The organism is Aquirufa esocilacus (assembly GCF_042715595.1).
Classification (GTDB): Bacteria; Bacteroidota; Bacteroidia; order Cytophagales; family Spirosomataceae; genus Aquirufa; species Aquirufa esocilacus.
Window position 1 is genome coordinate 57,672 of sequence record NZ_JBBKXX010000001.1, and the last position, 383,879, is coordinate 441,550.

General features: G+C 42.0%; 315 protein-coding genes, 3 tRNA genes and 1 riboswitch (1 of these 319 only partly in view). Of the genes, 177 read left to right on the forward strand and 141 right to left on the reverse strand.

Going from position 1 to position 383,879, the window contains the following annotated elements; genetic code table 11:
• On the forward strand, nt 1-1,005 hold the 3' portion of the coding sequence (locus SKC37_RS00250; RefSeq protein ID WP_377979536.1) for a tetratricopeptide repeat protein. It extends 681 nt beyond the left edge of the window; 1,005 of the gene's 1,686 nt are visible here — the last part of the coding sequence; the start codon falls outside the window, past its left edge; it ends in the stop codon at nt 1,003-1,005.
• A 62-nt stretch (nt 1,006-1,067) separates the two neighbouring features.
• The gene (locus SKC37_RS00255; RefSeq protein ID WP_377979538.1) at nt 1,068-1,841 is read left to right on the forward strand and encodes an SDR family NAD(P)-dependent oxidoreductase; all 774 of its coding nucleotides are present in this window, start codon (nt 1,068-1,070) and stop codon (nt 1,839-1,841) included.
• On the opposite strand, the gene SKC37_RS00260 is transcribed toward SKC37_RS00255, so the two are convergent.
• The 5 genes from SKC37_RS00260 to SKC37_RS00280 all read right to left on the reverse strand — a co-directional run bounded on the left by SKC37_RS00260 (nt 1,822) and on the right by SKC37_RS00280 (nt 8,744).
• Nucleotides 1,822-4,002 carry a T9SS type A sorting domain-containing protein gene (locus SKC37_RS00260; RefSeq protein ID WP_377979540.1) on the reverse strand — a complete coding sequence of 727 codons (2,181 nt, stop codon included), beginning with the start codon at nt 4,000-4,002 and terminating at the stop codon, nt 1,822-1,824. The two genes, SKC37_RS00255 and SKC37_RS00260, sit on opposite strands and share 20 nt — an antisense overlap.
• A 127-nt stretch (nt 4,003-4,129) precedes the next feature.
• On the reverse strand, nt 4,130-5,014 hold the full coding sequence (locus tag SKC37_RS00265) for a hydroxypyruvate isomerase family protein (protein WP_377979542.1): 885 nt from the start codon (nt 5,012-5,014) through the stop codon (nt 4,130-4,132).
• 20 nt (nt 5,015-5,034) lie between these two features.
• A complete protein-coding gene (locus SKC37_RS00270) occupies nt 5,035-6,687 on the reverse strand; it encodes a complex I subunit 4 family protein (RefSeq protein WP_377979543.1) in 1,653 nt (550 codons plus the stop codon).
• Nucleotides 6,684-8,465 (reverse strand): NADH-quinone oxidoreductase subunit 5 family protein, encoded by a 1,782-nt coding sequence (locus SKC37_RS00275; protein WP_377979544.1) that lies wholly within the window; start codon nt 8,463-8,465, stop codon nt 6,684-6,686. The genes SKC37_RS00270 and SKC37_RS00275 overlap by 4 nt, the downstream gene beginning before the upstream one ends.
• 33 nt (nt 8,466-8,498) lie before the next feature.
• Nucleotides 8,499-8,744, reverse strand: a complete 246-nt coding sequence (locus SKC37_RS00280) for a MoaD/ThiS family protein (RefSeq protein ID WP_377979545.1) — start codon at nt 8,742-8,744, stop codon at nt 8,499-8,501.
• Between the two features lie 43 nt (nt 8,745-8,787).
• On the opposite strand from SKC37_RS00280, the gene moaA reads away from it, so the two are divergent.
• Together moaA and SKC37_RS00290 are read left to right on the forward strand one after the other, a co-directional pair.
• Entirely contained in the window at nt 8,788-9,774 is a 987-nt protein-coding gene (gene moaA / locus SKC37_RS00285) for a GTP 3',8-cyclase MoaA (protein ID WP_377980492.1), read from the forward strand.
• Nucleotides 9,775-9,788: 14 nt separating this feature from the next.
• Complete coding sequence (locus tag SKC37_RS00290; protein WP_377979546.1) at nt 9,789-10,766, forward strand: bifunctional heptose 7-phosphate kinase/heptose 1-phosphate adenyltransferase; 978 nt, start codon at nt 9,789-9,791, stop codon at nt 10,764-10,766.
• Nucleotides 10,767-10,777: 11 nt separating this feature from the next.
• On the opposite strand, the gene SKC37_RS00295 is transcribed toward SKC37_RS00290, so the two are convergent.
• The 3 genes from SKC37_RS00295 to SKC37_RS00305 are packed head-to-tail and all read right to left on the reverse strand — an operon-like array spanning nt 10,778 to nt 14,028.
• Nucleotides 10,778-11,164: a RidA family protein gene (locus tag SKC37_RS00295; RefSeq protein ID WP_377979547.1), complete on the reverse strand. Its 387-nt coding sequence runs from the start codon at nt 11,162-11,164 to the stop codon at nt 10,778-10,780.
• On the reverse strand, nt 11,154-11,948 hold the full coding sequence (gene cobA, locus SKC37_RS00300) for a uroporphyrinogen-III C-methyltransferase (protein WP_377979548.1): 795 nt from the start codon (nt 11,946-11,948) through the stop codon (nt 11,154-11,156). Before cobA ends, SKC37_RS00295 begins: the two co-directional genes overlap by 11 nt.
• 4 nt (nt 11,949-11,952) lie before the next feature.
• Nucleotides 11,953-14,028, reverse strand: coding sequence for a nitrite reductase (locus SKC37_RS00305; RefSeq protein WP_377979549.1), 2,076 nt, complete (start codon nt 14,026-14,028; stop codon nt 11,953-11,955).
• A 115-nt stretch (nt 14,029-14,143) separates the two neighbouring features.
• Here SKC37_RS00305 and SKC37_RS00310 point away from each other — a divergent pair, with 115 nt between their 5' ends.
• The 3 genes from SKC37_RS00310 (at nt 14,144) to SKC37_RS00320 (ending at nt 17,481) form a co-directional block, all read left to right on the forward strand.
• On the forward strand, nt 14,144-15,613 hold the full coding sequence (locus SKC37_RS00310; RefSeq protein ID WP_377979550.1) for a S10 family peptidase: 1,470 nt from the start codon (nt 14,144-14,146) through the stop codon (nt 15,611-15,613).
• A 33-nt stretch (nt 15,614-15,646) separates the two neighbouring features.
• A tRNA-Ser gene (locus SKC37_RS00315) sits at nt 15,647-15,734 on the forward strand.
• Nucleotides 15,735-16,083: 349 nt separating this feature from the next.
• Nucleotides 16,084-17,481: a serine/threonine protein kinase gene (locus SKC37_RS00320; protein ID WP_377979551.1), complete on the forward strand. Its 1,398-nt coding sequence runs from the start codon at nt 16,084-16,086 to the stop codon at nt 17,479-17,481.
• Between the two features lie 398 nt (nt 17,482-17,879).
• Here the strand turns inward: SKC37_RS00320 and SKC37_RS00325 are convergent, their stop codons facing one another.
• From SKC37_RS00325 to SKC37_RS00350, 6 genes are read right to left on the reverse strand one after another with little or no spacing between them, the layout of a single operon-like run.
• The gene (locus SKC37_RS00325) at nt 17,880-19,364 is read right to left on the reverse strand and encodes a serine/threonine protein kinase (protein ID WP_377979552.1); all 1,485 of its coding nucleotides are present in this window, start codon (nt 19,362-19,364) and stop codon (nt 17,880-17,882) included.
• A 9-nt stretch (nt 19,365-19,373) separates the two neighbouring features.
• Entirely contained in the window at nt 19,374-20,168 is a 795-nt protein-coding gene (locus tag SKC37_RS00330; protein ID WP_377979553.1) for a serine/threonine protein kinase, read from the reverse strand.
• Between the two features lie 51 nt (nt 20,169-20,219).
• Nucleotides 20,220-21,548 carry a Stp1/IreP family PP2C-type Ser/Thr phosphatase gene (locus SKC37_RS00335; RefSeq protein ID WP_377979554.1) on the reverse strand — a complete coding sequence of 443 codons (1,329 nt, stop codon included), beginning with the start codon at nt 21,546-21,548 and terminating at the stop codon, nt 20,220-20,222.
• A 5-nt stretch (nt 21,549-21,553) separates the two neighbouring features.
• The gene (locus tag SKC37_RS00340) at nt 21,554-23,086 is read right to left on the reverse strand and encodes an FHA domain-containing protein (protein ID WP_377979555.1); all 1,533 of its coding nucleotides are present in this window, start codon (nt 23,084-23,086) and stop codon (nt 21,554-21,556) included.
• A gap of 6 nt (nt 23,087-23,092) precedes the next feature.
• On the reverse strand, nt 23,093-23,752 hold the full coding sequence (locus SKC37_RS00345; protein WP_377979556.1) for an FHA domain-containing protein: 660 nt from the start codon (nt 23,750-23,752) through the stop codon (nt 23,093-23,095).
• Between the two features lie 31 nt (nt 23,753-23,783).
• Nucleotides 23,784-24,299 (reverse strand): FHA domain-containing protein, encoded by a 516-nt coding sequence (locus SKC37_RS00350; RefSeq protein ID WP_377979557.1) that lies wholly within the window; start codon nt 24,297-24,299, stop codon nt 23,784-23,786.
• A gap of 463 nt (nt 24,300-24,762) precedes the next feature.
• Between SKC37_RS00350 and SKC37_RS00355 the strand changes: the two genes are divergently transcribed.
• Together SKC37_RS00355 and SKC37_RS00360 are read left to right on the forward strand one after the other, a co-directional pair.
• Nucleotides 24,763-26,604, forward strand: coding sequence for a hypothetical protein (locus SKC37_RS00355; RefSeq protein ID WP_377979558.1), 1,842 nt, complete (start codon nt 24,763-24,765; stop codon nt 26,602-26,604).
• 4 nt (nt 26,605-26,608) lie between these two features.
• Nucleotides 26,609-29,194, forward strand: a complete 2,586-nt coding sequence (locus tag SKC37_RS00360; protein ID WP_377979559.1) for a fibronectin type III domain-containing protein — start codon at nt 26,609-26,611, stop codon at nt 29,192-29,194.
• A gap of 216 nt (nt 29,195-29,410) precedes the next feature.
• Here SKC37_RS00360 and SKC37_RS00365 read toward each other — a convergent pair whose 3' ends face one another.
• From SKC37_RS00365 to SKC37_RS00390, 6 genes are read right to left on the reverse strand one after another with little or no spacing between them, the layout of a single operon-like run.
• Nucleotides 29,411-31,615 carry a phosphodiester glycosidase family protein gene (locus SKC37_RS00365; protein ID WP_377979560.1) on the reverse strand — a complete coding sequence of 735 codons (2,205 nt, stop codon included), beginning with the start codon at nt 31,613-31,615 and terminating at the stop codon, nt 29,411-29,413.
• A 35-nt stretch (nt 31,616-31,650) separates the two neighbouring features.
• Nucleotides 31,651-32,481 carry a LamG domain-containing protein gene (locus SKC37_RS00370; RefSeq protein WP_377979561.1) on the reverse strand — a complete coding sequence of 277 codons (831 nt, stop codon included), beginning with the start codon at nt 32,479-32,481 and terminating at the stop codon, nt 31,651-31,653.
• Nucleotides 32,474-33,343, reverse strand: coding sequence for a hypothetical protein (locus SKC37_RS00375; protein ID WP_377979562.1), 870 nt, complete (start codon nt 33,341-33,343; stop codon nt 32,474-32,476). The genes SKC37_RS00370 and SKC37_RS00375 overlap by 8 nt, the downstream gene beginning before the upstream one ends.
• Nucleotides 33,344-33,362: 19 nt before the next feature.
• Nucleotides 33,363-34,238 carry a hypothetical protein gene (locus SKC37_RS00380; protein WP_377979563.1) on the reverse strand — a complete coding sequence of 292 codons (876 nt, stop codon included), beginning with the start codon at nt 34,236-34,238 and terminating at the stop codon, nt 33,363-33,365.
• A 12-nt stretch (nt 34,239-34,250) separates the two neighbouring features.
• Nucleotides 34,251-35,123, reverse strand: a complete 873-nt coding sequence (locus SKC37_RS00385) for a hypothetical protein (protein WP_377979564.1) — start codon at nt 35,121-35,123, stop codon at nt 34,251-34,253.
• A complete protein-coding gene (locus tag SKC37_RS00390) occupies nt 35,120-35,899 on the reverse strand; it encodes a hypothetical protein (protein WP_377979565.1) in 780 nt (259 codons plus the stop codon). Before SKC37_RS00390 ends, SKC37_RS00385 begins: the two co-directional genes overlap by 4 nt.
• A gap of 384 nt (nt 35,900-36,283) precedes the next feature.
• On the opposite strand from SKC37_RS00390, the gene SKC37_RS00395 reads away from it, so the two are divergent.
• The 5 genes from SKC37_RS00395 to SKC37_RS00415 are packed head-to-tail and all read left to right on the forward strand — an operon-like array spanning nt 36,284 to nt 38,867.
• Entirely contained in the window at nt 36,284-36,622 is a 339-nt protein-coding gene (locus SKC37_RS00395) for a TM2 domain-containing protein (RefSeq protein WP_377979566.1), read from the forward strand.
• Complete coding sequence (locus SKC37_RS00400) at nt 36,622-37,038, forward strand: DUF2752 domain-containing protein (RefSeq protein ID WP_377979567.1); 417 nt, start codon at nt 36,622-36,624, stop codon at nt 37,036-37,038. The genes SKC37_RS00395 and SKC37_RS00400 overlap by 1 nt, the downstream gene beginning before the upstream one ends.
• Complete coding sequence (locus SKC37_RS00405) at nt 37,035-37,466, forward strand: magnetosome magnetite crystal formation protein family (RefSeq protein ID WP_377979568.1); 432 nt, start codon at nt 37,035-37,037, stop codon at nt 37,464-37,466. Before SKC37_RS00400 ends, SKC37_RS00405 begins: the two co-directional genes overlap by 4 nt.
• A 2-nt stretch (nt 37,467-37,468) precedes the next feature.
• Nucleotides 37,469-38,266, forward strand: coding sequence for a M48 family metallopeptidase (locus SKC37_RS00410; protein WP_377979569.1), 798 nt, complete (start codon nt 37,469-37,471; stop codon nt 38,264-38,266).
• Between the two features lie 10 nt (nt 38,267-38,276).
• Nucleotides 38,277-38,867 carry an LURP-one-related/scramblase family protein gene (locus SKC37_RS00415; protein WP_377979570.1) on the forward strand — a complete coding sequence of 197 codons (591 nt, stop codon included), beginning with the start codon at nt 38,277-38,279 and terminating at the stop codon, nt 38,865-38,867.
• Nucleotides 38,868-38,930: 63 nt separating this feature from the next.
• On the opposite strand, the gene SKC37_RS00420 is transcribed toward SKC37_RS00415, so the two are convergent.
• Both SKC37_RS00420 and SKC37_RS00425 read right to left on the reverse strand, forming a co-directional pair.
• Complete coding sequence (locus SKC37_RS00420) at nt 38,931-39,536, reverse strand: hypothetical protein (RefSeq protein WP_377979571.1); 606 nt, start codon at nt 39,534-39,536, stop codon at nt 38,931-38,933.
• A gap of 50 nt (nt 39,537-39,586) precedes the next feature.
• Nucleotides 39,587-40,174, reverse strand: coding sequence for a vWA domain-containing protein (locus SKC37_RS00425; RefSeq protein WP_377979572.1), 588 nt, complete (start codon nt 40,172-40,174; stop codon nt 39,587-39,589).
• A gap of 115 nt (nt 40,175-40,289) precedes the next feature.
• On the opposite strand from SKC37_RS00425, the gene SKC37_RS00430 reads away from it, so the two are divergent.
• The 6 genes from SKC37_RS00430 (at nt 40,290) to SKC37_RS00455 (ending at nt 45,655) form a co-directional block, all read left to right on the forward strand.
• Nucleotides 40,290-40,877, forward strand: a complete 588-nt coding sequence (locus SKC37_RS00430) for an RNA polymerase sigma factor (protein ID WP_377979573.1) — start codon at nt 40,290-40,292, stop codon at nt 40,875-40,877.
• A complete protein-coding gene (locus SKC37_RS00435) occupies nt 40,874-41,464 on the forward strand; it encodes a hypothetical protein (RefSeq protein ID WP_377979574.1) in 591 nt (196 codons plus the stop codon). The genes SKC37_RS00430 and SKC37_RS00435 overlap by 4 nt, the downstream gene beginning before the upstream one ends.
• Nucleotides 41,461-42,195, forward strand: a complete 735-nt coding sequence (locus SKC37_RS00440; protein WP_377979575.1) for a hypothetical protein — start codon at nt 41,461-41,463, stop codon at nt 42,193-42,195. Before SKC37_RS00435 ends, SKC37_RS00440 begins: the two co-directional genes overlap by 4 nt.
• A complete protein-coding gene (locus tag SKC37_RS00445; RefSeq protein ID WP_377979576.1) occupies nt 42,192-44,231 on the forward strand; it encodes a tetratricopeptide repeat protein in 2,040 nt (679 codons plus the stop codon). Before SKC37_RS00440 ends, SKC37_RS00445 begins: the two co-directional genes overlap by 4 nt.
• Nucleotides 44,232-44,283: 52 nt before the next feature.
• Nucleotides 44,284-45,006: a glycoside hydrolase family 25 protein gene (locus tag SKC37_RS00450; protein WP_377979577.1), complete on the forward strand. Its 723-nt coding sequence runs from the start codon at nt 44,284-44,286 to the stop codon at nt 45,004-45,006.
• A gap of 64 nt (nt 45,007-45,070) precedes the next feature.
• Nucleotides 45,071-45,655, forward strand: a complete 585-nt coding sequence (locus SKC37_RS00455; RefSeq protein ID WP_377979578.1) for a 3-keto-disaccharide hydrolase — start codon at nt 45,071-45,073, stop codon at nt 45,653-45,655.
• Nucleotides 45,656-45,706: 51 nt separating this feature from the next.
• Here the strand turns inward: SKC37_RS00455 and lpdA are convergent, their stop codons facing one another.
• Nucleotides 45,707-47,101, reverse strand: a complete 1,395-nt coding sequence (gene lpdA / locus SKC37_RS00460; protein ID WP_130923742.1) for a dihydrolipoyl dehydrogenase — start codon at nt 47,099-47,101, stop codon at nt 45,707-45,709.
• A gap of 81 nt (nt 47,102-47,182) precedes the next feature.
• Here lpdA and prfB point away from each other — a divergent pair.
• A protein-coding gene (gene prfB, locus SKC37_RS00465) for a peptide chain release factor 2 (RefSeq protein WP_377979579.1) occupies nt 47,183-48,257 on the forward strand; the annotation gives its coding sequence in 2 pieces (ribosomal slippage) (nt 47,183-47,233 and nt 47,235-48,257; 1,074 coding nt in all).
• Nucleotides 48,258-48,321: 64 nt separating this feature from the next.
• Here prfB and SKC37_RS00470 read toward each other — a convergent pair.
• From SKC37_RS00470 to SKC37_RS00495, 6 genes are all read right to left on the reverse strand, one after another.
• Nucleotides 48,322-48,642: a hypothetical protein gene (locus tag SKC37_RS00470; protein ID WP_377979580.1), complete on the reverse strand. Its 321-nt coding sequence runs from the start codon at nt 48,640-48,642 to the stop codon at nt 48,322-48,324.
• Nucleotides 48,629-48,934 carry a hypothetical protein gene (locus tag SKC37_RS00475; protein ID WP_377979581.1) on the reverse strand — a complete coding sequence of 102 codons (306 nt, stop codon included), beginning with the start codon at nt 48,932-48,934 and terminating at the stop codon, nt 48,629-48,631. The genes SKC37_RS00470 and SKC37_RS00475 overlap by 14 nt, the downstream gene beginning before the upstream one ends.
• A 3-nt stretch (nt 48,935-48,937) precedes the next feature.
• Complete coding sequence (locus SKC37_RS00480) at nt 48,938-49,321, reverse strand: TraR/DksA family transcriptional regulator (protein ID WP_377979582.1); 384 nt, start codon at nt 49,319-49,321, stop codon at nt 48,938-48,940.
• 95 nt (nt 49,322-49,416) lie between these two features.
• Nucleotides 49,417-49,974, reverse strand: coding sequence for a nicotinamide riboside transporter PnuC (gene pnuC / locus SKC37_RS00485; RefSeq protein WP_377979583.1), 558 nt, complete (start codon nt 49,972-49,974; stop codon nt 49,417-49,419).
• Complete coding sequence (gene nth, locus SKC37_RS00490; protein ID WP_377979584.1) at nt 49,971-50,618, reverse strand: endonuclease III; 648 nt, start codon at nt 50,616-50,618, stop codon at nt 49,971-49,973. The genes pnuC and nth overlap by 4 nt, the downstream gene beginning before the upstream one ends.
• Nucleotides 50,619-50,850: 232 nt before the next feature.
• Nucleotides 50,851-51,450 carry an RNA polymerase sigma factor gene (locus SKC37_RS00495; RefSeq protein WP_377979585.1) on the reverse strand — a complete coding sequence of 200 codons (600 nt, stop codon included), beginning with the start codon at nt 51,448-51,450 and terminating at the stop codon, nt 50,851-50,853.
• Between the two features lie 197 nt (nt 51,451-51,647).
• On the opposite strand from SKC37_RS00495, the gene SKC37_RS00500 reads away from it, so the two are divergent.
• A complete protein-coding gene (locus SKC37_RS00500; RefSeq protein WP_377979586.1) occupies nt 51,648-52,262 on the forward strand; it encodes a hypothetical protein in 615 nt (204 codons plus the stop codon).
• 51 nt (nt 52,263-52,313) lie between these two features.
• Here SKC37_RS00500 and SKC37_RS00505 read toward each other — a convergent pair whose 3' ends face one another.
• From SKC37_RS00505 to SKC37_RS00520, 4 genes are read right to left on the reverse strand one after another with little or no spacing between them, the layout of a single operon-like run.
• Nucleotides 52,314-53,030, reverse strand: coding sequence for a pyridoxine 5'-phosphate synthase (locus tag SKC37_RS00505; RefSeq protein WP_377979587.1), 717 nt, complete (start codon nt 53,028-53,030; stop codon nt 52,314-52,316).
• Entirely contained in the window at nt 53,030-54,022 is a 993-nt protein-coding gene (locus tag SKC37_RS00510) for an aspartate-semialdehyde dehydrogenase (protein WP_377979588.1), read from the reverse strand. The genes SKC37_RS00505 and SKC37_RS00510 overlap by 1 nt, the downstream gene beginning before the upstream one ends.
• A gap of 10 nt (nt 54,023-54,032) precedes the next feature.
• Nucleotides 54,033-54,515, reverse strand: a complete 483-nt coding sequence (locus SKC37_RS00515; protein ID WP_377979589.1) for a hypothetical protein — start codon at nt 54,513-54,515, stop codon at nt 54,033-54,035.
• A gap of 60 nt (nt 54,516-54,575) precedes the next feature.
• On the reverse strand, nt 54,576-55,112 hold the full coding sequence (locus tag SKC37_RS00520; RefSeq protein WP_377979590.1) for a 5-formyltetrahydrofolate cyclo-ligase: 537 nt from the start codon (nt 55,110-55,112) through the stop codon (nt 54,576-54,578).
• 113 nt (nt 55,113-55,225) lie between these two features.
• Here SKC37_RS00520 and ileS point away from each other — a divergent pair, with 113 nt between their 5' ends.
• The 4 genes from ileS to SKC37_RS00540 are packed head-to-tail and all read left to right on the forward strand — an operon-like array spanning nt 55,226 to nt 61,911.
• Nucleotides 55,226-58,612 carry an isoleucine--tRNA ligase gene (ileS, locus tag SKC37_RS00525; RefSeq protein WP_377979591.1) on the forward strand — a complete coding sequence of 1,129 codons (3,387 nt, stop codon included), beginning with the start codon at nt 55,226-55,228 and terminating at the stop codon, nt 58,610-58,612.
• Between the two features lie 2 nt (nt 58,613-58,614).
• The gene (locus SKC37_RS00530; RefSeq protein ID WP_377979592.1) at nt 58,615-59,676 is read left to right on the forward strand and encodes a tetratricopeptide repeat protein; all 1,062 of its coding nucleotides are present in this window, start codon (nt 58,615-58,617) and stop codon (nt 59,674-59,676) included.
• A gap of 28 nt (nt 59,677-59,704) precedes the next feature.
• Nucleotides 59,705-60,514: a lipoprotein insertase outer membrane protein LolB1 gene (gene lolB1, locus SKC37_RS00535; RefSeq protein ID WP_377979593.1), complete on the forward strand. Its 810-nt coding sequence runs from the start codon at nt 59,705-59,707 to the stop codon at nt 60,512-60,514.
• Nucleotides 60,511-61,911 (forward strand): murein hydrolase activator EnvC family protein, encoded by a 1,401-nt coding sequence (locus tag SKC37_RS00540; RefSeq protein WP_377979594.1) that lies wholly within the window; start codon nt 60,511-60,513, stop codon nt 61,909-61,911. Before lolB1 ends, SKC37_RS00540 begins: the two co-directional genes overlap by 4 nt.
• Here SKC37_RS00540 and SKC37_RS00545 read toward each other — a convergent pair.
• Nucleotides 61,908-64,226: a TonB-dependent receptor gene (locus SKC37_RS00545; RefSeq protein ID WP_377979595.1), complete on the reverse strand. Its 2,319-nt coding sequence runs from the start codon at nt 64,224-64,226 to the stop codon at nt 61,908-61,910. The two genes, SKC37_RS00540 and SKC37_RS00545, sit on opposite strands and share 4 nt — an antisense overlap.
• A gap of 203 nt (nt 64,227-64,429) precedes the next feature.
• Between SKC37_RS00545 and SKC37_RS00550 the strand changes: the two genes are divergently transcribed.
• The 5 genes from SKC37_RS00550 to SKC37_RS00570 all read left to right on the forward strand — a co-directional run bounded on the left by SKC37_RS00550 (nt 64,430) and on the right by SKC37_RS00570 (nt 68,991).
• Complete coding sequence (locus SKC37_RS00550) at nt 64,430-64,933, forward strand: RNA polymerase sigma factor (protein ID WP_377979596.1); 504 nt, start codon at nt 64,430-64,432, stop codon at nt 64,931-64,933.
• 129 nt (nt 64,934-65,062) lie between these two features.
• Complete coding sequence (locus tag SKC37_RS00555; protein ID WP_377979597.1) at nt 65,063-66,532, forward strand: phytoene desaturase family protein; 1,470 nt, start codon at nt 65,063-65,065, stop codon at nt 66,530-66,532.
• Between the two features lies 1 nt (nt 66,533).
• Entirely contained in the window at nt 66,534-67,352 is an 819-nt protein-coding gene (locus SKC37_RS00560; RefSeq protein WP_377979598.1) for a phytoene/squalene synthase family protein, read from the forward strand.
• 1 nt (nt 67,353) lies between these two features.
• The gene (locus tag SKC37_RS00565; protein ID WP_377979599.1) at nt 67,354-68,067 is read left to right on the forward strand and encodes a sulfite exporter TauE/SafE family protein; all 714 of its coding nucleotides are present in this window, start codon (nt 67,354-67,356) and stop codon (nt 68,065-68,067) included.
• A 12-nt stretch (nt 68,068-68,079) separates the two neighbouring features.
• The gene (locus SKC37_RS00570) at nt 68,080-68,991 is read left to right on the forward strand and encodes an ion channel (RefSeq protein WP_377979600.1); all 912 of its coding nucleotides are present in this window, start codon (nt 68,080-68,082) and stop codon (nt 68,989-68,991) included.
• A gap of 51 nt (nt 68,992-69,042) precedes the next feature.
• On the opposite strand, the gene SKC37_RS00575 is transcribed toward SKC37_RS00570, so the two are convergent.
• Nucleotides 69,043-71,388, reverse strand: coding sequence for a M1 family metallopeptidase (locus tag SKC37_RS00575; RefSeq protein WP_377979601.1), 2,346 nt, complete (start codon nt 71,386-71,388; stop codon nt 69,043-69,045).
• A 144-nt stretch (nt 71,389-71,532) separates the two neighbouring features.
• On the opposite strand from SKC37_RS00575, the gene xylA reads away from it, so the two are divergent.
• The 3 genes from xylA to SKC37_RS00590 are packed head-to-tail and all read left to right on the forward strand — an operon-like array spanning nt 71,533 to nt 76,034.
• On the forward strand, nt 71,533-72,861 hold the full coding sequence (gene xylA / locus SKC37_RS00580) for a xylose isomerase (protein ID WP_377979602.1): 1,329 nt from the start codon (nt 71,533-71,535) through the stop codon (nt 72,859-72,861).
• 18 nt (nt 72,862-72,879) lie between these two features.
• Nucleotides 72,880-75,378 (forward strand): glycosyl hydrolase, encoded by a 2,499-nt coding sequence (locus SKC37_RS00585; protein WP_377979603.1) that lies wholly within the window; start codon nt 72,880-72,882, stop codon nt 75,376-75,378.
• The gene (locus SKC37_RS00590; protein WP_377979604.1) at nt 75,375-76,034 is read left to right on the forward strand and encodes a DNA alkylation repair protein; all 660 of its coding nucleotides are present in this window, start codon (nt 75,375-75,377) and stop codon (nt 76,032-76,034) included. The genes SKC37_RS00585 and SKC37_RS00590 overlap by 4 nt, the downstream gene beginning before the upstream one ends.
• A 2-nt stretch (nt 76,035-76,036) precedes the next feature.
• On the opposite strand, the gene SKC37_RS00595 is transcribed toward SKC37_RS00590, so the two are convergent.
• Both SKC37_RS00595 and SKC37_RS00600 read right to left on the reverse strand, forming a co-directional pair.
• On the reverse strand, nt 76,037-77,839 hold the full coding sequence (locus tag SKC37_RS00595) for a glycosyltransferase (protein WP_377979605.1): 1,803 nt from the start codon (nt 77,837-77,839) through the stop codon (nt 76,037-76,039).
• A gap of 5 nt (nt 77,840-77,844) precedes the next feature.
• Nucleotides 77,845-78,780, reverse strand: coding sequence for a N(4)-(beta-N-acetylglucosaminyl)-L-asparaginase (locus SKC37_RS00600; RefSeq protein ID WP_377979606.1), 936 nt, complete (start codon nt 78,778-78,780; stop codon nt 77,845-77,847).
• A gap of 110 nt (nt 78,781-78,890) precedes the next feature.
• Here SKC37_RS00600 and SKC37_RS00605 point away from each other — a divergent pair, with 110 nt between their 5' ends.
• The 4 genes from SKC37_RS00605 (at nt 78,891) to smpB (ending at nt 82,857) form a co-directional block, all read left to right on the forward strand.
• Nucleotides 78,891-81,326 (forward strand): penicillin acylase family protein, encoded by a 2,436-nt coding sequence (locus SKC37_RS00605; protein WP_377979607.1) that lies wholly within the window; start codon nt 78,891-78,893, stop codon nt 81,324-81,326.
• 5 nt (nt 81,327-81,331) lie between these two features.
• Complete coding sequence (locus tag SKC37_RS00610; protein ID WP_377979608.1) at nt 81,332-81,673, forward strand: hypothetical protein; 342 nt, start codon at nt 81,332-81,334, stop codon at nt 81,671-81,673.
• A gap of 68 nt (nt 81,674-81,741) precedes the next feature.
• Nucleotides 81,742-82,338 carry an OmpH/Skp family outer membrane protein gene (locus tag SKC37_RS00615; RefSeq protein WP_377979609.1) on the forward strand — a complete coding sequence of 199 codons (597 nt, stop codon included), beginning with the start codon at nt 81,742-81,744 and terminating at the stop codon, nt 82,336-82,338.
• Between the two features lie 57 nt (nt 82,339-82,395).
• Nucleotides 82,396-82,857, forward strand: a complete 462-nt coding sequence (gene smpB, locus SKC37_RS00620) for an SsrA-binding protein SmpB (RefSeq protein ID WP_377979610.1) — start codon at nt 82,396-82,398, stop codon at nt 82,855-82,857.
• Here smpB and SKC37_RS00625 read toward each other — a convergent pair.
• The 3 genes from SKC37_RS00625 to SKC37_RS00635 are packed head-to-tail and all read right to left on the reverse strand — an operon-like array spanning nt 82,854 to nt 84,744.
• The gene (locus SKC37_RS00625) at nt 82,854-83,399 is read right to left on the reverse strand and encodes a CopD family protein (protein ID WP_377979611.1); all 546 of its coding nucleotides are present in this window, start codon (nt 83,397-83,399) and stop codon (nt 82,854-82,856) included. The two genes, smpB and SKC37_RS00625, sit on opposite strands and share 4 nt — an antisense overlap.
• 1 nt (nt 83,400) lies before the next feature.
• Nucleotides 83,401-84,174 (reverse strand): polyprenol monophosphomannose synthase, encoded by a 774-nt coding sequence (locus SKC37_RS00630; protein ID WP_377979612.1) that lies wholly within the window; start codon nt 84,172-84,174, stop codon nt 83,401-83,403.
• Nucleotides 84,175-84,744, reverse strand: coding sequence for a DNA-3-methyladenine glycosylase I (locus SKC37_RS00635; protein ID WP_377979613.1), 570 nt, complete (start codon nt 84,742-84,744; stop codon nt 84,175-84,177). It lies immediately after the preceding gene.
• An 80-nt stretch (nt 84,745-84,824) separates the two neighbouring features.
• Nucleotides 84,825-85,017: riboswitch (cobalamin riboswitch) on the forward strand.
• 76 nt (nt 85,018-85,093) lie between these two features.
• Between SKC37_RS00635 and SKC37_RS00640 the strand changes: the two genes are divergently transcribed.
• Nucleotides 85,094-87,121: a TonB-dependent receptor plug domain-containing protein gene (locus SKC37_RS00640; protein ID WP_377979614.1), complete on the forward strand. Its 2,028-nt coding sequence runs from the start codon at nt 85,094-85,096 to the stop codon at nt 87,119-87,121.
• A 106-nt stretch (nt 87,122-87,227) separates the two neighbouring features.
• On the opposite strand, the gene SKC37_RS00645 is transcribed toward SKC37_RS00640, so the two are convergent.
• Complete coding sequence (locus SKC37_RS00645) at nt 87,228-87,743, reverse strand: DUF4833 domain-containing protein (RefSeq protein WP_377979615.1); 516 nt, start codon at nt 87,741-87,743, stop codon at nt 87,228-87,230.
• Nucleotides 87,744-87,917: 174 nt separating this feature from the next.
• On the opposite strand from SKC37_RS00645, the gene SKC37_RS00650 reads away from it, so the two are divergent.
• Genes SKC37_RS00650 through infB form a run of 3 tightly spaced genes read left to right on the forward strand, consistent with a single transcriptional unit; the run spans nt 87,918 to nt 92,419 of the window.
• Nucleotides 87,918-88,397: a ribosome maturation factor RimP gene (locus tag SKC37_RS00650; RefSeq protein WP_377979616.1), complete on the forward strand. Its 480-nt coding sequence runs from the start codon at nt 87,918-87,920 to the stop codon at nt 88,395-88,397.
• 17 nt (nt 88,398-88,414) lie between these two features.
• Nucleotides 88,415-89,662 (forward strand): transcription termination factor NusA, encoded by a 1,248-nt coding sequence (nusA, locus tag SKC37_RS00655; protein WP_377977565.1) that lies wholly within the window; start codon nt 88,415-88,417, stop codon nt 89,660-89,662.
• 39 nt (nt 89,663-89,701) lie between these two features.
• On the forward strand, nt 89,702-92,419 hold the full coding sequence (infB, locus tag SKC37_RS00660; RefSeq protein WP_377979617.1) for a translation initiation factor IF-2: 2,718 nt from the start codon (nt 89,702-89,704) through the stop codon (nt 92,417-92,419).
• Nucleotides 92,420-92,609: 190 nt separating this feature from the next.
• On the opposite strand, the gene SKC37_RS00665 is transcribed toward infB, so the two are convergent.
• Genes SKC37_RS00665 through SKC37_RS00675 form a run of 3 tightly spaced genes read right to left on the reverse strand, consistent with a single transcriptional unit; the run spans nt 92,610 to nt 97,181 of the window.
• Nucleotides 92,610-93,713, reverse strand: coding sequence for a Wzz/FepE/Etk N-terminal domain-containing protein (locus SKC37_RS00665; RefSeq protein ID WP_377979618.1), 1,104 nt, complete (start codon nt 93,711-93,713; stop codon nt 92,610-92,612).
• Between the two features lie 5 nt (nt 93,714-93,718).
• Nucleotides 93,719-96,124 (reverse strand): SLBB domain-containing protein, encoded by a 2,406-nt coding sequence (locus tag SKC37_RS00670; protein WP_377979619.1) that lies wholly within the window; start codon nt 96,122-96,124, stop codon nt 93,719-93,721.
• Between the two features lie 40 nt (nt 96,125-96,164).
• Complete coding sequence (locus SKC37_RS00675; RefSeq protein WP_377979620.1) at nt 96,165-97,181, reverse strand: PorP/SprF family type IX secretion system membrane protein; 1,017 nt, start codon at nt 97,179-97,181, stop codon at nt 96,165-96,167.
• 68 nt (nt 97,182-97,249) lie between these two features.
• Here SKC37_RS00675 and SKC37_RS00680 point away from each other — a divergent pair, with 68 nt between their 5' ends.
• On the forward strand, nt 97,250-100,006 hold the full coding sequence (locus SKC37_RS00680; RefSeq protein WP_377979621.1) for a T9SS type B sorting domain-containing protein: 2,757 nt from the start codon (nt 97,250-97,252) through the stop codon (nt 100,004-100,006).
• Here the strand turns inward: SKC37_RS00680 and SKC37_RS00685 are convergent.
• The 3 genes from SKC37_RS00685 to uvrA all read right to left on the reverse strand — a co-directional run bounded on the left by SKC37_RS00685 (nt 100,003) and on the right by uvrA (nt 106,302).
• A complete protein-coding gene (locus SKC37_RS00685; RefSeq protein WP_377979622.1) occupies nt 100,003-101,919 on the reverse strand; it encodes an amidophosphoribosyltransferase in 1,917 nt (638 codons plus the stop codon). The two genes, SKC37_RS00680 and SKC37_RS00685, sit on opposite strands and share 4 nt — an antisense overlap.
• Nucleotides 101,920-102,004: 85 nt before the next feature.
• A complete protein-coding gene (locus SKC37_RS00690) occupies nt 102,005-103,465 on the reverse strand; it encodes an NADH-quinone oxidoreductase subunit N (RefSeq protein WP_377979623.1) in 1,461 nt (486 codons plus the stop codon).
• Nucleotides 103,466-103,473: 8 nt separating this feature from the next.
• Nucleotides 103,474-106,302 carry an excinuclease ABC subunit UvrA gene (uvrA, locus tag SKC37_RS00695; RefSeq protein WP_377979624.1) on the reverse strand — a complete coding sequence of 943 codons (2,829 nt, stop codon included), beginning with the start codon at nt 106,300-106,302 and terminating at the stop codon, nt 103,474-103,476.
• Between the two features lie 43 nt (nt 106,303-106,345).
• Between uvrA and SKC37_RS00700 the strand changes: the two genes are divergently transcribed.
• Both SKC37_RS00700 and SKC37_RS00705 read left to right on the forward strand, forming a co-directional pair.
• On the forward strand, nt 106,346-106,915 hold the full coding sequence (locus tag SKC37_RS00700; RefSeq protein ID WP_377979625.1) for a hypothetical protein: 570 nt from the start codon (nt 106,346-106,348) through the stop codon (nt 106,913-106,915).
• A 79-nt stretch (nt 106,916-106,994) separates the two neighbouring features.
• The gene (locus SKC37_RS00705) at nt 106,995-107,972 is read left to right on the forward strand and encodes a ribonucleoside-diphosphate reductase small subunit (protein ID WP_377979626.1); all 978 of its coding nucleotides are present in this window, start codon (nt 106,995-106,997) and stop codon (nt 107,970-107,972) included.
• Nucleotides 107,973-108,032: 60 nt separating this feature from the next.
• Here SKC37_RS00705 and SKC37_RS00710 read toward each other — a convergent pair whose 3' ends face one another.
• The gene (locus tag SKC37_RS00710) at nt 108,033-108,593 is read right to left on the reverse strand and encodes a HupE/UreJ family protein (protein ID WP_377979627.1); all 561 of its coding nucleotides are present in this window, start codon (nt 108,591-108,593) and stop codon (nt 108,033-108,035) included.
• A 60-nt stretch (nt 108,594-108,653) separates the two neighbouring features.
• On the opposite strand from SKC37_RS00710, the gene SKC37_RS00715 reads away from it, so the two are divergent.
• Complete coding sequence (locus tag SKC37_RS00715) at nt 108,654-110,240, forward strand: GMC family oxidoreductase (RefSeq protein ID WP_377979628.1); 1,587 nt, start codon at nt 108,654-108,656, stop codon at nt 110,238-110,240.
• Nucleotides 110,241-110,273: 33 nt separating this feature from the next.
• Complete coding sequence (locus SKC37_RS00720; protein ID WP_377979629.1) at nt 110,274-110,711, forward strand: nuclear transport factor 2 family protein; 438 nt, start codon at nt 110,274-110,276, stop codon at nt 110,709-110,711.
• Here the strand turns inward: SKC37_RS00720 and bioA are convergent.
• From bioA to SKC37_RS00735, 3 genes are read right to left on the reverse strand one after another with little or no spacing between them, the layout of a single operon-like run.
• A complete protein-coding gene (gene bioA / locus SKC37_RS00725) occupies nt 110,683-111,996 on the reverse strand; it encodes an adenosylmethionine--8-amino-7-oxononanoate transaminase (RefSeq protein ID WP_377979630.1) in 1,314 nt (437 codons plus the stop codon). The two genes, SKC37_RS00720 and bioA, sit on opposite strands and share 29 nt — an antisense overlap.
• Complete coding sequence (gene bioD, locus SKC37_RS00730; protein ID WP_377979631.1) at nt 111,953-112,552, reverse strand: dethiobiotin synthase; 600 nt, start codon at nt 112,550-112,552, stop codon at nt 111,953-111,955. Before bioD ends, bioA begins: the two co-directional genes overlap by 44 nt.
• Nucleotides 112,549-113,667, reverse strand: a complete 1,119-nt coding sequence (locus SKC37_RS00735; protein WP_377979632.1) for an aminotransferase class I/II-fold pyridoxal phosphate-dependent enzyme — start codon at nt 113,665-113,667, stop codon at nt 112,549-112,551. The genes bioD and SKC37_RS00735 overlap by 4 nt, the downstream gene beginning before the upstream one ends.
• A gap of 230 nt (nt 113,668-113,897) precedes the next feature.
• On the opposite strand from SKC37_RS00735, the gene rho reads away from it, so the two are divergent.
• Nucleotides 113,898-115,370 (forward strand): transcription termination factor Rho, encoded by a 1,473-nt coding sequence (rho, locus tag SKC37_RS00740; RefSeq protein WP_377979633.1) that lies wholly within the window; start codon nt 113,898-113,900, stop codon nt 115,368-115,370.
• A gap of 3 nt (nt 115,371-115,373) precedes the next feature.
• Nucleotides 115,374-116,159, forward strand: a complete 786-nt coding sequence (gene ygiD, locus SKC37_RS00745) for a 4,5-DOPA-extradiol-dioxygenase (protein ID WP_377979634.1) — start codon at nt 115,374-115,376, stop codon at nt 116,157-116,159.
• Here ygiD and rocD read toward each other — a convergent pair.
• From rocD to gcvP, 4 genes are all read right to left on the reverse strand, one after another.
• Entirely contained in the window at nt 116,156-117,373 is a 1,218-nt protein-coding gene (rocD, locus tag SKC37_RS00750; protein ID WP_377979635.1) for an ornithine--oxo-acid transaminase, read from the reverse strand. The two genes, ygiD and rocD, sit on opposite strands and share 4 nt — an antisense overlap.
• Nucleotides 117,370-118,545 carry an acetyl-CoA C-acyltransferase gene (locus SKC37_RS00755; RefSeq protein ID WP_377979636.1) on the reverse strand — a complete coding sequence of 392 codons (1,176 nt, stop codon included), beginning with the start codon at nt 118,543-118,545 and terminating at the stop codon, nt 117,370-117,372. The genes rocD and SKC37_RS00755 overlap by 4 nt, the downstream gene beginning before the upstream one ends.
• Nucleotides 118,546-118,556: 11 nt before the next feature.
• On the reverse strand, nt 118,557-120,962 hold the full coding sequence (locus SKC37_RS00760) for a 3-hydroxyacyl-CoA dehydrogenase/enoyl-CoA hydratase family protein (RefSeq protein ID WP_377979637.1): 2,406 nt from the start codon (nt 120,960-120,962) through the stop codon (nt 118,557-118,559).
• A gap of 130 nt (nt 120,963-121,092) precedes the next feature.
• Nucleotides 121,093-123,939, reverse strand: a complete 2,847-nt coding sequence (gene gcvP / locus SKC37_RS00765) for an aminomethyl-transferring glycine dehydrogenase (protein ID WP_377979638.1) — start codon at nt 123,937-123,939, stop codon at nt 121,093-121,095.
• A gap of 103 nt (nt 123,940-124,042) precedes the next feature.
• Here gcvP and SKC37_RS00770 point away from each other — a divergent pair, with 103 nt between their 5' ends.
• Nucleotides 124,043-125,641: a M28 family peptidase gene (locus SKC37_RS00770; protein ID WP_377979639.1), complete on the forward strand. Its 1,599-nt coding sequence runs from the start codon at nt 124,043-124,045 to the stop codon at nt 125,639-125,641.
• 187 nt (nt 125,642-125,828) lie between these two features.
• On the opposite strand, the gene SKC37_RS00775 is transcribed toward SKC37_RS00770, so the two are convergent.
• The 7 genes from SKC37_RS00775 to SKC37_RS00805 form a co-directional block, all read right to left on the reverse strand.
• Entirely contained in the window at nt 125,829-127,979 is a 2,151-nt protein-coding gene (locus tag SKC37_RS00775) for a DUF4954 family protein (RefSeq protein ID WP_377979640.1), read from the reverse strand.
• Nucleotides 127,976-128,371 (reverse strand): SMU1112c/YaeR family gloxylase I-like metalloprotein, encoded by a 396-nt coding sequence (gloA2, locus tag SKC37_RS00780; protein WP_377979641.1) that lies wholly within the window; start codon nt 128,369-128,371, stop codon nt 127,976-127,978. The genes SKC37_RS00775 and gloA2 overlap by 4 nt, the downstream gene beginning before the upstream one ends.
• Nucleotides 128,368-129,423, reverse strand: a complete 1,056-nt coding sequence (locus tag SKC37_RS00785; RefSeq protein ID WP_377979642.1) for a glycoside hydrolase family 130 protein — start codon at nt 129,421-129,423, stop codon at nt 128,368-128,370. The genes gloA2 and SKC37_RS00785 overlap by 4 nt, the downstream gene beginning before the upstream one ends.
• A 75-nt stretch (nt 129,424-129,498) precedes the next feature.
• The gene (locus SKC37_RS00790; protein ID WP_377979643.1) at nt 129,499-130,167 is read right to left on the reverse strand and encodes a LolA family protein; all 669 of its coding nucleotides are present in this window, start codon (nt 130,165-130,167) and stop codon (nt 129,499-129,501) included.
• Nucleotides 130,164-131,009 carry an ABC transporter permease gene (locus tag SKC37_RS00795; protein ID WP_377979644.1) on the reverse strand — a complete coding sequence of 282 codons (846 nt, stop codon included), beginning with the start codon at nt 131,007-131,009 and terminating at the stop codon, nt 130,164-130,166. Before SKC37_RS00795 ends, SKC37_RS00790 begins: the two co-directional genes overlap by 4 nt.
• Nucleotides 131,006-131,917 carry an ABC transporter ATP-binding protein gene (locus SKC37_RS00800; RefSeq protein ID WP_377979645.1) on the reverse strand — a complete coding sequence of 304 codons (912 nt, stop codon included), beginning with the start codon at nt 131,915-131,917 and terminating at the stop codon, nt 131,006-131,008. The genes SKC37_RS00795 and SKC37_RS00800 overlap by 4 nt, the downstream gene beginning before the upstream one ends.
• Before the next feature lie 32 nt (nt 131,918-131,949).
• Nucleotides 131,950-132,270: an MmcQ/YjbR family DNA-binding protein gene (locus tag SKC37_RS00805; RefSeq protein ID WP_377979646.1), complete on the reverse strand. Its 321-nt coding sequence runs from the start codon at nt 132,268-132,270 to the stop codon at nt 131,950-131,952.
• Between the two features lie 124 nt (nt 132,271-132,394).
• Here SKC37_RS00805 and SKC37_RS00810 point away from each other — a divergent pair, with 124 nt between their 5' ends.
• The 5 genes from SKC37_RS00810 to SKC37_RS00830 all read left to right on the forward strand — a co-directional run bounded on the left by SKC37_RS00810 (nt 132,395) and on the right by SKC37_RS00830 (nt 136,713).
• Nucleotides 132,395-132,967 carry a hypothetical protein gene (locus SKC37_RS00810; RefSeq protein ID WP_377979647.1) on the forward strand — a complete coding sequence of 191 codons (573 nt, stop codon included), beginning with the start codon at nt 132,395-132,397 and terminating at the stop codon, nt 132,965-132,967.
• Between the two features lies 1 nt (nt 132,968).
• The gene (locus SKC37_RS00815; RefSeq protein WP_377979648.1) at nt 132,969-134,885 is read left to right on the forward strand and encodes a hypothetical protein; all 1,917 of its coding nucleotides are present in this window, start codon (nt 132,969-132,971) and stop codon (nt 134,883-134,885) included.
• A 61-nt stretch (nt 134,886-134,946) separates the two neighbouring features.
• Nucleotides 134,947-135,972 carry an alkane 1-monooxygenase gene (locus SKC37_RS00820; protein WP_377979649.1) on the forward strand — a complete coding sequence of 342 codons (1,026 nt, stop codon included), beginning with the start codon at nt 134,947-134,949 and terminating at the stop codon, nt 135,970-135,972.
• A gap of 188 nt (nt 135,973-136,160) precedes the next feature.
• Nucleotides 136,161-136,388, forward strand: coding sequence for a type II toxin-antitoxin system RelE/ParE family toxin (locus tag SKC37_RS00825; RefSeq protein WP_377980494.1), 228 nt, complete (start codon nt 136,161-136,163; stop codon nt 136,386-136,388).
• 1 nt (nt 136,389) lies between these two features.
• Nucleotides 136,390-136,713, forward strand: a complete 324-nt coding sequence (locus SKC37_RS00830; RefSeq protein WP_377979650.1) for a helix-turn-helix domain-containing protein — start codon at nt 136,390-136,392, stop codon at nt 136,711-136,713.
• 13 nt (nt 136,714-136,726) lie between these two features.
• On the opposite strand, the gene glmS is transcribed toward SKC37_RS00830, so the two are convergent.
• Nucleotides 136,727-138,562, reverse strand: coding sequence for a glutamine--fructose-6-phosphate transaminase (isomerizing) (glmS, locus tag SKC37_RS00835; RefSeq protein ID WP_377979651.1), 1,836 nt, complete (start codon nt 138,560-138,562; stop codon nt 136,727-136,729).
• Between the two features lie 239 nt (nt 138,563-138,801).
• On the opposite strand from glmS, the gene SKC37_RS00840 reads away from it, so the two are divergent.
• From SKC37_RS00840 to SKC37_RS00855, 4 genes are all read left to right on the forward strand, one after another.
• Nucleotides 138,802-140,661: a glycoside hydrolase family 13 protein gene (locus SKC37_RS00840; protein WP_377979652.1), complete on the forward strand. Its 1,860-nt coding sequence runs from the start codon at nt 138,802-138,804 to the stop codon at nt 140,659-140,661.
• Nucleotides 140,658-143,411: an alpha-amylase family glycosyl hydrolase gene (locus SKC37_RS00845; RefSeq protein ID WP_377979653.1), complete on the forward strand. Its 2,754-nt coding sequence runs from the start codon at nt 140,658-140,660 to the stop codon at nt 143,409-143,411. The genes SKC37_RS00840 and SKC37_RS00845 overlap by 4 nt, the downstream gene beginning before the upstream one ends.
• A gap of 1 nt (nt 143,412) precedes the next feature.
• Entirely contained in the window at nt 143,413-145,053 is a 1,641-nt protein-coding gene (locus SKC37_RS00850) for an amidase (RefSeq protein ID WP_377979654.1), read from the forward strand.
• A gap of 113 nt (nt 145,054-145,166) precedes the next feature.
• A complete protein-coding gene (locus tag SKC37_RS00855) occupies nt 145,167-146,072 on the forward strand; it encodes a L,D-transpeptidase family protein (RefSeq protein ID WP_377979655.1) in 906 nt (301 codons plus the stop codon).
• On the opposite strand, the gene SKC37_RS00860 is transcribed toward SKC37_RS00855, so the two are convergent.
• Nucleotides 146,069-146,881: an NAD(P)H-hydrate dehydratase gene (locus tag SKC37_RS00860; protein WP_377979656.1), complete on the reverse strand. Its 813-nt coding sequence runs from the start codon at nt 146,879-146,881 to the stop codon at nt 146,069-146,071. The genes SKC37_RS00855 and SKC37_RS00860 overlap by 4 nt on opposite strands.
• A gap of 136 nt (nt 146,882-147,017) precedes the next feature.
• Between SKC37_RS00860 and SKC37_RS00865 the strand changes: the two genes are divergently transcribed.
• Nucleotides 147,018-147,695: a hypothetical protein gene (locus SKC37_RS00865; protein ID WP_377979657.1), complete on the forward strand. Its 678-nt coding sequence runs from the start codon at nt 147,018-147,020 to the stop codon at nt 147,693-147,695.
• A 368-nt stretch (nt 147,696-148,063) separates the two neighbouring features.
• Entirely contained in the window at nt 148,064-148,924 is an 861-nt protein-coding gene (locus SKC37_RS00870) for a hypothetical protein (protein WP_377979658.1), read from the forward strand.
• Between the two features lie 60 nt (nt 148,925-148,984).
• Here the strand turns inward: SKC37_RS00870 and SKC37_RS00875 are convergent.
• From SKC37_RS00875 to SKC37_RS00885, 3 genes are all read right to left on the reverse strand, one after another.
• Nucleotides 148,985-149,056 (reverse strand) — tRNA-Arg (locus SKC37_RS00875).
• 12 nt (nt 149,057-149,068) lie between these two features.
• Entirely contained in the window at nt 149,069-149,785 is a 717-nt protein-coding gene (locus tag SKC37_RS00880) for an RluA family pseudouridine synthase (protein WP_377979659.1), read from the reverse strand.
• Between the two features lie 222 nt (nt 149,786-150,007).
• Nucleotides 150,008-151,159 carry an anhydro-N-acetylmuramic acid kinase gene (locus SKC37_RS00885; protein WP_377979660.1) on the reverse strand — a complete coding sequence of 384 codons (1,152 nt, stop codon included), beginning with the start codon at nt 151,157-151,159 and terminating at the stop codon, nt 150,008-150,010.
• 69 nt (nt 151,160-151,228) lie between these two features.
• On the opposite strand from SKC37_RS00885, the gene lhgO reads away from it, so the two are divergent.
• The 8 genes from lhgO to SKC37_RS00925 all read left to right on the forward strand — a co-directional run bounded on the left by lhgO (nt 151,229) and on the right by SKC37_RS00925 (nt 161,819).
• Nucleotides 151,229-152,428, forward strand: a complete 1,200-nt coding sequence (gene lhgO / locus SKC37_RS00890; RefSeq protein WP_377979661.1) for an L-2-hydroxyglutarate oxidase — start codon at nt 151,229-151,231, stop codon at nt 152,426-152,428.
• Nucleotides 152,429-152,435: 7 nt separating this feature from the next.
• Complete coding sequence (locus SKC37_RS00895) at nt 152,436-154,184, forward strand: ABC transporter ATP-binding protein (protein ID WP_377979662.1); 1,749 nt, start codon at nt 152,436-152,438, stop codon at nt 154,182-154,184.
• A 104-nt stretch (nt 154,185-154,288) separates the two neighbouring features.
• On the forward strand, nt 154,289-155,965 hold the full coding sequence (ilvD, locus tag SKC37_RS00900) for a dihydroxy-acid dehydratase (protein WP_377979663.1): 1,677 nt from the start codon (nt 154,289-154,291) through the stop codon (nt 155,963-155,965).
• Nucleotides 155,966-156,047: 82 nt separating this feature from the next.
• Complete coding sequence (gene ilvB, locus SKC37_RS00905; protein ID WP_377979664.1) at nt 156,048-157,790, forward strand: biosynthetic-type acetolactate synthase large subunit; 1,743 nt, start codon at nt 156,048-156,050, stop codon at nt 157,788-157,790.
• A 7-nt stretch (nt 157,791-157,797) separates the two neighbouring features.
• Entirely contained in the window at nt 157,798-158,331 is a 534-nt protein-coding gene (ilvN, locus tag SKC37_RS00910) for an acetolactate synthase small subunit (RefSeq protein WP_377978396.1), read from the forward strand.
• Between the two features lie 33 nt (nt 158,332-158,364).
• The gene (gene ilvC / locus SKC37_RS00915; protein ID WP_130896031.1) at nt 158,365-159,408 is read left to right on the forward strand and encodes a ketol-acid reductoisomerase; all 1,044 of its coding nucleotides are present in this window, start codon (nt 158,365-158,367) and stop codon (nt 159,406-159,408) included.
• Nucleotides 159,409-159,476: 68 nt separating this feature from the next.
• Nucleotides 159,477-160,466 (forward strand): threonine ammonia-lyase IlvA, encoded by a 990-nt coding sequence (gene ilvA / locus SKC37_RS00920; RefSeq protein ID WP_377979665.1) that lies wholly within the window; start codon nt 159,477-159,479, stop codon nt 160,464-160,466.
• Nucleotides 160,467-160,679: 213 nt separating this feature from the next.
• Nucleotides 160,680-161,819, forward strand: coding sequence for a 2-isopropylmalate synthase (locus tag SKC37_RS00925; protein WP_377979666.1), 1,140 nt, complete (start codon nt 160,680-160,682; stop codon nt 161,817-161,819).
• Nucleotides 161,820-162,016: 197 nt separating this feature from the next.
• On the opposite strand, the gene SKC37_RS00930 is transcribed toward SKC37_RS00925, so the two are convergent.
• Entirely contained in the window at nt 162,017-163,084 is a 1,068-nt protein-coding gene (locus SKC37_RS00930) for a mechanosensitive ion channel family protein (protein WP_377979667.1), read from the reverse strand.
• Nucleotides 163,085-163,189: 105 nt separating this feature from the next.
• Here SKC37_RS00930 and SKC37_RS00935 point away from each other — a divergent pair, with 105 nt between their 5' ends.
• Nucleotides 163,190-164,497 (forward strand): hypothetical protein, encoded by a 1,308-nt coding sequence (locus tag SKC37_RS00935; RefSeq protein WP_377979668.1) that lies wholly within the window; start codon nt 163,190-163,192, stop codon nt 164,495-164,497.
• A gap of 9 nt (nt 164,498-164,506) precedes the next feature.
• Entirely contained in the window at nt 164,507-165,049 is a 543-nt protein-coding gene (gene lptC, locus SKC37_RS00940; protein ID WP_377979669.1) for an LPS export ABC transporter periplasmic protein LptC, read from the forward strand.
• On the opposite strand, the gene SKC37_RS00945 is transcribed toward lptC, so the two are convergent.
• From SKC37_RS00945 to recN, 4 genes are all read right to left on the reverse strand, one after another.
• Nucleotides 165,046-165,417 carry a c-type cytochrome gene (locus SKC37_RS00945; protein WP_377979670.1) on the reverse strand — a complete coding sequence of 124 codons (372 nt, stop codon included), beginning with the start codon at nt 165,415-165,417 and terminating at the stop codon, nt 165,046-165,048. The two genes, lptC and SKC37_RS00945, sit on opposite strands and share 4 nt — an antisense overlap.
• Nucleotides 165,418-165,504: 87 nt before the next feature.
• On the reverse strand, nt 165,505-166,119 hold the full coding sequence (locus SKC37_RS00950; RefSeq protein WP_377979671.1) for an SCO family protein: 615 nt from the start codon (nt 166,117-166,119) through the stop codon (nt 165,505-165,507).
• Nucleotides 166,094-166,474: a hypothetical protein gene (locus SKC37_RS00955; protein ID WP_377979672.1), complete on the reverse strand. Its 381-nt coding sequence runs from the start codon at nt 166,472-166,474 to the stop codon at nt 166,094-166,096. Before SKC37_RS00955 ends, SKC37_RS00950 begins: the two co-directional genes overlap by 26 nt.
• A complete protein-coding gene (gene recN / locus SKC37_RS00960; RefSeq protein WP_377979673.1) occupies nt 166,471-168,132 on the reverse strand; it encodes a DNA repair protein RecN in 1,662 nt (553 codons plus the stop codon). Before recN ends, SKC37_RS00955 begins: the two co-directional genes overlap by 4 nt.
• A gap of 143 nt (nt 168,133-168,275) precedes the next feature.
• Between recN and sucD the strand changes: the two genes are divergently transcribed.
• From sucD to priA, 12 genes are all read left to right on the forward strand, one after another.
• On the forward strand, nt 168,276-169,154 hold the full coding sequence (gene sucD, locus SKC37_RS00965; protein ID WP_377979674.1) for a succinate--CoA ligase subunit alpha: 879 nt from the start codon (nt 168,276-168,278) through the stop codon (nt 169,152-169,154).
• A gap of 70 nt (nt 169,155-169,224) precedes the next feature.
• Complete coding sequence (locus SKC37_RS00970; RefSeq protein ID WP_377979675.1) at nt 169,225-170,346, forward strand: DUF4271 domain-containing protein; 1,122 nt, start codon at nt 169,225-169,227, stop codon at nt 170,344-170,346.
• An 86-nt stretch (nt 170,347-170,432) separates the two neighbouring features.
• Nucleotides 170,433-171,212 carry a uroporphyrinogen-III synthase gene (locus tag SKC37_RS00975; protein ID WP_377979676.1) on the forward strand — a complete coding sequence of 260 codons (780 nt, stop codon included), beginning with the start codon at nt 170,433-170,435 and terminating at the stop codon, nt 171,210-171,212.
• Between the two features lie 63 nt (nt 171,213-171,275).
• Complete coding sequence (locus SKC37_RS00980) at nt 171,276-172,268, forward strand: PorP/SprF family type IX secretion system membrane protein (RefSeq protein WP_377979677.1); 993 nt, start codon at nt 171,276-171,278, stop codon at nt 172,266-172,268.
• A 155-nt stretch (nt 172,269-172,423) separates the two neighbouring features.
• A complete protein-coding gene (porK, locus tag SKC37_RS00985; RefSeq protein ID WP_377979678.1) occupies nt 172,424-173,575 on the forward strand; it encodes a T9SS ring complex lipoprotein PorK/GldK in 1,152 nt (383 codons plus the stop codon).
• Nucleotides 173,576-173,609: 34 nt separating this feature from the next.
• Nucleotides 173,610-174,347, forward strand: coding sequence for a type IX secretion system motor protein PorL/GldL (gene porL, locus SKC37_RS00990; protein ID WP_377979679.1), 738 nt, complete (start codon nt 173,610-173,612; stop codon nt 174,345-174,347).
• 2 nt (nt 174,348-174,349) lie between these two features.
• On the forward strand, nt 174,350-175,942 hold the full coding sequence (porM, locus tag SKC37_RS00995; RefSeq protein ID WP_377979680.1) for a type IX secretion system motor protein PorM/GldM: 1,593 nt from the start codon (nt 174,350-174,352) through the stop codon (nt 175,940-175,942).
• Nucleotides 175,943-175,952: 10 nt separating this feature from the next.
• Nucleotides 175,953-176,870 (forward strand): gliding motility protein GldN, encoded by a 918-nt coding sequence (locus tag SKC37_RS01000; protein ID WP_377979681.1) that lies wholly within the window; start codon nt 175,953-175,955, stop codon nt 176,868-176,870.
• A gap of 99 nt (nt 176,871-176,969) precedes the next feature.
• Entirely contained in the window at nt 176,970-178,445 is a 1,476-nt protein-coding gene (gene pyk, locus SKC37_RS01005) for a pyruvate kinase (RefSeq protein WP_377979682.1), read from the forward strand.
• A gap of 29 nt (nt 178,446-178,474) precedes the next feature.
• A complete protein-coding gene (locus SKC37_RS01010; protein WP_377979683.1) occupies nt 178,475-179,236 on the forward strand; it encodes a lysophospholipid acyltransferase family protein in 762 nt (253 codons plus the stop codon).
• 6 nt (nt 179,237-179,242) lie between these two features.
• The gene (gene gldD / locus SKC37_RS01015; protein WP_377979684.1) at nt 179,243-179,827 is read left to right on the forward strand and encodes a gliding motility lipoprotein GldD; all 585 of its coding nucleotides are present in this window, start codon (nt 179,243-179,245) and stop codon (nt 179,825-179,827) included.
• Nucleotides 179,818-182,301: a replication restart helicase PriA gene (gene priA / locus SKC37_RS01020; RefSeq protein WP_377979685.1), complete on the forward strand. Its 2,484-nt coding sequence runs from the start codon at nt 179,818-179,820 to the stop codon at nt 182,299-182,301. The genes gldD and priA overlap by 10 nt, the downstream gene beginning before the upstream one ends.
• Here the strand turns inward: priA and SKC37_RS01025 are convergent.
• Complete coding sequence (locus tag SKC37_RS01025) at nt 182,298-183,020, reverse strand: nitroreductase family protein (RefSeq protein WP_377979686.1); 723 nt, start codon at nt 183,018-183,020, stop codon at nt 182,298-182,300. The two genes, priA and SKC37_RS01025, sit on opposite strands and share 4 nt — an antisense overlap.
• A 94-nt stretch (nt 183,021-183,114) precedes the next feature.
• Between SKC37_RS01025 and SKC37_RS01030 the strand changes: the two genes are divergently transcribed.
• Together SKC37_RS01030 and obgE are read left to right on the forward strand one after the other, a co-directional pair.
• Nucleotides 183,115-183,684 carry an adenylate kinase gene (locus tag SKC37_RS01030; RefSeq protein ID WP_130896053.1) on the forward strand — a complete coding sequence of 190 codons (570 nt, stop codon included), beginning with the start codon at nt 183,115-183,117 and terminating at the stop codon, nt 183,682-183,684.
• 13 nt (nt 183,685-183,697) lie between these two features.
• Nucleotides 183,698-184,792 (forward strand): GTPase ObgE, encoded by a 1,095-nt coding sequence (gene obgE / locus SKC37_RS01035; RefSeq protein ID WP_377979687.1) that lies wholly within the window; start codon nt 183,698-183,700, stop codon nt 184,790-184,792.
• Here the strand turns inward: obgE and SKC37_RS01040 are convergent.
• From SKC37_RS01040 to SKC37_RS01060, 5 genes are all read right to left on the reverse strand, one after another.
• Nucleotides 184,784-185,695 (reverse strand): SDR family oxidoreductase, encoded by a 912-nt coding sequence (locus tag SKC37_RS01040; RefSeq protein WP_377979688.1) that lies wholly within the window; start codon nt 185,693-185,695, stop codon nt 184,784-184,786. The two genes, obgE and SKC37_RS01040, sit on opposite strands and share 9 nt — an antisense overlap.
• Nucleotides 185,692-186,618, reverse strand: a complete 927-nt coding sequence (gene hemC / locus SKC37_RS01045) for a hydroxymethylbilane synthase (protein WP_377979689.1) — start codon at nt 186,616-186,618, stop codon at nt 185,692-185,694. The genes SKC37_RS01040 and hemC overlap by 4 nt, the downstream gene beginning before the upstream one ends.
• A gap of 1 nt (nt 186,619) precedes the next feature.
• Entirely contained in the window at nt 186,620-187,750 is a 1,131-nt protein-coding gene (locus SKC37_RS01050) for a DNA polymerase III subunit (protein ID WP_377979690.1), read from the reverse strand.
• Nucleotides 187,751-187,776: 26 nt separating this feature from the next.
• Complete coding sequence (locus tag SKC37_RS01055) at nt 187,777-188,856, reverse strand: hypothetical protein (RefSeq protein WP_377979691.1); 1,080 nt, start codon at nt 188,854-188,856, stop codon at nt 187,777-187,779.
• A 73-nt stretch (nt 188,857-188,929) separates the two neighbouring features.
• Nucleotides 188,930-189,169: a type B 50S ribosomal protein L31 gene (locus tag SKC37_RS01060; RefSeq protein ID WP_130896059.1), complete on the reverse strand. Its 240-nt coding sequence runs from the start codon at nt 189,167-189,169 to the stop codon at nt 188,930-188,932.
• Nucleotides 189,170-189,704: 535 nt separating this feature from the next.
• Between SKC37_RS01060 and SKC37_RS01065 the strand changes: the two genes are divergently transcribed.
• From SKC37_RS01065 to SKC37_RS01075, 3 genes are all read left to right on the forward strand, one after another.
• Complete coding sequence (locus SKC37_RS01065) at nt 189,705-192,155, forward strand: ribonucleoside-diphosphate reductase subunit alpha (RefSeq protein ID WP_377979692.1); 2,451 nt, start codon at nt 189,705-189,707, stop codon at nt 192,153-192,155.
• 79 nt (nt 192,156-192,234) lie between these two features.
• Entirely contained in the window at nt 192,235-192,879 is a 645-nt protein-coding gene (locus SKC37_RS01070; RefSeq protein WP_377979693.1) for a lysoplasmalogenase, read from the forward strand.
• A gap of 3 nt (nt 192,880-192,882) precedes the next feature.
• Nucleotides 192,883-195,804: an FAD-binding and (Fe-S)-binding domain-containing protein gene (locus tag SKC37_RS01075; RefSeq protein WP_377979694.1), complete on the forward strand. Its 2,922-nt coding sequence runs from the start codon at nt 192,883-192,885 to the stop codon at nt 195,802-195,804.
• A 2-nt stretch (nt 195,805-195,806) separates the two neighbouring features.
• On the opposite strand, the gene nagB is transcribed toward SKC37_RS01075, so the two are convergent.
• Entirely contained in the window at nt 195,807-197,708 is a 1,902-nt protein-coding gene (gene nagB, locus SKC37_RS01080; RefSeq protein ID WP_377979695.1) for a glucosamine-6-phosphate deaminase, read from the reverse strand.
• Nucleotides 197,709-197,712: 4 nt separating this feature from the next.
• Nucleotides 197,713-197,928: a helix-turn-helix domain-containing protein gene (locus SKC37_RS01085; RefSeq protein WP_377979696.1), complete on the reverse strand. Its 216-nt coding sequence runs from the start codon at nt 197,926-197,928 to the stop codon at nt 197,713-197,715.
• Between the two features lie 156 nt (nt 197,929-198,084).
• Between SKC37_RS01085 and SKC37_RS01090 the strand changes: the two genes are divergently transcribed.
• Together SKC37_RS01090 and SKC37_RS01095 are read left to right on the forward strand one after the other, a co-directional pair.
• The gene (locus tag SKC37_RS01090) at nt 198,085-200,454 is read left to right on the forward strand and encodes a TonB-dependent receptor (protein ID WP_377979697.1); all 2,370 of its coding nucleotides are present in this window, start codon (nt 198,085-198,087) and stop codon (nt 200,452-200,454) included.
• Between the two features lies 1 nt (nt 200,455).
• The gene (locus SKC37_RS01095; protein ID WP_377979698.1) at nt 200,456-201,364 is read left to right on the forward strand and encodes a DUF4249 domain-containing protein; all 909 of its coding nucleotides are present in this window, start codon (nt 200,456-200,458) and stop codon (nt 201,362-201,364) included.
• On the opposite strand, the gene porT is transcribed toward SKC37_RS01095, so the two are convergent.
• The 4 genes from porT to SKC37_RS01115 all read right to left on the reverse strand — a co-directional run bounded on the left by porT (nt 201,365) and on the right by SKC37_RS01115 (nt 204,992).
• Nucleotides 201,365-202,051, reverse strand: coding sequence for a type IX secretion/gliding motility protein PorT/SprT (gene porT / locus SKC37_RS01100; RefSeq protein ID WP_377979699.1), 687 nt, complete (start codon nt 202,049-202,051; stop codon nt 201,365-201,367).
• Nucleotides 202,048-202,785 carry a bifunctional demethylmenaquinone methyltransferase/2-methoxy-6-polyprenyl-1,4-benzoquinol methylase UbiE gene (ubiE, locus tag SKC37_RS01105; RefSeq protein ID WP_377980495.1) on the reverse strand — a complete coding sequence of 246 codons (738 nt, stop codon included), beginning with the start codon at nt 202,783-202,785 and terminating at the stop codon, nt 202,048-202,050. Before ubiE ends, porT begins: the two co-directional genes overlap by 4 nt.
• A gap of 71 nt (nt 202,786-202,856) precedes the next feature.
• Nucleotides 202,857-203,783 carry an AEC family transporter gene (locus SKC37_RS01110; protein ID WP_377979700.1) on the reverse strand — a complete coding sequence of 309 codons (927 nt, stop codon included), beginning with the start codon at nt 203,781-203,783 and terminating at the stop codon, nt 202,857-202,859.
• A complete protein-coding gene (locus SKC37_RS01115) occupies nt 203,784-204,992 on the reverse strand; it encodes a sensor histidine kinase (RefSeq protein WP_377979701.1) in 1,209 nt (402 codons plus the stop codon). It abuts the gene before it with no gap.
• Nucleotides 204,993-205,129: 137 nt separating this feature from the next.
• Between SKC37_RS01115 and SKC37_RS01120 the strand changes: the two genes are divergently transcribed.
• From SKC37_RS01120 to SKC37_RS01130, 3 genes are read left to right on the forward strand one after another with little or no spacing between them, the layout of a single operon-like run.
• A complete protein-coding gene (locus SKC37_RS01120; protein ID WP_223130201.1) occupies nt 205,130-205,468 on the forward strand; it encodes a PadR family transcriptional regulator in 339 nt (112 codons plus the stop codon).
• 11 nt (nt 205,469-205,479) lie between these two features.
• Nucleotides 205,480-207,876, forward strand: coding sequence for a PspC domain-containing protein (locus SKC37_RS01125; protein ID WP_377979702.1), 2,397 nt, complete (start codon nt 205,480-205,482; stop codon nt 207,874-207,876).
• A gap of 50 nt (nt 207,877-207,926) precedes the next feature.
• A complete protein-coding gene (locus tag SKC37_RS01130) occupies nt 207,927-208,631 on the forward strand; it encodes a head GIN domain-containing protein (protein ID WP_377979703.1) in 705 nt (234 codons plus the stop codon).
• Here the strand turns inward: SKC37_RS01130 and SKC37_RS01135 are convergent.
• Nucleotides 208,624-209,223, reverse strand: a complete 600-nt coding sequence (locus SKC37_RS01135) for a DUF1684 domain-containing protein (RefSeq protein ID WP_377979704.1) — start codon at nt 209,221-209,223, stop codon at nt 208,624-208,626. The two genes, SKC37_RS01130 and SKC37_RS01135, sit on opposite strands and share 8 nt — an antisense overlap.
• A 46-nt stretch (nt 209,224-209,269) precedes the next feature.
• On the opposite strand from SKC37_RS01135, the gene SKC37_RS01140 reads away from it, so the two are divergent.
• Nucleotides 209,270-209,854 (forward strand): riboflavin synthase, encoded by a 585-nt coding sequence (locus tag SKC37_RS01140; RefSeq protein ID WP_377979705.1) that lies wholly within the window; start codon nt 209,270-209,272, stop codon nt 209,852-209,854.
• Here the strand turns inward: SKC37_RS01140 and argH are convergent.
• The 5 genes from argH to SKC37_RS01165 are packed head-to-tail and all read right to left on the reverse strand — an operon-like array spanning nt 209,832 to nt 214,605.
• A complete protein-coding gene (gene argH, locus SKC37_RS01145) occupies nt 209,832-211,172 on the reverse strand; it encodes an argininosuccinate lyase (protein WP_377979706.1) in 1,341 nt (446 codons plus the stop codon). The genes SKC37_RS01140 and argH overlap by 23 nt on opposite strands.
• A 4-nt stretch (nt 211,173-211,176) precedes the next feature.
• Nucleotides 211,177-212,247: a M20 family metallo-hydrolase gene (locus SKC37_RS01150; protein WP_377979707.1), complete on the reverse strand. Its 1,071-nt coding sequence runs from the start codon at nt 212,245-212,247 to the stop codon at nt 211,177-211,179.
• 1 nt (nt 212,248) lies between these two features.
• Nucleotides 212,249-213,031 (reverse strand): acetylglutamate kinase, encoded by a 783-nt coding sequence (gene argB, locus SKC37_RS01155; RefSeq protein ID WP_377979708.1) that lies wholly within the window; start codon nt 213,029-213,031, stop codon nt 212,249-212,251.
• Nucleotides 213,031-214,005 (reverse strand): Rossmann-fold NAD(P)-binding domain-containing protein, encoded by a 975-nt coding sequence (locus SKC37_RS01160; RefSeq protein ID WP_377979709.1) that lies wholly within the window; start codon nt 214,003-214,005, stop codon nt 213,031-213,033. Before SKC37_RS01160 ends, argB begins: the two co-directional genes overlap by 1 nt.
• Nucleotides 214,006-214,053: 48 nt before the next feature.
• Nucleotides 214,054-214,605, reverse strand: coding sequence for a GNAT family N-acetyltransferase (locus SKC37_RS01165; protein ID WP_377979710.1), 552 nt, complete (start codon nt 214,603-214,605; stop codon nt 214,054-214,056).
• A gap of 101 nt (nt 214,606-214,706) precedes the next feature.
• Here SKC37_RS01165 and SKC37_RS01170 point away from each other — a divergent pair, with 101 nt between their 5' ends.
• Nucleotides 214,707-217,307, forward strand: coding sequence for a TonB-dependent receptor domain-containing protein (locus SKC37_RS01170; RefSeq protein WP_377979711.1), 2,601 nt, complete (start codon nt 214,707-214,709; stop codon nt 217,305-217,307).
• Nucleotides 217,308-217,372: 65 nt separating this feature from the next.
• On the opposite strand, the gene SKC37_RS01175 is transcribed toward SKC37_RS01170, so the two are convergent.
• Nucleotides 217,373-218,347, reverse strand: coding sequence for a polyprenyl synthetase family protein (locus SKC37_RS01175; protein WP_377979712.1), 975 nt, complete (start codon nt 218,345-218,347; stop codon nt 217,373-217,375).
• Between the two features lie 61 nt (nt 218,348-218,408).
• On the opposite strand from SKC37_RS01175, the gene SKC37_RS01180 reads away from it, so the two are divergent.
• The gene (locus SKC37_RS01180; protein ID WP_377979713.1) at nt 218,409-219,269 is read left to right on the forward strand and encodes a patatin-like phospholipase family protein; all 861 of its coding nucleotides are present in this window, start codon (nt 218,409-218,411) and stop codon (nt 219,267-219,269) included.
• Nucleotides 219,270-219,298: 29 nt separating this feature from the next.
• Here SKC37_RS01180 and frr read toward each other — a convergent pair whose 3' ends face one another.
• From frr to SKC37_RS01195, 3 genes are read right to left on the reverse strand one after another with little or no spacing between them, the layout of a single operon-like run.
• Complete coding sequence (frr, locus tag SKC37_RS01185) at nt 219,299-219,859, reverse strand: ribosome recycling factor (protein ID WP_130896083.1); 561 nt, start codon at nt 219,857-219,859, stop codon at nt 219,299-219,301.
• Between the two features lie 8 nt (nt 219,860-219,867).
• Nucleotides 219,868-220,578, reverse strand: coding sequence for a UMP kinase (gene pyrH, locus SKC37_RS01190; protein ID WP_377977671.1), 711 nt, complete (start codon nt 220,576-220,578; stop codon nt 219,868-219,870).
• Between the two features lie 54 nt (nt 220,579-220,632).
• Nucleotides 220,633-221,355: a fatty acid desaturase gene (locus SKC37_RS01195; RefSeq protein ID WP_377979714.1), complete on the reverse strand. Its 723-nt coding sequence runs from the start codon at nt 221,353-221,355 to the stop codon at nt 220,633-220,635.
• 18 nt (nt 221,356-221,373) lie between these two features.
• Here SKC37_RS01195 and SKC37_RS01200 point away from each other — a divergent pair, with 18 nt between their 5' ends.
• Nucleotides 221,374-223,158 (forward strand): family 43 glycosylhydrolase, encoded by a 1,785-nt coding sequence (locus SKC37_RS01200; protein WP_377979715.1) that lies wholly within the window; start codon nt 221,374-221,376, stop codon nt 223,156-223,158.
• On the opposite strand, the gene SKC37_RS01205 is transcribed toward SKC37_RS01200, so the two are convergent.
• On the reverse strand, nt 223,147-224,022 hold the full coding sequence (locus SKC37_RS01205; RefSeq protein WP_377979716.1) for a DMT family transporter: 876 nt from the start codon (nt 224,020-224,022) through the stop codon (nt 223,147-223,149). The genes SKC37_RS01200 and SKC37_RS01205 overlap by 12 nt on opposite strands.
• The gene (gene dusB, locus SKC37_RS01210) at nt 224,022-225,017 is read right to left on the reverse strand and encodes a tRNA dihydrouridine synthase DusB (protein WP_377979717.1); all 996 of its coding nucleotides are present in this window, start codon (nt 225,015-225,017) and stop codon (nt 224,022-224,024) included. The genes SKC37_RS01205 and dusB overlap by 1 nt, the downstream gene beginning before the upstream one ends.
• A 33-nt stretch (nt 225,018-225,050) precedes the next feature.
• Here dusB and SKC37_RS01215 point away from each other — a divergent pair, with 33 nt between their 5' ends.
• The 3 genes from SKC37_RS01215 to SKC37_RS01225 are packed head-to-tail and all read left to right on the forward strand — an operon-like array spanning nt 225,051 to nt 227,621.
• Nucleotides 225,051-226,001: a CPBP family intramembrane glutamic endopeptidase gene (locus SKC37_RS01215; RefSeq protein ID WP_377979718.1), complete on the forward strand. Its 951-nt coding sequence runs from the start codon at nt 225,051-225,053 to the stop codon at nt 225,999-226,001.
• Between the two features lie 5 nt (nt 226,002-226,006).
• The gene (locus SKC37_RS01220) at nt 226,007-226,852 is read left to right on the forward strand and encodes a phosphatidate cytidylyltransferase (protein WP_377979719.1); all 846 of its coding nucleotides are present in this window, start codon (nt 226,007-226,009) and stop codon (nt 226,850-226,852) included.
• A gap of 46 nt (nt 226,853-226,898) precedes the next feature.
• Nucleotides 226,899-227,621: a peptidase associated/transthyretin-like domain-containing protein gene (locus SKC37_RS01225; RefSeq protein ID WP_377979720.1), complete on the forward strand. Its 723-nt coding sequence runs from the start codon at nt 226,899-226,901 to the stop codon at nt 227,619-227,621.
• On the opposite strand, the gene pgeF is transcribed toward SKC37_RS01225, so the two are convergent.
• The 3 genes from pgeF to SKC37_RS01240 are packed head-to-tail and all read right to left on the reverse strand — an operon-like array spanning nt 227,598 to nt 230,713.
• The gene (pgeF, locus tag SKC37_RS01230; RefSeq protein WP_377979721.1) at nt 227,598-228,341 is read right to left on the reverse strand and encodes a peptidoglycan editing factor PgeF; all 744 of its coding nucleotides are present in this window, start codon (nt 228,339-228,341) and stop codon (nt 227,598-227,600) included. The two genes, SKC37_RS01225 and pgeF, sit on opposite strands and share 24 nt — an antisense overlap.
• Complete coding sequence (locus SKC37_RS01235; RefSeq protein WP_377979722.1) at nt 228,331-228,954, reverse strand: gluconate 2-dehydrogenase subunit 3 family protein; 624 nt, start codon at nt 228,952-228,954, stop codon at nt 228,331-228,333. Before SKC37_RS01235 ends, pgeF begins: the two co-directional genes overlap by 11 nt.
• A gap of 1 nt (nt 228,955) precedes the next feature.
• Nucleotides 228,956-230,713, reverse strand: a complete 1,758-nt coding sequence (locus SKC37_RS01240; protein WP_252622345.1) for a GMC family oxidoreductase — start codon at nt 230,711-230,713, stop codon at nt 228,956-228,958.
• Between the two features lie 73 nt (nt 230,714-230,786).
• Here SKC37_RS01240 and mutS point away from each other — a divergent pair, with 73 nt between their 5' ends.
• The gene (mutS, locus tag SKC37_RS01245; protein WP_377979723.1) at nt 230,787-233,417 is read left to right on the forward strand and encodes a DNA mismatch repair protein MutS; all 2,631 of its coding nucleotides are present in this window, start codon (nt 230,787-230,789) and stop codon (nt 233,415-233,417) included.
• A gap of 146 nt (nt 233,418-233,563) precedes the next feature.
• On the opposite strand, the gene SKC37_RS01250 is transcribed toward mutS, so the two are convergent.
• Genes SKC37_RS01250 through SKC37_RS01260 form a run of 3 tightly spaced genes read right to left on the reverse strand, consistent with a single transcriptional unit; the run spans nt 233,564 to nt 235,852 of the window.
• Nucleotides 233,564-234,445, reverse strand: coding sequence for an NAD kinase (locus tag SKC37_RS01250; protein WP_377979724.1), 882 nt, complete (start codon nt 234,443-234,445; stop codon nt 233,564-233,566).
• A complete protein-coding gene (locus SKC37_RS01255; protein WP_377979725.1) occupies nt 234,445-235,083 on the reverse strand; it encodes a CBS domain-containing protein in 639 nt (212 codons plus the stop codon). Before SKC37_RS01255 ends, SKC37_RS01250 begins: the two co-directional genes overlap by 1 nt.
• Before the next feature lie 7 nt (nt 235,084-235,090).
• Nucleotides 235,091-235,852, reverse strand: a complete 762-nt coding sequence (locus tag SKC37_RS01260; protein ID WP_377979726.1) for an alpha/beta fold hydrolase — start codon at nt 235,850-235,852, stop codon at nt 235,091-235,093.
• 90 nt (nt 235,853-235,942) lie between these two features.
• On the opposite strand from SKC37_RS01260, the gene SKC37_RS01265 reads away from it, so the two are divergent.
• The 13 genes from SKC37_RS01265 to SKC37_RS01325 all read left to right on the forward strand — a co-directional run bounded on the left by SKC37_RS01265 (nt 235,943) and on the right by SKC37_RS01325 (nt 259,303).
• Complete coding sequence (locus SKC37_RS01265; protein ID WP_377979727.1) at nt 235,943-237,106, forward strand: NAD(P)/FAD-dependent oxidoreductase; 1,164 nt, start codon at nt 235,943-235,945, stop codon at nt 237,104-237,106.
• Between the two features lie 60 nt (nt 237,107-237,166).
• Complete coding sequence (locus SKC37_RS01270; RefSeq protein ID WP_377979728.1) at nt 237,167-238,480, forward strand: vanadium-dependent haloperoxidase; 1,314 nt, start codon at nt 237,167-237,169, stop codon at nt 238,478-238,480.
• The gene (locus SKC37_RS01275; RefSeq protein WP_377979729.1) at nt 238,480-238,869 is read left to right on the forward strand and encodes a group III truncated hemoglobin; all 390 of its coding nucleotides are present in this window, start codon (nt 238,480-238,482) and stop codon (nt 238,867-238,869) included. The genes SKC37_RS01270 and SKC37_RS01275 overlap by 1 nt, the downstream gene beginning before the upstream one ends.
• A gap of 1 nt (nt 238,870) precedes the next feature.
• A complete protein-coding gene (locus SKC37_RS01280; RefSeq protein ID WP_377979730.1) occupies nt 238,871-239,926 on the forward strand; it encodes a GHMP family kinase ATP-binding protein in 1,056 nt (351 codons plus the stop codon).
• Complete coding sequence (locus SKC37_RS01285) at nt 239,923-240,792, forward strand: sugar phosphate nucleotidyltransferase (protein ID WP_377979731.1); 870 nt, start codon at nt 239,923-239,925, stop codon at nt 240,790-240,792. The genes SKC37_RS01280 and SKC37_RS01285 overlap by 4 nt, the downstream gene beginning before the upstream one ends.
• 39 nt (nt 240,793-240,831) lie before the next feature.
• A complete protein-coding gene (locus tag SKC37_RS01290) occupies nt 240,832-242,133 on the forward strand; it encodes a gluconate:H+ symporter (protein WP_377979732.1) in 1,302 nt (433 codons plus the stop codon).
• A gap of 236 nt (nt 242,134-242,369) precedes the next feature.
• Nucleotides 242,370-245,549, forward strand: a complete 3,180-nt coding sequence (locus SKC37_RS01295; RefSeq protein ID WP_377979733.1) for a SusC/RagA family TonB-linked outer membrane protein — start codon at nt 242,370-242,372, stop codon at nt 245,547-245,549.
• Nucleotides 245,550-245,589: 40 nt separating this feature from the next.
• Complete coding sequence (locus SKC37_RS01300; RefSeq protein WP_377979734.1) at nt 245,590-247,221, forward strand: RagB/SusD family nutrient uptake outer membrane protein; 1,632 nt, start codon at nt 245,590-245,592, stop codon at nt 247,219-247,221.
• 139 nt (nt 247,222-247,360) lie between these two features.
• Nucleotides 247,361-250,567 (forward strand): SusC/RagA family TonB-linked outer membrane protein, encoded by a 3,207-nt coding sequence (locus SKC37_RS01305; protein ID WP_377979735.1) that lies wholly within the window; start codon nt 247,361-247,363, stop codon nt 250,565-250,567.
• Between the two features lie 20 nt (nt 250,568-250,587).
• Nucleotides 250,588-252,018 (forward strand): SusD/RagB family nutrient-binding outer membrane lipoprotein, encoded by a 1,431-nt coding sequence (locus SKC37_RS01310; protein ID WP_377979736.1) that lies wholly within the window; start codon nt 250,588-250,590, stop codon nt 252,016-252,018.
• 176 nt (nt 252,019-252,194) lie between these two features.
• Nucleotides 252,195-255,347, forward strand: a complete 3,153-nt coding sequence (locus SKC37_RS01315) for a SusC/RagA family TonB-linked outer membrane protein (RefSeq protein ID WP_377979737.1) — start codon at nt 252,195-252,197, stop codon at nt 255,345-255,347.
• Nucleotides 255,348-255,356: 9 nt separating this feature from the next.
• Nucleotides 255,357-256,838, forward strand: a complete 1,482-nt coding sequence (locus SKC37_RS01320) for a RagB/SusD family nutrient uptake outer membrane protein (RefSeq protein WP_377979738.1) — start codon at nt 255,357-255,359, stop codon at nt 256,836-256,838.
• Nucleotides 256,839-256,900: 62 nt separating this feature from the next.
• Nucleotides 256,901-259,303 (forward strand): alpha/beta hydrolase family protein, encoded by a 2,403-nt coding sequence (locus tag SKC37_RS01325; RefSeq protein WP_377979739.1) that lies wholly within the window; start codon nt 256,901-256,903, stop codon nt 259,301-259,303.
• A 129-nt stretch (nt 259,304-259,432) separates the two neighbouring features.
• On the opposite strand, the gene SKC37_RS01330 is transcribed toward SKC37_RS01325, so the two are convergent.
• A complete protein-coding gene (locus SKC37_RS01330; protein ID WP_377979740.1) occupies nt 259,433-261,463 on the reverse strand; it encodes a M13 family metallopeptidase in 2,031 nt (676 codons plus the stop codon).
• Nucleotides 261,464-261,520: 57 nt separating this feature from the next.
• On the opposite strand from SKC37_RS01330, the gene SKC37_RS01335 reads away from it, so the two are divergent.
• Entirely contained in the window at nt 261,521-263,554 is a 2,034-nt protein-coding gene (locus tag SKC37_RS01335; RefSeq protein ID WP_377979741.1) for a S9 family peptidase, read from the forward strand.
• A gap of 145 nt (nt 263,555-263,699) precedes the next feature.
• Here the strand turns inward: SKC37_RS01335 and SKC37_RS01340 are convergent, their stop codons facing one another.
• A complete protein-coding gene (locus tag SKC37_RS01340; protein WP_377979742.1) occupies nt 263,700-264,770 on the reverse strand; it encodes a Gfo/Idh/MocA family protein in 1,071 nt (356 codons plus the stop codon).
• A 32-nt stretch (nt 264,771-264,802) separates the two neighbouring features.
• Between SKC37_RS01340 and SKC37_RS01345 the strand changes: the two genes are divergently transcribed.
• Nucleotides 264,803-266,716 (forward strand): alpha/beta hydrolase fold domain-containing protein, encoded by a 1,914-nt coding sequence (locus SKC37_RS01345; protein WP_377979743.1) that lies wholly within the window; start codon nt 264,803-264,805, stop codon nt 266,714-266,716.
• A 57-nt stretch (nt 266,717-266,773) separates the two neighbouring features.
• Nucleotides 266,774-267,664, forward strand: a complete 891-nt coding sequence (locus SKC37_RS01350; protein ID WP_269006591.1) for a sugar phosphate isomerase/epimerase family protein — start codon at nt 266,774-266,776, stop codon at nt 267,662-267,664.
• Between the two features lie 76 nt (nt 267,665-267,740).
• On the opposite strand, the gene SKC37_RS01355 is transcribed toward SKC37_RS01350, so the two are convergent.
• The 4 genes from SKC37_RS01355 to SKC37_RS01370 form a co-directional block, all read right to left on the reverse strand.
• Complete coding sequence (locus SKC37_RS01355) at nt 267,741-269,657, reverse strand: alpha-amylase family glycosyl hydrolase (RefSeq protein ID WP_377979744.1); 1,917 nt, start codon at nt 269,655-269,657, stop codon at nt 267,741-267,743.
• Nucleotides 269,658-269,663: 6 nt separating this feature from the next.
• Entirely contained in the window at nt 269,664-270,605 is a 942-nt protein-coding gene (locus SKC37_RS01360; protein ID WP_377979745.1) for a carbohydrate kinase family protein, read from the reverse strand.
• Nucleotides 270,602-271,912 carry an MFS transporter gene (locus SKC37_RS01365; protein ID WP_377979746.1) on the reverse strand — a complete coding sequence of 437 codons (1,311 nt, stop codon included), beginning with the start codon at nt 271,910-271,912 and terminating at the stop codon, nt 270,602-270,604. The genes SKC37_RS01360 and SKC37_RS01365 overlap by 4 nt, the downstream gene beginning before the upstream one ends.
• 85 nt (nt 271,913-271,997) lie before the next feature.
• On the reverse strand, nt 271,998-272,714 hold the full coding sequence (locus SKC37_RS01370) for an SDR family oxidoreductase (protein ID WP_377977706.1): 717 nt from the start codon (nt 272,712-272,714) through the stop codon (nt 271,998-272,000).
• A gap of 40 nt (nt 272,715-272,754) precedes the next feature.
• Between SKC37_RS01370 and SKC37_RS01375 the strand changes: the two genes are divergently transcribed.
• The 5 genes from SKC37_RS01375 (at nt 272,755) to SKC37_RS01395 (ending at nt 276,541) form a co-directional block, all read left to right on the forward strand.
• A complete protein-coding gene (locus SKC37_RS01375; RefSeq protein WP_377979747.1) occupies nt 272,755-273,594 on the forward strand; it encodes a diacylglycerol/lipid kinase family protein in 840 nt (279 codons plus the stop codon).
• Nucleotides 273,591-275,009 (forward strand): amidohydrolase, encoded by a 1,419-nt coding sequence (locus SKC37_RS01380; RefSeq protein ID WP_377979748.1) that lies wholly within the window; start codon nt 273,591-273,593, stop codon nt 275,007-275,009. Before SKC37_RS01375 ends, SKC37_RS01380 begins: the two co-directional genes overlap by 4 nt.
• Before the next feature lie 69 nt (nt 275,010-275,078).
• Nucleotides 275,079-275,414 (forward strand): ArsR/SmtB family transcription factor, encoded by a 336-nt coding sequence (locus SKC37_RS01385; protein ID WP_377979749.1) that lies wholly within the window; start codon nt 275,079-275,081, stop codon nt 275,412-275,414.
• Nucleotide 275,415: 1 nt separating this feature from the next.
• Nucleotides 275,416-275,934 (forward strand): ArsI/CadI family heavy metal resistance metalloenzyme, encoded by a 519-nt coding sequence (locus SKC37_RS01390; RefSeq protein WP_377979750.1) that lies wholly within the window; start codon nt 275,416-275,418, stop codon nt 275,932-275,934.
• Between the two features lies 1 nt (nt 275,935).
• Complete coding sequence (locus SKC37_RS01395; protein WP_377979751.1) at nt 275,936-276,541, forward strand: low molecular weight phosphatase family protein; 606 nt, start codon at nt 275,936-275,938, stop codon at nt 276,539-276,541.
• 145 nt (nt 276,542-276,686) lie between these two features.
• Here the strand turns inward: SKC37_RS01395 and SKC37_RS01400 are convergent, their stop codons facing one another.
• Entirely contained in the window at nt 276,687-277,112 is a 426-nt protein-coding gene (locus SKC37_RS01400) for a YybH family protein (RefSeq protein WP_377979752.1), read from the reverse strand.
• 231 nt (nt 277,113-277,343) lie between these two features.
• Between SKC37_RS01400 and SKC37_RS01405 the strand changes: the two genes are divergently transcribed.
• From SKC37_RS01405 to SKC37_RS01465, 13 genes are all read left to right on the forward strand, one after another.
• A complete protein-coding gene (locus SKC37_RS01405) occupies nt 277,344-280,193 on the forward strand; it encodes a PQQ-dependent sugar dehydrogenase (RefSeq protein WP_377979753.1) in 2,850 nt (949 codons plus the stop codon).
• Nucleotides 280,194-280,252: 59 nt separating this feature from the next.
• Nucleotides 280,253-281,548: a glycoside hydrolase family 88/105 protein gene (locus SKC37_RS01410; protein ID WP_377979754.1), complete on the forward strand. Its 1,296-nt coding sequence runs from the start codon at nt 280,253-280,255 to the stop codon at nt 281,546-281,548.
• 2 nt (nt 281,549-281,550) lie between these two features.
• Entirely contained in the window at nt 281,551-282,315 is a 765-nt protein-coding gene (locus SKC37_RS01415) for an SDR family oxidoreductase (protein ID WP_377979755.1), read from the forward strand.
• A 159-nt stretch (nt 282,316-282,474) separates the two neighbouring features.
• Nucleotides 282,475-283,638, forward strand: a complete 1,164-nt coding sequence (locus SKC37_RS01420; protein WP_377979756.1) for a glycoside hydrolase family 88 protein — start codon at nt 282,475-282,477, stop codon at nt 283,636-283,638.
• A 55-nt stretch (nt 283,639-283,693) separates the two neighbouring features.
• Nucleotides 283,694-285,217, forward strand: coding sequence for a bifunctional phosphoribosylaminoimidazolecarboxamide formyltransferase/IMP cyclohydrolase (purH, locus tag SKC37_RS01425; protein WP_377979757.1), 1,524 nt, complete (start codon nt 283,694-283,696; stop codon nt 285,215-285,217).
• 94 nt (nt 285,218-285,311) lie between these two features.
• A complete protein-coding gene (gene gyrB, locus SKC37_RS01430) occupies nt 285,312-287,282 on the forward strand; it encodes a DNA topoisomerase (ATP-hydrolyzing) subunit B (RefSeq protein WP_377977722.1) in 1,971 nt (656 codons plus the stop codon).
• 1 nt (nt 287,283) lies between these two features.
• On the forward strand, nt 287,284-287,502 hold the full coding sequence (locus SKC37_RS01435; RefSeq protein ID WP_130896131.1) for a hypothetical protein: 219 nt from the start codon (nt 287,284-287,286) through the stop codon (nt 287,500-287,502).
• A 1-nt stretch (nt 287,503) separates the two neighbouring features.
• Entirely contained in the window at nt 287,504-289,792 is a 2,289-nt protein-coding gene (ppk1, locus tag SKC37_RS01440; RefSeq protein WP_377979758.1) for a polyphosphate kinase 1, read from the forward strand.
• A gap of 24 nt (nt 289,793-289,816) precedes the next feature.
• Nucleotides 289,817-291,055 (forward strand): NupC/NupG family nucleoside CNT transporter, encoded by a 1,239-nt coding sequence (locus SKC37_RS01445; RefSeq protein WP_377979759.1) that lies wholly within the window; start codon nt 289,817-289,819, stop codon nt 291,053-291,055.
• A 1-nt stretch (nt 291,056) separates the two neighbouring features.
• Complete coding sequence (gene dnaG, locus SKC37_RS01450; protein WP_377979760.1) at nt 291,057-293,015, forward strand: DNA primase; 1,959 nt, start codon at nt 291,057-291,059, stop codon at nt 293,013-293,015.
• Between the two features lie 17 nt (nt 293,016-293,032).
• Entirely contained in the window at nt 293,033-293,551 is a 519-nt protein-coding gene (locus SKC37_RS01455) for a hypothetical protein (RefSeq protein WP_377979761.1), read from the forward strand.
• 76 nt (nt 293,552-293,627) lie between these two features.
• Complete coding sequence (locus SKC37_RS01460; RefSeq protein WP_377979762.1) at nt 293,628-294,728, forward strand: hypothetical protein; 1,101 nt, start codon at nt 293,628-293,630, stop codon at nt 294,726-294,728.
• Nucleotides 294,729-294,738: 10 nt separating this feature from the next.
• The gene (locus SKC37_RS01465) at nt 294,739-295,167 is read left to right on the forward strand and encodes a hypothetical protein (protein ID WP_377979763.1); all 429 of its coding nucleotides are present in this window, start codon (nt 294,739-294,741) and stop codon (nt 295,165-295,167) included.
• A gap of 40 nt (nt 295,168-295,207) precedes the next feature.
• On the opposite strand, the gene SKC37_RS01470 is transcribed toward SKC37_RS01465, so the two are convergent.
• Genes SKC37_RS01470 through SKC37_RS01480 form a run of 3 tightly spaced genes read right to left on the reverse strand, consistent with a single transcriptional unit; the run spans nt 295,208 to nt 298,566 of the window.
• Nucleotides 295,208-296,260, reverse strand: a complete 1,053-nt coding sequence (locus tag SKC37_RS01470; RefSeq protein WP_130896138.1) for a sugar phosphate isomerase/epimerase family protein — start codon at nt 296,258-296,260, stop codon at nt 295,208-295,210.
• 13 nt (nt 296,261-296,273) lie between these two features.
• Nucleotides 296,274-297,419 carry a Gfo/Idh/MocA family protein gene (locus tag SKC37_RS01475; RefSeq protein WP_377979764.1) on the reverse strand — a complete coding sequence of 382 codons (1,146 nt, stop codon included), beginning with the start codon at nt 297,417-297,419 and terminating at the stop codon, nt 296,274-296,276.
• A 7-nt stretch (nt 297,420-297,426) separates the two neighbouring features.
• On the reverse strand, nt 297,427-298,566 hold the full coding sequence (locus SKC37_RS01480; protein ID WP_377980497.1) for a Gfo/Idh/MocA family protein: 1,140 nt from the start codon (nt 298,564-298,566) through the stop codon (nt 297,427-297,429).
• 271 nt (nt 298,567-298,837) lie between these two features.
• On the opposite strand from SKC37_RS01480, the gene SKC37_RS01485 reads away from it, so the two are divergent.
• Together SKC37_RS01485 and SKC37_RS01490 are read left to right on the forward strand one after the other, a co-directional pair.
• Nucleotides 298,838-300,088, forward strand: coding sequence for an MFS transporter (locus SKC37_RS01485; RefSeq protein WP_377979765.1), 1,251 nt, complete (start codon nt 298,838-298,840; stop codon nt 300,086-300,088).
• Between the two features lie 47 nt (nt 300,089-300,135).
• Nucleotides 300,136-300,714 carry a peptidylprolyl isomerase gene (locus tag SKC37_RS01490; RefSeq protein WP_377979766.1) on the forward strand — a complete coding sequence of 193 codons (579 nt, stop codon included), beginning with the start codon at nt 300,136-300,138 and terminating at the stop codon, nt 300,712-300,714.
• Here the strand turns inward: SKC37_RS01490 and SKC37_RS01495 are convergent.
• On the reverse strand, nt 300,671-302,332 hold the full coding sequence (locus tag SKC37_RS01495) for a sodium:solute symporter family protein (RefSeq protein WP_377979767.1): 1,662 nt from the start codon (nt 302,330-302,332) through the stop codon (nt 300,671-300,673). The genes SKC37_RS01490 and SKC37_RS01495 overlap by 44 nt on opposite strands.
• A 185-nt stretch (nt 302,333-302,517) precedes the next feature.
• Between SKC37_RS01495 and SKC37_RS01500 the strand changes: the two genes are divergently transcribed.
• The 10 genes from SKC37_RS01500 (at nt 302,518) to SKC37_RS01545 (ending at nt 314,411) form a co-directional block, all read left to right on the forward strand.
• Nucleotides 302,518-302,602, forward strand: a tRNA-Leu gene (locus SKC37_RS01500).
• 69 nt (nt 302,603-302,671) lie between these two features.
• A complete protein-coding gene (locus SKC37_RS01505) occupies nt 302,672-304,012 on the forward strand; it encodes a trigger factor (protein ID WP_377979768.1) in 1,341 nt (446 codons plus the stop codon).
• Nucleotides 304,013-304,147: 135 nt separating this feature from the next.
• Nucleotides 304,148-304,855 carry a ClpP family protease gene (locus SKC37_RS01510; RefSeq protein ID WP_130896144.1) on the forward strand — a complete coding sequence of 236 codons (708 nt, stop codon included), beginning with the start codon at nt 304,148-304,150 and terminating at the stop codon, nt 304,853-304,855.
• On the forward strand, nt 304,855-306,108 hold the full coding sequence (gene clpX, locus SKC37_RS01515) for an ATP-dependent Clp protease ATP-binding subunit ClpX (protein WP_377979769.1): 1,254 nt from the start codon (nt 304,855-304,857) through the stop codon (nt 306,106-306,108). The genes SKC37_RS01510 and clpX overlap by 1 nt, the downstream gene beginning before the upstream one ends.
• 1 nt (nt 306,109) lies before the next feature.
• Nucleotides 306,110-306,808 carry an alpha/beta fold hydrolase gene (locus tag SKC37_RS01520; protein ID WP_377979770.1) on the forward strand — a complete coding sequence of 233 codons (699 nt, stop codon included), beginning with the start codon at nt 306,110-306,112 and terminating at the stop codon, nt 306,806-306,808.
• A complete protein-coding gene (gene cmk, locus SKC37_RS01525; RefSeq protein ID WP_377979771.1) occupies nt 306,801-307,487 on the forward strand; it encodes a (d)CMP kinase in 687 nt (228 codons plus the stop codon). Before SKC37_RS01520 ends, cmk begins: the two co-directional genes overlap by 8 nt.
• Entirely contained in the window at nt 307,474-308,448 is a 975-nt protein-coding gene (locus SKC37_RS01530; protein ID WP_377979772.1) for an NAD(P)/FAD-dependent oxidoreductase, read from the forward strand. The genes cmk and SKC37_RS01530 overlap by 14 nt, the downstream gene beginning before the upstream one ends.
• Before the next feature lie 34 nt (nt 308,449-308,482).
• Nucleotides 308,483-311,503 carry a BamA/TamA family outer membrane protein gene (locus tag SKC37_RS01535; protein WP_377979773.1) on the forward strand — a complete coding sequence of 1,007 codons (3,021 nt, stop codon included), beginning with the start codon at nt 308,483-308,485 and terminating at the stop codon, nt 311,501-311,503.
• A complete protein-coding gene (locus SKC37_RS01540; RefSeq protein ID WP_377979774.1) occupies nt 311,504-313,162 on the forward strand; it encodes a CotH kinase family protein in 1,659 nt (552 codons plus the stop codon).
• A 1-nt stretch (nt 313,163) separates the two neighbouring features.
• Complete coding sequence (locus SKC37_RS01545; protein ID WP_377979775.1) at nt 313,164-314,411, forward strand: glutamate-5-semialdehyde dehydrogenase; 1,248 nt, start codon at nt 313,164-313,166, stop codon at nt 314,409-314,411.
• On the opposite strand, the gene SKC37_RS01550 is transcribed toward SKC37_RS01545, so the two are convergent.
• Genes SKC37_RS01550 through nusB form a run of 6 tightly spaced genes read right to left on the reverse strand, consistent with a single transcriptional unit; the run spans nt 314,408 to nt 319,952 of the window.
• Nucleotides 314,408-316,267: a DNA polymerase III subunit gamma/tau gene (locus SKC37_RS01550; protein ID WP_377979776.1), complete on the reverse strand. Its 1,860-nt coding sequence runs from the start codon at nt 316,265-316,267 to the stop codon at nt 314,408-314,410. The genes SKC37_RS01545 and SKC37_RS01550 overlap by 4 nt on opposite strands.
• A gap of 39 nt (nt 316,268-316,306) precedes the next feature.
• A complete protein-coding gene (coaE, locus tag SKC37_RS01555) occupies nt 316,307-317,743 on the reverse strand; it encodes a dephospho-CoA kinase (RefSeq protein WP_377979777.1) in 1,437 nt (478 codons plus the stop codon).
• A 4-nt stretch (nt 317,744-317,747) separates the two neighbouring features.
• Nucleotides 317,748-318,044 carry a preprotein translocase subunit YajC gene (gene yajC, locus SKC37_RS01560; RefSeq protein ID WP_377979778.1) on the reverse strand — a complete coding sequence of 99 codons (297 nt, stop codon included), beginning with the start codon at nt 318,042-318,044 and terminating at the stop codon, nt 317,748-317,750.
• Nucleotides 318,045-318,051: 7 nt separating this feature from the next.
• On the reverse strand, nt 318,052-318,489 hold the full coding sequence (locus SKC37_RS01565; protein WP_377979779.1) for a DUF1573 domain-containing protein: 438 nt from the start codon (nt 318,487-318,489) through the stop codon (nt 318,052-318,054).
• Between the two features lies 1 nt (nt 318,490).
• Nucleotides 318,491-318,787, reverse strand: coding sequence for a YtxH domain-containing protein (locus SKC37_RS01570; RefSeq protein ID WP_130896156.1), 297 nt, complete (start codon nt 318,785-318,787; stop codon nt 318,491-318,493).
• Nucleotide 318,788: 1 nt separating this feature from the next.
• Nucleotides 318,789-319,952 (reverse strand): transcription antitermination factor NusB, encoded by a 1,164-nt coding sequence (gene nusB, locus SKC37_RS01575; RefSeq protein WP_377979780.1) that lies wholly within the window; start codon nt 319,950-319,952, stop codon nt 318,789-318,791.
• An 88-nt stretch (nt 319,953-320,040) separates the two neighbouring features.
• On the opposite strand from nusB, the gene SKC37_RS01580 reads away from it, so the two are divergent.
• A complete protein-coding gene (locus tag SKC37_RS01580; RefSeq protein WP_377979781.1) occupies nt 320,041-321,843 on the forward strand; it encodes an ABC transporter ATP-binding protein in 1,803 nt (600 codons plus the stop codon).
• Here the strand turns inward: SKC37_RS01580 and SKC37_RS01585 are convergent.
• Nucleotides 321,814-323,121 (reverse strand): TolC family protein, encoded by a 1,308-nt coding sequence (locus tag SKC37_RS01585; RefSeq protein WP_377979782.1) that lies wholly within the window; start codon nt 323,119-323,121, stop codon nt 321,814-321,816. The two genes, SKC37_RS01580 and SKC37_RS01585, sit on opposite strands and share 30 nt — an antisense overlap.
• A gap of 116 nt (nt 323,122-323,237) precedes the next feature.
• Between SKC37_RS01585 and SKC37_RS01590 the strand changes: the two genes are divergently transcribed.
• Genes SKC37_RS01590 through SKC37_RS01600 form a run of 3 tightly spaced genes read left to right on the forward strand, consistent with a single transcriptional unit; the run spans nt 323,238 to nt 326,020 of the window.
• A complete protein-coding gene (locus tag SKC37_RS01590) occupies nt 323,238-324,050 on the forward strand; it encodes an MOSC domain-containing protein (protein ID WP_377979783.1) in 813 nt (270 codons plus the stop codon).
• On the forward strand, nt 324,037-324,780 hold the full coding sequence (locus tag SKC37_RS01595; RefSeq protein WP_377979784.1) for a hypothetical protein: 744 nt from the start codon (nt 324,037-324,039) through the stop codon (nt 324,778-324,780). The genes SKC37_RS01590 and SKC37_RS01595 overlap by 14 nt, the downstream gene beginning before the upstream one ends.
• Nucleotides 324,761-326,020 carry an MFS transporter gene (locus SKC37_RS01600; RefSeq protein WP_377979785.1) on the forward strand — a complete coding sequence of 420 codons (1,260 nt, stop codon included), beginning with the start codon at nt 324,761-324,763 and terminating at the stop codon, nt 326,018-326,020. Before SKC37_RS01595 ends, SKC37_RS01600 begins: the two co-directional genes overlap by 20 nt.
• On the opposite strand, the gene SKC37_RS01605 is transcribed toward SKC37_RS01600, so the two are convergent.
• From SKC37_RS01605 to SKC37_RS01630, 6 genes are read right to left on the reverse strand one after another with little or no spacing between them, the layout of a single operon-like run.
• On the reverse strand, nt 326,021-326,524 hold the full coding sequence (locus tag SKC37_RS01605; protein WP_377979786.1) for a hypothetical protein: 504 nt from the start codon (nt 326,522-326,524) through the stop codon (nt 326,021-326,023). It lies immediately after the preceding gene.
• Between the two features lie 11 nt (nt 326,525-326,535).
• A complete protein-coding gene (locus SKC37_RS01610; protein ID WP_377979787.1) occupies nt 326,536-326,829 on the reverse strand; it encodes an autorepressor SdpR family transcription factor in 294 nt (97 codons plus the stop codon).
• A 53-nt stretch (nt 326,830-326,882) separates the two neighbouring features.
• Nucleotides 326,883-327,776: a hydroxypyruvate isomerase family protein gene (locus tag SKC37_RS01615; protein WP_377979788.1), complete on the reverse strand. Its 894-nt coding sequence runs from the start codon at nt 327,774-327,776 to the stop codon at nt 326,883-326,885.
• Between the two features lies 1 nt (nt 327,777).
• On the reverse strand, nt 327,778-330,774 hold the full coding sequence (locus SKC37_RS01620; RefSeq protein WP_377979789.1) for a PVC-type heme-binding CxxCH protein: 2,997 nt from the start codon (nt 330,772-330,774) through the stop codon (nt 327,778-327,780).
• 4 nt (nt 330,775-330,778) lie between these two features.
• Complete coding sequence (locus tag SKC37_RS01625; RefSeq protein ID WP_377979790.1) at nt 330,779-331,534, reverse strand: NIPSNAP family protein; 756 nt, start codon at nt 331,532-331,534, stop codon at nt 330,779-330,781.
• Between the two features lie 24 nt (nt 331,535-331,558).
• On the reverse strand, nt 331,559-332,131 hold the full coding sequence (locus SKC37_RS01630) for a hypothetical protein (protein WP_377979791.1): 573 nt from the start codon (nt 332,129-332,131) through the stop codon (nt 331,559-331,561).
• A 324-nt stretch (nt 332,132-332,455) separates the two neighbouring features.
• On the opposite strand from SKC37_RS01630, the gene lgt reads away from it, so the two are divergent.
• Complete coding sequence (lgt, locus tag SKC37_RS01635; RefSeq protein ID WP_377979792.1) at nt 332,456-333,283, forward strand: prolipoprotein diacylglyceryl transferase; 828 nt, start codon at nt 332,456-332,458, stop codon at nt 333,281-333,283.
• Here lgt and SKC37_RS01640 read toward each other — a convergent pair.
• The 4 genes from SKC37_RS01640 to SKC37_RS01655 are packed head-to-tail and all read right to left on the reverse strand — an operon-like array spanning nt 333,280 to nt 337,668.
• Nucleotides 333,280-334,518, reverse strand: a complete 1,239-nt coding sequence (locus SKC37_RS01640; RefSeq protein WP_377979793.1) for a serine hydrolase — start codon at nt 334,516-334,518, stop codon at nt 333,280-333,282. The two genes, lgt and SKC37_RS01640, sit on opposite strands and share 4 nt — an antisense overlap.
• A complete protein-coding gene (locus SKC37_RS01645; RefSeq protein ID WP_377979794.1) occupies nt 334,511-335,515 on the reverse strand; it encodes an aminotransferase class I/II-fold pyridoxal phosphate-dependent enzyme in 1,005 nt (334 codons plus the stop codon). Before SKC37_RS01645 ends, SKC37_RS01640 begins: the two co-directional genes overlap by 8 nt.
• Complete coding sequence (locus SKC37_RS01650) at nt 335,512-336,525, reverse strand: dipeptide epimerase (RefSeq protein ID WP_377979795.1); 1,014 nt, start codon at nt 336,523-336,525, stop codon at nt 335,512-335,514. Before SKC37_RS01650 ends, SKC37_RS01645 begins: the two co-directional genes overlap by 4 nt.
• A 6-nt stretch (nt 336,526-336,531) precedes the next feature.
• A complete protein-coding gene (locus tag SKC37_RS01655; RefSeq protein ID WP_377979796.1) occupies nt 336,532-337,668 on the reverse strand; it encodes a molybdopterin molybdotransferase MoeA in 1,137 nt (378 codons plus the stop codon).
• A gap of 83 nt (nt 337,669-337,751) precedes the next feature.
• Between SKC37_RS01655 and moaC the strand changes: the two genes are divergently transcribed.
• Together moaC and SKC37_RS01665 are read left to right on the forward strand one after the other, a co-directional pair.
• Nucleotides 337,752-338,225, forward strand: a complete 474-nt coding sequence (gene moaC, locus SKC37_RS01660; protein ID WP_377979797.1) for a cyclic pyranopterin monophosphate synthase MoaC — start codon at nt 337,752-337,754, stop codon at nt 338,223-338,225.
• Nucleotide 338,226: 1 nt separating this feature from the next.
• Entirely contained in the window at nt 338,227-338,880 is a 654-nt protein-coding gene (locus SKC37_RS01665; protein ID WP_223130301.1) for a thiamine diphosphokinase, read from the forward strand.
• Here the strand turns inward: SKC37_RS01665 and SKC37_RS01670 are convergent.
• Nucleotides 338,855-340,099: a replication-associated recombination protein A gene (locus SKC37_RS01670; RefSeq protein WP_377979798.1), complete on the reverse strand. Its 1,245-nt coding sequence runs from the start codon at nt 340,097-340,099 to the stop codon at nt 338,855-338,857. The genes SKC37_RS01665 and SKC37_RS01670 overlap by 26 nt on opposite strands.
• 74 nt (nt 340,100-340,173) lie before the next feature.
• On the opposite strand from SKC37_RS01670, the gene SKC37_RS01675 reads away from it, so the two are divergent.
• From SKC37_RS01675 to SKC37_RS01715, 9 genes are all read left to right on the forward strand, one after another.
• Nucleotides 340,174-341,097: a sugar phosphate isomerase/epimerase family protein gene (locus SKC37_RS01675; RefSeq protein WP_377979799.1), complete on the forward strand. Its 924-nt coding sequence runs from the start codon at nt 340,174-340,176 to the stop codon at nt 341,095-341,097.
• A gap of 7 nt (nt 341,098-341,104) precedes the next feature.
• Entirely contained in the window at nt 341,105-342,427 is a 1,323-nt protein-coding gene (locus tag SKC37_RS01680) for an amidohydrolase (RefSeq protein ID WP_377979800.1), read from the forward strand.
• A 55-nt stretch (nt 342,428-342,482) separates the two neighbouring features.
• Nucleotides 342,483-344,813, forward strand: coding sequence for an alpha-L-rhamnosidase-related protein (locus tag SKC37_RS01685; RefSeq protein ID WP_377979801.1), 2,331 nt, complete (start codon nt 342,483-342,485; stop codon nt 344,811-344,813).
• Nucleotides 344,814-344,885: 72 nt separating this feature from the next.
• Nucleotides 344,886-346,964 carry a bifunctional aldolase/short-chain dehydrogenase gene (locus SKC37_RS01690; RefSeq protein WP_377979802.1) on the forward strand — a complete coding sequence of 693 codons (2,079 nt, stop codon included), beginning with the start codon at nt 344,886-344,888 and terminating at the stop codon, nt 346,962-346,964.
• Between the two features lie 8 nt (nt 346,965-346,972).
• The gene (locus SKC37_RS01695) at nt 346,973-348,232 is read left to right on the forward strand and encodes a sugar isomerase (RefSeq protein ID WP_377979803.1); all 1,260 of its coding nucleotides are present in this window, start codon (nt 346,973-346,975) and stop codon (nt 348,230-348,232) included.
• A 1-nt stretch (nt 348,233) separates the two neighbouring features.
• Nucleotides 348,234-349,517, forward strand: coding sequence for an FGGY-family carbohydrate kinase (locus SKC37_RS01700; RefSeq protein WP_377979804.1), 1,284 nt, complete (start codon nt 348,234-348,236; stop codon nt 349,515-349,517).
• Between the two features lies 1 nt (nt 349,518).
• A complete protein-coding gene (locus tag SKC37_RS01705; protein ID WP_377979805.1) occupies nt 349,519-350,232 on the forward strand; it encodes a (Fe-S)-binding protein in 714 nt (237 codons plus the stop codon).
• A complete protein-coding gene (locus SKC37_RS01710; protein WP_377979806.1) occupies nt 350,225-351,568 on the forward strand; it encodes a lactate utilization protein B in 1,344 nt (447 codons plus the stop codon). Before SKC37_RS01705 ends, SKC37_RS01710 begins: the two co-directional genes overlap by 8 nt.
• Nucleotides 351,565-352,071 carry a LutC/YkgG family protein gene (locus SKC37_RS01715; RefSeq protein WP_377979807.1) on the forward strand — a complete coding sequence of 169 codons (507 nt, stop codon included), beginning with the start codon at nt 351,565-351,567 and terminating at the stop codon, nt 352,069-352,071. The genes SKC37_RS01710 and SKC37_RS01715 overlap by 4 nt, the downstream gene beginning before the upstream one ends.
• On the opposite strand, the gene SKC37_RS01720 is transcribed toward SKC37_RS01715, so the two are convergent.
• Nucleotides 352,052-352,954 carry a hypothetical protein gene (locus tag SKC37_RS01720; RefSeq protein ID WP_377979808.1) on the reverse strand — a complete coding sequence of 301 codons (903 nt, stop codon included), beginning with the start codon at nt 352,952-352,954 and terminating at the stop codon, nt 352,052-352,054. The genes SKC37_RS01715 and SKC37_RS01720 overlap by 20 nt on opposite strands.
• 313 nt (nt 352,955-353,267) lie before the next feature.
• Between SKC37_RS01720 and SKC37_RS01725 the strand changes: the two genes are divergently transcribed.
• The 13 genes from SKC37_RS01725 to SKC37_RS01785 all read left to right on the forward strand — a co-directional run bounded on the left by SKC37_RS01725 (nt 353,268) and on the right by SKC37_RS01785 (nt 371,838).
• Nucleotides 353,268-356,333 carry a WG repeat-containing protein gene (locus SKC37_RS01725; protein ID WP_377979809.1) on the forward strand — a complete coding sequence of 1,022 codons (3,066 nt, stop codon included), beginning with the start codon at nt 353,268-353,270 and terminating at the stop codon, nt 356,331-356,333.
• Nucleotides 356,334-357,881: a PQQ-binding-like beta-propeller repeat protein gene (locus SKC37_RS01730; protein ID WP_377979810.1), complete on the forward strand. Its 1,548-nt coding sequence runs from the start codon at nt 356,334-356,336 to the stop codon at nt 357,879-357,881.
• Complete coding sequence (locus tag SKC37_RS01735; protein ID WP_377979811.1) at nt 357,882-358,943, forward strand: LysM peptidoglycan-binding domain-containing protein; 1,062 nt, start codon at nt 357,882-357,884, stop codon at nt 358,941-358,943.
• 10 nt (nt 358,944-358,953) lie between these two features.
• Nucleotides 358,954-359,391 (forward strand): glucosaminidase domain-containing protein, encoded by a 438-nt coding sequence (locus SKC37_RS01740; RefSeq protein ID WP_377979812.1) that lies wholly within the window; start codon nt 358,954-358,956, stop codon nt 359,389-359,391.
• 4 nt (nt 359,392-359,395) lie between these two features.
• Complete coding sequence (locus SKC37_RS01745; protein ID WP_377979813.1) at nt 359,396-360,286, forward strand: SGNH/GDSL hydrolase family protein; 891 nt, start codon at nt 359,396-359,398, stop codon at nt 360,284-360,286.
• Entirely contained in the window at nt 360,261-361,751 is a 1,491-nt protein-coding gene (locus SKC37_RS01750; protein WP_377979814.1) for an MBOAT family O-acyltransferase, read from the forward strand. The genes SKC37_RS01745 and SKC37_RS01750 overlap by 26 nt, the downstream gene beginning before the upstream one ends.
• Complete coding sequence (locus SKC37_RS01755; protein ID WP_377979815.1) at nt 361,748-363,166, forward strand: LysM peptidoglycan-binding domain-containing protein; 1,419 nt, start codon at nt 361,748-361,750, stop codon at nt 363,164-363,166. The genes SKC37_RS01750 and SKC37_RS01755 overlap by 4 nt, the downstream gene beginning before the upstream one ends.
• A gap of 35 nt (nt 363,167-363,201) precedes the next feature.
• Complete coding sequence (locus SKC37_RS01760; RefSeq protein WP_377979816.1) at nt 363,202-364,458, forward strand: Gfo/Idh/MocA family oxidoreductase; 1,257 nt, start codon at nt 363,202-363,204, stop codon at nt 364,456-364,458.
• A gap of 4 nt (nt 364,459-364,462) precedes the next feature.
• On the forward strand, nt 364,463-367,045 hold the full coding sequence (locus SKC37_RS01765) for a 3-keto-disaccharide hydrolase (RefSeq protein WP_377979817.1): 2,583 nt from the start codon (nt 364,463-364,465) through the stop codon (nt 367,043-367,045).
• 4 nt (nt 367,046-367,049) lie between these two features.
• Nucleotides 367,050-367,511 carry a (2Fe-2S)-binding protein gene (locus SKC37_RS01770; RefSeq protein WP_377979818.1) on the forward strand — a complete coding sequence of 154 codons (462 nt, stop codon included), beginning with the start codon at nt 367,050-367,052 and terminating at the stop codon, nt 367,509-367,511.
• Nucleotides 367,508-369,592 carry a xanthine dehydrogenase family protein molybdopterin-binding subunit gene (locus tag SKC37_RS01775; protein WP_377979819.1) on the forward strand — a complete coding sequence of 695 codons (2,085 nt, stop codon included), beginning with the start codon at nt 367,508-367,510 and terminating at the stop codon, nt 369,590-369,592. The genes SKC37_RS01770 and SKC37_RS01775 overlap by 4 nt, the downstream gene beginning before the upstream one ends.
• Nucleotides 369,593-370,612: an acyltransferase gene (locus SKC37_RS01780; RefSeq protein ID WP_377979820.1), complete on the forward strand. Its 1,020-nt coding sequence runs from the start codon at nt 369,593-369,595 to the stop codon at nt 370,610-370,612.
• Between the two features lie 257 nt (nt 370,613-370,869).
• Nucleotides 370,870-371,838, forward strand: coding sequence for a helix-turn-helix domain-containing protein (locus SKC37_RS01785; protein ID WP_377979821.1), 969 nt, complete (start codon nt 370,870-370,872; stop codon nt 371,836-371,838).
• A 198-nt stretch (nt 371,839-372,036) separates the two neighbouring features.
• On the opposite strand, the gene SKC37_RS01790 is transcribed toward SKC37_RS01785, so the two are convergent.
• From SKC37_RS01790 to SKC37_RS01820, 7 genes are read right to left on the reverse strand one after another with little or no spacing between them, the layout of a single operon-like run.
• Nucleotides 372,037-372,711 carry an ABC transporter ATP-binding protein gene (locus SKC37_RS01790; protein WP_377979822.1) on the reverse strand — a complete coding sequence of 225 codons (675 nt, stop codon included), beginning with the start codon at nt 372,709-372,711 and terminating at the stop codon, nt 372,037-372,039.
• Nucleotide 372,712: 1 nt separating this feature from the next.
• Nucleotides 372,713-373,966, reverse strand: coding sequence for an ABC transporter permease (locus SKC37_RS01795; RefSeq protein ID WP_377979823.1), 1,254 nt, complete (start codon nt 373,964-373,966; stop codon nt 372,713-372,715).
• A complete protein-coding gene (locus SKC37_RS01800; protein WP_377979824.1) occupies nt 373,966-375,042 on the reverse strand; it encodes an efflux RND transporter periplasmic adaptor subunit in 1,077 nt (358 codons plus the stop codon). The genes SKC37_RS01795 and SKC37_RS01800 overlap by 1 nt, the downstream gene beginning before the upstream one ends.
• A 54-nt stretch (nt 375,043-375,096) precedes the next feature.
• Nucleotides 375,097-375,777 carry a conjugal transfer protein TraF gene (gene traF, locus SKC37_RS01805; protein WP_377979825.1) on the reverse strand — a complete coding sequence of 227 codons (681 nt, stop codon included), beginning with the start codon at nt 375,775-375,777 and terminating at the stop codon, nt 375,097-375,099.
• A 1-nt stretch (nt 375,778) separates the two neighbouring features.
• A complete protein-coding gene (locus SKC37_RS01810; protein ID WP_377979826.1) occupies nt 375,779-376,549 on the reverse strand; it encodes a fibrobacter succinogenes major paralogous domain-containing protein in 771 nt (256 codons plus the stop codon).
• 4 nt (nt 376,550-376,553) lie between these two features.
• Complete coding sequence (locus SKC37_RS01815; protein WP_377979827.1) at nt 376,554-380,033, reverse strand: hypothetical protein; 3,480 nt, start codon at nt 380,031-380,033, stop codon at nt 376,554-376,556.
• A 2-nt stretch (nt 380,034-380,035) separates the two neighbouring features.
• Entirely contained in the window at nt 380,036-380,701 is a 666-nt protein-coding gene (locus SKC37_RS01820) for a hypothetical protein (RefSeq protein ID WP_377979828.1), read from the reverse strand.
• A gap of 257 nt (nt 380,702-380,958) precedes the next feature.
• Here SKC37_RS01820 and SKC37_RS01825 point away from each other — a divergent pair, with 257 nt between their 5' ends.
• Nucleotides 380,959-381,657: a 6-phosphogluconolactonase gene (locus SKC37_RS01825; protein ID WP_377979829.1), complete on the forward strand. Its 699-nt coding sequence runs from the start codon at nt 380,959-380,961 to the stop codon at nt 381,655-381,657.
• Here SKC37_RS01825 and SKC37_RS01830 read toward each other — a convergent pair.
• Both SKC37_RS01830 and SKC37_RS01835 read right to left on the reverse strand, forming a co-directional pair.
• Nucleotides 381,654-382,784, reverse strand: coding sequence for a hypothetical protein (locus tag SKC37_RS01830; protein WP_377979830.1), 1,131 nt, complete (start codon nt 382,782-382,784; stop codon nt 381,654-381,656). The two genes, SKC37_RS01825 and SKC37_RS01830, sit on opposite strands and share 4 nt — an antisense overlap.
• Before the next feature lie 99 nt (nt 382,785-382,883).
• On the reverse strand, nt 382,884-383,486 hold the full coding sequence (locus SKC37_RS01835) for a Crp/Fnr family transcriptional regulator (RefSeq protein ID WP_377979831.1): 603 nt from the start codon (nt 383,484-383,486) through the stop codon (nt 382,884-382,886).
• Between the last annotated feature and the right edge of the window lie 393 nt (nt 383,487-383,879).

The following is a 383,879-nucleotide window of genomic DNA, read 5'->3' on the forward strand; positions in this document are numbered from 1 at the left end:
GCGATTGATTTGGATTCAAACTATGCCCCAGCGCACAAGCGTTACGGGGAGTATTTGATCGTAGGTAGCCAGTACAAAAATGCATCTCGCTATTTCAGAAAGTATTTAGAGAAAGCAGAGGCAACTCCAGAGGTAACTTTGGAAACCGCTAAATTATTATTCTTGTCTCAAGATTATGAGGGGGCGATGAAGTACACGGATGAGGCAGACAAGAAAGGGGTAAAAGATAATGATATCTTCCGTATGCGTGGATACTCTAATGTAGAGATGAAGAACTACCAACAAGGTATTGATAACTTAGAGGGTATGGTTCGTTCAGGGGTGAAACCTTATTTCATGGATGATTTGTACTTCGGTAAAGGTTACCAAGGTTTAGGTAAAGATTCAGTGGCTTTGACTTACTTAGAGCGCGCTGCACCTTTAGATACAAACAATAACGTGTATAACATTATCCACGATATTCGTTACAAGCAAAAGCGTTATAATGATGCGGCAAATGCAGCATTGAAAGGTATCGAGTGGAAGCAAAAGAAAAATCAGGCGATAGGTTCTGGAGATTACTTTAAAGCTGCGATGGATTATTATTTCGTTTCTGCCTATACTGCTGTCACGGATACAGTGAATCGCCCTTTAATTGCTATGAAAGCAGATACTTTATTTGCTAAAGCTATTTCCATTAATGATAAATGGCCTCCATTCTACCTGAATCGTGCACGAAATAACAGTTTAATTGATTACACGAAAACAAAGTGGTTAGCTATTCCTTTTTATGAGAAATTCATAGACGTAGTTATGAAATTAAGAGAGGAAAAATCTACTGCGTATAAAGAAGATAAGAATCATTTATTTGAAGCATACAAGGCATTAGGTGGTTATAATTTATTGATCGCAAAAGACGAAGCTAAAGCGAAAGTGTATTTTACCAAAGCGTTAGAGATTAAAACCGATGACAAAGAGGTCAACGATTATTTTAATCCAGCACCAGCCGCGGCACCTAAGAAATAAATTGAATTTACTCATCGAAAAAAGCTGCTCATCGGGCGGCTTTTTTCATTTATCCTACTATTATGTCATACGCAATCGTTACAGGAGGAAGTAAAGGGATTGGAAAAGAAATCGCTTTGCAATTAGCAGAGAGGGGCTACCATTTGTTATTAGTGGCTCGAAATTCCTATGAGCTTCAGCAGGTTAAAGAGGAGATTCAGAAAAAGTATTCACTAGAGGTTGATTACCTTGTGGCGGATTTAGCCGATCCATCTGCCGTCAACACGGTGTACGAATGGGTGTTAGCTAAGCAGATTGACTTGCGTATTTTGGTGAACAATGCAGGTTATGGTTTGGTGGGAGAATTTGAAAAATATTCATTCGAAGAGACTCAAAAAATGATGCAAGTGAACATGAACGCCTTGGTAGAATCTTGTTACCGTTTCTATCCAATGCTTTCAGGTAAGGGCCAAGCTTATGTTTTAAATATTGCGAGTTCCACGGCATACCAAGCAATTCCATTGATGAGTGTTTATGCTGCCTCCAAAGTATTTGTATTAAATTTCTCCCGTGGATTATTCCATGAGTGGAAAGCCAAAGGCATCACTGTAACGGCGGTAAGTCCAGGAGCCACTTCTACGAACTTTAATGATCGGGCTAATTTACAAGATAAGGCTAGAAAAGCGGCTGAAAAAGTAACAATGACGCCAGCCCAAGTGGCGAAGATGGCGGTGGATGGGATGTTTGCTAAGAAGCAAGAAGTAATCACAGGTTTTATCAATAAACTAGGGGCTTTCTTGGCTTGGATCGCACCTAAAGCGATTTCAGAGAAAGTAGCTAAAGGGATTTACGAATAGTTTTTTCTTGGCTGATTCCATCAGAGATCAGTCTAAGTACATAGGTTCCAGCAGGGAAACGGGATATATCCCAGTCCATTCTCCTGCTGGAATTTTTTATGGTAGTTGAGTCGATCAATTTACCCTTTATGTCATATAGTTGAATTTGGGCGGCCTCTGTTTCGTAGGCAATTTCGATGGAGAAAATTCCAGGGCTGGGATTAGGGTAAACGGCAAATTCATAGGTTGCCGGCCTATCCACATAAAAGACATTGGAGTAGGCAGAAAAACACGAGAGACTTTTGTATAGCCATTTGGCTCGGACATAGAATTCGCGTCCCTCGGTGATCTTTCTGAAAGAAGCTGTATCCGTTAATTTGGTTTGGTCAATGAGCCATTCTAGTAGACCGGTAGATTTAGCTCTGATAAAATAGGCACCACTTTTTTCTAATCGAGGTGGAGGAGGATTAGCTTTTCTTTCAAGTACAATTTTTTCCGATCGGTAGTAACAGCCATTTTCTTCGATGACACTTTGGTAAACTCCTGCAGGTAAGAGGCCCGTTAGTAATTTCTCCGTTGAAAAAAGATGGCCGTTCAGTTCCCAACCAATGAAATGAACGCTCGGGTCCACTATAAGGCTCATACTCGCACTGTCTGCCTCGCAAATAGAGCTAGTAAATGATTTGCGTACTAATGAGGTTGGTAGTTTCAGAATAGGCAAATTCAAGAATAGTGTGTCGCTCTCTCCATCATTGCAGAGGAATGTATATTGACCACCACTCAAAGCAAAATCTGCTGTAGAGGATTCGTAGCGTTTGCTCCCAGCGATGGCGGAAGTTTTTAAAGGACATCCATTGACTCGTATACGATAATTGCTCGTTAAGCAATTGGTTTCCATTTGAGCGGTTAATCGATGGATAATGGGGCCATTTCGTACATAATATACTTCGGTAGTATCTTTTGCTAGACAGCCCAGGGAGTCGATCACAGTGCGAAATAAGTATCCACTGGAAGAGAATGGGCCCAAGGGGTTTTTGGCTGTAGAATTGTACAGGATGCGATAGGGTAGCGTTCCGTTTAAGGCCAATGTTTCAAAGGGACTGATAGTTCTTTCTCCTGTCAGTGAGATGGGTAGGAGAGGCCGTAGTTTTAGGCGTGGCTTAACGCGAATCGCCACCGGAATACGCGCGCTTTCGCAATCGTTTATTTTGATGGAAGCAAATCGTATGATCAAGGTATCGAGTTCGCTGCTGTTTGATATGGCTTTCATGGCCAAGGAAGTAGCGGTACTTAGGCTAGTCTTCGCTGACTCTGTTTCATACCAGATATTGTTCAGGCCGCCGCTGGCTTCTAAGGTGATAGGGGTATCTGAGCAAAAATAGGCAGATGTAGTATTCAGCGGTGGCGCTGGAATAGAGTAAATAACCGTTTTTACTCCCGTTGATAAAGGTCCCTCGCAACTAGATTTAACACAAGAGGCCCGAAAAATGGCGCTATCTGAGCCGATTAGTGGCAACCGGCTGTCCTCGCCTAGTTTTACCCCAGCTGAATTATACCAATATGTTAGGGAGGGAGAACAGCCGGTGGCATTGAGCGAAAAGGGTAATCCCACACAAGCTTTCACTAGCTTGACGGCATGGGAGGGAGCAGCTGGGAGCGAAGTGACGTTGAGTGATACCTCATTCGAAGCTAGCACACAGGATCCCAAAGGTAGAGTCGAAAAGCGTGCGAATGCCTTTATTTTTGCCCCATTAAGTGTGGGAGTGGCAATAATTGAATCCACAGCTTGCCCGTTGAGTGTCCAGGAATAAGGAAATGAAATAAGCGTTTTCTCACAAACGGTAACGCTTGAAATTGCAGGCGCTTTTCGGACCACCACGAGAACAGAATCAGAATAGCTGATGCATTTACCTACTGTGATCTTTAATCGATAGAAAGATCCAGTGGGATGTGTGGCTCCGCCAGAAAGAAAGTGGTAGCGCGCTGTGCGCGCATTAGTGATGCTGGTGAATTTTGCGTCTGTTGGTCGACGCTTTTCCCATTGAAAGGTGCCGCTAGAACTGATGGCGATGAGTCGAATGGAATCTCCCTCGCAGGTAATTTGGGGGAGTGGCTGGGTACTAATAGTGGCACATTGTGCGATAGAAGCGAAACTAAAAAAAAGAAAAAAGAGCGTTTTCATGACTCGAAATAGAGCAGAAAACCAGGGCTAAACAAGTCGGGGAAAATCAATATCAGGAACCCGATAAATAAAAAACGCAAACTACTCGAAGCGAGCCGTTTGCGTTTTTATCAAGGTGTTGGTATTCTTAGATATCGCAGATTTTCACCGCTTGTTCTAGGGAAGCCATTTTGTCTTTACGGGCTGGAATAAACTCTTGTCCGATAAAGCCTTTATATCCTGTGTCATAGATGGCACGAATGATGGCCGCATAGTTTAATTCTTGCGTATCATCGATCTCGTTACGACCTGGAACACCACCTGTGTGGTAGTGCGAGATGTATTGGTGGTATTTTTTAATGGTGGCGATTACGTCCCCTTCCATGATTTGCATGTGGTAGATATCGTAAAGCAATTTGAATTTATCAGAACCCACCATCTCACAAAGGGCAGCACCCCATTCGGTTGTGTCAGCTTGGTAATCTTTGTGGTTTACTTTGGAATTCAATAGCTCCATGGAGATCGTTACATCGTAACGTTCTGCGGTTTTCATGATACGTTGTAAGCCCTTTTTGCAGTTGATTAGGCCATCTTCGTCGCTCATGCCATCTCTGTTTCCAGAGAAAGTGATGATATTTTTAACGCCGGCTTTCGCTGCTTTGGGGATGATATCTTCGTAGAATCCGACTAAAGCATCATGGTTTTTTGTCCGGTTAAAGAAGTTCGGGATGTTCATGCCGTCTGGGTATTTTCCCCAGCCAATCGCCGCAGTCATATCGTGTTTTTTCAGGATTTCCCACTCATCGGGGCCTGTTAATTCGATGGATTGTAAGCCAATTTTTTTGGCATTAATGACTAATTCCTCAAACGGAATATCGTTATAGCACCAACGGCAAGCCGAGTGATGCACTTTCCCTTTTAGGTCTAGGCCCGCTTGGATGTCGGCTTCTTGAAAACGATGTCCCATCATTCCAAGACCAGCGAATCCAGCAGAGCTTTTTAGGATGTCTCTGCGGCTGAATTTGTTTTCCATAGGTATATATTTTAATAGGTTTATTTTAGCAATCCGGTGACGAATTTTTCACTGAGCTCAAAAAGCAAGCCCGGGTAAACGCCTAGCAATATACTGATAATTCCTAGACCAAAAAGACTAAGTAATTCTAATTTATTCAAATCAGGTAACGACCAATCTGCATTTTTTTGGTAGTGTTTTCCCAAATAGATTTTTTGGAACGTCCATAACAAGTATCCTGCACCTAATAATAAGCCCAAAGCGCCAAACACCGCAATCCCAGGATGCACAAATGGGCTCGTGAACGCGCCCATCAGGCTGAAGAATTCTCCAATGAATCCCGAGAATCCAGGTAGGCCTAAAGACGCAAAAATGGCGATCCCTGAAATGACCGTGAAGCGCGGCATTAAGGTTACTAGTCCAGAATAGGAATCAATTTCACGGTTGCCGGTGCGGGAATATAATACGCCTACCATCAAGAATAATAGTGCGGATAAAACTCCGTGGGAAATGGTTTGGAAGATGGCCCCTTGCCATCCTTCCGCTGTAAAGGCTGCGATTCCGATCAGCACGAATCCCATGTGGGAAACGGAAGAATAGGCCACTAATTTCTTTAAATCCGTCATGGCTAGTGCGTTGTAGGCGCCATAAACGATGGATAATGCGCCTAAGCCTGCTAAGATATTTGCCGATTCAATAGCTTCTGGCATAAAAAACGGAATGGTGATTCGCAACCAACCGTATGCCCCGATTTTCAATAAAACACCAGCTAATAAAACGGAGATAGGGGTAGGTGCTTCTACGTGCGCATCGGGCAACCAAGTGTGCAGAGGAACCATCGGTAATTTGATGGCGAACCCGATGAAAAGAAGCCAGAATCCCCATTCTCGCGCGCTCATACCCGCTAATTGCCAGCCTGAGCTAATGTGAAGTATGCTGGTGATTTGGCAATTATTATAGTCTGCTAAGGCCTGCATATCAAAGCTATGCACTAAAGAAGAGGTCGCTAATTCTTGTGACTGAATCAGTTGCTGCACCGTTTTCAAGGCCTCTAGTTTGAAGCCTTGTTCTGGGCGAATCAAACCATTCAATAAAGCCGTTTCGTAAGGATCTACATAAGCAACGCCCATGCCTAGCATAACGATCAGGATCAAAAGGGAGCCCACTAACGTGTATATAAAGAACTTTAAGGATGCATAGTTTCTACGCGGTCCACCCCAAATTCCGATCAAGAAATACATAGGGAGCAACATAAACTCGAAGAAGACGTAGAAAAGGAAGAGGTCTTTGGCCATAAAACAGCCCATAATCGAGGCGTTCAAGAGCAAAACCAAGGCATAGTAGCCACCTATTTTTTCCTTAATGTCTGTTGAGTTCCAAAGCGCCACCCAAGTGATTAATCCGGTTAACAAAAGCAGTGAAATGCTCAAACCATCCACCCCTAGCGTGTATTTGGACATAAATTGCCCCATCGATCCGAGTGAAATGGAGAACCAATTGTGCGTTTCGTTGAATTGAAATAAGCCGGATGTTTTATCGAAAGCGCTGTAGATATAGCACAAAAGTGCCAATTGGACTGTCGAAAGACCGACGGCAATGCTTCTCGCTTGTTCTTTCAATTGACCTAAACCAAGCGCTAAAGCACCGACTAGAGGCAATCCGATTAACAGCGATAATAGAGGTAAATTCGTCATTTAATAAATAGCGCGTAAAGTAAAAATAAGGCAAATGTCACAATAATCATAGCCCAATAGCTTTGGACTTTAGCTGATTGCCAGCGACTTAAAATTCTTCCAGTGCCTGCACTCAAGCTGGAACTTCCGCCCACTAAAATCCCGTCGACAATGTGTCTGTCAAACCAGTCGGATAGGTGGGCAATAATCACTTGCAAAGCGGCAATCCCATTCACGAAGCGGTCAATGAATTGCGTTTCGAAAACCTGTGCAGATCTGCTCTTCCAACGAATAAAGCGGAATAAGGTGGGCCATAAGTGAGGTAAAAATTGGTAATTCCCCGTCGGAATCCAGTTTCTCGTTAAATAGGCTCCAGCAATTCCCAAGACCCAGGTGGCAGCCGTAATGTATAACCAGAATGATGGGATATGGTATATGCTTATTAACGTATTTTCGGGCATTTCCAATGGATTTACCGAAATCCAAATGAAGAGACTTGCTATGATCAGTATACTGATTGGCAGCGCGAATTCTGTCGTCGAAGAACCGTCTTTCACAGGCCCCATAAAGATCAAACAAAACTGTCGGCTGATGTAGAAACTGGTTAATACCATCCCTAGCGCTAAAACAACTAGCAATTCTACGTGACCTGATGTATATAAATATCCAGCGATATTTTCTTTGCTGTAAAAACCTCCCGTAAGCGGTAATCCCATTAATCCGGCACCGAAAATGAGGTAGGCCAAAGCCGCAACTGGCGCTTTCTTGCGAAGGCCACCCATGTCGTTTAGACTTTGGGAATGAACCGTATGGATGACCGCTCCGGCCGCTAAAAAGAGGCCTGCTTTGAAAATTCCGTGGGTCAATAAATGAAATAAAGACGCGTCAGAGCCCATTCCCATCCACATTAAACCTAGTTGGGAAATGGTGGAATAGGCGAGTGTTTTTTTGATGTCGTTTTGGAATAGAGCGAAAACAGCTCCTGCTAGAAAAGAGATCGAGCCGATGATTCCCATAAAAAGGTGGGTCTCCGAACTTGTAATGTCGAAAACGCGAACTCCCACAAAAACACCGGCAGCCACCATCGTAGCGGCGTGAATAAGTGCAGAGGCTGGCGTAGGGCCTTCCATCGCATCAGGTAACCATGACATCAATGGGAATTGAGCTGATTTAGCCATTCCGCCCGCAATAATCGCGATTCCGATAAGGGCAGGGGCAATGCCATGCATCGCTGAAAATTGCCAGGTATTGAAATGCAAACATAGGGCGATTAAACCGAATAATAAGGCAATATCCCCTAAGCGATTAATTAAAAAGGCTTTTTTAGCGGCTTGAATGGCGGCCGTTTTTTGGTGCCAAAAACTAATCAACAAATACGAGCAAGCACCCACTAATTCCCAAGCCCCATAAAAAACAAGGATGGAATCGGTCAGCAGTAAAAGCGTCATCGAACCCACAAACAGGTGCAAATACAGGTAGTAGCGACCGATGGAGGGATCGTCTTTTAGATACGATTTGGAAAAAAGCTGAACACAAAAAGAAACCAAAGCGACTAATCCGAGGATCAATTGAGCAGGGGTATTCGCCCAAAAACTCGCATTCAGCTGCTGCCCACCCAGATTAAACCAAGGATAAGCTATTTTGAAATCGACAGGTGCAGTGGTGCAAAAATACAATGCAGTAATGCTAAATACAGCAGAGAGGGTAATCGAAAAAAAAGGTTTGGGAAAAAGAGCCACCAAAAGCGCGGACGCCCAAGGCAACAAAAGCACTCCAAGAAATAGGAGATTTAATCCCATATAATTGCGTAGATCTAAAGACAAATATACGGATTATCCGCCACTCACGGGTGGAATTAAGGCAATTTCCATCGTTTCAGAGAGGATAAAATCAGGTTCTGGGAAGCGATGTTCCGCCGCAAGTCGAAGCGAGGGTAGATTTTCCAAAGCCGGATGCTTTGAACGCAAGGTTTGCAACATTTCCTCCACGGTCACTGAGCCCTCTTTTTCGATAGAAATCGTAGACGATTTTAATAAATCCCGGCAAATACCGAACAGCAAGATGTGGTAGGTTGACATCGTTTTTTGTACCTTTGGTAACTATTGAACAAATATATTGGATATTCCTCAGCTTTTAGATAATCACGGTCGCGAATTGACGTATTTACGTCTCGCGGTGACGGATCGTTGCAATCTGCGTTGCACCTATTGCATGCCGGCAGAGGGGATTAACTATATGCCGGAGCGCGAGTTGTTGAGCTGGGAGGAGATGTTTCGCTTGACCCGCATTTTGCATGAAATGGGGATTAAAAAGGTTCGCATTACGGGAGGAGAGCCCTTTGTTCGCAATGGTTTGTTGGATTTTCTAACGAATTTATCGGGCTTGAAAGACCTCGAAATTTGTTTGACTACGAATGGCGTTTTCATTGGTGAGTACATAGAGGCGCTGAAAAAGCTAGGTGTTCGTCACATCAATTTAAGTCTAGATTCCCTCGATCGGGATCGCTTTCAGCAGATCACTAGGAGGGATGATTTTGCCAAAGTCTATGCAAATCTAATCCGCTTAATCGAAGCCGGTTTCCAAGTCAAGATCAATGCGGTCGTGATGCAGGGTAAAAACGAGGACGATATTATTGCTTTGACGGAGTTCGCTCGCGCGCATCCGGTATCGGTGAGATTCATCGAAGAAATGCCGTTTAATGGTTCCGGACTGGTAGAAGAAAAGCTATTTTGGGATCACGCCCGTATTCTAGAGCGTATCCGCTCGCAATTTCCGGACCTAAAAGCGAGACCCTTTTTGTTCGGGGAAACGGCAAATACCTATGATATTCCTGGATTTAAGGGCAATGTGGGTATCATCGCGGCCTTTACCCGGACTTTTTGCGGAAGCTGTAATCGCATTCGTCTCACGGCTAAAGGACAGGTGAAGACTTGTCTTTACGATGATGGCGTTTTTGATATGAAGCCGTATCTTCGTAGCGAAGTGAGCGATGAGGAGGTGAAAGCACAATTTTTGACATTATTTAAATCGCGTCCGTTGGATGGATTTGAAGCAGAAAATAAACGAAAAGGAGTCATCACCGAATCGATGACGACTATTGGAGGTTAAACAGTAGCATTTTTATGAATCCATTATCAAGTCTGATTGAGAAATTTTCTAGCCTGCGCGTTCTCGTGATTGGCGATTTAATGGTGGATGCCTATACCTGGGGAAAGGTGAATCGCATTTCGCCGGAAGCACCGGTCCCTGTGGTGAACGTGATTAAGCGTGAATCTCGCTTAGGCGGAGCCGGAAATGTGGTATTGAACATCGCGAGCCTTGGCGCAAAACCTTACGTTTGTTCGGTCATCGGAGACGATTCCACAGGTGAAACTTTACAAGGAATTTTACAAGCCGCTGGTCTTTCTACTTCAGGTATCATCACTGAGAAAGGTCGCCCTACAACAGTCAAAGAACGTGTCATTGCCGGCTCTCAACAATTGATTCGTGTGGATTCGGAAACAGAAGCACCTATTTCAGTTGCTTCCTCCAAAGCCCTATTGGAACAAGTGAAAGCTTGGTTATCAGAGGTCGATGTGATCCTTTTTGAGGATTATGACAAAGGGGTTTTAAGTGCTGAATTGATTCAAGAAATTATCTCGCTGGCTAAAGCGAAGCAAATTCCAACTGTCGTTGATCCGAAGAAAAAGAACTTCTTCGCCTACAGCGGAGCTACTTTATTTAAGCCTAATTTGAATGAATTACGAGACGGTTTAGGTTTAGAGGCTGCAGCCATCGCACCTGAAGCCATCGCAAAAACAGTTGCTGATTTCAAAGCTGCACAATCATTCACGGGTCTATTCGTGACGATGTCTGAACGCGGTGTATATATGGATTTTGCTACAGATCAACTTCAGATCCCCGCACACATCCGCCAAATAGCCGATGTGTCAGGAGCCGGTGATACCGTCATTTCCATTGCTGCTTGCGCTCTTGCCGCTGGTGGATCCGCAGCGCAAATTGCTGAACTCGCTAACTTAGGCGGAGGCTTAGTCTGTGAATCGTTGGGGGTTGTTCCGATCGATGTGGAATTGCTGAAAAGGGAGGCAGGAAAGATTTAGGTTATTTATTTTTATCCCACCCAAGCCGTAAACTCAATCTCCACTTTGTATTGTGGTGCGATCAAAGCAGAAATTTCATAAATCCCAGTTGTCGGTTTGATGTCGCCAAAAAAGTGCGAATGAGCCCGCGCAATATCTAGATTTTTAGACATATCCGTCGTGAAAATACGCGTTCGGACTACGTCTTTAAGAGACGAACCAGCTTCTTCTAAAACGACCGCGATGCGCTCGATGATATTGTAAGTTTGAGCATATAGATCGTCAGCCGTTATTTTTTCGCCATCCACTAGGGCGACTGTTCCAGAGATTTCTAACAAGTTACCTGTCTTTACTGCACGGCAGTAACCGAACGTATCTTCGAAAGGGGAACCGCTGGAAATGTTAATTCTATTGCTCATTTTCTTTGCTAATTTTCGTGATTTGTTGCCATAATTCCGGCTTTGCGTGACGTACGACTTCGCCGATGACTATGACTGCAGGATTAGTTAAACCCTCTTTCGAAGCCATGGAAGCTAATTCGGCTGCTGAAGATACGCCAATGCGTTGGTTTTTCATCGTGCCGTTTTGGATAATAGCGGCGGATACGTTTCCTTTGCCGTATTTTTGGCATAAATCCGCGATTTCTTTTAACTTATTCATCCCCATGAGAATGACCAAAGTGGCAGAAGATTGTAAGCCGAGTGCTAGGTCAGCTGTCAAAGAGCCATCCGATTTCGTCCCCGTCATCACCCAAAAGCTTTCGTTCACCCCCCGAATCGTCAAGGGAATTTCAGCTGAACCCGCAGCCGCATAAGAGGAGGAAATGCCTGGAATGTAATCCGTCAATAAACCGAATTCGCGGGCGTATTCGATTTCTTCTTGGCCACGACCAAAGACAAAGGGATCTCCGCCTTTCAAGCGAACCACGTGTCCTAAAGCATAGGCTTTCTCCACGATCAATTTATTGATCGCCTCCTGGGAATGACTTTCGCCCGCTCGCTTACCTACATAAATTTGTTCGCAGGTAGGGGAGCAGTGATCAAGTAAACTTTTATCGACCAAAGCATCGTATAAAACGGCCTGCGCTGAGACGATTGCATTGATGGCTTTCAAAGTAATCAACTCAGGATCGCCGGGGCCTGCACCCACTACCGATAATTTCGGATGGGGTTCTAATGTTCTGAAATGGCTTAAGTTCTTCATAGGATTAAGAGCGGGCTACTTTGGCAGATTGTAAAAAGGCGTGTGCTTGAGCAGTGTAGCGAGTAGCAAACGCTGCTGATGGCTCGTTTTGGTTGATCTGTAATACTAATTCAGCGAAGCTAGGAGCATCTACCGCAAAGTCACCTGTCTCAACGAAGTTCTCATCGAACTTAGTAATCACCGAGTTTTGAGTAGGTACCGAGATCGATTTATCTAATAAGAGCGCTTTTGCCGCCGAAATAAATACGCTATAAGCGTGGTAGATCGCATCCGCATAGCGTTTGTCTTCTAACGCCGCCGCCGTCCATTCGTATTTTTCGTCTGATTCAAATAAAAGGGTCGCCACTAAGTCGATCACGACGCCCGCGCATTCTCCCACACCGATTTCGGTAGCAAAGTTTTCTGATGCGCCCCAATCGATGAAATCATCGTCCACAAGCGTGCTTAAATCTGCGATAGGCTTCAATAAATCGTAGAAATATTTCTCGCCTTGGCGATCGTAATAGCTGTGGAAATATTCGTCCGCCTGTGCGTTTTCTTCGAAGTTATTCAATAAGGTGCGCAATACTTGTGGACCTCTTTTAGACGGAACTTTGATTACTTTGTCTGCGATTTTTCCATCCCCATTTCCCAAAGTCGCCCCGCCTAATAAGACTTGCAAAGCTGGTAAAACACGTTTGTCTGCCGCTTTCAAAGAAGATCCGTGGAAGCCGATCGATGCCATACTGTGTTGTCCACAGGCGTTCATGCAGCCGGAAATTTTGATTTTCATCGCGCTGTCGTGGATCAAGGACGGGAATTCTTCCGTGATGACCGCCTCTAATTTCGAGGTGATATTCGTCGAATCCGAGATCGCTAAATTACACGTGTCCGTTCCCGGGCATGCCGTGATATTCGCGATGGAATTCGCTCCCGGAGCCGCTAATCCGTGTGCGTCTAATACGGAGTAGACGTAGGCCAAATTCGCGGTAGGCACATATTTTAGCATCAAACCTTGGTTGATCGTGATGCGAATATCATCGCCTATATAGCCGGTTAAGGCTTCAATTAAAGAACGAGATGTCACACTCGAAATATTACCATTAAGGATGCGCACATAGACCGCGTGGAATCCTTTTTGCTTTTGTTCAAAGGTATTGGTCGCTAACCAAGTGGCGTAAGCCTCTGAGTTAGGAGTTACCGTCGAAGCCACTAAAGTAGGCGGAGTAACCTCCCAAGCCGTAGCTGAAGGAATCTCGAATGAATGATTTTTTAAGGCTTTCGATTCTGCTTTTACCAAATCCATAAAGGCTTCAAATCCGATTTTTTGGATCAAGAACTTCATCCGCGCCTTGTGGCGGGAATTGCGTTCACCGTGGCGATCGAATACCCGTAAAATCGCTTCGATGAACGGGATCACTTCGTTTTCCGCTAGGAATTCGTGTGCTACGTGAGCAAGCATCGGTTGTGCGCCTAAACCACCACCTACGACTACTTTGAAGCCGCGTTTGCCGTCCACGATTTTGGGAATAAAACCCACATCATGTAAATAGGCCAATGACGTATCTTCATCCGTATTCGAGAAAGACATCTTGATTTTACGCCCCATTTCTTGGCAGATCGGGTTGCGCAAAAAGTAACGGAACGCCGCATCGGCGTGCGGGCTTACGTCAAAAAGTTCTTTCGGATCAATTCCCGAAGTAGGGGAGGCCGTAATGTTACGCACCGTGTTTCCACAAGCCTCGCGCAAGGTGATATCGTCCTGCTCTAATTTTGCCCAAAGTTCTGGCGTACGGTCCAGCGACACGTAGTGAATTTGGATATCTTGACGTGTTGTTAAATGCAGGTTTCCGGTCGAGTATTCGTCTGAAATGTCCGAAATTCGCTTCCATTGGTGGAATTGAATCTTGCCATAGGGCAATTTAATGCGGATCATTTGCACCCCCTGTTGGCGTTGTCCGTAGACACCACGCGCTAGGCGAAGACTTCTGAATTTCTCCTCGTGAATCTCTCCAGCCTTGAATTGAGCGATTTTTTTCGCTAAATCCAGGATATCTTTTTCAACTACGGGGTTTTCTATCTCAGAGCGGAAACTTTGCATAATTTATTCTTAATTGTTTATAAAGTCTATATAATATATAGAGTAGGTGCAAATCTACGAAATAACCTTTTATTGCCAAAGAATTTTTATATTCGTTTTCATAAATCTTCTAACGATGAAAAAATTATTGACGATTCTTTTTTGTGCACTTACGCTTAGCCTGAACGCGCAAATCGGGAAAGACCCGGCTGGCGTGCAAGTCGTGAAGACGAAGCACTCGATTACGATTGCCGGCAAGGTGATTAATTACACGGCGACCACCGGATACATGCATATGAAGGCAGATACGGGTAAGGTTTTGGCCAAAATCTTCTTCACTTATTACTCCAAAGACGACGAAGATGGCGCCAAACGTCCCGTCACTTTCACCTTTAACGGTGGCCCAGGCTCTGCCTCTTTATGGTTACATATGGGCGGCGTAGGTCCTAAGCGCGTGGTCTTGAAAGACGACGGCACCGCCACCGCAGCCCCTTATTCCTATATTCCCAACGAATTTTCTTGGTTAGACAAAACGGATTTAGTCTTCATTGACCCCGTTTCCACCGGCTATTCCCGAGCAGTGGGCGAACCTGCCAGCAAATACCACGGTTATGTAGAAGACATCAATTCCGTAGGCGATTTCGTTCGCAACTTCCTAAGCCGCTATGACCGCTGGGCCTCGCCTAAATTCCTAGCCGGCGAAAGCTACGGAACTACGCGTGCCGCCGGATTATCGAAATTCTTGCAAGACGAACACCGTATCTACATCAATGGCGTTATCCTAATCTCGGCTGTCTTAAACTTTGGCACAAACGATTACAACATCGGAAACGATCTACCTCGTGCGCTATATATCCCCTCTTACACGGCAGCCGCTTGGTACCACAAAAAATTAGCGCCTGCTTTACAAGCGAGACCTATCGCTGACGTATTAAAAGAATCCGAGCAATGGGCGATAGGACCCTATGCTACCGCATTAATCAAAGGCGGCTGGATGTCTGACGCAGAAAAATCTGCCATTGCTGAGAAGATGGCTTATTACACGGGCCTTTCCAAAGAGCTTTGCCTTCAAGCAAATCTACGCCTAGACGAAAACCGTTTCTACAAAGCTTTACGTCGCGCAGATGGACTTTCGATCGGACGTTTAGACGCTCGTTTCACCGGCCGTAACCTAGATGACGCAGGTGAATACGTCGATTTCGATCCATCATTCACAAACATCGATGGACCTTTCACCGCCACGATTAACGACTATTTATCTAAAGAATTGAAGTTTACGGAGGAGAAAGGCTACAACGTCTTTGGCGAAGTATACCCTTGGTCCTACAAAAATGTCCAAAATAAATACCTGAACGTCGCCGAAAGTCTTCGCGATGCAATGGCCAAAAACCCGAACCTAAAAGTCTACCTCGGCTGTGGCTACTACGATTTCGCAACCCCGTACTTCACGGCGGTCTACGACATCGAGCATATGTTTTTGCGTCCCGAACAACGTTCCCGTGTAGACATTAAATACTACGAATCTGGACACATGTACTATATCCACAAACCATCCTTGATTCAATTCAAGAAGGATATCGATTCCTTTTTCGATTCGTCGAAATAATTTGCTATTTTTGCAACCCCACGGGCGCTTGATAGAGGGGTGTCCGAGTGGTTTAAGGAGCACGCTTGGAAAGCGTGTGTAGGTCTCAAGCTTACCGAGGGTTCGAATCCCTTCCCCTCTACGAAGCCTCTCAGCGTTAGCTGAGGGGTTTTTTTATTTTCATCGCGAGCCAAGCTTGCTTGGGCGAGCAGATGAAAATAAAAAGGCTTCATTCTGAGCGAAGCGAAGGATGTCAGGCTTTGTGCAAGATGCCCTGCGGGCTGACAGCGGAACGAAGTGGAGCTGTCACTCCCTTGTTTAAAGGAAAAATGACCGTTAGATAAATAGTTGATTTTTTAAATTTTAATAATTGAATATTCCTGATATTTACCTTTTAATATGAGTTTTTTTTCACCTTTTAAAGGCTAATACCAACAAAATTATAAAGCCTTTTGAGTAACGAAAGTGTTGAAAAGTAAAAGAAGTAATACATGAGTGATAAACTTATTGGGAAATACAAGATTATTAGATTAATTGGCGAGGGTGGTATGGCATCTGTGTATGAAGCAATTCATATTGTGCTTAGGAATAAAGTTGCCATTAAAATTCTGAGTCCGATTCTTTCTGGGAATGCCCAAATTAGGGAAAGATTTAGAAATGAAGCTAGGCTGATGGCCTCATTAGACCATCCCAATATTGCCAAAGTGATCGATTTTGATGAACAACCTCAGAGATTATCTATTATAATGGAATTTTTAAATGGTGTAAATCTCAATGATAAAATCAAATTGAATGGACCACTTTCTCAAAAGGAAGTCATAGATGTTTTTATTCAATCACTATCAGCTTTACAATATGCGCATGATCATGGAATTGTTCATCGTGACATAAATCCATCTAATATATTTATCCTATCTAATGGCCAAGTTAAAATTCTCGACTTTGGAATTGCTAAATTATATAGCCAAGGAGTAGGTGTAACACAAACTGGAACTCAACTTGGTACACCAATCTACATGAGTCCGGAGCAAGTAAAAGGAGATAAATCAATTGACTATCGTAGTGATATTTACTCTTTAGGTGTTTCAATGTTTTATGCTATTAATGGTAAGTCGCCATATAGTCCAGCAGATTCTGTGTTTAATACCTATACTAAGATTGTTAATGAGCCATTGCCTGAATTCACTTTAAATTCAATATTCAAAAATGTTGTTATGAAGGCTTGTCATAAACGAAAAGAGGATAGGTATTACAATTGTCTTGATCTAGCACATGCATTACAATTGGCAGCTGAGAGTGGTTCTAGATTTACGAGTAAAACATTTATGGATCGTTTAATTTCGTTTAAACCTAGTGTTTCAAATAAGTTACTTGCAAAAAGTGTGTCAGATAATAAACAGTTAATTAATAGTAATATTTTTTCTTTAAATTTTTTCTTTAAAATAAGTGCTATTGTTGGTGGGGGGGTATTCATTTTAGTCTTGCTAAATAACATTTATGAAATAGCAAATAAACAATTTCTAAGTGAAACTAATAATAATAATAGTGCTGATTCTAGTACTATTAACCCTCCTTTGACTAGTAGATCAAATAATAATGATTATTCAGACAAACAAATTAAAAGAAAGTCAAAAAAATCAAAGCTAGAGGAACTCGAACGAGAAGAAAAATTCACTAACCGAAAGGAAGATAACGGCACCCAAAAAGACTACATCAATAAAAAGCAGCCTAATGAAGCTTCGAGACCCAATAGGACTGCTAATAAATTAGCTAGTCCTAAAAAAAGAAAAGATTATAGCGGAAGTAATTTGGTTCGGCCCAAGCCAACTAATATGAAAGGAAAGAAGAAATCCTATAACAATGAAGAAGAACCATATATTATATATTGAATTGGGCTAATTTAATTAGTTAGAAACACATTTGAAGTAAATTTTTATAAGCTAATTTTAGGGGAAACTTCAAGTTCGCGGAAACTCAATAAATTTCAAAATCCATCGGCTCTATTCGTTATTAATACATTATTAATAATCCTCATGGTGTGCTTTAGGAACACGAGGAGATCAGTAAAATATTAGTCAACCTAGTTATGAAATCTGATCCTTTTCTCCACAAATTTTCACATTCCTTGAATATTCTCTTAATATTTAACTTTACGGCTCTGTAATAGAATGCCTCTTTTCGCATTCTAAATTGGGGCTAGGGGTTTCTTCAATAAACATCTTTTGTAAATGGAACGGAGAATTCAAACATGATTCTATATTTTCCTTATATTCTAGAAAACTATTTATTACCTAATTCCAATCACCTGCGCGTCATATCCCCCATGATTTTGGCTGGCCAAAACCACAGATCCTGCGTTATTTTGAAGCACTTTTTCGCAACTCTCGCAACCCACGTTTTCTGGTCCAAAATATAACCCTAATTTAATCAGGTTAGTTGGTGCAGATCGCTCTTCAAAACGGCACGAAAAAGACATTGATGCTAGATTTAGTCTAACCCCCACGGGATATAAAAAGGGATTATTACTTAAGATTCGAGCAGATTCCTCTTTTATTCTGTTACTTAATGAAGTTAGATCAGACCCACTTACAGACATTCTTTCGTCCACGGGTTGTGCAACTGCTGGAGTATTTTTTGCGGCTGACGGCACTTTATCTTTAGTTGTAACAGTATATGACTGAGTTGTTGCAGGAGTTGCATCGGTTGTACTCAAAGTGGTATCAGACATTACAATTGTTCCAGAAGTAGCTTCTTGGTCTGGCCATACATTTGTAAAATAATATGCAACACCTGATAAGATAATCAAAACCAGTACCACGCCCGAAATGATGTTTTTATTTTGCCAAAATGGTACAGCTGGTTCGAACTCCATGCCTCCCGTTCCTACGGGTGTTCCAACGGGTGTAGGAGGGGTAGTGATTGTCGTTGCTCCAAAGGTAGAAGTCGGATTTCCGATCTGGTTAATGGCCTCTAAAAATTCCTCGCAAGTCTGGAAACGATCCTTTTTATCTTTCTGCGTAGCCTTTTGAATGATTGCATTCAGTTCTTGAGAGGCAAATTGATAGATGCTTTGAACGTTAGGTAAAGGCTCTTTAGTAATTTCTAAATAGATGTCTAGTTCTGTGTTGTATTTAGCATACGGATTGATGCCCGTCAACATCTGAAACAAGGTCACCCCTAGAGAATAAATGTCGCTTAATTTATCCAAAGCTTCACCACGCACTTGCTCTGGACTCATGTAATATACCGTCCCCATTTGGGTTCCGTCTTTGGTCAAATTCCGATTGTTGTCATCTAGTATTTTTGCAATGCCAAAGTCCAGAATTTTCACCGTTTTAAAGTCCTTTGAAATGATGATATTCGACGGTTTTACATCCCGGTGCACGATTTTTTTCTTGTGTGCATAAGCAAACCCTTTCAACATGCCACTGAAAATTTTAATCGCATTTTCGGTAGGAATAGGTCCAGATTCTTTGATGATATATTCATCCAATGGAATACCATCTACATATTCCATAATCAAAAAACACCCGGCATCGTTTTCCTCGTAATCATATAATTCAACAATATTGGGCTGTTTTAATCCCGACATTGTTTTGGCCTCATTTAAAAACCTAGTTTTGATTTGCTCATTACTTAGTAAGCGCTTGTGCAATGATTTAATGGCTGCCTTTTTATCTACGTGAATGTGCTGACCTAAGTATACAGATCCCATTCCTCCTTCTCCTAAGACGGAAATCACTTTGTAGTTCGCAATAATGGCATTAATCATGATATCAAATTATAAAAGTGAAACGAGTGCTTTTTTGAATTCTAGGCAATTTGGAAAACGATAAGCGGTATTTGTTATGGTTGCTTTACTGATAATATTGGCTATGTTAACCGAGAAATTTTTCGAATTGATTCCAATTAAGTCGCCTTTTAATTTCTTGGAAAAAACCTCTTCTATTCCCAAACTTGGATCATAGGGAACTTTGGCTTTCAACAAGAAATAGAAAGTTAATCCCAGAGAATAGATGTCAGAAAGTTGGGTGACATTCGCGTTATTAACCTGTTCTGGACTCATATAGTAGGGGCTTCCTACAAACATAGCATGATTAACTTGGCCTGATTCACGGGAAATGCCAAAATCAATCACTTTTACAAGTCCGTTTTTATTAATCATGATGTTAGCCGGTTTTAAATCGAGATGTAGCACCGGCTTGGTTTGCGAATGAGAATACGAGATGGCATCCACAATCTGAATCATAATTTGAATGGCTAATTTCTCTGGTATCCCCATCGGATAATGATTCTTAACATATTCATCTAAAGTAAGCCCTTCAATATACTCCATCACCAAGTAAGGAGGATTCAAATTGTAATCTTTGAGTTTTACGATATTATGATGATTCAAATAGAGGTATTTATTCGCCTCTTCTTTGAATTTTTCTACCGCTACAGAATTGCCATGAAATGATTGCCTTAATACTTTGATTGCCACTGGATATCCAGAATGCGTATCAACTGCAAGGTATACAATCCCGGAAGCTCCTTCACTTAGCGTTTGAATGGTATCGTACTGTCCTAATCTCATTGGGTTTACTTAAACTAAATTTCAATTTATTACTTCTGGAGAAAATCAATTTTATTTCTTTTTTTTCTTCTTTTTTGGAAGTACTTTATTTTTTTTAGAAGTGTCAGTTTCACCTATTTTCTTAGGAATTACTACGGTTACTTTTGGATCGGCTGAACCTTTTTTTGTGGTGTCGGAAGAATTTTTTTGCACCACATCCGTTTTCTTTTTAACAACAGGTTTTACTTTTGGGGGTGTATTATTAGACTGACGCGATTGTTTGATTTTTGCCTTTAATAGTTCTGATAAAACAAACCTCTTATGGACAGAATCATACTTAGCTATTACATTCGATTTTTTCAATTCTTTGTAATTCTGGTCTTCTAGTAAGTCCTTATAGCGTTCTTCCTCATTTGTGAAGTGAAGTACGTTTTCTAAGCTATCTTCACTTATCGAATTTTTTAATTTAGTGTTGCTTGTGCCTTTTCTTTGTGATGGGGTAGCCATTTCTTTTTCATCTCCACTACCGCCGAAAAATTGATTCTGGATCAAATTTAGTCCAAAAAAGGAAAGAACGATTAAGCCTACAAAACCTGCCGCTATTGATAGCATCAAAGTTTGATTCGATTTCGATTCTTTTATTTGTTTATGCGGACTTTCCACTACATCAATTACCTGAACGGTAATATTATCGTGGCCGCCACCTTGTTTAGCCAAGTTGATTAATTGCTTGGCGCAAGTTTTAGGGTCAGTTTGGGTTACTAAGGTTGATTCAAAAACCTCATGACTTATCAAACCAGATAGCCCATCTGAACAAAGTACTAAGCGATCTCCTTTTACGGCCTTGATATTTTTCGAAATAGACGGTTCTTCGTTTTCGCGTATACCTAATGCCTTGGTGATTTCGTTTTTTCGCGGATGGTGTTCCGCCTGACTTGCTGAAATTAATCCTTGGTCCACCATACCTTGAACGACAGAGTGGTCTTTAGTGATTTGAGCAAGTTGATTATTGTGCAATAGGTAAGCACGACTATCTCCAATGTGTCCAATGTGAACTTCGTCTTGGTATTGCAACATGACCACCGCCGTAGTTCCCATACCTTTGCTAGTTGGGCTAACCTTACTCTCAAAGTAAATTTGTTGGTTGGCAAACTTAATGGCATTAACTAACGCTATGGTCGTATTTTCAATAGGTTTTGTTGTCAAATACTCTGAAATAAAGCGAACCGCAGCTTCAGAGGCCTTATCCCCACTGTCATGACCACCCATGCCATCGCATACAATGTAGGCGATGCAATCCGAATTGATTCTAACGACTAACTCGCGATCTTCATTAAGCTGGCGAACAAGCCCTACATCACTTAATGAAGCATGATTGAATATATATTTCGTATTTGACATCGTCTTTAAATATTGAATTTAAGTTTTACATCCCCTAATTGAATAAGGTCACCATTCACAAGGGGAGAAAAATCAATTTTCTGCCCATTGATAAGTACTCCATTAGAACTACCTAAATCTTGGATGATAAATTTGCCATCTGGCATGAATTTAATCGACGCATGTTTTCTAGAAACTGACGCGATGTTAATTTGGAAGTTATTTGATTCTTTATCACGACCAATAGTAAAGGTAGATTTGTCTATATAGAATTCTCCTCGATTACCATTGTGATCATAAGTGATACGCGGAAATGCATTTTTCTTTTTCATTAATGCATCCAAACGTTCTTGTTCTTGTTGTTCCAAAAGTTCCGCTTTTTGTCTAGCGATCTTTTCTTCTGTTTCACGCTGTTTGTCCAAGATGTTATTGATCTCTTGCTTGTGCAGATAATCTTTCTCTTGAATCTCTTGCAATCTTTGGGCTTTTTTCTCTTGATTGTTCTTGATGAACCTCATAGCGCCCCAGACAGATAGGCCGATAGCAAGTAGGATACCTAGGAATAAAAGTACATTGGCTTTGATCCAATCAATTAGATTAAAAGGGTAACTGACAGCGGTAGTGTGGACCTTAACGTTATCCAGGTAGATTCCAATTTCATTTTCAGCACCTGTTTTTGTCAGGTTAGAACTATAGGTAATGTTGTAATATTTACCTGCGGAATTTTGGATCATATCTTCGAAAAAGCGACCAATTTTGTCAGAAGTTTCAAAGATGTTATTGCTTTTGCTTACGTAATACTGCCCATTAGTAACCTTGCAAATTTCATTTTCAGTGACAGGTTGATAACGAGCTGCTCCCATATTATAACCGATGGCATAGATGGGAATATCCATGTTTTGGCTTAAATCGGTAATCTCTTTGATGGTTTTTTGACTGGCAATATTGGGTAAGTCATCAGACAACAATAAGATGTTTTTGCTGGAGGCATCTTTTGATTTACCCAGGAACTGTAGTGCTTCATCAATCGCGAAATAGATATCAGACCCTTTCTGAAGATTTGGAAGAGATGACTTAGGTTTAATTTGGTTTACTAGTCTAAGAATATCCTGCTCATTATTGCTTGGATTTGTATCCTCTAAAAAAAGGTATTTTCCGCCTCTAAACCAATCAAAGGTCGCTACATAAACTTTGTCATTCGGATTGATTTTTCCTGAAAGACCCATGGAAAGTACCGTCTTAAAAAAGGCTCTTTCTTGGACCCCTTTAGGCAAATAATGGTTTTCAATTAAAATCAAAACTGTCTTACTTGATGCCTTTTTAGCTTGAGCAGGGGCACCAATTTCAACAATGGATTTAATTTGAACTTTCTTGTCGTTTTCTCTAATTGAAAATGAGCTCGTATCGATAGGGTAGATCGATCTATTCCAGACTGTTGAGGTAACAGATGGGAATTTTTTGAAATCAAATGATTCTTGATTGAAATCAAATTTTTGAGCATAAGAAAATAAGAGCACCCCTTGAAAAAGTAATGCTAAAATCCATTTTGACTTGTTCATAGTTTGTTAAATTGCTGTTCTAAACTTCAATATGGTAGACCCGATTTTGATTTTATCACCATCTTTTAATTCATATGGGATTCCAATTTCGATGTCCTCATCGTTAATGAAAGTACCATTCGCGGTCATTTCATCTTTTAAATAAAAGCGCTCTTTTCTGCAAAGTAAAGAAACATGCTTACTAGAAATGCTCTTGTCCTCCGTAATTGAAATGGTATTTTCAGGATCACGTCCGATCGTGTTCGTGCCCTCATAGATTCTAAAATCTACACCCATCGGGTCCAAAGTATAGGAAATTAACCAGGCTGTAATTTTGCGTGATGGACGCGCACTTCCTTCTCCAAAAGTTCCATCAGCAGAATCCTCATCCGTCTGGATAAAGGTACGATTCAGATCTCTTGGTTTTCCAAATGACTCGCCTGCTGGGGAAGCTTGTGCTCCAAAAAGCTGTGTCGCATCCAAATTGCCGCCACCATCATTGCCGCCTGTGATTTGAGTTTTGTTTAAATCAGTTCCCCCACTACCATTATTCGGTGTAGTAATGGATGTTTTGTCTAAGTTATTTGACTGTGTTATACTTGTCGCATTTCCACTAGGGCAATAAGGACAAGCTGACTGTGTATCTGGATATAAGTGTCCATTAGGACATTTAGTGTAGTTGCTCATGTTATGGATATGATTTTATATTAAGGTATAATTACATTGAAGCTAAAATAGCTCCAGCAAAAATTAGGAAGATTAAGCCATATACAATGGTTATAATCAGTATCCACCAAAGCCATGCTTTGGCAAAATTCTTTGTTATAATATTACTAGGCTCATCTTTGTTAGCCCAAATAATCGCCATAATTAGGTTGACAAGTGGAATGGCTAATAAGAGAAAATAAATCATAAAATCACCTACACTAGGCACCTCAATATAGGAGCTTTGGTCATTTGATGGCATATTTGATGGTGATGATGATCTGCCACTAAAATCTACATAGTTCATCCAAGGTACAAGAGCATTTCCTGCTTTGACAATATCATATTGGTTTAATGTCTGTGTGCCAAAAACCTTGGATCCGTTAACAAAGGTCCCATTGGTTGACCCTAAATCGGTGATCGTGATTTGTCCATTTTGATGGTCAATTTTAGCGTGCATTTTAGATACACTAGAGTCACTAATTACAATGTCACATGTATTTAATCTGCCAATTGAGAATGCTTGCATATTCGTAATATTAGGTTTAACGTAATTATTTTAATTACAAATAAGGTTTTTCAGCGTGGTAAAAACAATCCTTTTTTATTTAACGGTCAAATTATTTAAAGTGATTTTGCTGATTAAGCTATAAGGCTTGAATTTAATGACCGTTAAATAATTTTTTGGGAGTGTTTACTAGATTGATAATTATCTTTACTTTTTACATATGCTAATTCCAATGTCATCAAGTCGTATAGTAGGTCAGCTTTTTATAGTCATCTTGCTTCTATTAGTTAAAGCATCCCCGGTCGTTGCCCAAGGAGATTTTGTGGACCTATATACTTTTCGCCATAATTCAATTTATAGTATTACAATTAAGGTTAAGAAAAGTAAAGTAAAGTGTGAGGAGGCAAATGATACGAGGAGACTAAATAATAAGATTCAAATAAGCAATTCTGTATCCTTAGAATCGGAGATAAATTCAGGGAGATTGAATAAGTGGTTATCCTGGAAATTTGAAGTTACCACTTGTGATGGAAAGCGTAAGATCATTACTCGTTCAATTGATTTAACAAACTATTCTAGTGAGGGAGACAATGATTTAGCAGATTTCTCATTTGAGGGAAAGGAGTTTAAGATTATTGAAACTTCGGTTAAAAATCAACCCAGCTTTGACAAAGATATTGATGTCGTAGATCCGAACATTGCCCCGACCTCTATAACTGGTCCTACCGAAGCATATGCTGGTGATGACATAATACTTGTCGCCGAGGGAGGCAAAATTGTAACTGCTGGATCTAAGTATGTTTGGACAGAGGGGAGTGTTAATGGTAAGGTTATTGCTGGCGCAGAAACGAGTACTCTAAAAATAAAGGCAGCTAATAATACCAAAAAATACTTTGTTTATATAACTGGTAATAAAACAGATTATGCCTCAACCGAGGTTAAAATCCTGACAATTTCAAGAAAGGCAGATCGAATCAATGGTCCTGCATTTGTTTGTAACAATACAACAAAAAAGATTTCACTAGAAGTTATTGGTGGAGGCTTAGGCGAGACTCCATCTGGAGGAAAAGCGGAATGGGTTTGGCGTATCAATTCTGAGACTGGCCCCATTATAGAACGTGGTCAGCGAATTTCTATAGACCAACCTGTTACACCGACTACTTATTTTGTCGCACCTGAGGGAGTTAACGAGGTGGGAAGTATAAGTCATCAAATTGAAGTAGTAGCACCCACGGACTTTTCAAAAGCGACGATCATTACAAGTATGACCAAAATTTGTCAAGGTCAAAATGTGAATTTAGAACTGCAAGGAGCTAATTTAAATGCAAGCTCAAAAATAAATTGGTACGAAACGAATGGAGATCATTTCAAGAAAATTATTTCTAATAGTCTTTCGTTCTCTTTTACTCCTCAGAAAACGTCAACTTATGGTGTTTATGTAACGGACCAGTGCGTGACAACGCCAGAACTTCAAACCATCATTACTGTTGTAGAGAATTCTATTTTGCCAGACGAAATCACACTTGATACAAGTAGTAAAGGCAGAGTAGTTAAACTGTCTATTAATACTACTAAAGCGAAATTGAATAATAATTCGAATTGGATTTGGTATATATCTAATGAGGTGACCAAATATGACGATTCAAATAAACCTGTAGGTGCACAGATTCTAAATTCAGGTTCAACAAATATTAATTTTAATGCAATAAAAGCAAAAACGATTGCTGTGAAAGCTTTTGGCGAGTGCGAATCAAATGAGCAAGTAACGTTATCAGTTCCTAGAAAATTAGATAAGTATTTCTTCTTCACTATCGGGGCAAGTTCTAACGAAATGGGGAATCTAGCAACAAAGGTAATTACGGTAGGTTCTCATCGAGTGTATTTGCGAACAAGACAATCCTTGAATGCGACGGCTATTGGTGATTATAAGACTAATTCTTTTGTCACGGATGGTAAATCCATCACTAATTTCCCTGCGAACTCTGGCAATTATTATTCCTTTAATGGTGAAAAAGTAAATGTTCGTTCATCGTATACTTTAGGATTCTTTTTGAATCAAAACGATGTCAAAGTTTACTTAGGAGGTGGAATTGGTTCTCAATCTTACTACAACGGGGTTGATATATCTTCGTATCAAAATGGGACCTCTCCTACAAAATCGTGGGCACAGAATGTGAATTACAATAATTCAGGAGCTGAGTTAGAGGCTGGTGTTTCGGTTAAGTTAAAGCCATTCTATATGATGGCAGGAGCAAGTTATCTGATGGGTTCTGCTCCATCAAAAGGATATATTTCAGTTGATTTAAATGTCGGATTTGCTTTTTAGGATTATGAAGAATCTCAAATATACATTCTTATTGGTTTTTGTGATTTTGTCCTGTACAAGATTTGAAGATCCTACCATAGGTTTAAGTAATAAGGTTGAATTGACGACGAGTAAAGTAACCGTCATTTCATCAGATACAGCCTTGTTCGAGGGGAATATTCTAAAAGACGGTAATGATGGAATTACAGAGCGCGGATTTGCTTACCATACTGCTGCTAAACCTAAGGTTACCAACAAAACAACTAAGTCAGGCCTAGGAATTGGTTTTTTCTCTGCTAAAGCCACTGATTTATTACCCAATACTCAATATTTTGTTGCAGCGTATGCCATCAACAAATCGGGTTCTGTTTATGGGACGGACTTAAGTTTCAATACCCCAAAAAGTGCCCCTCGACTTTCACCTACGGTTATAGCCTCCTTTACTCCTTATAGTGCAGTCATCACTTCGAGCATCACATTGGATGGCGGAAGTCCTATTACTGAACGAGGAATATGCTGGAGTACTACGGCTGGAGCTAAGATCACGAACAACAAAGTTGTTTCAGGGAGCACGACAAATGCCTACGATACCCCTATCGCAAACTTAAATCCAGGTTCTACGTATTATGTGCGTTCCTATGCCTTAAATGCAGTAGGAGTTGGTTATGGTCAAGAGATTACTTTGAAGACCTTGGATATTAAGTTGCCAAGCACCGATCCGAATTGCTTACCAGCGACAGCTATAACATATACCGAAGCCACCGTAAATGCCAATATTACCAATACGGGATTATCTACTAAACTTGAAACCGGTATCATTTTAAGTACATCTTCAATTGCAGCAGATCTAACATATAATAATGCGAAATCTCAAACAGTTAAATCTACTTTAACAACCTCAGGTAAGATAAGCATGACGTTTAGTAGTCTGACTGTAGGTACTAAATACTATTATGTTTCTTATGCAAAGAATGAGGCTGGTACTAGTTATAGCCCTATTTGTTCATTTAGTACACTTGATTACTCAGCTCCTACAGTAGATCAAACCTGTGTGGCGGCATCTAGTGTAGGTGTGGATGTGGCTACTATCTCTGGAAATGTAACGGCAGATGGAGGAATACCGACATTAGAAAAGGGATTCATATTTAATACAGCTAATGTAAATTTATCTTACAAAAACTCAGGTTCTCAAACCATCATAAGTACCTCTACGGTCAAAGGATCTTACAGTTTCGTTATCTCTTCACTGAAGCCTAAAACGAAGTATTACTATGTAGCCTACAGTAAAAATACCAAAGGGACTACTTATGGGCCGGTTTGTGATTTCACAACGAATGATTATGCTGCGCCTACAGTTAATGTAGCTTGTATCACTCCGACTGATATTACGAAGACTTCTGCCAAAATTTATGGTGAAGTGACAAATGAAGGAGGAGATGTTAATTTGGAAAAAGGATTTGTGTATGGAACATCCTCAACATTAACCTATACAAAGGGAGGAACAAATACATTAGTTAGCTCAGGTATTGGAAAAGGCGCCTTTAGTTTTGTTATATCAAACTTAAGTACTGGCACAACCTATTTTTATAAAACGTATGCAATCAATACAACAGGTAATTTAGTCTATGGACCGCTTTGTCAGTTCACGACTGTGGGTCCAGATGTTCCAGTGGTGGGAGCAACCTGTGTAACGCCATCTGCTATTAATTTTACTGATGCAACATTAATTGGAAATCTAGATAGCTGGGGTACTGATAATTATAGTAATTCGCGAGAAAGAGGGGCTATTTGGTCTACATCCTTAGCGAATATATCGGCAGCGACACCTACCGGCACTAAAAATACGTCTACCTGGGGTGGTTCCGGTTTAGGCCAATTCCAAGTATATATGCCAACATTGACGGCAGGAACTACCTACTATTACCGTATTTATGCGAAGAGTTCAGCAGGTACGGCCTATGGTCCTGTATGTAGTTTGGTCACAGATTCCTATACTCTGCCTACATTCAGTCAGACCTGTACATCTGCTAGTAGTATTCTAGGAAGTTCTGCGTTAGTTTCAGCAACTGTAACAAATGATGGCGGAAGCGTGACTGCTAGTGGATTCTTGTATTCCACATCTTCGTCTTCTTCTACTCTAGTAGTAACCAATACGAATACTTCTATGGTTAGTGCTTCAATTAATTCAAATAGGTTGGCTGCGACATTAACTGGCCTAAATAGAAATACTTTGTATTACTACCGCGCGTATATAACGGGGCCGTCAGGAACAGGTTATGGGCCTATTTGTAGCTTTACAACAACAAATGCTGTGGTTGTCCCAACGGTTGTTACAAGCCCAGCCACCAACGTTGTAATAGGGTCGGCTAATATAAATGGTTCTATTTCTAGTGACGGTGGAGGTACGATAACTGCCAAAGGGTTTGAGTGGTCAACGGGTAATAGTTTTAATTATAACTCCCCTGCTGTAGGATATTCGACAACAACTGGAACTACATTTTCGAGAACTTTGACAACTCCAAGTAGGCAATTTATTGTATACTATAGAGCATTTGCGACTAATAGCGCTGGCACAGGATATGGAATTGTACGAGAATTCACGTTCCCGTAAATAGGAAGATCTATATAAAGGATTCAATCATTTCTATAATAGTTAGTCTCATTAAGTCGTTTGATACTAATAGTAGAATAGATTACCTCTCAGATATGCACCGCTTATATAATTAATATAAAATTGTGTAAGCGGTGTTTGCTAGGTGTAAAATTGTATGGCTCTCCATTTCCCAGGTTATAAAAAATGGTTTTAACTCGTATCTCTAGGATAGGTTTATTTCTTCTCTGTAACCAAAAGCTTAGGTCCCAGTTCTCCACTTAAGTCTCTCGTTTTCTCTCCCTTAACGTACATCTTAGAAATGGCTCCGTCGAGGTATAAGGCATTATCGCAACCTAATATTGATTTGAATAATAAGGCGAAGTCATAAAAATTGACTTTGGTATCAGATATGACCATAACAACAAGTGGGCGCTTCCATTTTTTAGAAATTCCTACTCCATTTCTGATGTTTAAATTAGTAGAGTTAAATAAAAATTGAGAATTAATTACATTATTCTTAACCAACATTGGCCCAGATTGCGTGGCAAAATTAAGGTTACTTGATTCCTGGGACTTTTTCAGTTTGCCTGTTTCAAATTTTGTATTGAATGTTTTTGTATCTAAAATACCAAATTGACCTTTGGTGTCTTGGTAAAATAGTCCATTAGGTTGCATGTAAAAATTACCTGAACCTTTATCAATTAAATCGATCGGATGTTTTTGGATTTTATTTTCTATTAATAATCCTTTGGCTGCCCCATTTAACTCATACATACCTGCATTAACAACAGCATAGGGCTTTATTTTTTTCTCTTTATAAAAGTGCTGCCAAGAATCACCTAGAGGAGCCAAATCTCCTGTTCCATTATTATGTAAATGGATATCATTTTTTGTTGGATCAACTAGTAGAATTCTAAATTTAGAATGACCAAATTCAAGCGAAACTAATAAGGGTAATTGGTCTTTTGAGTTCAAGAAATTGCCTAATTGATTCTCTAAAACTTGAATCGCTTTGTTTATTGAACTAGGTTTATTGGAACTATATGTCTTCAAGAAGCCAATAAATTCAGCCTTTTGGGTTCCTATTCTTGTTTGGTTGCTATTTATAAGAGAGGCTAGTTTTACAATTTTGCTTGTTTCTTCGACGCTTAATGGCTTCTTCTCGCCATATATTTCAACAAATATATTGTCTAAAAGTTGAGCATTTTTTAATGTTAAATTCTCTGTTTCCTTTTTGATCTGATTTAAATCGGTGGTTTTCTCTTTTATATCTTTTTCTAAATTAGCGATTTGTTCTAGTTTGATTTCTAATGATCTTATTGATTCATTTAACGATTTATTGTCTGATAAATCATTTTTACTGGAATTGTGAGGTAGTATATTTGATTGAGTTAGAATAAACTCTTTACCACCAAAGTGTTCAATAAGTGCCTCAATATTTGAAGATTTATTTTGAGGCGTATTTAAGGTTAAGCTATAATTGGTTGCTTTATCGAACCAGGTGATGTACTTATCCTCTAAACTTGGACCATTCACACTGTTTACTGCGGAAATTTTACCAGCTGCTGAATAAAGGATATCCTCATTCTTCATCGTATTTTTCTTACTTCCTGATTTAAGGAGAGTTGGAGTGAAGTCATTGTTGATTACTATATAATCTTCGCTAGAATTAAAATCTAGGTTTTTCTTCCCTTGATTAAACTTGATTTTTCTTAAATCCTTTATGGTTAGCTTATAAGGTTTTTTATTCCAGCTTATTTGAAATTCTTTGATGGTATCTTTTGATGAAATGAGTTTAGCCAAAAGCTCTTTTTCTTTTTCTTCTTTTTCCTTTGATTTAATCTTTTCCAGTTCATTAATAAAACGCTCTTTTTTGGCGATATCTTCTCTATTAGTCTTTATGCCGGCATCGTTTTTAGCATATTCTAAAATCTTTTTGAAGATGGTAGAAATATTTTTGTTTCCAGATGTTTGAGTCGTTTTATCATCTGAAGCTAATTTTTGAAGCGAGGAGACTAAAGAAGTACTGTCTTTTTTGATTTCCTCATCCAGCTGCTGCATTTCGATTTTAACTGTTGCGATTCTACTGGAATCGGCTTTTAGCTTTTCTAATAATGTCAAATTCTCAATAACATCTTTGTAGTTTTTGTCGATGATTTTTTGAAATGCAGCACTAAAACTTTCATTTTCTTGATTGACATTTTCTTCCTCTGTAGTTTCTTTTTTTACAATGGCGCTTGATTTGATTTTTACAGAGTCTTTATTTTCTGAAAGGAGAATTTTATTAGTAGCAGTAGTAAGTGAATCATTTTTAACTACTTTTTTAGGAAGTAATTGAGCATTGTCAACCTTTGTTGTATCTAGGTCATTTCCTGCCACTTTCACCGTGGTTAAAAATAGAAATGGTATAAATATTAAAAACTTGATTGTGTTTTTCATGTTGCTCAAATTAGGATGTAATAACTAGGTTTTTATTACTCTTCGGAGGTCTTGAATTGTTTTCCTATATTATTGATTCTCTTTCTGATTCCGTTGTCAAAACTCTCTAAAGATGTCTCAGTATATATGTTATAAATTTCTAATTCAGATAAGGTTCTATTATAAATTCGAATGTCATCTAAAGCTCCTCTAAAATCGTCTGTAATTCCCGGATTATCTCTTCCTATGTATAGGGGGCTAGAATTTGGTGTTAGCGCAGAATTAAAGGGAAATTGAACTGTTTTAATGCCATCATAAAACGTGATAACTTCATCTCCATTGAATGTGATTGCATAGAAATGCCATGTATCTGGCTCAAATTTGTGGGACATGAATTCAGTGTCGCAGAAAATGGCTTCAGAATTTAGCGACACGACGCTATACCCTTGTGCAATATCTGGGCTACAGGTGCTGAGCTGGGATTTATAGTTTTGAGATACCTGAAATCTATACTGAGGATTCAAACTTGTTTCTTCTGGCTCATTTCCTTTGCAAATCATCGTTAGCCAATAATTTGAATAACTATGTGATTTTAATTTAAACCAGCCTGCAATGGTAATTTGCGTTTCTGGGGATTCCAAAGTGGGGGAACTTGGAATCTCGATAAAAGAATTCCCATTTCCTGAAAAGTAAAATGCTCCATTTTTATTCCCAAAACGATCTTCAACCGGCTCAAGAAATCCAATAATTCTACCATGATTACCATTGGGGGAATCATCATTAACATCGCCATTAAATTTATAATGGGCGATTGGTGACATATTTTGAGCTTGGCTCGCAAATGATGTTACTAATACCAATGTGAAAATCAGTGCTATTCTATTCATAGTAGTACACAATAAGATTTGTTGCCTGAGTAATAGGTGCCTTTCCTGAAAAACCTTTTCTCGTATCTACTGCACCTGTAGATTTATAGGTTTCAAATACATCTTGGCAACCTGTATCTAGATTAATCAAGAAAATTAGATTTTCTACATCTTCGTATTCTTGAAGGTATTTCGAAACTTTAAGAGTTGCTTGGTATAGGGTATTGGCACCTGAAAGATTTACCATATAGTGTTTTACATCACCAGAGTCATCTTTCCCGACAGCAAGAAAACGTCTTTCTCTTCTCTCTTGAGAACTATTTGACCCAATAGTTAATTTGTTTCCATAGAAAAATAAGTGTGTTTGAAACACCGTAGCTGAGTTTTCTTGTGCCCATTTAATAAATTCTTGTTTTTGAAATGCATTTCGAATGTCTAGGGTTTTTTTGCCACCTGCTCCTGATACGGTTAAGTCCCCATTTTTTAGATTAGATGCAACCATTCCGCCTGTTGCATATACAATTGCTAATCCATCTAAATTTTCTTTTAAATCGTTGTTCACGACATTTCCATTATCTATGCATAAACCTACTGGTTTTGCGATAGAAGCTTGGCAATCTGTCATATAAGTTCCGCTGGAAATGGCAATAATTTTTTTGCCCCTTTTCCAAGAATTTAGTCTCTCATATACACTTGTCCCATTGTATTCTTTCGCTGCGAAGTATTTTACTTTCACGTGATCTCCTTTGCGAGACATCTTGACAGTTGAATAAAGTTCATTTTGTAGTGAAACTGAACTTGTTGAAACAAAATTTGCATCATATTGTGCAAAAGAAGTTTGGTAAATGAAAAGTACGAATAAGGTCGTAATGATTGTTTTCATGATATATAAAAGTTAATTGTTAATCGACGTAATATACAAGTAAATTAGGGGCACTTTCTAGTGTGATTGTTCCTTTGAATAAGCTTCTATTATCTAATTGATTTTTAGCTTTAAAATGGCCGAAAATATTGTGTATTCCAGAATCTAAATTAATTATAAAATCAATATTTTTAAGATCTTCATAATCACGCAAGAACCCAATTACCAAATCCACCGCACTGTTTATAGTGGAGCTAGTTGGTATATACATCATATAATGGGATTTGTTGCTTGAATCGTCAGTGCCTGATATTAGAAAGCGCCTTGGCCGTGTATCAGTTAAATCTCTGGATGTTAATATTTCATTTTTATATAAAAATAAGTGAGTTTGAAATACAGTTAATTTTTCTGCAATAGCCCACTCGAAAAATTGATTTCTTTGCATAGAATTACTTAAATCAAATTCTATGTTCTTCCCGTTTGAGTTCTTAATATTTAAAACTGCATTTTTTAAGTTATGAACGAAAATTTTACCTGTTTCAGTAATTAGAACTAAGCCATGAAGGTTTCCAAGACTTAAGTTATAATTCAAAACTTGGCCTTTATTAATACACAAGCCAACTGGTCTGATATACTCAGAAAATGGATCACTTACATAGTTTGCTGAAGTGAAAAAAAGTACGTTTTTGTTTTTTGACCAATTTCGAAACTGCTTACTAGCGCTTTCCTCGCCCAAGTACTTATTCGTAAAATAATTTACCTTAATGGCACTATCATTTACTGATAACTTAATGACAGAAATTGATTTGTTGGAATATTGTAATTGGCTTGTAGTTACATATTTTATATTGTTTTGTGCAACTATATGTTGACAAAAAAATACAAGAAAGAAGTAAACCGAATACGTCTTTTTCATTTGAAATAATTGTTAATCGACGTAATACACAATGAGGTTCAATGAATTAGAAATATCTAATCTGCCTTGAAACCCTTTTTTAGTAACCTTGTCACCTTTGGAAGTATAGGATCCAAAAACATCTTGCATTCCAGTGTCTAAATTGATTAAAAAATCAATTTCTGAAAGTTCCTCATATGATTTAAGATAATTGATAGCTTTGCTTGCAGCCTCTTGTAAGGTATTGTCACTTGAAAGATTCACAATATATTGCTTGTATTCTCCCGAATCGTCTTTCCCTGCTGCTAAGAATCGTCGGCCTGCTTTTTTACTATTATTAATGTTGCTAGAGATTTGGTTTTTGTAACAAAATAAATGTGTTTGAAAAACGGTTACTTCCTGTTCTTGAGCCCAGCTTATGAATTGAGTTCTTTGTAGGGTATTGCTCAGATTAAAATTTAGTATTTTCCCATCCCCTTTGTCGATTTGCATCGATTTACTCTTCAAACTATGTACAGAAAGTCTTCCAGATGGATAAGCTATCACGAGCCCATCAAATTTGTCTAATAGAAGCCCATAATTTACAACTCTTCCTTGATCGATACACAAGCCAACCGGTTTTGCTAAATTGATATCGTTATTATCCATATAGGTGCCAGAGGAGTAACTGATGACATTCTTATTCGCTAGCCAGCCAACAAATCTTTTGTGTACGGAGTTATTATTCTGGTCCCTAGCGGCAAAATATTTCACTTTTAATTTCTTATTGAAATTTGATAGTTTAATGACAGAATAATTTTCTCCACCAATATTAACGGTACTGAATTCCGCTTGTTTAGATGGATACTGGCAGTAAACTTGGCTTATCGCGAGTAAATAAAAACTCAGTAATGTAATGTATTTCATTTTTTAGACGACATGAAATGTTTAAAGGTGATTACATAGCAAATTAAAGTGGCTACCAATAAAATAGCGATAATAATTTTTTGCAATAAGGAAGCTTGGTTCCATGATGCTTCGAATAGGTGAGCCCAATTATTGCCAAGGATGTTTTGAATAACCTTCTCTAATGAGGATACTTTTATCGAGACATTATATCTTTTCTCGTTGCATTTTGCTGTCAAGTATCGGTACTGAAAATTGTATTTTGCTTTCGTATTGTTTTCAGAATACTCGCTTAAGTTTTTTGAAATCTTACTTAACCAATAATCATATATACTTTGAAATAAAAGTTGATTTTCATTAATAGTATCTGCTTCGCCGTAAAATTTAAATTTTTCTGCCCATTGTAGTTTGTAATTTAAGCTATCTAAGTTTGAATTACCGGCTTCTGTTGAACTTTGGTTATAAAGACTATCTGTTAATGCAACTGAAATTAGTCCTCGAACTACCATTTTGTCTCCTACTAAAGAATCTAGAACAAGTAAGTCCTTTTGGATGCTTTTTGCATCTTGAAAATTAACAGATTTCAAATATTCTCTATAAGGGAATTGAGTTGTAATGGAGTCTTTATTTACTCCTCTAAGAGCCGAATGAAGGTCAAAACTGCTTTCGCTTGAACTAGTTTTTTCAGTTGGAAGTAGGGCCGGTTTATCATCTACAATACTTGGTGCAATTAATCCGATGATGGTGATAAGAATTGCTAGTAAAATAAAGAATGAGAACTTGTAATTGATTTTCATTTGCCTTGTTTTTAGTCTTAAACTTAAAATTATAAATTTATTAGAAGTGGTCATTCATTTAATTATTTACCGGTTAATTATTTGAAAATCAAATTCAGGATTAGGAATGTTAAGTAGTTTGATACTACGTGAATCCAGTAAATAATGGAGGTGTAATACCAAACCCCCGCCCTCACATTTCCCTACCGTTAAATAAATACTGCCCCACAAAAATTTGAAAAAAATATATTTATGATTAATTTGATAAATATATGTATACGAAATCTTTGAATAGTTAAATATAATTATTGATTGAAGACTAAATGGTAGCTTGAAACCAGAAAAAAACAGGGCGGAATCGAAAAGCCAAATGAGTAGAATAATTTAACCCAATATTATAATAAAATGGATGCACAAAAAGTAGACATGTACATCATGTCAAATGCAAAATTTTTCGAAGGCCACCATATCAATGGAATTAGAGAAAGACTTTTAGCTATTGATGATTCGAAATGGGCGATGATTTCATCAATTCAATTAAAAGACCCGACAACGAGTTTAATCGTTTCAATTTTAGCTGGTTCTTTAGGAATTGACCGTTTTATGATTGGTGATACAGGAATCGGTATCGGAAAGTTATTAACCTGTGGTGGTTTTTGGATTTGGACGGTTGTGGATTGGTTCTTAATTCAAAGCGCAACAAGAGAGAAAAATATGCAAAAACTTCAACAATATTTGTATTAATGATTAAGAGCAGGAACAAGCTATACTCTATTTTAGGAATAGCTTGTGTCGCAGGGTATAGTTGGATTTATTTCGGTTTAACAAGCCTTCAAGCTTCGAATGGAGCATTTGAAGCCTGTTACATTAAGCAATTAACCACTATGCCCTGCCCCTCCTGCGGCACTACTCGTTCTATTCTTTCTCTGATGAAAGGGGAGTTTTTCGAAGCGCTGATGCTAAATCCTTTGGGATATATCATTGCAGCTATTTTATTGATTTCCCCTCTATGGTTAACGATAGACCTAGTGACAAATAGAAAGACCCTATTTGATCAATACCAGAAGGCAGAGGCCCTGATTAGAAAACCTCAAGTCGCCTATCCCTTACTCATTTTAGTTGCCCTTAATTGGATTTGGAATATAACCAAAGGACTATGACAAACGATTCAAATTTCTCCTATGTACCTGAGGAGCACGAGGTAGAAAAGGCATCGAATAGTTATTTAATGTCGTTAATGGCCATTATTGCAGGCCTACCACTACCCATCATCAACCTAATTGCTACCCTTTTTTTCTACGTAGCTAATCGCAAAAGCACCTACTTTGTCCGTTGGCATTGTACACAAGCCTTACTATCGCAGTTCTCTATATTCTTCATGAACAGTTTCGGATTTTGGTGGTCTGTTTCCATTATTTTCACCGAAGAAATCATCACTAGCAAATACATCGCCTACATGTTAACTGCCTTGATTTTTAATTTAATCGAATTCGGTACTACCATTTATACTGCCATTCAAACAAGGAAAGGAATACACGTTTCCTGGTGGTTTTATGGTAGTTTAACGAACCTAATTTGTAAAGCATAATCATGAAAAAGGCGCTATTTCAAGGTATAGTAACCATTGCATTATTCTTCGCCTCTTGGTTTGCGATGAATCAAATCGACTGGGTTTCCCTTTTTGAAATTCAGCAAGCCACTGATACGACGGAAGAGAAAATAGGGGAGTTGTTTTGGGATATTACCCAAAGTACCGAAAAAGAAAACACTAGCCCTTTCGTTAAATCTGCTGTGGACAGTATCGTGACTAAAATTTGCACGGAAAACAAAATTGAAAGGAAAACGATTAAGGTCCATGTGATTGAAAAGGAGGATATTAATGCATTCGCTTTACCTAATGGTCACCTGATTATTTATACGGGTTTACTCTTAAACTCAGCCAATCAAGAGGAATTGAGTGGGGTCATCGGACATGAAATCGCGCACATTCAGCTGAATCATGTATTTAAAAAGCTCGTAAGTGAAATTGGCCTCTCCGTGCTAATTGCTATGACTACCGGTAATAGTAATACGGAAACCATTAAAGCAGCCTTAAAAATGCTTTCTTCCACTGCATTCGACAGAAGTCTAGAAAAAGAGGCGGACATGAAAGCCGTAGATTACCTGATGAAAGCGAAAATTAATCCGGAACCCTTTGCTAATTTTCTTTTCAAGTTATCCGATAAAGAAAATGAGGTTACGTCTTATTTGACCTGGATAAGTACTCATCCCGCTTCAAAAGAAAGATCGAAGTATATTATTGAATCTATTCAAGGCAAAAAGCTAGAAAGTAAATCAGTTTTGGCCCAAAGTACTTGGCTTACCCTACAAGAAAAACTTAAACTATAAAACGACTAACATGAGCGCAAATTTCTTTGATTCGAATGACTACTTTATTGACGAAAAGGTCAATTTTTTCCAATTCGAAAACTCGTACAAAATATTTAACGGAACGGGTGAAAATATAGGAGCGATTAAGCAAAAGCTGACTACCGGGCAAAAACTTCTTAGACTCCTATTGAACAAAGCCATGCTCCCTTTTTTGCTAGAGATTAAAAATGCAGATGATCAAGTAGAGGCATCCATTTCAAGAGGTTGGACTTTTTTCTTGTCTAAAATTGTGATTAAAAACGCACAAGGAATGGTCATTGGAACGATCAAGCAAAAATTCAAATTGTTCAAACCCACTTTCAAGATTTTCAACTCTTCGGAGATCTTAATCGCGGAAATCACGGGGGATTGGAAAGCTTGGAATTTTAAAATTACAGATGCTTCTAATAACCAAATAGGAACCATTTCTAAGAAATGGGCAGGTGCAATGCAGGAGATCTTTACTTCAGCAGATAAGTACAATGTGAATATCAATGCTGATTTCTCTAACATGGAGAATAAAATCGCAATTCTTTCTGGAGCCATCACGATTGACATGGTGTTGAAAGAAAGTAAGTAGTGCGAATAGAAATGTTATGTACAAATACCTCTATCATTCGTTTGGTAGGGGTATTTTTTGTCATTACTGAGGCAATTTTTTACGACATTTTTGACAAAAATCGGTCAACTCATTGAAATGATCCTTTCCTTTTGCATCTCGCATGAAGCAGGTTTTTTCTGCGCAATGCGGTAGGCCTAAGTTATGCCCTATTTCATGTATCGTCAGTTTATATAGCTTTTCTAATTTATTGGATCCTTTTATTCTAAACGTTGAAACGACACAGGCATTTCCGGGGCAATATCCATAGCCAAAAACGCCATAATCATCACTAATTCCTTTTTTAGTCATGCTAATGTCATTTTTTGTTAAGCCAATTACGATTTCGTTTGGACGCCCTTTTTTGTGTAAAAAACGAATGAGCGAATCCGCCCTATACCTTTTATGACTACTATTTAATGCCTGATGCGGCAAATCAATCGGCGTATTAATGACGATCGTAGAGAAATTTTTGTGCAGCTTTTTCTCAAGATACGCTAGAGAACGGGGAGAGAAACCAGAAAAAGGCTGAAATACAATAATTGTCTCGGCCTTTTCCTGGTCTGCCTTTGATTGAATAGTATGACAAGAGAGACAAATTGATCCAAGTAATATGCAAATCCCAATTTGTAATTTATACCCTATTGCCATTCAAGTGAGAATTATTTCGAACTAAAATAGGCAAAAAGGCTGTCAACCTCTTAAAACTTCATCATAATATTCTTCAACGCCATCGTCGATCGTCCGAAAGCCTCCTTATCCATATTCTTCTTCTCGAACGCAAAACTATTCTCCGCTTTGAAGTTCATACTCTTCGCAATCTCTACCGCGTCTAGGGTTGCGCCTAAATAGGTGAAAGACCAGTTGCCTGTTGCTTCTTTGGCCTGAATCAAGTTCTTAATTTGCTCATGTGAATATTCCTTAGACGCATTCTCATGTCCATCTGTTAAAATGACCATCACCGCTGCATCATCCTCATTCACCATCAAGCGTTCAGTATCTGACACACTCATTCCAATAGCATCTAACAAAGCAGTAAGTCCATTCGGTTGGTACTCAAAACTGTTCATCTGTGATAATTCTGTCACAGATAAATTGCGGTATTTTAGTTCGACCAAATGATCAAAAACCGTCAAACCTACTCGAATTTCTCGATCCGGAAACTCATTTGCAATCGCTAAAATTTCTTTGCGTTGATTCGCCAAACCGTTAAGTGTTTGATTAATACAATCTGACATAGATCCGCTTTGGTCTAAAATAATGTGGTAAAAAGTAGTTGCCTTTTTCATAAGAATGGGATTAAATAATTAGCTGTTTTATACGTTAATACCAATAAGTTTAAAACGTTACACAAAATTTTTTCTTGATTAAAAAAAATCTAATTTCGATTCTAATACTTCTTGAATGCCCGATAGATTACCCGAAACTGACAATGAAATTTTAGCGCTTTTCCACTTGGATCGGGAAAGCGCTTGGCGATTAATTTACAAGCGATGCCATGCCAAATCCATGCGGTTTATGAACAGCCATTTTAGGGCAGGATTTGATAAAGAAGACGTATTTCAAGAAGCCTGTTTGGTCTTATTGGATCGAATGGAAACCCCTAGCTTTACGCTGACTTGTTCCTTGCAAGTCTTTTTAAATGCCATTTGCCGGAACATCCTACTTAAACAGCATAGACGTCAACCCATTAATACTTCGATCAGCTCTGAATTCGAATTAGACTTGGTGGTGGATGTCGAAATAGAGGAGGAGGAACATTCGATTCGGGAATCTATTTTCTTTGAAGTCATTGAATTAATGCGGACCCAGGCAGAACGGTGTTATGAAATTTTTCAACTCGTCTATTTTCGAAATTTGGGCATGCAACAAATAGCAGATCGCCTAGGCATTTCAACGGCAGCGAACGTACGTATTCAAAAACACCGTTGCTTAGTGAATGCCAGAAATGAGATAGAAAGACGTATCAATCAAAATAGGGCTAGACGATGATATACCAAGAAATGTATGGGTATTTCACGATAGAAAACCCCAGAGAACAAGCTAAAGCGTGGGATACACTTTCCCCGAAGGTGAAAGATTACATAGAGGCGTTTTATGATCTGTTAGGGGATATGGATAATCCCCCTTTATATGAACGATCAAAATTTTATCGATTAATTACCAAAGAAGAGTTTGACAGTCTACTAAAAGTATTCTATGAAACGCAGAATACAATCCAGGAAGCAGCTTTTGAAAAAGAATTCAGACACGCATTTCTTGCCTATGAAAAAATAGCGGAAGCAAAAGCGGAATTGAAAGCGAAAATGAACGAGTGGCGCGCGGAATTGGACGAAGTAGAAAACGAGGAATGGGATGAAATGGCGAATGAAGAATCTCCCATTTCTAGGCCACCAATGCAAGAGCCTTTTTTCATGGATAGGCAGAGTATGTTGTTGGATTCAGAAGATAGGGATGAGCTTTATACTGGAGCGTATCCTCAGTCTTCTCGTGGGGAGGGGAATTCTGCCGGTGGTTGTCTTATAGCTATCGTCGCGTTGGTACTCATTTTGATAACACTTTTCTTTTTTTGGAAATGATAGATCAAGACTTCGATCGTACCATCGACCCGTTCGAATGGATGCCGGGCTTAGATGCTGCGCCTGATTTTGTGCGCACTCCAGCATATACCGATCTATTGCATCGCTGTGATGCAGCTTATGCTGCCATTTTGACAGGGGAGGTGTTGAATTACCGGCTAGTGGAATTAAAAGAGGTGGTAGATCAATACACCGAACTCTTTGAAGAAGTAGAAAAGTGTTTGAAACTATACGAGGGATTTGACCGATTCTACTTCCTATTCGATGCCGTTTTTACTGCTTATCTCTTTGTTGAAAAAAAAGGCTGGGATGCCTACTTTGCCTTGGACGACTACAGTAAATTCGATATGAATGATGAGCGTCATGTGATCAATTGGCTGAGGGCTTATGAAGCATTAAATAAGGAAATAGCCTATTATTTGCATTTTAATACCGATTGTGATTGCCATAGTAAAACGGTTTACCGAATCAGTCACATAGGTATTCATGTGAATAAGGAAGACCTAGATAAAATCTTTCAGTTCTCCACGCTGTATGGCGAACATTATGCGCACTTATTACAAAAATATATGACCATTTCGTGGGATGAATACCACGCCTTAACAAGAGAGGATGAATGCTATTATGTACGAGATAATTTGATCTATTATATTTTAAAATCACAAAATAAAGATTTTTCCCCATTTTCAAGATACCCTGAACCCCCTTTACCCCCCTTAACCCGCTCATGAAAACCCTATTATTCCTTTTGCTTCTCACTGGATTTACGTCCTTCTCTCAAACCTATAACCTACAATCCGGGATCAATTATTATGGGGAGGATAAATACGAGGAGGCTTTGGCCTTTTTAAAGAAAGAAATCGCGCAGAACCCGAAAGAGGGGAAAGCCTATTATTACATCGCCCTCATCAACGTGGAAAATGAGACCTACGCGCAAGGCCTCACGCAGGTGAACCTAGCCATCGCGAATCTGAATCCCGCTGATACCCTCGTCGCATTCGCCTGGCAATTAAAAGGGGATATCTATTATCACTTAGAGGATGTAGAGAAATTTGAAGCTAGTTATGCCAAAGCCCTTGCCTTAAACCCCACCTCCATTCCCATCTATTACGGGCGGGCATATGATTATGGTGGATTAAAGAAATACGATCTAGCGCTGGCAGACATACATAAAATTTTAGATCTGGACGAGGGAAATATCAGGGCCCGGGATTTAAGATCGAGTATTTACTTATCTCAAGATAAATACGAGGAGGTTATTAAAGAAGCGGATCGAATCATCAAATTAGATCCCACCTCCGCGTCTGCTTTTGACAATCGATCGTATGCGTACTACCAAATAGGTAAATATGATTTAGCGATTTTGGACTCCTATGCCGCCTTAACGCTAGAAGACAAAAGCACGCGAATGAGAAATAATTACATTACTTTCTCGAAGAAAAATTTCACCCTGGGACTGGCCAAAATTTCAAACCTAATTAAGGAGTTTCCTCAAAAAGAGGTTTGGCTGTATGTTCGCTCACAGTTACACCGCTATAAAAAAGACTATAAAAATGCCTTAACTGATTTTGCGAAGATTTTCGATATGATTTCGGATGATTACCGTAATTTTTATTTCACCGAACGCGCAGAGTTATATGGCGAAATGGGATTGCATTCACTAGCCATTGCGGACTACACGGAAGCGATTGCAATGGATTCTAGTTCCGCCTTTCTTTTTGGGGTTAGGGGAGATGCCTACCGGTTAACGGGGAATTATACAGCAGCCATCGCAGACTTTAATCGGGCGATTGAACTCTACCCGGAGGGGGCCTGGTTTTATTACCGACGGGGTTGGGTGAAAGACGAATTTTTAAAAGACCCGGATGGAGGATTGGCGGATTATACCTCCGCGATTGAATTAGATCGAAATGACGCTTACCCCTATTTACACAGAGGTCGTCTTTACACTAAGCAGTACAAAGATACTTTGCGCGCGAATGCGGATTTTAGAAAAGTGGTGGAACTGGATACAATTATCGGATCTAGTGGCAATACACGACATTATGGATATTACGAATTAGGTCAGTTTAATCAGGCCAAAGCTTGGATGACTAAAACCCTTCAGCAATTTCCGGAAGAGGGAAATTATTACGATGCAGCCTGTCTTTATTCCTTAATGAAGCAGCCTGCAACATCGATCGCTTATTTGGACACCGCCTTTACAAAAGGCTACCGCGACTTCGAACACCTAGCGAAAGACGATGATCTAGATAATGTGCGGAATCTTCCCGAATTCAAATCGTTAATTACGCGCTGGAAAGTGAAATTTTCAGAGTCTAAACCTGTCGTCAATGCGGGTGAAAAATCAGCAAGTACGATCGTAGGAACCTATATAATCCCTTTCAAGCCATCCGGTGGAGGCACCTATGAAGTGCAGAGTAAAATTAATGGTTTGCCTTTAAGTATGTTGTTCGATACGGGCGCAAGTGATATTTCTATTTCACAAACAGAGGTGGACTTTATGATCAAAAACGGATTTCTGAGTGAGCAAGATTATATAGGGGTAGAAAGGTATTCTTTAGCGAACGGGGAGACAGAAGTTTCACGCACCATCATGTTAAAACAAGTAGAAATAGGTGGATTAGTGTTGAAAAATGTTCGAGCGTCGGTCACAAAAAATCGCACGGCAGGAATGCTTTTTGGGCAAAGTGCCATGAGTCGCTACGGTAAAATCACCATAGATAACCAGAAGAAACAAATCATTTTGACAGGAAATGCGAAGTAATATCTTTTCTCTTTCCGCGGACAATTGAACTAGTATTTAAATGAAGCCTAAAATGATTTTTTTATTGTTTGTTCTCTTTTTGGCCGGTATGGGCGCTTTAGTTTGGTATGCTTTACAGGCTAAAAAATCGCGAGACCCTTGGTCACTTAGCAAAGGATATGAAGTGAGAGGGATCGATTTATCCCACCACAACGGGCGTATTCGATATGATGAAATAGATTCGCTTGATTTTGTATTCTTAAAAGTGACAGAAGGGGTTTCAGTGACTGATAAAACCTTTGCAAAGCATTATTCCGCCTTTCGCGAAAAGGAGATGGCGGTAGGCGCCTACCACTTTTTTAGATTCGATATAGATGGGAAAGAACAGGCACGTCATTTCTTACACCACCTGAGTGGAAAGGAATTTCAGCTTCCACTAATTGTGGACGTAGAATACGACAATAATCCAGATACTCCTCGGGAGAAAGTCATCACGCGTTTACAGGCATTTGTGAATGAAGTCAAAAAGCGGACGGGGATAATGCCTATCATTTATACGAATGGAATCGGTTACTCGGACTTTATTAGCGATGATTTCGATGACCACACCCTGTGGCTTAGTTCTACCAATGCTTGGCGACCGGCGATGATGGGTTGCACTTTTTGGCAGTTTAATATTAATGCAGATTTATCGGCCATCACCCATGATGTGGACCTAAATGTATTTCGCGGTTCGCGAGAGGAATGGGAGGAGTACTTACAGGAGCATAAGCCATTTGTGGTTTCAAGTAATTGATAAGCTTGCATTTTCATTTTTAAACTTTTAAGTTCATATTTACCTCGATAAATATAAACCTATCATGAAAAATCTTTTCCTACTTCTCCTGGTCCTAAACTTCTCCGCCCACGCCCAATGGGTCGAACTTTTAAACGGCAGCGACTTAACTGGCTGGAAAGCCAGCGAAAATCCAAGCTCATTCCAAGTAAAGGACGGTGAACTACGTATCGCAGGACCCCGAGGGCACCTTTTCTATGAGGGACCTGTCGGAAACCATACTTTCCAAAACTTCGAAGTAAAAGCCCTCGTAAAAACGTATCCTGGCGCGAACTCTGGCTTGTATGTTTGCACGGCATTTCAATCCAATGACTGGCCATCCCAAGGCCACGAAATTCAAGTGAATAATTCCCACACAGATTGGCGCAGAACCGCGAGCCTCTATGGCATTATCGATACCGCGGAAAAATTAGTGCACGACGAAGAATGGTTTGAACTATACGTAAAGGTGGATGGGAAACACATCACCACGAAGATCAATGGTAGAACCGTAGTGGAATATGATGAGCCAGCAGACAAGAAAAGAATCCAACCCGGAACCATCGCCATTCAGGCACACGATCCTAACAGTAGGATCGCTTATAAAAGCGTTCAGGTGAAATTGAACTAAAAAAAAGAGGAGCCTTTTGAGCTCCTCTTTCTATTTATATAATGCTGTTGATTACAAATCTACTGCTTCTCCATACGCCGCTTCTGTCGCGCCTTTGAAGGCTTCTGACATCGTCGGATGCGGGTGAACCGTTTTCATGATTTCGTAAGCCGTGCTTTCTAACTTGCGAACCACCACCGCCTCAGCGATCAATTCCGTTACGTTGTAACCGATCATGTGCGCGCCTAATAATTCACCATATTTGGCATCATAAATTACTTTCACGAAACCATCACGAGCGCCGGCAGCCGTTGCTTTTCCAGACGCTACGAATGGGAATTTACCCACTTTGATATCGTAACCTGCTTCTTTGGCTTTCTTCTCTGTCATACCGACTGAAGAAATTTCAGGGTTGCAATACGTACAACCTGGGATGTTTGTGTAGTCCAAAGCCTCTGTCTTGTGACCCGCCATTTTTTCTGCACAAATAATCGCTTCAGCCGAGGCAACGTGTGCCAAAGCCGGTCCCGGAGTCACATCGCCAATCGCGAAATAACCTGGAATATTCGTTTCGTACCAAGCGTTTACTGGAATACGACCTTTGTCTACGATAATACCTACTTCCTCTAAACCGATGTTTTCTAAGTTACAGATTACACCCGCCGCAGAAAGAACGATATCACATTGGATTTCTTGGTTACCTGTCGGAGTTTTGATACTCACTTTGCAACCTTTTCCTTTCGTATCCACTGACTCCACGCTAGATGAAGTCAAGATGTCGATACCCATTTTCTTGTATTGCTTCGCTAATTCTTTGGAAACATCTTCATCCTCAACGGGAACGATGTTTGGCATGAATTCTACGATCGTTACTTTCGTTCCCATCGCCGCATAAACGTACGCAAATTCAACTCCGATCGCGCCTGAACCGATCACGACCATCGAATCTGGACGTTTTTCTAAGCTCATCGCCTTGCGGTATTCGATCACCTTTTCGCCATCGATAGGTACATTAGGCAAAGCACGAGCACGCGCACCCGTCGCGATCATAATATTTTTTCCTTCGTAAACGGTTTTCTTCCCGTCTGCGTCTGTTACTTCGACTTTCTTACCAGGTTGGATTTTTCCAAAACCCATAATCACGTCAATCTTGTTTTTCTTCATCAAAAACTGAACGCCTTTGCTCATGCTATCCGCCACGCCACGAGAACGGGAAATAACCGCAGAGAAATCAGCTTCGGCGCCTTTTACGGTAATTCCGTAATCAGCCGCGTGCTTGATGTATTCGAAAACTTGGGCAGATTTCAAAAGGGCTTTGGTAGGAATACATCCCCAGTTTAGGCAAATACCACCTAAGGATTCTTTCTCTACAATTGCACATTTTAAACCTAATTGAGAAGCTCGGATAGCTGCTACATAACCCCCTGGGCCTGAGCCTACCACGATCAAATCGTATTGTTGCGCCATTTTATTGCTTGATTTAAATGAATGAGGCCGCAATTTAGCACAAAATCGGGTATATTTGCACTTTATTAAGTAGAAAAACACATGACTAGAGACAGGTTCAATGACCTGAAAGCCAGAATAGAGGCTTTAAGGAGGTATCTTTGACTACGATCACAAGAAATATTTAATCTCTGAACTAGAGACGGTCACCTTGGATCCCGAATTTTGGAACAATCCTGACAAAGCGGAAGGCACGATGCGCGAGATGCGTGGGCTAAAGTTTTGGACGGATGGATTCGATAAACTCGCGAACGCACAAGGTGATTTAGAAACCATCTGGGAATTTTACGAAATGGGTGAAGCATCCGAGGCGGAAGTGGATGCGGAAGGCGAAAAGCTGGAGGCAAACTTAGAGGCGTTGGAATTCCGCAAAATGATGTCTGACGAGGGCGATAATATGAGCGCCGTGTTAGAAATCAATGCGGGTGCTGGTGGAACCGAATCCCAAGACTGGGCCGCCATGTTATTGCGCATGTACCACATGTGGGCAGAAAAGAACGGCTTCAAGGTGCGTTTAGTGGATGAAAATCCGGGGGACGTAGCGGGAATCAAGTCCGTCACTATCGAAGTAGATGGTGAATTTGCCTACGGTAATTTAAAATCTGAAAATGGAGTACATCGTTTGGTGCGTATTTCTCCTTTCGACTCGAACGCGCGTCGTCACACGTCGTTTGCATCTGTCTATATCTGTCCTTTGGCTGATGACACGATCGAAATTGAGATTAATCCAGCGGATATCGATTGGGATACTTTCCGTTCCGGTGGTGCTGGTGGCCAAAACGTCAACAAAGTCGAAACCGCTGTTCGTTTAACCCACAAACCTTCTGGAATCATCATCGCTTGCCAGCAAGAACGCTCGCAATTAATGAACAAAGAAGTGGCGTTACGCCTATTGAAGTCCAAATTATACCAAATCGAAATCGATAAACGTAATGCCGCACGCGCCGAAGTGGAAGCAGGTAAGAAGAAAATCGAGTGGGGTTCGCAGATACGTTCTTATGTATTAGATGATCGTCGCGTGAAAGATCACCGAACGAATTACCAAACATCAAATACCGATGCGGTGTTAGACGGGGAGATTAATGAGTTTATTAAGGCATATTTGATGGAGAACTAGTCCGCAGTCCGGAGTCGATAGTCCGAAGTGGACAGTAGCCAGTGGTCGGTATCCAGTGGGTGGACTATTGGGTTTTCTCAGTCGATTCTACTACCGCAGCTTCAGTTTCCTCTTCTAAAGAGGCTAGATAATCTAGTAATAAGTCTTTAGCGTAGGAAAGTGCTAGGGCTAGGGCGTAAGATTTAATCGCATCGCCCACGAAAGAGCCTTTCTTCTTCGGGCCAGAGAACATGGAATAAAGCAAATAGCCGCCAGCCACAATACCTCCAGCGATTAACAGCTGGTTGCCTACCTTTTTGTATTCAGTAACGGTCTCGGTTAATTGCTCTTGAATTTCAGCCGCTTGGCTTTCTAATTCAGCTCTCTTTTCTTTATTCTGACTCATTTTTTGTAGGCTTTAGGGATAAGAAAAGAAATAGGCTGGCTAATCCGACGATCAGGGCCACAATAAAATAACCGACAAAACGGCTTTCTAGAGCCTCGTTAATCCATTCTGATCCTCCTAAAAGTAGGAAAAACAAGGTAATTCCGAAACCTGTCGCCACGAGGAAAAGCTTGAAAATCCGGATAAAGATTTCTTCTAGTTTTTCCTGAATATCTAACTTGATTATCTCAAATTGCGTTTTGAGATAATCCGTTATTAATTCTACTAGGCGGTTATTTTCGAAAAACCCCATGGTTTATTTTTGCTTTAACTTCGCTTCAATCGAGTGTTGCGTGTGTGGTACTAAACGTAAACGTTCTTTGGAAATTAACTTTCCTGAATCAATACAAACACCATAAGTTCCATTCTTAATGCGCATTAATGCATTTTCCAGGTTCTTAGCGAACTTTTGCTGGCGAACAGCTAATTGGTTCAGGTTTTCTTTCTCCGCCGTATCAGCGCCATCTTCCATCACTTTCGAGTTCCCAGATGTTGCGTCAGTGCCTGTGTCGTTTTTTCTATTTAGCGCCTCTCTTAAATATTTTAATTCAGCGTTTGTATCTTCTAATTTAACACGGATAATTGCTTCAAACTCTTTTAATTCTTCGGCAGAGTATCGTTGTTTTTCTTCGTTTGCCATAAATCTATCTAAATTGTAGTCTTTTACCTTTACACAAATATAAAAAGGCTTAGCTTAATAAGGTAACGAAACGTGTAAAATCTGCGACAAATTTTTTAAGTCCTGTTTTTCAGGGGTTTAAGCCAGTCGATGTAACCTTTTAGTGCCAAAGCGATAAAGAGGGCATAGAGCGCCGCCGTTCCCCATAGACCCTTATTTAGGTACATTCCTACGTAGGCTATATCCACTCCGATCCAAACAATCCAGTTTTCAATTTTACGCTGAGTCGCGAGCCAAGTTCCATAAATGCTTAAACCGGTGAGTGCCGCATCGAGAAAGGGGAAGCTCACTTCCGGAAAATAGGTCAAATGTAAAAAACCTGATCCTGCACCGAAAAGCAAGGCTACGGCTAAACCTATAAATAAGACGCGACGGCTTGATTTTTCAGGTACCCAATCTAGCTCAGATCTAGACCAAGTCCACCAGCCATACACTGCCATGAGGATAAAGAAGCCCTGTAATTCCATGTCAGAGTAGAGCTTGTTTTGCCAAAAGACATAGCCGTAAAGCCCTGATGCAAGGATGTTGCCCGCCCAAGCTAGGCTATGCTTTTTCATGCTCAGGAAAACGCCAGCCAAAGAAGCGAGGATGGCTACTATCTCAACAGCCCTCATTCTTTGTGGTTTTTCTTGTAAAAAGCGCAGAAATGCGTGATTTCACATTTTGCACATTGAGGAGTTCTTGCCAAACAAATGTAACGTCCGTGCAAAATCAACCAATGATGTGCTGTGGCAATGACTTCATCTGGCAGGTTTTTAATCAACGCCATTTCTACTTTTAGGGGGGTATTTGCCGTTTTAGGGACCAATCCAAGTCGCTGTGATACGCGAAAAACATGCGTGTCTACTGCCATTGCGGGTTGATTATAGATGACAGAGGCTATCACATTGGCTGTTTTACGACCTACGCCGGGTAAACTTTGCAAATCTTCCATTGTTTCAGGTACTTCGCCGGCGAATTGGTCGGTGATTTTTTGGCCTAAACCTAGGAGGTGTTTTGCCTTATTATTGGGATAAGAAACGGAGCGAATATAGGAGAAAATTTCTTCCAGGCTGGAATCTGCTAGGGATTTTGCGTCTGGAAAACGCTTGAATAGGGCAGGAGTGACTTGATTAATGCGTTTGTCTGTGCACTGCGCAGATAATACCACCGCCACCAATAATTCAAAGGGATTTGTATAATGCAATTCGGTTTCCGCCTCGGGAAATCGCGTTGAAAAATGTGCTACAAATGCCTGAAATCGCTCTTTCTTTACCATATTTTTGTTAAAATTAGCTAGATTTTCTGAATAAAAAAGCCCCTAGTGCGCTAGGGGCTTTTTACTCTTGCGAGCATGTGCGAGAATTTTCTCAATACTCCTTTCGGAGGGCTCCATATAAGCCGAATTCAGCAAGTTTTGGACCTGTTTTAAACGAGAAAGCTCTTGTTTCTCCTCTTCATTTAATGTTTGCTGGAACCCTATTTCAGGCTCATAAAGGTTTTTAATCAGGTCATTCGGGGTAGAGTTTTTTGTCATAGGCAAGGTTTTGTTTCTCTAACATTTTACGTAGATTAATGAGCGCATACCGCATACGCCCAAGGGCTGTATTAATACTAACATGGGTTAAATCGGCAATTTCTTGGAAGCTTAAATCTTCGTAATGACGCATGACAAGTACTTCTCGTTGCTCATTTGGTAGATTTTTTATCAAGTCCCGAATATTAACGATCAAATCTTCTTTTAATTGTTTATCCTCAGAACTTTCTTCTGCAAATTGAAAACTGTTCCAAAGAGGTGAGCCATCGTCTAACACAATTTTGGGATAACGCTTCTCTTTACGGAAGTGATCGATCGCCATATTGTGTGCGATGCGTACGATCCAAGGAAGGAATTTACCTTCTTCATTATACTTGCCTTGGTTGATAACGTCCAAAGCTTTAATATAGGTTTCTTGTAAAAGATCTTCCGCTATGTAACGGTCCTTTACAATTAAATAAATAGTCGTGTAAACTTTCGATTTACTGCGATTAAGAAGAGTCTCAAACGCTTTAGAATCACCTTGGATGTACGCGGAAATTAACGCTGCATCGTTAACGGGAATTTTGCTCATAAAAAAGTAAAATGGTTAACGTAGAGGTTTATCTCATGCAGTAGGGTCTAAATGGGCGAATTGCTTAATTTGTGGTTGCAAATTATAGAAATCTTTTTTACATCCAAAATTTTAAAAGATTTTCAATAAATTTCAGTGACAAAATTTGGAACCTCATTATAATCCTTAATTTTGGTCTCCTAAACTTTAAAGAAAAAATGAAAAATCTACGTTCTATTGTGTCAGCTTTGGCCCTGACTTGTTTGGCCTTCGTTTCCAATGCTCAAAAAGCCGCTGATTATGCAGGTGAATACACAATGAGCGATAACCCTTACGTGAAAGTCTTGAAATTAGCGGACAAAGAAGGTAAGTTAATTATGTCTGCAGAAGGTTTTCCTGATACAGAATTAACGGCTGGTTCTAAGCCTGATGCATTTGTATTAGGTGGAATGGGTGGCGATATCACTTTTACACGTGTAGGTGGTGCGGTAACTAAATTAAAAATTGAAGCTCAAGGTCAAACACTTGAAGGCGTAAAGGCAGGTGCTGCCGCGGGTGGTGCGTCTGAATATGCAGCTTCTTATAAAATGGCTGATAACGAATATGTGAAGAAAATGATTGTCGTTTCTAAAGACGGTAAATTATTAATCTCATCTGATGCTAACCCATCCGAAGGAGCAGAGTTGACGCCGGCATCTACGCCAGACACGTTTGCTGCTACTTTGCAAGGTTATGAGGCGGAAATTACTTTTGGCCGAGCAGCTGGAAAAGTAAAAACCATCAAATTGTCTGTAGCTGGTGGTGCTGTAGTATTAACTGGAGATGTAGAGTAATTTATTCTCCATTCATAAAAAAGGGCTTCGTTATGTAACGAAGCCCTTTTTTTATTTCAATTGTCTGCGGTAGAGTTGAATGGTGTTCTCTAAGCCGTAATACAAGGCGTCACATATGAGCGCGTGTCCGATGGATACCTCGTCCAAAGGATTGACGTTTGCCTGGAAAAAGGCTAAATTCTCTAGGCTTAAATCATGTCCGGCATTAATGCCTAATCCTAACTGATGGGCCCTAAAGGCTGCTTTTCGGTAAGAAGCAACAGCTTGCGTCGGATTGGTAGGAAAATCATTCGCATACGGTTCCGTGTATAATTCAATGCGATCCGTACCTGTTGTGGCAGCGGCCTCGACCATTTCTAAGACAGGGTCCACGAAAATGGAGGTGCGGATGCCGGCTTCTTTAAAGGGAGCAATCAAGCGTTTCAATAACTCTTGGTGTTGAATGGTGTCCCAGCCGTGGTTGGAGGTGATTTGGCCTAAAGCATCAGGCACTAAGGTCACTTGCTCCGGTTTAACAGCTAAAACCAATTCCACAAAAGAGGCTTCCATCGGATTGCCCTCGATATTAAACTCTGTCGTCACCGCTTCTTTCAAGGCGTACACATCCGCGTAGCGAATGTGGCGTTCATCTGGACGCGGGTGCACTGTGATGCCCTGAGCGCCAAAACGTTCGCAATCCAACGCCACCTGGATCAGATCCGGGTTATTACCACCTCGCGAGTTACGCAAGGTGGCAATTTTATTAATATTGACGCTGAGTCTAGTCATTAGATCAAATGGTGTGCCGCTAAGTATTCTGCGATTTGAACCGCATTCGTAGCCGCTCCTTTACGCAAGTTATCAGCCACGATCCAAAGGTTCAAAGAGTTCTTTTGAGATTCATCGCGGCGAATACGTCCTACAAAAACCTCATCTTTGCCATGTGCCGTGATTGGCATCGGATACAATAAGTTTTTCGGGTCGTCTTGAACAATGATTCCTTCTTCTTTTTCTAAGATCGCACGAACTTCAGCTAAATCGAAATCGTTTTCGAATTCGATGTTTACTGCTTCTGAGTGTCCACCGATCGTAGGGATACGAACCGTTGTGGCAGTCACCTTGATGGAGTCGTCCATCATGATTTTGTTCGTCTCTAAAATCATCTTCATCTCCTCTTTCGTGTATCCATTATCTTGGAAAACATCGATGTGAGGAAGAACGTTTAAATCAATTTTATGTGGATACACTTTCGCGTAATCTGTCTTTCCAGCGCGCTCATCGAACAATTGATCGACCGCTGCTTTGCCAGTACCTGTTACGGATTGATAAGTAGAAACGACTACACGCTTGATTTTGTATTTTTTGTGCAAGGGATTTAACACGACTACCATTTGGATGGTCGAGCAATTCGGGTTTGCAATAATTTTATCTGCTGGAGTCAAAGTGCTCGCATTGATTTCTGGAACGACTAATTTCTTAGTAGGGTCCATACGCCATGCGGAAGAGTTGTCCACTACGGTGATGCCGGCCGCCGCAAATTTGGGAGCCATCTCTAATGAACTGCTTCCACCTGCAGAGAAAATAGCCACGTTTGGTTTCATCGAAATCGCTGTTTCGTAACCTACTACCGTGAAGTCTTGGCCCTTAAAATTCACCTTTTTACCGATCGAACGCTCGGATGCTACCGGGATTAACTCCGTAACAGGAAAATTTCTTTCCGCTAATACTTTTAAAATTTCTCCGCCTACTAGTCCAGTGGCGCCTACAACTGCAACTTTCATTCTATTTATTTTATAATGGATATGTGATTCCTACTGATACTCCTGTTTGCCCCGAAGAGCTTAATTTTAGGCCCATTTGAGCCTTACTTAATTCATTATATCGTTTTAACGCTTTGTTGAAGTGTCTGTTACTTACGGCTCCGATGTAGACGTTTGCTAACGCTACGCCTCCCACCGCTGACCAGTAAAAGCCCTCTGATATGCTTCCTTTACTCAAATAGGTAGAAAAAGCGAACACAGTGGAGAAACCGGCTAACCAGCCTGAAAGTTTACGTTGACGTTTGAATTTCAAGAATTCGACGTTGACTTCTGGGTCTCTGGCCTCCATTAAAGGTATTTGTAAGGCCAAAGGATGGTCAACTAACTGCCTGTCATACATAAATCTCCTAGTCCAAACCCCTTGTACTTCTTCAATCGGAAGCAATTTCTTTTCCTGCGCCATAGCGCTGCCAGAGGCCAATAGTAAAAAGAAAAGTAAGCTCCTGATTTTCAAAGCAAAGTTGGGATTTTAGCCCACAAAATTAGGGCTTAAAATGGGGAATCGAAAGGAAAATTACCGAAAATCGTACAATTTTGACGGGCAAATGGCGATGTCCAAGGGTATATCATGGCTTTCGACCTCTTCGATCAAGTCAACTGGATCGAAAAGGCTGATGCCTATTTTCAGGCAATCGGGTCTACATACTGCTAGGTAACGATCATAAAAGCCTTTGCCATATCCTACGCGTTGCCCGTTTTTGTCGAATGCTAGTAAGGGGATTAATATAATATCGAAATCGGTTGATTTTACCACGGAACCGCCCACAGGTTCCGGAATACCCCAGTCCGAGTTAGCAAACGTTTTCGAAAACGCCATTTCCATTGTGCCAGCTGTAGCTGAAATAACGCGCGGGAAAGCAAAGTCGCCATTAAGTGAATCTAAACTAATTTCATTCCGATGGGGGATGGCTTTGAAGCTGGCGATGGTTTTGCCGGGTGTTAAGAAAGGGGTCAAGAATTCGATGACACGCTGGGAGCGCTCACGGAATTCTTTTTCCGTTAGTTCTGTGCGCTGCGCCAACTCTATTTTTCGAATCTCGGCTTTCTTCATATTCAAACCTAGTTAATTGCGTTCGGAATACAAATCTTCACGTGAGATGTTCCGTATAATTTTGTATTTTTGCCTCAATTTTGCCAATTTTTTCATTTTAACCCCACACGTCTGTGAGCTTTAAGGAATACAAAAATTTAGATTACGCCGCTTTGGCAGATGAAATTCTAGATTTCTGGAACGCGAATAACATCTTTGAAAAATCCATCTCCACGAGAGAGGGACAGCCTACGTTTACGTTTTTTGAAGGACCTCCTTCTGCAAACGGAACGCCGGGTATTCACCATGTGATGGCGCGGGCGATTAAGGATATTTTTTGCCGGTACCAAACCCTAAAAGGGAAGCAGGTAAAGCGTAAAGGGGGCTGGGACACACACGGTTTGCCGGTGGAATTACAGGTAGAAAAGGAATTAGGCATTACAAAAGAAGATATTGGTAAGACGATTTCGGTCGAAGAATACAATAAGAAGTGCCGCGAGACGGTGATGAAATTCACCGATCAATGGAATAGTTTGACGGAGAAAATGGGCTACTGGGTGGATCTTGAAAACCCTTACGTGACCTACCAAGCGAACTATATTGAGAGTGTTTGGAACTTATTGAAGCGTTTATACGATCAAGGTTTATTATACAAAGGCTATACGATTCAGCCTTATTCGCCAGCGGCGGGAACGGGTCTTTCGTCCCACGAATTGAATCAGCCAGGTTGCTACCGCGATGTGAAAGATACGTCTTTGACTGCGCAATTTAAGGCAATCAAGAACGCGAAATCGGAATTTTTATTTAAGGCTTCAGGCGATGCACCGGTCTATTTATTGGCTTGGACGACCACGCCTTGGACTTTGCCATCGAACACCGCTTTGACAGCTGGAAAGAATATTGCGTATGTATTGGTGAAGACCTTTAATCCGTACACCTACGTGCCGGTTTATGTAGTTTTGGCCAAAGACTTAGTTAAAAACTACTTCCAAGCAGCCGCTGAAAACGGCGACTTTGCAGCGTACGAAGCGGCAGAAAAAAAGCCGCAGGCAATTCCATATGAGATCGTTGCCTCTTGCAAAGGATCGGATTTAGAGGGAGTAGAATACGAGCAATTGATGCCTTACGTGCAGCCATCGGCGCCAGCGTTCCGTGTGATTTTAGGAGATTTTGTGACGACCGAAGATGGGACGGGTATGGTGCATACCGCACCGACTTTTGGAGCAGATGACTTTAGAGTGGCTGCCCAAAACAACATTCCAGCGCTTTTAATTACCGACGAAAACGGCAAAGAAGTGCCATTAGTCAATCGCCAAGGCCGTTTTGTGGCGCAGGTGACGGACTACGCTTTGGAACCCGTAAAAGAAGCTTATTTAACGGACGAAGAGAAAGAGGCGGAGCGCGTGAAGCAAGGCCGCGACAAGTATTTGTCAGTGGATGAACGTATTGCGATTCAATTAAAGACGGAAAATAAAGCATTTAACGTACAGAAATTTGATCACCCGTATCCACACTGCTGGAGAACGGACAAGCCGGTCTTGTATTATCCATTGGATTCATGGTTCATCAAGACGACGGCGGTAAAAGATAAATTAATCGCCTTGAATAAGACGATTCAGTGGAAACCGGAGTCGACTGGAACGGGTCGTTTCGGGAACTGGTTAGAGAATCTAGTGGACTGGAACTTGTCTCGTTCTCGCTATTGGGGAACGCCGTTGCCTATTTGGCGGACAGAAGATGGTTCAGAGGAAATCTGCATAGGTTCTTTAGAGCAATTGAAAACGGAGATTGAGAAGGCGCAGGCTTCAGGGGCTCTGTCGGACGTTCAGGCAAAAGGTAACGCAGCTTTTTTAAAGGCTTTAGCAGCTGGAGAGGCAGACTTGCACCGTCCATTTGTGGATGAGGTGTTCTTGCTTTCAGCGACAGGAAATGTGTTGACGCGTGAACTGGATTTGATCGACGTTTGGTTCGATTCAGGTGCGATGCCGTTTGCGCAGTGGCATTATCCATTCGAAAATCAAGATGTATTCAAGCAGAGTTATCCGGCGGATTTCATCTCGGAAGGGGTGGATCAAACGCGTGGTTGGTTCTTTACGCTGCACGCGATTTCGAGCATGGTGGAAGATTCTGTGGCGTTCAAGAATGTCGTTTCGACGGGATTGGTTTTGGACAAAAACGGAAACAAGATGTCCAAACGCCTAGGCAACGCCATCGATCCATTCGAGACCTTGAAAGCCTACGGAGCAGATCCGACGCGCTGGTATATGATCACGAATGCGCAGCCTTGGGATAACTTAAAGTTTGATTTAGCAGGGATTACGGAGGTGCGCAACAAGTTCTTTGGCACACTGACAAATACCTATAATTTCTTCGCTCTTTATGCTAATCTCGATGGGTTTGAGCAAAAAGGCATTAAAGAGGAAGACTTAACGGAATTAGACCGTTGGATTCTATCTAAATTAATGAATTTGATCGCGGAGGTCGATGAGGCTTTTGAGACCTACGAGCCTACAAAAGCAGGTCGTGCGATTCAAGATTTCGTATGTGATCACTTGTCTAACTGGTATGTTCGCTTGTCACGCCGACGCTTCTGGAATCCGGAAACGGCGAATCAGGCGATCAACGCGGATAAACAAGCGGCTTACGAGACTTTATACCATTGTTTAGAGACGGTGGCGCAATTAATGTCGCCGATCGCGCCGTTCTACGGAGAATGGTTGTATAAGAATTTGACGGGCAAAGAATCGGTTCACTTGACGCATTTCGCGAAGGTAAATCCGAGCCTACAAAACCCAGCCTTAGAAACGTCGATGGAATTAGCGCAAGGTATTTGTTCGCTAGTTCACTCGATTCGCAAGGTACACCGCCTGAAAGTGCGTCAGCCTTTAGCGCAGGTACTAGTGCCGGTATTGCAAGAGTCCGTAAGAGACCAAATCCGTCGCGTGGAAGATCTGATCAAATCAGAGGTAAACGTGAAGGAGGTCAATTATCTGAATGATGCGTCTGGGGTATTGAACAAGAAAGTGAAGCCTAATTTCAAGGCTTTAGGGCCGAAGTTCGGAAAAGATATGAAAGTGGTCGCGGAGGCCATCACAGGAATGTCATCAGATGATTTAGCGTCGATCGAATCAGCTGGATCTGCGAAGATTCAAGGATTTGAGATCGATTTAGCGGATATTGAAATCTTGACAGAGGATATGCCGGGTTATTTGACGGCAAGCGAGGGTGGATTGACCATCGCGTTAGACAATACCTTAACGCCTGAATTAGTTCGCGAGGGGAACGCACGTGAATTCGTGAATCGTATCCAAAACTTGCGTAAAGATTCTGGTTTCGATGTGACGGACAAAATACATATCCAAGTGCAGCGTTCGGACGAAGAATGGACGGCCAGCTTGAATGAATTCAAAGCCTATATCTCTCAGGAGGTGCAAGCCTTGAGTTTGGAATGGGTGGATTCGGCTTCGACGGAACTTACTTTTGAGGAGTCTAACTTGTTCGTGAATGTCACGATAGCCTAAAAATGATGAAAAAACTCACCTGCTTACTATTCTTGCTGTGTGGGTTTTTTCGTGTTTCTGCGCAATCCGAAGAGTTGATGGTGGACGGGATGCGGGCGTATATGAAAGAGGATTTTGGCGAGGCTATCTTGGTTTTCGAGAAACTCGCTAAAGTGCAGTCGCAGGAGCCGGCGGTCTTTTATTATTTGGCCAAAAGTTACCTGGCAGATAAACAACTCAATTCAGCAAGGACTAATGCGGAGAAAGCACATCTTCTCTCGCCCTACTCGTTTGATTACGGTCTTTTATATGGAGACTTACTTTTAGCGAAAAAGGAATACAAAAAGGCGTTGGACTGCTTTGAAAAACTGCTGGCCTACGATGATCACCGGTTTGATAATGAACCTGACATGATTCGGGTGAAGCAATTTGTCTTTTTGTCTAAAGGAGATGAGGCCAAAGAATCAGTTGATAAAAATGCCTATTATCTACAAGCAGCAAATTTGGGTCCGGTTCAAGAAGAACTTTGGGTACGTATCATACAGCTGGATTGGGAATTAAATCGAAAAGAAGCCGTGGTGGAACACGCATTAGAGGCATTGGAAAATTATCCTCGAATGGCCCCTTGGGTGTATCCGATTTTGGGTGATGCTTACCAGGCCTTGGGGAACAATTCGGCGTCAGATGCAGCCTTTAATAAAGCCTTAGCTGCGAATCCGAAGGATGACCATGTACTAAATAATTACAGTTATTTCCTGTCCATCAGAAAAGAAAAATTAGCTTTAGCGGATTCGCTATCTGCCCGTTTAGTGGCAGATCACCCCCGCAACGGCACCTATTTAGATACGAGGGCTTGGGTTTTGTATGAATTAAAACGCTATCCAGAGGCTCGCGTAGCGATGGAGGCCGCGTTGAAAGATAAAGAAAACATATCAGCGACTTTGTGGGAACATTACGGGGATGTACTTTTTCGCCTGAAATTAATGGACAAAGCGTTGGAGGCTTGGAAGCAAGCGTTTCGCTTAGATCCAGCCCGCGAATCTGTAGATAAAAAGATTCGGATGCGTCAAATTCCCGAAAATTGAGCTATTTTTGTTACCAAAATTCCTCCTTATGCGGATTCTGTTTAGTCTTGTTTTTCTTTTTCTTCTAGGCGCTTGCGCTCCGAAGGTGACGGTGGCGACGACTAATCCACTAAAAGCAGATTCGATTCAAGTAGATTCCACTCCCATAGTAGCTGCGGTTGTACCGGTAGAAGTGGTAGATCAACAAACTTCATCTGAAGATTTGAACTTCACTTATTTGAAAGCGAAATCCAAGGTAATGTGGAAAACACGCTCGAATACGGACAATTACATCGTAGATATTCGGATGAAAAAAGATAGCATCATCTGGGCTAACATTTCCGTATCGATGATTTCAGGTGCGGCGGTTTTATTCACGAAAGATCGAGTGCAATTCTATCACAAAATCAATAACGAATACACGAATCTAACTTACGATAGCCTGAGTACAAGTTTAGGTTTTAAAGTAACGTATGATTTGATCCAAAATATGATTGTAGGTAATCAGCCTTACAAAAAAAACAATTCGCGTAGAGTCGTTCGTGAGAATGAGAACTTCTTAGTCAAACAGCAAGAAGGGCGTGTGGAGGTCAATAATTGGGTAGGTCCGAATCGGAAATTGAAAAAATTGTCGGTAAGTGATTTGCCTACTTCTAACAAATTAACGTTAGATTATGAGGATTTTTCTTCGCTAAATTCCGCTCTATTCCCTTTTTCAAGTTCGATTACGTTGGATGTGAAAAATAAAGAAAATCAGTTCAACCAGACGCTGATTACGATTAAATATTCCAAAGTAGAGTTGTTAGAAACGCCTTTGGAATTTCCTTTTAAAGTCCCAGCCAAACTATTAAAGCCTTGAAATACCTTTTAGTTCTTTTCGCGTTCCTTTTTACAAGTTCATCTTTCGCTCAGACAGATAAGAAAGCTGCATTAGAACAGCAGAAGAAAGACAATTTGTCCAAAATCAAGGAACTCAATTCCATTATTTCTCGTACATCGAAGAAGAAAAAGGCATCAATCGGTAAGTTAAATGTGCTGAAAGAGCAGATTGGGGTTCAGAAAAAGCAGATTACGGTGTTGGAACAAAACCAAGAAATTTTGGCGGAAGAAGCACAAAAACTGCGCGAAGAGGGTGACGTGTTAAAGGCTAAATTAGAGCGTTTGAAGAAAGAATATGCCTTGATGATTTATGAGGCACAAAAATCATCATCGGTATACAATAAAATGAGTTTCCTTTTGCTTTCGAATGATTTGGGGGAATTTGTACGTCGTTTTGATTACCTGCGTCATTATTCTGCTAATCGTAAAAAGCAAGCTGATTTGATCTTTAAGACGCGTCAAGATTTAATGACGCAAGAGCAAAAAGTAGTCTTCAAAAAACAAGAGGAGGAAAAAGTTCTCGTGGAGAAAGAGGGGGAGAAGAAAAAACTTGAAGTGCTAAAAACGAAAGAAGATAAGGTCGTAACCGTTTTGACGCAGCAAGAGAAAAAACTAAAGACGGAATTAGAGCGAAAGAAGTTGGCAGTTCGTAAATTGGATAATTTGATTGCCGGAATTGTGAGACGCGAAATCCAAAAAAGTATTGAGCGGGAACGTAAATTACGTCAAGCTCGTCAAGTGAAGAAAGTAGAGGTAGCGAAACCGAAGTTGCCTGAGGTTAAGAAAGGGGAGACGACAAAGATCATAGCGGATAAGCAGCCGGACAAAAAAGTGTCAGAAAAAGAGGAGAAAAAAACCGAGGTGGCTGAGACGAAGAAAGCAAAAGCTGACCCAGCCCCAGCTCCTGCAGAAGAGAAAAAGTTAGAGAGTAATACGTATTACATGAATTCGGATGAAGCGAAATTAGCGAGCTCTTTTGCTGCTTTGCGAGGCCGCATGCCTTTCCCGGTGCCATCAGGATTTATTTCTGATCACTTTGGGGTACATAAACATCCTACTTTGAAAGGAGTAATGATCAATAATAATGGGATTGATATTCAAACATCGCCAGGAGCTCCTGTTCACTCGGTCTATGATGGAGTCGTACAATCTGTTGTGAATATTCCTGGAATCAACAATGTAGTGGCGATTCAACACGGTGATTATTTCACGGTTTATAGTAAGCTCGCTAATGTGTCTGTCAGTGTAGGAACCCGCGTTAAAACGGGTCAAAGAATTGGTTCTGTGGCTTCTGATGAAGATGGTACGGCAGAGATTAATTTCCAAGTTTGGAAAAATACAGTACGCCAAAATCCAGAGTCGTGGCTTCGCCGCTAAAAAGTGTAGGCCAGCCTTAGGCTGATATTTCGCCCTTGATCATCTGCATAATAGCGAAAGCGATTCAAATAGTCACGGTATGCGGCATTTAACGCATTCGAAATGCGGAGGCTAATGTCGATGCCTCGAATGCTCATTCCCGCATTCAAATTAACCAAAAAATACCCTGCTGGTGGCGCCGCATAGTCAGATCCCGTTTCTATGCGTGTCTGCTTTGATACTTGAGTTATTCCACCACTTACATAAGCTTTGTTCTTTTGGAAAGCGTACCTGATGAGGTATTCAAATCGATCTGCAGGTATATTCACCATATATTGATCATTCTGCGTATCGAAAGCCCTCACAATACTCGTTTTCTGTTGTACCGATAAGCGTGGGCTAATCAGGTAACTTGCTTGAAAATCAATCCCTTGAAAGCGTGCATCTATTTGTTGGTAACTAAAAATAGGAAAGACCCCTCTGACCGTGGTCGCATAAGTCGCTGTCAAGTTGATGACAGATGGACGTAAATAAATGAAGTTATGAATATGATTTGAATACAAACCCAGTTCTATATCCCATCGTTCAGGTTTAAAATTAGTGGTAAGGCTGAAATTTGTCCCCGTCTCTCCCTGCAAGCTAGGGTCCCCTATTTCGTAAGCGCCAGCCCCGTGATGTACTCCGTTAGAGAATAATTCATTAGCTCCAGGAGCCCGAAAAGCACGTGAAATAGTTAATTGGCTTTCTGTCCTGAAATTCCAACGGTATTTAAATCCAATGCTGCCAGAAAACCCACTAAACACCTGTTTGTTGCGCAAAATAATAGGTGAAAAATTAGCTTTAGGGCGGTAGGTTTCAATTTCTTTTTCATCATAGCGAAGTCCCGCTTCCAATTCCCATTTTTCTGTTACTCTTCTTTCTATAGCAAAAAAACCAAAGTTTTGAAGCGAATAATTAGGTAGAAGACTAGTGGTTAAACTAGGATTAGGGACTCTATTGCCGGAGGTTCTATTTCCTTGGTCTAAAAAAGTTAAGCCTATCTGTCCCTTCCAAAGTTTACTTGTGTTCGTTTCATCATAGAGGAATTCCCCACTATAAGTATTTAAATTGAACCGAAGCGTATTAATGTTTTTGCCAGCTCTAAGTACATCTAATTCCCAACGTTCGTCTGATTGTGCAGCGGCCGTAGCTCGTAAGGTGGCGCGATTAGGAAAGTGATAGTAGGCTTTTATTTTGGCCAAATCATGCCATACGTCCTGATTTGGACGATCAATTCTACGTATAAATTTTTCTGGCGTAAAGGCAGGCAACGGCCTTTCTCTAGCAATCGAATTCTCTAAATCAGAAATAGTACCAATGTGAGACCCTTCATAGATGCCTATTACTGTGTGAAATCGGCTAATAAATGCCTCTGCTCCATACAAATGGGATCTATACCCTGCTGCTAGGGACACATTTTCCTCTTTTATACCCGTATTACTCAGGAAGTAATCTGCTGTCTGTATATTTCCGCCATCTTTCAACGTGCCTTGAATACGCCATCCCCAGCCTTTTTTTCGAGGGATTCCTCCATCCAATAGTCCAGATAACACACCTTGCCTTCCATTACTAAAGTAAATACTTTGTATTGAACCGTGGATGGCTGAGCTGTCAGGAAGAGCGTCTGGTTCGAGCATCACAATGCCACCGATGGCATCGCCACCGTATCGAAGACCGCCTGGTCCTTTAATCACTTGGATATTTTTAGAAACAAAAGGGTCGATTTCAGGCGCGTGTTCACTACCCCAGTTTTGGCCTTCTTGCCTAACTCCTTGATTTAAAATAATTACTCTGCTGGAGTGCAAGCCGTGAATCACCGGTTTAGAAACAGAACTCCCCGTTTGAAGACTTTGAACGCCGGTTAAGCCTTTTAACATCTCTCCTAAAGACAATCCATCTTTCTGAGAACGTTCTTCTGCACTTAATTCAGATTTTAATTGAGCCGTGATTTCTTGTTTTCTTCCTTGAACGAACACCTCTTGTAAATGTTCATCATGCGTGCTTAAAAGGAAATCTTCCTCTTTTTCATCTTCCAGATTTATCACGGTTTCAATGGTGTCGAAACTTGCCATTTGGCACACCAAGGTATACTTTCCGGGACAAAGGTCATTGAGGATAAATTGTCCTTTTGCATCTGAAATGGTGGCCTTATTTGTCCCTTTAATGTATACATAAGCTCCGGGGACTTTTTCTTTATTCTCTTTAGAGGCCACAATACCTTTCAATGTACACTGGCAATTCGTTTGTGCGAAACCATTGAAAGTAAGGAATGCGAGAAGAATAAATAGGTATTTCATGTGACAAATAGGGTTTAAAGATAGGTTAAATCCCCCTTTTAAACGAATCTTCTTAGGCCTAAACGATTAATCGTTTTTGTGTGGCGATGAATGAGCTAATTGTGGATATAAAATTTTGTTTAATCTTTTTAAATATTTTTTAAACAAATTATTTGTTTTGTTTAATCTTTTTATAAATTTGTTGAACAAAACAGATGATCGATATGACAGCTCTTGAGTTTACTTACCAAATAGGCACTTTTTCGAAGTTTTTACGCCCTTTCGCGTTGCGTTTAACAAAGGACGGAGACGATGCAAATGACTTAGTACAAGACACGTTAGTGAAAGCTTTCACGAATCGGGAGAAATACCAGGACGGAACAAACTTGAAAGCCTGGTTATTCACGATCACGAAAAACACATTCATTACGCAATACCAGCGTATGGTGCGTCGCAATACGTTTATCGATACGACGGAAAATTTACATTACATTAATTCGATGGAATCGCTCCAAGAAAATAAGGCAGTGAACTCATTCGTCAGCGAAGATATTCAATCTGCCTTAGGGAAAATTGATTCGATGTATCGTGTTCCTTTTATGATGTATTTCGAAGGGTTTAAATACCATGAGATTGCTGAAGAATTAGACCTTCCTATCGGTACAGTTAAAAATAGAATATTTATGGCGAGACGGGATTTGAAAAACCATCTCCACATGTACGCCTAAGAGTTTATAATGGTTTTGATTAGTTTTTTGGTTAACAGAAGGAAGCAAAAAGTCAGATTTTATCTGACTTTTTCTTTTTAGGCTTTAGGCCAAAAGAAAGATCGGTATATTTGTTAAATTAGTGGAAATATGAAGAAAGTAATCGTCATAGGAGCAGGTTTCTCCGGACTTTCAGCAGCGACTGAGTTAGCTTCGAAAGGATATGAGGTCCAAATTTTGGAAAAGAATGATCACGCTGGTGGTCGCGCGCGGGTTTTTCAGTCGAATGGCTTCACCTTTGACATGGGTCCGTCATGGTATTGGATGCCGGATATTTTTGAAACGTATTTTAATCGATTCGGGAAAAAGCCGGCAGACTATTACAATTTAGTTCGCCTGGACCCCTCGTATTCGGTCATCTTATCTGAGACAGAAACCATTGATTTGCCCGCGAATTATGCAGATTTAAAAACCTTGTTTGAATCCTACGAACCTGGAGCCGCGGCGCAGCTAGATGCATTTATGGAGCAGGCGGCCTATAAATACAAAGTGGGTATTCAAGATTTTGTTTGGAAGCCCTCTCGTAAAATCACGGAATTTTTAAGCCTTAAATTACTCATCGACGCGATTCGAATTGATGTTTTTTCCTCGTTTTACAAGCATATTCGTAAGTTCTTTACTTCGCCTACGTTGTTGAAATTGATGGAATTCCCCATCTTATTCTTAGGGGCCATTTCTGAAAATACCCCTGCGATGTACTCGCTCATGAACTACGCTGAAATCAAATTAGGCACTTGGTATCCGATGGGAGGGATGCACCATATCGTCAAAGGGATGGTAGCATTAGCGGAGGAGAAAGGGGTGAAGATTACCTATAATGCAGAAGTACAAGGATTCGAGATTGTCAATGGAAAAGTAAAAGGTGTTAAAACGGCGGCCGGATTACAACAAGCAGATGCGTTCGTGGCTGGGGCTGATTACCACCACGTGGAAGAATTGCTAGGCGATGGATTGCGTAATTATGATGAAGCTTATTGGGATAAGCGCGTGATGGCTCCATCTTCCCTCTTGTTTTACCTTGGAATTTCGAAACGTTTGCCTAATCTAAAGCACCACAATTTATTTTTTGACCGTGATTTCACGGTTCATTCACACGAGATTTATACTGATCCTGCTTGGCCATCTGATCCGCTTTTCTATGCGTCAGCACCGTCCGTAACGGATCCATCTGTAGCGCCTGATGGGTGTGAAAATGTATTTTTATTGATTCCGGTAGCACCTGATTTGGAAGATACCGAAGAGAGAAGAGAGAAATATTTTGATCAATTAATGGATCGATTAGAGGCACATTGTGGCGTTTCCATTCGCGACTCTATCGTGTACAAACGTTCCTATGCACACCGGGATTTTAAATCAGATTACCACGCCTACAAGGGTAATGCGTATGGTTTAGCCAATACACTACTACAGACGGCGATTTTAAAGCCAACCTTGAAAAATAAGCACCTAGATAATTTATATTATTCGGGTCAATTAACGGTTCCTGGCCCTGGTGTGCCACCCTCTTTGATTTCAGGGATTGTGGTGGCGACAGAGGTCGATAAAGAATTAAAAGGATAATATGGATTTATACTTACAAGTTTCTCTTGCCTCAAGTAAGTTATTGACGAAGGCTTATTCGACATCTTTTTCTTTGGGAATTCGAACGCTAGATGAAAAAGTGCATGATCCTATCTATGCGGTTTATGGCTTTGTGCGTTTAGCGGATGAGATTGTGGATACTTTCCATGATCAAGACAAAGCGGCGTTATTGCAGCGTTTTCGGGAGGATACTTACCGCGCCATAGAGGAGAAAATTAGTTTAAATCCCATACTTCATTCGTTTCAATGGGCGGTGAATAAGTACGGGATGGAACGGGAATTAATTGATGCGTTCTTGTATTCAATGGAATTGGATTTGACCAAAAGGGATTATAGTCTAGCAGAATACAAAAAATACATCTATGGTTCAGCTGAAGTAGTAGGCTTGATGTGCCTGCGCGTTTTCTGTGAGGGCAATCCGGAGGAATATGAATCGTTGAAAGAGGATGCTTGTGCCTTAGGTTCTGCTTTTCAAAAAATTAATTTCCTCCGCGACATTCGTTCCGATTACGACGAGCGCGGTCGCGTATATTTCCCTGGAGTCGACTTTATGACTTTCACGGATGCGGAGAAAAAGGAGATTGAAGCGGATATTCAATTGGATTTTGACGCTGGTTTGCGTGGAATTCATCGCTTACCTACCGTTGCTCGCAAAGGCTGTTTACTAGCTTATGAGTATTATATCCGATTGTTTGAAAAGATCAAAGCTTTGCCAGCCTCACGCATTAAAGAGGAACGTATTCGCGTCGCAGACTGGGAAAAGATGTTTATTTATTTCCAATTAGCCATTCGTAAATAGCGTGGAGTTAATCCTATTGTTAGCCATTATGGCATTTTTGTATGCCTCAGTGGGGCACGGCGGCGCGAGCGGCTACCTAGCCGTCATGGCTATTTTTGCGATTGCTCCGCCAGTGATGAAGCAAACCGCGCTATTGTTGAATCTAGGCGTATCGTTAATGTCATTTATTGCTTTTTACCGCCAAGGATATTTTAAATGGAATTTGTTTTGGCCTTTTGCCCTCGGATCTATTCCGGCAGCTTTTTTAGGCGCACGTATTCCATTGACGGATTCGACGTATAAACAGATTTTAGGAGCCTGTCTTTTTTTAGCGGTCATTCGGATGGTGGTCTCGTTCAAAGATACAACGCGAAGAAGTATGCCTATGGCCTTGGGTATATTTACAGGAGCAGCCATCGGTTTACTATCTGGGATGATCGGTATTGGCGGAGGAATTATTTTAAGTCCACTTTTATTGCTTTTCCGTTGGGCAAGTTTAAAAGAAGCGGCAGCCGTTTCAGCTCTTTTTATTTTTGTGAACTCGATTTCAGGTTTGGCCGGTTTGAAAACCTGGATTCCGATGGATCAATCTCAAATGATGTATTGGTTAGCGGCGTCCTTAGTGGGAGGTTTCTTAGGGGCTCGTTGGGGTGCCGCTATAGCTTCGAATACGAAAGTGAAGTGGATATTGGCTTTGGTTTTAGTGATTGCATCCCTTAAATTGTGGTTCGTATAAGGTAGTAATAGGATGGAAAATGTAAATCAAGATACAGGCTTTGGGGAAAGAACCTCGGACATGGGTGGCCGAATGGTCAACAAGGATGGGAGTTTTAATATCAAGCGGATTGGAATTAGTGTAAGGGATCGAGCCAGCGGTTACCAAAGTATGCTGACGATGCCGCGTTGGCGCTTTTTGGCGATAATCTTTATTTTCTATTTCTTGATCAACTGCTTTTTCACTGCCTTGTATTGGCTCGCAGGTCCATCCGGATTGGAAGGAGTGGAGAAGGTGAAGTTTTGGGGGAGAATCAAAGAATTATTCTTCTTTTCTACGCAGACATTTACGACGGTAGGGTATGGTCGAGTAAATCCGGTGGGTGAAATTACGAACTGGATTGCAGCCATCGAATCCTTAATCGGTTTTCTTTCTTTTGCGATTGCTGCCGGTCTTTTATATGGTCGTTTTTCGCGTCCTAGGTCTTTTATACGCTTTTCGGATAGCTTGGTCTATGCGAATTACCGCCAGGGTAAGGCCTTTATGTTTCGCTTGGTATGCTACAAAGATGATCACTTGTTGACGAATGCAGAAGTGAAGTTGAATGCTCGAATCGTCACGAAGAATCAAGGTTATCAGTTCTTTAACTTAAAATTAGAGCGGAGTCACGTGGATAGTTTGGTGTTGAACTGGACGGTTGTTCATCCGATTGATGAAGACTCCCCGTTTTTTAATTTATCCCAAAAAGAAATTGTCAATCTTCAGCCCGAAATTTCCGCTGACCTGACTGGCTTCGATGAAGTGTATTCCAGCGTGGTGGTGGCCCGCGTATCCTACGCAATTAAAGACTTTAAGTTTGGCTTTAAATTCTTGCCTATGTATTTCGGTCGGAACCAGCGGACGGAATTAGATTTATCGAAATTAAACCTGATCGATCAGGAATAAAAAAAGCCCCGAGCGACCGGGGCTTTTTTATGAAATCAAGGTTATGAAATCTTAGTTTTTAGATCCTGTAACCGCTCCAGATTTCTCTTTCGCATTCTTGGCTTCTTGCATCGGATTTACTCCTCCGCTATACGTTCTGCCCTGCATCTTGAACAATTGTACCTTGGTAGGTTGAGCTGGCTCACGTGGGAAAGCGTTGTCTTCCGTATCGATATCCGCGATTTCGAAGAATGGATCTAGCGTCCACTTTACCACTTTCTTAGATGTTGGGATGATTTTCTTCGCCGTTACATCGTTCAAACGCCAAACCTCCGCCGGGAAGCGCAATACCTCTTCGGTACCATCTTCATAGTTCAAACGAACAATTACGGGCATTGGTAAACCGCCTTTGTTCTTGAAGTTAACTACATAGAAGTTTTTGCCCTCAGAAACTAATTTCTTCTCGTCGTCATTCAATGACGCCATGTAATCTTGGTATTTCTTCTTATCTGCTTCTGTAGGAGCGAAGCGATCGTAGGTATTGTAGAAGTCCGTTAAATCAGGATTTTCCTCTACAACCGTGCGCTTGATATCTGTTTTGTTGCGAATCGCTGACATTGTCTTGCCTTTTGCTTCGGCAACTGCTTTATCTCCTGCCTTTTTAATCGCAGGATCTTGTGTATCGATTCCGTACCATTCCACTGTCTCAATCGACTGATTCACTGGTTCCGTTCCGTAGAACCAACCTCTCCAGAACCAATCCAAATCCACACCTGACGCATCTTCCAACGTACGGAAGAAGTCTGCTGGATACGGTTGTTTGAACGCCCAACGACGCGCATACTCTTTGAAGGCATAATCAAATAATTCGCGACCCATGACGGTTTCACGCAGGATATTTAAGGCCGTAGCTGGTTTCGCGTAAGCATTATTTCCAAAATCCATGATATTCTCCGAGTTCGCCATAATAGGCACCTGGTTCTTCGAATCTAAACGCATGTAGGGAACAATCGATTGAGGCTCGCCACGACGCGCAGGGAAGTTGCGATCCCATTCTTGCTCCGCTAAGTATTGGCAAAAGGTATTTAAACCCTCATCCATCCAAGACCATTGGCGCTCATCCGAGTTAATAATCATCGGGAAGAAGTTGTGACCCACTTCGTGGATAATTACACCAATCATCCCGTTTTTCACGTTCTCCGTATACGTTCCATCTGCTTCTGGACGACCGCCATTAAAGGAAATCATCGGATACTCCATTCCACCACCCGCTGTCGCGTGGCAAGAAATGGCAACTGGATATGGATAAGCTACCGTTCTTTTTGAATACGAACGAAGTGTATGCGCTACCACCATGGTTGAATATTTACCCCAAAGTGGATTTCCCTCTTTCGAATAGTAGGACATTGCCCATACTTTCTTGCCTTCCACCTCTACTTGCATTGCATCCCAAATAAATTTACGTGATGCGGTGAAAGCAAAGTCACGCACATTATCCGCTTTGAATACCCAAGTCTTTTTTCCTGTTGGAACACTTTTTTCCGCTGCAATAGCTTCCTCTTGATTCACAATAGCCACCGGGCGAGTCGCCGTTTTGGCTTGCTCCCAACGTTTTAATTGCGTCGCAGTCATCACTTGATTTGGGTTTAATAACTCTCCACCTGCACCTACGACGATATCATTAGGAGCTGTGATCGCTACTTTATAATTCCCAAAATTCAACGTGAATTCACCTTGGCCCATGAACTGCTTGTGCTGCCAGCCATATACATCATTGTACACTGCTAAACGAGGGAACCAATGAGCGATAAAGTAATTCGCGATATTCTCTTTGCCTAAAATTTCATAGCCAGAACGACCATAATAGGCTGTGATCAAATAATTCCAATCAATGCCAAAGTTCACCGAAGCACCCGATTTTAACGGAGTGGGTAAGTCAATGCGCATCATTGTTTGATTGATTGTGTGACGCAATGGATTGCCTTTAGCATCTTTCACAGCCGTGATTTTATAGCCGTAATCTTTCGGATCCGTTAATTCTTGAAAAGCACCAGCGCTGATGCCATTCTTGATTTCACCCGTCTTCGCTGTTTTACCAGGGGCATTTTTCTCAAATAGATTTTGGTCTAATTGAATCCACAAATACGGTAAATCATCTGGTGAATTGTTGTAATACGTGATCGTTTCAGACCCAATGATTTTGCGATTAATGTCATCAAGTTCGACTTTGATGTCATAATCCGCGCGTTGCTGCCAATAATCTTTACCTGGAGAACCACTCGCGGTCCGGTAAGAATTAGGCGTAGGCAAAGTCGATTCCAATTGCTCGAATCGGTTGTTTGCGTTAAATGAGGTTTGAGCTTTCGCGGGTAACAAGAGGATCGTTAACGCGACTAGCGTGAGTAGTTTTTTAAGCATGTTGAAAAGGTTATTTTGTGCAAAATAGGAAATTTTCTCAACAATTGTAGCTGTGCTAATCTGTGCTAAAATATATTTGTATATAATAGGTATAATATGTAGTTTTGGGACTTTAAGAAGAAACAACATTAAGCATTATATATCATGAGTGTAATCATTGGTCAAAAAGAGTATTTCAAAGGCATTGGTCAAATCAAATTTGAAGGTGCAGAATCAGACAATCCGTTCGCATTCCGTTATTACGATGAGAATCGCATCGTTGCCGGCAAGAGTATGAAGGAACACCTTCGTTTTGCGATTGCGTATTGGCATTCGTTTTGCGGTGATGGGGCGGATCCTTTTGGACCAGGAACACACCACTACCCTTGGGATGTGGCTTCAGATGCACGTCATCGTGCGGCTGATAAAGCTGATGCGGCTTTTGAATTTATTACGAAGATGGGAGCACCTTACTATTGTTTCCACGATGTGGATGCGATTGATGGGCATAATGATCCCAAAGAATTTGGTGATCGCGTGAAATTCATCACGGATATTTTTGCCAAAAAACAAGCAGAAAGCGGCGTAAAGCTTTTGTGGGGAACGGCAAACTTGTTCTCGAACGAGCGCTATATGAACGGTGCTTCTACGAACCCGAACTTTGAAGTAGTGGCTCATGCAGGTGCTCAATTAAAAGGCGCTATCGATGCAACGATTACCTTAGGTGGCGAAGGCTATGTGTTCTGGGGAGGTCGTGAAGGTTATATGAGCTTGTTAAATACCGATATGAAGCGCGAACGCGAAAACTTCGCTCGCATGTTACATACCTGTGTGGAATATGCACGTCGCAATGGTTTCAAAGGTAAGTTCTTCATCGAACCTAAGCCTTGTGAGCCTACGAAACACCAATACGATTACGATGCGGCAACGGTGATTGGTTTCTTACGCGAGTTCGATTTATTATCAGAATTTGGCCTAAACTTAGAAGTAAACCATGCTACTTTAGCTGGACACACCTTTGCACACGAATGCCAAGTGGCTTCAGACGCAGGTATGTTAGCGTCTATCGATGCGAACCGCGGAGATACGCAAAACGGCTGGGATACGGATCAATTCCCGACGGACATTTACGAATGGGCGGAGGCGATGTCTATCATCTTAAAGCAAGGTGGATTAGCTGGTGGTGGAATTAACTTTGACGCGAAACGTCGTCGTAATTCAACGGATATGGCTGATTTATTCTATGCGCACATCGGTGGTATGGATACGATTGCTCGTTCTTTATTGATCGCAGAGAAAATCGCGAAACATGGCGAGATGGATCGTTTGAAAGCGGAGCGTTATGCAAGCTTTAACTCGGGTAAAGGAGCGGATTATGCAGCCGGAAAATTGAAATTAGAAGATTTATACAAAATCGCGATCGAGGTAGGGGAACCTGCTCAGATCTCCGGCAAGCAAGAATACTTAGAGAATTTGTTAGGCCGTTTTGTTTAAAAATACGTAATTCGAGGTATGAAAAGAATTATTTTTCTCCTCCTGTTATTTACCTCTAGATTTATAGCGACAGCAGGGTCATCTGATCCTGCTGTTTTTTCTACTACTAAGCCTTGGGCTTATTGGTGGTGGCCGGGGAGCGCGGTAACGGAGAAAGGGATTACGCATAATTTGGAGAATTTTGCCAAAGCTGGTTTTGGCGGTCTCCACATCATTCCCATCTACGGGGCGAAGGGCTCAGAAGCCTTATTTCAAAATTATTTAAGTCCGGGCTGGCAAGCGAAATTCTTCTTTACTTTGAAAGAAGCAAAGCGTTTAGGCCTTGGAATCGATATGACGATGGGGACAGGCTGGCCTTTAGGCGGACCTACGATCACAGAGAAAGAGGCGGCGAAAAAATATCAATTCGTAGATGGCGTATTTACGACAGGATTAACCGGCCAAAAAGTCAAACGCGCCGCTCCCGGCGGAGAAGGACTCGTCCTCGACCACTTCGACATGAAGGCCTTCGCCAAATACAGTCACACCTTTGTTCCACTTTTGAAGAAGTCGCATTCTCCTTTACGCGCTATCTATAATGACTCTTACGAGGCTTATGGGTCGAATTATACACCGGATTTATTTCCCGCTTTTCAACGTTTGAACGGTTATGATCTGCGCAAACACTTCGATGTATTATCGAAGAAAAAGGCAGAATCAGAGGAAGAGAACCAGATTTTTGCGGATTACCACCGGACGATGTCCACCTTGTTGCAAAACAACTTTGTGTTGCCTTTCGATCATTGGATTAATTCGATGGGTTTTACCTCTCGAAATCAAGCCCACGGTTCCCCTGGTAATTTGCTGGACATTTATGCGGCGGCGGATATTCCGGAGGCCGAGTTTTTTGGTTCGAAACCTTTCGATATTCCAGGCTACCGCGTGGATCCGGAATATGATTCCACCACGTTTGGGATTCCGGATATTCGGGCGTTAAAGCTGGCGAGTTCGGCGGCGAATTTGACCGGAAAGAAATTGGTTTCGGCGGAAACGGCGACTTGGTTAGGGAATCACTTCAAGGTTTCGATCGCACAAGTGAAACCAGTATTGGACCAAGTTTTTGTGGGTGGGGTGAATCACGTGTTCTTCCACGGGGCGACCTATTCTCCACCTGACGTTACGTGGCCGGGTTGGTTGTTTTATGCGAGTACGAACTTTAATCCCCAAAGTCACTTTTGGGAGGCGATGCCGGCGCTGAATAAATACATCGAAAATGTGCAGACGATGTTGCAAGCGAATCCCACAGATAGCGACGCCTTGTTGTATTTTCCGATGGAGGATGTTTGGCATAACAATAACGGATCGGGTAAATTGCATACGCTGGAATTGCACGCGAATAGCCGGGAATGGTTGAAGAATACGTCTTTTGGTCAGTGGGCGGGATTATTGCAAGACAAAGGTTTCTCGGTGGAATATATCTCGGATGACTTGTTGTCAGATTTGGAATTGACACCTTCGAAAACCTTTAAAACGAAGTCGGGCGGGAATTATAAAGTTTTGTTAATTCCAGCAGCCCACTATGTCTCGGTGGAGACTTTAGAGCGTTTAGCGAAATGGGTAAAACAAGGTTATCCAGTTTATTTCTTGGAACATTTACCGCTTCATTTGAATACCTATAACCAAACGAAAGAGGCCAAAGAACGTTGGGAGAATGCGCGTACGGCTTTATTAATGCGCGTTTTATCAGATCCCACCGATCAGTTAGCTCGATTGGGTGTTTCTGTCGAACCGATGGCTGTTAAGGGTTTATCCTTTATTCGAAAGAAGACTCCCAAGGGCGCCGCCTATTTTGTGACGAATTTGAAATCCCAATTCACAGAGGGAAGTATTTCCTTGAAGAAGTTATCGGGAAATGTGGAGATTAGGGATCCTTTAACGGAGACGAAAAGTTATGGTAAAAAAGGTTCGGATGTCTGGCTTTCGTTAGCACCCGGACAAAGCGTGATCATTCAGCCTGTGGCTAAAATTCCTTCCTTAGTGTTGCCAGCGGCTCTTAAAGTCAGAACAGAAATCGAACCTACCAATCTGCGCGTTCAGATAGATTCTAAAACGATAGCATTGCCAGATTTCAACTATTATACCTCGCTAGATACATCGCTAGCTGATGCTCCATCTGCCCACTATACTTTCGAATTTGCCTTAAGTTCTGATCAAATCGCTAACGCGAAAGTGCTTCATTTATCTGAATTGCGCGATATGGCAAAGGTTCGAATCAATGGGAAAGAAATTGGGATGATCTGGTCGCTTCCTTTCCAACTTGCCATTCCAGATGGAATCTTGCAGGAGCAAAATCAAGTGGAGATAGAGGTTATTTCAAATTCCGCGAATCGAATCCGGAAAATGGATCAGCAAGGAGTGGTTTGGAAGAACTTCTATGAAATCAATTTTGTGGATATCCGCTACAAGCCTTTTGATGCTTCTAAGTGGGCTATAGAGGATGGAGGAATAAAAGGTAAACTTTATTTGACGAACCGATGAATCCCTTTGTTAAAGCCATAGTAGAAGCCTTGCGCGACCTAGCGGATGTAGACAATGCGTTTTGGATGCGCAAATATATGCGCGAAAAATACCCTTTTCTGGGGGTGAAAAAACCAGAGCGTCATGAGGTTTTCAAAGCTCTTTATAATCAATACGGATCGTCTGAAGATTGGTTTGAAGTATCTACTGTCTTGTTCGCGATGCCAGAACGCGAGTTTCAATATGTCGCGATGGAATATGTGAAAAAAGCGAAAAAATCTTGGGATGCTCGATTGCCAGCCTTGTTCGAAGAATGGATAGGCGAGGAGTCTTGGTGGGATGTGGTGGACTTTTTGGGGCCACAAATTTTAGGCCCTTATTTCCTACAATTCCCTGCCGAAAGAGATCCCTGGATTCAGCGCTGGATGAATTCTGAGAACTTCTGGTTGCAGCGTTTTTGTTTGGTTTTTTCTCTAGGTTATAAAGACAAAACAGATACCGTTTTACTGGCGAAAACCATTCAGGCATTGAGCTCTTCGAAGGAATTTTTTATTCAAAAAGCCATCGGCTGGGCGCTAAGACAATATGCGCGAACGGATGCGGAATGGGTGTTGGATTTCGTAGAGAATAATGCGTTGGCCCCGCTGAGTAAACGCGAGGCCTTAAAGCATTTATAGTTTTATCTCTTCTTTTTAATGATCGCCAGTTCGTGCGCCGTGTCATAATACGCGCGCAGGTTCGACCAATCGAATGTATCCGCAATACTTTCCACGCGGTTACGCTGGGTGATGCGATCTCGCTGCGATTGCTGTACGAATTTGAACAACAGATTCGCTAATTGCTCTGCCGCTTCTTGGTACGATTGCGTCTTGCGATTCACCACACTCACGCCCCATTGTTCGTAATCGCGCATAATCTGCATCATATAATCACCAAAACCCGATAGATCCGACGTCACCGTAGGTACTCCGCGCGCCATACATTCGAGTGGGGTATAGCCCCAAGGTTCGCAATAGCTAGGGAAAACGCCCAAATGGCAACCGCGCACGAATTGGCCATAATCTAAACCAAAAAGTGGATTAGTGGAAACGATGAAGTCTGGGTGGTATACCACTTTAACCTTGTCATCTGGGTTATTCAATAAATTTGTCCGGTGTAAATTACGGATGATATCGTCCTCTTGTTTTAATAAGTGAGTGACTACTTTTGGTCGCGCATTCGTTTTCCAAGTCTGCACCGTTCTGCGTAAACGCATCCGCCAATATTCATCCACAAAGGCATTTAAATCCGGCATCTGAAGATCGCTCGAAGATGCGGAGGCCTTGAATAAATGTTCTCCTACCTCTTTCTCGATCGCGTGACAGTTCTCTCTGATTTCATCTAACACGGCGCGGGAATGCAAAACCTCTGGATCGATGGAATGATACGGTTGCTTGGTCACAAAGAACATGACCACCGTTTTCTTCGAACCGGCCTCTTTCATCTTGCGATTCAAAATTGCCAAGGCATCTAAGGTAATATCGTATCCCTTATTCGAATACTCGAAGCGCCCGGAAGTAAATAGGTATAAGGTTTGATCTAGGTCAAAAGGCTGGCTTTGGAAGAAATGCCCCATCACGAAGTTCGAAATGCTCTCTTTATATTTCGAGTGCAAGTTTTGGTGTTCGTGCAAGGCAGCAAAACGTTGAATGTTTAAGCCATTTGGCAAGATTAATTCCGGAATGCGGCCTAAGAAATACTGGCATTCTTTGGCGGTAATATCACTAACGGTGGTTAATACATCGGCTTTTTGAGCCGCGGCGCGCTCGAAACAAGCTTGCGCCTCGATGCCATAGTGTTTCGCTTCTTTGTGCCAGTCGAAGTTCTCGATGACGTCATAGAAATTAGGCACATTGCCGGCTAAATAGCGGCCTAGCATCGTCGCATGCGTGGTGAAGACGGTCGAAATTTTGACCTTGTCTTTCTTCAAATCCGGCAAGCCAGTCGACGCCATCCACTCATGGAAATGCGCCACCAGTTGCGTTTTATTCTTATTTTCTTCGGCCACTTCAGTTAATAGAAGGCGAATCATTTCCCCAAAAACAATCGTTTGGTCCACTAAATCCTCCACCCCTAAGGTCGAAATCTTATGATTATCCCAAATACGTCCTTTGATCTCATTGACTTTAGGCAATAAGGTTTCCAGTTCAAATAGCACGATTTTGGGCTTTCCCGTGATCAACCAATAGCCATAATGAATGCCTAAACCTTTTTGGCGTAAGCTGATAATCGCGCGACCCAATGGAGTTTCATCTGTGACAGGAATAGGTTCAAACTCTGCGGAGGCAGTTTGGGGGAAATAGGGCCCTAATAAGGCGTAATCGTCGCCCCACTTTTCGACCATCGAGGGTACTTTGGTCCTGATAACCGTGTAAATTCCACCTACCTGATTACAGGTTTCCCACGCAATCTCAAACAAATATTTCTTCTTCTCTGCTGCCATAATAATTACATGTAAGACCCGCTTTCAATCACTTGCGTTTTCCCGTTTTTAGTAATGGTGTAATTAAATCCTTTTTGGATGGCATAAGCGCCATATTCTCCTTTTTTATTGAGGGCCAAATACCCAATTTGGAATTCCTTGTATTTATAACGTTTCACGATGCGCATCACGGCTTCCTCACAGGCCTTTTGAGGGGACATTCCTTGTCTCATTAATTCGACTATTAGGAAAGATCCCAAGGTCTTCATTACGAATTCCCCTAATCCTGTCGCACATGCACCACCTACCTCATCATCGCAAAAAACAGCTCCACCGATAATAGGGGAGTCGCCTACACGACCGTGCATTTTAAAAGCTAAACCACTCGTCGTACAAGCACCGGCGATTTCACCGGATTTGCCGATTCCTAATAAACCGATAGTGTCGTGGCGTTCAATATTAATAACCGGCTCGTATTTGGATTCTTTTTTCCACTCTTCCCAGGCTTTTTTTGAGGTCTCGGTTAATAGATTCTCCACTTTAAATCCTTGGTCTAAGGCGAATTTTAAAGCGCCAGCACCCGATAACATCACGTGAGGCGTTTTTTCCATCACGGCTCTCGCTACTGAAATGGGATGCATGATACCCTCCAGGAATGTAACAGATCCGGCATTTCCCAAATGATCCATGATGCAGGCATCCAAGGTCACATGGCCATCGCGATCTGGATAACCACCGTAACCTACAGAAGTGTCGTTTGGATCTGCTTCAGGAATGCGTGCACCCGCTTCGACGCCATCGAGTGCTTTGCCCGTTTCCATCAATTTATTCCAACCCGCGATGGTCGCTTTTTCGTTTTTCCAGGTCGCAATAATGAGCGGTTCAGAAGTTTTTGACTGGGCGGTTGCGCTTAAGCTTGCGCCCAGCAGGGTGGAAGTTTGAAGGAAGGTACGTCTTTTCATATAGCTTTAAAGATAATTTATTTGGGTGTAATGCAACAATTTTGTAAAATTGTCTTTCTAAAATAGAAAAAAATCTTCGGATATTTCATTTATCTACCCCTATTTCATCAATGAAAATCATTAAATCTGCTTTTCCTCTGGTAATCGCCTTGTTTTTAACCTATGCGATGAACCAAAGCTGGGGAACTATTCCTCCCATCGGAAAAATATTCAGTCCTTTTCACGGCTTTTGGATGAATGCCGAAAGCCCAGATTCAGGCGAACCCACAGAAGAAACCTTGCAAATCGAAGGATTACATCAGCCCGTTCAGGTCGTGTATGATGAAATGGGCGTGCCGCACGTTTTTGCGCAAGATGACCATGACTTGTATTTAGCGCAGGGTTATTTGACGGCCAAAGACCGTTTATGGCAAATGGAATTCCAAACACATTTCGCAGGCGGTCGCATTTCTGAGATTGTCGGTGAAAAAGGTATCGCATCAGATCAGTTTCAACGCAGAATGGGTTCTGTGTATGGTGCAGAAAAATCGTTCGAGGGTATGAAAGAAGATCCTACTGCTAAAACAGCTTTAGAGGCCTATGCAGCGGGAGTTAATGCGTACATCGGTTCTTTGTCTGATCGTGAATTACCATTGGAGTACAAATTATTAAACTACCGACCTGAGCCCTGGACTCCGATTAAGAGCGCCTTATTCTTAAAGAACATGTCCTTTGTCTTAGCTTCGGGAACGGATGATTTGAAGATGACAAACATCTTGCGCAAATACGGCCGCGAGGTAGCAGAAGATCTTTTTCCTAATTACCCTTTCCAAGAGAGTCCGATTATTCCAGTGGGATCACCAGTAGATTTCAAACCTGTACCTATTCCTGCGGCACCCGCAGACTTTATAGGCCTAGGTAGTTCTATGTCTACGCCTGAAAAGGATCCAAACATTGGTTCGAATAACTGGGCGGTTTCCGGAAACAAAACAGTTTCCGGTTTGCCTATTTTAGCCAATGATCCACACTTGACCTTGTCATTGCCTTCGATTTGGTACCAAATGCAATTAGTAGCTCCTGGTGTTAATGTGTATGGTTCGACCATGCCCGGAACACCAAACGTCATCATTGGATTCAATAAAAATGTGGCTTGGGGAGTAACGAACGTAGGTTCTGACGTTTTGGACTGGTACCAAGTGAAGTTCAAAGACGCCTCGAAACAGGAATATTGGCACGATGGCAAATGGAAGAAAACGACCATGCGCATCGAAACCTTTAAGATCAAAGGCAAGAAGGAGATGGTCGATACCATCTTCTTTACGCACCACGGCCCTGTCGTATATTTATCGCACGAAAAACCATTCCGTTCGAACATTCCGGTAGGCCACGCATTGCGTTGGATTGCTCATGAGAAATCACAAGAATTAACGACGTTCTACCAATTGAACCGCGCGAAAAACTACGAGGACTATAAAAAAGCCTTGACGTTCTACTCAGCGCCAGCTCAAAACTTCGTGTTTGCTAGTAACGAAGGCGACATCGCTTTGTGGGTAAATGGTAAGTTTCCGTTAAAGTCGAAATTACAAGGGAAGTACTTATTAGATGGAACGGATGCAGCGGCAGATTGGCAAGGGTTTATACCTCAGGCGCACAATCCCCACGTGAAGAATCCGGTTCGCGGTTTCGTTAGTTCGGCAAATCAATTCTCAACAGATCCATCGTATCCCTATTATTTAGGCTGGCAATATGCACCATCGGAACGTGGTCGTCGCATTAATGAGCGTCTGGCTGTGATGGAGAAAATCACGATGGATTCCTTACGAGGTCTCCAGAACGATAATTTTAACATCCGGGCTCGTGAATTATTGCCTTTGCTTTTTGCTCAGGTTAAATCACCGAACGCCGCTCAATCGAAAGCCATCGCAGCTTTGAAATCTTGGAATTTAGTAAATAGCCCTGAATCTATAGGAGCCACTATTTTCGAAAACTGGGTAATGACATTACAGAACTGTCTTTGGGATGATGAATTCTCTGCAGACGAAAAAGTTCCTATGAGCCGACCATCGATGGATCGCACAATTCAACTAATCAAATCGGAGCCAACAGCCAGATGGTGGGATAATACAAAGACACCTGCCAAAGAGTCTATGTCAGATATCGTGATGAAGTCATTGCAAGCGAATGTGGATACGCTGTTGAAACAACACGGTCCGCAGGGTCCTGAGTGGGCTTGGTACAAGCATAAGCAAACGGGTGTTCGTCACCTAATTCCAGGCATGGATGCCTTATCTCGATTGAATATCCCAATCGGTGGGGGAGGAACTATCGTGAATGCGACGACAACGAAGACTGGGCCGTCTTGGCGTTTAGTAGTGGAGCTTTCGAAAGAGGGTAAGCCCAAAGCTTATGGAGTTTATCCAGGTGGACAATCCGGTAATCCAGGAAGTAGCCATTATGATGATTTGATTGATACTTGGGCCAAAGGAGAGCTAAAGCCTCTCTTGTACCTAGAATCAGCGGATCAAAAATCAAACCGTTTACGTAAAAAAATCACTTTATCGAAATAAGCATTATGAAGCATTTAATTTATAGTATCATTTTAATTGTCATTGGTGCTTTGGTGGGTATTTACCTGCCTTGGTATGCGATGGGCGTGGCTTTTGGGCTAGTGGCTTATGTGTTAAATATGCCGTTGAAGTCCAGTTTCTTAACTGGTTTTCTAGCAGGATTTATTTTATGGGTGGTTTCAGCCTTATGGCTTGATATGCAGCACCCTAGTACACTTCCTAGCCGTATGGCCCAAGTTTTTCCGTTGAAAGGAAATGTGTTCGCTTTATTTGTTCTCACCGGTGTACTAGGTGGCTTATTTAGTGGCATATGGACCTGGGCTGGAGCTAGATTAAGACAGAAATAATAATTTTTTAGGACAAACGATACAGACCTCGTATATTTGCCGACAATCCAATAAATAAATTTAAACACGTGAAAAATTTACCATACGCTTGGTTGGGCGTTTTAACCATCGCAATTGCTTTTTTATTTTACAAAAATTCAGATAATTCGTCTGCAGGCCTAGGTGCTGCTACGGCTGATGGAAAACGTATTGTATTCGTAAACTCTGATTCGTTATTAACGAATTACCAGTTTTACAAGGATGCTCAAAAAGAATTTGAGAATAAGGGATACCGTTTACAGGTTGACTTAGGCCAAAAAGAGCAATCACTTCAAGCAGAATTACAAGCGATTCAACAACGTGCTTCAGCCATGACTCAAGCAGAGTTACAAGCGGCTGATATGACATTGAAGAAGAAGGGCGCTGAATTGCAACAATATTCTCAACAAAAGCAAGCGGAGTTAGGTCAAGAGCAATCGAAGAAAAACGAACAGTTGTACAACAACATTCGGGACTATATCGCGAAGACAAACAAAGCAAACAAGTATGAATTTGTTTTAGGTTATTCTAAAGTAGGTGGCGGTATATTATTTGCTGATCCATCAGTAGATGTGACAAACAAAATCATCGAAGGTTTGAACAAAGAGTACGCTGCAACAAAAGGCGAAAAGAAAGAAGATAAATAATAGCTTATAGCTACATTTAGCCACGCAGTGATTCGCTGTGTGGCTTTTTTTATTCCAATGGCAAAAGAGAAAATCCAAAAGACTGTTGAGATCAAGAACCGTAGGGCATCCTTTGAATATGCATTCATAGATACCTTTACGGCCGGCTTGGTATTGATGGGTACGGAGATTAAATCGATTCGCCAGGGAAAGGCTAATTTAACGGATGCCTATTGTGTTTTCTTTCAAGACGAACTATTCGTTCGCAATATGCACATCTCCGCATATGAGGAAGGCACCCATTATAACCATGAGCCACTCCGCGATCGCAAATTATTATTATCCAAACGCGAACTAGGCAAGTTGCAAAAAGAATTAAAAAATGTGGGTTTGACCATTATTCCTACCCGTTTATTTATTTCTGACAAAGGGTATGCCAAACTAAACATTGCGCTCTCAAAAGGTAAGAAGACCTTTGATAAACGAGATGACATAAAAGAGAAAGATGTGAAGCGGGATTTGGACCGCTCAATGTCCTAATTTGACTTGTTTCTGATCTTCTTAACGATAGTCACCGCCGCCATAATCACAATGGCGAAAATGACAAAACCGCCCAAGCCATACATCCAGTCCAACGTATTTTTGGCGACTACTAAGAAAACGACAGCCACTAAGAGTATCGTTGCAATTTCATTGTACAGTCGCAGTTGAGTTCCCGACAGTACAAAATTTCCCTGTCTGAATTGAAGTATCAAATATCTGCATACAAAATGGTAAATCGTAATGGCTACCACGAATCCTAATTTCAAATGCAACCAGCCTTGAGATCCAAAACTACTCAACCAAGCCACGTAAATCAAGGACAAACCCGTCATCCAAGTCAAGAACATAGCCGGAATCATAATCGCATTGAAGAGGATCTTTTCCATCTTCTCGAATTGCTTTGATAAAATTCCTTTTTCTGGTTCTTTCTTGCCTTGTGCTTCCGCGTGGTAGACCAGCAAACGTGGAAGATAGAATAAGCCGGCGAACCAGCTGACAACAAAGATGATGTGTATGGATTTTAAGACCGTATAGCTCATATTAGGCTTGGTAACGCTTGAACAAACTATTGACTTTCATTTGGATCACGCCAAAAATCGCTTCCTTAAAAATATTCGCAGACATCTTACTGGTCCCTTTCGTACGATCCGTAAATATGATAGGTACTTCAACTAGCTTGAAGCCATATTTCCAGGTCGTAAATTTCATCTCCACTTGAAAAGCGTAACCGATGAATTTGATTTGGTCTAAAGGTAAGGTTTCTAGTGTATTTTTGCGATAGCAAACAAATCCTGCCGTGGCGTCCTGTACTTTCATGCCAGTGATAAAGCGAACATAAAATCCGGCAAAATAAGACATTAACACGCGGCTCATGGGCCAATTGACTACATTCACTCCGTTGATATAACGAGAGCCGATGGACATGTCGCCATTTCCAGCCTCTTCCTCTGGCAAGTTTTCCTCTTTTAACTCTGCGGGTGTCGCGCAGGCTTTGAACAGGCAAATTAAATCATCCGGGTTGTGGGAGAAGTCGGCATCCATTTCAAAAATGAAATCGTATTCTTTAGCCAAGGCGATTTTGAAACCCTCGATATAAGCAGTGCCTAATCCTAATTTGCCTTTTCTTTCCAGTAAATGGATTCTGCCCTCCTGTACTTGTTGTATTTCTTTTACCTTTTTCGCCGTTCCATCAGGAGAACCATCATCCACAATCAAGATGTCGAAAACAGGCTCCAAACTCAATACCTTATCCAGGATGGCTTCGATGTTTTCAATCTCGTTGTAGGTGGGGACAATGACTATCCGTTTGTTCATTTAGCTATTGTTAGGATGGCGAAAGCAGTCAATCGTATGATCGTTCACTAATCCAGCGGCCTGCATCAACGCATAACAAATGGTAGGGCCGACAAATCGGAATCCATTCTTCTTTAGAGATTTGCTCAAAAGGACAGAAATTTCTGTGCTAGCGGGTAAGTCTCCGTGTTGGGCAAAGTGGTTTAGGATGGGCTCATGGCCCACAAACTCCCAAATATATTGGTTAAAGCTACCAAATTTTTCCTGAATTTTAATAAAAGCCTGCGCATTCGTTCGAACGGCGCTGATTTTTAGGCGGTTTCTAATGATTAGCTCGTTTTGCATTTGGGCTTCTAATTGCTCATCAGACCAGGTTGCTAGGGCGTGGTAGTCGAATTGCGCGAAGGCTTCTCTGAAGGCTTCGCGTCGCTTTAATATAGTGATCCACGAGAGGCCGGCTTGGAAGCCTTCTAGAATGAGGAGCTCAAAAAGCGCTTCATCACGGTGTTCCGGATTACCCCATTCGAGGTCGTGGTAGGTTTGGTATAATTCATCTGAACCACACCAGCGGCAGCGTATTTTGTTATCCATCATTTGAGTTTCTTTTTACAAAATAGGAGAATATATTTCGAATCTTTGGCCCAACAAATTGATAAAATAGAAATTGAACTACCTTTGTGGTAGCGAAAGGTTCTGCGCCGCTTCGAACGGCGTTGATTAATAGGGAATTTGGTGAAAATCCGAAACTGTCCCCGCAACTGTAAATTTTCAAAAAGCTTTTCAATCTAGGGTCACTGGCGTCGCTGGGAAGGCCGAAAAGCAAGGGAAATGAGTCAGGAGACCTGCCTTTTACTATTCTTGACCTTGTTTTACGGAGGATGATCCGAGGTCGAGCGTTCGATTACCTTTTTATTTCACAGGCCTGAAAGGGCAAAAAAACATGTTAAAGCTAGTATTATTAGCGTTTTGCAGCTTTGCAGCAATCGCTAGTCCGGAGGGAATGAGTCCGGAGTCCGAAGTCCGTAGTCCGGAGGGAATGAGTCCGAAGTCCGAAGTCCGTAGTCCGGAGGGAATGAGTCCGAAGGGTTCATCCACCATATACCATTCACCATTCACCATTCAAAAAGATTCTACTTTGAGTGAGGTCACCATCTCCGCGCCCAAGTACCCAGAAAAACTGGCTCGCTCGGGGAAAGTGGTTTCGGTCATTTCGGCCGAAGTGATCCAGGCCAATCAGGGGAAAAGTCTAGGTGAATTACTCCAGCAAAGTGTAGGTGTCGCGGTAGTAGGCGCGCGCAGCGCGCCGGGGACGAATCAGGAGATTTATGTAAGGGGTGCGAATACAGGTCACGTTCTATTGTTGATGGATGGTTTTCCATTGAATGATCCATCGCATATTTCATCGGTGATGGATTGGAACTTGATTTCTTTGGCAAACATCGAACGCATTGAAATCCTAAAAGGAGGCCAATCTACGCTCTATGGTTCAGATGCGATGGCGGCTGTCATCAATTTAGTGACAAAGAAAAATGCGAAAGGAATAAATATCGTACTTCAAGGTGGCGGCCTAGGGACTCATCAAGAACAAATTTCTTGGTCCACCACTCAAGGAAAAAACCAGATCCAATTACAGGCCCAAAATTATGCGACAGATGGTTTTTCTTCGGCTAAAATTGCCCAAGGAAAAGCGGAGGCCGACGGATTTAAGCAGCAAAGCTGGGGTTTGAAATGGGGGCGTACTATGGGAAAACTAGGTAACCTAGATTTCTCTTATTCGTCACAGCTGTATCAAGGGAATTTAGATAATGGTCCCTTTGTCGATGATCGAGATTATACGTCGGAGGCTGTAAGTCATTCGTTCAGAGCACAATACCAGGTGAGTAAATTCACAATTCGTGCTTTTCAGGATTTGATTCACCGGGAGTTTCGTAACGATTCTTCGGATGTCGCTGCGAATGCTTGGTCGAAATTTAATCTTTCGAGTTATGTGGGTTTAAATCAAGGATTGGAAGCTTTTTTAAAGATTCCAGTAAAGGAAAATGCTACTTTGTTAATTGGTTCTGAATTTAGACGCCAAAAAACGGAGCAAAGCGATTTTTCGATTAGTGACTATGGCCCTTATGCGTCGCCTGATTTATCAGAGAAACAAAAGACTCAGCAGATAATGGGTACTTATGCCACCTTTCAGCAGAGTTGGGGGAAATTTGGATATGAGGTGGGGACGCGTTGGAATGTTCAATCGACTTTTGGAAGCTATTTTACTTATAATTTGAATCCCTACTGGGCTATTTCGCAGACGGCGAAGCTCTTTGGGAATTATTATACGAGTTTCAAAACGCCTTCGATCTATCAATTAGCGTCTCCTTATGGTAACTTGGATTTGCAACCGGAGCAAGGTAAAACGATCGAATTCGGGGCAGAAAAGAAGATGAAATCGTGGAAGCTTCGCGTAGTTGCCTTTGAAAATCAAGTGAATCAGGGGATTATTTTTCAAGCGATGGATGTGGAGCCTTTTGGCAAATACCAAAACATCTCCCAGCAGCATACCCGCGGAATAGAATTCGAGATCAGTTATCAAACTTCGAAATTTCAAGCGGATTTCAATTATACGTATTTGAAAGGGGAGATGATGGACCGCGATTCGACTTATTCGTCCTTGATTCGCCGCCCAACGAATGCCTGGAATCTGTATTTGCAGGCAAAGTTGGCGAATAAATGGTCTATTGGATTATCCAATCAATTGGTAGGCCAAAGAACGGACTACTTCTACGACGAGTCCACCTATTCCGTTCAACCGAATCCCATGTCAGCCTATGTATGGACGGACATTTCGGTTCATTACCAACTGAATTCCAAATGGAAGATGTCAGCCCTATTGAAAAATGTACTGAATCAAGAAATAACGGAGATTACGGGGTATAGTGGGCAACCGAGGAACGGGCAAATAACCCTTTCAGGTTCGTTTTAAAGAATAAAGCATAAAGCACAAAGCATAAATCGTCTGAGGGAAAATAGTCCGGAGGAAAGACTTTATTCTTTGTGCTTTATGCTTTAAGCATTGCATGGCAATGCGTCTACGGCTTGAATTTCTCATACACACCCCTTCCCGTCACCGGATCTTTGCCGAAAAGTTCAATGTAATTCACGGTTGTTACAAATTTGGAATCATCCACACTAACAAAAACGCGCTTGAGGATTTGCATCTTTCCATTAATAGGAAATAAGGCGATCGGGTCACCTGTAGCGTCTTGTTTGACCATAAACTTTCGTTTTCTGTAGGCCAAAAAATGCCCCTCATAGGTATTCGATATGCCAGAAACGGGAGTGGTGTATAATCCGTAAGCTAAGGTGCGCTGGATAGCGGTGAGTTCTTCTTTTTGGCCCCTTTCTCCAAAACGATACCAATAGGTGTGTACCGGATCTTTGGCATTCAATTTACCTCCCACCAAATTCGCATCATAGACTACAACGTTTGCGTTTGTGCTACGCTGGATGAAAAACAGACGATTAGGGGAGTCCGGTGGAGTAGGGAATCGTTCACCGCCTAGGCAATAAAAGGTAATAATAAGTAGGAGTGACGCTAATTTCATTCGAGGTGATTTGAATCTGCAAATAACGAAAAAAATCGCAATGTCATTTACCTCCGTGTTTCTATGCTGCGTCAAATGCTTGTTTTTACCAAGTTTATGCGTATCTTTGTGGAGAATTAAGGAAAAGAAGAGGGGTTTTAATCCCTCTTTTTGTTTTCATAGCCCAGAAGGAAGATGGATTTAACGAGTAAACTGAAAGAATGGACATTGGAGTATATTGGCGATGGCCCTTTGCTTTTGGTCGATTTTTCTGTGTCTCAGGGTGCTAAAAGAACCTTAATTACGATTCTGGTGGATACCATAGAGGGTGTCACGATCGATCAATGCGCTTTAATGAGCCGTAAATTAGCTCACTTTATTGAAGAGGGCGTGCTGATTGAAGAAGCGTATAATTTAGAAGTGTCATCGCCGGGTTTGGACTTTCCATTAAGTCAAGGCTGGCAATTTCAAAAGAACTTGGGTCGCAAGGTGAAGGTTTGGATGAAAAATAAAGACGCAGAAAACGTAGAGGGAACGTTGCTTTCTAATACGGATGAAGCGGTGGAAATCTTAACAGAGAAGACCGTCAAGCATAGAAAAATCGTAGCGAAAGAGGCCACTTGGTTTCCGTTAGCTGAGGTAGATAAAATAAAAGTACAAGTGTCATTTCAATAAACAAAGAAGAGATAGCAATGAACAGTGTTGAATTAATTTCGTCATTTTCAGACTTTGCTCGGGAGAAAAACATTGACAAACCGACGATGATCGCGGTTTTGGAAGAGGTTTTTCGTACGATGATTCGCAAGAAATTCGGGGCAGACGAAAATTTTAATGTCATTATCAATGCCGAAAGCGGCGACTTAGAGATGTGGCGTAGCCGCGAGATCGTAGACGATAACTCAGAAGACATCTGGGACTTCGACAAAATACCTTTGAGCGAAGCGAAGTTAATCGAGCCCGATTTCGAAATCGGTGAAGAGGTAGCTGAGTTAGTAAAATTAGAGGATTTCGGTCGTCGTGTTGTTCAAACCGCTCGTCAAACATTGATCCAAAAGATCAAGGATATTGAAAAAGAAGGTTTGTACGAAAAATACAAAGACTTAGTAGGTGAATTAGTGACTTCAGAGGTATACCAAATCTTAGGTCGCGAATTAATCTTATTAGATAGCGAAGACAATGAATTAGTGTTGCCTAAGACGGAGATGATTTCTAAAGATCGTTTCAAGAAAGGGGAGACTATCAAGGCCATCATTCACAAAGTAGAAATGGCCAATGGTACACCTCGTATCATTTTATCTCGTGTTTCTCCGGTATTCTTAGAGCGTTTATTCGAACAAGAAATTCCTGAGATTTATGACGGTACGATTACCATTCGTAAGATTGTTCGTGAACCAGGTGAGCGTGCGAAAGTAGCGGTAGAGTCATTTGATGACCGCATCGATCCAGTAGGAGCTTGCGTAGGTATGAAAGGTTCTCGTATTCACGGTATCGTTCGTGAATTACAAAACGAAAATATTGACGTGATTAACTTCACTGATAATTTAGAATTATTAGTAGCGCGTACCTTAAGCCCAGCGAAGTTGAATTCGATGGCGATTGACAAAGAGCGTCGTCGTATTTCGGTTTATTTAAATTCAGATCAGGTTTCTATGGCGATTGGTCGTGGAGGTCAAAATATCAAATTAGCTGGTAAATTAGTAGGTTACGAAATCGATGTATTCCGTGATGTACCTAAGGATGAGCTAGATGATGAGGATGTGGAATTGACAGAATTCTCTAATGAAATTGAGGCTTGGATTTTAGATGAGCTTCACAAAATCGGATTAGATACAGCGAAACAAGTGTTGGCCTTGTCTAAAGAAGAGTTAGAGCGTAGAACGGAATTAGAAGAAGGTACGATCGATGAGATCCTAGCGGTATTGCGTTCTGAGTTTGAGTAGTTTATTTAAATAAAAAGAATTTAGTTTTTTGTAATTTTTATGGCAGAAGAAAAAACAATGCGGTTGAGCCTTGTAGCAAAGCAAATAAACGTGGGAACGTCTACGATCCTACAGTTTCTCTCTGCGAAAGGTCACAAAATTGACAATAACCCCAACGCCAAACTGAACTTTGAGCAGTTGACTTTGTTAGCAAAGGAATATGGTGCGAACCATATTTTGGAATCCTCTGTAGAGGCTCCTAAGCCAGCTCCAGCACCAGAACCGGTCGCTGTGGCAGCACCTGAACCTACACCAGCGCCAGCTCCAGAGCCAGTGGTGGAGAAGCCAGCACCAGTTGCGGAAGCTCCTAAAGCCCCTGAAGCACCAGCTCCAGTTGCCGAGGCTCCAGCTGAGGAAAAGCAAGTGGGATTGAAGATTTTGGGAAAAATCGAATTGGATAAAAAAGGAAATCCTGTTGCTCCTAAAGCAGAAAAGGCTCCAGAGCCAACTCCTGCACCTACTCCAGCTCCGGCACCTACGCCTGAACCTGTGGCAGAAAAGCCAGCTTCTACACCTACTCCTGAGCCAGTTGTGCCTACGCCAGCGGCTGAAGCAGTGGTGGAAGATATACAGCTGATTGAAGCTAAAGGGGAGACGCTTAAAGGATTGACCGTTTTAGGTAAAATCGAATTGCCTGCAGCAGGTGATCGCGGAAATAACGCGAAACACAAGCGCAAGCGTATCATCAAGGAGGAGAAAAAACCAGCTCCATCCATCCCAGGAACAGGCGGACGTCCAGGTGATAAAAAAGATTTCAATAAGAAACCTGCTCCAGGCGCTAAACCAGCACCGAAAGGAGAGTTATCAGATAAAGACATCCAAGAGCAAATCAAAGCCACGATGGCTCGCTTGCAAGGTGCGACGAATAAGCAAAGTTTCGGAGCAGATAAGCGTCGCGAGAAGCGTAAAGGTCGTGCGGAGGCAGAAGAGGCTCGTATGATGGCGGAAGACGAGGAGGCAAAAGTATTAAAGGTGACGGAATTTATTTCGGCATCAGACTTAGCTTCTTTAATGGATGTATCTGTGAACGAAGTTATCTCGGCTTGTATGAGCTTAGGTATGTTCGTTTCAATTAACCAACGTTTAGATGCAGAAGCCATTACGGTGATTGCGGATGAGTTTGGATTCGAGGTGAGCTTTGTTTCGGCGGAAGAGGAAATCGACGTTGTTGAAATTGAAGTAGAAGATTCTCCAGAGGATTTATTGCCTCGTGCCCCTATCGTTACGATTATGGGTCACGTCGATCACGGTAAAACTTCGTTACTAGATTATATTCGTCGTGCCAAAGTAGCGGCAGGTGAAGCGGGTGGTATCACCCAGCACATTGGTGCTTACTCAGTAGAAACGAAATCAGGCAAGAAAGTTACTTTCCTAGATACACCTGGTCACGAAGCCTTTACAGCGATGCGTGCCCGTGGTGCGAAAGTGACCGATATCGTTATCATCGTTATTGCAGCGGATGACTCAGTGATGCCTCAAACAAAAGAAGCCATCAACCACTCGATGGTTGCTGGTGTACCGATCGTTTTTGCATTCTCGAAGATTGATAAGGATGGAGCAAATTCAGACAAAGTACGTGAAGAGTTAGCGACCATGAACATGCTTGTAGAGGATTGGGGTGGTAAATACCAATGCCAAGAAATCTCCTCTAAATCAGGTCAAGGTATCGACGATTTATTAGAAAAAGTATTATTAGAAGCTGAGATGCTTGAATTGACGGCTAATCCAAATAAGAAAGCCGTGGGTTCTGTTATCGAGGCAGAATTAGATAAAGGACGTGGATATGTGACTACCTTGTTAGTTCAAGCGGGTACATTAAACGTGGGTGATATGATGTTAGCAGGTGACAATTATGGTCGTGTAAAAGCGATGTTTGACCACCACGGTAACAAAATTAAAAAAGCGGGTCCATCTACTCCAGTTCAGGTGTTAGGTCTAAACGGAGCGCCACAAGCAGGTGACAAGTTACTTTGCTTAGAAAACGAGCGTGAGGCGCGTGAAATCGCAAACAAACGGGAGCAGATTCTTCGCGAACAAACCTTACGTACCCGTAAGCACATTACCTTGGAAGAGATCGGTCGTCGTAAGGCTATCGGAACATTCCGTGAATTAAACGTTATCGTAAAGGGTGACGTGGATGGTTCAGTGGAAGCCCTTTCAGATTCCTTGATGAAGTTATCGACGGAAGAAGTTCAAGTGCGTATTATTCACAAAGGGGTAGGCCAGGTGTCTGAATCCGATGTGGCTTTAGCTTCGACTTCAGATGCGGTTATTATTGCGTTCCAAGTTCGTCCATCACAAAATGCGCGTCGTTTAGCTGATGCAGAACAAATTGAAATCCGTAACTATTCGATCATCTACCAAGCGATCGATGAAATTAAGGCGGCAATGGAGGGTTTATTAGCTCCTTCATTCGAAGAGGTCATTACATCGAATATTGAAATTCGTGACGTGTTTAAGATTACCAAAATCGGTACAGTAGCAGGTTGTTACGTATTAGACGGTACGGTGAAGCGTGCTCACAAGATTCGTGTTATTCGCGACTTCGTCGTGGTTCACGATGGGGAGATTTCTGCCTTGAAACGTTTCAAAGACGATGTGGCTGAAGTTAAATTTGGTTACGAATGCGGTCTATCTGTCAAAAACTTCAACGATTTGGAAGTAGGCGATATGTTAGAGTGCTACGAAATGAAAGAAGTAAAAAGAACGCTGAAATAATCTTTCAAATCAGAAAATGGCCTACGTCATATTTTCTATGATTTGAAAACTCATTTCAGTCTATTCTAAATCTAAAAAAGGGAGCAATTGCTCCCTTTTTTGATGTCCTGTGAGTAAAAAAATATTTCTGAATGTATCCCCGCAGGGGATTTCAACTTTATTCTTTGTGCTCTATTCTTTATGCTCTTATTTACCCAAGTAGTTCTTTCAGGTTCACAGTCTTAAAGAACACGTAAATTAAGGAGAAGAAGATTCCGACAAACATAAAGCCAATTGTAATAAGGCTACGCTTTGGACCGTCCTTTTGTATAGCTACTTGAGCAGGCTCTAATACCTTGAATACAGGGGTCTCACGATGTAATTTTATCTTAGCCTCTTCATATTGACCACTAATCGTTTGATACAAATTATAGGCGATATCCGCTTCGTATTGTAATTTCTTTTCCCGGTCTTTTGCTACGTTCAGGAATAGGTTCATATTCTGATCACGGTAGGCACTTAAGGTAAATAAGGCTTGATCATAACGTCCGCGTGCTTCATTTTGGCGCTTTTCCAAAAATGCTAGTTCTTGTCTCGCTTTTTGTGTCCGGTAATCCGTCACATACTTGGTTAAATAATGTTGGATTAGGCTGGTAATATTAGCGGCAGCAACGGCATTGGTTAATTTGGTTGTTAAAGAGATTACCCCTGATTTTTTGTCAATTTCTAACACGACAGAAGAGCGCAATTTTTTGATAGCTGCTTGTTCCTTTTTGTTAAGTTTGATTAAATCATTGGATAAGGCGCTGGTGGGCACTTTGTCCAATTTGAAATCCACTACAATATCATCGTCGTTGGGATCCCCACCTATATCTATCGGTGCCGTATCTTGTTTTTCAGATAAAAAATCCAATACAGTTTGCCAATTTTTGTGTTTAGTACTATAGATTTTTGCCTTTAATACTTCTTTTAATAAAGGGGCACTTTGAACAATGTTTGGGTATAAATCAGGGCGGATAGCTTCTGAACCAGCTGTTCCACCACCAATATCGACACCAGCTAAACCCGCTAGTGATTTTAGGCCGCCCATGCCACCCGCACCCCCTGATTTTGAATCAATTTCAGGCAATAGTTTGGCATTGGAACTGTACTCATTAGGTTGTGTAAGAGAATAAATCGCTCCCAATGCTGCAAAAAGGACAGCACATGTCCCAATCAATAATTTATAGGACTTGAGCGTACGGAAAATCTCCCCAAAATTGATGGAAATTTCGCCGTTATCTTCCGAGGAGTTTTGAATATCTGTTGTTGACATCTTACTTATTTAGTCAAATTGTTAATCAATGTCGTTAAGGTAAGTGCCACCGAAACTAGGGCAGAGGATAAACCAACTGCCTCAGCTGTTGTCATTCCTTTCTTCATATTTGTTGGGAATTCAGGTACGACGATTTCTGATCCTGGGAGAACCTTTGGATTTATTCTGAAGAACAAGAAATGTCTACGCTTGGTAGAAATTCCATTCGGTGCTTTCACATATATGTTTTTCTTATCTGCGTATTCCGTGTAACCCCCGGCACCATCTAGGTAATCTTGTAGGCTATTACCCGCTTGGTAGGCAATCGAAATCGGATTTTGTACACCACCTGTTAGCTTGATCGTTTCAAGTACACGTGGGATTATGAGGCGGTCATTCTCCATTAACAATAAGTTGTTGGTTGAATTTGGGTTCTTTAATACTTCGGATAGCTTTACCCCCACCACCGTAGAGTCACGGTATAGGATGGCGCCATCTAAGAATCCCTCTGGCTTCAAACCACCCGCAGCCATCACAAGATCAGAGATTTTTTGGTCATCCTTTGGAATAGCATAACGGCCTGGATAATTCACCATACCCTCGATGCTGACGCCCCTTTGAACCTCGTAATTAGGGGAACGTCGAATGGAAACAATATCAAACGGCTTTAAGGCGTATTGGCTTCCCTCGTTGCTAATATTTAAGCTGCCATCAATATCGAAAGTTTTCACTTCGATTTTTTGGTTTACATCATCTGTAACACCGTGGGTAATGACACGTCTAGAAAGTTCAATTTTTGCGTAACTAGCGGCTTCTTTAAAGCCTTTGGCTAATAGGATCAAATCCGCCACTTTCATGCCTGATCGATATTCGAATATACCCGGCTTGTTCACTTCCCCGAAAATGCTGATTTTCTGGTATTCGCGTAAGGAATCTAATGAATAGACCGTCAAGGAATCTTCTCTGTGTAGCGCAATGTCTGCGATTTCGCCTCTTAAAACCTTGCCTAGGTCGAAAGAGATCATTTCTGGATCATAGTTTTCTTTTCTGCGGGAAATAGTTGCGCGATTTAAGAACGCATTTTCACGAGGACCCTCTGCACGTTTCACTAAATCTTTTACGGTTGTTAGGCCGCTTTCAATCGCAAAAACACCTGGTCTAAACACAGCTCCACTAACTGTTACTCTGTTTTCGTAGCGTTCGATAATCTTACCCACTGAAATAGAATCTCCATTTTGTGGTTGGAAAGTGGCTACTTCATCTTGGGTAATGTTCAATAATTTTAATTCACGTGACGTGTTTCTGCGGACCGTCATGGAATAGGTATAGGCTTTGTCTGTGAATCCTCCGGCATAGCGTAGGATATCTTTCAATGTTTCCCCTTTGATGGCTTCAAATACCATGGGACGTCTCACCTCACCGGCTAATTCCACATGGGTATCGAAATCCCCTACTCGGATAATATCTTGATCTTTTAATTGAATATTGTCTTTCTGATCTGCTTTTAACAAGAAGTCATATAAATCAAGTGTGCGGACCACCTTGTTAGCTCTGATTACGCGAATACTACGGTAGGAGCCATTCTCGTTCGGACCACCAGCTAAATACAAGGCATTAAAGACCGTTGCTAACGATGAAATGGTGTATGAACCTGGATTCTCCACTTCTCCTACAAGTGTTACTTTGATACTTCTAACATTGCCTAGGGTGACAATCGCAGAAGAACCACTGCCTGGGCGATTTAAGCCTTGGTATAGTTGTCTTAAACGACTCACAATGCGGGAGGAAGCTGCCTCAACCGTTAAACCGTTTACATAGATGGGGCTTAAATTAAGGATTTTAATGGTTCCCTCTGGGCTAACAGTAACCGTATAATTATCCATTGCCTCCCCAAAAATATCGATATTTAATTCGTCATCTGGCCCTAGCGTATAGTTTACTGGTGTAGCAATGCGAAGATCGGGTTCGAAATTCAATTTTTTGTTATTAAACAGGTTAGCACCGTAAATAACTTTCTTGGGTAGTTTAGTTGAATCAGTTTCTTCTTCCTCCTCCATCATTGAATCTTCAGAATCCTCGTCCTCGCCATCTGCCGTTGTATTTTTCTTGCCTTTCTTGGTGCTCAACTTGCCAGAAACGCTACGTTTAGATGATGTTTTGCCTTTAGTTGCGGTTGTTTTTTCTTTTGTCTTATTGTCTCCAATTTGTGTCAAGCGAGAACGCATTTTGGCGATATCTGCGGAAGTATATCCTTGTGCTTTGGCTGCTTTTTCTAGTTGAGCTTCTGTCATGCCGCTTGATTGAGCACGTTCGAAGAAAGTAGCAATTTCCTCATCACTTAAATCTTCCACTTTACGTTTTACTTGCGAAAATGACGCATGAACGAGTACTAAAAAGGAAAGGGTCAAAAGAATTCGACTAAATAATTTCATACAAGAATGTTATTATACGTATATAGTAAAACAAATTTAACTAAAATTTGGGACAAGCGAAGCTTTGGCGGTAGCGTTGGTAGGATTTTCTTTGGCCAAAATCCCAGTTTAAAATATAGGAGAAACTCAATTCATGCGCTCCTCCAGCCCCTACACCCAAACCAGATACCGTAAAATCATAGGAATAGCCGAATGAGAAGCGGTTGTTTAGGATGCCAATTTGGCCAATGAGTGATTCTCTGCTGGAAATTGATTCGGCTGAATTTTTATTTAGTGGTAGACCCCGGTAGGAAAAACCGATGACTAAAGGGTCTAATTGCAGGGATGTGCCCAAATCCAATTGACCGAAAGCCCCTTGGTTTTTCACATAAATGGCTGGTTTTAGACTTTTTCCGTAGGATAGGGGAATATTAAGTCCAGCCATTAGGGCATATTTGGGGGCAATTAATTCATCGCTTGAACGAATGAGTGACTGATTAGGCCGATTTATATGGTGGACGGTGGCTCCTAGCCAGTAATTAGCATGATTTAACAACAAGCCAGCTGAAAGATCACCGTAGTGTATTGCATTTACATATTGACTAGACAAAGGGTCTGTTGTGCTGGCTAAACTCCCATTGACGATAAACTGATTAAGTTGGTCACCGTAAGTAAGGTGTGCATAATCAAGACTTCGAAAAACAGCAGCACCTTGTATGCCCATGGAAAAAAGAGTTTTTTCATTTAAGTTCGCATGGTAGGCATACTGCAGCGTCACTAGGTTCGTTTGGAGACTAGAAAATTGCTTGTCTGTCGCGACTAATAATCCGATGCCGCTATTGATTTTTCCCAAACTCACTTCGACTCCTGTGGCGGAATATTGATAATTAGCTGATTGGTTTGGCCATTGATTTCGATGGGTCAAATAGACCTTGTTTTGATCTTGCAGGCCCGCAAAAGCAGGGGAAATGAGCAAAGGATTGGCGAAGTTTTGGGATAGTTGCGGGTCTTGTGCTGAGAGCGAAAGGGCGCCCAGTAATAATACAAAACAGAAATTAAAGGTTAAACCAGCCCTCATAGCTCAGCAATTTACATTCATGCAACGCAATAACCAATTTATTGACTTATTTTGTGGGTAATTCAACCATGATGTCCCGTATCCTGCTTTTGCTTTTATGTACATTCTCTGCACTAGCTCAAGTTCCTAGAACGATTGAGGTGCGGAACAATTGTATCAATCAGTGCAATAATTGCAGTGAGGCTCCTGCGGGAACGGTGTTTGAAATTCGGGATGTTTATCCAGCCGCAGCGACTTATTTATGGGATTTTGGGGAGGGAGGAGCTAATTCATCTGCTAGGACTGGAGTGTATCAGTATTGTAATCCTGGTACTAAAAAGGTTTCGTTAAAAGTAACTTTAGGAGGCGTAACTACCGTCTATGGCCCACAGGATGTAAAAATCGGCGCTCTACCTGATTTTATTTTAGGTAAAGATTCAAATGACACGACCTTAATGATTTGCAAAGGCGATCCAGTCGTATTGAATGCGTTCGGTTCCATTTCAAAGCCGGCTTTCCCGGTGGGGGTTTCTTGGTTTCCGAAAGGTCAGACATCTGACACCATTCATGTTTCGGAATCAGGATGTTATTCTGTGATGGTAACAGATGTAGGTTCTGGGTGCGCCGCTGAGGCAAAAATGGAGGTCAAGATTTGCGGCGAACAACCTAAGGCAGGGGGAGAGGATGGATGGAATTTTGGCCAAAATATCTCCTTACGGTTTACCGGGGGATCCTCCACACCCTCGGCGGGTTCTGGTCCCTTGCGGACACCTGCGGGAGTAGCTAAAATGACGGATGAGAACAATGATTTGATTTTTTATACGAACGGTTCGCGGGTTTATGCGAAAGATAATTCGCTCATAGCTACTGGTTTAAACGGTGATACGACCCAAATTCAGGGAGTTGCAATTTTGCCCAAAACAACTTGCAAAGGCTGTCAATCAGAATACTACATTTTTACCATGCAACGCAATGCGGCTGGCGAAAACCAGCTCTTTTATAGCCTATATGATCGCAAATTAAATGGGGGGGAAGGCGGAATTTCAGTGATGAACCAATTTTTGAGTCCGGCGCCGTCTGCAGAGCGTTTTGGCGTGGCGGTAGGTGGCGGAGACTATTATTGGTTGCAAACACAAGATATTGACTCTACTATTTTACGTACATTTAAGGTGTCCGCAGCAGGTATTTCGGCTCCCATCGAATCGGATGCAAAATTAGCGGTAAAAGGTCCCACAGCCTCGTCTCATTTTTCTCGTGATGGCAAAGTGTTGGCCATTGCCTATTCGAGTCCGCCATCGAATCAGATTGATGTCTATGACTTTGATATAAACACTGGGAAATCTACTTTTCGATATAGGATTCCGCTAGTTGGCAGTCCCTATGGAGTTGAATTTTCTGCCGATGGTAAAATACTTTATGCCTCGATACCAGGGTCTGGCACTTCTCAAATTTGGCAATATGCCATCGCGTCTAAAGATTCGACTATTATGCGAAGATCAACAAGTCTTTTGTGGTCTGGTCCAGGAAAAATAGGCGCTTTGCAAGGCGATCCAGCTAGTGGTTCAATCATTTATGCCACTTTTCAAGGGGCTACGAGTCTGGGAAAAATAGTGAACCCAGATATATCGCTAAAAGATTCAACCCGTTCCGTTAGGGCTACTTTTGTCAGGAATGGTTTGAATTTAGCGGCGGGAACCTCGAGTGGATTAGGTCTACCTTTATCGATTGTATTAACGCCTAAGCCCACTTCTACGCCAAGTATTCAACAAAGTTGTGATGGGACAACCTACCATTTTAAAGTGAGTCAAGATTTATGTGACCCGATTAAAAATGATCGGTTAGATTGGAAAATTTACCGAAGCACTTTAGATCCCAATCGAAACGCAGATGGCTTATTAGTCCCTTTGAATCCAGCGGGCACCTTACTCTATTCGTACACAGGAACAGAGATGACCTTTGACTTTAAACAAGCCGGGGACTATGTGGTCACCGTAGCGATTAGTAATGCGTGTTTGACGAATTATATGCTAGATGCGTCTGCCTACCATGTGGAGTTATTAGATCCATTTGTGTTGCCGGCTAGTTACACCTTTATCTGCAAGGAGGATGGTCGAATTGGACCCACTTCCGTGCCACCGGTGGCTGCCTTTACCTACACTTGGAGTACGGGTGAGTCGTCTCGCTTTATTCAAGTGCCCAATCCATCAGGTCTATATTCGTTAGAAATCAAGGAAGATGCCTCTGGGTGTTCCATCAAAAAAGAGACACAGGTGAATTTTACGACGAATCCATTGGCCGTTAAAAAAGCAGATGGGATCATTTGTAATGACAAACCCATTCAGCCTTATGTGGTTCAGTTGGCTCCCTCACCGGCTAATTTGCAGGTATCTTGGCAATCTAATCCGGGGATTGTTTCGGGGTTTAACTCAAAAGATCTGCTGATCAACCGTAGTGGACTGTATCAATTTACCTTACGGGATACGGATGGATGTGAGTTAAAGGATAGTGTGAAGATTGAGGATAAATGTGACGCCATATTGATTGCGCCTACGGCCTTTACCCCGAACGGCGATGGCCAAAATGATGTGTTTGAGCCGTCTTATAATTGGAATGAACCGAATGTATCCTATCCTAAATCGAGAACACAGGTGATTTCCTTGGAGATTTACAATCGATGGGGAGAACTGCTATATTCAACTAAAGGGCCAGTATTCAGCTGGGATGGTTCGTTTAATGGGGCCAAAGTACCTCAGGAAACCTATGCCTATATCATTCGCTACCAAGCAATCGATTATCCCGAAAAGGGGATTCAAGAAAAACGCGGAGCCATTGTCGTCGTATATTAATACGCGCGCACTTCGATCCCTTTCATGAAGTTAACGAATGATTTATTCACCACTTGGTTTCCACCTGGTGTAGGGAAGTTACCGGTAAAATACCAGTCCCCTAGGTGATCTGGGCAAGCCACACTTAGGTTTGCAACCGTTTGGTAAACGATAGAAAGCTCTGCTTTTAGTCCTTTTGGACGGACAATTTCAGCAATTTTATCTGAGATTTCATCGTCAGTGAATGGAGCATAAATAGCCTTAACAAAGTTTTCTTCCTCTGCCGTACCATTTTCCAAGGCGTTCAAACAACGTAAGTTCACTTCGTCTAAAATGTGCTCTAATCCGCGCTCCTGTAATAAAGCTAAAGCGGCACGGAACGCCACGAATTCTTTCATCTTTGACATATCGATACCATAACAATCTGGGTAACGAATTTGTGGAGCAGAAGAAACGATGACGATTTTCTTAGGGGATAATTTATCCAATAATTTTAGGATACTTTTCTCTAGTGTTGTGCCGCGAACAATCGAATCATCGATGATAACCACCGAATCAACATCCTTATTAATTACTTCATAAGTCGTATCATAAACATGTGCGACCATGTCGTCACGCTGATCATCTGAGGTGATGAAAGTACGCACTTTTACGTCCTTAGAAATCAGCTTTTCGACGCGCGGACGGAATGTTAATAGCTCTTCTAATTCTTGTTCGAAAAGAATGCCATCCATGATGGCTTTCTTACGTTCTTTGGCCAAATGGTCTTCTAAACCATCAATCATTCCTAGGAATGCTGTTTCGGCTGTGTTCGGAATATAAGAGAATACGGTGTTCTTCAGGTCGTGGTGTACTTCGCTCAAAATTTGAGGAATCAACAATTGACCTAATTTTTTGCGCTCATGGTAGATATCTGGATCCGAACCGCGCGAGAAATAGATGCGCTCGAAAGAGCATGATTTCTGCTCTAAGCGATCGATAAATGGAACCTCTTTGACTTCGCCTTGAATATCGATAATTAAGGCATGGCCCGGAGTGATTTCTTTGATTTGATCGTAAGCGCAGTTGAACGAAGTCTTAATGGCCTGTTTTTCAGAGGCCACTACAGCCACTTCTTCATCCACGTAATAATAGGCGGGACGAATTCCAGCTGGGTCACGTGCCACAAAAGAAGCACCGTAACCTGTCATTCCTACCATCGCATATCCGCCATCAAAATCTTTGCAAGAGCGTTCTAATACGCGCTTCAGGTCGATTTCTTGGGCGATAATATCGGATAATTCCGGGTTTTCGTATTGGTCTTTGTATTTGCCAAATTGGCGTTGATTCTCTTCATCTAAAAAGTGACCGATTTTTTCCATTACGGTAACCGTATCCACTTTTTCTTTCGGGTGTTGTCCTAGGGAAACTAATTTGTTGAACAAATCATCCACGTTAGTCATGTTGAAATTACCGGCCATCACGAGGTTACGGCTTCTCCAGTTGTTTTGACGCAACATCGGGTGGCAGTTTTCAATCTCGTTTTGGCCGTGTGTTCCGTAGCGCAAGTGCCCTAAAAGTACTTCTCCTGTGAAAGCGACATTCTCTTGCCACCAATCTGCATCGTGAACAGCATCAATGCCGGTCTCACGCTTAACAGCCTTAGCGAGTTTTTGTGCTTTTGCGAATTTCTTATTGATTTTTCCAAAAATATCTGCCACCGCTTGTGGCTCTACCGAACGGTATCTGGAAATGTACCTGTGCCCTGGTTTTACGTTGATTTTGATGTTTGCCACCCCGGCTCCATCTTGTCCTCTGTTGACTTGCTTCTCCATCATCAGATAAAGTTTGCTCAGTCCGTAAGTAGGTGTTTTGTATTTGTCTAAGTAGTGCTGAAAAGGCTTTCGTAGGCGGATGAGGGCAATTCCGCATTCGTGCTTAATAGAATCAGACATGGAAACGTGGGGCTATTTTAAAAATCAAGCCCAAAATTAGCCAAAATAAATGACCAATAAGCTGATTTTTTTATTTTTTTATCGACTATTTCCATAGGTTTGTCAAGATCGCTGGGAATAAGAGAGATGCGATCAAAATCGCCGTTAAAAATCCGTAAGAGTAGATTTCGAGAGAAGATAATTTATTCCACAGACCGGTTTTTTTAGTCGATTTTTTGAAATACAATTGGAAAGGAATCTTTAAATAATAAAACAAAGAAATGGCGGTTACTAAAATGGCCACAAGGAGTAAAAGTAGCAGCCCCAAAGCGGTCGACGTTTCATAGTTTGACCACAACAAACTGAAGTAAGTCATCTTCGCAATAAAGGTTCCAGCGGGTGGTAAGCCGACTAAAGCGACAAGGCCCGTTAATAAGAAAAAGGCCGGTACTGGTTTCTCTGATCCCAGCCCTGCAAAAGACTTCACGTCATCCGCATCAGCCTCGTCGATGAGGTAGAAAACCAATAAGCTAGCGATACTATATAAGAAGCCGTAGAATAAGATGGCATCTAAAGCCTGTACAGGTTGGAAAAACCACGCCATGGCTAAAAAACCACCGTGCGCGATGCTGGAATAGGCGAGGAGGCGTTTGGTGTTGTTTTGGCCCAATGCTCCTAAATTTCCCACTAACAAGGTCAGTATAGCTAAAACCGCTAATTCATTTGCATAAGAAACCGGCAAAGCAGGAAGCAGACGCACCCCCACGAAAGCAATAGCCAGCTTAGGTGCGGTCGAAATCCAAGTCATCCAAGGGGCCGGCAATTTCTCCATCACGTCTGGATTCCAGGGATGAAAAGGCGCCCAAGACATCTTGAACAATAATCCCACCGCAAAAAGTCCCAAAGCAAATCCACGCAAATAAGGATCTGCAACGGATATTCCGCGGGAGAAATCCACGCTAGTAAAATCCAACGTTCCTGTCAAACCATACAACAACGAAATGCCGTAAATAAACAAAGCAGAGGATCCTAGTCCGAACAAAACATAGGGTAAACTAGCCCGGGAGGACTCTTTTCGAAGACTTACTAGCACATAAGTCCCCATCGACATAAATTCAATCGACAAGAATAAACTCAAAGCATTGGTGCTCAGGCTACTCAGTAAGGCACCCAGCAAAATGGATAGAAACCCAATCAGTTCTTCGAACGTAAATGATTTTTTATGGATTTGATTCATCAAAATGAGCAAAAAACCGATACCTAAAATCAAGGTATTGATGGCATTCGATCCTAAATTCGCTTCAAACAAGCCGGAGGCAAATGAGCCGACTAAGCCTAATTCATTCCGTTGAAAACTGAGCGATAAGGCTAATAAGAGGGGTATTTGGCAGGTGAAATAGCGCCAAGAGGTACTAAATTTCTCTGTTTTAACGTGTAAAAATAATTCGATGAACAGACTAAATAGGATCGTTCCCGCCACGATTAATTCAGGAATCGCTAGGTGGAGTCCGGCCGTGATGGACTGGATTCTTTCTGCGAGCTGAGTGAGGTTTGCGAACGAAGACATAGTTAAAATTATAGTTTTTGGCTTAAATAATGAGCGGTTGGATTGTTTTTCAGGCCTTTCATCTCTTCTGGTGTACCTTGGAATGTAATATAGCCCCCGTTTTCGCCACCCTCAGGGCCTAAATCAATGATGTGATCCGCACATTTAATGACTTCCATATTGTGCTCGATAATCACGACAGAATCCCCTTGTTCTACTAAATCGTTCATCGCTTTTAACAGCTTTTTAATGTCATGGAAATGTAGACCTGTGGTGGGTTCGTCAAAAATAAACAAGGTTTTACCTTTATTCGGATTTCCCTTACCTAAGAAGCTCGCGAGTTTCACGCGCTGTGCCTCACCGCCGGAAAGCGAGTTCGATGATTGCCCTAATTTGATATAGCCCAAGCCTACTTGGAAGAGTGGGTCGATTTTATCCGCAATACGTGGTTGTTTCTCTCGGAAGAATTCTACCGCCTCTTCGACGGTTAAGTCCAAAATTTCGGATATGTTTTTATCCTGGAATTTGACATCCAAAATTTCTTGTTTAAACCGGGAGCCACCACAGGATTCACAAGGCAACTTGATGTCCGCCATGAATTGCATTTCAATCGTGATTTCTCCCTCGCCTTGGCATACCTCACAGCGCCCTCCCTCGACATTAAAAGAGAAGTGTGCAGGTTTATATCCACGAGCTTTAGCTACGGGTAATTCGGAATACAAGGCTCTGATGGCGTCGTAGGCCTTTATGTAAGTCACAGGATTCGAACGAGACGATTTTCCGATCGGTTGCTGATCGACCATTTCGATACTCGCAATTTTATTTGTACTTCCTTTAATCTCGCGGAATCGCCCCGTTTCTTCCGTGCCTTGTTGCAACAAACGCAGCATCGCTGGGTATAAAATTTTGCGAATTAAGGTGGATTTTCCAGAACCGCTGACACCTGTGACGACCGTCATGATGCCTAAAGGAATCGCGACGTCGACGTTTTTTAAATTATTTTCAGAAGCACCTGTGATTTCGATGTGTGCCAAAGGTTTGCGTCTGAAATATGGCACTTCAATGCGGTCTTGGCCATTTAGGAAACGCAAGGTGTGGCTATCGGTAGTTTTGTCTACCAAAGCCTCTGTTAAATTCCCCTGAAAGATCAAATTCCCGCCATGGCGACCTGCTTCTGGACCGATGTCGATAATCTGATCTGCCGCTCGCATGACTTCCTCTTCATGTTCCACCACGATGACCGTGTTTCCCATATTTTTCAACATCTCTAACACCGAAATTAATCGTTCTGTATCTCGAGGGTGCAAACCGATGCTCGGTTCATCTAAAATGTACATAGAACCTACTAGGGCGCTGCCCAGAGAAGTCGCTAATTTAATGCGTTGAAATTCGCCCCCAGAAAGCGTGGAACTCAAACGGTTCAACGTTAAATAGCCTAAACCCACCCGGTCCATATATTCCAAGCGGTTGTTAATCTCGATTAAAATACGTCTAGAAACCTGCTGATCGTGCTCGTTCAGCTCCAGGTTTTCAAAGAAGTCTTTTGTTTTCGATAGGGGCCAAAGCACCAAATCGACTAAAGAAATTCCTGCAATCTTCACATAACCAGCATCCATTCTCAACCGCGAACCCTGGCATTCCGGACAATTCGTTTTGCCGCGGTAACGCGATAGCATCACGCGGTATTGAATTTTATAGGTCTCTTTCTCTAGGTGATCAAAAAACTGGGTTAGGCCTGCAAAATACTTATTTCCAGTCCATAATAACTTTTTCTCCGTCGCGCTTAAGTCCTTGTAGGGACGGCGAATAGGAAAATCGAATTGAACCCCGTTGCGCAGTAATGGACTTAACCACTCGCTCATACGTTCACTTCTCCAAGGAGCAATCGCTCCCTCGTAGATAGATAAATCATGATCCGGAAATACTAAATCAGGGTCTAAACCCAGGACTTTTCCGTATCCCTCGCAATTACGGCATGCGCCGTAGGGATTATTAAAGGAGAAGAGATTTAAACTCGGCTCCTCAAAAATCCTCCCATCTAATTCGAATTTATTCGAGAATATATCCCGCTTGCGTCCCTCGATTTCTATCCAGCAAACGCCTTCTCCCTCGAAATAGGCCGTTTGTACGGAATCCCCTACACGGAATTGCGTTTCTTCGTCGTCTTTTTTAGAGACCAAACGGTCGATCAAAATCGCGATCTCCGCCGGTTTTTTCGCGAGCTTTTGCAAATGAGCAGGATCCTCTACTAATTCCTCCAAGGCAATAATTTCATCTTGGAATTTCAATCGAGAATAACCTTTCTGGATCAGTAATTGACATTCGTTTTCTAAGCTTCTGTCTTCGTGGTGAACGATTGGAGCTAGAATGAGGACTTTTTTGCCATCGTTTTGGGCAATAAAATCCACAATATGAGAGACCGAATCTTTGCGCACTTCCTGTCCAGAAACCGGGGAAATGGTGCGGCCGATGCGGGCAAAAAGCAATTTTAAATAATCGTAGATTTCTGTAGTGGTACCTACCGTGGAACGCGGGTTCTTTGTGTTGACCTTTTGTTCAATGGCAATCGCTGGCGAAACCCCTTTAATATAATCCACGGCGGGCTTTTCCATACGTCCCAAAAACTGCCGCGCGTAGCTGTTCAGACTTTCGACGTACATTCTTTGGCCCTCTGCAAACAAGGTGTCAAAGGCCAAGGAAGACTTCCCTGATCCCGATAAACCCGTGATAACGACCAGCTGATTACGTGGAATCGCCACATCGACTCCTTTCAAATTGTGCACGCGCGCACCTTTAATAATGATGTGCGTTTTCGGATCACAATTTTCAATGTTATGCTTTGACTGTGGGGAGTTCATTTTACAAAAATATCCTTTAATTTTGGTAATCAATTTAAGCCAAATGAAAAAACTACTTTTATTCTTTTCACTCCTCACTTTTGTGGGAGTTTCGGATGCCTTAGCACAAGAACCAGTGGTCATTAAAGAGGAGGGAGCCGAGGGCGATTTGGATGTGGAAAAGGACGTTAGAGAATTACCTTTCCGCCAACGCTTGAATTTTGGTGGGGGAATTAGTGGATTGAGTTTTGGTAATCCGACCAGCATAGGGGTTTCGCCTATGGTCGGGTATTCGTTGACGAATAATGCGATTGTAGGGGTGGCTGTGACATACCAGTATTATTCAGATTCGTTTAGAACATATAATCTGTTAGGGGAGCGCGTTTTTATACGTCAGCAAGTTCCCGCCCTGAATCAGTTAATTGGGCAGGGGTATTTAATAGGTCAAATAGAAAACTTCCATACTCCGGCAAATAGCATAGGTCCGGATTACTCCAATCCAGTCTTGGTAGGCGTGGGGATTGGTTCTAAAATCGGTCTTAATTTTAATGTGATGTATGACCTAAATTATACTTCAGGACGCTCGCCGTATGGCTCAGCGCTTGTAGTTCAAATCGGCGGATTTTTCTTTTAAAATTTAAAACAATTTTAGCCCTTTTAGAGTCTTGTATATCAGGTAGAATTTCTTAATTTCGAGCTCAATTTAAATTTTTATGTCAACGATAGCAGTAGAACCCTTATTGGTTGAGGATCCCAACCGTTTTGTGCTTTTCCCGATTAAGCATGATGATATTTGGCAATTTTATAAAAAAGCGGAAGCGTCTTTCTGGACAGCTGAAGAAATCGATTTATCTCAAGATTTAGCGGACTGGAAAAAGATGAACGATGGCGAGCGTCACTTCGTTTCACACGTTTTGGCATTCTTCGCTGCATCGGATGGAATCGTAAATGAAAATTTAGCGAATAACTTCTTGAAAGAAGTGCAATACGCAGAGGCGAAATGTTTCTATGGTTTCCAAATCATGATGGAAAACATTCACTCTGAAACCTATTCTCTTTTAATTGATTCATATATCAGTGATCCGAAAGAAAAAGATCATCTTTTGCGTGCTATCGAGACAATCGATTGCGTAAAGAAAAAGGCGGATTGGGCTTTGAAATGGATCGAGTCAGACAATTTTGTTGAACGTTTAATTTCGTTCGCAGCGGTAGAAGGTATTTTCTTCTCTGGTTCATTCTGCTCGATTTTCTGGTTAAAGAAACGTGGTTTAATGCCAGGTCTTTCGTTTTCGAACGAATTGATCTCGCGTGACGAAGGTTTACACTGTGATTTCGCGTGTTTATTATATGCAGATCACATCAAAAATAAATTATCTCAAGAGCGTATTTATGAAATTATCTTAGATGCGGTAGAGATCGAAAAAGAATTCGTTACAGTAGCATTACCCGTTTCACTAATCGGTATGAATGCAGAAATGATGTGTCAATACATCGATTTCGTAGCTGACCGTTTATTGGTTTCTTTGGGATGTAAGAAGCATTACAATGCGACAAATCCATTCGACTTCATGGAGATGATCTCTTTACAAGGAAAAACAAACTTCTTCGAGAAGCGTGTGGCTGAATACCAAAAATCAGGCGTTATGTCTGACAAGGATTCAATGTCATTCTCGTTAGATGAAGACTTTTAGTCCTCTGAAATTTCAGGGAAAGGCCTCGATGAAAATCGGGGCTTTTTTTATGGCCAGCGATTATGGCAAGCGTTCCAGGATCATGGGCAAAACAAGGCCGATGGTGATGCCTGAAACGACTTGGATGTAGGCCGCTTGCTTCCATTTAAATACGTGAAGCGACAGGATGGAAGTCGCAAGTATAAGAGTAACTACGACTATTTGGCCTATTTCTAGTCCTACATTAAAGGCCAGGAGCGGTGTAAAAATCGAGCTTTCTGCGCCTAACAAACTTTGTAAATAATTCGAGAAGCCCAGGCCATGGATCAGTCCAAAGATGGCAACCACGCCATATTTATAGCGTTGTTCCGTCTGAACTAGATTGCTTATGGCCGCTACCAAAATCGTACAAGGAATCAAGAATTCTACCCAAGCAATATTTACCTGAATTAGGTGAAGGGTCGCTAAAGCTAAGGTAATCGAATGTCCCAGCGTAAAAGCTGTTACCAGCCAAAGTAATTTTTTATAGTCCGTGACTACATAAACGCAAGTCAGCGAGAGGATAAACAAAAGATGGTCTAGGGCAGCCCAATTCAGGATATGTCCAAGGCCTAAAGAAAAGTAGACAGAAAAATTGCTCACGGTTCGTTGTTTATTGACCAAAAATAGGGATATTCAAAGAGAAAATGGTAGACTTATTCTATGAAATTTGATTACATCATTGTGGGAGCCGGTACGGCGGGCTGCGTTTTAGCGCACCGATTATCCGAAAATCCTTTAAACCAGGTATTATTGATTGAAGCAGGAGGTGATTTTCGAGATCCCCGCATTTCGATGCCATCGGCCTATTCCTTGTTAAACCACACCTATTTAAACTGGAATTTTTTCACGGAACCACAACCGCATTTAGGGGGTCGCCGAATCTACCAGCCTCGTGGTAAAACCGTGGGCGGAAGTTCTGCGATTAACTGCATGGCGTATATTCGGGGGAATAAAGCGGATTATGACGCTTGGGCGGCTTGGGGTTGTGACGGTTGGTCCTATCAGGATGTGCTGCCCTATTTCAAAAAGTCAGAAGACAACGAAGATTTTCAAAACGAATACCACGGGAGTGGCGGCTTGCACCGGGTGGCGAAGAATCGACATTTGACTATTTTTGGCGATGCTTTCATTGAAGGTTGCGCCTCCCAAGGAATTCCGGCAAATCCCGATTTCAATGGGGCGAAGCAGGTGGGAGCCGGTTTATTTCAGTTCAACATACAGGATGGAGAACGAGCTTCCGGTGCAAAGGCTTTTATCCAACCGGCACTTTCAAGAAAGAATTTACATATTCAAACTTCATTTCAGGTCGCTTCCTTAGTGATGCAAAGGGAAAAGGTGACTGGATTGAAGGGCTATAAATTGGGTTCGAAAAAAACCGTCGAATTTGAGGCTTCAGAAGTTATTTTATCAGCTGGAGCTTTCCAAAGTCCGCAAATCTTACAACTATCCGGCATAGGCGATGCAGCAGAATTGAAAGCCCTTGGAATCGATTCCCGAATAGATTTATCTGGTGTAGGCAAGAATTTATCTGATCACTTATTTGTGAACATGAACGCGCAAGCTAGCACGAAAGGGCAGTCGTATAATGTGGCGTTGGGGGTGAAAAACTACTTGGATTATACGTTTAAGAAGCAAGGACCACTGGCTTCGAGTCCTTTAGAGGCCGCGGCTTTCTTCGATTCGGTGAATCAATCGGATGTGCCAGATTTGCAATTCCATTTCTCTTCTGCGTGGGCTGCTGATATGTACGATTATAGTAAAATGCCGTTGAGCGATGGATTTACCATTCTGCCTACCTTGTTAAAGCCCAAAAGTCGAGGAACGGTTAGCCTGCGTTCTGCGGACTATCATGAAGCACCGGTAATTGATCCACGCTATTTGTCGGAGAAAGAAGACCTCGAAACCTTGAAGCGAGGAGTGCGCATCGCACGAGATATCGTGTTGTCTTCAGCGTTTGACGGATTAAGAAAAGGATCGGAATTGAATTATCCATCAGGACCTTGGAACGAAGAACTAATCGAAAAACATATTGAGCAAGCCACGGAATGCGTGTACCATCCGGTGGGAACCTGCAAGATGGGAACGGATGCGAAGGCAGTGTGTGAACCTGCGACTTTGCGCGTTCGCGGTTTGCTAGGGCTGCGAGTGGCAGATGCGTCGATTATGCCGGATGTGATTTCGGGGAATACGAATTCCGCGGTGGTGATGATTGCGGAGAAGGCGGCTGATTTAATTTTGAGTAAATAAACCGCGCGAAAGCGTTTTAAAAGAAAAAGAACAATGAAAAAAGTATTGATTTTATTTTGCCTTTTGGCACCGATGATCGGCTTCGCTCAAAACGAAGAGTCTTTAAAAGAAGCGGAATTAAGTCGATTTAAGTACCTCGTATCGAAAGATCGTGCTGGTTTAGAATCTGTTATTCACAAAGAACTTGTCTACTTCCACTCGAGTGGTGTACAAGATTCGAAGGATAGTTACATTGCCTCCGTGTTATCGGGGAAATCGATTTATCTGTCTATTACTCCGGAGGAAATGCAACAACGGGTGTATGGCAAGACGGGAATTAATACAGGAATCATTGTGATTCAGCAGCCCGCAGCTGACGGAGGACAAACTCCTTTACGCGTTCGTTTTACCGATGTGTATGTATATGCAGACAAGCGTTGGCAAATGGTTTCTTGGCAAGCCACTAAATTAGTCCCTGCGCAAAAGCCTTAATTTTATCGTAGATATACGCTAAATCCTCGTCTTTTATACAATAGGGGGCGAGGATATAGATGGTATTTCCCAAAGGACGCATCAAAATGCCTTGCCCTAAGAAGTAGCGGTAAATATCATCCCGGATGGAGTGTAAATAGCCATCCGTTTCCCCCGTTTCCACCTCCATCGCTAGAATCGTACCGTGAATCCGCACGTTTTTAAGGTTAGGATGATTTTCCAGCGTGGCAGCGAAAGCACGATGACATGATTCAACGTGAGCAATAGACGTCCAAGTTTCTTCTTTTTCCATCAAATCCATACTTGCATTTGCCGCAGCGCAGGCTAAAGGATTTGCCGTAAAGGAATGGGAATGGAACATCATTTTTCGGCGGTCATCCGATAGAAATGACTGAAAAATATTTTCACTACAAAGGGTTAAACCCATGGCCATCATGCCGCCGGTTAGGCCTTTGGAGAAACAAACGATGTCTGGTTTTTCAACCAAATAATCCATGGCAAACCACCTCCCCGTACGACCGAATCCGGTCATGATTTCATCCGCGATGCAGAACATCCCTTTTTCGTGGGCCATTTGAATCAAGGCATCTAAGGTAGACGCCTCGTACATTTTCATTCCACCTGCCCCTTGAATTAATGGCTCAAAGATGAAAGCCGCATAGTCGTCCGAGTTTAAAGAGGACATAGCTGCAAGACAAGCTTCGGTGTCTTGAGGACTTGGAAGGAATTCTACCTCGAAAAGCATATCCTGAAACGGGTCATTAAAGGAACTCGGCGCCCCTAAACTCATCGCCCCAAAGGTGTCCCCATGGTAGGCATCTGCAAAAGCTAGAATTTTTCTGCGCTTGGTGTTTCCTTGGTTGTGGAAGAATTGCAAGGCCATTTTGATGGCAACCTCTACGGCAGTGGAGCCATTATCTGAGAAGAAAACGCGTTCGAAATTAGCCGGTAAATGACTTAATAAGCGTTCTGAAAGTCGAACGGCAGGTTCGTGGGTAAAGCCCGCGAAAATGACTTGTTCAAGCTGGAGAGCTTGTTCGTACACTTTTTGGGCTAAATACGGATGCCCGTGACCGTGCGTATTCACCCACCAAGATGAAATTGCATCAATGTATTTTTTGCCCTCCGTGTCAAACAAATGCGCGCCTTTTCCGCCCGTAATCGGAATCGAAATAGGTTCTATCTGGTGTTGCGTGAACGGGTGCCAAATGACCGCCGCATCCCGAGAAGACAAATTTGAATTAGACATTGATTTTATGGGCATACGAAGCGATAATCGCTTCATTGATTTCTGATTCTGTATTCACGCGCAAAATAAGGGGTAAACCCGTATGGTTCAAAATAAACTTTTCGCCTGACGGATTTTCAGGTCCATTGAAAACGATTCCGGCCATTGGAACTCCATGCTTTTTTAATAGCTCGTAACTTAACAAGGTATGATTCAGGCTGCCTAAATAGTTTTTGCTCACTAAAATGACAGGCAAATTCAGGTGTTTGATTAAGTCTAGATTCGTCTCACGATCATTCAATGGCACCATAATTCCACCGGCTAATTCAACGATCAAGGTCTGATCAGTGGGAATTTTAAAACGCTCCAATGAGATTGTTATACCATCGATTTCTGCCGCTGAATGCGGGGACATCGGTTGGGTTAAGGCATAAGTCGAAGGGTGAACAGTGGCAGATGGTACCCAGTTGCGAATCCAATACGCATCTCCCGTATCTAAATCCCCAGCTTGAACGGGTTTCCAATAATTAGCCTTTAATCCTGCCGTTAAGATGGCAGAAACGACTGTTTTACCAATTTCAGTCCCTATTCCGGCGACGATAAATTGTTTCATTCGAGTGTTTTTATTAGTGATTTTAGTTGTTCTAAGGTGTGTTTTGCGTTTAGTGTGATGCGAATACGCTCTTTGCCTTTCGCTACCGTGGGGAAAACGATGGGTTTGATGGCGAATTCGCTAGCAGAGGCAGCTTTTGCGCGCACGGCCTCGTTTCCGGTAACGAAGAACGTTTGTATGGCGGTTTGGCTATCTCCCCAGGCATCAGAATGGCAGTTGGCACGGAAGAAAGCGATGTTTTCTTGCAGTTTTTGTCTGGCTTCGTTTTGGGTGGGCAAATAGTGCAAAGTGCTTAAAAGTGCTGAAACGTGTGCCGGTGTGGGTGCGGTGGAATAGATGAACGGTCTAGCGAAATTCACGAGGTATTCTTTGAGGGCCGAAGACCCCAAGACTACCGCTCCCGCATTTCCCCAGGCTTTCCCGAAGGTTATTACCCGAGCAAAAACGTCTTCACAAAGCCCTAAATCGTAGACTAATCCTTGTCCTGCTAGCCCATAAACTCCGCCGGAATGCGCCTCATCTACGATGAGTTCAGCCTGGTATTTATTCTTTAATTCGATCAAAGCGCGCAATGGAGCTACATCGCCATCCATCGAATAAACTGATTCCACTACGATCCACTTACGAGTTTCGGCGGGGTATTGATCTAAAAGATGAACTAAGTCATCCAAGTTATTGTGCTTGAAGATGCGTCGTTCGGCTTTGGAAAGACGTAAACCATCAATTAAACTCGCGTGTAACAGTTTATCACAGAAAATAACGTCGCCCTCCTGTGGTAGGGAGGAGATCAAACCAATGTTTGCATCGTAGCCTGAACTAAAAAGCAAGGCGGATTCTGATCCGTGAAAGGCAGCGCATTCTTTTTCGAATTGCTCAATCAAAGATGAATGTCCTGAAATGAGTCTAGATCCGGTGGCGCCATTTTTGCGCCATTCGCTTGGCAAGCTTTCGAAATCGCGCGCGATGGACGCTGCCAGAACGGGATCACCCGCTAAACCGAGGTAATCGTTCGAACAAAAATCCGTGCGGTTATCCAGTACGGATAATTGCCTGAATAAGCCCTCTTTACGACGGGATTCCAAAAGGTCAATAAGCTGCTGCTGAATGTTTTCCATAGATTCTTGTGCTGCAAAACTACGAAATAATCGCTGTGGACGTGTATTTTATCATTTAATTGATTTTGAAGCCCAAATTTTGGCCTAAAACCTTGACAATTCCCTGCTAATACCGTAGTATTGCATGTCGATTCTGACAATTCAACGAGTAAACGTCCCCTAATTTTCTCATTTGACACACATTCTGACAGAACTGTCTGTTGTCAATCTTAATTAATCATTCCCCCTTTATGGAAGATAAGCCTATCAAAAGAGTAAAAAAAGCACAAGAAGAAGATTCATCATCAAACGAACGGCCTAAGCGTCAACGAATTAAGAAGAGCAACGAAGAAGCCCCTTTGTTACCAATGGGAATGCAAGCAGAAGCGGAAGCTCCATCTGAAGCACCTATCGAATACAAAGAAATTGCAGCTCCAGAAGAATTCATAGTAGACACTTCTTTCATCACCAGCACTGAAAATACAAAAGACGAGGTTTCTCCCACAGATGCGCCTGTCGATGTTGATAAATTACCGAAAGAAGAAGCACCAGCACCCGTTCATCACCACAAACCACGTTCGAATTACAACCAAGTCATCAAGGAATTAGATGGTTTGATCGAAAATGAGGGAGTTTTAGAAATTATGCAAGAGGGCGGATACGGATTTATGCGTTCGTCTGATTATAATTACTTGGCTTCTCCAGATGATATTTATGTGTCGCCATCACAAATCAAAATGTTTGGTTTGAAGACGGGAGATACGATTTTAGGAAAGATTCGTCCGCCTAAAGAGGGGGAGAAATATTTCGCCTTGTTGAAAATTGAGTCCGTAAACGGTAAAACGACGGATGAGATTCGGGACCGGATCAATTTTGAATATTTAACGCCTTTGTTCCCAGAGGAGAAGTTGAACTTGTCTTCGACGCCGGATAATTATTCGACGCGTATTTTGGACTTGTTTGCGCCTATCGGTAAGGGCCAAAGGGGTATGATCGTTGCCCAGCCTAAAACGGGTAAAACGGTTTTATTGAAAGACATAGCTAATGCGATTTCCCGCAACCACCCAGAAGTGTATTTGATCATCTTATTGATCGATGAGCGTCCGGAGGAGGTAACGGATATGCAGCGTTCCGTGCGTGCAGAAGTAATTTCATCTACTTTCGATGAGCAAGCAGAGCGTCACGTGAAAGTGGCTAATTTGGTTTTAGAGAAGGCTAAAAGAATGGTGGAATGCGGTCACGATGTCGTTATCCTATTAGATTCGATTACACGTCTTGCACGTGCTTACAATACAGTGGTTCCATCATCTGGTAAGATTTTATCTGGTGGTGTGGATGCCAATGCGCTTCACAAACCTAAGCGTTTCTTCGGAGCAGCGCGTAACGTCGAAAATGGCGGATCTTTAACCATCATCGCAACTGCCTTGATCGAGACTGGTTCTAAAATGGACGAAGTTATCTTTGAGGAATTCAAAGGAACGGGTAACATGGAATTACAATTAGATCGCAAGTTAGCGAACCGCCGAATCTATCCATCGATCGATGTGACGGCTTCTGGAACGCGTCGCGAGGATCTATTGATGGATCCAGCGGTGCTACAACGTGCTTGGATCTTGCGCAAGCATATGTCCGACATGAACTCGGTAGAGGCGATGGAATTCTTGCAACAGCAAATGAAAGGGACGAGGAACAACGAAGAGTTCTTAGTTTCCATGAATCGCTAATAAATGTCATCTACAATACAGCCAGTTTGGTTCATTGGGCACGGAAGCCCAATGAACGCACTGGCAGACAATCCCTTTACCGCTTCATTACATACGCTAGGGGCATCCATTGCGCCACCTAAAGCTATTTTAGTCGTGTCTGCTCACTGGTTAACGCGCGGTATTACCCAAGTACAAGCGTCGCCGATGCCGGAGACGATTCATGATTTTGGTGGATTTCCACGTGCCTTGCACGAATTTCAATACCCAGCACCGGGAAGCCCAGAAACCGCGAAAATGCTCGCTTCAGGCTCCCAAAAAATCCAAGAAACCACCGAATGGGGTTTAGATCACGGCGCGTGGTCCGTACTTTGCCATCTATTCCCGAATCACAACATTCCCTGTTTTGAGATGTCTATTGACTATTCTCAGCCATTGGCCTATCACGTCACCCTCGCCCAAGAATTACAATTCTTACGGGAAAGAGGCGTCTTGATCGTGGGAAGTGGAAATATCGTACACAATTTGCAGGCGAGTATCCCCAATCTCTCGATGGGTCAGGAACATTTCGCCTATGATTGGGCACAGGAATTTGATGCCTGGACGATGCAGAAATTACTGGATAAGGATATCTCGAGTTTAGTGGATTATGCGCGTGCGCCAGGCGGATTAAAATCTGTTCCCACACCGGATCACTACATTCCGATGTTGTATGCGTTGGCTTTGGCCCGTAAAGAGGAGACCGTGCGTTTCACGTACGATGAACTCGTGTACGGCGGAATCTCGATGCGCTGCTTCGAAATCGCTTAATAGCCTAGAAAAACTTTATCGATGATGCTGCAAGCTTGATCCATCTCTGCACCGGTGATGGTGAGGGGAGGAGCTAAGCGGATTTTATTGCCGTGGGTCGGTTTCGCTAGCAATCCCTTTTTCATCAGATCTAAACAGATTTCCCAAGCCACGTGGCTATCTTCGTCGGTATCGATTTCGATGGCACACAATAGCCCTTTTCCTCTGACTGATTTAATGAGGGCGGTTTTATCGCGTAGACTTTCTAAAAACGTCAACAACTGCAAACCTCGAATCGCCGCATTTTCGACTAAATCCTCATCTTCGATGATATCGATGGCTACGTTCGTGACTGCGCAGGCTAATGGATTTCCACCATAGGTCGAACCGTGTTCACCAGGTTTAATGGTGAGCATAATCTCGTCGTTGCAGAGCACCGCGGAGACTGGCATAAATCCGCCCGAAAGTGCTTTGCCTAACAATAAAATATCTGGATGCACTAATTCGTGGTGACAGGCTAACCAGGCACCTGTGCGCCCTAAGCCGGTTTGGATCTCATCCGCGATGAAAAGCACGCGGTGTTTTTTGCATAATGCAGCTGCTTTTTTCAAATAACCCGGCGATGGAATGACAACGCCAGCCTCGCCTTGAATGGGTTCCACCATGAACGCCGCTACATTTGGGTTTTGTAATTTCTCTTCTAGAGCTGATAAGTCATTGTAGGGAATCCGACTGAAACCCGGAACAAAAGGTCCGAAGTTGTGATAAGACGATGGATCATTTGATGATGAAACCGCCGCAATCGTTCTTCCCCAAAAATTTCCTTCCGCAAATATAATTTCCGCTTGATTCGCCGGAACGCCTTTTACCTCATAAGCCCATTTGCGGGCTAATTTGATGGCAGATTCGCCTGCTTCCACACCCGTATTCATCAATAGGACCTTTTCGTAGCCGAATTTCTCGGCTAATTTCTTCTCTGTCGAACCTAATAGATTCGTATGAAAAGCACGGGAGCTGAGCGTTAAACGTGCGGCCTGATCTGAAATGGCTTTGACTAAACGGGGATGACAATGTCCTTGATTTACCGCACTGTAGGCAGATAGAAAATCCAGGTATTTTTTCCCCGTTACATCATACACATGTACCCCCTCACCGCGTTCTAAAACGACCGGCAGTGGATGGTAATTATGTGCTCCAAAATCAGACTCTAACTCAATGTACTCTTGTGGGGTCATAGCAATTCGTAAATTCCCGCTACCCCTTGACCGCCACCAACGCAGGCCGTGACCATACCGTATTTTTGGTTGCGTAGACGCATTTCGTTGAATAATTGGATGGATAATTTAGCGCCAGAACATCCCAGTGGGTGACCTAAAGCAATGGCTCCGCCGTTCACATTCACGATAGTTGGATCGATATCGAGGGTTTTCATGACAGCCAAAGACTGTGCCGCAAACGCCTCGTTCAATTCAATTTGTTGAATATCTTTCAGCGTTAAACCCGCTTTTTTCAAGGCGATTGGAATCGCTTCTACCGGACCAATTCCCATCAAACTAGGTTCAACCCCCGCTGTCGCATAGGAAACCATCCGAGCGATAGGCTCTAAATGTAGTTCTTTGACTAATTTCTCTGAAACGACTAAAACGAACGCCGCTCCATCGGAAGTTTGGGATGCATTACCCGCGGTAACGGTTCCGCCCATCGCGAATGCCGGTTTTAATTTACCTAAAGCTTCGATCGTTGTATCTGCACGTGGACCCTCGTCTTGTGACACGGTCCAGCTGCGGGATTGTTTCTTACCTGATTTGGCATCGAAATAATTCTCCGTTACTTCTACTGGAACGATTTGCGACGTGAATTTGCCGGCTTTTTGAGCTTCCAATGCTTTCATATGAGAAGCAAAAGAGAACGCATCTTGCTCGTCGCGCGTCACGTTGTATTTCTTACTTACTTCCTCTGCCGTCAGACCCATTCCGATATAGTAATCGGGATGTTCGTTCGCGATTCCGTAGTTCAAGACCGTTTTGTGGCCCATCATCGGTAACATCGTCATCGATTCGGTACCTCCTGCAATAACGCAATCGGCCATACCAGAAGCCACTTTAGCGGAGGCCAAAGCAATCGCTTCTAAACCAGAACCGCAATAGCGGTTGATGATGAAACCTGGAACGTTTTTAGGGAGTGATAATAGGGAAATGTAGCGCGCCATTTGCATCCCTTGCTCGGCTTCGGGAATGGCGTTGCCCACGATCAAATCGTCGACACGTGCCGGATCTAAATTAGGCACTTGCTTCATCAAATGTTTAATGACTTCCGCCGCTAAATCATCTGGACGCATCGTTCTGAAACCTCCTCTTTTGGCTTTTGCAACTGCTGTGCGGTAACCTGCTATGATATATGCATTCATCTTCGTACGATTTAATTTCTGAGTGGTTTACCGCCACCTAATAAACTTTGGATTCTGTCCATGGTCTTTTTCTCGCCACATAGTGAAAGGAAAGCCTCTCTTTCTAGGTCGAGTAAATACGTTTCGCTCACGACTTGTGGTGCATCTAAATCGCCACCGCAGATCGCGTAGGCTAATTTATTCGCAATTAAGGCGTCGTGTTCTGAGATGTAACGTCCCATTAACATGCCTTGGATGCCTGCTTTGAATAGGGCCAAACCTTGTTTTCCCTCCACCCAGACATCGTTGCGTCTCGCTTTTTGGACATATCCTGCATCTGCTAAGGCCAAAGCCTCTCTTTTCGCCTCCGATATTACCTGGTTGCGATTCAACACGATGCGATCCTGAGCGCGTAAATAATTCATCTCTCTCGCCTCGTGCGCCGAAGTACTCACGCGTGCCGTTGCGATATTCATAAAGGCCTCTTGCAAACGGTTCAACTCCACATCGCCTGCGCGACGTGCATCGCCCATTCTTAAGGCCATCTCTTTCGTTCCACCACCCGCAGGAATCAAACCGACTCCCACTTCCACTAGACCCATATATAATTCCGCATGAGCGACAATCTTATCCGCGTGTAAGTTGATCTCGCAACCACCACCCAGCGCTAACGTATGTGGTGCCACCACTACCGGAATACCGGAGTAGCGCACACGCATCATGGTTTCTTGGAAGGTCGCGATCATGTTGTTTATGTCGTCGAATTTCTGCTCCATTGCGAACATGAACAACATCCCTAGATTCGCACCCGCTGAGAATGCTTCGTTCGACTCGTTTCCGATCACTAAACCTTGGAAATCGTTTTCCGCCGTCGCGATTGCCTCTTGGATGCCTTCCAGCACTCCTTGGCCCATCGTGTTCATCTTAGAGTGGAATTCTAAGCCTAAAATGCCATCGCCTAAATCAACGATGTGCATATCATCATTTGACGAAACAGTCTTCGTCGGCTTTAAGATCTGCAAATTGATTTGCTGCTCCGCTCCTGCAATTGCTTGGTATTTCTTAGTCGCAATGTCGTAGAACAAACGCTTACCGCCTTCAACTTTGTAGAAAGAAGTATGGCCTGCTTCCACCATCTCCGTTACCCAAGCCGCCGGTGCAAGACCCTCTACTTTCATTAATTCGATACCATTCACGACACCGATGGCATCCCAGGTTTCAAAAATTCCCATTTCCCAGCCAAAACCCGCGCAAATCGCTTGGTCAATTTTGACTAGATCATCTGCGATTTCTGGAATTCGATTTGACGCATAACGGAAACCATCTAAGATAGTTTTGCGGTAGAATTCGCCGGCTAAATCTTTTCCCGCTAATAAAAGCGCGAAGCGATCTGCTAGGTTATCGATCGCCTTTGAGCGATCTAAGGTTTCAAAGTTGACTCTTTCCGCCGCGCGGTATTCAAACGTATGTAGATCCAGGCTCAGGATGACCGTTTTGCCTTTTTCGTCTTTGGTTTTCTTATAAAATCCTTGACCCGTTTTGTCGCCCAGCCATTTGTTTTCCATCAAACGCTGTAACATCACCGGTAGGTTAAAAATATCTTTGCTTTCGTCGTTTACGAGTGCAGCTTTCAAATTGTTCGCTACGTGAACCGTCGTATCTAAACCAACTACATCCGAAAGGCGGAACGTACCAGATTTAGGACGACCTACGACTTTGGAGGTCAATTTATCGACTTGCTCCACCGTAAGACCTAATTCCTCCACGACTTTCATCGTCTGCATCATGGAATAAACACCGATGCGGTTTGCGATAAAGGCTGGAGTGTCTTTGCAAAGAACGGCTGTTTTGCCTAATTGCGTTTCGCCGTAGCTTAACAAGAATTCGATAATCGCTTTGTCCGTTTTAGGACCAGGAATCACTTCGAATAAACGTAGGTAACGAGGAGGGTTAAAGAAGTGGGTTCCGCAAAAATGTTTTTGGAAATCATCGCTTCTGCCTTCTGACATCAAATGAATCGGAATACCCGATGTATTAGAGGTAACTAAGGTGCCCGGCGTGCGGAACTTCTCTACCTTTTCGTAGAGTGATTGTTTGATGGCTAGGTTTTCTACGACTACCTCCATGATCCAGTCCGCAGAACTGATTTCGGATAGGTTGTCATCGAAGTTGCCTAGTTTGATGTTATTCGCAAAGCCCGCTGCATAGAGCGATGCGGGCTTTGCTTTTATAGTTTGTTGAAATGCTGCGTTGACGATTCGGTTACGTACCGAAGGGTGTTCTAAACGAAGACCTTTGGCCTCTTCCTCTGGGCTCAAAGTCTGGGGTGCAATGTCCAATAAAAGGACCTGAACCCCAATATTTGCGAAATGACAGGCTATTCTAGAGCCCATAATTCCTGAGCCTAAAATGGCTACTTTTTTAATGGCACGATTCATATCTACGTTTTTAAATCTCGATGCGTAAATATAAATAAAAGGAATTATGTTATGCAAGCATACTAAATTTTATTTGCATTAAAAAAGGCGATCCCTAGGGACCGCCTTCCATGTAACGCGTAACGTAAAATTACATATAACTCTCCATCGGCTCGCAAGCGCAAACCAAGTTGCGATCTCCATAAGCGGAGTCAATGCGAGAAACTGTAGGCCAAAACTTGTTCGCCTTCACATAAGCCAGCGGGAATACCGCTTTCTCGCGTGAGTATGGACGATCCCAATCGCCTACTAAAACAGCTGATTGTGTATGAGGCGCGTGCTTTAACACGTTGTTTGCTTTGTCCGCTTTGCCTTCTTCGATCTCGCGAATCTCCGCACGAATGCTCAAAAGCGCATCGCAGAAACGATCTAACTCGTCTTTGTTCTCAGACTCTGTAGGCTCGATCATTAAGGTTCCAGCTACCGGGAATGAAAGGGTAGGAGCGTGGAAACCGTAATCCATTAAACGTTTCGCGATATCCTCTGCCTCTACGCCAGCGGATAATTTGAACGGACGGCAATCCACGATCATCTCGTGAGCGCAACGTCCTTGTGAACCGGTATATAGGATAGGGAATTCTTTTTCCAAACGAGCCTTGATGTAGTTCGCATTTAAGATTGCCGTTTCTGTCGCCGTAGTCAATCCTTTACCACCCATCATCGCGATGTACGCGTATGAGATCGCCAAAATACTAGCTGATCCCACTGGTGCCGCAGAAACCGCACCCGAAGTTCCGTCATGAACGTGTCCTGGTAGGAATGGAACTAACTGTGGCGCTACGCCGATAGGTCCCATGCCTGGGCCACCACCCCCGTGAGGGATACAGAAAGTTTTGTGTAAGTTCAAGTGACAAACGTCCGCTCCGATGCGCGCAGGGGAGGTTAATCCTACCTGTGCATTCATGTTTGCGCCGTCCATATACACTTGACCACCATTTTCGTGAATGATTTCACAAATCTCTTGGATGGTCTCCTCGAATACCCCATGGGTACTTGGGTAGGTAACCATTAAGCAAGAGAGGTTGTCTTTGTGTTCCAAAGCTTTGGACTTCAAATCAGCCACGTCAATATTTCCGTTCGCATCGCAAGGTGAAACAATCACCTTCATTCCGGCCATTACGGCAGAAGCAGGGTTCGTTCCGTGTGCCGATGACGGGATAATGGCAATGTTACGGTGGTGATCGCCGCGAGAGGCGTGGTACGCACGAATCGTCATCAAACCAGCGTATTCGCCTTGAGCTCCCGAGTTCGGTTGCATCGACATTTTAGCGAAACCAGTAATCTCACATAACCACTCATTTAAGTCCTCCACTAATTGTTGGTAGCCTTTCGTTTGAGAAGCCGGCGCAAATGGGTGAATCTTGCCTAATTCTGGCCAAGTCACCGGAATCATTTCCGTCGTCGCATTTAATTTCATCGTACAAGAACCCAACGAGATCATCGAATGAACCATCGATAAATCTTTTGATTCCAATGATTTCAAATAACGCAACATTCCGTGCTCAGAATGGTATTTATTGAAGACACTGTGCGTTAAGAAAGTCGAAGTACGCGTCAAGGCTGCTGGGATTGCCCAAGTGACAGTTTTCTCAGCTGTTTTCGCGCCTTTTAATGTCTCGAAGAACGAGATGATCTCGATTACGTCTGCTTCCTGCGTTGTTTCATCTAAAGAGATGCTCGTCGTAGTCGCCGTATAACGTAAGTTGCGCTCTGCTTTTTCTGCCAAAGCCCGTAAGTCCGCCGTCTGCGCTCCCGTCTGAATCGTCAGCGTATCGAAGTGGTTCGTATTTTCTAAGGTAAATCCAAGTTTGCGTAAGTTAACCGCTAGTAATTCCGTCAAGCCGTATACTTTTTCGGCGATTTTCTTCAAGCCTGTAGGGCCGTGGTAGATCGCGTAAGAAGCGGCCATGATGGAAAGCAATACTTGTGCAGTACAAATGTTAGAGGTTGCTTTTTCGCGGCGAATGTGTTGCTCACGTGTTTGAAGAGCCATACGTAAAGCACGGTTTCCTTCTGCATCCACTGAAACACCGATGATACGTCCAGGAATATTACGCTTGTATTTTTCTTTCGTTGCGAAGAAACCGGCGTGCGGTCCTCCAAAGCCCATCGGTACCCCGAAGCGCTGAGAAACACCCACGACCGCATCAGCTCCCATTTCACCTGGAGGCGTTAATAAAGTCAAGGCTAATAAATCCGCGGCGACTACGACTTGTAAGCCGTTTTCTTTCGCAGCTGCGATTAATGCACTATAATCAAATACCTCACCGTTAGAAGCAGGGTATTGTAACATCATTCCGTAGAAACGCGCGTCCGTCACGTCGAAAGTGCGGTGGTCGCCTACGACGATTTCGATACCAATCGGTTCTGCACGCGTTTTTAATAAGTCGATGGTTTGTGGAAGGCAAAGTTCAGAAACGAAATAAGCCTCAGCTTGATTGCGTTCTGCTGGTCTTTGGCCATATAACATCGTCATGGCTTCCGCTGCCGCTGTTCCTTCATCTAAAAGGGACGCGTTCGCTAATTCCATGCCAGTTAAGTCGATGATCATCGTTTGGTAGTTCAACAACATTTCCAAACGACCTTGGGCGATTTCTGCTTGGTAAGGCGTGTAGGCCGTGTACCAAGAAGGATTTTCTAAAATATTTCTCAAAATGACCGTAGGCACAATCGTGTCCGAGTAACCTAAACCGATGTGTGATTTGAAGATCTGGTTTTGGCCCATTACTGCTTTAAAATCACGCAAAAACGCGAATTCTGATTTCGGTTCTGGCAAGCTAAGCCCTTGAGCTAAGCGGATTTTTTCAGGAACAGTTTGTTGAATTAGCGTTTCTAAGCTGTCTACGCCAATGGTTTTTAGCATAGCGGCTATATCTGCTGCTTCTGCATTGTTATGGCGTAAAGAAAAGTCTTCCTGATAAGTGTAATTTGGGGTCATGAATGTTGAGAATTTGGATTATAAAATCGCCACAAATTTAATCTTTTTTTAGCGATTTATTTTTAGATTCTTAACTTCGCTTTCTTAAATTTTGTTTCAACAAATGAAAAAAACTAACATCTACGTTTTAGGGCTATTTTTAGCTACTAAATTAATCCCGATGAGTGCTATTGCTCAGGGAGATCCAGTTCCTTACGCGTTGTCCATTCGCGCGGATGATCTGAAAAAACACTTGACTTTTATCGCTTCAGATAGCTTGAAAGGTCGTAATACGGGTTCGCCAGAGCAGAAAGTGGCTGCAAACTATATTGCAGACTCATTTAAGAAATCAGGCATTGCGCCGGTGAACGGGTCTTATTTCCAAAAAGTGGACTTAGTCAACCGCGCCTGGTCTAACGTTTTTATTTCTGCCAAAGGAAAGAAATACGAATACCTAAGCGAAATGATGGCGAATGCCTTAGCGCCTGTCGCAGCTAATTCCAAGTTTCCTGTCGTATTTGCTGGCTTTGGAGTACAGCAAGGTGGCTACACGGATTTTGACAAATTAAATGCCAAAGGCAAATACGTATTAGCTTTCGAGGGCGAGGCGAAAGACGCAGCTGGACTTTATGTACTGTCTGGTTCAAAAGATCCATCTGTTTTCGGAAAAGGCGATGGCTGGAAAGAAAAATTAAAGCGTGCACAAGCGGCTGGAGCGAAAGGGTTGATTTTGATCGCGGATCGCGATACGAAAGCTTTTGGCAATCAAGTACGCCAGCGCCAAGTGATGATGAAGCGTTTCGGAAACGAGCGTATGGCATTTGCTGATGCAGCCTCTGCGGCAAACGAAGCTCCGGTATTATTAATTTCTTCCGAAGCGGCTGCTGAAATCTTAGGCACGACCGAAGCGGAATTATTAGCTTACAAGGCATCTTTAGCCACTGCAAAAAAAACGGTTGCCTCGAAATTAAAAGCGGCTCCTATCGAAGTAACTATCGAAAGAACAGAGAAGCCGGTAGATACGTATAATGTGGTAGGTTATTTAGAAGGAACAGATAAGAAAGAAGAATTGGTTGTTTTAACAGCTCACTATGATCACATTGGTGTTTCTGCCGATGGCCAAATCAACAACGGCGCAAACGACGATGGCTCTGGAACCGTGACGGTGATGGAATTAGCGGAGGCTTTTGGTAAAGCAGCGGCAGAAGGAAAACGTCCACGTCGTAGTATTTTATTTATGACAGTGACGGGTGAAGAAAAAGGTCTTTTGGGTTCTGAATGGTACGCAAACCATCCTTTATTCCCATTAAAGAACACAGTTGTCGATTTAAACACAGATATGACTGGTCGTTATGATGACGAGCACAAAGGTAAGCCAGATTATATTTACGAGATCGGTTCTGATAAATTATCGTCTCAATTACGCGAGGTATTAATCGAGCAAAACAAGAAGCACGTAGGTTTAGAATTAGACTTCCGTTTTAATGACCCGAACGATCCGAACCGTTTCTACTACCGCTCAGATCACTATAACTTTGCTAAATTCGGTATCCCAGTAGCATTCTTCTTTAATGGGGTGCACGATGATTACCACATGCCAGGTGATGAGGTAGATAAGATTGAATTTGACCAAATCCAAAAAGTAGGCCGCCTTGTGTTCTACATGGCTTGGGAAATTGCGAATAGAGAGCAGAGGTTGGTTGTTGACTCTAACAAACCGTAATTTGCAGAGTGATTTTAAAGCACAAAGCATAAAGAATAAAGCACAAAATTTGAATCAAAAAGGGGACCTCGGTCCCCTTTTTTATGTATTCAGAAATGTTTCATAAATGTACCCCCGGAGGGGATTCCATCTTTATTCTTTGTGCTTTATGCTCTATGCTTTAATCCTATCGTTTATTCTTTGTGCTTTATGCTTTATTCTTTAATTCCTCTAGTTTTTCTCTAAAGGATATCGCTCGCATTTTTGCCTCCTGAATAAACTCATTCTCTTTCACATCACCGATCACCGCATCGAGTTCTGCCGCATTGCCAAACATCGCTAAGCGGAACGGATCTTCGTAGTCTTTTGAACGAGATCGTTCGATACCTGCCGTTAAGAAATCAGCTGTCGAGATAGCGCGATCAATCCACACAGGGATATTTTCGAACGCTTTTGGATTAATTTGCAATAAACCATTCAGGGCATTTTCAAATTTTTGCTCTGGATAAAGCGCAGCCTGTTTTTCGTAGAATTCATGCACTTGCTTCCAGCGAGTGATTTTGCCTGATTTAACATTTTCTTTCATCTCCTGGATGACGCCGGATGGAATTAATTGACCGCCTAAATTTTCCCAAACTTGAATCGCTGTAGCGTTTTTCAAAGTGGCTTGTAAAAGCGCAGATGGAGAAGCTGATGGGTGACGCTCAGAAGTGGCTAACCATTCTTTGGCCGCATGGTAATACAATAGGTCGTGGAAAATCTGGTAGGCTTTATGGGCCTTAGCAATACGCGTTCTACGTTTCGTGTTCTCAATGCCAGTCGCATAAACTGCCAGTGGATTCGACGCATTCGCTGGGTCATTTAGCCAGGCTTTTCCGTCGCCACCGCCTAGTGAATCGGATACCCATTTTTCTAAAAGCTGAATTCCTTGCAAGATTTCCGACACCGTATCTGGGGCTAAGAAATCAAACTCAAGTAACATGTCTTTGTTCGTTCTTTGGTCCCTGGCAGCGAATTTCCAAGCATTACGCGCTAGGGCATACATGTTGTATTGGAACCAATAACCGGCGATGATCAATAAGCCGCCCTCTGTGTCATCGTTTCCAATGAGAGAGAAAGGTAGTGGATTGTGGATTTCACCTGGGTAATTTCCTTTCGAAATCAAGTTAAAAGAGGCGAATTTCGAGTTGTGTTTTAAGGCCACGGATAAGCCAGGCCAAAACCCACGTCCCGCCTGCAACTCACCATCTGCTCCACGCGAATTGTGGTTGGAACCGAGAGTCGCGCCGGCTGCCATATTGCTTTGGCCTTTGACGATAGCTGCACACAAGAACGAGTTATTGTGATGCTGTTCATGGGCTGGAAAAATAAGGGCATTTAGTACCTCGCAACAAGAGATGGTCGAGTTACTTCCTAAAAAGGAGTTGATCAAACGAGCGCCGTATTTCAGTTGCGAGTGGGCTGCCAAAATAAAACGCACGGCTTTTACGCCGTAGAAAATCCGGCAGCCTTCGTGGATGATTCCGTTCACGATTTCGCAGCCTTCCCCTATTTGGGTGGAGGCTTCTGCGTTCGAGATGATGGTTAAGTTCTTTAATTTATTCGCGCCTTTGATATAGGTATCGGTACCCATATTGACGTCTTTGATGATACCGGTATTTTTGATGACGGTGCGGTCGCCGATTTGGCCATAGAATCCGCGCTTAGACGAGAATTCTTGGATGGTCATTTCTTTGTACTTCGCTTGTAATAAGGTGTCATCGCGGTCTTGGGTCCATAAAAAAGCATCTGCCGGTTTCATGCCCACGAAAGGAATCACCTTACGGCCTCCATTTTCGTTGCCTAATTCCATCCAAATTCGGATGCGCTCTTCTTCGCCTTTCTTTACGATACCATTACCAAATTTCGCCGTCGCCGTGGTAGCTAATTCGTTCACTTGGAGGATCATTACTTCGTTTCCGATTTGGTAATGAGACAATAAGTTCACGCGATCAATGGCTACGTTATCGCCAAAATCACAGGAAATCAAAGTGCTATTATAAAGCCCCACCGGCATACGCAGGTTTTTGAATTCTAAGTAGCAACTTTCTAAAATACCGATGCGGTTAATGCCAAAAAAACGGCAATTCTTCACCAAGTACGGATTAAATCCCTCTTTCACCCACACATCTTTCCAGTTTTCCGCCTCGTTCAAGTTCGCTTCTAGGATACTAATCTCCCGCGGCGCTAGAGCACGGTAAGCCCCTAAGTCGATGTTGGAGTTGCGGTGGTCGAATTCGCTTTGGCCCTCTTCTAAGAAAGCAGGCGTGACGAAATCGAATCCGAGTTTTGAAAGTGGTTTTTTATCAATTCTATTCATATCTCATAAAATTCAAGGGGCAAATCATCCGGGTCTGCGATAAAGGTAAATCGCTTCCCAGTGAACTCATCGATGCGAATGGGCTCCGATGTGATGCCTTTTTTGGTTAATTCCTGCACCGTCAAGTCCAGGTTATTTACTTGAAATGCCAAATGCCGCAAACCACAACTTTCCGGCCTCGAAGGTCGAGCGGGCGGGTTAGGGAAAGAGAACAATTCAATCACATAGTGATCGTTCAGCGCTAAATCCAATTTATACGAATCGCGTTCCTCACGATATACTTCTCGGATAATTTCAAGTCCTAAATCCTGCGTGTAAAAGGCCTTAGAACGCGCATAATCCGAGCAGATGATGGCAATGTGGTGGACGCTATGTAATCCTAATGAGCTCATTTTTTGATAGAAACAGCGATTTTAGAGTCGGCGGTTCCATAATAAAGAAACCATTTCCCATTAAAGGGTACTAAACCCTCTACGAAACAAACTTCGTTTACCTCACCCACTTTTTCATAAGGCTGGTTAGGCCAAATAAAGGGTTCATTCGTTCTAGCAATCACCTTATACGGTTTCTGTGCATCGAACAACACTTGTCCTGCGGCATAGGTGAATTTGGGGAAGCGCGACTCGTTATAATTCGCCGCATTTGAGCTGTTGTAGATTAACACAATTCCCTCTTTTCGAAGCAGTGCATAAGGCCCTGGTTCTACTAGACGGCTGTCAAAATAACCCGCACGTGGTTTTAAAACTGATAAACGAACATTCGTTTCTGCATTCTCCAGTATCTCCCAATGACGTAAATCTTTCGAAGTCGCTAGGAATAAATCGGTATCGCCGAAATACATATAATACAGCCCTCCGATCTTTTTGGCCACGATTTTATCTCCGTTTTGTTCTGAAACTAGGGCCCCAGATTTAGACCACGTATTTAAATATTTTTCAGAGGTAAAAAGGGGGCCTATTTTCTCCCAGGTTTGTAAATCTTTTGAAAACGCGCCGCACAGCCGTGCGAATTTGCCGTCGTAAGAAGTGTAAGTTAAAAAATACCCTCCGTCTTCCGTTTCTACAATCCGTGGGTCCTCAATGCCGCCTGGCCATTCGAAATCGCGGAAAGCGTCATTTGCTGGGAATAAAATGGGTTCAGAATTCTTTTTAAAATGAACACCGTCTGCACTAGTGGCTAAACCAATGCGGGAAGTGCCTACAGAATCTTGTGCACGATACAATAAATGAACGAGGCCGTCGCGAACTAGGGCGGTTGGATTTAAGACGTTTTTGTTTTCCCAGCCTACTTTTTTACTAGTGATGGGATCGAGGAAACGCGCCTCAAGGGAAGGTGAAAGAATCGGATTTTCTGCGTCAGCCTTCTTAAAGCCAGTCAGCTGCCAGTTTTGTGCGTTGCTTGTTAATGACAAACATAAAAGCGCCCAACTTATGATTCGTTTCATTTTCGACTCGATTTAGAAATCTAAATTACGAAAAAAGAACGAAAGCTACCGGTAATATAGTACAAGAAAGGAGTGTTAGTCCTTGAAGATTTTGTCTTCTACTCCTTGGTTGATGACGTAGTTAGTTAATGACAGGCGAATTTGGCCTGTTTTGCGCGTATTTACCGGTACAACTGCGGTGCGGTTGATATCGACTACGACGCCTTTCGGGATTTTGAATTTTTTCACATCTACGGTGATATTCAATTCTGATGGCAGGCCAAAACCTTTTTCAGCACCATATACATAGGTGGAAAGTACGGTTCCGTTACTACGAGAGGTGATTTGGGATTTTAAAATCAGGTCTAACGTAGGATCGACCCAGATTTTCGCTAATACTATTTCACCTGAATCATCCGTGGGCAATAAAGTAATTGACTCTGTTTTTACGCCATCGATGACCTCGAATCCGGTGAATAATGCATTGTATGCAGCCTTGTTCTTTAGTAGGGCAGTTAAGTCGGTGAAACCTTTTTTGGGCAAAATGGCAATCCCCTTTGTGATCATCCGGAACTTTTCTGGCTGCTTGAAATAAATGGTAGCCTTAGCAGGCATGATCTTTATCAGCGGAATATCAGATTTGATTTGCGCCTCTACTTTGTAATCGCGCACTTTGTTCATTCGAGCTAACACCTGCACGAGCGTCTTATTCGCATCTTGTGCAAAAAGGGAGAAAGAAAGGAATAGGAAAAGCAGGCGAATCATGATTGAATGTCTTTACGGTGAAAAGTGTACAGCGAAACAGAAATTAATACCACATTGTGTGCCACTAATACGGCACAAGAACGCAGGATATCCGATATCGGCAGAGGATCTTCGAAAAATGAGCGCCATGATGCCATGTGTGTGGTGAATAAATACGGTTTAATCGGGTCAAAAACGCGTACATCTAAGGTGCCTATAATCGTAAAGAGCAAAATTAAAGCCATTGTCGCTACGATAGGTCCGATGGAATTATCTGTAAAACAAGACAGACAAATAGACAATGAGCTGACAGTAAACAAGGCTAAAAAGGCCACCGTAAATCCACCCAGATAACGCCAGTTGATATCGGCCTCCTGTAAAATGACGAGTCCATCCGAATTCAATACCATCATGTCACCTGTCCCGAAAAGTACCTTTCCTAGCACTACAGACATAACTCCTAGCCATAAAATGACGAGCAAGGTGTAGATGCCTCCGGCAATAAATTTGGAGAGTAATAATTGAATGCGGGAAATCGGTTTGGTCGCCAACATGCGAATGGTGCCCATGGCTGCTTCGCCAGAAACCAAGTCACCGGTAACCAGGGCAATGAGTAGGGGTATTTGGACAATTAGCATCTGCAAAATGATGAATGCAACCAGATTTCCGTTCAATACATTGCCCTCGAAGCTCAATGTCTGTTCAAAAGAGGAGGTTACAAAGGAGATAATCGACATCCCATCCGCTTTCAAAGCAAATTGGATGACACCCACTAAAACGGTGATAGCAGCGAGTCCTAAATAGCTTCTAGGTTTCAACGCAATCTTAATTATTTCGTTGTATATGCTGTTCAGTAGGATCATTGGTTCACGATTTTGATGAAATAATCCTCCAGCGTGCGTTTCGCTTCTAGGCTATAAATTTCGATGTTTTGCTCCACAAGAAGTTTTGTAAGAGAGGGGATTTCCGATTTTTCGATGGGGAATTGAACAGCCGTATCGCCAATGTTGTCCCATAAAAGAGACGGCTTCCAAGCTAGCAAAACATTTTTTGCCTGTGTCATGGGAGTGGCTTCCAAACGTAAAACTAAATTTTCGCCATTCATTAAATCACTTACATTTCCCTCAACGATGGATCGGCCTTTGTTTATGATGACCATTCGATTACAAATCAGTTCGATTTCTGCCAAATTATGAGATGAAAGTAACACCGTTTTGTTTTGCTCGTTTTTCAAACGCAAAATCAAGTTCCGGATATCAATAATCCCCTGTGGGTCTAAACCTGTTGTGGGTTCATCCAGAATAATCAGGTCGGGATTGTGTAACAGGGTTTGGGCGATACCTAAACGTTGTTTCATACCGTGTGAAAAGCCAGCAAATTTATCGCGCTCTCGTCCACCTAAACCCACAAAATCTAACATCTTGTAGATTTCTTGCTTAGAAGAGGGTTTGCCAGAGATGCGGGAGAATATTTCTAGATTTCTGTAAGCGGATAAATATTTATAGAAATCCGGTTTTTCGATAATACTTCCAATACGTCCTAGAATGGATTCTCTGTGGGTCGTAATTGATTCGCCAAAAATTTCTAACGTCCCGCTATCGGGTTTAATTAGCGAATTCAGGCAGCGAATGCTAGTACTTTTTCCTGCACCATTTGGACCCAAAAAGCCAAATACATCGCCTTTATAGACAGAAAAACTTACGTCTGAGACGGCTTGGAACGATCCAAATTTTTTCGAAAGGTGGCGGACCTCTATAATTTTTTCAGGCATAGTTTGTAAACACCCGAAAACAGAAAAAGGTTTTATTTTTTAATCAGCGAATGTGATGTATGAATGAATTCCAAAACTTTATTTAGCGGTAAATAGCGATTTAAATACATCGTATTCCAGTGTTTCTTGTTCATGTGGTAACCCGGGAAAACGGAGTCGGGGAATTCTTCTCTTTGGGCCAAAATATCTGCTGGAACTGCCTTGTAATTTATCGTTGTAGGCGAAGAAACCAAGTCCAATAAGAGAAACATTTTTCCTTTCGTCTTAAATACCAGGTGGTTAGGTCCAAACGGCTGACATTCCTCCGAATCAGGAAGACTTAATGCAAAATCGCGGAGTTCTAAAATATCCATTGGTTTAAAATTACTAAACAGAATAAGAATTGACTTATTTTTGTCTACCCGTTAAATAAATATTTTTTTCTGCTTACTGCTAAAATTACTAACTTCCTAAAATTTCAACTTAATCTGATTAGTTATGAAAGTATCTAAATTCTCTATTGTTACCCTATTCCTATTGGGTACTGGTTTTATTTTTTCCTCTTGTTCAAGTAGTGTACCGCTTGCAAAAGTGCAGGAATCAAGAGAAATCAAATTACCTTTTTCTGAAAAGGAATTTAAATCCAATACGGATTTCTTACGTGTGGTGGCACATGGAGAAAGCGCATCCTCTACTTTAGCTGAGAAAATTGCGATGCAGAATGCACAAACAAATCTGGCGACTAGAATAAACAGTTTAGTGAAAAATGTAACGGAAGATTACAGTAAAAACATTTCTGATGCGAATTCAAATGAATTTACGTCTTCTTTTGAAACACAAGGTCGTGTCATCACGAATGAAAGCTTGTCTATGATTAATGTCCTAGACAAAAAAGTCTTGTTGAAGCCCAATAACATCTACGATATCTGGGTCGTGATTGAGGTTTCAAAAAAGAGTTTATTAGAGGGTGCCACTAAATCTATGTCTAACAACAAAAAACTCCAATTAGAAGCGGATAAGATAAGATTCCGTGAAATTTTTGAAAGTGAAATGAATAAAATTGATCGCTAGAATGAAAGTACTTTTAAGCATTTTGTTATTGTTTTCGATCAGTTTTGTGGGCTTGTGTCAAGAGGTTGATTTACGCAATGAAATGGCAGTTGAGCGAATTATTGGGGAAGACAATTATTTCTTTCGGTCCATGCTTCCCATCCGTGATGGGAAATCCTCGATCGAAGAAGTAAAGCGAAAGTTGGAAATCGAACTTAGATCCTCGTTGGCCAATAAGATCATTTCTACCGTTAAAGTGGAGAACAAGTCTAAGTCTGTTCAATTGAGCATTAATGACACGAATGATGCTCGGAATAATAGTACGAAAGAAGAAATCAACTTTGAATTCAATAGCAACATCAAATCGGATTTGACGTTTAGCGATGCTAAATTAGTCTTTCAAGAAGATAATCGTAACAATGTTTTGTTTGGTTTGATATACGTAGATAAGGCGAAATTTTTAGAGCAGAATTTTGGCAAAATCAAATATGAAATCAATAAGTTAGTCAGTGAAGTTAGCTCGATAACGCTAAAGGAGGGAAGACCATTGCAATTGAAATATAATGAGTTCTTGAAAGGAAAAAACGACATTTATACGTTAATCGAAATTCAAAATGTATTAGAGCCAGGACGAGTAGGGGATGATGCAGATTTAATCAATAAGGTATATACTTTGGGTAATAAATTAACTGATATGCTGGCGATTGTAGAATCAGGTCAATTTCAGAAAGATTTAATTGACGCAAAAGATAAGCTGCATAGTAAGAACTTTCGAGGCGCACTCGCCGATTTTGAAATATTAGCTGTTAAATATCCGGGGAACACAACGTTGGCCAATGAAAGGGAAGCCGCATTGAATGCCATTGCGGATGACTATAAAGACAAAGTAGCTTCGAATGATTACCTATATGCATTGGAGTCTATAAAAGCATTGGAGTCTTTAGACAAAAGCTTCGTAGCTAAGTATTTTGAGACGAAAAATATTTTGATCAAAAATGCTTTTGAATCTTATTTGTCGAAAGCGGAGGCTAGCGTAAATAGCAAGGACTATAAGGAAGCTAAATATTTGATTAATAAAATTCGCGATTTCAGGTATTTCGATAGTAATCGTTTTGACTTTATTGAAAGAAGAGTGGATGACAATATTTTTAGAGATAAGGTGATTGAAATTGATCATAAGATTTCGAACAAAAGTTTTGTGGATGCCTATCAACTAATCTTATCTGTGAAGAAAGAATATCCACTACGCAATATGAACGAGGTAAATAACAAAGAGCAGTTCGTCGTAGATGCGTTGACTGAACTGAAAGTCAATGAAATTAAATCGCAGCGTCCCATGACCTGGCAATTGCAAATCGGCGGAGGTTTAATCTCTAATTTTTACAGCTTACCTGCTTCAGATATAAATAACTATAAGATTGCTACCGCTTCTAGTGTAGGGGAAATTGGGTTGTACAGAAAAACAGGAATTAAAAAGGAAGAGGGCCTAGACGGTAAACCCACCTATACGGCAAATGCTGTAGGAATTCGCTTAGCAGTTTGGTATCCAAATCAAGTATTTGTTTCAGCAGTTCCAGGTGCCTCACAATTTGATGCCGGCTTAGGATTTAAATCGACAGTGTTTGAGCCGCAACTTTCCTTTTATACCTTGCGTATGTGTAATTTGAATTTTGGAAAAATCGTAGGCGATATCGTTGATATAAAAACAAATAGGCCCGCGTCCTTAAATGATTTCTATACATTCACTTTAGGAATTCGCCCTCGCATCGGTAATGTCATGTTAAATGTTAATGCCAAATTAATATCGGACATGGCTACCAAAAATTATGTGACGGTCCAAGCGACCTTAAATCTTGCCCTCAACTTTAGTCGCAAGTTTAAAGAATCCGAAAGAGCTGAAATTAGGAACTCGGTTCAAAATGTTAAAAACTTATATTAAGTGGAAAGTCAGGGCTGAGAAGTCCTGATTTTTTTATATTTGAGTCGAAAACCCCTCTGCTATGTTTCGTCCATTCCGCTACATCACTCCCTATTTTTTATATCTATTGGCGTATATGGCGTTTACGAAGACGGGAATCTATTGTTGGATTCCCTTAGCCTACCTCTTTTTTTGTATTCCCCTATTAGAGTTGCTCATTCAACCAGATGGGAAAAATTTGTCAGAGCAGGAGGAGTTGGAAGCGAAGTCAAACACCCTATTTGATATCGTATTGTGGCTGACGGTTCCTTTGCAAATTGGAGCGCTGTTGCTGTTTTTAGGTAGCTTGAGTTCAGAGTCGTCTCTCTTGGATACGATGGGTCGCGTGGTGGCGATGGGCTTGTTGTGTGGCACTTTTGGGATTAATGCGGCGCATGAATTAGGTCATCGCGTTAGTAAATTCGAGCAGTTTCTGGCCAAAATCTTATTACTTACTAGCCTTTATATGCACTTTTTTATTGAGCATAATAAAGGACATCACAAACACGTGGCGACCCCAGAAGATCCGAGTACAGCCTTTTATAAACAGCATGTATATGCTTTCTGGATTCAGACTTTCGTAGGAACCCAAAAGAAAGCCTGGCAGATTGCGATAACAGAATCTAAAAGCCGGATTTTCAACGAAATGGCCTTGTTTCAGTTGATTCAATTCTCTCTCATAGGAGCAGTGTATTATTTTTTCGGTGGTTTCGTTCTCGTGTGCTTTTTAGTCGCGGCTTTTATAGGAGCTGCCTTGTTAGAGACGGTGAATTATATTGAACATTATGGTTTACAGCGTGATTTTGCTAAAACAACCTATGAACGCGTGAAGCCAGCGCACAGCTGGAATAGCAATCACATCATGGGGCGATTAACCCTTTTTGAGCTAAGCCGTCACAGCGATCACCATTATTTGGCCTCTAGAAAATACCAAATTTTGCGTCATATGGAAGAGGCTCCTCAAATGCCCACCGGATATCCAGGAATGATTTTACTGGCCTTGTTTCCGCCTATCTGGTTTAAGGTGATGCACCGCCAGATGGAGAAGTTTGGGATTATTCCACGGTAAAATTTTATCAATTTACTGGTTTCTAAATTTGGAAACTTTGCATAGCTTTGCTAGGTTTGTAAATGGAAAATAGATGAGGTATTTTGAAACGAGATTTTTAGAAGAGGCGAATCAGTTTTTAGCTAAGTTAGATTCCAAATCTGCGAATAAGATACTTTATAATATCGATCTGGCTGAACTGACGAATGATGCTAAGCTTTTCAAAAAAACTGACTACGGAAATTTGGGAACTTCGGACTGTTTTTGCTGGACTGCAATTCAGATTATTAGCGTTTTGGGATAAATCAAACAATAAAGAAACCTTAGTCATCACAACCCACGGATTTATAAAAAAATCAGATAAAGTTCCAGCCAGCGAAATTAGGCGAGCTGTCGATTTAAGAAAAAAATATTTTCTAAATAAACCCTTTAACTAAAATGGAAACCCCTAAAACAAAAACCTACTCGCTTAGCGAAATGAAGGACAAACACATAGGGCCTATTGGTTCTAGTGAGCGAGATGAGTATGAATATGAGCTGCGCATGGAGGTTTTGGGAAAAATGATCAAAACAACTAGACGCGAACGAAATTTAACTCAAGAGGAGTTAGGTAAACTAGTGGGTGTGCAAAAAGCGCAAATTTCTAAATTAGAAAGTAGCACAAATAGTGCGACAATAGATACGATCTTGAAGATTTTCTCTGCCATGAAGGCAGAGATAAACTTCAATGTAAGACTGGAAGATAATTTTGTGAAATTGTAAGAAAAGCTACATCTTACTCTACGGTCACACTTTTAGCGAGGTTCCTCGGCTTATCTACATCCAATCCTCTTAATACACCGATGTAGTAAGAAAGAATCTGGGTAGGAATCACCGAAACAAGTGGTGCTAACAATTCATCCACTTCCGGAACCACCATGACGTGGTCTGCCATTCCACGAATTAAGGTATCGCCTTCAGAAATAACCGCGATCACCATTCCCTTGCGGGCTTTGATCTCTTGGATGTTCGAAACGATTTTCTCGTAGTACGCATCTTTCGTGGCGATGAATAATACGGGTAAGTTTTCATCCACTAAGGCGATAGGACCGTGCTTCATTTCTGCTGCTGGGTAACCCTCCGCGTGGATGTAGGAAATCTCTTTTAATTTCAAGGCGCCCTCTAGGGCCACAGGGAAATTGTATCCACGGCCTAAGAACAAGAAGTCACGTGCGTCTGCATAATGCTTCGCTACTTCTTTGATAGACTCATGTGTTTCTAATACGGCTTTTACCTTTTCTGGGATCAAAGCCAGTTCCGCTAGGTAGCGATTGTATTCTGCTTCGGTAATTGTCTTCTTCTCGCGACCAATTTTGATAGCCATCATCGCTAATACCGTTAATTGCGCAGTAAAAGCTTTCGTGCTCGCTACTCCGATTTCTGGTCCAGCGTGAGTGTAAGCGCCGGAGTGAGATAAACGGGCGATGGATGATCCTACCGCGTTTACCACCCCAAAAATAAAGGCGCCTGCTTCTTTCGCTTTTTCGATAGCCACTAGGGTATCGGCTGTTTCACCACTTTGGGAAATAGCGATTAATACATCGCCTTCGCCTACGACTGGATTTCTGTAACGGAATTCAGACGCATATTCTACCTCCACTGGAATGCGGCAAAGGGTTTCGATCATGTATTCTGCGACTAAACCGGCATGCCAGCTCGTTCCGCAAGCCACGATGATGATGCGTTTTGCTTGAGAGAAAACGGACATGTGCTCTTCCACTCCTGCCAAAGTCAAGGTCAAGTTCTCCATATCCAAACGGCCACGTAAACAATCCGTTAAGCTGCCAGGTTGGTCAAAAATTTCTTTCAACATGAAATGGTCGAAACCGCCCTTTTCGATTTGGGCTAATTCCATGTCTAATTGCTGGATATACGGAGTAATCGGCTCGTTACCTAAGTTCTTCAAGATGATTTCATCTGGCGAAATGATGGCTAATTCGTAGTCGTTTACGTAGATTACTTTCTTTGTGTATTCGATAATAGGGGAGGCATCTGAGGCTAAGAAATGTTCGCCTTCTCCTACTCCGATTACTAAAGGAGAACCTTTGCGGGCTGCGATCAAGCGATTAGGGAAACCTTCTTCCATCACGATGACGACGTATGCACCCACTACGCGTTTTAATGCTATGCGCATGGCTTCTTCTAGAGAGGAATTGTTGTTGATTTGGATATCTTCGATGAAGTTCACCAAAACCTCGGTATCAGTCTCACTCTTGAATGTGTAGCCTTTTTGGACTAATTCTTGTTTTAAAGAAGCGTAGTTTTCGATGATACCGTTATGTACCAAAGTCAAACGACCACTGTTCGAGCTATGCGGATGCGCATTCGCATCAGATGGCTCACCGTGGGTTGCCCAACGCGTGTGTCCGATACCAACTGTCGCTTCTGAAATGATTTCCTCGTCCCAAGCTTCCAGCTCCGCTACGCGGCCTTTTTTCTTGAATGTGTTCACCATATCACCGAATAGTGCAATACCTGAACTGTCATATCCACGGTATTCTAAGCGCTTTAAACCCTTTAAAATAACGGGAAATGCTGGCTGTTTTCCGATGTACGCTACGATTCCACACATAAAAGATAAAATTTATATTTGTATTATTTAAATAATCGACTCTAAGAGGCTTTGGGCCTAATTTACCTAGCAAATATCTTTAATTACGGGTATATTACCAAATTTATCGGGCATATTTTACTTATCGGCTAAACTAGTTTATAGGATTCTTCCGGGATGATTCCGGTGTATCACGTTTTTTGACCATTTTCGTTTCACAGCTATCGAAGCTATTCAATCATTCACTATCAATTACATTTATGAAAAAAGTCCTTTTTCTAGGCTTATTATTTTGTGCCTCCTTTAATCTGATTTCTCAAGATTTACGTGTTGAACCCCTGAACTGGTGGGTAGGGATGAAGAACCCGAATTTACAATTATTGATCAAAGGCAAAGACCTGAGTGGTGGCGTGGTGACATCCTCGAAGAAAGGTTTGAGCGTGAAAAAAGTAACGAATGCGGATAGTCCTAATTACCTATTTGTAGATTTAATCGTGGAGGCGGGAGCCCAAGCAGGAACATATCCTTTAGTTATAAAAAAGAATGGTGCCGTAATTCATACCATCAATTATAGCCTGGAAGCACGTGCGAAAAATTCAGCGAATCGTCCATCGTATTCTACGAAAGATGTGATTTACTTAATTACGCCAGACCGCTTTGCGAACGGTAATCCAGCAAATGATAAAGTGGCTGGAATGCGCGATATGTCATTAAATAGAGGCGCGTTATATGATCGCCATGGGGGTGATTTACGCGGGATTTTAGACCATTTGGACTACATAAAAAATATGGGTTTTACCGCTATCTGGAATATGCCTGAGGTGGAAAATGACCAAACCTTAGAAAGTTATCACGGATACGGGATTACAGATCATTATAAGATTGATCGCCGTTTTGGGACGAATGAAGACTACCGTGAACTGGGGATGAAGACCCAGGCGAATGGGATGTATCTAATCAAAGATATTATTTTGAATCACTGTGGAAATGGCCACTGGTGGATGGAAGATAAGCCGTTCAAGGATTGGATTAATTTTGGTGGGAAATTCACCTCTACTACACACCGCCGTGAGACCGTTCAAGATCCACACGTGTCAAAATACGATGCTAAATTACAGACGGAAGGTTGGTTCGTTCCTGCGATGCCGGATTTGAACCAAAAGAATCCGTTTATGCAGCAATACATTATTCAAAACACGATTTGGTGGATTGAGTATGCACATTTAGGAGGTTTACGCATCGATACCTACCCGTATTCGACGAAGGAATTTGCGACGATGTGGTCTGACGCCGTATTAAACGAATATCCTAATTTGAATTTAGTAGGGGAGGAATGGTCATCGAATCCAATCATCACCTCGTACTGGCAGCGTGGAAAAGTGAACCGCGATGGCTATAAATCATCTCTGCCGGCTTTGATGGACTTCCCATTGCAGAATGCGATTTCGGAGGCAATGAACGAAAATGATAAGGAATGGGGTAAAGGTTTGAACAAAATCTACAGCGTCATTTCGAATGATTTAATTTACGCAGACCCTGATAACTTGGTTGTTTTTGGAGATAACCATGATATGTCTCGTATTTATACTCAAGTGAAACATGATCAAGCATTGTTGGAAATGGCGATGACCTATATTTTCACAACACGCGGTATTCCGCAGGTATTCTATGGTACGGAAATTTTGATGTCAAATCCGAAATCTTCTGAACACGGCGAGATTCGCGGGGACTTCCCAGGTGGCTGGGCTGGCGATGTGAAGAACGCGTTCACTGGTGCGAATATGACGGCAGACGAGAAGGCGATGCAAGATTACTTTAAGAAAATCTTAACCTGGAGAAAAGGTGCTGAAGCGATTCATAAGGGCAAATTGTTACATTTTGGTCCAGAGAATTCAGGCGAAGGAAACGGCGTTTACGTGTATTTCCGCTATACAGATAAGGCCAAAGTAATGGTGGTTCTTAACAAGAATGCGGATGCACGTGCTATCGACTTAAGCCATTACGAAGAAATTTTGCCGGCAGGAGCAAAAGCCCATAATGTGATGGAATCAACGGATGTGGTTTTCGGCAAAACACTCCGTATTCCTGGTAAATCAGCTCAAATTTTTGAAATCCGATGAGAATTATATTCTTCTTACTATTCACATTCTCTGCCTTTGCGCAAGTAACGACGGAGGAAATTTTTCCCACGGGAGACAAAGAGATTACCTTAATTTTTGATTTGAAGCTCGCGAAAGATTCGCGGGCTTCTGGTCTTTTAGGGAAAACGAGTGACGTCTTTTTATGGTCTGGAGCCGGCGATACGGATGCAGGCGACGCCTTTAAATACCAGCCCGCTGGCCAAACTAACTTCAGCGTTCCGTTCGAAAAAGGAAAGATGACATCCTTAGGCAACGACAAATGGTCCATTAAATTAAATCCGCGCACCTATTTCAACGTACCCGCTGGAAATTCCATCGTTAAGCTGGGTTTGTTATTAAAAAGTGGCGATGGAAAAGCCCAGACGGAGGATTTTATTTTGAAGCTATATGCTGGTTCTTATGCTTTGAAATGGCTTTCTCCTACGGAGTCTTTTACTTTAGCGGAGGCAGGAACTTCCGTTAATATACGCGCGAAATTTTCTGCGACCTCATCGATTAGTTTGAAGTCGGCTGGAACGGTTTTAGCTTACGCTTCTTCAGCAGATTCCCTTAATTATACTTATTCTTTAGGAACTGAGAAAGGCAAGTTGCATACGCTGATTTTAGAGGGGACTGCAGGAACCTCCAGTATTAAAGATTCAGTACGAATTTTAACCAAGCCTTTAGTCGTGACGGAAGCATTGCCGGCTGGCATTAAAGATGGTGTGAATTATGTAGGTAACAAAGTGGTGCTGTGTTTTTATGCGCCATCGACCTCGTTTGTTTATGCGATCGGAGAATTTTCGAATTGGTCAGCTTTGCCAGCCTACTTGATGAAAAGGACTGCGGATGGCTTGCGTTATTGGATTGATTTGGGAGTTCAGGAAGCCGGCAAAGAAGTGGCTTATCAGTTTTGGGTGGATGGGAAATTAGCGGTGGCAGATCCATTAACGGAGAAGATTTTGGATCCAAACAATGATACTTACATTTCGGCAACTACCTACCCATCGCTGAAAAAATACCCCATCGGAGCAAAAGGGATCGTTTCGGTGTTTGAATCAGGTGCGACGCCATACGTCTGGAAGACGACTTCATTTACACGTCCTGCTTCGTCTAATTTACACGTGTATGAATTGTTAGTGCGTGATTTTGTGGCGGATCGACGCTATAAAACGGTAGCGGATTCGCTAGGTTATTTAAAGAAATTAGGGATTAATGCGCTGGAATTAATGCCAGTGGCGGAGTTCTCCGGGAATGATTCTTGGGGCTATAATCCGATCTTTTATACCGCGCCAGACAAGGCTTATGGGACAAAGAACGACTTGAAGTATTTGATCGATAAATGCCACGAACATGGGATTGCGGTCATTATGGACATCGTCTTGAACCAGGCGGATTACGAGAATCCCTACGTGAAGATGTATTGGGATGGAGCGAAACCTACGGCTACGAGTCCTTTCTTTAATCCAACGGCAACGCATCCTTACAGCGTTTTCTTTGATTTTAATCACGAGAGTGCGCATACGCAATGGCTGGTGGATGTGGTGACGAAGTTTTGGCTGGAAGAATATAAAATTGATGGATATCGTTTCGATTTGTCCAAAGGTTTCACCCAAACACCTTCTGGTTCAAATGTCGATCTTTGGGGACAATACGACGCGTCCCGCGTCAAGATTTGGAAAAGAATCTATGATAAAATTCGTTCCTATGATGCGTCAGCTTATGTCGTTTTAGAGCATTTTGCGGCAAATAATGAGGAGAATGAATTAGGTAATTACGGGATGTTGTTGTGGGGGAATAGCAAATTCGATATGGCCCGTGTTGCGCAAGGCTACACCCAAGATTTAAGTAATTCCTCGTACAAAATGCGTGGTTTTACAAACCCGAGTGTGATGAATTACATCGAGTCTCACGATGAGGAGCGTTTGATGGTCGAAGTGACGAATGGTGGCAAAAAAGTCTTTACGGCGCAAGAAAAACTGGAGCGAATGAAAATGGCCGCGGCCACTTTCTTTACGATTCCAGGACCTAAAATGATCTGGCAATTTGGAGAATTAGGCTACGATGTTTCGATCAACTCAAATGGTCGCACGGGGACTAAGCCATTAAAATGGACATATGCGCAGGATTCAGAGCGTGCTAAATTGTTGAAAGTATACCAGCAATTAGGGACATTGAAAACGTCTCAGCCCATTTTTACCACGACAGATTTCACGGTGGGATCATTATCTGCGGTGAAGCGGAATTTATTAACAAAAGGATCGGATTACTTGTTGGTTTTAGCTAATCCGGATGTCAATTCACAAGTTGTTTCTGCGAGTTTCCCCAAAACAGGCCTTTGGTACGACTATTTTAGTGGTAAGTCTTTCGAGGTGAAAGACGCGGAGGCGAAGATGAATTTATTGCCGGGAGAATTTCATTTGCTGACGAATTTGGCTTGGAATTCCACAAATCTAGGTTTAGTGCCTTGGTCAACTCCTGATTTTAATATCATGGGAGTGGAGGACGAAACTCAACAGGTGAAATTATATCCGAATCCGGCCCGCGACGTGGTGAAAGTAGAATGGAATACTGACAAGGCGAATGAAACGATATTGCGTTTTGTGGATGCTGCGGGTCGTGAAGTGCTACAGAAAACCTTGCCTCAAACGATAGGCCCCAATTCCACTAGCTTATCCACCCAAAACTTCCCCAAGGGCCTATATTTCATTGAATTAAACAATACAAAAGCAAAACTTGTTATCCAGTAACATGAAAAAAATCGCGCTACTTCTGTTGTTCGCTAGCCCCCTTTTTGCACAAACAAAATCGGATTTATCCGGGGCGGCCTCTTTATTTGATATTCAATTTACCACCCAAGAATTAGATACACTCTATTCGGATGTGGTAGATAATCTAGCGAATTACAAAGCGATGCATGCGTTAACTTTAAATAATAATGTGCCGCTGAGTCTTTGGCAAAGTCCAAAACTTCCCGGCATGAAATTTGATCAAACCCAGCGTCCGGTGATTTGGCCATCTGTGAAAGCGACGCTGCCGAAAAACCGGAATGAGTTAGCTTTCTACTCCATTGACCAGCTCGCGTATTTGATCAAAACGAAACAAATTACTTCGGTAGAATTAACGCAATTTTTCATCGAGCGGATTAAGACGCACGGCCCTACATTGCAATGCGTGATTAGTATGCAAGAGGATTTAGCTTTAGCCCAGGCGCGTCAGGCGGACAAAGAAATCGCGGCGGGTAAATACCGCGGCTTGTTGCACGGAATTCCCTACGGCTTGAAGGATTTGTTTGCGGTAAAAGGCACGAAGACGACTTGGGGCGCAGCTCCGTACAAGGATCAGGTGATCGATGAAGATGCGTATGTATATGCCAAATTAAAAGAATCCGGTGCCGTTTTAGTCGCAAAATTTACGCTTGGAGCATTAGCGATGGGTGATTATTGGTACGCTGGTAGAACGAAAAATCCATGGAATTTGAATTATGGATCCTCTGGTTCTTCCGCTGGTTCCGCTTCAGCAACGGTGGCGGGATTGGTTCCTTTCGCGATCGGTACGGAGACTTGGGGGAGTATTGTTTCGCCCGCCACGACTTGTGGTGCGACGGGTTTGCGTCCTACATTTGGTAGTATTTCTCGCTCAGGAGCAATGGCTCTAAGTTATTCGTTGGACAAAGTAGGTCCTATCTGTCGTTCCGCAAACGATGCGGCGATCGTCTTTCATTACTTGCACGGAACGGATGGAAAGGATTTGGCAGCAGTTAATATGCCCTTTAATTACCAGGCAAATCGCCCGATAAAAGGAATGAAGATTGCGTACGCCAAAAACTATTTTGACAAAATAAAAGACACCACTCGCAGCGAATGGAGGGTATTAGCAGACCTGAAAAAGCAAGGCGTGCAATTGATTCCAGTTGAATTTCCAGATGAGAAAGCCTATCCCTTTAACATCATGGATGTCGTTATCGGGGCAGAATGCGCCGCACAATTTGATGAGATGACGCGTAAAAACATAGACGATCAACTCACCCGCCAAACCAAATACGACTGGCCCAACCAATTCAGAACCGCTCGTTTTGTGCCAGCGGTAGAATACATTAATGCCCAACGCCACCGCTATTTGTTGATGCAAAAAGTGAACGAAGTCGTTTCGCAATACGATGCGATTATTTGCCCATCGCGCGGAGGCGGTAATCAATCTGCGATTACTAATTTAACGGGGCATCCAGTTGTTTGTGTGCCTACGGGATTGGATGCAAAAAACAACTTGCCTACGGGTATTTCCTTTGTAGGAAAACTATACGATGAAGGAACTTTGTTACGAATCGCACAATTTTACCAGGATCATACGAAATTTGAGGAGGTACACCCAACCTTGTTTCAGTCGAAATAAGCGGCTTTTTTGACCGTTAAATTAATCGTGTTCAAAGTTTTTGGTTATTCATCTGAATGCAGGTAATTTCACTTACCTAATCAATTGATTAAGGCGTCTGATTTTCTGATTACATGAGTGGATTAAAAACGGTTTTACTAGTGCTTATTTCTTTTTGTGCCCTTTCACAAAAAATTTACACACCCTCTTTTCGCTATAAAAGCTTTGTGCCTGTCGTGGATACAGTAGGCACCGTAAGTGCGGAGGTGCAGGAAATTAGGCGCAGTTTAGCGCTGGAAAAAGACCCTTGGAAAAAGAGGCAATTGCTCATTGCGGCGAATAATTACCAATGGTTGGAGGGCTTAAAAAAGAAGTATAAAGTCATCCTTGTTAATATTCCCTCTGCTACACTTCAGGCCTTTGATCATGGCAAAAAACAAGTGACGATGAAAGTGGTCGTGGGAAAGAAAAAGACCCCTACTTCTACGCTTTTGAGTTCTTTGAACCAAATGACGGTGAATCCCTTTTGGTACGTGACTCGTAATATCGCCACACAGGAAATGTTGCCAAAGATAGTAAAGAATGCAGCCTACCTAAAAAGACATCATATCCGGGTGTTAGATTCGACTCATAAAGTAGTTGATCCTGCTGCGGTAAATTGGAGTGGATTAAGTCGTAAAAACTTTCCGTTTACACTGAGACAGAATAGTGGAAATGTGAATTCATTAGGGTCTTTGAAATTTCAATTCAATAATCCCTACTTTTTATATCTACACGATACCGATTCTAAACATCTTTTTGCCAAAGAAAATCGCTTCTTTAGCCATGGCTGCGTTCGCGTTGAAAAGCCGTTAGAATTAGCCTCTTTAGTATTGAACGTCAAGCAAGAAGTCATTAAAGCTGATATTCAAAAGAAACGTACAAAAGTTGTCTCCGTCGCCTCTAAAGATCCTTATCTCGTTGTTATTTGGTATACCATTGTCGATTTTGACTCCGCAGGGACCTTAAAGTACTTCCCCGATGTCTACCACAGGTACTAATCCAACAGCCTAATTTTACCTAGATTTGCAATAATATCTGACGCCACCAAACTCGATTTTGATTGCGTTTCAATTGCTATGTCAGCCGCCAAACCGTGCACATACACTGCTAAACAAGCTGCATCTGCATTTTCGTAGCCCTGAGCACAAAGAGCTGCAGTAATTCCCGTTAACACATCCCCAGATCCCGCGGTCGCCATTCCATCATTCCCCGTGGTATTCACAAATTGCTGCCCGGAGGGCAAAGAAACCAAAGTAGGAGAGGACTTTAAAATCAGATTTGTCGCATAAGCATGCGTAAAAGCAAAACTCTGTTGCTCACTATTTCCGGAAAACTTTTGAATCCGCGCAAACTCTCCAATGTGCGGAGTCAGAATATGTCGCTCATTTAATAAACTCAATAAGTCAGGATTCAATCCTAAAATACTCAGCGCATCTGCATCGATGACCAATGGCCCCAGGTAAGTTCTTAATAAATAGCGAAGATTATTAACGGCCTCTTCAGAAAACCCAATTCCAGGCCCAATCGCAATCGCGTCAAAACTGCTCAGATCTACTTCGCGTAATTTACCCGTGCTATACATGATTTCAGGATTTCCTGCTAGCAAAGCTGCAATGCCCTCTTCCGGAATCATCGCCGTAACTAATCCACAACCTGCATGCAGGGCCGCTCTAGCACATAAAATACCTGACCCCACTTTGCCCGGACTGCCCGCAATCACTAGCACATGCCCAAACGTTTTCTTATGTCCCTTACCTAATCGGTGTTTCGTGTGGGCGGCTACCCAGTTGTTGTCTATTTGATTCATGAGTACTTAGGTTGTATTCTGTAATGTAGTTAAAAATAGATATTAATTGAATTTGCTGACCGTTTAATAAATTTTCTTAGTTAATAATTTAACCCTACTATAAATTGATTTTTAATAATAAACTTAAACAACGGTTATGATGAATTCATTCAGATTTTTTCTTTTAGCTTCTATTACTTCTTTCTTATTCTCTTGTTCGAATGTTGAAAGTGTCACTATAGTTTCTCCACCGGAATCGGTAGTAAAAGGTTCGACTATTCAGTTAAAAGGGCTTGTTAAAGGTTCGGGATCTCCGGATACAACCTTAAACTGGACTATTGTGGAGCCTGTTTCAAAGGGAACTTCAATATCAAACGATGGGATGTTAACAATTAGTAATGATGAAATTGCTAAATCTTTAACAATTAAGGCTGTTTCAACAGATGACGACAGCAAGGTTGACACATCAAGTGTAAAGGTGTTATTAGACCCAAAGTTGTTTTATGGTGATTGGGTAACTAAAAGAGATAACAAAATCCAAAAAGTCACTTTAGAAAGTTCAAAGTACACTTGTTTGTATCCCAATGATGGTTTTGGATATAAACTTCAAAATTTGGAATGGACCCCTATTACAAATACTGATCCAGGAACGTCTAAAAGTTTTCCTGAGGGTTATATTATTGTGGGTAAAGCAACTGGAGTTTATAGAATTTCAAATATAAACAATGGTCAAATCATAACTTTTTATCTCTTTTTAAATAAAGATAAGTCCGCATATTTAAGAAAGGATCCTTCTGATCCATCCAACGTTTACCTTTACGATCGAGTAAAATAACTGTTTAAATTGACCTCAAAACAAACCCCTCCAAATTAGAATTTAGAGGGGTTTGTTTTTTGTGAAGTAGCACCAGAAATAATCGAGTCGGATGCGGCCCTGGCGTGACGGACCCACCTTTTCACATATCAGCCATTGTCTGATGTCAATTACATTTAGGAGGAGGCAAAATGTTAGCTCTAAGTACTTTACTACTATATGCTTTTTAAATTTCAAGGTCTAATACATCTTGCCAAATTTATGGTCTTGCCTAGAGTCGCTTCATAGGTTTATCAACCGCTAAATAAATTTATTTTGTCAAAATTATACAATTAGTATAAATTTAAATCATAGGCAAATAAATCTTAACAACACTAAAATAGTTTACAATGAAAAACCTATTTACAATTATTTCGGCTCTATGTTTACTAGCCATCAGTTCACTTGATGCAAAAGCTCAAACAAGTGATTTCCTCAATTCTTATTTCGAGAATCAAACACCTATAAATAACAACACATTTAGCTTTTCATTAAGTAAGGTTGTTTTAGGCCAAAAAGTTTTTAGTAAGGAATCTTCTCCAGTTTCTAGAGGAGAGGTTTTGAATTTAACAGAGTTTTTGGATGTGTCTAGTTTGTCTTATTATGGAATTTCTCCCAACATTAAATTTAATTCTTCAATTAAATTTGAACAGATTCTAAAAAAGAAAAATTTTGATTGGTTTATAGCCAAAATGCCCAAGTTAGAAATATTGAAAAATAAATTAGTGACTTTAACTTATTCCGATGGCGAAAGTGAATCCTTTCTGTATAATGTTACGAAGTTGGGCTCTTCAGAAGCTAAGAGCAATTTTAGAAGTGCGCTTCAAATTGAATTAGCAACAGAGGATATTAATAATAATCGAGAAAACACAAAAAAAGGGGACATTATTTGGCGAGTGGTTGTTTTAGAAAATGAGGCTTATTTAGCATTAAGTGGTATTCAATTAAATAGACTTCATTTGGATTTATTTGATGCCGGTGGCATTCCTGAGAATTCATATTACACGCCAGGTTCAATGAAAGGCATACAAGCAGAACAAATATATGAGAAAAAAATCTCGACAATCTCTTTAAATGACATGAAGTATGCTACCAACTATATATCTACAGGCGTTGGTACTTACCTAGCAAGAAATCAAGATAAATTTATGGATGGAAATTATTTTTTAAATCCATCTGAAATGGTTTTCTTATTTAAGTTAAACCAATAAAATATTTCAGTACTCCAATAAAAAAGGACATCTCTTTCGAAATGTCCTTTTTTGATGGAGTAGCCCCGGAAGGAATCGAACCTTCATCTTAGGTACCGGAAACCTACATTCTATCCATTGAACTACGGAGCCAGGGTTGCAAAATTACGAATACTTCTCCAAAGTCTTAACCAGCACATTGAAATCTTTTGGATAAGGTGCTTCGACCGTGATCGGGTCGCCATTCAGTAGATTAAAAGACAAACTGTGGGCGTGCAGGGCTACGCGGCGCATGACAGGAAGTTCCTCTGTGTCTTTTTTCAAATGGAAATTACGTTTCAAATCGGATAAGTATATTTCTGGGCCACCATACATCGCGTCGGAAACGATAGGTGCTTTTAGGCAGGTTAGGTGAATGCGGATTTGGTGCATGCGTCCGGTGATAGGCATACATTCGACTAAGGTATAGCCCCGGAATACTTTTAGTGTTCTGAACCAGGTTTCGGCGTGCTTTCCTTTGGCCCGATCTATCACCACTTTTCCATCTTTCAACGGCAAAATGGGCAAGTTGACTAAAAATCCATCCCAATCCTGCATCCCCTCCACGACTGCGTGGTAGCGTTTCGCCGTTTCGCGGTGCTCGAATTGCATGGAGATGTGGCGGTAGGCCTCTGGATTTTTGGCGATGACTAAAGCACCTGATGTTTCTTTGTCCAAACGATGTCCCACCTGTGCATCAGACGAATATTCTTTCGCTAAACGCAAGATGGCCGGCGCCAAATCATCTTTTCGCTCATCCAGCGTTGAGATGCCCGAGGGCTTGTTAATCACAATAAAATCTGAATCCTCGAAAAGGATGGAATCGGTAAATTTGTATTTCATATATCGTGCCGTTTCACGGCTTAGTCGTCAGTTGTCAGTCGGCAGTCGGCAGTCCGGAGGAAATGAGTCGCCGCTGCGCGGCTTAGTCCGGAGGGCATTATCTATACTCTCTACTCTGTAAACTCTACTCTAATTTGGTCAGTCAGGAGGAAATGAGTCCGAAGGATTTCATTTATCATTCACCACTTACCATTCACCATTCTGTAAAAATCCGTAGGATTTTTACAGAGATATTTTTCCAAAATTTTCCCACGGCGAGTCCCCCAACCTCTCCGCTCCAGGCGAATCAGCTAATGTTTCATTTGCTAACAAAGCAAACAGAACCGCCTCTTTAGCCGGAGATGGCATACCTAGCTCATCGCTTTCGCAGACGCGGAAAGGAAGAAGATTGGCTAAACGGGCCATGATCACGGGGTTTTTGCTGCCACCACCACTGACGTAAACGGTACCATCAATGCCAGATGGAATATAGGTTTTCATGGCGAGGGCGATGCTTTGGGCGGTGAATTCTGTTAAGGTCGCAACTAAATCAGCTGGGCTGATCGAGGCATGAACCAGGTCTAAATTAAAGTATTCCGGGCCAGTGCTTTTAGGGAATGAATCCTTGAAAAAACTCAGGCTCATGAGTTCGGCTAAAATTCCAGCGTCGATTTTTCCGGAGAGGGCGATGGCACCACCATCATCATACGCTTTGTTGAAATAACGGCGAACTGCTGCGTCAATCAAGGTATTTCCAGGGCCGGTGTCTGTTACTAAAATGCCAGCTGGATCACCCGAAGCAGGCAAATAAGTGAAGTTTCCGATGCCACCTATGTTGAGTAAAATTCTGTTTTCCCCTTTTTCCGAGAACAAGAAATAGTCGCCAAACATAGCCAATGGTGCTCCCTCGCCGCCGGCTGCCACATGTTTTTGGCGGAAGTCGGAAAGGGTAATGATACCTGTTAACTGGGCGATGTGATCGCCGTCGCCTATTTGCAAGGTTGAATGCGGGAGTTTGCCTGTTCTGTCGGGACGGTGCATCACGGTTTGGCCATGGGAGGCAATCGCGTCTACTTCAGATGCATCCACACCCCAGCTAGCTAAAACTTCTAAAATAAGCGAAGCATGCAAACGTCCAATTTGCGCGTTAAGCGTCGAAAGGGTGGGGAAATGAATGTTTTCTTTGGCAAAAACCGAACGAATTGATTCCTTGAAATCTGCCGGATAAGGGCGGGTGTCGTAGTGCAAAATTTCGTATGAGGTATCCAGTCCAAAACCCGTGAAGCGTACTAAAGCTAAATCCAAACCATCCAAGGATGTACCCGACATGAGACCTAAAATGGTCCGAGTAGGGGCTTTGGAAATCTGGTACAATTGTTCGATCCGGGGATTCATACTTCAAAGCTACGAATAATTCTTTTTACCATCGATTCACCGTATATTTGTTGTTCAACATTTCAATTTATGGCATTAGACGTAATCATTGTAGGCGGCGGCATCGTGGGCCTCGCAACGGCACACCGTTTACTAGAAACGAGACCTGATCTTCATATCGCTTTGTTTGAGAAAGAAAACATGGTTTCGATGCACCAAACGGGCAATAATTCCGGCGTAATCCACTCAGGATTGTACTACAAACCGGGTTCTTTGAAAGCAAAGAATTGCATTGAGGGTTACCATCAATTGATCGATTATTGCACGAAAGAGAACATTCCATTTGAATTGACCGGAAAAATCGTTGTCGCTTCGACGGAGGAACAACGTGGGCAATTAGAGACTTTGTTCCAAAGAGGTCAACAAAATGGCTTGGATGGTTTGAAAAAATTGAGCCTAGCAGAAATGCGCGAATACGAGCCGCATGTTACGGGTGTAGAAGGGATGTTCGTTCCTCAAACGGGTATCGTGGATTACCGAGCAGTCGCTGCGAAATTAGCCGTAGGAACCCAAATCAAGGGTTGCGAGATGCACTTAGGTGAGCAAGTGATTGATATCAAGAAAGGTTTGACCTTTTCGATCGTGGAGACGACGAAGTCAGTCTACGAAGCAAAATTAGTCATCAACTGTGCCGGACTTTACTCGGATAAAGTGGCGCAGATGACCCAAAAAGAACCCTTGGACGTGCGCATCGTGCCGTTCCGCGGGGAATACTTCAAGTTGAGAGAAGACAAAGAATACTTAGTGAAGAACCTGATTTATCCGGTGCCAGATCCGAACTTCCCGTTCTTAGGGGTTCACTTCACCCGCATGATGAAAGGTGGCGTGGAGGCAGGACCGAATGCGGTTTTGGCCTTTAAGAAAGAGGGTTATAAGAAATTAGGGATTAATGCGAAAGAGCTTTGGGAAACGTTAACGTGGCCAGGTTTTCAAAAAGTGGCGGTGAAATACTGGGAAACTGGTTTGGGCGAAATGTACCGCAGCTTTTCGAAAGAGGCCTTTACAAAAGCTTTACAAGTTTTGATTCCGGAGATTCAAATCAATGATTTAGTCGAAGGCGGCGCGGGTGTCAGAGCTCAAGCTTGCGACAGAAATGGGGGATTATTAGATGATTTCTCGATCGTGGAAGACGCGAAAGTGATTAATGTATTGAATGCGCCTAGTCCGGCGGCGACCTCGTCCTTATCTATCGGTAAGACGGTGGCGGAAATGGCTTTATGCAGATTCTAAAAAAAATATGAAATTATTACTGAATTATTTAAAAGTATACCGCTGGCGCGTGGTGGGGGCCCTAGCCCTGGCTGCCACAAACCAGATCTTCTCCTTGATGGATCCCTACATTTTTAGGAAGATCATCGATGATGTGGCGGCGGTGTACCGCTCGAATACGCACACGATGGACCAGTTCGTGTCTGCGATTTGGCCTTTGGCCTTAGCGTCCGTGGGCGTGGCTTTCGTGAGCCGGGTAGCGAAAAACTTTCAGGATTATTTCATCAATACGGTCACCCAAAAAGTAGGCGCAAACCTCTATTCAGACGGAATTCGCCATTCTTTGGAGTTGCCTTATGAGACGTTTGAGGACCAAAGGTCGGGCGAGACCTTGGGTAAACTCCAAAAAGTCCGTACCGACGTTGAAAAGCTGATCACCTTAGGAATCAACATTTTATTCCAATCCATCATCGCCTTGATCTTCATCTCGGTCTATGCCTTTTCGGTGCATTGGATGGTGATGCCCCTTTTCTTAATCACGGGTCCACTAATCGGTTACGTATCGTCCGTATTAAGTAAGAAAATAAAAGTGATTCAGATCGAAATCGTGAAAGAATCGACGGGTCTAGCAGGATCTACGACAGAATCCTTGCGCAATATCGAGCTGGTGAAATCTTTGGGTTTAGCAGAACAAGAAATCGCCCACTTAAATGCGACGACGGAGAAAATCCTGAAATTAGAATTAAAGAAAGTGCGCTACGTGCGTTCGATGGCCTTTGTTCAAGGAACCTGCGTAAACTTGTTGCGTATGCTCATGGTGGTCGTATTGATCTATTTGATATATGAGGGAAAGATTACGATTGGTCAATTCTATTCGTTGAACATCTATTCGTTCTTCCTCTTTAATCCCTTACAAGAGATTGGTAATGTGGTGAATACCTACCGTGAGGCAGAAGTATCGCTCCAAAATTTCGAGCAAGTATTAAGTATTCCATCGGAGAAGAAGCCTACAAACCCGAAGGCGATTTCCTCTATTCAGGAATTGAAGTTCGATCACGTTACATTCAAACACCAGTCCGCCACGACGGAAGCGTTGGATGGAATCACCTTCTCCGTAAAAGGCGGCGAGACGATTGCTTTCGTGGGGCCTTCAGGCGCCGGAAAGTCGACTTTAGTTAAGCTACTAGTAGGTTTATACCGACCCAAAAAAGGTCAGGTATATTACAACGGCGAACCAAGTGACGCGATTGATTTCGATGAGTTGCGTAAGAAGATCGGTTTTGTAACCCAAGACACACAATTGTTCTCGGGCTCGATTCGCGAGAACTTGTTGTTCGTTAACCCGAACGCGACAGACGCACAATGTATGGCCGTGTTAGAAAAGGCAGCCTGCCAAACGCTTTTAGCGAGAGCCGATAAAGGACTAGATTCCTTGATCGGGGAGGGTGGCGTGAAAGTGTCCGGCGGCGAGAAGCAGCGTTTGAGTATCGCGCGCGCTTTGTTGCGTGACCCTAATTTATTGGTTTTTGATGAGGCGACTTCAGCGTTGGATTCTTTGACAGAAGAAGAAATTTCCGAAACTATTCGTTCTTTATCCGTTGATACGGAGCACCTTACGATCTTGATTGCGCACCGTTTATCTACGGTGATGCACGCGACGCGGATCTATGTGCTCGAGAAAGGACAGATTGTAGAACAGGGCTCGCACGACGATTTAGTGGCGAGCAAAGGATTGTATTTTGCGATGTGGAGACAGCAGGTAGGAGAAAACAAATAATTAATTTTGCTTTTTCTATAATTGCCAAAGATTCTTTGGCATAATTAACCTGTCTACAAATCGAATTGCGTATATTTGTTGTTTGAAAAAATTTCTTAAACCCTATGTCATTAAATAAGTATTCACGGACATTAACTCAGGAAGTATCTAATCCCGCTGCGAAAGCGATGCTCTACGGTATCGGCTTAACAAGCGAGGATATGAACAAAGCCCAAATCGGTATCGCAAGTACAGGTTACGAAGGCAATACCTGCAACATGCACTTGAATGGCTTGTCTGTTCACGTGAAAAAAGGGATCCAAGAGAACGGAATGGTCGGTTTGATCTTCCACACGATCGGGGTTTCAGACGGAATGACAAACGGAAATGACGGGATGAGCTATTCTTTGCCATCACGTGATATCATCGCAGATTCGATTGAAAATGTGGTAGGGGCACAGTGGTACGACGGCGTCATCGCAGTTGTAGGTTGTGATAAGAATATGCCAGGTGCCATGATGGCGATGGCGCGTTTGAATCGCCCAGGGATGCTAGTTTACGGCGGAACGATTCGCAGCGGTTCTTACAAAGGAGAAAAATTAGACATCGTTTCGGCATTCGAAGCTTTGGGAAAAAAATATGCAGGAACTATCTCAGACGAGGATTATGAAGGCGTTATTCGCAATTCAATCCCGGGAGCCGGAGCCTGCGGCGGTATGTACACAGCGAATACGATGGCTTCCTCGATGGAAGCGATGGGCTTAGTATTACCTAATTCATCGACGTATCCAGCCACGCACGAAGGCAAGAAAGAGGAGTGTTTAGCGATAGGCGCGGCGATGAAAGTGTTATTAGAGAAAAACATCTGTACACGTGACATCATGACGCGCAAGGCATTCGAGAATGCGATGACGGTGGTGATGGCCTTAGGAGGTTCGACGAATGCGGTGCTTCACTATTTAGCGATCGCACACGCCGCTGGAATCACGTTTACCTTGAAAGATATCCAAGATATTTCAGATCGCACGCCTTTGATTGCAGACTTAAAGCCAAGTGGTAAATACTACATGGAAGATGTGTTAGCGATCGGTGGAATGCCAGCGATTTTGAAATATTTACACAGTGTGGGCTTATTACACGGAGAGTGTTTGACGGTGACAGGAAAGACGATGGCGGAGAACCTTGCGGAGGCTCCTGACTTGAATTTTGACACACAAAAAATTATTTATCCAATCACGCAGCCGTTAAAGCCTACGGGTCACTTGCAGATCTTGTACGGCAATTTAGCTCCAGGCGGTGCCGTGGCGAAGATTACTGGGAAGGAAGGCGAACGTTTTGAGGGTATTGCCAAAGTATGTGAGCGCGAAGAAGAGGTCATCGAATATATCTCAAAAGGGGAAATCAAAGCGGGTCACGTCATCGTGATTCGTAATGAAGGTCCTAAAGGTGGTCCTGGTATGCCAGAAATGTTAAAACCTACTTCAGCCGTTATCGGTGCAGGATTAGGAAACTCGGTAGCGATGATCACGGATGGTCGTTTCTCTGGAGGTACACACGGATTTGTGGTAGGTCACGTGACGCCAGAAGCGCAAGAAGGTGGTCCGATAGGCCTAGTGAAAGATGGTGACAAGATTACGATTGATGCGGTGAACAATACCTTGGTATTGCACGTGTCGGATGAAGAATTAGCAGAACGCAAGAAAAATTGGAAGCCTATTGAGTCTCCGTTTAAGCAAGGCGTTCTACGTAAATATATTAAAAACGTATCTTCTGCTAGTCAGGGATGTGTGACGGATTTATAAGAAAAATGTTTTTTTATCTATCCAGAAGGCTTAAATTGAGCTTTCGAAACCATTGAAACAGAATTTTTGAAAATTGTTAACCATGGGACAAACCCAAACTCAAACCGAAGCAGCTAATCAACCTAGCCAAAAGAAATTTTTGTCTGGCGCTCAAGCTATCATGCAATCATTGGTAGAGCAGGGTGTGGACACGATTTTTGGTTACCCTGGTGGGGCCATTATGCCTACCTATGATGCGCTTTATGATTACCAAGATCGCTTAAAACATATTTTAGTTCGCCACGAACAAGGTGCAGGGCATGCCGCTCAAGGTTATGCTCGCATGCTAAACAAAGCGGGAGTTTGCATGGTAACTTCTGGTCCTGGGGCTACGAACCTAATTACACCTATCGCAGATGCGATGCTGGATTCTACTCCCTTAGTGTGTATTGTAGGGCAAGTAAAAGGAAATTTATTAGGAACCGACGCGTTCCAAGAATGCGATTTGATCGGTATTTCCATGCCGGTAACGAAGTGGAATTACCAAGTGCTGGATGCGAATGAGATTCCAGAGATCATGGCGAAAGCTTTCTATATCGCAGAAACAGGGCGCCCAGGCCCCGTTTTAATTGATATTACACGTACGGCTCAGACAGATATCATGACCGTACCCTTTAAATATACTCCTTGTACTTCGATCATTTCTTACAAACCGCGCGTGGAGCCGAAGGCAGAACACGTGGAGGCAGCAGCGAAATTGATTAATGGTGCTAAGAAACCTTATATTCTAGCGGGACACGGTGTGTTAATCGCTGGAGCAGAGAAAGAATTAAATGATTTCGTGGATAAAACGGGCATTCCGGTAGCGACAACACTATTAGGGATGTCATCGATGGATGCAGATCACCCGCTATTTGTGGGCTGGCCGGGTATGCACGGAAATTATGGTGCGAACGTATTGACGAACTCTTGCGATGTATTAATCGCGATCGGTATGCGTTTTGACGACCGTATTACGGGTGACTTAGCGACTTACGCGAAGCAAGCGAAAGTGGTGCACATCGAAATCGACCCGAGTGAAGTAGATAAAAATGTGAAGGCAGATGCTCCAGTCGTGGGGGATGCGAAGGCGGCACTTCAGGCCTTATTGCCTTTAGTGAACAAGGCGGACCACAGCGAATGGAGAGCTGAATTCAAGAAATACGACGACGAAGAATACGAAAAAATCACGAAGAAGGACTTGTTCCACGAAGGGGATAAGATCAAGATGGGTGAGGCCGTCAATTTGTTGTCAGATAAAACCAAAGGAGAAGCCGTAGTCGTAACAGACGTAGGGCAACACCAAATGATTACGAATCGCTATTACCGTTTCAAAAAGCGTAATTCGATTGTTACTTCTGGTGGCGCAGGAACCATGGGCTTTGCCTTGCCGGCGGCTTTTGGTGCGAAGGTTGCGGTACCAGAACGCGAAGTAGTAGCGGTCATCGGTGATGGTGGTTTCCAAATGACCTTGCAAGAACTAGGTACCATCGCGCAGAGCGGTTTGCCGGTGAAAATAATCATCTTGAATAACAATTTCTTAGGCATGGTGCGCCAGTGGCAGCAATTGTTCTTTGAGAACCGTTATTCATTTGTAGAATTGCAGAACCCTGATTTCATTACGATTGCGAAAGGATTTGGAATCGCGGGTCATACCGTTTCGGATCGGGTAGAGTTGAGTGATTCATTAGATACTTTATTGAAGTCAGATAAGCCGTATCTGTTAGAAATCGTTTGTGAAAAAGAGGAAAATGTATTCCCCATGGTACCTGCGGGTGGCTGTGTAACAAGTATCAGGCTAGAATAATCTTATGTTGACGAATTATACCATATCCATTTTTACAATGAACACGGTCGGTTTATTAAATCGAATCACGATCATTTTTACGCGTCGCCGGGTAAATATTGAGAGTTTGACGGTTTCTGAGACAGAGCGTAAAGGCGTATCTCGTTTTACGATTGTGATTAAGCAGGAGAACAGGGAATTTGTAGAAAAATTAGTTCGCCAAATCCGTAAAGTAACCGACGTTCTCGCAGTGTTTGGTTACCTAGATGACGAAATCGTATTTAACGAAATCGGCTTATTTAAGATTGCCACTCCGCTAGGGGGTACACCAGTGGATGTGAAGACGATTAATTTAGATTGGAATGCGAAGATTGTGCACTTTGGCCTAGATTATGTAGTCGTGGAAAAGAATGGCTCGGAAGAAGAAATTCAAGAGTTTTATACCTATTTGAAAAAATGGGAAATATTAGAGTACGTTAAGTCTGGTCGTGTTGCCGTGGGTAAAACGGAGAAAGGCTTAGTAGAGTTTTTGCCGGAAGAAGGCAATTGGGAAATCGTATAATCGAACAAAGAATATAAATTAAATAACAAAAAAATGGCAAAGATTAATTTCGGTGGAGTTGTTGAAGACATCGTAACAAGAGAAGAGTTTCCATTAGAGAAAGCTAGACAAGTATTAGCAGATCAAACGATCGCTGTGATCGGATATGGAGTTCAAGGTCCAGGACAAGCGTTAAACATGAAAGACAATGGTCTAAATGTAATCGTAGGTCAACGTAAAGGTAAAACCTATGACAAAGCTGTCGCTGACGGTTGGGTTCCAGGTGTGACTTTATTTGAAATCGAAGAAGCTTTGGAAAAAGGAACGATCATTTGTTACCTACTTTCGGATGCCGCTCAAATCGAATTATGGCCTACAGTGAAGAAATATTTAACGGCTGGAAAGTCACTTTATTTCTCTCACGGTTTTGGTATCACGTACAAAGAGAAAACAGGAATCGTTCCTCCAGCAGATGTGGACGTATTCTTGGCTGCACCTAAAGGTTCAGGTACTTCATTACGTCGTTTATTCGTAGCTGGTAAAGGTTTGAACTCTTCGTTCGCTGTTTACCAAGATGCAACAGGAAAAGCGCGTGAGAAATGTATCGCGATGGCTATCGGTGTGGGTTCAGGCTATTTATTCGAAACGGATTTCTACAAAGAAGTAACGTCTGACTTAACAGGTGAGCGTGGAACATTAATGGGAGCTATCCAAGGTATCTTCGCTGCACAATACGACGTATTACGCGCGAACGGTCACTCTCCATCTGAAGCATTCAACGAAACAGTAGAGGAATTAACGCAATCGTTAATGCCATTAGTAGCTGAGAATGGAATGGATTGGATGTATGCAAACTGTTCTACTACAGCACAACGTGGTGCATTGGATTGGTGGAAGCCTTTCCGTGACGCTACTAAGCCTGTATTTGAGCAATTATACAACTCAGTGAAAACACAAGCAGAAGCAGAGCGTTCGATTACTTTGAATTCTCAACCGGATTACCGCGTGAAATTAGATGCTGAATTGAAAGAAATGGCAGATATGGAAATGTGGAGAGCGGGTGCTGCGGTACGTAGCTTACGTCCAGAAAACAACTAGTTTTTTCTAGTGTTTGAAAAAGGGTAGACAAGCGATTGTCTACCCTTTTTTTGTTAATTTTGGGGCGCATGGAATTCAACAAACTAAAACACGTTCCTAGCGTCATAGAAATAAAACAAGTAGCGGAGCAGCTAAAGGGGGTCATCTCAGAGACACCTTTAGAATTCTCGGCCTCTCTTTCTGCGCGCTATGGGGCAAATATCTATTTAAAGCGTGAAGATTTGCAGGTCGTTCGCTCCTATAAAATTAGGGGAGCCTACCATAAAATCTCCAACATTCCCTCTGAGTTAAGATCGAAAGGGGTGGTGGCTGCATCTGCAGGTAACCATGCGCAAGGAGTTGCTTTAGCCTGTGCTTTACTCGAAATTCAAGCTCATATTTTTATGCCTAAGTCGACGCCTTTGCAGAAGGTGGAGGCAGTTCGTTTTTTCGGTAAGGAAAAAGTGCGCATCTACCTGGTAGGGGAAACCTATGATGAGGCCTTTGCGGCATCGCGTAAATTCTGCGAGACCAATGGCGCTATTTATATTCCTCCCTTTGATGATTTTGATATTATTGCGGGTCAAGCTACGGTGACCTTGGAGATATTGCAGGCTTTGCCGGAGGCGCCTGATTTTTTGTTTGTGGCGGTAGGTGGAGGCGGCTTGGCTGCTGGGGCTTCGTTAGTTTTGCCTCCCTCGACATCCCTCGTAGGGGTGGAGCCGGCCGGAGCGCCATCGATGCAACAGAGTTTGGCGGCTTCGGAAGTAGTGGTATTGGAAGAAATTGATCGCTTTGTGGATGGTGCCTCTGTAAAACAAGTGGGGGCTAAGACGTTTGCGATTTGTGCCAAAGGTTTAACTCGCATGTTAGCTGTCTCTAAGAAAGCCCTCTGTCAAACGATGCTTGATCTGTATGCACTTCGCAGTATGATCGTGGAACCAGCCGGTGCTTTGAGCGTAGCCGGCCTCGAAGAAATGGCGGAGGAAATCAAGGGGAAAACGGTAGTTTGTGTCATCTCTGGTGGAAATTTCGATCCAAAACGCTTTCCAGAGATCAAATCTCTCGCATCTTCTTAAAAAAATGCAAAATTTTATATTCTGACGTCGTTTTCCATTTTAGATTAATGGTCTTTTTTATTGAAGTATTTAGGATTATTAATAGTAATATAATCTTATTTGCCCGAATTTTAAGATTTTTAATCTATACGCTATACTCTCTAATCTCTTATCTCCTTGTTTCCAACTAGGAATTCTTGTAATTTCACAACGAAATAAAACACCTAAAACAAGATGATTAACCGCATTCAGATTTTTGATACTACCTTACGTGACGGCGAACAAGTTCCCGGTTGTCAATTAAACCGAGAGGAAAAAGTAGAAGTTGCTTTACAGCTTGAGTTGTTAGGTGTGGATATCATAGAAGCAGGTTTCCCTATCTCATCTCCTGGAGATTTTGCATCGGTTCAAGCCATTTGTGACGCCGTAAAGGGACCCACAGTTTGCGCCTTGACTCGTGCTAAAAAAGAAGATATCGACGCAGCTGTTGCTGCCTTGAAAACAGCTCGCAAGCCTCGTATTCATACAGGAATTGGTTCATCCGATGTACATATCAAGCATAAATTCAATTCGACTCGCGAGGAAATCATCGAGCGTGGCGTTTGGGCTGTGAAGTATGCCAAATCCTTTGTAGAAGACGTCGAGTTCTTCGCGGAAGATGCGGGTCGGGCGGATTTAGCTTTTTTGGCACAATTAACACGCGAAGTAATCAAAGCCGGCGCAACAGTCGTTAACCTGCCAGATACAACGGGTTATTTGTTGCCGCACGTCATGCACGAGCGAATCAAATATTTATACGAAAACGTAGATAACATACACTTGGCTACGATTTCGATGCACAATCACAACGATTTAGGATTAGCTACGGCAAATACCATAGCAGGAATTCAGGCAGGTGCTCGCCAAGTCGAAGTAACGATCAATGGAATAGGAGAGCGCGCAGGAAATACGTCATTGGAAGAAATTGCGATGATCCTGAACGTGCACAAAGATTTAGGATTTACAACGGGTATTAACCCAAAATATTTATATCCAACGAGTACATTAGTGTCTAACTTAATGGGCATGCACGTGCAGCCTAACAAAGCAGTTGTGGGAGCAAATGCTTTTGCGCACTCCTCGGGAATCCACCAGGATGGTTTTTTAAAGCACGCACAGAACTATGAGATCATGAATCCAGAGGACGTTGGAGTTTCTTCTTCAGCTATTTTATTAACCTCTCGTTCAGGCCGTGCCGCCTTGCGTCACCGATTGACATTACTAGGATTTGATTTTGAAAAACCAGAATTAGACAAGATTTACACCCGCTTTTTATTGATGGCGGATGAAAGAAAGATGATTCATGATGAAGATCTCAAGGAGTTGATTGGATGATTATTTGTTATTTAAAACAGAAATCGTGCTGCGCAATGATTTATAGTTTTAAACACCAATATAATCACTACTATATTCCTTCGGACTATATTACTAAAAAAGGGAACCTCGGTTCCCTTTTTTTTATGCCATCTTTATGCTTTATTCTTTGTGCTTTCCTACGGACTAATTCCCTCCGGACTCATTTCCTCCCGCCGCTAAGACCTAGCCATCACAATCTTCTCTTTCTCTAACACCTTTAAAATTCCTAAGTTAATCGCCTGTTTGGAAGCTTGGAACTTAGCGAAGTCTTTGGTTTGTACGAAATAGGTAACAGATATATCAATAGAATAAGCCCCGAAGCCCTCAAAAATAACTTTCGGAGCTTTTTTCTTACACAATGGATCTTCTTGTATGAATGCTTCAATCGCTGAGATGGCCGCTTCAATTTGTGCTGGCTTCGTATTTAACTCACACTGAATCGTATATTTTGCTCTTCTGTAGTCCCGCTCACTCATATTTTCCAGTGATTGTGAAGTTAAAAGGCGATTTGGTACTAAAATTAAATTGCCATCTGCTCCTCTGATGCGGGTACTTCTAAAGCCAATTTTTTCGATGTCCCCGCTGATGGCCCCGATTTGGATATTATCACCGACTACAAAAGGGAGATCTAAGAAAATGGTAAAGGAGGCGAATAAGTTTTCAAGTGTTTCTCGGGCGGCCAAAGCTAATGCAAGACCACCAATTCCTAAGCCCGTAATTAAGGCTACCACATCTACTTCGAAGATTCGGCCCAAAAAAACAAATCCTGATGCTGTGATAATAAAGACCATCGAAAGATCGTTCAGGAAAGGAATAAATTGTTGTTTAGATTTTTGATCTGCTCCATTCCATTTTTCTTGTGCAACTAAAATGACCACTTTCATTAATCGAACAATTAGCCAGGTAACGGTAAAGATGAGCGCAGATTCAAAGGTTTTTTCAATCAGGTAAAGTAGTCCAAAATTCTCGATCGGCTGAATATGCCAGGCAGATGGAATGTGTAAGTTTTGGATGGCAAAAAAGAAGAAGATCCAGAAAATGAGTAATTCAAAGGGTTTTCGAATCAATTGAACACAATCTTGAATGGAAATCAATTCGTTTGGAATGAAACGGAAAACTATTTTTGAAAAAGAATTAGAGAAAAAACGTCTTAAGATAAAACCGATGAGTACAATTCCTCCAAATACGATTAAATCCCAGGCCGAATTGTCCCAGTATATTCCGTTTTTTAATTCATCAATCATGTGTCTGTAATTTTGAGCTCAAATATAGCTAATAACTTAGTCGAATGTGAAATAAAATTACGACCTTTACACACTAGTATTCCCGATTGGGAGGATTTTAATTTTATGAATTTTATTTCTTTGAATAAGCCTACAAATATTCTGAAAACACTTCGTTCACTGCTAATCGTGTTGTTCTTGTCAATGGCTCCTGCTGTTTGGGCACAGACAATATTGAATTCACCTTACTCGTATTTAGGTATGGGAGAGATTCAAAAAAGTGAGAACGTGACCCAAATGATGATGGGTGGTATCGGTGTTTCTAATTCGAACGGTATCTACACAAATGTGGTCAATCCTGCCTTGTTAGCCCGTAATCGCTGGACAAATTTAGAAGTAGGTGTCAATACAGAATACAAGACTTTGCAAGATTACCGTCAACAACAGAAAGTATTTGGTGGTAATTACCAGTCCTTAAATTTAACACTACCTATTACAGATCGTTGGACGATGTCTGTGGGAATTCGTCCTCATTCAGCGGTAGAATATGAAACTAGATCTTACCGTCGCTTGAATTTATTAGGGGTGGATAGCTTAATCTATAGTTATAAAGGAAGTGGTGGCGTGAGTAAGGTGTCCATTTCGAATGGCGTACGTGTTTACAAGGAGTTGTATGTGGGCTTGCAAATGGATTACTTGTTTGGGCAAGTGAACAGAAATGTAGCCACGCAGAATATGTCTGATGGTCAATATTATAAAGTACAATTAGAAGATTTAACGTCTTATTCTGACTTTCAATTCAAGGCAGGTTTTGCCTATAGAGCTAAGTTGAAGCCCGATATGTTCTTAAACCTTGGTGCTACCTTAGATTTAAGTTCTACCTTGAAAGCGAATCAGGTTAAGCGCTTTGCAACCATGGATCTTTCTGGTTTAACAGTAATAAACGCGGATACCTTGGAGAAATCAGCTTCATTTGTGCAACAAATTCCAGTAGCTAATCGAATCGGTTTTAGTATTGAAAAGGCGGCTAAGTGGATGGTTGGAGTTGATTATACGTATACTGATTGGAGTAAAGTAAATAATAATTTAGGTCGTTCAGCTACGTTGCCTGCCTCTCACAAAGTTTCTGTTGGTGGAGAGTATATACCAGATATTGAATCAGTGTCTAATTTCTTTAAACGGACCACCTATCGAATGGGAGCTTCTTATGAAAAAACTCCCTATGATTTCTTAGGAAATGGTAATTATGCTGTAGATAAGAATTTAAGTTTCGGTGTAGCTTTTCCACTTCGTAATTTGTCTTTCTTGAATTTGGCCTATCAAGTGGGTCGCCGTGGTTTAATTACGGAGAATGGCATAGAAGAGCAATACCATCGCCTGACCATAGGTCTGACGTTTAGTGATCTTTGGTTCCAAAAGCAGAAAATCAACTAATTTTCTCTCATGCGCAATTCGAGCTTACTCTTTTTGCTCTTGATTACTAGCACCTTTTTTTCCTGTCGTGAAAAGTCGGATGATTCCAAAGCGATTTATGTAGGACCTAAATCTGAATTGTTTGGGATCGATATGATGTATTCAGATTCTGCTCGAAAAGTGGTTCGGATGGTCACGGGTATTCAATATACATTGGAGTCAGAGGATCGCGTTTATCCGAAAGAAGTGAAGCTTTGGTTTTATGATAAAAAAGGAAAAATCACCTCTGAAGTACGTGGAGATTCAGCCCATTTTTTTCGCCAAAAAAACACGTACAAATTAATGGGTCACGTGGTGATTCATAATATTGAAAAAGAAGAAACACTGAAGACGGATGAATTTAATTGGTTGCCGGTCGAGAAACGTATTTTTACAGACAAGGCTGTACAGCTTAGAACAAGGACCGAATTAGTCAATGGTGTGGGACTGGATGCTGCACAAGATTTTTCTTCATATTCCTTGCGTCAAATACGCAACTCAGTCGTTGCAGTCGAGGGAATGCCCACCAATTAGGGGCAATTTTTTAAAGCTAATTTTACGCTGTCCGCCGGGAAAATCTGTTTTTTGCCTCCCCATCTTTCTCGCATAAACGTAATCAATTCAGCAATATCCAACGCTTGAAGTTTTGCGTTAGCGGGCATAAATCCATTCCCTTTTTTCCCATTTTTAATCAAGCAGGCCAAAACCTCCGGGCTTACATTTGATTTTTGAATAGATGGATACAAATCACGTAACCCTGAACCGTCTGCTTGATGGCAATTTTCACAATGCGTTTTATACAGACCCATTCCTTCGATGGAATATTGCTGTTGGGTGATTTCTTCCTTGCTTGAGCAAGAGAAAAAGAAAAAAGCGATGAGTAGTGGAGCTAGTTTTTTCATATTCTGTATTCAATGGTAAATGGTAAGTGGTAAATGGTGAATAAAAAAATCATTTATCATTCATCATTTACCATTCACCATTACTTTCTACTGCTCTTTTAAAAGCACTTCCATGTCTTCCAGCAAGTGATTAACCTCCGTTTCCACAGTGCCATCATAAATGCCTCGAACATGTCTGTTTTTGTCTACTAAAATAAAGGCGCCACTGTGTACGAACCCGCCTGCTTCGTTCGGGTCTTCTTGCGCAGAAACCATATAACTTTTTTGGCCTAGTTTATAAGTGGCCGCTTTATCGCCCGTTAATAAATTCCATTTAGGTGCTTGCACCTGTAAGCGAGTCGCATAATCCTTTAGTACGGAGGTGTTGTCGAAATCAGGGTCAATGCTGTGTGAAATGATGCGAACCTCGTCACGCTCTTTGTAACGCTCATAAATCCGCAACATTTGCGTTTTCATTTTAGGGCAAATCGTCGGGCAGGTGGTGAAAAAGAAATCCGCCACATATACTTTGCCTGCTACGTCTTTTTCGGTTACCCAAACAGAGTCCTGATTCAAAAAACGAAAGGATGGGATTTGGTGATACAGCGTATCGCCTTTTACATTCACCGTTTTAGGACCTAAAAAGGGTAATTTTTTCTCTTGAGAACAAGAGAATAGGATGATGGAAAGCAGTAAACTAAGGACGGTATTTTTGAGCTGCATCGAGGGTAGAATCTGTCAGTTTTTGAAGATCTGTTAATTGTTGGTATTGACTTTGGAGGTAAATTACTTTTTTCTTCACATCCATTTTTCCTAAGCTATCAATGGAAAATTGGTGCATCCAGTCCGCCATGGAATGGTCTGCTTTGTCTAATGCCCCTATCAATTGATTGACTTGAACGGAGTCAACACCAGTAGATAAGCTATCTAGTTGAGATTTAAGAGAAACGATTTGTTCCGTCTTAGGCATTAAAACATCATGCAAGCCGAGGACTTTTGCTTGTAATTCTTCGCTGAGTTTTTCTTCAGCTTGTGAACAGCCTAGCAATAAAAGGCTGAGCGCGATATACTTTTTCATTCGTGTGATTGGATTAAATTTCGAACATTATCAAGTAAATCACGGTAGCCTTGTTGGCCACCGATCATTTTGGCGATTTCTTCAACGCGTTCCTCATCTCTTAACTCGCGAAGGTTAGAAACAGTTTTCGATCCCGCGTGATCCTTGTAGACAAACCAGTGTTTGGATCCCGCCGCTGCGATTTGGGGAAGATGGGTGATGGCGATGATTTGGTGTCCTTGACTCATTTGACTGAGCATTTGTCCCATTTTGATGGCGATTTCTCCGGAAACACCGGTATCGATTTCGTCCAAAATTAGTGTAGGTAAGGCTCTTTTCTTCGCTAACAAATGCTTAATTGACAGCATTAAGCGACTCATCTCGCCTCCTGAAGCAATTTGCTTGAATGGTTTAGGGGCTAAGCCTTTGTTTGCAGAGAAGAGTAGTTGGATTTTGTCTGAGCCGTTCGCAGCTAATTCTTTAGTAGTCATTTCCCAAGCCAAATTCGCATTCGGAATGCCTAAGGACTGCAAGGAAACGACAAGGGCCTCGGATATCGCGTCTAAAACGGTAGAGCGAGACGAGGATAAGGCATCGGCTGCTGAAGTGGCGACTATAAAATCAGCATCCACTCGCGCGCGTGCGTCTGCTATCAGCGTGTCCATTGATGAAAATTGAGATAATCGCCAATCGAGTGATTCGACTAATTCGATTAATTCGGTAATCGTGGACGCTTGGTATTTTTGCAGTAAACGATTGAGCAAGTCTAATCGTTTTTGTTTTTGTTCTAATTCTACCGGATCGTAAACGAAATCTTCCGCCTCGCCTTCGACTTCAGCTCCTAAATCTTTTAATTCGATCCAGATGGATTCAATACGTGTTTTCCAGTCCGCAAAAGTGGAACCCCATTTGCTCAATGCGGTAGCTTGTTGCAAAGCAATTCTACTCTGATGTAGCGCTGAAACTTCTGAGACGCTAAGTGCCTGAGCTAAAACAGCCAGTTTCTCCTGAATTTGTTCCGCGTTTTGCAATTTTTGGACGGCCGTGTCTAAGACTTCATATTCGCCCTCTTTTAGCTGCGCCTTACTCAATTCATCAAATTGAAATTGAATGAAATCTAATTCTTGGGTTCCTTTTGTGGATTCTTGTTCTAAGGCACGCAAGGCGGAAACACTGGATGACCAGGTGGAATAGGCAGAAATGTACGATTTTCTCAATCCCTCATTCTGCGCATAAGCGTCCACCATATCCAGCGTAAAATCCGGATGGGACATCCACCACGTATCTTGCTGAGAGTGAATATCGACTAATTCATTGCCGATTCGCTTTAAGGTTTCGAGTGTAACAGGCGTATCATTGACGAAACTGCGGGACTTGCCTTGTGGATTGATTTCTCGGCGGATCAAGCAAGGTTCCTCGAAATCGATTTCTTCTTCTTCAAAAACGGTTTGTAAATGCGGGAAGCTTTCTAGCGAAAATTGGCCTTCGATGATGCATTTTTTGGTGGCATCGAAGAGGCTTTTGCTGTCCGCTCTTTGGCCTAATAATAAGGAAATGGCACCTAATAAGATGGATTTTCCAGCACCTGTTTCCCCGGTAATCACCGTCAATCCACCTGTCAAATGCAGGTCGAGCTGTTCGATCAACGAGTAGTTTTGGATATGAAGGTGCTTCAACATAGGAAAGGCATCAAAGTTCGAATTTACGCAAAAAAAATTGTTCGCATTTTTATTTCGTCTATCAATCAGGATTTTGATAATTTTTATCAATATTTTGTACCTTTGGAAAAATTTTTCGCCTACGTTATTATAACCCCTACGAAATGAGTGTTTTAGTAAATAAGAATTCAAAAATTATTGTTCAAGGTTTCACCGGAACTGAAGGATCTTTCCACGCGGAGCAAATGATCGCTTACGGAACCCAAGTGGTAGGTGGTGTTACACCCGGAAAAGGTGGCGCTAAGCACTTAGATCACCCTATTTTTAATACAGTAGCAGATGCAGTTGCTTCTACAGGAGCTGATACATCCATCATTTTCGTTCCACCAGCATTTGCTGCGGATGCGATCATGGAAGCTGCGGATGCAGGAATTAAAGTCATTATTTGTATTACGGAGGGTATCCCTACGAAAGATATGATTGTGGCGAAAGAATATATCTCGAACTTCGAGACTCGTTTAATCGGACCTAACTGCCCAGGCGTTATGACGGCTGACGAATGTAAAGTAGGTATCATGCCAGGCTTTATCTTCCAAAAAGGTCGTGTAGGTATCGTTTCTAAATCAGGAACGTTAACGTACGAAGCAGTAGATCAATTAACCAAAGCAGGTTTAGGCCAAACAACAGCGATCGGTATCGGTGGTGACCCTATCATTGGGACAACAACGAAAGAAGCAGTTGAATTATTAATGAACGACCCAGAAACAGAAGGTATCGTGATGATTGGTGAGATCGGTGGCGGTATGGAAGCGGAAGCGGCTCGTTGGATTAAAGCAGATGGTAACCGCAAGCCAGTCGTTGGTTTTATTGCTGGCCAAACAGCTCCTAAAGGACGTCGTATGGGTCACGCAGGTGCGATCATCGGTGGTGCTGATGATACAGCAGAAGCGAAGATGAAGATCATGCAAGAGTGTGGAATCCACGTGGTTTACTCTCCAGCGGATATTGGCGAGACGATGATCAAAGCATTAGCTGCGAAATAATTTGAATTAATTTCAAGGAATGATTCCTTTCTTTTTAAAATCTGCTCATTTGATTCCATCTCGGAAAACGATGAGCAGATTTTTTTTATGGGCTTTATTACTCCTTTCAGGTAGCAGCCAGGCTGCCTGGAAGAAAGTGTATACTTTTGAGCGTGATTGGTTAGTTTACCAAGAGGCTTGGAAAAGTTTCTTGCCCTATGTCTCTTCGAAACATTATAATTACCATTCGAAGTCCTTGGAATTGCATCCACAAGATTTCCCCAAAGCTTATCTAGCCATATATCCGAAAGAAAATTACCACCTTTTTCTGCAAGGAACCTTGTTTAAGGCTTTGAAGAAAGGGGAGACCTATCGTTTGCCTCTAGATAGCTTACAGAACAAAGTCATTTTTACTGTTTACGCAGAAAATTTAGAGGGATTGCCTGGGGATTTCTCTTTGGAGCGGGATGAAAAGGTAGTTGTAACAGAAAAAGCGGATTTCTTTTCTCTTCAAACGAGGTACGGTGCTCCCTTTTCTAACTTCTTTTTATTGAGTCTACTCGTTATTATGACCTGTTTGGGGTTATTATTTGCGGCCTACCCTCGAGTTTTCGCCTCGTTTTATCGGTATTCAGATTGGATTCGCTGGGAGGTGAAAGATGAGGTTTGGATGAGGCGTCCCTTTGCTTTACCTAATTTGCTGGTGCTGTTTACCTTGAGCTTAATAACCTCCTGTTTGGCTTATTTGATCGGCTTTAAGACGGCACAAAAAGAAGAGTTCTTTAGTAATGCAGATAATTTTGTGACAATTTGGCCTAGTTTCCTGTTTATTTTTTCCAAATTAGGGTTGTCCTTTATCCTATTTATTTCCCGGTTCTTTGTCTATTATTTATTTACGGATCTCTTTAAATTAAAGGGGTTGGCTAACGTGCACTATTTTAAATCATTACAAACTAATTTGCAGTTTTTTACCGCTTTGTTTGCTATCCTTTGTTTGTATTCAGTCTATAGTGGGCCTGCCACATCGATTGATTTTACCTATTTCTTATATCTAGTTGACTTTTATTTCATTTTCCGTTTTTTCTATTTTTTTCAGTCCTTTCAAAGGAGTTTTTCCTTTCCGCGTTTGTTCCTTTTCATCTACTTGGTCATTATCGAAGGACAGATTATCTTGTTTGGTATCAGGGAATTAATTTTTCCTACCTACATCTAGGGCGGGATAATTTTCTGAGAAAAAATGTCGTATATTTGCACTCTGATTTTTAAGACTAGTATTTTTCTGGTCCAAATTGTTTGATTATGAGTAAAACTGCAACCGAAGAAACGAGTCGTTTAAAGAAAGTAAAGAGTATTTTAGTTACTCAATCTGCACCTGCAGATGCTAAATCCCCTTATTTCGAGATTGAAAAAAAATACAATGTAAAGGTTGATTTTAGACCCTTCATCGAAGTGCAAGGGATTGCTTATAAAGACTTTAGAAAGCAAAAAATTGAACTTCTTCAGCACACGGCTATTATTTTTACTAGCCGCCATGCGATTGATCATTTCTTCCGTATGTGCAAAGAGGCTAAGCAGGAAGTTCCTACGGATATGAAGTACTTCTGTATTACGGAGCAAACTGCGAATTATTTGCAGAAATATATCGTTATCCGTAAACGCAAGGTATTTACAGGTACGCGCACTGCTCTAGATTTATTGGAGATAATTAAGAAACACAAGGGAGAAAAATTCTTGTTCCCTTGTTCAAATAAGCGTCAAAAAGATCTTCCAGATTACATGGGTACAAACGACTTTCAAATTACGGAAGCGGTGATGTACGAAACAGTTTCGGCAGATTTATCAGATTTAGAGAATGTATTCTATGATGTGATTGCGTTTTTTAGCCCATCAGGAATCACCTCTTTATTCCATAATTTCCCTGATTTTAAACAAAATAACACGCGTCTAGCCGCTTTTGGTCCTACTACGGCACAAGCGGTGGTCGATGCAGGTTTAATCGTAGATATTCAAGCGCCTATGCCCAATGCGCCGTCGATGACCGGTGCACTTGAACATTACATTAAGCAAGTAAATAAATAATAAAAAAGCCTCATTCGTTGAGGCTTTTTTATTATTTTTAGCCAAGCAATTTTCATCCAACGAATGGCATTTATTCAGAGTCAACTTAATAAGCTATACTTCTCTCTTCTAATAGGGGTAATCATGCTGTTAACGAACTCTGAAGTTATTGCCCAGCAGGGTCCACAATTCAGCATCTTTTCAGCTAATTCAAACATTGTAAACCCAGCCTATTCAGGCTGGAAGTCAAATAATTACGTTGCTCTTCAGTTCAGAGACCAATGGACAGGCTATACTACTTCTAATGACGGATCTGGGACGCTTGGTACCACCTGGGTTTCTGGTTCATTTAGTATTGCCAAACAAGCAGGACTTGGCGTGCAATTTTACGCAGACAAAACTCCCTCAGGTGTTTCACAGCAATTAATTCAATTTCAGGGATCGTATCATTTGAGCAGACCTGAGGGTTTGTGGTCCTTTGGATTATCAGTAGGATTGCAAACGAAAGCCTTTGATGGTCGTGCCTTTCGGGTCAGAGATCCGAATGATCCAGTGGCTAACTTAGTTTCAGGTTCTCCTGTTAGTCAAACACAACCAGACTTTGGGCTGGGTGTCGTTTATTCAAGAGAAAATTGGCAAGTAGGAATTACGGCAGATCATTTAACGGCCCCAGCCTTTGATTTTAATGGTGCGACTGCTTCTATGCCATTAGAACGGGCATTGGCACTTCATGGAAGTGGGGAAATACCTTTGAGTGATTATTTTGACGTACTGCCTTATGGTTTAGTTCGCTATTATAGTGGTCAATTCGTCCCAGAGGGAGGCGCCCGGGTCTTTTATAATAAACTTATTTATGCGGGAGCAGCTTATCGGAATGGCGATGCAGCGATGGGTTTGTTGGGAGTTTCTATTCTCCAAAACAAATTGGATATAGGCTATGCAATTGATATTACAACTTCTAATTCATTGAACAAGAAGCCCTTATCGCATGAAGTGTTTTTGAGATTCCGAATTCCAGAAAGAACAAGTAAACAAAAGCCAGCTCCTATACGTACTCCCAGGTTCCGAATTTTATAGCGGGATCATGGAAAATTATGTTGAAAGCTATTCTTTTGTTAGAATATTCCTTTAAATTTGGGGAATTTGTAAATTCTGTGACGAGTTTATTTTTGATTAGAGGCAATATAGTATTTGCCTTAACGTTTAGAGCAAACAGAAATTTAAATAGGTGTATGAATTTTCATAATCTGAATAAAAAGTTAGTCTGGTTATTTTCTTTACTTGTTATTGCCGTAGCGATTCAGAGTTGCGGGTCTAAAAGTAGTACAGGAGGTAAAACATTGAGTTCGAGTAAATCGGCCAACTCAACTACAAAATCTAAAGGCTTAAAAGGCTTGTTTTTCAAGCCAGCAACGGAGGATCCGGGCGTTTTTAACGGAGAAATCGTTGCAGTCAATCGCAAGGGTTGGTCTCAACCCACTCCTTTTGGAATGGTATTAGTTCCATCGGGCAGTTATTTAATGGGACAAGGTGATGAAGATCCCTCTCGTGCAGCCATCAATTTTCCGCGCCGTGTTACTGTGTCAGCCTTTTTCATGGATGATACGGAAATAACAAATTACGAATACCGTCAATTTGTTGAAACGCTTCTTAAGGACTCTTTGTCTACGTTGGGAGAAACAAAAATTATGGCAGACTACTATCCAGACACCACTCGCTGGGCAGAAGATTTGAAAATGCCAGGGTACCAAACACGTGATTTTACGTATGGCGATCCTATGACAGAAAACTATTTTTCAAGCCCAGCTTTTGATATGTACCCGGTAGTGGGTGTTAATTGGTCTGCAGCGAAGTATTTCTGCGATTGGCGTTCTAAATTGATGAATACCTACCGTAAATCACAAGGTTTGGCTAATCTTCCTCGTTTTACTTTACCTACCGAATCAGAGTGGGAGTGGGCGGCTCGCGGTGGACGTGCTTCGGCTAAATACCCTTGGGGGAATCCTTATTTAGCTAATGCGAAAGGTTGTTTATTAGCGAATTTCAAACCGCACCGCGGTAATTATGATGCGGATGGTTATGAGTATACTGCTCCAGCAAATGCCTACAGTCCAAACGACTATGGCCTCTATAATATGGCTGGTAATGTGGCTGAATGGTGTGAAGATGCTTTCGAGGAAAATGCCTCTGCTGTCACTTGGGATTTGAACTCTATTAACCGTGATGCGAGTAATCCACGTAAGGTAGTTCGTGGAGGATCTTGGAAAGATATGGGTTACTATCTAGAAACGGGTACACGTACCTTTGAATATGAGAAAAACAAAAGGTCCTATGTAGGATTCAGATGTGTGATGCGTTACTTAGGGCGCCCTACATCGAGATAAGAAAAACGAAAATCTATTATTAAGAATTAACAAAATGGAAAAGTCGATTAATGTAATTGCCAGTTTTGGTGCCGCTATTGTAATTGTGGGCGCTTTATTTAAAATCTTGCACTGGTCAGGTGCGAACGAAATGTTGATGGTAGGTATGTTTACAGAGGCCGCTATCTTTATTTTGTTTGGTGTTCTTTACATGAAGTCTAAAGAAGAAAAGCATTACGACTGGGAAAAGGTATATCCTGAATTAGCTGGAGAGGCTCCTCGTCCTGCGGCGGCACGTCACACGGGTGATGTTCCAGGTTTAGATGCTGAGGCAGTAGCTCATTTAACCAAAAGTTTGAAATCGTTAACGGATACAGCCAACAGTTTATCTGAGATTTCTAAAGCTACAGGAGCTACGCAAGATTTCGTTAAATCATTAAATTCATCTGCAGAGTCTTTAGGTGGATTAAACAAGTCCGTTTCTGAGGCGTCACAATCATTAGCGACTATTTCAGCATCTTCATCTGAAGCGGCTAAATACACGCAAAATTACGCGAAAGCTGGAGAGTCTTTGGAAAAATTAAACGCAGTATACGAAGCGGAAATTCAAGAAGCTAGCAAGCACATGAAAGCGATCAACGGTTTCTATGGTAACGTGAATAGCAGCGTAGAGCACATTGCTGCGACTCAAAAAGATGCAGAATTATTTAAGGCAGAATTAGCGAAATTAAACGCAAACATTCAGTCTTTGAATCAAGTATATGGTAGTATGTTAACAGCTATGAAAGGCTAATTATGGCAAGTTTAAAAGAGACCCCCCGGCAGAAAATGATCGGGATGATGTATTTGGTGTTAACTGCCTTGCTCGCGTTGCAGGTTAGTGATGCCTTATTGCAGAAGTTTGCCTTATTGAATAGTAGCTTGGAAATGGCGAATCAATCATCCTTGAGCAAAAGTAAAGGTATGGTGCAAGGTATCGAGGAGCGAATTAAAGATCTCCCGAATCCAGCAGCTTATGCCGATGTATTGAAAAAAGCGAATGAAGTGCGTCGTATTACTGATGCTTTGGTAGGTCACATCGAAAATTTGAAAGGCCAGGTATTAGAAGCGGCTGGTGGTATTGATCCCGAAACTGGTAATATCAAAAACCCGAAAGAAGAGGAAAAGATCTACGAAATAATGGTAGGTGGAACTAAACAAGGGGAAGCTTATAAGTTGATTCCCTTGTTTGATAAATATATAAAGGAGCTAACTGCATCAGCTGATCCAGGAACTAAATTCCCCTCATTAGCTTTAGAGGCAAAAGATATTCCATCTGCGCAAAAAGATCCGAATCAAGCGAATAAGGATTTCGCTGAATTTAATTTTGAGCATACGCCAGTGGCAGCAGCTTTGGCTACTTTATCTCAAAAGCAATCAGAGATTCGTCGGTATGAAGCGGAAGTGTTAAATCAATTAGCGGCTAAAGTGGGAGCTAAGGAAATTAAGTTTGATAAAGTCTTTGCTCAAGTTTCTGCCAATGCCAATACGGTAGTGGCGGGTATGGAGTACCAAGCGGAGGTGTTCATTGCAGCGACCTCTAGTGGATTTACACCGCGTATGAGTCTGAATGGTTCTTCTGTACAGGTTGTGGATGGACGTGGACAAATTAAATTTAAAACTTCCGGAGGCGGGTTTGATGCAAACGGTTTGGCAAAAAAGACCTACACAGCGTCGGTTTCTTACATGAGCCCTACGGGACCTAAAACGGAAACAATCACCAAAGAATATTTTGTATTAAAGCCCACTTATAATATTGAGACAGGTACTTTACCTGCACTTTACTTAGGTTGTGCGAACCGTTTAAGTGTGGCGAGTGCTGGATTAGGTGCGCTTTGGAATCCAAGTTTTACAGCAGAGGGCGGAGAGACAATTGCAGGAACTAATAAAGGCAAAGTGACGATTGTTCCTACCTCCTCTACGGTAACATTAAATATTAATAATGGGGGAACCTTATTGGGTAAAGAGACATTCAGAGTTCGTCGTGTCCCAAGACCTGAGATTCGAATTGTAGGAAGCGGAGGATCTGAGTTGAATGATAAAAGTGGTGAAAATGCTGCTGGATTACGTTTTGTGAATGCAAAAGCTATCGCAGATGAGTCGTTTGCAGCAACTAATCCAGACGACGCAAACTACCGCGTATCTGAAATAGAAGTGGCGCTTGCACGTGGCACGAAGCGGGTAGCCTCAGTTACCCTGCCAGGAGGAGGATCTATTTCTTCCTTAGCAAGTCAAGCACAAACGGGTGACCGCTATCGGATTGAAGTGAAAGGAGTACAACGTAAGAATTTCAAAGGAAGTATTGAAACGATACCATTTTCATTCGTCAAAGTCATTCCATTGAATTAATCGTATTTATATGAAGTTGAAGCATATTTTATTGGCTGGATTCTGTTTGATTTCTATGAGCATTTTTGCTCAAGAAGCATCCTCTAATCCTAATCCTAATTCTGCCCATCCGATTGATGAGGCGGATGTTCAATACCGTGCCCAAATTTGGCGTCGAATGGATTTGAACGAGAAAATTAATCAGCCATTTTTTGCCGAGAACAATCAAATTTCTAAATTTTTAATTGAGGGTGTTAAGGCTGGTCTTTTGACTCCCTATACAAACGACTCTTTAAATACTAAGTTAACCTTAGATCAATTTATTGATCGCTTAAAAATCAAAGGAAAGTTAGAAAACGGCGGTTTAACAGCAGAGGAAATTGCAGCAGGTTTTGGTGGAGAAGCTAAGCCAGCTGCGACTACAGGTGCTGCTGATGGGGTTGATGATGGTTGGGGTACGAAGAAAGCAGCTAGCTCTACTGCAGAGAAAAAAGTGGTGGATGATTTCGATAAAGGGCCTATCGTTGCAGGAGTAGATTATTACATCCCTAAGCAATTGTCCATTCTTGAAATTAAAGAAGATGCGATCATTGATCGTAAACGCTCTCGTTTGTATTTCGATATTCAAGCGATCACGCTAAAAATTCCAGCTTCTGCTTCGGATGCGGGTTTAGAAGATGCTGTTGCTTCATTCCGTTTTAAAGACGTATATAAGTTCTTTAAGAATAACCCGAACTGTATTTGGTTTAATTCTACAAATGAAATGCAACACAGAAACATGGCTGATGCTTTTGATTTACGCTTTTTCAGTGCTCGCATTATCAAGAAAGGAAATGCGGCGAATAAAGATATTTTTGATCAATTCCCTAATGAAAAAGAGGCCTTAAAGAAATCACAAAAATTAGAGCAACAGCTGCAGGATAAAGAAGCAGAAATGTGGGAGAATTAATCCTCAAAATCTTATTTTAATACAATTTAAACCACCTTTTGGTGGTTTTTTTTGTGTAATAGATGTAACTTGCAATGTTAATAGAATCTAATCCATATTATGTCGTATCAACGCAAGACAAAAATTGTAGCCACAGTAGGTCCCACATCAGAATCAAGAGAAGCATTAATCCAATTAGCTCAGGCAGGCGTAAACGTTTTCCGCTTAAACTTTTCCCATGGAACACATGAGGATCATTTAGAGCGTTTAAAAACGATTCGTTCTATCTCAGAAGAAATGGGTTTGAACTTAACGGTTTTACAAGATTTACAAGGTCCTAAAATTCGTACACAATTAGTGGAGAATAATGGCGTGCCTTTAGTAGCCGGCCAACAGTTAATCTTTGCCATGGATGAAAATCTGTTAGGAACATCTGAAAAAGTAGGTACTACGTATACATCGATGTACTTAGATGTGAACCCAGGTGAGCGAATCTTAATGGATGATGGTAACTTAGAAGTAAAAGTACTTTCGGTTGATAAAGTGAAGAAAGAAGTAGTGACAGAGGTGATCTACGGTGGTATTTTGAAATCTAAAAAAGGAATTAACCTTCCAGGTACTAAGGTATCTTTACCTTGTTTGACCCCTAAAGATGAGGCTGATTTGTATTTTGGCCTTGATCACGGAGTGGATTGGGTAGCGTTATCTTTCGTTCGTAAGGCGAGTGATATTTGGGATATTAAAGAGAAGATTAAAGCTTATGGTAAGAATACGCGTGTAATCGCGAAAATTGAAAAGCCAGAAGCGATTGATAATTTAGATGAGATTATCGCAGCAACTGACGCCATTATGGTGGCTCGAGGTGATCTAGGTGTAGAAATGGACGGCGCAGTCGTGCCTTACTTACAAAAAGTAATGGTAGAGAAGTGTACGGCGGCAGGTAAGCCTGTTATCGTAGCTACACAGATGTTAGAGTCGATGATCACTAATCCTGTTCCTACGCGTGCGGAAACGTCTGACGTAGCGAATGCGGTATTGCAAGGTGCTTCAGCGACCATGTTGAGTGGAGAATCAGCTTCTGGTGCTTATCCCGTGAAAGCGGTTGAAACAATGGCTCACATTCACGAAGTGGTGGAGCAACAACAAAATGAAATTGAAATCGTACAAGGTAACGAAGCGGCGATTTACTTTAAGAATCACTCGTTAAGTGCATCGACTTCTGAAAATGTAGCTTTGCAAGATCGTTTAATTGCAGGTGCATGTCGTTTAGCACGTGACTCGAAAGCAAAAGCGATCTTATGTATCACGAATTCAGGTTATACAGCGTTCCGTTTATCAGCTCACCGTCCTAAGGCAGATTTATTCGTGTTTACATCGAATAAGGAATTGATGTCTACGATGGGCCTATTGTGGGGAGCGCGAGTGTTCTTCTACGATCCAGGTACGGGTAACGCAGAGAAAACAGTAGCTGCGATGGTAGACAAATTGAAGCAAGATAACTTGTTGTCTAAAGGAGATATCTTCGTGACGACATTATCTGTTCCAGCGAATCAAGACAAGAAAACAAATACAGTTCAATTAGGTGTAGTTGAGTAAATCCTAGATTTAGGGCGCTCGTTTAGATTATGAAAAACAAAAGTTCTTTGCTTTCATCACTTTTAAAAGGGCTATACACTTTCTGGGCAGGATTAGTATTCGTATTGATCTTCTTGTTATTATACCCATTGATCTTTATTTGTCTTCAAAGACGATCATGGAAAAGAGTTGCTCATCGGCTTGTCGGGCTGTGGGGGCAACTCTTTTTTCTTTTTGCAGGAATTCGGGTCAAAGTGACTCATCACTTTAAGCCAGATCCTATGCAGAACTATGTGTTCTGTGCAAATCACTTCTCCTATGTGGACATTGCGCTCGTCGTGGTGATTATTCGCCATTATTTTTCTTTCGTTGGGAAGAATGCAATGAAGAAAATTCCGCTTTTTGGCTATCTCTATGCTCGTTTAAATATCTTAGTGGATAGAAGTGATAAGAATAGTCGCGCGAGTTCATTAAACCGCTCCATTCGAGCACTGCAAGCTGGACGAAGTATTGTTATCTTTCCTGAGGGCGGTATTATCTCTAAGAATTTCCCCTATATGGCAAATCCACTGAAAGATGGAGCCTTTATTATGGCTATTCAACAACAGGTGCCTATTGTTCCCATGAGCTTTCATAACAACCATCAAATCATGGACGAGGATACACTGATGATGCGTCCAGGTTTATTGCAGGTGGAAATTCATCCGCCCTTTGAAACGAAGGGTTTGACGATGGAAGATTTACCAGTTTTGAGGGAAAAAGTGTTTGAATCCATACAAAATCCTATCTTAGCGTATTACGGTTTAAAATAAGCGAATATGCGTCTTTTTCTCCTAGGTTGTATCTTGACCTTGTTTTCTTGTGGGACTGCTTCAGTGGAAGATAAATCCTCCTTGCCGCGTCCCAAGGGATTCCCTTTGATAGCTATTCCGTCTCATCAATACATGGCTCTTGAAAATGGCCACCCGTTCAGTTTTGATGTGTCTAAGCAAGCCAATGTTAAAAAGGACACCTTTGCTTTAGCGGAACCCCATTGGATGTATATCTATTATCCTCGTTGGGATGCTTTTATCCAGTTGACTTATAAATCAGTAGGCGGCGATCGCAAGAAGTTGGATAAGATGATCCGAGATTCCTACATCTTAGCCTCTAAACACCAAATGAAAGCAAATCGGATTGAGGATGCGATTTTGACGACACGTGATGGCCGCAAAGCGACTGTGATCGAATTAGAGGGTGAGGTGGCTACCCCTTTTCAGTTTTTTGTGACGGATAGTACGACGCATTTCTTGCGGGGGGCAGTGTATCTAAATACGGCAATGAAAAATGATTCATTGGCTCCGGTTATTCGGTATTTAAAAGAAGATGCTATTCACCTGATTCAAACCTTGCGATGGAAATAGGGGAGGAGAAAACGGTTTTTGTGGATGCCTTGCTTCCGCTGCCCATTCCTCGGTATTTTACCTACCGGGTACCTCGGGAATGGGCGGAATTTGTTCAGTCTGGATTGCGGGTGGTGGTGCCTTTTGGGACGAAGAAAGTCTTGACGGGTGTTATTGTCTCGGTTCATCATAACCCGCCGAAGCAATACCAAGCGAAATATTTATTGGAGATTTTAGACGATTCTCCCCTGGTTACGTCTTCTCAAATCGCCCTTTTTCAGTGGGTGGCTGACTATTATATGTGTTATCCTGGGGAGGTATTTCAGGTCGCTTTACCGGCTGGTTTGAAGATTTCGAGTCAATCTAAGGTGCAAGCGAATCCTGAATTTTCGAGCCCTGAAACGTTGACGGATAAAGAATTAGCCCTCTATGTAGAAATCCGAGATAAAGGTGCTTTGACTTATGATGAGTTAGCCAAATTTGCGGAAGTCAAAAGTCCCTATCACCTCATTAAGGCCTTAGTAGGAAAAGATGCGGTGATTATTTTTGATGAGCTAAAAGACCGCTACACCCCTAAAGTGCAGCGCAAGGTGCGTTTGGTAACTGCTTTTGAGGACAAATTAGTCCTGACTGATTTAATTCAATCGCTGGAGGAGAAGCCAAAGCAACTGGCCATTCTCTTGCATTATCTGCAATACATTCCGGTACTAAGAAGCCCAGAAACGAACCAAAAAGGTCTCGCAAAAAATAGTTTTAGCCAAGTTGGATTATCAGAAAGTTCCCTGCAAACTTTAGTGAAGAACGAGGTTTTTGAGATTTTTGATATCGTCGTTTCACGTTTTGATGAAGCAGATGAAAATTTTGTACCCTCTACCTTTACCTTGAATGCCCCACAGGAAAAGGCTTATCATTCAATTTTAAGTCAATTCCAGGAAAAGGATGTCGTTTTATTACATGGAATTACGGGTTCAGGGAAGACAGAGATTTATATTAAGCTGATTCAGGAAGCTTTAGCGAATGGAGATCAGGTCCTGTATTTACTGCCAGAGATTGCCTTGACGACACAGATTGTGGTTCGTTTAAAGCGGATTTTTGGGGAGCAGGTAGGGATTTATCATTCGAAATTCTCGGATAACGAGCGGGTGGAGGTTTGGAAATCCATCGTGGAGGGGAAATATCCTTTTGTGGTGGGCGTGCGTTCCTCCGTTTTTCTACCATTCAAGAATTTGGGATTGATTATTATAGATGAAGAGCACGAAACTTCCTTTAAACAAGCAGATCCGGCACCACGCTACCACGCGCGGGACGTGGCGATTGTCTTAGCTCATCAGCAGAAAGCAAAAGTTTTGCTAGGTTCTGCGACGCCATCGATGGAGACGTATTATCAGGCCAAACAAGATAAGTATGGCCTCGTGGTCTTAAAAGAACGTTTTGGAGCAGCTCAATTACCGGCGATGCATTTAATCGATACGAAATATGCGAATCGGATGAAGCAGATGAAAGGCGGATTTTCGGTGGATTTGATTGAAGTGTTGGCAGATAATTTGAAGCAAGGGAAGCAAAGTTTATTGTTTCAAAACCGCCGTGGCTATTCCCCTTATCTCCAATGCCAAGACTGTGATTGGATTGCGACTTGTCACCAATGTGATGTGTCTTTAACTTATCACGCTAGGGAACAAGAATTGCGTTGTCACTACTGTGGCCACCACGAATCTCTATTGCATCGTTGTGGGGCTTGCGGTTCAGCTCAATTAAAAACGATGGGATATGGCACGGAGAAACTCGAGGAAGAATTGCAATTGCATCTTCCAGATGCACGTGTAGCCCGTATGGACTTAGATACGACGCGTTCTAAGACCGCCTTTACGAGCTTAATTACGGAGATTCAGAAAGGGCAGGTGGATATTTTGGTAGGAACCCAAATGGTAGCCAAAGGCCTTGATTTCGATGGGCTCTCTTTGGTGGCTATTTTTGATGCAGATAAGATTATCAATTTTCCGGACTTTAGAGCCCATGAAAGAGGCTTTCAGCTGATTACTCAAGTGGCCGGTCGTGCCGGCCGCCGTGAAGTACAGGGTCAGGTGTACATTCAGACGAATCAACCTACACATCGCTTGTTTACGTATATTCAGGAGGGAAATTACGAACAATTGTATGCAGACGAAATGATCGAGCGAGAGGGCTACCATTATCCTCCATTTACACGTTTGATTAAGCTGGTGATGCGCCATTACGAAGCACGCAATGTAGAATCGGCGGCGAAAGATTTGGGGCAATTGTTAAAAGCCAAATTCGGGAATGGTCGCGTATTAGGTCCAGAGAAACCCTTGATCGAACGCATTCGGAATCAATATGCGATGGAAATTCTGATTAAACTAGAGAAAGGCGTGGCGTTAGCCGCCTTCAAAAAGCAGCTTCGGGAGGAGTTAGATACCCTCAGCACGAAGCCAGCTTTCAAAGGCGTTCAAATTATTGTAGACGTAGATTGCAATTAGCGTACGTGTACCACTTCTTCATAAGGAACTCTAAAACGGGGTCCCCATACTCCCTCTTCCGTTCCTTTACCCACCGAAATGACCATGTTGATTTCTGCTCCAGCAGGTAGATTTAAGTGTTTCTTCACTCGCTGTGCGTCAAATCCTTCCATGGGGCAAGATTCGAAGCCCTCTGCCGCAATTGATAACATAAAGGTTTGTGCTGCCAGGGCACATGATTTGTGGACCATCACGCGTTGATCAGCCTTACCACCAAAACGCATCATCGGTTTTTTCAATCCCATCCAGAAACAGATGTTCCAGCGAATGAACGTAGAAATGCCAAAGATATCGTTGCGGTATAATAATGGAATAAGCTTGCCGTAGTATTCTAGGCCTCTTTTTTGCATCTTGCTGGGTTCGCCTTCGATGGAATCTTGCACTAATTTCAAGTTCCAAGCCGCTCTTTGTTTCCAAAGGTCCTGACGAGTTACAAATACGACCATATGGGCGGTATCTTTTGCCGCAGATTGTCCTAGGCAAAGCTGGTGAAATGCTTTCTTTTCTTCTTCACTTTTGATCCAATAAAACTCCCAAAGTTGCATATTGCTACTATTAGGGGATAAAATGGAACGTTGTAAGCTTCGTTCGATGACGGCATCATCCACTTTTACCGTGGGGTCATAGCGTCTATTGGAACGTCTTTTCTGAATTATCTCTTCGAATTTTGTTGAAAGCATCTCTCTTTTTTTTATGCCAAATATAGCAGAAAATCCCTGCTTTTGCCTCTGATTTGATTACCTTTGTGGTTCGAAATAATTAACCCACATTTATATGCTTAATCTTGTTTTATTTGGGCCTCCAGGGGCAGGCAAAGGCACTCAGTCCGCAAAATTAATTGCGAAATACGGTTTAATCCATTTGTCAACAGGTGATTTATTGCGTGCAGAGATTTCTGCTGGTACTACTTTAGGCTTGGAAGCAAAGAAATTGATGGATCAAGGTATCTTGGTGCCGGATGCAGTAGTGATCGGAATGATCGAGAATAAATTGAACGAGAATAAAGAGGCGGCGGGTTTTATTTTTGATGGTTTTCCTAGAACGGAGGCGCAGGCTCAAGCTTTGGACAACTTATTAGCAGGTCATCAATTAGCGATTAATCACATGATTGCATTAGAGGTGAGCGAAGAGGAATTAACACAGCGTTTATTAGAACGTGGTAAGACTTCAGGCCGTCCAGATGATCAAAACGAAGAATTAATTCGCAAACGCGTGCAAGAATACGGCGAAAAAACAGCTCCAGTAGCTGGATATTACGCTGCTCAAAATAAATTCTCAGGAATTAATGGTATTGGCGAAATTGAGGAGATTTTCTCTCAAATCATCGCTATTATCGAAGCATAATTAACAAAATAGAATGACATCTAACTTTATTGACTACGTCAAAATCAATTTACGTTCCGGCCGAGGAGGAAGCGGTTCATCCCACTTTCGGAGGGAAAAACACGTGCCTAAAGGTGGTCCAGATGGTGGCGATGGCGGTCGTGGAGGTCATATATACCTAGTTGGAAGTACGCAACTTTGGACATTGATTCACTTGAAATACCAGAAGCATATTATTGCTGATAGTGGAAATGGTGGCGAAGGCGGACGTCGTTCCGGTTCAGAAGGAGAAGATGTATTCATTCAAGTTCCTTTAGGAACCATCGTGAAAAATGCGGAAACGAATGAGTTTATCGCGGAAGTAACCGAAGAAGGCCAAAAGATATTAGTTCTTCCAGGGGGCCGAGGTGGTCTTGGAAATCACAATTTTAAGTCATCCACGAATCAATCTCCTCGCCACGCGCAACCGGGTGAAGCTGGACTAGATGTATGGGTGGTGATGGAATTGAAAGTGTTAGCTGATGTAGGTTTAGTGGGTTTCCCGAATGCGGGAAAGTCAACACTTTTATCGGTTCTTTCTGCTGCTACTCCTGAAATTGCGGACTATCCTTTCACCACGTTAGTGCCTCAATTAGGGGTTGTCGAATACCGGGATGAAAAGTCGTTTGTGGTAGCAGATATCCCAGGTATAATCGAGGGAGCTTCTGAGGGTAAAGGTTTGGGATTGAGATTCTTACGCCATATTGAGCGAAACTCTATTTTATGCTTTTTGATTCCATCGGATGCTGAAAACTGGGGAGAGGAATACCGAATTTTAACGGGCGAATTAGAGAAATACAATCCGGAATTATTAGGAAAACGCCGGGTGATTGTGGTCTCTAAAATGGATCTTTCGATTCCTGAAATGGAAGAGGAAATGCGCGAAAGCTTGCCCAAAGATATTCCCGTATTATTGATTTCATCGGTGACACAGGAGGGAATTCAAGAATTAAAAGACTTACTTTGGACTACCTTATTGGACGAAAATAAAGATTTTGGAAAGATAAAGGAAGCACCTGTTCTTTTGGATCTGCCGGTGGTTAATCCGATGGCGGATGAAATGATGGAAGATCCGGAAGCGTTAGACTAAATCAGCTACTTGCTGCGCCATAATGGCGATACCCTCTTGAAAAGTTCTAGGTGCATAACCTAGGACTTTTTTTGCTTTATCGAGTACAAAACCTGTGCGAGCTGGTCTTTTGGCTGTTTGTTGGAACGTAGATGAATCAGCTTTTTGCAGTAAGGATTTGTCTAATCCATAATAATCTGCTGTCATGACTGCCATCTCATAAGGAGTTAAGAAATCTGATCCGGAGATGTTGAAAATACCTTCCACTTCGTCTTTTGAAAGTAACCAGCAACCCATCGCTAAATCTTCTGCTAACGTAGGAGTGCGGAACTGATCCGTAACAACTTGGATCGTTTTGCCGTCTTCCAGGGATTTTTTTACCCAAAGCACAATATTTGATCGGCTCATATCCGGCACAATGCCATACACTAAAACGGTGCGTGCAATGCTCCAGCGAATGGTTGATTCAAACAATAATTGCTCTGCTTTTAACTTGCTTTCGCCGTAATAGGAGATGGGATTTGCTACACCCTCTTCGGTATAAGGACCAGATGCTCCATCAAAAATAAAGTCAGTCGATAGATGGCATAAATAACTATTGTATTTTTCGCAGGCCTGAATGATAAATGCCACCGCATCCACGTTTAATAAATCACAACCTTCACGATCTATCTCACAGGTATCTACATTGGTCATTGCAGCGGTGTGAATCACTAACTCGGGCTTGTATTGGTCGAAAATTGTATTCACCTCTTCTTGAACTGTAATATCAAGGGATGCATAAGTATAGCCATCGGTTATGGGTAAACGATTTGCTCCACGGGCGGTGGCGATTAAATCGACACTAGGTTGTTGGCGTAGCAGTTCGACTAGTTTTTGGCCTAACAATCCATTGGACCCGGTGATTAATATGCGTTTTTTCATGACCCTAATTGCTGTCTGATTTTTCGTAATAATTGATGTGCGCCCAGATGAATGAGCTCCATGGCGACTTCTTTGCCTAGTAAGGCTGAATCCGTTCCTTGAGCGGAATGGACAATATTTTCAACCCCATCCAGACTTAAAACTCCTGCTTGTAGCGTTAATTTATCCCCACTGAAATGCGCATGTCCATATACAGGAACGCTACAACCACCCTCTAAATGGGCTAATAAATGTCTTTCAGCTAACAAGGCAGCCTCCGTAACAGGATGATTGCAAGCCTTACGAACAATAGCTTTAATGCTTGAGTCTAAAGAAATTGCACATTGAATCGCTACCGATCCTTGACCTACCGCCGGGACAAATTGATCCAAACTTAGGTGTTGTGTGATATAGGATTCCATTTCCATCCGGTGGACGCCAGCAAAAGCTAGCAGCATTGCATCGCAATCACCGTTTTTTAATTTCTCTAACCGTGTCTGCAGATTCCCCCGCATTTCTACTGCCATATGCTGTGGGTAGAAATGACTCAAGAAAGCGCGTCTACGTGTAGAAGAGGTTCCGATGCGCAAAGGTTCACTTGATGCGAGTGTCTTCGCCGGATCTAGGCTTAAAACAACATCCTGCGCCGCCTCTCGCTCCGTGAAAGCGATTAACTCCAATTCTGCGGGCAGATGTGATGGTAAATCTTTCGCTGAATGCTGTGCAATGTCGATTTCGCCCGTACACAACATGGCTTCTAATTCTTCTGTAAAAACTCCTTTTGAACCGATTTTAGAGAGTGAACGATCTAAAATTTGGTCTCCTTTCGTGGTGATCGATACGATTTCATAGTCTAATCCTTGCGTGGCTAGTAAGGCACCCACGTGGTGTGCTTGCCAAAGTGCCAAAGCCGAATTTCGAGTACCAATGCGTATCGTTTTCATATTAGGAGTTTTTCGTGTGGAAAACGCGTAATAAATGCAGTGATAAGTCCAGGTGTACCATTTTGGCTCGAGCATTGCGCTCTAAATGGTAGTGGACTTCGGATATTTTCTCCGTCATCGCCGCGATCTTATCGGTACTTAAGGTCTTCGAGAAGTTATCTACAAAGGCCTTTTCCTTTTCGAGCGATTTAATTAAGTTGCTCGCATCCGAAATTTGGTACAAACATTGTCTGAAAATATGGAGGCTGTAACTTAAAATGCCTTTCTGGTTTTCTTTAGCTAAACCGTCGAATTGGTCCGCTAATTGAACTAATTTGGTTAAATTTCGCGCATAAATGGCCCGCATCCACTCGGCAAACCAAGTGGTCGTGCTAAGATTGTCGGAGTTTGATTTCTCCAAAGCTTCAGAGATATTTCCCTCACAATTCACGGCGATTTGGTGCGCTTTTTCGGCATCTATGTCCGCTTTTTGGACTAAATAATCGGCTAAATCTTCCACCTCTACCGCTCCTACACTCACCCGCTGGGTTCTGGAAAGGATGGTAGTCAATAATTTGTCTGGTTCCGCACAAACAAGAATGAATAAAGTGGAACTAGGTGGCTCTTCTAAGGTCTTTAATAACGCATTTCCTGCGGCAGCGTTTAGTGTCTCTGGATTCCAAAGCATCACGACCTTAAAGGGGGCTTCAAACGGTTTTAGGCTGATTTTTTGTATCAATTTTCGGGTTTCTTCCACCGGAATGTTTCCTTGGCGATTCCCCTCTGCCCCCATATACCCCAGCCATTCGGGCAAGGTTCTGAAATAGGATTCTTGTATAAATTTTCGCCAATCAGGCAAAAATGCATCTGATTCCGCATCCTTTATCTTCTTCGTGATAACGGTCGGGAAGACATAGACTAAATCTGGATGAACACCACGCTGCAATTTCTGGCAACTGGGGCAAACACCACAGGAATCAGTTTCTGTTCGATTCTTGCAGAATAAGTAGGTAACAAAAGCATGCGCCATTGCGAGCTGAGCTCCTCCTGATGGGCCAACAAATAATTGTGCATGGGCGATGTGTTGATTTTGCACCGCAAGCGACAATGTTTTCTTGGTTTTATTCAGACCTGGAATGTCTTGAAATCGCATGAATAGGGCTTTTGTAAAAGAAAGAACTAATTTCGGAAAGATGTGTCCGCTTTCCAAATTTCATCCATGCTTTGGCGGAGATTTTCGGGGATTTCCTGATTTTTTAATTGCATCCAAGCGCAAGCAGAGGCAAACGCTTTTTCGAAGTCAAATGACTTCAGCGCTGGATACTCTCCAAAGCTAAAGGAGGGAATGAAACGCGGTGGAAAACCAATGCTCGAAAGATTGCAATGGCTTCCGATCACAGTTCCCGTATTCAGATGAGTTCCCACACCGGTGGTAACATAGTCGCCGATGATTTGACCTACAGACTTCATTCCCGTCTTGCGTAGCCCCTTTAGGGAGTAATCGTAAATAGAAACGGGCTGAATATCATTACGTAAGTTAGAGCCGGTCGTTAATGCGCCTAAATTTGAAAAGGATCCCACAATCGAGTTGCCTAAATAACCCTCATGCGCCTTATTGCTAAATGGGAAGAAAATACACTGGTTGATTTCGCCACCTACCTTGCAGCCTGGGCCTATCGTGGTGTTTGGTCGGATCTTTGCTCCTATGTTTGTCGTTGCGCCTGTTAGGAACGCCGCAGGACCCTGAATCAGTGTCCCTATTTGTATGTTTACTTCTTCTCCTATATAAATGGGCCCATTGCTGGCATCTAAAATACTTCCTTGCACCTGTGCTGAGGGGTGAATGTAGATGTTTTCAGAACAGATAAACGTATTGTTTCCGGGAGCAGGATTATTCCCCTTGATTTCAGCCCTCAAAAACTCGGCTTGGTGGGCTAGTAAATCTTCTGGATGCTGGAGGAAAGGAAGCTGAATTTCGATGTAGTATTTTCCCTGTCCTCTTTGGGCCAAAATACGACCCTGATTTACATACGAACTATCCTCTGGCAACTGGTCTAATAAGGCTAAAGTCGAAGCCAAAGGAAGAACAGCACTGAGTACCTGAATATCCGCCTGATTTGCATTCGAAACACGGGTAGGCCACTTGCTTTCTAGGGTACTCGTTCCAGCCCATAAATCAGCTATTTTTCGGTGCTGAGTAAGCGGTTGTAGAGCGGTCTGAAGCGCCAAATCCTCGAATAGATGTACTGTAAGCTGCATAGGACAAATCTAGGATAAAAAAAGCCTCCCCCCAAAGTATGGAAGAAGGCTTTTTGTATAGTCGTCAGAAAAATTACTTCGCGTAACGCTTGTTAAATTTGTCTACACGTCCTGTTGTATCTAACAATACGTTCTTACCTGTATAGAACGGGTGAGATTGAGATGAAACCTCTAATTTGTATACTGGGTAAGTAGCTCCTTCGAATTCTGTTGTCTCAGTAGTAGCAACACATGAACGAGTTAAAAACTTGTAATCTGCTGATAGATCGTGAAATACAACTTCTTTGTATTCTGGGTGGATATCTTTTTTCATGATAATGGATAATAGACGATTCCCTGCCGTCCTGTTTAAATAATGTTTTCCAAAGGGGATATTTGGACCTTACAATAAGGGATGCAAAATTACAGAATGTATTTTATTTTCCAACTATTTACCTTAACAAAAATTTTAGATATTTCCGCGCGATTTTTCCATCGTAATTTTTTTAAAAATAATTTTATAGCACTTTTCTAAGAAGGGATACGGCTAATGAATTGACTTGTGGGGGTTTGTATGTGGTATTTCAAATACGACCTTTTTTTATATTTTTTTTGGCCAAAAAATAGTTTGCACGGAGCCTCCTTTTTTTCTAATTTTACCAAGAGCACAATCAGCCAAAGATGCTTCAATTTTTGGTTTAGGAAAGCATAAAAACAAAACCGCCACACACTCAATTTGTTAACGCAAAAAGAGTCCAAAAGCTAAGAAAAAAATTCTCTTAACGCAGGGAATCTATTGTCTGTTTTTGCTGGGTTGGTTTTAACATTTATATAGATTACAAGTTTTAAATTATAATAGATAGATACACATGTACGTAGTAAAAAGAGACGGTCGTCGCGAATCAGTAAAGTTTGACAAAATCACCGCCAGAATTGAAAAGCTGAGTTACAGCTTAGATCCATTTTTTGTTCAGCCATTGGAGGTTGCTAGAAAAGTGATCACTGGTTTGTTTGATGGCGTTAAGACAACTGAACTTGATAATTTAGCGGCTGAAACGGCTGCCTCTTTGACGACAAAGCATCCGGATTATGCAGTTTTAGCGGCTCGTATCGCAGTTTCTAACTTGCATAAGAATACGTTGAAGTCGTTCTCAGCTACTATGAAACGCTTGTACACGTACATCGATCCTAAGACGGGTTTGAATGCAGCTCTTCTTTCGAAAGAGGTATACGACATTATTAAGAACAATGCCGTTGAACTAGATGAGGCAATCATCTATGACCGCGACTTTGGCTATGATTATTTCGGATTTAAGACCCTAGAGAAATCTTATCTACTAAAGCTAGATGGACAGATTGCCGAACGCCCTCAACACATGTTGATGCGTGTGGCGGTAGGTATCCATCAAACCGATATTGCAGCAGCGATTGAGACCTATAATTTATTATCTGAGCGTTGGTTTACTCACGCGACTCCGACCCTCTTCAATGCAGGTACTCCGAAGCCTCAATTATCGTCTTGTTTCTTGTTAACAATGCAGGACGATTCGATCGAAGGAATCTACGATACATTGAAGCAAACAGCGAAGATATCTCAGTCTGCTGGAGGTATTGGATTAAGCATCCATAACATCCGTGCTACAGGCTCTTATATCAAGGGTACGAATGGTACTTCGAATGGTATTATCCCAATGTTACGTGTATTCAATGATACGGCTCGTTATGTCGATCAAGGAGGTGGAAAACGTAAAGGTAGCTTTGCGATTTACTTAGAGCCATGGCACGCGGATGTATTCGAATTCTTAGAATTGAAGAAGAACCACGGTAAAGAAGAAATGCGTGCGCGTGACTTATTCTATGCCCTATGGATTCCAGATTTATTCATGAAGCGGGTAGAGAATAACGAGGAGTGGTCTCTTTTCTGCCCTCACGAGTGTCCAGGTTTAGCGGATACACACGGAGCTGAATTCGAAGCCTTGTATGAGAAATACGAATTGGCTGGTAAAGCACGCACAGTTGTTAAAGCACAAGAGTTGTGGTTTAAGGTCTTAGAATCTCAAACAGAGACAGGAACACCATACATGTTGTTCAAAGATCACGCGAACAACAAGTCAAACCAAAAGAACTTAGGTACCATTAAGTCTTCGAACTTATGTACAGAGATCATAGAGTATACAGCGAAAGATGAAGTAGCGGTTTGTAACTTAGCTTCTTTAGCGCTACCTAAATATGTGAACGCTGACGAAAACGGTGTTTTACGTTTCGATCACAAGAAATTATACGATGTGACAAAGATTGCGACACGCAACTTGAACAAGATCATCGATGTAAACTATTACCCAGTTAAAGAGGCAGAAAACTCGAACTTGCGTCACCGTCCTATCGGTTTAGGCGTTCAAGGATTAGCTGACGTGTTTATCTTGTTACGCATGCCATTTGAATCAGCAGAAGCGCAACAATTGAACAAAGATATCTTCGAAACAATCTATTTCGCAGCGATGGAAACATCGATGGAATTAGCGAAAGTAGAGGGTCCTTATTCTACTTGGGAAGGTTCTCCTATCTCGAAAGGGGTATTCCAATTCGATATGTGGAATGTGACTCCATCTTCAGGAAACTGGGATTGGGAAGATTTACGTACGAAAGTAGTAGAAAACGGTGTGCGCAACTCGTTATTAGTAGCTCCTATGCCTACGGCTTCAACGAGCCAGATTCTTGGAAACAACGAATGTTTCGAGCCATACACATCTAATATCTACGCACGTCGTGTATTGTCAGGTGAATTTGCGATCGTTAACAAGCACTTGTTGAAAGATTTGATCAAGTTAAACTTGTGGAATGATTCCATGAAGAACAAATTGATCATCGCGAATGGATCCGTTCAAAACATTCCGGAAATTCCTCAAAACTTGAAGGATTTATACAAAACGGTTTGGGAGATCAAGCAAAAGACTATCCTAGAGATGGCTGCAGATCGTGGAGCGTACATTTGCCAGTCTCAAAGTTTAAATATCCACATCCAAGATGTGAACTTCGGTAAATTAACTTCGATGCACTTCCACGCTTGGAAGCTAGGCTTGAAAACAGGTATGTATTACTTACGTACAAAAGCAGCAACGGATGCCATCAAGTTTACTGTGGAAAAACAAGCAGAGCCAGCTATCGAGCAAACGAATTTAGTGAACGAAACTGAATTAGTGTACTCAGAGGCAGCAGCGAAAGCAGCGGCAGCTAGCTTTGATAACAGTGCAGAACAAAATAAAGCAGATATGACTTGCTCTTTGGATAACCCAGAGGCATGTGAGGCATGCGGATCTTGATCCACACCTGCTATTAAATAACGAAAAGTCACTCAGCCCTTACTGTTGAGTGACTTTTTGCTTTTAAAAAAAGACACAGATGAAAAACATATTCATTAAATTGTTCTGGCTCGATGCGGTCATTGAGCTATTGTCTCCGTTACTATTTGCTTCCTATCCAGAAGTTCGACTTGTGTCGAAACCCTTGCTTTTGATTCTCCTGATGGGACATATCGCTATGGAAAATCCGAGGCCGGCGCTTTTCTTTACAGCCATTTTTGCTTTGCTAGGGGATGTGTTTTTAATGCTCCCAGGCGATAGTCCTTTGTACTTCCAGTTAGGTTTAGGGTCCTTTTTGATTATGCAGGTGAGCTATATTCGCCTTTTTGCTAAACAAGCTTCCGATGAGGCCTGGGTACCCGTTTTTGCACGAAAGCCTTTAGCTGGGGTGCTTATTTACGTATTCTCGTTTTTAGCCTTTTTAAACCCGTATTTAGCGGGAGGGATGAAGATTCCGGTGACCCTATACGCGTTTGCGCTGGGATCGATGCTGTACTTTGCGATTCGCCTTAGGAATCAGACCATTGTTCTGGGCGCATTTTTCTTTGTGGTTTCAGATAGCGTTTTGGCTTTTGGGAAGTTTTATTATTCTTTTCTGGGGATATCTTCGGTAGTTATGAGTACTTATATTGTGGCTCAATTGCTACTAATCAGTGCTTTGTGTAAATTGCAGCTTAAGAAATAAATCATGGCGACGCAAATCACGGAAACAATCTTATCTACTTTAGGCAGCACCTTGCAGGGAACGCTTCACACGGATACCGTGATGAAAACTTTGTATGCAACGGATGCGTCGGCCTATCGGGAGATGCCTTTAGGGGTGGTTATTCCCGAGACGATGGAGGATTTAGAGAAGATCATTCGATTTGCTGACCAACATTCCATTCCCTTGATTCCACGTACAGCAGGCACATCCTTAGCGGGCCAGGTGGTGGGTAATGGACTAGTAGTAGATGTATCCAAGTTTTTCAACCGAATTTTAGAGGTTAACGTGGCAGAATCCTATGTCTGGGTGGAACCAGGTGTAGTGCGGGATGTTTTGAATGTGGAGCTAAAAAAGCATGGATTGTTTTTTGGTCCAGAGACTTCTACTGCTAACCGCGCGATGATTGGTGGAATGGTGGGAAATAACTCCTGCGGTTCTAATTCCGTGGCGTATGGTTCCACGAGGGATCACGTGTTAGAGGTGGAAGGATTTCTTTCAGATGGTACGCCAGTTCATTTTAAGGCGGAAGATCCCTTTGAGACGATTAAAACACTAGAAAAAGGTTCTCGTCTGCATGGAATTTATGAGAAGACGCTTGCTTCCTTATCAGATCCGCAACACCAGAAAAATATTATTGACGAGTTTCCAAAGCCGAGCATACATCGTCGAAATACAGGCTATGCCGTGGATATGTTATTAAACACGAAAGCTTTTGAAAGAACGGAGGCGCCTTTTAATTTCTGTTCGTTGATCAGTGGGTCCGAAGGAACTTTATGTTTTGCCACTCGTATTAAACTGCACGTTGATCCATTGCCACCAGCTCATTTAGGTTTGGTTTGTGGCCATTTTAATACCATTGACGAAGCATTACGGGCAAATTTGATTGCCTTACAATTCAATCCATCTGCCTCTGAGTTGATGGATCATTATATTCTAGAATGTACCAAAGCGAATCCAGAACAACGCCAAAATCGCTTCTTCGTAGAGGGCGACCCAGGAGCTATTCTGGTCGTAGAATTGCGTTCTGATTCAGCCGAAGATTTAGCCTCTCAAGCGCAGGCATGCGAAGCAGCCATGCGTAAGGCAGGATTAGGATACCATTTTCCCTATGTGACAGGAGGCGATGTGAAGAAGGTGTGGGACTTGAGAAAAGCGGGTTTAGGCCTACTTTCTAATTTGCCTGGTGATGAAAAAGCGGTGGCCGTAATCGAAGACACGGCTGTAGACGTGAATGATTTGCCAGCGTTCATTGCTGAATTCAACGAAATATTACAAGCCAATAACCTGTATTGCGTGCATTATGCGCACGCAGGATCAGGAGAATTGCACTTGCGTCCAATCATTAATTTGAAGACAAAAGAAGGGCATCAGCAATTCCGTCATATTGCGGAGGAGATAGCTCGTTTAGTAAAGAAATTTAAAGGTTCACTATCTGGGGAACACGGAGATGGCCGTTTAAGAGGGGAGTTTATTCCCTGGATGGTAGGAGAGGAGAATTACCAATTGATGCGGGAATTGAAGTCTTGGTGGGATCCTAAGGGGATATTTAATCCTAATAAGATTGTGGATACACCTCCGATGGATACGTTTTTGCGTTACGAAGCTGGTCAGCAAACCCCTGAATTTAAAACAGCTTTCCGCTTCAAGGATCAGGATGTTTTGCAACATGCGGAGCAATGTAATGGTTCTGGAGATTGTCGTAAAACGCCTATTTCAGGGGGGACTATGTGTCCATCCTTTATGGCGACTAGAAATGAAAAAGAAACAACTCGAGCGCGCGCGAATATTTTAAGAGAGTTTTTAACGCGCTCAGAACAGCCTAATCGCTTTGCTCATGAGGAGATTAAGGAAGTGATGGATCTTTGCTTAGCTTGCAAAGGTTGTAAGGCTGAGTGTCCATCAAATGTGGATGTGGCGAAATTGAAGATGGAGTTTTTGTACCAGTATCAAAAAGAAAAGGGACTTCCTTTACGTTCTTGGCTGGTAGGGAACTTTGCAAAGCTATCTAATATAGCTTCCTATGTGCCTTTCTTATACAATGTGGTAATGGGAACACCGGTAATTCGCCGTATCTCTAATTCCCTCGTGGGTTTTCACCCAGATCGTACGATGCCATTAATGGCGAAACAAACACTTTGGACTTGGTTAAAGTCACGTACATCGCCCATTCAGGATAAGTCAGTTTACTTGTTTGTCGATGAGTTTACGAATTTTAATGATGCTGAAGTAGGTCGTACGGCTGTTTTATTACTTGAGCGTTTGGGTTATGAAGTGAAGATAATTCCGCATCCGATTTCAGGTAGAGCGTATTTGTCCAAAGGAATGCTAGATGAGGCACGCGTATTAGCGATGCAAAATGTACGCCTATGGTCCTCTTTAATCACAGAAAATACGCCATTGGTGGGAATAGAACCCTCTGCCATTTTGACCTTCCGCGATGAATATCCGGATTTAGTGTCGGATGAATGGGTAGAAAAGGCACAAGAATTAGCTAAAAATACTTTATTACTAGAAGAATTTATCGCTAGAGAGGCAGATGCCAAACGCATCACCTCTGCGGCATTTAGCACAGAAAAGAAACTGATGAAATTGCATGGGCATTGCCAACAAAAGGCTATTTCGTCCCTTGTTTCAGCTAAAAAGGCTCTCTCTTTACCGGAGAATTTCGAAGTGCAATTAATCCCATCAGGGTGTTGCGGAATGGCGGGATCTTTTGGGTATGAGAAAGAACATTACGACTTATCTATGCAGATAGGGGAATTAGTTTTATTCCCTACGGTACGATCTCAGCCAGAAGAAGTAGATATTGTAGCCTCTGGAACCAGTTGTCGCCATCAAATTCACGATGGAACTAAGCGGCATGCGAAGCATGCCGCGGAGATCCTATATGCCGCTTTAAAATAAGATTAGAATTTCCAGCGTACGAATGCCTCCATGGCTTCGTATTCAGCAAGGCCTAAGGCGTTGTAGAGAGAAGCCGTTGCTCGGTTTCTTTCTTCAGCCCGTTGCCAAAATTCCCTTGAATCGTCTCCTTGGAATACAACCCCGTCCTTTTGAGATTGGTGTTTGAAAATACCCATTCTCTTTTTAAATACTTGGTCTGGAGACATCGGTACGGCCATTTCGATTTGATCAATATCCCACTCTGCCCATGCACCTTTGTATAGCCATACCCAGCAGTTCTTCATGTATTCCCGGTGTTTTAAGCGCGTTACAGCCTCTAGTATGGCGTCTAAGCAGACTTTGTGTGTGCCATGTGGATCCGCTAAATCGCCGGCTGCATAAATTTGGTGTGGTTGAATCTCCTCAATGAGATCCATTACGATTTGAATGTCTTTTTCGCCTATGGGTTTTTTGCGAATTGTTCCTGTTTCATAGAAAGGCATTTCTAGGAAGTGTGCGTTCTCTTTTTTGATCCCCACGAAGCGGCAAGTATTCTTTGCTTCACCCTTGCGGATTAAGCCCTTGATTTCTCTAACGGCCGGAATATCAATTTCTGAATCCGGTTTATTCTTGAGGAATTTGATCGCCTCCTTGTAAATCCGGTTTGCTTTGGCGTTCGGGCTTTCGAATTTTTCATTGAAATCCACTACGAATTCTGCGAAACGAAGTGCCTCGTCGTCAGCTACAGCAATGTTGCCCGTCGTTTGGTAGGCTACGTGTACATCATGACCTTGGTCGTGTAAACGTTGGAATGTGCCACCCATGGAAATGATATCGTCATCTGGATGCGGACTGAAGATTAATACTTTCTTCTTCGCAGGGAATGCGCGCTCTGGGCGGTGCGTGTCATCTGCATTCGGTTTTCCGCCAGGCCAGCCTGTGATGGTGTGTTGTAAGTAATTGAATACTTCGATATTGATTTCGTATGCTTGGCCATACAAAGACAAAAGCTCAGATAAGCCTTGTTCATTATAATCTTTCGATGTAAGTTTTAAGACGGGTTTCTGTAGGGTCAAAGAGAGATGAGTCACCGCCTTTTTGATCATATTTCTGTCCCATTTCACGGTGTCCACGACCCAAGGAGTTTTAATTCGGGTTAACATAGATGCCGCCGTTTCATCTAAGATAAAGGATGCGTTCGGGTGTAATTGAAGATAGGATGCGGGAATATCTGAGGTGACGGTGCCCTCCACGGCTTTGGCTACACTATCTGCTTTATGTTCTCCCCAAGCCAATAAGACGATCTTCTTGGACTTCATAATGCTGTCGATTCCGAGCGTGATGGCTTTTTTGGGTACCTTTTGTAGGCCACCAAAATCAGGCGATGCATCTATTTTCGTCGCAATATCCAACGTCATTAAACGTGTTTTTGAATTGATAGTAGAACCGGGTTCATTAAAACCAATATGTCCATTGCGGCCAATGCCTAATAAGTAATAATCAAAACCTCCCAAGCGTTCAATCTTCGCTTCATAGTCTCTGCAAAACTCCGGAATCTTTTCTAAAGACAGCGTTCCGTCAGGTAAATGGTAATTAGTTACCGGTATATCAATATGGTCGAAGAGTTGTTCTTTCATAAATCGGACATAACTCTGTATGGAATCCGGTTCCATCGGATGGTATTCGTCCAAATTAAACGTGATGACATTTTTAAAACTCAAGCCTTCTTCTCTGTGAATTCGGATGAGTTCTTGGTATACTTTTTTGGGCGAAGAGCCAGTGGCAAGTCCTAAAATGGTAGGTTTTTTTTCTTGGTTATTTTTGCGAATAAGATCCGCAATTTCTTTCGCGACTGATTTAGAGGCTAAATCAGAATCTAAAAAAATATGTGTTGGAATGCGTTCGAAGCTAATTTCTTGTTCCATTATCTTATTTTTGATTGTTTTTAGAAGCGACAACGAGGAGGTCTAAGGATAAAGTGTCGAATAGCCGTAATATGGTTTTTATCGCTGGGTTGCCTTTGCCTAATTCAATACTGTGAATAGTTTTGATGGCCACACCACTTCGTATGCTAAGTTCTTCCTGTTTTAATCCGATGGCATTCCTTTTTTCTCTGATGATTTGCCCGAATACTTGTAAATCCATTGTTGATAGGTTTTTGACAAATGTAAATAATTATTCAATATAAATTACATAATGGTAATATGTTTCCGATTATGGTAAAAAAATACCTCATTCCCCGTTTATCATAATTTAACAACGAGAAAAAACATTTACCCGTATCTTTGAGTTTTTAAAATTATGCGCAAATTACTTTTCCTTATTTTTCTGTTCTTACCTGGTATATTATATGCCCAAAAGTCTACCATTAGTGGCTACGTAAAAGAAGCGTCTAGTGGTGAGGGACTCATCGGCGCTAGTGTGTATGTAAAGGAATTAAAAACAGGTAACGTCACTAATACCTATGGCTTTTACAGTTTAACGCTTCCTACAGGTAAATACACACTCGTTTTTTCTTCGTCAGGATTTAAAAAGAGCGAGCAAGAAGTTGTTGTGGCGGCTAAACCTCAAGAGATTTCGGTGGAATTAGTAGCTGATTCTCAGGAATTAGCCGAAGTTATTGTCAAAGCACGTGCAAATGATGAGAATGTGAAAGGGATTGAAATGTCTGTTAACAAAGTCGACATCAAAACCATTCGTAAAATTCCAGCTCTTTTAGGAGAAGTTGATCTGGTACGGGCTATCCAATTATTACCTGGCGTATCTACGGTAGGCGAGGGAGCCTCCGGCTTTAATGTCCGAGGTGGAGGAGTTGATCAAAATTTAGTGCTATTAGACGATGCTCCGGTATATAATTCCTCTCATCTCTTTGGTTTCTTTTCTGTCTTTAATCCAGATGCGGTTAAAGATGTGAAATTGTTCAAGGGTGGCATTCCATCGATGTATGGTGGTCGCGCGTCTTCTATTTTGGATGTGAAAATGAAAGAGGGTAACGCGAAGAAATTAGAAGTGAATGGAGGGGTTGGGGTAATATTTTCGCGTATATCTATCGAAGCTCCCATAGTAAAGGATAAGGCGTCCTTTATTGTGGCGGCACGTCGTTCTTATATCGATGTTCTAGCAAAACCTTTTTTAACTGGAAATAACGCGAATTCTAAATTTAGTTTTTATGATTTGACTGCCAAAGTCAATTATACCATCAACTCGAAGAATACCGTTTTTATGTCCGGATACTTTGGACGTGATGTATTTGGAACTGGTTTTGGTTTTGATTGGGGAAATACAACCTTAACAACACGTTGGAATCACGTTTTCTCTAATAAATTATTCCTTAACGCGACAGCATTCTATAGTAATTACGATTACATGTTGGATTCTGATATTGAAAACAAACGCCCCAATGATGCCTTTAAATGGACGTCTAACATTGAAAATTTTAGTATCAAACCTGATTTTACGTATTACGTAAGACCGGACAATACCATTAGTTTTGGAGGGCAATTACTTTCGTATGATTTTACTCCTGGTAAGGCAAATGCTACTTCGAATGGGGAGAAAAGAGAGTTTGGACAAGCGAATAAGCAAGGTGTGGAAGCTTCAGCTTATATTGGTCATGACTGGAAAATTAGTTCGCGCTTAACGGTTCAATACGGCGTTCGCTACTCGCACTATGATTATAAGAGCTTGAATGGGGAGTATTATGATCGAATTCCTGTGGCGGTAAGCACGGAGAATCCATCTGGTTATTTATTAAAAATAAATCAAACGGATCCGGATGCTGTGGTAGCGTCCTATGGAAACTGGGAGCCGCGTTTTGCTCTAAATTTGACGGGGAATGAATCGTCTTCGGTGAAGTTGAGCTATAATCGCTTAGTTCAATATATTCACTTAATGTCGAATACGGCGGCATCTACCCCTTTAGATGTTTGGACTTCATCGACGAATAATATCAAACCCCAAATTGTAGACCAACTAGCCTTAGGCTTGTTTAAAAATTTTGGCCCAGATGGTAATAATTATGAATCGTCTGTGGAGGTATATTACAAGGATATGGAAAATCAAATCGATTATGCGGATCGGGCGAACTTGTTCTTAAACCCGTATTTTGAAAAAGATTTGCTATTCGGAAAGGGCCGTGCCTATGGAATCGAGTTTTTTTTAAAGAAAAACGTAGGAAAACTGACAGGTTGGGCCAGTTATACTTTAGCTAGAACAGAACGTCAGATAGAGGGATTAAATAACAATGAATGGTATGCAAATCGCTATGATCGTACCCATACTTTAAATTTGGTTGGTCAGTATTCTTTATCTGACAAATGGTCTTTTGGGGCTAATTTTGCCTATATAACAGGTGTTCCTTATACTGTTCCAGCCCAAAAATATGTTTTTGATGGGATTGCCTATCCTCAAACGATTCCAGGAACTCGGGGAAACATACGGGTGCCAGATTACCACCGTTTGGATATTTCAGCTACGAAGAAAAACAAGAAAGCCTTGTTTGGAAAAGGTAGTTCAGAGTGGGTATTCTCCGTATATAACCTATATAATCGAAAGAATCCCCTCTCGATTTATACCCGACCTAATGAAGACAATTCAGTCCAAACCGAGGCTGTTCAACTCTCTATCATCGGTTCTTTTGTTCCTGCCGTCACCTATAATTTCTCGTTTTAAGATGAAGCTATTTTACTTATTTTTCATTCTTTTGGCCTTAACTTCTTGCGAAGAGATAGTTACCTTGCCTAGTCCTGATTCGGATCACTACATCGTGGTGGAAGCAAATTTGACTAATTTAAGCGCACCACAACAGATTATGTTGTCGCGCTCGCAAGATTATTTTGATCAAGCAAGTATTCCTAAAATTGGAGGAGCTCAAGTAACTGTTTCTGATACACTTGGGAATCTATTTTCTTTCAAGGAGAAAGTAGCCTTAAGTGGTATTTATGTCTGGGAACCAAGTGAACAGCAACCCACTATCGGTAAAGTAGGTACCATTTTTACTTTACAAGTAAAATGGCAAAACGAAACTATTTCAGCTTCCGCTAAAATGAATCGAGTGCCAGCTATTGATTCGATTTTGTACCAATATGACGAGGCGACTGGCCGTCAAGGTGCGAATGATAGTCCTAAGAATGGGTATGATGCCCAGTTTTATGCACGTGACATAAGAGGTGCTGGTGATTGCTATCGGGTTAAAACCTACCGCAACGGGGTGTTGTTTAATGATCCTGCCAATCTAACGTTGATCTATGATGCGGGCTTCCAAAAAGGCGCAATGACGGATGGATTGATGTTTATTTTGCCTATTCGACGCTCTATTTCTCCCTCTTTGTATGTAGAAAATGATAAGATTCGAGTGGAGTTATGGTCGATATCGGAGGATCAATTTAACTTCTACTCTCAGGCTCGTTTGGAACTGAATAACGCTGGCTTGTTTTCTAGACCAGCGGCTAACATTCCCACTAATATTAAGAATACAAACCCTGCCTCGAAATTGCAAGGTACTGGCTGGTTTGGAGTTTCAGCCGTAAGCTCTTTCGAAACCATTGTGGATCCCAAGAAAGCGAAGACGGGATTGAAATAATTATTCGAAGTTGAAAATCAAGCTAATGGTATGAGAATTCAATTGGCTTAATTTTGAATAACTGTTAGTGGTTCCTGGTGGAACAAAAAGATTATTCAAGCCATGTGAAATGCGAATTTCAGGGGAGAATTTAAAGAATCGGTAGAAACGCTCAAATCCAATTCCATATTCTAATGAAAGTTCAGAGGTATTGGCTGTTACAGCTGTATTCTTTTTCTTTACGTTCGCTTCTAAGCCTAATTTTAAGCCAGATAGTAAATACATGCGGTGGTTTTGGCGTCGAACGGAACGAAATTTGACTAACATCGGAATCTCTAACCAGGTTGATTCTCTCGAAATAAGGTCTTCGTTCGCAAATTGAATTTGGCGATCGTACAAGGCGATATTCAAGCCTGATTTTAGTTCTACATGTTTGCTTAGCGCATAATTGACAATTCCTCCGATTTGAAACCCAAACGTTTTAGGGGAAGATAAAGAAAGTGGTTCACCTGTTACATCGTTCACTAACACACTCGGAAATCCATTCGCATAATAATTGCTAGAAGTTAAACCGAACATGAAGCCAAAGTGAAGAGGTTTCTCGTCATAAAACTCATCATGTACCTGAATATATCTTTTTCCTTGGCCCATGGCGGTAAAACCAAGTAAGAATGCGATAATAAAACCGATTAAGTGACCTTTTTTCATGCGTTTTTAGCTTTTTTGTGCCCTAGGTAGATGGAACAAATTCCACCAGTCATTGGGATCCATTTCGTATCGATAAATCCACATTCCTGGTAAATAGTCAAGAAATCTTGTCCATCGGGAAAAGCTTGAACGGATTCAGGAAGGTAGGTATAGGCGGCTGGGTCTTTGGAAATTAATTTACCCAAGACAGGTAGGCAAAATTTTGAGTAGAAAGTGTAGAGTTGTTTCATGGGGAAACTTTTGGGGTTGGAAAACTCCAAAATCACGCAATGACCTCCTGGCTTTAAAACGCGGTACATCTCTTTCAATCCCTTGTCCAATGTTTCGTAATTCCTCACACCAAAACTAACGGTTATCGCATCGAAACTATTGTCTGAGAAAGGTATTTTTTCTGAATCGCCTTTTTGCAGTGTAATGATCTTATCTAAGCCTAATTTCTTGATTTTTTCTACCCCGAAGGCTAACATGCCCTCCGAAATATCAATTCCTACAATTTTCTCAGGCTTGATTTTTAAGGCCTCGATGGCAAAATCTCCCGTACCGGTAGCGATATCTAAAACCGATTTGATACCCTTGTTTTGCAATAATTTGATGGCTTTTTTGCGCCAAATAATATCAATCCCTCCACTTAATAGATGATTTAGGAAATCATACTTGTGGGAGATGGAATTAAACATGTCAGCGACTTGTTCTTTTTTTCCTTTGGACTGATTCTTGTAAGGGACTACCATAATTTTAGCGAATTGGTTACGAACTAAACTAGTTCAATAAGCCAATGTTTCATAAAATTACCAAAAAAAATCGTTTAAATAGCGCTCATGTGGAAAACTGTCACCATGATCCACATAATCGCAAAACTAATAACAAGTGAGATATTCACTAAAGAAGCAGCAAGTGGTGTATTTAAATTCAATTCGTCTGAATACGTAATGACAGTCATGCCCACGGGAAGAATGAGGCATAGCATTAATAGGTTGCGAAAACCGAGGTCAAAGGGTAGTAGATAAAAACAAATCCCTCCCACTAAAAACCCCATGGCATAACGCAAACTTAATACCTGGAACACACGATAATACGATTTTTTAGATAGGCGCACGCTGAAATAAATACCCATAAGTAACAATACGATGGGTTTATTCCCTGATGCAATCGTAGAAATGAGATCTAGTGCAAAAACAGGAAATTTTATTTGAAGCAAGTTTACGACCACACCTAGGACCATCGCCTGCAAAGGAGGAAGCGAAATGATACGTTTGAAAATGTGAGCAGCAATGTTGTCGTTTTTGGGGCCACGACTGAAATAGTTTCCCATCCCATAGTTGACAAAAAAGTTGACCACAGAATTTCCTAGATCAAACATGATCGCATAGGTCAATCCCTGAATACCGAAAATTCCCTCGATGAGGGGGTAGGCGAAGATACCTAGATTAAATCCGGCACTCCCAATAGTCATTACCCCTCGGTTTTCTGGCTCTGTTTTTTTGAATAGATGAAAAGCGGAAAAGGACAAAAACATCCCAAATAGCATCGCAATCAAGGGAAGGTAAATCAAATCCCATGTAATATTCACCCGAATCATGGTCGAAAAAACCAATGCTGGAAAAGTGGTATGCATCAGAAATTTAGAAAGTGATTTACCGTCATGTTCCTGTATAAATCCCGCGCTTTTCAAGGCATAACCAATAGCGATAATACATAAAGCAGAGCCAAAAACAATATTAGGATCAGTCATCTAGACGGGTTTAGGAAGCGTAATGCGGAAAGTGGAACCTTTGTTGATTTCTGTCGATTTTAAAATCAATTTTCCTTGGTGGTAATTTTCGATAATCCGTTTCGCCAATGTCAACCCCAATCCCCAACCGCGCTTCTTAGTCGAGAAACCGGGGGAGAAAATTTTGGAGGTATTACTAGGTAAAATGCCTTTCCCTGTGTCCGAGATGTCAATGTGAATCACATTATTCTTGCCCTCTTTCAATTCAATCCGCATCTGACCTTGTCCACTCATGGCATCCACTCCATTCTTACAAATATTTTCGATGACCCATTCAAACAAGTATTTATTGATATTAGCTAATTGATTCGCCGCTAAGGACGAATGTATCTCAATGGTTACTTTGGATGAAATACGGATCTTTAAATAGCTGATAAATCCTTGAATGACTGCTTCAATGTCTTCCAGTTTTAAGACGGGTGTAGATCCGATATTTGAAAAACGTGTCGTAATCGTCTCTAATCGTTGAATATCTTTGGACAACTCGACGACGATTTCTGGATTTATGTGCGGTTCATTTCGCAATAATTCAACCCAAGCTGTCAGTGAAGATAGGGGAGTGCCTAGCTGATGCGCTGTTTCTTTGGCTAAACCCACCCAAACCCGATTTTGCTCTGCTCTTCTAGAATAGGACAAGAAGATATACCCTAAAAAAGCAACAATCAAAACCACTAATAGCTGCGATAAAGGATAGTAACGCAATAATTTTAAGAGCTGCGAGTTACCATAATAGATATACTCTTTCTGGAAACCCATGTCCATTTCGATGGGTTTGTTATTTTCTAAAATAATCTCTTGCAGCTTTTGCTGTAGAATCTCTTGTTTTTGTTCGGTGCTTAAACTTTCTTGAATTTGGATATTAATCGAGTTCAAATGTCCGGACCCATCTTTCCAAATCACCGGAATCGTATTATTCTCATTTATTTTCTTAATCCGTTCGAAAAAGAAATTGATATCTGCGTTATTATCACTCGTCAAGGCATAGCGAATAGTTTCAGCATACAGCTCGATTTGCTGTTTTTCCCGCTCCTCCAGTTTCGTTACTAAGCCATCCGTAAAGTATAAAGAGAAACCCGCCATCACGACGCTGACCGCGAAAAAGGCCACTTTTAACCAGGTATCCCGGTTGTAAAAGGCTAAGGGCAAAGAAAATTCTTTTAATGGCTTCATAATACTTAACCCTCAAAAGGGTGCGTTCATCACAAATTACCTACCGTTTATCCAAATTCACAAATAAATTTTCTAAGGTACTTTGCATTGCATAGTACCTTGTCTATATTTGCATTGTCAAATTAAACAAACAACCGATGGATATTGAAAATGCCAAGGTGCAAATGAGAAAGGGAATACTAGAATTTTGTATTCTTAAAATTATCTCAAAAGGAGAGGTGTATGCCTCCACGATGTTATCTGAATTAACCTCCGCTAAAATTATGGTCGTGGAGGGTACTTTATACCCTTTATTAACCCGCCTGAAAAATGCAGGATTTTTAGACTACCGCTGGGTAGAATCAGCGTCAGGGCCTCCTCGAAAATATTATTTATTAACAGATAAGGGACAGGAATTCTTAACAGAAATGTCCTCTACTTGGGATGAATTACAAGCATCCGTTAACCAAATTTCCAACGCTTCACCGCAGGCTTAACTATAACCTACATGAAAAAGACTTTATCAATCAACATCGCAGGATTTGTCTTCCACATAGAAGAGGATGCTTATGCAACCTTAGATGCCTATTTAAAATCCATCCATGCCTATTTCGCCTCTTTTGAGGGTTCGAAAGAAATTATCGCCGATATTGAATCAAGTATCGCAGAGAAATTTTGGAATATTAGAGAAACGGAGAAAACAGAAGCCATTTCACAAGAGCATGTGGATGCCTTAATTGCCTCTTTAGGTACTATTGCAGATTTCAAGCAAGTAGAAGAAGAGGAAGATAAAAAAGAGGGGTATACTGCTCCAAGATCTAATGAGGGACCTAAAATATTCCGTCGTGACATTACGCGCAAGCAAATAGGGGGAGTAGCTGCAGGTATCGCTCGCTACTTTCAGGTGGATCCGATCTGGGTACGTTTGGTTTTATTAGCTTTATTAAGTGCTAGTTTTCCATTATTCCATGTAGGTAACATTGTTTTCTGGGCTTATATTATTGTTTGGGCCGCTGTCCCGGGTGAAGTGAATCCAGATGACGATAAATCCTACCGCAAATTCTACCGTGATCCAGAGAAAAAGGTGATTGGGGGTGTGATGGCTGGTATCGCAGCTTATACGGGTTGGGATGTAGGTTTATTGCGTGTTTTGGCCGTATTGTCTGTAGGGCTATTTGGCTCAGGTGTGATAGCTTACATTGTTATTTTAGCGATTACACCGGAGGCGAAGAGTATGAAAGATAAAATGGAGATGACAGGGGAACCTATCACCTTGGAGAATATTGAGAACAATATAAAGAAAAGTATTCAGCCCAATGAGACAGAAGAAAAAACTATAACCAAAGTATTGCTTTTCCCTTTCCGCATTTTTGCCACGGTTTTCTCAGCCTTGAAAGGACCTTTGAACGTGATCCGCTGGATTGTACAGATTTTCGTTGGCATTATTTTATTGATTTTAGGCATTGCATTTATTATTGCTATCGTTGCTTTGTGTTCGCTTGGATTTACAGGGATTGACCAGGGGCAGCTTGTTCATATGGGTCCACTACCGCTTTACTTAATCGCAAAAGATTTTCCTTTCTGGACAGTGCCGGCTTTGGTTCTAGCTTTCTTACCGATGTTTGTTTCGATTGTCATCGCTGGTGTTTCCTTATTGGCGAATCGCAAATTCTACAACAAGACCTATAAGGTTGTTTCCACAACGATGGTGATCGTAGGATGGATCGGATTGTTTGCTGCGGTTCCTTTTGTAGGACGTAACTTCCAACGTTCAGCCTCCTACAATCAGGTGAAGGAAATTGCGGTTTCTGATTCGACGACTTATTTGTTAGATATCGACAAAAAAGACAACGAGACGATCTGGCAAATGATGTTGGGAGAAAAAGTCGAAGAATTTACATTTGATTTTGAGGAGGAGGAAGATAATCACGATTATAACGAGGAGCGTTTTAATCGCACGAATATTGAAGTTGAGGGCTATGATGGGAAGACGATTCAGGTAATTACGTACGCAAAATCGCAGGGTTTGACGCGTAAAGAAGCGGAGGCGAATGCCAAAATGATTCAGTACAATTACCTGCAAAAAGGTAAGGATTTACGTTTTGATACCCATTTTGGTCTACGGAACTCCAAATTTCGTGCGCAACGATTGAAAGTAAAAATTATGATCCCCTATGGCAAATCGTTTAGCATGACACGTGATTTCGCCTACTACATGGACAATGTCCTAGAATCAGGCTACTTCCACGAAGAGGGGCAGGATTTGTTTATCGGTTCGCTTTGGACATTTTCAGCTGATAAGGGCTTGATTTGTCTAAACAGAACGCCTCACAAAGAGGACGAATCGAAGAATGAGGATTTCTCTGACGAGAAAGTAGGTTTTAGCATGACGAAAGATTTGGAAAACTTTAGTTCGATTAGGGGGTTAAATTCCGAGTCTTCTCAGATTAAAATCACAAGAGGCGATCTTCCTAAGATTACTTACCGAGGAAATCAAGCCTTGGAGAGCTCGGCTCATGTAGAAAATAATGTATTGGTATTGGATAAAATTCAGCCTGGGATTCAAGTGGAAATTGTGGTGCCTGAATTGAATAAAGTGGAATTAGGTGGTAATGCAAGTACGGAAATAGAGGGTTTTACTACGTCTACTTTGGAGGTGATTTTACGAGGTTTTCATTCTCTTACCTTAAAAGGTGGTGGGAATCAGTTGAATGCGAGTGTATTTGATTCTGCAGAATTAATTGCAACTGATTTTGCGGTGGAGAAAGCTTTTGTAGCCATCGATAAATATGCAAAAATGGAGGTGAATGTCTCTAAAATGGTGCAGGGAAAGAAATTTGAAAGCTCCACGTTTTCAAATAAAACAAGCCAAGGGGTAAGTTATAAATGGAATGTGAATAAATAAGGTGCAACCTTTTTAGTATTGAAAGCATCTAGCAACAAATTAAAAAATCTATGAAAAAAATCTTGTCTTTATTCGCCGCCTTTTTAGTCGTTTTTAGTTCATTCGCAGATCCTGCTATCGTTACTAAGAAATTCAAAGTAGCTAATTTCAAATCCATCGAGTTAGGGAGTGCTTTCGAAGTGCATGTTCACAAAGGGAATGTGCATGCCGTTTCCGTCACCGGACGAGAAAAAGATATTGAAGATTTAGAGGTGACTACCTCTGCCGGTAAATTAGAAATTGGATATGGAACTAATTGGACTTGGAGTTGGAATAATAGTCGGTCTAAGGTAGTCATTAACATCACTCTGCCTCGCCTTGAAAGTGGTGAATTTACAGGTGCTTGTAAGGTAGACTTGCAAGGGTTTTCAAATGAAGAAGAGATGCGCTTATTATTCTCTGGAGCTGCGAAAGGATCAGTTGACGGCCTTAGAACAGATAAGTTAACGATAGAATTAAGTGGCGCATCTGATTGTAAAATCGCTGGGCAATCCGATTATTTGAAAGTGGAGGCCTCAGGTGCAAGTCACTTGAAAGCGTTGGAATTCTTATCACGTCATGTGGATGTGGAAGCTTCTGGTGCAAGCAGTGCTTCCGTGCATGTTCAGAAATCTTTGAAAGTAGACGCCTCGGGTGCATCTCACGTGAAATACAAAGGAAGTCCAGTCATCACAAAAGACTTATCAGGTGCAGCTTCGCTACACCAGGTTAATTAAAAAGTTTTTCACCTGCCTCGATGCGAATCGGGAGGGTGTTTTCTGCGGGAGGAATGGGACAGGCGAAATCTTCGTTGTACGCACAATAGGGATTATACGCTAGATTAAAGTCCACCCGCAACCGATTGTTTTTTACATTTGTTAGGGGTAAATCTAGAAAACGTCCGCCTCCATAGGTTTCTGTGGGGGCGGTTTTGTCTTTAAACGGCAGGAAGAAATTCCCGTCATCGTGTTGATATAATACGAGAGAAATAGCAAATCCACCTAGCTCCCCTTTGATTTTTCCGAATAAAATCAACTTTTCTGTCGTTCCATCCGTCATTTTTAATTCTACGGTTTTCGCTTTTTCGGCTTTTTCTAAGACGAAATCGACGATATAATCTTTGTTGAAAGAGTAGTACTTCAGACCCTTGAAGGTCGCTTTATCTTTAATGGGGGATTCCTCGTCGTCCTTTAAGGCAGAGTCTTTATCTCGACGGATTTTCAGCACATCAGCTCCCGTTTCATTCACTGGTTTTGCCTTAGGAATGCTAAAATAGGCAAGAATGGCGATGATGGGAATCAGAAAGAGGAACCATTTGTTGAATTTCATAGGAATGGGTGTAATTTTGGGTACGTAAAATTAGCAAATAAATCAGATGTTTACAGGTATTGTGGAGGCGATGGGATCGCTAGTAAAGACAGAAGCAAAAGGAACGAATGTGGAATTTTGGTTCACATGTCCATTCACGCAGGAATTGAAAGTGGATCAATCACTCGCACACAACGGGGTTTGTCTGACTGTCGTAGAGATTCAAGGAGAGCAATACCGTGTAACGGCGATAGATGAGACCTTGCAGAAGACGAATTTGGGTGATTTGAAGATAGGCCAAAAAGTAAACCTAGAACGTTGCATGGCCGCCAATGCTCGCTTCGATGGGCATATTGTACAAGGACATGTGGATTTGACTGGAATTTGTACAGAAATCAAAGATCAACAAGGTAGTTGGGAATACAGCTTTAGCTATCCAAAAAGTAGCGGCCACGTCACGGTCGAAAAAGGCTCCATTTGTGTGAACGGCACAAGTCTAACCGTGGTAGACTCTCAGGACGATTCCTTTACCGTTTGCATCATTCCGTATACCTACGAACACACTGTTTTTCATCAACTAAGTGTAGGTGATCAGGTGAACTTAGAATTCGATATTCTAGGAAAGTATATTAAGAAATTAATGCAGCGATAGCTTTGTTCACTTTTTCAAAGCCAAAACGCTTCCAAGCGATTTCTTTTTGGTCTTGAATTTCTGCCAAACCTAAATTGCCAATACTGCCTAAATGCGAATGATTGATTTCGCGCGTGCTGCCATCGAAAGCGCCGTCCTCGATCTTTTTCCCCACTATTTGATAGGCTTCTCTGAAGGGAACCCCTTGCACGACTAATTTATTCACCTCTTCTACCGAGAACAATAAATCGTATTTCGAGTCCACTAACAGGTCTTTCTTCACTTTCAGATGGCTCACCATATAGTGCGTGATCTCTAAACCGTCCAAAATTTCCTCAATCGCCGGCATCAACAACTCCTTCGTTAATTGGAATTCGCGGTGATATCCCGATGGTAAGTTGCTCGTCAATAACTGTAATTGATTCGGTAATGCCTTCAACTTGTTGGCTTTTCCACGCAATAATTCCGCGACGTCTGGATTCTTTTTATGCGGCATAATGGAGCTTCCTGTCGTTAAAGAGCTAGGGAGTTCGATGAAGCCGAAGTTTTGGGAATTGTACAAACACACATCCATCGCTAATTTGCTCAGCGTCGTGGCGATCTGTGCAATGGACGTTAAGACAAATAATTCGGTCTTCCCCCGCGATAATTGCGCGTTCACCACGTTCACGTGCGGCGATTCGAAACCTAATAATTCCGTGGTGTATTTTCTGTCCAAAGGAAAGGACGATCCATATCCAGCGCCAGAACCCAATGGGTTCTTGTTGGCTAGACGGAAGGCTGCCTCTAGTAATTCAATATCTTCTACCAAGCTCTCTGCGTAAGCTCCGAACCAAAGTCCGAAAGACGAGGGCATCGCAATCTGCAAGTGCGTGTAGCCAGGTAATAAATCGTTTTTGTGGGCTTCGCTTTTGGCGATTAACAAGTCAAACAAACGCTCCACCGCGTCAGCGATGTGTTGGATTTCAGCCCGCATAAACAATTTCAAATCCACTAACACTTGGTCGTTTCTTGAACGCCCTGCGTGAATTTTCTTGCCCTGATCACCTAATTTCTGCGTTAACAAATACTCGATTTGGGAATGCACATCTTCCATTCCGTCTTCGATAGTAAAATCGCCGGCTTCGATTTGGGCATAAATAGCTTTCAATTCAGCGCACAAAGGGCCTAATTCGTCCGCACCCAGCAAACCTACTTTCTCAAGCATCGTGATGTGAGCTAGTGACCCCAGCACATCATAGCGCGCTAATTGCAAGTCGTACACGGGGTCATTCCCAATCGTGAATTTCTCAATTTTAGCGTCTGTCGTCTGATTTTCTTTTTGCCAAAGTTTTGCCACAATCTTAAATGCTTAGGGTTGTAAGGAGATTTTGATAAGTTTGGATGCCCTGTTTCAGTTCATCCAAGAAAATATATTCGTCTGCCGTGTGCGATCTGCCGGAGTGTCCGGGACCGATTTTGACTGATGGTATCGTTAATAAAGCTTGATCGGAAAGGGTAGGTGAACCGAATAAATTGATGCCTAAACCTTTTGCTGCCTTTACTAACGGATGTGTTTCCTCCATTCTGCTGGAGTTTAATCGCATCGATCTAGGCATTAATTCCGCCTGAACAATGGTTTTTAATTCTGCCAGCACTTCTTCCAAAGAATAACATTCATTCACTCGGCAATCGATCACGTAATCGCAAGTATCAGGAACCACGTTATGTTGTTTGCCTGCGTTGATAACCGTTACCGTCGTTTTTACCGGTCCTAATAAATCAGAAACTTTCGAGAAAGAATGATTTTGAATGTGTTGTATATCCTCTAAAGCCAAGTAAATCGCATTCACTCCCTCATTTCTAGCTGCATGCCCTGCAATTCCTTTTACTTTCGCATCCACCACCATCAGGCCTTTTTCCGCAATCGCCATGGCGCAATCCGTGGGTTCGCCCACGATCGCAAAATCGATTAGAGGTAAATCCCCTGAATTTAAAAGAGCTTCAATTCCACCCGTTCCTGATATTTCTTCCTCCGCGGTAGCGGCTAACAGAAGGTTGAAGCCGAGGTTTTCTACAGCGTAAAAAGAGATAAAGGTCGCTATCAAGCAAACTAAACTAGCGCCTGCATCGTTCGATCCTAAGCCGATCAATTTCCCCTCTTTCTCTGTCGCCTTGAAGGGATCAAAGGTCCAAGACGCATTTGCTTTTACCGTATCGTGGTGGGAATTCAATAGAATCGTGGGCTTAGATGCATCGAAATGCAAATTAGTTGCCCACACATTATTTCCTAAGCGATTTGGTTGAATGCCCTGAGCCATGAAAAAGTCCACCAAAATCTGCGCCGTCCCTTGCTCCTCCTTACTAAGAGAGGGGCAGGCTATTAGCTGAGCTAATAGGTCTTTTGCGGCTAGAAATTGACTTTCTTGGTACATGTTAGGCACTAATTTTCGTTCCTATTTCGGTTTTCTGCAGGTTATCTGCGTGGCATAAACGCACCACGGAAACACCGGCAGAGATCGCCTTAAGGGCATTATCTAATTTCGGTATCATCCCAGCCGAGACGATTCCTTTTTCTTTTAAGTCTATAAACGAGGCTGGATTGATGGAGCTAATGACTGAATCGTCGTCACTAGAATCCAATAAAACGCCTTTCTTTTCAAAGCAATACGTTAACGTAACCTCGTATGTTGAGCTGAGGGCTATAGCCAAAGCCTGTGCCATCGTATCCGCATTCGTATTCAATAGTTGACCTGCAGCATCTGCCGTAATCGGAGCAAAGATGGGAGAGAATCCGGCGGCAATTAATCCTGACAATGAATCGGCATTCACCGAAACAATATCGCCCACAAAACCATAATCAATGGGTGTTGCAGTTCTTTTCTTCGATAGCACGATTCTGCCATCCGGTCCAGTTAAGCCCAAAGCATTACAGGATAATCCTTGTAATTCGGCCACAATCGATTTATTAATCCAACCCGCATAAACCATCGTCACAATACGAAGGCTTTCTTCGTCTGTCACACGTCTACCCTCAATCATTTGACTCTCGATACCCATCGAAGCTGCTATTTGAGTGGCAATCTTACCCCCTCCGTGCACCAGCAATTTAGGGCAAGTCAGAGAAGCAAAGTTCTGCAAAAAGCTAGCCAAGTCGGAAGGATTGTCGATGACATTTCCGCCTATTTTAACTACCTGAAGGGTGGGTTTAGCAGACATTAGAATAAATAAGGGCTTTCCGTTCTCATGATGGTTAAAATCATTTCCTTTAAAACAGCCTGTGCCGCCCAAACTCGGTTGCCCGCTTGTTGAATCACAATCGAATTAGGGGAATCAATCACCTCGTCAGCAACCACTAAATTCCGCCTAACCGGAAGGCAGTGCATAAATTTCGCGTTGTTTGTAAGGCTCATTTTCGCGGCATCCACCATCCAAGCGGGATCGGAAGAAAGTATTTTTCCGTAGTCTTGGTAGGATGACCAGTTTTTAGCATAAATAAAATCTGCACCCTCATACGCCTCTTTAGGATCGTAGCAAATCTTCGCATTTCCAGCGAATTCAGGGGCTAATTCATAGCCTTTCGGATGTGCAATCGTAAAATCCACGTCCGCGTGATTCATCCATTCCGAGAAGGAATTAGGCACACATTGGGGCAAGGCTTTCACATGCGGAGCCCAAGTTAACACCACTTTAGGGCGTTCAACAGTTTTGAATTCGTTAATGGTAATTAAATCCGTCAAGGACTGCAAAGGGTGGCGCGTCGCTGATTCCAAACTAAGGAATGGACGTCCCGTATATTTCAAGAACTGGTTTAACACCTGTTCGCTGTAATCTAATTCTCTATCTACTAAACCGGGGAAACTACGCACCCCTACGATATCGCAATACGAACCTACGACAGCGGCTGCTTCTGAAACGTGTTCCGCCTTGTCACCATTCATGATGACGCCCTCGTTCATTTCTAGTTGCCACGAATCGGCTCCCACATTCATAATCATAACCTCCATTCCGAGGTTTTGAGCAGCTTTTTGGGTAGAAAGGCGCGTCCGAAGACTCGAGTTGAAGAATAATAAGCCGAGCGTACGGTTTTTCCCAATGTGCTTATCAGCATACGGGGTCTTCTTCATCAACAAAGCCTCATTGACTAAGTTTTGAATATTGTAAGCGTCTTTAACCGAAGTAAAATTTTGCATGCGTTTAGCTGTCTAACATTGGCAATTCAGTAAAATTACTGAAAAAGATCAGTAACGAAGGCGTTCCCAGGTGAAAACTTGCATCGGGTTTTCGAGTGCCAGTGTTTTCTCCCCTGTTTTTTGGAAGTCGTTTTTCTCCAAAACCCGTTGCGACCCCGCATTGTTCACCGGTGTTTCCGCACGAATAATACGTAATCCGGAATCTTGAAAAGCCCAATCGCATAAGGCCTGCACCGCTTCGGTAGCAATTCCCTGTCCTCTGAATTTCTGATCCAGCGCATAACCGATCTCTGTAGTTCCCTGATCATCTGGCAATCCTGCAAAACCGATTCCCCCCACAGAGCAGGACGAGGCCTTTAGGATTATTTCCCAATTTGTGTACCAATAGTAGTCCAGCGGAAATTTTGCTGTCTGAGGAATCCAATAATCACGTAATGCTTGCTGGGTTTCCTCTTCGTAGAACAATTCCATTTCCCAGGGGTTATGCTGTAGATCTAGTATTTTTTCCAGATCTTTGCGGCCCGATTCATGCCAAACTTGAAGGTGTTGGTTGGCTAAGGGAATTAAAGTGAGCCTGGGGGTATGGAGTTGAAACGTCATATTGGACTACAAATTACCCTTTTTGGTCGCAAAAAAGAAGACCTTTAAATAGAATGTACAAATTTTGCATTCGTTAAATGAAGATGTTTAAACAACAAACAATGAAAAAAGTAATTACGCTATTTGCACTAATGAGTTTATCATTAACGGCTATTTCCCAGATTCCTGGTGGAATGGGCGGTTTTGGTGCAGCGCCTAAGAAAGAAGTAGTGATTCCTGGAACTGCGCAAGCAGCGCCTAAAGGAAGTGCAAAAATCATCGGATTCTTATTGGATTCGACCGATTCAAAGCCAGTGGAATTCGCCACTTTGGCCCTAATCAATACCAAAACAAATAAACCAGTAGACGGAACCGTTGCTGATGGCGTGGGTAAATTTACCCTGAATAAAGTAGCTGTGGGATCGTATAAAATCGTTGTTTCTTTTATCGGGTATGAAAGCAAAACGGTTTTTGTATCTGTGTCAGAAAAGAATGACGACCACGACCTAGGGGTGATTAAATTACAACCTAGTTCTAAGATGCTCTCCGAAGTAACGGTAGAAGGTCAACGTGCTTTAATCGAAGAGCGTGTAGATCGTACAGTGTACAATGCGGAAAAAGATGCCTCTAATAAAGGCGGCGATGCAACGGATGTCTTGAAAAAGGTACCGATGTTATCAGTCGATTTAGATGGTAACCCCTCTTTGCGTGGATCTACGAGTGTGAAAGTGTTAATCAACAATAAGCCCTCTACGATTATGGCTTCCAATATTGCGGATGCCTTACGTCAAATTCCAGCAGACATGATCAAGACAGTGGAGGTAATTACGTCTCCGTCTGCTAAGTATGATGCAGAGGGGTCAGCGGGTATTATTAATATTGTCACTAAGAAAAACACTTTACAAGGTTTAACCTTGTCATTTGATTCTTCAGCGGGTATTCGTGGTTCTAATTTATCATTGAACGGAAATTTTAGAAACAAGAATTGGGGCTTATCCTTAGGTGGTTTTGGCCGTTCGGAATACAATGTGAACGGGAAGTTTGAAAGTACACAAATCACCACCAATAATGGATTGCAGACAACGAACGTTCAGACAGCTGAATCACGTCGTGAGGGTTTATTTGGTAACTACCAATTAGGTTTTGACTGGGATATGAACAAGTATAATTCGATTACTTCAAGTGTTCGTTTTGGTCTTCGCAACGGTAATAACTGGCAAGATGGATTGCAACAAATCAGAAACGGAGTGGTTTCATCTCTTCGCAATACGAATTCATTGGATGAATCTGCAAACGTGGATGTGAACATTGATTACACGCATACGTTTGAAAAAGCGCAACGAGAGTTCTCTATCTTATCGATGTACAGCCGCAATAACCGTGCGAATGACTTCTACAATTTGATTTTAAATCCTAAGTCGACGATGAGTGAAATTATGAGCTCGATTAAGAATGAGAATACGTCGTACAATGAGGAGGCTACGTTCCAAATGGATTACCAAACTCCACTGGGCAAGAATCAATTATTGGAGTTTGGAGGAAAAGGAATTCTTCGTAATGTGACATCAGATTACAAGTCATTCACAGGGACTTCAGGAGGTATTTATACGCAAGTGAACTCGGCTATTTTGCCATCTAACGTGTTTGATTATAATCAGAACATCTACAGCACGTACGGTTCTTATACGTTAACTACTAAGAATAAGTGGAGTATTAAGACGGGTGCTCGATATGAGTATACTGATATTTCAGCTAGTTTCTTGAAGAAAGAAGGTCAAAATACCGTAATTCCAGCCTATGGCGTTTTAGTTCCTAGTTTCAATATGTCTAAAACATTTAAGTCAGGTACTTGGAGATTTAGCTATAATCGCCGTATTCAACGTCCAGGAATTCAAAATTTGAATCCAAACGTGAATGCAACGAACCCATTAAATATTTCTACAGGTAATCCGAATTTGGCGCCAGAATACACGAATAACTATGAGGTTTCATTCAGTAAATTCGTGAAACAAACCTATGTTTCTACTTCTTTCTTTGTTCGTAATACGACGGGTGCGATCAATCAAATTAGAGAAGTGTTTGGCGATACGGTAAAAACGACCTCTAGAAATATTGGTAATGAGGATGCCTATGGTATGAACGTGAACTTGAATGTGAACCTTTCTAATAAATTAATGATTGGTGGTGGCGGAGATCTTTCCTATTTGGTATTAGCTAATAATGTACCAGATCCTTTATTGAATGCGAAGAATGAAGGCTTGCAAACAAACTTCCGTGTTTTTGGTAATTACAACATCGGAAATGGTTGGGGAGCTCAAATTTTCTCTTTTTACCGAGTGAATCAAGTTCAATTACAAGGGTCTCAAGGGGGCTTTGGAATTTATAGCTTGAGCTTTAAGAAAGACTTTAAGAATAAAAAAGGAAGTATCGGATTCGGTGCGGAGAATTTCTTCACTCCAGAAGGTTTTGTCATTCGCAGCGAAACAAAGACTCCTGTAATTAATCAGGTGAGCGAGAATACATTGCGTAACATGAACTTTAAGATCAATTTCTCTTACCGTATTGGTAAAATGAGCTTTGGTCCTACGAAGAAAAAGAAATCAGTGAATAACGACGATACGAAAGGCGAAGGCGATGCGGCTCCAGCTGCTCCACAACAACCAATGGGTATGCCAGGCATGCGTATGGGTGGTGGCGGAGGAGGCTTCGGGGGCCCACGTTAATCGGAAAGTAAATTGAAGAAAAGGGAATCAGAGATGGTTCCCTTTTTTTATGGATTATTCGAAAATTATTTATTGCGTTCTATCGTATAGCTAATCAGATCACCCAAAGAGTTGCGGTAATCCGAAGCAGGAAAGGTGGCTAATATCGCACGGGCTTCCTCTGCGATTTCATTCATTTTTTGGTTAGCGTAGGCCAGACCTCCTGTTGTTTTCACGAATTCGATGACTTCGCGCACTTTATTGGAATCCTCTGACTCTTTTTTGATCAACTGAATGATGTGCTTTTTAGTGGAGTTATCCGTGTTTTGCAGGGCATAAATTAGGGGCAATGTCATCTTTTTCTCTTTAATGTCTATTCCCAAAGGTTTCCCAATTTCCGCATCCCCGTAATCAAACAGATCATCTTTTATTTGGAAAGCAATACCCACTTTTTCTCCAAACAACCGAGCTTTCTCTACCATCTCCACACCAGCGCCGGCAGATTGAAATCCGACCGCACAGCAAGCGGCGATAAGAGTCGCCGTTTTCTTCGTAATAATATCAAAATAGACGTCTTCTGTGATGTCCAGTTTTCGCGCTTTTTCGATTTGCAATAATTCACCTTCAGACATCTCGCGAACGGCCGTGGAGACTGATTTCAATAGATCGAAATCTTCATGCTCCACAGAAAGCAATAAGCCTTTAGAAAGTAAATAATCCCCCACTAAAACGGCAATCTTATTCTTCCAAATCGCATTAATGGAAAAGAATCCACGTCTGTAATTCGAGTCATCTACGACGTCATCGTGAACTAACGTAGCGGTATGTAATAATTCGATAAGTGCCGCGCCTCTGAATGTTTTCTCCGTGATTTCTCCCATACATCCTGCGGTCAAAAAGACGAACATCGGACGCATTTGTTTTCCCTTTCTTTGGACAATATAATGCATGATGGTGTCGAGCAACATCACTTTTGTCTTCATGAAAGCTTTGAACTTCCCTTCGAATGCTTTCATCGAATCATCGATGGGCGCTTGAATGGAAGAAATGGAGTAGGACATGTGGATTGTTTGAATCAGTAAATTGTGTAAATTTAATCAGATTTGTGGATAATAAGGTATTATGAGTCAGATTTTAGTCTTAGCGGGTGGTTCTGTCAAAGGGGCGTTTCAAGCGGGCGTTATCAAAGCGCTTTTTGAGAAAGGTTATCAGCCAGATGCTATTTATGGTGTATCTGCGGGAAGTTTAAATGCGGCTTATTTAGTAAACCAATTTGGTCAGCAAGCAAATTCAGGATTGCCTATTTCCTACCCTCAGGCAGCACAGGATTTATGGGATTTTTGGGAGCGACGCATTACGCATCCAGCATGTTTATCGAAGCCGTTTAACATTTTTCAATTAGGTTGGACGGCTTTAACTAAGAAGTTTCGCGGATTAGTGGATACCAGTCCTTTACGACAACTGTTATCTGATGTGTTGCATTCTAGGAATTTACAGGCAAGCCCTGTCGCATTGAAAGTAGGTGCCGTGAATATCATGGAGGGCTCGATGCATTACGTGGATCCCAGCTTTGAAAATTTCCAAGACTACTTAATGGCCTCCTCTGCTGTGCCCATATTGATGCCTGTGGTGAAGATTGAGGGGGAGAAGCGTAAATCTTACCTAGATGGAGGTTTGCGGGACGTGGCGCCCTTGCAAAAGGCCATCAATGATGGTGCCAAAGAAGTAGTAGTGATCACCTGCCACACGGAGATGATCGAAGGCGGGGACTTTGACTCAGGAGATCTATTAGCCTTAGTCGACCGGGTGATGGATATTGCGGTCAATGAGATTTTGAATGCGGATTTAAAAATGTCCCGTTCAGAAGTGAAGTTGACGATTATCAGACCTAAGCAGCCTTTAAGCATCGATATCCAACATTTTACCAAAATGGATATTCGACGGATGTTAGAAACGGGTTATGCGCTGGGAATGGAAGAATAAAAAAAGCCTCGAATTTCGAGGCTTTCTTATTATACTGACATGATGTCTTTTTCTTTTTCGTTGAAGACCTGGTCTATTTTCGCGATGTAGGCATCCGTTTTCTTTTGGATCTTATCTTCTGCCTCTTTGATTGCATCTTCTGATACGCCATCACCTTTTAATTTCTTGATGCTATTGTTTCCGTCTTGACGGGCATTGCGGATGTTAATCTTAGCGACCTCAATTTCTTGCTTGCAACGCTTCACTAAATCACGGCGACGCTCTTCAGTCAACGGAGGAATCGATAAACGAATGATTTCCCCATCATTCATTGGATTCAAACCTAAGCTGGAGTTGCGGATAGACTTCTCGATTTCCGCGAAAATTCCTTTCTCAAAAGGTTTAATCGCAATCGTACGCGCATCTGGAGTGGTCACTGAAGCAGCCCCTGAAATAGCCGTTTGCATACCATAATAATCGATGGTTAATCCATCTAACATGGATGGACTCGCTTTACCAGCTCTAATCTTAGATAATTCAATGTTTAAGTGCTTGATCGCACCGTCCATGGTTTCGACTGTTGCGTCAATATAGAATTCGATTTCTTCCATTTTATCAATTAACTAATTAATGTTCCTACATCCTCACCCGATACTAAGGCAGCTAAGTTCCCGTCCTTGTTCATGTCGAACACGATGATGGGTACGTTATTTTCTTGGCATAAAGTAAATGCCGTGGTATCCATAATTTTCAAGCCTTTAGAGATCGCTTCCGAAAAGCTCAAATGCGTATAGCGAGTTGCCGTCGCATCTTTCTCTGGATCAGCAGTGTAAACTCCGTCTACTCGCGTTCCTTTTAACACCACATCTGCTTCGATTTCGATGGCCCGAAGAGAGGCAGTAGAATCTGTCGTGAAATAAGGGTTACCTGTTCCTGCACCAAAAATCACAATACGTCCTTTTTCTAAGTGACGCATCGCACGACGGCGAATGAAAGGTTCGCAAACCGCTTCTACTTTGATGGCTGTCATCATCCGCGTGTACAATCCTTGTTTTTCCAAAGAAGCCTGTACCGCCATGCCGTTGATTACGGTCGCTAACATACCCATGTAATCGCCTTGTACGCGGTCAATGCCTGCTTTCGCTGCACTAGCTCCGCGGAAGATATTTCCTCCACCGATTACGATAGCTACTTCAACACCTAAATCATGCACCTTTTTGATTTCAGCGGCATATTGACCAAGAATGGTTGGGTCAATCACTTCTCCATCTGTCGAAAGAGATTCGCCTGAAAGTTTTAGTAAAATGCGTTTGTATTTAGGTTCTTTCATGAGGAGCTCGTTTATGTCGATTTTGTGCGATGCAAATTTAGGAAAAATCTAGGTCTAGGCAAGGCTTTCGTCCTTGGCTTTGGGTAATTTATACCAAGGCAAATAGGGATGCGCGTGGTGTTCGAAGTGGTAGCCAAAAAAGTAGCAGGAAATAAACGCCCAAATATGGTTTTTGCTTTGGCTTCTTGATTGCTGTTTATTGTCCGCTGCGTGTTCACCCCGGTGCGGTAAATAGGTTCCGAAAATAAATAATTGCAGTGTACTCAAGATCGCGGGCGCTTCCCAAAACAAGATCAAATTCCACATCGGAAACCAGATCTTCAACACATTATAGGTAATCGCCATGGCCAGCACTTGTTTCCATGTCACATATTGCCAAATAAATTTGAACCACCAGAATAAGAAAGGCCCTTGATGTACGTCTGGATCTTCGTTTGTATTCACATGGGCGTGATGCAAATGGTGTTTGGCACGTAAAGTACTATAATCGTTAAAGGCAAAAAGGATGGTACAGAAACGTCCGATAGCGTGATTCAGACTAGGATTCTCAGCATATACCACCCCATGAATGGCATCGTGTGACGTAATGAATAATCCGGTATACAAGTGAGTTTGAATCAATACCGCAACATAGATCCAGGGATTTGACCAGCTAAAATCAGCGTCTATCCAATAGGCTAAATTCGCGATCCACAGTGTTATCAACACTGCCGCCCAAATAATTCCCTGAAATTTACTTACTTTGTTCATCGAAAATGAGCCAGATAAGTCTGGCATCTATATGACCTCAAAACTATGAAAATTGTTCCAGCATTGTTGCTTTTTATTTTGTCTTTTACTTTTTCAGCCGGCGCGCAAACCGCTTCATCGCCATCCACTTATTGCAACCCGATGAACTTGGATTACGGTTTTACCCCCATACCTAATTTCTCAGAACAGGGGCGTCACCGAGCTACAGCAGATCCCGTGATTTCGTATTTCAAAGGCAAATACTACTTGTTTTCCACGAACCAATGGGGCTATTGGTGGAGTTCGGATATGCTGAAATGGAACTTTGTTTCCCGCCGTTTCTTGCAACCCTATCACAAAGTGTATGATGAATTGTGTGCACCTGCGACGCTTACGTTAGGTGACAGTTTGTTAGTGATCGGTTCCACTTACGCAAAAGATTTTACGCTTTGGTATTCCCAAAAACCAGAAACGGATACCTGGAAAGAAGCTGTTCACGCTTTTACGGCGGGTGCCTGGGATCCCGCTTTCTTTCTAGATGATGACAACCGTCTGTATTTATACCACGGTTCGAGTAATTTTTATCCGATGTATGGGCAAGAATTAGACCGGAAGACTTTGCAGCCGATCGGGGAACGCAAGGACTTGATTAAATTAAATGACGAGCTGCATGGCTGGGAGCGTTTTGGGGAATACCAAGACAATACGTTCTTAAAGCCCTTTATGGAGGGAGCCTGGATGAATAAATACAAGGGGAAATATTATTTGCAATACGGCGCTCCGGGGACGGAATTTTCTGCCTACGGTGATGGCGTGTATACGGCGGATCATCCGATGGGTCCGTTTACTTACCAAGCGCACAACCCGTTTTCATTCAAACCGGGTGGATTTACACGAGGCGCAGGGCATGGAGCGACATTTGAGGGACAATACGGCAACTGGTGGCATGTATCTACGATCACGATTGCGGTGAAGAATAGTTTTGAGCGTCGGTTAGGACTTTGGCCTACGTATTTTGATCAAGACGGAATCATGTATACGAATACCGCCTATGGCGATTATCCCTACTATATGCCTACCAAAAAAGTGGATACGCCGTCGGATTTATTTACGGGTTGGATGCTGTTGAATTACAATAAACCGGTGCGCGTATCTTCGAGTTTGCCGGGTTATTCCGCGAATTTTGCGGTCGATGAGCAAATGAAAACTTATTGGTCTGCGGCCTCTTCGAAGAAAGGGGAGTGGATTGAAACGGATTTAGGAGAGGTTTCTACGTTGAAAGCCTTGCAATTGAACTATGCGGATCAAGATGTTGATTCGAGTTTCTTAGGGAAAATGAATGGTATTTACCATCAATACCAAGTATTAGGCAGCAAGGATGGCCAGAAATGGGAGTTGATTATCGATAAGTCTACGAATAAAACAGACATTCCTCACGATTATGTTGAATTAAAGAAGCCAGTGGAAGTGCGCTATTTAAAGCTGGTGAATCACCATATGGCGGCAGGGAAGTTTGCGATTTCGGGGATTCGGGCCTTTGGTTTTGGACACGGTGAAAAGCCAGGGGTCATCAAGGATTTATTGGTATTGCGCGGGGAACATGATTCGCGCAGTGCTTGGTTGAAATGGGGGCACAAACCTAATGCTACAGGTTATGTCATCTATTCTGGGATTGCACCTGATAAAATGTATACTTCTGTGCAGGTTTTTGGTGCAAATGAATACTATTTTAAATCTATGGATCGTGGCAAGACCTATTATTTCCAAATTGAAGCTTTCAACGAGAATGGCATAGGGGAGCGCGGACCCATTATTGAATCAAAAATAATCGAATCAAAATCAAGCCTTTGATCGGTTGATTTCGTAAACCCCGATTAACAACACGATCATCGCAACCACTTGCGAAAGGTATACTTGTTCTCCGTCGTACACGCCCCAACCTACGGCTACGATCGGAATGATGTAGGTAACAGAACTAGCCACAATCGCGTTCGTCCATTTGATCAATTGATTGAATAAAACCATCGCGATCGCAGAGCCGAAAACGCCTAATGAACAAGCCGCTAAAAATGGCCACCATTCGATGGCTTGAGAGAAGAATCCAGTGGAGGCTAATAGGATCAATGAAAGTGGTCCAATCGCCATAAAGATGCCTGCCGTAGAGGTGAAGGGATTTAATCCTGATAATTTGGTCTTCACGATATGAAGGTTAAAACCATACAAGAAGGTAGCTAACACCACCCAAAGTGCGTGGTAATTAAAATCAATGTTGAATCCTTCGCCACCTACAATCAATCCGAAACAACCGGCGATTCCTAGTATAATTCCCACCATCTGACGCCATTGAAAACCCTGTTTAAACAAGAGAATTCCCACGATCAAGGTAAATAAGGGTGTGAAAGCGTTTAGCATGCCAGACAAGGCCGATGTCAAATGCTTACCGGCGATGGAAAACAGGATGGCAGGAATTAAATTTCCGGTCAAGCCCGCTAATAAAAAACTCTTCCAATGTTCCTTTTTTACCTCGTGTCTTTGCTTTAAAAACACGGGAATAAAAAAAATAAAGGCAGCAAATATGCGCAGAGCTCCCACTTGTGGTGAGCTGTAATAGACTAAACTTTTCTTCACTAAGATGAAAGAGCTTCCCCAGATTAAGGATAGGGCCGTAAAGGCCAAAATAACTAGTAATAAAGGGGATTTTTGCTTGTTTTCCATTAGGCGTGTAAGGGTTCTCCAGCGTAATGCGCTGCGATTTCGTTTAGAATCCCTTTGATTTCTTCGAATTCATAGGTAGTGACTAAACGAGTTCTGAAAGGTTTGAAATGGTCCATTCCGCGGAAATAATTCGCGTAATGGCGGCGCATTTCGACTATTCCCCCGTGATTTCCTTTCCAGCGGATCGAGAAGTCGAGGTGATCGAGGCAAACTTGTAGACGTTGTTGTAAGGTAGGAGGTGCCAAATGTTCCCCCGTAGCTAAATAATGTTTAATCTCATTGAAAATCCAAGGATAGCCGATGGACGCGCGTCCGATCATTATGCCATCCACTTCGTAGCGGTCGCGGTATTCTTTGGCTTTTTCAGGCGAATCGATGTCACCATTACCAAAAATGGGAATCTTAATCCGTGGATTATTTTTCACTTTCGAGATTAATTCCCAGTCAGCAGCTCCCTTGTACATTTGAACACGGGTTCTGCCGTGAATAGTCAAGGCTTGTATACCGATGTCTTGCAGTCTTTCGGCTACATCTTCAATATTCTTGGTGGAATCATCCCAGCCTAGGCGGGTTTTAACTGTTACTGGTAAATGAGTGGAATCAACAACGGCTTTGGTCATCGCCACCATTTTAGGAATATCTTGCAATAAGGCCGCTCCGGCGCCTCTGCAGGCCACTTGTTTTACCGGGCAGCCGTAATTAATGTCAATTAAATCAGGACCTGCTTTCGTGGCGATTTCTGCGCATGAGGCCATCGTCTCGATGGAACTACCAAAAAGTTGAATCCCAATCGGGCGTTCGTATTCGAAAATATCGAGCTTTTGTACGCTTTTAGCAGCGTCCCGAATCAGTCCTTCGGAAGAAATAAATTCCGTATACATCAAATCAGCGCCATTTGCTTTACAAACCGCACGGAACGGTGGATCCGACACGTCCTCCATGGGAGCCAAAAGCAATGGGAATGAGCCCAGCTCGATGTTACCTATCTTTACCATTCTGATTAAAAATTCCGTAAATTTACGAGCATTATGGTAGATAACAATTTTCAAGGCCCCGAACGTTACATCGGATTGCTGTCCAAAATCTTAATATTATTTGGATTTTTCTTATTGGGTGGCTTCATAGGTCAATTTATCGGTTTATTATCCGTCGTTTTAATGGTAGGTTTTTCTACGCAGGATGTAATTCTATTCCAAAAATCAGTGCTAGATTTTATGGCGCATCCTCAAAACTACGAGGGAGCTTTCCGTGCGATGATGGCTTTGCAGTGGTTTTCGGCACTCTTTACCTTTGTGGTAAGCTCTTGGGCCTATTTGCGCTGGTCAGAAAAGCGGGATTTGAATTCTCTTTCCGTGGGACCCACTCCGGATTATCGCCTTTTTTTGTGGACCATTATTACTTTATTGGTGGGAATGCCATTAATGGAATATATTATTCAATGGAATGAATCGCTTGTTTTCCCAGCTGGTTTTGAGGATACAGAGAAATGGATGAGGGCCTCGGAAACGCAAATGGCGGAATTGACTAAATTTTTGATTGATTTTCAAAGTCCAATGGACTTTGCCATTGGTATGGCAGTTATTGCGGGCTTAGCGGCGCTAGGGGAGGAATTATTCTTTAGAGGCGTTTTACAATCGCTTTTTGAGCGCTACATTGGGAATCACCATATAGCTATTTGGTTGTCCGCAGGGATTTTTAGCTTTATTCACTTTCAATTTTTTGGATTTTTCCCGCGCATGTTATTAGGTGCCTTTTTTGGTTATTTATATGTTTGGAATCGAAATATTTGGCTCCCTATTGTGGCACACCTATTTAATAATGGCTGGACTTTGACGATGCATTATTTGTACCAACAAAAACAAATTGATATAGATCCAGAGAAAGTGAGTGAAATTACCCCTTGGTGGTCTGTTGTGATTTCTTTGGCTTTAGTGGTGTTTTACCTGCGTCGACTGCATAGCTTTCGGTTAGAAAAATAGAATTTATGGGTTTACGAGATATGTCTAATTTGCAACAACGCGTGATCGCAGCCATCATTGCTGTGCCGTTTTTGCTTTTCTGTGTGCTGTTTAGTGATTATTCTTTTTTAGGCTTGTTCCTATTAATTGGTGTCGCAGCACAGCTGGAATTTTACAAATTAGTGGGAAGCATTAGCGATAATTTGCCGCTCACATTTTACGGAACTTTTTGTGGTGTAGTACTGCATTTGTTAACCTTTTTTATCGAGAAAGGGGAGATTGCTTACTCGAATTACTACATTCTTTCACCCTTATTGGCCTTAATTTTCTTCATTAAGTTATACAAAGCAAATGACGAAAAGCCCTTCAAAAACATCGCTTACACCTTTCTAGGGATTATTTATGTAGCGCTGCCCTTTGCCTTATTGACGGTATTGGCCTTTCTGAAGAATGAAACGTACGACCCTCAAATTATTTTAGGTTGCCTTTTCTTATTATGGGCAAGTGATTCTGGCGCTTATTTCGCAGGTACTAAATTTGGCAAAACGAAATTGTTTGAACGCGTTTCTCCTAAAAAATCTTGGGAGGGAAGTATCGGTGGTTTAATTGCAGCCATGATTGTAGCTTACGTATTGTCGATTTATTATACGAATTATGAGTCTTGGCAATGGTTTGGAATTGGCATCATTATTGTGGTGGCTGGTACTTATGGAGACCTAGTAGAATCGTTATTCAAGCGAAGTATCAATATCAAAGATTCTGCGGACACTATTCCAGGTCATGGAGGCTTCTTGGATCGCTTTGATGGTTTATTATTATCGATTCCGTTTATTATTACTTTCTTGAAATTGTTTCCAAACGCGAAGCTTTAACAGGCTTTAACAGAACCGAATTCATTTTTTGTTTAATTTCGGCTTTATGAAAAAACGATTAGCTGTTCGTGTCTTAGGTGTACTGGCTTTCTGCTTGGTATCCTTAGCTGCTTTCTCGCAAGGGCAAGACAAAACAGTGTTATTTCAGGGACGTGTGGTAGCTTCAACTAATTCAGAGTTCCTTCCTTTGGCCTATATCTTTAATCCACAAGCGGGTCGCGGTGCTTTAAGCGATAATTTCGGACAAGTAGATATGTATGTGTTTCCAGGGGATAGTTTGGTGATTTCGTACATCGGATATAAGAAAAAATACTATATCGTGCCGCGTGATACGGAGTTAGTGCACCAGGTCATTATTCCGATGGAGGAGATGACTACCATGCTTCGCGAGGTAAAAGTCTTTCCACATTCGAGTGAAGATGAGTTTAAGCAGGCATTCTTAGCGATGGAATTACGCGATGCTAAAGAGCGTGAAACGGTTAGAAGAAATTTAGAGCAGTCCAAATTAAACGTATTTGCTTTGCAAGCTGGTATGGGAGCATCTTCGAACTTTAAAAATTTCTCAGATTTGATGATAACTTCCCAGGCGAATAAGAATTTCTTTAACGATCCTATGTTAGCCTTTACGAATCCTTTCGCTTGGATTAATTTTATTAAATCCATCAAGAACGGAGATCTTAAGAAGAAAGATTATAAGAAGGCGTATGAGTTCTTGCCTAAGGAGAATTTGAATCGCCAAATGTTCCTACGTAACTTGAAAACCAATTAGGGCAAGCATTCTGCCCGTTACACCTTTTTCTGTTCGGTGTGAAAAGAAGTCCGCATTATTTTCCACGGTGCAGGCCGAATCTATTTCAATTTGTTGAATCCCTAGCGCTTGTAGCTGAGCCGCATTCGCTGCTTTTAAATCTACATGCCATTTCGCTCCTTTGCGCGTTTTAAAAGCGGAATCAAATTGAGCAGCCACTTCATTACCCACCTCAAAATGTGCTAAACTAATGCAGGGGCCTATGTAAGCCAGTATATCTGCAGGATTAGAACCGCGGTTCTCCATCATGCGTTTCGCTGTCTTATGCACTATTTGTGCGACTGTCCCTTTCCATCCGGCGTGAATCGCAGCACAAACGCGCGTAACAGGGTCAGCTAATAAAATAGGCGTGCAGTCCGCAATTCCCACCCCAGCAAAAACACCGGGTTGAACTGAAACCATCGCATCGAATCCAGATTGATATCCCGCTCTGCCAGTCACCCAAATTTTATCGCCATGCACCTGGTAGGAACGGGCTAAATCGACTGGTGAAATGCCTAAATCCGTGCAGAAAAGCGAAAGATTTTGTTCGATGACCGCTGGGTCATCATCGGTGTGAACGCCTACGTTTAAAGAAGCATAAGGAGCTTCACTTAAGCCGCCGTGGCGAGTGCTTACACCCGCCACGAGGCCTGGAATGGATTGAAAAATAGTAGGTCTAACGAAACGACTAGGCGTCATAACTTAAACCATATTGTTTTAATACATCGTCTGGAACTCCATTCCATTGATTCGGAGTATTCCCTTTATATTCGAGGTCTTCGATACCGATTTTAGACGTATAGAATCCGGTTGCCGTTAAATTGCGCATCAAAGTGAAAAATGATTCTCCTTGCGTTAAATGCTTCGGCGTTTTACCTGGATAAGCGATATCATCTACGATGTTAATTCGCTGAGCGGGAGTAATATCGATGAAGTTTTTAGAAAAACGCTTATTCGATTCTACATCTAACCAACGCAATCCACCGCGCATAGGTGTCTTGAATTCCGTTTTGTCTTTGACGATAAACTCGATAAAGGCCGTTACGCCTGATTGAGACGCACTGCCAGATTTCTTGTCTGCCGGAATGATGATATCAGATAGCACGGTAATCGTTGCTAATTCGTGTGCGTTCAAGAATACTTCCGCTTTTAATGCTGCTTCTTGTTCTGCTTCTTCTTGCGTACGTCCGTTCGGTCTTTTGACCGGAACTTTGCCCAAATTTAAATTCTCAATCGCTTTTTCATCTGGATTGAAAACGGCTAAGCCCAGTGAACTTAAGCCCATATTTTTTAAATAGTCTCTTCTTTTCATCTTACAGGTTGCCTTTTTTGCGTTGATCGATAATGTATTCAGATGTACGTAAGGATAATGCCAAAATCGTCCAAGTCGCGTTTTTATCGCCTTGAGATACGAATGGAGCGGCATCTGCCACGAACAAGTTCTTCACGTCGTGTGCTTGGCAGTTCGAATTAAGAACCGACGTATTCTTATCGTTACCCATACGAGCCGTTCCTACTTCATGGATGATTCGTCCTGGATCTGCTAAACCATAATTGTCTTGCGCACCTGGTTTCTTGCCTAAAGCCTCGCCACCCATCGAGTGAATAATCTCTTCGAAGGTGTCTTGCATGTGTTTGGCCTGCTTTACTTCGTAATCACTCCATTTATAATTAAAACGAAGTACTGGGATACCGAATTTGTCCACGACGTTCGGATCAATTTCACAATAGTTGTCCTCGCGAGGCACAGGTTCCCCACGTCCTGCAAAACCGACGTAAGCACCATAGAAACGGCGGTAATCCTCTTTCAAGGTCGCTCCGTATCCACCAGCCGCTTTCTTTATACCATCGCGGTTGAAATTCTCCCGACCATTTAGGCCTTCGATTCCCCAGCCGAAACCGTAGTTTGGCATTCCCATACCACCACCGTATTCGATGTGGTAGCCACGAGGGAAGTCTAATTTTTTGTTATCTAACCACCAAGGGGTATACACGTGCATTCCACCCACACCATCTTCGTTATAGCGTTTCCTGTCAAATAAAGACGGAATAATCGCGGAACGAGAAGCTCCAGTGGAGTCATTGATGTATTTTCCTACGACACCGCTTGAATTAGCGATACCATTCGGGAAGCGTGCACTTTTTGAATTCAATAATAAACGAGCTGTTTCTCCAGCAGACGCCGCTAAAACAACGATTTTTCCTTTAACCGAATATTCCATCATCGTGCCGGTGTGCACGTAAGAAACACCTGTTGCTAAGCCTGTCACTGGATCAGTCATTACTTCTCGCGCCATGGCGAAAGGAAGTAAAGTCGTATTTCCGGTTTGGACAGCTGGTTTTACTAATACCGATGACGACGAGAAATCTGCGTAGGCAGAGCAACCACGGTTACATTGTCCGCAATAAAAGCAAGAACCACGCTCATTGTTAATCGGTTTTGTCAACATTGACATACGCGACGGATAGGTCGGGATGCCTAAGGCTTTGTTCGCCTTTTTGATCATTAATTCGTGTAGACGAGGCTTAGGAGGAGGCAAGAAATAGCCATCTGGATCATTTCTTAGGCCTTCATTTGTTCCAAAAACCCCAATCATTTGGTCTACCTTATCGTAATAAGGCTTCATATCGTCATATCCGATCGGCCAGTCATCGCCTAGGCCATCGATACTTTTTCTTTTAAAATCATCTGGACCAAAACGTAAGGAAATACGTCCCCAGTGGTTCGTACGACCACCCACCATCCGAGAGCGGAACCAATCAAACTTTGTTCCATTTTTACGGGTGTAAGGCTCGCCCTCAATGTCCCAGCCGCCATAAGCCGCATCGAAATCACCAAAATTACGTAGCGAAGAACTCGCTCCACGGCGAAGCGATTCATACGGCCATTTCATTTGGGTCATGTCTTTCGGATCGGCGGGGTCAAAAGGCTGTCCAGCCTCTAGTATGCACACTTTTGCTCCAGCTTTTGCCAGCGTGTGTGCAGCCATACCGCCACCCGCACCGGAACCTACGATCACTACATCGAAAACCTCTTGTTGAGATTTAATGTAAATAGAGGAGTTAATCATTTTGTTAATCTGGTTTAGAGAAATCAAAAATAGAAAAATTGGTTTATTTTTGTCATTATTAGATCAGAAATATTTGGCACGGAAAGCAGACAACGGAGAGGAGCCATTGAAAAAAGGGGAAACCCCACTTTCAAGGCAGTTTAATCAAATCAAGGCGAAATACCCAGGGGCCATTTTATTGTTCCGGGTGGGGGATTTTTACGAGACCTTTGGCCAAGATGCGGTGAAAGCCTCGAAAATTTTAGGGATAGTTTTGACGCGCCGTAATAATGGAAATGCCGATGCGGAATTAGCGGGTTTTCCACACCATTCTTTGGACACCTATTTGCCTAAATTAGTGCGTGCAGGCGAGCGAGTGGCCATTTGTGATCAATTAGAAGATCCGGCGACCGTTAAGGGAATTGTGAAGCGGGGGGTAACGGAATTAGTGACGCCGGGTGTTTCGTTTAATGACCAAGTATTAGATAATAAACGCAATAATTACGTGGCGGCTATTTCTGTAGAAGAAAAATCTTCGACCTACGGAATTGCCTTGCTTGATATTTCAACGGGAGAATTTATGTGCTCGCAGGGGCCTTTGGCCTATATTCAGAAGTTAGTCCAAAGTTTCTTGCCGGCCGAGATCTTGTATCCCAAAAAACATCGCAATGCCTTCATCGATGCGTTTGGAGAACAATTTCACAGCTTTACGATGGAGGAGTGGATTTTTACTCATGAATTCACCTACCCGCTGTTAACACAGCATTTTAAGACCAAAAACCTGAAGGGTTTTGGGATTGAAAATAGCCCACTCGGCATTATTTCTGCCGGGGTTATTCTACATTACCTAGCCGAAACAGAGCACCGCTCGATTGGTCATATTTCTTCAATTCAACGAATTGAGGAGGATAAATACGTTTGGTTAGATCGTTTTACGATTCGAAATCTGGAACTAATTCATCCGACTCAAGAGGGGGGAGTTCCCTTAATCGCACTCATCGACCAAACCTTGACGGCGATGGGCGGTCGTTTACTTCGTAAATGGTTGGTATTGCCCTTGAAAGAATTAAAAACGATCGAGCAACGCCAAGAAGGCGTGGCAGGTTTACTTTCCTCTTCGAGTTTATTAGATCAGGTATCTGACTTATTGAAACCTATCGGGGATGTGGAGCGGATGATTTCCAAAGTCGCCGCAGGCCGCATTAATCCGCGTGAATTAAATGCCTTGAAGAAGGCCTTGCAACAGATTCCAGAGATTAAAACCTTGCTATCGGCTTCTACCTCACCGAGCCTTTCGGGTCTTGCGAACAGCCTCGATACTTGCGCGGAATTAGTCGATAAAATTGACTCGATTTTGCGTGAAGATCCACCGGTGTTAATGCACCAAGGGGGGATGATTAAAAGTGGCTATCTAGCGGAATTAGATGAATTACACGGGCTTTCAAGCTCTGGCAAGAACTTCTTAGCCGATATCCAAAAGCGCGAAATTGAACGCACTGGAATTACTTCTTTGAAGGTTTCTTATAATAAGGTTTTTGGCTATTATTTAGAAGTAACCAATGCGCACAAAGACCGCGTTCCTCCGGAGTGGATTCGCAAGCAGACTTTAGTGAATGCAGAGCGTTATATCACCGAAGAATTAAAGATTTACGAGGAGAAAATTCTCAGCGCTGAAGATAAAATATCCGTTATTGAATTCCGACTATTCCAAGAATTAGTGTCTGAAGCATTAGGGTATATAACTCAGATTCAGCAAAATGCGCTTGGAATTGCGACACTCGATGTGTTAGCCTCCTTTGCTACGGTGGCGAAGAAGAACAATTATGTGCGTCCGTATTTGAACGAAACGGAGATTATCGATATCAAAGGTGGTCGTCACCCAGTCATCGAAAAACAGTTGCCAGCCGGCGAAAATTATGTCCCGAACGACATCTATTTAGACGATAAAACGCAGCAGATTATGATGATTACCGGCCCCAATATGGCAGGTAAATCGGCTCTATTGCGTCAAACAGCCTTGATTGTATTGCTTGCTCAAATGGGATCCTACGTTCCGGCTGAATCCGCGACTTTGGGTTTAGTGGACAAGGTATTTACGCGCGTGGGAGCTTCGGATAACTTGTCCAAAGGCGAATCCACTTTCATGGTTGAGATGACGGAAACGGCGGCGATTTTGAATAATCTATCGTCTCGCTCCCTCGTTTTGTTGGACGAAATTGGTCGCGGAACATCGACTTATGATGGTGTTTCAATGGCATGGGCGATCGCAGAACACTTGCATAATCATCCTGCGTATAAGGCCAAAACCTTATTTGCCACCCACTACCACGAATTAAACGAGTTAACTCAAGATTTTCCGCGCATCCAAAACTTCCACGTTTCGGTGAAAGAAGTAGGCAATAAAATCATTTTCTTGCGCAAATTATTACCAGGCGGTAGTGCCCATAGCTTTGGTATTCACGTCGCTCAATTAGCCGGAATGCCTACTTCCCTTGTTCTACGTGCACACGAAATTCTCCAAAACCTGGAGAAAGATCATGTGTTAGAAGACAATATCGATAAGCTGAAAGAGATGCCGAAGGCTAATTACCAGATGAGTCTTTTTGGCGCAGAAATTCCGGAGGGCCTCCAAAAAATCGAGGATCAATTAAAGGAATTAGATGTGAATTCGTTGTCGCCGATTGAGGCGTTGCTTAAGCTCAACGAATTAAAGCGATTATTGTAAAGCATAGAGCACAAAGCATAAAGAATAGAGTTGGGATCCCCTGCGGGGATGGATTAATGAAATGTTTTTCTGCAATATCTTTATTCTTTGTGCTCTGTGCTTTATTCTTTAGATGTCAGAAATTAAAAAAGAGCCTAAGCTCTTTTTTAATTTCTGACATCTAGTCCCCAATTCAACTTGCTCCTCAGCGTCTGCAAGAAATCATCCCCTGGAATTTTGATCAATTTTGCCGAAAATGGGGCTTTTTTGACTTCAATTTTGAAGTGACTGTCGATGACTTTGGAGCGCGAATCTAAAGAGATAAGAAAGTTTTTACTTCTAGAGCTAACTTCAAAAGTTAAAACGGCTGAACTGGAAACCAGGAGCGGCCGTACGTTTAAATTGTGCGGGCTCATAGGCGCAATGATAAATATATCGGAACTCGGGATAACTAAAGGGCCTCCCACCGCTAGTGAATAACCAGTGGATCCAGTGGCAGTGGATACGATCAGTCCGTCAGCCCAATAGGAATTCAAATAATTTCCGTCTACGTAGGCTTTAATGGTGATCATGGAAGACGTATCTGTCTTCATGATTCCCACTTCGTTTAGGCCAAAACCTTTGCCATCAAAAAAGTCAACATCTGATTGTACTGAAACTAAACTTCTATTTTCAATACGGTAATTTCCCTGTAAAACGGTATCTAATGCGGAACTGATTTCTGGGGGTGATAGGGTAGCTAAAAAGCCTAATCGGCCCGTATTGATACCTAATATGGGAATTTCTTTGGCACCTATTTGTGTCAAAGTTTCCAATAGAGTTCCATCTCCACCGATACTCCAAGCCATGTCTGCAGACTCTAATCCTTTTTCAATCGAATAACTGGGTACTTCCGCCACCGAGAAACCGTGTTCAAGTAGGTGGTTTTTAAAGAAATTTGAGAGGATGGGTTGGCAGTTTTTAGCACAAATATCCGCCCACATTTTCTCCATTAAGGGCTTAGTTTCAGCCGAAAATGTTTTTCCGTGAATGGCTAATTGTACACTCATTATAGGTTAATAAAACGCATTAAATGATCAAAACGATCTTGATCTACTTCTAATTGCTCCCCAAAAACAAAGGCTTTTTCAATAAAAATGCCATGTCTTTCTAGGTTGGAAATAATTTTGCCGAAGGCCTCCGTTTGAACCTGTAAAACCACATTCGGTTCTTGGAAAAAACTGCGGACTACAAAGCCATTTTCTTCTTCTATAATTCGGATAATCGTGCTCAAACTATCGCGAGAAGCTTGAAAAGGAATCCGGATAATTCCGCCATTTTTGTTTTCAACGCCTGAGTTCAACAGGAGATTTCCTACTTCGACTTTGGTCAAATAACCCCTAAATAAGCTGTCAGCATTTGTAATGGCGATAATATCTGCACTAGGTGCATCGAACCATGGCAAGCTGGCTAAGACATCCTCTTCTTCTTCCATTCTGAAGCTGGAGAAATGATTTTTTAAGTCAGATAAGGATTGCTCTGGAGATAATGCCAGGCTTAAGATTTCTGCTGAAACTAAGCCGATATATTGCTTGTTTTCTACCACAGCTAAAGCATTGACTCCCTGTGCGCGCAATGATTTCAACGCTTTTGCGACTGAATCTGTCAAACGCAACACCGGTAAATCATAATTTAGGTGTGATAGCATCAACATATTAGACGGGGTTCTGGTTTAACCACTCGGTTAAAATTTCGTTGAACTCTATAGGCCTTTCCATCATAGGTGCGTGGCAGCATTTGTCAATGAATCGCAGGGTGGATCCCTGAATTAATTGATTGAATTCGTGCCCTACTTCTGGAGGTGTAATCGTATCATTTAAACCCCAAATCAATAGGGTAGGAGCCTTGATATGTACAATATCTTTGGCCATATTATTACGCTGTGCAGACTTCGCAATGGCAATAATGCGCATCACTTTAGGAATACTATTCGTAATTTCGAATACTTCATCCACTAATTCTTTGCTCGCTGTTTTAGGATCGTAAAAAGTGTATTCTACGCGCTCTTTGATAAACTCGTAATTGCCGCGCTTTGGATAAGAGCCGCCCATCGAGTTTTCAAAAAGACCCGAAGAACCTGTTAAAATCAAACGTTGGATCTTTTCAGGATGACGCAAAGTATAAATCAGTGCGACATGGCCACCTAATGAATTACCTATTACACTGAAAGTATTCAAACCTTTAAAGTTCACAAAACCTTCAATGAAAACCGTTAATCCCTCGCAACCAGCCTCCTTAATAGGCATGTCGTGAATGGGCATCAGCGGGATAATGACTCTGTAATTTGACTTAAAGTGATTAATCACTCCAGCCCAATTGCTTAATGCGCCAAACAATCCGTGAAGTAATAAAAGGGTTTCGCCTTGTCCTTCATCGATGTAACGGTACTCTCCTTCTTCCTTAATTAGGTACTCCATTCAGGATTATTGTATTTATAAACTGCAATTTAATAAAAAGAATGTTAAACAATTTTAATTTTGCAGTGTTTTAAAAAATATAATTTATCTATGAAACCTATCTTGATTGTTGGTGGTGGAATTGCGGGTTTGCAAGCAGCCAATATTTTACATCAAAACAACACAGACTTCATTTTGTTTGAAAAGCAAGCCACTTTTGGTGGGCGAGTTTCATCGACGAAAAAAGATGGATTTATTTTAGACCAAGGATTTCAAGTACTGCAAACCTCTTATCCGGAAGTGCAGCGCTCTTTAGATCTGACTGCTCTTGATCTGCAATTTTTTGAGTCTGGTGCCATGATCAAAGATCAGTTATTTTTCAATCCGTTACGTAGGCCGTTCGATTTGTTTTCATCCGATATCCTGACATTCATAGATGTTTTTTCACTGGCTAGAATTTGGTTTCGATTACAGGGAAATGTATCTGCCTTAGATGGGAATATGCAAACAACGCAACAGTTAATCGAATCCTATGCATTTTCTGATCGGTTCAAGGATGAGTTCTTGATCCCGTTTTTTCAAGGTGTCTTTTTGCAAGAAACGCTGACGCAACCGGCGTCTTTATTTTTCTATTATTTACAGCAATTTTTGTACGGAAATGCGGCAATTCCTGCGGAGGGAATGCAGGCGATACCTGATCAGATGGCCGCAAGTTTGCCAACTGATAAACTTCGGTTAAATCAAGAAATTGTGGCCATTTCGCCCACTACCATTACCCTGAAGTCGGGTGAAATTATAGAGGGGGATGCCGTTATTTTAGCGGTGGATTTACCGGTGGCTGCAAAGCTTTTTGGGTTGCAGGTACCAGAAATTCTAGGTTCCAGGACGTTCTATTTTTCTGCGAAAAAAGTAGCAAAAGAACCAGCCCTATTGCGCTTAGTAGGAGAGCAACATTTGCTCCATTTTACGTGTTTGACGGACGTGAAATCGGGATTAGCTCCTACCGGAAAGGATTTGTATTCCGCGACAAGTCTTCACAATAGTACGGAAAAAGAGGTGAAAGAGGCGCTTGAAAAGCAATTGCCGGGGCAAAAATTGACCTACATTCACAGCTTTGACATTCCTCATTCCTTGCAAAAAGTGGATGACTACGAAGCGATTAAAAGAGCAGCTAAAGGCATCATTTTAGCCGGGGATTATTTGGAATTTCCATCGCTGCAAGGTGCGCTATCATCAGGTAGAAAAGCGGCGGAAGAAATTTTGGCCAGATCCTGATTTTCGTCAGCGAAATGTATGAGCGTTTTTCGTACCTTTGTGAGGTTAATCAAACCCTACATGAGAAAAATTATCTTCCTTTTCGCTGTATTGTTCGTAGCAGCTTGTTCTAGCTCGAATAAAGACTACCAAAAAGCGGCTTCCAATCCTGAGTTTTTAATTCGTGCGGAAGTGATGTTAACCGAAAGTATCATTCACGATATTTTCGCTCCTCCGGTTTCTTCCCGTATTTACATGTACGCAAGTATCGCCGGATATGAGGCGGCTATTCATGGGGAGAAAGGGTATAATTCCTTAGTGGGTCAAATCAATGGTTTCGAAAAAGTAGCGCAACCGGAGAAAGGTCAAGAATATTGTTACCCTTTAGCTTCTACTCGTGCTTTTTTATCCGTGGGTAAGAAATTGACTTTTGCACAAGAATTATATGAGGAATTCGACAAGAAATTAGAGGAGGATTATAGAGCCACGGGTATTCCAGATGATGTGTATGAGCGTTCCATTGCTTTAGGAGATTCGATTGCTGAATCTGTCATGAAATACGCGTCAAAAGATAACTACAAACAAACTCGAGGTTTCCGTTTCACGGTGACAAATGATCCAGGAACGTGGACGCCAACACCGCCCGCATATATGGATGCTGTCGAGCCGTATTGGACTAAAATTCGTCCTGTGGGTCTTGATTCATCTGGGCAATTTCAGGCTCCCATACCTTCTAAATTTGATTTAACTCCCGGAACTCCTTACTACAAAGAGGTGATGGAATCGTATAATACGGTGAAAAATCTAACCAATGAGCAACGTGATATTGCTAATTTCTGGGATTGCAATCCTTTTAAAATGAACATCACGGGTCATGCGATGTTTGCTACGAAGAAGATGTCACCGGGTGGTCACTGGTTAGGTATAGTAGGTCAGGTATCTCGTCAATTGAAGAAGTCTCATATTCAAGTGGCTGAGGCTTTTGCGATGACTTCGATGTCTATTTTTGATGGTTTTATTTCTTGCTGGGATGAGAAATACCGTTCCGTTAGAATTCGTCCGGAGACCGTCATTAATAATAGCATTGATAAAAAATGGATACCGATTTTGCAGACGCCACCGTTCCCAGAATATACTTCTGGACATAGTACTATTTCAAGTGCAGCCGCTACGGTATTGACGAAATTATATGGGGATAATGTGGCCTTTAATGATTCTACGGAGATTCCATACGGTTTGCCGCCACGTAAATTCACCTCGTTTAAACAAGCCGCAGATGAAGCTTCTGTGTCTCGTTTGTATGGAGGGATTCACTTCCGTCCTGCCTTAGACCAAGGTGTGATTCAAGGGGCGAAAGTAGCCAATCAATTGCTGGCTAAAGTGAAAATAAAGTAATGAAAAACGACATCACTTCGAAAGCTGATATTAAAACATTTGTGGATGCATTTTATGCTAAAATGCCCTCAGATGATTTAGTAGGAAAGGTTTTTATGGAAGTGATGCACGTGGATTTCTCGACGCATCTCCCTAAAATGTATGATTTTTGGGAGATGTTGTTGTTTCAGGGGACATCCTATAAAGGAGCTCCTATGCGACCCCATTTACAGATTAATCAGATTCATCCCATTACACCGGCTCACTTCGAGCGTTGGTTAGGGATGTTCCGAGAAACACTACGCGATTTGTTCGAAGGACCTAAGACAGAAGAGGCGATTACGAAGGCTGAAAACATCGCAGCCACGTGGGCTTATAAATTAGATTATTTAACGAAACACCCTGCTTAAGATGATCGTATCAACACCAGGTCGTATATGTCTTTTTGGCGAACACCAAGATTATTTAGGATTGCCTGTGATTGCAGCCGCTATATCGAAACGCATTCAAATCGAGGGTGATTTTAGAGAGGATAACATCGTGCATTTTTCGTTGCCGGATGTAGGAGCGGAAGAATCTTTCGAGCTAAATTATCCCTTAGCCTACACAAAAGAGCGAGATTATTTCAAGAGTGTGCTGAACGTATTGCAACGAAAGGGACATCGCTTAGACAAAGGTATGGAATTAACGGTGAGTGGCAATATTCCCATCAATTCCGGGACGTCTAGTTCGTCCGCTTTGCTCGTTTCTTGGGTGAATTTTTTAAATGAAATCTACGAATTAGGCTATACCCAAAAGCAGGTAGGCGAAATCACTTATGAAGCGGAGGTGCTCGAGTTTTCAGAGCCAGGCGGGATGATGGACCAGTATTCGACGGCCGTTGGGAATGTGATTTATTTAGCTAGCGTCCCAGAAATTCAGATAGAAACCTACGCTAGAGAGCTAGGAACTTTTGTTCTAGGGGATTCAGAAGAGCCTAAAGATACCTTAGGTATTTTGAGTCACGTGAAGTTTGGGATGTTAGGTGGGATGAAAAAAATCCAAGCGAAATACCCGGATTTTGATTTAGCGACAGAAAATGATCCCGCGAAATACCGAGACTTGTTGACAGATGATGAATGGGTGCTTTTACAGTCGAATATTAGTGATCGAGATTTGTTGTTAGAAGCGAAAGCGATGTTTGAAGGAAAAATAGCTTGGTCTGATGAGAAATTAGGTTCTTTATTAAATGAACATCAAGTAAATTTGCGGGAACATAAACGAATTTCCACGCCCAAGATTAATCGAATGATTCAGGCGGCTTTGGAGGCAGGAGCTTTGGGAGGAAAAATAAACGGTTCAGGTGGTGGCGGATGTATGTTTGCTTATGCCCCTAATAACCCAGAAAAAGTGGTCGAGGCGATAGAGAAAGTGGGAGGAAAGGCCTATATTATTACAGTAGATAAAGGAACAACGAAAATAAGATGAAAAAGAGATTATTGATTTTAGCGGGCGGTATGGCCTCTCGCATGAAGAAAGCTTTAGCGGAGGAGAACAGTGATTTAGATCCGAAATTAGTGGCACAAGCGAATGCAGTGACTAAAGGGATGATCCAAGTAGGGAAGAATGGCAAGACCTTAATTGACTATCAATTATACAATGCGCATCTCGCTGGAATCGAAGAGGTGATGTTGCTTTTGCACCCGACGGACAATGTTTCTCAAGAATATTGCGAGTCATTGATGGCGAAAGACGCGACTTGGGGAATGAAAATCGTTTTCGCTCGTCAACAAATTGCAGCGGATCGTGAAAAACCAGCGGGTACGGCAGATGCGGTGTATCAGGCTTTATCGCAGCATGCGGACTGGCAAAAGGGTCGTGTGATTGTGTGTAATTCGGATAACTTGTATTCGGTGAATGCGTTGAAGACACTTTGGGCATCTGAAGTTCCTCAAGCCTTGATTTCATATCACCGCGATAGTTTATTGTATCCAGAGGAGCGTATCTCCGCTTTTGCCTTGATTCGCACGGATGCGGAGGGTTATTTATTGGAGATTATCGAGAAGCCGACCAAAGAGCAGGCTGAAGAATTGATGGCGAAACAAGGTCGTTTAGGCGTGAGTATGAATGTGTTTGTGTTTGAGGCGAGCACTTTCTTACCTTATTTGGCTAAAACTCCATTCCACCCAGTGCGTAATGAAAAAGAATTGCCTACCTCTGTGGTGATGTTTGGAGAAGGAGAGGGCAAAGGGTTCTTCGCGATTCCATTAGCAGAGAATGTGCCAGACTTAACTTCTAAAGAAGATATCTTAGTGATGCAGAAATATTTAGAGGAAACATATGGCGATTTCTAATGCTTAATGCTAAATTGTGAGTGATAACCTATTCACTCTATGACTTTATTGATTGTAATTGCTAGTCTTGGCCTTTTAGTACTGTTAATCACGTACTGGAAGGTCAATTCGTTTATATCCTTTTTGCTCGTGAGCATTTTTGCGGGCGTTTGTTTCGGTTTGCCGTTGCCTGATATCGCTAAATCCATCCAAAAAGGACTAGGAGATACGCTAGGGTCTTTAGTTGTTATTCTTGTGCTAGGAGCGATGCTTGGGAAATTGGTGGCTGCCTCTGGTGCTGCTAAACAGATTTCAGGTACTTTAATTGATCTTTTTGGGCTTTCAAATATTACTTGGGGTCTGATGCTGACAGGTTTCGTGATCGGGATTCCCTTGTTTTACAATGTGGGATTTGTCTTGATGATTCCTTTGATTTTCTCTTTAGTACAGCAATATAAGATTCCGCCGCTAATGGCTGGGGTACCTATGATGGCCTCCTTGTCCGTGGCGCATGGTTTTTTACCCCCGCATCCGTCGCCCGCAGCTTTGGTAGCCCAGTTTCACGCGAATATGGGGGAAACGTTGATGCTGGGAATTATGGTGGCGATTCCGGCGATTATTTTGGCGGGTCCTATTTTTGCCAAAACTTTGGCCCATCTCCCCGTCAAATCCTTAAAATCATTCGCAGCAGCTGAAGTAGATGAAACGAATCTGCCCAGTAAAACGGCCAGCTTCATTGCAGCCCTTTTTCCTGTGTTTTTATTAGTAGGCACCACCATCGCCGAAGTTCAATTGCCGGATTCTCCTGTAGTGAAATTTATAGCTGATCCAGCGATGGTCATGTTAGTGGCTATTTTAGTGGCTACCTATATCTTAGGTATACGTAGAGGAAAGAAAATCGAAGAGGTGATGAATGTCTATGGAGAGGCAGTAAAAGACGTAGCCATGATTCTGTTGATCATTGCGGGTGCAGGAACCTTGAAAGAGATTCTATTGGTTTCTGGAGTCAGCAAAGAAATTGCGTCCTACTTAGGTGGCTTACCTATTCATCCCCTTGTTTTAGGCTGGATGATGGCGGCGATTATTCGCGTTTGCCTGGGTTCTGCCACTATTGCAGGTTTAACAGCTGCGGGCATGATTTACCCCTTAGTGGCTTCAGGTGGAGTAAACGCAAACTTAATGGTTTTGAGCATCGGTGCGGGTAGTCTGATGTTCTCGCACGTGAACGATACGGGCTTCTGGCTATTTAAAGAATACTTCAATTTAACAGTGAAAGAGACATTGCGTTCGTGGTCCCTCATGGAGACTATTGTGTCGATTACTGGTTTAGCTGGTGTGATGATCTTGAATCAATTCTTGTAATTGTGCTATTGTATCAAAAAAATACAAAATTTTTAACAACATACTGATTTTGTATTATTCCAAATATTATACGCTTAATCAATTGTTTTTCAGTATTAAAGACTGATTATTCTCATTTTTCCGATCGAATATTCGCTATTTTGATTTTTTTTATTGTTTGTTTATTAACATTTTGTTAATTTTCGCACGATTGATTTATTTATCAACAACTTTTTTCAACCCTAACTTAAATGTTCATGAAAAAAAATTTACTCATGACTTTTCTGGTTACAATGCTATCTGTAGCGAGTCTTTTTGCTCAGGATAGAAAAGTTTCAGGAAAGGTGACCTCGGCCGAGGACGGTTCAGGTCTTCCAGGTGTTACTGTAGCTATTAAAGGTACAGGCAAAGGAACTCAGTCAGATGTGAATGGTAATTATTCATTATCTGTTCCAAGTTCAGCTACATTAGTTTTCTCTTTTGTAGGATTAAACCCAAAAACAATTGCAGTTGGTAACCAATCGGTAATCGATGTTAAATTGGCGACAGATACGCGTCAATTATCAGAGGTTGTTGTAACGGGTACAGGTTCTGCGATCGATAAGCGTTCGACCGCTATCGATGTACAAGCGATCACAGCTAAAAATTTGCCTTCAGTTCCTACTGCTTCAGTAGATCAAGCTTTAGTAGGTAAAATTGCAGGTGCTCAGATCTCTTCTGGAAATGGTATGCCAGGTCAACCAGTTAGTATCGTTTTACGTGGTATTAACACGATTAACCGGGGTACTTCTCCAATGATTTTATTAGATGGAGTTGAGGTAGGTTCAACTGACCTTAACTCAATCGATTTAAATATCATCGAGAAAGTGGAGGTTATCCAAGGTGCTGCAGCTGCTACTATCTACGGTGCACAAGGTGCGAACGGGGTAATTCAATTATTCTCGAAAAAAGGTAAAGCAGGTAAAGTGAATATTGATTTCGCTTCATCTGTTATCAACTCTACACCATTAAACGTAGGTGGTTTGCGTAAAGCAGACAAGCACGGTTTCAAAACCAATGCTAATAATGAAGTAATTGGTGGTTCTGGCCAACCTTTGGCATTAGATCCTATCTATGGTTCATATGGAGAAAACGTAATCTTTGCTTCGACTGACCCTACGGTTCAGATCAACAAGCCTTACGATAAGAACTTGAAGTATTATGATCACTTCGGTATGTTCTTTACTCCTACAACGAACTATAACAATTCATTATCTATTTCAGGTGGTTCTGAGAAAAGTGATTTCAACTTCTCTTTATCAAACTCTGATAATGCGGGTCCATTCAAAAACGTAGGTGGTTTAAACCGTACGAACATGACAGCTAACTTGGGTTTCGAATTAGCTAAAGGTTTGAAATTGCGTTCTATTACACAATTAGTGTATACAAAGAACACGATTAACGATGGAACTGGTCGTTCAATCATCTATTCTGTATTCAACTCTCGTCCATTCGTGGATTATGATTGGAAAGATGCTGACGGAAACTACCCAGGTTATATGGGAGATGCAGTAGGTGTGAATGGTTACAACCCGAACGCGGTTAACTATTACACGAAGACAAATTCAGATCGTATCGATATCGTTCAAAGCTTGAACTTAAACTACGAGATCAACAAGTTTGTGTCTTTAGACGCGAAATATGGTGTTAACTACCAAACAGACAAGACGATTTACACGTACTTGAATCAAACAGGTAACAAAAACATCATGGATCAACAATACTGGTATTATAACTTTAACGGTAATGATGCAACAGGTGAGTTGAACCGTTATGAAAATGCTAGTTCATTGCAAAACTTCTTGGGTTCTGCGATTTTCAAAACAGATTTCCAAAAAGATTTCAACATCAACATTCCATTACGTACAACTACGCAAGTGGCATTTGACTACAGAAATCGTTTGAATACGTCTTATGTTTCTTACGGTATCGGTATGCCGAACTACACGCCAGTGAATACTTCACAAGCAGCTGAAACAAAAGTATACCGTGATTACAAAGAGCCATTTATTACGTATGGTTATTTAGCAACACAACGTTTTGACTATGGTACAATTGGTGGTATCTCAGGTGGTTTCCGTACGGACTTCTCGTCAGCTTTCGGTGCTGCGTCTACTCCGCAAACGTTCCCTCGTGGAGATGCGTACTTACGTGTATCTGAATTAGGAATTTTCAAGAACTCTGCGATCAGCACGACTGTTGAAGATTTCAAATTACGTGCAGCTTATGGTGAGGCGGGTATTCAGCCAAGAGCTTTTGACCGTTATATCACGTTGAATACAGGTGTTATTGGTGGTGGAAATGCATTCTTCTTCCCATTAACTCAATCTAATCCAAACTTGAACGTAGAGATTTCTAAAGAATTAGAAATTGGTACAGATATCGGTTTGAACTTAGGTAAAAATTCTGCTTGGTTAAACAATGTGAATTTATCAGCTTCTTACTGGAAGCGTTCGACAGACAATGCGATCTTTGAAGTAGATGCTGCGCCTTCTACAGGTATCGGTACGGTAAAAGATAACGCGTTCTCTTTAGGATCAAATGGTATACAAGCTAGCTTAAACGCTCAGATCTACAGAGATGCAGATTGGACTTGGAATTTCACGACGAACTTTGGAAAGCAAACTTCAGAAATCACAGCGGTTCGTGGTGGTGCTGAGGTAGTTGTTCTTTCAGGTGCTGGTTCTACTGGTTACGTTTTACGTGCTGGCGAGAAAATTGGCCAACTATACGGTTTCATGGGTATCCATAGCCTAGATGCTGTATTGCCAGATGGTACGGTAGCTATTCCTGAGGCATCTCGTTCTCAATACGAAGTAGCTAGCAATGGTTGGGTAGTTAAGAAATCAACTAAAGCTCCTTATTTCTCTTCAGGACAATATAGCTTCGGTGATCCTAATCCAGCATTCAATGCATCATTCATTACAGATTTAACTTGGAAAGGTATCGTTTCATTCAACTTACAAGTTGATTTGATCCAAGGTGCACACGTATACAACCAAACGAAAGAATGGATGTACCGTGATGGTATCCACTCTGATTACCAACAACCAATCACGATCAATGGTGAAACAGGTGCTTGGTCTGCATTCTACCGTGGGGTATATGCAGAGGTTTCTCGTAACGGTACGAAGAACTACTTCTACGAAGATGCTTCATTCGCTCGTTTACGTAACCTTTCTGTAGGTGTTGATTTAGTGAAAGCATTCGGATTGAAATCATTCCGTAAGTTACAATTAGTAGCTTCAGGACGTAACTTGTATACGTTAACTAACTATACTGGTTTAGATCCTGAGATCTCTTCAGGTGGAGTTAACTCTGCTTGGGATCGTGGAACAGATCACAATACGATGCCAAACTTACGTTCATACCAAGTACAGTTGAACATTGGTTTCTAATTCAGAATTGAGAAAAAGGTATCATTTAAATTTGAAAAAAATGAAAAACATAAAAATAACCGCGCTTTCCTTTCTGCTTTTAGCTGGATCGGTTATGTCGTGCAAGGATCAATTGGATATCCAAAATCCAAATCAGCCTACTCCTGCGACGGCTTCGTCTGAGGCTGGTATCGTTGCTTTAGCACAAGGATCTGTTTACAAAAACGGATTTACTTCTGCAGGTAATAAGTATTATGATGGTGTTGTAGGAGCTTTCTACAATGGTGTAGTAGGTATTCATGAATTAATGGGTGATGTTGTTTCAGCTGAAGCAGCGAACACGTACATGAATAACTTGTCTTCTCCAGACATGGTTACATTAGATAATGGAACGCAAGTAGCTAATCCAAATAGCCCTGCATTGCAAAAGAATTTATTGCGTGCAGTGAACACGAACTCACAACAAGGTGGTAACCCAGGTTGGCATGAGTGGGCGATGATGTACCAATTAAATAATGCGTGTAACACTATTTTAGATGCAGTGGATAAGACTACATTTACAGGTGATGCAACAGCAAAGAAAAATGCAATCAAGGCATGGGCTTACACTTGGAAAGGTTTAGCGTATGCTCGTCTTGGTTCATTATACTACGCGGGTTTAATTGTGAACACTCCATCGGTTACAAACAATACGTATGTAACGAAAGAAGCGATGATTGCTGAATCAAATGCTAATTTTGATAAAGCAGCAACAGCTGTAAATGCATCAGGTGCATCAGGAGATTTTGAGGAGATCGTTACGGCTTTAATTCCGGATTTCTTCCAAACGGAGAAAGGTGCGGTTCCTACTGCTGGTCAGTGGATCAAAAACTTGAACACCATGAAGGCGCGTAATATCTTAGTTAACACTTCAACTGCTACCATGACTGCAGCTCAGTGGGATGCTATTCTTACGTTGACTAATGCAGGTGTAGGTGCTTCTGATCCAGTATTTGCTGGTAACACGAACGCAAATGGAGATATCTTTGGTTCTTCTAACTACTCTGTTGCTGCTCGTGCAGTAGGTTCTAACGCATCAGGTGGAACGTATAAAATCTCTGAGCGTTTAATTCAGGATTTCAATGCGGGTGACCAGCGTTTAGCTCAAAACTTCAAAGTTTATACCGTTTGGGTAGGTAACTCTGACCGTGGTAACGCATTCAATACGCGTTATGCAATCAAAGACGGTGGTAATGGTTTAGCAGGTGTTTATACCTATGTTAACCGTACAGCGGGAAATGCAGAAATCTTCTTGTTAGGTTCTTACGAAGAAAATGAGTTGATGAAAGCAGAAGCTAAATTATGGAAAGGTGATGTAGCAGGTGCTGCTGCAAGCATTAATGCGGTTCGTGCCTACCAAGGTGCTGGAATTGCTGCGATCACTTCTACAAATGCTGCTGTTGTAAAAGAGGAATTACGTAAAGAACGCCGTGTGGCTTTAGCTTTCCGTGGTTTATCATTCTACGATGCTCGTCGTTGGGGCGTATTAGATGGCGGTCGCACTGGTGCGGTGGTTATCTCTAAAGATGGTTCATCTGTCTCTACGAACGCTACAATTAAATATGGTTATTTAGATTATTGGGATGTTCCTAACAATGAGTTAGCGAATAATCCAGCTGGCGCAGGTTCTGCACCTACGACAAATCCTAAATAAGAATTTTTAATTTTTATTGAAAGAGGCACTATCCTGAGATGGTGCCTCTTTTTTTGTGCCAAATGTTTGCATTTATATTGTAAAAGTCCTAATTTGCCAAACTTATTCTATTATTTTTTCATTAATTAAACTCAACAACATGAAAAAACTATTACTCCTTGGGGTATTGGTGTTGGCTGTATTCAGCACATCAATGGCTCAAACAAGGCAAGTAACCGGTAAGGTTACAGCTTCAGAGGATGGTGCGGCTCTTCCGGGAGTTAGTGTCAGCCTAAAAGGTTCATCTCGTGGTACAACCACAGCAGCAGATGGTACTTACAAAATTACAGTAGGTGATGGAGCTTCTATCGTCTTCAGTTTTGTGGGCTACAAAGCTCAAACGGTTTCAGTAGGAAACCAAAGTTCAATCAACGTTGTTTTAGCTTCAGATGCTTCTGAGTTAAACGAAGTTGTTGTAACGGCTTTGGGTCTTACGCGTACGAAGAACTCTTTACCTTATGCTGCACAGCAAGTAAAGGGCGAGGAATTAACTCGTGTTCGTTCTGGTAACGCATTCTCACAACTTTCTGGTAAAGTATCAGGTGTGCAAATCACACAAGGTAATGCAATCGGTGGTTCTACTAACGTAGTAATCCGTGGTTCTAAGTCCTTGACTGGTAACAACCAAGCTTTATTCGTTGTGGATGGTGTGCCAATCGATAACTCGGTGACTAACACTTCTAACCAACGTACAGGTCGTGGTGGTTATGACTATGGTAATGCAGCTGCGGATATTAACCCAGATGATATCGAGTCAATGACTGTATTGAAAGGTGCTGCGGCAACTGCTCTTTACGGTTCTCGTGCTTCTAACGGTGTGATCATGATCACTTCTAAGAAAGCGAAGAAAGGTTTAGGTTTGACAATCAACTCAGGTTTATCTGTAGGAACGATTGATCGCTCTACTTTCCCTAAATACCAAAACCAATATGGTGCTGGTTATTCTGATCCTTACCAAAAAGATGGTTTCTTCTATTTTGATGCGAACGGTGACGGACAAGATGATTTAGTTGTACCTACATCTGAAGATGCTTCATATGGTACGAAATTCGATCCTAGCTTACAAGTATACCACTGGGATGCTTTTGATCCTGCTGGTCCAAACTACTTAAAATCTAAGCCTTGGGTTGCTGCAGCTAATACGCCAGATAAATTCTATGAGACAGCTATTTCTAACAATACAAATATCTCATTAGATGGTGCAACTGATAAGGGTACATTCAAATTAGGATTTACTCGTAACGAAGATCGTGGAACATTACCTAATTCTAAGGTGTCTAAAAACATCATGAACTTGTCAGGTACCTATGCTATTTCTTCTAAATTAACTGCTTCTGCAGCGGCTAACTTCTCAGTAGTAGAAGGTTTAGGTCGTTATGGTACAGGTTATGATGGATTGAACGTGAATCAAAACTTCCGTCAGTGGTATCAAACTAACGTAGATATCGTTGAGCAAAAAGAAGCTTATTTCCGTAACAACAAGAACGTTACTTGGAACTGGTCTGATCCATCTACTGCAGCTGGATTGAAGCCTATCTATACAGATAACTACTATTGGACTCGTTACCAAAACAAGGAGAACGATACACGTACTCGTATGTTCGGAAATGCGATGTTGAACTACAAAGCAACTGATTACTTAAACGTAATGGGTCGTATCACAATGGATACGTATGATGAATTCCAAGAGGAGCGTATCGCTGTAGGTTCTACGGATATCGCTGAGTATTCTCGTTATGATCGTCACTTCGAAGAAATCAACTATGATTTAATTACGAATTTTGACAAAAACTTAACGAAAGATTTAAACTTAAAAGCATTAGCTGGTTTGAACTTACGTAAGTCGTTAAACCGTTCTATCTACGCTATTACAAATGGTGGTTTGATCGTTCCAGGTTTATATTCAATTGCTAACTCTAAAGGAACAGTTTCTGCTCCATCTGAGTCGTATAACCCACGTGAAGTGTTTGGTTTATTCGGTGGTGCTACGTTAACATACAAAGACTTCTTAACATTAGACGGAACTGTTCGTCAAGACAAGTCGTCTACGTTACCAGTAGCTAATAACGCCTACTTATACTATGCAGGTTCAGCTTCTTGGTTGTTCTCTCACCATATCCAAGATTTACCTTGGTTAACTTCTGGTAAGTTACGTGCTAACTATGCAACGGTAGGTAATGATGCTCCATGGGGATCAATCTCTAATGTATATGATCAACCTGCACCGTTTGGTTCTACGATCTTATTCTCAGTTCCAGGAACTCAAAACAATCCTAACTTGAAGCCAGAGCAAACAATCTCTAAAGAGTTTGGTTTAGAAATGGCTTTCTTGCAAAACCGTTTAGGTTTTGATGCAACGTATTACCACACAAATACATTAGATCAAATTTTACCTGCTTCTGTTACGACATCAACAGGTTATAACTCGACTTATGTAAATGCAGGTAACATCGAAAACAGCGGTATCGAATTCAGTCTTTATGGTTCTCCTATCAAGACAGCAGATTTCGCTTGGAATGTTAACGTGAACTTTACACGTAACCGTAACAAAGTATTAAGCCTTTACAATGAAAGCCAAAACTTACAATTAGCTTCATTCCAAGGTGGTGTTACATTGAACGCAACAGTAGGTGAGCCTTACGGTATCTTGAAAGGTAGAACTTGGAAGTATGTAAATGGCGAGAAATTAGTGAAATCTAATGGACGTTATGACATGACTACAACGACTACAAACAATATCGGTAATGTTAATCCTAACTGGATTGGTGGTATCAACAACTCATTCCGTTATAAGAACGTTACATTTAGCTTCTTGATCGACGTGAAGTCTGGTGGTTCTGTATTCTCATTAGATCAGTACTATGGTGCTGCTACGGGTGTATTAGAAGAGTCAGCTTTATTGAATGACAAAGGAAACCCATCTCGTGCAGATATCTCTGCTGGTGGTGGTGTGATCATGCCAGGTGTGAAAGCAGATGGTACGCCTAATGATATTCGTGTAGATAACTACTACGGTACATATGGTTATGCATTCAATCCACAACATGCATTCGTTTACGATGCTAGTTATGTGAAGTTACGTGAAGCAAACCTTACTTATTCTTTACCTCGCGCGCTTGTAGCTAAATTAGGTGGAGTAAAAGGAGTTGATTTATCAGTGTACGGACGTAATTTGTGGATCATTCACAAAAACCTTCCTCACTCTGATCCTGAAGAGAATCTTTCTGCTGGTAACGTGCAGGGATATCAATCAGGTGCGTATCCTACGACTCGTTCGATTGGATTTAACGTGAAATTATTGTTTTAATCATCCTTAATTTGATACAGATGAAAAGAATATTTTTAGTATTTGTACCGCTTTTGTTTCTTGCATCAGCTTGTACAGAGGATCTTGCATCCTTAAACGTAGAGACTAAGAAGCCAGCAGCTATTCCTGCACCTACTTTGTTCTCGAATGCAGTTAAGTCTCTTGCAGGGAACTTAGCTACTGCTAGTGTGAACACAAACGTGTTCCGTTTTACGACCAGCCAATGGGCTATGGCCGTATACCAAGATGAAGCTCAATACGATTTCCAAACACGTGCTATTCCTAACACTTGGTGGAACGCAATGTACCGTGATGTATTAGCTGATTTACGTGAATCATCTCGTTTAATCAATGCAGATGCTTCTTTACTTCCTAAAGAGAAAGCGAACAAATTAGCGATCTTGGATATTATGGAAGTATATACTTTCGGTATTTTGGTGAACTCTTTTGGAAATATTCCTTACACAGAGGCATTGAATGCAGAAAAGTTATTCCCTAAGTATGATGATGCTAAAACAGTATCAGCTGACTTAATCACTCGTTTGAATGCTGATATCGCTAAGTTAGATGCATCTGCAGCTGGATTTACTTCTGGAGAAGATGTTGTTTACAAAGGTTCAGTAACTAAGTGGGTGAAATTTGCAAACACATTGCGTATGAAATTAGCTATGATTGTAGCTGATGAAAATGCTAGTGCTGCAAAAACAGCTGTTGAAGCTTCTGATGCAGGTGCTATCTCAGCATCTACAGATAACGGTTTATTCACTTATTTGTCTGCTTCTCCTAATCAAAATCCATTACACGTGGATATCGTATTAGGTGGTCGTCAAGATTATATCGCAGCGAAAGACTTAATGGATAAATTAACGGGATGGAATGATCCACGTAAAACGGCTTACTTCTCTACTAACAACGCTGGTAACTATGCTGGTGGTATCGTAGGAAAAGTAAATACGTACGTAGATTTCTCTCGTGCTGGTGCTAAAGTAGTTGCAGCGGATGCTCCTTACGTATTAGCAGATTACGTTGAAACTGAATTCTTACGCGCTGAAGCAAAGGAAAGAGGATTTAATGTAGCTGGTACAGCTGAGTCACACTACAACAACGCGATCACTGCTTCTATCCTATATTGGGGTGGTTCTGCAGCTGATGCAGCGGCTTATTTAGCTCAACCAGAAGTAGCTTATACTTCGGCAGCAGGTAACTGGAAGCAAAAAATTGGTACACAAAAGTGGATCGCTCTTTACAACCGCTCTTACGAGACTTGGACTGAGTTACGTCGTTTAGACTATCCAGTGATTACTGCACCAGTAAATGCAAAATCTGGATTCCCTACACGTTTAACATATCCTAATACAGAACAAACTTTAAATGGTACTTCATACACAGCGGCTGCAGCAGCCATCGGTGGTGACGTAGTAACTACGAAGTTATTCTGGGATAAAAACTAATTCTAGTTTTTAGAAAGGAGTAAAAAGGGCAACCCGCGAGGGTTGCCCTTTTTTTTGTTTTATTTTTTTTATGAAGTAGATAAAAACAATTTATTGTTAAATCTTGTTTACTAATCTGTTAAGCAATAATTTGCCAAACTATTATTAAATCATCATTTGTTTAAACTAAAGACATTATGAAAAAAACATTACTATTAAGTATGTTCATGTGGCTGACGGCAATGATTCCATTGTTTGCCCAGGACAGATCAATCACAGGAAAGGTGACCGGAGATGATGGTTCAGCTTTACCTGGAGTTAACATTGCCGTGAAAGGAACTAGTAAAGGGACTAACACAGATGTGGATGGTGCTTTTAAATTAAGCGTTTCTTCTAATGCTGTGTTAATTGTTAGTTCTGTGGGCTATGCGCCACAAGAGGTAAAGGTGGGTAACAGAACAGTTATCAATGTGTCATTAGCGTCTGCTACTTCTACTTTAGAGGAAGTTGTTATCACGACTTTTGGTACTGCTAAAAAGGCCTCATTTACAGGTTCATCTGCTTCTGTTAGTGCAGAAAAGTTAGGTGTAAGACCTATTACAAACATTGGACAAGCTTTAGAAGGTATTTCTGCTGGTGTGACTACAACGTCTACTGGTGGTCAGCCAGGTTCTTCTCCTGACGTTCGTATTCGTGGTTTTGGATCTATTTCTTCTTCTAATGCACCTTTATACGTGGTAGACGGAGTTCCTTATTCAGCTAGTATTGCAAACTTAAACAATGATGATATTCAATCAATCACTGTTTTAAAGGATGCGGCTTCTACTGCTTTATATGGTGCGCGTGCTGCGAACGGGGTTGTGATGGTAACTACGAAAAAAGGTACGAAAGGAAAAAATTCGATCAATGTTAAATACACAAAAGGTTTTAACACGCGTGCTTTACCTGAATATGATCGCGTAGGTGCTGCGGATTATTATCCATTAATGTGGGAGTCGAATCGTAATAACTTAGCTTACCGCGCGACTAGCCCTGTGGCAATCGCAACAGCAAATGCAACAGCGTCTGCTGGTTTAGGTGCTATTGTAGGAACAGGATATAATGTATACAATGTGCCATTTGCACAGTTAGTAGGTACAGACGGTAAATTAAACGCGTCTGCTCAAATGATTTATAACCCAGATGATTTAAACTGGGAAAAAGCCGTGATGCGTCAAGGTATTCGTGATGAAGTAAGTGCTAACTTCTCTGGTTCGAACGGTAAGTCAGACTATTTCTTGTCTGTATCTTATTTAAATGATAAGGGATATCAGATCAAATCTGATTATGATCGTTTTACAGCGCGTTTAAATGTGAACAGCCAAATGAACAATTGGTTCAAAGTAGGTGCTAACATGAACACAACCGTAACGACTTCAAACCAATCTACGGCTGATGGTGGAACCTCATTCGTGAATCCATTCTTCTTTACACGTGGTATGGCACCTATTTACCCAGTTTACGCGTATGATCCAGCTAGCCCAGGTTCATTTTTGAAATTGGAAAATGGTAGAAACAGATATGATTACGGCAACTTAAGTGCTTTAGGTTTATCTAACCGTCCACAATATGGTGGTCGTCACGTAGTAGCAGAAACGGAATTGAATGAAAACTTCTTCCGTAGAAACTTATTAGGTGGTCGTGCTTTTGGAGAGATTTCTTTCTTGAAAGATTTTAAGTTTACTAGCAACGTGGGTGTGGATATCACCAATGCGAACTCGATCGTTTTTGGTAACCCAGAAATTGGTGATGGCGCTCCAGCAGGTCGTGCTTCTAACACCTTTGAGAATATTACGAACTATAACTTATCACAGTTATTAACGTATAATCACTCATATGGTAAGCATAATGTAGATGCCTTAATTGGTCATGAAAACTACAACTTAGTGAGTAATAGCTTAGACGGTTCTCGTTCTCAGCAAATCTTAGATGGTAATTATGAGTTGATCAACTTTACGACCACAACTAACTTAACATCACAATATGACACTCGTCGCGTAGAAGGTTATTTCTCTCGTGTGAACTATGATTTTGATTCGAAATATTTCGTTTCATTCTCTGCTCGTCGTGATGGTTCTTCTAAGTTCTACCAAGATAAGCGTTGGGGTAATTTCTACTCAGTATCTGCAGCTTGGCGTTTAGATCAAGAGGATTTCATCAAGGAATTGACTTTTATCGATAACTTGAAATTAAGAAGTTCATGGGGTCAAACAGGTAACGATGGTGGTATCAGTAACTATGCATGGCAACCATTGTACGCTTTAGGTTGGAATAATGCGACTGAGCCAGGTATTTTACAATCTTCTTTAGGTAGTAAGACTTTAGAGTGGGAAACAAATACGGCATTTGACGTGGCATTAGAATTTGGTTTATTTAAGAACCGTGTTTCTGGTACGATTGAATATTTTGATCGTCAGTCTACTAACTTGATTTTTGCTGTACCTCTTCCATTATCAGTGGGTATCGGAACAGAGACACGTAATATTGGTTCGATGTACAACCGTGGTATCGAATTGCAGTTAGCTGGAGATTTAGTTCGTACGAAGGATTTTGTTTGGAATGTTGATTTCAATGCAACGAAGTTAGAGAACAAGATCACGAAGATGCCTGCAGAAAGCAAGGAGATCATCGATGGTACGAAGAAATTAAAAGAAGGTAGCTCATTATATGACTATTGGTTACGTGAGTACAAAGGAGTTAACCCAGAAACGGGTGTGGCTGAGTACCGCGCTATCTCTTATGTCGCGTCTAACTCTCGTATCACTGCTAACGGTGACACCTTAACGAATAACATCGCTAACGCACGTTATTGGTATAATGGTTCATCTATCGCTGATTTGACTGGATCTGTTAATACGTCTTTACGTTACAAAGGATTCTCTTTATCTGCTCTGATGGTATACCAAATTGGTGGTAAAATTTATGATGGAGCCTATGCTGGTTTAATGGGTGCAGGTTACCACAATGCAAAACACGTGGATATCTTGAAGCGTTGGGTAAATCCAGGTGATGTGACTAACGTTCCACGTATGGATGCTGGTAGAACAGCGGATTTTGATGCGGCATCTGACCGTTGGTTAATTGATGGAAGCTTTATGAACATTCGTACGGTAACTTTATCTTACCGTTTACCTAAGTCGTTAATGAATCGTTTGAAAATCGACAATGCACAGGTATATGTGAGTGGTGAAAACTTCTTAATGTTATCTCGTAGAAGTGGAATGAACGTTCAGCAGAACTTTGCAGGTACAACCAGCAACGTTTACAGTCCTGCGAAGTCATTAGTTTTAGGTCTATCATTCTCTTTATAATATAGAATCATGAAAAAGAAATATTTAGGTTACTTTTCGCTCGTATTCGCATTATTACTTTCATCTTGCGAAGAAACTTATTTAGATACTACCCCTACGGCTAGTATTGATGCAGGTTCAGCATATGCTACTACTAAGAATGCAGCATCTGCTATTAACGGTATTTACCGTTCGTTTATCGTACGTTACTTGAGTTCTCAAGGTCACTCTGGTCACCCAGCGATGATGATTATTCTTGATCACATGGGAGAGGATATGGTTTTAGGAACAACAGCAGCTTCTTGGCACGTAGGAGAGACGCGTTGGACAGCACACCGTTCTGATGTGAATACATTGGTACAATTCCCATATGAAATGTATTACCGTATCATCGGTAACGCGAACATTGGTATTGCTAATTTAGACAAGGCGGTAGGTCCTGCGGCTGATCGTAATGCATTGAAAGGAGAAGCTTTAGCCCTACGTGCTTTTGGTTATTTCAACTTAGTGCAATTGTACGGTAAGCGTTACGATGCAACAGCTAAGCCTAATGCACAATTAGGTGTTCCTTTAGTTTTAGAACCTACTACGGAAGGAAAGCCTCGTAATACGGTAGAAGAAGTATACGCACAGATCAACAAAGATTTAGCGGATGCTGCGGCTTTATTAACTACCTCACGCTTAAACAAATCACACATCAATTTAAGTGTGGTGAAAGGTTTACAAGCTAGAGTAGCTTTAGTGCAACAAGATTGGGCTAATGCAGCTAAGTTTGCAGCAGAAGCACGTGCGGGATATGTTCCGATGACGGCTACTATGTACCAAGATGGATTCCAAGATATTGCGAATTCAGAATGGATGTGGGGCTTTGATCACTTAGAAGATCAAACGGAGTATTTCGGTGGATACCACTCGTACATTTCTTGTAACTACAACTCTACTGTAATTAGAACGTACCCTAAGGTTATTAATAGCTTATTGTACAAGCAAATTCCAGCTACAGATGTAAGAGCTAAAATGTGGGTTGAGACACCTACTACAGCTAACTCTATTGTGCCTCCAGGAGGTGTTCGTCCTAAATTCTTGAATCAAAAGTTCAGATTGCCAGGTACGCCATCTACTTCAGCTATGGGAGATGTTCCATATATGCGTGCAGCTGAGATGTATTTAATTGAAGCAGAAGCAAAAGCTCGTTTAAACGATGCTGCAGGTGCTTCGCAAGTATTGTTTGACTTAGTAAAAACACGTGACGCTAGTTATGTGAAGTCAACTAAAACGGGTGTTGCTTTAATTGATGAAATTTTAGTTCAGCGTCGTGTAGAGCTTTGGGGTGAAGGACACCGTTTCTTAGACTTGAAGCGCACAAATGCAGCATTGAATAGAAATGGTACAAACGCCATTGCTTCTGTAGCTTTATTATTTGATGTAGCTCCAGGTGATGTGCGTTGGGAATTCTTAATTCCTCGTCGTGAGATTAATGCAAATCCAGCGATCGTACAAAATCCATTATAATTTATTTTGTAATTTAAAGGTGGCTAATTTATTAGCCACCTTTTTTTGTTTAAATCTATCCTATGAAAAAATCATTCTTAATCTTGGCGCTTAGCGTCTTATCCTTTTCTGCCTCGTATGCGCAGGACGATTCCTATCAATTGCCTCCTAAAGCGATTTCGGACTTATTGTTAGCGAAACCCACGCCCTTAGTTCGTATTGATTCCAAGGCAGAATACTTGTTATTATTAGGTCGTAATTCCTATCCTACGGTAGAGGAACTAGGTCAACCAGAAATGAAAATTGCGGGTCTCCGCTTGAATCCCTTGAATTTTTCTCCGTCTCGCCAAAGTCCCATCAGCAGCATTACCTTGCAAACGATTCGTACTGGTGCGAAAATAGAAATCGCCGGTTTACCTAAAAACCTAGCTGCCGGATCCATTGCTTGGAATCCGTCGGAAACGAAAATTGCGTTTGCACAAACCGAGGTAAACGGTGTGGATTTATATGTGATTGATATCGCTTCAAAGAAAGCAACTCGCATCAATAGTGTTCCTTTAAATCAAGTGTTGGGGAATGCCTTTACTTGGGTAGACGATCAAACTATTCTATACAAGGTGACCACGCATGAGGCGGCCGGAGCTCCTAAACGTCCGATTACGCCTAAAGGACCGACCATTCAACAAAATGTAGGAAAAGCGGCACCAAGACCGACGTTCCAGGATTTGATTAAATCTCCTTATGATGAGAGTTTATTCTCTTATTATGCAGAGGCACAATTAGTGGTTTATAAAAATGGCGTGAACAAGAAAATAGGGGAGCCTGCCTTGTATAATTCATTCCAACTATCGCCGGATCGTCGTTACATTCTAACGCGGTCAGTCGCAAAGCCTTTCTCGTATGCCGTACCGGCCTATGGTTTCCCTACGACGGTGAAAGTCTTAGATTTGGACGGAAAAACGATCAAAGAAATTGCGAAATTACCATCTGCGGAGAGCGCTCCAGCAGGAAACGACAACGTGCAAAATGTGCCGCGAGGATTTGATTGGCGTGATGATGAGCCAGCTTCCTTAGTGTATGCCATGCCATTAGATAGTGGATTCATTAAAAAGCAGGTAGAATTTCACGATGCCGTTTATTCTTTATCTGCTCCCTTTACACAGGAGGCCAAAGAATTATTTAAGACGAAGACCCGGTATGCTGGGGTGATTTGGGGAAATAATAAAGTGGCTTTAGTGACTGAGGTATTACGTGGAAAGCAGACATCCAAAGTAAGCCGTTATTCTTCTGCGGATGGATCAATGGAAGTTTTGTACGAGCGTAATCTAACGGATGCCTACAAGAATCCAGGAAGTCCGGTATTAACGAAAAATGCCTTAGGTCGCGAGGTGATTCAATTCACAGATAACGGGACTAAAATTTTGATGAACAACCCGGTGGGTTCTTCTGATCAAGGTGATCTTCCTTTTATCTCGAAGTTTGATTTAGCCACGAAAAAGAATGAGATTATTTGGCGCGCTAAACCGGGCTACTTTGAGCAAGTAGAAGAAGTGATTGATGCAGACAAACTAATCGTATTAAGTAGAAAGGAATCCCAAACAGAGGTGACTAACTATTTTATCAAAAACTTGTTAAATCCATCGCAGGATAAGGCTTTGACCCAATTTGAAAACCCGTATCCAAATTTAGTGGGTATTACCAAGGAAAAAATCAAATACAAGCGTGCGGATGGCGTAGACTTAACGGGCGATTTATATCTGCCTAAAGGCTATAATAAAGAAAAAGATGGTCCATTGCCAGTATTGATTTGGGCTTATCCACGTGAATTTAATTCAGCGGCAGATGCAGCGCAGATTCGCGGTAGCAAGGACCGTTTCACGACCTTAAGTTGGGCTTCGCCTATCTATTATGCGACTCAGGGTTATGCGATTTTAGACAATGCGGAGATGCCGATTGTGTCGACGGATGCTTCTAAAAAGCCGAATGACAACTTCGTTGATCAATTACGTTTAAATGCTTCGGCGGCGATTGACCATTTAGTTCAATTAGGCGTGGGAGATCGTAAGCGTATGGCAGTAGGTGGTCACAGTTACGGTGCCTTTATGACAGCGAATTTATTAGCGCATACCGATTTATTTAAAGCAGGTATCGCACGTAGTGGGGCATATAATCGTACGTTGACTCCTTTTGGGTTCCAAAACGAAGACCGTACTTACTGGCAAGCTCCGCAATTGTATTATGAAATGAGCCCATTCAGCTACGCAGATAAAATCAAAGAACCGATTTTATTAGTGCACGGTGAGCAAGATGATAACACGGGTACATTCCCAATTAACTCGGAGCGTTTATACGCTGCTTTGAAAGGAAACGGAGGAACGACTCGTTTTGTCTATCTACCTTATGAAGCACATAGCTACCGCGGGAAAGAAAACGTTTTACACTTGCTATGGGAGCAATTCCAATGGTTAGAAAAATACGTCAAGTAAGGCGAAAAAAAGGAAATAAGGTTAAACAAAAAGGAGGTAGCCCTACGAGCTGCCTCCTTTTTGTTTAAGAAGTCCGGAGGGAAAGAGTCCGGACTAAATTCCTTCGAACTAAATTCCTCCGGACTAATTTTACCAAATCTTAATCCGATCTTCTGGCTTTCTATACAGCTTATCGCCTGGTTTCACATCAAAAGCCTTGTACCAAGCATCCATATTCACTGGAGCACCGATGGTGCGGTATTGACCAGGTGAGTGTGGATCTGTTAATACTTGTTGCGCCTCTGTTTCAGGAAGAGAGGAACCTCTCCAAACTTGTGCCCAAGCTAAGAAGAAGCGTTGGTCAGGAGAGAAGCCATCGATTTTCTTCGTTGACTTACCTTGCTTCGTCATTTTGAATGCTTCATAAGCCATATTCAAGCCACCTAAGTCACCGATGTTTTCGCCCATCGTTAATTTACCATTGACGTGGATCGTGTCTTGTACGGTGTACGCATCAAATTGCTTGCCTAAAAGTTCTGTTCTCGCTTTGAACTTCGCTAAGTCGTCTTTTGTCCACCAGTTACGTAAAGTTCCGTCTTTGTCGTATTGGCTACCTGAATCATCGAATCCGTGTGACATTTCGTGACCGATTACGGCACCGATTCCACCATAGTTGATTGCGTCATCTGCGTCAGCTGCGAAGAATGGAAATTGTAAGATACCTGCTGGGAATACGATTTCGTTCATCACTGGGCTATAGTAAGCGTTCACCGTTGGTGGCGTCATACCCCATTTGCTTCTGTCCACCGGTTTGCCTAATTGCGCTAAGTTTTCTTGGAAGCCCCAAGCACCTGCACGACGTAAGTTTCCATAATATTCCGTAGCAGAAATCTCTAAGCCATCGTAGTTTTTCCATTTGTCAGGATACCCGATTTTAGGCGTAAAGGCGTTTAATTTGGCCAAAGCCTTTTCTTTCGTTTCCGCGCTCATCCAATCTAATCTGTTGATGCGTACAGCGAAAGCTTTACGTAGGTTAGCCACTAATTCAACCATTCTTGCTTTCGCTTCTGGCTTGAAGTATTTAGCTACATACAATTGACCTAATAATTCACCTAAGGTTCCGTCCGTCATCGCTGACATGCGTTGCCATCTTGGGGCTTGTACTTTTTGGCCTGATAATACTTGTGAATACGCAAAGCTCGCTTTCACGAATGGAGAGCTTAAATATCCTGCGCTACTACGCAATACATTCCATGTTAAATAGGTCTTCCACGTTTCTACGGGCGTTTCAATCAATAATTTGTTCGCTGCCTCGAAGAATTTAGGGGCACCTACTAGAATAGAATCTGGTGCAGATGTGCCAAAGTCTTGGAAAGTCAATGCCCAGTTAAAGGCAGGTGTCTTTTGATTGAAATCAGCAAAGGCAAACTTATTATAAGTCTTGTACGGATCACGCATTTCGACACGAGCCATCTGCGCTTCTGCTAATTTTTTCTCTAATTGGAAAACCGTTTCTGCATTCGCTTTCGCTTGTGCCTCAGGAGTTCCAGTTAAAGTGAACAAAGTCGCTATGTATTTTTTGAATGCCTCTTGAATCTTTAGGCTACGCGCATCATTCTTTAAGTAGTAATCGCGATCCGGAAGTGATGTTCCACCTTGTCCTAATTGCGGTACCATTTTCTCTACATTCTTGCGGTCTTGACCGATGTAGAAACCAAATAAAGGAGAAGCAATCCCTGAAGAGCGTAAACGCGCGATTTCAGTCACTACTTGTGACTTGAATTGCAAACCTGCGATGTGTTGTAAATCCGCTTGAATAGGAGTGTAGCCTAATTTTTCGATAGCTATACTGTCCATTGCTGCCGCATAAAAATCAGCGACTCTTCTTTCGACTGAACCTGCGGCCGCTTTCGTGCCTTTGGTTTCGTCTAAAATCGTTTTAATCGCATTGATGTTGAAATCGCGCAATTGATTGAAAGCGCCCCAACGTGTTTCTTTGGCTGGGATCGGGTTTTTTCTAACCCAAGGTCCATTAGAATATTCCACGAAGTCATCACCCGCTTTTACGCTCAGGTTCATGTTGTCGCGGTCAATAAATTTTCCCGGTTTTTCTTGCGCATAAAGGCTGCCGCTGAATAGCAATGAGCCTGCAAGGACGAGTTGTAAGTAATTATTTTTCATTTGAAAAAGGTTGATGTGACATTAAATTAATTAATTTACTGAATCTAAACTACCTATATGAAGAAATTGTTACTAATCTTATCCTGCTTTTTAGCATTTAGCCTCTCTGTGGACGCCCAAAAGCCCATGTCACATGAGATCATGATCAAGCTGAAGAAAGTAGGTGCTCCTAAAATTTCACCAGATGGTCGCCATGTCATCTATTCCCGCATCGAAACCTCTTATAATCTGGACGAACAAACGTCAGACCTTTGGATTGCTGCCACGGATGGTTCTACAGAGCCCAGAAAATTAACCAATTCAAAAGGAGGCGAAGACAATTACCAATGGTCTGCTGCTTCAGATAAGATTTATTTCATTGCCAAACGCGATGGCGACGAAGCCCCTCAACTTTACGTTTTACCGCTTTCGGGGGGTGAGGCCCAACGTTTAACCACACTTTCCACAGGCGTAAGTGATGTTAAATTCTCTTCAGATGGCTCACGCATTATATTCTCCAGCCGTGTTTTTCCTACCGCTTTCACGGATTCAGCTAGTAAGAAATTAGCGGAAGAAAAGAAGAAAATTAAGACCAAAGCACGTGTCTATCAATCATTTCCCGTTCGTTATTGGGATTCTTGGTTAGATGAAAAACAAGGGCACATCTTCACGATGGACCTAAAGTCTGGTTCAAAGCCGGTGAATTTAATGGCGAGCATATCACTCGTGAATTCTCCAGGTTTTCGTTTAGGTTCTTATAACTTCAGTGCTGACGGTAAGTCAGTGGTGTTTACGGCAACTACGGAATACAACACAACTGCCTATCAATCTGCTAAATCAAATATTTATGCCGTTAGTCTTTCAGGTGGTAAAGAAACGGTTTTAGTAAATGATGAGACGGATTACTCCTCTGCTGAATATACGGAAGACGGGAAATACTTGATTGCATCGGGTTCTGCTATCGGAAATAAATTGTATTACCTGAATCGCATTTACCGATTTGATGCATCTTCTTTGACTGCCAAAAAAGAGCTAGCCGCCACCCTCGATCGTCCCATCAATAGTATGGAAATAGCGGGTTCAACCATTTTTGCTAGTATCGAAGACCAAGGCGTGGATCGCATCGTTGAGATTTCAGTCGCTGATGGTTCGGTTAAGGCAGTTTTAGGAGCTGAAACGGGATCTTATACAGGTCTAAGTTTGTCCACTAATACGCGTATTTTTGCGTATCAATACCAAAACGTTGCGACTCCGCCAGAGGTTTGGGTCTCAGCAAATGGTTCATTGAAAGCCATTTCTAAAGCGAATGAGGATGTTTTAGCAGGGTTGGATTTACAAAAGCCGGAGGTTATTTGGACTAAATCTTCCAGAGGTAAAATGATTCGTTCAGTGGTGTTAAAGCCGACTGGTTTCGATGCTTCGAAGAAATATCCACTCTTTGTTTTAATGCACGGTGGTCCAGCTAGTTCTTTCAAAGATGTATTTGGATATCGTTGGAATCCCTACATTTTAGGATCAGCGGGCTACGTAATCGTGATGACAGATTATACTGGATCAGTAGGGTATGGCGAGAAATTCGCGCAAGATATTCAGTATGACCCATTCAAAGGTCCAGGACAAGAAATCCAAGAAGCAGCGGCCGATGCCATCAAACGCTTCTCTTATATCGATGGAACCAAACAAGCAGCGGGTGGCGCATCCTACGGAGGTCACTTGGCGAACTGGATGCAAGCGACCACGTCACATTACAAATGTTTGATTTCACACGCGGGTTTAGTGAACTCGGAAGCCCAATGGGGAACATCGGATGTGATTTGGGGTAGAGAATTGATGAATGGAGGAGCTCCTTGGGTGCCTACTAAAACCTGGAAGGAACAAAATCCGATGCGTTTCGCCGCGAACTTCAAAACGCCTATGTTGTTAACGGTAGGCGAAAATGATTACCGCGTCCCTATTAACAATACCTTGGAAAACTGGAGCATTCACCAACGTCTTCAAATTCCGAGCAAGTTAATCGTCTTCCCTGGCGAAAATCACTGGATTTTAAATCCAGATAACTCGAAGTTCCACTATTCGGAAATTCAGGGTTGGTTAGCGACTTATTTAAAGTAAAAAAAAGGTCTCGAAATGAAATTCGAGACCTTTTTTTTACTTTAAATAGTCCGATGGGAATGATTCCGGAGGGAATGAGTCTAAACTAGTCTTCCTACGGACTTCGGACTACCTCCCTCCGGACTCCCTTCCTATTGACTTCGGACTACAGCTTCACCATCTCCCCAGTCCTCACCGACTCATCACACGCAAAAGCGATGCGTAAACTATTTACTGCATCCTCCACGTGATCTGTTAGATCTATGTTATCGTTGATGGCCTGTAGGAAATAGGCCTGCTCACGATCGCAAAGACCTTGGTGGTCTGGTTCATCGGTTAGGTTAACCCATTCGTCTTCTTTCGTGAATTCGTTTTTAGTATCGATGTCTGCGTGGTGTACCCGTAGGGATTCTGTTTTCGTGTGTGATTCCACATCATCTGATTTGCCCTCGCCGCCGGCATTTTTTGCGACGATGGAAACGGAACCTTTTGGCCCAAAAACATCCTTAACAAAATACGCATTCTGCGAGATCATCGGACCCCAGCCAGCCTCGTACCAACCCACGGATCCATCTTCAAAGTGAATCTGTAATTGACCGTAATTATAATTGCCTGCCGGAATATCTTCTGTCATTCGCGCGCCGATGGCCGAAACACGCATTGGTTTGGAGCGCGTCATTTGGCACATCACATCGATATAATGGACACCACAATCGACGATAGGGCTTAGCGATTTCATCAAATTACGGTGCACATCCCACATGTAGCCGTGGGATTGTTGATTTAGGTTCATCCGCATGACTAATGGTTTGCCCATCGTCTTAGCGATTTCGATGAACTTGATCCAAGACGGATGGTGACGTAAAATGTAGCCTACTACGAGTTTTTTGCCACTTTTTTCAACAGCTTCAGCCACCCGAATAGCGCCAGCTAATGAATCGGCGATTGGTTTTTCTAAGAAAACGTGACAATCAGCTTCTAATGCGGCGATGGCATAGGCTTCGTGGGTATCTGGGTAAGTGGAGATGCAAACTGCATCTGGTTTGGAGTCTGATAAGGCGGTGTAATAGTCGCTGTACAGCTTTTGGCCCCCACCTAAAGCTTCATTTAATGCTTCCTTGCTATTTCCAGGGGAAACGAGTCCACAGATTTCAAATCCGGCTACATTCTGGTAGGCTTTCGCATGAGAGGCTCCCATGTTTCCGCAACCCACCACGAGCACGCGTATATTTTTCATGTTAATCGATTTAGAATCGTAAATTAGGAAGAATGATTAGAATAATCGAAACTTCGCCTTTACAAATTATGCGCTTTCTCCTTATTTTCTTGCTTATTGGTTCCTTGAGTCTTCAAGCCCAAAACAAATCAGGCATCACCGGCAAGCCTGATACGTCCTTTACGAATTATGCTGCCTTGCAAATGGTAGTGAAACAGGATCCCACGATTCGTCTAGCGGATTATCAAAGTGCAAAGGTCAAAGGGCAAAGTTCAGTGTACAAAGTGATAGAATCGAGGAAATTGGTCGTGGATGAATATGCTGTATCAACTTCTCGCAAGCTACCCACTCTTGTATTTTTTCATGGAGGTGGCTGGCGAACAGGTCATCGTTCACAGCATATTCCTTTAGCAAAAGCCTTAGCAGATCGCGGATGCCGGGTCTTTTTAGTCGAGTATCGTTTGTCTACAGAAGCTCTTTACCCAGCTGCGATGCTGGATGCTCAAGCTGCCTTGCAATGGGTTTCGAAACGCCAGAATGTGGGAGAAATCTACGTGGGTGGTTATTCAGCTGGGGGCCAAATGGCTGCGCTCCTAGGTTCCGTTCAAGATGAAAATACCTACGGCAAAGGAGTCAAATTAGCCGGGTCCATTGATATCGATGGGATATTGGCCTTTATTCACCCGGAGTCAGGGGAGGGAGACGATAGCAAGCGTATCTCAGCAGCGACTCATTATTTTGGGTATAATAAGGTAGAGGGCGAGGCAATCTGGATGGGGGCTTCCGCTTTGAGTCATGTGACGAAAGGCGATCCTCCCGTACTTTTTTTGAATTCTAGTGATGAGCGGATGCATGCAGGCAGGGACGATTTTATGCGAAAAATGGCCGATTTTGGGATACATACGGAGTATCACACGTTCGAAAATTCCCATCACACCTTCGTGTTAATGAACCATTGGTTTAAGCAGGTGGTGGACCGGATGGATCATTTTATGCGCAAACGTCTAGTCGTGGGGCTAGATTTCAAGACGATACAATCCGCAGTAGATGTGGCTCGTCCTGGTCAGGAGATTTTCATTAAAAATGGCAATTACCAAGAAAAGGTATTCATCGATTCATTGAAACACCATTTGTCTTTTGTAGGGGAAAGCAGGGATGGCATGGTGTTGCGGGAGACGATTGCGCGGGATATTTGGCGTTGTTCAAATCCAGATGATTATGGTGCTGGAGTGTTGAATATCAAAGGGCACGATTTGTCATTTCGGAATATGACTATTATGAATGAATATGGATTCACGGCGACGAAAGATATATCGATTCCTTGTTTGAACGAGGCAGGAAAGGAGACGACCACGACAGTGCAGAAATATGCCTTACCAAGGGAGAAAGGGGAGAAAGAGGGGGAGAAGATCGTGCGAGTAGATGGGCATCAATTTGCAGTTCGTACGATGCCTGGTGCCACCCGTTTGTCTTTCGAACAATGTACCATCCGATCAGGTGGCGGTGACACGGTAAGTCCTTGGGACGTGAATGCGGGGATGTATTATTTGAATGACTGTTTGATTGAAGGGGGAGTGGATTTGTATTGTCCGCGTGGATATGCTTTGGCTGAGAATTGCACCTTTGTGTGCCATAATACGAGTGCGGCGATTTGGCATGACGGCTCTGGCGAACAAGGGGCGAAGACCGTTTTAAAGAACTGTCGCTTTCTAGGAGATCCCGGATATAAATTAGGTCGTTACCACCGCGAGGCTCAGTTTTATCTTTTGAATTGTTCCTTTGATAAAAATATGGCGGACGCACCTATCCACCAGTCAGGTGACCGAGTGCTGAATTGGGGTCATCGCGTGTATTATGTGGATTGCCATAAGGATGGAGGCGACTTTGCTTGGCATAAAAATAATAGTCCAGTAAAGGCCAGCGAATTGACATTCAAGACGATTTTTGGAGAAAAATGGAAAAAATAATTTATTGTATCATTAAAATACATTAACTTTGTTCTATTACCTCTAAACTTATCAACTATGAACTCGAGAAGAAGATTTCTTCAGCAGTCTAGCGCTTTTCTGGCGGCTAGCGTTTTAGCACCTCGTTTCTTGTCTGCACAATCGTTTACCAATCGTCCGGTGGGTATTCAGTTGTTTACCTTTTTTGGGAAATTTGACCAAGATGTAAAAGGGAATTTGCAGAAGATTGCGGAACTAGGCTACACGGAGATTGAATCAGCTTTCTCGATGTTACCCGGTTTTTATGGGATGAAAGGCAAAGAGTTTATGGCCTTGAACAAGGATTTAGGCTTGAATTGGGTTTCACACCACGTGGTGGGAGCGCCCTTGAAACCTCGTCCAGGAATGGATATGTCGCGTTTCCCTAAGATGATTAATTTGCGCGATGATGCGCAGCAAGCGGTGGATAATGCAGCGGAGGCAGGTGTAAAATACCTCGTGTGCGCCAATATTCCGATTGATACAAAAGAAGAAGTTGCTCAGGCAGTGGAAACCTTAAACAAGGCAGGAGAATTAGCAAAGAAAGCAGGACTTACGTTCTGTTACCATAACCACGATGCAGAATTTAAAGCTGTAGAAGGCCAAAAACCTTTTGACGTATTCGCCTCTCAAGTTCCTGCCGACTTATTGAAATTTGAATTGGATTTGGGTTGGGCTTCTAAAGCTGGAGTGGATGTCGTGGAATTGTTCAAACAACATCCAGGACGTTTCCCTTTATGCCATATTAAAGACTTCGACTCAGAATTTAAAAATATTCTCCCAGTGGGAGAGGGTGTAGTGAACTACAAGCGCATTTTTGATGCAGCTAAATCAGGAGGCCTGGAGCATTTCTTTGTAGAACACGATTTCCCGAAAGACGCTTTCGAAAGCCTTCGAATCAGCAAGAAGGCTTTGGACGCAATTTTATAATCCGCCTAACGGTTTTTTAGTGTTTAATGATTGAATTTTGATTCTGTAAAAACATCCCCTGTTGGGGGATGTTTTTTTATTTTAGGACATAAAATTGGTAGGGCGCAAAAGCCAAATGATCGTGATCCATCCCGATCTGAACCGTTTTGCCTGACCATAAGTCTTTCATAACTGTCGCCCGTTCTCCATAGGCTCCTAACATATAATAGGTCACCTCTTGTGGCTCAGCGCTAAAGTTGAATAAGAAATAGACTTTTTCTCCATTCAGGTAGCGCTCAAAACCGATGATTGAATTGTTGTGCACCTCTAACCAATGAATATTTTTCAAGTCAGCCACCACTTTTAGTGATTTACGCAGCTTGATTAATTTTTGAAGGTTGGAGAATACTTTATTTTCGATAGAATCCGCTTTATCAATCGTCGCACTCTTTTTCCAATCAATGATAGGGCGGTGCATCCAGCGGTTATCATATGATTTGCCTGGATCTTGTAAATACGTATAATCGTTTGTGTAAGCGGCTTCATCGCCATAGAACAACATCGGTACACCACCTACAAATAGACTTTGCGCTTGCATCATCGTGATTTTATCGATAGAAGTCTGGATAGCAGCAGGATTTTTAGAGGCGATGGCTTTTTCTAAACCACATAAGGAGGCTAACGAACCTGAAAGACGCGCATCCTGTGTTTTGGGATTTACTGCAAATAAGGCTCCAGTGGCTGGGGATTCGATGCCACCGCTGTAATAGTTTTTGATGTAAGAGCGGTGATCGTATGGGTTGAATCCAGCGTGCTGGATCATCCAATCGTCATAACCTAAGCCGATATCATCGTGGCAACGGGTGTAAGTTAACCAGGTCGCGCCTTTCGGTTTGCGTACTAACTCGTTTTGAGCGGTGCGCATCACGCGGATATCGCCGGTAGCCAAAGCATCCCATTGAACGGCCATTTGAGTGGCGTTATAGGCAAAATCGCATTCGTGTGTAGCGAAACGACCCGTTCCAAAGTATTCCATAATCTGGGCTGGAGCCACAATGGCTTCGCCCAAAATAGCCATTCCAGGCGTAGCCACTTCCACGCACATTTTAATTAATTGTAGTAATTGGTGGGCTTCTGGAAGGTTTTGGCAGGCAGTTCCCATTTGTTTCCAAATGAAAGCCGGCGCATCGATGCGCACCACGTCTACGCCAAGGTTTGCGTAGTAAAATACGTTCGCTAGCATTTCTACGAAGACTTTGGGATTCGTATAATTCAAATCCCATTGATAGTGGTGGAAAACGCTCATCACCCATTTGTCCATTTTCTCGTCGTACGTGAAACTTCCTGGAGAACTTTCTGGGAAAATCTCCGGCATCGTTTCTTCCATCGCATCAGGGATGCGACGGTCGTCGTACATGTAGAAATAGTCTTGGTATTCTTTAATTCCTGCTTTCGCGAGCTTAGCCCATTCGTGGTGATGCGACGTGTGGTTTAACACGATGTCGATCATCAAGTACATATCTTTTTGTTGCAGGGCCTTTTGGAACTCGCGTAAATCTTCGATCGTCCCTAATTTCTCCTCCACCACGCGGAAATCTTCCACCGCATAACCGCCATCACTCTCGCCTTCTGGGCTTTTGAACAAGGGCATCAAGTGAAGAAAATTCACGCCTAATTTCTCTAAATACGGGATTTTCGCTGGTAAATCGGAGATTTTTCCAGCAAAACGATCCACATATAAACTCATTCCCACCAGATCCTGGCTCAAAAACCAATTCTCCTCTTTCTTCGCTTTCTCCTCATCCCGCTTTTTCAGTTCCTGACTGCGTTCTGTATAGGCTTGAAAAATGGTTTGGATTAAATCTGAGAATAATGGACTGTCCCCATAAATCGCTCTAAAGTGGTTATGGATATCATCTAGATTAGCTGTCAAACGTTCTTGAAAGCCAGCATCCTTAATTTTATGTGATTTTACAAGCGTATTCGCTTGTTTTTGAAGAGCGGAATTGTACACAGTCTATTAATTAAAAATACTATTGTTTAAGTTCTTGAAGGCTTCCATGGCTCCCAGGTATTCACAAGTTCTGGCACCTGCCTTATTTGCATTTTCTACGATATTTTTCCAAGCAGAAAAATCAAGGTCCTGGATGTTTAATCCATCTAATTGATAAAGCACCGCACCCACAAAGGCATCTCCTGCACCGGTTGTATCCACTGGTTTTACTGGAATGCTTGGAATGATGTAGGTTTTGCCTGCCAATCCCAATAAAGTCCCCTCTTTTCCTAAGGTAATCGCGAATACACCAGGACAGATGTCTAACAAGGCTTCAGTCGCCTCTTCTAGCGTTTCTGTTTCGGTAATTAACATCGCTTCTTCATCAGATAGCTTCGTAAAGTCCGCTTCTTTCAAGAAAATCATACTTTGCTTGATGAAGGACGGTATTTTATCGCCAAACAATAAATGGCGGTAATTCGGGTCAAAACTGATGATTTTGCCGTCTTTTTTTGCTCGGTCTTTTAACGAATAATAGGCCGCATTTAACGGTCCAGTTAAGAAGGCTGTCGCAGATCCAAAGTGAACGATGTTTACACCGGTTAAATCGATTGCCGCTACTTCTGCTTGGGTTAATTCTGCATCTGCGCCGCGGTTAAAAACAAAATCACGCTCTCCATCAAGCATCAAGGAAACGAAGGCAAAAGTCGTGAACGTTTTCGAGTCCAAGTGAACGTGTTTTGTGTTCACGTTGAAATCTTGCATCACGGAGATCATTTGGCGTCCAAAAGGATCGTTCCCCACTTTTGCACTCAAGCTCACTTCGCCGCCTAAGGCGCCGATGGCTGCTGCTACGTTTGTGGGAGCTCCTCCTGGTTTTTTTAAGAAATTTTGACCGTCTGACAGGCTAGAACCTTTGTCAGTACAAATCATATCAATCAAGGCTTCGCCTATACAAATGACACTCATGCGGATTGTTTAGATGGGGATGGTTTAATAAAGGCAGTCGCTAGGGCTGCAATGGCTAATAATGCTCCTGCAAAGGTAATCGCATTTCTGGGATCGTTGTCTAAAAAATGCTTTAAAATGTAACCAAAGGTGATATTTTGTAGAATCATCGGGATTACAATCATCATATTGATGATACCCATATAGACCCCGTACCGCTCCTTAGGGATATCGCTAACCACCAGTAAATAAGGGATTCCCATCATACTTGCCCAGCCGATTCCGAAGCCAGAAATAGCAAAGAATAACAAGTTCTTATTTTCAATGTGAGGGAAAGCTAAGAAACCAGCGGCGGCTAAAATGAGGCAGATCATATGCACGGATTTGGCCCCATATTTCTTAGCGAAACCAGCTAAAGCCAAAGCCGATAAGAAAGTGACGATGTTATACCAGCCATTCACTAAACCTGTCCAGGAAACGGCTTCCTCGTATAATTTTGGGTTACTTTTAGGCGTTGCATTCCAGACAGATAAAGCAATACTCTTCGAGGAATTTTGCCAATAACAGAAAAGCGCATACCACTGGAATAAGTACACTAACGCTAATTGCCACATTACTTTGGGCATTTCCCCGATCGCGTGAAATATCTCAAAAATGGATTCTAAAACGCTCGTTTTGCGCGAACGAATCTCGGCTAATTCCTCAGCTGTCGGTTCAATTTCCATAGCGGTGTGCATACTCCACCAGATGGATCCTATGGAACAAACGGCCCCCAAGAAGAAAGAGGCGTATACCCAGGTTGGTAAAGAACCAGTCTTGCCTATGAAGATCATGGGGAAGATGAAGAGGGATAGGTTGGCTAGGGTTTGGCCAAAACCCGTGAAAAAACTCTGCATCTGAAATCCTGTAGGCTGTTGATCGTCATTTAATTTATCAGCGACAAAGGCACGGTAAGGCTCCATCGCTGTATTATTCCCAGCATCCAAGATCCACAATAAACTCGCGGCCATCCACAAAGAAGACGAGAAAGGATAGAGTAAAAGGCAAATGCTACACAATAGAGCGCCTATAAAGAAATAGGGCTTGCGGCGTCCCCACTTAGGATGCCAGGTGCTGTCACTCATCGCACCGATGAAAGGTTGGATTAATAAACCAGTAACAGGTCCAGCCAGGTTTAAAAGAGGTATTTCGTCCGGACTAGCCCCCAGGAAATCATAGATCGGATTGACAGCGCTTTGTTGCAATCCGAAGCTGTATTGAATACCAAAAAAGCCAACGTTCATGTTGACGATTTGGCTAAAACTTAAAGAGGGTTTCCAATTGGACATGTCTGATAGGTTTATAAGTAGATTAAATTTAATTATTCTACACAAGACCTGCAAACTGTCCTACACTGTTGACCTAAATTCTTGGCTAGTATTCTTGGTTAAGCGGGTGAATCATCAACTCATCGATCACCACGTGCGCTGGCTGGTTCATCACATAATAGATGCTATTGGCCATATCTTCTGGGCTCAACCAACCTGCGTGGGAAGGATCTCCTGCAGGATCTGCATGAAAATGAGAATCCACTAATCCAGAATAAATCGTGCTTACTTTGATGCCGTCTCGTCTAACCTCTTTACGCAAAGCTTCAGTGAACGCGTGCTGTGCATATTTAGAGGCGCAATAAAGTGACCCTCCATCAAAAACACGTTTCGCCACATCAGACGCAATCGTGATAAGGTGGCCTTTTTTAGCGGCTTTTAGGTGCGGTAGGGCTTTTTGGCAAAACAAAAAAGTTCCTTTTACATTCGTGTCAAACACCTGATCCCATTGTGTCGCAGTATAGGATTCAGTAGGGCCAAAGGCCCCAATCCCCGCGTTATTGATCACAAAATCAATATGTCCAAAGGTATGCACTGTTTTTTCCACTGCATCCGAGACAAAAGCCTCATCGGATACATCCCCATCGAAATAAAGTGGACGATGTCCAATCTCGGTAATTTCTGCGGCCAAGTCTTTCAATTCCCCTTTATTGCGTGCCACCAAACTTAATTGGAAGTTGTTTTTGGCTAGCAATAAGGCGAGCGCTCGGCCTATTCCACGAGAGGCTCCGGTAATGATGGCAGTGGGAAGTGAATTTGACATATTGATTTATTTTATGTTAAATTTAAACAATTCTATGATTATGAGTCAAAAAATAGCGTTTCTTATCAATCCTCTCAAGAAGACCGTTGCCATTGCGAACTATTTTTCTTGGGTAATCGAGACCGTAAAGGTAGAGAAATCGGATTGGGAAATTCAGCTTTTTGCGAAAGAATGGCCCACTTTGCTAGATGAATTTGATCAAGTATGGGTGATGGGAGGCGATGGAACGTTTAATTATTTTGTGAATAAATACCGTGCTCTAAATATTCCTATTGCGCTGTTTAAAGGTGGTACGGGGAATGATTTTTATTGGAAATTATACGGAGATCGATCGAGACGTGCACATTTAGATGCGGTATTAAGTGGTCACGTGGAAGCATTCGATGCCGGGGACTGCAATGGGCAACTTTTCTTGAATGGCGTGGGTATTGGGATTGAGGGAGAAGTGCTGAAATCGATGGATTCCATTCGCTACTTTAAAGGCGGCCTGGGTTATTATTTAGCCGCTATCCCTAATTTATTAAAGTTTAAAACCTATCAAATTCTAGGCGGCCGCGAGGTATTCCTCTGTATGGTTTTCAATTCTTCTAGGGCAGGTGGAGGTTTTCATTTCTTCCCCAAAGCCTCAGTTCAAGATGGCCTGCTCGATGTTTTATATTGTCAACCGATACCGGTTTGGAAGCGGCTTTATTACATGCCCATTATACAATCAGGCAAGCATTTGAATCTACCGATTGTGGAATTCTCTCAAACGAAAAAGATCAGCATTAAAACCAGCCGGGTCCTCAGTGCCCAGGTTGACGGAGAAGTCCAAACATCAGATCAATTTGATTTCCAAGTTCTTCCTGCTAATTTTAAGTTCATTGTACCTCAATTATGAAAAAAATACTCTTATTCGCTTTAGTTAGCCTACAAGCTTTTGCACAAGACGCAGACAAAAAGAAAGTCTTAGCGAGAATTCAACAACAAGAATCGCATTACAGTGCGATCGCACAGAAAATCTGGAACTTCGCCGAAGTCGGATATAAAGAAAAACAATCCTCTGCTCTTTTGCAGGAAACCCTGAAACAAGCTGGTTTTACGATTGAAACAGGAGTAGCAGGAATTCCTACTGCATTCGTGGCGACCTATGGTCAAGGAAAACCGGTGATCGGAATTATGGCCGAATACGATGCCTTGCCAGGTTTATCTCAGGATTCCATTCCGACTAAACGCTCCTTGGGAGGAGCCTCAGGGCATGCGTGTGGCCACCATTTATTTGGGACAGGTTCGTCTGCTGCAGCTATTGCCGTAAAAGAATGGTTAAAAGAAACGGGTGGCAAAGGGACGATTAAATTATACGGATGTCCGGCGGAAGAGGGAGGATCCGGAAAAGTATACATGGTACGCGAAGGATTATTTAATGATGCCGATGTCATGTTGCACTGGCACCCGAGCGATGCGAATTCGGTTTCGACGGGGTCGTCTTTGGCGAACAAAACAGGTAAATTCCGCTTCTACGGTCTTTCATCGCACGCGGCGGCCTCCCCAGAAAGAGGACGATCTGCTTTAGATGCGGTGGAGGCGATGGACTTTATGGCCAATATGATGCGCGAGCACGTGCCCTCTTCTACGCGTATTCACTACGTAATTACGAACGGGGGCAAGGCGCCTAATATCGTTCCAGATTATGCGGAGGTCTATTATTACGTGCGTTCTCCACAACGCGATATCGTGATGGATGTGTGGAATCGCTTAGAAAAAGCGGCGGAAGGTGCTGCTTTAGGTACAGGAACTCGCTATGAGTTAGAAGTAATCGGTGGGGTGTATGAGATTTTGCCAAACGAAAAGTTAGCCGCACTGATGAGTTCGAATTTGGCCAACGTGGGAGGATATACCTTAAATCCAACCGAGTTGGCTTTCGCTAAACAAATTCAACAAACGCCAGGCATGTTGCAGACTGATTTAGCGTCTACTTCTTCCGTAGTTCCGGGTCGTCCAGATCCAAGTGGCGGAGGCTCGACGGATGTGGGAGATGTGAGCTGGGTAGTTCCTACGATTGGTTTAGGAACCGCTACTTGGGTGCCAGGAACGACCGCGCATAGCTGGCAAGCAGTAGCGGCTGGGGGCACTAGCATCGGTAAAAAAGGAATGATGGTGGCTGCCAAAACGATTGCAGGGACGGCCATTGATTTATTTAAAAACCCAGCTTTAATAGAAGCCGCTAAAGCCGAGTGGTCGAAGCGTAAAGGCGCTGAATTTAAATACAAGGCTCTTTTAGGTGATCGCAAGCCGGCTTTGAATTATAGAGATTAAAATAAAATAGGCTTCGGCCTTTTTTATTTAGTTGTTTCATCGTAATATTGCAATATAATAACAAGCAAAATGGGAATCACCAAAACAGACCTCTTTACAGAGGAACAAAATGCGATCGCTCAGATGGCCAAAGTACTCGGACATCCCGCACGCGTCGCGATTTTACAGTATTTGGTGAAATCCAATACCTGTATCAACGGAGATCTTGTCCAAGAATTAGGTCTAGCTCAGGCTACCGTCTCTCAACATTTAAGAGAATTGAAAGAGGTGGGATTTATCCAAGGAACGATTGAAGGCGTCTCGGTTTGTTATTGCATTAACCGGGAAAAGTGGGCGGAGTTTAGTCAGCTTTTTGGGGAGTTTTTCGAACATTATTTTGTCGCACAAAAATCTAATTGTTGTTAATATGTCCACTTTTCCACGAATGCACGTCTCCTTGTATGTCAGCAATTTAGCGGCATCGGTGAATTTTTACTCGACTTTTTTCGGTCAGCCAGCCACGAAAGTGAAGCCAGGTTATGCGAAATATGTGTTAGATAGCCCCTCCTTGATTATCTCGTTTATCGAAAATCCAGAGCGCGTTCAAGCAAACTTCGGTCACTTAGGTTTCCAAGTAGAAACTTCGGAAGAGATGAATGCCCGTTTAGAAGTGGCAAGAAAACAAGGGATTGTTTCGAAAGAAGAAATCGGAACCTCTTGCTGCTTCGCCGTTCAAGACAAATTCTGGGCTACAGATCCTGACGGTGTTCAATGGGAAGTGTATTATTTCCACGAAGACGCAGAATTCAATGACCCACACTACGCTTCACAGGACGCCTCAGCATGTTGTATGCCACCCGCGACAGAGGCTGTTGAAAAACCAAAATTAAAAATCGCCGAAGTGCAAGCCGCAAACGCTTGTACCCCAGGCTCAGGATGTTGCTAATATGAAGGATTTATTAAACCAAAATTTGGAACAAATTCTCTCACTCGAAATTCCAACCGAGCGCCGAGAAATACTACAAGTCTTGATTGATTACATCAAAGACAAACGCAAAAAAGAGCAGCCGATTCGACTGAATTTCATCTGTACGCACAACTCGCGCCGCTCTCAATTCTCACAAGTCTGGGCTCAAACCGCCGCAGACTATTTCCAAATCCCCGCCCAATGTTATTCTGGAGGGGTAGAGGTGACGGCTTGTAACGAACGCACCGTAGCTTCGCTAGAGCGAATGGGTTTCATTGTCTCTAAACACGGGCATTCTAATCCCATCTATTTCGCCTTGCACACGCAGGATTCGCGTCCCATCATTCTTTTTTCGAAATTATATGATGATGTCATCAACCCACACGGCATTTTTGCGACAGTCATGACCTGTTCACACGCAGACGAAAATTGCCCTTTCATCCCAGGTGCGGAAGCCCGCATTCCGGTACGTTATGAGGATCCCAAAGCCTTTGATGACACCACCGAGGAGGCTGCACAATACGATGCAAGGTCGAGGCAGATTGCGGGGGAAATGTTTTATGTTTTCTCTAGAGTGACAATCTAGTCCGGAGGGAGGGAGTCCGAAGGAGTTTAGATTAGAGATAATAGAGTAGAGATAAATAGTCCGGAGGGAGGGAGTCCGGAGGAAATAAGATTAGAAGTATTTATGAAATATTTTTTCTACGGACTTCGGACTAATTTCCTACGGACTACGAAGTGTGATCCCTCACCACCAGCCACTTCCCGTTTATTTTTTTCATCAACAACGTAAAATAGCCACCCACATCACCCACGGTCGGTCTTGTCAAATGCCAGCGGCCTAATACCCAAGCCGTTTTTCCTGCTGTAATATCTACTTCTTGAATGTCAAAATCTAACGTGCCCATCGTCTCGCGATTGGGATAAGATTTTAAATAGCGCTGTAAAGTAGCCTCCCAGCCAGACACGACGCCAGCTTTTCCAATGAACTTTAGATCAGGGGATTTTTCGTAGTATTCCATAAAACCCTCGATATCCCCCTTGTTCCACAGTTTAATCTGAGTTTGCAGGACAGACTTGATGTCGTTTTCGTCTTTATTTGTTTGAGCGAAAAGGAAGGAAGGGATGAAGAGGAGGAGGAAGAGGAGTGATTTCATTTTGTAAATATATTAATAAAGAATAAAGCACAAAGCATAAAGAATAAAGTAGGAATACCCTGCGGGGATGAATTCTGAACTGTTTCCTACGGACTAATTCCCTGCTGACTTTATTCTTTATGCTTTATTCTTTGTGCTTTAAAAACCGGGATTTCGTCTCATTTTCCACTCAACAATTTTTAAAATCCGATTATTGTATCATTTTTGTAAAATACTAAACCTTTCGATGCTATGAAGCAATTATTACTAGCTGTCACGCTAGCATTTATTAATCTAACTGCCTTAGCGCAGGCCCCCGATGAAAATCGTTTTGTGAAGTCTGTTTTGGTAGACAAATTAGATGAACCCATGGAGTTTACCTTTTTGCCAGATGGACGTATCCTGTTTGTGGAACGCAAGGGAGATGTGAAATCTTATGATACGAAGACCAAAGAGACGAAGACAATCGCTCACTTAAATGTCAACACGAAATACAAGAACCGTTTGGGTCAAGAGCGTGTGGCAGAGGAGGGATTGATGGGTATTGTTTTGGACCCTAATTTCAGCAAAAACCACTGGCTATATCTTTATTATGCGCATCCAACGGAAACGAAGCACATTTTAGCACGTATGGAATTGCGTGGGGATGAGTTATTAGTAGAGCAACAAAAAGTGCTTTTGGAGGTTCCTACACAGCGGGAGGAATGTTGCCACACGGGTGGTGGAATGGTTTTTGACAAATCAGGAAACCTGTTCTTAACCGTAGGAAATAATACAAGTAACAGTAATTCAGATGGTTATGCTCCTATCGATGAGCGTCCGGGTCAAGCGTATTGGGATGATCAACGCGGTGCGTCGAATACGAATGATTTACGCGGAAAGATTTTACGCATTCACCCAGAGGCGAATGGCACCTATTCGATTCCAAAAGGCAATTTATTTGCGCCTGGTACGCCTAAGACGAAGCCAGAAATTTATACGATGGGTCACCGCAATCCTTGGAGACCTAGCATCGATTCTAAAACAGGTTTCTTGTATTGGGGCGAAGTAGGTCCAGATGCATCGGTAGATTCAGAAAAAGGTCCACGCGGGTATGATGAATTTAATCAGGCCAAAGGTCCAGGTTATTACGGCTGGCCATATTTCATTGGTGATAATAAAGCCTATGCGGATGTAAATTTTGAGACGATGGCGATTGGACCTAAATTCAACCCAGCGGCTCCAGTGAATGAATCCCCTAATAACACTGGTTTACGTGAATTACCTGCGGCAACGAAGGCGATGATTTGGTATCCATATGGAACGTCAGAGGAGTTTCCTTTAGTAGGTTCATCCGGTCGTTCAGCGACGGGAGGTCCTGTGTTTAGAAAGGCGGATTTTGCGGGTGCGAAACGGGCATTTCCATCGTATTACGAGGGAAAATGGTTAATCGTGGAGTTTATGCGTGGCTGGATTATGGCAGTTACCATGGATGAAAAAGGGGATTACAAGTCGATGGAGCGCTTTATGCCATCTACAACTTTTGGATCTGCGATCGATATGGACTTCAGTCCAGAAGGAGACTTATATGTATTAGAATATGGTTCGGCTTGGTTCCGCGGAAATGAGAATGCGCGTTTAGTAAAGATTGAATACCAAGGTGGAAATCGCAAGCCGTATGTAGAAGCATCTTCAGCTAAGAAAGCAGGTGCTGCTCCATTTACAACGACTTTATCTGCAGATGGAACGAAAGATTTCGACGGAGATAAGTTGACGTATACGTGGACAGTCAAGAAGACCGGCAAATTCGTGAAGAATTTATCAGGTGCTAATCCGACCTTGCAATTGAGAGATGCGGGTAAATATGAAGTGACTTTGAAGGCGGCAGATCCGAAAGGATTATCGAACACGGCTTCTTTGGAAATCTTAGTAGGTAACGAAGCTCCAGTAGTGGATATCGCGGTGGACGGAAACAAATCATTCTATTTCGAGGGGCAGCCTTTGAAATACGAAGTGAAAGTAGAAGATAAAGAAGACGGAACGCTAGGTAAAGGTATTGCCAAAGAGGCAGTTGCTGCGACCGTGGATTATGTAGCTTCAGGTTACGATCCGATCGAGATGGCGCAATCGCACCGTAAGGCTGATAGCGATTTATTTGCCTCTGCAGGTCTTCGTTTAATCAATGCAAGTGATTGCAAATCTTGTCATCAAATGTCTGTACGTTCTGTAGGGCCATCTTACAAAGAAGTGGCTGAGAAATACAAAGGCCAAGATATGGTAGAGAAACTTTCTGATAAGGTAATTGCTGGTGGAATGGGCGTTTGGGGCGAACACGCGATGTCTGCGCACCCAAGTATTTCTAAGGCAGATGCGAAAGCGATGGTGAACTATATCTTAAGTTTAGGAGATGCCAAAGCAAGTAATGCCATCGCCACTTCAGGAACCTTAGGTTTGAAAAAGCCAGCGGATCAATCTTCTTCGAAAGGGGTATTTGTGGTTCGTGCGACTTATTTAGATAAAGGAAACAAGAAGATGGCTCCAGTTCAATCGGAGAAATGGTTGTTCTTACGTCACCCAGCCTTGAACGTGGAGAAAGCAGATATGACGAAAGGCATTTTGCAATTAATCACGCCAGGTCGTTCGACGAACATGGTGGGCCAAAATCCACACTTAGGCTACAAAGATTTAGATCTAACTGGAATCTCAACAATTGAAATTTCAGCTTCAGCGCAAGCGCGTTCTAACGCAGCGGGTGGTGTGATTGAAATTCGTTTGGATTCTCCTACGGGAACGGTGATAGGCCAAACAGCACCGATCGAAGTGTCACAAGGTGGATTTGGTGGACCTCCTCCAGCAGCGGCAACGCCAGGAAAGGGTGCTCCACTAGGAACGGGAGTTGCGGCTCCAGCTTCAGCGCCTGCAGCTACAACAGCGCCTGCACCGTCAGCAGCTCCAGCGGCACCTGCGGGTCAAGCGCCTCGAAGAATGAATGGTCCGTCTGCGCAAAAAGTAGCCATTCAAGCCACTTCAGGCTCTCACGATCTGTATTTTGTGGCGGTAAACCCGAAAGCAACCGAACAACAAATCGTCGTGCAGATCTCGGGTATTGAAATGAAAAAATAGTCTTTTGATTATAGTAATTCTGGGGTCCTCTCTGCTTTAATAGGGAGGACCCCTTTTTTATGCGCTATACCTTATTTTTGTTGTTGATTTCTGGCTCCTTATTTGGCCAAAAAAACATCACCTCCGCTTCCGATGCCACGGCGCCTCTCCACGCATTACAACCAGATTATCCTACACCTTACGGTGCACCTACGGCTGAAAATATCCAAAAAACCATCGACCGCGTCTTCACTTATTTAGAAACGGCGACTCCTGATCGTTTTGTGGATAAGACGTCCGGCGCAGAAGTGAAAACATATAACGCGAATGCCATTTTTAGCAAGGGAGATTTTCGTCCGATTTCCTATGAATGGGGCGTGACCTATTCCGGAATGTTGGCTTTAACAGAAGTGACCGGGGATGTGAAATACAAGAACTATGTGTTTAATCGCCTCAATCTGATAAATTCGGGTGTTCCGGAGGCGATAAAGATTCCAGCGGAACAATCACACGTATTGAAAGGGCTAGTTCACCCGCGCGCTTTGGACGACATCGGAGCGATGGGAATGGCGGTGATTAAGGCGAAAAAAGCCGGATTTACGACGGATATGTCTTACATCACAAAGCGTGCCTCGGATTTTATCTTGAAAGAAGAGCACCGATTGCCGGATCGTACCTTGGTCCGGATTCGTCCATTACATCACACGATGTGGCTTGATGATGTCTATATGGCTATTCCAGCTTTATTGCAATTAGGGGAATACGAAGAGGCGGTTTTTCAATTCAAAGCTTACCAAAAGCGGATGTTTAATCCAAACCTGAATATTTACATGCACGGTTATTTAGTCGACGCCACGGAGCATCCGGAATTTCACTGGGGCCGCGCGAATGGCTGGGCCTTATTAACCAATTGCGAATTATTGGAGTATTTGCCGGCAAATCACCCGGCTCGTCCGGAGATTTTAGCTCAGTTGAAAAGCCACTTGAAAGGGCTGATGGCTTTGCAGGATGGGACGGGATTTTGGCATCAATTATTGGATAAAAATGATTCCTATTTAGAGACATCTTGTACGGCGATTTATACTTATGTTCTTGCCAAAGGTATCAACAAAGGCTGGCTCGACCCTAAAACTTATGGTCCTGCAGCGATATTAGGTTGGAATGCAGTGAATACAAAAGTGAATGAAAAAGGCCAGGTGGAAGGGACTTGCGTAGGGACAGGTTTAGCCTGGGATCCTGCTTTCTACTATCACCGCCCAATTTCACCATTTGCGGCACACGGCTATGGTCCCGTTTTATTAGCTGGAGCAGCCATGATGGATTTAGTGAAACATCACACTTACCAAATCAATGATTCTGCCGTACATTTGAAATAATTATGAAAAACACGTTTGATTTAACAGGAAAAATAGCGCTAGTCACGGGTTGTAAGCGAGGAATCGGAATGGCGATGGCGCTCGGTTTAGCGGAGGCAGGTGCAGATATCATTGGGGTTTCGGCTAATTTAGAATTGTTGGGTTCTCAGGTTTCTGCCGCTGTGGAAGCTTTAGGCCGCAAATTCAAAGCTTACCAAGCTGACTTCTCAAATCGCGATTCGCTGTATGCTTTCATCAAACAGTTGAAAGCTGACTATCCCCGTATCGATATCTTAGTGAACAACGCAGGAACCATTTTGCGTAATCCGGCAGCGGAACATTCAGATGAGTTTTGGGATGAGGTTTTGGAAGTAAATCTCTCGTCGCAGTTTATTTTGAGCCGCGAAATCGGCTCCAGGATGATTGCACAAGGCAGTGGTAAAATTATATTTACCGCGTCTCTATTGAGTTTCCAAGGCGGAATTAATGTGCCAGGTTATGCTGCCAGTAAAGGCGGTATTGCCCGTTTAACGATGGCTTTAGCGAATGAGTGGGCTGGGAAAGGAGTAAATGTGAACGCGATTGCTCCTGGCTATATTTCCACTGATAATACGACGGCTTTGCGTGAAGATAAAGAGCGCAGTGCCTCTATTTTAGGACGAATTCCGGCGGGAAGATGGGGAGAACCAGAAGACTTTAAGGGTCCGGTGGTATTCTTAGCATCAGACGCCTCTAACTATGTACACGGAACCATTTTGACCGTCGATGGCGGCTGGATGGGGCGGTAATTAAATAATAAAGCATAGAGCATAAAGCATAAAGTCCGGAGGGAATGAGTCCGAAGGAAAAATTGCTAAATTCATCTCCGGAGGAGATACCAACTTTATTCTTTATGCTTTATGCTCTATTCTTTAAAAGAGTGCTCTATTCTTTAAAATAATAAACCTATGAAAAAATTAACTCTATTATTCGCATTAATCTCCACCTCCCTTTTCGCGCAGAAAATAGATGTAGATAAACAAATCGCTTTAGCTGGTCAGCAATACCAATTGATGCTAGCGGCACAGCCAGATACGAGCACGACGGTGCACTCAGCTAAACAAGATGGGATGTACAGAAATATGCCACCCAAGTGGTGGTGTTCAGGTTTCTTCCCAGGTGGACTTTGGTTCTTGTATGAAAAGACAAAAGACCCGAAATGGGAAGCAGCAGCTCGTTTATGGACGGCGGCGGTGAAGAAAGAGCAATTCAATACGGGGACCCACGATTTGGGATTCATGATGTATGATTCTTTCGGGAACGGTTTGCGTTTAACAAAAGATCCGGAATACAAGAAGGTATTGATTCAGTCTGCCAAATCTCTAGCGACTCGTTTCGATCCCAAAATTGGTTTAATTAAGTCTTGGAATGGTTTCAAAGGAGGCTATCAATATCCGGTGATCATCGATAATATGATGAACTTGGAATTGTTGTTCTGGGCATCGCGTGAGACGGGGGATCCGCGTTTTAAGGAGATCGCGATTATTCACGCGGATAATACCATGAAGAACCACTTTAGACCGGATTATTCGAGCTATCACGTGATTTGCTATGATGTGGACGGAAAGGTTTTGGCCAAAAAACAACACCAAGGCTACCAAGACGAGTCTACTTGGACGCGTGGACACGCCTGGGCAATGTACGGCTACGTAGAAATGTACCGCAACACGAAGGACAAAAAATACCTTGACTTCGCCCAAAAAATCTCTGATTTCTACTTAAATCACCCGAATATGCCGGCAGATAAAATTCCTTATTGGGATTTCTATGCGCCTAATATTCCTACGGAAGAACGAGATGCTTCTGCGGGAGCGATTGCGGCGTCTGCCTTGCTCGAATTGAGTACCTATTCAGGAGAAAAAGGCAAGCGCTATAAAGCAGATGCGGTGAAGATGTTGGAATCGCTTTCGTCTCCAGCGTACCGTGCGGCTTTGGGAGAAAATAATCACTTCTTGATCAAGCATTGCGTGGGAGCGAAATCGCTGAATTCGGAGATTGATGTGCCCTTAATCTATGCGGATTACTATTATTTAGAGGGCTTGTTGCGCTACCAAAAAATGGCTAAAAAATAGACGGCTTTTTGGGCTGAATTTCGTACCTTTGAGGCTTCATTTTTTATCAAGCCCCATGTCAGTTAAGAAAATTCAATCAGCCTTAATTTCGGTTTATTACAAGGACGGTTTAGCGCCCATCATTCAAGAACTTCATAAAAACGGAGTGACACTTTATTCTACGGGAGGGACGCAGTCTTTCATCGAAGAATTAGGTATTCCAGTGATTGCAGTAGAAGATTTAACGGGTTATCCGTCGATCTTTGGCGGTCGCGTGAAGACGTTACACCCGAAGGTTTTTGGTGGAATTTTACACCGTCGTGATTTAGCGTCTGATGTGGAGGTTGCCAAACAATACGACATTCCTGCCTTAGATTTAGTGATGGTTGATTTGTATCCATTCGAGGAAACAGTAGCATCTGGAGCTTCTGATGAGGATATTATTGAGAAAATAGACATTGGTGGTATTTCTTTAATCCGCGGTGGAGCGAAGAACTTTAACGATGTATTAATCGTTTCTTCTCGTGATCAATACGCGGAGGTAGCGGCGATTTTTGCAGCACACGGCTCTACTTCGACTACGTTAGAAGAACGTAGAAGTTTTGCTGGAAAGGCTTTCCAGGTTTCATCTCATTACGATGGAGCGATTCAACGTTATTTTGCAGGCCAAACAGCGGATTTAGCTAACTACACGACCTTGCCAGCACACGGCTTGCGTTACGGAGAGAATCCTCACCAACAAGGTAAATTCTACGGAGATTTAGCGGCTTTATTTGATAAATTACACGGTAAGGAATTGTCTTACAATAACTTAGTAGACGTAGATGCGTGCCTTTCTCTTTTAGACGAATTTAAAGAAACGGCTTTCGTGATCATTAAGCACATGAATGCGTGTGGCGTGGCGACAGGAACTACTGTTAAAGAGGCCTACGATAAGGCACTTTCTTGCGATCCTATTTCGGCTTTTGGTGGTGTTTTAGCCACAAACAATACCGTGGACAAAGCTGCAGCTGAATCGATCAACCCTTTATTCTGTGAGATTCTGATTGCGCCGGACTTTACGGAGGAGGCTTTGGAAATCTTAAAGACGAAGAAAAACCGTATTTTATTGAAGCGTAACCAAGTTGCTTTCCCTAAAGTAATGTTCAAGACCTTGTTAAATGGTGTTTTAGAGCAAGATAAGGACTTAGTGATGGAAGGCGTAGAAGATTTCAAGACGGTGACGAAACGTGTTCCTACAGATGAGCAAAAGCGTGCTTTAGCGTTTGCATTAAAGATTTGTAAGCATACGAAATCGAATACGATCATTTTAGCGAATGATGGCCAGTTATTGGCTTCAGGAGTGGGTCAAACTTCTCGCGTAGATGCCTTAAAGCAAGCAATCGATAAAGCAAAGGAATTTGGATTTGACTTAAACGGTGCGGTGATGGCTTCGGATGCGTTCTTCCCGTTCCCTGATTGCGTTGAAATTGCTGGAAATGCGGGTATTGTGGCCGTTACGCAACCGGGTGGATCGATTAAGGATCAAGATTCGATTGATTACTGTGATGCGAATGATTTAGCTATGGTCATGACGGGAATTCGTCACTTCAAACATTAGGATTATTCAGTTAAAAACTTTATTTTTAAGGTTAAGAATCAACACTATTTTCGGGCGATTAAAAAGCTCGTTTTAACACACATTAAATTACATTATGTCAGAAGCACAAGATACATCAGCTCAGGATCGGGCAAATTATGGTGCAGATAATATTCAAGTATTAGAGGGTTTAGAGGCGGTTCGTAAGCGTCCTTCCATGTACATTGGTGATACCGGTTTTAAAGGTCTTCATCATTTGATTTGGGAGGTAGTTGATAACTCAATTGATGAGGCATTAGCTGGTCATTGCGATATGATCAAAGTGACGATCAATACTGACAATTCCATTTTAGTAGAAGATAACGGTCGTGGTATCCCTACGGGAATGCACACAAAAGAGAAGCGTTCTGCTCTAGAGGTAGTAATGACGGTGCTTCACGCCGGTGGTAAATTCGATAAAGACACCTACAAAGTTTCTGGTGGTTTGCACGGTGTGGGGGTTTCTTGTGTGAATGCCTTATCGACAGATTTAAAAGTAACGGTTTATAGCCGTGATGGTAAAATTTACCAACAAGAATATAAAATCGGGGTTCCGCAATACCCAGTAAAAGAGGTAGGGACAACAGATCGTACAGGTACATCGGTATTATTTAAGCCAGATGAGACGATTTTCACGGTTACAGAATACAAATATGAAACAGTTGCGGGTCGTTTACGTGAATTATCTTTCTTGAATGCGGGTATCCGTATTCAATTGACAGATATGCGTGAATTAGATGAGAATGGCGTGGCGAAAACGGAAGAATTCTTCTCTGAAGGAGGTCTTCGCGAATTCGTTATGTTCTTGGATTCTACGCGTGAGCCATTACTTTCTGAGCCTATCTACATGGAAGGTGATAAGAATGGGGTTCCAGTTCAAGTGGCGATGGTTTACAATACCTCTTACACGGAGAATGTGGTTTCGTATGTCAATAACATCAACACGATTGAAGGTGGTACGCACGTAGCGGGTTTCCGTGGTGCTTTGACACGTACTTTGAAAAACTACGCAGATAAGTCAGGTGCCTTAGATAAATTGAAGATTGATATCGCGGGGGATGACTTTCGTGAGGGTTTGACAGCTGTAATTTCGGTGAAAGTGGCGGAGCCTCAGTTTGAGGGCCAAACAAAAACCAAATTAGGTAACGGTGAGGTGTCTGGTGCAGTTTCTGCAGCGATGTCTGATATGTTAGAGTCTTGGTTAGAAGAGCACCCGAAAGAAGCTCGTCAAATTGTTGCCAAAGTAATCTTAGCTGCTCAAGCGCGTCACGCTGCTCGTAAGGCGCGTGAAATGGTTCAACGTAAGACGGTTTTAGGTTCGAACTCGTTACCAGGTAAATTAGCCGATTGCTCGGATTCAGATCCTGAAACATGTGAGATCTACCTTGTCGAAGGGGATTCAGCGGGTGGTACGGCGAAACAAGGTCGTAACCGTGCATTCCAAGCGATCTTGCCTTTACGTGGTAAGATTTTGAACGTAGAGAAAGCACAAGAATACCGTATCTACGAAAACGAAGAGATTAAGAATATGATTACCGCGCTAGGCGTTTCTTTCGGAAAAGATGGAGATGAGCGTGCGTTGAATATGGATAAATTACGTTACCACAAGGTGATCATCATGACCGATGCGGACGTTGACGGTAGTCACATTCGTACCTTGATTTTAACGTTCTTCTTCCGTTATATGCGTGAACTAGTGGATCGTGGATGTATTTACATTGCACAACCACCGTTGTACCAAGTGAAAAAGGGACAACAAGTACGTTACGTTTGGACAGAGGATCAACGTACCCAAGCGATTCAAGAATTAGCAGGTGGTGGAAAAGAAGACAACGTAGGCGTACAGCGGTATAAGGGTCTTGGAGAGATGAACGCGGAGCAATTGTGGGAAACTACGATGAATCCAGAGTCTCGTACCTTGAAGCAAGTGACGGTTGAATCTGCGATCGAAGCTGATTTATTGTTCTCTATGTTAATGGGAGATGAAGTAGCGCCACGTCGTGACTTCATTGAGAAGAATGCTAAATACGCTAAAGTAGACGTTTAGAATGAATTTTGATTTTAAGTCGTACCATTTGCGTGGCATTCACGCAGAGACGTTGGAGGAAAAGCAGAAGATCAATCAAGAATTGAAAGACTTTTACAATTCCTTAACAGAGGAGGACAAACGCTTGTTTAATTTAGAACTTCAGAAATTCTTGGCCACAGAAATGGGGCGTTTGGGTTCTGATTACCAAGCCATCAAAAATCAAGTTCCTACAGAATAATATGAGTGAATTAGATAAAATACTGAAACACGATGAGTCAAAAGATTCCCTTGCCGGGAATCTTTTGTCATTACTTACGCCTACGAATTGGAAGATTAATCTGATGGCTCCGCGTGAGCAAAATCGGAAGGTAGATAAATCGACCCAAAAGTCGAACGATACCATCGCGAAATCAAAATTCATCTCGCGTGATTTGTCGTGGTTGAAGTTTGATGAGCGCGTATTAGACCAAGCGCGTGATACGTCTAAGTCACTTTTTGATCGCTTGAAATTTTTGGCGATTACGGCCTCTAATTTAGATGAGTTTTTTACCATCCGAATGGGCTCCTTGTATAATTACATCGATTTAGGGAAAGAAAGAACGGATTATTGTGGATTGCGTGAGGTGCCTTTTAAGCAGGCCATCATTAACGATGCGCAGGAGTTTACCCAGGAAAAGCACCGTCTTTTCATGGAGGAAATTTTGCCGTTATTTCCGGAAAATGGGCTTTTATTAGCTTGTTTAGATGATTTAGACGAAGACGAAAAGGAAGAGGTGGCGACCTATTTCCAACGGACCATCTATCCAATGTTAACACCGATGGTGTTCGATCATACGCACACGTTCCCGAGTTTGCTAGCGAAGACCTTAATATTTGGGGTTGTAACGGTAGGCCTTTCAGACAAGAAAAAGACGCGAAACGAGAAGGAACAAAAGATCTCTTTTGTGCAGATTCCGTTGAATTTGAAGCGTTTCTACGTGATTGAACGGGAAGATAAAGTGTTATTTATCCCGATTGAAGAGATTATACGCCACCATTTGCAAGTTTTGTACCGCAATGTGGAAATTGAATCGACGACTTTGTTCCGCATCACACGTAATGGAGATTTTGATTTAGTGGAACACGAGGATTCAGATACGGATTTTGTGGATGAGGTGAAGAAGAAGATCAAGGACCGTCGTTTGGGTCGTGTGACGCGTGTGGAGGTGGAGAAATTTCATTCGGATTTCTTGTTAACCGAGATGTTGAAGCGTTGGAATTTAGATCGTTCGGATATTTTTGTCAAGAATTCGATTCTGGATTTTACGTCTTTTTGGCAAATACTAAAGCACGCAGAATTTAAGACGCAAATGGCTGTAAATCCGGCTGTGGTACCGGCTTTAGGTCTGAAATCAGTGGTGATTGATGACATATTTGATACGATTAAACGAGGGGATATTTTATTGCATCATCCCTACAATAATTTCGAACCAGTTATTCAATTATTGGAGCAGGCAGCTGATGATCCTAAAGTCTTAGCGATTAAGATCACCCTGTATCGTATTTCTAAAAACTCCCGAATTTCAAGTGCCTTATTGCGTGCGGCGGAACAAGGAAAACACGTTTCGGTCTTGTTTGAAGTGAAGGCTCGTTTTGATGAGGAGAATAATATTAAGGAAGCAACGAAATTGCAGAAAGCGGGTTGCTTCGTGATTTATGGTATTCCGGGATTGAAAACGCACACGAAATTGTTGCAAGTGATTCGGAATGAGGGCAACCACGTGGTGAGTTATGCCCATCTATCGTCTGGAAATTACAACGAGGATACGGCTAAATTATATACCGATATTGGCCTTTTAACGACGGATACGCGTATTACACAAGATATTTCAGAGTTCTTCAATGTAATCACGGGGCATTCAATGCCTACCCATTACGAGCATTTAATTACGGCGCCGCGTGATATGCGGAATCGCTTGATCGAGATGATTGAAAATGAAGTGAAGAATCACCTAGAGGGTAAGCCAGCCGGTGTTTGTTGGAAGATTAATTCTTTACAGGATTTGAAGACGATGGAAGCGCTGTATAAGGCTTCGCAAGCAGGTTTGCCAGTGCTTTTAATCGTGAGAGGTATCTGCTGTATTCGTCCTCAACGCAATGGTTTGTCTGAGAATATCTTTATTAAATCGATTGTAGGGGAGTATTTAGAGCATACGCGTTTGTATTATTTCCATAATGCCGGCGATCCTAAAATCTATGGGGGAAGCGCGGATGTGATGGTGCGCAGCTTTGACCGACGTATTGAATCCTTATTTGAATTAGTGAATACACGCGCGAAGAATCTGGCTATTACTATCTTAGACTGGAATCTTCAGGATACGAAAAATTCGTATGAGATGCAGGAGGATGGGACCTATTGGAAAATCGAAAGCGATGTACCTTTTGATATCCATACGAAATTTTACGAAATCAAAGACGAGGATTTGGTTGCCGAACTAGCTTTTGATAAATTTACAGTTAGCCTAGATACGAAACTAGAATCAAAATAGGCGAATTACACCAATAAACAACACATGGAAAGATTTACAGGATTGCTCGGTATCGTATTGATTTTGGGCGTATCATTTTTGATGTCGAATAACCGAAAAGCGATCAATTACCGGACGGTAGGCGTAGGTCTTTTAATGCAAGTGTTGTTAGCGGTGTTTATTTTAAAGACAGAGACAGGCCAAAACCCCTTCCAATGGTTAGGTGATTCCATCAATACCTTATTAGGTCAAGCGGATAAAGGAGCACAATTCGTGTTCGGTTCTTTAGTGAATCGTGACTTGATGATTAAGGCATTTGGTCCCGGAAATGATTATATCTTCTTCTTTAAAGTAGTTCCTACGATCATCTTTGTGTCTGTTTTAGTGAATATGTTCTACCATTTAGGCGTTCTTCAGCGGGTGGTTTCCTTTATCGGGAAAGGCGTTCACTGGTTAATGGGTGTGAGTGGGGCAGAGGCGCTTTCAAATGTGGCATCCACGTTTGTAGGCCAGGTAGAGGCTCAAATTATGATCAAGCCTTATTTAAAAAACATGACGAATTCGGAGCTGATGGCTTCGATGACGGGTTCATTTGCCTGCATCGCGGGTGGTGTAATGGCCGTTTATATCTCCTTGGGAGTTCCAGCAGCGTATTTATTAGCGGCAAGTTTGATGGCTGCGCCGGGTGCGCTTGTGATTTCTAAAATCATGTTCCCAGAAACGGAGAAGTCGGAGACGGAAGGGGAAGTTAAATTAGAATTGTCTAAGACTCACGCGAATTTAGTCGATGCCATCGCGGCAGGTGCGAGTGAGGGTTTGAAAGTGGGGATGAATGTGATCGCGATGTTGATCGGTTTTATTGCTTTGATCGCTTTAGTGGATTTAGGGTTAGGACATATTGGTGCTTGGATTAACTATCCAGAATTATCGATGAACACGATTTTAGGAAAAGTATTCTCTGTATTTGCTTTTGCGATGGGCGTTCCAGCACAGGATATCGAAGTGGCAGGAGCCTTGATGGGTAAGAAAATGGTGGTGAATGAATTCGTCGCTTATTTAGATATGGTGCATTTGAAAGCAACGTTGGATCCTAAGACGATCGCCATCACGAGTTTTGCCTTGTGTGGTTTTGCGAACTTTTCATCGGTAGCTATCCAAATCGGGGGTATCGGAGAATTAGCTCCATCTCGTCGTTCAGACTTAGCTAAATTAGGCTTTAAAGCCTTGATTGCCGGAACTTTGGCCTCTTATTTATCAGCTACTTTAGCCGGTTTATTATTGTAATATGCGTATTGATCCCGAAACCGTCGAGCGAATAAAGCAAACGGCTGCGGTGGCAGACGTGATCGGGGATTATGTGACGATTAAGAAGAAAGGCGCAAACTATTGGGCTTGCTGTCCGTTCCACGGAGAGAAGACGCCGTCTTTTTCTATTTCCCCTGCAAAGGGAATCTACAAATGTTTTGGTTGTGGTAAAGCCGGTGATTCCGTGCGTTTCATTATGGATATGGAAGGCCTGGGTTATGGAGAGGCCTTACGTCATTTGGCCAAAAAATACGGCATAGACATCCAAGAAGAGGAAATGACCGACGACCAGCTGGTTCGTCAGAACGAGCGCGAAAGTCTTTTAATCATCCTCGAATACGCGAAAGAATTTTTCAAGAAACAATTATACGATACAGACGAAGGGAAATCCATCGCCTTACCTTATTTCAAGGAACGCGGTTTCTCGGATGCCACGCTTCAATCATTCGATTTAGGTTACAGCCCAGAAGCCTGGGATGCTTTCTTAAAGGCTGCCCTCAAACAGGGTTTTTCTCAGGAAATTATTGAAAAAGCGGGTTTAGTCACCCAAAAGAATGACGACGGAAAGGTCTACGATCGCTTCCGTAACCGCGTCATATTCCCGATTCACAATGTGTCGGGTAAAATCATCGCTTTTGGTGCGCGTATTCTGCGCAACGACGCCAAGAATCAGGCGAAATACCTGAACTCTCCGGAAACGGAAGTCTACCACAAGTCAGCCACTTTATATGGTATCTCACAAGCGAAGAATGAGATCCGGGCAAAAGATGTTTGCTATTTAGTAGAGGGCTACACGGATGTGATTTCTTTGCATCAAGCGGGAATTAAAAACGTAGTAGCATCTTCGGGTACGTCTTTGACCATCGAGCAGATCAAGTTAATAGGTCGCTTCACCCAGCACGTCACCGTTCTTTACGATGGGGATTCTGCGGGTATCAAGGCCGCTTTACGTGGGATGGATTTGATTTTAGAAGAAGGTTTGCAGGTGAATTTAGTCGTTTTTCCTGAGGGAAATGACCCGGATTCCTTTGTGCGCAAGATCGGTTCTGAGGCATTTGTTGACTACATCAAGAAAGAGGCCAAGGATGTGATTTCGTTCCAAGCGAATCTGTTCAAAGAAGAAGCAGGCGACGATCCTTTTAAGAAGGCCGAGATGATTAAGGAAATGGTGCAATCCATTTCGAAAATTCCGGATGCCATTCAACGCAGTCTTTTCATTCAAAAGACCGCGACGATGATGCGGATGGATGAAGATGTCCTATTAGCGGAATTGAATAAGATTCAGCTGAAAAAGATGAAGGGTGCTAGTCAAGATCCTCAGCAAATATCTGCACAGCAATATGCAGAGGTGCGTCAATTGATTGAGCCCACTTTTGCGGATGATGACGAGCCGGCGCAAGTTCAGAATTTAGCCTATTACCAAGAATTAGAATGTGTTCGTTTGTTGATTAATTATGGGCATTTGGAAATCAATCCAGAAAAGGCTCCGGGTTTAACGGTCGTACATTATTTGATCGATGAATTAGAAGGTACGGTTTTCCAAACGCCTTTATTTATTCGTATTTTGGACCTTTGTAAACAGGAATTTGCTGCTCAACGTGCGCCTAAACCTGATTTCTTTCTGCACCACACGGACGAAGAGATTCAATCTTTTTCGATTAATATCTCCTCTGAAAAGCATGCATTGTCTTCTGAATGGAAAGACAAGCATGAGATTCGGGTGAATACGGATGAAGAGTTGTTAGAGGATTTAGCTTATAAAAATGTATTGCGCCTTAGAAAGGTGTATAATGACCAACATTTGCAGGAAATCTTAAGCAAATTGGATTCTTTGAAAGCAGATGCAGCGGAAATGGATGAAGTATTGCTTGAATTCATCCGGTTGAAGGAAATTCAAAAAAATATTTCTCAAGAATTAGGCACTGTGATCGAAAAATAGCCTATTTTTGCTTTTGAATGAAAAAAATACTTGCCATAATGCTATTCTCTGTGCTGCTTTACCAAGCAGGCGGTTTTGCATTGCAGTATTTATCAGAAGGCAATACGGTTGCCGTTGATCCAGAAACGGAAGAGACGGTAGTCGTTAAAATCCCTATCAATTTACCCTATCAAACAGACTGGGTTTCTTCAGAAGAAGTAGAGGGTTCTGTTCGCCAAGGCGATGAATTCTACGAAATGAAAGAGCGTAGGGTAGAAAATGACACATTAGTAACGGTCATGGTAAAGGACCGAAATGCCCGTGAAAACTTCTTTGATTTGGCGGAGCAGGTAAATGAACACCTGACCGATGAGCCAGGTTCTACACCAGCTAAATCTAAATTAATCAATACCCTAGTGAAAGAATATTGTGCTCAGTCTTCAGGCTGGGTATTCTATATTATCGAATGGCCTGTTTCGATGGAGGCGCCCATTCACTCTGTTTTACCTACCAAAGACTTCTCGTCTGATTTTTTCTCGCCGCCACGGCAAGCTTAATTTTTCTTTGATCCCCTTTTTAGCCTAGGACAAATCTGTCCCGGGACATCGTGTATTATTTTAAAAATTAAGCAAAATGAAAAATATTATTTTAGCACTCCTATGTGTAGGAGTATTTACGTTTAGTTCTTTTGGTCAAGGTTGTGTAGCGGTTCGTCATATGAGCTGTTCGGTGGGTACGGGTGCCAACTCGACTTCGATGATGCATCCAGGCCAATGGCAAGTTTCTTTAGGCTTTAGAAGTCTACATTCTTATAAACATTATGTAGGGGCTGATTACCAGCCAGCACGTGAAGCGGCAGGTACCAATGTGATTAATGATTCCCAAAGTTTCGATTTAGGTGTAACCTATTCAGTAACAGATCGTCTTTTGTTAGCGGTTAATTTACCGTTGAACTTTAATTACAGAACCTCTCTTTATGAGCACTATGGAAATGCATTGAATGTAAATCCCGCTCAAAAGCGTTTTGGTACCATGGCGAATGGTATCGGAGATGCGCGTCTGACTGCTTCTTACTGGTTGTTGGATCCGTTGAAACATATGAAAGGGAACCTTTCTGTGGGTCTTGGTTTGAAGTTGCCTACAGGTGATTCAAAAGCGATGGATAAATTCCATAGAAGAGCTAGTGATGGATCGGATTATACGATTGAAAAGCCAGTGGATCAGTCGATTCAATTAGGCGATGGCGGTGTGGGAATTAACTTGGAGATTCAAGGATACCAGCAATTGTTCAGTCGGACGTCTCTTTACTATAATGGATTCTATATGTCGAATCCTAGGAATGTGAATGATGCTGCGAATGTGGCACCAGACAAAGTGGTGACTGATGAAATGGTTCGCTATATGTCAGTGGCAGATCAATATGCAGGTCGTGTAGGGTTGAATTATGCTTTGGCTCCCAAAGCAGGTATCGGCGCTACCCTGGGCGCTCGAATCGAAGGTGTTCCCGCTTACGATTTAATCGGAGGTTCTGATGGTTTCCGCCGTCCAGGTTATATCTTCTCGATCGAACCAGGAATCAGTTATTCGACAGCGAAGAATACGTTTTTCGTTTCATTGCCGATCGCCACTCAGCGTAATCGTATCAAAAGTGCAAGTGATTGGGTGAATAATAAGCATGGGGATGCTGCCTTTGCAGACTATTTCATTTCAGCGACGGTGACACATCGTTTTTAATTTTTATACCATGGTAACAATTAGCAAAACACGCCTGCAAGCCCTCGTTACGGCAGCTTGGTTAAACCGCGCGATGATTGCGGTGGTGTATATTTGGTTTGGATTCTTGAAAGTGTTAGGCACTTCTCCAGCAGAAAGTTTAGTGACGAAGCTTTTCAATATTACGTTGGAGCCTTTTATGGGCATTCAGACGTTCCTGTTGATTTTAGGCATAGGGGAGTGTGCGATTGGAATGTTGTGGTTGTCTCCTCGTTTGACTAAAATCGCTTTCTGGGTGATGTTAGGACATTTGTTTACGACCTTTTTGCCGGTAATATTTCTGGTAGAAGATACCTGGCAATCCTTTTTCTCGCTGACCCTGACAGGGCAATACATTGTCAAGAATGTGGTGTTGTTATCCGCAGCTTGGTTTATAAATGTGTTTCGAGAGGAAGCATAAATGGATAAAAAAAGCCCCTGACTCGTCAGGGGCTTTTTACTTATAGACCTAAGATCTTTTTGTTGAACTCTTCGTCTGCTCCGGTTCCTGCGAAATCATCGAAGACCTTTTCGGTTGCTTTGATGATGTGGCTCGCGATGAACGGCGCACCCTCTGTAGCCCCCTGAACAGGATCTTTGATACAGCATTCCCATTCTAAAACTGCCCATCCGTCGTATCCGTATTGGGTTAATTTAGAGAAGATGCTTTTGAAATCGACTTGTCCGTCGCCTAATGAGCGGAAACGGCCTGCGCGGTTGATCCAAGATTGGTAACCACCGTACACCCCTTGTTTTCCTGTTGGGTTAAACTCGGCGTCTTTTACGTGGAACATTTTGATGCGCTCGTGGTAGAAGTCGATGTACTGTTTGTAGTCCAAAGCCTGTAACACAAAGTGCGATGGATCATACAATAAATTAGCGCGTTTGTGACCTTTTACTTCGTCTAAGAACATTTCGAATGTCACGCCATCGTGCAAATCTTCACCTGGGTGAATCTCGTAGCATAAATCTACTCCGCATTCATCGAATGTATTTAAGATCGGTAACCAACGGCGACCTAATTCTTTGAAACCTTGCTCTACTAATCCAGCTGGACGTTGTGGCCAAGGATAAACCGTGTGCCACATCAAAGCGCCTGAGAAAGTAGCGTGGGCATTTAAACCTAGGTTTTGAGACGCTTTAGCTGCGTATTTTAATTGTTGGATCGCCCATTCGGTGCGTGCTTTTGGATTTCCTTTCACGGAATCTGGAGCGAATGCATCGAAACCAAGGTCATAAGCTGGGTTAACCGCGACTAATTGACCTTGAAGGTGGGTGGATAATTCGGTGATTTGCAAGCCTTTGGCGGCTAACATTCCTACGATCTCATCGCAATAAGTCTTCGACTCAGCAGCTTTTTGAAGATCAATGCAACGCGAATCCCAAGAAGGAATCTGCACCCCTTTGTAACCTAAAGAGGCTACCCAAGTGGTGATGCTGTCTAAGGTATTAAAAGGGGCTTCGTCGCCCATAAATTGTGCCAAAAATATCGCTGGCCCTTGAATCGTTTTCATATGTTCTGAAGGTTTAGATTTTTACCCATTGTTGAGAACGCGTTGAGTCTAAGATGCGCTCGCAAATTAATAACTCCCGGTACCCGTCAGCAAAAGTTGGGTATTTTGGATTTTCCGGTTGTTTTCCAGCTTCTACAGCGGCGTATACTTCTTTGAATAATTGCTTTGACGTATCAGAGAAACCTTCGTTATGTCCTCCAGGGAAGGTCATTAAGGCTGTTGCTTCAGGGTAGGCCAAAGAAGGATCACGCATCAACACCTGATTCGCTTGATCTCTATTTCCGATCCACATTTCGTTAGGGGACTCTGAGTTAAACGCGAAAGTTTTGTTTGAACCTGAAATTTCTAATTTCAATTGGTTCTTGCGACCCGCTGAAACTTGAGAAACAGTTACACAACCCCGGTTTCCATTGTCAAAACGCAATAAAACGTTCGCATGATCTTCTGTATTAATGTGTACATCTGCATAATCTTCTGGCTGTAACATTTTGCCAGAATACGTCTCTACTGGCTTCAAAGGCTTCTTGCGCACTTTGTGAACCGTATTGAAATCTGCCATTACTTCGACTGTTTTCAAACCTGTAATGTATTCGATAACGTCTAATAGGTGAGATCCAATATCGGCTATAGCGCGTGAATCACCAGATTTGTCCGGCTCTAAACGCCAGTTATAATCTGTATTGTAGAATAACCAATCTTGTAAATAGCTACCGATGATCGAATAAATTTCGCCTAAATCACCTTTTTCGCGCATCGTCTTCATTTGACGTACTAAAGGATAGTAGCGAAGGTTGAAGTGAACCGCATTCACTAAGCCCGTTTTAGCTGCTAATGCAACTAATTCCTCCGCTTCGTGTAGGTCTTTTGCCAAAGGCTTCTCACACACCACGTGTTTACCCGCTAATAAAGCCGCTTTCGACTGCGAATAGTGTAAGAAGTTAGGCGTACAAATGTGTACACACTGAATATCCTCTTGCTTCAATAGATCTTCAAACGTATACCAACGGCCGATGCCTAATTGCTTTGCTTTCGCTTCCGCTAATTCGATGGTCACTTCGCAAAGCGCAGCTACATCAATGTTAGGTAGACGGCGTAATGCCTCGATATGTGCGGGTCCGATAAAACCGGTTCCTACGATTCCAACTTTGATTTTCGTCATGGTTATATTATAGTTCAAATTTTGTCCACTTGTTTGTATTGTCTTGAGATGATCTCACTACATTTTCGATAAAAGCCATTCCCATGATACCCTCGTCGATTCCTGGGAAATCATATAAAGGATCTTGTGCTTTTCCTTCCCATCTTGCTCTTAATGCAAAAGCAAAATTGCGGTAGATGTTCGCAAAAGTCTCTACGTAGCCCTCTGGGTGTCCCGCAGGCTGACGTGTATGCGCATTAGCGGCAGGAGATAGCTGGCCTACGGCTGTACGAATAATCCGCGCTCCTTCGTCGCGCGTCCTAAACACCATCGTATTTGGCTCCATTTGGTGCCACGTAATCCCCGCCTTACTTCCATAGATACGGAAGTTGAAATCGTTCTCTTCGCCATTACAGATTTGAGAACAATGTAAAATACCTTTCGCCCCATTATCATAATGGATCAAGATATTGCCATCGTCATCCAGCATTCTGCCCTCTACGAAGATGGTTAAATCCGCGCAAAGCTCCTTAATATGTAATCCAGTAATGTATTCGATCAAATTCTCGCAGTGCGTTCCAATGTCACCAATAGCACCTGCGGCACCGCAACGCGCTGGATCTGTTCTCCAAGCCGCTTGTTTTTGGCCTGTTGCCTCTACAAGGTCGATTAACCAACCTTGTGGATATTCCACGATGATCTTGCGAATCTCACCCAGTTGACCGCTGTCTACTAAGTGTTTTGCCTCTTTCACCATCGGATAAGCCGTGTAGTTATGGGTCAAAGCAAAAATCAAGCCTGACTTCTCGATGATTTTCTTCAATTCTTTCGCTTCCGCTAAGTTCAAGGTCGCTGGCTTATCGCAAACAACATGGAATCCATTCTCCAACGCCATTTTAGCGGCAGGGAAGTGCACGTGATTAGGCGTTACGATGGAAACGAAGTCCATGCGCTCGCCTTCTGGTAATTCTTTCTCCTTTAAAATCATCTCCTCATACGACCCGTAAACGCGGTTTTCTGGAAGATAAAGGGATTCTCCGGTAGCTTTTGATTTTTCTGCGCTGGAACTAAATGCGCCGCAAACTAATTCGATTTCTCCGTCTAATTGGGAACCGCGACGGTGAACTGCACCGATGAAAGCTTCTTGACTTCCGCCGATCATTCCCATTCTGATTTTCCTACTTTGGCGTGATTTTGCCTGTGTAGCAGAACCTCCTTGAATCATAATTATTATAGATTTAGATATGTTACAAAAATAGAGCAAAATTTGGTTTTATAGCCTCTAAATCGCTCTTTTTTTAAAATATTATCAAAAATAAATCCCTATACATGCCATTATCCCAAAAACTTTTTGTTTTTTTGTTACGATTTTTCTAATGAAGAATTTAATTTTTTAAAGAATAACCAATCTAAACTTATTAACTAAACCTCAAACAATTATGAATCAAACGGTTAATGCCAATCGATTATTTTTGGCTTCATGCTTTGCCCTCATTACGACTTCCATGGCTTTCGGTATTCGGGCAGGTGTTTTAACACAATTAGGTGTTAGTTTCAAATTAGATAACGAGCAATTAGGTTATGTTAACCAAATGGCTTTCCTTGGATTTCCTATCGCCATGATTATAGGAGGGCCATTGTATAATGTATTAGGTCCTAAAAAAATCATTTGGGTAGCTTTCTTTACGCACGTGATCGGTCTAGTTATGACGATTTTCTCCGGTGGATTTTGGACATTATTAATATCAACTTTCTTTGTAGGATTTGGTAATGGTACGGTAGAAGCCGCTTGTAACCCGATGATTTCGGATATGTTCGAGGGTAAGGATAAAACAAAGATGTTAAATAGGTTCCATATGTGGTTCCCAGGGGGTATCGTCATTGCAACGCTTTTATCTCAATATATGACAGAGCATAATATGGGTTGGCAATTGCAAATTGCTTCAATCTTAATTCCGGCAGTCATTTATGCTTTATTATTCTTTGGTCAAACGTTCCCTGTCGCAAAAGTAGAGGGTGGTGCATCTACGGGAGAAAATTTAAAAGCGATGTTTTCCCCACTTTACTTATTCATGTTAGCTTGCATGGCACTGACGGCGATTTCTGAATTCGGTCCTGAACAATGGATTGGACCAATTATGTCCACCTCAGGAGCGAGTCCAATGATTATTTTAGCGATTGTAACAGGTTTAATGGCGGTGGGTCGTTATTTCGCAGGCCCTATAGTTCATAAATTAGACGCTGCTGGCGTGTTACTCGTTTCGGCCATACTAACTGCGTTGGGTGTCTATTTGATGAGTAATGTAAACGGTTATATACCATTTTTTACCCAAACGGGAGAATTGGTAAAACTACAAGTAGTTTATTTGTGGGCAATTATCTTTGCCTTAGGTGTATGTTATTTCTGGCCAACTATGATTGGATATGTGGCTGAAAACATACCAAGATCAGGTGCATTTGGGCTTTCAATTATGGGCGGTATGGGTATGTTCGCTACTTCAATCTTCCAACCTATTATTGGTAAATGGTTAGATGCAAATACAGCAGAGGCAGCGAAGACTTTAAAAGGAGATGCGGTGGCTTTAGCTGCTGGTCAAGCAACGATGGGTCAAATGGTGTTATTCCCAGCGATTCTAATTGTCGCTTTTGCGGGACTTTATTTCTTAGGAAAGAAAACATCAAACGCTTAGTCTAGATTTTTAATTAAATTAGGGGGCTCGAAAGGCCCCCTTTTTTTATGCGTTACCTGATCTTATTCTCTTTCTTGATTTTTGCTTGCAAGCCCAATTGGCGGATTGATCCGGCCAAAGTAAAAGAGGAATTGCAGGCCCAAGCAGCCCAGAACACCGAGCGCAAGATAAAGGTGGAAACCCGTTTAGGAGAATTTGAACTAGAATTAGACAACCGAACACCTTTGCATTCGGTGAACTTTATTCGCCTGGTGAAGATGGGCTATTTCAAAGACCGCTACTTCTACCGCAATGTCTACGAGATAGGAATTCAGGGCGGTGGAGAATATTTTGATCGCTTGAACTACCTGGTTCCGGCGGAGTATTTGGATGAGCTGCGACCTGAAAGAGGAACTATTGCGATGGCTCGCTACGATGAGGGGAATCCCCTACAATCCTCGTCTCCCACCGAGTTTTTTATTGTGACAGATTCAGAACAAGCCCGTCGTTTTTTCCGGAAATATGTCGTTTTTGGCAAAGTTACCAAAGGGATGGCAGTGGTTGACTCCATCAAAAAGGAGCGTTCGTTCGACGAGAAACCCGTTATTCCGGTGAAGTTTTCGATGTCTGTTTTGGACCCCCAATAAGACTTAAAATAAAGGCAATTGCCATTACCAATAAGCAGCCTAATACGTTTAGCCAAAGAAAGGCCATCCACTCTACTTTCCAAGCATAAATCACAAAGGCTTCAGCGATGAGCGCGGCAATAAAAACCTGCGTCCCCGTAGTTTTAGGCAAATAGAATGCACATAGGAATATGCCTAAAATGGTACCATAAAACCAAGATCCTAAGATATTAACCACTTCTATCAGGCTCCCCATATTCACCGCAAAAGTCGCGACGATTAAACAAAGTACCCCCCAGCCTAAGGTGATGAGTTTCGAAATCCACCAATAATGCTGGTTTCCGCGATCAGGCGCGATAAATCGTTCATAAATATCGACCATCGAAGTAGAAGTCAAGGACCCAAAAGCTGAGGCCATCGAACCCATCGACGAAAGTAAAATCATGGCAATTAAGAAGCCCACAATCCCGATCGGTAATTGATTGATAATATAGTGTAAGAAGATGTAATTTGTGTCTTGAGCCTCTGTCTTCGGTTTTGCTGTTTTCAAAAGAGCCACCGCTTTTTCCTGAGTGGCCGCAGCTTGTTTATTTAAGTCATTCAACAGGGAATAATCCTTTTGTAGAATGGCTGATTTCTTAGCCTCGAAAATCGCTCCTTTCTCCTGATCAATGGCCTGATGTCCTGGAACTGTAGCCCAAACCGCCTCCGTATTCTTATTAAAAAAAGTAGGAGGTGCGTTGAATTGGTAATAGGTGAATACTAAAATACCCACTAACAAGATGAAGAACTGCATCGGAATTTTGAGGAATCCGTTCATTAAAAGGCCTTTTTTGATCTCACCAGCAGAAACACCGGATAAGTAGCGGCCTACTTGACTTTGGTCCGTACCGAAATACGATAACTGTAAAAAGAAGCCACCTATGATTCCAGACCAAATATTATAGCGATTATTCAAGTCGAATTTCCAATCGATTAGATTTACTTTGCCCATTTTACCCGCAATCTGCAAGGATTCTTTGACGCCGATTTCGTCCGGAAGCTGAGCAACAATATAAACGCCGACGAAAACCATCCCGACGAGAACAACGGCCATTTGCAACATTTGAGTGTAGGAAATGGCTTTAGATCCGCCCAGCATACAATAAGTCGTTACGATAGCTGCTGTCACGGCATTGGTCCAGGTTAAATCCCAGCCTAATAAGGTGGAAAGTATAATAGAGGGAGCAGCGATGGTTACACCGGTGGATAAGGCACGCGGAATTAGGAAGAGGAGGGAGGTGAGCACCCGGGTTTTGGCATCAAAACGATTCTCTAGAAACTCGTAGGCCGTGTATACTTTTAGTGAAAAATAATGCGGAATAAAGGTCACCGATAGGATAATCATCGCGATGGGTAATCCTAAATAGAACTGCACGAAACGCATTCCATCGTGGTATGCCTGGCCTGGAACGGATAAGAAAGTAATCGCTGAAGCCTGCGTGGCCATCACGGAAAGTAAAATATGGTACCAGGGAAGTTCTCGATCTGCTAACAGAAAACCCTGTAAGGAATGCTTCGTTTGCTTTCCTTTCCAGCTGCCATACGCCACAATTCCACCAATCGTAGCCAATAAAACGATCCAATCGAGTGCTTGCATAGCTACTTAAAGGTTTCAGTTAAGTAGATGAATGTCGCAATGATTCCTAATAGGAATACAATTAATGCCACATACCAGCGACTGAATTTCATAGGAGGTTTATTTTTGCCCAAAGTTAATCCAATATTTATATTTAAAAGCTTTTGAATTTTTAAAATTGCTGACTACCTTTGCACTCCAAATTCGCGGGTGTGGTGGAATTGGTAGACATACCAGACTTAGGATCTGGCGCCGCGAGGCATGGGGGTTCGAGTCCCTTCACCCGTACCAATGGCAAGCCCTCAACACCAAAAAGGTTTTGAGGGTTTTATTTTAAAGGCTAATTATAAATAAGAACAAATGAACATTTCACTTAACAAGGCAGGAGATTTAGAAGGTCGTTTGACTGTAGTCGTATCTCCAGCAGATTACGCGGAAAAAGTAGAGGCAAAATTGAAAGATTATCGCAAGAAAGCATCCATCAAAGGATTCCGTCCAGGTATGGTTCCAGCGGCTCTTGTGAAGAAATTATATGGTCAATCTGCTCTAGTAGACGAAATCAACCACATGTTAGGTCATGAAGTTTCTGATTATATCAAAGAAAATAAATTGAACCTAGTAGGAGAGCCTTTGCCAGCTGTAGAAGAGGCAGATGCGATCGACTGGGAAAAAGATACGGAATTTACGTTCCACTATGATTTAGGTTTCCACGGAGATTTTACGGTGGATTTGGCCAAAATCAAATCAATCAACTCGTACGAAATCAAAGCAGACAAGAAAGAAATCGAAGAAACGATTGAAAACTTGAAGAAGCAATTTGGCGATCAAACTCATCCAGATGCTGTAGAAGACCGTGATTTAGTTTTCGGAACCTTCACACATGGTGATTGGGTTGAGAAATCTGCGATCCCCATGCACGCAATCAACGATAAGTCGAAGAAAGTGTTCATCGGTGCGAAAAAAGACGATACATTGAAATTTGCGATTGATAAAGTATTCGTAGATGCGAAAGCTTTAGCTTTAGCAACAGGAAAGAAAGAAGACGAAGTTGCTGATTTGAAAGGAGAGGTTTCATTCGTAGTGGAAGATATCACACGTCAAGTTCCTTCGGAATTAAACGTAGCGTTTTTTGACAAAGTATTAGGGGCTGGAAAAGCGACAGATGAGAAATCATTCCGCGAGCAAGTAGAAACAATCGTTACAGAGAACTACAAGCGTGAGGCTGAATACTTATTGCGTATTGACGCGGAGAAAGCAATTTTAGACGCAGTTAAGATTGACTTACCTGAGAAATTCTTACGCACTTGGTTGATCCGTATCAACGAGGGTAAATTCACTCCAGAACAAATCGATCAAGATTTTGATAATGTGAAGAAAGATATGCGTTGGAACTTGATCAAGAACGAAATCGCTGAGAAATTCGACGTGAAAGTGGAATATCCAGAGGTAGTAGAGAAAGCGAAAGATATGGTTCGTGCACAGTTTGGCGGTTATTTATCGTCTAACGAGCCAGGTATCGAAGAAATGATTGAAAAAATCGCGATGGGTTACTTGAGCGATAAGTCGAAGTCAGATAACTTTATGAACTTATACAACCAAGCGTTCGCGGACAAAGTATCTGTTGCGATCGTGGCAAACGTTCCACACAAAGTGACGAAAATCGACGTAGACAAGTTTAAAGAAATCGCAGCAGCGCTTTAATTTTAAAATTGTCCTGATATTTTTTGAAAGCCCCGCACATTGCGGGGTTTTCTGTGAACAAAGGTTCTTATATTTGTGTTCTAGGTAGTATAAATTCTAAAAAAGTCTAAATTTGATTTTTAAACATTGAAATCTATGTATCCAAAGGAGTTATCATCAGAAGAGTTTCGTAAGTACGCGGTTCACCACAGAGGCTTGAACGGTCTTGCGGTTGATCAATATATGAATAACATCGGCAGTCGCCCGATGCACCAAATCGAAGATATGACACAATACATCATTGAGGAACGCCCAATGCGTTTTGCTCAAATCGATGTATTCTCTCGTCTAATCATGGACCGTATCATTTTTATGGGTGTTCCGGTGGATGATTATATGGCCAATATCATTGTGGCACAATTGTTGTTTATGGAGTCTACGGATGCCAAAAAAGACATTGTGATGTACATCAATAGCCCAGGCGGATCTGTTTACGCTGGTTTAGGTATCTATGATACGATGAATTACATTCGTCCAGAAGTGGCAACGGTTTGTACTTCACTTGCTGCCTCCATGGGTGCCGTATTATTAGCGGGTGGTGCAGCAGGCAAGCGTTCTGCTTTAGAGCATGCACGTGTCATGATTCACCAACCATCCGGTGGTGCGCAAGGTCAATCACGTGACATCGAAATTACCGCTCGTGAAATCGTTAAAATTCGCCAAGAATTATACGAAATCCTGGCAAAACACTCAGGTAAATCATTCGAAGATATCGAACGTGATTCAGATCGCGATTATTGGATGAAAGCGGCAGAGGCGAAAGAATATGGTTTAATTGATGAGATTTTAACGAGAACTGTCTAGTGGCTAGTAATAAAAAATCATCTTGCTCTTTTTGTGGTCGTCCTAAAAACGAGATTGAAAGTAGCGGGGGAGTGCTGTTTATAGGTAACGAAGGACACGTTTGCAGTGCCTGCGTGGTACATATACACGATGTAATCAAGGATGAATTAGGGGTTCCTAAAAAGAAGACGGTCAATCGTTCTTTTGAATTAGTAAAGCCTAAGGATTTAAAGGAATACCTAGATGGCTATATCATCGGTCAAGAGGAGGCGAAAAGACATTTGTCTGTAGCGGTTTATAATCACTACAAGCGTTTAATGCAGGCTCCATCGAATGACGAGGTGAAGATTGAAAAGTCGAATATCTTGATGGTAGGGGAGACGGGTACGGGTAAAACGTATTTAGCTCGAACCTTAGCCCAAAAGCTACAAGTTCCATTCTGTATCGCCGATGCGACCGTTATTACGGAAGCGGGTTATGTGGGTGAGGATGTAGAAACGATTTTGACGCGTTTGTTGCAAGCTGCAAATTATGACGTAGAGAAAGCGGAGTGTGGTATCGTTTTTATCGATGAAATAGATAAAATTGCGCGCAAATCAGATAATCCGTCCATCACGCGTGATGTTTCGGGTGAAGGGGTTCAGCAAGCATTATTGAAATTATTAGAAGGATCCATTGTAAACGTACCACCGCAAGGAGGGCGTAAGCACCCGGACCAAAAAATGATCGCCGTTAACACAGAGAACATCTTGTTCATTTGTGGTGGAGCTTTTGATGGCATCGATCGCCATATTGCAAAACGCTTGAACTCGCGTCCGATTGGTTTCTCTGGCGATGATACGTTCCACGAATCATTCGAGAAAGATCAGATAATGAAGTATGTGACGGCACAAGATTTGAAATCATTTGGCTTAATACCTGAATTACTAGGTCGTCTCCCAGTAGTTACTTATTTGAATCCATTAGATACGACAGCTTTGTTATCGATCCTAACGGAGCCTAAGAATGCCCTTGTGAAGCAATATGAGAAGCTTTTCGATATGGAGGGTGTCAAATTATCTTTCAAACACGATGCACTCGTTTACATGGTAGAACAAGCCATGCAGTATAAATTAGGTGCTCGTGGATTGCGCTCCATTATGGAGGCAGTTATGACAGATGCGATGTATGAAATTCCCTCTCAGACAGAAATGAAAAAATTTGAGGTGGATTTGAACTATGCCAAATCAAAGTTTGAAAGAACCGTATTTCATCAAATGAAAGTGGTCGCTTAATATGCCAGCTACTCAGCTCGTATTTTTGCACGGTTTTGGGGAAGATGAAAGAGTATGGGCTGACTTTTTGCCATTCCATACTTTTTCGTTTCCTACTATTTGTCCAGCGTATGCAACCTGGACAGATTGTGCCACACTCGCAGATTATGCGCGTAAAATAGTTTCTTTCTTGCCTTCTGACGGCCCTTTTATCCTAGTGGGGCATTCGATGGGAGGCTATATTGCCTTAGAAATCGCCTCTCAATTTCCAGAGCTAATACAGAAAGTTGTGATGTTGCATTCCACTTTTGTGGCTGATGCTGCCGAAAAGAAAGTCAACCGAGATCGCACGGCTGATTTACTCGCAAAAAAAGGAACGTCTTTTTTTATTGGGCCATTTTTGCCTAATCTTTTTGGTCCTGCATTTTCTGATATGGAATTGTTGGCAAATTTAGCTGAACGTTATCGCACGTTACCTGCGGAGGGTTTAATTGCGGCGACAAGGGCAATGAGAGATCGAAAAGATTTCACTTCTTTTGTACAGCAGATAACAATTCCATTTCTATTTATCTTAGGGGAGCAAGACGCATTGATTTCTCCGGAGTCGATTACTCGTTTTGTAACGAAATCGGTTGTAATTTTACCAAACGTAGGCCATCAAGGGACCTACGAAGCGCCAGAGGCTGTTGCGGAGGCGATTAATCAATTTGTCAATGTCTGATATTATTATTGCCTTAGATGGCTTCTCTTCTTGTGGAAAAAGTACAACGGCACGCCATGTTGCGGCGACCTTGCATTATGCTTTTTTAGATACGGGAGCTATGTATCGGGCGGTAGCGCTCTATTTTCATCGCCAACAAGTAAATTTAGCTGATTTGTCTGCGGTGAAAGACGCTTTGGCGCATGTAGAAATTACTTTTCAATTTAACCCAACGAAACAAGCCTCCGATACGATTTTGAATGGAGAGAATGTGGAGGCAGAAATTCGCAAAATGTATATTTCGGATTTAGTAAGCCAAGTGGCAGCTATTCCAGAGGTGCGGCATGCAATGGTCGCTCAACAACAGCGAATGGGTGAAAAGAAAGGGATTGTGATGGATGGTCGTGATATAGGAACGGTCGTGTTTCCACAGGCTGAATTGAAGATATTTATGACGGCAGAGCCGCATATTCGTGCGCAGCGCCGCAAATTAGAGCTACTGCAAAAAGGGGAGGATCTTCCTTTAGATGAGATTATAGAGAATTTGCGCAAGCGGGATGAGATAGATTCAAATCGTTCTGAGGGTCCTTTAAAGCGTGCAGCTGATGCCATTGATTTAGATACTTCTTATCGTTCCATGGATGAACAGGTTGAGTTTGTTTTAGATCACGTTCGACGCGTGCAAGGTGAAAAGCGCTAATCCATTTCTCATTGTAGGCCAGGGTTTAGCTGGCACTATATTAGCCCATCATTTTTTAGAGGCCGGTATTCCATTTATAATTTGGGATTCACCTATCACGCATTTTAATTCCTCTCAGGCTGCAGGAGGTATATTTAATCCAGTAACAGGTCGGAAATTAGAGCAAACTTGGCTGGCAGACGAATTATTCCCCTACCTTTTTGATTTTTACCCCCGCTTAGAGAAAACGCTGGCAACCCGTTTCTTCTTCCCTATGCCACTTTTTCGTCCTTTTGCCAATGAGGAGATGAAGAACTGGCTAGAAGAAAGAAAAGACCAGATTCACCACGATTATTTACGTTGGGAAGAGGAGGGTGTTTGGGTGGAACAGGCAGGATGGGTAGATGTTGCTGCTTTATTACAAGCGTCTCGCAACTATTTTGTCTCAAAAGACTTACTGGTCGAATCCGAGTATATAGGGAATCAGGCAATTTTTTGTGAGGGTTTTCATGGTCAGCAAAATCCACTTTGGTCTTGTTTGCCTTTCTTGCCGGCAAAAGGGGAGTTAATGGAAATTAGCTCTATGGAGCCATCTGAGGACTATATTCTGAACAAAAATGGCTTTATATTGCCGCTAGGGTCTCGGCATTTTAAGGTGGGAGCCACCTATGGTTGGAAGGAGTTTACGAATGAGACGACGCCGGAGGCATTGGAGGAATTATCGAAAAAATTATCTTTGATGGGTTGTTCTTCATTTGAGCTAATCCAACAGAAGACGGGTATTAGGCCGGCAACGCAGGATCGCCGTCCCTTTGTGGGATTTCATTCGCAGGTAAAAGCGGGTATTTTTAATGGTTTTGGTTCAAAAGGGGTTTCTTTGACACCTTATTTTGCCAAACAATGGACCGATGAAATACTGGTAAAATCTACTGTTCATCCGGACGCATCAATTCGTCGATTTTATCATTTATTTTCCGTTTAAATCTGTAAATTTGGTTTTAAAGTCTTTTGGCCAAATGCGTAGTGTAAAATCCTTTTTCTCCGTCCTACTGATCTTGTCTTTAGCCTCTCAGGAGCTTAAAGCTCAAGGAGCACAATGGATTTCTGAGAATCACCGGATTCAATACCAAAAATTCGCTTGGAAATTTGTCGCCAGCTCAAACTTTGAGGTGTATTACTTAGACAAAAATGAGCCTTTAGCTAAAGCATCCTTATCTTATTTGGAGTCCGATTTTGTGCGGGTGACAGAATTACTTTCGTATTCGCCTGTTCAAAAAATTAAGATTTTCCTTTATCCAAACCATGAAACGTGGTTGCAAAGCAATGGAGGGATTTCATTAGCGAATGCGAAGGAAGTGGAGGAACAAAATTTGGCCAAATTTCGAATAGAAATCCCCTTTAAAGATAATTTAGGAACATTTAAGCAAGAGCTTACTAAGCAAGTTGTTAGGGTTTATCTTCAGGACTTGCTTTATGGTGGAAGTGTGAGAGATGTGTTACAAAATTCACTTTTACTATCTGTTTCTGATTGGTATGTGTTAGGAATGGCCGCTTACATTGCCTCTGGGGATACGCCGGAGATGCGCAGATTTACCTATCAAATTATCAGTGAAAATAAAATTCGAAAACTCCCTTTAGCTAAAGGGAAAGAAGCGGAACTTTTAGGTCAATCGATTTGGGCATATATCGCAGCAACTTATGGAAAGCAATCCATTGGTAATATTTTGAATTTAACGCGTATCATTCGTAGTGAACAATCCAGTGTTGCTAGTACCATTCGGAAGCCATTCGCTAAGTTCCTAAAAGATTGGTTTGATTATTATTTAAATGATGCGAAGCAATTAGAGGTTAATTCACAGAAAATATTCGCTCAAGAGTCATTTGTTCCAGCTCAATCTACCCTGCTTTCCTATCGCCTTAGTCCAGATGGTTTACATGAGGTATGGGTATCTGATGAATCTGGCCGGTATAGTGTTAATTTTCATACGGTAGGAGCTAAGAAAACACACGTTATTTTACAATCGGGGTTGAAAGATGTAAACAGGCTTTCCACTGGTAAAGGACCTTTGTTATCTTGGTTTGGGACGAATCAATTAGCTGTATTATTTTCAGATCGTGGCTACAGTTGGATAAAGCTATTTCAAGTCGATAAATCGGGAGCATTAAAGGGCGAGGACAAAAAGAAAGTTGCTAATTTATCGTATCTGGATATGGAAATGTCTAAGAACGGGGCTAAAATGTTAGTTCGGGTTTTAGAAAAAGGCCAGGTGGATGTAGGAATCTATGATTTGAAGAGAAATCGCTTAAATCCGGTGACTAAAGACGCTTTTGATGAGAAAGAGGCTCATTTATTGCCGGATAATCGGGTTATATATCTAACGGATCGCTATATAGATTCACTGCCAGCCCCGGTAGCACCCTTTACCTCTGCTTTTGTTTGGAATCCTGACGAGCCTGAAAATCCAACCCGCTTGTTTTCTACCTCAGGTACAGTATCTAACTTTCAATTCAGGTCAGATTCTATCGCTTATTTCTTGCATGCACAGAGTCAAGGGAATAGACTAATTCGTTATTCATTAGCCGATTCAACGTTCCAGCAATTATCTATACGCTCAGTGTCTTGGGATAATTTTGAAATTTCTCCTACGGGAATCTCCAGTAAAGAAAAAGCGATTTTAGAGGATAAAGTTCAGCGTTTTTCCTGGAATAGTCTTGATGAAATGAATACTTCAGGTTGGATTCCTACGATTGAAGATCCTGTTTTAGCCAAAACGCTTGAGGTTGTTCCGACAGAAACAACATCCGATTTAGCCAAAAAGTCGAGACGAGCTAGATTAGATCGTCAACAAAGTATTCGCTTGAAAAAAGAACCGAGTAAGTTAATTGGACCATTGGACTACGAAAATTCATTGGTGATGAATAGCTCCGAAGGGCAATTTAGTTCAGACCCTATCCGCGGACTGGGGTATGGTTACGAGTTGAAAGCGAATGATTTGTTAGAAAATCACCTTTTTAAGGCGGGCGTATTTCTGACGGCAAATTTGCGAAACACGGATATTTGGGGTGAATATAGCTATCTAGCAAACAAGTTAGATTGGAAATTTCGATACGACCGCAAAGTGTTAGGTCAAGATACGGAATCAGAATCTCAAAAGATTCGTCATAATCGATTTGCCTTAAGTGCGACTTATCCATTTAGTCTGTTGAGTAGAATTACTTTTACGGGATCCTATGCAACTAACCGTTTATTTAGCCAATTTTCGTTGTCTAATAGAGAGGAATACGCTGGTTATGCTGGAACATCAGTGAATTATGTATTTGACAACACCGTTCCGATGATGGAAAATATTCGAACAGGAATGCGCTTGAGTGTGTTAGCTGAAGTCAATAAGGAAGTAATGAATGAGGGCGACTTTGTGCGCTTAGGTATAGATGCGCGCTATTATAAAAAGTTAACTAACTCCTTTTTCCTGGCAACTCGTTTTTCTGCGTCCCATCAAGTGGGATCTAGAACCCAAGCCTCTATGTTAGGTGGGGTGGATAATTGGTTAATTAATCAACAAGAAACACGGACACAGGATTCTCCACTTGGCTTAGCTAATTTAGCCCAGCGGGATGTCTTTATGAGTCATTTTATCGCCCCATTACGAGGATTTGCTTTAAATAAATTAAGTGGGAATAGTCATTTATTGTTGAATGTAGAGTTACGCATGCCAGTTAGGTCATTGATTTCCATGGAGTCGTCATCACTTTTAAATACAGTGCAATTAGTGGGTTTTACGGATGTGGGAACAGCCTGGTCTGGCTCAAGTCCATTTGCTAAATCCAATGGCTTCAATACGAATGTTTATGGAGGTAATATGAATCCTTTCCGAGCTACAGTGACGGATTACCGTAATCCATTTTTAGTAGGATATGGCTTTGGGGCTCGTGCTACAATTTTCGGCTATTTTGTGAAGTTTGATTATGCTTTTGGTATAGAAAATAAAGAAGTGAAATCTCCGATGACGTATTTGTCTTTGGGTTATGATTTTTAAATGAAAAAAATCCAGATTATTTTATTGATTTTGCTGTGTCCCGTTTTACTTTGGGGCCAAAGCCTGAGTGTCTCTAATCTTCCCATTATTCGTTTTAATACGAAAACACGGGTGATTCAAGATGAACCTAAGGTTCCCGTTCAGCTGGAGATTTATGACAAAGGACCCGGTCAATTAAATCAACTTTCTGGTACGCCTACTATTTCCACTGTAGCCGGTGTGGAATACCGTGGATCGACTTCACAAGCTGATTTTTACTTTCTACCAGGTTATGTGAAAAAGCCCTATGGTATTGAGTTATGGACTGATTCAACAGGGCTTACAGCGAAGAAAATGTCGCTCGTTCAAATGCCGGAAGAATCGGATTGGGTACTTAACGCGTCCTATAATGATCGTTCATTTATGCGGGACTTTATTTCCCAAAATCTAGCTGGACGACTCGGATTATTACATAGTAAAGCCAAGTTTGTCGAACTTATTGTTAATGATGAATACCGGGGTGTTTATGTCTTAATGGAGAAAATTAAGCAAGGGAAAAGCCGTGTGCCCATTTCTGATTTATATCCGACAGAAAATACGGGAGATGATGTAACAGGTGGATATTTACTGAAGATAGATAAGTCAAGTGGTTCTCCGTCTACTACTTGGAAGAGTAATTTTACCTCAGGTATTTCCGCTACTCAAAAATGTGAATTCCAAATAGAATACCCTAAATACGGCATCATCACGCAGCAACAGTTAATCTATATCCGAGATTACATCAATAATTGGGAGCAAAAACTGATGACAGAGGATATGAACGACCCGAAAGCAAGTTTCAGGAATTATATGGATATGCCCTCTTTTGTCAATTATTTTATTTTGAATGAAGTGACCAGAAACGTTGATGGCTATCGTTTAAGTACCTATTTATACAAGGATAAGGAGTCACTTGGTGGTAAAATAAAAATGGGTCCAGCTTGGGACTTTAATATTGCCTTGGGTAATGCTGATTATTTAAATGGCTGGAAAACGGATGGGTTTGTCTACAAAGCCATGGAAAATGAGGGAGGTAAAAATGATTATTGGCAGGTTCCCTTTTGGTGGAATAAGTTAATTCAAGATGCGAGCTTTAGAAAGGCTTTAGCGACTCGATGGAAGTCAGTCAGATCCACCTTTCTGACTACTAATTCTATTTATTCCTCCATTGACTCAGCGCAAGTAGCTCTCAAGGATCCGCTCATTAGAAATTTTCAAAAATACCCTTTAATGGGTCAAAAAATATGGCCTAATTATTATGTAGGCGCCACGTTAAACGACGAAGTGAATTGGTTGAAAAATTGGATTCAGGGACGTTTGACTTGGTTGGATGCTCAAATGGCATTGTTTGATAGTCCTATTCTAGGAAACGAAGTACTAGAAAAATCTTCCGTCCTATATCCGAATCCTTCGAATGGACTATTTAATTGGAAATTCAGTCTGGCTAAACCTGGAGTGGTAAATTATCAACTATTGGATAGCCAAGGTCGTCAGTTGATTTCCTCCCAAACCCTTAATTTTGGATCTGGAGAACACGTTTATCCTGTGGATTTAACGAGTTTGTCATCTGGGATTTATCTATTTCAGTGGAGTTCTTCGGAGGAAACCACGCAAACATGGAGATTAAACATTGTCAAATAATATGTCTACCGTACTAGAACAATTTCAACTAACTCGTTCTGCCTCATCGTCTTTAGCGATGGCTAGTGGGGAGACTAGGAATGCTGTTCTAAGTGACATTGCTACTTTAATTCATGAAAAGTCAGCGGATATTTTGCGGGAGAATCAAAAGGATTTAGATCAGTTAGCCATCGATCACCCGATGCGAGATCGATTAAAATTAACGCAAGAGAGACTTTCTGATTTAGCAGAAAGTGTTATTTCTGTGATGCAATTACCAGATCCAGCGGGACAGGTGTTGTCAAAAAAAACACTTCCGAATGGCTTAGAATTGTCTAAAATTACTGTGCCACTTGGAGTAGTAGGGGTGATCTTTGAGTCTAGGCCTAATGTAACAATCGATGTAGCAGCCTTATGTATTCGCTCTGGAAATGCGGCGGTTTTGCGTGGCGGTTCTGACGCCATACATACCAATACCATTTTAGTGCATTTGATTCACCAGGCACTTGTTCAAAATGGTATTTCCACGGATGTGGTCTATTTGATGCCTACTGATCGCGAATTAGTGACTGCGTTGCTAACAGCTGTTAAATTTATCGATGTAATAATTCCCCGCGGTTCTGAGGCCTTAATTCAACGGGTAAGAAAAGAATCTTTAGTTCCTACGATAGAAACTGGGGCTGGCGTTTGTCATACCTATGTGGCCGCTAACGCAGAAATTTCGATGGCAGTAGACATTGTGGTGAATGCCAAAGTCTCTAGGCCAGCTGTCTGCAATTCACTCGATACGATTGTTTTACATAAATCGATCGCGTCTGCATTTTTAACGCAACTCGTTGCACCTTTCACTTCTTATAAGGTAAAAGTGTATGCAGATAATACATCGCATCCCCTGTTAAAATCGCTAAACTATCCATTCTTAGAAGTGGCTAAAGAAGCAGACTTTGGTCGTGAATTTCTAGATTTTGCCTGTTCGATAAAAGTTGTCGATGATTTTCAAGAAGCCTTATCGCATATTTCCACTTATTCTTCCAGACATTCAGAGGCAATTGTTACTTCAGATGAAGTGGAAGCGAACTATTTCCTTTCTGCTGTGGACGCGGCAGCCGTATATTGGAATGCCTCTACGCGATTTACAGATGGAGGGGAGTTTGGCCTTGGAGCTGAAATAGGTATTTCTACCCAAAAATTGCATGCTCGTGGACCGTTTGCATTAGAGAAGTTAGTCACAGAGAAATGGATTGGAATAGGCCAGGGCCAAATCCGCTAAAACTCGTGATCTAATCCCATTCGTTGCTTCATTTCTACCAAAATGGGGTGCTTATTTGATAAGAAGTCGTATTTGTCTGATTGCGTGTAGATTAATTTTTTATCGCTAACATCGCTGACAATCAAATCTAAACTAAGGTCAATCGAATCATTCTTTAGTTTTTCCCTTAATTGAGTAATTAATTCAAGCTTTAAGGAATCGTTAAATTGTTGAATTTGAACTTCACCTTCCACTTTCATGTGTATAATCGAATCGACAAGACTGATTTCTCGATTCATCATCACGTATTTATTGATGAAATTTCCTTGTTTGAATCCATCTGCTATCTGCTTCCAAACTGAATGCAGTTCTTCAAAAGTAAAGGTCTCATTCTGTGTTTTTCCTTGCGTGCTAGCTTCTTCGGTATTCTCAGCCACATTAGAGTTTACTACTTTTTTAGCACTACGCAATCCGTGACTGCTTGGTCTAGGGGCAGGAGTGGTCTCCAAGGTAGGAGCAGGTGTGGGAGCTACTGGTGAATCTATCGCCGTTAAAGGTGAATCTGTTGGAGCCACGATAGTAGTTGAGACTACGGGCGTTTCAGCTACAAAATGGGGAGCCTCGGTCTTTGCCGGATCCGAAGTTTCCACAGCCGTAGCGGTCGAAACCGCAGCTGTTGCCATTGGAGCTGCCGAAACCGCAGCCGTAGCTATCGGTTTAGTTTCAGACTTTTTTCCGGCGCCACCCTCCACCGCAGGTTGAGCCGAAGCTGGTTGGTAAACCGACGGCAAGTAATTGATTTTTAAGAGGGTTAATTCGACATGAAGTCTTGCATTCTTGGCTGCTTTGTAATGAATCTCACATTGCGAGCATAAATTCATAGCGGACAATAAGAAGGACGCAGAGGTCTTCGCACATTGCGCTTGGAATTTCGCGCGATTTTCTTCGCTCAATTCCATTAAGGCAAGCGTCTTCGGGTCTTTAGCGAACAATAAATTACGGAAATGCTCGGAAAGTCCGGCGATAAACTGCTGGCCATCAAAGCCTTTGCGCATAATTTCGTCTAATAAAACGAGCGCATCGGTATGGTTTTGGTTAACAAAAAAATCTGTTAACTGGAAGTAGTAATCACTATCTAGAATGTGTAGATTCTCCAGAACATCCGCATGACGTAACGAATTATCGGTAGAGAAAGTCACATTTAAATCAAACATCGATAGGGCATCCCGAAGACCCCCATCTGCTTTAATCGAGATTAATTCTAAAGCGGCAGGTTCTGCCTTAATCCCCTCTTTTTCAGCAATGGAAGCGAGGTGAGTTGCCATATCTTTCCATTGAATGCGATTAAAGTCGAAGATTTGGCAACGGGATAGTATCGTAGGTAAAATCTTGTGCTTTTCTGTTGTCGCTAAGATGAAAATAGCATAGGATGGAGGTTCTTCTAAGGTCTTTAAGAATGCATTAAAAGCCGCAGCTGAAAGCATGTGAACCTCATCGATAATATAGATTTTGTATTTTCCACTTTGAGGTGGGTAACGTACTTGATCGATCAGGTTACGAATGTCATCTACAGAGTTATTCGATGCCGCATCTAATTCATGAATGGTTAACGAGGTGTTCTCTTGAAATGAATGGCAAGAGGCACATTTACCGCAAGCTTCTCCATCACTGCCTAAATCAACACAATTTATTGTCTTAGCTAAAATACGTGCACAAGTCGTTTTACCTACTCCTCTTGGGCCACAAAAAAGGAATGCCTGAGCCAAATGATTTGACTTTATTGCATTTTTTAAGGTGGTGGTAATATGACTTTGGCCTACCACTGAATCGAATAGGGTAGGGCGGTATTTACGCGCTGAAACAATAAAATTTTCCATAATCAAATTTACCTTTTTAAGGGATAATTCCCAAATGCTTTAGGGGATTCTAATGACAGCACTCACTGGAAAATGATCCGTCGGATATTTGTTTTCCCAGGTCTCACTATGGGTGGTATGTTGAAGAACTGTTGGGCCATTTTTGACAAAAACATAGTCGATATGCTTTCCCTCTTGTTCTTTTGTGAATCCATTAAATGAGCTATATGGTCCATAGTGTCCATTTTTGCTAATTTTTTCTGCATCGATCACATGTGCAGGATTTTTATCATCCACTAAAATTTGAATGGGCTCATCGTCAGGCGTAGCATTAAAATCCCCCGTTAAAATTACCGGAGATTTACCTGCGATTTCGGCGATTTTTCGTAAGACAAGTTTCGCACTTTCTCTACGCGCTACCTTACCTAAATGGTCGAAATGTGTGTTGAAAACAAAGAATTTTTTGCCTGTTTTAATCTCCTGAAATTGTCCCCATGTGACCACTCTTCGACAAGCAGCATCCCACCCGAATCCTACTTTGTCGCAAGAATCAGATAACCAGAAAGTACTTTCTTTGAGTAATTTAAATTTGGATTTTCGGTACATCAAAGGAGAAAATTCTCCCTCTGCTTTACCATCATCACGTCCTTTCCCGAACCACCCAAAACCAGGCAATTCCTTTTCTAAATCCGTGATTTGATGTAAGAAGGCCTCTTGTAATCCGATAATATCTGCCCCATGGTAGCGAATTAATTCCCCGCAATGCTTTGTGCGGTATTTCCATTGGTTTGCACCATCTGACTCCGTGTCCAAACGCACATTAAAAGTCATCGCCTTTAGTTGCCCAGGGGCGTCAAGTAATTGCGCTGAAGCTGCTGGGCCGGCTACTAAAAGCACAAAACAGGTAAAAGCTTTCAGTATGTTCATCACTTGTGGAAATACGCGGTCGTTCTTTCCATTTTGAATAACAAAATCTGCTCCCCAAAGGTAGTTTTTGGGTTGTGGCTGTAAATCGATTATTTGCATGGTTTCCATATAACTCATAAGACTTCTTTTTTGGACGTTTTGAATGCGCTCTGGTAGAGGGCAATCTACTGTGATTATTTGGTCTAAATGATCAGGCTTAGATCGCGGTGTGATGAGGGCAGATTCGTAAAGACAAAACGGGGCTTCTGGAGTATTCAACATCCATTCTGATGCTTGAGATCGAACAGCGGGATGAATAATAGCATTGAGGTGAGCGACGTCTCCGGGGTATTTCTGTAACAAACCTTTTATCCAAGTTCGATTATAGGAACCGTCCGGATGATAGGCTTTAGGGCCAAATTCCGCGATGATAGCTTCTTTCACTGCAGCATCTTTCTCGCAAATTTCACGGGCTACTTTGTCTGCTTCAAAAACCGGGATCCCTAGACAAGAAAAAATCCGGCAAATGGTTGATTTGCCGGATCCTATTCCGCCTGTAATTCCGATGAAAGGTTTCAGGCCTGTATGCATTGATTTATTCTTCTAAGCGAGATGAAGCATCTTTAGAGATCGCCGTTTTCTCGAAAACCATCCGAACTCCTTTGCTTGAATCTACTTCGACTACGATCGTCTTTTCGCGAATCGTAACCACGGTTCCGTGCGCTCCACCAATGGTCACCACTTTATCGCCAGCTTTTAATTCCTCAATAAATTTCTTTGCTTCTTTCGCCTTTTTTTGTTGTGGGCGAATCATGAAGAAATAAAATACGACGAAAACAGCCCCCATAAGGATCATGGAAGAATAACTTGAGTTTTGCATTTGTAATAACATGATTTTTTTATTTAGGTAATACTTCTACTTTAAAGGCCATTCTGTTTTCTGCTGGTAGCGTGTTACAGTAGGCGGTAATCGTTTTTTGCAATTTGCCCTCTTTTCCTTTCGAATCAAACTTTACGCGAATGAATCCCTTTTTACCTGGTTGAATGGCATCTGTACTCCATTTAGGTGTGGTGCACCCACAAGAGGCGTTCACTGAGATGATTTTCAAGGGTAGGTTGCCGGTATTCTTAAAATTAAACGTGTGAAAAACACTATCCCCCTCCACTATTCGTCCTAGTGAGACAGATGGATTATCCACTTTCAGGACGGGTTGTTTTTCTGCGCTGGGTTTTAAAGCTGCCGGAATGGCATTTTCCGTTGCATTGTTCGCCTCTTTTTGCTCGTTCGTGCAGGAAAATATCCCCAACAGACAGAATAAAAGGAGGGTAGCACGCATCTTATTTGGCCTTAATCTGAGTCATCATTTTTTCCACGTCCTCTAGCAATTTCTCTGCCTTGATTTTCGCGTCTTGAACAACTTTCTTGCCTTCGGATTTAGCAGAGGTCTCGATAACCTCTTTTCCATCCACGATATCGTTAATCAATTGCTTTAATTGATCACGGTATTTGTTCAATTGGAAATATAATTTACTGCGGGTATTTTCTCCTTTATCTGGAGCGTATAAGATACCTACGACAGCTCCTGCAGCAGCGCCTACTACAAAAGCCCAAAAAGATCTAGATGATTTGCTCATTTTATTTGTTAGCTATGTCGATTAATCCTCGACCTGATTTAGTAATCACTTTTTCGTGAACTAGGCGATTCGAAACTACGTCTAAAATACCGTTAATAAACTGGCCAGACTTAGGTGTCGAATAGTTTTTCGCTAGTTCGATGTACTCGTTAATGCTCACTTTTACTGGTATGCTAGAGAATTTCACCATCTCGGCCAAAGCCATTTTAAGAATGATAAAATCCGCTACCGCTAAGCGATCTGATTCCCAGTTTTTCGTTTGGTCCCCAATCCAAGCGCTTAATTGCTTGTCTTCCGAAACACTATAATCGAATAATTCCTCAAAGAATAACTTGTCGTCTTCCCATTGGATGGCGAGTGGTTGTAAACTTAGGTCCTCTAAAGCCTCTATCTTAAAGGTCTTATTCGCCATACTCTTCACCACGTCCTTATTCAATGACCAATTTAAATCTTTTTCCTCAAAATACTCTGTCATAGACTCGTGTTTTAAAAGGAAATTTTTCAATACATAAATGACAAAGGCTAAATCATCCTCAAACTTCTTACCTGCTGTAGGTAGGTAAGTTAAGAATGTTTCATCGGTCAAGATGTTCTCAATAAATAATTTCTTGATTAAATTTTCTTCATCCTCAGACCAGCCGATGTGGTTCTTTTCGAAGGCTCGTTGTAAATCACCCCATTTGGAAAGAATATACAAAACCTTATTTTTTGCCAAAAGAGAAGTCTTCGTGTTGTTCTCTAATAAACGTCTATTTTCATCCCAAAGCGCGATTAAAGGCAGTTGTTGCAAATAATACAAGATTTTCAGGTATTGCTTGTTGATGGATTCAACCTCGCTCACCATATCTTGTTTCAGTTTCTTCGCGATTTGCTTCACATTCGCTTGATACAATTTATACACAGATTGAGCCGCATCTTGCGCTTCTGTTGGAATCGTTTCTTCGGAAGTAATTTCTTGGAAATACTCTTTTAATTGAATTTCGGCAAGTTGTCGCAGGCCCTCTAAACGAGGCATTTGGTCCTCTTTCGCGACCATTAAAGATAAATCAGGCTGAAAAATGGTCGCTAAACCATCAAAAGCTAATTGATATTGGGCACGTTCTTGTGTATAAAAAGCATACAATTGTTGAAATGCTTTGACACGTAGTAATCTCCTGTTAACCATCCGAAATAAAAGAGCGTCTTGTTTTGAATCCCAAAATTAAGAATTTTAATTGATAAAGGTCCTATCTTTGTTGTCAATTAATCTATCTATGGGAGCACTCAGTCATATCAATCAGTATTTTTGGAAATACAAATGGCTGCTTTTCCTAGGGATTATCTTTACCTTGTTTTCGAATTTTTTCGGTGTTTTTCCTGCACAATTGGTTCGTTACGCTCTCGATTTAGTGACAGAAACCATCGATATTTATTTTCTGTTCAAAGGCTTTAGCCTACAGAAAGCGTTTTATGAAATCTTCGGTTTTACCCTATTTTTCTATGGTGGCCTGATCATATTGATGGCCATTTTAAAAGGTGTTTTCCTTTTTTTAGTCCGCCAAACCCTCATCGTGATGTCCCGTCACATCGAGTTTGAATTGAAAAATGAGATATATACGCATTACCAAACATTGCCATTGTCATTCTATCGCCAGCAAAATACAGGTGATTTGATGGCGCGCATATCTGAGGATGTGGGTAAAGTTCGAATGTATGTGGGGCCTAGCATTATGTACGGATTGAATTTAATTACGGTGTTTATTCTAGTGATTTATTCGATGCGGCAGGTGAACCAGAAATTGATGTGGTATGTCTTGATGCCACTGCCTATTTTGTCGATAAGTATTTATTATGTGAATTCGGTGATTATCCGCAAATCAGAGGAAATCCAAGCGGCGCTATCCCAGATTTCCACTTTTGCGCAGGAAGCATTTTCTGGGATTCGGGTGTTAAAGTCTTTTGTTCGAGAGAAAAAATCGGTGGATTCTTTTACGGAAGCCTCTTCCGCTTACCGCGCTAAGTCGCTAGGCTTAGTTAAGGTTGATTCGCTATTTACGCCATTAATCGCTCTTTTAGTCGGTTTTTCAACGATTCTTGTCGTTTACATTGGATCAACGGAAGTAATCGCAGGTCGGATGACGGTGGGTAATATCACCGAATTCATCATGTATGTGTTTATGTTGACGTGGCCGGTGACAGCTTTGGGTTGGACAAGTTCGCAGATTCAACGGGCGGCTGCTTCGCAGAAGCGGATTAATGAGTTTTTAGAGGCCAAATCTGAATTAACTACTGGAAAGCAAATTCGCCAAGAGATTATCGGTAATTGGGAATTCAAAGATGTCAGTTTTGCCTATCCAGGTTCAGATCGCTTCGTTTTAGAGAGGGTGAATTTAATGATTAAGGCAGGGGAGTCAGTTGCCCTTTTAGGCCAAACGGGCTCTGGTAAATCGACTGTTGCTTTATTAATGGCGCGTTTTTATGATCCAAGTGCTGGGGAGATTTTATTAGATGGCATCTCCTTAAAAGACTGGGATATGGCTTGGGTGCGTTCTTTTGTGGGATTTGTGCCACAGGATGTGTTCTTGTTCTCGACGAGTATCTCGGAAAATATTCGCTTCGGTAATGATGCTTTATCGCAGGACGCCATTGAAGTAGCGGCAAAGCAAGCGGATGTGTATGATAATATTATGGAGTTCCCTGATCAATTCGAGACGATTTTAGGGGAGAGGGGTATTACGCTATCAGGGGGTCAAAAACAACGCGTGTCGATCGCTCGAGCTTTGGCAAAAAATCCGAAAATGCTTATACTTGATGATTGTTTATCTGCCGTAGATACGCATACAGAACATACCATTTTAGAAAACCTGAAAGTGGTAACTAAAGGCAAATCTTCTTTGATTATTTCCCACCGTGTTTCCTCCGCTCGATTAGCGAATCGTATCTTTGTCTTATCAGATGGGGCAATTGTTGAAAGTGGATCTCACGATCAATTGATGGCGGATAAAACGCTATATTTCGAACTTTACCAGCAACAACTCAACGAGGAATTACAACAAGTTTCCGCTCAATCGAATTAATTCAATTTCGGCTGCTTTTGCTGCGAATTTTGCTTCAATTAAACGAGTCTCTGCAGCAACTGCATTGCGTTGTACCTCACGTAACTCATAAGAGGTGGCAATACCCACTTTAAAACGATCAAAAGCAATATCAATGTTTTGCTTCGCAATCGTATAATTTTCTGTCTCTAACTGAATTAGATTCATCGAATTCTCATACGTCACGTAGGTCTTTTCCAACGTAGACAATAAGGCGTTTTTCAAATCTTCTACTTGCAATGCCGCTATTTCCGCATTGATTTTTGCATTCTGAATTCTGCGTTTCTGATTATAACCATCGAAGATGTTGATCGTTGCTCTCAATCCATAGTTGAATACATTACTACTTCCTTTTTCTACGCCAAATCCTGCACCATTCGCTACGGTATTCAAATTATATCCCGCTAATAAATCGATTTGAGGTTTTTGCTGACTCTGTAAATTCTTCGTATCCAAATCGCTAATCTTCTTACTCAAAATCGCTCCGATCAAGGTTGGATTCTGCGATAAAGCACTCATTTTTAATTCATTTAATGTCAATTTGGGTAACAAGTCGATGTTGTTGACAATTTGAAAATCAGCCTTGTATTCTTTTACTAATAGGGTATTAAAACCAATTTTAGTGTTCGTATAGGATTGCTCTTGAGCGATTAAGAGCGCTTTGTCTTCGTTATAATCGACCTGAGCAGAATAATAATCCACTTTAGAACCTTGTCCTACTTCGTAGCGATCTTTGGCTAATTTTAGACGGTCATTGGAAATTTCAAGGCCTTTTTTGAAATTGTTTACGCGAAGGTTTTGGCGGATAATATCGTAATAGGTAGTTGATATTAAGGCGATTAAATTTTCAATATTCGACTCTGTTTGCTTTGCGCCTAGGTTTTGTAATTCTTTAAAACGGTCTCGCAACACGAACATTCCTTGCCCATCGTATAACGTCCATGCCATGGCTACCCCGGTATTGCCCGAGTTTGAATTTACACCCGATTGAACTAAAGGTGGACGTAAACCACCAAAAAACGATTGATCTAATCCAGAGATGGTATAGTTTTTTGACGCGGACCCCGTTACTGTAGGCAGAAATCCTGCATTACCAAGGCTATTTTCATTGGCAGCGATTCGTTCTCTCTGTCTAGAAATCTGTATGGAATATTGCTTCGTTATACCTTGCTGAATCGCGTCTTCTAAAGTCAACATTTGTTGTGCTTGTGCCGCAATAGGGGACAAAAGAGCGAATAAGGCTAGGCGAAAAGGTTTCATAGGAATAGGTTAATTCAATCAATAAAACAAACTTAACAAAATCAAGCCATATTAGGAAGACCAAAGCCTATAAGTAGGGATAAGGCTTTTTACATAGAATGTGATACATTTGCTTTATGATCACTCAACTCTATATCTATCCAATCAAGTCTTTGGGAGCAGTTTCTTTATCGAAAGCTGTGGTTGAAAATGAGGGTTTACGGGGCGATCGTCGCTTTATGTTAGTGGACGCACAGGGTAAATTTATCACTCAGCGCACACGACCAGAATTGACCCGATTCGTACTTAGGGAATCTGCGAATGGTTTTATCGTGAGAGATGCCGGGACGGGTTTAGAAAAGGAATTAGTTTGGGAGCCTGTAGTAAGTGATTGGATTTCCGTTGAAATTTGGGACGATCAATTACTAGCTCAAGAGGTATCGGAGGGTTGGTCAGAGTGGTTTTCAACGGCTTTATCTGAGGAAGTGAAGCTAGTGAGAATAACAGCTGAAAAACCGCGGGTGATGAAAGCTAAATACCAGACTAAGCAAGCTAAAAATACCTCCTTTGCGGATTCTCTGCCGCTACTTTTGGTCAGTTCAGGTTCGTATACTTCCTTGCAAGAACAGCTGGATGAGCCGGTGGATCAGCTGCGATTTAGACCGAATATCATCGTGTCAGCGCTAGAGCCTTTTGTTGAAGATACTTGGGCTGAAATCAAGATAGGGGAGGTTTTACTTTCGGGTGCCAAACCTTGCGCCCGTTGTCCTCTCGTAAATGTAGATCCATTGACTGGGGAATCGGATAAAAAGACCTTGAAAGCCCTGGCTTCGTTTCGCACGATTAATCACAAAGTCTATTTTGGTCAGCAATTTGTACCCATTTCTGTGGGGGAAATTCAGGTAGGTATGGAGGTTCAAGTCATACGATGTAAGGATGCGATTTATTAAGTATTTATCTATAGAAGTTGTCATCGGGGCTATTTTGTACCAGTTTTTCCTATTTGACGTTTATTTTAAATCCTATCCCGCTGTAGCAGAAGCGTCTCTATTAGCGTTGGTGGTTTGGTTTATTTACCTCGTGGATAGGCAGATTGATAATTTTTTACAGCCTGTACGGGATGAACGGCACCTGTATCATTTAAAATTTCGGAAACACTTCTGGGTTATCATTGGTATAATTGGACTCGCAATTGTTTGTCTTTTGCCTTTTCAAAGCAGTCGTGTCTTGTTTGCCGGATTTGCCTTATTTTTCTGCTTAATTGCTTATGGATATTGCTGGCACAAAGGTATACTTCGTTCAGAAAAAGAATTGGTTACAGCTATTTTGTACGGTTTAGGCGTAGGATTAGTTGTTTGGATTCGTGAACCGAAGTCACTACTCTTACTACTGCCTTTGATTGCCATTGCCTATCAAAATCTATGTTTTTTTAATTTAATCGAGTCCAAGAGCCATTTTTATGCAGCTCGATTGCGAAAAACGGAATGGATTCTGATTGGTCTTTTAAGTGGGATCTATGCGGCAACGCAGGATCTCTTCATCGTCTTGCCTTTTTTGGTTACATTTGGGATAACGTTCCTTTTATCTCGCTCCTCTCTGTCAGAAGCCAAACGTTTTTGGGGAGATTTTGCGTTTTGGAGTCCACTTATTTATCTACTACATGGGATTTTTTCAACATAAAGACGCGTACAAAGCCTTGCAATTTCCGGAATTTAGGGCTTATGTAACGGGAAACACGCTCTTTACGATTGCCTTGCTTATTCAAGAAGTGGTCTTGGCCTATGAGATTTATAAGATAACGCATAATCCATTGGCTTTGGGTTTAATTGGTTTGGCGGAAGCTGTTCCGTTTATTTCATTGGTGCTGTTTGGTGGTCATTTTGCGGATAATCGGGATAAGAAAAAGATTATGCAGGTCACACTTTCCTTGATAATTGCCTCCTCTGTCTTTCTATTGTATTCCAGTACGCAATTGCAGTCAGCTGATCAGGATTTTCATATTTATTCTATTTATGCGGTCATCTTTATAATTGGCCTTTCCAAAGGTTTTTTCAGCCCTGCCGCTTCTTCCTTAAACCCATTCCTAGTGCCCAAGGAAGTTTTTGCCAACGCTGCCACTTGGAATAGTTCTTTCTGGCAATTGGGTTCCATTTTAGGGCCTGGAGTGGCCGGTTTTTTATATGCCTACGCGGGATTATCCGGTTCATTAATCACCGTGATCGCCCTATTATTGGGTGTCATGTTTTGTATTTTTCAAATAGAAAATCGCCCTGTTCCGGTGAAAACGGTTCACCATGAATCGATTTGGCACAGTTTACGAGAGGGGATTGCGTATGTATTTAAAACCAAAATCATTCTATATTCAATCTCATTAGATTTGTTTTCTGTCTTGTTTGGGGGTGTAATCGCCATCTTGCCTGTCTTTGCTGAGGACATCCTGAAAGTAGGAGCGGAGGGTTTAGGAATACTACGTGCTGCACCATCTGTGGGCGCTGTGGTGACGATGGTAACCTTGGTGTATTTTCCTCCATTGAAACACGCTTGGAGAAACTTGATTCTAGCGATTGCAGGATTTGGACTCGCGACTTTTGTATTTGGGTTATCAACGAATTTTTGGCTTTCTGTGACGGCTCTTTTCTTCACAGGGGCGTTTGATTCTATCTCTGTGGTCATTCGTCAAACCGTTCTTCGATTCTATACTCCTGATGAAATGAGGGGCCGAGTTTCGTCCGTGAACGGTGTTTTTGTGAGTACCTCGAACGAAATGGGAGCTTTTGAATCAGGGGTTGCTGCCAAGTTTTTTGGTACGGTTCCATCTGTTCTGATAGGCGCAGGAGTAACGATGGTACTCGTCAGTTTAGTGGCTATCACCTCTAAGGAGTTGTTTGACTTAAAAGTCGATGAAAAAGTCTCCGAATAACTAGACCTTAGCGTCCTCTTTTTGTTTCGCAATTTGTGCTGGCCAGCCTTTAAGTATTTCTGTTAAGGCTTTCTTAGATTCTTGCGCCCATTGGATGCTTTGAATCGCTTGAACATTGCTTGCGTTTTCCCCTAATAGGCAAGGAAGAATTTTGATGTGGTGATCTACCATCTTCTTGGCTGAAACTACTACGGTAGCGTCGCATGACAAATGGTGAATTATCCCATCTGCGGTTTGACCCTCTGACACATAAAAGTGGTCTAATTGGGTTAAATTAATCGTATTTTCCGCAATCAAAGTCTCTCCTTGGAAATGAAGTTGGGTGATAAAATTATCTCCCACCGCCACATACGAAACCCGATTTTTGCCGGACTTTTCAGCAAAATAATCCCCAATAGATTGGAAAAAATTACGTTTGGATAGCGTAGTGATTCCGAGTCCTTTCGTGTTTGCGGGTAGATGTGATTGTAAAAATTGAAAAGTGCTGGGCAATGGAAGAGACATAATAAAACAGATTAAATTTCGATTCTAATTTTAGGCTTAGGGAATTCAAAGTATTTAGAGAAAGATTGAAACCAAGAATGTATAACTTCAAAGCCTGATTTATCCAGTTTATATTCAATGAATTGCCCTTTTTTCTCTGCTTGAATAAGTTTTGCTTGCTTTAACAAATCCAAGTGATGTGAAATACTAGGTTTGCTCATATCAAATTGATCAGCAATTTTTCCTGCATTCTGAGGTCCATTCACCAAAAATTGCAATATCTCTCTCCGGGTTGGGTCGTTAATTGCTTTAAATTTTGCGTCCATCTTAATTAGATAATTAAGCGAATGTCTAAATTAATTTTGATAAATCCAAAAAATTAGACATCTGATTTGCGATACGCCTCCATTAAAGCCATTTCACCCTCTTTTCCAGGCTTTGAATTTCCATGTTCCATGCCTAAAACGCCGGTATATCCTTTTTGTTTTAAGTGCCTGAAAATATTTTGGTAATTCACCTCGCCCGTCGTAGGTTCTTTACGCCCTGGATTATCCCCAATTTGTAAATAGGCTATTTCATCCCAGCATTTGTCCATGTTAGCGATCAAATTACCCTCATTTCGTTGCATATGGTACATATCGAAAAGTATCTTGCAGGATGGGGAGGCTACCGCGCGACATATACTGTATGTCTGATCGGAATAGCGAAGAAATAAGTCTGAATTGTCGCTCAATGGCTCTAAAACCATCGTTAATCCCGCGGGTTCTAAAATTTCAACCGCACGTTTTAGGTTGTCGATCACGTGTCCTGTTTGAATTCCCATCGGTAAATCACGCGTGAAATTACCTGGAACAACAGTCGCCCATTTCGCATTCACACGCTTGGAGGTTTCCACTGCTTTTCTACAAGAAGCTAGAAATAAATCAGTCCATTCCTTTTTGCCTGTCGTCATTGTTTGTTTATCGAAAAAACCATCGAACTTGATGACGAACACGCCCATTTTCATATTGAGTTTGGCTAGTTTTTCGCCAATTTTCTCTTGTAGAGCAATAGGCCTTTCCATTAATTCATTATCTTCCAATGCTGTAAACCCTTGGTCATACATAAATTGTAATTGATCGAGTTCACTAGGTCCGGCATGGTTTTTGAACATCCCAAAATGTGGTGCATAGTTCAATTCAAAAGGCTTTTCTCGGACAATAGATGAGCCTCTAGAAAAGGAGGGGATTAATAGACTAGCTCCTAGGAGCGAAGTGAAATCACGGCGCTTCATCTTATTTCTTCTTTAAAGTGGACAAATATTCGACTAAATCTACTAACTCAGGAGTGCTCATGCCATCGGCTAAACCCTCAGGCATTAATGAGTCAGGAACTTGCTTATAGGATTTTAGGGCAGATGTTTTAAAACTTTTAACGATTCCGCCTGGAATACGCAACACGATATCCGTTTCGTTCTTAGAAACAATGATTCCTTGGTAAGTGTCCCCTGATTTAGTCTTTATCTCAAATGTCTCATATCCAAATCCGATACCGGCATTTGGGTGCAGGATAGACATATACATTCCCTCTTTCGATAATTTCGAGCCTATTTCACTTAGTTTTGGTCCAAAATCAATGCCATCATTATTGACCACGTGGCACATGACGCATGAATTCGTAAAGACGACCTTTCCCTTAACTGCATCCCCAGACATTTTGATTAATTCAGACATTGCAGGATGAGCTTTCTTTGTTTCAGTTTGATGTTTGTCTAAATAACTATTCGCTTTCATTCGAATCGACTTTCTCCACGCTTTTTGAAGACTTTCTACCACTAGAGGAACGTAAGCTGCGGCTATTTTCTTCTTCTCTAATAAATCTAAGACAAATTCTTCCGTTGGATAGGCATTACCGATTACGCGCGCGGCTTGCATTTGGACGGCTTTACTAAGTTTAGGGTTCGCTGTGGCCTCATATAATAATTGTGCTGATTCCGTTTTTCCTTGCCAGCGCAACGTCTCGATTAAAGCTAATTGTTCCGCTTCTTTTCCCGCTAAGAATGTTGACCGTATTAATTCTGCTCCTCCAGGTAGATTATACAATACTTGGCCTGATTTGGAGGCTTCTGTTCGAGCTAAAATCATCCCTAAAATACGTGGGCTTTCTTCTGTTAGCTGGTAGTAATCGACTAATTCGAGATATGGCTTGCCATTAATCTGCTTAAGCAAGGTAGAAAGCATCGTTTTTACTTCAGGATGTGAAGCAATGTAGGCTGGTTTGATGTGACGAACAGCCTCTAATTGTGCGTTTACATCGTTAGCGAATTTTCCCGTTATCAGTCCAAATAAAGCCTCTGATTTTTGCTCCCCTGGCATGAAATCCAAGGCGCGGAAATAGGCTAATGACTTCGTGTTTCCGATTAAGTCGATTAAAGCAGGCAATGCTTTTTCCGTTCTCGCTCTCCAAACGACATCAGCAAAACCTTTCGAATTCTCAGGCTTCTGCGCTAAATAAGCTGCAAATCGCTCGTCCCAGTTGCCATCTGCACCGATACCTAGTGCCTCTAAATACCAGCGATCTGTTCCGTTATGGCGCATCGCTAGACTCGCCCATAATTTATTCACTTCATCTCCAGAAAGGTGGCGCAAGGCGATGGCTAATTCACGTCTAACAGAGGCGTGTTGATCTTTTGCCGCTTTAGCCGCTAGAGTAGACCATTCCGTGAAAGGTTTGTGCTTTGCTGCTCGAATCGCCATCGCTTTCAGGTTTGGATTCGATTGATCGAACGCTTTTAGGATAAATTCATTCGAACGTGATCCTTGATTTAAAACCCAAAATGCTCTGGCTCTAAACCGGGGATTTTCATTCGTATTAAATTCATTTTCCAACACGGATTCAGCCTTATCTCCCATTTTTTTCAATGCCTGAAAGGCTAGAAAACGGATTTCTAAATTTGGATTCTCTAGCGCCTTAAAAGCCAGTTCGGGGGTACTTAAATCAAAGCTTGTTTTTTTGTACGCGTGTCCTTTAGGTGCGATTCGGTAGATACGACCTTTGGCCTGATCGCCCGCTTGATGTCCACCTACGCCTGGATCGTACCAATCAGCGATAAAAAGAGAACCATCCGGTGCCGCTGCCACATCAGCAGGTCTAAACCATTGATCGCGCGAAGTAATTAGATTATTTATTCTGGCCTCATATCCAGCTCCCCAGGGAGTAGTAGCATAAGAGCGAACCACATTAGGACCCGCATCCGTGTGAATCATTTGATTTTGGAAGATAGAAGGCAATAAATTACCCTCATAAATGATCATTCCCGTAGGAGAACCGGCGCCTGTTTGCAGTAAATTAGGGACAACGCCCGGGTCATTTAAATGCCAATGACGCAAAGGAATCTCTTTTTCGATATTCGTCCGATTCACTGACCAACCTTCCCCAGTCATTTCATCCACATAACCATAGTTTCCGTGCTCGAAAACGGCATTAATACGGACTCCTTTATTTCCATCATCATCATTATCTGACTGCCAAAGTCCCCCATAGGAATCCACCGCCACTTCGTAATTATTTCTAAAATTATGCCCTAAAACCTCTACCTGGCTTCCATCCAAATTACAACGGAATACCATTCCTTGGCGGTATTTCTTAGGTCCAATCGGGTCACCATCTTGATCCAAGACCGGATTACCTTTGGCATCCAACAATTGCTTACCCTCATTCCCTAAATTAAAATACAATTTCCCATCTGGCCCAAACGTAAACGCGTGCGCCCCGTGATCGTGCTGATCACCCCCAATTCCAGAGAACATGACTTCCTTACGGTCTGCCTTGCCATCCCGATTATCATCGAACATTTTCCAGATGTAAGGACTCTGTGACACGATGACCATCGAATCCAAGACCGCGATCCCTAAAGGCGCATTAAGCTCAGGCGATTGGTAAAATACTTTACGGCTATCTGCCTGCCCATCCCCATTCGTATCTTCTAAAATCACGATGCGATCCCCTTGCGGGTTTGTCGGATTTCCATTGATTCCAGGTCGATAGTTATAAGCCTCTAACACCCAAACCCGACCTTTCGAATCCACATCGATATTCGTAGGATTAATCAGCATTGGTTCTGCCGCAAAAGGTTTTATTTCTAATCCTTCTGGTACTTGTAGCGTAGATACATTTGTTTGAACGGAATCAGCAGTATTTTTTTTCGGCTGAATCATCTTAGGGATGCCTAAGCTAACAAGGCTAATCATCCCACCTAGGAATAGGAGCGGTGCTTTTTTAACGATTTTCATTTTCTTAACGGATAGTAGAGAAGGTAGTAGGGGTCATAAAGATCGACTCGATTTTCTCGATAATTTTGCCATCTTTTTCGGAATCAGTAGATACTTGCTTCCATTTTGGGTCGTTAACAAATGCCCCCCAATTCGCTTTCGCAGCCTCTTCTGATGGATGCGCAACAAGGTAAACTAATTTACTTTGAACGGCTGGATCTTTTTCTATGGTCGTAAAGTACGCAATGTTTTTAATGTCGTGTGATTTGAAAATTTTCATCGTATGATCTCTGAATCGCGCTAAAATAGCTGGATTTCGGCCAGGCAACTGGCTATAGGTTCGTAATTCAAATACTTGATCTACTGGACCGCCAGAAGGTTTGATTTTGGGACTAAAATCAGTGGCATTCATAAATATGCTGGTCACTTTAGCGACGATTTTACCGGTTTCTTCTGATTTCTTTGAAACTGTTTTCCACTCAGGATCGCTGCTGAAATGCTTCCAAGATGAATCGCGATCTGCTTTAGATGGGTAGGCTAAAATATAATAAAGTGCGTTATCGGTATTGTTAGTAGGGATCCAATAGCCCACATTTGTCATGCCATGTTTTTCAAAAATCTTGGTGGTATGATTCGTAAAACGTTGAATTAAAGCGTCTAATCTGCCCGGATGGCAATAGTAGATGCGCATTTCAAAATAACGATTATCTGTTTTTTTAGCGTTAACAGCAAAAGAGAATAGACCTGCACACAGCAAGGTCAATAGGAATATTTTTTTCATAAGGTATAATAGGTTTAGACGAATTTACGGATTTAATCGTCTTTTTAGTAGTTTGTCTATCATAAAAAATATCACCTCCGGTTTTAGTGTTCTCCAGTTCGGAATTTGGAGGTTTCCGCCAAAATTCAGGTAGTAGTCAATCTTATATTTGGCCCATTCTTCCTCTACAAAAGGTGCAAAATGCATCGCCGCAATCCATCCATCTTCCACATCCTCAAACCATTCGGCATAATAATCATCTTCAAAAGATCCGTGAAAATTCAACACATTTTCACCTACTAAAATGAAATGCTTAATCCCTGCATCAACAAAATGATCCACCACCGTTCTTTTCAAATGCATGACATCGTTATGTAGTGTATCATTCCATTCCCCGAATAATTCAATGATTGTATACTTCTCCACATAATCCGTGTACAGAATCTTGCAAAATAGCGTTTCTGAGCCTATGTCATCCCAAAGCGGATGGATGTAATAGCCATAAATATCATTTTCATAGGTAGTTTCAGAATAATGTCTACCAAAGAAAGGAGACTTTTTATCCCTTGCGGCGACGTAAATCGATTCCCATTGGAAAGAGGGTTCAATGTTTTGCATACTCTAAGAACATAAAAAAGGCTTAGATATGCAACCTTTTGAGACACTTAGGCATCTATAGGGTCAATTATCATTTACTTGATAAATTATAGTACCTTGTATTGCAAAGTACCTTTTGTTTTATATCTTTGTAAAAGATTCAGCAATCAATAATGAAAAAACGTCAATTACTTCTTTTATTACTCGTTTTTTGTAGTTTTCAAGCCATGTCTTTAGGCTTCCCTCATCGCTTATATCCTGCGAAGTTTATTAAAAAGACTATCCAAGTTTTTGTAAAGAACTCAAAGAAATAATGTTTAATTTTGGTCGAAAGACTAGAATGCTATGAGCTTATTATTTATTGAGTGGAACGCTGATCCGACTATTATAACCCTTTTTGGTTTTCCAATCCGTTGGTACGGATTGTGTTTTGCGTTAGCCTTTTTGGCCGGATTTCAGGTCGTAAGTTATATGTTCAAAAAAGAGGGTAGGTCTGTTGAACAAGCCGATCAACTATTGTTATATACGATGGTAGGAACGGTTGTAGGAGCCCGAATGGGGCATTATTTCTTTTACGAGTTCCCCTTGCTTTTAGCAGATCCGGTTCGGTTTTTCATCCAAATGATTACACCTCCCTTTTCAGGTTTGGCTTCTCATGGGGCTGCCATAGGTCTTTTCACCGCTTTTTATTTGTACACTAGAAAACACAAAGGTCAATCGTATTTGTATGTGACTGATCGGATTGTTATTGCGGCTGCGTTAGCTGGTTTCTTTATTCGTTTCGGGAATTTGATGAATTCAGAGATCATTGGGAAACCTACTGATTTGCCTTGGGGATTCAAGTTTTTACGGGATTATGAATTCAATCCGAGTGGCTTAGCTGCCTTTGTTGTACCTCGCCATCCCTCTCAATTGTATGAGGCATTATCATGTCTACTTTTGTTTTTTATACTTCTGTATTTGTGGAATCTGAAAAAAGAAAAGACACCAGCGGGTTTTTTGACGGGTATTTTTATGATTTTCGTATTTACGCTCCGCTTCTTTTATGAATTTTTAAAAGAGAATCAGAGTTCATTTGAAAATAGTTTGACCTTAAATATGGGCCAAATTCTATCTATCCCAGCCGTCTTGTTTGGTATCGGTGTACTTTATTATGCGAAACGAAAAGCTTAGTTTGAATAGTCGAATCGCAGGTGATCTAAATTCGGTTGCTGTTTTTTAGGGCGCTTCACCTCGTAATCGTAAATGACCTGACCTAGGTTTTTGTAGAAGGGAAATCCGATTGTATCATAATCATATTTCTCATCATTGAAGATCTCGTCTTCATTGCAAAGCAAAACTGCGGTTACCATAAATTCGACTTTCTTGTCAAAATCCACCACATAGGCATTGTCTAGCAAGAATCCGTAGGCATCACCCACCTTGTTAAAAATGCGCATCGAGGGATTCAAAGAGGCATTTTTTTCTGATCCATAATACAAGAATTTGCAATAAGTCGCGAACTCATCTTTGTAAATTGGCTCTTTCGATTCCGTCGGATACATCGACATATAGCGGTAAAGAAAAGTATAATCTTCTTTTTTGAGATTGAATCGATCTTTTGTTGGGAATGCCTCTGGAAGCAGGAGTCTTTTAAGGAAATCATGTTGTGCCTGCAATGGATACGCATTTTTTAGACTAAAGTCCAATGGTTTGTTTTCCACCACACCCGCATCATTCATCGTTCCTTTTCCTAGTAAAATGGGCGTTGCCGCACTATAGGGTTTGTTGTTAAAGGTTTCTGCTTGCTGGTAGATGACTTTGCCAGATGCGTCCATCAAGTTTATTGGGTTTGTGTATTGATTCTCTAGGCGAGGTAGGGGTGTTTGTAAACGATGGGTAAGTCTAACTCCTTTAAATCCCTTAGAAAGCATCGTTTCGTTGAAAGGCCGCTGGCCTAAAAATTCGTAAAGGCGATTATAGGCTTCATTATCCGACACTAACAAAATCTTTTTGATGTAGTGTCCCACACTTGGTAAACCTGATTTTGAAGTGGAATCAGTCTTGATTTCGAGTTGAGATGGTCGGTTTTTTAGGGTTTGAAAGGTGGTTGATTTATCAATTTTTAAAGCATTCAATTTTTCTAAGGCCAAAACAGTAGCGGCTAATTTTACGGTGCTGGCAGGATAGAAATATTCGTTCGAATCTGAGCGGTAGGAATAGGTGGTCAGCGTCGGTTTGTTTTTTGCATCGCGATCTATCTGCGTGTAAAGAATCTGAAGACGGTATTTTTCTGGGTTATCCGTTAGTTTCTTGAATTTATCCGGGTTAGATAGCAATAATTGCTCCAGGATGTTGGCGGGTTTTTGAGCGAATGTACTCATGCTGATCATCTCGGTGATTAATAGGAAAAATAGAATTTTACGCATAGCTTTTGATGGCATCTGTGATGGTGTCAATATCTGCTAATGTGAGGCATGCCGGTAAGATGGCGCGACAAACGGGAGGTGCCGTGATGTCTGGGTAGGCAAAATGATTCACTAATATGCCAGCTGATTTTAGGTGTTCGAATAAGCCTGGAGCTTTGGAACAGAAAGCGGGATAACCCGGTTCATAGGTCACAGGGGCATCAAATCCCTTTAGATTGTCTGCGAAGCGATCTGCTAATGCCTTGCTTTTCAGGCTTTGCTCCTGATAAGCCTCCATCGATTGTAATCCAGCATAGCAAAAGGCGGGATTAGGAGGCGAGGAACCCACCCAAAAGGAATCTTTCTTAATCTCTTCTATGCCTGCAGCGGAACCTAAAATGACGCCAGCGGGTAATCCGAAGGCTTTGGAGAGCGAAACGGTTTGCAAAAGATTTCCAGAACAGGGAATGTGAATATCTTGCACTCCAGCTCGATGTGACTCGTCTACGATCAAATAATCACTTGGGTTCATGGTAGTGGCAAAAGAGAAATCAAAGCTGTTAATCCAAGGAGATCCGATGCCATCAGAGGCAAATATTTGGCCTTTTTGATGGCTGGAGATCCAATCTTTATAGCTTCCAGCGAAGGGTGTATGTGGATGGCGCCATAAGGCAGGGTGTGCCTGAGGTGCTAGGTTTAAGGTGAATCCTTTTTGTTGGGCGTATTGGACTGCGATTTGGGCGGCAGCTAGGCCGGAAGAACAGAGGGCTGCGGCTTCTACTTGAAAATAAGCGGCTAAAGCACGTTCGAAATCCTCCCAAATCGAAAATTGTAAGTTGTTGCGACGGGAGCTACCAAAGTTTTGGGAATATTGTTTAATTCCATCCGTTAAGGCCTTTTGAAAAGTGGGGTGGGAACCAATATTCAAGTAATTCGTGCCGCCAAGCCAAAGGTAACCAGCACCTTTATAGGTTATTTTACGGCCTGGAATGCGATTCTCTGTGAATGAATAACTCATAATAAGGTGGCTCCAGTTCCAGGTAAATTAGCATAAGAAACCACGCCGTAGTCGATGGTAATACCTGTCGAAATTTGGTCATCCACTAATAAGCAGCCGTCCATATCAACGTAATCGAGTAAGGGGAGTAGTTGCGCGATGGCAGAGCATCCGATGGTCGATTCCGTCATACATCCCACCATGACTTTTAGTCCTAGTGTTCTAGCTTTTTTGATCATGCGTAGGGCAGGCGTTAAGCCACCGCATTTCATTAATTTGATGTTGATGCCGTGGAAATAGCCTGCACATTTCTCTACATCAGACTCTAAAATACAGCTTTCATCTGCAATAATGGGCAAGGTAGATTCCTTGAATACGCGCTTCATCCCTTCCCAGTTATCGGCTTTCAAGGGTTGTTCGATGAATTCTACGCCCAGTTTTTCTAATTCAGGAGCGAAATAGATGGTTTGTTCGGGCGTCCAAGCGGTATTTGCATCTACTCTGAAAATAGCGTCTGTTTCTCTACGTAAGGCTTCTACGATTTCTAAATCGTCGTCCGTACCTAATTTGATTTTATACAGGGGAAAGGGAGTCTCCTGCATTTTGGCCACCATCTTCTCTACCGTATCGATCCCGATCGTATAATCCGTAATGGGATTTTCGGAGATGTCTAAGTCCCAAATCTCATACAGCGGTTTGTTGTGCGTTTTACCCCAAAGATCCCAATAGGCTACGTCCAGCGCACAAAGTGCGAAAGGGTGTTCGTCTAATAGGTTTTTGGACATCATCGCCCAAAAATCACTCGGATGCGGTAAAATATCGTGCGGCAATAAATTAAGAATTGACTCGATCTGTGACTTCATTTTCGCCATGGTCACCCCGTAATAGGGCGTCTCTGTCGCTTCCCCAAAACCACTTTTTCCATGCCAACTCAGCTCCACTATCAGGGTGGGTTGCACGTCACGCGATTCATGCGTAATCGTGAACGTGTGCTTTAAAGGCAAATCGAAAGTATGTAGTTTCAGTTCCATACGGGCTTATTTGAGTGGAATATAGGGCAATTTCTTCGCTTTGTCACCGGCTTTTTGCCAAACCAATCCATCTGCACGAGACCAATTAATTAAGTCCCCTGATCCATTATGCGCTAATACTTCTCCATTCTCTACCGGGATCCATTGATCTAATTCCGCAGAGGGTTTAGGTAAGAATTTGATTTCTTTCACGTTGTATTCAGCCCAATCGCCGGATACCCACGGTAAGAAATAGACCCAGAAACAAGTCAGCGTTGAGATCGGATTTCCAGGGAAAGCGAAAACAACTTTTCCGTCAGAACGAGTGGCCACAAGCATCGGCTTGCCGGGTTTTTGGCTTATTTTGTGGAATACAGTTTCGAATCCAGCTTCGGCTAATACACTTGGAATTAAATCCTTTTTTCCCGCTGAAACGCCGCCTGATAATAAAATAATGTCATTTGATTCCAACACCTTATCGATGTTAGCTTTGATTTTTTCCGCTGAATCAGGTAGGTGACTTGAGTTTGCTTTGAAACCTTTGGACAATAACACCGACTTCAACATCATCACATTCGAACTGCGAATCTGGTGATCTTTCGGTGTCTCGTGCAAGCCTACGATTTCGTCTCCTGTAGAGAAAATGTGCACGTGAGGCTTCGATTCTACTTCAATATGGGCTTTACCCACGGTCGCTGCGATCGCAATTTCCACTGGCCCAATCTTCGTTCTTTTCTTCACTAAAACGGAACCAGCTGGTGCATCCGCACCTTGCAGGTGAATGAATTGGCCTTTTTCTAATGGTGTTTTACCTATATAAGTCGCAATTTTTTTCTCGATACTTAGATCCTCGATTTTAATGATGGCTTCCGTGCCACGTGGGGCCGTAGCGCCTGTCATGATTTCCAAAGAACCATCCATCTTTTTAATCGCTTTCACCGGTTCTCCTGCAAATAACATACCCTCAATCTTCCACGTAGGTGCGGTGATATCCTTTACCGCAATACCGTCCATCATGGCCCGGTCAAAAGGAGGGAAGTCACGATCTGCCACAATTTTTTCGGCGATATTCATCCCTAAGGTTTTCGCCAAAGGTAATTTTTCGGTGCGAAATGGAATGGTGATGTTTTTAAGGAGTTCAATGGCTTCTAAAGGGCTGATCATGTTTGTTGTTTTACGTAATTGTTAAATTTCGCTATTTTTTGCTAATTCTCCCGTATTTTTGTCTTCTAAATTTCAAATCAGCTATGTCAATTGACTTTTCTCACCTGCAATCGGATGGCACCCCAGGAATGGTGGATGTGAGTTCGAAAAACGAAACAGTTCGGGAAGCGAAAGCCCAATCCAATGTGTATTTAGGGGCCGAAATTGTGCAACATTTCGAGGCAGCCGGTTGGCAAAACAAGAAAGGTAGCATTCTTCAAACCGCAGTGATTGCCGGTACGATGGCAGCGAAAAAGACGTCTGATTTGATCCCTTTATGTCATCCCTTGGGTTTGGACTCGTGTAAGTTTGAGACGGAAGTTTTAGCGGATCAGATTGTGATTACCTGTATTTGTCGTTTGGAGGCCAAAACAGGAGTGGAAATGGAGGCCCTGGTAGGTGCCTCTGTGGCAGCCTTAACGGTATACGATATGTGTAAGTCGGTTTCCAAAGGTATCGTCATCAAAGAGACCAAATTAATTTCCAAATCTGGCGGTAAGTCTGATTTCAAAGCCTAATATGTCTTCTCACCACATCATCCGAGACAAACAAGAACCCGCGCTGATCATCGCGAATGGGGAGGCTTGCTCGTTGGATTTGGTGGAACAATTATTGGAATGGTCGCCTACGGTGGTGGTTCTGGATGGGGCGTTGGAGAGAGTCATTTCGCTAGGCATCAAAGTAGACGTCTGGTTAGGCGACTTCGATCACGCGCAGGCAGCGGATTACAGTGATTATCCCTTGAAGAAGGTGCATACGCCGGATCAAAATTTGACAGACTTAGAAAAAGCTTTTGAATATTTACTAGAGGAGGGTTACCCAGCTGTCAATGTCGTTTGGGCGTCTGGAAAGCGGATGGATCACACGCTGAATAATTTTCATTCGCTAGTGCGCTATGGTCGAAAATTGAAGATTGTGTTCTTCGACGATTATTCAACCTCTTATTTATTACCTCCCACGTTTGAAAAGTGGTATCCGGCAGGAACTCCGCTGTCACTTATGCCTTATGGCGAAGCATTTCAAGTAAAATCATCCGGTTTAGTCTACGATTTAAACCACCCTGAGTTGCGCCTGGGAACTCAGACGAGTTCGAGCAATGAGGCGCGTGAAGATGGAATCGTGAAAATTTCGTACGAGAGCGGGGCGCTTATTTTGATGGAGTGCCACGATTAATTTTGTCCTGTTCAGACGGTTTGTAAAAGATCGGTCTCGAAGGAACCTCAGGAAAGTAATTCTGCTCCACCCAATTGCCCGGAAAATCGTGTGGGTATTTATAATCAGCTCCATAATTCAAATCTTTCATCATCCGCGTAGGCGCATTGCGTAAATGCAACGGCACGGGCAAATCGCCTGTCTGTTCCACATAGGCCATGGCTTTGTTGATGGCATTGTAGGCGGAGTTACTTTTGGGCGAAGTGGCTAGATAGATAACCGTCTGAGATAAAATGATTCTGGATTCTGGATTACCGATCACTCGAATGGAATCGAAACAAGATTGGGCTAATAAAAGCGCATTGGGATTAGCTAAACCAATATCTTCCGAGGCCAAAATTAACAATCTACGACCAATAAACTCTAAGGATTCTCCCCCCACTAACATCCGCGCTAACCAATACACCGCCGCATCTGGATCAGATCCGCGGATCGATTTGATAAACGCCGAAATGATATCGTAATGTTGCTCGCCATCTTTGTCATATTGCGCTAGGTTCTTTTGCAATCGTTCGGTAACTAAGGCATTCGTTACCTCGAGCTCGTTTCCTCCCTCGGTGGTAATTAATAGCTCGAAAAGATTCAATAATTTACGACCGTCACCACCCGAAAAATGGAATAAGGCATCAGTCTCCGTTAGGGTAATTTTTTTATTCTTGAAAAGCGAATCCGTAGCGATCGCTTTGTTAAGCATCGTATGCAGGTGCTCATTTGAAAGCGATTCTAGCACATAGACTTGGCAACGCGATAATAAGGCCGAGATAACCTCAAAAGAGGGATTTTCTGTAGTCGCGCCTACTAAGGTGACGATCCCTTTCTCCACCGCATTTAATAGGGAATCCTGCTGGGATTTCGAAAAACGGTGAATCTCATCGATGAATAGGATGGGTGATTGCGCTTCGAACATCCGGTTCTTCTTCGCTAGCTCTAACGTCTCCCGCACTTCTTTTACCCCTGATTGCACCGCAGAAAGCGAATACATCGTTCGCTTCAAGGCGCCAGATAATAAAGTTGCAAGCGTCGTTTTACCCACGCCTGGAGGCCCCCAAAGGATGCAAGACGGCAAATGCCCCGCCTCAATCGCTTTTCGCAAAGGCGCGTTCGGACCCACGACCTTTTCTTGACCGATGTATTCATCCAGGGTAGTGGGGCGCATTCGTTCTGCGAGAGGCTGCATCATCTTTCGAAGTTACGTGAATTTTGTAAAATAGAAATAGAATTTGTAGCTTGAAGTTCTAAATAAACCTATCAAATATGAATCAATCTAGACGTTCCTTTTTACGCAATTCTGCGATGGGACTGGGGGCTTTAGCCTTTGCTTCCCCTACTTTGCAAGCTTTAGCAGCAGTTAAATACAAGAAATTAGTAGGGGTACAATTGTACTCCGTGCGCGATGATATGCGCAAGGATCCACAAGCTACCTTGAATGCTTTGGCAGAAATGGGTTACAAATATGTGGAGCACGCAAACTATATCGGTCGTAAATTTTATGGCTGGGAGGCGAAGGAATTTAAAAAGCGTCTGGATGATTTAGGGATGAAAATGCCCTCAGGTCATACGGTGATGGGTAAACTGCACTGGGATGATGCGAAAAATGACTTTACAGATCTTTGGAAATATACGGTAGAAGATGCCGCGGTTATGGGTCAGGAATTAGTGATTAGTCCGTCCATCGATATGGGGATTCGCAAGGATAAAAACCTGTTGTTGAAGTACATGGATATCTTTAATAAGTCAGGGGAATTATGCCAAAAATCCGGCATGCGATTTGGCTACCACAATCACGATTTCGAGTTCTCGGAGAAATTAGAGGGAGAATTATTGTACGACATCATGTTGAATAACACGGATCCTACGCTCGTGGCGCAACAGTTAGACATAGGTAATATGATCAACGGTGGCGGTATTCCTGCAGAAGTGATGAAGAAATTCCCAGGTCGTTTCGTGTCGATGCACGTGAAGGACGAGGTGCCTTCGTCGGCAGGACATGAGAAATTCGAATCTACTGTTTTAGGGAAAGGTTCCGGTCAAATCGATGTACAAGCCTTAGTTAAATTAGGCGATAAGGAAGGTGGAACAAAACACTTTATCATCGAACAAGAAGCCTACCAAGGATTAAAACCATTGGATTGTATGAAAGAAAACATCGCGATCATGCGCGGATGGGGATATAAATAAAATAGAAATGAAAAAACTTGCCTTAGGACTACTATTAGCTGCACCCTTTCTATCGGATGCACAATCTTCTTTAAAACCTGTTATTGCTCAAAAAGCCGATGCCTTGAAAGATAAGGTCATCGCTTGGCGCCGTGATTTTCACGAACACCCAGAACTAGGAAACCAGGAAGTGCGCACCGCCGGAATTGTAGCGGCACATTTACGCTCTCTAGGCATCGAGGTGCAAGAGAAAGTGGGTATTACTGGTGTGGTGGGTGTTCTAAAAGGAGGAAAGCCGGGGCCTGTCGTAGCACTACGTGCTGATATGGACGGTTTGCCGGTAACAGAGCGTGGAGAATTGCCTTTTAAGTCGAAAGTGGTAACAGAATTTAATGGCCAAAAAACGGGTGTGATGCATGCCTGTGGACACGATTCTCATGTGGCTATTTTGATGGCGGTGGCGGAAATTTTGGCGTCTGAAAAAGCGAATTTAGCAGGTACGGTGAAGTTTATTTTTCAACCAGCTGAAGAAGGTGTTTACAACGATAAAGGAGAAACCATTCTAGCAGGAGCTGAATTAATGGTGAAGGAGGGTGTTTTAGAAAATCCGAAAGTCGATGTTATTTTTGGGTTACACGTTGCCTCTGGATCTGAAAATGGGGTCATAGAATACAAGCCAGGTGCCACGATGGCAGCCGTTGATCAACTTGACATTAAAGTCAAAGGAAAGCAAGCGCATGGCGCGAGTCCTTGGACGGGTGTCGATCCGATTGTTATTTCCTCGCAAATCGTGATGGGCTTGCAAACCATCGTTTCGCGTTCCGTAAATATTACGGAAGACCCAGCGATTGTGACTGTGGGTGCCATTCACAGTGGAATTCGCCAAAATATCATTCCAGAATCTTCGCATATGATCGGAACGATTCGGACTTTTGGAGTAGAACAGCGCAAATTAGTGCACCAACGCATTAAGGACATCGCAACAAACATCGCTGAGAGTGGTGGTGGAAAAGCTGATGTGACCATAGGTACAGGATATCCAGTGACGTATAATAATCCGGGATTAGTTGAGAAAATGTTACCTACGTTGCAAGGAGTAAATGGGAAAGATAAAGTGCGCGTGATTCCTGCTCACACTGGGGCAGAGGATTTTTCTTTCTTCCAACAAAAAGTTCCTGGCTTCTTCTTCTTTTTAGGAGCGAGACCAAATAACAAGAAAGCAGACGAAGTAGCTGGACACCACACGCCAGACTTTCATTTAGATGAAGGTCATTTCCAAGTGGGGGTGAAAGCCTTGAGTAGTTTGGTCGTAGACTATATGGATATGGCGCAACCGAAGAAAAAGAAATAGATTTTGAGAGACGCGCTTGTCGCGTCTTTTTTTTTAACGCATATCTTCTAAACCGATGAAAAAATTCCTCCTATTCCTTTTACTTGTAGGCCCTGCAGCCAATACCCAAAATCTGAAACCAGAACTTTGGAATAAACCGTGGAAGGCTTCCTGGATTACGTATGCGGAAAATTCAGCGAACGCGTATAACTTAGTTGGGTTGAAGGACTACGGAGTTTACCGCTTTCAGCACAAGGTCCCTTTGTTAGCTAAGCCAGAGAAATGTATTATTCACGTTTCCGGTGATAATCGCTATAAGTTATATGTGAATGGGACCTGGGTATCTGCAGGACCGGCACGAGGGGATTTGTATTTCTGGAACTTTGAGACACTAGACATTGCGCCTTACTTGAAGGCAGGGGAGAATACCGTGGAGGCTTTGGTTTGGAATGAAGGGAAAGGGAAGTCCGAAGCCCAAATATCTTATGCGACAGGATTTATTTTGCAGTCTGATGAGGAGGCTTTTGCCGCATTCAATACCAACGTTCGCTGGGAAGTGGCTAAGAATCTAGGAATAAGCCCTTTGGCCGTTCGCGTCCCAGGCTATTATGTGGCTGGTGCAGGAGAACTGCAAGACTATGCCAAAGGCTGGTCGCCTTTTATTTCTGCGAAATCTTTAGGTCCTGGATTAACGAAAGGAGCGTCCATTGACGCGCGTGGCTGGATGTTGTATCCATCTGCGATTCCATCGATGGAAATGAAGGAACAACGGTTTGCATCCATTCGCAAAGGCGAGGGCGATTTAATTCATGGTAGCGCATTAGTGGTGATGCCAAATACTTCGGTGGATCTTTGGATCGATCAAGGGGTCTTAACAAATGCTTATCCCCAATTAAAGTTTAGCGGAGGGAAAGATGCCAAAATTGGCCTCACCTACGCGGAGGGACTCTATGAAAAGAAAGCGCTAAGCACTACGACGAAGAATGGGAATCACAAAGGGAATCGGAATGAGATCGATAACAAATATTGGTTAGGTCGTAAAGACAGCCTAATCGCTGATGGGGCTGACCATACCTTTGAATCGATGACTTACCGTACCTTTCGCTATGTGCGTTTGACGGTGAAGACAGAAGCGGAGGCTTTGACTTTACAGGATTTCAAGAGTGTATTTACGGGTTTCCCTTTTAAGGCAAAGGCTTCATTGAAAACTGATAATCCATTGATTCCTCAGTTACTCGATGTAGGATTCCGAACAGCACGTTTGTGTGCCATGGAAACCTACATGGATTGTCCCTATTACGAACAACTGCAGTACATTGGCGATGCTCGAATTCAGGCGCTTGTGAGTTTATATTACGCGGGAGACGAGCGTTTAGTGCGTCAGGCTCTCGACCACATGGATCATTCGCGTATTGCGGAGGGGATTACGTTGAGTCGCTATCCTACAGACTTGCACCAACAAATTCCGACGTTCTCCTTGTGGTACATCGGGATGTTGCATGATTATTTGCGTTATGGAAAAGATCCTCAATTTTTGAAGAACAAATTGGCCGGCATGCGCGGCATCTTGGATTATTTTGCCCGTTTCGAAGGGGCAGATGGGACCTTGCAGAATATCCCTTATTGGACGTTTTCTGACTGGGTGAATGCGTGGCCACGGGGAATTGCGCCGGTAGGACCATCGGGTCGTTCGGCGGTAATTGATTTTCAGTATAGTTGGGTGTTGCAAAATGCGGCTGAACTAGAACGGTATTTTGGGTATCCGGAGATGGCGGCTAAGTACGAAGCGAAAGTGAAAGCGTTAAAGCCTGTGTTGCAAAAACTATACTGGGATGCAGGCCGCGGATTATATGCCGATACGGAGGTACATGATAAGTATTCGCAGCATGCGAATTCGTTAGCGATTTTAGCAGAAATGCCGGCTACCGATGTGGCAGATAAAATGCTAGCTGATAAAAATATGGCACAGGCGACGATCTATTTTAAGTATTATCTGCATTTAGCTTTGGCCAAAGCAGGAAAAGGCAACGACTACCTGAAATGGCTTTCTATCTGGAAGGAAAACATTGACATGGGATTGACAACCTGGGCGGAAACATCGGATATTTCTACATCGCGATCGGATTGTCACGCTTGGGGCTCTAGCCCGAACATCGAATTCTTTCGTATTGTATTAGGAGTGGATTCAGATGCGCCGGCTTTTGCTAAAGTAAAAATCGAGCCGCATTTAGGTGAACTTTCGCAAGCAGAGGGTATTGTGCCTCATCCGCAGGGTGAAATTCAGGTGCAGTACAAGCCGGGAAGCGCTTCAATAACATTGCCGGGAACGGTTAGTGGGAGCTTTGTTTGGCAAGGAAAGAAATACCCCTTGAAGCCTGGAAAAAATAATATAAATACCCAAAAATAATTTGACTATCCCTAGGTAGGATAGGACGGTTAGCCGCTTTTACCTCTGTAGTTTTAAGAAAAAAATAGAACCATGTACAAACACGTATCTTATCTCTGGGACGACGCTAAAGCAGCGGCACTCGCAGGGAATGAAGTCGACTTATTCATCTACCGCTCGAATATTTTAGGCGCGGATTTACGTATCACGAATTACGGCGGGGGAAATACCTCGGTGAAATTGTTGGACAAAGACCCTTTAACGGGTTCAGAAACCGAAGTGATGTGGATCAAAGGTTCCGGTGGCGACATTGGTACCTTGAAAAAGTCAGGCTGTGCGGCTTTGTACGTGGATCGTTTACGTTCGTTGACGAATGTCTATCGTGGCTTGGAACACGAAGATGAGATGGTGGAATTGTTCAATCATTGCATTTTTGATTTGTCGTCCAAAGCCCCGTCCATCGACACACCTTTGCACGGCTTCTTACCTTTCAAACACATCGATCACCTGCATCCAGATGCGGCGATTGCGATTGCTGCGTCAAAAGATGGCGAGCAAATCACGAAAGACTTGTTTGGCGGATTAATCGGCTGGGTAGGTTGGCAACGACCAGGCTTCGATTTAGGCTTGCAATTAAAAACCTGTTTAGACGAAGCAGCATCGCGCGGTGTGCAATTGCGCGGCATCATGTTAGGCTCACACGGCTTATTTACTTGGGGCGATACGTCTTACGAATGTTACGTGAATACCTTAGAGGTCATTGAAAAATGTGCGGAATATATTGAGTCGAAAACGGCTACTGTTTTTGGTGGGGCACGGATGACTTCGTTTTCTGCGGAAGAGCGTGCAACGAAGGCTGCTGCCTTAGCACCTGTTCTTCGTGGGTTCTGTTCGTCGCACGTTCAAATGGTGGGACACTTCTCCGACGATGAGCGCGTGTTACAATTCATTAATTCGAATGATTTAGATCGTTTGGCACCATTAGGGACCTCTTGCCCGGATCACTTCTTGCGGACGAAAATTTCGCCTTTGGTCTTGGGATCGGATGTTTCTGTGGAGGCCTTGACGCCCTTGTTCGAGGATTATCGCATCATGTACGGATCGTATTACGATTCCTGCAAGCACGCGAATTCACCGGCGATGCGCGATCCAAATCCGGTCGTGATTTTATACCCGGGTGTGGGGATGTTTACGTTTGCCAAAGACAAACAAACAGCCCGCGTTGCCGCTGAGTTTTATACCAATGCCATCAATGTAATGCGTGGTGCGGAGGCGATTTCATCCTATACTTCTTTGCCTCGTCAGGAGGCTTTTGATATCGAGTATTGGTTATTAGAAGAGGCAAAGCTTCAACGCATGCCGAAGCCAAAAGCACTTTCAGGACGTGTCGCATTTGTGACTGGATCAGGTGGGGGAATCGGTAAGGCGATTGCCAAAAAGATGGCTCAAGAAGGCGCTTGCGTGATTTTAAATGATGTGAATGCCGATCGTTTGGCGGAGGCCAAAGCAGAGTTTATTAGCTCATTTGGGAAAGACGTCGTTTCGACAGTCATTGCCGATGTAACGAATCAAGAATCAATCGAGGCAGCAATGAAGCAGGCTTGTTTGGATTTTGGTGGGGTAGATTTGATCGTGAATAATGCGGGAATATCCATCTCAAAAGGAATCCTGGAGCATACGCAGGCCGACTGGGATAAATTATATGACATCTTAGTGAAGGGCCAATACTTAGTTTCGCAGGCGGCGATTGCTGTCATGCGTAAGCAAGGATTAGGCGGAGATATTGTTAACATCGTGTCGAAGAATGCCTTTGTCGCGGGACCTAATAACGTCGGGTATGGCAGTGCGAAAGCAGCTCAGGCTCACATGACACGTTTGTTAGCCGCTGAATTAGGACCGGATCACATCCGGGTGAATACGGTGAATCCAGATGCGGTGATCGCAGATTCCAATATCTGGGCAGGTGGATGGGCCGAAGGTCGCGCGAAAGCCTATGGCATCACCGTGGCTGAATTGCCAGCCTATTATGCTAAAAGAACGCTATTAAATGAATCTATTTTACCGGATGATATAGCAAACGCGTGTTTCGCATTCGTGGGTGGCTTATTGAATAAGTCGACTGGAAATGCGCTAAACGTGGATGGTGGTGTAGCCGCAGGATTTTTAAGATAATGATGACAATGAATATTTCGAACCATAACGATGCTTTATTGGCGGGGCATACCCGTCGATTGGATTTCTTGAAATCCGAGGTGAACTTGCCAGCTGGCATTTTGCAGAAATTAAAGGATTTTCAAATTGCGATTCCCTCTTGGGCTTTGGGCACGGGAGGAACGCGTTTCGGTCGCTTCTCCGGCGGAGGCGAACCGCGTAATTTGGAAGAGAAAATCGCTGATGTGGGTTTATTGCACGCCCTGAATCAGTCATCCGGCGCGATTTCTTTGCACATTCCTTGGGATATCCCTACGGATCCCGCCGCGATTCGCACGCTAGCTGCCCAACTTGGTTTGGCATTCGATGCGGTGAACTCAAATACCTTTCAAGATCAAGCGGATCAAGCGCATTCCTATAAATTCGGATCCTTGCAACATGTTTCTGCTGCAACTCGGAAACAGGCGATTGATCATAACATAGAGGTGATTAAGCAGGGGGTCTCTCTTGGATCTAAGGCATTGACCGTTTGGTTATCAGATGGTTCTTGTTTTCCAGGCCAACTGAACTTTCGTCACGCCTATGAGCGCACGGTGGATAGTTTACGGGAGATTTATGCGGCTTTACCGGCTGATTGGTCCTTGTATTTGGAATACAAAGCCTACGAACCGAACTTCTATTCGACGACCGTGGGTGACTGGGGTGTGTCGTATTCGATGGTGAATAAATTAGGACCGCAGGCGAAGACCTTGGTCGATTTAGGACACCATTTACCCAATGCCAACATTGAACAAATCGTTTCGATCTTATTGATGGAGGGTAAATTAGGCGGCTTCCACTTCAACGATTCGAAATACGGCGATGATGATTTGACGGCTGGCTCAATCAAACCTTATCAGTTGTTCCTAATTTTTAACGAATTAGTGGATGGGATGGACGCGAAAGGAATGAATCATGCGAAAGACCTAGGATGGATGATCGACGCCTCACACAATGTAAAGGATCCGTTAGAAGATTTATTGCAATCGGTGGAAGCGATTCAAATCGCCTATGCACAGGCGCTTTTAGTGGATAGAAAAGCTTTAGAGGCAGCACGCGAAGCGAATGATGTGGTGCGTTGCCAAGAGATTTTACAGGCTGTTTTCCGTACGGATGTACGCGCATTAGTGGCGCAAGCACGTTTGGAATTAGGCGGAGCCTTGGATCCGATTGCCTTATTCCGTCAGGCGAAAATGCGAGAACAACTTATCAAGTCTCGCGGTGCGAAAACGGTAGCGACGGGATTATAATATGAGCGTTAAAACACCTGTCATCGCGGTATTTGACATTGGAAAGACGAATAAAAAAGTCTTTCTGTGGGATACTTCGTTTCAGATTGTGTTTGAGAAACAACAGCATTTTGCGGAGATGGTAGATGAGGATGGATTTCCTTGTGAGGATTTGCCGGCACTTCAACAATGGATTGTTGCTACGTTTATGGAGCTTTGCCAAATGCCTGAATTTGAACTCATCGGCTTGAATTTTTCTGCCTATGGTGCTTCGTTTGTGTATGTGGATCGAACGGGGGAGCCGGTGGCGCCCTTGTATAATTATTTGAAACCAGCTTCAGAGCCTTTTCCCTATGCAGATTTTGGAGGTGAGGCGGAATTTGCCCGTAGAACGGCGTCGCCCATTTTAGGGAATCTGAATTCGGGATTGCAGGTATATGCGGCTCGTTCAAAGCCTTTTTGGTCGGAGGTATTCAAAGCCTTTCATTTTCCCAATTACCTCGCATCCCTTTTTACGGGTAAGTTTTTATCAGAGATTACATCCATCGGTTGCCATACAGCTCTATGGGATTTCGACAAGGGGCAATACCATCCTTGGGTCACTTCTTTTGAAGATCGATTAGCTCCTATTTCTGCTGCAGGTTTTATCGACATAGATGGAATTCATTATGGTCTCGGACTGCATGATTCCTCCGCTGCGTTAGTTCCCTATTTGCGCACGGTTTCGGATGAATTTGTACTATTATCCACGGGTACTTGGTGCATTGCGATGCATCCTTTCAATGAATCTCCGTTAAGCGCTGAGGAATTAGAACAAGATGTCTTGTCTTATTTACAGCCAAACGGAAAACCGGTGAAGGCCTCTCGCTTATTCGGGGGACATTTTCATGAAGAGCAGGTGGCTCGGATGGAGGCGCATTTTGGCGGATCATTTACCGATTTGAAATTTTCAAACGAAGTGTATGACTTAAAACCGAAAGCATCTTCCGTTTTTGAATCAGCATTCGCCTCACGAGATTTAACTGATTTTACAGATTTGGCTTCGGCATATGACCAATTCATGGTAGATTTGGTAGGCCAACAAATCAGTAGTTTGAACCTGTTGCTGAAAGAGGCACCGGTCAAACAATTGCTTGTCGATGGCGGTTTTAGTAAAAACGAATGGTACATGCGCTTACTAGCACGTGCCTTTCCAGATGTAGAAGTGTATGCCGCAGAAGTTGCCCAAGCGAGTGCTTTAGGGGCTGCTTTACTGGTTTACGATGGGGAATTACCCCAAAATTTAATTCAATTGAAACGGTATTAGGATGCGCGTTGCCCTTTTTGTTCCATGTTATATTGACCAATTCTATCCACAAGTAGCGGTGGCGAGTTTGGAATTATTGGAAAAACTGGGTTGCGAGGTGATCGTTCCTGAAGACCAAACTTGTTGTGGACAACCGATGGCAAACTCAGGATTTGCCTCATCCACGGAGGGTTGTGATACTAATTTTACTCACAATTTTGCCGGTTTTGATTACATCGTGGGGCCATCCGGTTCTTGCGTATTACACCTAAAAGAGCATCATCCATCGGAGAAAATACGGAATTCGGTTTACGAGATTTGTGAGTTTTTAACGGATATCTTGAAGATCTCGAACTTGCCTGCAAAATTCCCACATCGGGTTGGATTGCATCATAGTTGCCACGGACAACGTGGTTTACGTTTGAGTTCCATGACAGAGCGCAATGAAAAGCCTTTTTCGAAATTAGAAGATCTATTGGGACTAGTGGAAGGTGTTGAAATTTTAAAACCTGAACGGGTAGATGAATGCTGCGGTTTCGGTGGAACATTCTGTGTTACTGAAGAAGCCGTTTCGGTGAAGATGGGGCAGGACCGAATTAAGGAACACGATGCGAATGCGGTGGAATATATTGTGGGAGCGGATACCTCGTGCCTGATGCACATGGAAGGGATTTTACGCCGTCAAGGTTCTAATATCCAAGTGAAACACATCGTAGAAATATTGAATCATGAGTAGCCACGCTGAAGCTTCGGAGAAATTTATTGCGGATACGGACCGGACGGATTGGCATGATGAAACCTTGTGGTTTGTCCGCGAAAAACGTGATAAAGCCGCGATGGTATTGCCAGAATGGGAAGCCTTGCGTGAACACGCCTCTCAAATCAAAGATCATACCTTAGCAAATTTACATCAATACTTAATTGCTTTCGAAGCGAAAGCGCAAGCGAATGGAATACGTGTGCATTGGGCGGCAGATGCAGCGGAACATAATGCGATTGTACACCAAATAATTGCCGAACAAGGTTCTAAAGTCCTAGTGAAGAGTAAATCGATGCTGACGGAGGAATGCCATCTCAATGATTATTTGGCAAAAAAAGGTATCGAGGTCGTAGATACCGATTTAGGTGAACGCATTGTTCAATTCAGAAAGGAAGCGCCAAGTCACATTGTGTTGCCGGCTATTCACCTGAAGAAAGAGGACGTGGGGGAGACATTCCATCAGCATTTAGGTACACCAAAAGGAAACAAGGATCCTCAGTTTTTGACAGAGGCAGCCCGTCAGCATTTGCGCGGGCACTTCCTTGCCTCGGAAGTGGCCATTACCGGAGTGAATTTTGCTGTGGCAGAAACAGGCGAATTCGTCGTTTGTACGAATGAGGGAAATGCGGATATGGGAGCGCATTTAGCGAAAGTCCATATTGCCTGTATGGGTATTGAAAAGATTATTCCTAAACGTGCAGATCTAGCTGTGTTTTTACGATTGCTTGCACGCAGCGCCACGGGTCAGTTAATTACGACCTATTCCTCTCATTTCCAAAAACCTCAGCAGGGTCAAGAAATGCACATCGTCTTGTTAGACAACGGCCGCACACGTCAACTCGCCGATCCGAAATACATGAATTCGTTGAAATGTATCCGCTGCGCGGCTTGTTTTAATACTTGTCCCGTTTATCGTAGAAGCGGGGGACATAGTTATCACCAGCCCGTTGCGGGGCCGATTGGATCTATTTTAGCTCCTAATATAGATAAGAAATCGAACGCAGATTTACCTTTTGCAAGCACCCTATGTGGTTCATGTTCTAATGTCTGTCCTGTCAAAATTAATATCCACGAGCAATTATGGTATTGGCGTCAAGACTTAATGGCAGCTGGATTGGCACCGTCCAGCAAAACTATCGGAATGAAATTGATGGCTTTCACCCTAGCTCATCCGGTGATTTACCGAATAGGGGGGGCGTTAGTGCGGAGATTTTCGGGAGTGTTGAATACAAGATTAAATCCTTGGTATAAACAAAGGGAGATGCCTATAGCGCCCAAGGAGAGTTTTCAAGAATGGTACAAGAAACGATGAGCGCAAGAGAACAAATTTTAGGAAAAATGGAGGCACTCGAACCAGTGAATCATCCAGGAGACTTTAAAGGGGCGTCGGATGATTTTGATTTTAAAGCTTCTTTGGAGGTGGTAGGAGCGCGTGTTTTGACTGCTGAAGAATTGGAAATCGAATTTCCAGGTCGTCGACGTTATGATAAAACCATGGATGGATTGAGTCTAGCGGATGTGGAGGTGTTGGAGATTGATGGAGAATTTGGAGTAGCAGAGAACGGGGCAATCTGGCTAACAGAAGAAGCATTTCCTCATCGAGTGGCACCATTTATTTGTCAACATTTAGTGATCCATGTCAAAAAAATAGTTCCTCACATGCATGCTGCTTATGAGGAACTAGGTAATATGAATTCCGGATTTGGCTTGTTTTTAGCCGGTCCATCGAAGACGGCTGACATCGAGCAGTCTCTCGTTATAGGGGCTCATGGCGCCCGGAGTTTGACCGTTGTGCTTAATTCAAGTACTTTATAATATCGGCAATTTTAAAGGTTACCGAGGTGCCACCCACCGCATCGCAAGCTTCAGGAAGGTTAAATTCGATATGAAATGTGATTTCATCATTATTGAAATCTATTCCTAAATCATTCATTTTATAGACTGGCAGGCTACCAAAGTCGCTAAAGCAATCTCTTGTTTCCGCTTCAGTCGAATAAACGGTAAAGTCGCGCTTGATGCGCTCGTTGATTAATTTCAATAGCTCTTTTTGTTCAACATTGAACAAAGCGGAGTTTTGAATTTTAACGTATTTTCCGTTCTTGTTTTGGAAAATTTCATAGATCCAATACATTTTCCCATTGCGATCATTCGCATACCCGGTACTCACTGTTTTAAAATCATTAAATAAGCAGGTTTTCTTTGTTCCATGTCCCTCCTCATTTTCAAATTCAGTTTCCATGCAAGAAGCGGATGCGTCACTGATTGTAGGGGCTTTTTCAGTCAATAAGAAAGGCATTAATTTATCACTAGTCGGTTTTTTCCAAGTTCCACTGATTCCCTCTGGACGGTAAGTGCCGTTGAAAATACCTTGAAGAACGTTGGTGGCAGAATATTCATTTAAAACAATCGTCCCATCGTCTTCGATAGTGCCTGACAAATTAAAGGAGTTACCCATGGACGCATAGGCATAGCTACCACTTAATACTTTCCCTGTCTTGGTGAGAGACATGGTGATCTGGTATTTATTGTTGATGGAGCCCTCAAAACTTTTTTTGAAATCAGGGATCTCGATTTTTTGGCTGGCTTTTAAAGAATCTGCCGCCAATGAATCGGCTAAGGATTTGTCCTTTTTAGACTCACAAGATGTTAAAAATAAAGATCCTAAAAGGAGTGCGAAGTAGGGTATTGATATTTTCATAAGAATTGATTGTTAATGCGAAATTATGAGAAAAATTTAATTAGTGTTAATTTTAAAATGGATTATACTAGGCTGCGAATTCGATTTCGCGTTTAATAAACGAAATATACTGATGAGGGGTTTTTTATTCTATTTATCCTTTTTGCTTTTTATTACCTTTAGCGGATTTTCGCAAGAACGTCATTTAAAAAATGCGAAAGCTTACATTGAGAAAGGATCTTATGATAAAGCTTTGGAAAGGATCGTTACCTATGAAACTTCGGTAGGAGTTAAATATGAGTCTATCTATTTTAGACATTTATTACAATCCAAAATGGCACAAAGTATAGCGGACGTTGATTCGGCTATTCATTTGTTGCAGCTTTCGAAAACAATGTTCGCAGAAGATGCGGATGAAAAAAAGAAAACTTCCTTTTGTGAAGAGTTGCAAATCTGTAGTTCCGATTTTCCTATTATTGGTCAAGAATTAGATGATCGTCTCTATGGCCTTTGCAAAAAGGATAATTCTATTGAAAATCTTAATTGGTTTATTGTAAATCATTACCAAAGTCCGCATGTCGGAGAAGCGAAATTATTACGGAATAAAGTAGCCTTTGATCTTACGCTAGCCGAAAATACGGAAATAGGCTATAGTAATTTTACCAAAAAATACCCTGATTCAGATGAGTTTTTTGTAGCAAAAGATAGTATAGAATCGATTAATTATGCAGTTGCTTTAAAAGGGAATTCTATTGCTTCTTACCAGCTATTCATTGATAAATTCCCTCGCTCTAAAAAGCTAGCGATTGCAAAAGGTAAAATGTGGTTTATTGCTTACAACGACGCGAGTAATTTGAACACAAAGCAAGCCTACCGGGATTTCATTCGTAAATACCCCAGCTCCGATTTAGTCGATAAGGCACAATTAGCTATCGAGTTGTTGGATTGGGATCTAGCCATAAAAGAAAATACGAAAGAAAGTTTTACTTCATTCGTAAGTTCGTATCCTAAGTCAGATAAACGAAAAATAGCATTAGAAAAAATTGAGACTTTTGATTGGATAAGTACGGTTAAGGAAGATTCAAGTGTTGGATATGAGGTGTTTTTAAGAGCACACCCGGTCAGTGATAAAAAAGGGGACGCATTGGTAGCTATTGAACGACTTAAAGTAGTCGTTCCTTATTTGACATCGAACCTAAAGTATAAATTGTATGATCCTAAAAGCAGAGCCTTTGTATCTGAATCACTTTATGAGAGCATAGAGCCTATTGATAAGGAATTGTTTGTCGTATCCAATTTAGGTAAAAAAGGGGTTGTTAATAAGCTGGGTGAATCTATTACTTTGGCTACCTATGATTGTTTTTGGCCTGTGGGTTCTTCTCATTTAATCTTTCAATTAGGCAGTAAGTTGGGCATGATGGATCGCAAAGGTGAAACCGTTATTCAGCCTACTTTTGATGATTTAGATGCTTTAGGTGATTCCATGTTAATTACTTCAGTTAAAACAGGGAAAGTCGTTAAAATGGGTTTAATGGACTTGAAAGGCAAAGTTCTGATGGAAAATAAATACAGAGAACTTTACGCTATTGGACCGGATCAATTCATCGTGAGTGCAGATAAAAAAGTATACAATCTAGCGAACTCAAAAGGCCAATTACTTAGTATTCCTTGCGCATCTATTGACTTTACTCGTATTGCTATGAGTAAAGGAAAATATGGCTTTTTAAACCCGCAAGGAAAATTTGCTATTCCAGCTATTTATAATTCTTTGCGCTCAGTAGGTTCGGGCTATTTTGTTGCAGAAAATGCTGAGAAAAAAGAGGGCCTATTGGATTCATTGGGGCGAGTAATGATTCCGTTTGACAAACAAAGTATACTAAATGTGGGGGAGGACATTTTTGCCTTAAACAAAACACCTTATGCTGACAAACCGACCTATTACTTATTTGGCCTAAAATCAAACAAATTAATCAGTCCTTTAGCATATGAAGAAGTGGGTCAATTTTCTGAGGGTTTAGTACAAATTAAATTGTCAGGAAAGATAGGGTATATCAATAAAGAGGGCAAATTGGTTATATCCACGGTTTATGATAATGTTGATGCACTACCTCGGCCATATGATACGGTATTAGGGCAATATATTATACCTGATCTGAATGAAATGGGGGAGGGTGATGTACCAATGGATCCAGAGGAAGAAGATTATGTTTTTGTTAACTGTTTTAAGGAAACAAAATCTTTGAATTTAGACCCCGTTTACACGAACTCAATTGGAGATTTTGCAGGTGGTTTAGCCAATGTTGCCATTGGAGAAAAAGTGGGATCCATTGATAAAAATGGCAAAATAATTATACCATTCGTCTATGATTACATTACTCCGTTTAGAAATGGTCTAGCGGTTGCTGTTACTAAAATATCAGACGAAGAATTTAACGCTGTTTTACTATCAAAATCAGGTCAAACAATTATGGACGGTGTTGCCATTATGACCTGGTTAGATAATGATCGGGTAGTATTGATTAATCGGGCTGGAAAACTAACCGAATACGCTATTCAAGCCAATAAAATGAAATTGCTAGAGGGGGAAATTAGTGATATTTTCCGTTATAAAGAATACTTGACTTTAGTTTATAAAGGCGCTACGATTTATGCCTCTGTTGATTTTCTGACTTGGTATGCTGACAAGAAAATTGATTTTTCTGCCTATGATGCACAGCAATTAGTGCTCTCAGGAAATGGACACAGAATTGCAAAAGAGTATAGCGAAGCATTACTAGATTATCAGAAAGCTTTACGCAAATCCCCTAATAATTTCAATGCATTACTTGGAATTGCGGAGAACTACAAAGATCAAAATAGCAACTATAATGCAATTGAATATATTGACAAGGCTATCCTTTATGCAAACAATTCAGAGAAATACAGGGCATTGTCATTGAAATTTGAACTCTATAAAGGGCAATCGAATTGGACAGAAGCTATCAATGCCGCGTCTGAAATCATCTACTTAAATTCTACTGAATTTAGCAAATCACAATGGTACTTAGAAAGAGGATTTTGTCGAATGGAAAATCGCTCATATAGTGATGCCATTGATGATATAACTACTTCATTCCAAGGTGAAATCCCTGTTAATTCTGCTTACGCTTACAACTTAAGGGGGATCTGTTACGGGGAATTGAAAATGTATACCTACGCAGCAGCTGATTATAAAAAAGCGACGACCTTAGGAGCAAGTCAATATGATTCGAACGAAAATATGGGAATATTCTATACCAATTTAGGCTATACTTATTTGAAGCTAAATAAATTAACTGACGCTCAATTAGCCTTCAAAAGGGCAGCGGGGTTAGGAAATCAAAATGCAGCTAGAGCTTTACGGAATAACAATTTTAAATAGATGAGGTTATTGATTTTTTCTTTTGTTTTTACTTCACTTCTTTCTTGTAATCAGAAAGAGGATGTAAAAAAAGTCGTTCAGGTCAAACGCGATACAGTCGCGTTATTACCTGATGTCTCTTTGAAAAGTGTAACAGATCAGTTAACCTATGAAATCAAATTAGTGGATTCTGCTGGTCCTGGGTTAGGGAGTATAACGTCTAAATATGATGCCGAAAAGGGTGTTTTAGGATTTAGAGGTGCTTTAAGTCGGGATATGGTTTCCGAGGGACGTTTAAATGAAAGGCCGAAAGCCGTTAAGATGGAGTGGGAGTTTTCTACCTCTTATGATGGGAAGAAAACAAAATTTGGTGTATGGGGTGGTGGAAATGGGTGGACGGGCCAGCCTCTATTGGTTAATTGGGATTATAAGGGTATACCAGCAAGTGCCTTAGCTCACAAACCCAAGGCAAACAAGGAGGTAATTATTAGTTCATTATGTGGCAAAGTTTATTTTTTGAATTTTGAAAATGGACAGCCAGTTAGGCCGTCGCTCGATACGTATAATCCCATTAAAGGAACGGCGATGTTTGACCCGGATTATACAGGTCATTTATTTGTTGGACAAGGAATTAATGAGACGGGGGAATTTGGGTTTCGGATTTTTGATGTTTTTAAAGGGAAATTAAACACTTTCGTTTCCGGTATTGATCGCGATGCTCACAGGGGGTGGGGAGCTTTTGATAGTTCTCCCATAAAGGTGGGAAATTACTATTTTTGGCCAGGTGAAAATGGCATGTTGTATAAGTTTAGAATGTTAGATGGGAAGTATAAATTACATTCGAAGTTAGTTTATCATTCTAAGAAACCGAATAAATCTTCGCTGGGCATTGAATCGAGTATGGCGGTCTATAAAAACTATGGGTATTTTGGAGATAACCAAGGTAACGTAGTTTGTGTGAACTTATCTAACTTAAAACCAATTTGGTATTTTGATAATGTAGATGATTCAGATGCTACCATCGTTTTAGAAGAAGAAAAGGGGATACCTTACGTATACATTGGTTGTGAGGTAGACAAACAAGGGGCTACGGGTTTCTCGTTTTTGAGGAAATTGAATGCGCTTACGGGAGAAGAAGTTTGGTTAAATAAAATGCCCGCTCATTCTGTCTTTGCAGGCGAAAAAACCTTTAACGGTGGAATGTTGTCCACTCCATTGCTGGGTAAACACCAGGCAAATGATTTACTCTATGTCAGTATTTCTCAGCCAGGAAATAGTCATTCTGGACATTTAATCGCCTTAGAAAAAGGAACGGGAAAAGTTCGGTTTACCACTAAATTAAATGCCTATTCTTGGTCTTCTCCTGTGGGGTATTATACGAAGAAAGGGGAACCCATTGTTTTAATTGGGGATGTAGTTGGTAATATTTATCTAATAGATGGCTTGACGGGCGAGAAGATTTTTGTTAAAAATCTAGGGAGTAATTTTGAAGCGAGTCCAGCCGTCCTAGATGATCAATTGATCATCGGTTCAAGGGGTAATAAAATTTACAAGTTTAAAATTATATAAATGAGAATTACACTTGTTTTTGGTCTGATTTTTTGGGCAAGCCTTGTCCTCAAGGCGCAAGAAGTGGTGCCCTTTACTCAAGTGGAAAATACCTATAATTTTTTGCTGCATAAACCGGAAAACAAAGAAAATCAGATCAAACCAGTTATTTTATTTTTACATGGTAGAAGCTTATCAGGTAATAATTTAAATAAGGTAAAACAATATGGAATTATTGATGATATAATTCACAGAGGACGAACGGTAGATGCTTATGTAATAGCTCCTCAGGTACCATCCGGCCAATCGTGGTCACCTGATAAATTAAAAGTTTTATTAGATTATGTTCATTCCAATTACCCGACTGACAAATGCAGAGTATATGTGGTGGGGATGAGTTTGGGAGGATATGGGACGATGGATTTTGTGGGAACTTATCCGGAAGAAGTAACGGCTGCTATGGCTTTATGTGGTGGCGGTAATGTAAAAATGGCAGAGTCCTTAGCAAAAGTTCCCTTGTGGATTATGCATGGAAAAAATGATGCTGCTGTGCCACATTCAGAGTCAGAAAAAGTTTATAATGCGATTCAAAATTGTTGCGAAACAAACTTGACTCGTTTTTCAAGTTTTCCCAATTATGGGCATGGTGAATTTGCGCGTGTATTTTATGCCAAACAAATGTATGATTGGTTATATCAATTTGAAAAAGATCAAATTTCAACAGATAAGTTAATGGATATTGAAATATTCGATAATCACTTGAAACGGGTTTATACGGATAATAAACCGAAGAAAGTATTGAAAGTATCCCAGCCAGCTGATTCTGTTATTATCAAAAAAGAGCTGGTAAAAGAGGTAATAAAATCAGATTCCCTAGAGATTGTAGCCTTGCTGCCTAAAAAACAAAAGCGCGACAATAAGTCAGAATCTCATCCCACTGAAATTAAAGTGGCTAAGGGAGACACCTATTATAGTCTCTCGAAAAAATACAAAGTAGCTATTAAAGACTTGCTTAAGTATAATAAATTAACTGAAAAGGACCTTTTAAAGGAGGGTGAAAAAATTAAAATACCTAAACGTTAATGGTACACTTATGAAAAATTTCAGCTTATTTATTGGTCTTTTATTCACATTAAATTGCTGGGGTGCTACTCCGGGTAATGTAGAAAAGTACCGCAAGTTTGTAGACTCAGTGGCAAACCAATACCAGATTCCATCTGACCTGATATTGGGGGTTGGAGTTTGCGAATCTGGTTTTGGTACCTCTAAACATGCAAAAAATTTAAATAATTATTTTGGTATTCGTGGACGCTATTCAAAGGTATATAAGACGAGTTATCTACATTATGATAAACCAGAAGATAGCATTGTGGCCTTTTGTAAATTAGTAGCCCGGAAGAAATTTTACGACAAGTTAAAAGGAAACCCGGATCCCATGGTGTGGGTGAAAGCGCTTGCAAAAGCTAAATATGCGGCTAATGGCCGTGTTTGGACAAAATTAGTGAAAAGAGGCATTGCCTCTGTAAAGTAGTATAATGAAATCAAATAGAGGTTATTTAGTATGGGCAGGGCTCTGTTTTATAGTCGTAAATGCGCTACTATTTATGTATGCTTATTCTCCATATCAATTATCCCTAGGTGGATTTGAGTTGAGAAAAGTGATACAATCTGAGGTGGATGAGGCGGATTCAGTCGAGGAAGTATTGACTGAATCTAAAGGAATTGATTCCCTTTCAATGAAAATTCAAGATACCGTTGCGCTATCAGCTAGAACAAAAACTGATTCGATTGTGGAAGAGATAGCTTCTTTTCCCACTACTATCAAGGCAGATAGTGCCATAAACGATTCTACTCATCATCGGATTTTATTATTAGGGGATTCTGAGGCAGGAGGAATGAAAAATGTTTTGAATGATTATTGTCAAAGTAATGGCCACAAATTAGTGGCTACTATTGAATGGTATTCTGCCACCTCTGTGAATTTTGCCAAAGGAGATACGATTTCTAAGCTAATTGCGAAATATAAGCCTACCTATATTTTTGTCTTATTTGGATTGAATGAAGTATTAGCTAGGGATGCAGCTAATAGAAAGGCTATGGCTAAATTGTTTCACAAGCGCCTCAGAAAAGTGCCTTATGCCTGGATTGGACCTACGAACTGGGGACAAGACTTTGTGGTAACAGATGCATTCCGCGCTGCTGCTGATTCAGCCGCATTTTTTTCATCTAAATCATTAGTACTACCTAAGGCATCAGATGGACGACACCCATCTCTTTCTGGCTATCGTATTTGGATGGCTAATATCGCTAATTGGATACAAACTTCTGCGAGATGGAAAATGAAGATGATGCCACCTACTCGAGTAGGCTATCCTAGAAAATTTAGAACCATTGTATTTAATGCTGCAGAATTTAGAGGTTATTGAGCTGTTAAAAGGGATACCTTTTGAACAATTAATTCGGGATTTGTTTTTGTATTCTACCAAAGAACCTTGGTTTTTTACCGAGTTTTCATTCCTGTTTATTTTTGGAATTTTTGTCTTTTTTTATGCCCTACTTTTTGACTGGAACATTGTTCGCAAATGTTATTTAGTCGCTTTTAGTTTGTTTTTCTATTACAAATCGAGTGGACCTTTTTTGGCTCTTTTTATTACCCAAGTCACCTTTGATTATATTTTTGCCCATTGGATTCAGAAGAAAGAGGGGTTACCCAAGAAATTAATCGGGATTATTGCCATCCTGTTTAGTCTTTCGTTCTTGCTTTATTTTAAATATGCGAATTTCTTTATAGAAAATACGAATACGCTTCTTTTAACGCATCTTGAATTTGTTGATTTATTCTTACCGATTGGTATCTCTTTCTATACTTTTCAGTCTATTTCTTATCTAGTGGATGTGTACAGAGGCGAAATTAAGGCATCTTCTAATTTTCTAGATTATGCCTTTTATATGACCTTTTTCCCTCATTTAGTAGCAGGTCCCATTGTTCGGGCAAGTGATTTTTTGGGACAAGTAAATCATCCCGCTAGACCAACTGCACTCGTATTTAAGGAAAGTTTTGTGCGGATAATTTTAGGCTTGATTAAGAAATTATTCATTGCAGATTATCTAGCAAAATACGTGGATATGGTTTTTGCTACTCCCACTTTTTATTCAGGAGGAGAAAACTTACTGGGTGTGATTGCGTATACTTTTCAGATCTACTTTGATTTCTCCGGCTATTCTGACATTGCCATTGGATTAGCTCTTTTAGTAGGTTATCGATTAAAAGAAAATTTCGAGAATCCGTATAATTCCACGAACATTACTGTTTTTTGGCGTAAATGGCACATTTCATTATCTTCCTGGCTTCGGGATTACATTTACATACCCTTAGGCGGAAATCGCAAAGGAGAATTGAATACCTATTTATTTTTATTAATTACGATGCTCATTGGGGGCTTTTGGCATGGGGCATCTTGGAAGTTTGTGTTTTGGGGATTTGCACATGGTATGGCATTGGGTGCGCACAAATTGATTAAAGATAAATTGCCTGATCATTTTATGCTTAAGGGATTAGGTTGGTTATCCACTTTTGCCTTTGTTTCGTTTTGTTGGATATTTTTCAGAGCAAATGATTTTGTGTCTGCCATAGAAATTTTACAGCGAATTGGCTACCATACTGAATGGGTTGATTTCAAGGGTTTTTGGTTCTCCCGCTTCGAGCTATCGCTATTAATTCTAGCGGTATTTGTCATCGTATTAATTCCTTTAAATTGGAAGAAATGGAGTATTGAACGTCTGTATGCTGTTCCAGCTTTCTTTTGGATATTTTTCTTGTTCGTGTCATTGCAATTAATTATTCAGTTTAGGGATGAAGTAGTTCAGCCATTTATTTATTTCCAATTTTGAGAAAGATCCTCTTTTTCCTCTTTGTCGCTTATTCTGTTTTGGGACAGACTGACTCAACCGTTGTTTGTTTGCCATGCAATCAAATTGTGGAGGACCCGGCCTTTGGGAAATTGAAGGAAGCTTGGAATAAAAGACCAATCAAAATTGTTCATATTGGTGATTCGCATATTCAAATCGGTCATTTTTCAGCTCAAATTAGAGCGCAGTTGTCAACTGTGGCTGCCTTAAATGGAACCGGAATTACCTTTCCTTATTCCCTAGCTAAAAGTGTAGATGGGGCATGGTATAAATCAAAAGCAGCCGGTCAATGGGTGGGTGATAATATCCTATCCACAAAACCCAAGTTGGAGCTGGGTGTTACAGGTTATTCCATTAAAACAGTTGATTCTTCAGCTTCTATTTCTTTTCAATTAAGGGATGCCCTAATAGACTTCTCCGAAGTGAAAATTTGGTATCAGTTGGATAGCCTTTCTTATCAACCAGATTTAGGGAGTGATTTTACCTTATTAGATAAGGTTAAAGGGGAGGGTAAATTAGGTTATGTGCGGTTTAAACGAAAAGGCAAAAGTTCTACTATCCAATTAAAATTGATTAAGCATGATTCATTGGCGCGTGAATTTCAATTTCATGGAATAGAATTTGTCAGTTCAACGGCTTCTTTTGAATACCATTCATTGGGTGTAGTGGGGGCCCAATTCACGCATTTGATTCAACATGCTACACTTTGGAAAGAACAATTACAATTAATCAATCCAGATGTAGTTATTTTCTCCTATGGAACGAATGAAGCCTATAATGGAAATTTAGATGTGGCCTATTATTCGAAACAAGTAGGTCGTTTTTTGGATGAAATAAGGATGTTATTGCCATCTGTATCGATCGTAGTAACGAGTCCGCCAGACACGAGAAGCAGAAATAGAATTCCTAAAAAGCAGATTGAAATCATTGAAGCGCAGTCAAAATGGAAGAGTTCATTTTATGATTTAAATAAGGTGATGGGTGGATTTAATTCGTTTCAACCTTGGTTTGATAGTAATTATTTTTTGAAAGATAAATTACACTTGAATAAAGCGGGATATCAATTGCAGGGAAAACTATTCATGCTAGCTTTTTTGAATCAGTTAAAACCTCAGGTAGATGTACGTGCTTTGAAAGCTGAAATAGACGGAGGAATTCAATCTATTCGGAAAAGAGTTGTTAACCAGGACACAGTAGTGAAAGATTCAGTAGAGGTAGAAGTACTCGTGCCAAGAAAAAAAATAGTTCTTTCAACCGTTTTTCATACTGTAAAAAAAGGGGATACCTTTTACAGTATTGCCGCGCGCTATCACGTGACGGTTAAGTCTTTACAAGCAAAGAATCGCCAGGTAAAATCTTCTGCACTTCAGTTAGGCGACAGGATTAGGATTAAGTAAATATTTACTATATTTAGTTCAAAACCTGTTTAATCATGTCAGTTTCAAGAAGAAAATTTTTAGGACAATCTGTTCTAGGTTTGGCTGCATTCAGTATTGTGCCACGCCATGTGTTAGGAAAGGGTTTTTTAGCACCCTCAGATCAATTAACAAAAGCTATTATTGGTACGGGTGGTATGGGACGTGGACACATACCTTATGCAGGTACGCGAGTAGTTGCACTTTGCGATGTAGACAAGAAAAATTTACAGCTCGGTTTAGATAAAGTAGAAAAAGGAGTTAAGTCATTTCATGATTACCGCGAAATGATTCAATTACCAGAAGTAGATATTGTACACGTGGCCACTCCACCGCATTGGCATGGAATTATGGCGGCGGATGCGGCTAGAGCTGGAAAAGATATTTGGTGTGAGAAGCCGATGACGCGAACCATAGGAGAGGGGAAGCGCTTGAAAGAGGCCGTTCAGCAGCATGGGCGTATTTTTCGATTAAATACATGGTTCCGTTTTGAGGGAAATTTTTATGGTATGAATACCACCGTAAAACCGATGAAAAAGGTGGTGGATTCCGGACTTTTAGGTTGGCCTCTAAAGTTTACGGTGAGTAAGCACACCGGTTTTGACTGGAAATTTTACTGGGTAGGTAAGACGGATTTAACACCTCAACCAGTTCCATTAGAATTAGATTACGAGAGTTGGTTAGGTCCTGCACCCTATAAACCCTATAATGTACATCGCACCCACCAAACATTCCGTGGCTATTGGGATTATGATGGCGGTGCGTTAGGGGATATGGGTCAACATTATTTGGATCCTATTCAATACATGCTTGGAAAAGATAATGAGTCGCCTGTGTATATCGAAGTGGATGCTCCCGTGCAAGATAAAGACGCAGTGGGCATCTTTAATCGCATTACTTTTACCTATGCGGATGGCTGTCAAATCGTTTTAGATGGAGAAGCGAAAGACGAAAAAGTGGCATATGTCGAGGGGCCAAAAGGGAAATTATACCGCAACATGCAGTCGGATATCCCTGATTTAGCTAAAAAATTAGCAGAGTTCCCTGATCCAGTAATGCAGCAAACGGACTTTGTCGATTCTGTTAAGAACCGCAAGAAATTTGCCTTGAACGAAGATAACGGGCACCGTTCGTGTACCTTAATTAACCTTGGTTTAATCGCGATGCGCGTGCACCGCAACTTGAAATTTGACCCCATCAATCAAGTAATTGTGGGAGATGAGGAGGCAAATCGCCTGATAGACCAACCGATGCGCGCACCTTATATTTTATAAAACGATGAGATATCTACTGCTATTTTTATTCATTAGTTCCACCGTATTTGCTCAAGATGCGAGCCGTGTGGAGCAAAATCGCTTACGTACTCTAGCCGAAAAAAGCGACTTCCAAAGCCTTAAATCAGCTGCTTATGTCTTAAAGGGAGCCTATGATCCCACGCAAGTAACAGAATCCTATATTCAATCCATTTCGAAAAATAAGGCGGAATTATTGGCCTATTTGGCGGTTGGATTGACGGAAAATGCGGAGATGAAAACATTGGCTCATTTAGATGCAGCTGTTTGGTTACAGCGTTATGCAGCCTCAAGACCACAGGTGATGGCCTTTATTTTGAAGAACTATTTGAGCGCGCCACGGGATCTTCAGGTTTTGAAAGCGGCAAGTAAATCTTGGGATACTACACACGCTCAAGCCTTCGTGAAAGCAATTGGAACATATAAAGCGACTTGGGCTGTTCCGGCGATTACTGCAGGTTATGCTAAGGAAAAAGCTTTGGCATTATTACAAGTGGGTGGAGTATCGAATTTGCCTGCCGTTTGGACAATGTTAGCCGCATCAACAGAGGCTAATTTTGAAATCGCTGATTATTGCACGTCGTTACAAGCGAATGATTTCTTTAAAAAGGCCTTAACAAACTATGAAAACTCTAGCCTAGCCCAAAAATCCGTATTGCTTGTGTATGGATCCTCTCGTCAATGGTCAGAAGTAAAACCATTGGTTTGGAGTTCCGTTCAATCTAATTCAGCGACACGAGCCAGTGGCTTTTATGCCTTGCCCTATTGGGTTGGGGTAGCTGATTTTGAAATCATTGCAGGAAAACTAGGGCAAGCTGAACTAGCGCTAGAAGTGGCAGCTTTGCAGCAAGCTATGACTACCATCACCAAACGAGATGGTACTTTAAATAGTAAAATAACGGGTTTCGCCCTGCAAGCCAGTCAAAAAGCGAATTGGATTCCATTTGTTCAAGAAATCGAAAATCTTCCTTGGTTGTATGCTGTTGCCAAGAAAACTAACAATGAAGAAGCTATTCGCGCTTACGCTCGAATCAATGCAAAGTTGTTTAAAAATGTAGATCAGCAGGTGTTGAACTACCGAAATGCCTTGGATTTAACATCGAACTTAGAGACGCGGGAGCAAATCTTTAAGGGGCTTGCAAAATGCTATTCACTTTCAGCCATGCGTACATTGTATTTGGGGTTACAGGATCCTAATGTGCGTCAAATCGCTGCGGATGGACTCGCAGCACTCTATCTAGCTAATCCAGATTTCAGGGGTCAGATGACAAAGGAATGGGTGCAGGAGGTATTTTGGCAAATTACTGATCCTGCTGTTCGTGAAAAATTGAATGAGGCCTTTAAAATCGCAGATCGAGGCTTTTATACGATGTACAACGGCCAGGATTTACGGGGTTGGAAAGGTTTGGTGGCAAATCCAGTAAAGAGGCGAACGCTATCCGCAGATACGTTAGAAATGCTGCAAGTGAAAGCAGATGAAATCATGCGTTCCGGTTGGGAAGCAAAAGGGGAGGAACTGCATTTTACAGGACACGGAGATAATTTGTGTTCGGTGAAAGACTACCAAGATTTTGAAATGTATGTGGATTGGAAAATCGAAAAAGAGGGCGATGCTGGTATCTATTTGCGGGGATCTCCGCAGGTACAGATTTGGGATACGGCACTGACAAAAGTAGGAGCCCAAGTGGGTTCAGGAGGATTATACAACAATCAAATAAATCCCCGTAATCCTCTGAAAGTAGCCGATAATCCGATTAACGAATGGAATACATTCCGAATTATCATGAAAGGTGAGCGGGTAACGGTGTACTTGAATGGAGAATTAGTGGTGGACAAGGCGATTTTGGAAAATTATTGGGATCGTAAAAATCCGATTTTCTGGAAAGATGCGATTGAATTACAAGCCCATGGAAATCACATTGTATACCGAAATATTTATGTGAAAGAATTGACGCCAGAGGCCAGTTATGTTGCTCCTGAGGCTGATTTTGTAGCCCTTTTTGATGGGTCATCCTTATTTAATTGGATCGGTAATACGACGGATTATTATCCTTTGAATGGAGAGTTAGTTATAGATCCTACTAGAGAGGGAAAAGGTAATTTATATACCAAAAAAGAATTCAGTGATTTTCACTTGAAATTTGATTTTCAACTAACGCCTGGAGCCAATAATGGTTTAGGTATTCGGGCTCCATTAGAGGGTGATGCAGCCTATGTAGGTATGGAACTACAGATTTTGGATAATACGTCGCCCATGTATGCGAAACTTCAACCTTATCAATACCACGGTTCCGTTTATGGAATCATTCCAGCGAAGCAAGGTTTCTTAAAACCAGTGGGGGAATGGAATGAGGAAGAAGTAATTGCTCAAGGCAATAAAATCAAAGTGATTTTAAATGGGGAAGTAATAGTTGATGGCGATATTACTGCAGCTACGAAAGAGGGAACCGCTGATCATAAAGAACATCCTGGTTTGTTAAACAAAACGGGCCATATCGGGTTTTTAGGTCATGGTTCTCCCTTAAAGTTCAGAAATATTAGAATTAAAGAATTGACAAAGAAAAAATAAGACGATGGCGATAAATTGCACGGTAAATAAGAAAAAAATATCCCTAGATATCGATCCTAACACCCCCTTATTGTGGGCATTAAGAGATCATTTGGCTCTTTTAGGGACAAAGTATGGTTGTGGAATTGCGCAATGTGGTGCATGTACTGTTTGGGTAAATGGGGAGCCGACGCGTTCTTGTGTTTTGCCCATTTCTGCCGTTTCCAATGCACAAATAACCACCATTGAGGGACTTGATCCTGCCGGAAAACACCCAGTCCAAGTTGCTTGGGATGAACTAGATGTGCCGCAATGTGGCTATTGTCAAGCGGGACAAATTATGACTGCTGCTGGACTTTTGAAAAAGAATCCGCATCCGACTGACCAAGAAATTGTGGATGGAATGTCCGGAAATATTTGCCGTTGTGGAACTTATCACCGTATACAAGAAGCTGTAAAATTAGCCTCTAAAAAAAGTAAGAAATGAAAACATCAAGACGCGATTTTATTCAAAAAACAGCCCTCTTTACCGGCGTATTTACGTTAGGTTTTGATTGGTTTTCGGCGGATGCATCCTCCATGGAAGTGGTGGCTTCGGCTGGTCGATTTAATGCTTTTCTTTCGATTGATAGTCTTGGAAAGATTATTCTTTATTCCCCTAATCCAGAAATTGGACAAGGTATAAAAACCGCATTTCCGGTCGTGGTGGCCGAAGAATTAGATGTAGATTGGGCGCAGGTTCAAGTAGAACAAGCAAACTTAGACACGAAACAATTCGAACGTCAATTGACCGGCGGTAGTGGCGCTTTGAAACATTCGTGGGAACGTTTACGAAAGGCGGGGGCGACTGTCAGAAAGATGATGATGCAAGCTGCTGCGGATCAATGGAAAGTGGAGGTAGCACAATGTAAAACATCCAAGGGTTTCGTGTTAGGTCCAGCGGGTCAAAAAGCCTCTTATGGTTCCCTAGCGGAAGCCGCTTCTAAATTACCAGTACCTACAGAAGTAACTTTCAAGGATCGCAAGGACTATAAAATTATCGGAACCCGGGTAAAAGGGGTAGACAATAAAAATGTAGTGACGGGTAAGCCGCTGTTTGGAATAGATATTAGAAAACCGGGTATGGTTTTCGCTCAGATTGTGCGACCACCTTTTGGTGCGACACTGAAATCCTTTTCAGCGGAGGACGTGAAAAAAATGCCAGGCATTCTTGACGTTGTTTCTTTTAAAAACAAAGTAGCCATCGTCGGAGAAAACACCTATGCCATTTTGCAGGCTCGTGCCAGCTTGAGATGCGACTATGGTTCAGAACTGCCTTTGGAAAGTACGGATACCCATCAAAAATGGTTTGACGAGGGTATGAAATCTGATAAAGCGCAAGTAATGCGCAAGGATGGCGATTTTTCAGTGGCAATAGCTTCTGCTGTGAAAGTAATCGAAGCTACTTATGAATGTCCATTTATCTCTCATAGCCCGATGGAACCGATGAATTTCTTTGCAGATGTTCAAGCGGATTCCGTTTTATTAGCTGGGCCTACCCAAGTACCACAGCCAGCTCAAAAAGCCGTATCGGATTTATTGAAAATTCCAGTGGATAAAATTCAGGTAGAATTGTCCAAAATGGGCGGAGGATTCGGCCGTCGCTTAAGCAATGATTTCGTCTTGGAAGCAGCTGAATTATCAAGCATGATTAAAAAGCCCGTTTTGGTGATGTGGACAAGAGAAGATGACATGATGGGAGGAACTTATCGTCCAGCTGTACGTTATCGCTTTAAAGCTGGATTAGATGCCAATGGTGAAATGATCGCCTTTGCCTTACGAGGCGTAGGCCTAAATGCGGGTAACTCAACTAGACAAGATAATTTCCCTGTGGGAGCTATTGAGCATGTGTTAATTGAATCGCTAGATCAAAAATCAGCCGTAACCACAGGTCCTTGGCGCGCTCCTATCACGAATTTCTTAGGATTTGCGGAACAGGCATTTTTAGACGAAGTAGCTGAGGCAGCAGGAAAGGACCCTATTCAGATGCGTTTGGACCTTTTGGAAAAAGTAAAAACAAAACCTGTCGGTAAAATAACCTATGAGCCAGCTCGCTTTGAAGAAGTAATCAAGCAAGTCGCTGAAAAGGCGCAATGGAAGAAGAAACCAGGTGTTCATCAGGGTTTTAGCGTTTATTATTCGCACTTATCTTATGTAGCTCAAATCGCGGAGGTCAAAGTAGAAAAAGGCAAGCCAACGGTGACGAAAGTAACCGCAGTAACAGACTGTGGTGAGGTAGTTAATTTGAGTGGAGCAGAAAACCAGGTAAAAGGAGCGATTATTGATGGTATGGGGCATGCGATGTATGCCAAATTGAATTTTCAAGCTGGCGTCGCTAGTCCTCAAAACTTCAATACGTATCGAATGATCAGAGGAAATGAAGTCCCGGTGATTGATGCCCATTTTGTGAATAATGGAATCGCACCTACGGGATTAGGGGAGCCAGCTTTGCCTCCTACCGGTGGTTCGATTGCTAATGCCCTTTATGCTGCCACGAAGCAACGTCACTACAAACAGCCGTTTAATTAGATGAAAATAACCTGGCTAGATAACCTTCGTGTGAACGCTACCATTGGGGTACTATTAATTCATGCGTCAGCGACGATTTTGTTTCGATTTACCAAGGTGCCAGCAGATTATTGGTGGATCGCAAACCTATATAATGGAGGTTATCGCTATGTGGTGCCCATTTTTGTGATGTTATCTGGGGCATTATTATTACCGAGGGAGGAAGCCATTGTGCCTTTTTTGAAGAAGAGTTTTATGCGCATTGTCTTGCCATTCCTCTTCTATAATTTGATATTTTCGCTGTTTAATTGGCAGGTGAGATTACGCGGGAAAGCTTTTGGGTTTTCAGATGGTTTGACCTGGTTAGGGGAGCAATATTTTAACGGAGCGTCGTACCATTTCTGGTACATTTATATGATCATAGGGATTTATTTATTTATACCTATTATCGGTCGCTGGATTAGATCTGCGCCGGAATCACATATTCAATATTTTATCGGAATATGGGGATTAACCATCCTATTCAATAATCCCCATTTCCCTTATCTGAAATTACCGGTTGCATTGACTGATTTCACGGGTTATGTGGGCTATTTAGTGCTGGGTTATTACTTGAGTACGAAAGAGTTTTCAAGCAGGATTAAAAGGATTGCTTGGGCCCTTTTTCTAACGGGTACTTTATGGACCATGTTGGGCTCGTATTACTTTACAGCACAAAGTGGTAAGTTTTATGGTTTATTGTATGCGAATTTTTCTCCAAGTGTGGTGTTAGCTACCATCGGATTGTTTCTTTTATTCAGGTACCAAAACCCGGATGTTGTTGTTTTGGCTCCTTTTCGTGATTGGGTTAGTTCTCACAGTTATGGTATCTATTTAGTGCACATTATCGTGTTGTTTTATTTAGCCAAAGCAGGTGTATACGGCGAAATGCTTCACCCTAGTATCGGGGTCCCTTTGACGGCGCTTGCTTGTCTTCTGATTTCTGGAGGAATCGTCTGGTTGTTGCGAAAAATACCCCTGATTAAATACCTAGCGGGTTGATTTATTGTGGGGGTATTTTTGTACATTCGTTAGAATACCTGTAACCACTCATACCTAACCATTTAATGCACGAAATTTATAAGTTTGGACATAGCCTCGCTGTGTTCATGAGCTTTTTCATTATCCTGCTTTTACTATTAAAATCCTCCGGGCCTTTTTTTCAAAGTCCGAAGCGATTCCTGTTTTTCTATTTCCTCATTTTCGGCTTATTCACCCTCCTGCATTATTGTTTGTTTGTGGAATGGCATGTAGAAATTGTGGCTGTTTTATTCGGTAATTTTGATGCTTTTTTCTATTTACTTTATCCATTGGCCTATTTTTATGTGCGAGGGATGTTGGAGCAAAATGTACGATTTAGGTCGAAAGATTTATTCCATTTTATTCCCTTTTTACTGCAGCTATTCGATATGTTGCCGTATTCATTGACTTCTTTTGCCCATAAAATTGTCATTGCGGAATTAATCAAATTTGATATTCACGAGGTGGTCAAGCAGCAGCTAGGTTTTTTTATCTCCTCCCGATTTCATTTTTATGTTAAGTTACTGCTGAGCACGGTCTATGTATTTTACAGTTGTGAGCTTTATTTCCGCCTTAGGCCTCGAAACGCTAAAAATTTCATTCTGCATTATTGGATTCCAGGTTTTTTATTTTTGCAAATTTTATTGATCCTTTTCTTGACTTATTTCTTTTTAATTGCCCCTAACGGAAATCACTATAAATTAAATTACCAGGGGGATTCGTCTTGGAATTATGCTGGTCTTGGTGCTTATTTAGTACTCTCTTTGAGTGTCTTTTATTTTCCGGAGTTTTTATATGCACCTTATATTAATGCAGAGCGAGAGGCAAAGTTGAAAATCCCTAATTATGAATTGTCAGCTGAAAAATTGATTGAAATTGAGACGAAATTAGATTTGTACCTAGAAGAATTTAAACCGTTTTTGAAAACCACTTTTTCATTAGCTCAGCTATCAGCTACCTTAGATATTCCTGTTCATCATTTCAATTACTATTTTCGGAAAACACAACAGTCTAATTTTTTGGAACAAAGAATGCGCTGGAGAATTCGGCATGCTAAGGAATTAATTGACGCCGGTAAAGACAAAGTGCTTACGTTAGAGGCGATAGGTTTAGAGTCCGGTTTTCAATCGAGGACCACTTTTTTTGTGAACTTCAAAGAATTAGTTGGGGAATCTCCCTCTGCATACGCCGAAAGAAAAAGCCGTTAATTCAACTGATTTTGTGGTTTTTAAGACTTCTTTGTTCGGATTTTCGAAAATGGAACATACAAGTCGGTTTAAATTTCAATAAGCCCCTGTAAAGTCTTACTATTGTTTAAGCGAATCTGATACCGCCTAACCACTAAAAATAATAATAGAACAGATGAATGCAGGGAGCGAGGGTTATTGACCCTTTGCTCCTTTTTTTTATTTGATATGACCGTCTTCCATCTCGATGATACGAGTCGTTCTAGCCGCAAATTCATTATCGTGAGTGACAATCAATAGCGTTTGTTTGTATTCTTCCGCTAGTTCTTGAAAGATGTTGAAAACGATTTCTGAATTCTTTTTATCTAAGTTACCTGTCGGCTCATCTCCCATAATTAATAAGGGGTCATTGATGAGGGCCCTTGCAATAGCTACTCGTTGTTTTTGCCCCCCAGATAATTGATTAGGATCTTTTAAAGCTTCTTTTTCAATACCTAAAATTTTAAGTTTTTCGTAAGCTCTATGTTCAATTTCTTTTTCTGAAAATTGGCCTAATTTGAGGCCTGGCAGCATGACATTTTTTAGAACAGAAAACTCATTTAGTAGATAATGGAATTGAAATACGAATCCAATTTTTTCATTACGAACGATGGCAAGTTCTCCCTCTTTCTTGTTCCGCATCGATATTCCATCTACCAGTAGATCACCCTCATAATCCGTATCCATGGTGGATAAAATATATAATAAAGTAGATTTCCCGCAACCTGATCGCCCGATGACAGATACGAATTCACTTTGCTTCAATTGGAAGCTTACCTTGTCTAAGATCTTTACCGTCACAGGATCGTGAAAGTATTTTGTAATTTCTCTTGCCTCTAATACGACCTTATCCATTCTATTTTCCTCTAATAATGATAACGGGATCTATTCCACTCGCTTTACGAGAGGGGAAGAATCCGGCAAAATACGTAGTGACGATCGCAAATGTTCCACCAATGAGGTAGAATTTAGGATTGTAATTAATCGGGTAGGTTTTAATCGTCGGAAGAGATTCTGTATTGAAAGGTATTTGGTCAATTAAAGAAGATAAACTGAAACCCATCAAAAGACCCATTATTCCTCCAAAAATACCAATGCTCAAAGCAATCGATATAAAGATTTTATTCACATCATTTCCAGAGAACCCTACTGCTTTTAATATAGCAATGGAATCCATTTTCTCATAAATCATCATATTTAGAATATTGTAAATCCCGAATCCCGCTACTAATAAAAGCGTAATTCCTACGGCATAGGAAATCAGCGTTCTAACAGAGCTACCTGTTTCGAATTGAGAATTGGCTGTCTGTATATCCACGGCATTTAATTCATAGATTCGGCGGTATTCTTTCGCCACTTCTGGGGCCCACAGGATGTCTTTTAATTTAACCTGGATATCCGTGATATAATTGCTGGGCTGACCCAAAATTTTCTGAGTGGTAGATAAGGAGCAATAACTCTGAACATTATCTAAATCTTGTATACCTGATTGAAATATACCAACTACTCGCAATGCCACTTGATCACCTTTACTGGTCGTAATCTGAATCACATCACCTATGTTTGCCATCATTTTAGTAGCAACACCTTTGCCTAAAATAATACTATTGGGGATGTTTTTAAGGTCAATGTAATTTCCGGATGTCACATAATCACTAAACTTAAAAAGCCGATTTTCTTCCACCGGATCAATGCCAAAAATCGCTCCCGTTAAATCCACCGCACCCACGTTATAAAACACTTGTGCGCTAATTTTAGGAGCAACCCCTAAAACCCGTTCATCTTTTTGTAGTGAGGAGATAATAATTCTACTATTATTTATCCCTAACAACTCATTTTTAGGTTTGATGGAGGAAACGAAGTTGTGCCCATTTTGATTGATGTAATCCGCGGGTTGCTTCTCTGAGATTTGGATCTCTTTGTAAATACGAACATGGGCAGTTCTATTCGTAATTAAGCCATCTAACATGTCATTCAGTCCTGACATAAAGCTCAGCACAGTTACGAACATCGTAATACTGATGGTAACCCCGATTGCGGCAACAAGAGTTTGTTTCCATCGGGCAATCAACAAAGAAAAAGCGACCTGGTAGACGAGTTTGAATTTCATTATTTCGGCTTCACCATTTCATCTGTAGCTTTTAGGCCAGATAAAATTTCTGCTTTTTGAAAATCTTTTAATCCCACTTTTACGATTCTTTCTTCTCCAGAAGCTAGGGTTACAATCGAATCTTGCTTCAAAAAGTTTCTAGGAATCAGCAGTACATTCTCTTTTCTGTTTAATAAAATATTAGCTTCAAAGGTGATGTTTGGAAAGAGCTTTGGTGGAGCTTTTGTGAATTTTGCTTCCACTAAAAATGTCTTGCTTCGCTCATTCATGATCTCTGAGATTTTGGAGACTTTCGCTTCAAAAGCTTGGTTTTTGTAACTGTCCAAGGTAACGATTACCTTTTGCCCATTTTGAACGCGTAATATATCGTTTTCATCCACTTGTAATTCCAAAATAAAATCTTGGTAATTACCGATTACCGCAATGGGTGTTTGTGGGCTAACTATTTCTCCAATTGACTTTGAAATGCTATATACGATTCCGTTAGTTTTAGACCGCAAGATGAAATCTTGTGCTTGGTGGGCAGAAATCTGAAGATTTTTCTTCGATTGGGATGAGCTAAACTCTAAGCTTCTTTTTAAATCTCTGAATCGTTGGATCGCGGATAGGTAATTAGATTTAGCCGTTTGAAAGGCTAATTCTTTCATTTCGAAATCCACTTTCGTTCCGATTTGCTGTTCCCAAAGGCTCCTCTGGCGGTAATACAGAGCGGAATCTAATCGGAACTTACTTTTTGCGGTTTCAATCACTAATTTGGCCTCATCTAATTTTCCGGAATTAGCAGAGAAATCATTGAAATTAGCCGCTAGGGAAGCATTTTCTGCGGCAAATCGTTGCGTTTCATTGGTGATAGCGACTAATGGACTTCCTACATGGACCGAGTCGCCCTCATTTACAAGTAACTGACTTATGATCCCGTTAACGGTCACATAGGCTTGGTATTGGTCAGCTGTTTTCAAAACACCTGAGGCATATATAGATTCGGTAATAGGACCTACCGTTGGTAGGTTAGTTTCTTGCTTCTCTCCACAAGAAAATACCAAGATCCCTATCGAAAGGAGGACTATGTATTTCATAATCGTAAATTACCTAAAAAAGGAACACAGAAGAATGATGCAAATCATTTTATTCTAAAATAGCGGTTCGAATTCTTTTAATTCAGTCAAGTTTTCTGGAATTGCACTGATTCGTTTGCTTTTTGCTTGGATAAGATATAGGCTAGGGGTGGAGAATACGCCATATGCTTTTCGCACTTTGTCATCCGCTTTACTATTTATCCAATGAGAGGGAAAGATCCAATGATTCATCTCTTCATCTACTTGTAAGGCGATGACGCTTAAAGACCATTTTTCTGAATAAGGGATTAAATCCACTAAAAGTTCGGTACAATGAAAACAGGATGGACTATAAAATAGAATTAAAACGGTTTTTTTATCGAAATGATGTGTGTATAGATGGAATGCATCCAAATAAATGTCAGGGGCTTTTTCCCCTACTTGCAGCGTGCGGATGCGCTCGATTTGTGCATTGATTTTTGTCCGAAAGGTTGCCTGACAATCAGGGTCTAGGCTAAACTCTTCCAGTTTTTCAATCCATTGGTTTTTTCCTGTAGCAATAATTTTCAGGTAATAAAAATCAACTGCTGCAGCATAGCGATTAGGGTAGTTTTTTTTGATTTCTCTGATATCAATCAATACTTTTTCAATGGAGATTCTTTTGGATTGAGGTTGGTTAAAAACGGGAAAAATGTCAGTTGATTTTTGACCCAATAGTGGCATGGATAATAGGAGAAACACGAAAGCTTTCTTCATCTTAATCACGAATACATCGAACAGAAAGCCCAGCATCCTTATCATTGTTGGAGATTTGATTGTACGTTTGGGTTGTATAAATGACTAAGCCTTTCGCATTATTAACATCACTATAGGTGGAACTCCAATAAAAAAACTGAGAACCTCGGTTCGTTAAAGTACTATTAACTCCGGTGCTTAAATAGCCTGCTGCGTGCATTTTTAAGACTCCGGCGTATGCCTGTGGTCTCAAGTTTGTATTGTTCACATTTGTCCATTCCGTCACAGTAGGAATTCTCCAGCCGGTACCTAATTCTAGTGTGCAGGGATCCGTTGTTGCTCCCCAGTTGGATGTTTCAGTATTGGTGTTTGTGGTGGGGAATGTAGGCGAAGTTGTTGTGCCATTATTACGATACCCCTTTTTCTTGTTGAATTGAAAATACCATCCTGCAGCTGCCTCGGTGGCATCTGTTTCAGAAATGGCTTGATTGGTAGAACCTAGGTTTTGTGTTATCCAGCATTTTTGAGAACCACTGAGTGAGGAACTGACTGTACCATAGGTAACCGTTTTATTTACAGGAGCTACTCCATTAGCTGTGGTGTGAACAATGGTTAAATTATTCCCACAAACAAACATAAGCGTCTTTTTGCCAAATCGTTCCAAGCCTTTCCCGCTCCCAATTCTTCCACTAAAATCTACGAAAAGGTTGGGATTCGTATCCCGAAAACCTTTCTTAGTTAATTGTCCAAAAACCCCAAACGGTAGCAGCATTAATAGGATTAATCTTTTCATGGATTTAATAATAATAATCAATTTGAATTCGGTCCCCAGCGATTAGCGAATAGGTCTCATTATTCGCTGGAATATAGGTCAAGGTCGTTCCTGTTAAGCTGATAGCCGCTTTTGAGATTCTGACACCGTTGATATACAGTTTTAGGGTCGAATTAGAAGATTTTGTTTGTGTTATTGTAAAGCTTGTTTGGCCTACTGTGGCCGTAAATTCATCTGAAACTTCTCGCACTAAACTGAAATCTGTCCCTTGGACTGCCGCAGTCATGGCTGATGTTCCATTTCCTTTGACAATTCCTGTAACTGTTGAGGCACCTGTTCCTCCATTTCCCACCGGTAAAGTTCCAGTTACCCCTGAGCTCAACGGTAATCCCGTCATGTTCGTAGCGACACCAGAGGCCGGTGTCCCTAGAACGGGTGCTGTTAAGGTGGGAGTAGTTAAGGTCTTGTTGGTTAGCGTTTCAATCCCGGTTAGGCTAGCTTTTAAATTTAACGCGGTTTGCGACGCAGTGCTGATCGGCTTAAGCAAGTCAGTTGTATTGTCTACATTGCCTAATCCGATCATTGATTTCGTAATTCCAGCTACATTCCCTGTAAAGGTGGGGGAAGCTAGGGGGGCTTTTAAATTAAGATCTGTTATATCTGCTTTTAGGGCAACATCCGTGGCATTAGCTTTTAAGTTCAGAGCAGTAATGGAGGCTTTTAAATCTAACGCCGTTTGAGTTGCTGAGCTTATCGGTTTAAGAGCATCCGTTGTATTATCCACATTAGTCAAACCCACCATTGTTTTCGTGATTCCAGAAACAATTCCGGTAAACGTGGGGGCATCGATCGGTGCTTTTAAGGCTACTGAAACGCTACTTGCTTTCGTGTCCAAGGCAGATTGCGTGGCAGTGCTAATGGGTTTAAGCAAATCGCTCGTATTATTCACATTGCCTAAGCCTACTTTAGTCGCGCTGATGCCAGTAGCAATTTTAGCATCTGTGATGGCGCCGAAGGCGATGGTAGGACTAACTGCAGTGCCCGTTAAATCCCCAGCAAGCCTAATTTTGCCATTCACTGAAGAGGTGGCATCTAATGTAATAGAAGCGTCTACATAAGATTTATTTGCCCCATCCGTACTGAGTACAGGTAAATCTATCAAGGTGATTGTTTTTCCGGTGGGGAAAACTAAATTTCCTTGTAGGGTGCTCCCGGCTAACTGAACATAACGGGCATCTGTAGTCCCAATATTATTCGTTATTTCGTTCCAGTTAGGACTAACAAAAATAAATGTCCGGCCGTTATTCGATCCCGTTGGATCTCCAGAGACTATAAAAATATCACCTCCTACCGGAGTATTACTTGTTGTAAATACTCCATTATTATAAACTCCCGTATAATTTCGACCCAGTGAAATCGCGATTTCTCCAGCCGCATTAGGTTCTACACCATTTACTTTTTTAACGGTTCCCTTTAAATCTAAAGCCGTTTGAGTGGCAGTACTGATGGGTTTGTTGGCGTCTGAGGTATTATTTACATTGCCTAGTCCCACCATGGAGGCTGTAATACCGCTAACGACTCCTGTGAAAGTAGGGGAGGCTGTGCCTGCTTTTGTGGCTAATCCCGCAATTAAATCAGTGGAATTGGCTTTCAAATCCAAGGCGGTTTGAGTAGCAGTGCTAATGGGTTTCAACAAATCAGTCGTATTATCTACATTTGATAGGCCTACCATTGTAGCTGTAATGCCAGAAACATTCCCAGTAAAAGTAGGAGAGGCGATAGGTGCTTTTAGATTCAAACTCGTAATATCCGCTTTTAAAGCAACATCCGTAGAGTTGGCTTTTAATGCCAAATCCGCAATGTTTGCCTTTAAGTCTAAGGCGGTTTGAGTGGCAGTGCTAATAGGTTTATCTACATCTGTGGTATTATTTACATTAGCTAGCCCCACCATAGTGGCGGTAATACCTGCAACGGACCCAGTGAAAGTGGGGGAGGCAATAGGCGCTTTTAAGTTCAAATCCGTCATATCCGCTTTAAGCGCTAGATCTGTCGCACTTGCTTTCAAATTGACGGAGGCTACACTAGCTTTTAAATCTAGCGCGGTTTGCATAGCTGCGCTAACAGGCTTTGCTAGATCGGATGTGTTATCTACATTCCCTAGGCCTACCTTAGAAGCACTGATTCCAGAAGCTATTTTTGCATTTGTAATCACTCCCACGGCAATTTCTGGACTAGCCGCTGTCCCCGTTAGATCACCTGAGAGTCTGATTTTTCCGTTGATGATGGAAGTAGCATCCACTGTTTTAGAAGCATCGACATAGTCTTTGTTGGCGGCATCTGTCGAAGTGTTAGGCAAATCAGTCAAGGTTATTTTTTTTCCAGAGGGGAAAAGCAAGTCACCTTGCAGTGTACTTCCGGCTAATTGCACATACCTAGCATCTGTGGTTCCGATGTTATTCGTAATTTCATTCCAATTAGGTGTGAGGTAAATGAATGTTCTTCCATTATTGGAACCAGTAGTGTCTGTGGAAACAATAAATACATCCCCATCTATTGGTGGAACGCTAGTAATGAATACGCCTCCGTTGTACTGTCCAGTATAATTTTTGCCCAATGTAATCTGCACATTGCCATTTACATCCGGAGAAACGCCGTTTACTTTTTTGACATTTCCTTTTACATCGAGGGCGTATTGTGTGGCAGTGCTGATGGGTTTGGCCAAATCTGAGGTGTTGTTTACCTGACCTAGACCCACTTTGGCGGGGTTTATCCCATAGGCAATCTTTTGGTCTACAACACTTGAATCACGTAGTTTGGAGCTGTGAACTGCTCCATTTAAAATTTTGTCTGGTGTGATGGCATTTTCTTTGATGAGTGGGGCTGTGGCTAGGCCGCCTAAATCGCCAGATAATTTGATTTTTCCAGGCAAAATGTCGGATGCCAAAGGAACATCATTGAGAATGATTTGATCGATTTGATTTTTAATTTCAAGTCGTAGTGCCGTTAAATCTGTTTGATTTAATAATCCAGCGTCGTTCTGAAAAGAGGATAATTTAGTGGGTGTTCCTTTTATATTTAAGTAATCTACTGATTTAGCATAGAGTGCATAAGGACTATATTGAAGAGTGGAGCGACTAATCTCTGTATAAATGGCTGAAGTGGGGAATTTGACTTCCACTTGAAGTGTTTTAAGCGTGTCGTTCCAGCTGATTTCATCAAATGAGTTACGACCTATTTTTTGCCCTTTTCCGATAATGACATTTATTAATCCATATTCGTCAGTTTGTGTCATTTGAGACTCTTGATAATCCAGTATTCCGCCGTTGTATAGGCTGAATTTTAATTCAATGCTTTTGTTTGCCAAAGGTTGACCTTGGTAATTATTTCCGGGCATCGCTATCGGAGTGGGATCTAGAATGACCGCTTGGTAATTAATACCCGTTTTTTGGCCAAAAGAAACTAAGGAAATACCTATAAATAGGATCGTGTAGATGAATTTATACATAGCTATTTAAGGGGAGAATACTGAATGCCAAATCCGAACGTGCTTGGGTTTATCGCCAATTGACTTCCCTCTTTTTGAATGGTATTCAATTGCCAAGACTCTGAAAAGAAAACGAAAAGGGCCGTTTGGGAATTTATTCGTTTCGAAAGTTTTACATCCCCACCTAATTGAAATTGAATGCGATTAAACTGGTCATTTCCTGAAAGATTATAGACTTGATTGCCCATTTTTTGCGAACCAAGTACGAGCTTATTTGAATGAAGCAAACTGGCATAGGAAACATGCCATCCTCTACCTAGAGCAGACTTCATACCTATGCCCAGTTTTAGTCCCACATAGGTTGTGTTGTAGGAAAAAGGAATATTTTGTGCTTCACCAAAGGAATTAAATTGGTTAATCGCCAGACCTACTTGGTAATCGAGTTTGCGCAAAAAACGACTAGTAGTTTTCGAAGTATCGATTAGCCGATCATTGCGGAGAAGTGATAAATGTAAACCAGCCTCAGGATGATAGGTGTTTTGTGCTTGGGTAAGTGGACTTTGGTAGCGAAAATGAGACGAATTTAAACCTATCTGATAATTCCAATCTTGAGCCGAGAGCTGTTGGATGGGAATTAAACAGATAAGTAAAAAAGTATAAGGTAGGGTTAGGTATTTTCTATTATTCATTGTTTTAGTGGTTAGGCATTCTTTCAAAGGCCTAGGCAAGCTACATAAAAGCAATTAAAAGCATTTTGAAATATATTTTCTACTTTGGCGTAAAACCCTTAAATGGTTGTTTAAAGGTGATTGAGGCAGATCTGTTATTGTGTTGAATTGATAAATTATCAGTAAACTGATAATCTCATTTTACTATTAGGATTACATGTTTAATCTTTGCAAAAGACTAGCGTTGATTTGGTATATTGCCCTTTAAAATAAATGAAATGAAAGTTACTTATTTAGATAGTTACAGTGCTTTGAGCGAAAAAGCAGCTCAATTAATTGCTTCTGATGTACAGCAAAATCCTGCCTTACTGTTTTGTGCAGCGACCGGCGGTAGTCCTACTGGGATGTATGCTGAAATGTCCAAGCAAAAAGAACTTTATTCAGAAATGCGCGTAATTAAGATGGATGAATGGGGAATTATTCCCTTAAGTCATCCCGATTCTTGTGAGACCTATTTGGAGAATCATCTATTGGGACCTTTGGAAATAACAGCTGATAGATATACGACTTTTGATACTGCTCCTGATTTAGTGGAAACGGAATGTACACGTATTAGCCAATTCATTCATGCAAATGGTCCCCTGGATATTTGCATTTTAGGTCTCGGAAAAAATGGTCATATCGCCTTTAATGAACCTGCTGAGACGTTGAATCCCGATTTCCATAAAGCCAAATTAGCTGAATCAACTATAGCTCATGATCCAGCTTTATCAGCGGGTTCAGAGCCTGCCTATGGATTGTGTGTGGGGATGGAGGGAATTATGCAATCAAAGAAAATTATCTTTTTAGTTACCGGTAAAGGGAAGCAAGAGGCAGTTAAGCGGATTATGGAACGTAGAATAGGTACGGATTGTCCTGCCTCTTTTTTATGGATGCACCCTAATGTGGAATGTTTAATTGATACGTCTGCTGTTTAATCTTTAAACGGATGGCGTTGAATCCAGTTGGCTTCAGGTTCTAATAGCGGGAATATCCAAGAAAGATTTCGATGGACAAGCGAGTAAGTATGGCGCATAAATCCGTTCAATTGAACGGGGATTGCGCCGATAGAACTCTTTATTTCTAGTGCCGTTCTCCCCAGGATAATACGTTCAAAACCTTGTATGATCCCACAACCAATGATGTCATATAGCATATTTAGGTAGAGCATTTTCTCTCGCTGAATCGTATCATCGTAGCCTAAGAAATAGGTTTCTAGTTCATTTCCATGTCGAATAACAGTGGTAAATCCGACTAGTTGATTTTCCAAATAATACCCACGTAAAATAAAGTCCTCACCCATTTGTTTTTTGAAAGTTGAAAAGTGGTTTGGAGGTAGAATAAACGTATTAAATGGGGCATTTTTTGCTACATGAAAGTAGAGCGAATAAAGCGTTTCCTCATTGGCTATAATTTCATCTAAACTTAATTCTTGATTTCGAAGTTCATAGCCTTTTTTTCTACAACGTTTGAATTGATCTCTGTATTTTTTAGTTAAATCTGCGACGTAATCGGCCTCTTTTTTCCAACTTGGGCGGATTTCAAAAATCATGTTAGGCTGAGAGCTAAAGGGATAGTCAGCTGCGAAGGCAGGAGTTTGAAAAGGCTTTAGTTGATTTTCGGTAAAGTCTTTGAAAATAGTCAGGTGGTTTTTATTAGGCCATGAATTACCAATTCCTTTGATCGTTTCTAACACCTTTTTTTCATTAGTTTCAGGTAAACACGCGTAGGCATTTTGGCCACTCAACATGTTGTTTCCGATAATAAGTAATTTGGATGCGAATTGTTTAAAAAGAAAATTTCTTGCCTGAGTTATTAGAAAATTGTCTCTCTCCCCAAAGCTAGACAATAACGCTAAATCAATCTCTTGTATTAATGCTGTGGCGACATGTTTTTCTCCTTGGAATATTCCCACAAAACTGCACTTCAGGTTAGTAGGAGATGATTTCTCCAAAATACCTAGGTAGCGTCGCTGCAAGAAAATACACGATTCTGAGACTTTATCCCAAGTTTCGGGTAAATCACTGATACGTGTATAGAGTGAATGGGTGTAGAGTTGGTTCAATTAATGAAATTCAATTGTAGCATAAACACTGGCTGTGTGATAAATGTTCCGATGTAATGAATAAAGCATAAAGTAGTAATCCCTAGAATGTGTTTTCTTTTAATCAGGGATTTTTTGTTCAGTTTCAGCTGATTTGGAATTCATCAATTTTGACAGATAAGTTGCTTCTATATTTAGAAATGAACATAAATACTTTTGCTTAACCCTAGTAAGTAAATATGGATATTTGTTTTCAATGTACTTCAAACGATCTTGGGCTGATAATGTTCGTAGAAATTCACATTGATTTTGATATTCACATAAATTAGTCAAAAGTTCATCTATTGAAAATTTTGCAAAATTCGAGCTTATTTCAACTAGATATAAATAGGATTTTTTGTTAATATAATAGATTACTGAATCTTCAATTACCTCAAAATACTCTTTGGATGGTAGGCCAAAATGAAAGCTATTTACTGTTGTTACGAAATCACCTTCTTTTGTAAACCAAGTAGTAATTTCCTTATCTCCTTCAATTCTATAAATTCTAACAAGCCCCTTCTCGATGTAATACAATTTATCGCAAATTTCTCCCTCTTCAATGATGAATTCCCCTTTCTTAACTTTTCTTGAATAGACTAATTTTAAAAACCAGTCAAAAAATACCGAATTACTTCCTTTGAAAAAGTAAGGACTTTGAGAGAGCCGTTCAGATAATTTCATGGTTTTGTTTCAAAAAGGTAGAATAGCCATAAAATTAAAATTTTATATTGAATATGCAATTTCAGGGCTATTTTGACTTGTTAGCCATTTAATGAACAAAGCACAGAATTAGAATCCCCTGCGGGGATGACCTCTTGAAATGTTTGACGCTGCGCGTCTTCAATGAACAAAGAGCAAAGCACCAAGCACAAAGTTGGAATCCCCTGCGGGGATGACCTCTTGAAATGTTTGTCCTCCGGACTAAGCCGAAGGCGACTAAACGACGCAGTCGTGACTGAATCGCGAAGCGATGACTGCCTATTGCCTCCGGACTCATTTCCTCCGGACTGACGCTTCGCGTCATGTGGCCCCGCTGGGAATCGAGTCGAGCGCGACCCCGGCCGTCTCTAGCGG

Coding starts and splice junctions, on each gene's coding strand:
- SKC37_RS00255 (WP_377979538.1), top strand. CDS start 1,068: ATGTCATACGCAATCGTTACAGGAGGAAGTAAAGGGATTGGAAAAGAA.
- SKC37_RS00260 (WP_377979540.1), bottom strand. CDS start 4,002: ATGAAAACGCTCTTTTTTCTTTTTTTTAGTTTCGCTTCTATCGCACAA.
- SKC37_RS00265 (WP_377979542.1), bottom strand. CDS start 5,014: ATGGAAAACAAATTCAGCCGCAGAGACATCCTAAAAAGCTCTGCTGGA.
- SKC37_RS00270 (WP_377979543.1), bottom strand. CDS start 6,687: ATGACGAATTTACCTCTATTATCGCTGTTAATCGGATTGCCTCTAGTC.
- SKC37_RS00275 (WP_377979544.1), bottom strand. CDS start 8,465: ATGGGATTAAATCTCCTATTTCTTGGAGTGCTTTTGTTGCCTTGGGCG.
- SKC37_RS00280 (WP_377979545.1), bottom strand. CDS start 8,744: ATGTCAACCTACCACATCTTGCTGTTCGGTATTTGCCGGGATTTATTA.
- SKC37_RS00290 (WP_377979546.1), top strand. CDS start 9,789: ATGAATCCATTATCAAGTCTGATTGAGAAATTTTCTAGCCTGCGCGTT.
- SKC37_RS00295 (WP_377979547.1), bottom strand. CDS start 11,164: ATGAGCAATAGAATTAACATTTCCAGCGGTTCCCCTTTCGAAGATACG.
- cobA (WP_377979548.1), bottom strand. CDS start 11,948: ATGAAGAACTTAAGCCATTTCAGAACATTAGAACCCCATCCGAAATTA.
- SKC37_RS00305 (WP_377979549.1), bottom strand. CDS start 14,028: ATGCAAAGTTTCCGCTCTGAGATAGAAAACCCCGTAGTTGAAAAAGAT.
- SKC37_RS00310 (WP_377979550.1), top strand. CDS start 14,144: ATGAAAAAATTATTGACGATTCTTTTTTGTGCACTTACGCTTAGCCTG.
- SKC37_RS00320 (WP_377979551.1), top strand. CDS start 16,084: ATGAGTGATAAACTTATTGGGAAATACAAGATTATTAGATTAATTGGC.
- SKC37_RS00325 (WP_377979552.1), bottom strand. CDS start 19,364: ATGATTAATGCCATTATTGCGAACTACAAAGTGATTTCCGTCTTAGGA.
- SKC37_RS00330 (WP_377979553.1), bottom strand. CDS start 20,168: ATGAGATTAGGACAGTACGATACCATTCAAACGCTAAGTGAAGGAGCT.
- SKC37_RS00335 (WP_377979554.1), bottom strand. CDS start 21,548: ATGTCAAATACGAAATATATATTCAATCATGCTTCATTAAGTGATGTA.
- SKC37_RS00340 (WP_377979555.1), bottom strand. CDS start 23,086: ATGAACAAGTCAAAATGGATTTTAGCATTACTTTTTCAAGGGGTGCTC.
- SKC37_RS00345 (WP_377979556.1), bottom strand. CDS start 23,752: ATGAGCAACTACACTAAATGTCCTAATGGACACTTATATCCAGATACA.
- SKC37_RS00350 (WP_377979557.1), bottom strand. CDS start 24,299: ATGCAAGCATTCTCAATTGGCAGATTAAATACATGTGACATTGTAATT.
- SKC37_RS00360 (WP_377979559.1), top strand. CDS start 26,609: ATGAAGAATCTCAAATATACATTCTTATTGGTTTTTGTGATTTTGTCC.
- SKC37_RS00365 (WP_377979560.1), bottom strand. CDS start 31,615: ATGAAAAACACAATCAAGTTTTTAATATTTATACCATTTCTATTTTTA.
- SKC37_RS00370 (WP_377979561.1), bottom strand. CDS start 32,481: ATGAATAGAATAGCACTGATTTTCACATTGGTATTAGTAACATCATTT.
- SKC37_RS00375 (WP_377979562.1), bottom strand. CDS start 33,343: ATGAAAACAATCATTACGACCTTATTCGTACTTTTCATTTACCAAACT.
- SKC37_RS00380 (WP_377979563.1), bottom strand. CDS start 34,238: ATGAAAAAGACGTATTCGGTTTACTTCTTTCTTGTATTTTTTTGTCAA.
- SKC37_RS00385 (WP_377979564.1), bottom strand. CDS start 35,123: ATGAAATACATTACATTACTGAGTTTTTATTTACTCGCGATAAGCCAA.
- SKC37_RS00390 (WP_377979565.1), bottom strand. CDS start 35,899: ATGAAAATCAATTACAAGTTCTCATTCTTTATTTTACTAGCAATTCTT.
- SKC37_RS00395 (WP_377979566.1), top strand. CDS start 36,284: ATGGATGCACAAAAAGTAGACATGTACATCATGTCAAATGCAAAATTT.
- SKC37_RS00400 (WP_377979567.1), top strand. CDS start 36,622: ATGATTAAGAGCAGGAACAAGCTATACTCTATTTTAGGAATAGCTTGT.
- SKC37_RS00405 (WP_377979568.1), top strand. CDS start 37,035: ATGACAAACGATTCAAATTTCTCCTATGTACCTGAGGAGCACGAGGTA.
- SKC37_RS00410 (WP_377979569.1), top strand. CDS start 37,469: ATGAAAAAGGCGCTATTTCAAGGTATAGTAACCATTGCATTATTCTTC.
- SKC37_RS00415 (WP_377979570.1), top strand. CDS start 38,277: ATGAGCGCAAATTTCTTTGATTCGAATGACTACTTTATTGACGAAAAG.
- SKC37_RS00420 (WP_377979571.1), bottom strand. CDS start 39,536: ATGGCAATAGGGTATAAATTACAAATTGGGATTTGCATATTACTTGGA.
- SKC37_RS00425 (WP_377979572.1), bottom strand. CDS start 40,174: ATGAAAAAGGCAACTACTTTTTACCACATTATTTTAGACCAAAGCGGA.
- SKC37_RS00430 (WP_377979573.1), top strand. CDS start 40,290: ATGCCCGATAGATTACCCGAAACTGACAATGAAATTTTAGCGCTTTTC.
- SKC37_RS00435 (WP_377979574.1), top strand. CDS start 40,874: ATGATATACCAAGAAATGTATGGGTATTTCACGATAGAAAACCCCAGA.
- SKC37_RS00440 (WP_377979575.1), top strand. CDS start 41,461: ATGATAGATCAAGACTTCGATCGTACCATCGACCCGTTCGAATGGATG.
- SKC37_RS00445 (WP_377979576.1), top strand. CDS start 42,192: ATGAAAACCCTATTATTCCTTTTGCTTCTCACTGGATTTACGTCCTTC.
- SKC37_RS00450 (WP_377979577.1), top strand. CDS start 44,284: ATGATTTTTTTATTGTTTGTTCTCTTTTTGGCCGGTATGGGCGCTTTA.
- SKC37_RS00455 (WP_377979578.1), top strand. CDS start 45,071: ATGAAAAATCTTTTCCTACTTCTCCTGGTCCTAAACTTCTCCGCCCAC.
- lpdA (WP_130923742.1), bottom strand. CDS start 47,101: ATGGCGCAACAATACGATTTGATCGTGGTAGGCTCAGGCCCAGGGGGT.
- SKC37_RS00470 (WP_377979580.1), bottom strand. CDS start 48,642: ATGAGTCAGAATAAAGAAAAGAGAGCTGAATTAGAAAGCCAAGCGGCT.
- SKC37_RS00475 (WP_377979581.1), bottom strand. CDS start 48,934: ATGGGGTTTTTCGAAAATAACCGCCTAGTAGAATTAATAACGGATTAT.
- SKC37_RS00480 (WP_377979582.1), bottom strand. CDS start 49,321: ATGGCAAACGAAGAAAAACAACGATACTCTGCCGAAGAATTAAAAGAG.
- pnuC (WP_377979583.1), bottom strand. CDS start 49,974: ATGAGGGCTGTTGAGATAGTAGCCATCCTCGCTTCTTTGGCTGGCGTT.
- nth (WP_377979584.1), bottom strand. CDS start 50,618: ATGGTAAAGAAAGAGCGATTTCAGGCATTTGTAGCACATTTTTCAACG.
- SKC37_RS00495 (WP_377979585.1), bottom strand. CDS start 51,450: ATGAGCAAAATTCCCGTTAACGATGCAGCGTTAATTTCCGCGTACATC.
- SKC37_RS00500 (WP_377979586.1), top strand. CDS start 51,648: ATGAAAAATCTACGTTCTATTGTGTCAGCTTTGGCCCTGACTTGTTTG.
- SKC37_RS00505 (WP_377979587.1), bottom strand. CDS start 53,030: ATGACTAGACTCAGCGTCAATATTAATAAAATTGCCACCTTGCGTAAC.
- SKC37_RS00510 (WP_377979588.1), bottom strand. CDS start 54,022: ATGAAAGTTGCAGTTGTAGGCGCCACTGGACTAGTAGGCGGAGAAATT.
- SKC37_RS00520 (WP_377979590.1), bottom strand. CDS start 55,112: ATGAAGAAAGCCGAGATTCGAAAAATAGAGTTGGCGCAGCGCACAGAA.
- SKC37_RS00530 (WP_377979592.1), top strand. CDS start 58,615: ATGATGAAAAAACTCACCTGCTTACTATTCTTGCTGTGTGGGTTTTTT.
- lolB1 (WP_377979593.1), top strand. CDS start 59,705: ATGCGGATTCTGTTTAGTCTTGTTTTTCTTTTTCTTCTAGGCGCTTGC.
- SKC37_RS00545 (WP_377979595.1), bottom strand. CDS start 64,226: ATGAAATACCTATTTATTCTTCTCGCATTCCTTACTTTCAATGGTTTC.
- SKC37_RS00550 (WP_377979596.1), top strand. CDS start 64,430: ATGACAGCTCTTGAGTTTACTTACCAAATAGGCACTTTTTCGAAGTTT.
- SKC37_RS00555 (WP_377979597.1), top strand. CDS start 65,063: ATGAAGAAAGTAATCGTCATAGGAGCAGGTTTCTCCGGACTTTCAGCA.
- SKC37_RS00560 (WP_377979598.1), top strand. CDS start 66,534: ATGGATTTATACTTACAAGTTTCTCTTGCCTCAAGTAAGTTATTGACG.
- SKC37_RS00570 (WP_377979600.1), top strand. CDS start 68,080: ATGGAAAATGTAAATCAAGATACAGGCTTTGGGGAAAGAACCTCGGAC.
- SKC37_RS00575 (WP_377979601.1), bottom strand. CDS start 71,388: ATGCTTAAAAAACTACTCACGCTAGTCGCGTTAACGATCCTCTTGTTA.
- xylA (WP_377979602.1), top strand. CDS start 71,533: ATGAGTGTAATCATTGGTCAAAAAGAGTATTTCAAAGGCATTGGTCAA.
- SKC37_RS00585 (WP_377979603.1), top strand. CDS start 72,880: ATGAAAAGAATTATTTTTCTCCTCCTGTTATTTACCTCTAGATTTATA.
- SKC37_RS00590 (WP_377979604.1), top strand. CDS start 75,375: ATGAATCCCTTTGTTAAAGCCATAGTAGAAGCCTTGCGCGACCTAGCG.
- SKC37_RS00595 (WP_377979605.1), bottom strand. CDS start 77,839: ATGGCAGCAGAGAAGAAGAAATATTTGTTTGAGATTGCGTGGGAAACC.
- SKC37_RS00600 (WP_377979606.1), bottom strand. CDS start 78,780: ATGAAAAGACGTACCTTCCTTCAAACTTCCACCCTGCTGGGCGCAAGC.
- SKC37_RS00605 (WP_377979607.1), top strand. CDS start 78,891: ATGAAAATCATTAAATCTGCTTTTCCTCTGGTAATCGCCTTGTTTTTA.
- SKC37_RS00610 (WP_377979608.1), top strand. CDS start 81,332: ATGAAGCATTTAATTTATAGTATCATTTTAATTGTCATTGGTGCTTTG.
- smpB (WP_377979610.1), top strand. CDS start 82,396: ATGGCAAAAGAGAAAATCCAAAAGACTGTTGAGATCAAGAACCGTAGG.
- SKC37_RS00625 (WP_377979611.1), bottom strand. CDS start 83,399: ATGAGCTATACGGTCTTAAAATCCATACACATCATCTTTGTTGTCAGC.
- SKC37_RS00630 (WP_377979612.1), bottom strand. CDS start 84,174: ATGAACAAACGGATAGTCATTGTCCCCACCTACAACGAGATTGAAAAC.
- SKC37_RS00635 (WP_377979613.1), bottom strand. CDS start 84,744: ATGGATAACAAAATACGCTGCCGCTGGTGTGGTTCAGATGAATTATAC.
- SKC37_RS00640 (WP_377979614.1), top strand. CDS start 85,094: ATGTTAAAGCTAGTATTATTAGCGTTTTGCAGCTTTGCAGCAATCGCT.
- SKC37_RS00645 (WP_377979615.1), bottom strand. CDS start 87,743: ATGAAATTAGCGTCACTCCTACTTATTATTACCTTTTATTGCCTAGGC.
- SKC37_RS00650 (WP_377979616.1), top strand. CDS start 87,918: ATGGATTTAACGAGTAAACTGAAAGAATGGACATTGGAGTATATTGGC.
- nusA (WP_377977565.1), top strand. CDS start 88,415: ATGAACAGTGTTGAATTAATTTCGTCATTTTCAGACTTTGCTCGGGAG.
- infB (WP_377979617.1), top strand. CDS start 89,702: ATGGCAGAAGAAAAAACAATGCGGTTGAGCCTTGTAGCAAAGCAAATA.
- SKC37_RS00665 (WP_377979618.1), bottom strand. CDS start 93,713: ATGTCAACAACAGATATTCAAAACTCCTCGGAAGATAACGGCGAAATT.
- SKC37_RS00670 (WP_377979619.1), bottom strand. CDS start 96,124: ATGAAATTATTTAGTCGAATTCTTTTGACCCTTTCCTTTTTAGTACTC.
- SKC37_RS00675 (WP_377979620.1), bottom strand. CDS start 97,181: ATGAGGGCTGGTTTAACCTTTAATTTCTGTTTTGTATTATTACTGGGC.
- SKC37_RS00680 (WP_377979621.1), top strand. CDS start 97,250: ATGATGTCCCGTATCCTGCTTTTGCTTTTATGTACATTCTCTGCACTA.
- SKC37_RS00685 (WP_377979622.1), bottom strand. CDS start 101,919: ATGTCTGATTCTATTAAGCACGAATGCGGAATTGCCCTCATCCGCCTA.
- SKC37_RS00690 (WP_377979623.1), bottom strand. CDS start 103,465: ATGTCTTCGTTCGCAAACCTCACTCAGCTCGCAGAAAGAATCCAGTCC.
- uvrA (WP_377979624.1), bottom strand. CDS start 106,302: ATGAACTCCCCACAGTCAAAGCATAACATTGAAAATTGTGATCCGAAA.
- SKC37_RS00700 (WP_377979625.1), top strand. CDS start 106,346: ATGAAAAAACTACTTTTATTCTTTTCACTCCTCACTTTTGTGGGAGTT.
- SKC37_RS00705 (WP_377979626.1), top strand. CDS start 106,995: ATGTCAACGATAGCAGTAGAACCCTTATTGGTTGAGGATCCCAACCGT.
- SKC37_RS00715 (WP_377979628.1), top strand. CDS start 108,654: ATGAAATTTGATTACATCATTGTGGGAGCCGGTACGGCGGGCTGCGTT.
- SKC37_RS00720 (WP_377979629.1), top strand. CDS start 110,274: ATGAAAAAAGTATTGATTTTATTTTGCCTTTTGGCACCGATGATCGGC.
- bioA (WP_377979630.1), bottom strand. CDS start 111,996: ATGAAGCGATTATCGCTTCGTATGCCCATAAAATCAATGTCTAATTCA.
- bioD (WP_377979631.1), bottom strand. CDS start 112,552: ATGAAACAATTTATCGTCGCCGGAATAGGGACTGAAATTGGTAAAACA.
- SKC37_RS00735 (WP_377979632.1), bottom strand. CDS start 113,667: ATGGAAAACATTCAGCAGCAGCTTATTGACCTTTTGGAATCCCGTCGT.
- rho (WP_377979633.1), top strand. CDS start 113,898: ATGGAAGATAAGCCTATCAAAAGAGTAAAAAAAGCACAAGAAGAAGAT.
- ygiD (WP_377979634.1), top strand. CDS start 115,374: ATGTCATCTACAATACAGCCAGTTTGGTTCATTGGGCACGGAAGCCCA.
- rocD (WP_377979635.1), bottom strand. CDS start 117,373: ATGACCCCACAAGAGTACATTGAGTTAGAGTCTGATTTTGGAGCACAT.
- SKC37_RS00755 (WP_377979636.1), bottom strand. CDS start 118,545: ATGAATGCATATATCATAGCAGGTTACCGCACAGCAGTTGCAAAAGCC.
- SKC37_RS00760 (WP_377979637.1), bottom strand. CDS start 120,962: ATGAATCGTGCCATTAAAAAAGTAGCCATTTTAGGCTCAGGAATTATG.
- gcvP (WP_377979638.1), bottom strand. CDS start 123,939: ATGACCCCAAATTACACTTATCAGGAAGACTTTTCTTTACGCCATAAC.
- SKC37_RS00770 (WP_377979639.1), top strand. CDS start 124,043: ATGAAAAAAACTAACATCTACGTTTTAGGGCTATTTTTAGCTACTAAA.
- SKC37_RS00775 (WP_377979640.1), bottom strand. CDS start 127,979: ATGAATAGAATTGATAAAAAACCACTTTCAAAACTCGGATTCGATTTC.
- gloA2 (WP_377979641.1), bottom strand. CDS start 128,371: ATGAGCTCATTAGGATTACATAGCGTCCACCACATTGCCATCATCTGC.
- SKC37_RS00785 (WP_377979642.1), bottom strand. CDS start 129,423: ATGAAACGAATCATAAGTTGGGCGCTTTTATGTTTGTCATTAACAAGC.
- SKC37_RS00790 (WP_377979643.1), bottom strand. CDS start 130,167: ATGATTCGCCTGCTTTTCCTATTCCTTTCTTTCTCCCTTTTTGCACAA.
- SKC37_RS00795 (WP_377979644.1), bottom strand. CDS start 131,009: ATGATCCTACTGAACAGCATATACAACGAAATAATTAAGATTGCGTTG.
- SKC37_RS00800 (WP_377979645.1), bottom strand. CDS start 131,917: ATGCCTGAAAAAATTATAGAGGTCCGCCACCTTTCGAAAAAATTTGGA.
- SKC37_RS00805 (WP_377979646.1), bottom strand. CDS start 132,270: ATGGATATTTTAGAACTCCGCGATTTTGCATTAAGTCTTCCTGATTCG.
- SKC37_RS00810 (WP_377979647.1), top strand. CDS start 132,395: ATGAAAGTATCTAAATTCTCTATTGTTACCCTATTCCTATTGGGTACT.
- SKC37_RS00815 (WP_377979648.1), top strand. CDS start 132,969: ATGAAAGTACTTTTAAGCATTTTGTTATTGTTTTCGATCAGTTTTGTG.
- SKC37_RS00820 (WP_377979649.1), top strand. CDS start 134,947: ATGTTTCGTCCATTCCGCTACATCACTCCCTATTTTTTATATCTATTG.
- SKC37_RS00825 (WP_377980494.1), top strand. CDS start 136,161: ATGCTAAGCTTTTCAAAAAAACTGACTACGGAAATTTGGGAACTTCGG.
- SKC37_RS00830 (WP_377979650.1), top strand. CDS start 136,390: ATGGAAACCCCTAAAACAAAAACCTACTCGCTTAGCGAAATGAAGGAC.
- glmS (WP_377979651.1), bottom strand. CDS start 138,562: ATGTGTGGAATCGTAGCGTACATCGGAAAACAGCCAGCATTTCCCGTT.
- SKC37_RS00840 (WP_377979652.1), top strand. CDS start 138,802: ATGAAAAAAGTCCTTTTTCTAGGCTTATTATTTTGTGCCTCCTTTAAT.
- SKC37_RS00845 (WP_377979653.1), top strand. CDS start 140,658: ATGAGAATTATATTCTTCTTACTATTCACATTCTCTGCCTTTGCGCAA.
- SKC37_RS00850 (WP_377979654.1), top strand. CDS start 143,413: ATGAAAAAAATCGCGCTACTTCTGTTGTTCGCTAGCCCCCTTTTTGCA.
- SKC37_RS00855 (WP_377979655.1), top strand. CDS start 145,167: ATGAGTGGATTAAAAACGGTTTTACTAGTGCTTATTTCTTTTTGTGCC.
- SKC37_RS00860 (WP_377979656.1), bottom strand. CDS start 146,881: ATGAATCAAATAGACAACAACTGGGTAGCCGCCCACACGAAACACCGA.
- SKC37_RS00865 (WP_377979657.1), top strand. CDS start 147,018: ATGATGAATTCATTCAGATTTTTTCTTTTAGCTTCTATTACTTCTTTC.
- SKC37_RS00870 (WP_377979658.1), top strand. CDS start 148,064: ATGAAAAACCTATTTACAATTATTTCGGCTCTATGTTTACTAGCCATC.
- SKC37_RS00880 (WP_377979659.1), bottom strand. CDS start 149,785: ATGAAATACAAATTTACCGATTCCATCCTTTTCGAGGATTCAGATTTT.
- SKC37_RS00885 (WP_377979660.1), bottom strand. CDS start 151,159: ATGAATCCCCGGATCGAACAATTGTACCAGATTTCCAAAGCCCCTACT.
- lhgO (WP_377979661.1), top strand. CDS start 151,229: ATGGCATTAGACGTAATCATTGTAGGCGGCGGCATCGTGGGCCTCGCA.
- SKC37_RS00895 (WP_377979662.1), top strand. CDS start 152,436: ATGAAATTATTACTGAATTATTTAAAAGTATACCGCTGGCGCGTGGTG.
- ilvD (WP_377979663.1), top strand. CDS start 154,289: ATGTCATTAAATAAGTATTCACGGACATTAACTCAGGAAGTATCTAAT.
- ilvB (WP_377979664.1), top strand. CDS start 156,048: ATGGGACAAACCCAAACTCAAACCGAAGCAGCTAATCAACCTAGCCAA.
- ilvC (WP_130896031.1), top strand. CDS start 158,365: ATGGCAAAGATTAATTTCGGTGGAGTTGTTGAAGACATCGTAACAAGA.
- ilvA (WP_377979665.1), top strand. CDS start 159,477: ATGGAATTCAACAAACTAAAACACGTTCCTAGCGTCATAGAAATAAAA.
- SKC37_RS00925 (WP_377979666.1), top strand. CDS start 160,680: ATGATTAACCGCATTCAGATTTTTGATACTACCTTACGTGACGGCGAA.
- SKC37_RS00930 (WP_377979667.1), bottom strand. CDS start 163,084: ATGATTGATGAATTAAAAAACGGAATATACTGGGACAATTCGGCCTGG.
- SKC37_RS00935 (WP_377979668.1), top strand. CDS start 163,190: ATGAATTTTATTTCTTTGAATAAGCCTACAAATATTCTGAAAACACTT.
- lptC (WP_377979669.1), top strand. CDS start 164,507: ATGCGCAATTCGAGCTTACTCTTTTTGCTCTTGATTACTAGCACCTTT.
- SKC37_RS00945 (WP_377979670.1), bottom strand. CDS start 165,417: ATGAAAAAACTAGCTCCACTACTCATCGCTTTTTTCTTTTTCTCTTGC.
- SKC37_RS00950 (WP_377979671.1), bottom strand. CDS start 166,119: ATGCAGCTCAAAAATACCGTCCTTAGTTTACTGCTTTCCATCATCCTA.
- SKC37_RS00955 (WP_377979672.1), bottom strand. CDS start 166,474: ATGAAAAAGTATATCGCGCTCAGCCTTTTATTGCTAGGCTGTTCACAA.
- recN (WP_377979673.1), bottom strand. CDS start 168,132: ATGTTGAAGCACCTTCATATCCAAAACTACTCGTTGATCGAACAGCTC.
- sucD (WP_377979674.1), top strand. CDS start 168,276: ATGAGTGTTTTAGTAAATAAGAATTCAAAAATTATTGTTCAAGGTTTC.
- SKC37_RS00970 (WP_377979675.1), top strand. CDS start 169,225: ATGAGCAGATTTTTTTTATGGGCTTTATTACTCCTTTCAGGTAGCAGC.
- SKC37_RS00975 (WP_377979676.1), top strand. CDS start 170,433: ATGAGTAAAACTGCAACCGAAGAAACGAGTCGTTTAAAGAAAGTAAAG.
- SKC37_RS00980 (WP_377979677.1), top strand. CDS start 171,276: ATGGCATTTATTCAGAGTCAACTTAATAAGCTATACTTCTCTCTTCTA.
- porK (WP_377979678.1), top strand. CDS start 172,424: ATGAATTTTCATAATCTGAATAAAAAGTTAGTCTGGTTATTTTCTTTA.
- porL (WP_377979679.1), top strand. CDS start 173,610: ATGGAAAAGTCGATTAATGTAATTGCCAGTTTTGGTGCCGCTATTGTA.
- porM (WP_377979680.1), top strand. CDS start 174,350: ATGGCAAGTTTAAAAGAGACCCCCCGGCAGAAAATGATCGGGATGATG.
- SKC37_RS01000 (WP_377979681.1), top strand. CDS start 175,953: ATGAAGTTGAAGCATATTTTATTGGCTGGATTCTGTTTGATTTCTATG.
- pyk (WP_377979682.1), top strand. CDS start 176,970: ATGTCGTATCAACGCAAGACAAAAATTGTAGCCACAGTAGGTCCCACA.
- SKC37_RS01010 (WP_377979683.1), top strand. CDS start 178,475: ATGAAAAACAAAAGTTCTTTGCTTTCATCACTTTTAAAAGGGCTATAC.
- gldD (WP_377979684.1), top strand. CDS start 179,243: ATGCGTCTTTTTCTCCTAGGTTGTATCTTGACCTTGTTTTCTTGTGGG.
- priA (WP_377979685.1), top strand. CDS start 179,818: ATGGAAATAGGGGAGGAGAAAACGGTTTTTGTGGATGCCTTGCTTCCG.
- SKC37_RS01025 (WP_377979686.1), bottom strand. CDS start 183,020: ATGCTTTCAACAAAATTCGAAGAGATAATTCAGAAAAGACGTTCCAAT.
- SKC37_RS01030 (WP_130896053.1), top strand. CDS start 183,115: ATGCTTAATCTTGTTTTATTTGGGCCTCCAGGGGCAGGCAAAGGCACT.
- obgE (WP_377979687.1), top strand. CDS start 183,698: ATGACATCTAACTTTATTGACTACGTCAAAATCAATTTACGTTCCGGC.
- SKC37_RS01040 (WP_377979688.1), bottom strand. CDS start 185,695: ATGAAAAAACGCATATTAATCACCGGGTCCAATGGATTGTTAGGCCAA.
- hemC (WP_377979689.1), bottom strand. CDS start 186,618: ATGAAAACGATACGCATTGGTACTCGAAATTCGGCTTTGGCACTTTGG.
- SKC37_RS01050 (WP_377979690.1), bottom strand. CDS start 187,750: ATGCGATTTCAAGACATTCCAGGTCTGAATAAAACCAAGAAAACATTG.
- SKC37_RS01055 (WP_377979691.1), bottom strand. CDS start 188,856: ATGCAGCTTACAGTACATCTATTCGAGGATTTGGCGCTTCAGACCGCT.
- SKC37_RS01060 (WP_130896059.1), bottom strand. CDS start 189,169: ATGAAAAAAGATATCCACCCAGAATACAAAGAAGTTGTATTTCACGAT.
- SKC37_RS01065 (WP_377979692.1), top strand. CDS start 189,705: ATGTACGTAGTAAAAAGAGACGGTCGTCGCGAATCAGTAAAGTTTGAC.
- SKC37_RS01070 (WP_377979693.1), top strand. CDS start 192,235: ATGAAAAACATATTCATTAAATTGTTCTGGCTCGATGCGGTCATTGAG.
- SKC37_RS01075 (WP_377979694.1), top strand. CDS start 192,883: ATGGCGACGCAAATCACGGAAACAATCTTATCTACTTTAGGCAGCACC.
- nagB (WP_377979695.1), bottom strand. CDS start 197,708: ATGGAACAAGAAATTAGCTTCGAACGCATTCCAACACATATTTTTTTA.
- SKC37_RS01085 (WP_377979696.1), bottom strand. CDS start 197,928: ATGGATTTACAAGTATTCGGGCAAATCATCAGAGAAAAAAGGAATGCC.
- SKC37_RS01090 (WP_377979697.1), top strand. CDS start 198,085: ATGCGCAAATTACTTTTCCTTATTTTTCTGTTCTTACCTGGTATATTA.
- SKC37_RS01095 (WP_377979698.1), top strand. CDS start 200,456: ATGAAGCTATTTTACTTATTTTTCATTCTTTTGGCCTTAACTTCTTGC.
- porT (WP_377979699.1), bottom strand. CDS start 202,051: ATGAAAAAAGGTCACTTAATCGGTTTTATTATCGCATTCTTACTTGGT.
- SKC37_RS01110 (WP_377979700.1), bottom strand. CDS start 203,783: ATGACTGATCCTAATATTGTTTTTGGCTCTGCTTTATGTATTATCGCT.
- SKC37_RS01115 (WP_377979701.1), bottom strand. CDS start 204,992: ATGAAGCCATTAAAAGAATTTTCTTTGCCCTTAGCCTTTTACAACCGG.
- SKC37_RS01120 (WP_223130201.1), top strand. CDS start 205,130: ATGGATATTGAAAATGCCAAGGTGCAAATGAGAAAGGGAATACTAGAA.
- SKC37_RS01125 (WP_377979702.1), top strand. CDS start 205,480: ATGAAAAAGACTTTATCAATCAACATCGCAGGATTTGTCTTCCACATA.
- SKC37_RS01130 (WP_377979703.1), top strand. CDS start 207,927: ATGAAAAAAATCTTGTCTTTATTCGCCGCCTTTTTAGTCGTTTTTAGT.
- SKC37_RS01135 (WP_377979704.1), bottom strand. CDS start 209,223: ATGAAATTCAACAAATGGTTCCTCTTTCTGATTCCCATCATCGCCATT.
- SKC37_RS01140 (WP_377979705.1), top strand. CDS start 209,270: ATGTTTACAGGTATTGTGGAGGCGATGGGATCGCTAGTAAAGACAGAA.
- SKC37_RS01150 (WP_377979707.1), bottom strand. CDS start 212,247: ATGTACCAAGAAAGTCAATTTCTAGCCGCAAAAGACCTATTAGCTCAG.
- argB (WP_377979708.1), bottom strand. CDS start 213,031: ATGTCTGCTAAACCCACCCTTCAGGTAGTTAAAATAGGCGGAAATGTC.
- SKC37_RS01160 (WP_377979709.1), bottom strand. CDS start 214,005: ATGCAAAATTTTACTTCGGTTAAAGACGCTTACAATATTCAAAACTTA.
- SKC37_RS01165 (WP_377979710.1), bottom strand. CDS start 214,605: ATGACGTTTCAACTCCATACCCCCAGGCTCACTTTAATTCCCTTAGCC.
- SKC37_RS01170 (WP_377979711.1), top strand. CDS start 214,707: ATGAAAAAAGTAATTACGCTATTTGCACTAATGAGTTTATCATTAACG.
- SKC37_RS01175 (WP_377979712.1), bottom strand. CDS start 218,347: ATGTCCTACTCCATTTCTTCCATTCAAGCGCCCATCGATGATTCGATG.
- SKC37_RS01180 (WP_377979713.1), top strand. CDS start 218,409: ATGAGTCAGATTTTAGTCTTAGCGGGTGGTTCTGTCAAAGGGGCGTTT.
- frr (WP_130896083.1), bottom strand. CDS start 219,859: ATGGAAGAAATCGAATTCTATATTGACGCAACAGTCGAAACCATGGAC.
- pyrH (WP_377977671.1), bottom strand. CDS start 220,578: ATGAAAGAACCTAAATACAAACGCATTTTACTAAAACTTTCAGGCGAA.
- SKC37_RS01195 (WP_377979714.1), bottom strand. CDS start 221,355: ATGCCAGACTTATCTGGCTCATTTTCGATGAACAAAGTAAGTAAATTT.
- SKC37_RS01200 (WP_377979715.1), top strand. CDS start 221,374: ATGAAAATTGTTCCAGCATTGTTGCTTTTTATTTTGTCTTTTACTTTT.
- SKC37_RS01205 (WP_377979716.1), bottom strand. CDS start 224,022: ATGGAAAACAAGCAAAAATCCCCTTTATTACTAGTTATTTTGGCCTTT.
- dusB (WP_377979717.1), bottom strand. CDS start 225,017: ATGGTAAAGATAGGTAACATCGAGCTGGGCTCATTCCCATTGCTTTTG.
- SKC37_RS01215 (WP_377979718.1), top strand. CDS start 225,051: ATGGTAGATAACAATTTTCAAGGCCCCGAACGTTACATCGGATTGCTG.
- SKC37_RS01220 (WP_377979719.1), top strand. CDS start 226,007: ATGGGTTTACGAGATATGTCTAATTTGCAACAACGCGTGATCGCAGCC.
- SKC37_RS01225 (WP_377979720.1), top strand. CDS start 226,899: ATGAAAAAACGATTAGCTGTTCGTGTCTTAGGTGTACTGGCTTTCTGC.
- pgeF (WP_377979721.1), bottom strand. CDS start 228,341: ATGACGCCTAGTCGTTTCGTTAGACCTACTATTTTTCAATCCATTCCA.
- SKC37_RS01235 (WP_377979722.1), bottom strand. CDS start 228,954: ATGAAAAGAAGAGACTATTTAAAAAATATGGGCTTAAGTTCACTGGGC.
- SKC37_RS01240 (WP_252622345.1), bottom strand. CDS start 230,713: ATGATTAACTCCTCTATTTACATTAAATCTCAACAAGAGGTTTTCGAT.
- SKC37_RS01250 (WP_377979724.1), bottom strand. CDS start 234,445: ATGAGTGTACAATTAGCCATTCACGGAAAAACATTTTCGGCTGAAACT.
- SKC37_RS01255 (WP_377979725.1), bottom strand. CDS start 235,083: ATGCTATCACACCTAAATTATGATTTACCGGTGTTGCGTTTGACAGAT.
- SKC37_RS01260 (WP_377979726.1), bottom strand. CDS start 235,852: ATGGAGTACCTAATTAAGGAAGAAGGAGAGTACCGTTACATCGATGAA.
- SKC37_RS01265 (WP_377979727.1), top strand. CDS start 235,943: ATGAAACCTATCTTGATTGTTGGTGGTGGAATTGCGGGTTTGCAAGCA.
- SKC37_RS01270 (WP_377979728.1), top strand. CDS start 237,167: ATGAGAAAAATTATCTTCCTTTTCGCTGTATTGTTCGTAGCAGCTTGT.
- SKC37_RS01275 (WP_377979729.1), top strand. CDS start 238,480: ATGAAAAACGACATCACTTCGAAAGCTGATATTAAAACATTTGTGGAT.
- SKC37_RS01280 (WP_377979730.1), top strand. CDS start 238,871: ATGATCGTATCAACACCAGGTCGTATATGTCTTTTTGGCGAACACCAA.
- SKC37_RS01285 (WP_377979731.1), top strand. CDS start 239,923: ATGAAAAAGAGATTATTGATTTTAGCGGGCGGTATGGCCTCTCGCATG.
- SKC37_RS01290 (WP_377979732.1), top strand. CDS start 240,832: ATGACTTTATTGATTGTAATTGCTAGTCTTGGCCTTTTAGTACTGTTA.
- SKC37_RS01295 (WP_377979733.1), top strand. CDS start 242,370: ATGAAAAAAAATTTACTCATGACTTTTCTGGTTACAATGCTATCTGTA.
- SKC37_RS01300 (WP_377979734.1), top strand. CDS start 245,590: ATGAAAAACATAAAAATAACCGCGCTTTCCTTTCTGCTTTTAGCTGGA.
- SKC37_RS01305 (WP_377979735.1), top strand. CDS start 247,361: ATGAAAAAACTATTACTCCTTGGGGTATTGGTGTTGGCTGTATTCAGC.
- SKC37_RS01310 (WP_377979736.1), top strand. CDS start 250,588: ATGAAAAGAATATTTTTAGTATTTGTACCGCTTTTGTTTCTTGCATCA.
- SKC37_RS01315 (WP_377979737.1), top strand. CDS start 252,195: ATGAAAAAAACATTACTATTAAGTATGTTCATGTGGCTGACGGCAATG.
- SKC37_RS01320 (WP_377979738.1), top strand. CDS start 255,357: ATGAAAAAGAAATATTTAGGTTACTTTTCGCTCGTATTCGCATTATTA.
- SKC37_RS01325 (WP_377979739.1), top strand. CDS start 256,901: ATGAAAAAATCATTCTTAATCTTGGCGCTTAGCGTCTTATCCTTTTCT.
- SKC37_RS01330 (WP_377979740.1), bottom strand. CDS start 261,463: ATGAAAAATAATTACTTACAACTCGTCCTTGCAGGCTCATTGCTATTC.
- SKC37_RS01335 (WP_377979741.1), top strand. CDS start 261,521: ATGAAGAAATTGTTACTAATCTTATCCTGCTTTTTAGCATTTAGCCTC.
- SKC37_RS01340 (WP_377979742.1), bottom strand. CDS start 264,770: ATGAAAAATATACGCGTGCTCGTGGTGGGTTGCGGAAACATGGGAGCC.
- SKC37_RS01345 (WP_377979743.1), top strand. CDS start 264,803: ATGATTAGAATAATCGAAACTTCGCCTTTACAAATTATGCGCTTTCTC.
- SKC37_RS01350 (WP_269006591.1), top strand. CDS start 266,774: ATGAACTCGAGAAGAAGATTTCTTCAGCAGTCTAGCGCTTTTCTGGCG.
- SKC37_RS01360 (WP_377979745.1), bottom strand. CDS start 270,605: ATGAGTGTCATTTGTATAGGCGAAGCCTTGATTGATATGATTTGTACT.
- SKC37_RS01365 (WP_377979746.1), bottom strand. CDS start 271,912: ATGTCCAATTGGAAACCCTCTTTAAGTTTTAGCCAAATCGTCAACATG.
- SKC37_RS01370 (WP_377977706.1), bottom strand. CDS start 272,714: ATGTCAAATTCACTTCCCACTGCCATCATTACCGGAGCCTCTCGTGGA.
- SKC37_RS01375 (WP_377979747.1), top strand. CDS start 272,755: ATGAGTCAAAAAATAGCGTTTCTTATCAATCCTCTCAAGAAGACCGTT.
- SKC37_RS01380 (WP_377979748.1), top strand. CDS start 273,591: ATGAAAAAAATACTCTTATTCGCTTTAGTTAGCCTACAAGCTTTTGCA.
- SKC37_RS01385 (WP_377979749.1), top strand. CDS start 275,079: ATGGGAATCACCAAAACAGACCTCTTTACAGAGGAACAAAATGCGATC.
- SKC37_RS01390 (WP_377979750.1), top strand. CDS start 275,416: ATGTCCACTTTTCCACGAATGCACGTCTCCTTGTATGTCAGCAATTTA.
- SKC37_RS01395 (WP_377979751.1), top strand. CDS start 275,936: ATGAAGGATTTATTAAACCAAAATTTGGAACAAATTCTCTCACTCGAA.
- SKC37_RS01400 (WP_377979752.1), bottom strand. CDS start 277,112: ATGAAATCACTCCTCTTCCTCCTCCTCTTCATCCCTTCCTTCCTTTTC.
- SKC37_RS01405 (WP_377979753.1), top strand. CDS start 277,344: ATGAAGCAATTATTACTAGCTGTCACGCTAGCATTTATTAATCTAACT.
- SKC37_RS01410 (WP_377979754.1), top strand. CDS start 280,253: ATGCGCTATACCTTATTTTTGTTGTTGATTTCTGGCTCCTTATTTGGC.
- SKC37_RS01415 (WP_377979755.1), top strand. CDS start 281,551: ATGAAAAACACGTTTGATTTAACAGGAAAAATAGCGCTAGTCACGGGT.
- SKC37_RS01420 (WP_377979756.1), top strand. CDS start 282,475: ATGAAAAAATTAACTCTATTATTCGCATTAATCTCCACCTCCCTTTTC.
- purH (WP_377979757.1), top strand. CDS start 283,694: ATGTCAGTTAAGAAAATTCAATCAGCCTTAATTTCGGTTTATTACAAG.
- gyrB (WP_377977722.1), top strand. CDS start 285,312: ATGTCAGAAGCACAAGATACATCAGCTCAGGATCGGGCAAATTATGGT.
- SKC37_RS01435 (WP_130896131.1), top strand. CDS start 287,284: ATGAATTTTGATTTTAAGTCGTACCATTTGCGTGGCATTCACGCAGAG.
- ppk1 (WP_377979758.1), top strand. CDS start 287,504: ATGAGTGAATTAGATAAAATACTGAAACACGATGAGTCAAAAGATTCC.
- SKC37_RS01445 (WP_377979759.1), top strand. CDS start 289,817: ATGGAAAGATTTACAGGATTGCTCGGTATCGTATTGATTTTGGGCGTA.
- dnaG (WP_377979760.1), top strand. CDS start 291,057: ATGCGTATTGATCCCGAAACCGTCGAGCGAATAAAGCAAACGGCTGCG.
- SKC37_RS01455 (WP_377979761.1), top strand. CDS start 293,033: ATGAAAAAAATACTTGCCATAATGCTATTCTCTGTGCTGCTTTACCAA.
- SKC37_RS01460 (WP_377979762.1), top strand. CDS start 293,628: ATGAAAAATATTATTTTAGCACTCCTATGTGTAGGAGTATTTACGTTT.
- SKC37_RS01465 (WP_377979763.1), top strand. CDS start 294,739: ATGGTAACAATTAGCAAAACACGCCTGCAAGCCCTCGTTACGGCAGCT.
- SKC37_RS01470 (WP_130896138.1), bottom strand. CDS start 296,260: ATGAAAACGATTCAAGGGCCAGCGATATTTTTGGCACAATTTATGGGC.
- SKC37_RS01475 (WP_377979764.1), bottom strand. CDS start 297,419: ATGACGAAAATCAAAGTTGGAATCGTAGGAACCGGTTTTATCGGACCC.
- SKC37_RS01480 (WP_377980497.1), bottom strand. CDS start 298,566: ATGGGAATGATCGGCGGAAGTCAAGAAGCTTTCATCGGTGCAGTTCAC.
- SKC37_RS01485 (WP_377979765.1), top strand. CDS start 298,838: ATGAATCAAACGGTTAATGCCAATCGATTATTTTTGGCTTCATGCTTT.
- SKC37_RS01490 (WP_377979766.1), top strand. CDS start 300,136: ATGCGTTACCTGATCTTATTCTCTTTCTTGATTTTTGCTTGCAAGCCC.
- SKC37_RS01495 (WP_377979767.1), bottom strand. CDS start 302,332: ATGCAAGCACTCGATTGGATCGTTTTATTGGCTACGATTGGTGGAATT.
- SKC37_RS01505 (WP_377979768.1), top strand. CDS start 302,672: ATGAACATTTCACTTAACAAGGCAGGAGATTTAGAAGGTCGTTTGACT.
- SKC37_RS01510 (WP_130896144.1), top strand. CDS start 304,148: ATGTATCCAAAGGAGTTATCATCAGAAGAGTTTCGTAAGTACGCGGTT.
- SKC37_RS01520 (WP_377979770.1), top strand. CDS start 306,110: ATGCCAGCTACTCAGCTCGTATTTTTGCACGGTTTTGGGGAAGATGAA.
- cmk (WP_377979771.1), top strand. CDS start 306,801: ATGTCTGATATTATTATTGCCTTAGATGGCTTCTCTTCTTGTGGAAAA.
- SKC37_RS01535 (WP_377979773.1), top strand. CDS start 308,483: ATGCGTAGTGTAAAATCCTTTTTCTCCGTCCTACTGATCTTGTCTTTA.
- SKC37_RS01540 (WP_377979774.1), top strand. CDS start 311,504: ATGAAAAAAATCCAGATTATTTTATTGATTTTGCTGTGTCCCGTTTTA.
- SKC37_RS01545 (WP_377979775.1), top strand. CDS start 313,164: ATGTCTACCGTACTAGAACAATTTCAACTAACTCGTTCTGCCTCATCG.
- SKC37_RS01550 (WP_377979776.1), bottom strand. CDS start 316,267: ATGGAAAATTTTATTGTTTCAGCGCGTAAATACCGCCCTACCCTATTC.
- coaE (WP_377979777.1), bottom strand. CDS start 317,743: ATGCATACAGGCCTGAAACCTTTCATCGGAATTACAGGCGGAATAGGA.
- yajC (WP_377979778.1), bottom strand. CDS start 318,044: ATGTTATTACAAATGCAAAACTCAAGTTATTCTTCCATGATCCTTATG.
- SKC37_RS01565 (WP_377979779.1), bottom strand. CDS start 318,489: ATGCGTGCTACCCTCCTTTTATTCTGTCTGTTGGGGATATTTTCCTGC.
- SKC37_RS01570 (WP_130896156.1), bottom strand. CDS start 318,787: ATGAGCAAATCATCTAGATCTTTTTGGGCTTTTGTAGTAGGCGCTGCT.
- nusB (WP_377979780.1), bottom strand. CDS start 319,952: ATGGTTAACAGGAGATTACTACGTGTCAAAGCATTTCAACAATTGTAT.
- SKC37_RS01580 (WP_377979781.1), top strand. CDS start 320,041: ATGGGAGCACTCAGTCATATCAATCAGTATTTTTGGAAATACAAATGG.
- SKC37_RS01585 (WP_377979782.1), bottom strand. CDS start 323,121: ATGAAACCTTTTCGCCTAGCCTTATTCGCTCTTTTGTCCCCTATTGCG.
- SKC37_RS01590 (WP_377979783.1), top strand. CDS start 323,238: ATGATCACTCAACTCTATATCTATCCAATCAAGTCTTTGGGAGCAGTT.
- SKC37_RS01595 (WP_377979784.1), top strand. CDS start 324,037: ATGCGATTTATTAAGTATTTATCTATAGAAGTTGTCATCGGGGCTATT.
- SKC37_RS01600 (WP_377979785.1), top strand. CDS start 324,761: ATGGGATTTTTTCAACATAAAGACGCGTACAAAGCCTTGCAATTTCCG.
- SKC37_RS01605 (WP_377979786.1), bottom strand. CDS start 326,524: ATGTCTCTTCCATTGCCCAGCACTTTTCAATTTTTACAATCACATCTA.
- SKC37_RS01610 (WP_377979787.1), bottom strand. CDS start 326,829: ATGGACGCAAAATTTAAAGCAATTAACGACCCAACCCGGAGAGAGATA.
- SKC37_RS01615 (WP_377979788.1), bottom strand. CDS start 327,776: ATGAAGCGCCGTGATTTCACTTCGCTCCTAGGAGCTAGTCTATTAATC.
- SKC37_RS01620 (WP_377979789.1), bottom strand. CDS start 330,774: ATGAAAATCGTTAAAAAAGCACCGCTCCTATTCCTAGGTGGGATGATT.
- SKC37_RS01625 (WP_377979790.1), bottom strand. CDS start 331,534: ATGAAAAAAATATTCCTATTGACCTTGCTGTGTGCAGGTCTATTCTCT.
- SKC37_RS01630 (WP_377979791.1), bottom strand. CDS start 332,131: ATGCAAAACATTGAACCCTCTTTCCAATGGGAATCGATTTACGTCGCC.
- lgt (WP_377979792.1), top strand. CDS start 332,456: ATGAGCTTATTATTTATTGAGTGGAACGCTGATCCGACTATTATAACC.
- SKC37_RS01640 (WP_377979793.1), bottom strand. CDS start 334,518: ATGCGTAAAATTCTATTTTTCCTATTAATCACCGAGATGATCAGCATG.
- SKC37_RS01645 (WP_377979794.1), bottom strand. CDS start 335,515: ATGAGTTATTCATTCACAGAGAATCGCATTCCAGGCCGTAAAATAACC.
- SKC37_RS01650 (WP_377979795.1), bottom strand. CDS start 336,525: ATGGAACTGAAACTACATACTTTCGATTTGCCTTTAAAGCACACGTTC.
- SKC37_RS01655 (WP_377979796.1), bottom strand. CDS start 337,668: ATGATCAGCCCTTTAGAAGCCATTGAACTCCTTAAAAACATCACCATT.
- moaC (WP_377979797.1), top strand. CDS start 337,752: ATGTCAATTGACTTTTCTCACCTGCAATCGGATGGCACCCCAGGAATG.
- SKC37_RS01665 (WP_223130301.1), top strand. CDS start 338,227: ATGTCTTCTCACCACATCATCCGAGACAAACAAGAACCCGCGCTGATC.
- SKC37_RS01670 (WP_377979798.1), bottom strand. CDS start 340,099: ATGATGCAGCCTCTCGCAGAACGAATGCGCCCCACTACCCTGGATGAA.
- SKC37_RS01675 (WP_377979799.1), top strand. CDS start 340,174: ATGAATCAATCTAGACGTTCCTTTTTACGCAATTCTGCGATGGGACTG.
- SKC37_RS01680 (WP_377979800.1), top strand. CDS start 341,105: ATGAAAAAACTTGCCTTAGGACTACTATTAGCTGCACCCTTTCTATCG.
- SKC37_RS01685 (WP_377979801.1), top strand. CDS start 342,483: ATGAAAAAATTCCTCCTATTCCTTTTACTTGTAGGCCCTGCAGCCAAT.
- SKC37_RS01690 (WP_377979802.1), top strand. CDS start 344,886: ATGTACAAACACGTATCTTATCTCTGGGACGACGCTAAAGCAGCGGCA.
- SKC37_RS01695 (WP_377979803.1), top strand. CDS start 346,973: ATGAATATTTCGAACCATAACGATGCTTTATTGGCGGGGCATACCCGT.
- SKC37_RS01700 (WP_377979804.1), top strand. CDS start 348,234: ATGAGCGTTAAAACACCTGTCATCGCGGTATTTGACATTGGAAAGACG.
- SKC37_RS01705 (WP_377979805.1), top strand. CDS start 349,519: ATGCGCGTTGCCCTTTTTGTTCCATGTTATATTGACCAATTCTATCCA.
- SKC37_RS01710 (WP_377979806.1), top strand. CDS start 350,225: ATGAGTAGCCACGCTGAAGCTTCGGAGAAATTTATTGCGGATACGGAC.
- SKC37_RS01715 (WP_377979807.1), top strand. CDS start 351,565: ATGAGCGCAAGAGAACAAATTTTAGGAAAAATGGAGGCACTCGAACCA.
- SKC37_RS01720 (WP_377979808.1), bottom strand. CDS start 352,954: ATGAAAATATCAATACCCTACTTCGCACTCCTTTTAGGATCTTTATTT.
- SKC37_RS01725 (WP_377979809.1), top strand. CDS start 353,268: ATGGCACAAAGTATAGCGGACGTTGATTCGGCTATTCATTTGTTGCAG.
- SKC37_RS01730 (WP_377979810.1), top strand. CDS start 356,334: ATGAGGTTATTGATTTTTTCTTTTGTTTTTACTTCACTTCTTTCTTGT.
- SKC37_RS01735 (WP_377979811.1), top strand. CDS start 357,882: ATGAGAATTACACTTGTTTTTGGTCTGATTTTTTGGGCAAGCCTTGTC.
- SKC37_RS01740 (WP_377979812.1), top strand. CDS start 358,954: ATGAAAAATTTCAGCTTATTTATTGGTCTTTTATTCACATTAAATTGC.
- SKC37_RS01745 (WP_377979813.1), top strand. CDS start 359,396: ATGAAATCAAATAGAGGTTATTTAGTATGGGCAGGGCTCTGTTTTATA.
- SKC37_RS01750 (WP_377979814.1), top strand. CDS start 360,261: ATGCTGCAGAATTTAGAGGTTATTGAGCTGTTAAAAGGGATACCTTTT.
- SKC37_RS01760 (WP_377979816.1), top strand. CDS start 363,202: ATGTCAGTTTCAAGAAGAAAATTTTTAGGACAATCTGTTCTAGGTTTG.
- SKC37_RS01765 (WP_377979817.1), top strand. CDS start 364,463: ATGAGATATCTACTGCTATTTTTATTCATTAGTTCCACCGTATTTGCT.
- SKC37_RS01770 (WP_377979818.1), top strand. CDS start 367,050: ATGGCGATAAATTGCACGGTAAATAAGAAAAAAATATCCCTAGATATC.
- SKC37_RS01775 (WP_377979819.1), top strand. CDS start 367,508: ATGAAAACATCAAGACGCGATTTTATTCAAAAAACAGCCCTCTTTACC.
- SKC37_RS01780 (WP_377979820.1), top strand. CDS start 369,593: ATGAAAATAACCTGGCTAGATAACCTTCGTGTGAACGCTACCATTGGG.
- SKC37_RS01790 (WP_377979822.1), bottom strand. CDS start 372,711: ATGGATAAGGTCGTATTAGAGGCAAGAGAAATTACAAAATACTTTCAC.
- SKC37_RS01795 (WP_377979823.1), bottom strand. CDS start 373,966: ATGAAATTCAAACTCGTCTACCAGGTCGCTTTTTCTTTGTTGATTGCC.
- SKC37_RS01800 (WP_377979824.1), bottom strand. CDS start 375,042: ATGAAATACATAGTCCTCCTTTCGATAGGGATCTTGGTATTTTCTTGT.
- traF (WP_377979825.1), bottom strand. CDS start 375,777: ATGAAGAAAGCTTTCGTGTTTCTCCTATTATCCATGCCACTATTGGGT.
- SKC37_RS01810 (WP_377979826.1), bottom strand. CDS start 376,549: ATGAAAAGATTAATCCTATTAATGCTGCTACCGTTTGGGGTTTTTGGA.
- SKC37_RS01815 (WP_377979827.1), bottom strand. CDS start 380,033: ATGTATAAATTCATCTACACGATCCTATTTATAGGTATTTCCTTAGTT.
- SKC37_RS01820 (WP_377979828.1), bottom strand. CDS start 380,701: ATGAATAATAGAAAATACCTAACCCTACCTTATACTTTTTTACTTATC.
- SKC37_RS01825 (WP_377979829.1), top strand. CDS start 380,959: ATGAAAGTTACTTATTTAGATAGTTACAGTGCTTTGAGCGAAAAAGCA.
- SKC37_RS01835 (WP_377979831.1), bottom strand. CDS start 383,486: ATGAAATTATCTGAACGGCTCTCTCAAAGTCCTTACTTTTTCAAAGGA.